The sequence below is a fragment of the Streptomyces sp. HUAS 15-9 genome, assembly GCF_025642155.1.
Lineage (GTDB): Bacteria > Actinomycetota > Actinomycetes > Streptomycetales > Streptomycetaceae > Streptomyces.
Genome location: NZ_CP106798.1, coordinates 6619757 through 7081129, shown reverse-complemented (window position 1 = coordinate 7081129; position 461373 = coordinate 6619757). Strand labels below are relative to the sequence as shown.

General features: G+C 71.8%; 324 protein-coding genes and 17 pseudogenes (2 of these 341 only partly in view). 143 read left to right on the top strand and 198 right to left on the bottom strand.

The window, feature by feature from the left end:
• Positions 1 to 27 carry the 5' end (the start) of a glyoxylate carboligase gene (gene gcl, locus N8I87_RS32265; protein WP_263213996.1) on the bottom strand. The gene continues 1758 nt to the left of window position 1, outside the view, so the window shows 27 of its 1785 coding nt (coding positions 1-27); the start codon lies at positions 25 to 27; the stop codon falls past the left edge of the window.
• A gap of 248 nt (positions 28 to 275) precedes the next feature.
• On the opposite strand from gcl, the gene N8I87_RS32260 reads away from it, so the two are divergent.
• Positions 276 to 1118 carry a hypothetical protein gene (locus N8I87_RS32260; protein ID WP_263213993.1) on the top strand — a complete coding sequence of 281 codons (843 nt, stop codon included), beginning with the start codon at positions 276 to 278 and terminating at the stop codon, positions 1116 to 1118.
• A gap of 1 nt (position 1119) precedes the next feature.
• Here N8I87_RS32260 and N8I87_RS32255 read toward each other — a convergent pair whose 3' ends face one another.
• Together N8I87_RS32255 and N8I87_RS32250 are read right to left on the bottom strand one after the other, a co-directional pair.
• Positions 1120 to 2727, bottom strand: coding sequence for an AMP-binding protein (locus N8I87_RS32255; RefSeq protein WP_263213991.1), 1608 nt, complete (start codon positions 2725 to 2727; stop codon positions 1120 to 1122).
• On the bottom strand, positions 2724 to 4394 hold the full coding sequence (locus tag N8I87_RS32250) for an AMP-binding protein (protein WP_263213989.1): 1671 nt from the start codon (positions 4392 to 4394) through the stop codon (positions 2724 to 2726). Before N8I87_RS32250 ends, N8I87_RS32255 begins: the two co-directional genes overlap by 4 nt.
• Before the next feature lie 126 nt (positions 4395 to 4520).
• On the opposite strand from N8I87_RS32250, the gene N8I87_RS32245 reads away from it, so the two are divergent.
• From N8I87_RS32245 to N8I87_RS32235, 3 genes are all read left to right on the top strand, one after another.
• Positions 4521 to 5354, top strand: coding sequence for a response regulator transcription factor (locus tag N8I87_RS32245; RefSeq protein WP_263213987.1), 834 nt, complete (start codon positions 4521 to 4523; stop codon positions 5352 to 5354).
• A gap of 145 nt (positions 5355 to 5499) precedes the next feature.
• On the top strand, positions 5500 to 8349 hold the full coding sequence (locus tag N8I87_RS32240; protein ID WP_263213986.1) for an AAA family ATPase: 2850 nt from the start codon (positions 5500 to 5502) through the stop codon (positions 8347 to 8349).
• Positions 8350 to 8554: 205 nt separating this feature from the next.
• On the top strand, positions 8555 to 9346 hold the full coding sequence (locus N8I87_RS32235; protein WP_263213983.1) for a S1 family peptidase: 792 nt from the start codon (positions 8555 to 8557) through the stop codon (positions 9344 to 9346).
• A gap of 138 nt (positions 9347 to 9484) precedes the next feature.
• Here N8I87_RS32235 and N8I87_RS32230 read toward each other — a convergent pair.
• The 3 genes and pseudogenes from N8I87_RS32230 to N8I87_RS32220 all read right to left on the bottom strand — a co-directional run bounded on the left by N8I87_RS32230 (position 9485) and on the right by N8I87_RS32220 (position 12513).
• Positions 9485 to 10346: pseudogene (locus N8I87_RS32230) on the bottom strand (LysR family transcriptional regulator).
• 105 nt (positions 10347 to 10451) lie between these two features.
• Positions 10452 to 11576 (bottom strand): winged helix DNA-binding domain-containing protein, encoded by a 1125-nt coding sequence (locus tag N8I87_RS32225; protein ID WP_263213982.1) that lies wholly within the window; start codon positions 11574 to 11576, stop codon positions 10452 to 10454.
• A gap of 109 nt (positions 11577 to 11685) precedes the next feature.
• Positions 11686 to 12513: a hypothetical protein gene (locus N8I87_RS32220; RefSeq protein WP_263213980.1), complete on the bottom strand. Its 828-nt coding sequence runs from the start codon at positions 12511 to 12513 to the stop codon at positions 11686 to 11688.
• A gap of 206 nt (positions 12514 to 12719) precedes the next feature.
• Here N8I87_RS32220 and N8I87_RS32215 point away from each other — a divergent pair, with 206 nt between their 5' ends.
• A complete protein-coding gene (locus N8I87_RS32215) occupies positions 12720 to 13874 on the top strand; it encodes a magnesium and cobalt transport protein CorA (RefSeq protein ID WP_263213979.1) in 1155 nt (384 codons plus the stop codon).
• 1 nt (position 13875) lies between these two features.
• Here N8I87_RS32215 and N8I87_RS32210 read toward each other — a convergent pair whose 3' ends face one another.
• The 7 genes from N8I87_RS32210 to N8I87_RS32180 all read right to left on the bottom strand — a co-directional run bounded on the left by N8I87_RS32210 (position 13876) and on the right by N8I87_RS32180 (position 23421).
• Positions 13876 to 15117, bottom strand: coding sequence for an ABC transporter substrate-binding protein (locus tag N8I87_RS32210; RefSeq protein WP_263213976.1), 1242 nt, complete (start codon positions 15115 to 15117; stop codon positions 13876 to 13878).
• 35 nt (positions 15118 to 15152) lie between these two features.
• A complete protein-coding gene (locus tag N8I87_RS32205) occupies positions 15153 to 16169 on the bottom strand; it encodes a GlnX family signal transduction membrane protein (protein ID WP_263213974.1) in 1017 nt (338 codons plus the stop codon).
• Complete coding sequence (locus tag N8I87_RS32200) at positions 16166 to 17692, bottom strand: VWA domain-containing protein (protein ID WP_263213972.1); 1527 nt, start codon at positions 17690 to 17692, stop codon at positions 16166 to 16168. The genes N8I87_RS32205 and N8I87_RS32200 overlap by 4 nt, the downstream gene beginning before the upstream one ends.
• Positions 17693 to 17775: 83 nt before the next feature.
• The gene (locus N8I87_RS32195) at positions 17776 to 20097 is read right to left on the bottom strand and encodes a serine/threonine-protein kinase (RefSeq protein WP_263213971.1); all 2322 of its coding nucleotides are present in this window, start codon (positions 20095 to 20097) and stop codon (positions 17776 to 17778) included.
• A gap of 310 nt (positions 20098 to 20407) precedes the next feature.
• On the bottom strand, positions 20408 to 22114 hold the full coding sequence (locus tag N8I87_RS32190) for a S1 family peptidase (RefSeq protein WP_263213969.1): 1707 nt from the start codon (positions 22112 to 22114) through the stop codon (positions 20408 to 20410).
• A 121-nt stretch (positions 22115 to 22235) separates the two neighbouring features.
• The gene (locus N8I87_RS32185; protein WP_411577311.1) at positions 22236 to 22709 is read right to left on the bottom strand and encodes a TIGR03668 family PPOX class F420-dependent oxidoreductase; all 474 of its coding nucleotides are present in this window, start codon (positions 22707 to 22709) and stop codon (positions 22236 to 22238) included.
• Between the two features lie 70 nt (positions 22710 to 22779).
• Positions 22780 to 23421, bottom strand: a complete 642-nt coding sequence (locus N8I87_RS32180; protein WP_263213965.1) for a phosphoribosyltransferase — start codon at positions 23419 to 23421, stop codon at positions 22780 to 22782.
• A gap of 102 nt (positions 23422 to 23523) precedes the next feature.
• Here N8I87_RS32180 and N8I87_RS32175 point away from each other — a divergent pair, with 102 nt between their 5' ends.
• A complete protein-coding gene (locus tag N8I87_RS32175; protein WP_263213963.1) occupies positions 23524 to 24330 on the top strand; it encodes a polysaccharide deacetylase family protein in 807 nt (268 codons plus the stop codon).
• Between the two features lie 29 nt (positions 24331 to 24359).
• On the opposite strand, the gene N8I87_RS32170 is transcribed toward N8I87_RS32175, so the two are convergent.
• Entirely contained in the window at positions 24360 to 25580 is a 1221-nt protein-coding gene (locus N8I87_RS32170) for a cytochrome P450 (RefSeq protein WP_263213961.1), read from the bottom strand.
• Between the two features lie 218 nt (positions 25581 to 25798).
• Between N8I87_RS32170 and N8I87_RS32165 the strand changes: the two genes are divergently transcribed.
• Complete coding sequence (locus N8I87_RS32165; protein WP_263213959.1) at positions 25799 to 26239, top strand: SRPBCC family protein; 441 nt, start codon at positions 25799 to 25801, stop codon at positions 26237 to 26239.
• 54 nt (positions 26240 to 26293) lie between these two features.
• On the opposite strand, the gene N8I87_RS32160 is transcribed toward N8I87_RS32165, so the two are convergent.
• The 5 genes from N8I87_RS32160 to N8I87_RS32140 all read right to left on the bottom strand — a co-directional run bounded on the left by N8I87_RS32160 (position 26294) and on the right by N8I87_RS32140 (position 33088).
• The gene (locus tag N8I87_RS32160) at positions 26294 to 27445 is read right to left on the bottom strand and encodes an XdhC family protein (protein WP_263213957.1); all 1152 of its coding nucleotides are present in this window, start codon (positions 27443 to 27445) and stop codon (positions 26294 to 26296) included.
• A gap of 55 nt (positions 27446 to 27500) precedes the next feature.
• A complete protein-coding gene (locus tag N8I87_RS32155; protein ID WP_263213956.1) occupies positions 27501 to 28958 on the bottom strand; it encodes an NCS2 family permease in 1458 nt (485 codons plus the stop codon).
• 157 nt (positions 28959 to 29115) lie between these two features.
• The gene (locus tag N8I87_RS32150; RefSeq protein WP_263213955.1) at positions 29116 to 31578 is read right to left on the bottom strand and encodes a xanthine dehydrogenase family protein molybdopterin-binding subunit; all 2463 of its coding nucleotides are present in this window, start codon (positions 31576 to 31578) and stop codon (positions 29116 to 29118) included.
• Positions 31579 to 31580: 2 nt separating this feature from the next.
• Positions 31581 to 32198: a (2Fe-2S)-binding protein gene (locus N8I87_RS32145; protein WP_263213954.1), complete on the bottom strand. Its 618-nt coding sequence runs from the start codon at positions 32196 to 32198 to the stop codon at positions 31581 to 31583.
• A complete protein-coding gene (locus N8I87_RS32140) occupies positions 32198 to 33088 on the bottom strand; it encodes an FAD binding domain-containing protein (protein WP_263213952.1) in 891 nt (296 codons plus the stop codon). The genes N8I87_RS32145 and N8I87_RS32140 overlap by 1 nt, the downstream gene beginning before the upstream one ends.
• A 312-nt stretch (positions 33089 to 33400) precedes the next feature.
• Here N8I87_RS32140 and N8I87_RS32135 point away from each other — a divergent pair, with 312 nt between their 5' ends.
• The 3 genes from N8I87_RS32135 to N8I87_RS32125 all read left to right on the top strand — a co-directional run bounded on the left by N8I87_RS32135 (position 33401) and on the right by N8I87_RS32125 (position 36637).
• Positions 33401 to 35095, top strand: coding sequence for a PucR family transcriptional regulator (locus tag N8I87_RS32135; RefSeq protein WP_263213950.1), 1695 nt, complete (start codon positions 33401 to 33403; stop codon positions 35093 to 35095).
• 153 nt (positions 35096 to 35248) lie between these two features.
• The gene (locus N8I87_RS32130) at positions 35249 to 36031 is read left to right on the top strand and encodes a hypothetical protein (RefSeq protein ID WP_263213948.1); all 783 of its coding nucleotides are present in this window, start codon (positions 35249 to 35251) and stop codon (positions 36029 to 36031) included.
• Positions 36032 to 36103: 72 nt separating this feature from the next.
• Positions 36104 to 36637, top strand: a complete 534-nt coding sequence (locus N8I87_RS32125) for a DUF2231 domain-containing protein (protein ID WP_263213947.1) — start codon at positions 36104 to 36106, stop codon at positions 36635 to 36637.
• A gap of 387 nt (positions 36638 to 37024) precedes the next feature.
• Here N8I87_RS32125 and N8I87_RS32120 read toward each other — a convergent pair whose 3' ends face one another.
• A complete protein-coding gene (locus tag N8I87_RS32120) occupies positions 37025 to 37825 on the bottom strand; it encodes a GntR family transcriptional regulator (RefSeq protein WP_263213945.1) in 801 nt (266 codons plus the stop codon).
• 174 nt (positions 37826 to 37999) lie between these two features.
• Here N8I87_RS32120 and N8I87_RS32115 point away from each other — a divergent pair, with 174 nt between their 5' ends.
• Both N8I87_RS32115 and N8I87_RS32110 read left to right on the top strand, forming a co-directional pair.
• Positions 38000 to 38806: a (2Fe-2S)-binding protein gene (locus N8I87_RS32115; protein WP_263213944.1), complete on the top strand. Its 807-nt coding sequence runs from the start codon at positions 38000 to 38002 to the stop codon at positions 38804 to 38806.
• Positions 38807 to 39109: 303 nt separating this feature from the next.
• On the top strand, positions 39110 to 40147 hold the full coding sequence (locus N8I87_RS32110) for a DUF2637 domain-containing protein (protein ID WP_263213943.1): 1038 nt from the start codon (positions 39110 to 39112) through the stop codon (positions 40145 to 40147).
• An 83-nt stretch (positions 40148 to 40230) separates the two neighbouring features.
• Here the strand turns inward: N8I87_RS32110 and N8I87_RS32105 are convergent, their stop codons facing one another.
• The 3 genes from N8I87_RS32105 to N8I87_RS32095 form a co-directional block, all read right to left on the bottom strand.
• Positions 40231 to 40689, bottom strand: coding sequence for an ATP-binding protein (locus tag N8I87_RS32105; RefSeq protein ID WP_263213942.1), 459 nt, complete (start codon positions 40687 to 40689; stop codon positions 40231 to 40233).
• A 376-nt stretch (positions 40690 to 41065) separates the two neighbouring features.
• Positions 41066 to 42808: a pyruvate dehydrogenase gene (locus N8I87_RS32100; RefSeq protein WP_263213941.1), complete on the bottom strand. Its 1743-nt coding sequence runs from the start codon at positions 42806 to 42808 to the stop codon at positions 41066 to 41068.
• Positions 42809 to 42913: 105 nt separating this feature from the next.
• On the bottom strand, positions 42914 to 44266 hold the full coding sequence (locus N8I87_RS32095; protein ID WP_263213940.1) for a PP2C family serine/threonine-protein phosphatase: 1353 nt from the start codon (positions 44264 to 44266) through the stop codon (positions 42914 to 42916).
• Between the two features lie 234 nt (positions 44267 to 44500).
• On the opposite strand from N8I87_RS32095, the gene N8I87_RS32090 reads away from it, so the two are divergent.
• Positions 44501 to 44983 carry a DUF456 domain-containing protein gene (locus N8I87_RS32090; RefSeq protein ID WP_263213939.1) on the top strand — a complete coding sequence of 161 codons (483 nt, stop codon included), beginning with the start codon at positions 44501 to 44503 and terminating at the stop codon, positions 44981 to 44983.
• A gap of 4 nt (positions 44984 to 44987) precedes the next feature.
• Here the strand turns inward: N8I87_RS32090 and N8I87_RS32085 are convergent, their stop codons facing one another.
• A complete protein-coding gene (locus tag N8I87_RS32085; protein ID WP_263213938.1) occupies positions 44988 to 46184 on the bottom strand; it encodes an SGNH/GDSL hydrolase family protein in 1197 nt (398 codons plus the stop codon).
• 189 nt (positions 46185 to 46373) lie between these two features.
• Between N8I87_RS32085 and N8I87_RS32080 the strand changes: the two genes are divergently transcribed.
• Complete coding sequence (locus N8I87_RS32080) at positions 46374 to 46751, top strand: PPOX class F420-dependent oxidoreductase (RefSeq protein ID WP_263213936.1); 378 nt, start codon at positions 46374 to 46376, stop codon at positions 46749 to 46751.
• Here N8I87_RS32080 and N8I87_RS32075 read toward each other — a convergent pair.
• The 3 genes from N8I87_RS32075 to rsgA all read right to left on the bottom strand — a co-directional run bounded on the left by N8I87_RS32075 (position 46748) and on the right by rsgA (position 49877).
• Positions 46748 to 47242, bottom strand: coding sequence for a methylated-DNA--[protein]-cysteine S-methyltransferase (locus N8I87_RS32075; RefSeq protein WP_263213934.1), 495 nt, complete (start codon positions 47240 to 47242; stop codon positions 46748 to 46750). The two genes, N8I87_RS32080 and N8I87_RS32075, sit on opposite strands and share 4 nt — an antisense overlap.
• Complete coding sequence (locus N8I87_RS32070; protein WP_263216762.1) at positions 47239 to 48636, bottom strand: DNA-3-methyladenine glycosylase 2 family protein; 1398 nt, start codon at positions 48634 to 48636, stop codon at positions 47239 to 47241. Before N8I87_RS32070 ends, N8I87_RS32075 begins: the two co-directional genes overlap by 4 nt.
• Positions 48637 to 48785: 149 nt before the next feature.
• A complete protein-coding gene (rsgA, locus tag N8I87_RS32065; protein WP_263213933.1) occupies positions 48786 to 49877 on the bottom strand; it encodes a ribosome small subunit-dependent GTPase A in 1092 nt (363 codons plus the stop codon).
• 439 nt (positions 49878 to 50316) lie between these two features.
• Between rsgA and N8I87_RS32060 the strand changes: the two genes are divergently transcribed.
• The 3 genes from N8I87_RS32060 (at position 50317) to N8I87_RS32050 (ending at position 53212) form a co-directional block, all read left to right on the top strand.
• Positions 50317 to 50520: a cold-shock protein gene (locus N8I87_RS32060; protein ID WP_020943502.1), complete on the top strand. Its 204-nt coding sequence runs from the start codon at positions 50317 to 50319 to the stop codon at positions 50518 to 50520.
• A gap of 87 nt (positions 50521 to 50607) precedes the next feature.
• Positions 50608 to 52635 (top strand): DEAD/DEAH box helicase, encoded by a 2028-nt coding sequence (locus N8I87_RS32055; RefSeq protein WP_317633510.1) that lies wholly within the window; start codon positions 50608 to 50610, stop codon positions 52633 to 52635.
• Complete coding sequence (locus tag N8I87_RS32050) at positions 52616 to 53212, top strand: Crp/Fnr family transcriptional regulator (RefSeq protein WP_263213929.1); 597 nt, start codon at positions 52616 to 52618, stop codon at positions 53210 to 53212. Before N8I87_RS32055 ends, N8I87_RS32050 begins: the two co-directional genes overlap by 20 nt.
• A 16-nt stretch (positions 53213 to 53228) precedes the next feature.
• Here N8I87_RS32050 and N8I87_RS32045 read toward each other — a convergent pair whose 3' ends face one another.
• From N8I87_RS32045 to N8I87_RS32020, 6 genes are all read right to left on the bottom strand, one after another.
• Positions 53229 to 53717 (bottom strand): Pycsar system effector family protein, encoded by a 489-nt coding sequence (locus tag N8I87_RS32045; protein WP_263213927.1) that lies wholly within the window; start codon positions 53715 to 53717, stop codon positions 53229 to 53231.
• A 3-nt stretch (positions 53718 to 53720) separates the two neighbouring features.
• Positions 53721 to 54824 carry a hypothetical protein gene (locus tag N8I87_RS32040; RefSeq protein WP_263213926.1) on the bottom strand — a complete coding sequence of 368 codons (1104 nt, stop codon included), beginning with the start codon at positions 54822 to 54824 and terminating at the stop codon, positions 53721 to 53723.
• A complete protein-coding gene (locus N8I87_RS32035) occupies positions 54824 to 56779 on the bottom strand; it encodes a dynamin family protein (protein ID WP_263213925.1) in 1956 nt (651 codons plus the stop codon). The genes N8I87_RS32040 and N8I87_RS32035 overlap by 1 nt, the downstream gene beginning before the upstream one ends.
• A gap of 17 nt (positions 56780 to 56796) precedes the next feature.
• Positions 56797 to 58611: a dynamin family protein gene (locus N8I87_RS32030; RefSeq protein WP_263213924.1), complete on the bottom strand. Its 1815-nt coding sequence runs from the start codon at positions 58609 to 58611 to the stop codon at positions 56797 to 56799.
• Positions 58612 to 58615: 4 nt separating this feature from the next.
• Positions 58616 to 60559 (bottom strand): dynamin family protein, encoded by a 1944-nt coding sequence (locus tag N8I87_RS32025; RefSeq protein WP_263213922.1) that lies wholly within the window; start codon positions 60557 to 60559, stop codon positions 58616 to 58618.
• A 92-nt stretch (positions 60560 to 60651) separates the two neighbouring features.
• Entirely contained in the window at positions 60652 to 61659 is a 1008-nt protein-coding gene (locus N8I87_RS32020; RefSeq protein ID WP_263213920.1) for a LacI family DNA-binding transcriptional regulator, read from the bottom strand.
• Positions 61660 to 61803: 144 nt separating this feature from the next.
• Here N8I87_RS32020 and N8I87_RS32015 point away from each other — a divergent pair, with 144 nt between their 5' ends.
• Genes N8I87_RS32015 through N8I87_RS32005 form a run of 3 tightly spaced genes read left to right on the top strand, consistent with a single transcriptional unit; the run spans position 61804 to position 64672 of the window.
• On the top strand, positions 61804 to 62586 hold the full coding sequence (locus N8I87_RS32015; RefSeq protein ID WP_263213918.1) for an ATP-binding cassette domain-containing protein: 783 nt from the start codon (positions 61804 to 61806) through the stop codon (positions 62584 to 62586).
• Complete coding sequence (locus tag N8I87_RS32010) at positions 62583 to 63644, top strand: ABC transporter permease (RefSeq protein ID WP_263213916.1); 1062 nt, start codon at positions 62583 to 62585, stop codon at positions 63642 to 63644. Before N8I87_RS32015 ends, N8I87_RS32010 begins: the two co-directional genes overlap by 4 nt.
• Positions 63641 to 64672, top strand: coding sequence for an ABC transporter substrate-binding protein (locus N8I87_RS32005; protein WP_263213914.1), 1032 nt, complete (start codon positions 63641 to 63643; stop codon positions 64670 to 64672). The genes N8I87_RS32010 and N8I87_RS32005 overlap by 4 nt, the downstream gene beginning before the upstream one ends.
• 87 nt (positions 64673 to 64759) lie before the next feature.
• Here the strand turns inward: N8I87_RS32005 and N8I87_RS32000 are convergent, their stop codons facing one another.
• The 3 genes from N8I87_RS32000 to N8I87_RS31990 form a co-directional block, all read right to left on the bottom strand.
• On the bottom strand, positions 64760 to 66250 hold the full coding sequence (locus N8I87_RS32000) for a cellulose-binding domain-containing protein (RefSeq protein ID WP_263213913.1): 1491 nt from the start codon (positions 66248 to 66250) through the stop codon (positions 64760 to 64762).
• 315 nt (positions 66251 to 66565) lie between these two features.
• Positions 66566 to 67897, bottom strand: coding sequence for a radical SAM protein (locus N8I87_RS31995; RefSeq protein ID WP_263213912.1), 1332 nt, complete (start codon positions 67895 to 67897; stop codon positions 66566 to 66568).
• Positions 67898 to 67955: 58 nt separating this feature from the next.
• On the bottom strand, positions 67956 to 68570 hold the full coding sequence (locus N8I87_RS31990; protein WP_263216761.1) for a pyridoxamine 5'-phosphate oxidase family protein: 615 nt from the start codon (positions 68568 to 68570) through the stop codon (positions 67956 to 67958).
• A gap of 259 nt (positions 68571 to 68829) precedes the next feature.
• On the opposite strand from N8I87_RS31990, the gene N8I87_RS31985 reads away from it, so the two are divergent.
• Positions 68830 to 69129, top strand: coding sequence for a hypothetical protein (locus N8I87_RS31985; RefSeq protein WP_263213911.1), 300 nt, complete (start codon positions 68830 to 68832; stop codon positions 69127 to 69129).
• 125 nt (positions 69130 to 69254) lie between these two features.
• Here the strand turns inward: N8I87_RS31985 and N8I87_RS31980 are convergent, their stop codons facing one another.
• Positions 69255 to 70262: a hydroxyacid dehydrogenase gene (locus N8I87_RS31980; protein WP_263213909.1), complete on the bottom strand. Its 1008-nt coding sequence runs from the start codon at positions 70260 to 70262 to the stop codon at positions 69255 to 69257.
• Between the two features lie 106 nt (positions 70263 to 70368).
• On the opposite strand from N8I87_RS31980, the gene N8I87_RS31975 reads away from it, so the two are divergent.
• Positions 70369 to 71613, top strand: a complete 1245-nt coding sequence (locus N8I87_RS31975; RefSeq protein ID WP_263213908.1) for an FAD-binding protein — start codon at positions 70369 to 70371, stop codon at positions 71611 to 71613.
• A gap of 140 nt (positions 71614 to 71753) precedes the next feature.
• Positions 71754 to 72983: an ROK family protein gene (locus N8I87_RS31970; RefSeq protein WP_263213907.1), complete on the top strand. Its 1230-nt coding sequence runs from the start codon at positions 71754 to 71756 to the stop codon at positions 72981 to 72983.
• Here the strand turns inward: N8I87_RS31970 and N8I87_RS31965 are convergent.
• Entirely contained in the window at positions 72973 to 74601 is a 1629-nt protein-coding gene (locus N8I87_RS31965; protein ID WP_263213906.1) for an IS200/IS605 family accessory protein TnpB-related protein, read from the bottom strand. The two genes, N8I87_RS31970 and N8I87_RS31965, sit on opposite strands and share 11 nt — an antisense overlap.
• A gap of 309 nt (positions 74602 to 74910) precedes the next feature.
• Here N8I87_RS31965 and N8I87_RS31960 point away from each other — a divergent pair.
• The 5 genes and pseudogenes from N8I87_RS31960 to N8I87_RS31940 form a co-directional block, all read left to right on the top strand.
• A pseudogene (locus N8I87_RS31960) lies at positions 74911 to 75039 on the top strand (RICIN domain-containing protein); the annotation flags it as partial.
• A 241-nt stretch (positions 75040 to 75280) separates the two neighbouring features.
• Positions 75281 to 76546: an ABC transporter substrate-binding protein gene (locus N8I87_RS31955; protein WP_263213905.1), complete on the top strand. Its 1266-nt coding sequence runs from the start codon at positions 75281 to 75283 to the stop codon at positions 76544 to 76546.
• A gap of 26 nt (positions 76547 to 76572) precedes the next feature.
• Positions 76573 to 77538 carry a carbohydrate ABC transporter permease gene (locus tag N8I87_RS31950; RefSeq protein ID WP_263213903.1) on the top strand — a complete coding sequence of 322 codons (966 nt, stop codon included), beginning with the start codon at positions 76573 to 76575 and terminating at the stop codon, positions 77536 to 77538.
• 41 nt (positions 77539 to 77579) lie between these two features.
• Positions 77580 to 78395, top strand: coding sequence for a carbohydrate ABC transporter permease (locus N8I87_RS31945; protein ID WP_263216759.1), 816 nt, complete (start codon positions 77580 to 77582; stop codon positions 78393 to 78395).
• A 12-nt stretch (positions 78396 to 78407) separates the two neighbouring features.
• A complete protein-coding gene (locus N8I87_RS31940) occupies positions 78408 to 81269 on the top strand; it encodes a glycoside hydrolase family 2 TIM barrel-domain containing protein (protein ID WP_263213901.1) in 2862 nt (953 codons plus the stop codon).
• Here N8I87_RS31940 and N8I87_RS31935 read toward each other — a convergent pair.
• The 3 genes from N8I87_RS31935 to N8I87_RS31925 are packed head-to-tail and all read right to left on the bottom strand — an operon-like array spanning position 81219 to position 82975.
• Complete coding sequence (locus N8I87_RS31935; RefSeq protein ID WP_263213899.1) at positions 81219 to 82097, bottom strand: isocitrate lyase/PEP mutase family protein; 879 nt, start codon at positions 82095 to 82097, stop codon at positions 81219 to 81221. The two genes, N8I87_RS31940 and N8I87_RS31935, sit on opposite strands and share 51 nt — an antisense overlap.
• Positions 82094 to 82555: a hypothetical protein gene (locus N8I87_RS31930; protein WP_263213898.1), complete on the bottom strand. Its 462-nt coding sequence runs from the start codon at positions 82553 to 82555 to the stop codon at positions 82094 to 82096. Before N8I87_RS31930 ends, N8I87_RS31935 begins: the two co-directional genes overlap by 4 nt.
• A gap of 51 nt (positions 82556 to 82606) precedes the next feature.
• Positions 82607 to 82975: a VOC family protein gene (locus tag N8I87_RS31925; RefSeq protein WP_263213897.1), complete on the bottom strand. Its 369-nt coding sequence runs from the start codon at positions 82973 to 82975 to the stop codon at positions 82607 to 82609.
• An 80-nt stretch (positions 82976 to 83055) separates the two neighbouring features.
• On the opposite strand from N8I87_RS31925, the gene N8I87_RS31920 reads away from it, so the two are divergent.
• Positions 83056 to 84438, top strand: coding sequence for a hypothetical protein (locus N8I87_RS31920; RefSeq protein WP_263213896.1), 1383 nt, complete (start codon positions 83056 to 83058; stop codon positions 84436 to 84438).
• Here the strand turns inward: N8I87_RS31920 and N8I87_RS31915 are convergent.
• Positions 84383 to 86110 carry a DUF2264 domain-containing protein gene (locus N8I87_RS31915; RefSeq protein WP_263213895.1) on the bottom strand — a complete coding sequence of 576 codons (1728 nt, stop codon included), beginning with the start codon at positions 86108 to 86110 and terminating at the stop codon, positions 84383 to 84385. The genes N8I87_RS31920 and N8I87_RS31915 overlap by 56 nt on opposite strands.
• A 69-nt stretch (positions 86111 to 86179) precedes the next feature.
• On the bottom strand, positions 86180 to 87232 hold the full coding sequence (locus N8I87_RS31910; RefSeq protein ID WP_263213893.1) for a rhamnogalacturonan acetylesterase: 1053 nt from the start codon (positions 87230 to 87232) through the stop codon (positions 86180 to 86182).
• Positions 87233 to 87266: 34 nt separating this feature from the next.
• Between N8I87_RS31910 and N8I87_RS31905 the strand changes: the two are divergent.
• A pseudogene (locus N8I87_RS31905) lies at positions 87267 to 87897 on the top strand (polysaccharide lyase family protein); the annotation flags it as partial.
• On the opposite strand, the gene N8I87_RS31900 reads toward N8I87_RS31905, so the two are convergent.
• Both N8I87_RS31900 and N8I87_RS31895 read right to left on the bottom strand, forming a co-directional pair.
• Entirely contained in the window at positions 87854 to 88300 is a 447-nt protein-coding gene (locus N8I87_RS31900) for an SseB family protein (protein ID WP_263213892.1), read from the bottom strand. The pseudogene N8I87_RS31905 and the gene N8I87_RS31900 sit on opposite strands and share 44 nt — an antisense overlap.
• 116 nt (positions 88301 to 88416) lie before the next feature.
• Positions 88417 to 89826 carry an RICIN domain-containing protein gene (locus N8I87_RS31895; protein ID WP_263213891.1) on the bottom strand — a complete coding sequence of 470 codons (1410 nt, stop codon included), beginning with the start codon at positions 89824 to 89826 and terminating at the stop codon, positions 88417 to 88419.
• Between the two features lie 209 nt (positions 89827 to 90035).
• Between N8I87_RS31895 and mmuM the strand changes: the two genes are divergently transcribed.
• A complete protein-coding gene (gene mmuM, locus N8I87_RS31890) occupies positions 90036 to 90971 on the top strand; it encodes a homocysteine S-methyltransferase (RefSeq protein ID WP_263213889.1) in 936 nt (311 codons plus the stop codon).
• Positions 90972 to 91018: 47 nt separating this feature from the next.
• On the opposite strand, the gene N8I87_RS31885 is transcribed toward mmuM, so the two are convergent.
• Positions 91019 to 92596: a carboxylesterase/lipase family protein gene (locus tag N8I87_RS31885; RefSeq protein ID WP_263213887.1), complete on the bottom strand. Its 1578-nt coding sequence runs from the start codon at positions 92594 to 92596 to the stop codon at positions 91019 to 91021.
• Positions 92597 to 92797: 201 nt separating this feature from the next.
• Here N8I87_RS31885 and N8I87_RS31880 point away from each other — a divergent pair.
• Positions 92798 to 93129: pseudogene (locus N8I87_RS31880) on the top strand (LacI family DNA-binding transcriptional regulator); the annotation flags it as partial.
• A gap of 64 nt (positions 93130 to 93193) precedes the next feature.
• Here N8I87_RS31880 and N8I87_RS31875 read toward each other — a convergent pair.
• Positions 93194 to 93841, bottom strand: coding sequence for a TetR/AcrR family transcriptional regulator (locus N8I87_RS31875; protein WP_263213885.1), 648 nt, complete (start codon positions 93839 to 93841; stop codon positions 93194 to 93196).
• A gap of 118 nt (positions 93842 to 93959) precedes the next feature.
• Between N8I87_RS31875 and N8I87_RS31870 the strand changes: the two genes are divergently transcribed.
• The 3 genes from N8I87_RS31870 (at position 93960) to N8I87_RS31860 (ending at position 97675) form a co-directional block, all read left to right on the top strand.
• Complete coding sequence (locus N8I87_RS31870) at positions 93960 to 95474, top strand: MFS transporter (RefSeq protein WP_263213884.1); 1515 nt, start codon at positions 93960 to 93962, stop codon at positions 95472 to 95474.
• Positions 95471 to 95959, top strand: a complete 489-nt coding sequence (locus N8I87_RS31865) for a DUF2231 domain-containing protein (protein ID WP_263213882.1) — start codon at positions 95471 to 95473, stop codon at positions 95957 to 95959. Before N8I87_RS31870 ends, N8I87_RS31865 begins: the two co-directional genes overlap by 4 nt.
• 96 nt (positions 95960 to 96055) lie before the next feature.
• A complete protein-coding gene (locus tag N8I87_RS31860; RefSeq protein ID WP_263213880.1) occupies positions 96056 to 97675 on the top strand; it encodes an FAD-dependent monooxygenase in 1620 nt (539 codons plus the stop codon).
• Here the strand turns inward: N8I87_RS31860 and N8I87_RS31855 are convergent.
• Positions 97588 to 98255 (bottom strand): annotated as a pseudogene (locus N8I87_RS31855) (ThuA domain-containing protein). The gene N8I87_RS31860 and the pseudogene N8I87_RS31855 sit on opposite strands and share 88 nt — an antisense overlap.
• Before the next feature lie 59 nt (positions 98256 to 98314).
• Here N8I87_RS31855 and N8I87_RS31850 point away from each other — a divergent pair.
• The 3 genes from N8I87_RS31850 to N8I87_RS31840 all read left to right on the top strand — a co-directional run bounded on the left by N8I87_RS31850 (position 98315) and on the right by N8I87_RS31840 (position 100045).
• Entirely contained in the window at positions 98315 to 99139 is an 825-nt protein-coding gene (locus N8I87_RS31850; RefSeq protein ID WP_411577310.1) for a helix-turn-helix domain-containing protein, read from the top strand.
• Positions 99136 to 99315: a DUF397 domain-containing protein gene (locus tag N8I87_RS31845; RefSeq protein ID WP_263213878.1), complete on the top strand. Its 180-nt coding sequence runs from the start codon at positions 99136 to 99138 to the stop codon at positions 99313 to 99315. The genes N8I87_RS31850 and N8I87_RS31845 overlap by 4 nt, the downstream gene beginning before the upstream one ends.
• Before the next feature lie 103 nt (positions 99316 to 99418).
• Positions 99419 to 100045: a VOC family protein gene (locus N8I87_RS31840; RefSeq protein WP_263213877.1), complete on the top strand. Its 627-nt coding sequence runs from the start codon at positions 99419 to 99421 to the stop codon at positions 100043 to 100045.
• Here the strand turns inward: N8I87_RS31840 and N8I87_RS31835 are convergent.
• The gene (locus N8I87_RS31835; RefSeq protein ID WP_411577396.1) at positions 100042 to 100623 is read right to left on the bottom strand and encodes a helix-turn-helix domain-containing protein; all 582 of its coding nucleotides are present in this window, start codon (positions 100621 to 100623) and stop codon (positions 100042 to 100044) included. The two genes, N8I87_RS31840 and N8I87_RS31835, sit on opposite strands and share 4 nt — an antisense overlap.
• Positions 100624 to 100748: 125 nt before the next feature.
• Here N8I87_RS31835 and N8I87_RS31830 point away from each other — a divergent pair, with 125 nt between their 5' ends.
• A complete protein-coding gene (locus N8I87_RS31830; RefSeq protein ID WP_263213874.1) occupies positions 100749 to 102104 on the top strand; it encodes an MFS transporter in 1356 nt (451 codons plus the stop codon).
• 97 nt (positions 102105 to 102201) lie between these two features.
• Positions 102202 to 102603, top strand: a complete 402-nt coding sequence (locus N8I87_RS31825; protein WP_263213872.1) for a VOC family protein — start codon at positions 102202 to 102204, stop codon at positions 102601 to 102603.
• Here N8I87_RS31825 and N8I87_RS31820 read toward each other — a convergent pair.
• Positions 102586 to 103272 carry a helix-turn-helix domain-containing protein gene (locus tag N8I87_RS31820; RefSeq protein WP_263213870.1) on the bottom strand — a complete coding sequence of 229 codons (687 nt, stop codon included), beginning with the start codon at positions 103270 to 103272 and terminating at the stop codon, positions 102586 to 102588. The genes N8I87_RS31825 and N8I87_RS31820 overlap by 18 nt on opposite strands.
• Before the next feature lie 10 nt (positions 103273 to 103282).
• Positions 103283 to 104233, bottom strand: a complete 951-nt coding sequence (locus N8I87_RS31815) for an AraC family transcriptional regulator (RefSeq protein WP_263216757.1) — start codon at positions 104231 to 104233, stop codon at positions 103283 to 103285.
• Positions 104234 to 104362: 129 nt separating this feature from the next.
• Between N8I87_RS31815 and N8I87_RS31810 the strand changes: the two genes are divergently transcribed.
• Positions 104363 to 105211, top strand: a complete 849-nt coding sequence (locus tag N8I87_RS31810) for a Rossmann-fold NAD(P)-binding domain-containing protein (protein ID WP_263213868.1) — start codon at positions 104363 to 104365, stop codon at positions 105209 to 105211.
• Between the two features lie 60 nt (positions 105212 to 105271).
• Here N8I87_RS31810 and N8I87_RS31805 read toward each other — a convergent pair whose 3' ends face one another.
• Complete coding sequence (locus N8I87_RS31805; RefSeq protein WP_263213867.1) at positions 105272 to 106426, bottom strand: YihY/virulence factor BrkB family protein; 1155 nt, start codon at positions 106424 to 106426, stop codon at positions 105272 to 105274.
• A gap of 152 nt (positions 106427 to 106578) precedes the next feature.
• Here N8I87_RS31805 and N8I87_RS31800 point away from each other — a divergent pair, with 152 nt between their 5' ends.
• The 16 genes from N8I87_RS31800 (at position 106579) to N8I87_RS31730 (ending at position 122023) form a co-directional block, all read left to right on the top strand.
• On the top strand, positions 106579 to 108216 hold the full coding sequence (locus tag N8I87_RS31800; RefSeq protein ID WP_263213866.1) for an acyl-CoA dehydrogenase family protein: 1638 nt from the start codon (positions 106579 to 106581) through the stop codon (positions 108214 to 108216).
• A gap of 289 nt (positions 108217 to 108505) precedes the next feature.
• On the top strand, positions 108506 to 109795 hold the full coding sequence (locus N8I87_RS31795; RefSeq protein WP_263213864.1) for a GAF domain-containing protein: 1290 nt from the start codon (positions 108506 to 108508) through the stop codon (positions 109793 to 109795).
• 187 nt (positions 109796 to 109982) lie between these two features.
• On the top strand, positions 109983 to 111317 hold the full coding sequence (locus N8I87_RS31790; protein ID WP_263213863.1) for a hypothetical protein: 1335 nt from the start codon (positions 109983 to 109985) through the stop codon (positions 111315 to 111317).
• 17 nt (positions 111318 to 111334) lie between these two features.
• Entirely contained in the window at positions 111335 to 111907 is a 573-nt protein-coding gene (locus tag N8I87_RS31785) for a GNAT family N-acetyltransferase (RefSeq protein WP_263213861.1), read from the top strand.
• Between the two features lie 127 nt (positions 111908 to 112034).
• Complete coding sequence (locus N8I87_RS44105; RefSeq protein WP_309486338.1) at positions 112035 to 112118, top strand: putative leader peptide; 84 nt, start codon at positions 112035 to 112037, stop codon at positions 112116 to 112118.
• A gap of 126 nt (positions 112119 to 112244) precedes the next feature.
• Positions 112245 to 113945, top strand: coding sequence for a nitrite/sulfite reductase (locus N8I87_RS31780; protein ID WP_263213859.1), 1701 nt, complete (start codon positions 112245 to 112247; stop codon positions 113943 to 113945).
• Positions 113942 to 114121, top strand: a complete 180-nt coding sequence (locus tag N8I87_RS31775) for a hypothetical protein (RefSeq protein ID WP_263213857.1) — start codon at positions 113942 to 113944, stop codon at positions 114119 to 114121. The genes N8I87_RS31780 and N8I87_RS31775 overlap by 4 nt, the downstream gene beginning before the upstream one ends.
• The gene (locus N8I87_RS31770; RefSeq protein WP_263213856.1) at positions 114118 to 114837 is read left to right on the top strand and encodes a phosphoadenylyl-sulfate reductase; all 720 of its coding nucleotides are present in this window, start codon (positions 114118 to 114120) and stop codon (positions 114835 to 114837) included. Before N8I87_RS31775 ends, N8I87_RS31770 begins: the two co-directional genes overlap by 4 nt.
• A 1-nt stretch (position 114838) precedes the next feature.
• On the top strand, positions 114839 to 115408 hold the full coding sequence (cysC, locus tag N8I87_RS31765; protein WP_263213854.1) for an adenylyl-sulfate kinase: 570 nt from the start codon (positions 114839 to 114841) through the stop codon (positions 115406 to 115408).
• Positions 115405 to 116343 carry a sulfate adenylyltransferase subunit CysD gene (gene cysD / locus N8I87_RS31760; protein WP_263213852.1) on the top strand — a complete coding sequence of 313 codons (939 nt, stop codon included), beginning with the start codon at positions 115405 to 115407 and terminating at the stop codon, positions 116341 to 116343. Before cysC ends, cysD begins: the two co-directional genes overlap by 4 nt.
• A 2-nt stretch (positions 116344 to 116345) precedes the next feature.
• Positions 116346 to 117680, top strand: coding sequence for a sulfate adenylyltransferase subunit 1 (locus N8I87_RS31755; RefSeq protein ID WP_263213850.1), 1335 nt, complete (start codon positions 116346 to 116348; stop codon positions 117678 to 117680).
• A 226-nt stretch (positions 117681 to 117906) separates the two neighbouring features.
• Complete coding sequence (locus N8I87_RS31750; protein ID WP_263213848.1) at positions 117907 to 119019, top strand: aliphatic sulfonate ABC transporter substrate-binding protein; 1113 nt, start codon at positions 117907 to 117909, stop codon at positions 119017 to 119019.
• A 32-nt stretch (positions 119020 to 119051) separates the two neighbouring features.
• Positions 119052 to 119831 (top strand): ABC transporter ATP-binding protein, encoded by a 780-nt coding sequence (locus N8I87_RS31745; protein ID WP_263213847.1) that lies wholly within the window; start codon positions 119052 to 119054, stop codon positions 119829 to 119831.
• Positions 119818 to 120696, top strand: a complete 879-nt coding sequence (locus N8I87_RS31740; protein ID WP_263213846.1) for an ABC transporter permease — start codon at positions 119818 to 119820, stop codon at positions 120694 to 120696. Before N8I87_RS31745 ends, N8I87_RS31740 begins: the two co-directional genes overlap by 14 nt.
• Positions 120697 to 120702: 6 nt before the next feature.
• Positions 120703 to 121443, top strand: coding sequence for a sirohydrochlorin chelatase (locus tag N8I87_RS31735; protein ID WP_263213845.1), 741 nt, complete (start codon positions 120703 to 120705; stop codon positions 121441 to 121443).
• Positions 121444 to 121507: 64 nt separating this feature from the next.
• Entirely contained in the window at positions 121508 to 122023 is a 516-nt protein-coding gene (locus N8I87_RS31730; RefSeq protein WP_263213843.1) for a hypothetical protein, read from the top strand.
• A gap of 313 nt (positions 122024 to 122336) precedes the next feature.
• Here the strand turns inward: N8I87_RS31730 and N8I87_RS31725 are convergent, their stop codons facing one another.
• Positions 122337 to 123320, bottom strand: coding sequence for an ArsR/SmtB family transcription factor (locus tag N8I87_RS31725; RefSeq protein ID WP_263213842.1), 984 nt, complete (start codon positions 123318 to 123320; stop codon positions 122337 to 122339).
• A 56-nt stretch (positions 123321 to 123376) separates the two neighbouring features.
• Between N8I87_RS31725 and N8I87_RS44495 the strand changes: the two are divergent.
• Together N8I87_RS44495 and N8I87_RS31720 are read left to right on the top strand one after the other, a co-directional pair.
• Positions 123377 to 124027: pseudogene (locus N8I87_RS44495) on the top strand (MFS transporter); the annotation flags it as partial.
• Between the two features lie 49 nt (positions 124028 to 124076).
• Entirely contained in the window at positions 124077 to 124679 is a 603-nt protein-coding gene (locus tag N8I87_RS31720) for an MFS transporter (protein WP_263213841.1), read from the top strand.
• A gap of 238 nt (positions 124680 to 124917) precedes the next feature.
• Here the strand turns inward: N8I87_RS31720 and N8I87_RS31715 are convergent, their stop codons facing one another.
• The 4 genes and pseudogenes from N8I87_RS31715 to N8I87_RS31700 form a co-directional block, all read right to left on the bottom strand.
• Complete coding sequence (locus N8I87_RS31715) at positions 124918 to 125550, bottom strand: mycothiol-dependent nitroreductase Rv2466c family protein (protein WP_263213839.1); 633 nt, start codon at positions 125548 to 125550, stop codon at positions 124918 to 124920.
• Positions 125551 to 125622: 72 nt separating this feature from the next.
• Complete coding sequence (locus N8I87_RS31710) at positions 125623 to 126201, bottom strand: TIGR03086 family metal-binding protein (protein ID WP_263213838.1); 579 nt, start codon at positions 126199 to 126201, stop codon at positions 125623 to 125625.
• A gap of 25 nt (positions 126202 to 126226) precedes the next feature.
• Positions 126227 to 126382: pseudogene (locus N8I87_RS31705) on the bottom strand (ketopantoate reductase family protein); the annotation flags it as partial.
• Positions 126383 to 126531: 149 nt separating this feature from the next.
• Positions 126532 to 127083, bottom strand: coding sequence for a DUF1697 domain-containing protein (locus N8I87_RS31700; protein ID WP_263213837.1), 552 nt, complete (start codon positions 127081 to 127083; stop codon positions 126532 to 126534).
• A gap of 372 nt (positions 127084 to 127455) precedes the next feature.
• On the opposite strand from N8I87_RS31700, the gene N8I87_RS31695 reads away from it, so the two are divergent.
• Positions 127456 to 129702, top strand: a complete 2247-nt coding sequence (locus N8I87_RS31695; protein WP_263213836.1) for an MMPL family transporter — start codon at positions 127456 to 127458, stop codon at positions 129700 to 129702.
• Positions 129703 to 129768: 66 nt separating this feature from the next.
• Here the strand turns inward: N8I87_RS31695 and N8I87_RS31690 are convergent, their stop codons facing one another.
• A complete protein-coding gene (locus N8I87_RS31690) occupies positions 129769 to 130053 on the bottom strand; it encodes a hypothetical protein (RefSeq protein ID WP_263213835.1) in 285 nt (94 codons plus the stop codon).
• Between the two features lie 203 nt (positions 130054 to 130256).
• On the opposite strand from N8I87_RS31690, the gene N8I87_RS31685 reads away from it, so the two are divergent.
• The gene (locus N8I87_RS31685) at positions 130257 to 131120 is read left to right on the top strand and encodes a phosphotransferase enzyme family protein (protein ID WP_263213834.1); all 864 of its coding nucleotides are present in this window, start codon (positions 130257 to 130259) and stop codon (positions 131118 to 131120) included.
• 28 nt (positions 131121 to 131148) lie between these two features.
• Here the strand turns inward: N8I87_RS31685 and N8I87_RS31680 are convergent, their stop codons facing one another.
• The 4 genes from N8I87_RS31680 to N8I87_RS31665 form a co-directional block, all read right to left on the bottom strand.
• Positions 131149 to 131874: a 3'-5' exonuclease gene (locus N8I87_RS31680; protein ID WP_263213832.1), complete on the bottom strand. Its 726-nt coding sequence runs from the start codon at positions 131872 to 131874 to the stop codon at positions 131149 to 131151.
• A 104-nt stretch (positions 131875 to 131978) separates the two neighbouring features.
• Positions 131979 to 133217 carry a DUF5919 domain-containing protein gene (locus N8I87_RS31675; RefSeq protein ID WP_263216755.1) on the bottom strand — a complete coding sequence of 413 codons (1239 nt, stop codon included), beginning with the start codon at positions 133215 to 133217 and terminating at the stop codon, positions 131979 to 131981.
• A gap of 103 nt (positions 133218 to 133320) precedes the next feature.
• Complete coding sequence (locus N8I87_RS31670) at positions 133321 to 134640, bottom strand: copper amine oxidase (protein ID WP_263213830.1); 1320 nt, start codon at positions 134638 to 134640, stop codon at positions 133321 to 133323.
• Between the two features lie 76 nt (positions 134641 to 134716).
• Complete coding sequence (locus tag N8I87_RS31665) at positions 134717 to 135529, bottom strand: Tat pathway signal sequence domain protein (RefSeq protein ID WP_263213829.1); 813 nt, start codon at positions 135527 to 135529, stop codon at positions 134717 to 134719.
• A gap of 182 nt (positions 135530 to 135711) precedes the next feature.
• Here N8I87_RS31665 and glgX point away from each other — a divergent pair, with 182 nt between their 5' ends.
• The 3 genes from glgX (at position 135712) to N8I87_RS31650 (ending at position 141760) form a co-directional block, all read left to right on the top strand.
• Positions 135712 to 137865 carry a glycogen debranching protein GlgX gene (glgX, locus tag N8I87_RS31660; protein WP_263213828.1) on the top strand — a complete coding sequence of 718 codons (2154 nt, stop codon included), beginning with the start codon at positions 135712 to 135714 and terminating at the stop codon, positions 137863 to 137865.
• Positions 137866 to 137956: 91 nt separating this feature from the next.
• On the top strand, positions 137957 to 140326 hold the full coding sequence (gene treY / locus N8I87_RS31655; protein ID WP_263213826.1) for a malto-oligosyltrehalose synthase: 2370 nt from the start codon (positions 137957 to 137959) through the stop codon (positions 140324 to 140326).
• Positions 140327 to 140509: 183 nt separating this feature from the next.
• Positions 140510 to 141760, top strand: a complete 1251-nt coding sequence (locus N8I87_RS31650; protein ID WP_263213824.1) for a M14 family zinc carboxypeptidase — start codon at positions 140510 to 140512, stop codon at positions 141758 to 141760.
• Positions 141761 to 141860: 100 nt separating this feature from the next.
• On the opposite strand, the gene N8I87_RS31645 is transcribed toward N8I87_RS31650, so the two are convergent.
• The 3 genes from N8I87_RS31645 to N8I87_RS31635 form a co-directional block, all read right to left on the bottom strand.
• Positions 141861 to 142286, bottom strand: a complete 426-nt coding sequence (locus N8I87_RS31645) for a subtilase-type protease inhibitor (RefSeq protein WP_263213823.1) — start codon at positions 142284 to 142286, stop codon at positions 141861 to 141863.
• Positions 142283 to 143608, bottom strand: a complete 1326-nt coding sequence (locus N8I87_RS31640; RefSeq protein ID WP_263213822.1) for a M14 family zinc carboxypeptidase — start codon at positions 143606 to 143608, stop codon at positions 142283 to 142285. The genes N8I87_RS31645 and N8I87_RS31640 overlap by 4 nt, the downstream gene beginning before the upstream one ends.
• 161 nt (positions 143609 to 143769) lie before the next feature.
• Positions 143770 to 144321 carry an FHA domain-containing protein gene (locus N8I87_RS31635; RefSeq protein WP_263213821.1) on the bottom strand — a complete coding sequence of 184 codons (552 nt, stop codon included), beginning with the start codon at positions 144319 to 144321 and terminating at the stop codon, positions 143770 to 143772.
• 174 nt (positions 144322 to 144495) lie between these two features.
• Here N8I87_RS31635 and treZ point away from each other — a divergent pair, with 174 nt between their 5' ends.
• Positions 144496 to 146241, top strand: a complete 1746-nt coding sequence (gene treZ, locus N8I87_RS31630) for a malto-oligosyltrehalose trehalohydrolase (protein WP_263213819.1) — start codon at positions 144496 to 144498, stop codon at positions 146239 to 146241.
• A 10-nt stretch (positions 146242 to 146251) separates the two neighbouring features.
• On the opposite strand, the gene N8I87_RS31625 is transcribed toward treZ, so the two are convergent.
• The 5 genes from N8I87_RS31625 to cyc2 form a co-directional block, all read right to left on the bottom strand.
• Positions 146252 to 147196, bottom strand: a complete 945-nt coding sequence (locus N8I87_RS31625) for an aminoglycoside phosphotransferase family protein (protein ID WP_263213817.1) — start codon at positions 147194 to 147196, stop codon at positions 146252 to 146254.
• 70 nt (positions 147197 to 147266) lie between these two features.
• Positions 147267 to 148394: an aminopeptidase P family protein gene (locus tag N8I87_RS31620; RefSeq protein WP_263213815.1), complete on the bottom strand. Its 1128-nt coding sequence runs from the start codon at positions 148392 to 148394 to the stop codon at positions 147267 to 147269.
• Positions 148395 to 148527: 133 nt separating this feature from the next.
• Positions 148528 to 149103, bottom strand: coding sequence for a PDZ domain-containing protein (locus N8I87_RS31615; protein ID WP_263213814.1), 576 nt, complete (start codon positions 149101 to 149103; stop codon positions 148528 to 148530).
• Between the two features lie 167 nt (positions 149104 to 149270).
• On the bottom strand, positions 149271 to 151154 hold the full coding sequence (phsA, locus tag N8I87_RS31610) for an O-aminophenol oxidase PhsA (RefSeq protein WP_263213813.1): 1884 nt from the start codon (positions 151152 to 151154) through the stop codon (positions 149271 to 149273).
• A 54-nt stretch (positions 151155 to 151208) separates the two neighbouring features.
• Positions 151209 to 153422 (bottom strand): germacradienol/geosmin synthase Cyc2, encoded by a 2214-nt coding sequence (gene cyc2, locus N8I87_RS31605; RefSeq protein ID WP_263213812.1) that lies wholly within the window; start codon positions 153420 to 153422, stop codon positions 151209 to 151211.
• A 154-nt stretch (positions 153423 to 153576) separates the two neighbouring features.
• On the opposite strand from cyc2, the gene N8I87_RS31600 reads away from it, so the two are divergent.
• Positions 153577 to 154368 (top strand): alpha/beta fold hydrolase, encoded by a 792-nt coding sequence (locus N8I87_RS31600; protein WP_263213811.1) that lies wholly within the window; start codon positions 153577 to 153579, stop codon positions 154366 to 154368.
• Complete coding sequence (locus N8I87_RS31595) at positions 154365 to 155627, top strand: cytochrome P450 (RefSeq protein WP_263213810.1); 1263 nt, start codon at positions 154365 to 154367, stop codon at positions 155625 to 155627. The genes N8I87_RS31600 and N8I87_RS31595 overlap by 4 nt, the downstream gene beginning before the upstream one ends.
• Here the strand turns inward: N8I87_RS31595 and N8I87_RS31590 are convergent.
• Together N8I87_RS31590 and N8I87_RS31585 are read right to left on the bottom strand one after the other, a co-directional pair.
• Positions 155599 to 156804, bottom strand: coding sequence for a damage-control phosphatase ARMT1 family protein (locus N8I87_RS31590; protein WP_263213808.1), 1206 nt, complete (start codon positions 156802 to 156804; stop codon positions 155599 to 155601). The two genes, N8I87_RS31595 and N8I87_RS31590, sit on opposite strands and share 29 nt — an antisense overlap.
• Before the next feature lie 22 nt (positions 156805 to 156826).
• On the bottom strand, positions 156827 to 157474 hold the full coding sequence (locus N8I87_RS31585; protein WP_263213807.1) for a ScbR family autoregulator-binding transcription factor: 648 nt from the start codon (positions 157472 to 157474) through the stop codon (positions 156827 to 156829).
• Positions 157475 to 157938: 464 nt separating this feature from the next.
• On the opposite strand from N8I87_RS31585, the gene N8I87_RS31580 reads away from it, so the two are divergent.
• The gene (locus tag N8I87_RS31580; protein ID WP_263213806.1) at positions 157939 to 158883 is read left to right on the top strand and encodes a lytic polysaccharide monooxygenase; all 945 of its coding nucleotides are present in this window, start codon (positions 157939 to 157941) and stop codon (positions 158881 to 158883) included.
• 18 nt (positions 158884 to 158901) lie between these two features.
• Here the strand turns inward: N8I87_RS31580 and N8I87_RS31575 are convergent, their stop codons facing one another.
• The gene (locus N8I87_RS31575) at positions 158902 to 159552 is read right to left on the bottom strand and encodes a Tat pathway signal sequence domain protein (protein ID WP_263213804.1); all 651 of its coding nucleotides are present in this window, start codon (positions 159550 to 159552) and stop codon (positions 158902 to 158904) included.
• Between the two features lie 605 nt (positions 159553 to 160157).
• Between N8I87_RS31575 and N8I87_RS31570 the strand changes: the two genes are divergently transcribed.
• Entirely contained in the window at positions 160158 to 160820 is a 663-nt protein-coding gene (locus tag N8I87_RS31570) for a DUF6230 family protein (protein ID WP_263216753.1), read from the top strand.
• Positions 160820 to 161278 (top strand): DUF6114 domain-containing protein, encoded by a 459-nt coding sequence (locus tag N8I87_RS31565; RefSeq protein ID WP_263213802.1) that lies wholly within the window; start codon positions 160820 to 160822, stop codon positions 161276 to 161278. The genes N8I87_RS31570 and N8I87_RS31565 overlap by 1 nt, the downstream gene beginning before the upstream one ends.
• Positions 161279 to 161294: 16 nt before the next feature.
• On the opposite strand, the gene N8I87_RS31560 is transcribed toward N8I87_RS31565, so the two are convergent.
• A complete protein-coding gene (locus N8I87_RS31560) occupies positions 161295 to 162029 on the bottom strand; it encodes a Type 1 glutamine amidotransferase-like domain-containing protein (RefSeq protein ID WP_263213801.1) in 735 nt (244 codons plus the stop codon).
• A gap of 109 nt (positions 162030 to 162138) precedes the next feature.
• Between N8I87_RS31560 and N8I87_RS31555 the strand changes: the two genes are divergently transcribed.
• The gene (locus N8I87_RS31555) at positions 162139 to 163611 is read left to right on the top strand and encodes an LCP family protein (protein ID WP_263213799.1); all 1473 of its coding nucleotides are present in this window, start codon (positions 162139 to 162141) and stop codon (positions 163609 to 163611) included.
• Between the two features lie 54 nt (positions 163612 to 163665).
• On the opposite strand, the gene N8I87_RS31550 is transcribed toward N8I87_RS31555, so the two are convergent.
• Together N8I87_RS31550 and N8I87_RS31545 are read right to left on the bottom strand one after the other, a co-directional pair.
• Positions 163666 to 165165, bottom strand: a complete 1500-nt coding sequence (locus tag N8I87_RS31550; RefSeq protein WP_263213797.1) for an aromatic amino acid ammonia-lyase — start codon at positions 165163 to 165165, stop codon at positions 163666 to 163668.
• Positions 165166 to 165175: 10 nt separating this feature from the next.
• A complete protein-coding gene (locus tag N8I87_RS31545) occupies positions 165176 to 166141 on the bottom strand; it encodes an ABC transporter substrate-binding protein (protein WP_263213796.1) in 966 nt (321 codons plus the stop codon).
• Between the two features lie 320 nt (positions 166142 to 166461).
• On the opposite strand from N8I87_RS31545, the gene N8I87_RS31540 reads away from it, so the two are divergent.
• The 4 genes from N8I87_RS31540 to N8I87_RS31525 are packed head-to-tail and all read left to right on the top strand — an operon-like array spanning position 166462 to position 170575.
• Positions 166462 to 169071: a sensor histidine kinase gene (locus N8I87_RS31540; protein ID WP_263213795.1), complete on the top strand. Its 2610-nt coding sequence runs from the start codon at positions 166462 to 166464 to the stop codon at positions 169069 to 169071.
• Positions 169068 to 169544, top strand: coding sequence for a roadblock/LC7 domain-containing protein (locus N8I87_RS31535; protein ID WP_263213794.1), 477 nt, complete (start codon positions 169068 to 169070; stop codon positions 169542 to 169544). The genes N8I87_RS31540 and N8I87_RS31535 overlap by 4 nt, the downstream gene beginning before the upstream one ends.
• 34 nt (positions 169545 to 169578) lie before the next feature.
• Positions 169579 to 169995, top strand: a complete 417-nt coding sequence (locus N8I87_RS31530; protein ID WP_263213793.1) for a DUF742 domain-containing protein — start codon at positions 169579 to 169581, stop codon at positions 169993 to 169995.
• On the top strand, positions 169982 to 170575 hold the full coding sequence (locus N8I87_RS31525) for a GTP-binding protein (RefSeq protein ID WP_263213792.1): 594 nt from the start codon (positions 169982 to 169984) through the stop codon (positions 170573 to 170575). The genes N8I87_RS31530 and N8I87_RS31525 overlap by 14 nt, the downstream gene beginning before the upstream one ends.
• 3 nt (positions 170576 to 170578) lie before the next feature.
• On the opposite strand, the gene N8I87_RS31520 is transcribed toward N8I87_RS31525, so the two are convergent.
• From N8I87_RS31520 to N8I87_RS31510, 3 genes are read right to left on the bottom strand one after another with little or no spacing between them, the layout of a single operon-like run.
• Positions 170579 to 171247 carry an ABC transporter permease gene (locus tag N8I87_RS31520; protein WP_263213790.1) on the bottom strand — a complete coding sequence of 223 codons (669 nt, stop codon included), beginning with the start codon at positions 171245 to 171247 and terminating at the stop codon, positions 170579 to 170581.
• Positions 171244 to 171897, bottom strand: coding sequence for an ABC transporter permease (locus N8I87_RS31515; protein ID WP_263213789.1), 654 nt, complete (start codon positions 171895 to 171897; stop codon positions 171244 to 171246). The genes N8I87_RS31520 and N8I87_RS31515 overlap by 4 nt, the downstream gene beginning before the upstream one ends.
• A complete protein-coding gene (locus tag N8I87_RS31510) occupies positions 171894 to 173039 on the bottom strand; it encodes an ABC transporter ATP-binding protein (RefSeq protein WP_263213787.1) in 1146 nt (381 codons plus the stop codon). The genes N8I87_RS31515 and N8I87_RS31510 overlap by 4 nt, the downstream gene beginning before the upstream one ends.
• A gap of 161 nt (positions 173040 to 173200) precedes the next feature.
• Between N8I87_RS31510 and N8I87_RS31505 the strand changes: the two genes are divergently transcribed.
• Genes N8I87_RS31505 through N8I87_RS31495 form a run of 3 tightly spaced genes read left to right on the top strand, consistent with a single transcriptional unit; the run spans position 173201 to position 178289 of the window.
• Complete coding sequence (locus N8I87_RS31505; protein WP_263213785.1) at positions 173201 to 173587, top strand: hypothetical protein; 387 nt, start codon at positions 173201 to 173203, stop codon at positions 173585 to 173587.
• Positions 173588 to 173597: 10 nt separating this feature from the next.
• Positions 173598 to 174485: a hypothetical protein gene (locus N8I87_RS31500; RefSeq protein ID WP_263213783.1), complete on the top strand. Its 888-nt coding sequence runs from the start codon at positions 173598 to 173600 to the stop codon at positions 174483 to 174485.
• Between the two features lie 42 nt (positions 174486 to 174527).
• A complete protein-coding gene (locus N8I87_RS31495; RefSeq protein WP_263213782.1) occupies positions 174528 to 178289 on the top strand; it encodes a CHAT domain-containing protein in 3762 nt (1253 codons plus the stop codon).
• A 30-nt stretch (positions 178290 to 178319) separates the two neighbouring features.
• On the opposite strand, the gene N8I87_RS31490 is transcribed toward N8I87_RS31495, so the two are convergent.
• Positions 178320 to 179612, bottom strand: coding sequence for a PP2C family protein-serine/threonine phosphatase (locus tag N8I87_RS31490; RefSeq protein ID WP_263213781.1), 1293 nt, complete (start codon positions 179610 to 179612; stop codon positions 178320 to 178322).
• A gap of 340 nt (positions 179613 to 179952) precedes the next feature.
• Here N8I87_RS31490 and N8I87_RS31485 point away from each other — a divergent pair, with 340 nt between their 5' ends.
• Complete coding sequence (locus N8I87_RS31485; protein WP_263213780.1) at positions 179953 to 181485, top strand: amino acid permease; 1533 nt, start codon at positions 179953 to 179955, stop codon at positions 181483 to 181485.
• Here N8I87_RS31485 and betA read toward each other — a convergent pair.
• From betA to N8I87_RS31455, 6 genes are all read right to left on the bottom strand, one after another.
• Entirely contained in the window at positions 181440 to 183119 is a 1680-nt protein-coding gene (gene betA, locus N8I87_RS31480; protein WP_263213779.1) for a choline dehydrogenase, read from the bottom strand. The genes N8I87_RS31485 and betA overlap by 46 nt on opposite strands.
• Before the next feature lie 87 nt (positions 183120 to 183206).
• Positions 183207 to 185999 (bottom strand): SpoIIE family protein phosphatase, encoded by a 2793-nt coding sequence (locus tag N8I87_RS31475; RefSeq protein WP_263213778.1) that lies wholly within the window; start codon positions 185997 to 185999, stop codon positions 183207 to 183209.
• Positions 186000 to 186199: 200 nt separating this feature from the next.
• A complete protein-coding gene (gene msrB, locus N8I87_RS31470; protein ID WP_263213777.1) occupies positions 186200 to 186607 on the bottom strand; it encodes a peptide-methionine (R)-S-oxide reductase MsrB in 408 nt (135 codons plus the stop codon).
• 13 nt (positions 186608 to 186620) lie between these two features.
• Positions 186621 to 188012, bottom strand: coding sequence for a UDP-N-acetylmuramate--L-alanine ligase (gene murC / locus N8I87_RS31465; protein WP_263213776.1), 1392 nt, complete (start codon positions 188010 to 188012; stop codon positions 186621 to 186623).
• A 125-nt stretch (positions 188013 to 188137) separates the two neighbouring features.
• The gene (locus tag N8I87_RS31460) at positions 188138 to 188611 is read right to left on the bottom strand and encodes an indole-3-glycerol phosphate synthase (RefSeq protein ID WP_263213775.1); all 474 of its coding nucleotides are present in this window, start codon (positions 188609 to 188611) and stop codon (positions 188138 to 188140) included.
• 128 nt (positions 188612 to 188739) lie between these two features.
• Positions 188740 to 189516 carry a pyrimidine reductase family protein gene (locus N8I87_RS31455; RefSeq protein WP_263213774.1) on the bottom strand — a complete coding sequence of 259 codons (777 nt, stop codon included), beginning with the start codon at positions 189514 to 189516 and terminating at the stop codon, positions 188740 to 188742.
• Positions 189517 to 189553: 37 nt separating this feature from the next.
• Between N8I87_RS31455 and zapE the strand changes: the two genes are divergently transcribed.
• From zapE to N8I87_RS31430, 5 genes and pseudogenes are all read left to right on the top strand, one after another.
• The gene (gene zapE / locus N8I87_RS31450) at positions 189554 to 190660 is read left to right on the top strand and encodes a cell division protein ZapE (RefSeq protein WP_263213773.1); all 1107 of its coding nucleotides are present in this window, start codon (positions 189554 to 189556) and stop codon (positions 190658 to 190660) included.
• A gap of 137 nt (positions 190661 to 190797) precedes the next feature.
• Positions 190798 to 191745 carry a slipin family protein gene (locus N8I87_RS31445; RefSeq protein WP_263213771.1) on the top strand — a complete coding sequence of 316 codons (948 nt, stop codon included), beginning with the start codon at positions 190798 to 190800 and terminating at the stop codon, positions 191743 to 191745.
• A 10-nt stretch (positions 191746 to 191755) separates the two neighbouring features.
• Entirely contained in the window at positions 191756 to 192319 is a 564-nt protein-coding gene (locus tag N8I87_RS31440) for a YbhB/YbcL family Raf kinase inhibitor-like protein (RefSeq protein ID WP_263213770.1), read from the top strand.
• Between the two features lie 104 nt (positions 192320 to 192423).
• Positions 192424 to 193272 carry a polysaccharide deacetylase family protein gene (locus N8I87_RS31435; RefSeq protein WP_263213769.1) on the top strand — a complete coding sequence of 283 codons (849 nt, stop codon included), beginning with the start codon at positions 192424 to 192426 and terminating at the stop codon, positions 193270 to 193272.
• Positions 193273 to 193290: 18 nt separating this feature from the next.
• A pseudogene (locus tag N8I87_RS31430) lies at positions 193291 to 193513 on the top strand (hypothetical protein).
• Here N8I87_RS31430 and N8I87_RS31425 read toward each other — a convergent pair.
• Complete coding sequence (locus N8I87_RS31425; protein ID WP_263213768.1) at positions 193505 to 194176, bottom strand: ABC transporter; 672 nt, start codon at positions 194174 to 194176, stop codon at positions 193505 to 193507. The pseudogene N8I87_RS31430 and the gene N8I87_RS31425 sit on opposite strands and share 9 nt — an antisense overlap.
• Positions 194173 to 195054, bottom strand: a complete 882-nt coding sequence (locus tag N8I87_RS31420; protein ID WP_263213767.1) for an ABC transporter ATP-binding protein — start codon at positions 195052 to 195054, stop codon at positions 194173 to 194175. The genes N8I87_RS31425 and N8I87_RS31420 overlap by 4 nt, the downstream gene beginning before the upstream one ends.
• 35 nt (positions 195055 to 195089) lie before the next feature.
• Here N8I87_RS31420 and N8I87_RS31415 point away from each other — a divergent pair, with 35 nt between their 5' ends.
• From N8I87_RS31415 to N8I87_RS31395, 5 genes and pseudogenes are all read left to right on the top strand, one after another.
• Complete coding sequence (locus tag N8I87_RS31415; RefSeq protein WP_263213766.1) at positions 195090 to 195839, top strand: aminoacyl-tRNA hydrolase; 750 nt, start codon at positions 195090 to 195092, stop codon at positions 195837 to 195839.
• A 169-nt stretch (positions 195840 to 196008) separates the two neighbouring features.
• Complete coding sequence (locus N8I87_RS31410; protein WP_263213765.1) at positions 196009 to 197358, top strand: MbnB/TglH/ChrH family RiPP precursor modification enzyme; 1350 nt, start codon at positions 196009 to 196011, stop codon at positions 197356 to 197358.
• Between the two features lie 147 nt (positions 197359 to 197505).
• A complete protein-coding gene (locus N8I87_RS31405) occupies positions 197506 to 198294 on the top strand; it encodes a DUF4142 domain-containing protein (RefSeq protein WP_263213763.1) in 789 nt (262 codons plus the stop codon).
• 96 nt (positions 198295 to 198390) lie between these two features.
• On the top strand, positions 198391 to 199176 hold the full coding sequence (locus N8I87_RS31400; protein ID WP_263213762.1) for a TIGR04222 domain-containing membrane protein: 786 nt from the start codon (positions 198391 to 198393) through the stop codon (positions 199174 to 199176).
• A 136-nt stretch (positions 199177 to 199312) separates the two neighbouring features.
• A pseudogene (locus tag N8I87_RS31395) lies at positions 199313 to 200952 on the top strand (alpha/beta hydrolase).
• Between the two features lie 272 nt (positions 200953 to 201224).
• Here the strand turns inward: N8I87_RS31395 and hemQ are convergent.
• Both hemQ and hemG read right to left on the bottom strand, forming a co-directional pair.
• The gene (gene hemQ, locus N8I87_RS31390) at positions 201225 to 201956 is read right to left on the bottom strand and encodes a hydrogen peroxide-dependent heme synthase (protein ID WP_263213761.1); all 732 of its coding nucleotides are present in this window, start codon (positions 201954 to 201956) and stop codon (positions 201225 to 201227) included.
• A gap of 5 nt (positions 201957 to 201961) precedes the next feature.
• Positions 201962 to 203420, bottom strand: a pseudogene (hemG, locus tag N8I87_RS31385) (protoporphyrinogen oxidase).
• 157 nt (positions 203421 to 203577) lie between these two features.
• On the opposite strand from hemG, the gene N8I87_RS31380 reads away from it, so the two are divergent.
• Positions 203578 to 204567: a DUF4349 domain-containing protein gene (locus N8I87_RS31380; protein ID WP_263213760.1), complete on the top strand. Its 990-nt coding sequence runs from the start codon at positions 203578 to 203580 to the stop codon at positions 204565 to 204567.
• Positions 204568 to 204576: 9 nt separating this feature from the next.
• Positions 204577 to 205980 (top strand): FAD-dependent oxidoreductase, encoded by a 1404-nt coding sequence (locus tag N8I87_RS31375; protein ID WP_263213759.1) that lies wholly within the window; start codon positions 204577 to 204579, stop codon positions 205978 to 205980.
• A 183-nt stretch (positions 205981 to 206163) separates the two neighbouring features.
• Here the strand turns inward: N8I87_RS31375 and N8I87_RS31370 are convergent, their stop codons facing one another.
• Positions 206164 to 206454 (bottom strand): hypothetical protein, encoded by a 291-nt coding sequence (locus N8I87_RS31370; RefSeq protein ID WP_263213757.1) that lies wholly within the window; start codon positions 206452 to 206454, stop codon positions 206164 to 206166.
• Between the two features lie 92 nt (positions 206455 to 206546).
• Between N8I87_RS31370 and N8I87_RS31365 the strand changes: the two genes are divergently transcribed.
• On the top strand, positions 206547 to 207371 hold the full coding sequence (locus tag N8I87_RS31365) for a rhomboid family intramembrane serine protease (protein WP_263213756.1): 825 nt from the start codon (positions 206547 to 206549) through the stop codon (positions 207369 to 207371).
• A 1-nt stretch (position 207372) separates the two neighbouring features.
• Here N8I87_RS31365 and hemE read toward each other — a convergent pair whose 3' ends face one another.
• Positions 207373 to 208440 carry a uroporphyrinogen decarboxylase gene (gene hemE, locus N8I87_RS31360; protein WP_263213754.1) on the bottom strand — a complete coding sequence of 356 codons (1068 nt, stop codon included), beginning with the start codon at positions 208438 to 208440 and terminating at the stop codon, positions 207373 to 207375.
• Positions 208441 to 208536: 96 nt separating this feature from the next.
• Between hemE and N8I87_RS31355 the strand changes: the two genes are divergently transcribed.
• The 5 genes from N8I87_RS31355 to N8I87_RS31335 all read left to right on the top strand — a co-directional run bounded on the left by N8I87_RS31355 (position 208537) and on the right by N8I87_RS31335 (position 215242).
• A complete protein-coding gene (locus N8I87_RS31355; protein ID WP_263213752.1) occupies positions 208537 to 209217 on the top strand; it encodes a DUF3000 domain-containing protein in 681 nt (226 codons plus the stop codon).
• Between the two features lie 265 nt (positions 209218 to 209482).
• Complete coding sequence (locus tag N8I87_RS31350; RefSeq protein WP_263213751.1) at positions 209483 to 210145, top strand: response regulator transcription factor; 663 nt, start codon at positions 209483 to 209485, stop codon at positions 210143 to 210145.
• A 171-nt stretch (positions 210146 to 210316) separates the two neighbouring features.
• The gene (locus N8I87_RS31345; protein ID WP_263213750.1) at positions 210317 to 211606 is read left to right on the top strand and encodes a ribonuclease D; all 1290 of its coding nucleotides are present in this window, start codon (positions 210317 to 210319) and stop codon (positions 211604 to 211606) included.
• 292 nt (positions 211607 to 211898) lie between these two features.
• Positions 211899 to 213116: a thiolase family protein gene (locus N8I87_RS31340; RefSeq protein ID WP_263213749.1), complete on the top strand. Its 1218-nt coding sequence runs from the start codon at positions 211899 to 211901 to the stop codon at positions 213114 to 213116.
• Positions 213113 to 215242, top strand: a complete 2130-nt coding sequence (locus tag N8I87_RS31335; protein WP_263213747.1) for a 3-hydroxyacyl-CoA dehydrogenase NAD-binding domain-containing protein — start codon at positions 213113 to 213115, stop codon at positions 215240 to 215242. Before N8I87_RS31340 ends, N8I87_RS31335 begins: the two co-directional genes overlap by 4 nt.
• A 67-nt stretch (positions 215243 to 215309) precedes the next feature.
• Here the strand turns inward: N8I87_RS31335 and N8I87_RS31330 are convergent, their stop codons facing one another.
• Positions 215310 to 215693: a hypothetical protein gene (locus tag N8I87_RS31330; protein ID WP_263213745.1), complete on the bottom strand. Its 384-nt coding sequence runs from the start codon at positions 215691 to 215693 to the stop codon at positions 215310 to 215312.
• A gap of 18 nt (positions 215694 to 215711) precedes the next feature.
• On the bottom strand, positions 215712 to 216728 hold the full coding sequence (locus N8I87_RS31325) for a PLL family lectin (RefSeq protein WP_263213744.1): 1017 nt from the start codon (positions 216726 to 216728) through the stop codon (positions 215712 to 215714).
• Positions 216729 to 216848: 120 nt separating this feature from the next.
• On the opposite strand from N8I87_RS31325, the gene N8I87_RS31320 reads away from it, so the two are divergent.
• Positions 216849 to 217229 (top strand): PIN domain-containing protein, encoded by a 381-nt coding sequence (locus N8I87_RS31320; protein ID WP_263213742.1) that lies wholly within the window; start codon positions 216849 to 216851, stop codon positions 217227 to 217229.
• On the opposite strand, the gene N8I87_RS31315 is transcribed toward N8I87_RS31320, so the two are convergent.
• From N8I87_RS31315 to ngcE, 10 genes are all read right to left on the bottom strand, one after another.
• Entirely contained in the window at positions 217226 to 218683 is a 1458-nt protein-coding gene (locus tag N8I87_RS31315) for an ArnT family glycosyltransferase (RefSeq protein ID WP_263213740.1), read from the bottom strand. The two genes, N8I87_RS31320 and N8I87_RS31315, sit on opposite strands and share 4 nt — an antisense overlap.
• Positions 218684 to 218777: 94 nt before the next feature.
• Complete coding sequence (locus tag N8I87_RS31310) at positions 218778 to 220304, bottom strand: amino acid permease (protein WP_263213739.1); 1527 nt, start codon at positions 220302 to 220304, stop codon at positions 218778 to 218780.
• 155 nt (positions 220305 to 220459) lie between these two features.
• Positions 220460 to 222388 (bottom strand): 1-deoxy-D-xylulose-5-phosphate synthase, encoded by a 1929-nt coding sequence (dxs, locus tag N8I87_RS31305; RefSeq protein ID WP_263213737.1) that lies wholly within the window; start codon positions 222386 to 222388, stop codon positions 220460 to 220462.
• 435 nt (positions 222389 to 222823) lie between these two features.
• Entirely contained in the window at positions 222824 to 224146 is a 1323-nt protein-coding gene (locus N8I87_RS31300; RefSeq protein ID WP_263213735.1) for a sugar ABC transporter permease, read from the bottom strand.
• The gene (locus tag N8I87_RS31295; protein ID WP_263216752.1) at positions 224143 to 224934 is read right to left on the bottom strand and encodes an ATP-binding cassette domain-containing protein; all 792 of its coding nucleotides are present in this window, start codon (positions 224932 to 224934) and stop codon (positions 224143 to 224145) included. Before N8I87_RS31295 ends, N8I87_RS31300 begins: the two co-directional genes overlap by 4 nt.
• A gap of 245 nt (positions 224935 to 225179) precedes the next feature.
• Complete coding sequence (locus N8I87_RS31290) at positions 225180 to 226280, bottom strand: sugar ABC transporter substrate-binding protein (protein ID WP_263213733.1); 1101 nt, start codon at positions 226278 to 226280, stop codon at positions 225180 to 225182.
• A gap of 122 nt (positions 226281 to 226402) precedes the next feature.
• Positions 226403 to 227602, bottom strand: a complete 1200-nt coding sequence (locus tag N8I87_RS31285; protein ID WP_263213732.1) for an ROK family transcriptional regulator — start codon at positions 227600 to 227602, stop codon at positions 226403 to 226405.
• Positions 227603 to 227811: 209 nt separating this feature from the next.
• Positions 227812 to 228735: a carbohydrate ABC transporter permease gene (locus tag N8I87_RS31280; RefSeq protein WP_263213730.1), complete on the bottom strand. Its 924-nt coding sequence runs from the start codon at positions 228733 to 228735 to the stop codon at positions 227812 to 227814.
• Between the two features lie 17 nt (positions 228736 to 228752).
• Entirely contained in the window at positions 228753 to 229688 is a 936-nt protein-coding gene (locus N8I87_RS31275; RefSeq protein WP_263213729.1) for a carbohydrate ABC transporter permease, read from the bottom strand.
• 65 nt (positions 229689 to 229753) lie between these two features.
• Positions 229754 to 231199, bottom strand: a complete 1446-nt coding sequence (gene ngcE, locus N8I87_RS31270; RefSeq protein WP_263213727.1) for an N-acetylglucosamine/diacetylchitobiose ABC transporter substrate-binding protein — start codon at positions 231197 to 231199, stop codon at positions 229754 to 229756.
• A gap of 402 nt (positions 231200 to 231601) precedes the next feature.
• Between ngcE and N8I87_RS31265 the strand changes: the two genes are divergently transcribed.
• On the top strand, positions 231602 to 235345 hold the full coding sequence (locus N8I87_RS31265; protein WP_263216750.1) for a GH92 family glycosyl hydrolase: 3744 nt from the start codon (positions 231602 to 231604) through the stop codon (positions 235343 to 235345).
• A gap of 9 nt (positions 235346 to 235354) precedes the next feature.
• On the opposite strand, the gene N8I87_RS31260 is transcribed toward N8I87_RS31265, so the two are convergent.
• From N8I87_RS31260 to N8I87_RS31245, 4 genes and pseudogenes are all read right to left on the bottom strand, one after another.
• On the bottom strand, positions 235355 to 238036 hold the full coding sequence (locus N8I87_RS31260) for a tetratricopeptide repeat protein (RefSeq protein ID WP_263213726.1): 2682 nt from the start codon (positions 238034 to 238036) through the stop codon (positions 235355 to 235357).
• Between the two features lie 23 nt (positions 238037 to 238059).
• Positions 238060 to 238362 (bottom strand): trypco2 family protein, encoded by a 303-nt coding sequence (locus N8I87_RS31255; protein ID WP_263213724.1) that lies wholly within the window; start codon positions 238360 to 238362, stop codon positions 238060 to 238062.
• Between the two features lie 158 nt (positions 238363 to 238520).
• The gene (locus N8I87_RS31250) at positions 238521 to 241787 is read right to left on the bottom strand and encodes a GH92 family glycosyl hydrolase (RefSeq protein WP_263213723.1); all 3267 of its coding nucleotides are present in this window, start codon (positions 241785 to 241787) and stop codon (positions 238521 to 238523) included.
• Between the two features lie 317 nt (positions 241788 to 242104).
• Positions 242105 to 242443: pseudogene (locus N8I87_RS31245) on the bottom strand (cellulose binding domain-containing protein); the annotation flags it as partial.
• Between the two features lie 544 nt (positions 242444 to 242987).
• Here N8I87_RS31245 and N8I87_RS31240 point away from each other — a divergent pair.
• The gene (locus N8I87_RS31240) at positions 242988 to 245708 is read left to right on the top strand and encodes a SpoIIE family protein phosphatase (protein WP_263213722.1); all 2721 of its coding nucleotides are present in this window, start codon (positions 242988 to 242990) and stop codon (positions 245706 to 245708) included.
• Positions 245709 to 245896: 188 nt separating this feature from the next.
• Here N8I87_RS31240 and acnA read toward each other — a convergent pair whose 3' ends face one another.
• A complete protein-coding gene (gene acnA / locus N8I87_RS31235) occupies positions 245897 to 248614 on the bottom strand; it encodes an aconitate hydratase AcnA (protein ID WP_317633508.1) in 2718 nt (905 codons plus the stop codon).
• 392 nt (positions 248615 to 249006) lie between these two features.
• On the opposite strand from acnA, the gene N8I87_RS31230 reads away from it, so the two are divergent.
• Positions 249007 to 250536: a helix-turn-helix domain-containing protein gene (locus N8I87_RS31230; protein ID WP_263213720.1), complete on the top strand. Its 1530-nt coding sequence runs from the start codon at positions 249007 to 249009 to the stop codon at positions 250534 to 250536.
• 130 nt (positions 250537 to 250666) lie between these two features.
• Positions 250667 to 250984 carry a DUF7336 domain-containing protein gene (locus tag N8I87_RS31225; RefSeq protein WP_263213718.1) on the top strand — a complete coding sequence of 106 codons (318 nt, stop codon included), beginning with the start codon at positions 250667 to 250669 and terminating at the stop codon, positions 250982 to 250984.
• Positions 250985 to 251023: 39 nt separating this feature from the next.
• Here the strand turns inward: N8I87_RS31225 and N8I87_RS31220 are convergent, their stop codons facing one another.
• The 3 genes from N8I87_RS31220 to N8I87_RS31210 all read right to left on the bottom strand — a co-directional run bounded on the left by N8I87_RS31220 (position 251024) and on the right by N8I87_RS31210 (position 256152).
• Positions 251024 to 251611, bottom strand: coding sequence for an O-methyltransferase (locus N8I87_RS31220; RefSeq protein ID WP_263213717.1), 588 nt, complete (start codon positions 251609 to 251611; stop codon positions 251024 to 251026).
• Positions 251612 to 251827: 216 nt separating this feature from the next.
• Positions 251828 to 254149, bottom strand: a complete 2322-nt coding sequence (locus N8I87_RS31215; RefSeq protein WP_263213716.1) for a Dyp-type peroxidase — start codon at positions 254147 to 254149, stop codon at positions 251828 to 251830.
• A gap of 104 nt (positions 254150 to 254253) precedes the next feature.
• Positions 254254 to 256152, bottom strand: a complete 1899-nt coding sequence (locus N8I87_RS31210; RefSeq protein ID WP_263213715.1) for a galactose oxidase early set domain-containing protein — start codon at positions 256150 to 256152, stop codon at positions 254254 to 254256.
• A 241-nt stretch (positions 256153 to 256393) separates the two neighbouring features.
• Here N8I87_RS31210 and N8I87_RS31205 point away from each other — a divergent pair, with 241 nt between their 5' ends.
• Positions 256394 to 256783, top strand: a complete 390-nt coding sequence (locus tag N8I87_RS31205) for a hypothetical protein (protein ID WP_263213714.1) — start codon at positions 256394 to 256396, stop codon at positions 256781 to 256783.
• Positions 256784 to 256837: 54 nt separating this feature from the next.
• Here the strand turns inward: N8I87_RS31205 and N8I87_RS31200 are convergent, their stop codons facing one another.
• A complete protein-coding gene (locus N8I87_RS31200; protein ID WP_263213713.1) occupies positions 256838 to 257266 on the bottom strand; it encodes a DUF6299 family protein in 429 nt (142 codons plus the stop codon).
• A gap of 243 nt (positions 257267 to 257509) precedes the next feature.
• Between N8I87_RS31200 and N8I87_RS31195 the strand changes: the two genes are divergently transcribed.
• Positions 257510 to 257698: a DUF5999 family protein gene (locus N8I87_RS31195; RefSeq protein WP_263213711.1), complete on the top strand. Its 189-nt coding sequence runs from the start codon at positions 257510 to 257512 to the stop codon at positions 257696 to 257698.
• A gap of 196 nt (positions 257699 to 257894) precedes the next feature.
• Complete coding sequence (locus N8I87_RS31190) at positions 257895 to 258863, top strand: IS481 family transposase (RefSeq protein ID WP_263206714.1); 969 nt, start codon at positions 257895 to 257897, stop codon at positions 258861 to 258863.
• A 10-nt stretch (positions 258864 to 258873) separates the two neighbouring features.
• Here N8I87_RS31190 and N8I87_RS31185 read toward each other — a convergent pair whose 3' ends face one another.
• Together N8I87_RS31185 and N8I87_RS31180 are read right to left on the bottom strand one after the other, a co-directional pair.
• The gene (locus N8I87_RS31185) at positions 258874 to 259272 is read right to left on the bottom strand and encodes a RidA family protein (RefSeq protein ID WP_263213710.1); all 399 of its coding nucleotides are present in this window, start codon (positions 259270 to 259272) and stop codon (positions 258874 to 258876) included.
• Positions 259269 to 260405 carry an acyl-CoA dehydrogenase family protein gene (locus tag N8I87_RS31180; protein ID WP_263213709.1) on the bottom strand — a complete coding sequence of 379 codons (1137 nt, stop codon included), beginning with the start codon at positions 260403 to 260405 and terminating at the stop codon, positions 259269 to 259271. Before N8I87_RS31180 ends, N8I87_RS31185 begins: the two co-directional genes overlap by 4 nt.
• A 146-nt stretch (positions 260406 to 260551) precedes the next feature.
• Here N8I87_RS31180 and N8I87_RS31175 point away from each other — a divergent pair, with 146 nt between their 5' ends.
• The 4 genes and pseudogenes from N8I87_RS31175 to N8I87_RS31160 all read left to right on the top strand — a co-directional run bounded on the left by N8I87_RS31175 (position 260552) and on the right by N8I87_RS31160 (position 263663).
• Positions 260552 to 262144, top strand: coding sequence for an AMP-binding protein (locus N8I87_RS31175; protein WP_263213707.1), 1593 nt, complete (start codon positions 260552 to 260554; stop codon positions 262142 to 262144).
• Positions 262145 to 262159: 15 nt separating this feature from the next.
• A complete protein-coding gene (locus tag N8I87_RS31170) occupies positions 262160 to 262972 on the top strand; it encodes a PaaX family transcriptional regulator (RefSeq protein ID WP_263213706.1) in 813 nt (270 codons plus the stop codon).
• Between the two features lie 11 nt (positions 262973 to 262983).
• Positions 262984 to 263338 (top strand): annotated as a pseudogene (locus tag N8I87_RS31165) (adenylyl-sulfate kinase); the annotation flags it as partial.
• Positions 263339 to 263405: 67 nt separating this feature from the next.
• Positions 263406 to 263663: a hypothetical protein gene (locus tag N8I87_RS31160; protein WP_411577309.1), complete on the top strand. Its 258-nt coding sequence runs from the start codon at positions 263406 to 263408 to the stop codon at positions 263661 to 263663.
• A gap of 45 nt (positions 263664 to 263708) precedes the next feature.
• Here the strand turns inward: N8I87_RS31160 and N8I87_RS31155 are convergent, their stop codons facing one another.
• Both N8I87_RS31155 and N8I87_RS31150 read right to left on the bottom strand, forming a co-directional pair.
• Positions 263709 to 266126, bottom strand: a complete 2418-nt coding sequence (locus N8I87_RS31155) for a bifunctional salicylyl-CoA 5-hydroxylase/oxidoreductase (protein WP_411577395.1) — start codon at positions 266124 to 266126, stop codon at positions 263709 to 263711.
• 2 nt (positions 266127 to 266128) lie between these two features.
• Positions 266129 to 266956: an enoyl-CoA hydratase family protein gene (locus N8I87_RS31150; protein ID WP_263213704.1), complete on the bottom strand. Its 828-nt coding sequence runs from the start codon at positions 266954 to 266956 to the stop codon at positions 266129 to 266131.
• Positions 266957 to 267251: 295 nt separating this feature from the next.
• Here N8I87_RS31150 and N8I87_RS31145 point away from each other — a divergent pair, with 295 nt between their 5' ends.
• Positions 267252 to 267704 (top strand): ATP-binding protein, encoded by a 453-nt coding sequence (locus N8I87_RS31145; protein ID WP_263213703.1) that lies wholly within the window; start codon positions 267252 to 267254, stop codon positions 267702 to 267704.
• On the opposite strand, the gene N8I87_RS31140 is transcribed toward N8I87_RS31145, so the two are convergent.
• The 3 genes from N8I87_RS31140 to N8I87_RS31130 all read right to left on the bottom strand — a co-directional run bounded on the left by N8I87_RS31140 (position 267664) and on the right by N8I87_RS31130 (position 271555).
• Positions 267664 to 269124, bottom strand: coding sequence for an amino acid permease (locus N8I87_RS31140; RefSeq protein WP_263213701.1), 1461 nt, complete (start codon positions 269122 to 269124; stop codon positions 267664 to 267666). The genes N8I87_RS31145 and N8I87_RS31140 overlap by 41 nt on opposite strands.
• Before the next feature lie 112 nt (positions 269125 to 269236).
• The gene (argF, locus tag N8I87_RS31135; protein ID WP_263213699.1) at positions 269237 to 270268 is read right to left on the bottom strand and encodes an ornithine carbamoyltransferase; all 1032 of its coding nucleotides are present in this window, start codon (positions 270266 to 270268) and stop codon (positions 269237 to 269239) included.
• 63 nt (positions 270269 to 270331) lie between these two features.
• Complete coding sequence (locus N8I87_RS31130) at positions 270332 to 271555, bottom strand: arginine deiminase (RefSeq protein ID WP_263213697.1); 1224 nt, start codon at positions 271553 to 271555, stop codon at positions 270332 to 270334.
• 133 nt (positions 271556 to 271688) lie between these two features.
• Between N8I87_RS31130 and N8I87_RS31125 the strand changes: the two genes are divergently transcribed.
• Positions 271689 to 272870, top strand: coding sequence for an SPFH domain-containing protein (locus N8I87_RS31125; RefSeq protein ID WP_263213695.1), 1182 nt, complete (start codon positions 271689 to 271691; stop codon positions 272868 to 272870).
• Positions 272867 to 273766: a hypothetical protein gene (locus tag N8I87_RS31120; protein WP_263213694.1), complete on the top strand. Its 900-nt coding sequence runs from the start codon at positions 272867 to 272869 to the stop codon at positions 273764 to 273766. Before N8I87_RS31125 ends, N8I87_RS31120 begins: the two co-directional genes overlap by 4 nt.
• Here the strand turns inward: N8I87_RS31120 and N8I87_RS31115 are convergent.
• From N8I87_RS31115 to N8I87_RS31070, 10 genes are all read right to left on the bottom strand, one after another.
• The gene (locus N8I87_RS31115; protein ID WP_263213692.1) at positions 273705 to 274988 is read right to left on the bottom strand and encodes an MFS transporter; all 1284 of its coding nucleotides are present in this window, start codon (positions 274986 to 274988) and stop codon (positions 273705 to 273707) included. The two genes, N8I87_RS31120 and N8I87_RS31115, sit on opposite strands and share 62 nt — an antisense overlap.
• Before the next feature lie 3 nt (positions 274989 to 274991).
• Complete coding sequence (locus N8I87_RS31110) at positions 274992 to 275534, bottom strand: DUF5825 family protein (protein ID WP_263213690.1); 543 nt, start codon at positions 275532 to 275534, stop codon at positions 274992 to 274994.
• Positions 275531 to 277408, bottom strand: a complete 1878-nt coding sequence (locus N8I87_RS31105; protein ID WP_263213689.1) for a RiPP maturation radical SAM C-methyltransferase — start codon at positions 277406 to 277408, stop codon at positions 275531 to 275533. The genes N8I87_RS31110 and N8I87_RS31105 overlap by 4 nt, the downstream gene beginning before the upstream one ends.
• A gap of 194 nt (positions 277409 to 277602) precedes the next feature.
• Entirely contained in the window at positions 277603 to 280143 is a 2541-nt protein-coding gene (locus N8I87_RS31100) for a polynucleotide kinase-phosphatase (RefSeq protein WP_263213687.1), read from the bottom strand.
• On the bottom strand, positions 280140 to 281609 hold the full coding sequence (locus tag N8I87_RS31095) for a 3' terminal RNA ribose 2'-O-methyltransferase Hen1 (protein ID WP_263213685.1): 1470 nt from the start codon (positions 281607 to 281609) through the stop codon (positions 280140 to 280142). Before N8I87_RS31095 ends, N8I87_RS31100 begins: the two co-directional genes overlap by 4 nt.
• 119 nt (positions 281610 to 281728) lie before the next feature.
• A complete protein-coding gene (locus tag N8I87_RS31090) occupies positions 281729 to 282652 on the bottom strand; it encodes an LLM class F420-dependent oxidoreductase (protein ID WP_263213684.1) in 924 nt (307 codons plus the stop codon).
• A gap of 80 nt (positions 282653 to 282732) precedes the next feature.
• Positions 282733 to 283203, bottom strand: coding sequence for a DUF6099 family protein (locus N8I87_RS31085; RefSeq protein WP_263213683.1), 471 nt, complete (start codon positions 283201 to 283203; stop codon positions 282733 to 282735).
• 178 nt (positions 283204 to 283381) lie between these two features.
• The gene (locus N8I87_RS31080) at positions 283382 to 283723 is read right to left on the bottom strand and encodes a nucleotide pyrophosphohydrolase (RefSeq protein WP_263213682.1); all 342 of its coding nucleotides are present in this window, start codon (positions 283721 to 283723) and stop codon (positions 283382 to 283384) included.
• Complete coding sequence (locus tag N8I87_RS31075; protein WP_263213680.1) at positions 283720 to 284973, bottom strand: AAA family ATPase; 1254 nt, start codon at positions 284971 to 284973, stop codon at positions 283720 to 283722. Before N8I87_RS31075 ends, N8I87_RS31080 begins: the two co-directional genes overlap by 4 nt.
• A gap of 75 nt (positions 284974 to 285048) precedes the next feature.
• On the bottom strand, positions 285049 to 285468 hold the full coding sequence (locus N8I87_RS31070; RefSeq protein WP_263213679.1) for a cell division protein SepF: 420 nt from the start codon (positions 285466 to 285468) through the stop codon (positions 285049 to 285051).
• A 197-nt stretch (positions 285469 to 285665) separates the two neighbouring features.
• Here N8I87_RS31070 and N8I87_RS31065 point away from each other — a divergent pair, with 197 nt between their 5' ends.
• A complete protein-coding gene (locus N8I87_RS31065) occupies positions 285666 to 287408 on the top strand; it encodes a hypothetical protein (RefSeq protein WP_411577308.1) in 1743 nt (580 codons plus the stop codon).
• Between the two features lie 9 nt (positions 287409 to 287417).
• On the opposite strand, the gene N8I87_RS31060 is transcribed toward N8I87_RS31065, so the two are convergent.
• Entirely contained in the window at positions 287418 to 287933 is a 516-nt protein-coding gene (locus tag N8I87_RS31060; RefSeq protein ID WP_263213678.1) for a YceI family protein, read from the bottom strand.
• Positions 287934 to 288046: 113 nt separating this feature from the next.
• Between N8I87_RS31060 and N8I87_RS31055 the strand changes: the two genes are divergently transcribed.
• From N8I87_RS31055 to meaB, 4 genes are all read left to right on the top strand, one after another.
• Positions 288047 to 288544 carry a MarR family winged helix-turn-helix transcriptional regulator gene (locus tag N8I87_RS31055; protein ID WP_263213676.1) on the top strand — a complete coding sequence of 166 codons (498 nt, stop codon included), beginning with the start codon at positions 288047 to 288049 and terminating at the stop codon, positions 288542 to 288544.
• A 162-nt stretch (positions 288545 to 288706) separates the two neighbouring features.
• Positions 288707 to 290515, top strand: a complete 1809-nt coding sequence (locus N8I87_RS31050; RefSeq protein ID WP_263213675.1) for a methylmalonyl-CoA mutase subunit beta — start codon at positions 288707 to 288709, stop codon at positions 290513 to 290515.
• Positions 290515 to 292689 carry a methylmalonyl-CoA mutase gene (gene scpA, locus N8I87_RS31045; protein ID WP_263213674.1) on the top strand — a complete coding sequence of 725 codons (2175 nt, stop codon included), beginning with the start codon at positions 290515 to 290517 and terminating at the stop codon, positions 292687 to 292689. Before N8I87_RS31050 ends, scpA begins: the two co-directional genes overlap by 1 nt.
• A 6-nt stretch (positions 292690 to 292695) precedes the next feature.
• Positions 292696 to 293685, top strand: a complete 990-nt coding sequence (meaB, locus tag N8I87_RS31040; RefSeq protein WP_263213672.1) for a methylmalonyl Co-A mutase-associated GTPase MeaB — start codon at positions 292696 to 292698, stop codon at positions 293683 to 293685.
• A 199-nt stretch (positions 293686 to 293884) separates the two neighbouring features.
• Here meaB and ahcY read toward each other — a convergent pair.
• The 5 genes and pseudogenes from ahcY to metK all read right to left on the bottom strand — a co-directional run bounded on the left by ahcY (position 293885) and on the right by metK (position 301918).
• Positions 293885 to 295287: pseudogene (ahcY, locus tag N8I87_RS31035) on the bottom strand (adenosylhomocysteinase).
• Positions 295268 to 296200: a methylenetetrahydrofolate reductase [NAD(P)H] gene (gene metF, locus N8I87_RS31030; protein ID WP_263213671.1), complete on the bottom strand. Its 933-nt coding sequence runs from the start codon at positions 296198 to 296200 to the stop codon at positions 295268 to 295270. The pseudogene ahcY and the gene metF overlap by 20 nt, the downstream one beginning before the upstream one ends.
• A complete protein-coding gene (metH, locus tag N8I87_RS31025) occupies positions 296197 to 299721 on the bottom strand; it encodes a methionine synthase (RefSeq protein ID WP_263213669.1) in 3525 nt (1174 codons plus the stop codon). The genes metF and metH overlap by 4 nt, the downstream gene beginning before the upstream one ends.
• Positions 299718 to 300696 (bottom strand): annotated as a pseudogene (locus tag N8I87_RS31020) (carbohydrate kinase family protein). Before N8I87_RS31020 ends, metH begins: the two are co-directional and overlap by 4 nt.
• Positions 300697 to 300709: 13 nt before the next feature.
• Entirely contained in the window at positions 300710 to 301918 is a 1209-nt protein-coding gene (metK, locus tag N8I87_RS31015) for a methionine adenosyltransferase (protein ID WP_263213667.1), read from the bottom strand.
• Between the two features lie 176 nt (positions 301919 to 302094).
• On the opposite strand from metK, the gene N8I87_RS31010 reads away from it, so the two are divergent.
• Positions 302095 to 302664, top strand: coding sequence for a DUF3159 domain-containing protein (locus N8I87_RS31010; protein WP_263213666.1), 570 nt, complete (start codon positions 302095 to 302097; stop codon positions 302662 to 302664).
• 242 nt (positions 302665 to 302906) lie between these two features.
• Here N8I87_RS31010 and N8I87_RS44490 read toward each other — a convergent pair whose 3' ends face one another.
• Both N8I87_RS44490 and N8I87_RS31005 read right to left on the bottom strand, forming a co-directional pair.
• Positions 302907 to 303095, bottom strand: a complete 189-nt coding sequence (locus tag N8I87_RS44490; protein ID WP_411577307.1) for an acyl-CoA carboxylase epsilon subunit — start codon at positions 303093 to 303095, stop codon at positions 302907 to 302909.
• Positions 303092 to 304699 (bottom strand): acyl-CoA carboxylase subunit beta, encoded by a 1608-nt coding sequence (locus tag N8I87_RS31005; RefSeq protein WP_411577306.1) that lies wholly within the window; start codon positions 304697 to 304699, stop codon positions 303092 to 303094. Before N8I87_RS31005 ends, N8I87_RS44490 begins: the two co-directional genes overlap by 4 nt.
• Before the next feature lie 233 nt (positions 304700 to 304932).
• Here N8I87_RS31005 and N8I87_RS31000 point away from each other — a divergent pair, with 233 nt between their 5' ends.
• The 6 genes and pseudogenes from N8I87_RS31000 (at position 304933) to N8I87_RS30975 (ending at position 323080) form a co-directional block, all read left to right on the top strand.
• Complete coding sequence (locus N8I87_RS31000; protein ID WP_263213665.1) at positions 304933 to 305862, top strand: ACP S-malonyltransferase; 930 nt, start codon at positions 304933 to 304935, stop codon at positions 305860 to 305862.
• Between the two features lies 1 nt (position 305863).
• A complete protein-coding gene (locus N8I87_RS30995; RefSeq protein ID WP_263213664.1) occupies positions 305864 to 307495 on the top strand; it encodes an AMP-binding protein in 1632 nt (543 codons plus the stop codon).
• 36 nt (positions 307496 to 307531) lie between these two features.
• Complete coding sequence (locus tag N8I87_RS30990; protein WP_263213663.1) at positions 307532 to 309040, top strand: AMP-binding protein; 1509 nt, start codon at positions 307532 to 307534, stop codon at positions 309038 to 309040.
• The gene (locus N8I87_RS30985; protein WP_263213662.1) at positions 309037 to 310293 is read left to right on the top strand and encodes a type III PLP-dependent enzyme domain-containing protein; all 1257 of its coding nucleotides are present in this window, start codon (positions 309037 to 309039) and stop codon (positions 310291 to 310293) included. The genes N8I87_RS30990 and N8I87_RS30985 overlap by 4 nt, the downstream gene beginning before the upstream one ends.
• 208 nt (positions 310294 to 310501) lie before the next feature.
• Positions 310502 to 320617: pseudogene (locus tag N8I87_RS30980) on the top strand (SDR family NAD(P)-dependent oxidoreductase); the annotation flags it as partial.
• A gap of 342 nt (positions 320618 to 320959) precedes the next feature.
• Complete coding sequence (locus tag N8I87_RS30975; RefSeq protein WP_263213659.1) at positions 320960 to 323080, top strand: condensation domain-containing protein; 2121 nt, start codon at positions 320960 to 320962, stop codon at positions 323078 to 323080.
• Positions 323081 to 323162: 82 nt separating this feature from the next.
• Here the strand turns inward: N8I87_RS30975 and N8I87_RS30970 are convergent, their stop codons facing one another.
• From N8I87_RS30970 to N8I87_RS30900, 14 genes and pseudogenes are all read right to left on the bottom strand, one after another.
• Positions 323163 to 324062, bottom strand: coding sequence for a proline iminopeptidase-family hydrolase (locus N8I87_RS30970; protein ID WP_263213657.1), 900 nt, complete (start codon positions 324060 to 324062; stop codon positions 323163 to 323165).
• Positions 324063 to 324208: 146 nt separating this feature from the next.
• The gene (locus N8I87_RS30965; protein WP_263213655.1) at positions 324209 to 324946 is read right to left on the bottom strand and encodes an ABC transporter permease; all 738 of its coding nucleotides are present in this window, start codon (positions 324944 to 324946) and stop codon (positions 324209 to 324211) included.
• Positions 324943 to 326127: an ABC transporter ATP-binding protein gene (locus tag N8I87_RS30960; protein WP_263213654.1), complete on the bottom strand. Its 1185-nt coding sequence runs from the start codon at positions 326125 to 326127 to the stop codon at positions 324943 to 324945. The genes N8I87_RS30965 and N8I87_RS30960 overlap by 4 nt, the downstream gene beginning before the upstream one ends.
• A 1-nt stretch (position 326128) precedes the next feature.
• Positions 326129 to 326986 carry a hypothetical protein gene (locus N8I87_RS30955; RefSeq protein WP_263213653.1) on the bottom strand — a complete coding sequence of 286 codons (858 nt, stop codon included), beginning with the start codon at positions 326984 to 326986 and terminating at the stop codon, positions 326129 to 326131.
• Between the two features lie 167 nt (positions 326987 to 327153).
• Positions 327154 to 330144 (bottom strand): annotated as a pseudogene (locus tag N8I87_RS30950) (type I polyketide synthase); the annotation flags it as partial.
• A gap of 66 nt (positions 330145 to 330210) precedes the next feature.
• On the bottom strand, positions 330211 to 335577 hold the full coding sequence (locus N8I87_RS30945) for a type I polyketide synthase (protein ID WP_263213652.1): 5367 nt from the start codon (positions 335575 to 335577) through the stop codon (positions 330211 to 330213).
• 108 nt (positions 335578 to 335685) lie between these two features.
• Entirely contained in the window at positions 335686 to 347364 is an 11679-nt protein-coding gene (locus N8I87_RS30940; protein WP_317633506.1) for an SDR family NAD(P)-dependent oxidoreductase, read from the bottom strand.
• A 59-nt stretch (positions 347365 to 347423) separates the two neighbouring features.
• Positions 347424 to 362603: a type I polyketide synthase gene (locus N8I87_RS30930; protein ID WP_263213651.1), complete on the bottom strand. Its 15180-nt coding sequence runs from the start codon at positions 362601 to 362603 to the stop codon at positions 347424 to 347426.
• Positions 362604 to 362658: 55 nt separating this feature from the next.
• On the bottom strand, positions 362659 to 362910 hold the full coding sequence (locus N8I87_RS30925) for a phosphopantetheine-binding protein (protein WP_263213650.1): 252 nt from the start codon (positions 362908 to 362910) through the stop codon (positions 362659 to 362661).
• A 52-nt stretch (positions 362911 to 362962) separates the two neighbouring features.
• A complete protein-coding gene (locus N8I87_RS30920; protein WP_263213648.1) occupies positions 362963 to 363994 on the bottom strand; it encodes an acetylserotonin O-methyltransferase in 1032 nt (343 codons plus the stop codon).
• Between the two features lie 93 nt (positions 363995 to 364087).
• Positions 364088 to 365920: a non-ribosomal peptide synthetase gene (locus N8I87_RS30915; protein ID WP_263213647.1), complete on the bottom strand. Its 1833-nt coding sequence runs from the start codon at positions 365918 to 365920 to the stop codon at positions 364088 to 364090.
• A gap of 3 nt (positions 365921 to 365923) precedes the next feature.
• A complete protein-coding gene (locus tag N8I87_RS30910; protein ID WP_263213645.1) occupies positions 365924 to 366736 on the bottom strand; it encodes an alpha/beta hydrolase family protein in 813 nt (270 codons plus the stop codon).
• Positions 366737 to 366852: 116 nt separating this feature from the next.
• The gene (locus N8I87_RS30905) at positions 366853 to 367638 is read right to left on the bottom strand and encodes a thioesterase II family protein (protein WP_263213643.1); all 786 of its coding nucleotides are present in this window, start codon (positions 367636 to 367638) and stop codon (positions 366853 to 366855) included.
• A gap of 10 nt (positions 367639 to 367648) precedes the next feature.
• A complete protein-coding gene (locus tag N8I87_RS30900) occupies positions 367649 to 369139 on the bottom strand; it encodes an amidase (protein WP_263213641.1) in 1491 nt (496 codons plus the stop codon).
• A 234-nt stretch (positions 369140 to 369373) separates the two neighbouring features.
• Here N8I87_RS30900 and N8I87_RS30895 point away from each other — a divergent pair, with 234 nt between their 5' ends.
• Positions 369374 to 370390, top strand: coding sequence for an AIR synthase-related protein (locus N8I87_RS30895; protein WP_263213640.1), 1017 nt, complete (start codon positions 369374 to 369376; stop codon positions 370388 to 370390).
• Positions 370391 to 370420: 30 nt separating this feature from the next.
• Here the strand turns inward: N8I87_RS30895 and N8I87_RS30890 are convergent, their stop codons facing one another.
• Positions 370421 to 371746, bottom strand: coding sequence for an MFS transporter (locus N8I87_RS30890; RefSeq protein WP_263213639.1), 1326 nt, complete (start codon positions 371744 to 371746; stop codon positions 370421 to 370423).
• 160 nt (positions 371747 to 371906) lie between these two features.
• On the opposite strand from N8I87_RS30890, the gene N8I87_RS30885 reads away from it, so the two are divergent.
• The 5 genes from N8I87_RS30885 (at position 371907) to N8I87_RS30865 (ending at position 381327) form a co-directional block, all read left to right on the top strand.
• Complete coding sequence (locus tag N8I87_RS30885) at positions 371907 to 373217, top strand: LuxR family transcriptional regulator (RefSeq protein WP_263213638.1); 1311 nt, start codon at positions 371907 to 371909, stop codon at positions 373215 to 373217.
• Between the two features lie 320 nt (positions 373218 to 373537).
• The gene (locus N8I87_RS30880; RefSeq protein ID WP_263213636.1) at positions 373538 to 374527 is read left to right on the top strand and encodes an AfsA-related hotdog domain-containing protein; all 990 of its coding nucleotides are present in this window, start codon (positions 373538 to 373540) and stop codon (positions 374525 to 374527) included.
• Between the two features lie 13 nt (positions 374528 to 374540).
• Positions 374541 to 377141 carry an AfsR/SARP family transcriptional regulator gene (locus N8I87_RS30875; protein WP_263213635.1) on the top strand — a complete coding sequence of 867 codons (2601 nt, stop codon included), beginning with the start codon at positions 374541 to 374543 and terminating at the stop codon, positions 377139 to 377141.
• A gap of 167 nt (positions 377142 to 377308) precedes the next feature.
• Positions 377309 to 379654 carry a helix-turn-helix transcriptional regulator gene (locus tag N8I87_RS30870; RefSeq protein WP_263213634.1) on the top strand — a complete coding sequence of 782 codons (2346 nt, stop codon included), beginning with the start codon at positions 377309 to 377311 and terminating at the stop codon, positions 379652 to 379654.
• Positions 379645 to 381327: an AMP-binding protein gene (locus N8I87_RS30865; RefSeq protein ID WP_263213633.1), complete on the top strand. Its 1683-nt coding sequence runs from the start codon at positions 379645 to 379647 to the stop codon at positions 381325 to 381327. The genes N8I87_RS30870 and N8I87_RS30865 overlap by 10 nt, the downstream gene beginning before the upstream one ends.
• A gap of 90 nt (positions 381328 to 381417) precedes the next feature.
• Here N8I87_RS30865 and N8I87_RS30860 read toward each other — a convergent pair whose 3' ends face one another.
• The gene (locus N8I87_RS30860; protein ID WP_263213631.1) at positions 381418 to 381654 is read right to left on the bottom strand and encodes a hypothetical protein; all 237 of its coding nucleotides are present in this window, start codon (positions 381652 to 381654) and stop codon (positions 381418 to 381420) included.
• A gap of 15 nt (positions 381655 to 381669) precedes the next feature.
• The gene (locus N8I87_RS30855; protein WP_263213629.1) at positions 381670 to 382611 is read right to left on the bottom strand and encodes a polyprenyl synthetase family protein; all 942 of its coding nucleotides are present in this window, start codon (positions 382609 to 382611) and stop codon (positions 381670 to 381672) included.
• 204 nt (positions 382612 to 382815) lie between these two features.
• On the opposite strand from N8I87_RS30855, the gene N8I87_RS30850 reads away from it, so the two are divergent.
• Together N8I87_RS30850 and N8I87_RS30845 are read left to right on the top strand one after the other, a co-directional pair.
• Positions 382816 to 383139, top strand: coding sequence for a hypothetical protein (locus N8I87_RS30850; RefSeq protein WP_263213628.1), 324 nt, complete (start codon positions 382816 to 382818; stop codon positions 383137 to 383139).
• Positions 383140 to 383141: 2 nt separating this feature from the next.
• Positions 383142 to 384044, top strand: a complete 903-nt coding sequence (locus N8I87_RS30845) for a hypothetical protein (RefSeq protein ID WP_263213627.1) — start codon at positions 383142 to 383144, stop codon at positions 384042 to 384044.
• Here N8I87_RS30845 and N8I87_RS30840 read toward each other — a convergent pair.
• The 3 genes from N8I87_RS30840 to N8I87_RS30830 all read right to left on the bottom strand — a co-directional run bounded on the left by N8I87_RS30840 (position 384009) and on the right by N8I87_RS30830 (position 388126).
• Positions 384009 to 384230: an MbtH family protein gene (locus N8I87_RS30840; RefSeq protein ID WP_263213626.1), complete on the bottom strand. Its 222-nt coding sequence runs from the start codon at positions 384228 to 384230 to the stop codon at positions 384009 to 384011. The genes N8I87_RS30845 and N8I87_RS30840 overlap by 36 nt on opposite strands.
• Positions 384231 to 384283: 53 nt before the next feature.
• Positions 384284 to 387043 (bottom strand): helix-turn-helix transcriptional regulator, encoded by a 2760-nt coding sequence (locus N8I87_RS30835; protein WP_263213625.1) that lies wholly within the window; start codon positions 387041 to 387043, stop codon positions 384284 to 384286.
• 252 nt (positions 387044 to 387295) lie between these two features.
• On the bottom strand, positions 387296 to 388126 hold the full coding sequence (locus tag N8I87_RS30830; RefSeq protein ID WP_263213624.1) for a metallophosphoesterase family protein: 831 nt from the start codon (positions 388124 to 388126) through the stop codon (positions 387296 to 387298).
• Between the two features lie 306 nt (positions 388127 to 388432).
• On the opposite strand from N8I87_RS30830, the gene N8I87_RS30825 reads away from it, so the two are divergent.
• Positions 388433 to 389140, top strand: coding sequence for a 4'-phosphopantetheinyl transferase family protein (locus N8I87_RS30825; protein WP_263213623.1), 708 nt, complete (start codon positions 388433 to 388435; stop codon positions 389138 to 389140).
• Between the two features lie 53 nt (positions 389141 to 389193).
• Here the strand turns inward: N8I87_RS30825 and N8I87_RS30820 are convergent, their stop codons facing one another.
• The gene (locus N8I87_RS30820; protein WP_263213622.1) at positions 389194 to 389556 is read right to left on the bottom strand and encodes a hypothetical protein; all 363 of its coding nucleotides are present in this window, start codon (positions 389554 to 389556) and stop codon (positions 389194 to 389196) included.
• Positions 389557 to 389579: 23 nt separating this feature from the next.
• Between N8I87_RS30820 and N8I87_RS30815 the strand changes: the two genes are divergently transcribed.
• A complete protein-coding gene (locus tag N8I87_RS30815) occupies positions 389580 to 390620 on the top strand; it encodes a helix-turn-helix transcriptional regulator (protein WP_263213621.1) in 1041 nt (346 codons plus the stop codon).
• Positions 390621 to 390623: 3 nt separating this feature from the next.
• Here the strand turns inward: N8I87_RS30815 and N8I87_RS30810 are convergent, their stop codons facing one another.
• From N8I87_RS30810 to N8I87_RS30750, 13 genes and pseudogenes are all read right to left on the bottom strand, one after another.
• Complete coding sequence (locus N8I87_RS30810) at positions 390624 to 391469, bottom strand: 4'-phosphopantetheinyl transferase family protein (protein ID WP_263213620.1); 846 nt, start codon at positions 391467 to 391469, stop codon at positions 390624 to 390626.
• The gene (locus N8I87_RS30805) at positions 391466 to 391735 is read right to left on the bottom strand and encodes an acyl carrier protein (RefSeq protein WP_263213619.1); all 270 of its coding nucleotides are present in this window, start codon (positions 391733 to 391735) and stop codon (positions 391466 to 391468) included. Before N8I87_RS30805 ends, N8I87_RS30810 begins: the two co-directional genes overlap by 4 nt.
• Complete coding sequence (locus N8I87_RS30800) at positions 391732 to 393666, bottom strand: HAD-IIIC family phosphatase (protein ID WP_263213618.1); 1935 nt, start codon at positions 393664 to 393666, stop codon at positions 391732 to 391734. The genes N8I87_RS30805 and N8I87_RS30800 overlap by 4 nt, the downstream gene beginning before the upstream one ends.
• Positions 393667 to 393669: 3 nt before the next feature.
• On the bottom strand, positions 393670 to 394686 hold the full coding sequence (locus tag N8I87_RS30795; RefSeq protein ID WP_263213617.1) for a 3-oxoacyl-ACP synthase III family protein: 1017 nt from the start codon (positions 394684 to 394686) through the stop codon (positions 393670 to 393672).
• Between the two features lie 115 nt (positions 394687 to 394801).
• Positions 394802 to 396214 (bottom strand): acyltransferase domain-containing protein, encoded by a 1413-nt coding sequence (locus tag N8I87_RS30790; RefSeq protein ID WP_263213616.1) that lies wholly within the window; start codon positions 396212 to 396214, stop codon positions 394802 to 394804.
• A gap of 283 nt (positions 396215 to 396497) precedes the next feature.
• Positions 396498 to 397841 (bottom strand): annotated as a pseudogene (locus tag N8I87_RS30785) (beta-ketoacyl synthase N-terminal-like domain-containing protein); the annotation flags it as partial.
• The gene (locus N8I87_RS30780) at positions 397841 to 398152 is read right to left on the bottom strand and encodes an acyl carrier protein (protein WP_263213614.1); all 312 of its coding nucleotides are present in this window, start codon (positions 398150 to 398152) and stop codon (positions 397841 to 397843) included. The gene N8I87_RS30780 and the pseudogene N8I87_RS30785, both read right to left, overlap by 1 nt.
• A gap of 56 nt (positions 398153 to 398208) precedes the next feature.
• A complete protein-coding gene (locus tag N8I87_RS30775; protein ID WP_263213613.1) occupies positions 398209 to 399939 on the bottom strand; it encodes an acyl-CoA dehydrogenase family protein in 1731 nt (576 codons plus the stop codon).
• Positions 399933 to 401735 (bottom strand): fatty acyl-AMP ligase, encoded by a 1803-nt coding sequence (locus tag N8I87_RS30770; protein ID WP_263213612.1) that lies wholly within the window; start codon positions 401733 to 401735, stop codon positions 399933 to 399935. Before N8I87_RS30770 ends, N8I87_RS30775 begins: the two co-directional genes overlap by 7 nt.
• Before the next feature lie 152 nt (positions 401736 to 401887).
• The gene (locus N8I87_RS30765; protein WP_263213611.1) at positions 401888 to 402562 is read right to left on the bottom strand and encodes a response regulator; all 675 of its coding nucleotides are present in this window, start codon (positions 402560 to 402562) and stop codon (positions 401888 to 401890) included.
• A 79-nt stretch (positions 402563 to 402641) separates the two neighbouring features.
• Positions 402642 to 403394: an ABC transporter permease gene (locus N8I87_RS30760; protein WP_263213610.1), complete on the bottom strand. Its 753-nt coding sequence runs from the start codon at positions 403392 to 403394 to the stop codon at positions 402642 to 402644.
• Positions 403387 to 403848, bottom strand: coding sequence for a DUF8746 domain-containing protein (locus N8I87_RS30755; RefSeq protein WP_263213609.1), 462 nt, complete (start codon positions 403846 to 403848; stop codon positions 403387 to 403389). The genes N8I87_RS30760 and N8I87_RS30755 overlap by 8 nt, the downstream gene beginning before the upstream one ends.
• Complete coding sequence (locus N8I87_RS30750; protein ID WP_263213608.1) at positions 403782 to 404600, bottom strand: sensor histidine kinase; 819 nt, start codon at positions 404598 to 404600, stop codon at positions 403782 to 403784. The genes N8I87_RS30755 and N8I87_RS30750 overlap by 67 nt, the downstream gene beginning before the upstream one ends.
• A 112-nt stretch (positions 404601 to 404712) precedes the next feature.
• Here N8I87_RS30750 and N8I87_RS30745 point away from each other — a divergent pair, with 112 nt between their 5' ends.
• Positions 404713 to 405969: a cysteine desulfurase gene (locus N8I87_RS30745; RefSeq protein ID WP_263213607.1), complete on the top strand. Its 1257-nt coding sequence runs from the start codon at positions 404713 to 404715 to the stop codon at positions 405967 to 405969.
• A 39-nt stretch (positions 405970 to 406008) separates the two neighbouring features.
• On the opposite strand, the gene N8I87_RS30740 is transcribed toward N8I87_RS30745, so the two are convergent.
• The 6 genes from N8I87_RS30740 to N8I87_RS30715 form a co-directional block, all read right to left on the bottom strand.
• Positions 406009 to 406824 carry an S-methyl-5'-thioadenosine phosphorylase gene (locus tag N8I87_RS30740; RefSeq protein WP_263213605.1) on the bottom strand — a complete coding sequence of 272 codons (816 nt, stop codon included), beginning with the start codon at positions 406822 to 406824 and terminating at the stop codon, positions 406009 to 406011.
• On the bottom strand, positions 406821 to 407975 hold the full coding sequence (locus tag N8I87_RS30735) for a GNAT family N-acetyltransferase (RefSeq protein ID WP_263213604.1): 1155 nt from the start codon (positions 407973 to 407975) through the stop codon (positions 406821 to 406823). Before N8I87_RS30735 ends, N8I87_RS30740 begins: the two co-directional genes overlap by 4 nt.
• A complete protein-coding gene (locus N8I87_RS30730) occupies positions 407972 to 408769 on the bottom strand; it encodes a thioesterase II family protein (protein WP_263213602.1) in 798 nt (265 codons plus the stop codon). Before N8I87_RS30730 ends, N8I87_RS30735 begins: the two co-directional genes overlap by 4 nt.
• Positions 408766 to 409965: an aminotransferase class V-fold PLP-dependent enzyme gene (locus N8I87_RS30725; protein WP_263213601.1), complete on the bottom strand. Its 1200-nt coding sequence runs from the start codon at positions 409963 to 409965 to the stop codon at positions 408766 to 408768. Before N8I87_RS30725 ends, N8I87_RS30730 begins: the two co-directional genes overlap by 4 nt.
• A gap of 96 nt (positions 409966 to 410061) precedes the next feature.
• Positions 410062 to 413595: an SDR family NAD(P)-dependent oxidoreductase gene (locus N8I87_RS30720; protein WP_263213599.1), complete on the bottom strand. Its 3534-nt coding sequence runs from the start codon at positions 413593 to 413595 to the stop codon at positions 410062 to 410064.
• A gap of 5 nt (positions 413596 to 413600) precedes the next feature.
• Positions 413601 to 415394, bottom strand: a complete 1794-nt coding sequence (locus tag N8I87_RS30715; protein WP_263213598.1) for a non-ribosomal peptide synthetase — start codon at positions 415392 to 415394, stop codon at positions 413601 to 413603.
• A 350-nt stretch (positions 415395 to 415744) separates the two neighbouring features.
• On the opposite strand from N8I87_RS30715, the gene N8I87_RS30710 reads away from it, so the two are divergent.
• The 3 genes from N8I87_RS30710 to mtnB are packed head-to-tail and all read left to right on the top strand — an operon-like array spanning position 415745 to position 417692.
• Positions 415745 to 416338, top strand: a complete 594-nt coding sequence (locus N8I87_RS30710; protein WP_263213597.1) for a 1,2-dihydroxy-3-keto-5-methylthiopentene dioxygenase — start codon at positions 415745 to 415747, stop codon at positions 416336 to 416338.
• Positions 416335 to 417060, top strand: coding sequence for an acireductone synthase (gene mtnC, locus N8I87_RS30705; RefSeq protein ID WP_263213596.1), 726 nt, complete (start codon positions 416335 to 416337; stop codon positions 417058 to 417060). The genes N8I87_RS30710 and mtnC overlap by 4 nt, the downstream gene beginning before the upstream one ends.
• Entirely contained in the window at positions 417057 to 417692 is a 636-nt protein-coding gene (gene mtnB / locus N8I87_RS30700) for a methylthioribulose 1-phosphate dehydratase (protein WP_263213595.1), read from the top strand. Before mtnC ends, mtnB begins: the two co-directional genes overlap by 4 nt.
• A gap of 37 nt (positions 417693 to 417729) precedes the next feature.
• Here the strand turns inward: mtnB and mtnA are convergent, their stop codons facing one another.
• From mtnA to N8I87_RS30630, 14 genes are all read right to left on the bottom strand, one after another.
• Entirely contained in the window at positions 417730 to 418770 is a 1041-nt protein-coding gene (gene mtnA / locus N8I87_RS30695) for an S-methyl-5-thioribose-1-phosphate isomerase (protein ID WP_263213593.1), read from the bottom strand.
• Positions 418767 to 420059 (bottom strand): MFS transporter, encoded by a 1293-nt coding sequence (locus N8I87_RS30690; protein ID WP_263213592.1) that lies wholly within the window; start codon positions 420057 to 420059, stop codon positions 418767 to 418769. Before N8I87_RS30690 ends, mtnA begins: the two co-directional genes overlap by 4 nt.
• 116 nt (positions 420060 to 420175) lie before the next feature.
• Positions 420176 to 420646 carry a Y4bD/Y4pK family protein gene (locus tag N8I87_RS30685; RefSeq protein ID WP_263213590.1) on the bottom strand — a complete coding sequence of 157 codons (471 nt, stop codon included), beginning with the start codon at positions 420644 to 420646 and terminating at the stop codon, positions 420176 to 420178.
• A gap of 2 nt (positions 420647 to 420648) precedes the next feature.
• Entirely contained in the window at positions 420649 to 420879 is a 231-nt protein-coding gene (locus tag N8I87_RS30680) for a ferredoxin (RefSeq protein WP_263213589.1), read from the bottom strand.
• Positions 420872 to 422134 carry a cytochrome P450 gene (locus tag N8I87_RS30675; RefSeq protein WP_263213588.1) on the bottom strand — a complete coding sequence of 421 codons (1263 nt, stop codon included), beginning with the start codon at positions 422132 to 422134 and terminating at the stop codon, positions 420872 to 420874. Before N8I87_RS30675 ends, N8I87_RS30680 begins: the two co-directional genes overlap by 8 nt.
• 64 nt (positions 422135 to 422198) lie before the next feature.
• Positions 422199 to 423638, bottom strand: coding sequence for an aldehyde dehydrogenase family protein (locus N8I87_RS30670; protein WP_263213587.1), 1440 nt, complete (start codon positions 423636 to 423638; stop codon positions 422199 to 422201).
• Complete coding sequence (locus N8I87_RS30665) at positions 423635 to 425029, bottom strand: cytochrome P450 (RefSeq protein ID WP_263213586.1); 1395 nt, start codon at positions 425027 to 425029, stop codon at positions 423635 to 423637. The genes N8I87_RS30670 and N8I87_RS30665 overlap by 4 nt, the downstream gene beginning before the upstream one ends.
• 73 nt (positions 425030 to 425102) lie before the next feature.
• Positions 425103 to 425963, bottom strand: a complete 861-nt coding sequence (locus N8I87_RS30660) for an oxidoreductase (RefSeq protein WP_263213585.1) — start codon at positions 425961 to 425963, stop codon at positions 425103 to 425105.
• A 179-nt stretch (positions 425964 to 426142) separates the two neighbouring features.
• On the bottom strand, positions 426143 to 426571 hold the full coding sequence (locus N8I87_RS30655) for an ester cyclase (protein WP_263213584.1): 429 nt from the start codon (positions 426569 to 426571) through the stop codon (positions 426143 to 426145).
• Between the two features lie 199 nt (positions 426572 to 426770).
• A complete protein-coding gene (locus N8I87_RS30650; RefSeq protein ID WP_263213582.1) occupies positions 426771 to 428873 on the bottom strand; it encodes an SDR family NAD(P)-dependent oxidoreductase in 2103 nt (700 codons plus the stop codon).
• Positions 428816 to 429112: a hypothetical protein gene (locus N8I87_RS30645; protein ID WP_263213581.1), complete on the bottom strand. Its 297-nt coding sequence runs from the start codon at positions 429110 to 429112 to the stop codon at positions 428816 to 428818. The genes N8I87_RS30650 and N8I87_RS30645 overlap by 58 nt, the downstream gene beginning before the upstream one ends.
• Positions 429109 to 435342, bottom strand: coding sequence for an SDR family oxidoreductase (locus N8I87_RS30640; protein ID WP_263213580.1), 6234 nt, complete (start codon positions 435340 to 435342; stop codon positions 429109 to 429111). The genes N8I87_RS30645 and N8I87_RS30640 overlap by 4 nt, the downstream gene beginning before the upstream one ends.
• Before the next feature lie 26 nt (positions 435343 to 435368).
• Positions 435369 to 437195 carry an acyltransferase domain-containing protein gene (locus tag N8I87_RS30635; protein ID WP_263213578.1) on the bottom strand — a complete coding sequence of 609 codons (1827 nt, stop codon included), beginning with the start codon at positions 437193 to 437195 and terminating at the stop codon, positions 435369 to 435371.
• A 120-nt stretch (positions 437196 to 437315) separates the two neighbouring features.
• Complete coding sequence (locus tag N8I87_RS30630; protein WP_263213576.1) at positions 437316 to 438680, bottom strand: NAD(P)/FAD-dependent oxidoreductase; 1365 nt, start codon at positions 438678 to 438680, stop codon at positions 437316 to 437318.
• Between the two features lie 335 nt (positions 438681 to 439015).
• Between N8I87_RS30630 and N8I87_RS30625 the strand changes: the two genes are divergently transcribed.
• From N8I87_RS30625 to N8I87_RS30615, 3 genes are all read left to right on the top strand, one after another.
• Positions 439016 to 439552 carry a heme-binding beta-barrel domain-containing protein gene (locus N8I87_RS30625; protein ID WP_263213574.1) on the top strand — a complete coding sequence of 179 codons (537 nt, stop codon included), beginning with the start codon at positions 439016 to 439018 and terminating at the stop codon, positions 439550 to 439552.
• 14 nt (positions 439553 to 439566) lie between these two features.
• Positions 439567 to 440292, top strand: coding sequence for a 4'-phosphopantetheinyl transferase family protein (locus tag N8I87_RS30620; protein ID WP_263213572.1), 726 nt, complete (start codon positions 439567 to 439569; stop codon positions 440290 to 440292).
• 584 nt (positions 440293 to 440876) lie between these two features.
• On the top strand, positions 440877 to 441653 hold the full coding sequence (locus N8I87_RS30615; protein ID WP_263213570.1) for an IclR family transcriptional regulator: 777 nt from the start codon (positions 440877 to 440879) through the stop codon (positions 441651 to 441653).
• A gap of 81 nt (positions 441654 to 441734) precedes the next feature.
• On the opposite strand, the gene N8I87_RS30610 is transcribed toward N8I87_RS30615, so the two are convergent.
• The gene (locus N8I87_RS30610) at positions 441735 to 442967 is read right to left on the bottom strand and encodes an MFS transporter (RefSeq protein ID WP_263213569.1); all 1233 of its coding nucleotides are present in this window, start codon (positions 442965 to 442967) and stop codon (positions 441735 to 441737) included.
• A gap of 138 nt (positions 442968 to 443105) precedes the next feature.
• Here N8I87_RS30610 and N8I87_RS30605 point away from each other — a divergent pair, with 138 nt between their 5' ends.
• Positions 443106 to 443711, top strand: a complete 606-nt coding sequence (locus N8I87_RS30605; RefSeq protein ID WP_263213568.1) for a CGNR zinc finger domain-containing protein — start codon at positions 443106 to 443108, stop codon at positions 443709 to 443711.
• 239 nt (positions 443712 to 443950) lie between these two features.
• On the opposite strand, the gene N8I87_RS30600 is transcribed toward N8I87_RS30605, so the two are convergent.
• Positions 443951 to 444796 (bottom strand): hypothetical protein, encoded by an 846-nt coding sequence (locus N8I87_RS30600; protein WP_263213566.1) that lies wholly within the window; start codon positions 444794 to 444796, stop codon positions 443951 to 443953.
• A gap of 274 nt (positions 444797 to 445070) precedes the next feature.
• Between N8I87_RS30600 and N8I87_RS30595 the strand changes: the two genes are divergently transcribed.
• Complete coding sequence (locus tag N8I87_RS30595; protein WP_263213564.1) at positions 445071 to 445448, top strand: hypothetical protein; 378 nt, start codon at positions 445071 to 445073, stop codon at positions 445446 to 445448.
• Here the strand turns inward: N8I87_RS30595 and N8I87_RS30590 are convergent.
• The 4 genes in view from N8I87_RS30590 to N8I87_RS30575 are tightly spaced (each overlapping or abutting the next) and all read right to left on the bottom strand, a layout consistent with a single transcriptional unit that may run on beyond the window.
• On the bottom strand, positions 445341 to 446102 hold the full coding sequence (locus N8I87_RS30590; protein ID WP_263213562.1) for a thioesterase II family protein: 762 nt from the start codon (positions 446100 to 446102) through the stop codon (positions 445341 to 445343). The genes N8I87_RS30595 and N8I87_RS30590 overlap by 108 nt on opposite strands.
• Positions 446099 to 451975 (bottom strand): non-ribosomal peptide synthetase, encoded by a 5877-nt coding sequence (locus tag N8I87_RS30585; protein ID WP_263213560.1) that lies wholly within the window; start codon positions 451973 to 451975, stop codon positions 446099 to 446101. The genes N8I87_RS30590 and N8I87_RS30585 overlap by 4 nt, the downstream gene beginning before the upstream one ends.
• Positions 451972 to 457827: a type I polyketide synthase gene (locus N8I87_RS30580; RefSeq protein WP_263213558.1), complete on the bottom strand. Its 5856-nt coding sequence runs from the start codon at positions 457825 to 457827 to the stop codon at positions 451972 to 451974. Before N8I87_RS30580 ends, N8I87_RS30585 begins: the two co-directional genes overlap by 4 nt.
• Positions 457824 to 461373, bottom strand: the 3' portion of a protein-coding gene (locus N8I87_RS30575; RefSeq protein ID WP_263213557.1) for a non-ribosomal peptide synthetase. 2972 nt of this gene lie beyond the right edge of the window; 3550 of the gene's 6522 nt are visible here — the last part of the coding sequence; its start codon lies beyond the right edge, outside the window; it ends in the stop codon at positions 457824 to 457826. The genes N8I87_RS30580 and N8I87_RS30575 overlap by 4 nt, the downstream gene beginning before the upstream one ends.

The following is a 461373-nucleotide window of genomic DNA, read 5'->3' as shown; positions in this document are numbered from 1 at the left end:
CGCGCGGGCAGCGGTCATACGAGCCATCGAGTACTCCTGCTTCGGCTGTCGGATGCGTACTCCCGTCGCGCCCCGCGGTGAGCACTGTGTCCCGAGTCTTCATTGGCTTCCGCGCGCTTCGACATGTCCCCCGATGCTTCCACATTGCGGAATTAAATTTCTGCTATCTGGAATCAATCTAGGTGGGTGCCCGAAGGTCGTCAAGAGTGGGACAAGTGGGGTCCGGCTGGAGCACGATGGGACCGCTGTCCCGACGCGAGGCCTTGGAGTCGGCCATGTCCGAGAGCGTGCCGGTGCGCTGTCCGGCCTGTCGGCGCGAGCACGTCTACACCGCGCCGTCGTATCCCTGCGTGTGCGGCGCGGCGGTCGCGCCACCGCTCGACCGCGGGGCCGCGGCGACGGCCGTCACCCACCGCGTCTGGGACCAGGACTGGATCACCGTCCGCTGCCCGGACTGCGGACGCCACGACGAGTGGCCCCAGCCGGAACTGGGGTGCGCCTGCGGCACGGTTCTCCGCATACCGGTCACCGACGGGCGCCCCGGCGAGGACGGCCCCGGTGCGAGTCCGGATCTCGCCGCGAGCACCGGACCAGGCCCGGCGCCGGAGGCGAACACCGACGTACGCCCAGGCACCGGCCCGAGCGGAGAGACGGGGGCCGGGTCCGTCAGGGGCTCGCACGCGAAGGGCACCCACGGCCGCCCCGGATCACCCCACGCGCCCAGATCCCCCCAGCGCCGACGCGCCTTTCAGCCCATCGCCATTCGTTCCGCCCGGGACGCGGTCACCGTCGCCGCGCTCTATCTGCGGTGGCTCGGGTACCGGAACATCCGGCGGGCCGATCAGCGGCCGCCGTCCGGTGTCGGGCTCGCCGCCCGTGGGGTCGTGGCCCAGGTGGACCCCACCGTCAGCCCGGCCTCCCTGCGGGACGTGGAGTGCCTGTGGCTGACGGCGATGGTGGAATCGACCGACTGTGTCTACTTCTCCCTCGCCGGGTACACCGACGACGCCCGCGCCCGCGCCGACTCCCTGGGCATCCCCCTGTTCGTCCTGGACCTCACGGGCACCCCGCAACCGGCCAACAGCCTCGCCGACGACCTGAACGCCACCGGCGCCTGACCTACTCGCCGTACTGCTCCCGCAGTTCGACCTTGCGCACCTTCCCGGACACCGTCATCGGGAAGGAGTCGAGGAGCTGCAGCCTGCTGGGGACCTTGTAGTGGGCGAGCCGCCCCTGGCAGAAGGCGCGCAGTTCCTCCAGCGTCAGCGGCTCGGCCGCGTCGTGCGGGATGACACAGGCGAGCACCTCCTCGCCATACGTCTCGTGCGGCACCCCGACGACCTGGACGTCCCTGATCTTCGGGTGGCCGTAGAGGAACTCCTCGATCTCGCGCGGGTAGATGTTCTCGCCTCCGCGGATGATCATGTCCTTGATCCGGCCGACGATCTCGACGTACCCGTCCTCGCGCATCACCGCCAGGTCACCGGTGTGCATCCAGCGCCCGGGGTCGACGGCCTCGGCGGTCTTCTCGGGCTCGTTCCAGTAGCCGAGCATCACGCTGTAGCCGCGGGTGCACAACTCGCCCGCGACGCCCCGGGGCTGGGTGACGCCGCCCGCCGGGTCGACGACCTTGACCTCCAGGTGCGGCAGGACACGGCCGACGGTGCCGGTGCGGTGCTCCAGGTCGTCCTCGATCCGCGTCTGCAGGGAGACCGGGGACGTCTCCGTCATGCCGTAGCAGATGGAGACCTCCTCCATGTGCATCTCGGCCACCACCCGCTTCATCACCTCGACCGGGCAGGGCGAGCCCGCCATGATCCCGGTGCGCAGTGACGACAGGTCGTAGGTCGCGAAGTCGGGGAGGTTCAGCTCCGCGATGAACATGGTCGGGACGCCGTAGAGGGAGGTGCAGCGCTCCTGCTGGACCGCCTCCAGGGTCGCCTTCGGGTCGAAGGACGGCGCCGGGACGACCATGCAGGCGCCGTGCGAGGTCGCCGCCAGGTTGCCCATCACCATGCCGAAACAGTGGTAGAAGGGCACCGGGATGCAGATCCGGTCCCGCTCGCTGTAGGCGATCGACTCACCCACGAAATAGCCGTTGTTGAGGATGTTGTGGTGCGAGAGGGTGGCCCCCTTGGGGAACCCTGTGGTGCCCGAGGTGTACTGGATGTTGATCGGGTCGTCGCAGGACAGCTCGCTCCCGCGGGCCCTCAGCTCCTCGGCCCGGTCGGGCGTCCCGCGCCGCAGCAGCACCTCCCAGCTCGGGTCGCCGATGTACACGACCTCCCGCAACTGCGGGCACCGGCCGCGCACTTCCTCGACCATGGCCCGGTAGTCGCTGGTCTTGTGGCTGAGGGACGCGAACAGCAGGGAGATTCCGGCCTGGTTGAGGACGTACTCGACCTCATGGGTGCGATAGGCCGGGTTGATGTTGACCATGATCGCGCCGATGCGGGCGGTGGCGTACTGGACCAGTACCCACTCGGCGCAGTTGACCGCCCAGATGCCCACCCGGTCGCCCTTGGCGACCCCGCTCGCCAGCAGCGCGTACGCCAGCCGGTCCACGTCCCCGGAGAACTCGGCGTACGTCCAGCGCCGCCCCGAGGGCACGTCGACGAGCGCCTCCCGGCCGGGCCAGGCCGCGACGGCCCGGTCCAGGTTGGCTCCGATGGTGTCCCCGAGCAGGGCGGTCCCGCTCGTCCCATGTGTGTACGACCGTTCGGTCACCGGAAGTCCTCCTCGCGGTACTCGTTGCCCGACCCCGCGGCCGTGGCCTCGCGCAGCTCGATCCGGCGGATCTTGCCGGAGACGGTCTTGGGCAGCTCGGCGAACTCCAGCCGGCGGATGCGCTTGTAGGGGGCGAGGGCCTCGCGGGAGTGCTCGAAGAGCACCTTGGCGGTGTCGGGTCCGGGCTCCCAGCCCTCGGCGAGGACGATGTACGCCTTGGGCACGGCCAGCCGCAGCTCGTCCGGCGCGGGCACGACGGCCGCCTCGGCCACCGCCTCGTGCTCCAGCAGGGCGCTCTCCAGCTCGAAGGGGCTGATCTTGTAGTCGGAGGCCTTGAAGACGTCGTCCGCGCGGCCCACGTAGGTGATGTAGCCGTCGGCGTCGCGGGAGCCGATGTCGCCGGTGCGGTAGTAGCCGCCGGCCATCGCCTCCGCCGTGCGGTCGGCGTCGCCGTGGTAGCCGGCCATCAGGCCCACCGGTTGTGTGGACAGGTCGAGCGCGATCTCGCCCTCGTCCACACCCGGTGCGCCCGACACCGGGTCGAGCAGCTCCACGCGGTAGCCCGGGCTCGGCCGGCCCATCGAGCCGGTCTTCAGCTCCTGGCCGGGACTGTTGCTGACCTGTACGGCGGTCTCGGTCTGCCCGAAGCCGTCCCGGATGGTGACGCCCCAGGCCCGCCGGACCTGCTCGATGACCTCCGGGTTCAGGGGTTCACCGGCGGCCACCGCCTCGCGGGGCGGGGTGCGCAGCTGGGTGAGGTCGGCCTGGATGAGCATGCGCCAGACGGTGGGCGGCGCGCAGAAGGTGGTGACCCCCGCCCGGTCCATCTCGGACATCAGCCGGGCCGCGTCGAAGCGCGTGTAGTTGTGGATGAAGACGGTGGCCTGCGCGTTCCACGGGGCGAAGAGGTTGGACCAGGCGTGTTTGGCCCAGCCGGGCGAGGAGATGTTGAGGTGCACGTCGCCGGGTTCGAGGCCGATCCAGTACATGGTGGCCAGGTGCCCGATCGGGTACGAGGCGTGGGTGTGCTCGACCAGCTTGGGGCGGGCGGTGGTGCCCGAGGTGAAGTAGAGCATCAGCGGGTCGTCGGCGTGGGTCTCGCCGTCGGGGGTGAAGTCGGCCAAGGCGGCGTAGGCGTCCTCGTACGGCTGCCAGCCCTCGGGCGCGCCGCCGACGGCGATGCGCGTGTAGTCGCCGGGCACCTCGTCGAACTTGTCGGTGTCGGCCGTGCGGACGAGCACGTGCCGGACCCGGCCGCGCTCGACGCGGTCGCGCAGATCGGCGGGGCCGAGCAGCGGGGTGGCGGGGATGACGACGGCGCGCAGTTTCATCGCGGCCAGGGCCGTCTCCCACAGCTCGGCCTGGTTGCCGAGCATGACGAGGATGCGGTCCTCGGCCCGGACGCCACGCGCCCGCAGCCAGTTGGCGACCCGGTCGGAGCGGTCGGCCAGTTCGGCGAAGGAGAGCCGGGTCTCCGTGCCGTCCTCCTCCACGATGTGCAGGGCGGTGCGGTCGTTGCCGTCCGCGATGACGTCGAACCAGTCCAGGGCCCAGTTGAAGTGCTCCGGGCGCGGCCAGGTGAAGCCCTCGTAGGCCGAGGCGTAGTCCTCGCGGTGTTCCAGCAGGAAGTCCCGCGCGGTGCGGAAGAGCTCCGTGGCCGTCGTCATCTGTCCTCCTAGGTGCCGGACCATTGCCGGGCGGCTCTCTGGCATCGTGTAATCCGTGATGCAAGTCTCACTACCCCCGAATGGGGGTGTGGGTCGCACGGAAGCCGCGACGAAGGGGTGAATCGGGTGGCAGCAGACTCCGTGGGGGCGGTCGAGATACGAAGTGCGCTGGCCCGGCTCCGGCGCACGACCGGTCTTCCGGTCGCGTTCGGCGGCCTGGTCGAGTCCGGCCGGCTGCAGATACGGATCACCGAGCTGAGCGGCACCAACACCGCGGCCCTGCGCTCGCTCGCGGTGACCTCCGGCAACGGCCTGGGCGGCAAGGCGGTGGCGCTGGCCCGGCCGTGCGCGGTGACGGACTACTCCTCGTCGCGGCAGATCAGCCATGAGTACGATGCGCCGGTGGCCGCGGAGGGCATCCGCTCGGTGTTCGCCGTGCCGGTGGTGGTACGCCGTCGGGTGCGGGGCGTGATCTACGGCGCCCTGCGCGCGGCCCAGCCGCTGGGCGACCGCACGCTGACCTCGGCGGTGGCGGTGGCCCGGGACGTGGAGCAGGAGCTCGTCGTACGGGAGGAGGCGCGCGGGCTGCTGACGGCGGCCCGGCCGGAGTCGGCCGCCGACACGGACGCGAACGCCGCCTGGGAGCAGGTGCGCGAGGCGCACGCGGCGCTGCGTGCCCTGGCGCCCCGGATCACGGACCCCCAGCTGCGGGAGGAACTCCTCGCAGCGTGCGGTCTGCTGACCGCGCCGAAACGGGCGGGGGACGTCGTTCTGGCGCCGCGCGAGCTGGACGTCCTGGCCTGTGTGGCCGAGGGCGCGACGAACGCGGTGGTGGCGGACCGGCTGGGACTGCGCCCGGAGACGGTCAAGGGCTATCTGCGCTCGGCAATGCGCAAACTGGGCGCCCACACCCGAGGGGAGGCGGTGGCGACGGCACGCCGGTCGGGTCTGCTGCCGTAGCGGTGAGGAAGCCTGTCTATTCAACCGCCGGTACCCTGAATTGCCCCGTGCCTACCTTCTGTTATTTCCCTCACCACGCCTTCCGTCCGGATTTCAAGGTACGTTGCCTAGAATTTGGGCCGGGACACGACACACGAGGGGAGCGGTGACCGTGCGACGGGACTTCCAGGAGCCTGCGAGATGCCGCCCCGACCTGGTCATCGGCCGGGAGGAGCCGTTCGGAGCCGCCCGTGAGCAGCTCACCTCGGGCGGCAGCGTGCTCCTGCACGGCCCCGCGGGAATAGGAAAATCGACCGTCCTGCGGGCATTGGCAGCGGAATACGCCGGCGCGGCCCGCACCGTGTTGCGCTGCTCGGCCACCGAGTCCGAATCGCACCTTCCCTTCCTCGCCCTGGCCGACCTGTTCGGTCTGGTCCTCGACCAGGTCTCCGGCCGGCTCCCCGCGGCCCAGCGCACTGCCCTGGAGTCGGCGCTCACCGGCCGCGGCGAATCCACCCTGCAGCGCGACGGTCTGGCCCTGCGCCTCGCGGTGCTGTCCGCGCTGCGCGCCCTGGCCGCCGAGGGCACCGTGCTGATCGTCGCCGACGATCTGCAGTGGCTGGATCCGGCCAGCTCGGAGCTGCTCGGCTTCGCCGCCCGCCGCCTGGGCGGCACCCCGGTGCAGCTGCTCTGCGCGGTCCGGACCGAGGGCCAGGAGTACGACCGCCATCTGCGCGCCGCTCCGCCGGACACCGTCGCCGTACGTCTCGACCCGCTCTCCCGCAACCAGGTCTCCGCGCTCCTGGACCACCGCGGCTACACCGGCCTGCCCCGCTCCACGGTCCGTGAGATACACCGCACCAGCGGCGGCAACCCCCTCTTCGCCCAGGAGCTCGGCCGCGCCCTCGCCGAGAACCCCACCCCGCCCAGGCCGGGCGAGCCGCTGCCGGTGCCCACCTCGCTGCGCGCCCTGGTGCTGAGCCGCCTGGACATGCTGTCGGTCGAGGCCCGCCGCACCCTGCTGGTGGCCAGCGCCGGAGCGCGTCCCACACCGGCGCTGCTGCTCGCGGCCGGCCGGGAGAACGTCGAGGCCGAGTGTGCCCAGGCCGCCGAACTCGGACTGCTCGCCACGGACCCCGACGGCCCTGCCGTGCGCTTCGCGCACCCCCTCATATCGGCCGCCCTCTACGCGGAGGCGCCCGCCCACGAACGGCGTGCCGCGCACGCCGCGCTGTCCACCGCCGCCTCCGACCCGATCGAGCGGGCCCGCCATCTGGCCCTGGCCACCACCGGGACCGATCCGGAGGTTGCCGCCCGGCTCGCCGAGGCCGCCACGCAGGCCCGGGACCGGGGCGCCCCGTCCGTGGCCGCGCAGCTCGGCCTGCTCGCCGCCCGTCACACCCCGGCCGACACCGTGCCCGGCCCGGACGAGCGCCGGCTGCAGGCCGCCGAGGACGCGATCACCGCCGGCGAGGTCGACCTCGCCCGGGACATCGCCCGCGAGGTGCTGACCCGGGCGACCGTGCCCGCGGACCGGGTGCGGGCCTGGATCATCGTGATCGACACGGCGGGCCACACCATGACGGAGGTCGACGCGGTCTTCCCGCAGGCCCTGGCCGACGCCGGGGAGGACCCGCGGCTGCTCGCCCTGGTCCACTACCAGCTGGCCTGGCGGGCCCTCATCGTGGAGGGCGATTTCACCGAGGCCCGCGAGGCGGCCGCGCACGCGGCGGAGCTGGCCGAGCGCGGCGCCGACCGGCGCACCGAACTGCTGGCCCTGGCCTTCCAGGCCCAGACCGAGACCCTCATGGGCCACCCGGCCGCCCCGGCGACCATCAAGCGCGCGCTGAAGGAGCCCCAGGACCCGAAGGTGGCCTGCCATCACAACGGCGCGGGCAGCGCCCGGTTCCGCTGGCTGGTCATGGGCGACCAGCTGGCCGAAGCGCGGGCGACGGTCACCGCGCTGCTGCGCGAGGTGCGCCGGCGCGGCTCGGTGGAGAGCGAGGTGCACTTCCTGCGCGGCCTCGCCGAGACCGAGCTGCGCGCCGGGCACTGCGGCCGGGCCCTCGACCTGGCCGGCGAGAGCCTCCGGCTGGCCCGGGACTCCGGGATCGGCGAGACCGCCTCCGCGATGCTCACCTCGCTCACCGAGGCGTCCGGCGGGGACGTGGACCGGGCGCTGGCGCTGGCCCGGGAGGCGGTGGAGCACGCCGAGGAGGACGGTGACCAGATGTATCTGTCCCGGGCCCTGGGCGCCCTCGGGTACGCCCAGTTGGTGGCCGGGGACCCGGCGGGCACGGTCCGCTCGCTGCGCCGGGTGCGCGAGCTGGAGCGGGGTCTGGGCATCACGGACCCGGCCCGCGGCCGCTGGCACGGCGACCTCGCCGAGGCGCTCGTCCGGATCGGTGAACCCGCCGAGGCGCAGGACGTCATCGACGTCACCCGGGAGCACGCGCTGCGGCTCGGCCGGGAGAGTGTCCTCGCGGTCCTGGACCGGGCCGAGGCGCTGGTGCGCGCGGCCCACGGCGACCACGAGGCGGCCGAGTCCCAGCTGACGTCCGCTCAGGACCGGCTGGCCAAACTGGGGTACGGGCTGGAGGAGGCGCGGGCCGCCTTCGCCCTGGCCTCGCTGCGCGGCCGACGGCCCGGGTCGCCGGCCGAAGGGGTGCGCCGCCCCAGCACATCGTCGTACGACGAGGCCACCCGGCTGTTCCGGCGCTGCCGGGCGCTGCCGTGGCTGCGCCAGGTGGACGCGGCCCTCGCGGCGCCCGAACCGGAGCCTGCCGCCGCCGCGGCCGCCGCGCTCGGCGGCGTCGACGGGCTGGAGGGTCTGGCCTCGATGGAGCGTCAGGTGGCGGCGCTGGTGATGGAGGGCGCGACCAACCGGGAGATCGCCGCGCGCCTGTTCATCAGTGTCAAGACGGTCGAGGCGACCCTGACCCGGGTGTACCGCAAGCTGGGCATCCGCTCGCGGGTGGACATAGTCCGTTTGGCGGCGGGACGGCGCGCGAAGTGAGAAGGCTGCCGGTTAACTGAGCCGGACCGAGGGTTTTCCCTGCCCTACTCCCCTAGGGGGTTCCCTCATTGGGCGGAGGGTGTACCGGCCCATAGCTTAAGGGCGTGCCGCTCGCCCGGGCACACGGGGGCCAGTACCGCGGCCCTTGTGCTCACCCCCCGTCACCCGCGCGTCCCCCCACCGGCCACCCCCACTGAGGAGACTCATGTTCGGGCTCAACCGCGCAAAGAGATCCGCTGCCGTCGTGGCGGCGACCGCCGCGGCCGCGGCGACCGCACTGCTCAGCGCTCCCACCGCTGCAGCGGCTCCGCAGCCCATCGTCGGCGGCACGACGACCACCACGACCGCGTACCCGTTCGTCATGCAGATCACGGACGCGTCGGGCAACCAGTTCTGCGGGGGCACCCTGGTGGCGGCCAAGAAGGTGATCACCGCCGCGCACTGCATGGTGGGCGAGAGCGCCGGCAACGTCCGCGTCGTGGGTGGCCGGACCTATCTGAACGGGACGAACGGCACGGTCAGCAAGGTCAGCAAGATCTGGGTCAACCCCAACTACACGGACGCCACCAACGGCGACGACGTGGCCGTGCTGACCCTGTCCACCTCGATGCCGTACACGACGGCGTCGTACGTCTCCTCCTCCCAGACGGGTGTGTACGCGGCCGGCACCACGGCCCGCATCCTCGGCTGGGGCACCACCTCGGAGAGCGGCAGCTCCTCCAACCAGCTGCGGACCGCGACCGTGCCGATCGTGGCCGACTCGAGCTGCCGCGGCTCCTACGGTTCGGACTTCGTCCAGACCGACATGGTTTGCGCCGGATACACATCCGGCGGCGTAGACACCTGCCAGGGCGACAGCGGCGGTCCCCTGCTCATCGGGGGCGTCCTGGCAGGGATCACTTCCTGGGGAGAGGGGTGCGCGGAGGCCGGTTACCCGGGTGTGTACACCCGGCTGACCACCTTCTCGAACCTGGTGACCACGCAGGTCAACTCGTAACCCGGAAAGCCTCCTGAGAACCCCTCAGGTAGATGCCAGGGGGGCGTTGCGAGCCACCACGAGCGGCCCGCAGCGCCCCCCTTTCCATGCGTTCGGCTACCTTGCGCTCGCCTGCCTTGCGTTCGGCTTTCCTTGCGTTCAGCGGTCGGCGCAGGCCAGCACCAGGGCGTCCAGGTGCGGGGTGGGATCGGCGACGGGCACCGCGAGGCCGGTGGACAGGGCCAGGCCAGGCGCCCGGAACGGTACGAAGGCCACGCGCGAGGAGTGCCGCTCGCGCGCGTGGGAGGCGTACACGACCATCCACAGCGGGCGGGCGCCGACGGCGGCGAGCGTGTCCCGCCGGGAGCCGCTCACCGGGCCCCGCAGCGGTTCGAACCCGGCCCGTCGGCAGGCGTCGACGACCAGGTCGACCAGTGCGGGGTCGGTGCGGCGCGGGGTGAGGGCGAGGGGCAGCCCGGCCAGTTCGGCGAGGTCGATCTCCGCGCGGGCGGCGAGCGGGTGCGCGGCCGGCAGGGCGGCCATCAACGGGTCGGCCCACACGGGCAGTACGCGTACCCCCGGCGGCGGTTGCGCGGTCCGGACGAACGCGGCGTCCAGCTGTCCGCCCGCGACCTGGCCGAGGCGCTCCTCGGCCGGGAGGGCGACCAGCTCGACGGGCACGTCCGGCACCCGCTCGGCGAACGAGGCCAGCACCCGGTCCACATACTCGACCGACCCGGCGGCGCTGCCGATGCGCAGCCCCATGCGGCGGCGCCACGGCAGCGCGGGCCTTCTCCGCGGCCGCGAGCACCGCCCGCGCCTCGGGCAGCAGCCGCTCCCCCGCGGACGTCAGCCGCACGCGGCGCGGTGTCCGGTCGAACAGCTCGGCGCGCAGCTCCCGTTCCAGCCGCTGTATCTGCTGGCTGACCGCCGACTGCACGATGTGCAGCCGCTCGGCGGCCCGCCCGAAGTGCAACTCCTCGGCGACGGCGACGAAGTAGGTGAGCTGCCGCAGTTCCATGGCGACGACTGTAGGGCCCGGACTCTCACGGTCGTACGCGGACCGAGGACTTCCAGGGTCGTACGCGGGCCAAGGATTTTCACGGTCGTACGCGGGCCAGGACTTTCACGTCGGTACGACGGTGCCGAACCGGATGTCGTAGGACTCCCCCGGGTGCATGACGGCGAGCATCCGCTCCCCCTCCTCTCTCACAGCCTCCCGCTGGGCCTTCGTGAGCGTCCCGAAGGGCTCTATGAGGAGTGCGTCGTCGGCCGGCTTCCACACGCCCGCCAGGAAGCCGTCGACGAGCAGGGTGCGGTAGGCCTGGTTGCCCTGCCAGCTGCGGCCCCAGTACTCGGGCGGTATGACCCGGGTGCGGTCGGCGTGGGACAGGAGGAGGTTGTCCAGCTCCGGGAGGAAGCGGGGCGGGGCCGGGGTGTCCGGGTCCGGACGCGGGGCCTCTGGGAGGTCGAAGAGTTCGACGCCATTGGCGTCCCGGAAGGTGACCAACTGCGGGCGGAGGCGCTCGAAGGCCTCGCGGAGCCGGGTGAGTCCGGCCCAGGTCTGCATGTCCCTCACGGACGCCGGTCCGAAGGCGGCGAGGTAGCGCAGGACCGTCGCGTCCGGGGCCGGGGCGGGCTCGGCGGCTCGGCCCAGCCAGTGTTCGGCGGTGGTCAGGGCAACCTGTCCGCTCCTGCCCCACAGCCCGCGCGGGGTGACCTGGACGAGCGGGAGCCTGCAGCGGGCGGCGACGGACAGGGACTGGGGGTCGGCGTCGGGCCATTCGGCGAGCAGGGCCTCGCGCAGCTGTGCCATGGTCCGCGGCTCGGCCTCGACCAGCTCACGGGCGAGCACGGCGAGGCGGTCCAGGTCGACGCCGGCCAGCCCCTTGCGGAAGACGTTCAGCTCACGGTCCCGTGCGGCCTGGACGAGCGGCCGCAGGGTGAGGCAGTCGTCGGCGGTGTGGGTGTGGATGGTGGAGCGCATGGTGACGATGCGCACGAGCTCGCGGTCGGCCATGGGCCGGGACAGCGCCTCGGGGGTGAAGCCTTCGAGCCGGGCGGCGAGCGCGTAGTACGGCGGCTTGACGTTCTGCGCCTGGAGCCCGAGAAGGTGCTCCACGGCGGCCCCGGCGGTCAGCAGCGCACGGCTCAGCAGCAACTGCCGGGCGAGGGTCGCCCGGTTGAGCGCACGGGTGTCGAGAGTGGGGGCGGGGGCCGGGGCCGTCCTCGTGATGCTCCGCTTCGTCATGCACCGTACGCTAGCGCCGCTTGCGGACACCTTCTGTCCGCAACTCTCGGTGGGACGGCGCGGGACACGAAGAGGCCCCGCGCCTCCCTGGTGGGGTGCGTCGAATGATTCACTGTGCGGTCTCGTAGTGAGCGACGTTCTTCGAGACCGCCGTGAGCAGCGGTTGCAGGCGATCGACCAGCTTCTGGTACTCGCTCTTCCGGCCGTCCGACCACTGACCCAGTCCCGCCACCATGGCGCGGCCCTGTCCGGTGAAGGCCTGCACCATGCCGCTGTCGGCCGGCAGGGTCGGCAGGCCGGATCCGGGGGGTGGAGCTTGCGCGGCCACCTCGTAGTCGTCGAAGTTCATGGACAGTTGGGTCACCAGCTTCACCGTCTCCTGGGGGTCCTTCATGGTGAAGACGGCCAGGTTGAACTGGTTGTTGTGCGTGTCCTTGTACAGGGCGATCTCCTCACCCAGACACCCCTTGCCGGCGGCGATCTCGGCAGCCAGAGCCGACCCGACCGAGTCGGGCTCGGTGCAGGACTTCAGTACGGCGGAGCCCACCTTGGTGAAGGTGCCGCCGTTCCCGTCCGCCACATGGCCCGGAAACGCCTCGGCCACCGGGATCATGGGCCGCTCTGCCGCACGAGCGGGGGTCGGTGAGGCACGCGGTGTGGGTGCGGCCGTTGTCGTGGCGGGTGCGGCGGCTTCGTGTTCCTGGGACGACGAGGTCGTGTAACGCACGGCAAGGAGGGCCGCCGTGACCGCGGTGGCCGCCGCTACGGCCAGCGCGGCATTCCGGGGCCAAGTGCGCGTCCGAGCGGGAACCGGGCCTTCATTGCTGCCGGCCCACCGGACGAAGTCGTCGTTGCGCACCCCGTTCCAGTGGTCGCCGTTCCACTGGCCGCCGTCGGGTATGTGGTGATTCGAACGTGAGTTCTCGTTACTGGGCACAGTGAGACCGTATTGATCAGGGCTCCCGAGGTGTATACGACGAGGTCACAGCATGATCACTATTGGGGTGAGCGTCCGGCCGGCGCGGACCGCGGTCGATCGGCGGGTACCGGCTGTGACCTGGCCCGATTCACCCACCCGCGGGATCCCCCGTATATCCTGCTGCGTGATCACCCCGACACACGCTCGACCGGGAGGCAGCCGCGATGCACGAGCGACGCGCCGGCTCCGGCGAGAAGAACCACCGCAAGTCCGTCTGGCGTCGCGCGCTGAACCAGCCACCGGCCGCCGCGCCGACCGCTCCACCGCCGCGCCCCCCGGGCGGGGAGGCGGTCGAACCCGTCAGCATCGTCCAGGCGGCCCTGTACCGCGACGGGGTGCGCGTCTCCTCCCCGGCCACGCTCACCGACACCTACCGCGAACTGCGCAAGCAGCCCTCCGGCATGGCGTGGATCGGGCTCGCCCGCCCAACCGAGGGTGAACTCCTCTCCCTGGCCGCCGAGTTCGATCTGCACCCGCTCGCGGTCGAGGACGCGATGGAGGCGCATCAGCGGCCCAAGCTGGAGCGGTACGGCGACACGCTGTTCGTCGTCCTGCGTGCCGCCCGCTATCTCGACGCGCCGGAGGAGGTCGAATTCGGCGAGCTGCACGTCTTCGTGGGCCCGGACTTCGTCATCACGGTCCGGCACGGGGCCGCTCCCGACCTCTCGGCGGTCCGCGGCCGTATGGAGGACTCCCCCGACCTGCTCAAACTCGGCCCGGAGGCGGTGCTGTACGCGATCCTCGACGCGGTGGTCGACGGCTACGCGCCGGTCGTCTCGGGGGTCCAGATCGACATCGACGAGATCGAGACCGAGGTGTTCCGCGGCGACCCCGAGGTCTCGCGCCGTATCTACGAACTCTCCCGCGAGATGGTCGAGTTCCAGCGTGCCACCCGCCCGCTTGTCGGCATGCTGCACGGTCTGATGGCCGGTTTCGCCAAGTACGAGACCGACGAGGAGCTCCAGCGCTACCTCCGCGACGTCGCCGACCACGTGACCCACATCAGCGAGCGCGTGGACGGCTTCCGCCAGGCCCTCACGGAGATCCTCACCGTGAACGCGACCCTGGTGAGCCAGCAGCAGAACGCGGAGATGCGGGCGCTGGCGGAGGCCGGATTCGAGCAGAACGAGGAGGTCAAGAAGATCTCGGCGTGGGCCGCGATCCTCTTCGCCCCCACCCTCGTCGGAACGATCTACGGCATGAACTTCCGCGACATGCCGGAGCTGCACTGGGCCCTCGGATACCCCTTCGCCGTCGGTCTGATGGGGATCGTCTGCGTCACTTTGTACCTCATCTTCAAGCGCAAGGACTGGCTGTAGCTCAGTGCGCCGGCGGGGCTTGGTCGCAGACCGAGGGGAGCCAGGTCAGGCCCGGTTTCCGGCGGAGGGTGTCCAGGGACTTCAGGAGGGACTCCAGGTCGCGGGGGCGGGCGAGGAACTCGATGGTCGCCTGGGCGAAGGCGTCGCGCACCGTGGGCGGCATGGCGTCGGAGGCGTCGAAGCAGTGCACCGCCCGCGGGTCGAGGAGGGTGGTGGCGAGTGAGTGGCGGTACTCGGTCACCGGTTCGTACGTGTCCAGCGGCACCTTGGCATCCACGGAGAAGCCGGACTCCTTGGCGCTCCAGGCCCGTTGCGCCTCGGCGGAGGCGAGGTAGCCGATCAGCTTCTTCGCCTCCGGGGTCGCGTGCAGCAGGGCGACCAGGTCGCCGGAGACCTCCCATGCGTCCGAGTCGCCCTTGCCGAGGAGCCGGGAGGAGGCCACGTACTGACCGTTGGCCTCCTTCCACGAGTGGGAGGAGTTGCGGATGAACGAGGCCTGGTGCTCCAGGCTGCACTGCCGCGGATCCTTCGTGACGAACGCGGAGGCGTCCTGGTAGTCGGTCAGCAGGGCGCGCCGCACCAGGTCGTCCGGCTCCCTGCCCGCGCCGACCATGGTCCCCCACTGCTTCCAGGCGTCGCGGACCACGTCGGAGTCCCAGGGGATCTCGCCCCGCGCCCACTTCTGGTACGTCTGCCAGCCCGACTGCTGGAGGAGGATGTCCTCGATCCAGTCGGTGCCGGGCCAGCCGCTGGTCGCACCGGAGCCCATCCCCAGGCACCACTGGCCCGGCTGCCCGGCGGCGTCCTGGATCTGCTGCTGGGTCATGCCACCGGGGTGCCAGACGATGCTCTTCAGGTCGGCCTTGAGCGGGAACCAGTACACGTGTCCGCCGTACGGCGTGGCCCAGGACTCGCTGAAGTCCCCCTTGGGGATGAGCCCTTCGAGAGGTTGCAGCTGGTTCTGCCGGACGTACGCGGCGAGTTCACCGGGTCCGGTGAGCACCACCGCGTCGGGCGCGGTGCCCGACTCCACGTCGGAGCTGAGCACCTGGCTCTCGGCGGAGCTGCCCTGGTAGTCGACACGGATGTGGTACTTGCGCTCGAAGGGGGCGAGCACCGCCTCCTTGAAGTTCTCCTCGTCCGTGCCCGTCCAGTTGGCCAGCAGGGTGACGGTCGGCTCCCGGCCGTAGACGCGGACGCCCACGACGACGAGGGCCGCCAGCAGGGCCAGACAGCTCGTCACGACCGTGACCGTACGGACGGTCAACCGGGGCGCGCTCACCGCGGCCTGAACCGGTAGTCGTTGATGTGCTGTCGCAGGCCCGTCTCGGCCAGCATCATGAGCAGGCCCCCTCCGATCACGATCCATACGGCCGCCGCCGCGCGGAAGCCGGTGTATGCGAGGTTCGCGGCGGTCTGCCGCCCCGCGTCGGTGATGGCGGACGGCTCGGACAGCTGCCCGTGGAGCAGCCCGCGGGTGTCCGACATGCCGTTGTGCGTCCACAGGGTGAACAGCGTCAGGGTCACGGCCCCCACGACCAGCAGGGCGACGGCCGCCAGCAGTTCGCGGTTGTACTTGCGCCGGAACCGCCGGCGCAGATAGACCTGCGTCTCCAGCAGGGCCGCCGCCAGGGCGAGGACCAAAAGCACCACGACGCTCCAGCCGAGCCACAGCGTCCAGCCGAAGCTCGTCTGCCGCCTCACCACGCCCTGCTGGTCCTTCTGCAGCTGATCCAGCCGGGTCCTTATGCCCGAGTGCCTGTCCTCCAGGACGCTGCTCGCATACCTGAGGTAGGCGTCGCGCAGCAGGCCCGCGGGTTCGAGCTGCGCCTTCTGGACCATGCCGTGGTACACGGTGATCAGGTCGGCGACCGTCTGCAGGGCCTGCCGGCCCGCCGGGCCGCCCACGTCGTCGGCTGCCGCGACGGCCAGGCTGCGGGCGGCGACGGAGATCTGCTTCTGGATCTCGCTGGTGGACGGTGCGGCGGCCATGGCCTCCTGCTGGGCCTGGGCCAGCGCGTATTGCGCGGTGTCGACGGCGAGGACACCCGGCGCGCTGGAGGTGCGCAGCGGGTCCGCGTCGCCGTGCACCCCCTCGTAGGAGACGAAGAGGCAGACGGTCAGTACGGCGGTGAGTCCCAGCAGCAGCCGACGGCGCACGGTGAGGTCGTGGGCGGTCGTGCTGGCGCCGTGCGGCGGGCGGTGCCGGCCGCCGAGGACCCGCTCCAACAGGCGCGGCAGAGGGCTGGGCGCGACGGGTGTTCTCGTGTCCCGGGGCGGGATGTGCGTGCTCATACGGGCTCCCCCAGCCGTCTGCCGCAGTCGCCGCCGCAGTACAGGGAGCCTGCCGGGCCGAGCCATTTGCAGTCCGGGCACTCCACGAGGTCGTCGCCGCCGTCACCGGCCGTGTCGGGGGCGTCGGGTCCGGCCGGGGGCTGCTGCGCGGCGGCATCCGGGTCCGGTGGGGTGGTCATGGCGCTGGAGAGGATCAGATGCTGCCAGTCGACGTCCTTGAGTCCGTCGCGTACGGCGACCCGGCCCCCGGGCTCCCGCCCCTCGTCCGTGATCTGCCGCAGGGCGCGCAGCAGTTGGGGATCGTCGAGCTCCCGCGCCAGTGCCAGGGCCCGGCCGAGTTCGGCGTCCGCCTCCGTCCGGCCGTCGGCGCCGCGCAGCCACGCCCGGTACGCCCGGGCCACGGCCGCGCCGGACTGCTCGTACAGCTGGTGGCGCCGGACTCCGGGGTGCTGCCGGGAGGCGTCGGCGGGGTTGTCGGTCCAGTGCACCAGGACCGGCTGCGGCGCGGGCAGCCGTACGGTGCGGCCGAAGTCGGGGACGAGCAGTTCCACGGCGGCGAGCTGGAGGTCCTCGCCGAGGTCCCGGCCGGACGGGTCGGCGGTGAGGACGACCTGGTAGTGCCGGACCTCGGCGCCCCAGCCCCGGGTGACGTACTCGGCTCCGCGCCCGGCCGATCCGGTGCTGACGGTGAGGAGTTCCTGTTCGGCCGGTACGACCTGTTTGACCTGCCGGATCACGGTGCCGGGGGTGGGGACGAGCCGGATGCGCAGCTCGGGGACGGCCGTGCCGAGCAGGCCGTTGACCAACTCCTCGTAGGCGGCGGGCAGTTCCGATTCATGGCGGACCGCGGCCGCGCGTCCGTGCAGCCGCCGGGCGATGCGCAGCAGTACGTCGGCGTCCCAGCCGTCGCCGATGCCCCAGGCGTCGCAGATGAACCGGCCGTCGCAGGCGTCGAGCGCGGTGTCCAGCCGCATGGCGGCGCGGTCGTCGTGTTCGTTGCGGCCGTCGGTGAGCAGCAGCACGTGCTTGATGGGAGCGTCCTGCCCGTTGAGGAGCCGGCGGGCGAGGTCGAGCCAGGTGCCGATGGCGGTGCCGCCGTCGGCGTCCAGGACGCGTACGGCGTACTCGGCGGCCTCGCGCTGCCCCGGGTCGGCGACGGCCATCGCCTCGGCGCCGGGGGCGGGGTGGACCACGGTCGCGTCGAAGCGGCCGGACAGCACGGCGAAGGCGGTGCGGTCGGGCAGCAGTCGTACGGCCGCGACCGTGGCGTCCTTGGCGGCGCGCAGTTTCGTGTCGGGGTGGAGCATCGACCTGGACGTGTCGACGATCAGCACCTCGGCGAGTGCCGCGCCCGAGCCGCCGGGCCGTCCCGGCAGCGGGCCGGACCCGGTGTGGGTGACCCCGATCTCCAGGATGGCGTGCATCTCCTGGTCTCCTGGCGGTCCGGCGGCGGTCGGTACGGCGGACAGGTACTTGTTCTGGCCGACCGCCAGTGTCACCTCGATGCCACCGGCCTCGCTCATCGCTGTGTTCCCCTTCGACGGCTCGTCATTGCGTCGGTTCGGAAGGTCGTAGTGCGGAAGGTCGTCGGTCGGAAGGTGGTTGTTCAGAAGGGCGTCATGGGACGGACGGCGTTGGCCAGGTCGAGCAGGCGGCCGTGTTCGTCGGCGGTGCGGGCCTGGCCCGCCAGGTGCCGGAAGGACTGTTCGAGGAGCGCGCGCAGCGCGTCCTCGTCGCCGGACCCGAGCACGGTCCCGGTGGGGAAGTCCGGTCCCCACCCTTGCGGCGGGCGGCGGCCGAGGGCGTTCTCCCGCACCTCGGCGACCAGCCGGGCCCGGGACTCGCCGTCGGTCGCTCCGCCGTCCAGGCGCAGTTCGGGCAGCCGCCGGACCGCGTCCCGCAGGTCGGCCACGGACGGCGGCCGGCCGTCCAGGGTGCCGGTGCGGATGCGCACCGCGGCGATACGGGCCGCGTCGTGGTGGCGGGAGGTGGAGGGGACGTGGTCGAGGACCCGTACCGCCTCGTCCCGCTCTCCGGAGGCCAGATGGCCGCGGGCCAGCCCGAAGGCGGCCGCGGCGTGGGCGGAGTCCCGCTGCCAGACGGCCTCGTGGAACTTCATGGCCCGCGCGGTCCGGGGATCGCGCTGCCCCTGGACGCCCTGCTGTCCCTGGGTGCCCCGCTGCGCCTGGGACTCGCGCAGCCGCTCCGCGCAGTAGCCGAGGGCGAGCTTGGGGACGTATTCGCCCGGCAGGGCCCGGTACACCGCCTCGAAGCAGCTGCCCGCATGGCTCACCTCGTCCTTGCTCAGGTGCAGGACGCCGCGGTGCCAGGCGATCCGCCAGTCGTACTTGGCGTCCTGCGCGCCGAGTTGGGCCTCGGCCTCGTGCAGCCAGCTCTCGGCGTCGCCCTGTCTGCCGCTCCTCAGATAGGCGCGGCACAGCCACAGCGCGGTCTCGGGGGTGCCCAGCCGTGACTCGCGGCGCCACTGGTCGGCGACGCGGTCAGGGGCGTCCGGCGGGAAGGTGTCGAGCAGCAGGGCGGCGCCGTCGGCGGGGTCCGGGACGGGCTGGGGCAGGGCGGCGGCCACCTCGTGGGCGGGCGGAGGGCTGATGTCCAGCTCGCCGGGGCGGGTGTCGGGGCGGGCCGTCCAGTGGGCCAGGGAGGGGATCGCACCGAGCCCGGCGTCGAGCGAGGCGTCGGTGGGGCGGAACCGGGTGGAGCTCTCGGGGAGCTGTTCGCCGAACCGCAGCGAGCGGAACTCCCGCAGTACTTCCCACAGTTGCCGGGACATCTCGGCCGCCGAGCGGAACCGGGCACGGGGTTCGGCGTGGGTCGCCCGGTCGATCAGGCGCCGGAAGGAGTCGGGGGCGAGGCCGCGGGCCGGTTCCGCGCCGCGGGCCAGGGCCTGCAGCGTCATGCCGACGGTGTAGAGGTCGCTGTCGACGTGCCAGCCGCGCTTCTCGATCTCCTGCTGCGGCGGGGCGAAGGTGCTCGTGTACACATAGGCGGAGGTACGGTCGCCGATCGCGCGCACCGCGCCGAGGTCGATGACCTTGATGCCGCGCCCGAAGTGGATGACGTTGGCGGGCTTCATGTCGCAGTAGAGCAGCCCCCGTTCGTGCATGTACTGGAGCGCGCCGAGGATCTTGCACCCGTAGGTCAGCACATGGTCGAGGCGGGGGCGGCCCTTGAAGAGCCGTTCCGCGTCCTCGTCGTCGAAGAGCTGCTGCAGGGAGCGGCCGCCGATGTAGTCCATGACCAGATAGCCGGTGGGCGACTGGCCGGGCACCTCGTGTTCGGCGTAGGTGATGATGCGGACGATGTCGGGGTGGTGCAGAGCGGTGAGCGAACGGCGTTCCTCGACGGCGTTGCGGCGGGCGAGCGCGTCGTGGACGTTGATCAGTCCCTTGAGCACCACGCGGTGCCCCTCGGCGCGGGTGTCCTCGGCGAGGTAGATCCAGCCGAGGCCGCCGCGGGCGAGACAGCCGAGGATCCGGTAGTGCCCGGCGACGATCTGGCCGGGGTGGAGCTGGGGCAGGAAGGAGTAGGGCGTGCCGCAGCGCGGGCAGCGGCCGGAGGACCGGGCGGGCTGTCCGCCGTAGCCGACGCCGATCATCATCGTGCACCCGTCGGCGCCGCAACGGCGACCGCCGGTGGGCGGTCTGGGCTCCTCGACGACCGGGTGCGCGGGGACGGGTACGTCGGGCAGGACGACCAGCCCGTGCTGGTCGAGGTCACCGACCCCGGCGACGGCATGGACCGGCGCATGGCCGGGCGGCTCGGGCCCCGACGGCACCGACTCACCCGGATCGCTCGGCACCGGCTTCGACGGCAACTCACCGATGAGCGCAGGCTTTCGCCCGCACGTGTCGCAGAAGCCCGTGACCATGAGACGGCCCGCACAACCGGCGTGGGTACATGACGTCACGCTGTGCCCTCCTCGTACGACTGCGGGTACCCGAAGCGGCACGGCGCGGGGACGAGCCCTTGCCGGCCCGACCGCGCCGGCCGGCGCCCGCACGTGTCGCAGAAGCCCGTGACCATGAGACGGCCCGCACAACCGGCGTGGGTACATGACGTCACGCTGTGCCCTCCTCGTACGACTGCGGGTACCCGAAGCGGCACGGCGCGGGGACGAGCCCTTGCTTGCCCCGACCGCGTAGCCGTGCCGCGCCCGCACGTGTCGCAGAAGCCCGTGACCATGAGACGGCCCGCACAACCGGCGTGGGTACATGACGTCACGCTGTGCCCTCCTCGTACGACTGCGGGTGCCCGGAGCAGTACGCGACGAACCGTCCGGCCGCGTGCTCCGCCGCGTCGACGTCGCACGGGGTCTCGCGCAGCAGTGCCGAGGCGGTGTCGTAGAGCTCGTACGCCGTGAGGTTGCGCTCGGCCTGCGCCGGGTCTGTCTTCCCCTTGGACAGCTCCCACACCGAGGCGACCCGGCCGCGTAGTTCGGCGCGGCGCGCGATGCGGGCGTCGAGCAGCGTGGCCGCCCGCTCCAGCCGCTGTGTCCGGCGCGCGGCCGCGGCCTCGTAGACGAACAGGTCGTCGGCCCGCGACGGTTCCGTCTCCCGGCCGGCGGCCTCGGCCAGTTGTCCGCGCAGCAGGCGGGTGAGCGGGATGCCGCGTCGGGCCCGGTCGATCAGGCGCGCGGTCTCGGGATCCCCGCCGGGCAGCACCCGGCCGAGGCGCTCGTCGAGGGCGGGTCCGAGCCGGTCCACGATCCGGTCGAGGTCCGCGTGCAGCCGGGCCCAGCGGTCGGCCAGCGGCCGGTGTACGAGCGTGTCCGCGGCCTGCGTGGCACGGTCGTTCGGGGCGCGGAACACCAGGAGCAGTCTCGCTCCCTGTTCGGCGAGCCGCTCCAGCATCCCGAGCAGCGGGTCGGGTTCGGCCGCCTCGTCGACGCCGACGAGGACGGCGGCGAGCGTGATGCCCATCGCCACGATCTGCTCGGGCAGCGGAACGGCGGTGTCCCTGGGCGTGCCGAGCCGCTCCGCGATCCGGTCCATGACCTGGGCGACCGTCATTCCCTTGACCACGAGGGCGAGATCGTGTCCGCCCGGCGGCGGGACGGTCTCGCGCGGATCGTCGGCGAAGCGGCTGGTGTTGTCACGGGTGCGCAGTTCGCGGTCGGCCAGGGTGACCGCCCGTCTCAGGGTCCAGGCGCGGCGGCCGCGCGCCGGGACGACGGTGACGAGCACCGGCCAGCCCTCGCCGCGGAACCAGGTGGCCAGTTCGGTGGCGAACGGCACGTCGAGTTCGCCGGTGCTCTCCTTGGGGTGCAGCCTCGGGTCGACGGCGGAGGGGCCGACCGTCCAGGCGGCGACCTGCGGGAGATGGCGCAGGATGGTCTCGGTGGGGCTCATGTAGGTGAACGCGGATCCGTGCCCCGCGTCGACGCTGAGCACGATGCCGATGAGCTCGCCGGTCGCGTAGTCGACCACTCCCCCGCCGCTGAACCCGGGTCCCGCGAGTTCGCCCGGGGTCTCGGGGCGAAGCTGCACCTGGCTGTCCCGGCCGCGCCCGCCGACCAGGGTGGCGCTGTGCCAGCGGCCCCCGTCGTCGCCCTCCGGGAAGCCGTACATGCCCACGCCCTCGCGCGAGGCCGCGAGCCGGCACAGCCGGGTGGTCTGCCGGGCGGGGCGAGGTTCGGCCAGCCGCAGCAGGGCCAGGTCTCCGGTGCGGTCGCCGAAGGAGTCCTCCTGCTGCGGAACGTACTCGTCAGGGCTGACCGTGGCGGCGACCGCCGGTACGCCCGGCACGCCGACGAAGTGGACGACGTACCGTTCGCCCGGGCTGACCACATGGGCTCCGGTGAGCACCCGGTCGGGCCCGAGCAGCACACCGGCGCCCACGACCGGCCCTCCGGCCTGCTGAATGCGTGCAACCCAACGCGGCGTCTCCATCCGCGACTTGACGGCTCGTTCCCCCGTGCGCGTCATGTCTGCCGAGGTTACTCCCCGTACCCGTCCGGTACCACTGGGATGCGCTGGGACTTGACAGACGGGGGTTGCCCGGGGCAATGGCCGGTGCCGAGCGCGGCGACGGCGTCCTCGGGCGCGTCTACGCCGGGGGCGTGGTCGCACGCCAGCCGGTCCAGTGCCGGACGGTTACGGCGATCACCGGGCCGGTGGGCGGGCGGTCGCGGTACTGGGGGTACTTGTCGCGGAGCAGCCCGAGCGCGGCGGTGTACGCGGCCCGGTCGTGTACGTCGGGTACGTCGCGTACATCGAGTGCGTCGGGTACTCCGGGCGCGATCACGCGGGCCTCGCCGTCGGCGCGGACCCACCACAGCTGGTCCCAGTCCTCGTCGTACAGGTCCGCCAGCAGACTCACGGACGGGCGGCCGGCGATGTTGCGCAGCCGCTTCAGCCGGGTCGTGGTCTTCGGCTTGTGGTCGACGGCCGTCACGATCCCGTCGGTGCCGTGCGCGGCGAACACGACCGGCACCAGGTGGGGGTGCCCGTCCGCGTCCACGGTCGCCAGCCGCGCCACGCGGGCCGCGGTGAACCGCCGCCGTGCCTCGTCCGCCGTCATGTCCGGCACCGTCGCACCTCCGCCTCCGCCTCCGCCTCCGCCTCCGCCTCCGCCGACGCCGACGCGGCTGTCAGTACCCGTCCAGCGCGTCGAGCACGTCGTCGTCCGTCAGTTGTCCGAAGTCGTCGTACCACTGACCGACGGCCGAGAAGCCGTACGGCTGGTGCAGACAGACCACGTCGTCGGCCTCTTCACTCAGCATGGCGAGCGAGTCCGGCGCGCCGACGGGGACGGCCAGGACGAGCCGTGCCGGGCCCTTGCGCCGTACGTGGCGCAGCGCGGCGCGGGCGGTCGAGCCGGTGGCCAGTCCGTCGTCGACGACGATCACCGTGTGTCCCCGCAGGTCCGGCGGCGGGCGGCCCTTGCGGTAGCGCCGCTCACGGCGGTGGAGTTCCTCTCGCTCCCGCTCCACCGTCGGGGCGAGGGACTCCTCGGTCAGACCCAGCCCGTGCAGCGTGTCCGCGTCGTAGAGCGGGGGGTCGTCTCCGGCGATCGCGCCGACGCCGAACTCCTCGTGGTGCGGGGCGCCGATCTTGCGTACGAGGAGCACGTCGAGCGGTGCTTCGAGCGCCCGGGCGACCTCCGCGGCGACCGCGACGCCGCCTCTGGGGAGGGCCAGCACGACGGGGTCCGGCAGGGCGCCCTTGTCCCGCAGGTCTTGGAGCCGTTCGGCGAGTTCGCGTCCGGCCTGCTTTCGGTCCTGGAAGCGCATGGGTCGTCCTCTCGCTGGAGGTCGGTCCTCGTCTTCCATGGTGATACGGGCAACCGTGCACATCTATACACGCCATCTATACCCGCTATGTATAGTCCGGGCATGCCTCTGTGGACCAAGAAGCTTCCGACCGAGAAGACGCCGAGACGGGGATCGGGGTTGCGTCGCACCGCGCTGACCGCCGCGGCCCTCTCCCTGGCACTCGCACTCACCGGCTGCGCGGGCAACGACACGACCGCGCCCAGCGCCGCCCGCGCCCACGCCGCCTCCGGATCCCAGGCCGCCCGGTTCGGGACCGTCGACTGCCGCGAGGCCAAGTGCATCGCGCTCACCTTCGACGCGGGGCCCAGCGAGAACTCGGCCCGGCTCCTGGACATCCTCAAGGAGAAGCAGGTCCCGGCGACCTTCTTCCTGCTCGGCAAGCGGCACATCGTGAAGTACCCGGAGCTCGTCAAGCGCATGGCGGCCGAGGGCCACGAGGTCGGCAGCCACACCTGGGACCACAAGATCCTGACCCGGATATCGGAGAAGCAGATACGCGAGGAGCTGGAACGGCCCAACGCGGCGATAGAGCGCCTCATCGGGCACCGGCCGACGCTGATGCGCCCGCCCCAGGGCCGCACGAACGGGACCGTGCACCGCATCTGCCGTGAGATGGGGCTGGCCGAGGTGCTGTGGAGCGTGACCGCCAAGGACTACACGACCACCGACTCCGCACTGATCACCAAGCGCGTCCTCGCGCAGGCGTCCCGTGACGGGATCATCCTGCTGCACGACATCTACCAGGGCACCGTGCCCGCCGTACCCGGCATCATCGACGCCCTGAAGGCGCGCGGGTACGTGTTCGTGACCGTGCCGCAGCTGCTCGCGCCCGGGAAGGCCGAGCCGGGGAAGGTGTACCACCCCTAGAGCAGCCCGGGGCAGCGCTGAGGCGCCCCTCACCACGTCAGATGAAGCTCGTGCGGAGAACGGTGGATCAGCGTGGGCCGCATGGTGACGGGGTGCCCGTCGGCCGGCCGCAGTCCGGGCAGTCGACGTGTCAACTCCTCCAGGGTGATGCGCAGTTGCTCGCGGGCCAGCTGGGCGCCGGGGCAGGCGTGAGCGCCGAAGCCGAAGGCGAGGTGGCGGCCGGGGGTACGGGTGATGTCGAAGTCGTCGGGGCGGGAATGGCACGAGCCGTCCCGGTCGGCCGCGCCGAACGCGACGAACACCGCCGCCCCGGCCGGGAGTTCGGTGCCCGCGAGGGTGACCGGGCGGGTGGTGATCCGGCGGAAGCCCTGGAGCGGGCCGTCGTGGCGCAGCGCCTCCTCGACCGCCGCCGGAATCTTTTCGGGCTCCGCGCACAGCAGCTCCCACTGGGACCGGTGCCGCATCAGCTGCAGGACGGTGGTGCCGATCAGCGCGGTCGTGGTGAGGTGCCCGGCGATGAGCAGGTTCTGCAGATGGGCGACGGTCTCGTGCCGCTGGTCCAGGGTGAGTTCACCCTGACCGGGGCCGGCCACGGAGGCGACGATCTCCGTGCAGAGGTCCTCGCGCGGCCGCGCGTACCGGTCCCGGGCGCAGCGGTCGAGGACGTGCTGCATCGCCACCACGTCCTGGGCGGCGGGCAGTTGCTCCGTCTCCTCGAGGGGCCGGAACAGCAGTTCCTCGGCGCGGTGTCCACCGTGCACCACCACGGGTACGTCGGCCGGGTCGAGGCCGACGATCCGCCCGATGACCTCACCGGGCAGCCGCCTGGCATAGCGGGACATCAGCTCCACGTGCCCGTCCTTGACGAAGCCGTCGACGAGGGCGGCGGCACGCTCGGCGGCGTACGGCACCTGCGCGGCGACCCGGGCCGGTGAGAGAGCGCGGACGAGCGGTGCCCGTAACCGCTGGTGCCGCTCGCCGTCCGAGGTGACCACCACCGGACGGCCGCCGAACCCGCCGCCGAGGGCGACGAGCGCGGCGGGCGAGGGGAGCACGTCCGGCCTGAGGGCGTTCGCCGACGAGAAGTCCTCGGTACGACGCAGCACTTCGCGTACGTCGGCGTCCCTGGCCACCAGCCATGCGTCGAGCTCGGCGACATGGGTAAGCCCCTCGGCCGTCCGGGCACGGGCGTAGTGCGGATAGGGGTCGCGCATCAACTCGTCGAGCCTGCCGTGCTGTTCGCGGTCCACGACGCCCTCCCGAACGCTGGTACGGGGACGCGCTCATGGTGCCGTACGGCCGCACGGGCGCGACAGGGGACGTACGGGCGCCGGCCGGTGACGTCGTCCGGGCCTGCGGGATCCCGCCGCGCTGACCAGCGTACGCCCGCTCGCAAAGCCCTGGTTGACGCAACCGCCCGAGGTCACTCGGGTCCCCTTTCGAGCAACCGCTTCCCTAAGATCGTTGCGTGGTCACCTTCCAGCTCGAACGCACGGCACCGCTGCCGATCGACGAGGCGTGGCGCCGGCTCACGGAGTGGCCCCGGCACGCCGACGCGGTCCCGCTGACGCGGATCACCGTGGTCACCGATCCGCCGACCCGGGAGGGCACGCGCTTCGTGGCCCGTACCGGGATCGGTCCGCTCTCCCTGACCGACCCGATGGAGGTCACCGACTGGCACCCGCCGAGCGACGGCGAGCCCGGACTGTGCCGCCTGGTCAAGCACGGCCGGGTGGTCCTCGGCTGGGCCGAGCTGGAGGTACGCCCGGGACCGGGCGGCCGTACCCGCGTGGTGTGGCGGGAGGAACTACGCCTGCGCGGCCTCCCGAGACTCTTCGACCCCCTCCTGGACCAGACGGCCCGGGCGATGTTCGGCAGGGCGCTGAACAGCCTGCTCAGGAGGGCGTGAACGGTGCTCTTCAGGAGGGCGTGAACGGCGAAAGGCATTCTCGGCCACGGCCCCTCAGGCCACCGAACCGATCCGGCCCGCCGGTACGGACGTCGTGTCGTGGTGGATCGGTGTGTGCGCGCCCGTGAGAGACACGCCGGTGCCACCGCGTCGGCTCGCGACGATCTCCGAGGCGATCGACAGGGCCGTCTCCTCGGGGGTGCGGGCTCCCAGGTCGAGGCCGATGGGGGACCTGAGGCGCGCCAGCTCCAGTTCGGTGACGCCGACTTCGCGCAGGCGCTCGTTGCGGTCCAGGTGGGTGCGGCGGGAGCCCATCGCGCCGACGTAGGCCACGGGCAGCCGCAGGGCGAGCCGCAGCAGCGGCACGTCGAACTTGGCGTCGTGGGTGAGCACGCACAGGACGGTACGGCCGTCGACGTCCGTGCGCTCCAGGTAGGTGTGCGGCCACTCGACGACGATCTCGTCGGCCTCGGGGAAGCGGGTCCGGGTGGCGAACACCGGCCGGGCGTCGCACACCGTCACGTGGTAGCCCAGGAACTTGCCGATGCGGACCAGCGCCGAGGCGAAGTCGATCGCGCCGAAGACGATCATCCGGGGCGGCGGGACCGACGACTCGACCAGCACGGTGAGCGGGGCGCCGCAGCGCGAGCCCTGCTCACCTATCTCCAGGGTGCCGGTGCGGCCCGCGTCCAGGAAGGCACCGGCCTCGGCGGCGACGGTGCGGTCCAGTTCGGGGTGGGCGCCGAAGCCGCCGTCGTACGAGCCGCCGGGGCGGACGAGCAGGGCCCGGCCCCGCAGCTGCGCCGGGCCCGACACGATCCGCGCGACCGCCGCGGCCTCCCCGCGCGCGGCGGCGGCCAGCGCGGCCGCGACCACCGGACGGGCGGGGTCGGCCGCCCGTACCGGGGTGACGAGGATGTCGATGACGCCGCCGCAGGTGAGGCCGACGGCGAAGGCGTCCTCGTCGCTGTAGCCGAAGCGCTCCAGGACGGTCTCGCCGTCCTGAAGCGCCTGCCTGCACAGGTCGTACACGGCACCCTCCACACAGCCGCCGGAGACCGAGCCGATCGCCGTGCCGTCGGCGTCCACCGCGAGGGCGGCACCCGGCCGGCGCGGGGCGCTGCCGCCGACCGTCACCACGGTGGCCACGGCGAAGTCGCGTCCCCGCTCGGCCCACCGGTCGAGCTCCTCGGCGATGTCCAGCATCTCTCGGTCTCCTTGACGACGGCTGTGTGGAGGGTCTTTCGGGGAGCGGCTGGTGCTAGTGCACGCCCAGCCAGCTCTCAATGGGATTGAGGGCGAAATAGACCAGGAAGATCCCTGTCAGGCCCCACATGAACGCCCCGATCTCCCGGGCCTTGCCCTGCGCGGCCTTGATGGCGGCGTAGGAGATGACGCCCGCGGCCACGCCCGCGGTGATGGAGTATGTGAACGGCATCACAACGACCGTCAGGAAGACCGGGATCGCGATGGCCCGGTCGGCCCAGTCCACATGCCGTGCGTTCATCAGCATCATCGCGCCGATCACGACCAGGGCTGCGGAGGCGACCTCCTGCGGGACGATCGCGGTCAGCGGGGTGAAGAAGAGGCAGGCCGCGAAGAACAGTCCGGTGACGACCGAGGCGAGGCCCGTGCGGGCCCCCTCGCCGACGCCGGTGGCCGACTCGATGAACACGGTCTGGCCGGAGCCGCCCGCGACACCGCCGATCGCACCGCCCGCGCCGTCGATGAACAGCGCCTTGGACAGGCCCGGCATCCGGCCCTTGTCGTCGGCCAGTCGGGCCTCGGTGCCGACGCCGATGATGGTGGCCATCGCGTCGAAGAACCCGGCGAGCACGAGCGTGAAGACGATCATCCCCACGGTCATCGCGCCGACCTTGCCCCAGCCGCCGAACTCGACGTGCCCGAAGAGCGAGAAGTCGGGCATCGAGACCGCGCTGCCGTGCAGTTCGGGGGCACCGCTCGCCCACTGCCTGGGGTCGATGACGCCGGCCGCGTTGAGGATCGCGGCGACGATCGTGCCGCCGACGATGCCGATGAGGATGGCGCCGGGGACGCCCCGGGCCTGGAGCATGAAGATCAGGAGCAGGGTGCCCGCGAAGAGGAGGACCGGCCAGCCCGTCAACTCACCGGCGGGGCCGAGGGTGACCGGGGTCGCCTTGCCCTGGTGCACGAAGCCGGACTTGTAGAAGCCGATGAGGGCGATGAACAGGCCGATGCCCATGGTGATGCCGTGCTTGAGCGCGAGCGGAATCGCGTTCATGATCATCTCACGGAGGCCGGTGACGACGAGCAGCATGATGACCACGCCGTACATCACACACATGCCCATGGCCTGCGGCCAGGTCATCTGCGGGGCGACCTGTGAGGAAAGGACACCGGAGACGGAGAGGCCGGCGGCGAGGGCGAGCGGCACCTTGCCGGCGAAACCCATCAGCAGTGTGGTGAAGGCCGCCGCGAACGCGGTCGCGGTGATGAGGGCCTTCTGGCCGAGCGTGTCCCCCGCCGCGTCCTTGCCGGACAGGATCAGGGGGTTGAGCAGGAGGATGTACGCCATCGCCATGAAGGTGGTGACACCGCCGCGCACTTCGCGTGCGACGGAGGATCCTCTCGCGGATATGTGGAAGTACCGGTCGAGCCACGACCTGCCGGCCGGGTTGCGGGTTCCCGCACCCGCGTCCTCGGCGGTGGATCTTGGCTCGGTCGACTGTGGGGTCATGGTGCCGTCTCCCAAGGTTCACAGGGGCACCCACGCGTCGTCTTCCACGACGTGCGGGATTTGGGATGTGCACGACCCGGGGGACGGCCCAGGACGAACAGTTGGGGCCTGGGGGACGAAGTCCCCCAGGAAAACAAGCCGGTTCAACCCCGGAGGGTCACGTTCCGGTGAGATGTTCCGGCCGGACCGGCGTCCTGTTCAGCTCCAGGCCCGTCGCGTTGCGGATGGCCGCGAGGACGGCGGGAGTCGAGGACAGGGTGGGGGCCTCGCCGACGCCACGGAGCCCGTACGGCGCGTGGTCGTCGGCGAGTTCGAGCACATCGACGGGGATGGTCGGCGTGTCGAGAATCGTGGGGATGAGGTAGTCCGTGAAGGAGGGATTCTGGACCTTCGCCGTCTTCGGGTCGACGATGATCTCCTCCATCACCGCCACGCCCAGGCCCTGGGTGGTGCCGCCCTGGATCTGGCCGAGGACGGACAGCGGGTTGAGCGCCTTGCCGACATCCTGGGCACAGGCCAGCTCGATCACCTTGACCAGGCCCAGCTCGGTGTCGACCTCGACGACGGCCCGGTGCGCGGCGAAGCTGTACTGGACATGGCCGTTGCCCTGACCGGTGCGCAGGTCGAAGGGCTCGGTCGCGCGGTGCCGCCACTCGGCCTCGACCTCGACCGCCTCGTCCTCGAGCACGTCCACCAGGTCGGCGAGCTCCTCACCGCCGTCGGTGACGACCTTGCCGCCCTCCAGCAGCAGCTCCGCCGTCGCCCAAGCCGGGTGGTACGTACCGAACTTGCGGCGCCCGATCTCCAGCACCCGCTCGCGCACCAGCTCGCAGGAGTTCTTCACGGCGCCCCCGGTGACGTACGTCTGCCGGGAGGCCGAGGTCGAACCCGCCGAGCCCACCTGGGTGTCGGCGGGGTGGATGGTCACCTGGGCGACACCCAGTTCTGTGCGGGCGATCTGCGCATGGACCGTGACACCGCCCTGGCCAACCTCCGCCATGGCCGTGTGCACGGTGGCCACGGGCTCGCCCGCGACGACCTCCATACGGACCTTGGCGGTGGAGTAGTCGTCGAACCCCTCGGAGAAGCCGACGTTCTTGATGCCGACCGCGTAGCCGATGCCGCGTACGACGCCTTCGCCGTGCGTGGTGTTGGACAGTCCGCCGGGCAGCTGCCGTACGTCGGCTCCCTCGCTGCTCTCCCACTGGCGCTCCGGCGGCAGCGGCATCGCCTTGACGCGCCGCAGGAGTTCGGCGACCGGGGCCGGGGAGTCGACGGGCTGGCCCGTCGGCATGATGGTCCCCTGCTCCATCGCGTTCAGCCGCCGCAGCTCCACCGGGTCCATGCCGAGCTTCTTCGCCAGCTTGTCCATCTGCGCCTCGTAGGCGAAGCAGGCCTGGACCGCGCCGAAGCCGCGCATGGCGCCGCAGGGCGGGTTGTTGGTGTAGAGGGCGATGGCCTCGATCTCGACGTCGTCGACGACGTAGGGCCCGATGCCGAGGGAGGCGGCGTTGCCGACGACGGCCGGGGAGGCGGAGGCGTACGCGCCGCCGTCCAGGACGATACGGCACTTCACATGCGTCAGCTTGCCGTCCTGCGTGGCCCCGTGCTCGTAGTACAGCTTGGCCGGGTGGCGGTGGACGTGCCCGAAGAAGGACTCGAAGCGGTTGTAGACGATCTTGACGGGCTTGCCTGTGCGCAGGGCCAGCAGGCAGGCGTGGATCTGCATCGACAGGTCCTCGCGGCCGCCGAACGCGCCGCCGACGCCGGCCAGCGTCATGCGCACCTTGTCCTCGGGCAGGCCGAGGACCGGGGCGATCTGGCGCAGGTCGGAGTGCAGCCACTGGGTGGCGATGTAGAGGTGGACGCCGCCGTCCTCCTCCGGCACGGCGAGCCCGGACTCGGGGCCGAGGAAGGCCTGGTCCTGCATTCCGAAGGTGTACTCGCCCTCGACGATCACGTCCGCCCGCCCGCGGGCCGCCGCCACGTCACCGCGGACGATCGGCTGGCGGTGGACGATGTTGGGGTGCGGGACGTGGCCGATGACGGGGGTCCCCCCTGGACCGGAGCTTGTCGGAGGCCCTTGGGGGAGGTCGTCGCGGTGCTCGTGGACGAGGATCGCGTCCGGGGCCGTCGCGGAGGCCTCGTCGGTGATGACCGGCAGTTCGCGGTACTCCACCTTGATCTTGGCGGCGGCGCGGCGCGCGGTCTCCGGGTGGTCGGCGGCGACGATCGCGACCGGCTCGCCGTGGTGGCGTACCTTGCCGTGGGCCAGGACGGGGGTGTCCTGGATCTCCAGGCCGTAGTTCTTCACGTCGGTCGGCAGGTCGTCGTACGTCATGACGGCGTAGACGCCGGGGGTCGCGAGGGCCTCGCCCGTGTCGATCGAGACGATCTCGGCGTGGGCGACCGTGGAGCGCAGGATCTGGCCCCAGAGCATGTCCTCGTGCCACATGTCGGACGAGTACGCGAACTCGCCGGTGACCTTGAGGGTGCCGTCGGGGCGGAGGGTCGACTCGCCGATGCCGCCCCTGGTCTGCGAACCCTGGGTGATCTTGGTGGGAGCGCCGGTGGGGGCACCGCCCTGCTCGAACGCAGTTGAGTGCTTGGGGGAGGACATGCTCAGACAGCCTCTCCCTGCCGGGCGGCCGCCAGGCGGACCGCGTCCATGATCTTCTCGTAGCCCGTGCAGCGGCACAGGTTGCCCGACAACGCCTCGCGGATGTCCGCGTCGGTCGGGTCGGGGTTGTTCTCCAGCATCTCGTCGGCGGCGACGAGCAGACCCGGGGTGCAGAAGCCGCACTGGACGGCGCCGGCGTCGATGAACGCCTGCTGGATCGGAGAGAGCGCTGCGCGCGGGGATGAGCCGGTGCCCTCACCGGTCTGCGAGTCCTGGCCCTCGGCGGCCCTCCCCCAGGCTTCGCCCGGGGGGAGGGCCAGCCGGGCGTCCTGCAGCGACGTACCGCAGGCGCCCGTCCCGCAGGAGCGCTGCTTGGCGTAGTCCGCCAGACCCTCCACGGTGACGACCTCGCGGCCCTCGACCTGGCCCGCCGCGACCAGGCACGAACACACCGGCACGCCGTCCAGGCGGACTGTGCACGACCCGCACTCGCCCTGCTCGCAGGCGTTCTTGGAGCCGGGCAGCCCGAGGCGCTCGCGCAGGACGTAGAGCAGCGACTCGCCCTCCCAGACGTCGTCGGCTTCCTGCGGGCGTCCGTTGACAGTGAAGTTGACGCGCATTACGCGGCTCCCTCCGTGATGCGGCGGGCGCCGCGGTACGACTCCCAGGTCCAGGTGAGCGTCCTGCGGGCCATGACGCCGACCGCGTGACGGCGGTAGCTCGCGGTGCCCCGGACGTCGTCGATCGGGTTGCAGGCGGCGGAGCAGAGGTCCGCGAACTGCTTGGCGACCGACGGGGTGATGATCTTTCCGTTGTCCCAGAAGCCGCCCTCTTCGAGTGCCGCGTTCAGGAAGTCCTCGGCGGTCTTCGCCCGGACGGGGGTGGGCGCGGCCGAGCCGATGCCGGTGCGGACCGTGCGGGTCTCGGGATGCAGGGCGAGACCGAAGGCGCACACGGCGATGACCATGGCGTTGCGGGTGCCGACCTTGGAGTACTGCTGCGGGCCGTCCGCCTTCTTGATGTGGACGGCGCGGATCAGCTCGTCGGGGGCGAGCGCGTTGCGCTTCACGCCGGTGTAGAAGTCGTCGATCGGAATCAGCCGTGTGCCGCGCACCGACTCGGCCTCGACCTCGGCGCCCGCCGCCAGCAGGGCCGGGTGGGCGTCGCCGGCCGGGGAGGCGGTGCCGAGGTTGCCGCCGACGCCGCCGCGGTTGCGGATCTGCGGGGAGGCGACCGTGTGCGAGGCGAGGGCCAGGCCCGGCAGTTCGGCGCGCAGGTTCTCCATGATCCGGGTGTACGGGACGGAGGCGCCCAGCCGCACGCTCGCCTCGCCCACCTCCCACTCGTAGAGGTCGCCGATGCGGTTGAGGTCGAGGAGGTACTCGGGCCGGCGGTGGTCGAAATTGATCTCGACCATCACATCGGTGCCACCCGCAATCGGCACAGCGGTGGGGTGCTCGGCCTTCGCGGCGAGCGCCTCCTCCCAGCTGGCGGGGCGAAGGAAGTCCATGACCGGCTCTCTTCTTCGTCTCGGGGTCGTACGGAATGAGCCAGATCGTGTGCGGCGGGCCCGGCTCGTTCATGTGCTGTTCACGCTGAGCCGGGCCAGTACACAGCGCTGTGGTCCGAGGGGGTCAGTCACGGAAACCATGAAGGAGTTGGCTGGCCAGCACGGGCATCTTGTAGATTCGTATGAACGGAGGCCATCAGAAACCTCTTCGTTTTCCTCCGGAAACACCACTGGGCCCCCGCCCCACTGGACCCTTCAAGATTCATCGTAGTTTTCGAGACAAAGACGAGACAAAGAACGGCGGCGACGAGAATGCGGCTGCGCGCACTGCTGGACACCGATGCGCTGGGCCTGCGGCTGCTCGGCGGCGAGGACGAGCTCGACCGCGCCGTGCGCGGGGTGATGACCACCGATCTGCGTGACCCCAGCCGCTATCTCTCGGGCGGAGAGCTGGTGCTGACGGGGCTGGCCTGGCGGCGGAACGCGGCGGACTCCGAGCCGTTCGTACGGATCCTGGTGCAGGCGGGCGTGGCCGCGCTGGCAGCCGGTGAGGCCGAGCTCGGGGATGTGCCGGACGACCTGGTGCTGGCCTGCGCCCGGCACCGGCTGCCCCTGTTCGCGGTGCATGAGTCGGTTGCGTTCGCAACGATTACCGAGCATGTGGTCCGGCAGGTCTCGGGCGAGCGGGCCGGTGATCTGGCGGCCGTGGTCGACCGGCACCGCCGGTTGATGACCTCGGGTCCGGCGGGCGGCGGCCCGGACGTGGTCCTGGACCTCCTCGGCTCCGACCTGGACCTGCGGGCCTGGGTGCTCTCCCCCACCGGGCGGCTGATCGCGGGCTCGAAGGTCGCGGGCCCGGCCCTGCCCCCGGAGACCTACGCCAGGCTCGCCGCCGAGCATCTGTCCGCCGTGCGCACCGGCCGTCGCGGACCGCACCGGGTGCCGCTGGGCTCCGCCCCCGCGCCCGCGACCATGTCGACGTATTCGCTGTTCCCGATCCGCAGCAGCGGCCGCTCCCCGCACGCGGCCCGGGACGTGCGCGAGACGGTGCTGTCGGACTGGCTGCTCGCCGTGGAGGCGGACGCCGGGGACTGGCCCGAGGAGCGCCTGGATCTGCTCCAGGGCGTCACCCAGCTGATCGCGGTCGAGCGGGACCGGCGGGACGCGTCGCGCACGGTGCGGCGGCGGCTCGCGCAGGAGGTCCTCGAACTGGTGCAGACGGGCGCCGCGCCCGCCGAGATCGCCGCGCGCCTGCGGGTGGCGGCGCCGGTGCTGCTGCCCGGCCTCGGCACGGCCCCGCACTGGCAGGTGGTGGTGGCGCGGGTCGAGTGGGACGAAGGCGACGTCGAAGGCGGCCCGGTCGCCCAGTCGCTGCTGGAGGAGATCCTGGTCGACCCCCTCGCCACCGGACCCGAGCCCTCCGACCGGATCGCCGTCGCCCACACCGGTGAGGAGGCCGTCGCGCTGGTCCCGCTGCCGGCCGTCCCGTCCGAGCACGACGGCTCGGAGCCCGGGATCCTCGCCGACGAGCTCCTGGAGACCGTACGGGACCCGCTGTCGGCGGGCCTGGGCGAGGACGGTCGGGTCACGCTGGGCGTCAGCGCGGCCGTGCACTCGGCGGAGGGGCTGCGGGGCGCGCTGGAGGAGGCGCGGCATGCGCGGCGGGTGGCCGCGGCGCGTCCCGGACGGGTGTGCGCCGCGGGCCATCAGGAGCTGGCCTCGCACGTGCTGCTGCTGCCGTTCGTGCCGGACGACGTCCGCCGGGCCTTCACCGCCCGCCTCCTGGACCCGCTGCGCGACTACGACCGCCGCCACCGCGCCGAGCTGATCCCGACGCTGGAGGCGTTCCTGGACTGCGACGGCTCCTGGACCCGCTGCGCCACCCGTCTCCACCTGCACGTCAACACGCTGCGCTATCGCGTGGGGAGAATCGAGCAGTTGACGGGACGGGACCTGTCCCGGCTGGAGGACAAGCTCGATTTCTTCCTGGCGTTGCGGATGAGCTGAGGCCGTCCGGGCGTACGACGGATGCGCGCCAACTGGTGGCGTGATCCCACGACTTTGTGAAATTATTCACCCACCCTCTTGGCCAGGCCACTCGATTGGTGCTGGAATGCCGCCACCACTCAACAGCTCGATGGCGCGCTCGGGGAGGGCAACGTGGCGCATACCGCCATGTCTGGTAACGGAACGACCTCTGGTGACGATCCTCTCCAGACCGCGGTATGGCGGCTGCGCTCGCGGGCCTGCTGGGCCGACGCGGCCGCGCTGCTCCCGCCGGACGGGGCGGCGGCCACGCTGCAACGGGCCGGGCTGCTGGTCGAGCGGTGTCTCTACACCGAGCGGGGCTGGGCGGAGGCCGAGGACGCGCTGCGTACGGCCGAGGCACAGGCCCGCAGCGACGAGGAGCGGGGCGCGGCCGCTTGTGAACGCGGGCAACTTGCGTACGCGGCCACGATCCACGGGGTGCGGGACCGGGCCGACGAGGCACGCTCGGCGCTGGGCCGGGCGGCGGCGCTGCTCCCTCCGGGATCGTCGGGCCGGGCCCTGCTGGACTTCCGGCGCGGGCTGCTCGCCGAGAACCTGGCCCGTTCCCCGCAGGCGGCGCTGGCCGCGTACCGCCGTGCCCACGCGGCCGCCGCCGCGCACTCCGACCCGCTGCTGCTGTCGTTCACCTGGCGCCACCTCGCCGGGCTGGCGCTGCGCGAGGGCGAGTTGGCGGAGGCGAGGCACGGCTTCGCCGAATCCCTGCGCATCCGGGAGGAGTTGGGCTATCTGGTGGGTACGGCACCGGCCCTCGCCTCGCTCGCCGACGCGGAGTCGGAGCCGGAGGCGTCCCGGCTGCGGGAGGAGGCCCGCCGGCTGTTCCGCCTGCTCGGCGGCGTACCGACCTGGCTGGCCCGCCAGCTGGCCCCGCCGGCTCCGGGGGCGGCCACGGCCTGAGCGCGGACCCAGAGGGAACTGAGAGGTTCCTGTGCCAGGCTGGCGCACCCGACCCCCTCACAGGAGTGCCCGATGAGCCTCGTCAATGGCCTGCCCGCACATGTCCTGCTCGTCCATCTCGTCGTCGTGCTCGTTCCGCTGACCGCGCTGGCCCTGGTGGTCTGCGCCTGCTGGCCGAAGGCCGCGCTGCGACTGGGCCCGCTGCTGCCCCTGCTCGCCTTCGTCGCCCTGGTGAGCGTGCCGCTGACCACTCAGGCCGGCGAGTGGCTGGAGGAGCACGTCGACGGCAACGCCCTGGTCCGCCGCCACGCCGAACTCGGCGACGGTCTGCTGCCCTGGGCGGCGGGCCTGTTCGTCCTGGCGGCGGCAGTCTGGTGGGCGAGCCGCCGCCGGCCCGCGCCGGACGCGCTGGAAGCCGGATCACCCGCCACCGCACGCCGCTACGCCCTCCCCCTGCGGATCACGTTCGCCGTACTGTCCCTGGCCGTAGCCACGGGCGCGGTCGTGGACGTGTACCGCATCGGCGACTCCGGCGCGAAGGCCGCCTGGCACGACGGCTTCTCAAAGACGGCAAGCCACAAGGGATCCGAGGACGACGGCTCCTGACCCACCCCGGGCCCGCGCCGCGCACCGCCCACCCGGGGGTGCACCGCGCCGGACACGACACGGACCACATCGCCCGACCCGCGCATCGGTACGCCCCACCCATGCATCAGCGACACCGGCACGACGGCTTCTCGAGGACTGCGAGCGGCACGGAGGGCGAGGGCAACAGTTCTTACCCCGGCGCGGGCCTGAGCCGGGCACCCCCAGCCCAAGCGCGGGGCACCACGCGGGCCCCCGCACACCGCGCCAGGCTCGCAGATCTCCGCACCGCAGGTACTTGCCGCTTCGCCTCCTGCGTCGACGGCAGGTCCTGCTTGCCCTGCGCCGCCGGCGTAAGCACCTCCCGCGCGGTGGGCCGTTCCAGCGGATCACGGCGGAGCAGTACGTTCAGGCCGCGCCCGCGAAGTGTTCGCCCACCAGGGCGCGTACGACGTCCAGGTCGCGGGCGATCAGGGCCTCCAGCAGTGCCGTGTGCTCCGCCGCGTCGGCGATGAGGTCGGCGTGGCCCGGGCGCGGTGGGCCGCCGACCAGGGGCCACTGGGAGCGGCGGTGCAGGTCCTCGGCGATGCGGACGAGCTGTTCGTTGCCGGAGAGGGCCAGCAGCGCGCTGTGGAAGGCGCGGTCGGACTCGGCGTACGTGGCGCGGCAGCCGGAGGACGCGGCGCGCACGGTGTCCTCGGCGAGCGGCCACAGCTCCGCCCAGCGCGCGGCGGGCACCGTACGGGCGAGTCGCAGCATCACCGGCACCTCGATCAGCGCGCGGATCTCGGCCAGTTCGGCCAGCTCCCGGGTGCCCCGCTCGACGACCCGGAACCCGCGGTTCGGCACGACCTCGACCGCGCCCTCCAGCGCGAGTTGCTGCATGGCCTCCCGCACGGGCGTCGCGGAGACCCCGAACCGGTCGCCCAGCGCGGGCGCCGAGTACACCTCGCCGGGCTTCAGCTCCCCCGTCACGAGCGCGGAGCGCAGCGCGTCGAGGATCTGGCCGCGCACGGACGAGCGCTGCACGACCGCCCGCGGCTGCGGAATCGGCCGCTCGCTGTGCGTGTGCTCGCCGCGGGCCTCGGGTGTCGAGGTGTCGCGCTCGCGTGCCACGTCCGCGGCGCGCGGCTGCGCGGGCACCCGCGTGGCATCGGCCGGATGATCAGGAATCCCCGTTGCGGCGGAGCCGTGTGCGCCCTGCTTCACGGGGGTCCTCCTCCGGGTTGTCGGCACTTGGGCTATTAACGGCGGGTTGTTACTCAGCCGTCAAGCACCTTAGGCGCACAACGCGACAGTTCAAATTCCGAACGAAGTGAGCGAATTGAGTAAGGTAAACCTTACCTTTTCAGCCGTCCACGATCACTGATCGGTGGTTCCGCCATGCCCGTCGCCGCCTCGACCACCCCGACCGCCTCGGCCCTCTCCGCCGCGTACGCCCGCCTCGCCGAGACCTACCCGGGGCCGGCCGTCACGGAGCCGGGCGCCGGGGACGCGGACCCCGGCGGGGACGGCTGGGTCCCCGCCGCCACGCTCGCGGACGGCGCGGACGGCCTCGACGCGTTCCTGGCGTGGGACGAGTCACAGACACTGCGGGACTATGGACACCGCGCCCGCCCGGACGTCGTCGCGAGCTTCGGACTGCACCGGTACGCCTGGCCCGCCTGCCTGCTGATCACCGTGCCCTGGTTCCTGCACCGCCGGGTCCCCCGCCTCCCCGTGACGCACGTCTCGTACGACCGCACAGCCGACCGCATGGCCCTACGCCCCGTCTCCTTCGCCTGCCTCCCGGGCGACCCCGCCGCGGCGCTGTCCGGCGCGGTCGTGGTGCCCGACGATGAGGCGCTGCGGGCTCAGGTGCGGGCAGCGGTGGCCGAGCACCCGGAACCCGTCCTCGGGGCGTTCGGGCCGCGCATGCGGCGGCGCGGGCGCGCGCTGTGGGGCATGGCGACCGACGAGCTGGTCGAGGGGCTCTGGTACGTCGCCCACCTCCCTCGGCGAGGAGGAGCGGGCCGTGCGCGAAGTGGAGCTGCTGCCTTCCGGGTGCTGACCGGACCCGACGGCGAAGCGCTGCCCACCCGGGGCCGGGCGAGCTGCTGCATGTTCTACACCCTCAGGCCGCAGGACACCTGCCCACACACCCGCGACGCCGACCGCATTGCCAAACCCACTGCGGCCACGGCCGTCTGAGGCACCCTCAGGACACGGCACGGTCCGGCGTGCACTAGGATCACCGGCGACTGGGACACCTCCGCGGAGACAGGCAGTTCACAACTTCCTCACTTTTCTCAGGAACTTTCCGTGACCCCATCCGTACGGGTAGTCTTATTCGAACTCAACTCCCGCCCCTCAAGCGGCAGTTCGAGCAGAACGCCGCCCTGGGCACCCCCTTGCACTTCGTTGGCGGCCTCTTGCCCCGAAACCCCCTGAGGGCCGTTGGGATTGGGCCACTATGGCGGGCGATACGCCCTATCCCAATGCAAGGGACCCCAGATGAGAGACATATCGCTGAACTGGCTGCTTCCGGGCGCCGTACTGCTCCTGGGCATGCTGGCGGCGGTCGCGGTGCTTGCGCGCGGTAAGCGCTCCTCGGGGAAGGACACGAGCGCGGACGACTCGTGGGAGCGCAGCGAGGAGCGCCGCCGGCGCAAGGAGGCGATATACGGCACCGCCTCCTATGTCCTTCTGTTCTGCTGTGCGGCGGTTGCCGCGGCACTCTCCTTCCACGGCCTGGTCGGCTTCGGCCAGCAGAACCTCGGCCTCACCGACGGCTGGGAGTATCTGGTGCCGTTCGGTCTCGACGGCGCGGCCATGTTCTGCTCCGTCCTCGCGGTGCGCGAGGCCAGCCACGGTGACGCGGCCCTCGGCTCCCGGATCCTCGTATGGACGTTCGCGGGCGCCGCGGCCTGGTTCAACTGGGTGCACGCACCCCGGGGCATCGGCCACGACGGCGCCCCCCAGTTCTTCTCCGGCATGTCGCTGTCTGCGGCCGTGCTCTTCGACCGCGCGCTGAAGCAGACCCGCCGGGCCGCGCTGCGTGAGCAGGGCCTGGTACCCCGTCCGCTGCCGCAGATCCGTATCGTCCGCTGGCTGCGGGCCCCCCGCGAGACCTACAAGGCCTGGTCGCTGATGCTCCTGGAGGGCGTGCGCAGCCTGGACGAGGCGGTCGAGGAGGTGCGCGAGGACCAGCGTCAGAAGGAGCAGACGCGGCTGCGCCGCCGCGAGCAGCAGCGGGTCGAGCGGGCCCAGCTCAAGGCGATCAGCCGCGGGCACCGCGGTTTCGTCGGCCGCGGCACCGGCCGGCAGATGGAGGTGCACGAGGTGGAACGCGGTTCCTCCCAGGTCACTGCGGAGCCTGCCATATCCGCGCCGGAAGCGCTGCCCGTACGCTCTCGGCCCTCCCTTCAGCCGGTCCGCAAAGGGGCTGACCCGGTCACGGTCGACCTGACCGCGGAGGACGACACCATGGCACTGCCGCGGCTCGACTCTCTCGAGCGCAAGCTCAAGGATCTTGAGCAGCAGTTCGGCTAGTCCGGCTGTTCCGGCCGGGGCCGGACACCACTCGGGACGGGGGCGTGACCTTGGGGGTCACGCCCCCGTCCCGTTGCCGTGGCTTATGCGGCCTCCGCGCCGAGTTCGAACCACACCGACTTCCCCACCCCGTGCGCCCGTACGCCCCACGCGTCCGCGAGGGACTGCACCAGCACCAGACCCCTGCCGTTCGTGCCCTCGTCGGCCTTCGGTGCGCACAACCTCGGCCTGCGGCCGACGAAGTCCCGCACCTCCACACGCAGTCCACGCGGTCCGAGGACGGCCGTCAGGACGGCGTCGTGCTCGGTATGGACGAGGGCGTTGGTGACAAGTTCACTGGTGAGCAGTTCGGCGATCTCGGAGCGGCCCGGCTTTCCCCAGTGCCTCAGGAGCTCACGCAGCGCCCTGCGCGCCTCGGGCACCTCCCGCAGGTCCGCGCGGCCGAGCCGGCGCCTGAGTTGCGGTGCGTGCCTCTGCTCCAAGACGTTGATGTCGACGGTCTCTTCCCCCACTGCCTTCGCCGAGGAGGCCCCGATCGCCACGGGACCGCCTCCTCGTGCCTGCCTCTTCATGACCCCCGCCCGCACGCTGTTGCCGGTACCCCTCCTGATCGAACACCTTCACGGGGATCCATGCCCCGTCCGTCAGGGGGCAGTCATGTCGAAAAGTCAACAACCAGGTCTTCGGCCACGGTTGGAGGGGACTTCAGGGCAGGCTCCAGTGCCCCCGGGTCCAGGTTCCGGACCTGGGGTGCGTAGTACGCCGCGACGGGTGCCCCGTCAAGGGCCTAACGGTTCCGTTCTGTCGTTCCGGCCTCCGCCATGGCGCGGACCGGGCACGCGATACGCCGCAGGGACGATTCTGCAGGGCCGGTGAAACTGGCCGGAATCAAACGGTCCCCACAGCCTGACCGACCCGTCAGGGCCGGGGCACGTTCCGCAGGTTGGAGCGGGCCATCTGCACCATGCGCCCCACCCCGCCGTCCAGCACCATCTTCGACGCGGACAGGGCGAGCCCCTTGACCATCTCGGCCTTGATCTTGGGCGGGACGGACAGGGCGTTGGGGTCGGTGACGACGTCGACGAGGGCCGGCCCGGGGTGCTTGAAGGCGTCCCTCAGGGAACCGGCGAGCTGCTTCGGCTTCTCGACCCGGATCCCGAAGGCACCGCAGGCACGCGCCACGGCGGCGAAGTCCGGGTTGGTGGTCGCCGTTCCGTACGAGGGCAGCCCCGCGACCAGCATCTCCAACTCGACCATGCTCAGGGAGGAGTTGTTGAACAGCACGACCTTCACCGGCAGGTCGTACTGCACCAGGGTCAGGAAGTCGCCCATCAGCATGGAGAACCCGCCGTCCCCGGACATCGACACGACCTGCCGCCCCCGGTCGGTGAACTGCGCCCCGATCGCCATCGGCAGCGCGTTCGCCATCGAGCCGTGCGAGAACGAACCGATGACCCGACGGCGGCCGTTGGGCGAGATGTAGCGGGCGGCCCAGACGTTGCACATCCCGGTGTCGACGGTGAACAGCGCATCGTCGGCGGCGAGTTCGTCGAGCACGGAGGCCACGTACTCGGGATGGATCGGGACGTGCTTCTCCACCTTCCGGGTGTACGCCTTGACCACACCCTCCAGCGCGTCCGCGTGCTTCTTCAGCATCCGGTCGAGGAAGCGCCGGTCGTCCTTGGGCCGCACCCGCGGGGTCAGACAGCGCAGCGTCTCGCGCACATCGCCCCACACGGCGAGGTCGAGGCGGGAGCGCCGGCCGAGCACCTCGGGTCGCACATCGACCTGCACGATGGCGACGTCGTCGGGCAGGAACGCGTTGTACGGGAAGTCGGTGCCGAGCAGGATCAGCAGATCGCACTCGTGGGTGGCCTCGTAGGCGGCGCCGTAGCCGAGCAGACCGCTCATGCCGACGTCGTACGGGTTGTCGTACTGGATCCACTCCTTGCCGCGCAGCGCGTGCCCCACCGGGGACTTGATCTTCCCCGCCAACTCCATCACCTCGGGGTGCGCGCCCGCCGTGCCGCTGCCGCAGAACAGGGTGACCCTCTCGGCCCTGTCGATCATCTCGACGAGCCGGTCGATCTCGGCGTCGCCCGGGCGCACGGTGGGCCGGGAGGTGACCAGGGCGGTCTCGGCGGACTTCTCCGGGGCGGGTTCGTCGGCGATGTCGCCGGGCAGGGACACCACGCTCACGCCGCGCCGGCCGACCGCGTGCTGGATGGCGGTCTGCAGCAGCCGGGGCATCTGTTTGGGGCTGGAGATCAGCTCGCTGTAGTGGCTGCACTCGCTGAACAGCCGGTCGGGGTGGGTCTCCTGGAAGTAGCCGAGGCCGATCTCACTGGACGGGATGTGCGAGGCGAGGGCGAGCACCGGGGCCATGGAGCGGTGGGCGTCGTACAGGCCGTTGATGAGGTGCAGATTGCCCGGGCCGCAGGAGCCGGCGCAGGCCGCCAGCTTCCCGGTGATCTGTGCCTCGGCGCCCGCCGCGAAGGCGGCCGTCTCCTCGTGCCGTACGTGGATCCAGTCGATGGCGGAGTTGCGGCGGACGGCGTCGACGACCGGGTTGAGGCTGTCGCCGACGACGCCGTACATGCGGCGTACGCCGGCGCGGACGAGGATGTCGACGAACTGCTCGGCGACGTTCTGCTTGGCCATGGCTCTCGCGTGCCCCTTCGTCTCCGGAGTAACCGTCCGGTGCCATCGGGTGCCATCCGGTGCCGTCCGGTCTCTGCGAGTTCCATGAATTCACAGGGTGCGCGGTTACGCCTCCCAGACGGCGGCCACCGTACGGTCGTCGGCGTACCCCTTCACCCGCACCTGCGTGTCCGCGAGGAACGCGGCCAGACCGGGCGGGGTGCCGTCGGACCAGCGCCGGGACAGGTAGGCGCAGAGGGCGGGCTCGCCGCGCAGCGGGTCGGCGAGCCCGCCGCTGCACATCAGCAGCGCATCGCCCGGACGGGCGACGGAGGCACGGAACCGGAAGGGCGCGCGGGGTGGTTCGGGAGCCGGCTCGTACGGACTCGGAGGCGTCGGGATGCCCAGATCCATGGTGAGCCGGTCGCCCTCCGGGGTCTCGGACGGCAGCGAGCCGAAGCCGACCACGGCCTCACCGGTGGTGTCGGCGGCCGTGACCCGTGGCTCGATGTCCTGCCACTCCCCGTTCCGCAGCCGGAACAGCCCGCCTTCGCCGATCCCGAAGAACACGCGGGTACGGCACTGCGGGTGGGCGGGCAGCAGCAGACAGCGCAGGGTGGCCGAATACTCCTCCGGGTCGATGCCCTGCTCGGCCGCGCTGGCGCGGAGCTTGCCGAGGCTGCGGTCGGTGAGCCGGTGCAGGCCGGACTTCAGGTCGCCGCGCCGGGCGGCCCGGATGTCCTCGCCGAGCCGCTCGTGACTGCGTCCGACGGCCCGCCCGATCCACTGGCAGACCTCGGCCGCCGCCCGGTGTGCCCCCGGCGTGGCCCGCGCGCCGGTCGCCAGGGCCACGAGGATCAGCGCCTGCTCCCCCGACCCGAACCGCGCGGTGAGCAACGAGTCGCGACGCGGCTCCCCCCGGTACCGCGCGGAGTCCCCCCGCACGGACACGGCCCGCAGCGTGCACGCCCCGTACCGGGCCCCGTCGAGCACCGTGTCCGCGACCAGATCGTCCAGCTCATCGGGATCGGCGACGGGCAGGGCGGTGGGCTCGGCGTCATAGGTGGGCGGCCCGGATCCGACGTAGTCGACGGTGGCGGCGGGCGCCGGGACGACGGGCAGATCGACCTGCGTGGCGGGACGGGGGCCCTGCCCGATGTCCTCGCGCGGGAACGTCGCGGGGCCCTCGGGTGCCGCGGGCGGCGGCTTCCAGGGGGCGCGCCGCCGTGGGGATTCCTCGTCCGGCGCGGTGGGCGCGCGTTGCGGTGGGACCGTGGACTCCACGGCGCAGGGCGCGTCCGAGGGGCCGTCCCCCGGCGCGGTACCCGATCGTGGGTCCACCGTGTCCGCCGCCGAGGCGAACCGGTCGTCCAGGGAATCGGCCGTGGCCGTGGGCCCGGCGTCATCGGTGGAGTCGTCGTACAGCTGCCCCCACCAGTCGTCCTCGTGACGGGTGGGCCTACCCCCCTGCTGGCTCATGCCCCTAATTGTCCACCGCACGGGCCGTATGAAAACGGGGCATCCGGAAAAACCGGCACACCTACCGGCCGCACACGCCGTACCGAGGGACGCGACGAACTGCCGTACGAGACAAGGCGATACGCACCACACCGCCCGGCGGCCCCCCTCGGCCGGGTGGCCGGGGACGACCGCTGACCCACCGCCTGATCTGCTTGATCTGCGCCGTCGCCCTGGCTCCGGCACGCTGGGCAGATGGGAGTGCCCGAGCTCCTGCTGGTCGGCCTGGTGATCGTGCTGGGCCTGTGCGGAGTGCTGGTGCCCGGGGTGCCGGGGTCGTGGCTGGTGTGGGCCACGGTCCTGTGGTGGGCGCTGAAGGATCCGCGGCCGCTGGCCTGGGGTGTCCTGGTGGGCGCCACCGTCGTCCTGCTCCTCTCCCTGGTGGTGCGCTGGGCGCTCACGCCCCGGCGGCTGCGCGAGAGCGGCGCCACATCCCGGATGGGGGTGTACGCGGGCGCCGGAGCCTTCCTCGGCTTCTTCCTGCTTCCCGTGCTGGGCGCGATCCCCGGTTTCATGGCCGGGATCTACCTCCACGAACGCCTGCGTCTGGGCCGTCACGGCGAGGCCCTGGCCGCGCTGCGTACGACGATGCGCTCGGGCGGCTCCAGCGTGCTGGCGGAGCTGTTCGCGTGCCTGCTGATCGCGGGGGCGTGGCTGGGCGCGGTGATCTGGGGCTGACGCGTCAGCCGAGGACGGCCGGCTCGACGGTGTCGGCCAGGGCCCGCATGCCCGCGTCGTTGAAGTGCAGATGGTCGCCCGGGTCGTAGTCGGGCCGGATCCGCTCGGGTGACGCCGGGTCGCGGACGACGGCGTCGAAGTCGGCGACCGCGTCGAAGACACCGCCCGCGCGGATGAGGGCGTTGACCTTCTGCCGTACCGCCTCACGGGCCGCCGTGAAGGCGGAGTAACCGGCGTAGGGCGTGAGGGTCACGCCGACGACCCGGATGCCGTGGGCGTGCGCGCGGGTCACGATCTCGCGGTACGCGTCCACGAAGGCGTCCGGGTCGCTCGCCTCCGGTGTGCCCTTGATGTCGTTGATGCCCTCGAGGACGATCAGGGCGCGCACACCGGCCCGGGACAGCGCGTCGGCGTCGAGCCGGGACAGGGCGCTGGGCCCGACGCCGTCCCGCAGGAGGCGGTTGCCTGCGATGCCCGCGTTCAGGACGCCCAGCCGACGGCCTTGGAGGCGTTCGGCGAGCCGGTCGGGCCAGCGGTGATTGGCGTCGGCGGTGGAGCCGTTGCCGTCGGTGAGGGAGTCCCCGAAGGCGACGACACTGCCGGCGGCCGGGCCGCGCACGTCGACGCCGGTGACGTAGTACCAGTAGTGGGTCTTGGCCGAGTACGCCGTGCCGTCCTCGTCGGCGGCCCGCCGCTCGCCCCGCGTGGCCACGTAGCTGGTCTGGAGGGCCGTGCGGTGATACGTCGCGGGGCCCGAGTCGGCGGGGGTGAAGACCGTGACCAGCAGATCGGCGGCGGCCGGCACGGCCAGCGGCACCGCGTCGGTGAGCACGTCCCAGCCCGGCGGCACGGTGACGGCCTCCACCCCGCTGAAGGTGGCGACGCGCATCGAACCGGCCACGGCCGCCGGGCCACCGCCCGCCCGCCGCAGGGCGACGGTGACCGCGCCCAGCGTCAGGGGCACGCTGCCGAACCGGTTGCTGACCCTGATCCGCACGGCCGTCCCGCCCACACTGGTGTGCACGACGTTCCGGACGGCGGCGCCGGGAAGCGCGGCGATGGTCCCCGAGGGGGCGGTCTCCCAGGTGCCGGTCCAGACGGGCGACGCCGGCGCGGGAGTGGTGCGGGCCGTCGCGGTCGTCGCGGTGGCACCGAAGAACAGCACGATCAGCAGTACGAGAACCCGCCCGGCCTTGACCATCTGTGCGCCCGCCTTCCCCGTCGCCCGCTGGAGGTGACGGTGACACACGGACGCGGCAGGACGACGGAGCGTCACCGCGAAATCCACCCGCACGGCCCAGCAGGGCGGTTCCGGACTAGGCCGTCGGCCCTAGGAGCCCTGGGCGATGTGCCGATGTGCCGGGCAGGGCGGGCGTGTTCGACTGGTGCCATGACCGGATTCAGCGAGGCCGAGCGGGCCTGTCCGGCGTCGCAGCGGCTGGGGCGCCTGGCCACCGTCGACGCACACGGGCAGCCGCAGGCGAACCCCGTGGGCTTCTTCCCGCAGGACGGCGGGACGATCCTGATCGGCGGCCGCTCGATGGGCACCACCAAGAAGTGGCGCAGCCTCCGGAACAACCCGAAGGTCGCGCTGGTCGTGGACGACATCGTCAGCACGCGGCCGGGGAAGGTCCGCGGCGTCGACATCCGCGGGGACGCGGAACTCCTCGTCGGCCCGCACGACTTGGGCCCGTACATGAGCGAGGAGGTCATCCGCGTCCATCCGCGCCGGATCATCAGCTGGTGCCTGGAGGACGACGGGGCCTAGGCATCCGCCGTGCCGAGTGCCCCTTCCCGCGTCAGCAGCCACATCTTCCGGTCGAGGCCGCCCGCGTAGCCGGTCAGGGAGCCGTCCGCGCCGATCACTCGGTGGCACGGGCGGACGACCAGCAGTGGGTTGGCGCCGATCGCGCCGCCGACGGCCCGTACCGCGGCGCGGGAGGCGCCGATGCGTGCGGCGATCTCGCCGTACGTCGTGGTCGCGCCGTACGGGACGGAGTCGAGGGCGGCCCAGACCCGCTCCCGGAACTCGGTGCCCTCGCTCCGCAACTCCAGCCGGAACTCCTTGAGTTCACCGGCGAAGTACGCGGCGAGCTGTTCCTCGGCCGCCCGGAACGGCCCGCGGTCCTGCCGCCGGTCCGCCAGGACCGTACGGCCGCCCTTCTGCCCGGGCACGGACAGCGAGGTCAGAGCCCCGTCCGGGTCGGCGGTGAGCAGCAGCGGGCCCAGCGGCCCGTCCACCCGGGTCCAGTAGGTCATGCGGATTCCAACTCCTTTTGCACACGCAGGTGTTGTACGGCGTAGGAACGCCAGGGCCGCCAGCCGTCGGGCACGTCCTCGCCCGGCGGGGCCACGTCGGGGTCGCCGAGCGCGCGGACCCGGACGGCGGCGACCACGGCCGGGTCCATACCGGGCAGGGCGAGCAGCGCCGCCTCGGCGTCGTCCCGGTCGGCGCCCGGGTCGAGCCGTACGGTGCCGTCGGCGAGCGCGGCGGCCAGCGCGCCCAGGGTGCCGTGCGGCTCGGCCTCCGCGAGGACGGCGGGCTCGGGGAACAGATGGGTCAGGCTGCCGCTGGGGGCGTCCAGCGCCTTGCCGTACCGCAGGACGAGCCGCTCGGCCTCCGCCCGCCCGACCAGGGCTCGTACCGCGAACTCCGCCGGATCGACGGTGCCGGGCGAGCGCAGTCCCGGCCGGGCGGCGACCAGCGGAGCGAGCCGCTCGTCACCGCCGAGCCGCTCGTCGACGGCGTACGGATCGGCATCGAGGTCGAACAGCCGTCGCAGCCGCTGCACGGCGGTGGTCAGATCCCGCGGATCGGTCAGCCGCAGCCGGGCGTCGAGCCAGCCGCCGGGATGCGCGGCGCTCCCCGCGCTCGGTGCCCCGGTCCGCTCCTCGACGGCGACGGTCCCGGTGCCGTACGGCAGCCGCAGCGTGCGCCGGTAGGTACGGCGGCCGGGCTCGCCGCCGACCTCCTCGAGCCCGCTCACGGCCTCGCGGGCGAGCAGGTCGAAGGCGGCGGCGGACCGGTACGGCCCCCGGTACGCGAGGCGCAGCGGGATCCCGGTGCCTGGGGTGGCCCGGCGCGCGCCCCGCTCCCGGGGCGCGGCGGCCCGTACCTCGGTCGGCGTCGAGGCGTACACGGCCCGGATCGTGTCGTTGAACTGGCGCACGCTGGCGAATCCGGCGGCGAAGGCGATCTCGGTGACCGGCAGCTCGGTGGTGTGCAGCAGCACGCGCGCGGTGTGCGCCCGCTGGGCCCGGGCGAGCGCGACGGGGCCGGCGCCGAGCTCCGCGGTGAGCTGCCGCTGCACCTGCCGTGTGCTGTAGCCCAGCCGCTCGGCGAGCCCGGCGACGCCCTCCCGGTCGACCACGCCGTCCCCGATCAGCCGCATCGCCCGGCCCACCACGTCCGCCCGGACGTTCCAGTCGGCGGAGCCCGGCACGGCGTCCGGCCGGCACCGCCGGCAGGCCCGGAACCCGGAGCCCTGCGCGGCGGCGGCCGTCGCGAAGAACCGCACGTTCCGCCGCTTCGGCGTCACGGCCGGGCAGCTGGGCCGGCAGTAGATCCCGGTGGTCTCGACGGCGAAGAAGAACTCCCCGTCGAACCGGGCGTCCCGGCTCCGCACTGCCTCGAACCTGGTGTCTTCGTCCATCACGCTTCCAGTGTGAGCGATGGACACCGGGCCCGACTGGCGGATATCGGACACGCACCTGGCGGGTCCGGCCGACACCGGTCGGCCCGTCGGGCGACGGCCGCACTGTCACCGGCACTGTCACCGTCACCGTCACCGTCACCGGGTGTCTACCGCCGGCGCCCCCGCTTCAGCTCCATCGCCGCCTTCCCCTCCGCCCCCTTCCGCTTCCAGTCGCGCCGCAGCTCCGCACGGACCCGCGCATCGGTCTTGGCCACGATCCACTGGTTCTCCCGCATGAGCTTGTGGTAGCTCTCCAGCCGCCGCTGCGGCAGTTCCCCGGCGTCGACGGCGGCCAGCACCGCGCACCCCGGCTCCGACTCATGGGCGCAGTCGTGGAACCGGCAGCGCTGTGCCAGCTCCTCGATCTCGGAGAAGACCTGCCCGACCCCGCTCCCGGCGTCCCAGAGCCCGACGCCCCGCAGCCCGGGGGTGTCGATCAGCACACCTCCGCCGGGCAGGGCGAGCAGATTGCGTGTGGTGGTCGTGTGCCGCCCCTTGCCGTCCATGTCCCGGATGGCCCGGACGTCCATCACGTCCTGTCCGACCAGCGCGTTGGCGAGGGTCGACTTGCCCGCGCCGGACTGCCCGAGCAGCACGGAGGTACCCCCGGCGGCGAGTGCCACGAGGACGTCGAGCCGCTCGCCGTACAGAGCGCTGACGGTCAGCACCGGCACACCGGGCGCGGTCGTCTCCACGTCCTGGACGAGGTACGACAGGGCCACCGCGTCCGGCACGAGGTCGGCCTTGGTGAGCACGACCACGGGCTGCGCCCCCGACTCCCAGGCCAGGGCCAGGAACCGTTCGATGCGGCCGAGGTCGAGTTCGACGGCGAGCGACACGGCGACGATCGCGTGGTCGACGTTGGCGGCGAGGATCTGCCCCTCGGACCGCTTGGAGGAGGTGGAGCGCACGAAGGCGGTACGGCGCGGCAGACACGTCCGTACATAGCGCGGGTTGCCGCCGGGCTCGACGGCGACCCAGTCACCGGTGCACACGACCCGCAGGGGGTCGTGCGGGGTGACGAAGGCGGTGTCCGCCCGTACGACACCGCCTGCGGTGACGACGTCGCACTGCCCGCGGTCGACGCGGACGACCCGCCCGGGCAGCAGTCCTTCGGAGTCGTACGGGGCGAACTGCTGCGCCCATGCCTCGTCCCAGCCGTAGGGAGCGAGAGCGGAGAAAGCGTTGCTGAAAGTCAAGGGAAACCCTTCACAAGGGCGGCCCCGGCTCCGCGCGAGTGTGCGCCGAGAGAAAGGTCAGCCGGAGGCCACGGAGGTGGAGTGGATGATCTTCTGGTTGCGGGCAGCGCCCATCACAGAGACAGCCATCGGTCACACCTCCCGTTCCTCACCCGGCCGACGGCGGCGGCCAGCGGCCGCCGTGCGAATCAGCCCTCACCCTAGAGCGGCACGCACCCGAGTGCCACCGATTTCCGACCCGGCGCCGACCTGGCGTCCTCGCGCCCCGGCGCACGCCTTGATGTTCCCGCGCGGGCCGATGAGCTGTGCTACGGTTTTCGCGTTGCAGTTGTGGTACCCATGAACCTATGTGCGCCTGACGGGAATGTTTATCCATCGGGCGCATTATTTGTTTTCCGGCATCTCCGGATGGGGCCTCTGCCTACAGAAGGAGAAAGTCATGGCACAGGGAACCGTGAAGTGGTTCAACTCTGAAAAGGGTTTCGGCTTCATCGCGCAGGACGGCGGCGGCCCCGACGTCTTCGCCCACTACTCGAACATCGCGACGCAGGGCTTCCGTGAGCTCCAGGAGGGCCAGCGGGTCTCCTTCGACGTCACGCAGGGCCAGAAGGGCCCGCAGGCGGAGAACATCGTCCCCGCCTGATCGCCGGACGCGTATCCGCTCACCGGGGTCCGCACCGTCATGGTGCGGACCCCGGTTTGTGCTGTTTCCAGGAAGGCAGAGAACCGCATGTCCCGCAGGCCCCAGAAGTCGAACCGGCGCGCCTCGTCACCCCCACCGTCCGCGTCGTCGCCAAGGGAATTCCGGCTGCCGGAAAGCACGACACCCGCGCTTCCCGCCGTCGAGGACTTCGCCGGTCTGGACATGCCCGCGGGGCTGCTGAAGACCCTCACCGCGCAAGGCGTCACCACCCCCTTCCCCATCCAGGCCGCCACGCTGCCCAATTCGCTCGCCGGCCGTGACCTGCTGGGGCGGGGACGCACCGGCTCCGGCAAGACCCTCGCGTTCGGGCTGGCGCTGCTGGCCCGCACAGCCGGACTGCGCGCGCAGCCCAAGGCACCCCTCGCCCTCGTGCTGGTGCCCACCCGGGAACTCGCCCAGCAGGTGGCGGACGCGCTGACCCCCTACGCGACGGCGGTGAACCTCCGGCTGGCCACCGTGGTCGGCGGACTGTCCATCACCAGGCAGGCCAATGCGCTCCGGCGCGGCGCCGAGGTGGTCGTGGCGACTCCCGGCAGACTCAACGACCTCGTGGAACAAGGGGACTGCGTACTCGACAGCGTACGCATCACGGTGCTGGACGAAGCCGACCAGATGACCGACATGGGTTTCCTGCCGCAGATCACCAGGCTGATCCAGCAAGTACGGCCCGACGGACAGCGCCTGCTCTTCTCGGCCACCCTCGACGCCAATATCGACCGCCTGGTGCAGCGGTTCCTGACCGACCCCGTGGTGCACTCCGTGGACCCGTCCGCGGGGGCGGTGACCACCATGGAGCACCATGTGCTCCACGTCCTGGACGAGACCGACAAGAAGGCCGTCACCACGCGCATCGCGGCCCGTGACGGCCGGGTCATCCTCTTCCTCGACACCAAGAGGTCCGCCGACCGGCTCGCCAAGCGGCTCCTGTCCGTCGGTGTCCGCGCGGCGGCACTGCACGGAGGCCGCTCCCAGCCGCAGCGGACCCGAACCCTGGAACAGTTCAAGAACGGCCAGGTCACCACACTGGTGGCGACGAACGTCGCGGCCCGGGGCATACACATCGACGACCTCGACCTCGTCGTCAACGTCGATCCCCCCAACGACCACAAGGACTACCTCCACCGGGGCGGCCGCACGGCCCGCGCCGGCGGCTCGGGCAGCGTGGTCACGCTGGTCCTGCCCGACCAGAAGCAGGACGTCACCCGGCTCATGTCGGACGCGGGTATCCGCCCCCGAACGGCCCGCGTCAGGTCGGGCGACCCGGAACTGGTCACCCTCACCGGCGCCCGCGAGCCTTCGGGCGTGCCCGTCACCATCGAGGTCCCCCAGCCGACGACACCGACGACGTCCCGCCCGGACCGGAAGACGGGCGGCACCGAGCGCGGCAGGCGGTCCGGCCGCCGACGCCGAAGCGGCGACGGGCCCGGGGCGACGACAGGTGCGGCCACCAGGAGTGACACCTCCGCAAGCAGCGGCCGCGGCTCTGCCCTCCGTGCGGGAACGGCCGGGGCCAAGGGGGCCAAGGGTGGTGCCGTCGGCGCGGGCGGGCGCGGTGCCGACCGCCGTGGCGCGGCCGGTGCGGCGACCGGCACCGCATCCGGCAAGGACGCCCGCGGATCCCGCCGACGAGCGGCGGCCGCATGCGAGCCACGGGTGGCGCTGCCGGCAGCGGCGGCCGTGCCTCCGGCGGCCGTGGCTCCGACCGCCGAGGCGGCCGCCGCACGTCGGCCACCTAGCGCGGCATCAGGCGCCACGTACCCCGGTACCACATCATGTGCGGGGCAAGCGGCCCCGACCGAAAAGTCACACCAAAACACCCAACTTCTGGGCGCAGCACGGAAGTCGGGGACACAATGCGTGACAGGCGGCATCTTGGCCAAAAACGAACGGCGATGCGAAGGGCCCAGTCATGACATCAACCGCTGCGCGCACCGGGCCCGCTCCGCGGCCGGTGGAAAGCCGCTGGCCGGAGGCCAGCCTGCTGGGTGGACTCTGCGGGGAGACGCGCAACCAGCTGATCGGACTCGGGCGGCCGGTGCGCTTCGAGGGCGGTGAACGACTGCTGCGCGAGGGCGAGTACGGCTCGCACGTCTTCCTGCTGCTGAGCGGCTGGTTCAAGGTGCTGGCCACGACGGAGGACGACCGGGAGGCGCTGATGGCGGTCCGGGCCGGTGGTGACATCGTCGGCGAACTGGCCTGCTTCGACGCGCAGCCACGCGTTGCCACGGTCGTGGCGGCCGGAGCGGGGACGGCGAAGACGATCACCCGGCAGGAGTTCCTCGCGGCTCTCGCGCGGCACGACGACGCCGCCCAGGCGGTGATGCGCGCGGTGGCGGGCAAGCTGCGCTGGGCAACCCGGAGGAGACAGGAGTTCGGGGGTTGTCCGGTGAGCACCCGGGTGGCCCGGGTACTGGGTGAGCTGACCCGGGTGTACGGCCGGGCCTGCGAGGCCGGGGTCTCGATCGGGGTGTCGCTCACCCAACCGGAGCTGGCGGCGCTGGTCGGGGCCTCCGAACCGAGCGTCCACCGGGTGTTACGCATGCTGCGCGAGCACCGGATCATCGAGACCGGGTACCGGCGGATCCTGGTCCGGGACGTCCCCGAACTCAGCCGGATCGCCGGTACGGACTGAGCCGCCGCGCCGCTCCTCACGTCGCCCCGGCCAGCACCAGCCATACGGCCGCCGCCACGACCATCCCGGCGACCCAGTAGACCGCGCGGGCCGTGTAGCGGTTCTTGAGCGAGGCGATCCGCGCGATGGCGTCCGCCGTCGCCCAGGCCTGGGCCGCAAGCCGATCGCCGCCCACACCGGCGTGGTCGGCGACGTCCAGTGAGAACCGGTTCGGTGCCGAGTGCCGCCCCGTGCGCGGGCGGATCACCTGGACCAGCAGGTATCCCGACACGGTGAAGCCGAGCAGATACGCCAGGGTGGCGAGCCAGAAGAGCACGGCCACCGGCTCGGTCGGCACCGGGGCACCGATCGAGCCGACCTTGGTGGCGACGACGGCCGCGAGACCGACGTGCACGGTGACCATCGTTCCGGCCTTGGCGTCGGCCTGTTGGGTGACCTGCTGGAATGAGGCCATCGCGGCGACCGCCGCCGCCAACTCCTCCGCTGCCGAGGTGTGTTCGGCCATGACTCAGTGCCCGCCGTGGTGGAAGTGGTCGAGGTGGTGGAAGTGGTCGCCAGGATCGTGGTGATGCGGATCCGGGCCATGGTGAGGGTGCTGACCGCCAGGGTGATGCGGGTCCGGATGGCGCGGATCCGGGTGATGCGGATCCGGGTGATGCGGATCCGGGTGATGCGGGTCGTCGTGGTACGCGTCGTGGTGATACGGGTCCGGGTGATGCGGATCCGGGTGATGCGGATCCGGGTGATGCGGGTCGTCGTGGTACGCGTCGTGGTGATACGGGTCCGTATGCGCGTCATCCGCGTGGTGGGCGCCGTACGGACCCGTGTGGTCCGGTCCGTCGAAGTCGTCGTCCCGGCAGCCCGTACCGGCACCGGACTCCGGCAGCGCCCACTCCCGCAGCGTCCGGGTGTGCGAGACCACGGTGGCCGCGAGGTGCGCGGCGGCCAGCGCCGGGACCACGAACTCCCGCATGGCCGCGCGCCCCGGCGAGTGCCCCCAGATCACCGGCTCCTGACTGGTGTCCCTGGCGGGCGCGGACCTCGGTACGTACAGCCAGGCGTCGGTGGCGAAGTCCTTCTTCTCGGTGACCACTTCGGACCGCCGGAAGTCGGCGGCGGGCAGCCCGTGGGACTGCTGCACGATCACGTCCCGGTAGAGCTCGCTCGACACGGCGAGGGCCAGGTCGCTGTCCTCGTTGCCTTCCAGTGCGCCGCGCAGCCCGTCGGAGTCCACCAGGCGGCTGACCAGCACCACGCAGTCGCCCAGATAGCCGCTGTCGGCACGGGATATGGACCCCTGCCCGAGCGCCGCCCGCATCCTCATCCGGCCGAAGGCCCCGGGCGCCCGGTTCGCCTCGTACAGGCCGTCCCGGAGCCCGAGGATCAGTGCCGGGACGGCCCGTACGAGGTCGGTGCGGGCCGGGAAGACCACCAACCGTCCGTCGCCCTGCAGTTGCTGCTGCGTGCGGACCCGCATGACCCGGGCGCGGCGCAGCGCGTGCTCGACGACGAGGCGGAGCCTGACCTGTGCGTCGGCCTGTTCGGTGTAGCCGTGGCGGCTGTACTGGCGCAGGTCCACGGCCATGCACAGACGCCTGCGGTAACGGGCCATCAGAGCAACGCCAGTTCGTCGGCCAGGTCGCCGAGGTCGTCACCGGCTTTGCGGAGCAGTGCGTCCAGCCGGTTCAGTTCGGCGCGGCGTTCCTCGACGGCCTCCTCGCCCTGCTGACGCGCCTCCCGTGCCGACTCCACGCTGCGGGTCAGTTCACCGGTCCGGGCGGAGAGCCCCGAGGTCACGTCACGGGCGATGGGTTCCATCGTCGTGGTGGCGAATGCCTGGGCCGCCTCGCGGGCCTGCTTGGGCGCGGCCAGCCTGATCTGGGTGGCCATCTCGCGGCCGACCGCCTCCCGCATCCTGTTCTCCAGCCGGCCGCCGGCCTCCTTGCTCTTGATGAATCCATGGACGAGCAGGCTGCCGATCAGGGTCGGGATTCCGAACGGGGTGAACATCCAGGCCATGGCGATCGCCAGCGTGATCGGCAGGGTGCGCAGCGCCTCCTTGGCTCCGAACCGGGCACCGACCATGCCGCCCGCGACTCCGCCGAGGACGAAGCCGGCCGCCCCCGAAAGGAACCTGGTGAGCGGCTGTTCCTCCTCGCGCTCCCCGGCGCGCCCGGCGTCCCGTACCCCGGTGAGGCTGATCCGCAGCTCGTCCAGGCGGGCCTCGAAGGAGTTCAGCTGAGCGTTCATCCGCTCGGCGAGCTTCTCCAGGTCCTGGTGGATCACCGGCTCCAGCGAACCGCTCACCCAGTCCGCCACCTTCTGCTCGATGAGCCTGGCGGTGCCTGCGGCGATCTCCTGGGTGACCTGTTCGGCCCGCTCCGGAACCTTCAGCGGATTCATGCCGATCCTGGTCGTCAGGGGGACCTCAGCCGCGATCGCCGGAGCCTCGTCCGCCACGGACGCGAGGTAGCCGCCGAGCAGGGCTTCCACCCGGTCCTGGAGCATCCGGGTCTGGTTGCGGATGTCCAGCGAGATCTGCCGGGCCTGTACCTCCAGGTCGCGCAGCGGCTGCTGGGCGGCTTCCCAGCGTCGTTCCAGGTCGGCGGACTTCGTGTCGAGCAGGGCGAGTTCGTGCGGGATGTTGCGGTCGAGCTCGCGCGCGAGGCCGCGCAGGGCACGGGCCGGAGCAAGCAGCTTGACCTTGTGACGGTCCGTCACCAGATAGCGTTCCAGGGCGTGTTCCAGGTCGGCCACACCGGAGTTCTGGTAGCCGGTGGCGTCGCCTGCGATCCGGGCGCGCAAAGCGGTCTTGGCGTCGACGAAGTGGAAGCGGTTCTCGTCCCGGTCCTCGCCGCGCAGTCCGACGATGCGCTGGCGCGCCCCGGCGACCACGTCGTCCCGCTCGGTGTCCTCGATGGCGTCGAAGTAGGTGAAGACGAAGAAGGGGTCGTGTGCGTCCAGGTAGGACGTGAGGAACTGCGACTCGCTGATGCTCATGGGGGCGATCGCGTGCTGGAGGAAGATCACCGCGTCGGCCTTGCGCAGGTGGGTGAGGGTGATCTCGTCGCGGTTGGCGTGCTCGTTGAGGCCGGGTGAGTCGATGAGCACCACGTTGTGGCGGCACAGCTCCAGTGGCCAGATGACCTCGGCCCTGACGAAGGGGTTGCGCTGGTCGCGTTCCTTGCTGTTGACGGTGATCAGGGAGATGAGGTCCTCGGGGTGGACGGTCTCGGGTTCCGCGGCGTCCTCCCGCCACAGCCGGGCGGCCGGGGGGTCGCCGAACTTGACCTCGGTGATGACGGCGGTGGCGGGCGTCGCCTTGACCGGCAGCACCTGGGCGCCCAGGAGGGCGTTGACGAAGGTGGACTTGCCGCGGTTGAAGTCGCCGACCACCATCACGTGGAAGGCATCGCTGTCCATCCGTTCGAGCAGCGCGGTCACAACGGATTCCGCCCCGCTGTTGCCGATCTGCCCGGCGATGCTCCCGAGTTGCCGGCAGACCTCCATGAGCCGCAGGCGCTGGGCGTCCGCGGCGCCGTAACCCACGGCTTCCGTGGTGGTCATGGTCGTCACTCTCTCCTTCATTTCTGCAGTTCGGCCCGGATACGTGCGGTCAGGGCGGCCGCGGGACGGGCCAGTGCCGACCAGTCGACGCCGGACCCGGGCGGGGCTTCGAGCGCGGCTCGTCTGGCGTCGTGCCAGACCGCGCGGGACTCGCGCAGCTGGTCGAACACGTCGGTGTAGAGGTCCGCGAGCAGGTCGACGGCCTGCCGCAGGAAGGCCGCCGTGCTGTCGTCGACCACGCGGACGAGTACGGCGTCGACCTCGTTGCGCTGCTGTTCGGTCGCGGACCGGATGGCACCCTCGGCCAGCAGGCCGCCGATCAGGCTGAATCCCGCGCCGTAGATCATCGGTATCGGCGCCGAACGGGCCAGCGCGATGAAGTAGCCGACGATGGCGCCGCCCTGGGCGCCGAGCCGGGTCGCGAGGCGAGTCCTGGACAGGTCGGAGATCTCGCCGGTGAGCTGTGGTTCCACGGCGGGTCCGAGCCAGGCCGGGACGGGAGTCGGCGAGGCACCCGGCAGTTGCCCGGCGACCTCTGTGTCGAGCCACTCGGTGTCGGCGGTCAGACCGGGCAGGGCGGTGCGTTCGGACCGCTGGGCGAGCAGGGACAGCTCGTGCCGCAGCCGGAAGGGCAGGTCCCGCTTCCACCAGTCACCGGGGTCCTGGGCGCGTTCCAGTTCCCAGCGCAGCCGCTCGATGAGACCGTCACGGTCCTGCTGGATCTGTTCGCGCAGCCGGGCGGTGAGGGCCAGTTGACGTCCTGTCAGGTCGATGCGGAGCTGCTCCCACCGCTGTTCCTCCTTCTCCAGCAGTGTCGTTGCCTGCGCGGCCCGCTCGTCGGCCTCGGCCTGGGACAGCCCGTCGGCCGCGATGGCCTCGGCGGCGATCGCGGTCATCGCCTCGCAGTGGTCGGCGACCTGGGCGGCGATGCGCCGGTCACGCCACAGCGCCCGGCCGCTGCCCCGGGCGAACTCCTCGACGAGCGAGCGCAGGGCCGCGAGCTCCGGCTCTCCGCCGCCGGGCTCCGGGGCCGGCAGCACGGCAAGGGTGCCGGGCAGGTCCTCGAGACGCTGCTTGAGGTGTCGTACGGTCTCCTCGCGGTCCTCGGGCGCGAGCAGGTCCAGCATGGTCACCACGACGGCGGTGAACGGGACGTGGCGGCACAGCACCTCCTCCTGGAGGAGGCGGTGTTCGGTGCTGCTCATGGGAGACACGGCGGAGACGACGAACAGGACGGCGTCGCTGGCCGCGGCCGTGCGGCGCACCTGTTCGAACTGTTCCTCGCTGCCGGAGTTGGCACCCGGCAGGTCCACGAGCTCGATGCCCAGCTCGGTCAGCCAGGTGTCGGCCACGGCGGCGACCACGGCGGGCTCGGGCGGTGCCGGCTCGGACTGCGCTCCGTGCGGCGGCCTCTTGGTGGGCAGGGTGCCGATGAGACCGTCCCAGGGGTCCTCGGCGTCGAGAGCGCGCACTTCGTCGTGCCCGTCCGGCCAGGTGAGCCGCAGCGACTCCACCTGGGCCGCCCGGACCGTCACCGGGGCACGAGTGACCGGGCGCGGTCCCGTCGGCAGCAGGTCGCGGCCGATCAACCGGTTGATCAGGGTGGACTTGCCCCGGTTGAACTCGCCCACCACCGCAATCCGGAAGAACTGCCTGCCGCGTTCGGCGGCCAGGGCTTCCAGGGCCGTGCCGATGCGGTCCAGCCCGTAGTCCCCGGCCAGTTGACGGGCCTCGCGCAGCCAGCCGGGAGCGGCGGCGGTGACGTCGGCGATGTGGGTGGTGGTGGGCACGGGCGGCGGGGTGCCGGCGACGGGCGGGGAACCGTTGTCCATGGGGTCACTGCTCCTCGGGGTCGGGGACGGTGCGGGCGGCCTCGCCACGCAGTGCGGCGACCTTTTCGCGGCGGCGTCCGGCGCCGTCGGCGGCCTCCTCCATGGCGGCGATGCCGGCGGCGAGTTCGGCGCGCCGCCGGTCGTTCTCGGCAGTGAGGCGGGTGATCTCCGCGCCCCACTCGTCTTCGTACTGCCGGCGAAGGGCGGCGATGCTGTCGGTGACGCCCGCGCGGACGCGCAGCAGGGAGTCGCCGACGAGGGTGCCGATCTCCTCGTGCGCGGCGGCGATGATCGGGCGGGCCCGCTCCAGGAACTGCTCGCGGGCCGCGTCATTGCCGCGTTTGCCGATGAGCGCGCCGAGCGCGCCACCGATGACGGTGCCGATGCCGGGGGCGATCAGGCTGCCGGCCAGGGCTCCGGCCATAGCCCCGCCGCCGGTGCGCCAGTTGTCGCTGGCGCTCAGCTGGGTGCCGATCGCGGTCAGCGTCTCGTCGACGTCGGAGAGGTCGGGGGCGGGCAGGTCGGTCGTCCGCACCGCGGGTGCCTCGGGCGCGGCCCAGACCTCACCGGCCAGCCCGGCCAGGGCGCTGTACTCGGTGGTGAAGTCGCGCGCCAGTTCCTCGGCTCCGGAGGTCAGCAGTTCGCCGGCCCGGTCCGCCGCGGTCCGCACAGCCCGCTCGGCCTCCTCCCGTAAGTGGAGCCGGACGATACGGGAGACGTTTCCGGTTGCCTCGGACATGTTGCCGATCTTGTCTCCGGCGACGGCGTCGGCCACCTTCGTCTCGAGCGCCGCCCGGGACGCCGCCGGGATGCCTGCCGAGGCGGCGTGGCTCAGCTCGCTTCCGGCCCGGTCCAGGGTGCGCTGGGCCCAGGTGTCCAGAAAGGCCGGGAGGTCCGGCAGGGACAGGGCGGCCAACCCGCGCTCCGTGCGGCTGAGTTCGGCACGCTGGGACTCCGTGGACTCCTCCACCGCCGTGAGCAGTTCCGAGAGCAGCCCGAGTACCGTGGCCGCGATGGCGAACTGCCGTCGCTCGGCGGCCAGTTCCGCGATCCGTGCCTCGACGGCGAGGAACCTCGCCAGATGCCCTTCCGTGTCGGGCGCACGGCCACCGGTCGTGGTGATCTCCCTCAGCGCCTGCCCCGGTGCACAGGGCAGCAGCACCGGATCGCCGATCCCCAGTTCCTTCAGCCGGTTCTCGACGACCTCGACGACCTCGGCCCGTTCGTCCTCGTCGAGCAGGTCGACCTTGGTGAGCACGAAGGCGCAGCGGTCCTGGTGGTCCAGCAGCGGTCCGCTCAGGAAGTCCACCAGCGTCATCGACATCGCGGCGACGGCGGGCACCACGACCAGCGCCAGGTCCGCCTGCCGTGCGGCGGCCACGGCCAGCTCCCGATGCCCCCGTTCGGTCACGCTGAACCCCGGTGTGTCGAGCACCGCCGTACCGCCGCCCAGCAGGTGGACGGGCGACAGTACCTCCAACTCCCGTACCTGCTCGGCCAATTCGGTCGTCAGCACCCGCTCGAGGGCATTCTCCAGATCACCCGGCCGGGACGTATGACGCAGCCCCGTCCACCGGGCGAACGCGGCGGACGGCCACGTCAGCACATCGTCGTCGGCGGTACGGAGCACCACGCCCTCGGCGCCGTCCCGGTGGCGCAGCACGGTCGTGGTGTGCGTGGTCACCCGGGCCGAGGAGGGCAGCAGTCGGCGCTGCAGAAAGGCGTTGAGCAGGGTGCTCTTGCCGCTGGACGCCTCGCCGAACACCGCGACCCTCAACTCCGGGTCCGCGGCGCGCGCTTCGACCGCGCGCAGACGATGACGCAGCGTGCTCCGGCGCTCGGCCGGGAGCCTGAGACCGTCGAGCAGGCCGCGGATCCACCGCAGGTGCCCGGCGACCGCCGAGTCCCACCGTTCCCCCGCGCCATCCACCACCAGCTGTTTCGTCACCTCGCCAGCGTAGAAACGACTGCCGGGTCAACTTCTCATCAGACGATGGGATCGGCGCGATATGCCGGAAGCTTGCGCCGATCAGCACTTGATCAACGGCGGTACGGCCCCGGGATCTCCCCCGACCCCCGCGGAATCAGCCGGGTGGGCATGACGACGGTCCGCGTCGGGGAGTCGTCCCCGTGGATGCGGGCGAACAGCAGATGCGCGGCGTTCGTCGCGAGCGCGACCGGGTCCTGGGCGATGACGGTGACCGGCGGGGTCAGCCGCGCGGCCAGGGCGAAGTCGTCGAAGCCGATGAACGCGATGCCCGGTGGCAGGACGGCCAGCGCCCCGAACGCGACGATGTCATTGCTGACCAGGACAGCCGTGGGCGGCTCCGGCACGGAGAGGATCTCGGTGACGGCCTTGGCGGCGTCCGGGCCCGACCTCAGTCCGTGCCGGACGATCGCCGGATCGGCGTCGATGTCCGAGGCCTCCAGCGCCGCCAGATAGCCCCGGTGGCGTTCGCCCACGGTCCAGATCTCCCGCTTGTCGCCGAGGTAGGCGATACGGCGGTGGCCGTGCGCGATCAGATGCCGGACGGCCTCCTTCACCGCGCCGAAGTTGTCCACCACGACGGCGTCCGCCTCCAGGCCCGGCGCGGCCCGGTCCACGCAGACGATCTTGGTGCCGCGTGCCTGGGCAGAGCGCAGAAAGCGGTGGCTGCCCGCGACCGGGGTGAGGATCAGCCCGTCCACGCGGCGCGCGGTGAAGGCAGCGATGACCTCCCGTTCCCGGCGGGGGTCGTCGTGGCTGGAGCCGATGAGCACCGTGCTGCCGCGCTGCCGGGCCACGTCCTCGGCGGCGGACGCGACCGCGGCCATGAAGGGGTCGGCGACGTTGTCGACCATCAGCCCGATGGTCTGGCTCGGCCGGCCGGCGCGGCGCAACTGCCGTGCCACGTCGTCGCGTTGGTAGCCGAGCCGACGGACGGCAGCCTCCACCCGGGCGGCGGTGCGCGGAGCGACCGACGCGTCACCGTTGACGACCCGGGACACCGTCATGGCGCTGACGCCCGCCGCCGCGGCTACGTCTTTCATCGTGGGACGGCTGGCCACGCCGCGTCCTCCCGCCACAATCCCGTTCGTACCCGACCCTTGACGCCCACCCACGGGCCTCCCAGAATCGACGGACTGTTAACGATACCAACCAGGGGGCACAACATGGCCTCTGCAAGGGAACCACTTCTCACGGCACATGGTGTGGTCAAGCGTTTCGGCCATGTCCAGGCGCTCCAGGGCGCCGATTTCACGGCATATCCCGGCGAGGTCGTCGCCCTGATCGGTGACAACGGTGCCGGCAAGTCCACTCTGGTGAACGTCCTGTCGGGCGTGCTCACCCCCGATGACGGTGAGATACGGCTGGACGGCGAGCCGGTCCGGTTCGCCGGTCCGATGGACGCGCAGCGCCTCGGGGTGGAGACCGTCTACCAGGATCTGTCGCTGGCGCCCGATCTGGACGCGGCGGCCAATCTCTACCTCGGCAGGGAGCTCCTGCGCGGGGGCCTGCTGGGGCGTATCGGTGTGCTCGACCGGCCCGCGATGCGGCGGGAGGCGGTCAGGGCGTTCGCGGAACTCGGCGTCGAACTGAAGGACGTCACGGCCGCCGTGACAACGTTGTCCGGTGGGCAGCGGCAGTCCGTCGCGGTGGCCCGTGCGGTCGCGTTCGCCAACAAGGTCATCTTCATGGACGAGCCGACGGCCGCACTGGGTGTCGTACAGCGCGCCCGTGTCCTGGACACCGTCCGCAGGGTCGCGGACCGCGGCATCTGTACCGTGCTGATCAGCCACAACATGCCCGAGGTGCTGTCGGTGGCGGACCGGGTCGAGGTGCTGCGACTGGGCCGCCGGGTCGCCTCGTTCACGGCGGCCGACACCACCATCGAGGAACTCGTCGGGGCCATGACCGGATCGCTGGACGGCCCCGCGCAGCAGAACGCGGCTCTCGGCTCGGCCGGTGCGGCGGAATCGGAGGACGCACGATGACCGCCGACAGCAAGGAAGTCCAGCAGACCGCTCGGGTGGCGGACCCGCCCCGGTCCGCGGGCGGAGGAATCGCGGTACCGGCATGGCTGAGGCGGGCGGCCGGCGTCAGCGAACTGTGGACCTTCGTGATCCTGGTGGCGCTGGTCGCGTTCTTCACCGTCGCCGCGCCCGGCAAGTTCTTCACCACCTACGACCTCACCCAGATCGCCGTCAACGCGGCCATCTATCTGGTCCTCGGCGTCGGCATGACGTACGTGATCATCACCGCGGGCATCGATCTGTCGATCGGCTCGGTGCTGGTCCTGGCCGCGGTGGCGGCGGGCAAGTACAACATCAGCCACGGCGGGGCCACCTCCGGCTGGGGCACGGTCGCCGTCTGTGTCGTCATCGCCCTTGCCGTGGGCACCGCTTGGGGCGCGCTGCAGGGAGCCGTGGTGGCGACCGGGAAGGTGCCCCCGCTGATCGTGACGCTCGGCGGTCTGGGCGCGGCGCTGGGGCTGGCCGAACTCGCCACCGGTGGACAGGATCCGGCCGGTGCGGCCTCCAACCATCTGCAGAACAGCCTGGGTTTCGGCAAGGTGCTCGGTATCCCGTGGCTGGTGGTCCTCGCCGCGGTGGTCACCGCGGTGTTCGGCGCGGTGCTGGGCGGCACGAGGTTCGGCGGCCACACCCTCGCGATCGGCTCCAATCCGACGGCCGTACGGCGTGCGGGCATTTCGGTGGGCCGGCATCTGATCAAGGTGTACGGGCTGATGGGACTGCTGGCCGGACTGGGCGCGGTGATGTGGCTGGCCTCGTACGGCACGACGTCCATCGCCGGGCACTCCACCGACAACCTGAAGGTGATCACCGCGGTGGTCCTCGGCGGCACCAGCCTGTTCGGCGGGCGCGGATCGGTGCTGGGCACCGTGATCGGCGTCTTCATCCCCGCCGTGCTCACCACTGGACTCATCGTCATCGGCGTCCAGCAGTACTGGCAGGACGTCGCGGTGGGCGTCGTGCTGGTCGCGGCCGTCTACATCGACCAGATGCGCAGGAAGAGCCGGGAGCGCTCATGACCAAGGAGGACACCGTTATGTCGAGTATGCCGAGCATGCGCAACAGGCGCAGGGTGCTGGTCGCCGTGGGCGCCGTACTGGTCCTGACAGGCGCCGCCGCGTGCGGTTCGTCGGACAGCGGCGGGGGTTCGGGGTCGGCGGGAGGCGCCGCCCACAAGAAGGTCAGGCTGATCACGGGCGTGAAGAGCGACCCGTTCTACATCACCATGACCTGTGCCGCGCAGGCCGAGGCCAGGGCCAAGGGCATGGACTTCGGTGCCGACGGCTCCGCGCAGTGGGACGTGTCGGTCCAGCGTCCGCTGCTCGACTCGGTGGCGGCGTCCCGGCCCGACGGGCTGCTGATCTCCCCGGTCGACACCAACGCGCTGACGCCGTCGCTCAAGCAGATCCAGTCGTCCGGGACCAAGGTCGCGCTCGTGGACACCACGGTCACCGACTCCTCGATCGGCATCACCCGTATCTCGTCCGACAACGAGAAGGGCGGACGGGTGGCGGCCGACGCGCTCGCCAAGCTGATGAACGAGAAGGGCTCGGTCATCGTCATCAGCGTCAAGCCGGGTGTCTCCACCACGGACGCCCGGATCAAGGGCTTCACCGAGGAGATGGCCAAGTACCCGGACATCAAGGTGCTGCCGACCCTCTACGACAACGACCTGCCGGCCACCGCGGCCTCGCAGATCCAGTCGACGCTGGCGGCCCATCCCGACCTGGGAGGCGCCTTCGCGGGCAACACCAACACCGGCACGGGCATTGCCACCGGCCTCAAGCAGGCCGGCAAACAGGGCAAGGTGAAGGTCGCCGCGTTCGACGCCGAGCCCGACGAGGTCGAGGCGCTCAAGGCGGGCACTCTGCAGGTTCTGGTCGCCCAGGATCCCGCGGCGATCGGCAGGCAGGCGGTCGATCAGCTCGCCGCGGCCTTCGAGGGCAAGAAGGTCGAGAAGTCGGTCGGCACCAACATGGTCGCCATCACCAAGGCGAACATGAACGACCCGGCGGTCAGCAAGTACTTCTACAAGTCGAGTTGCTGACGGGCGGACAAGGCGAGCTGCCGACCCCCGCACGGCCCACCGGTGACCCCGCACCGCGCGCGGGATCCCCGGTGGGCCGCGGGCGTCTCAACCGTGGGTGCAGGCGCTGCCGTTCAGCCTGAATCCGTACGGCGCGGAGTTCTTGCCGCTCCAGGAGCCGACGAAGCCGAAGGACAGGGTGCCGTGTGCGGCGACCGACTTGTTGTAGTCGGCGGCGGTGGCGGTGACCCGGGAGCCGTTCTGGCTGACGGTGGCGTCCCACATCTGGCCGACCTGCTGGCCGTCGCGGAACGACCAGGAGACGCGCCAGCCACCGAGGGCCTCGGCGGTGGTCACGGTGACGGTGGCCTGGAAGCCGTTGTTCCACTCGTTCACCTGGTCGTACTCGACCCGGCAGCCGGGCCCCGCGGTGGTGGAGGCGTGGTGGGACGGCTCGGTGCTCTCGGAGGCGGACGAGGAGGAGCCCTGGGGTTCCGGGTCGGGGTTCTTGTGGCCGGACTTGGCCGCCGTCCGGCTCGCGGAGGGGCTGGTGGCGGCGGACGCCGACGGGAGCGGGTCGGTGGACGGCAGGGAGGGGTCGAGGTCGGAGACCGGCTCACGGTCGTCGTGGGCGGCCGCGACGTCGTCGCCCGAGCCGCCGAACGGCATCATCGACACGCCGAGCGCGAGGACCGACAGCAGCACGGCGGTGGCCAGCAGGCCGTTGCGCAGGACGCGGCTGCGCCCCGCCCCCTCCTTCGGGTCGCCGTTGTCCGGGTCCGCCGCCCTCGCGGGGCCGCCCGCGCCCAGTCGTACCTCGGCGGCCCGGCGGCGCCGCTCCAGATAGGCGAGGCCGCCCCAGCCGATCACTCCGCCGGCCAGCGCCGCGGGCAGTCCGCCGCCGTGCAGACGCAGACAGGCGGCGGCCTCCGCGCACTGCACACAGGTGGCGAGGTGCCGGGAGAGGTCCTCGGGGGTGTCGGCGGCGGGCGAGCGGGTGACCGCGTCGAGCAGCCGGGCGTAGCTGCGGCACTGCGCGGTCATCGGTGTGTCGAGGTGCGCGCGATGGCAGCGGTCCCGGAACAGGCCGCGCACCTGGTCGAGTTCCTGGGCCGCGGCGGCCGGGTCGAGGCCCAGGCGGCGGGCCACGGCGGGCAGCGGCAGCGCCTCCACCTCGGCCAGCCACAGCAGCGACGCGTCGGCCTCCTGCATGTCCCTGAGGCCCCGCAGGGCGACCGGGCGCTGCAGCGGCGGGCCGGTGTAGCGGGTGGCGTTGTCGGAGTTGAGCCACAGCCGCAGGTCGGGGTCGAGCTTGTGACCGACGCCGTCGGCCTCCCAGCCGGCCGCCGTCGTGCGTACGGCGGTGAGCAGCAGCGGGATCATCGGCAGCCGGGGCGCGGTGCGGCGGCCCGCGGCGCGCACGGGTGCGGACTGGGCCGCGCGGGCCTCGCGCAGGCCGAGCGCGAACGCCTCGGTGGCCAGCTGGTTGGCCGCGATGGAGCCGGACGTGCACAGGTCCGCGTAGGAGAGCACCGCGTCCCAGCACTCGGAGAACAGCGCGGCCTCGGTGGCGTCCTGGGGGGTCGGCAGGTCGGGCATGGGTCTCCTGCATCCACGAGCGAGGTCAACTCGCCATATTGGCAATGGAGTCGGGGGGAACCTCGCGGCAGAGCAAGAGCTTTTCACGTCTCCGACACAACTGACAAGCGGCCTGTTCAGATCCGGTGACCGTCCGTCGCGCGACCGGTTTCACTCCGTCACGCAACACCCGCTCACCGTCATTGAGTTGACCGCAGGGCCGTAGTCTCCACCCGGTACGGCGACCGCGCATCGAGGTCGCGGACACCGTACAGGGCGAAGGCCACCGAGCGCCGCCCCCTGCCGAATTCGACTTCCGCGACGCCTCCTCCGGGGTCACACCTGCGCCGACTCCTCCGCCGTGTCCACCGCCGGGAGGCTGTCCATGAAGGAGCTCACCGAGAAGACCGCGCGGCCGGGGCCGGGCAGGCCGTAGCCGGGGGGCGAGGAGAGCCCGAAGTCCTCCATGGTCTGGCGGTAGGCCTGGAGCAGCCGGATGTGGTACTCCAGCGGGGCGCCCTGCGGGTTGGCCTTGCCGAGCGGGGTGGTCGGCTCCGGGCACCAGGTGGTGAAGCGGGGCGTGATGCCGTGCGACATGAAGAATCGCAGGCCCTCGGTGGTGGAGGCGATCGCCTCGTCGACGGTGGTGAAGCCGAACGGCTCGGCCATCTCCACGCCGGCCACGAAGTTGGGGATGACGTTGCGCGCGCCGAAGATCTCGGCCGAGTCCAGGATCCGCTTGTGCCACTCGTCGCGGCCGACGTAGCGCTCCTTGCCCGGGCAGTACAGCTCGAACAGCCGCCGGTCCCACACCTCGTAGTTGGGGTGGTAGATCTGCACGCCGTAGTCCTTGAACCGCTGCACGTCGTCACGCGGCAGCGCCTGCGCGACGACCTTGCCGATCCAGCGCCCGGGGAACCGCTCCTCGATGGCCTTGGCGTAGTGCCCGTAGAAGTCGGCCTCGTCGCGCCCGGCGACGGTCTTGGTGATCGCGCCGCCGGTCAGCGTGTAGGCGGTGGACGCCTTCGCGGTGTCGTACCGGTCGATGATCTCGAGCGCCTCCAGGACCTCCTCCACGTCCTTGACCCCGGTGTACGGCCGCCCGGCCGCCTTGTGCTGGCGCCAGTTGTGGTTGATGTCGCAGTACTGGCACTCCTCCTTGGCGCCGAAGTACTGGCAGACCCGGAAGACGGTGAGGTAGATCAGGTAGCCCCACTGGATGGTCGGGGCGACCTCCATCACGGACTTCCCGTTGGCGAGCTTGTGCCGGTAGTACTCCGGCATCGGCGGGACACCGACGTCGGCGATCCGTTTGCCGTCGAGGTAGAGCCCCAGGAGCCCCTCGTCGTCGGCGGCGACGCGGTACGGCGAGGTCGGGTTCACCCGCACCGACACGACGGTGCGCCGCAGGTCGTACGGCCCACCGGTGAGGATGATCTCCTCCGGGGGCCGCCTGAGCGCGGCCTCGCCCAGTTCCGGCAGGGTGCCGTGGTCGAAGGAGAAGATGAAGTACGACTTCGGCTTGACCTCGCCGCTCTCGTTGTCGGAGAGGGCCGACGCGTCGAAGGCGACCCCGCCCCGGAGCAGGTCCTCCTTGAAGACGGCTTCCCGCGGAACATGCGGGAACCTCTCCATCAGATCCTCGACCAGCGCGGTGCGGCTGCCCATCCCGTATCTCCTCCCGGCTCAGGCGTTCGGCTCCTCACGGTATGCCCCCACCCGTGGGTCAGCCGTGCCGGGTCCCCTCGCGCCGCGCCACGTGTTCTGGTACGGCGATGTCCGGGGGCAGCGCCGGATCGGCCACCCGGGCTCCCCAGACCGAGGTCAGGGGGAGGGTTCCGGCCCACAGGCCGAGCTCGGCGTCGGGTCCGTCGCCGTCGTCGGGCGGGCCGGTGCGGATCTTGACGGAGGCCTGTTCGAGGGAGAGGGCGAGCAGGGTGGTGGCGGCGAGTTCCCGGCGGTTCGGCCGCCGTGCGTACGACCACTGCCCCGGCATCGCGTGCTCGGTGAGCCGGGCGAGGCCCGCGAGCTTCTCCTCGGGGTCGGTGACCTGGCGGGCCTCGCCGTGGATCACGGCGCTGCGGTAGTCGACCCCGTGCTCGAAGACGGACCGGGCGAGGACCAGGCCGTCGACATGGGTGACGGTGACGCACACGGGCGCACCTCCCGCGAGACTGCGGCTGGCCACGGAGCCGTGCACATACAGCTCCCGCTCGTCACGCCCGTACACGGTCGGCACGACCAGCGGCCGCCCCTCGACGACCACACCGAGGTGACAGACGAAACCGGCATCCAGGATCGCGTTCAGCTCGCCCCGGTCCTGGCTGTCCTGCTCGCGCAGGCGACGATGGGGGTCCCCCCTGCTCGAGCGGAGTCGAGAGCTTGGGGGAGGGTGAGGTCGGTCGTCGGCAGGAGGGCGGGCAGTGAATCGGAGGCCATGCGCTAACGCTATCGATATCGCGGCACCTTGACCAGATAATTGCCGATCACGGCAGTATATGCCGCCCTGTACAACGAAATCCGCAGCCACCCGGGGTGCTCTTGGGGACGTGGACGGCGGTGAGGGAGAGGTGGACATCGTGGGCCATGGGGATGTCGTCGTGGCCGCGGACGCAGCCGAGGTGGGCGATGCGGTGGTGGCCGACCGACGGGAGGTGGCCGGTGAGGGCGCAGGCCCCGCCCTCACCGTGGTGGTCGACGACGGTGGCGGGCATGCCGGGGCCGAGCGGTGGCCGGCCCACCGGGACCAGCCGCGAGCCCGCGCGGTGCAGACCGTGCGCGACGCGGGTCGTGCAGCCCCGGTAGTGCTCGTCCTCCCAGCCCCGCCCACCACGGCGACCGCGTCGGCGCACGGCCCTCGGCTGCGGCCTGTTTCTCCGGGGCACGGGCGTGGGCATTGACCACGTGGTCCAGCTCGCGCTTCGCCGTCAGGACCCTGGAACCGATGGCCGCGGCGACCGGACAGCGCCGCCAAGGACCCGTGAGACAGTCGACGCGGAGCCTCCCGCCCGCTACGGCGCGCCGCTCACGCCACCCGTTCCAGAACCGTGGGGTCGACCGCGTGCCGCAGAGCCTCGCCGGACAGCAGCCGGCCCGCTTCCTCTACGACGGTGAGGCCGAGGCGGGCCGGCTCATTGCCCTGGGAACCCGCGAGGTGCGGGGTGATGAAGGCGTTGGGCAGGTCGAAGAGGGGTGAGTCGGGGGGCAGGGGCTCGGGGTCGGTGACGTCCAGGACGGCGGTCAGGCGTCCGGCGCGCAGTTCGGCGATGAGGGCGTCGTGGTCGACCAGGGAGCCGCGGGCGGTGTTGACGAGGACCGATCCGGTGGGAATCAGGGACAGTTCACGGGCGCCCAGGAGGTGCCGGGTCTCCGGGGTCTCCGGGGCGTGCACGGTGACGGTGTCCACGGTGCGCAGGAGGTCGTCGAGCGGCAGCAGGGGGACACCCAGCCGGGCGGCCTCTGCCTCGTCGATGTACGGGTCGGCGACGCTCACCCGCAGGTCGTACGGGCGCAGCAGTTCGATCAGGCGGCGGCCGATGCGGGAGGCGCCCACGATGCCCACGCGGCGGCCGTAGTTGCCGATGCCGGGGACGATGTCGCCGTAGGGGAAGGCACGCCGGGTGCGGAGCTCGTCGCGGAAGGCGAAGACGCCCTTCCCGGAGAGCAGGATCATCGCGAGGGTGTACTCGGCGACGGGCAGCGCGTTGGCCGCGGCCGCCGAGGAGACCGCGATGCCGCGCCGCCACACCTCGGGCGTGGTGAAGCCCTTGACCGAGCCGGCCGCGTGCAGCACCGCGCGCAGCCGCGGGGCCGCGTCCAGGGCCGCCGCGTCCAGGCGGGGGCAGCCCCAGCCGGTGACGAGGACCTCGGTGCGGGCGAGCGCCTCCCGCAGCCGTGGGTCGGTGAAGTCCTCGGCCACCGCGGTGGGATCGATTTCCACGCACTCACGCAGTCGCGCGAGCACCTCCGGCGGAAAGACGTGCGGCACGTTCTCGGCCTTCATGGCGAACATGGCCTGGAGACGCTCGGGCAAGGAAGGGCCCTTCCGGCTCGGTGACGCACCGACAGCAACCGTTCTCTACGGTAGGTCGGGGCAGATGAGAGGGTCAATGGACGCACTCACCGGGAGGACGACAGGGATGACGCAGACGGTCACCAACTGGGCGCGCAACATCACCTACACGGCCGGTGAGCTGCACCGGCCCGGCTCGCTCGACGCGCTCAGGGCCCTGGTGGGCGGGAGCTCAAGGGTGCGAGTGCTGGGCAGCGGCCATTCCTTCAACGAGATCGCCGACCCGGGCCCCGACGGCGTCCTGCTGTCGATCGCCGGTCTGCGGGAGGTGCTCGACGTGGACACCGAGGCCCGTACGGTACGCGTCTCGGGCGGCGTCCGGTACGCGGAACTGGCCCGCACGGTCCACGCACACGGCCTCGCCCTGCCCAACATGGCCTCCCTGCCGCACATCTCGGTGGCCGGCTCGGTGGCGACCGGCACGCACGGTTCGGGGGTCGGCAACGGCCCGCTCGCGGCGGCCGTACGCGAGGTGGAGCTGGTCACGGCGGACGGCTCGCCGGTGTCGATCGCGCGGGGGCAGGAGGGCTTCGACGGGGCCGTGACCTCGCTGGGCGCGCTGGGCGTGGTGACGGCGCTCATCCTCGACCTGGAGCCGGCGTACGAGGTCGAGCAGCATGTCTTCACCGAACTGCCGCTCGCCGGGCTGGACTTCGAGACGGTGGCGGCGTCGGCGTACAGCGTGAGTCTGTTCACCGACTGGCGCAAGCCGGGTTTCCGGCAGGTGTGGCTCAAGCGGCGCACCGACCAGCCGCCCGCACACTTCCCGTGGGCCGCGCCCGCGACCGAGGCGCTGCACCCGGTGCCGGGGATGCCCGCGGTCAACTGCACCGAGCAGTTGGGGGTGCCGGGGCCGTGGCACGAGCGGCTGCCGCACTTCCGGGCCGAGTTCACGCCGAGCAGCGGTGACGAGCTCCAGTCGGAGTATCTGCTGCCGCGGTCGGCCGCCGTCGACGCCCTGAACGCGCTCGACGCCGTACGCGAGGCAGTCTCTCCCGTGCTGCAGACCTGCGAAGTGCGTACGGTCGCCGCCGACCCGCAGTGGCTCGGCCCGGCCCACGGTCGTGACTCGGTCGCCCTGCACTTCACCTGGATCGCGGACACGGCGGCGGTGCTCCCGGTCGTCCGCCGGGTGGAGGAGGCCCTGGACGTCTTCGATCCGCGCCCGCACTGGGGCAAGGTGTTCACCGTCCCGGCCACGGTGGTGCGTGGGCGCTACCCCCGCATGGCCGACTTCCGGGCCCTGGCCCAAGCCCTCGACCCCGGTGGCAAGTTCGCCAACTCCTTCGTACGGGACGCCCTGGGCGACTGACTTCGGGATGCCCCGGGTGGCCGACTTCATAAACCCCCTTTCCTAACCCCTTGTCGAAATTCCTCCGCAGCCCATAGCCTTGCGCCGCGCCGGTGCCGATGTGCCCGGCCCGGCCTGGACGGGATGGGAGGGGCAACTCCGTGAAGCGCACATCACGTGACATCCGCACCGCGAACCGCTACGAGGTGCTGCGCCAGATCATCGCCGCGTCGCCCACCTCACGGCAGGAGCTGGCGTCCGCCACCGGACTGAGCCTGGCCACGGTCGCCACGCTCGTCGGTGAGCTGCTCGACCTCCGTATGATCACAGAGGTCGGTTTCGAGGACTCGGCGGGGGGTCGCCCCCGGGGTCTCGTGGCCGTCCACGCGGCGGGAGGCGCGCTGATCGGCGTCGACATCGCGGAGACGTACGTCCATGTCGAGCTGTTCGACCTCGCGCTGAACGTCCTGGCCCGCGCCGACGAGGACATGCGGCCCGGCGAGAGCCGCCCTGAGCAGGTGGTCGGCCATGTCGCGGCGGCCGTCGGCTCGGTGGTCGCGCAGGCCGGGGTGGAGGCGGCGCGGGTGCTCGGCGTCGGGGTGAGCGTGCCGGGCCAGGTGGACCGCGACACGGGTGTCTCCGAGTACGCCCCCAACTGGGACTGGCACGACGTGCCGTTGCTCGATCTGCTCTCCGAACACATCGCCTATCCGCTGTACTTGGACAACCCGCTGCGCGCCTGCGCGGTCGCCGAGCTGTGGTTCGGGGCGGCGCGCGGGCGCGGGGACGCCGTGGTGGTGAACCTCGGTACCGGAGTCGGCGCCGGACTGGCGCTCGGCGGCGGGCTGCACCGCGGCGTCAGCAACAGCGCCGGCGAATGGGGGCACACCACGCTCGTCCTGGACGGGCGGCTGTGCCACTGCGGCAACCACGGCTGTGTGGAGACCTATGTCGGCGCGCCCGGCATCATGCAGAACCTGCGTGAACTGAGCCCGCAGAGCCCGCTGTTGCACCCCGAGGACCAGACGGCCACGATCGACGCGCTGGCGCGCGCGGTCGCCGCGCACGACCCGGTTGCGGTCAAGGTGGTGCGGGACACGGCCCGTTACCTCGGGGCCGGCATCTCCGATCTGATCAATCTCCTCAACCCCGAGGTGGTCGTGCTCAGCAGCTGGGTCGCCGCCCGGCTGGGCGAGCCGCTGCTCGGCGAGGTGCGCGAGGCCGTCGCCCGGCACGCGCTGCGGCGGCCGCTGGCCGCCACCGAGATCGTCCTCTCCCCGATCCCCACCGACCCGGTGTCCCTGGGCGCGGCGACGTTCGCGCTGGAAGGGGCGTTGCAGCACGTCGGGCAGAGGAACGGAAGCAAGCGCACCACCGTTCCTAAGGACTGAGCGGGAGTGAGTCCTGTTGCCAGAACTCATGCTCAGCCGAATGCCCCGAACGGTGTTGGGCATTCTGGTCCACCGCGTTCGCGCCGCGTCCAGTGCCGACGGATCGTGTCCGTGGTCCGGGGATGCGGGGGCGGTTTCCCTCACGCCCCGAGGTGCCTGGTCGGGCCTGGACGGTCCGATGCCCCGCACGATCGCTCTGGTTGTGCGGGGGCGGTGCCGTCCGTCGCCGGATCGGGTGCCCCAGGGCGCGCCTGCCGATCGCCACGGCAGCTGCGTCGTGGCGGGTGGTTTTGCGGTTCTTGCTGGTGAGAGGTTTTTGCCAGTGTTGGGCGCCCCACTTGGAGGTGTAGGCCGGATCGACGGCGATGACGGTGATGCCGAGTTCGGCGGCCATGGACACCAGCCGGGCCCGCAGCCTGGCCACGGGCATGCCGGAGATGAGCTTGCGGAAGCGTTTGCGCCGCCCGTGCTTCTCCCGGGTCTTTTCCGCGGTGAAGTCGAGGTCTTCGACGGCGACTGCGAGATTCCGGCGTTTGGCCCAGTGCAGGAGGCGGATCAGCGCGTGGCGTACCTGCGCGTCGCGGTGGCCGGCGGTGCCGGTCAGGTCGTAGCCGAAGCGCAGTGGCTGGCCGACGGGGTTGCCGTGCTCGTCCAGGCGCCAGGCGGCGAGGTGGTCGGCGTTGGTGTCGACGCCGACCAGGCCGCCCGTGCGGGCTGCCTCCAGCGGCACGGTCTTCACTGGTGGGATGGTCCAGGACGCGGTCAGGTACCAGCGGCCCCGGATGGTGTCCTCGTGGATGCGGTAGGCGACCGCCCGGTTGGCGCTGACGCGGTCGCGCCACTGCTCGGCCCGGTGCGCAAAGCGCACCCGGGCGGTGAGCACGTACCGGCCGTGCCGGGCGTTCGCCAGATGCGCCAGCGGCGCCGGGAGCCTGAGGGAGACCTCTCCGTCCGGGGTGACGCGGATGGTCTCGTTGCCGTGCCGCTTCCCCAACTCGCCGTCGGCCTGCAGGAACCGGCGCTCGGCCCGCCACCGCTGCCGCCATTTTGACTCGGTGAGCTGCGCCGCCCGCAGGTGGTGCCGGGTGCGCAGCAACTGCTTCCCGCCGCGCACCACGTGCACGACACCGGCCTCACGGTCGGCCCGCGCAGCCTTGAGCCGGTCGCCCAGCAGGTGCAGGCGGCGGGTCTTGGCGAACCACTCCTGCCTGCTGCGGTAGCCGCCCGGAACACCCTTGGTGCCCTTCTGCCCGACCGGCAGGGACAGCCGGTGGGCGATCGTCCGCACTCCCGCCTCCAGGCCCTGGATGTGCGCGAGCTGGCCACGCCGGGCCAGCGCCCACTGATCGTGCGACGCCTTGGTGATGCTGCCCGCCCAACGCGACGAGGACTCATCGCTCACGGCCCGCTTACGCTCCGCCCATGCATCACTGTCGTGCTCCAGGCCGGCCGCGCACCGCGCCTTCAGATCACGGGACGCCAGCGTGCCCAGATGCTCGCCGACCAGGCGCAACACCTGCTCGTCCGCGGCAGTGAGGGCCCTGAGCCGGTCGCGGATCGCGACACCCGAGGGGACCGGCACGACAAACGACGCCGCCAGCTCCCTCAGCCCGCCCACCCCCTCACCCCCGCCCGCAGATCGAAGTCCCTCCCCTCGCATCCAACGACCGCCGCTGGCAAAGGTCACCCATTCGGCGGGCGAACATCCGCTCCCTTTGGGGTTCGCGGGTGCCGTGATCAAGACACCCGCTCATACACGCCAGAACACACTCATGCCCAGTTAACGGGCAACAGCTCCCAACCCCCGCACCACGACTCCCCACTCCACGACTTCCCGCACCAGAAGACCGGTCCTCCTGACCGCCGCGGCCGCCCTTGCCGTCGCCGGCCCCCTGATGTCCGCCCCGCCCTCCTCGGCGGCCACCCCCACGGCCAGATCGTCAACGAGGCGACCGGCAAGTGCCTGGACGTCGGCGGACAGGCGACCACCGACGGCAGCGCCGTGGTTCTCTACAGCTGCAACGGCGGCACCAACGAGGCCTGGACCAGGCAGTAACACCCCTGGACCGAGGGCCGCCGGCCACCTCCCTGACCCAGCGGCCTCAACTCCCTTGCCACTCCAGTGTGTTCGGGATTCCGAACCGGATACAACTCTTCGAACAGACTTCGTCCAACCCCTTGCTGAAGCCTTAGCCGAAGGTTAACGTCCCGCACCGCACAGCACATCCGAGCCATCTGGCCGAAGCCGTAGAGCCGCAGCCACAGCCACCGCCGCGCTTCGAGACAAGGACGTCAGCATGTCGGCAATGAGCAACAGCAACTGGTCCCGCAGATCACTGTTCCGCGCCGCCGCGGGCATGGCCGCCGCCGGCACGCTGGCCGCGTGCGGCAGCAACAACGGCCGTGGGGGCGGCTCCGGTTCGGGCAAGAATCTCGTGCAGTACTTCCACGCGTACGGCGAGGCGGGGACCGAGCAGGCGATCAAGCGGTACGCGAAGGCGTACAAGGACGCCAGTGTCACCACGCAGTGGATCACCGGCTCCAACTTCGAGAGCAAGCTCTTCGCCTCGCTGCTCACCGACCAGGCGCCGGACCTGTTCGAGTTCCACCCGCAGCTCCAGCTCGTCAAGAGCGGTCAGGTGGCCGATCTGACCGACCTCATCGAGCCGGTCAAGTCCGACTTCAACCAGGCCGACATCACGTCGCACACGGTGGACGGCAAGATCTACGGCGTCCGCATGATCGACGACCCGCAATTCTTCTTCTACCGCAAGTCGCTCCTGGACAAGGCGGGCATCCAGGCGCCCACCACCCTCGACGAGCTGATCGAGGCCGCCGCCAAGCTCACCACGAGCAAGGTGAAGGGCCTGTTCCTCGGCAACGACCTGCACGCGGTCATCAACCCGCTGATCTGGTCGGCCGGCGCCGACACCCTCGACGCGAAGAACGAGATCGCCTACCACACCGACGGCGTGGTCGAGGGGCTGAAGAAGATGCGCAAGCTCTTCACCAGCGGTCACCTGCTGCTCGACGCCCCCGCCGACTACTGGGACCCCTCCGCGCTCAACCAGGGCCTGTGCGCCATCCAGTTCTGCGGCATGTGGGCCATGCCGCAGTTCCAGCAGACCCTCGGCGACGATCTCGGCATCATGCCGTTCCCGAAGGTCACCGACGCGGGCAAGCCGTCCGTCTACAACGGCGGCTGGTCGATGTTCGTCAACGCCAAGGGCAAGAACGTCGACGCGGCCAAGGAGTACGTGAAGTGGCTGTGGATCGACCAGAAGAAGTACCAGGAGGACTGGGCGACCTCGTACGGCTTCCACATCCCGCCGCGCACCTCCATCGCGCAGTCGGCCACCAAGCTGAAGTCGGGCCTGCCGGCGGAGGGCGTGAAGCTCTTCGACGAGTACGGGCACTTCGACAACATCGGCTGGACCCAGGCCATGATCACCGCCACGGAGAACGTCTTCGCCGACTGCGTCCGCAAGGGCGGTGACCCCGAGGCCGCGCTCGACACGTGCGACAGGACGGTCGGTGCCGAGCTCAAGAAGCTCTTCGGATAGACCGCCCGACGGACACGGACCACGACATGTCGACGACCACCACACGTGGCCTCGCGAGCCCCGCCCCGGCCAAGGTCACCAAGACCCGGCCGCGGCGGGGGCCGCGGGGCACCCGCACCTTCAACTTCTGGCTCTTCACCAGCCCGTTCCTCATCGGGCTGATCGTCTTCGTCTACATCCCCATCGGCTGGAGCGTCTACCTCAGCTTCTTCGAGGCCCGCTTCACCGTGACACCCAGCGACTTCGTCGGCCTGGACAACTACCGGCAGATGCTGACGGACAGCAACTTCACCGGCTCGCTGGGCACCTTCACCGCCTTCGCCGCGTTCATCGTGCCCACCACCTGGGCGGTCTCGCTCGGCCTGGCGCTGCTGGTGAACCGGCTGCGCTTCATGCGGGCGTTCTACCGGTCGGTGTTCTTCCTGCCGACGGCCTGCAGCTATGTCGCCGCCTCGCTGATCTGGAAGATGTCCATCTTCAACGGCGTACGCTTCGGCCTGGCCAACACCGTCATCGGCTGGTTCGGCGTGGACAACGTCGCCTGGCTCGCCAACCCCGACCCGCCCTGGTACTGGCTGGTCATCCTCACCGCCCGGCTGTGGCTGCAGTCCGGCTTCTACATGATCCTGTTCCTGGCCGCGCTGCAGAACATCCCGCGGGAGCTGTACGAGGCCGCCGCGATCGACGGCGCGAAGCCCGGCTGGCAGACCTTCCGCCACATCACGCTGCCGCAGCTGCGCGCCACCTCGACGGCCGTGATCCTGCTGCTGCTCGTGGCCGCCTACCAGGCCTTCGACGAGTTCTTCAATCTGCTGTCCAAGACCACGTGGGGCCGTCCGCCGCTCGTCGAGCTCTACTACACGGCACTCGGCCAGAACCAGAACTACGGTGCGGGCAGTGCCGGAGCGGTGATCCTGACCCTGCTGATCTGCGTCGTGACCCTGTTCCAGGGCAGGATCATGGGCTTCGGAAGGGGTGACCAGTCCCAGTGACCACTGTCCCGGAGCGCCGCGTCCGGCGCGGTGGCGGGGTGATGAGCTCCACCGGCCTGTACGTCGCCATCAGCGTCGCCGCGTGCTTCTTCCTCGTCCCGTTCTATCTGCTGATCCGCAACGCCCTCTCGACCGATCCGGAGATCACCGGCGAGAACTGGAAGTTCTTCCCCACCCACATCCAGTGGGGCAACATCACCGAGCCGTTCGCCGATACCACGGTCGACTTCGGACAGTCGATGGTGAACTCACTGGTCGTCGGCGTACTCCACACGGTCGGCACGCTCTTCGTGTGCTCGCTCGCCGGCTACGGCCTGGCCCGCATCCCCTACCGGCACGCCAACAAGATCTTCTACGCGGTGCTGGTGACCCTCATGGTCCCGGCCGCCGTCACCTTCGTGCCCAGCTTCGTGCTGGTCTCGTCCCTCGGCTGGGTGGACAGCTACCGCGGTCTCATCATTCCGGGCCTGTTCAGCGGTTTCACCTGCTTCCTCTTCCGGCAGTACTTCCTGGGGTTCCCGAAGGAGCTGGAGGAGGCGGCGCGCGTGGACGGGCTCGGATACTGGGGCGCGTACTGGCGTGTCGTCGTCCCCAACTCGCTGAACTTCTTCGCGGCGATCGCCACGATCACCTTCATCAACGGCTGGAACTCCTTCCTGTGGCCGCTGGTCATCGGCCAGGACCCCAGCGCCTGGACGGTCCAGGTCGCGCTCTCCTCGTACACGACCAACCAGACCGTCAACTACCACCTGATCTTCATGGCCACCGCCATTTCCATCCTGCCCCTGCTGTTCGTCTTCCTCTTCCTCCAGCGGTGGCTGGTCCAGGGGATCGCACAGACCGGCATCAAGGGCTGAGCAAGGAGACCGATGTCTTTTCGCACCACGACGACGGCCATCGATTACGTTGAGGACGTGGCACCCGGCTCGGGGGCACTGCCGCCCCGGGCCTGGTACGCCTCCTCGGACGCCACATCTCTTTCCCTGAACGGCAGTTGGCGTCTCCGCGTGTCGGCCACCGCCGACGCCGAGGACGATTCGTTCGCCGAGCCGGGCTTCGACGCCGGCGACTGGGCGGAGGTCTCCGTCCCCGGCCACTGGGTCCTGCAGGGCCATGGCTCACCCATCTACACCAACCATCTCTACCCCTTTCCGGTCGACCCGCCCCACGTACCGGCCGAGAACCCCACCGGCGACCATCTGCACGTGTTCGACCTGCCCTCCGACTGGCCGTCGGACGGGGGCGCGGTGCTGCGCTTCGACGGCGTGGAGTCCTGCGCCCGCGTCTGGCTGAACGGCACGGACATCGGCGAGTTCAAGGGCTCCCGGCTGCCGCACGAGTTCGCGATCGGCCGGCTGCTGAGGCCCGCCGGCAATGTGCTGGCCGTCCGGGTGCACCAGTGGTCGGCGGGCTCGTACCTCGAGGACCAGGACCAGTGGTGGATGCCCGGCATCTTCCGTGATGTGACCCTGCTGCACCGGCCGGCGGGCGCCGTCCTCGACTTCTTCGTGCACGCCTCCTACGACCATGTCACCGGCGAGGGCACCCTGCGCGTCGACTCGGACGTGGACGGCCGGGTCACCGTGCCGGACCTGGGTATCGACGTCGCGACCGGCGAGCCGGTGACGGTCCCGGTGCGGCCGTGGACCGCGGAGACACCGCACCTGTACGACGGTGTGCTGGCCACCGAGGGCGAGCGGGTGCCGCTCAGGATCGGCTTCCGGACGGTCGTGCTCGACGACGGCCTGATCAAGGTCAACGGCAGGCCGGTCCTCTTCAAGGGCGTCAACCGGCACGAGTGGCACCCGGAGAAGGGCCGCTCCCTCGACCTGGCGACCATGCGCGAGGACGTGCTGCTCATGAAGCGGCACAACATCAACGCCGTGCGCACCTCCCACTACCCGCCCCACCCCGCCTTCCTGTCCCTGTGCGACGAGTACGGCCTGTGGGTGATCGACGAGTGCGATCTGGAGACCCACGGCTTCACCGAGCAGCGCTGGCGGGACAACCCCGTCGACGACGAGCGCTGGACCCCGGCCCTGCTCGACCGTGCGGCCCGCATGGTCGAACGCGACAAGAACCACCCGTCGGTCGTCATCTGGTCCCTCGGCAACGAGGCCGGCACCGGCCGCGGACTCACCGCGATGGCCGAGTGGATCCGCGGCCGGGACTCCTCGCGGCTGGTGCACTACGAGGGCGACGTCAACTGCCGTGACACGGACGTCTATTCACGGATGTACGCCGACCACGCGGAGGTCGAGCGGATCGGCCGGGGCCTGGACGGCGGGCCCCGTAAGCGCCGTGAACTCCCCTTCATCCTCTGCGAGTACGGCCACGCCATGGGCAACGGCCCCGGTGGCATCGCCGACTACCAGCGGATCTTCGAGTCCTACGACCGGCTTCAGGGCGGCTTCATCTGGGAGTGGATCGACCACGGCATCAAGGACGAGCGGTACGGGTTCGCGTACGGCGGCGACTTCGGCGAGGAGCTGCACGACGGCAACTTCGTCTGCGACGGGCTGCTGTTCCCGGACCGCCGGCCCTCCCCCGGCCTGATCGAGTACAAGAAGGTGATCGAGCCGGTCCGCATCGACGGCGACGGCGTCGACGGCACCGTCCGCGTCACCAACCGGCAGGACTTCGCCGATCTGTCCGCGCTCGCCTTCGTGTGGTCGTACCAGGTGGACGGTGAGACGGTCGCGTCGGGCGGCCTCCAGGTGCCCACCCTGGCACCCGGTGAGTCGGCCGACGTGAAACTGCCTCGGGCGCCCTCGGCCGCGCACGGTGAGACGCAGTGGACGGTACGGGCGCTGACGGCCGCCGACACCCCGTGGGCACCGAAGGACCATGTGGTGGCATGGGGCCAGTTCCCGGTGTCGGCGCGGCAGACCCCGTCCGTCGCCGCGACCGACGGGCCGGCGCTCGGCGAGGGGCTGATCACGCTCGGCCCCGCCTCCTTCGACGCCCGGACGGGCGCGCTCAGAACCGTCGGCGGGGTTCCGGTCACCGACCTGCGGCTGGACGTGTGGCGGGCGACCACCGACAACGACGACGGTGCCGCCTGGCAGACCGACACCCGCTACGGCCTGCTCTGGCGGAAGCTGGGCCTGCACCGGATGCGGCACCGTCCCGACGCCGTGGAACTGGGTGACGACGCCCTGACCGTACGCACCCGGGTGGCGCCCGCCGCCCGGGAGGTGGGCCTGTCGACGGTGTACCGCTGGACGTCGGACGGCAACCGGCTGAAGCTCACCGTGTCCGTGTCCCCCGAGGGCGACTGGACCGTACCGCTGCCGCGGCTCGGCATCCGGTTCGGGCTGTCGGCCGCCGACCGTGTGGAGTGGTTCGGCGGCGGTCCGGGTGAGTCCTATCCGGACACGGGAGCGGCGTCGGCGATCGGCCGCTGGCAGTCGACGGTGGACGACCTGCAGACGCCCTACGTCCGTCCGCAGGAGAACGGCGCACGCGCCGACGTCCGCTGGGCGGAGATCGGCGGTCTGCGCATCGAGGGCGACCCGGAGTTCTGGTTCACCGCCCGCCGCTGGACCACCGAGCAACTGGACGCCGCCGCCCACCGCACCGACCTCACCGCGGGCGACACGGTCTGGGTCAACCTCGACCACGGCCAGCACGGCATCGGCTCCCAGTCCTGCGGCCCGGGCCCCCTGCCCCAGTACTACCTACGGGTCGAGCCCACCGAGTTCTCCTTCGTCTTCTCGGAGGTCGACTGACCGACACGGTTCCGAGGACCCCCGGGGCAGACCGACCCGGGGGGTCTGGGGGCGTCCCCCAGAAACCTCTGCACCCGGCCGACCGCGTTCGAGCGCCCGTACATCGTGGTACGAGGGTGTCGTACCGCCGACGACCCGCCCGGCCGCAATATCCGCCACGGCGTCCAACGCGGCACCCAGCGCCCGCCGGTACAGCAGCGAGCCGAGACTGATCCGCCGTACGCCGAGGTCCGTGAGGTGGGGGACGGTGGGACCGGCGGGCGAGTAGAGGATGTTGAGGGGGACGTGGAGCTGCCGCACCAGGGCGCCGATCCGCTCGGGGTCGGTCAGCCCGGGGACGAACACACCGTCGGCACCGGCCTGTTGGTAGACATCGAGGCGCCGGAGGGTCCCCTCGCCCTCGCCCAGCCAGTACGTGTCGGTACGCGCGTTGACGAAGAGCCCGGGCGCGGCCGACTTGACCGCGGCGATCTTCGCGGCGTGCAGGTCCACGTCCCCGAGCCCGTCTTCGAGATTGACACCGACCGCTCCGACGGCCCACAACTCCCGTGCGAGCTCCCCCACTTCATCGGGCTCTTCGCTGAACCCACCCTCCGCGTCCACGGAGAGGAGGAAGGGTTCCGTACCGAGGGTGAGGGCGAGCCGGAGGGTGTGCTCCCGGGTCGCGGCCGCGCCGTCGGGCAGGCCGGCGGCCGCGGCGACGCCGAGGCTCGTGGTGCCGATGGCGGCGTAGCCGCGCGCGGCGAGGGCGGCCGCGGAGGCGTGGTCCCAGGCGTTGGGCAGGAACAGGGGCTCTCCCGCGCGGTGGAGATCGGCGAACGAGGTCATGCGAGCCTCCCGACGGCGTCGGCGTAGTACCGGGATCCCCCGAGGTGGTGGGCGAGTTCACGGAAGCTCCAGCCCGCACCGGGCGAGTCGTCGAGCTGCTCGTCGGTCAACACGTCCAGGCGGTCCGCCCAGATACGCGCGAGCCGGACGAGCCGGCTGCGGGCCTCGTCGAGGTCCTCGGAGGTGAAGGGGGCGAGGTCCGCCGCCGTCGTGATCGCGGAGGCGTGCCAGTGGTCCGCCTGGGGTGCCTGCCCCACCAGCCGGGCCTCCAGCTCGGCGAGGTGGTCGACCAGATGGTCCGCGGTACGACGGATCGCCTTGTGCGGGGTGTAGACGCGGTCGTCGATGCGTGCGGGCGTACCGTCCCAGACGGTCCAGGTGGCAGCCAGGTCCAGCACATGGTCGACCATGGCGGTGATGACCTCGGCGGGTGTCTCCGATGCGATGTCGGCACTCATACGAAGACGCTAGGCCCAGGTCACTTCGGCACCCGCCGAACTGTCCCGGACCTACCGCCCCCGCTCCACCACCCCACGCTCCACACAGAACTCGTTGCCCTCCGGGTCGGCCAGTACTGCCCAGCCCGTGCCGTCCTCCCGTCGGCGGTCGTCGATCAGTGTGGCGCCGAGGGCGAGGAGGCGGTTGATCTCCTCGTCGCGGGTGTGGTCCTGGGGCTGGAGGTCCACGTGGACGCGGTTCTTGACGGTCTTGGGGTCCGGCACGGTGACGAAGAGCAAGCCCGCGGCCTCGATCAGGGCCTCCGGGTCGCCGGGGTGGTCGTCCTCGTGCACGGGTTCGCCGAGGACCTGGGACCAGAAGGATGCGAGGGCATAGGCGTCGGCGCAGTCGATCGTCACGTGCCGGATCTTGGAAGTCATGCGTCGGATTCTGGTGCGTACAGAAGGAAAAGGGGAACGAATTCGGCAACCTTTTCGGGGGCCCGCGGCGACCGGAAGGCATGACTTCTGCACAATGCACGACACGTCACCGCCGCGTCCGGGTGGCGCGCAAGCCCGCCATCGGCGGCCTCGCGGCCGTCGGCCTGCTCGCCGGGGCCTGGTACGCCACCGCCGGGGCCGCGACCACCGCCCCGCTCGCGGTCACCAGTACTTCGGTCTCGCTGGCCGCCAAGTATCCGTATCTGTCGGCGGGTTACAACAACGTCCGTGAGTGGAACCGTACGGCCACCGCGGTGGCCCCCAACGGCACCCTGCGTGTGGCCTGGCCCGCCTCGGACGGCGTCCATGTCACCCCGCTGACCCCGGCCGGGAAGCGCTCGGGCGCGGACACGGTCGTCAAGGGTGCCAAGGAGGTCGGTGGTCTGGTCGCGCACGACAACGGCTTCGCGCTGCTCACCCGCGTCTCGGACAGCAACAAGTGGAAGGAGACGGCGGCCGCGATCGTCCGCTACACCAACGGCGCGAAGACCTGGAGCACCAAGCTCACCGGCACCGCCTCCCACGACACCGCCCCGACGCTGGACGGCCGGCTCACCTGGAACGGCACCAAGTACGGCGCCTACCTCGTCGTGCACGGCGCGGGCGGCTTCGCCGACGGGCACTACGGTGACAAGCTGTCGTACGTGAGCTCCGAGGGAGCCAAGCTCGGCGGCGGTTGGAGCTGGGGGTGCAGCCACAACGAGGGCATCGCCCTGCACGCCGAGAAGTCCGGCGCCTTCACATCCGTCTGCTTCGACGACTGGCGTTCGGGCCTGTTCGTCTCCACCGGGATCGGCGCCCCGGACGTGGCCCCGGTCGTACAGCGGGAGCAGTGCTGGGCGGGGTACTGCGGTGGTACCTTCCCCAGCCGCACCGGCGACCTGGTGAAGTCCGCCACCGGCAGATACGCGACCGCGTTCGCCTCCCGCGGTGCCGCCTCCGCGAAGAAGAACCCGGCCGACTCCAGCGGCCGCGGCTGGACGGTCACGCCGAGGACGAGCACCCACCAGGTGGCGATCGCCTTCCTCAAGAACCGCAACTCCGGCCCCGGCAAGGCGGTCTACCTGTCGAACACCAAGGGCACCGAGCACGTCGACGTGCATCTCGCCCCGTACGGCAAGGACAAGCTCCTGTTGTCCTGGGAGTCCCTGAAGAACGCCAAGTGCGCCGCGGGCACCTGCACCGGCACCTTCACCGGCACCCATCTGCGGCTCGTCGACTGGAACGGCAGGTTCGTCGGCGCGGACAAGGTGGTGAGCGCCCGTATCACCGGTGACCTCGCCGTGTCCAAGGACGGCTCCCTGACCTGGGCCTACGCACCCGTCACCCCGTCGTACGCCACCAAGCTCAGCGGGGCGTCACCGACCACGAAGACCCTGAGGATCGCCCGTCTGACGCCCTGAACCGGAACTGACGCACCGGGCCTTTGGCCCAGCTCACGCTCAGGTCGTACGGCCCCCGCACCTCGACGGAGACCAGCTCCCCGAGGGGCAGGGGGTCCGGCTCGCCGGTGAGGCGGGCCAGGGCCACGAACAAGGTTGAGCCGTCGCCCGTCGTACCGGAGAGGGCGACGTCGCCGGACAGGCCGTGGACCGGCACCAGTTCGGCGTGCTCGTCCTCCCACGGCACCCAGCCGGTGACACACACAGCGGTCCCTGGTGCCGCGCCGGTCACCAGATGGGCGCGCACCTCCACGGCACCCTCGGCCAGCACGAGGCTGGTGACCTCGATCCCGCCGCCGGCGCCCTCCGTGGTGTACCGGGAGGCCGCCCAGCCCTCCCCCACGCCCAGCGGGACGATGCCGGTGCGGGCCGCGTCCCCGCCCACCCACACAACGTTGTCGGGCGGCGAACCGAGCGGCCGTGTGACCGTCGAGTAGGCGAACCGCGTGTAGTAGGGGTCGTAGCGGATGTCCTCGCTGCCGTGATTGTGCAGTCGCACGACACCGTCCGAACTCGTGGACTGCAGCAGCCAGTTGGGTCCCGCGATCGGCGTCACCGCGTCGGCCCGCTCGGCCGGTCCCGGTTCCTCGGGCGCCGTCCACACCGCGTGGTCGGCGGGCAGGAGCAGCCCGAGGAAGCCCTTGCTCGCCCAGTAGGGGGAGGCCGGTCCCGAATAGCCCTGCAGGAGCGCCACGTCGGGGCCGTGCCAGCCGAGGGTGAGCAGACCGTGCTCGTCGACGGCCTCGCGGTCCAGAAAGTACTTCAGGGCGCCGGAGGCCAGCCGACGGGTCTCTCCCGGTGCCAGGGGCGTACGTCCCGTGAGTGCGCCCAGCCACAGCGGGGCCGTCGTCGCGAACCGGTAGGTGAGGGAGCGGCCCTGGAGCATCGGGGCGCCGTCGCCGCCGAACAGCCGGGCGTAGTCGGCGAGATGACGTTCGAGCCGGCCGCCGTACAGGTCGAGGAGCCCGGCGTCGTCGGCCAGCCACGCGTGCAGCACCGGATACAGGTGCATGGCCCAGCCGTTGTAGTAGTCGAAGGCGCGGCCGGGGCCGTCGCTGTACCAGCCGTCGCCGACGTACCACTGCTCGATGCGTTCCAGGCCCCGCTCGACGGCCTTGCGGGAGGCGTCGGCCTCGTACCCGATCTCCTCGAGGAATCCGCCGACCGTGACCGGGAACAACTCCCAGTTGCAGGGCCAGGGTTCGGCGGTCAGCGCGTCGGCCAGCCAGGCCGCCGCCCGCTCGCGCACCGGCTCGTCCAGCCGGTCCCACAGCAGGGGCCGCGTCAGCCGCAGGGCGAGGGCGATCGAGGCCGCCTCGACCAGGGGCTGGCCGCGGTCCTCGATGCGCGGCCAGATGCCCGAGGCCCCGGCGGCGAGTCCGTCCGCGTAGCGTCCCAGGGCGTTCTCGTCGCGGTGGAAGGCGGCCAGCAGCAGCGTACGGGCGTATCCCTCCAGGCCGTCGGAGAGGCGGCCCGACCAGCTCTCGTGGTCACCGGGGAGGTGGTAGAGGGCGCGGTCCTCGGTGGCGTACGGCTCCACCGCGGCGAGCAGGGCGTCGGCGGCGGCCTCCCAGTGGGCGCGGGTGTATCCGGTGCGCGGGCTCAGGGTGCGGTCGGGCTGGGGCAGGTGCATCGGGGGTGTGCTTCCTTCCCGCGGGGCCGGCCTGGGGCGCCCCGGTTCCGGTCGGGACGCCCCAGGGTTTCATCCCACCCTCACCTTGCCCTTCGGCACCAGATGCAGGGCGAGAAGTTCGTCACGGACCAGGCTCGCGTAGACCGTGGCGCGGCGCACGGAGGTGAGCGTGTTGTCCCGCTTCTCGTCGTAGAGGTACAGCGTCTTGGAGCCCTCCACGCCCAGGGACTCCACCAGCGCCTTCGTCTTCGCGGTGAGGTCGATCAGCGGGACGTCGCGGGCGGCGGCCACGGAGCGGATGACGGCCGGGTGGTCGACCCCGAGGCTGTTGACCAGGAGGGCGGTGTTGTGGTTCAAGGTGCCGTCCGCGTTGAACCAGCGGCGCACGATGGGCGTGACGAGGACCGGCTCCCCGCCCTTCACCCGTACGCCCGCCACCAGTGTCTCCAGATTCGCTCGGTACGTCGTCTCGTCCGTCGTCCTGTCATTGTGGGCCAACTGGATCAGGACCAGGTCACCGGGGCGGATCAGCGGCTGGACGGTCGCCCACAGCCGGGCTTTCTGGAGGTAGGTGACCGTACTTTCCCCGGACTCCGCGTAGTTGGCGACGGTGACGCCCCTGCGGAGGTACTGCGGGAGCTGCCGCCCCCAGCCGGAGTAGGGGTCGCCGGGCTGGTCGCAGACGGTGGAGTCGCCGATGAGGATGATCCGGCGGGAGTGGGGAGACGGGGTCACGCGGATGTCGGCCGGCGCCGGTGCCGTACCGCCGATGGCCAGGTCCAGGCCGGGAGTTCCGTCGGCGCCGGTCGGTTCGCCCTCGGGGGTGCGGACGTCGACGGTGAAACTGCGCGTGACGTGCCGGCCCGCCTCCGCGGCCGTCTCGGGGAGGAGGGAGCGCCGGGTCTCGCCGCTGATGCTCGTGCTGGAGGCGGCCTCGCCGCCGAGGCGGACCCGTACGTCGTAGGTGCCGGGTGGGACGTCGAAGTGGCAGGCGGTGGCGGTGCAGTCGGCGATGCCGAGCGGCGGCCGCCGGTCATGGGCCCGGGCAGGCGCGGCCGCCAGGGTGGCGCCCAGGACGACCGCCGCCGGCACGGCGATGCGCATGGCGCTGAATCGTCTCACTCGTGGCTCCTCCGTCACGGGGACAGGACCTGGCGTGGGCGAACCGGCCGTCCACAGCACATCGGTGGCGGTGTCCGCTGGCACGACCACCACGCTCAACACGATCACCGTCCCGTCGACGAACGAACCCCAGCAACGCGACCGCGATCTGGCGGATCGGCGACTGGAACGGAACGCCGAGCGGCTTCAAGAACGCGGACCTGATGACGTACGCGCATCCGTCCGACGTCCGGGCCGCGTCCTGGACCGGCAACGTGGTGATCGGCAGCGGCACGGAGACCTCCGCGTTCCCCTGCTGCCTCTGGAAGTACGTCAACAGCGGCCTGCTGGTGTACTTCAGGCTGACCGCCGCCCAGGCCGCCGCCGCGCACACCCTGCGGATCGGGGTGACGACCGCGTACGCCAACGGCCGGCCCCAGGTCGTCGTCAACGACACCTGGACCTCGTCGATCCCCTCCCCGCCCACCCAGCCGAGCACACGGTCACTGACCGTGGGCTCGTACCGGGGCAACAACCACACCTTCACCTACAGCATCCCGGCGAGCGCCTGGCGCACGGACACCGGCCAGTACAACGTGCTGAAGATCAACGTGGTGAGCGGTTCGGGGACGACGGGCTTCCTCAGCGCGGGGACGTCGGTCGACGCACTGGATCTCCTGGCCTGACGGGCCGGCCGGCGAGCAGCCGGCGCGCCTCGGCTGCGGACAGGGTCAGCGAGTTCTCACCGCCCGCGTCGATGACCAGCATCACCTCGTCCGCCGGCCAATGAGCGGCCAGCTGGCACAGGGTGACACGTCGGTGGCAGGGCACCTGGGGGAAGGCCCTGAGCAGCGCCTCCTCCGAGGTGAAGACCATGACAGCGGGGGCGCGGCGGACGCTTTCGACCACCGGCAGCACCAGCCGCTCGAACTCGGCGCGACCGCGTGCGTAACGGAAACCGCCGATCGCGGGGATCAGCACATCGCAGCCCGCCAGCGCTTCCCACGCACGGAGGCCGGGCGCTCCGGCCAGATCCCGCAGGGCCTCGCGCGCCACTGCCTCGAAGACTTCCGCGGGGATCTCGTTCATAGCGCCACCTCTGTCACAGGCCCCGTGTCCCGCCGCCACGGCGCGCCTACCCGCGATCGGACCGATCATGCGGCTGCCTCCGTGGGTCCGGTGTGGGTCCAGTCCTGGCGTGCCGGTCAGGTGCCGCGGGTCCACTGCTGGTTGGTGCCTCCGTTGCAGGTGTAGGTGATGATCGCGGCGGAGTTGGCGGTGGAGGCGCCGGAGACGTCCAGGCACTTGCCGGTGGTCCTGGCCTTGATGTTCACAGAGGAGCCGGAGGTGACCAGCGACCACTGCTGGGTGGTGGCGCCGGTGCAGTTCTCCTGGGTGACGTCGGTGGAGTTCTCCCGGAGGCACAGGGAACCGCCCCGGCCCATCAGCTCGTAGTAGCCGGTGCCCAGGTCCTTGAACCACCACTTCTGGTTGGCGCCGCCGTTGCAGGTGTACTGGCTGATGGCGACGCCCTGCCAGAGAGACTGGCTCGGTACGTCCGCGCACTTGGAGCTGTGCCGGGCGATCAGCGTGTCGTACGTCGCGCTCGTACCGGTGACCGTCCCGGCGGACGTGTCGACGGAGACTTCCGGGTACCAGGACATGGACATCGAGGTGGACGTCGGGAAGGTCAACGGCAGCCAGACGTAACGGGAGTCGTTGACGGTCCCGCCGAAGGAGTTGCCCCAGCGGTCGCCCATGTAGAGGTACGAGGTGCCCGAAGTCCCGGTGACCGGAAGGACGTACGCGGTCTGCGAGCCGTACGCCGTGGAGTCGCCGACGTTCGTCCAGGCCGTCCAGGGGCCGGAGGGGGAGGGCGCGGTGGCGTACTGCTGCTGGTTGGCGTTCCAGCCGGTCGCGCCCGACGTCAGCATGAAGTAGACGCCGCCCCGCTTGAACAGCGCCGGGGCCTCGCGATGGCCGCCCGGCCAGGGATTGGCGACCAGGCCGGCGATGGCGGTGTAGTCGGCGGTGAGCCGGTAGATGTGCAGGTCGTAGTTCTCGTTGGCGGCCGAGATCATGTACGCGGTGCCGTCCGTGTCCACGTAGGCCGTGAGGTCACGGGACATGTACTGGCCGAGCGGCCGGAAGCTGCCCTGGTAGGTGTAGGTCCCGTCGACGGTGTCGGAGACGGCCACGGCGGCACGGGCCTGGCTGTAGTCGACGCCGTTCTCCTTGTGCATCCACATGACGAACTTGCCGGTGGCCGCGTTGTAGATGACCTTCGGCCGCTCGATGTAGGCGGTGCCCAGCTCGGCGGCGCCGGCCTGCGTCAGAACGCGGTTGCGGAACTCCCAGGTCCTCAGGTCGGCGGAGCGGTACGCGTCCACGGACCGGAAGGTGTTGTCGGAGTTCCGGTCCTCGCCGAACCAGTAGTAGTAGCCGCCGACCTTGATGACCCCGCCGCCGTGCGCATGCACGACGGCGCCCGAGGTGTCGGTGAACTGGGAGCCGTTGGTGACGGTTCCGGCCGCGGCCGCGGCGGGTGAGGCGGTGACCAGGGCGCCGGTCAGCGCCAGACAGAGGGCGAGCAGGATCGCGTACGCACGTCTCATCTCACACGCTCCGGCAATGTTCGAGGCTGCGAACAGCATTTGTCATGGCGAACGTTGGGATCGCCGAAAAGGTAAGGGCGAGTCACCGGGAGGTCAACGGGTCCGACGGGACGGAGGGGAAGCGCTTTCCGCCGGCGCCCTCGCTGCGGTGCAGGGGTGACACCGGGCGGCCGATGACCGCCCGGGGCCGTTTCGACTAGCGTCGTGGCATGACCAGCGACATCCCCGCAGCGTCCCCCGGCCTCGTCGAAGCCCTCGCCACCGGGACCGTCGTGCTCGACGGCGGCATGTCCAACCAGCTGGCGTCCGCCGGGCACGATCTGAGCGACGAGCTGTGGTCGGCGCGGCTGCTCGCCGAGCGGCCCGAGGCGGTCACCGAGGCGCACCTCGCCTACTTCATGGCGGGCGCCGACGTGGCGATCACCGCGAGCTACCAGGCCACCTTCGAGGGCTTCGCCAGGCGCGGGATCGACCGTGCGGAGGCGGCCCGGCTGCTCGCGCTCAGCGTGGAGCTGGCCCGGGACGCGGCACGGCAGGCCCGCGACGAGGGGATCGTGCGCCCGCTGTGGGTGGCGGCGTCGGTGGGTCCGTACGGGGCGATGCTGGCGGACGGCTCGGAGTACCGGGGCCGGTACGGGCTGAGCGTCGACGCGCTGGAGCGCTTCCACCGCCCGCGCATCGAGGTACTGGCGGCGGCCGCGCCCGATGTCCTGGCCATGGAGACGGTCCCGGACACCGACGAGGCGACGGCACTGCTGCGGGCGGTGCGCGGACTCGGCGTACCGGCCTGGCTGTCGTACACGATCGACGGGGACCGCACCCGCGCGGGTCAGCCCCTGGACGAGGCGTTCGGCCTGGCCGCCGACGCGGACGAGATCGTCGCGGTGGGCGTCAACTGCTGTGCGCCCGGGGACGTGGACCGAGCGATCCAGGCCGCGGCCCGGGTGACCGGCAAACCGGTCGTCGTCTACCCCAACAGCGGCGAGACCTGGGACGCCGAGGCCCGCGCCTGGACCGGCCGCGCCACCTTCACCACGGCACAGGTCAAGGCATGGCACGACGCGGGCGCCCACCTGATCGGCGGCTGCTGCCGGGTGGGGCCCCAGGCGATCACCTCGATCGCGCGTGCGCTGGCGACAGTCTGACCAAGACCTGACCCCGCCGACACCCGCACGCCGGGAGGGCGCGCGAGTCAGTGCCTGCGGGTGCCCACCGAGCGGCGCAGGCGGCGTACCGCGGAGGCCAGTTCCGCGGCGCGTGCGGGTGTCGGTGTGCCGTTGATGCTGTCCGGCTCCGGGGTGTCGGTGCCCGCCATCGCCCACAGGGCGAGTTCGGCGTCCCGCGGGCCGCATTCGATGTGCGGTTCACCTTCGCCGAAGATCTGGACGGGGTGCTCGGCATCCCACGGCCGCCAACCCGGATCCCCCGTCTCGGCGAACCGCACCCAGGCCCCGTGCATGGCGTCGCACAGCTCCTTCGGCGCGCCCTCGCCGGCGAGTTTCGCCGAGTCCGGGACGTGCCCCGTGTCGAAGACGAACCCGAGTTCCAGAGCGTGGCAGGCCCCGAGGCCGGGCAGGTTGGAGGGCCAGGCGAACTCGTAGACGTACGACGATCCGGGACGCGCGTCCGCCAGCCGGTGCATCGGGCGGCGCAGCAGATGGTCCGTGACCATCTGTCCGACGATCTCGGAGGTGCCTGCCTCGGGATGCAGCGCGCGATAGCCGCGCGGCACCTCGTGACCGCAGCGGCAGCGGGCCATGGCGCCGGCGAGTGCCACCGGCCCGAGCCGGTCCACCCGGTCCACGAGGCCGCCCGGCACCAACCACAGCCGGTACTCGTCGCGGGTCCAGCCCATGAGCAGGTCGACGCCGCCCGCGGCCTCGCCCTCCACCAGAGCCTCCAGCGGGTCGCGCGGGACGAGGTCGCCGTCGACGACGATCCCGAACGCGGGACCGCCCAGGACCGGGCTGCTCAGCCGCCCCACCTCGGCCTGGGCGCGCAGCAGCAGATCGCGATCGACGGCGGCGAAGGCCTCGGCGGTGGCGGGGACCTTGAGCCGGGCCGCCATACGGCGGACCATCCGCCGTACCTTGTCGCGTTCCGAGGCCTCGGGCGGTCCGCTCTGCAGGACGGCACGGCGGACCAGGCCCTGGGCGCCCGGCGCGGCGATCAGCGCACCGATGCTGATGGCCCCGGCCGACTGTCCGGCCAGGGTGATCCGGCCCGGGTCGCCGCCGAAGGCCGCGATCGACTCGTACACCCATTCGAGCGCGGCCAGTTGGTCTCGGAGTCCGGGGTTGGGCGGCGAGTCGGGGAACAGTCCGTAGCCTTCGACGCCGAGCCGGTAGTTGACCGAGACGAGGACGACGCCGTCGCGGGCGAAGCCGTATCCGTCGTACACCGGCACGGACGAGGATCCCCTGGTCAGGGCGCCGCCGTGCAGCCACACCAGGACGGGGAGCCGGGCCGCGGGGCCGGGCTCGGGGGTCCAGACGTTCAGGTTGAGGCAGTCCTCACCGCCCACGAAGGGGTCGGAGAGGTACTGCGCGAACACGTCGGAGTACGGCGGTTTCGGGGCGGTCGGCCCGAAGGCGCCCGCGTCGCGCACACCGTCCCAGGGCTCGGGCGGCTCGGGCGGCCGGAAGCGGCGGGGCCCGAAGGGCGGGGCGGCGTACGGGATGCCGCGGAACACCGCGACCTCACGCTCGTACCTGCCGCGGACCGCCCCGTAGGGGGTTCCGACCACGGGGCCCGCCCGGTCCTCCGCCATCCGCCCACCAGCTCCTCCCGCGCTCGCGTTCGCACACCGGTACATGCAGAGCATCACATCGGCTCCGGGTATTCCTGTACACGAGGCGAACGGGAGGCCGTTCGGGTGGCGGAGCGCGCTGCTCGCACACGGAGCCGGAGGTTCGACAAGAGGAAGTGTGACGGCATGTCCGAAGAGTCCATCGGCATCGTGTTGTGCGTACTGGAACTGCTGGACCTGCCCGAGCCCCCGACGGCCGTGTTCGTCTGCTCGGACCGGATGGCCCTCGGGGTGTACACGGCGCTGGCCGAACGGGGCTGCGGGTGCCGGACGACATCAGCGTGGTCGGTTTCGACGACCTGCCCGAGGCCCGCTGGGTCACCCCGGCGCTGACCACGGTCCGCCAGCCGCTGTCGGAGATGGCGGCGGCGGGCCTGCGCCTGCTGGTGCGGATGATGCAGGGCGAGCGCCCGGAGGGGACGCGTACGGAACTGTCGACCCGGCTGGTCCGGCGGGCGAGCACGGCCACGCGGCCCGCGGAGACGGGCGCATGACCCGGCGTTCGTTCGAGGAACGAGGAGGCCGGCCCGACAGCGAGCGCGGCAGACCTCTCCGGAGTCACTCCCCGGCGAGCGGGCCCCGAGCAGACGCATGGCGCGCAGGGGGCTTGTGGTGTACGGGCCCCTGCAGCGCCAGGCGCAGCGGGGGCCCGTAGATGCGGGTTATTTCATCGATCGTCATGGGAGCGACGGGTTCGAGGCGCAGGATGTAGCGCGTCACGACGAGTCCGGCGATCTGCGCGCAGAACGCGCCGGCGCGCTTGCGGGCGTCCGCACCGCCGAGCATGGCGGCGATCTTGTCGATCATTTCCCGTTCCATCACCTCCTTGACCAGGCCGGCGATGGCCTGGTCGTGGGTGGCGGCGGCTATCAGTGCGCGCAGCGGGGCCCCCGATTCGGGGTCCTCCCACAAGGCGAGCAGGTCGTGCAGGGCGCGCTGGGGGAAGGTGGCCGGGTCGCCTTCGATGGTGCGGGCGAGAGTTTCGGCGGGGGTGGCGGCCAGGGCGAGGGCGGCGCCGAACAGGCCCTTCTTGGAGCCGAAGTAGTAGCTGACCAGGGCGACGTCGACACCTGCCTCGGCGGCGACGGACCGCAGGGTGACCGCCTGGTATCCGCCTTCGAGGAAGCGTCGGCGGGCGATGTCGAGGATCTGGGTGCGGGTGTCGGGTTTCCCGGCCCTTCTGCCCCGCCCCGAAGAATTCATCATGGTTGAGATTGTACGAGCGGCCGCGTGAATCTGTGCCGGTACCTGCTCCCGCAGCGAAGGACCGACCTCTGTGCTCTCCGATCCGCGACCGCCTGTCCTTGAGACTCCTGGCCGAGCCGTGCGCCAAGGCGCTGTCCTGGCGATCACCTGCCTCGCACTGGCGACCGTGGTCGCCGCGATGGCCTCACTCAACGTGGCGCTGCCCGACATCGCACGCCACACGCACGCCGACCAGACCCAGCAGACCTGGATCATCGACGCCTACAGCCTGGTGTTCGCCTCGCTGCTGCTGCCCGCCGGGGCCTTGGGGGACCGGTTCGGCCGGCGTCGTGCGCTCATCGTCGGCCTGGTGATCTACGGGGCCGGATCCGTGCTGGCGGCCCTGGCCACCGACCCGAACGTGCTGATCGGGCTGCGTGCGCTGCTGGGGCTGGGGGCCGCGCTGATCATGCCGGCCACCCTGTCGACGATCACCAGCAGCTTCCCGCGCGATCAGCGTGCCCGGGCGGTCAGCGTCTGGGCGGCGGTCGCCGGCGGCAGTGGGGTGCTGGGGCTGCTCGCCTCCGGTCTGCTCCTGGAGTGGTGGTCATGGGAGTCGGTGTTCTGGTTCAACGTGCTGCTCGCCTCCGTCGCGCTGGCCGGAACGCTGGTGTTCGTGCCCGAGTCGGCCGAATCGCGTCCGGCACCGCTGGACGTGGTCGGTGCGGTCCTGGCGGCGGCCGGAATCGGCGCGCTCGTCTACGCGGTGATCGAGGCCCCGGTGAACGGCTGGAGCGATCCGCTGACCGTCGGCGGCAGCGCGCTCGGCCTGCTCGTCCTCGGCGGCTTCGTCGCCTTCGAACTGCGCCGACGACACCCGCTGCTGGACCCGCGGCTGTTCCGCAACCGCCGCTTCGCGGCCGGATCGCTCTCCCTCACGCTGCAGTTCTTCGCCCTGTTCGGCTTCATGTTCGTGATCATGCAGTACCTGCAGCTGGTGCGCGGCTACAGCGCGCTCAGCGCCGCGCTCAGCCTGCTGGCCATGCCCCTCGGGATGATCCCCACCTCCCGGCTGAGCCCGCTGCTCACCCAGCGCCTGGGGGTGCGCGGCCCATGGGTCGCGGGGCTGCTGATGCTCGGCGCCGGTCTGGCCGTCCTGTCCCACCTGGACGGCGCCAGCACGTACGGGAACCTCGCTGCCGGTCTGATTCCGTTGGGCGCCGGTCTGGGGCTGGCGATGCCCCCGGCGACCACCGCCATCACCGACGCCCTGCCCAAGGAACTGCAGAATGTCGGCTCCGCTGTCAACGACCTGGCACGCGAACTCGGCGGCGCCCTGGGTATCGCCGTTCTCGGCAGCCTTCTGACCGCCGCCTACCGCAACGACCTCCACCTGACCGGCGTCCCGCCGCAGGTCGCCGAAGCCGCCGAGTCGTCGCTGGCGGGCGCCGCCGCCGCGGGCGGCACGGTCCTGCACCAGGCTCAGGCCGCGTTCACCACCGGGCTGCACATCGCCCTGCTCGGCGCCGCCATCACCGCCGTCGTCACCGCCGTAGCCGTGGCCGTCCTGTTGCGCCGCAGTCCGGTCGGCCGGACGCAGGACGCCGTCTCCCTCGATCCGGTGGCTCACGGCGGACAGCAGCGGCCGGAATGACGGAGGATGCTTTGCTCGACGGTCTCTTCGGCCTGCCCGCCCACCCGCTGATCGTCCACGCCACCGTGGTCGTCGTACCCACTGCCGCCGTGACCGTCGCGTTGGCCGCGCTGTGGCCGCGGTTCCGGGCATGGGCGGGACCGCTGCCTCTCCTGCTGAGCCTCACGGCCCTGACCCTGGTCCCGGTGACCGTCAAGTCCGGCGAGTCACTCGCGCGGCGCCTCGACGAGACAGCCCTGACACAGCGGCACGGTGACCTCGGCCAGGGCCTCCTCCCCTGGGTGGGCGCCCTCACCGTGGCGGCCGCCGCCCTGTTCTGGCTGAACCGGCGGGACGCACACCCCCCGCGCACGCAACACCCTGCCCGCCACCGACTCACCGCCGCCGCGCTCATCCTCCTCGCCCTGGCGGCGGCGACCGGCAGCAGTCTGCAGATCGTCCGCGTCGGCCACAGCGGCGCCGAGGCCGCCTGGACGCAACCCTGAACCCCGGCGGCGAGCCCGATTCCCCACCGAGTCGATCCCCTCCCTCCTGCCCCCTTCCTCAAAGCCCCGAACCCGCCCCGTACAAGGAGACGACCGTTGTCCCTGGGACCCGCACACGAGCAAGGCCTCCACATCCAGGACGCCCCACGGGCCGAACCGGACGCGGGCCACCGGACCGACGTCGACGTGCTGATCGTCGGCGCCGGCCCCACCGGCCTGACCGCCGCCTGCGAAGCGATCCGCCACGGCCTGACCGTGCGCATCGTCGACCGCAAACCCTCCCGCTCCACCTTCTCCAAGGCACTGGTCGTCCACGCCCGCACCATGGAGGTCTTCGAAACCATGGGCGTCGCCGACCAGATCCTGGCCGAGGGCACCCGCTTCGCCGCCCTCAACGTGCACACCCGGCGACGCGGCCCCGTACGCGTGGATCTGCTCGGCCTCCCATGGGGTGACACCGCCTACCCCTTCTGGCTGTCGATCCCCCAGTACGCCACCGAACGCGTCCTGGAGGCGCATCTCGACCAGGCAGGCGGCAAGGTCGAGTGGGGGGTGACGCTCGATCAGATCCACGACGACCACAACCACGTCCAGGCCGCCCTGAAGCATGCCGGGGGCCGGGACGAGACAGTTCGCGCGCGCTGGCTGCTCGGCTGCGACGGCGGCCGCAGCCGCGTGAGGGACGACGCCGGACTCTCCCTGGACCGCTCGGACGCCGGCGCGACCTTCGTCCTGGCCGACGTCAAGACCACCGCAACGCTTCCCGAGGACGAAGGCCACGCCTTTCTCGCCCCCGAGGGACTGCTGCTGATCGTGCCGATGCCCGAGCCCCGCAGGTGGCGCATCATCGCCCACGTTCCGCAAGCCCGGCAGGACACGCCCGTCCTCATCGGCGAAGAGTTCCTCGACCGCTTGATCCGACAGCGGTCGGGGATCGCCTTCGGCAGCCACGACGTGACCTGGAAGTCCCAGTTCCGGCTCAGCCACGGCCTCGCCGACCACTATCGCAAGGGACGCGTCTTCCTTGCCGGAGACGCCGCCCACATCCACAGCCCGGTCGGCGGCCAAGGGCTCAACACAGGGGTGCAGGACGCCCACAACCTGCTGTGGAAGCTCGCCGCCGCCCGGCGGACGGGCCCGGCGCAGGCCGATGCCCTGCTCGACAGCTACGAGGCCGAACGACGGCCGGTCGCCCAGGCCATGGTGCGCGGCACCGCCCGTGCCACCAGCGTCCTCACCACGCGCAAGGGCATACCCCGCGCGCTGCTCGGCCTCGTCGCGCCGACTGCCCTCGCCCGTCCGTCCGTGCAGGCACGGTTCGGGCGCGGCGTCGGCATGCTCGACATCGCCTACCGCAGCGACTCGTCACCTCTCGGTGCCGTCCGCGGCCCGCTCACGGCAGGCCGCCGCATGCCCAACCCCCGCCTCGGCAGCGGCGAACGGCTCTATCAGCGCCTCTCCCCTCTCGGCCTGTCCTGGGTCGTACGGGGACGCCCCGGCGAAGCACACCCGCACCACAGCGACCCGCGATGGGCGGGAATCCCCGTGCACTTCCTGGCCGACGACGAACTCATGGGCCTGCCCGAACTGACCACGGCAGCACCTGTCGTGCTCGTCCGACCCGACCGCTACATAGCGGCCGTCGGCCAGAACCTCACCCCGGCCGCCCAGCCGATTCCCCCACGTAGGTGGGCGACGAAGTCCGGCTCGGCGTAAGCCTCCTCGGCGTGTCCGAGCGCCGTGCAGAAGACCCGGCCCGCCCCCTGCTCCCGGCACCACACCAGGGGGTGGTCCTCCCCCATCCCTCCGCCGTCGTACGACGTCTCGTCCGCACGTACGAGTACGCGGACCGCACCCCGCGGGTTGGTCCGGAAGTCGTACCACTCGTCGGTGAAGTCCCAGACGGCCGGCAGATGCCGGGTCGCGGGATGCCCACGGCCCTCGACCACGGCCCTGCCGGGCTGGAACTCCGGGTGCCGCGCGAAACGGGCGCCGAGGAGTTCGCCGTAGTACGGCCAGGCGTACTCGGTACAGGCCGCCGCGTGCACCCCCACGAACCCCCCGCCCGACTCGACGTACCCGGCGTGCCGCTCACGCCCGGCGGGCGTCAGCACCTCCCCACCGGTGGAGAGGAACACGACAGCCGCGTACGCCTCCAGCGGGGCTTCCAGGGCGGCGGGGTCCTCGGTGGCGTCCACCTCGAAGTCACCCAGCGCGCGTACGGCTTCGACGGCGGCCGGACGGAGTCGTGGCGGTGGTCGGTGGTGCGGGTGTAGATCAGCAGCCGGGTAGTCATACGACCGAGTTTCGATGTTCCCGGGACGGGAGTCACGCTCCGTGTCCATGATGACGCATATGGGCACGGTTCGACGCGCACGGAAGAACGCCTCGGCGATGAAGATGGTGGGCGCGCTGCTCGCCCTCCACCGGCAGGCCGCCGGATACACACAACGGTCGCTGGGCGAGCGGTTCGTCGTCGGCGAGGAGCTGATCGCGTCGATCGAACAGGGCAGACGACCGCTGAAGCCGGATCTTGCCGAGCAGTTCGACGAATTCCTGGATACGAAGGGGGCGTTGTCGGTTGCGCTGAGCAAGATGCCGGAGGTGGATCTGGTTCCGTTGTGGGCGGAGGAGTACCTGGACCGGGAGCGGGAAGCGACCGTGATCTCGTGGTACGAGAGCCTGCTGGTGCCAGGTCTGTTGCAGACGGAGGCGTACGCGCGGGCCGTCTTCCGCAACAAGGTGCCGGTCTGCGACAAGGACGAGATCGAGCAACTCGTGGCGGCACGCGTCGAGCGTCACGAGATCCTGCACCGCAGGACACCGCCGATCCTGAGCTTTGTGCTCTGGGAGGCGGCGCTCTTGGATCATCTGGGCGGGGACGACGTGCACTTGGGACAAGTACGACACCTGCGGCACTGCGCCGACGTGCCCGGTCTGGCACTCCAGATCCTGCCTCTCGGCCGGACCTCACACGCCGGACTCGCAGGTCCGTTCATTCTCCTTGAGACCCCGGAACACCAGCGGCTGGCCTACACGGAGAACCAGCGCGGCAGCCAACTCATCGCGGATCCGGACGAGGTGGCAATCCTCAATCAGAAGTATGCGATGCTGCGGACTCAGGCCCTCACCACTGAGGACACGAGAGATCTGCTGGACCGCCTTCTGGGAGAGCGATGAGCGATACCGCGCTCGAGTGGTTCAAGTCGAGCTACAGCAGCGAGGAGGGCGGCGCCTGCGTCGAAGTCGCCACGGAACCCACCGCCATCCACATCCGCGACTCCAAGACCCCCACGACCGCCCACGTCACGGTCTCCCCCACCGCCTGGACCGCCTTCCTGATGCTGCCCCGCTAGCGGCACAGGGAGCGGTTCCGTACGAATGTTCCACAGGAAGGCGGCATTTCACTTGGGGTGCCTCTCTTGAACGGGGGCAGCGGCGCCCCTAGCCTCAGCCGGAATGAATGCCATCCCCCCGCTCCTGGACCACCTCGTCCTGGCAACGCCCGACCTCGCGGCGACGGTCGCCGAGTTCACCGAGCGGACCGGTGTGGTACCCGCTCCCGGTGGTGTGCACGTCGAGCTCGGCACCCGTAACTACCTGGTGTCGCTGGGCAGTTCCAGCTATCTGGAGATCATCGGTCCGGACCCGGAGCAGGAGGCTCCGTCGGACCTGCACGCCTTCGGGGTCGACGGGCTGACCGGACCGCGCACGGTCACCTGGGCGATCAGCCCGCCCGACCTGGACGCGGCGGTCGCGGCGGCCCGGGCGCGGGGGTTCGACCCCGGTCCCACGTACCCGATGAGCCGCCGCGCACCCGGCGGGACCCTGTTGGAGTGGCGGCTGACCTACACCGCGCACCCTTCGGGCCTTGTGCCGTTCCTGATCGACTGGGGTCGGTCCGTCCACCCGTCCGCGTCGGGGCTGCCCGTCACGCCGCTGGTGGAGGTCTCGGCCACCGCCCCCGACCCGGACGAGATCCGTGCCCCGTTGACCGCCCTGGGCACCGAACTCCGCATCGGCGAGGGGCCGGTGGGTATCGCCTTCACCGTGAAGACGCCCAAGGGGCCCGTGACCTTCGACTAGCTGGACGGGCTCGCGCGGATCACCGCCTGGTCTCCCCGTGGCCCGAACAGGTGCAGGATCTCGACGGCGTTCGGGCCCGCCGGGCCGAACCAGTGCGGCTCCCTGGTGTCGAACTCGGCCACTTCGCCGGGGCGCAGCGTGAAGTCGCGTTCCCCGAGGACGATGCGCAGCTCGCCCGCGAGGACGTAGAGCCACTCGTAGCCGTCGTGGGTCACCAGCTTCGGTTCGCGGGGCGACAGGACCTGCTTGAACACCTGCACCCGGCCGGGATACTGGGTCAGCGGCACGAGGACGCTGCCCTGACCGTGGCGCTGGGGCTTGAGGTGCACGCGAGGGTCGCCGGTGGCGGGTGCGGCCACCAGTTGGTCGAGTGCGACACGGTGTGCACGCGCGAGCGGGATGAGCAGGTCGAGGGTCGGGCGCCGTTTGCCGGATTCGAGCCGGGACAGCGTGCTGACGGAGATCCCGGTCATCGCCGCGAGGTCCTCCAGCGTGACTCCGCGGTCGCGGCGGAGGGTGCGCAGCCGGGGGCCGATGCCGTCGATTATCTGTTCCGCTTCCGCGTCCACGGAGTCCAGTTTTGCAGCCTTCGCAAGAACGCTGGGCCGCGGTGGCCGTCCGGTCGGACTCTTGCCGGGCTGAGACTCCCGGACGTGAGAGGCAGACCGTGACCACGACGACACATCCTGTTCCGCCGCCCCTTTTGAGCGCGCGCAGACGCTGGACGGTGCTGGCCGTCTGCTGTCTGAGCATGTTCCTGGTGGGTCTGGACACCACCATCGTGAACGTGGGCCTGCCCGCCATCGGGCGCGGCCTGGACGTCGGGACGCGCGGCCTGGAATGGACCGTGGACGCCTACACCCTCGTCCTGGCCGGTCTGCTGATCTCCTCGGGCGCGCTGGCGGACCGGTTCGGACGCCGGCGGGTGTTCCAGAGCGGGCTGGTCGTGTTCGGCACGGCCTCGCTGGTCTGCGCGGCGGCCCCCACGGCCGGCGCGCTCATCGCGGCCCGTGCCGTGCAGGGGATCGGCGCCTCGATGCTGAGTCCCGTGGCTCTGGCGATCGTGGTGAACGCGATGCCCGACCCGAGGGAACGGGCACAGGCGATCGGCGTCTGGGCCTCGGTCTTCGGACTGAGCATGGCCGCCGGTCCCGTCACCGGCGGCGCTCTCCTCGCGGGGTTCGGCTGGCGGTCGCTGTTCTGGATCAACGCGCCGGTCGTGGTGGCCGCCCTCGTCCTCAGCGCGGTGTTCGTACCGGAGTCCCGGACGGCGCAGCGGGTACGGCGGCTCGACGTCCCGGGTCAGACTCTGCTGACCGTGGTCATCGGGGTCTCGGTCGGTGTGCTCATCGAGGGGCCGCACATCGGCTGGACGTCACCCGTGGCGCTGACGGCGTACGCGCTCGCCGTCCTGGCGACGCTGGTGTTCGTACGGGTCGAGTCCCGCCGGCCCGAGCCACTGATGGATCTGGCGCTGTTCCGGCGTCCGGCGTTCACCGGCGCGGTGCTCGGCGCCGTCGCGGTCTTCGTCGCCCTGAACGTGACGCTGCTCCTCAACACCCTCTATCTGCAGCAGACCCGGGGGTGGACACCCCTGGCCGCGGGGACGGCGACCTTGCCGATGGCGATCGCGGCGACCGTCTGCGCGCCCCTGTCCGGACGTCTGGTCGGCCGCATCGGGCCGCGGCTCCCGCTCGTCCTGGCCGGCGCCTTCCTCACGGCGGGCGGCCTCTGCCTGGTCGGGCTCGGCCGGAACACGAGTGTGTTCCTCCTCCTGTCGGCCTACGCCCTCATCGGCGTCGGATTCGGTTTCGCCAACGCCCCCATCACCAACACCGCGGTGAGCGGGCTGCCGCCGAGCCGGGCCGGTGTGGCCGGGGCGATCACCTCCACCGCCCGCCAGTTCGGCGCCGCGCTCGGCATCGCCCTGGCCGGCGGCCTGGTCGCGGGCACCGCCCCGGCGGGGCTCGCCCACGCCTCCCGTCCCGGCTGGCTCCTGGTCGCGGGCTGCGGGCTGTCCCTGTTCGCCATGGCGCGAAGAATGACACGCAGGGATTGACGCGCGAGGCACGGCCCTGACCCATCGCGTCGGCCCCGCCCCCCTCACGTCCGATTCCTTCAAGACCACGCACCGCCACCCCGCCTACGGTGACCGCATGACTCCACGATTCGCCGTGATCGGCGTGGTGGCCTCCGACCTGGCCGCCTCGCTCGCCTTCTACCGCCGTCTCGGGCTCGTCTTCCCCGAGGGCGCCGAGGACCAGCCGCATGTCGAGGCCGAACTGCCCGGTGGGCTGACCCTCGCCCTGGACACCGAGGCAACCGTCCGCTCCTTCCACCCCGAATGGCAGCCGCCGGCCGGCGGGGGCCGGGTGGGGCTCGCCTTCCGGTGCGGGTCACCCGCCGAGGTCGACACCGTGTACGAGGACCTGGTGGGCGCCGGTCACCACGGCGAACTCAAGCCGTGGGACGCCTTCTGGGGCCAGCGGTACGCCACCGTGCACGACCCCGACGGCAATGGCGTCGACCTCTTCGCACCGCTACCGACCGCCGACTAGCCGCCCCAACGGCACACTCGCCAACTCCTTCACGTCCCGCGCCAGATGGGGCTGGTCCGCGTAACCGGCACGGACCGCCGTCTCCGCGAACGGCACACCGGAGCGGGCCAGCGCGAGCGCCCGCTGCATCCGCAGGATCCGGGCCAGGGTCTTGGGGCCGTAGCCGAAGGCGGCCAGGCAGTGGCGGTGCAACTGGCGTGCGCCCAGGCCGAGTTCGTCGGCGGTCGTGGCCACCGGGCGGCCCGCGTCCAGGGCGGTGACCAGCCGCCGCAGCAGGGGGTCGGGCGGGTCCAGGTCCGCCGCCCGTTCCAGCGCGCTCTCCTCCAGGGCCGTCGCCGGGTCCGCCGCCGCGTCGATCCGGGCGCGCAGGCGTCGTACCTCCCGGGCCGGCCACAGATCGGCCAACTCCACGCGCCGGTCGCGGAGTTCGGCGGCCGGTACGCCCAGGAAGGCGGGCGCGGTACCGGGGTAGAAGCGCAAGCCCTCCCAGCGCACGGCGGGGCCTTCGGGGACGTGGGCGCGGGTGTCGGGGCCCGCGACCAGCAGCCGTCCCTCGCTCCACAGCAGGTCCATGCAGCCGTCGGGCAGGACCGGCAGGACGGCGGGGTGCTCCAGGGTGCGGCGCCACACCACGGCGCCGGTCAGCCGGGACGCCCGCTCCTCGTACACGTACGCCAGGCTACGCCGCCCGTGTCCGGTACTCCTGCGGGCTGACCCCGTACACCCGTTTGAACGCGCTGGAGAGGGCGAACGCGCTGCCGTAGCCGACCTGGCGGGCGATGGCGCCGATGGTGTCCTCGCTGTCGCGCAGACGGTCACCGGCGAGCGCGAGGCGCCAGCCGGTGAGGTAGGACATCGGGGGTTCGCCGACCAGGTCGGTGAAGCGGCGGGCGAGCGCCGCGCGGGAGACTCCGGCCTTGGCGGCGAGGGACGCCACGGTCCAGAGATGCGCCGGGTCGTTCTGGAGCAGTCGCAGCACCCGGCCGACCACCGGATCCGCGAGGGCCCGGTACCAGGCGGGGGCCTCCGCCTCCGGGCGGGAGAACCAGGCCCGGAGCGCGGCGATGACCAGCAGGTCGAGGAGGCGGTCGAGGACGACCTCCTGGCCCGGTTCGTCGCGCACGATCTCCTCCATGAGGAGCGGGGTGAGCGGGCACTGCCACACGTCGGTGGTGAGGGTGAGCAGCGGCGGGAGCGCGTCCAGCAGACGGCCGCTGATCTCGCCCCGCATGAGGTACGTGCCGATGAGCATGACCGCGGAGCCGTCGAGGCGGTCGCCCCAGGTGCGTACGCCCAGATCCATGGAGCCCCGCAGGGAGGTTCCGTCGGGGTAGCGGCACTCGCCGCCCGGCAGGATCAGCGCCTGGGGGGCGGTGTCCGGGGCGTCGGCGCAGGTGTACGGGTCCGGGCCGCGCGCTATGGCCAGGTCGCCGGTCCGCAGCCGCACCGGCTCGCCGCCGCCGTCGGGCAGGATCCAGGAGTCGCCGCGGACCATGAGCATGACCGTGAGCGGGCCGCGGTCCTCCACCCGTACGGCCCAGGGCGGGTCGAAGCACGCCCGGATCATGAAGGCACCACGTGCGCGTGGGCCTTCCAGCAGGCCTGCAAGGGGGTCCCCCCGCGTGAGCATGTTCGAGCGTGGGGGAACGTCCATGGGGTCAGCGTACGAGTGGCTCCATGGGGTCGGCGTAGACGTGCGCTTATGGGAATGAGCCGTTCAGCGATGGCCGCCCGGGGTGGGCGGGCGTTGACTCGAGGCATGACACAGAACGCGTCGCAGACGCAGGACATGACCGTGGTGGTGACGGGTGCGTCGGGTCGTACGGGGCGCCGGGTGGCGGATGCCGCGCGGGCGGCGGGGCTGACCGTGCGCGAGGCCACACGGGCGCGGGGCTTCGACTGGCAGGACCGGTCGACCTGGGCGGACACGCTGCGGGACGCCGACGGGGCGTATCTGGTGTACCCGTCGGACGTGGGCTCGCCGGAAGCGGCTCTGGCGGTGGGGCTGCTCGCGCACGAGGCGGTCCTGCTCGGCGTACGGCGGCTGGTCCTGCTGTCGTCACGGGGCGAGGAGATGGCACGGCCGACCGAGGAGGCGCTGCGGGAGTCGGGGGCGGACTGGACGGTCGTACGGGCCTCGTGGTTCTCACAGAACTTCAGCGAGGGTCCGCTGGTGGAGGGGCTGCGGGAGACCGGCGAGCTGATCTTCCCGGGCGGCGAGGTGCGGGAGCCCTTCATCGACGTACGGGACATCGCGGACGTGGTGGTGGCGGTGCTCAGCGCACCCGACGACCGCTACGTCGGCCAGTCCCTGGCCGTCACCGGCCCCCGCCTGATGACCTTCGGCGAGGCGATCACGGAGATCTCGGCGGCCACGGGCCGCGAGCTGACCTACCGCCCGGTGCGGCCCCCCGAGTACGGCGAACGCCTGGCGGGCTTCGGCGTACCGCCCCAGGAGGTCGAGTTCCTGGTGGACCTGTTCGAATCCCTGCTCGACGGCCGCAACGCCTACCTCACGGACGGCGTACGCGAGGTACTGGGCCGCGCCCCCCGGGACTTCACGGACTTCGCCAGGGAGGCCGCGGCGACGGGGGTATGGAAGCGCTGACGGACGGCTGCGCCCACCACCGCCCCACGCAGGAGCCCCGGAGTCAACCCCTCGGAAGCGTCACCTGTCCTGGTGTGAGCCGTCCCTGCTCGGCTTGTGCGGGTGGTGCGTGCTCTTCACGTGGGTGCGCAGGCGGGCCGTCACATCCTCCGGAGGGAGGAAGCGGGACCAGCGTTCCGGGAACTCGGACGGCATGTCGGGGTCGTCGGGGTCGGCCTCGCGGGCCGCGGCCACGCGGGCCACGTACTCGGCGACCTCCGCCTCCCGGAGGCGTTCGTTCGCGGCGCGGGCCGCTGCCGTGGCGGCGGCCGGCCAGACACGGTCGATCGCGGCGTTCATCGCGGCGCCGACCAGCACCGCGAAGGCGGACACACCGATCCACAGGAGTACGGCGACCGCGGCGGCGAGGGAGCCGTAGATCGTGGCGCCCTCGATGGTGTTCGTGAGGTAGATGCGCAGCAGGAAGCTGCCCAGGACCCACATCGCGAGGGCGACCAGCGCGCCGGGAACGTCCTCGATCCACGGGGAGCGGACCGGCACGGACACGTGGTACAGCGTCGTCAGGAAGACGATCGACAGGATGATCACGACGGGCCAGTACAGGACCTGTACGACCGTCTCCGACCACGGCACGATCCGCACCACCGCGTCCGGCCCCGCCACCATCAGCGGCAGCGCCACCGAGCCGATCAGCAGCGCCACGATGAACAGCAGAAACGCCATGATCCGGGTCTTGACGATGCCCCGGACGCCGTCGAGCCCGTACATCACGGTGATCGTGTCGATGAAGACGTTCACCGCGCGCGAGCCCGACCACAGGGCGAACAGAAAGCCGATGGAGATGACGTCGGGCCTGCCGCCCTTCATCACGTCGTGCAGGATCGGCTCCGCGATCTCCCGCACGCCCTTGTCGGACAGCACGGTGCGCGACGCCTCCAGGAGGTTGTTCTCCAGGCCGGCGATGGTGTCGGCGCCGGTCCACGCGTCGACGTAACCGAGCAGCCCGATCAGGCTGAGCAGCAGGGGCGGCACGGACAGCAGCGTGAAGAACGCCGCCTCGGCGGCGAGGCCGAGGATGCGGTACTCCATGCAGGAGTCCACCGTGTCCTTCAGCAGCAGCCAGGCGGTCCTGCGCTTGGAGACGTTCCGGTAGAGGGCTCGGGCCCGGTGGAGCCGACCGGCCGGCTGCTCGGGGGGTTCGCTTGCTGGCTGCACGACCTAAAGGTATCCGTCGTGCCGCACCGTCCTCACCTTCCGGGGTGATCACCGGACGGCTCCGGCGCCGGCCGACCGGAGCGGACGCGTCCGGTCCGGCCGCTGTGTCAGTCTGGTGACCACCGCCGTCGCCCCCGGGTAGGTTCGCAGACATGGCACGCACCACCACCCACACCGTGACGAACCAGGCTCCGCCGCTGGTCGGATACGACGTCTTCGGCGCCGACCGCGCCCTGGTGGAGGCCGTCGAGCGGCACACCGACGCCGCCGTGCTGGACGAGGTGCTCGACGAGCTGTCCGCGCTGGGCAGGAGCGCGGGCTCGGCGCAGGTGCAGGAGTGGGGGGTGCAGGCGAACGAGAACCCGCCCCGGCTGCGCACGCACGACCGGTACGGCAACCGGATCGACGAGGTCGACTTCCACCCGGCCTGGCACCGGCTGCTCGGCAAGGGACTCGCGGCGGGACTGACCAGCGCCTGGGTGCGTCCGGCCGGGCATGTGCGCCGGGCCGCCGGGTTCCTGGTCTGGACCCAGGCCGAGGCGGGCAACGGCTGCCCGCTGTCGATGACCCACGCGGCGGTGCCCGCGCTGCGCACCGACCCGGAGCTCGCCGCCGAGTGGGAGCCGCTGCTCACCTCCACCCTGTACGAGCGCGAGCTGCGGCCGCCCCGGCAGAAGGCCGGGGTGGTGTTCGGGATGGGCATGACCGAGAAGCAGGGCGGCAGCGACGTACGCGCGAACACGACCGCCGCGCGGCCGCTGGCCGAGGCCGGGACGTACGAGCTGACCGGGCACAAGTGGTTCTGCTCGGCGCCGATGTCGGACGGCTTCCTGGTGCTCGCGCAGGCGCCCGCCGGGCTGACCTGTTTCCTCGTGCCGCGGGTGCTGGCGGACGGCACGCGCAACACGTTCCTCATCCAGCGGCTCAAGGACAAGCTGGGCAACCGGTCCAACGCCTCCGCGGAGGTCGAGTTCGACGGGACCTGGGCGCGCCGGGTGGGCGAGGAGGGGCGCGGGGTGCGGACCATCATCGGGATGGTGGCGGCGACCCGGCTGGACTGTGTGCTCGGCTCGGCGGGGCTGATGCGGCAGGCGGTGGCGCAGGCGGTGCACCACTGCACGCACCGTGCGGCGTTCGGCCAGAAGCTGGTGGACAAGCCGCTGATGCGCAACGTCCTGGCCGACCTGGCGCTGGAGTCGGAGGCGGCGACGGCCCTCGGGCTGCGGCTGGCGGCCGCTTACGACGACGGGGGCGAGCAGGAGCAGGCGCTGTTGCGGCTGGCGGTGCCGGCCGCCAAGTACTGGGTGACCAAGCGCTGTACGCCGGTGGCGGTGGAGGCGGCCGAGTGCCTGGGCGGCAACGGCTACGTCGAGGAGTCGGGGCTGCCCCGGCTGGTACGCGAGTCGCCGCTCAACTCGATCTGGGAGGGCGCCGGGAACGTCCAGGCGCTGGATGTGCTGCGGGCGCTCCAGCGGGAGCCGGACGCCTTCAACGCCTACCTCCTGGAGGTGGGCCGGGCGCGCGGCGCCGACCACCGTCTCGACGCGGCCGTGAAGAATCTGCTGGCCGAACTGGGCGACCTGGAGGGCGTCGAGGGGCGGGCCCGGCGGCTGGTGGAGCGCATGGCGCTGGTGCTGCAGGGGTCGTTGCTGGTGCGGTACGCGCCGCCGGAGGTCGCCGACGCGTTCTGTGCGTCCCGGCTCGGCGGTGACTGGGGCGCGTCGTTCGGGACGTTGCCGTACACGCTGGACCTGGCGTCGGTGGTGGACCGGGCCCGGCCGGCGGGCTGACCCGCGGGCAGGGGTCGCGGGGGTGATGCTGCGCCGACACGGCACCACCCCCGCTTCACGGCCCCCGTTCGAGGCCACGAACGCCGCTCGGAACGGCGCTGCTCAAGTTTCAGACACCCTCGGCCCGTCCACCAGGGTTGCAAGGGGTTGCAACTTGCTGGCATATATGCGCGGAGCATGTCCCTCCACCGCGTCCGAAACGGCACTATGAGACCAGCAGTCGGACCGGAAACCGCCGCCCGGACGGCTTGACACGCATGTGTTCGCAAGTGTTGCCGGGAGGATCCCAGTGGCGAACCCGCCGATGAACGTGGCGCAGCTCGCGGCCGTCGACGTGGCACAGACGGCTCGGTTGCTCAGCGAGGTGCGCGAGGCCGCACTCGCCGGTGAACGTGCGCGGATGGCGCCCCGCCCCGTGATCGGGCAGTCGTGGGGGCGGATGCTGCGCAACGGGGTGGATCCGGACCATGACTTCAGATCGGGGCTGCTCAGTCCCGAGGAGGTGCGGCGCAGACGGGAGGAGTCGCCGCTGCGGCATGTCCTGCCGGTGCTGCGGGAGGGTCTGCTTTCGGTCGCCGACGTCGCCCACCACATCATGGTGGTCGCCGACGGGGACGGCAGGGTGCTGTGGCGCGAGGGCAGTTCGCCGGTGCTGCGCAAGGCGGACGGGATCGGTTTCGAACTGGGCGCGGACTGGCGGGAGGATGTCGTCGGCACCAATGGCGTGGGCACCGTGGCCGTGGTGCGCAAGCCCGTCCAGGTCTTCGCCGCCGAGCACTTCGCCCGGTCGCACACCTCCTGGACCTGTGCGGGCGCCCCGATCACCGACCCCCGGGACGGCAGGCTGCTCGGTGTGGTCGACGTCAGCGGCGCGCTGGAGACGATGCATCCGGCGACGCTCGCCTGGGTCGACTCGGTGGCGAAACTCGCCGAGGCGCGGCTGCGGGAGCTGCATCTGACCTCGCTGGAGCGGCTGCGCGCGGTGGCGGCGCCGGTGCTGGCGCGGCTGGCCGGGCAGGCGCTGGCGGTGGACCGGGACGGCTGGACGGCGGCGGTCACGGGGATGCCGTACGTACGGCGCCTCGCGCTGCCCAAGTCGATGTCGGCGGGCCGCCGGTGGCTGCCGGCGTTCGGTCTGTGCGCGGTGGAGCCGCTGGCCGGGGGGTGGCTGGTGCGCGTGGTGGACGAGCCGCCGGCGTCGGACGCCTCCCGGGTGGTGCTGGATCTGACGCGGCCGCGCCGCTGGTCGGTGTCCGTCCGCGGCGGTGCGGGCGCCTGGTCGCGTGAACTCAGCCCCCGGCACGCCGAGTTGCTCTATCTGCTGGCGGTGCGCCGTTCGGGGAGCAGTGCGGCGGGGCTGGCCGAGGAGATGTTCGGTGATCCGTCCCGTACGGTGACGGTGCGTGCGGAGATGTCACGGATCCGGCGGTATCTGGGGGCGTTTCTGGAACACCGGCCGTATCGTTTCTGCGAAGACGCCGAAGTCGAGGTGCTGCTGCCCGAGGACCCCCGTGACCTGCTGCCGCACTCGACGGCACCGACGGTCACACAGCGGTGGGCGGCCACGCACACGCCGTAAGAGGGTACCGCCGGGGGCATATGCCGTGTACCGATTCGGCACATCCGGGGGGCATCTTCCGCATATTTGCGGGGTCTTCTGCCTCTGTCGCAGCTTGCTGCCGTAGCATCCCCTCTACGGGCCTCCCCACCTGCTCCTCGGTCAACGTACGGACCATCAGGCGCAGTTGGCTCGCCGAGGAGGAAGCATGAAGCATCGAGGCAGACATCGCCGGCGCAAGCGGGGCCGCGCCCTGCGCGCGTTCCTGACCGGAACCGCCCTCGCGCTCACCGCGGCCGCCACCATGATCAGCGCCTCGCAGGCCACGGTCGCCGACAACCCGGGCGCGCTCAAGCCGATAACCTCCTCCGCCGAGACCGAACCGCTGCGGCTCCAGGAGCGACTGGTGCCGCAGGCCACGCTCGACCGGCTGGCCGGCGCGATGGGCCGCCCGGTCGGCGTCTCCGCCGTACTGAAGGGCACCGACCGCACCCTGCTCGACAGCGCCGACTGCACCTCCGCCGCACGGAAGTCTCTGCCCGTCGCGCCGCGCGCCGCGCACGCATACTGCTGGGACCCCTCCGACACCACCGACCCCGACTGGCGTCCGGCGTCGGTGACCACCTCCGGGGACGCCGACGACGACGGCGCCTGGGGCGAGAACCGGGTGATCCTGTCCGGCTGGACGCACAGCGCGAGGACCGGCCCCGCCGCCGAGCGGGGACTGGCCAAGGTCGCCTTCGTCGACGCCGACGACCGCGCCCGCCTCACCTACAGCTGGGTGCTGCTCGTGGTCCCCACCGCCGACGGCCGCGACTACCGGGGCCTGGCCTCGACCGTCTCCGGCATGGTCTGGTACCAGGACAAGCTGCTGGTCACGGCCGGTACGGGACGGTCCGAGGCGCTCTACGTCTACGACGTGAACCGCATCCAGCGCACCACGGTCGGCGAATCGGCGATCGGCCGGGTGCCGGGCGGCTGGTCGGCCGACGGCTACCGCTATGTGATGCCCGCGGTGGGCACCTACCGCTTCCCCGCCGGACGGTGCGGCACGGACGGGCCGCCCTGCCCCGGCGGCCTCTCCCTGGACCGCGGATCGGCACCCGACAGCCTCGTCATGAGCGAGTGGACCCCGCCCGACAGCGACCGGCACGCCCGGCTGTGGCGCTACGCCTTCAGCGACGACCCCGCCCGCGGCGGCCTGCTCGCCGCGGACCGGGCGGGGCGGGTGGGCCCGGTCGAGGCCTTCGAGACACGGGCGGCCGGGATCCGGGGCGTACTGGCCTACCACCCGCCCGGGACCACAAAGACCTCCTGGTACGTCGAACGCCTGGCCGATTCCCCGGACGGCCGCGGCAGCCTGTGGCGCCAGGACACCTCGGGAGCGAAGGCCGCCCGCTGCGGCTCGGACAACACACACCACTGCTGGGCCGAGGGCGCGGGCTCGCTCTCCTACTGGCAGGAGACCGGCGAGGTGTGGTCACTGTCGCACCGGATGCTCTACTCCGCCCCAATGAGCTCGATCGACAGTTCGCTGGGGTAGATGGTTCCCTGGCCTGCATGAGCAGCATCACCGTGACCACCTGGTCCCTGGAACAGACGTCGCCGGCCGACCTCCTCCCCGCCGCCGCTCCCGACGGCGACGTCCGGATCGTCCGCTCCGAGGTGCCCTCCCCCGAGTTCAGCCGCTTCCTGTACGCGTCGGTCGGCGGCGACATCCTGTGGACCGACCGTCTCGGCTGGACCTACGCCCAGTGGCGCGAGCACCTGGACCGGCCGGGCGTGGAGACCTGGGTGGCCCACGACCGCGGCACCCCCGCCGGCTATGTCGAGCTCGACCCCCAGGACGACGGCGCCGTGGAGATCGTCTACTTCGGTCTCGTCCCCGCGTTCCGGGGCCGGCGCATTGGCGGTCATCTGCTCTCGTACGGGGCGGCCCGGGCCTGGGACCTGGCGGAACGCTGGCCGCAGCGCGTCCCGACCAAGCGCGTGTGGCTGCACACGTGCAGCAAGGACGGCGAGTTCGCGATGGACAACTACCGGCGGCGGGGCTTCAAGCTGTTCGACACCAAGGTCGAACCGGAGCAGGAGCAGCCCACTCCGGGTCCCTGGCCCGGCGCATACCCGGTCTGACCTGCGTCGACAAGAGCCCGCACCACCTATGTGATCGACGACACTCTTGTCTCGCATATCGAGACATACATGTCCACATGACGGACGAAGCTGGACTGAGTCCAGATTGCCATGACACGCTTCCGTCATGTCTGGAACTGGAATTGCCTTGGTGAGTCGGCGGCACGTCGACCTCGGCCGCATGTCCAGCGCCATCTGTCCGGCGAGCTGACAGTCCCAGCAGCGCCGACATCCCTGACATTCCCCGCCTCCTGCGCAGCGCCGCGCACGTATGCCCGCATGTGCCCATACGCGCAGGTCAGAGCCGCTTTCCGCCTGTCCCGAAGGACGTAGAACCATGGCCGCCACGCCACAGAACCCTGCCGCCTCCGCGCCCCGCCGCAAGGTGAGCCGTCACCGCGGCGAGGGTCAGTGGGCCGCGGGTCACTTCACCCCGCTCAACGGCAACGAACAGGTCAAGAAGGACGATGACGGTCTCAATGTGCGGACACGCATTGAGACGATCTACTCCAAGCGCGGCTTCGACTCCATCGACCCCAGCGATCTGCGCGGGCGTATGCGCTGGTGGGGGCTCTACACGCAGCGGCGTGCCGGGATCGACGGCGGCAAGACCGCGATCCTGGAGCCGGAGGAGCTGGACGACGAGTACTTCATGCTGCGGGTGCGGATCGACGGCGGCGCCCTGACCACCCGGCAGCTGCGGGTCATCGGTGAGATCTCCCAGGAGTTCGCGCGCGGCACCGCGGACATCACCGACCGGCAGAACGTGCAGTACCACTGGATCCGGATCGAGGACGTCCCCACGATCTGGGAGCGGCTGGAGGGCGTGGGCCTGTCCACCGTCACCGCCTGTGGCGACACACCGCGTGTGATGATCGGCTCCCCGGTCGCGGGCATCGCCGAGGACGAGATCATCGACCCCACGCCCGCGTTGGAGGAGATGAAGCGCCGCGTCCTGAACAACAAGGCGTACTCGAACCTCCCCCGCAAGTTCAAGACGGCCATCTCCGGGTCGCCGCTGCTGGACGTGGTGCACGAGATCAACGACGTCGCGTTCGTCGGTGTACGCCACCCCGAGCACGGACCGGGCTTCGACGTGTGGGTCGGCGGCGGTCTGTCCACCAACCCCAAGCTGGGTGTGCGGCTCGGCGCCTGGGTGCCCCTCGACGAGGTGCCGGACGTCTACGAGGGCGTCATCTCGATCTTCCGTGACTACGGCTACCGCCGGCTGCGCAACCGGGCCCGCCTGAAGTTCCTCGTCGCCGACTGGGGCGCGGAGAAGTTCCGGCAGGTGCTGGAGGACGAGTACCTGGGCGGGCGCAAGCTGATCGACGGACCCGCTCCCGAGCAGCCCGTCCAGCAGTGGCGCGACCACATCGGTGTGCACCGGCAGCGGGACGGCCGGTACTACGTCGGCTTCGCCCCGCGGGTCGGCCGCGTCGACGGCGCCACGCTCACAAAGGTCGCCGACCTGGCCGAGGCCCACGGTTCGGGCCGGGTGCGCACCACCGTCGAGCAGAAGATGATCGTCCTCGACGTCGAGGAGGGGCAGGTCGACTCGCTCGTCGAGGGCCTGGAGGCGCTGGACCTCACCGCCCGGCCGTCCTCGTTCCGGCGCGGCACGATGGCCTGCACCGGCATCGAGTTCTGCAAGCTCGCCATCGTCGAGACCAAGCAGCGCGGCGCGCAGCTGATCGACGAACTGGAGCGCCGCCTGCCGGACTTCGACGAGCCCCTCACCATCAACCTCAACGGCTGCCCGAACGCCTGTGCCCGTATCCAGGTGGCGGACATCGGTCTCAAGGGCCAGCTCGTCGTGAACGACCAGGGCGAACAGGTCGAGGGCTACCAGGTGCACCTCGGTGGCGCGCTGGGCCTGGAGGCCGGGTTCGGCCGCAAGGTCCGCGGTCTGAAGGTCACCTCGGACGAACTGCCCGACTACATCGAGCGGGTGCTGAAGCGCTTCCAGGCGGAGCGCACGGCCGACGAGCGATTCGCCGCCTGGGCCGCGCGGGCTTCGGAGGAGGCGCTGTCGTGAGTGAGCGAGCCGCTCCCTTCTACTGCCCCTACTGCGGCGACGAGGACCTGCGTCCGAGCGAGCAAAGCCACGGCGCCTGGGAATGCGCGGCCTGCAACCGCGCATTCCAGCTGAAGTTCCTCGGGCTGCTGGCCCGGGGGGTTCAGCGAGCCGACAACGGAGGGGACCGGACATGACGACGGCTCAGGAAGAGCGCACGGCCGAGGAGTTGAAGGCGCTGGCCGAGCGGGCGGGGCGCGAGCTGGAGGACGCCTCCGCGCTGGAGATCCTCCAGTGGGCGGTGGACACCTTCGGCAAGCGCTTCTGCGTGACCTCCTCCATGGAGGACGCGGTGGTCGCGCATCTCGCCTCGCGCGCGATGAAGGGCGACAGCTTTGTCGACGTAGTCTTCCTCGACACCGGCTACCACTTCCCGGAGACCATCGGCACCCGTGACGCGGTCGAGGCCGTGATGGACGTCAACGTCATCACGCTCACGCCGCGACAGACGGTGGCCGAGCAGGACGCGGAGTTCGGCCCGAAGCTGCACGACCGCGACCCGGACCTGTGCTGCAAGCTGCGCAAGGTCCAGCCGCTGGAGGAGGGCCTGAAGGACTACCAGGCCTGGGCGACCGGCCTGCGTCGCGACGAGTCCCCGACCCGGGCGAACACCCCGGTCGTCGGCTGGGACGAGAAGCGCCGGAAGGTCAAGATCTCCCCCATCGCCCGCTGGACCCAGGAGGACGTGGACGCGTACGTCGCCGAACACGGCGTACTGACCAACCCCCTGCTGATGGACGGCTACACCTCCGTGGGCTGCGCCCCCTGCACCCGCCGCGTCCTGGAGGGCGAGGACACGCGGGCCGGGCGCTGGGCGGGCCGGGCCAAGACCGAGTGCGGACTGCACGGCTGACATGACCGTGCCTTCTACGACATTGGAGAACGACGTGACGACCGGAGCCACCGTCTGGCTCACGGGTCTGCCGAGCGCCGGCAAGACCACCATCGCGTACGAGCTGGCCGGCCGGCTGCGCGAGGAGGGCCACCTCGTCGAGGTGCTCGACGGCGACGAGATCCGCGAGTTCATCTCGGCGGGCCTCGGCTTCAGCCGCGAGGACCGGCACACCAACGTGCAGCGCATCGGCTTCCTCGCCGAACTGCTGGCCCGTAACGGCGTCAAGGCGCTCGTCCCGGTCATCGCGCCCTACGCCGACAGCCGCGAGGCGGTGCGCAAGCGCCACCACGAGAACGGCACGACGTACCTGGAGGTGCACGTGGCCACCCCGGTCGAGGTGTGCTCCGTACGCGATGTGAAGGGTCTGTACGCCAAGCAGGCCGCGGGCGAGCTGTCGGGGCTCACCGGGGTCGACGACCCGTACGAGGCGCCCGGGGCGCCCGATCTGCGGATCGAGTCGCAGAACCAGACCGTGCAGGAGTCCGCGGCGTCGGTGCACGCCCTGCTCAGCGAGAGGGGACTGGCATGACGGCGATCGTCGCGACGGCCGAGGAGGGCACGGGCACGCCGTACGCCCTCTCCCATCTGGACTCCCTGGAGTCCGAGGCGGTCCATATCTTCCGTGAGGTGGCGGGCGAGTTCGAGCGGCCGGTGATCCTGTTCTCCGGCGGCAAGGACTCCATCCTCATGCTGCATCTGGCACTGAAGGCGTTCGCCCCGGCGGCCGTGCCCTTCTCCCTGCTGCATGTGGACACCGGACACAACTTCCCCGAGGTGCTGGAGTACCGGGACCGTGTGGTCGCCGCACATGGACTGCGCCTCCATGTGGCCTCCGTACAGGACTACATCGACCGTGGTGTGCTCAAGGAACGCCCGGACGGGACCCGTAACCCCCTCCAGACCGTCCCGCTCACCGAGAAGATCCAGAGCGAGCGGTTCGACGCCGTCTTCGGCGGCGGACGCCGCGACGAGGAGAAGGCCCGCGCCAAGGAACGCGTGTTCTCCCTGCGGGACGAGTTCTCCCAGTGGGACCCGCGCCGCCAGCGCCCGGAGCTGTGGAACCTCTACAACGGGCGGCACGCCCCCGGCGAGCACGTCCGCGTCTTCCCGCTCAGCAACTGGACCGAGCTGGACGTGTGGCAGTACATCGCCCGCGAGGGCATCGAGCTGCCCGAGATCTACTTCGCGCACGAGCGCGAGGTGTTCCAGCGGGCCGGGATGTGGCTGACGGCGGGCGAGTGGGGCGGCCCGCGCGAGAACGAGACCGTCGTGAAGCGGCAGGTCCGCTACCGCACCGTCGGCGACATGTCCTGCACCGGCGCCGTGGACTCCGACGCCACGACGCTGGACGCCGTGATCGCCGAGATCGCCGCCTCCCGGCTCACCGAGCGCGGCGCCACCCGCGCCGACGACAAGCTCTCCGAGGCCGCGATGGAAGACCGCAAGCGCGAGGGGTACTTCTAAGCATGAGCACGACGACGACCGAGGAACTCTCGGCCACCACCCTGCTGCGGTTCGCCACCGCGGGCTCCGTCGACGACGGCAAGTCCACCCTCGTGGGCCGGCTGCTGCACGACTCCAAGTCGGTCCTCGCCGACCAGCTGGAGGCCGTCGAGCACGCCTCCCGCTCGCGCGGCCAGGACGCCCCCGACCTGGCACTGCTCACCGACGGTCTGCGCGCCGAACGTGAGCAGGGCATCACCATCGACGTGGCCTACCGCTACTTCGCCACGCCCCGCCGCCGCTTCATCCTCGCCGACACCCCCGGCCATGTGCAGTACACCCGCAACATGGTCACCGGCGCCTCCACCGCCGAGCTGACGGTGATCCTGGTCGACGCCCGCAACGGCGTCGTCGAGCAGACCCGCCGGCACGCCGCCATCGCCGCCCTGCTCCGGGTCCCGCACGTGGTCCTCGCGGTCAACAAGATGGACCTCGTCGACTACCAGGAGCCGGTGTTCGCCGCGATCGCCGAGGAGTTCACGGCGTACGCGACCGAGCTCGGCGTCCCGGAGGTCACCGCGATCCCGATCTCGGCGCTCGCCGGTGACAACGTCGTGCAGGCGTCCGCGAACATGGACTGGTACGGCGGCCCGACGGTCCTCGAGCACCTGGAGACCGTCCCGGTCAGCCACGACCTGGCGCACTGCCACGCGCGGCTGCCCGTGCAGTACGTGATCCGGCCGCAGACCGCCGAGCACCCGGACTACCGGGGATACGCGGGCCAGATCGCCGCCGGCAGCTTCCACGTGGGCGAGCAGGTGACGATCCTGCCGTCCGGCCGGGGGACCCGGATCTCCGGTATCGACCTGCTGGGCAAGCCGGTCGACGTGGCCTGGACGACGCAGTCGGTGACCGTCCTGCTGGAGGACGACATCGACGTCTCGCGCGGCGATCTGATCGTGCCCAGCAAGGACGCCCCGCCGACCACGCAGGACGTGGAGGCGACGGTGTGCCACGTGGCCGACCAGCCGCTGACCGTCGGGCACCGGGTGCTGCTCAAGCACGGCACCCGCACGGTCAAGGCGATCGTCAAGGACATCCCGTCCCGGCTGACGCTCGACGACCTGTCGCTGCACCCGCACCCGGGACAGCTCGTCGCCAACGACATCGGCCGGGTGAAGATCCGTACCGCCGAGCCGCTGCCGCTCGACTCCTACGCCGACTCGCGCCGCACCGGCTCGTTCATCCTGATCGACCCGAGCGACGGCACCACGCTCACCGCGGGCATGGTCGGTGAGTCGTTCGCCGCTCCGGAGCCGGTCAAGGACGAGGCCGAAGACGACGGTTGGGACTTCTGAGCATGAAGACCCCCGATTTCTTCTCGATGTTCGCGAAGGAGGGCGGCCGCGTCGGCAGCGGCGCCCTCGGCAGCGGGCAGGGCGGAGTGGCGCGATGTGTGCGGTGACGTACGCGCACTGCCTGCGCGCCCTCACCCCTCACTGCCTGCGCAAACGAAGACCTGCCGATCTCCCGGCCACGACCTGAGAGACCGTGACCGCCGGGCCAACGAGAGGAACGCCTCCCGTGCCTGCCAACCGCTCAACGATCCTTCGCCGCGGCATAGCCGTGGTAGCCACACTTCCGCTCGTCACGCTCGCCGCTTGCGGGTACGGGTCCGAGTCCACGGCCGACAACGCCAAGGAGAAGGTCGCCGCCGGGTCGTCGAAGATCGACGGCCTCGACTCCGTCAGAATCGGCTACTTCGGCAACCTGACGCACGGCACCGCGCTCGTTGCCCGTCAGCAGGGTTACTTCCAGAAGCAACTGGGCGCCACCAAGGCGGACTACCAGATTTTCAACGCCGGCCCATCGGAGATCGAGGCCCTCAACTCGAAGTCCCTCGACATCGGTTGGATCGGCCCGTCCCCGGCGATCAACGGCTACACCAAGGCGAACGGCACCAACCTGCGCATCATCGGCGGCTCGGCCTCCGGCGGCGTGAAGCTCGTCATCAACCCGAAGAAGATCAAGTCCCTGAAGGACGTCAAGGGCAGGAAGATCGCGACTCCGCAGCTCGGCAACACCCAGGACGTAGCGTTCCTCAACTGGGTCGCGGACCAGGGCTGGAAGGTCGACGCGAACACCGGCAAGGGCGATGTGTCGGTGGTACGCACCGACAACAAGGTCACCCCGGACGCCTACAAGTCCGGCGCCATCGACGGCGCCTGGGTGCCGGAGCCGACCGCGTCCAAGCTGGTCGCGGCAGGTGGCAAGGTACTGCTCGACGAGGCGTCGCTGTGGCCGGACAAGAAGTTCGTGATCACGAACATCATCGTGCGGCAGGACTTCCTCAAGGAGCACCCGAAGGCCGTCGAGGCCGTGCTGAAGGCTTCGGTCGAGGCCAACAAATGGATCAACGCCAACTCTGACGAGGCGAAGGCCACGGCGAACAAGCGGCTGGAGGCGGACTCGGGCAAGGCGCTGCCGGCGGACGTCATCGACCCGGCGTGGAAGTCCATCCAGTTCACCGACGACCCGCTGGCCTCCACCCTCAACACCGAGGCGGAGCACGCGGTCAAGGCCGGTCTGTTGGAGAAGCCGAACCTGAAGGGCATCTACGACCTCACACTCCTCAACAAGGTCCTCAAGGCCGAGGGCGCGAGCCCGGTCGACGACGCCACTCTCGGCGCGAACTGAATCCCGACCCGAGTTCCCAGGAGGTGACGACCATGGCAACGACCCTCGCCAAGGCCGAGGAGGCGGTGGAGTACGCCGCTCGCCTTGAGCATGTCTCGAAGTCCTTCGCAGGACCGGGCGGGCAGCAGCTCGTCCTGGACGACATCAGCCTCGATGTCGCGCCCGGCGAGTTCGTCACCCTCCTGGGGGCCTCGGGCTGCGGCAAGTCCACACTGCTGAACCTGGCGGCCGGACTGGACCGGCCGACCGTCGGCTCCATCGCGACGGACGGCCGCCCGGCTCTGATGTTCCAGGAGCACGCCCTCTTCCCTTGGCTGACCGCGGGCAAGAACATCGAACTCGCCCTCAAGCTCACGGGATTTCCGAAGAACGAGCGGCGCGACAGGGCCGAGGAGCTGCTTGAACTCGTCCGGCTGAAGGGCGCGCACGGCAAGCGTGTGCACGAGCTGTCAGGCGGTATGCGGCAGCGTGTGGCGCTGGCCCGCGCGCTCGCCCAGGAGAGCAACCTGCTGCTGATGGACGAGCCGTTCGCGGCCCTCGACGCCATTACCCGGGACGTGCTGCACGACGAGCTGACCCGTATCTGGGCCGAGACCGGCGTGTCCGTCCTCTTCGTCACACACAACGTGCGTGAGGCGGTACGGCTCGCTCAGCGTGTGATCCTGCTGTCGTCCCGTCCGGGGCGGATCGCGCGCGAGTGGACGGTCGGCATCCCGCAGCCGCGTCGTATCGAGGACGCGCCCGTGGCCGAGCTGTCCCTTGAGATCACCGATGTACTGCGTGGGGAGATCCGCCGTCATGGCCAGCACTGAGACGACGCCGGCCCAGGACGCCGGAAGCATCGAGGCGGGCCTCGACGCCCTGGAGACCACGGCGAAGAGCAGTACGCCCTTCAGTCAGACCTTCAAGAACAAGATCCTGCCGCCGATCATCGCCGTCGTCGTGGTGCTGGTGGCCTGGTCGCTCCTCTACCCGGTCGTCGACAACCCGTCCAAGCTGCCCTCCCCGGCCGATGTAGGGGCCGAGGTCAAGGACCAGTGGCTCAAGGGGACCTTGCTCGACTACATCTGGGGCAGCGTCTCCCGCGGCCTGCTCGGCTTCCTGATAGCGCTGGCCATCGGTACGCCGCTCGGCCTGGTGGTGGCCAGGGTGAAGTTCGTGCGCGCGGCGATCGGCCCGATCCTCTCCGGTCTGCAGTCGCTGCCCTCGGTGGCCTGGGTCGCGCCCGCGGTGATCTGGCTGGGACTGAACAACTCGGTGATGTTCACGGTGATCCTGCTCGGCGCCGTTCCCTCGATCGCCAACGGCCTGGTGTCGGGCGTCGACCAGGTGCCCCCGCTGTTCCTGCGCGCGGGCCGCACCCTGGGTGCGACCGGACTGCGCGGCACCTGGCACATCGTGATGCCGGCGGCGCTGCCCGGCTATGTGGCCGGTCTGAAGCAGGGGTGGGCGTTCTCCTGGCGTTCGCTGATGGCCGCCGAGATCATCGCCCAGTCGCCGGACATGGGCATGGGTCTGGGCCAGCTGCTGGAGGTGGGCCGTACGAACAGCAGCATGCCGACGGTCTTCCTCGCCATCCTGCTCATCCTGTTCGTTGGCATCGCCATCGACCTGTTGATCTTCAGCCCGCTGGAGCGGTGGGTGCTGCGCAGCCGCGGTCTGCTGGTGAAGAGCTGAAATCCCATGTACAACAAGCCCGTCCTCCTCGTCATCGCCCACGGCAGCCGCGACCCGCGGCACGCCGCGACGGTGCACGCTCTCGTACGCCGGGTGCGCTCGCTGCGCCCGGACGTACGGGTGGAGACAGGCTTCCTGGACTTCAACATCCCATCCGTGCACGGGGTGCTGGAGTCCCTGGCGGCGGAGGGCGTGCGAGACGTCGTAGTCCTGCCGCTGCTGCTCACTCGTGCGTTCCACGCCAAGGCTGACATACCGGCAGTCCTGCGGGACGCGCCGCGCCGGCTGCGGATTCGGCAGGCAGAGGTGCTGGGCCCGTCCCCGCTGCTGCTGTCCGCGCTGGAACGGCGCTTGCACGAGGCGGGGTTGAGTCCCGCCGACAAGTCCTCGACCGGGGTCGTACTGGCCTCGGCGGGGTCCAGTGACCCGGAGGCGATCGCAGTGATCGCAGCAATCGCGCGGGAGTGGCGGCACACCGGTTGGTGCGCCGTGCGACCTGCGTTCGCCTCCGCGTCGCTGCCGCGTACCGAGGACGCGGTACGCGAACTCCGCGCCCTCGGCTGCAAGCAGGTCGCGGTCGCACCCTATGTACTGGCACCGGGGTTCCTGCCGGACCGTATCGCGCGTGGCGCGCAGGGTGCGGACGTCCTCGCGAGCGTGCTGGGCCCAGCGCCAGAGGTGGCCGCTCTGGTGCTGCGCCGATTCCACGCGGCGGCGTCGGACATTTCTTTGCCGCGAATCGCCTGAATTCGGGTTTCCACAACGTAAGCAGCTCAGAAGATCCTCAACTCCGTCGATCTGCATCCTGTTCATGGGCAAGGATGATGTTGACCAAGAAGCGGGGAAAGGATTCACCACCGGCCTCCCGGGGAGCGTGGGATGCCTTTCTCCGGAGCAGGGCACGATGTGGACGTTGGGTGACAAGGCGTCCGAGTTCAGCCTGACGACCGGTAAGAAAATCCGTGACACTGCGCAGTTCGCAAGTGATTGCGCGAGCTCTGAAACCTCGACCGTGCTCGGATCATTCTCCGCAACCTCTGACGAATCGACACAGGAAATTTCCATCACTTCAGGCAGCCGATCCACCCCGTTCAAGAAGGTTTCGGTCAAGAGCGCCGGGGAGATCGGTCTGTTCCAGGATTGCAGTGTTCTCCTCTCCAACGGCAGGCTGACCTCGTTCTCCGCTCAGGGGACAACGACCGAGACGCACATCAACGCCCACAGCGTGCTGACCACTCCTGACGGACGCATCTACAGCATCGGCTCGTCGGGCAAGGTGGAGCAGCGCACCATCACGGCCAAGGGCCGAAACTGCCGGATCGGCTGACCAGGTGCGCTCTGTCGGTGCCAGGGCCTGTCCGGCAGATCAAGTCGCAGGGTAGCAGCGGCATCTGATCAGGGCGGGTGAGCGGGGGCGAATGGGGGTGCCCCCGCGCCAGGTTGTTCGAGCGTGGGAGAGCGTGCGGCTGCAAGGCGGAGGAGGGAGTCGACGCGATGGGGGTCCCCCCTGTTCGAGCGCAGTCGAGAACTTGGGGGAGTCGGCGACCGACGACAACGCGGCTGGGGGTCCCCCCTGCTCGAAGAGCTTGGGGGAGTGCGTGCCAGGGCCCGCGACGCCGGGATGATCCAAACGACACCCCCTAACGGCACAGCTCGTCGCCCAGCCGGGTCCGTGCGTACCGTACGATCCTGCCGCTGCGGGTGCGGGTGAGCAGGCCCGCATCGTAGAGGACGCCCAGGTGCTGGCTGACCGCGCCCGGGGTGACGTCGAGGCGGTGGGCGAGTTCCGTGGTGGACGCCGGTTCCGCGAGCAGCAGGAGCAGGCGGGCGCGGGAGCGGCCCAACAGGCGTGTCAGGGCGCGGTCGGTGACCGGGGGCGGTTCCTCGGAGAGGGTGGCGCGGCCGCGTGCCGGATAGATGAGCACCGGGGGCAGCGAGTGGTCGAGCACCGTCTGCACACCCCGGGCGAAGATCGTCGGCATCAGCACCAGTCCGCGGCCGGCGATGCGGATGTCGCCCGACGGCCAGGGGACGTTGTCGGGCGGGTGGGTCAGCGACAGATGCTCGTCGCTCCACACGAGGCGCGGATCGAGCCCGGAGAACAACGCACCCGCGCCCTGTTCCGCCAACACCCGTGCCTGGTGGGCGAGATCGGCCTCCAGGATGGTCTGCACCCGTGGCCACCAGTCGGCGGCGAGACAGGTGCGCCAGTAGGCGTCGACCGCGTCCGCGAGCCGGGCGAGGAACGCCACGGGGTCGGCGAGGCCGCGCGCGACGACGGGCGGCAGGGCGTCCTCGGTGCGGTAGGTGGCCAGGAAGTCGGCGACGACCACGTCCGACGGGGTGGCGCGGACCTGGTCCAGTTCGTCGGCGAAGGCGGAGCGGGCCCGTTCGGGGCGCGGGGTGACGAAGTCCGGCAGCCACAGCCAGGGAGCGACGAGGGCGGTGAGCAGCTCGCGGTCGAGGGATTCCATGCGCGGGCGGATACGGCGCAGCCAGGGACGGTGGTGGGGATACCGTGCCGGGTCGTGCAGACAGCGCAGGGAGAACACCGCCTCCTGCAGCGGGGAGTACGCGAAGGAGGTCGTGGCGAGGTCGTCGACGGCGAAGCGGAACTCAATCATTGAGCGCCACGCTAAATGATTGTCGGCATCCCGTGGCCCAGCGGTTCGCTGGTCCCATGACGACGACACCGGATTCCCCGGCCGCCGGCCCAGTGACGGACGCGCGCCCGCAGCACGCCACCCGAGCCGGCGGACTGCTCCCCGCCGACCCGGCCCTGCGCAGGGCCACGCTCCTCACCGTGGTCAACTCCCTCGGCAACGGACTCTACTTCCCGCTGGGCGTCCTGTACTTCACCCGCGTCGTCGGCCTCGACGCCACCGCGGTCGGCTTCGGAATGACGGTCGCGGGCCTGGTCGGTGTGGTGGCGGGCGTCCCGGCGGGACGGGCCGCCGACCGGTGGGGCGCCCGGCAGGTGGGGGCGCTGCTGTGGGGCGGCACCGGGGTGGCCACGGCGGCCTACGCCCTGGTGGACTCGTACGCCGGTTTCCTCCTCTCGGTGGTGTGCGCGACCGGGCTGCAGATGGCCAGTCGCGGGGTGCAGGGCGCGATCTACGCGGACGTGCTGCCCGCGGCGACCCGGGTGGAGGCACGCGCCTATCTGCGGATGGTCACGAACGTGGGCATCGGCGTGGGCGGCGTGTTCGGGGCCGTGGCGCTCCAACTCGACACGCGGGCCGCGTATATGACGGCGATCGTGCTGAACGCGCTGTCGTTCCTCGGGCCCGCCCTGATGGTGCGCCGGCCCGCTGGCGCCGCACGCGCGGGACCGGCGGCCGCACGCGGCCGACGCACCGGCCGCCGACCGCTGGCGTGCGGTGCGGGACCTGCCGTATCTGGCGGTGACCGTGCTGAACGCGGTGCTGTGCGTGCAGTACACGCTGATCGAGGTCGGCCTGCCGCTGTGGATCGTCGAGCGCACCCAGGCGCCGCGCTGGACGGCGGCCCTGCTGCTGATCGTCAACTGCGTGCTGGTGGCGCTGCTCCAGGTGCGGGTGGCCCGGCGCGCCTCCCAAGTCCCCTCTGCCGTACGGGCGATGACCTGGGCGGGCCCGCTGCTCACGGCGTCCTGCGCCGCGTACGCCGTGTCGGCGGGGCTGCCCGCGGCGTGGGCCGTGCTCGCGCTGGCCGTGGGAGCCGTGGTGCAGGTCCTCGCCGAGGTGCTGTCCGCGGCGGGCGGCTGGACGCTCGGTTACGAACTCGCCGACGCCCACGCCCACGGCGTCTACCAGGGTGTGTTCGGCGCCGGGATGTCCGCCGGGATGATGGCGGGCCCGGCGCTGGTCACGGTGACGGCGATCCAGCACGGCAGGGTGGGCTGGGCGGTGCTGGGCGTGCTGTTCGCGGCGGCCGGCCTCGCGGTGCGTCCCGCCGTGCGCTGGGCCCGACGGGACGGTGACTGGCGGGGCGAGCCCGGCTGACAGGCCGATGGGCCGTCCGCGGTCCGGCGCTCCCCTGTGACGTCGGACCTCGGACGGCCGGCAGGCACACGGCTGTCGGCTCACGCGAGCCTCATTGCCGTGTCCCGCTTTTGATACTGCGTCTCCGGCGGCGAACGTGTCACACCAGGGGAGTTATCCGTCGCGGTCGGACCGGAATGGCCAACAGCGCTGCATTATGGGGCAGTTGCTAGCATTGTCACGGTGACCGAGGCCGCGGTCAGTCGAAGCGGAGCGCTCCCGTGCGGGTGCGCTTGAGCTCGAAGAAGTCCGGGTGGGCGGCCAGGACCCGGAAGCTGTCGAACAGTTCGGCCGCCGTGGCCCCGCGCGGAATGGCGCGCAGCACCGGGCCGAACCACACCGTCCCGTCGACGCGCAGGGTGGGCGTGCCCACATAGGCGCCGGTCTCCGGTTCGGCTCCGGAGTCATGGCTGCGGCGCACCGCGTCGTCGTACGACGGGTCGTGCGCGGCGGCCGCGAGGCCGGCCGGAAGGCCGAGTTCGGCGAGCGACTCGGCGACGACCGCGTCGAAGTCCTTGATCCCATGGTCGTGGATCCGTGTGCCGAGCGCGGTGTACAGATCGCGCAGCACCTGCTCGCCATGCCCTTCGGCCGCCGCCACGGCGACCCGCACCGGACCGATCGACCGGTCCACCAAGTCCCGGTACCAGTCGGGGAGTTCATTGCCGGTGTTGTGCAGGTACAGGCTCATCACATGGAAGCGGAGGTCGAGCGGGCGTTCGCGCTCGACCTCCAGCAGCCAGCGGGAGGTGATCCAGGCGAAGGGGCAGGCGGGGTCGAAGTGGAAGTCGACCCTGGTGGTCGCGGAGTTCGCCATATCGGAGTACGTCATACCGATGACGCTAGTCCACGAATGGCATAGGGTCTCGACCCAATCCAGCGCACTTGTGCTGGCCCAATCCCCTTACAGTCGGGGATCTCGTCCGCTCGCCGCCAGCGCCCGCTCGAAGAGGGGTGCGTCGTCCGGCACCGGCACCGGGTCGGCGAAGCCGTCGTACTGGCGGTAGAGCTCGCCGTGGGTCTCGACCACGTCGAGGACGAGCCGGGCCGCGCCCTCGGAGACGCGGTACTCCTGGCCGGTGGCGGTGGCGACGTCCCAGCCGTGCACCGCCAGCTCCTTGATGATCATCGAGGCGATTTCGGCGGCCGGCATCCTGGCCATGCCGAGGTCGACCTCGCCCTCCCACACGGCCGGGTCGGCCCAGGCGGCGACCGCGCGGTCCAGCTGGGCGGCGTACGCCTCGGCCCAGTCGGGGTCGGCGGTGAAGTCGCGGGCGGTCAGTTCCTCGGGGAGCTGCTTGCGCAGGGCGCGGTGCTCCAGGCCGTGCGAGGTGTACAGGACCCAGTGGTTGACCAGGGCGCGGACGTCCCAGTCGGTGCAGTGGCTCTTGTGGTCGAGCTGGGCCGCCGCGACACCGCGCGCGACGCGCGCCGCCTCGGCGGCACACTCGATCATGTACGGGTGCATGTCGTCGTACGTCATACACCTCACGCTAGGAAGGCCCGGCTCAGGCTTCTTGAACAAACGCGACAGCGTCGTCCGCCAGCCGTACGAGCTCGTCGACCGGCATCGATCCGGCGGCCCGCCGCTCGCGCGCGAACCGGTTGGCGAGCCGCTGGAGCAGCTCGTTCAGCGGGGTCCGCACGCCGTGCAGGCGTCCGGCCTGGGCGAGCCGTCCCCCGACGGTGCCGCCGACCGCCCCTGCCCCGATCGTGATGTGACGCATACCGGAGAGCCTGGCACAGCTGCGCGCGGCCCGGGGGTCCTGGATCCGGGATCCGGGATCCGGGATCCGCTCAGCGAAATGCGTTCCTACGACGAGCAGTTCGTGAGCTCCACCAGCTTCACGACGGTGTTCCAGTTCCGGGTCGTGGCGATCAGCCCCTTGGTGACCCGCGGCCGGGACAGGGCCCCCGCCAGCCTGGACTGGCCGAGGCCCGCCGGGACGTACAGGTACAGCGCGCGGTCGCCGAGCCGGAACTCCTCGGGGAGGTGGGCGGTCTGGTCGATCTCCACGAAGCGGTCGGCGGTGACCGGCGCGGAGAAGTACGTGACGTGGAGTTCCTTGCCCTCCAGCTCGGCCGCCGGGAAGGGGCAGGCGTCGGCCACCGCCGCCAGATAGGCGTGGTCGCGCACGATCACGTCGACGGGGAACCCGCAGTGCTTCCCGATCGCCTCGGTGAGTTCCGCGGCCAGGGACTCCTCGTCGCCGCGGCCGGTGCCGAAGACGGCCTGCCCGCTCTGCAGATGGGTGCGTACGCCCTGGTGACCGAGTCCCTCCATGAGCTGCCGGAGCTCGGCCATCGGGAGCTTCCTCTTGCCGCCCAGATTGATCCCGCGCAGCAGCGCCGCATACGTCTTCATCCCGACACCATAAGGCGGCCGTCGTGCCCCGTGGGGGCGGGCACGACAGCCGCTCGCCCGTGACCGGGCTGCGCGAAACTCTGGCCGATCAGGTGGGTGCGAATCAACCGCTACACGCAGCTGTGATTTGTTCAACAAGCTTTCGTAATCACAAAGTGGATCTCTGTCGACGGAACGGACAGCCCTGATCACCACCCCCGAGAAGCACCGATAGATGTAAGGGCCCGGCATCCTCCTCAGCGATGAGAACAAGGCCGCGCACTTCACCGGACAGCACGACGAGACCTCCTTATCCGCCCCATACCTTCGAATCGAACGCAGCAAAGACGTGGCGGCGGGGGCCGTCACCGCACACGAGGGGGCAATCCCGTCATGGGGAACGGAGACATACGGGTGCGGGGCCTGGCCGCCCGCGCCGGCGGATGGAGCGCCCAGCACCGCTGGGCGGCCGTCGGCATCTGGGTATTGTTCGTCGTCCTGGCCATGGGACTCGGTTCGGCGGCGGGCCGCGTCGACGTCGACCAGTCCGACCAGTTGTCGGGCGAGACCCACACCGCCGCGAAGATCATCGACGACGCGGGCATCAAGGACCCGGCGAGCGAGACGGTCCTGGTCCAGTCGAAGGACGGATCCGTCAAGGCGACGGACGCCGAGTTCCGGGCTACCGTCGCCGACGTCGTCAAGGCCGTCGAGGCCACCGGCAAGGTCACCGGCGTCACCTCGCCGTACGACACCCGGAGCATCTCGAAGGACGGCCACAGCGCGCTGGTGCAGTTCGACATGCGCGGCGACACGGACACCGCGGCCGACCGGGTCGAGCCGGTGCTGAAGGCCGTCGCGGGCGTGCAGAAGGACCACGAGACGGTGCGGGTCGAGGAGATCGGCTCCGCCAGCATGCAGAAGCAGTACAAGGACGCCTTCGGTGACGACTTCCAGAAGGCGGAGCTCTCCGCCGTGCCGGTGGCGCTCGGCATTCTGCTCATAGCCTTCGGCGCGCTGGTGGCCGCGCTGCTGCCGGTCGCGCTGGCGATCACCGCGATCATGGCGACGATGGGCCTGATGGGCATCGTCAGCCATCTGCAGCCGATGAGCGACACCGCGAACTCCGTGATGCTGCTGGTCGGTATGGCGGTCGGCGTCGACTACTGCCTGTTCTACCTGCGCCGGGAGCGCGAGGAGCGGGAGGCCGGACGCGACGCGGGGGCCGCGCTGCGGATCGCCGCCGCCACCAGCGGCCGCGCGATCATCGTCTCCGGTGTCACGGTGTGCGTGGCGATGGCGGGCATGCTGTTCACCGGGCTCCCCGAGTTCGAGGCGATGGGCCTGGCCTCGCTGATGGTCGTGGCGGTCGCCATGGTCGGCTCCGTGACCGTTCTGCCCGCGCTGCTGTCGCTGCTGGGCAAGCGGGTCGAGAAGGGCCGGATCCCATTCCTGGGCCGCCGCAAGCGGCGCGTCGGCGGCTCGGAGAGCCGGTTCTGGACCGCCGTCCTGCGGGGCGTGCTCGCCAAGCCCCTGATCTCGGTCGTGGTCGCTACGGGCGCCCTGCTCGCGGTCACGGCTCCCGCCCTCGGGATGAAGACCTCGCAGCTCACGCTGGACCAGGAGTTCGGCGACTCGCTACCGATCGTGCAGACGTACGACCGGCTCAACGACGCCTTCCCGGGCGGTTCCGAGCCTGCCTCGGTGGTCGTCAAGGCGAAGGACATCAACGCGCCCGAGGTGCGTCAGGCGCTGGCCGACTTCAAGAAGCAGGCGATCGAGTCGGGCGCCTCGCAGGGCCCGATCGACATCAAGCTGCACGACGCGCAGAACGTGGCCATGGTGTCCGTACCGCTGGTCGGCGGCTCCGACATGGGCAAGGCGACCAAGAGCCTGGAGAAGCTGCGCGACGAGGTGCGGCCCGCCACGCTCGGCAAGGTCGACGGCGTCGAGGCCCCGGTCACCGGACAGGTCGCGGGCAACCACGACTTCAACGACCAGCTGATCGGATCCGTGATCCCGGTCTTCGCCTTCGTGGTGGTCTTCGCCTTCCTGCTGATGCTGCTGTCGTTCCGCTCGCTGACCGTCGCGATCACGTCCATCGCGCTGAACCTGCTGTCGGTGGGCGCGGCCTACGGCATCCTCGTCGCCGTCTTCCAGCACGGCTGGGGTGCCTCGCTGGTGGGCGCGGAGGGCGTCGGCGCCATCGTGACCTGGCTGCCGCTGTTCCTCTTCGTGATCCTGTTCGGTCTGTCGATGGACTACCACGTGTTCGTGGTCTCCCGGATCCGTGAGGCCCGGCTGCGCGGCCGTACGACGAAGGACGCGATCCAGCACGGTGTGGTCACCACGGCCGGTGTCGTCACCAGCGCCGCGGTCATCATGGTCGCCGTGTTCGCGATCTTCGGCACGCTGTCCATGCAGTCCATGAAGCAGATGGGTGTGGGCCTTGCGGCCGCGGTGCTGATCGACGCGACGATCATCCGCGGTGTGCTTCTTCCCGCGGTGATGGCACTGCTCGGCGAGCGCAACTGGTACCTGCCGAAGTGGCTGCACCGGATGCCCGACCTCACCCACGACGAGTCGCCGGAGGCGGTGGCACCGGCGGTGCCGGAGGAGGGTGAACCGGTTCGGGTCTGAGTCTCCGCCGAACCGCCATGACGCGAGGGCCCGTTGGTCTCCCCGGGGGAACCAACGGGCCCTCGCTCACGCCCGACGCGCCGACAGGTCGGCCTCGATGAGATCGGCCGCCCGCCGGGTGCCGCCCTCCAGCTCCATTGCGGCATTGCCGAACTGGTCCACGCGCTCGCTGCCGCACGGGCCGCCGAGGCGGAGGCGACCGGCGGCCTGCTGGACATGGCGACGGAGGCGACCGGCCTGCTGGACATGGCGACGGGAGCGGCCGGGGCACTGGTCACGAGGGAACGCGAACAGCTCGCCGGGCTCACGGCGGGACCTCGCCGAGCGGGTCCGGCGGCACCGCAGACTCACCGTCCGCACCACGCTGCACGCCCAGCACCGGCACGGACACCGCTTCCTGTCCCAGGGAACCGGCCTACGCTGCGCGCCTCTCAGCGCTGGCAGCGGAGCAGGACCAGGTTGCCGTGCACCCGGTCCGACCTGTACGGATGCGAGACTGACGGTCGGACGGCAAGATCCTGGGGCCGTTTTGAGGACGGACGCGGAGGCGGGCGATGGACGAGGTGCGGGCGCGGGACGTACTGGCCACGGCGGGGGTGCTGCCGGGGCCGGCGCGGGACGCGCGGCTTCTCGCCCTCGGTGAGAACGCGGTGTTCGCCGCCGGTGATCTGGTCGTCAAGGTCGGCCGCGACGCCGAGCTGCTGGACCGGGCCCGGCGCGAGCTGGAGATCGCCCGCTGGCTCGACGAGGCGGGTGTGCCGGCGGTGCGCGCCGCAGTGTCCGAGCCGCTGCTGGTGGAGGGACACCCGGTGACCATGTGGCACCGGCTGCCCGAGCCCGTACGGCCCGCCGGGCCACGGGACTTGGCCGAACTGCTGCGGCTGGTGCACGCCCTGCCCTCCCCCTCCTTCGCGCTGCCGCCCCGCGAGCTGCTGGGCGGTGTGGAGCGCTGGCTGCGGCTCGCGGGTGACGCGATCGACCCGGCCGACGCCGCGTATCTGCGTGAGCGCCGCGACGGCTTCGCGACGGCCGCGACCGCGCTGACGCCCCAGCTGCCGCCGGGGCCGATCCACGGCGACGCGCTGCCCCGCAATGTGCACATCGGTCCGGACGGGCCGGTACTGGTCGATCTGGAGACCTTCTCCGCGGACCTGCGCGAGCACGACCTGGTGGTCATGGCCCTGTCCCGCGACCGCTACGGCCTGCCCGCCGAGGCCTACGACTCCTTCACCGAGGCCTACGGCTGGGACGTACGGGCGTGGGAGGGCTGCTCGGTGCTGCGCGGCGCCCGCGAGACGGCCAGTTGCGCCTGGGTCGCCCAACACGCCCCGGCCAACCCCAAGGCACTGACCGAGTTCCGCCGCCGGGTGGCGTCGCTGCGGGACGGGGACGAGACGGTGCGCTGGTATCCGTTCTGAGCGGCTGGGCCACATCACGCCGCCCCGGCTACACCGGTCTGCTCTCCGCCAGTTCGCGCAGCGGCCACACCCCGTCCACCACCGCTGTCGCGTCCCCCTTGCACCGCAGGAAGTTCTGGAAGTCCGCCGCCCATTCGGCGTACCAGCCGATCTGACGGCGGTGCAGTTCCGCCGGGCCGAGGGCGGCGATCTTGGGGTGGCGGTCGGCTATCGCGCAGGCCAGGCGGGCCGCGGCCAGGGCGTCGGCGGAGGCGTCGTGGGCGGTGTCGAGGGTGATGCCGTACTCCGCGCAGACGGCTTCGAGGTTGCGCTTGCCGCGGCGGTAGCGGTCGACCCAGCGGTCGATGGTGTACGGGTCGATGACCGGCGCCGGGTCGATGCCGTCGATGCGGTCGGAGAGCGACGGCAGTTCGTGGCGCCGCAGTTCGGCGGAGAGCAGGGTGAGGTCGAAGGCGGCGTTGTAGGCGACGACGGGGACGCCCGTCTTCCAGTAGCCCGTGAGGACGTCCGCGATGGCGTCCGCGACCTGGTCGGCCGGGCGGCCCTCGGCCGCCGCGCGCTCGTTGCTGATGCCGTGCACGGCCACCGCGTCGGCCGGGATCTCCACACCCGGGTCCGCCAGCCACTCCCGGCGTCCCAAGGGCTGTCCGGCCCTGACCTCTATCACGGCCCCCGTGACGATACGCGCCTCACGCGGATCGGTCCCCGTCGTCTCCAGGTCGAAGCCGATCAGCAGCTCCCGGTGCCAGCCCATGGGCGGCCCCCCTTCTTGGTGGTGCTTTCCCCCAGTGGTCTCCACCTTCGCATGCGCCACTGACAATCCGAGGACGGTGTTCCGCTTCGCCCGCCGAGGGGGGTTCAGGACACGGGCCGTGAGTCCGCCCAGGTCAGCTCGAACTCCTCGCGGTATGTCGGAAAGAGGCCACCTTCGTCCACATCGTCCGACTTGACCACGCGGCTTCCGTTGCGCAGCACCAGCACCGGCACCTCCATCCCGCGCGCCCCGCGCAGATAGGACTGCACCACGGCGACGCCGTCCGCGCCGTCACCGTCCACGAGGTAGGCCGTGAAGCGCGGTGTCTCGTCGTACACCTGGATCTCGAAGGCGTCCGGGTCCCGGAGGCGGGAGCGCACCCTGCGCATGTGCAGGATGTTCATCTCGACCGCGCGACTCAGTTCGCCCCGTTTCATCCCGAGTTCGCGCTCGCGCCGCTTCACCGCGCTGGAGGCCGGGTTCAGGAAGAGCAGCCGCACCCGGCAGCCGGACTCGGCCAGGCGCACCAGCCGTCGTCCGGAGAAGTTCTGCACGAGCAGGTTGAGGCCGATGCCGATGGCGTCGAGGCGGCGGGCGCCGCCGAAGATGTCCTCGGCGGGGAACTGGCGCAGCAGCCGTACCCGGTCGGGGTGCACGGCGACCACGTCGGCGTACCGGTCGCCGACCAGGTCCTCGACGGCGTCGACTGGCAGCCGGCGCGCGGACGGCACGTCGCCGCCCGCGCCGAGCATCTCCAGCAGCCGGGCGGAGGCGCGTTCGGCCTGGTTGAGCACGGCCTCGGACAGGGCCCGGTTGCGGGAGACGACGTTGCGGGTCACTTCGAGCTCGTCCAGGGCGAGTTCGACATCCCGGCGCTCGTCGAAGTAGGGCTCGAAGCAGGGCCAGTGCTGCACCACGAGCTCGCGCAGCTGGGGCAGTGTGAGGAAGCTGAGGACGTTGTCGTCCGCCGGGTCGAGCAAGTAGCCCTTACGGCGGCTGACTTCGCGTACGGCGACGGCGCGCTGGACCCATTCCTGTCCGGCCGGGCCGGCCGCGGCGACCACCCATTCGTCGCCGTGGACGGGTTCGTAGATGGGGCGCAGAACAGCGGCCACGACCGCGCGCAGCCGCTGTTCGACGAGGTTCAGCCAGATGTAGGCCCGGCCGGCCCGCTGGGCGCGCGTGCGCACCTCCAGCCAGGCGTCGGCGTCCCAGTCCAGCTCCGGCCCGATGGCACCGGCGTCCATGGGCCGTGCCAGGGACACCGCGCCGGGCGGGACCTCTGTGGAGTTCCCCTCGTGACCCTCGTCACCAGGGGGCAACTCCAGCCCTCCCGAGCCCACCCGCGCACCGCCTTCCGCTCCCCCGAGCTCTCCCCGTGCCAACGATCAAGGAAGGGTACTCCGGGACCGGTCGGCGGTGCAGCCGGATGGACGGGTCCTTTTCTCAACTACGCGGCCGCCAGTGGCCGTTCTGCCATGCCAGCTCGTCCGGAGTGAGCGGATTCATAGCCGTGACGTCGCGCGGAGCGATGGCGAAGCCCTGCCAGTGGATCGGCATGGGCTGCTGGTCCTCGTCCCGGGGGATGTGGTGGAAGCCGACGTTCATCCAGACGATGGGGTGGGTGAGCGTCTGGCCGTTGACCCACGTGTCGACCGACTTGCCCGCGCCGGCGGGGCAGTTGCCCGGGTTGTTGCTGGCGAACTGCTCGCACTTGTTGTACTCGGTGAAGTACACGTCGTGTTTGGTGAAGCTGCGTCCCGGGTACCGGGTGGTCGGGCCGGGGACGATCTCGTACGAACGCGCGTGGTCGTCCTTGTTCTTGCCGGTGGCGCTGACCACCCGCCACCAGCGGTAGGTCTTGGCGTCGCCCGCGAGTTCCTTGGTGACCTTGGTGCGGGTGGTCTTGTTGGTCGGGGCCTCCTGGCCGCGGGCCGGCGCGGTGACGGCCGAGTCGTACTGCTCGACCTTCGTCTTGGAGGAGCCGTCCAGGCCGAAGTCCAGCCGCCAGAAGACGTTGTGGCTGTGGCTGGTGGCGTAGGCCTTGGCGCCCTTGCCGAGGGGCCAGCCGCGCCCGTCACCGGCGTCGTAGTCGTTGTAGGACAGGCTGCCGGTGGCACCGACGTTCATGTTGACCGTGCCGTCGTCCTGGAAGCGCCACTCGGTCATGTACTCGTACCAGCCGACCTGGTTCACGGTGTAGACGAGCAGGTCCTTGCCCTGGGCCTGGTAGACCTTGTTGGCGCTGTTGCCCTGCATGCGGTAGGCGTGGCCGCGGGAGCGGGTGGTGGTGCACAGGCCCTTGACGTCGGCGTGCTGCGGGTCCCAGGCGTCGGGGACCCGGATGGTCTTGATGGTGCCGCCGGGGCACTCGCCCGGCGCCAGGTTCACCAGCCCCTGGGCGAAGCCGAAGCCCGTCAGATCGTCGTACTCGACGCTTCCGTCGTCGTAGGGGACGTCGATCTGGGCCAGCCGGGCGCTGTTGAGGACCTTGATCGGCTTGGTCTCGCCCTTGGGCTGGTACGAGACGTTCTCCAGGACCAGTCCGGCCTTGCTGTCGTAGCGCCAGCACATCCGCCAGGTCGTGCCGCCGGCGAGCTTCTGCTCGATCTTGTAGGCGGCACTGCAGTCGGCGGCCGCCGCCCGGGCGGTCTTCGGCTGGGCGGCGGCCGGTCCCGCGCCGGTCGTCGCGCCGGCGGCCAGCGCGGCCACGGACAGGCCCACGGCCGCCCGTGTGCGGGCACGGCTGATTCTGTTCGCGCGCATGAGGAAATGACTCCCTTGCAGGAGAAGCGGGTTGGAAGGGTGAAGGGGACGCACGGCCGCTCGGCCGGACGTCCGATCAGCCGCGGTCGAGCCGTGCGACCTTGCGTGCGCTCAGGTCGATGATCAGTGACCTGGCGTCGATCCACGGACCGTTCTTGACCTTCGGGAACAACCGCACGCACCGGTGTTCGCCGCACTTGTCGAGCACGGCGGGCTGGGCACCCGCAGTGGCCCGGTAGACCGCGCCGTTGAACAGCAGCTGGTCCGGCGAGGTGAGCTCGTGGCCGGTGGCGTCCTTGTAGTCGGCCTTGAGGCCCGCGCCCAGCGGGGCGGCGATCAGGATCCTGGCCGCCTCGGCGTTCTCGGCCCGGCTCAGCGGCGGCTGGACACCGTGCTGGCTGCTGGTCTGCTCGACCTTGCCCGTCGCCAGGTTGACGGTCTTGGTGACAAGGGTGTCGGTCTTGTAGTCGTAGAAGGTGACGTCGGCCCGCCGCGGCGCGTCGGGATCGTCCACCTCGTCGGAGTCCGGGTCCGCCAGGTCGACGCTGAGGCGCTGCGGACCGTGGCCCCCGTCGACGTCCTCGCTCGTGTGGAGCAGCTGCCGGTTCACGGCGATCTGCTCGACCCGCTTGATCTCGTCGTCGGTCAGCGGGTCGCGGCCCTTGCCCTTCGCGCCCTCGGCCGGCGCCTGCTCCACGACTCCCGGCCGCACGGCGCCGGAGTCCTGCCCGGCCTGCTGGGCGGACTGCGAATTCTGGTTGGCTCCTCCTGTTTCGTCGGCCCCTGCCGTCCCCGGCAGGGTGATCCCGACCATCACGGCGGTACCCGCCACCGCTACGGCCGCACCGGCCATCACCTTGCCCAGATGGCGGTGCACTGTCCTGCGCACATCTTCCCCCTACTCCCCCTGTGGCCCCGGGAGTACGTGTCTGCCCCACTGGATTCGGCATACCTCGTATGCACTGGTCGACCGATAAGAGGGACGTAAGTCACAGGGGGTTCCCTCACTTTCGGGCAGACTCGTGGCCAAGGCACCCCCAGGGGTGCGGGACACCTGGAAGAGTCGTTTCCATGCAGGTCTGGCCTGGAGAGGCGTATCCGCTCGGCGCCACGTACGACGGTGCCGGTACCAACTTCGCGGTCTTCACGGAGGCCGCGGACCGAGTAGAGCTGTGTCTGCTGCACGAGGACGGCTCGGAGACGGCGGTGGAACTGCGCGAGAGCGACGCGTTCGTGCGGCACGCGTATCTGCCGGGCGTCATGCCGGGGCAGCGGTACGGGTTCCGGGTGCACGGCCCGTACGACCCGGGGCGCGGGCTGCGCTGCAACTCGGCGAAGCTGCTGCTCGACCCATACGCGAAGGCGGTCAGCGGGGCCGTCCGGTGGGGCGAGGAGGTCTACGGCTACCACTTCGACGCGCCCGAGAAGCGCAACGACCTGGACTCCGCGCCGCACACGATGACCTCGGTCGTGGTCAACCCGTACTTCGACTGGGGCGACGACCGGCGTCCGCGCACCGGGTACCACCACACCGTGATCTACGAGGCCCATGTGAAGGGCCTGACCATGCGCCACCCGGGGCTGCCCGAGGAACTGCGCGGGACCTACGCGGCGCTCGCCCACCCCGCCGTCATCGAACACCTGACCGCACTCGGCGTCACGGCCCTGGAACTGATGCCCGTACACCAGTTCGTGAACGACCATCGGCTGGTCGACATGGGCCTGAACAACTACTGGGGCTACAACACCATCGGATTCTTCGCCCCGCACAACGCGTACGCCTCCTGGGGCGACCGCGGCCAGCAGGTTCTCGAGTTCAAGTCGGCGGTCCGGGCACTGCACGAGGCCGGTATCGAGGTCATCCTGGACGTGGTCTACAACCACACCGCCGAGGGCAACCACCTCGGCCCGACCCTGTCCTTCCGGGGCCTGGACAACGCGTCGTACTACCGCCTGGCGAACGACCCGCGCTACTACACGGACACCACAGGCACCGGCAACTCGCTGCTCATGCGGTCCCCGCACGTGCTGCAGCTGATCATGGACTCGCTGCGCTACTGGGTCACCGAGATGCACGTCGACGGCTTCCGCTTCGACCTCGCCGCGACCCTGGCCCGGCAGTTCCACGAGGTGGACCGGCTGTCGTCGTTCTTCGACCTGGTGCAGCAGGATCCGGTGGTCTCCCAGGTCAAGCTGATCGCCGAGCCGTGGGACGTGGGCGAGGGCGGCTACCAGGTGGGCAACTTCCCACCGCTGTGGACCGAGTGGAACGGCAAGTACCGCGACACCGTACGGGACCTGTGGCGGGGCGAGCCGCGGGCGCTCGCGGAGTTCGCCTCCCGGCTGACCGGCTCGTCCGACCTCTACCAGGACGACGGGCGGCGCCCGCTGGCCTCGATCAACTTCGTGACCTGCCACGACGGGTTCACGCTGCACGACCTGGTGTCGTACGACCACAAGCACAACCGCGCCAACGGCGAGGACGACCGGGACGGCGAGAGCCACAACCGGTCCTGGAACTGCGGTGTGGAGGGCGACACCGACGACCCGGACGTACGGGAGCTGCGCGGCCGCCAGATGCGGAACTTCGTCGCCACGCTCATGCTGTCCCAGGGCGTGCCGATGATCAGCCACGGGGATGAGTTCGCGCGCACGCAGCGCGGCAACAACAACGCCTACTGCCAGGACAACGAGCTGTCGTGGCTGCACTGGCCCGGTACCGACCCGCCCGGCGACGAGCACGGGGGCGAGCCAGGCGGTGAGCACAGCGGTGAACTGGTGGACTTCACGCGCGCGATGGTGTGGCTGCGCAAGGACCACCCGGTCTTCCGCAGGCGGCGCTTCTTCCATGGCCGTCCGGTGGAGGGCACGCACGACGACCTGTCCGACATCGCCTGGTTCACCCCGGAGGGCAGGGAGATGACCCAGCGGGACTGGGACTCGGCGCAGGCGTCGGCTCTCACGGTCTTCCTCAACGGCAACGCGATCTCCGAGCCCGGCTCGCGCGGGCAGCGCATCGGCGACGACTCCTTCCTGCTGATGTTCAACGCCTCGCCGAAGTCCCTGGACTTCGTGGTGCCGGTGGACCACGGCCGGCAGTGGCAGGTCGTGGTCGACACCGCCCGCGTCGACGGGGTACCGCCGGGCACGGGTCCGAAGGTGGGGGCCGGGGAGCGGCTGACCCTGGTGGACCGGAGCCTGACCGTGCTTCAGCGGCCGGCCTAGGACAGGGGCTTCGCTCGAATGCCGGTCGCGCGCGTGGGCCACGTGCCGGGCGCCGTGACACGAAGGGCGGCGGGATGGGTACGTAGTCTGCATGACATCAGAGCGACCCGACCCGGTGGTGCCGACGGCCACCTACCGCTTGCAGCTGCAGCCCGAGTTCCCGTTCGCGGCCGCGGCGGCGGCCGTCCCCTACCTGGCCTCGCTCGGCGTCTCCCATCTGCATCTGTCCCCCGTCCTGGAGTCCGTCCCGGGCTCCACGCACGGCTACGACGTGGTGGACCACGCGCGCGTGCGGGGCGAACTCGGCGGTGAGGAAGGCCTGCGCGCGCTGTCACGCACCGCGCGGGAGCACGGACTCGGCCTGGTCGTGGACATCGTGCCCAACCACATGGCCATGGCCCCGCGCCACAACCGCGCCCTGTGGGAGGTGCTGCGGGAGGGCCCCAAGTCGCCGTACGCGCGCTGGTTCGACATCGACTGGGACGCACAGGGCGGGCAGGTGCTGCTGCCGGTGCTCGGCGGGCCGGTCGGCGCGGAGCTCGGGCAGCTGGTGGTCGACGGCGACGTGCTGCGCTACCACGACCATGTGTTCCCGCTCCGCGAGGGCACCGAGGAGCTTGCGCTGCCGCAGCTCCTGGACGCGCAGTGGTACCGCCCGGTGTGGTGGCGGCTGGCCCGTACGGAGCTCAACTACCGGCGGTTCTTCAGCATCTCGGAGCTCATCGGGGTACGGGTGGAGGACCCGGAGGTCTTCGAGGCCACGCACCGCAAGATCCTGCGGCTGCTGTACGAGGGCGTGGTGGACGGGCTGCGCATCGACCATCCCGACGGTCTCGCCGACCCCGACGGCTACCTGGCGCGGCTGCACGAGGCGAGTGGCGGACGCTGGACGGTCGTGGAGAAGATCCTCGCCGACGGGGAGCCCCTGCCCGCCTCCTGGCCCGTCGCGGGCACCACCGGCTACGACGCCCTCCGGCACGTCGACGGCCTGTTCACGGACCCGGTGGGGGCCGGTGAACTGCTGGGCCGGTACCGGAGGTTCGCGGCCCCGCAGACGGACCGGGGCGGCGACTGGGAGGCGACGGTGCGGCGGGCGGCGTACAAGGTGCTCACGCATGAGCTGGCCGCCGAGACGGACCGGCTGACCCGGGCGGCGAACCGGCTGTGCACCGGCTCGCCGGACCCGGCGCTGCGCGACCGGGCCCCGTGGGCGCTGCGCACCGCGCTGCAGGAGCTGCTGGTGCGGCTGCGGGTCTACCGGCCGTACGCCTCCGGTGACGCGGCCGCCGTCGTCACCGAGGAGGCCGCCGAGGAGGCCCGCCGTGCCTTTGTCGTGCCCGAGGAGGGCCGGGCGGTCGATGTGGTGCGTGGCCTGCTGGTCGGTTCCGCGGATGACACTCCCGGGCTCGCGGAGTTCCGCGCGCGGTTCGCGCAGACGTCGTCGGCCCTGCGCGCCAAGTCCGTGGAGGACACGGCGTTCTACCGCTATGTGCCGTTGCTCTCGGCCACCGAGGTGGGCGGCGACCCGGGCCGCCCGGGGGTGTCCCCGGCGGAGTTCCACGCGTACTGCGCGCGTGTGCAGCGCGACTGGCCGGTCACCGGGACCGTGGTGACGACGCACGACACCAAGCGCAGCGCCGACGTGCGTGCGGCGCTCGCCGTGCTGACCGAGTGCCCCGGGCGCTGGGCGGACGTGCTCACCGAGGTGACCCGGGACGGCGAGGGCGTACCGGACGCGCAGCTGGCCTGGGCCGCCTGGCAGACGGTGTTCGGGCTCGGCCCGGCGGACGCGGAACGGGTCGGCGAGGCCCTGCTCAAGCATGTCCGCGAGGCCGGCCTGTACACGAGCTGGACGGAGCAGGAGCCGCCGTACGAGGAGGCGGTGGCCGCGTTCGTCGCGGAGGGGCCGTGCGGGGCGCCCGGCGAGCGCGTGGCCGCCTTCCGCGGCTCCCTGGAGGCCCACATCCGGGCGAACGTGCTGGGCACCGCCCTGGTCCATCTGACGATGCCCGGGGTGCCGGACCTCTACCAGGGCACGGAGGACGAGTACCGGGCACTGGTGGACCCCGACAACCGGCGCCCGGTGCGGTTCCCGCCCCCGCGGGAGGCGGGCACGTCCGGGGAAAAGGCAGCACTGACGGCGGCGGCAATCCGCCTGCGCGCCCGCCGCCCGGACGCCTTCGGCGACACGGCCACGTACACCCCACTGGACGCCGAGGGCCCGGCCGCGGCCCACTGTGTGGCGTTCGCACGCTCCGGGGAGGTGGTCACGGCCGTGACCCGACTGTCGCTCCGCCTGGCGCAGGCAGGCGGCTGGCACGACACCCGGCTGCCACTGCCCCCGGGACACTGGGCCGACGTACTGACACCGGAACGGAAGTTCACAGGGCACGCGCGCGTGGCCGAGTTGTTCGGGTCGAGGCCGGTGGTGCTGCTGGAGCGGGTCGGCGGTGCGGGCTGAGGACGGCCGGTGGTGCTGCTGGAGCGGGTCGAGGAGTGTCGTTCACGGGAGGTGACGGTCGTCGCCGTCGTCTCAACCTCGAATGCATCTGGGCGCCCCCTGGAGGCTCCCCCGCGCTGTTCTTGACAGTTCACCTACGCCGTGCGGCACTGGGGATTGCGAAGCCGGGCGGACAAGACGGGGGTGAGTCTCCTGCCGGAGCTGCGTTACCCCAGTGTTCCCGAACTGATCGCGACCGCCCGGGCATTGGCCGCTCACCGGCCCGGCCTGTGCACGTTGCGGCAGGTGGGGGTCTCACGCGAGGGAAGACCCCTGCACCTGCTGTCGGTGGGCCACGCCCGACCGGCCGTCCTGGTGGTGGCGGGCGCCCACGCCAATGAGCCGACCGGGGGCGGCACCCTCCTCGCGCTCGCCGAACGGGTCGTACGCGCCCCGGGGCTGCGCGCCGACACCTCCTGGCACTTCCTGCTGTGCGCGGACCCGGACGGGGCCAGCCTGCATGTGACCCCGGCGCCGCGCAGCCTGTTCGACTACCACCTGGGCTTCTACCGGCCGGCCGGCCCCGAGCAGCCGGAGTGGTCGCCGTCGGTCCTGCCGCCCGACCGGCTGCCGCCCGAGACACGGACCCTGACCGGTGTGATCGACGAACTGCGCCCCTTCCTCCAGGTGACCCTGCACGGGACCGATCTGGGCGGCAGCTGGGTGCAGCTGACCAAGGACGTGCCGGGGCTCGCCGAGCCGTTCGCCAAGTCGGCGGCGGAGCTGCACATCCCGGTGGAGACGGGCGCCTCGGACGCCGCGGGCTGGCCCGCCTCCGGGCCCGGCGTGCATGTGATGCCCGGACCGGAGTCGGGCGTTCCCTACCCGAGCATGCCGGACGACGCACGGCACAGCACCTGGTACCACGCCCACCGGTACGGCGGCCTGACCGCGGTGGTGGAGGTGCCGATGTGGGCCAGCGACCTGGTGGACGACCCGGCTCCGCACCCCGCCCCCGTGGCGGCGATGCGGCAACTCGCGCACCGGCTGCAGCGGGACGCGCTGGAGGTGGAGCGGGTGCTGGCCGAGGCCCTGCCACGGCTGGACGGCCCCGAGGGGCCACTGCTGCGGGCCGCGAAGTGGGCACTGGAGCTGATCCCGGGCCTGGCCGAGGACTGGATCCACACCCCACCCATCGACACCACCCGGGCATACGTGGGCAGTGTGGACGCCTTCGGACGGCGGCTGCCGCTGCGGGCGGCGGCGATGCTGCTACGGGTCCTCCAGGAGGCCGACGACCGCGCCGCTCCCGGGCTCGAACAGCTCGTCGCCTCCTGGTGCGACGCCTTCGCCGAGCGTTTCCGGGCCCGCTGGGTGCCGCTGGAGCACCAGGTGGAGCACCAGTCCCGTACGGTCCTCGTGGCGGCGCAGTACGCGCGCGAGCGGGTGGCGTGAGGCCCGGCACGGGGAGAGTGGCGGGGCGAGACCGGCACGCGTGCGTGGGGCACCGTCACGTCCCACACACGCGTGCCCGCGCGGCCCTGCCCGGCCGGACTCAGTCGTCCAGCCGGAACACCTCCCCCGTCCCCGCTTCCATCGCGCACGAGTTGGAGAACGTCTTCTCGTTCTGGACGGTCCGGCCGTGCCACTGCCCGAACACGCGGACGGTGACCGGGGCGTAGATCATCGGGCAGACGGCGTCCGCATTCGCCCGGAGGCTGCCGATGTCGCCGTCCGCCGCCTCCAGTTCGGCGCAGGCCTCGGCCGCGTGGGCGTGGCCCAGGGGCGGGTCGCACAGCAGCAGGGTGCCGCGCATGTCGCCGGACCGCGTGTCGCCCCGGGTGACGGTGAGGTAGAGCCAGTTGCCGGAGTGGGCGTCCCGGGCCGCCGCCTGGGCGGCCGGGGCGGGGCAGGCGGCAACGAGGGCGGCCGCCGCCAGCAGGGCGCCGCGTACGGCGGTCGCTTGCTTGAAGTACGTCATTCCCGGTGCATCGGCACGGCGGCGCCGGCACCCCAGCCCGACTCACCCGAACGGGACGGCACGCGCGCGTGCTGCCGTGCCAGTTCGAACGCGCTCAGCACGACACGCGCCTGGTACTCGGCCTGGCGGGCCACCGGGATCCAGCGCGCACCGCAGCCGTCGCGGTAGTCCGCGCACCACGCGTCGATGAGCCGGTCCAGGTCCGGCAGGACACCGGCCGGATCGTGCCCGGTGCTGAGCACGAGCCGCCGCAGCAGCCCGGCCGTGCGCAGCGCCAGCCGGCGCCCGGAGATGCGCAGGGCGGCCAGGTGGGCGGTGTTGAGCGCGGGCAGCGGGCGGGCGCTGCCGTCGTCGGTGTCGGGGTCCCAGGAGTCGGCGAGGCCGGGGCAGACCAGTAAATAGTCGTCGACCGGCGCGAGCAGGCTGCCCACGTCGGGCACGGCTGCCAGCTGGGGCCGGATCCGGGCGAGGACGTCGTCCAGGAGCCGGGTGTCGTGGCGCAGGGTGCCGCTGACGGTGCGCAGCACCGCGTCCCGGTCGGCGGGCGGTGAGCCGTCCTCCACGGCGGCCACGCCCCACATCGGCGCCTCGACGATCGCGGTCACCGTGCCGTACCGGTGCGGGTGGAACCAGGTCGACTCGACGGCGGCCTCGGTGATGGCCGCGGCCAGGTCACCCCGGCGCGGCGGCGGGATCCGGTAGACGGCGGGTCCGACGCTGGGCCAGTACAGGGTGTCGTACGCGCCGAGTTCGCGGGGGATGCCGAGCCGGGCCGCGGAGTGCGCGACGCGCCGGGCCAGGCCGGGCAGGTCGCGGGTGAGCTCCACGAAGCCGCCGCCGACGTCGACTCCGTGCAGGGAGCACTGGAGGAAGGGCCGCAGCTCGTCCTGGAGCTGGAGCAGGGCGCGCGTCTCGGGCAGTACGGCGGCGGCCGCGCCCTCGGGCAGCCATTCGGGCTGTTCCAGGAAGCCGGGCCGGAAGAAGTTCCGGAAGTAGTGGTCCAGGGTGTACGGCCCGGACAGCCAGCCCTCGTTGCGGCGGGAGCCGTCGGGGTCGAGGCACAACAGCAGGTTCCAGGTGGTGTCGGCGGCCTCGGTGAGCCGGGAGTCGGCGAGCGTGCGCTCGGCCAGCCGCAGGGCGGTGGCGCCGCCCACCGGCTCGTTGGCGTGCGGCCCGGCCACGACGAGGGCGTGCCGGCTGCCGTGACCGATGGAAAGCAGCCACAGGGGCGCGCCCGCGCGGGAGGTGCCGATGCGGCGCAGCCGGGCGTCCTCGGGGCGGCGGGCGACGAGCGCGGCCGCGCGGGCGCCCAGCTCGTCCACGGTCGGATAGCGGAGGAGCGGCAGGGCACACCTCCACAATGTGGTGCCGTCGTTTCACCTGGTGTGCATGGTGTACGCACAGTCAGTCACGAGTTCAGGGGTACGTCAACACCGCGGCGGACAACTCGTTTTCGGCCACCGTGTCCGGTGCCGGGCCTCGCTCAGTTCAACGAGAGCCGGAAGGCCATCCGGCCGAAACCCACCTGGTCGCCGTCGCGGACCACGGCGGCGCCGATCACCCGGCGCCCGTTGACGGTGGTGCCGTTGGTCGAGCCGAGGTCCCTGAGGACCCACATGCCGCCCTGACGGCGGAGTTCGGCGTGCACGCGGGAGACGGTCTCGTGGTTCAGCCGCAGTCCGTTGGCGGGGTCGCGGCCTATGCGCAGCGGATGGCCGTTGCCGGCGTGCGGCAGCATCAGCTTGGGCAGCCGCTCGGCCTGCCAGGCGGTGCGCAGCCGTACGGTGAAGCCGGAGACCGCCTCGACGGTGCCGAACAGGACCCGCGAGAGACGGTTCTCCCGGGGTAGGTCGGCGGTCAGCACGGCGAGTTCGTCGGCCCGGCGCGCGGCCAGGGCGAGTTCCATACGGCGCACGAACGTGTCGTGCGACAGACGGCCCATGGCGACGCCGTCACGGAGCACCTGCAGCGCCTTGTCGCGCTCCGCGTCCGAGAGCCGCGCGGGGTACGTGTTGAACTCGAAGGACGACGTCACGCTCGTGATTGTCGGTCAGTGAACCCCGGGTGTCCAGAAAACGGGGAAACGACCACCACGCGCGCGTACTGCCGGCGACACCCGCGGAGAAAGGAAGGATTCAAGGCGCATCCGTCCCGGTCACGGCACGATGGACGGGCTACATCACGGTGAACAGACGAAGGGGAACCGTCCGTGCAGTTCGAGGTGTGGGCACCGCAGGCAGACCGTGTGACGCTCCATTGCGACGGCGCCACGCGCGCGTTGGAGCGCAACCCCGAGCGGGCGGGGTGGTGGACCGGACAGTCGCCGGCGCAGGACGGGACGCGGTACGGGTTCGCGCTGGACGACGGTCCCGTGCTGCCCGACCCGTGCTCGCGCCACCAGCCTGACGGCCCGGACGGTCCGAGCGCGGTCGTGGACCAGGAGCGGTACGCGTGGCGTGCCGAGTGGGCGGGGCGCCCGCTGCCGGGGGCGGTCCTGTATGAGCTGCACGTGGGGACGTACACCCGCGAGGGCACCCTGGACGCGGCCGCCGAGCGGCTCGGGCATCTGGTGGAACTGGGCGTCACACATGTGGAGTTGATGCCGTTGTGCCCCTTCCCGGGGCGGCACGGGTGGGGGTACGAGGGCGTCTCGCTGTGGGCGGTGCACGAACCGTACGGCGGCCCGGAGGCGCTGAAGCGGTTCGTCGACCGGGCGCACGAACTCGGTCTGGGGGTGGTCCTGGACGTCGTGCACAACCATCTGGGGCCGTCCGGGAACCATCTGCCCGCGTTCGGGCCGTACTTCACCGAGACGCACCACACTCCCTGGGGAGCCGCGGTCAACCTGGACGCGCCCGGTTCGGACGAGGTGCGCGCGTATCTCGTGGGCAGTGCGCTGGCCTGGCTGCGCGACTACCGGATCGACGGTCTGCGGCTGGACGCCGTGCACGCGCTGCGGGACACGCGCGCGTACCCCTTCCTGGAGGAGCTGTCGGCCGCCGTGGACGGCCTCTGCTCCGAGCTGGGCAGACCGCTGTTCCTGATCGCCGAGTCCGACGTCAACGACCCGCGGCTGATCACCCCGCGCGCGGAGCACGGCCTCGGCCTGCACGCGCAGTGGAACGACGACTTCCACCACGCCCTGCACACCGCGCTGACCGGCGAGTCCCAGGGCTACTACGCGGACTTCGCCCGCGCCCCGTTCGTCGCCCTCGCCAAGACCCTCTCCGGCGGTTTCTTCCACGACGGCACCTACTCCGGCTTCCGGGGCCGCCACCACGGCCGCCCGCTGGACCGGGCGACGGTGGCCGGGCACCGGCTCCTCGGCTACTCCCAGACCCACGACCAGATCGGCAACCGCGCCCAGGGCGACCGCCTGTCCCAGTCGCTGTCCCCCGGTCTGCTGGCCTGTGCCGCCGCGCTGACGCTGACCGCGCCGTTCACGCCGATGCTGTTCATGGGCGAGGAGTGGGCCGCGGGCACCCCGTGGCAGTTCTTCACCGACCACACGGACCCGGAGCTGGCGCAGGCCGTACGGCAGGGCAGACGGCGGGAGTTCGCGGCGCACGGCTGGGCCGAGGAGGACGTGCCCGACCCACAGGACCCGGCGACCCGCGAGCGCTCCTGCCTGGACTGGTCGGAGCCGGAACGCGAGCCCCACGCGCGCGTGCTGGCCTGGTACCGCCGGCTGGTCGCCCTGCGCCGGGAGGAGGCGGACCTCACCGATCCCGACCTCGCCGACACCAAGGTGGCGTACGACGAGCAGGCCCGCTGGCTGGCCTTCCGGCGCGGGGACGTCCGGGTGGCCGTCAACCTGGGCAAGGAGCCGGCCGCGATCCCCCTGGGCGCCGGAGAAGTACGAGTCCTGGCCGCATGGGACCCGGTGGAGGCGCCGGGGGCCGACGGGCTGCTGCTGGTGCCCGGCGAGTCGTGCGTCGTACTGACGCAGGGCTGACCCGGCGGGGCTACAGCTCCTCGCGCGTCTCCTCGTCCCGGAAGTCGGTCACCCGCTCGAGCAGGATCGCCTCCCAGGCGCGCCGCAGCTGGGTGCGCAGCAGCGGGAGGGGGCCGGTGTCATGGCCGTCCAGGCGGTTCATGAGCCTGACGACGGTGTCGCAGCGGGCCAGCCACAGGCCGCGCAGGCAGGGGCGGGCGCCGTAGCCGGCGAGGGTGGCGGCGCGTACGGCCGCGCCGGAGCCGACGGCGAGGGCGAGCCCGGCGATGTCCTCGGCGGGGTCGCCGACGACCACGCCGGTCCAGTCGAGGATGCCGCGCACCCGGCCGTCGGCGCTCACCACGAGGTGCTCGCCCCTGAGGTTGTGGTGCACCAGGACGGCCGTGCCGGGCTGTGCGGCGAGCTGGGCGGCGCCGGCCGGGGTGAGCTGCAGGATCAGGGCGGGGTCGAACTCGTCGGCGGCGCCGAGCCGTTCCGCGGCCCGTACGGCCATCCGGCGCAGCGCCTCCAGGGAGCGCGGCGCGACGCGTGGCACGCCGAGCGTCTCCGCCTGCCGTACCGGTACCTGGCGCAGTGCCGTGAGCAGGCCGGACAGGTCGGCCTCGCCGACGGCGGAGACGTCGTGCTCCTCTCCCGTGCCGCCGGGCACCTTGGTGTCGAGCGTGTAGGTCAGTCCCGGGGCCCATTCGCCGTGCGCCACGCTGAGGGGGACGGTGACGGGGACGTGCGGCCGGACGAGGTCGCGCAGGCGCAGTTCGCGGCGCTGCCGGGCGGCGGCGTCGCGGTCGGGGGCGAGGCGCAGCACATGGCGGGTGCCGACCCACCACGTGGAGTGCTCGCCGCCCTCCGCGACGGGCCGCACGTCCGGCCCCGAGGTGCTGTCCGCGCTCTCCTTGAGCAGCGTACTAACCAGTCTGCGGACGGTGTCCGCGGTGGGTGTCGGTGCCTGGGTCATGTCGCGCCGTTGCCGTTCGGGGTGGTGTCGTCGAGGGTGCGTACGTCTCCTGGTGTCCGGGGCCACCCGGTCAGTCCACTATGACCATGTCACGAGTCGTGTTGTTGAGGCGACGGCCGCCGTCCGCGGTCACCGTGACGATGTCCTCGATGCGCACTCCGAAGCGGCCGGGCAGGTAGATGCCGGGCTCGACGGAGAAGCACATGCCGGGTACGAGGGGCTGTGCCTCGCCCTCGATCATGTACGGCGGCTCGTGGGTGGTGACGCCGATGCCGTGGCCGGTGCGGTGGATGAAGTACTCGCCGTACCCGGCGCCGGCGATCACCGCACGGGCGGCCCGGTCGACCTCCTGGCAGGCGACACCCGGGCGCACCGCGCGGAAGCCCGCCTCCTGGGCCGCGCGGACGATGTCGTGGACCTTCCGCTCCTCGTCCGTGGGCTCACCCACGTGCACGGTGCGGCTGGTGTCGGAGCCGTAGCCGTCCTTGAGGCCGCCGAAGTCGAGGACGACCATGTCGCCGTCGCGGATGACGCGGTCGCCGACCTCGTGGTGCGGGTTGGCCCCGTTGGGTCCGGAGCCGACGATGGTGAAGTCGACCTGTGAGTGGCCGAAGCGCCGCAGCAGGTCGGCGAGGTCGCGGCCGACGTCGGACTCGCGCCGACCGGCGAAGGACACCTTGCGGATCTCCTCGAACGCGGCGTCGGCGGCGGCTCCGGCGGACGCGAGCAGTTCCAGTTCCGCCGCGTCCTTCACGGCGCGCAGCATCGGCAGCGCGTCGGTGAGGGCGGCGTAGGAGGTGCCGGGCAGGATCTTCTGCAGGCCGAGCAGATGCATCGCCCAGGCGTTGTCGCTGATCCCGAAGCGGCCGCCGGCGTCGAGGAGGGCGGCGGTGACCGCGTAGGGGTCCGTGCCGTCGGTCCAGCCGCGCAGGGTCAGGGCGGACGCGCCGGCCGCCTTCTCGGCGTCCGGTGCCTCCAGGGTCGGTACGACCAGCACGGGGTCGCGTCCGGCGGCGAGGACGAGCACGGTGAGCCGTTCGGTGACCGCTGTGGGCGCGTAGCCGGTGAGCCACACCATGTCCGGTCCCGGCGCCACGAGCAGGCCCGCAAGACCGGCCTCGGCGGCACAGCGCGCGGCGCGCTCCATGCGGGCCCTGTAGTCGTCGGCCGTGAAGGGGGCGGGCATGCTACCGGTCATCCAGGCCTCCGGGGACGTCTGGGGGCGGGGCAAAGGACTACGGGCAGCATCCTGCCCGGACACGGAGGCCCGCGCGAGCCGGTTACGGGGTCCCGCGGCCACGATGTCGCCGGTCGCGGGTGGCGGCGGGAGGTCAGGTGACGACGCCGGGGACGGCCGTCAGCCGCTGGTAGCCGCCACCGCGGTGCCGCACCGTGAGCGTGACCTCGGCTCCGGGACGGGCGCGGGAGACGGCCCGCGCGAGGTCGGCGGCCGTCCCGAGGCGCGTCCCGCCGAAGCGCAGGAGTACGTCGCCGACGACCAGGCCGGCGATGTGGGCGGGGCCGGGCTCGTGGACGCCGACGACCAGCGCCCCCGACTTCTCGGCGTCCACGGCCTCCACGCCGAGGCTCACGCCGACCGGTGACGGCGCGGCCGACCGGGTGGCAGCCGCGGCCGGGGGCGGCGCCTGATGGCGCAGCTGGGCCAGCCGGCTCATACCGATCACCGACGCGCCGACCGTGCCGAGACCGACTCCGGACAACACCAGGACCGTCCCGACGAACAGGCTGAGCAGCAGGGTCCTGAGCCGCCTTCCGCGCCGGCGCGCGGCGTGCGGGCGCTGTCCGGCGCCGGGGGTGCCAGTGATGGTGCCAGGGGTGCCGGGGGTGCCACAGTCCCGCCGCTCCTGACCGGGCATCGGCTTGGGACGCAGTGCAGTCTCTTCCATGGTTCGCCTCCGGCTGGTGCTCTACCCGGCGTACGCGGGCGCGACGAGCCACGAACGAGTGAGACTGACCGGGGGTCAGCACAGGGAAGTCATAGGCATCACGGCCCGGAACGGGCCGCGCTCGCCGACATCCACGCCCTCACCGCCCTCACCGCACGCGCGCGTGTTCAGCCCGTGTGACCCGTGTGCTGCTCGCCATGGCCGCCGTGTGCCGCGCCGTGGTCGAACTTCAGGGCCTCGGGCGGCATCACGACGAAGGGCCGCATCATGCCCATGTCCTCGTGCTCCAGCAGGTGGCAGTGGTACATGAACCGGCCGTACGCGCCGTCGAACCGGCCCATGACCCGCAGGATCTGCCCTCCGGGGACACGGAACACGTCCTTGTGGCCGCGCTCGTTGGGGGCCAGCGGCAGCTGGGTCCCCGGGTCGAACGCCACCGGCTCGACCGTGCCGCCCACCGCCGGGTCGAAGCCCGAGACGTCGTAGGCGTCGCGGCCGAGCAGCTGGAAGTCGGCCAGGTGGATGTGCATGGGGTGGACGATCGGCGCGAGGTTGAGGAAGCTCCACTGCTCGTAGCTGCCCTCGGCGATGGTGAAGCCGAGCCCGTCGTTGAACGTCCGGGACGTACGCCGGTACGTCTTCGTGGTGCCGTCCGCACCCGTGAGCCGGATGATCCCGTCCGTGGGTACCTGGATGTCGCCGGCGTCCTCGACCTGGGTCATCTCCCAGATCTCCGGGTGACCGCCGGCGCCCTTGGTGGCGGGCGGGGTGAGCACGATCAGGCGGTGGCCGTGCGGGACGTCGTGGGTGAGCCGGCGGAAGGAGCCGGAGAGCACCTCAGGCAGCTCGAAGGTGTCCGTGCTCTCACAGTCCTGGACCCGGAACTCCAGGACGGCCGGATAGCGCACGTCACCGGCCGGGTCGGGTACGCCCGCCGGCCGGTTGCGGCCCTTGTCGACCAGGCGGAACCGCTTGCCCGCGAGGCCACGGAAGTCGACGAGCAGGTCGAAGCGCTCGGCCGGGGCGGCGGTCAGGGTGGGCAGGGTGTCGTCGAAGTCGATCGGCACGGGCCGCGGCAGGAGCCCTCCGTCGCTGCCGATCTGGTGGACCACGCCGGGCACCGGGTTGTCGTCCTCGTCGACCAGCACGAGGTCGTAGATGCGCGCGTTCGACGCGTTGACCAGCCGGAAGCGGTACCAGGCGGCGTCCACGTCGGCGTACGGCCAGATGCGGCCGTTGACCGTGGTGTACGGGCCGGTGAACGGGATGGAGACCGGCTTGCCCGTCTCCGGGTTCCGCTGCTGGACGATCACCGTCTTGTGCAGCAGCCGGCCGTTGAGGCGGCCGTCCTCGTCGGTGTCGAGGTTGCGGTCGGCGAGCAGCAGCGGGATCTCCCGCTCCCCGCGGGGGAGGTGGAGGGCGTCCTCCTCGTCGTCGCGGACCAGGTAGGTGCCGTACAGGCCCGTGTGGACGTTCCACCGCGTGATGTTCATGGCGTGGTCGTGGTACCACCACTGCACCGCCTGGTGGTCGTTCGGGTATTCCGACAGCTGCGCGTCACCGTGGCCGACGGCGTTGTCCGCCCAGCCGTCGTTGCCGCCGCCCGTCTGGGCGCCGTGCAGATGGGTCACCGTCCAGGCGGGCAGCGCGGCCACGTCCTTGTCCGGCTCGACGCCCTCGCGGCCGGGCTCGGTGGTGGCCTGCGGACGGCCGTCCGTGCGCAGCGGCACCTCCACCGAGGCGACCGGGTATTCGCTGTCCTTGGGAATGCGGTTGGTCCAAGCGATGCGGACGCGCTGTCCGCGGCGCACCTCGATGGTCGGGCCCGGCACCTGGCCGTCGTACCCCCACATCAGGGTCGGCGGCAGCTGCGGGTGCAGGCGGATCCAGGTCGGGCGCAGGGCGATCTCGGTCTCGTGCGTCACGTCGGCGGACGCGGGCCGCAGGACCGACGGGACGGGCAACGGTGCGACGTACGGCGTCAGTTCGGGCGGAGCCGACGGCTGTCCCCCGTCGACGGCCTCGGTGATCCTCTCGATGATCTCGGTCACGTTCGCACACCCCCGTGTGTTCTGTTGTGTTCTGTTCCCCTCGCCCCGGAAGACTCACGACGGTCCACCCACGTTCCCTGAATGTCCCACTCCGCACGAAAGTGTCTGGAAACCGCCCAAGAGGGGCGACGCGGGTCGTGCGTCCGGGAGGAAGCCGTGGGCACGGCGGGCGAGGTAGGGGGCCCTGTAGCGGTCGACCCGCTGGTGCCAGTGCAGGACTCCGGCCAGCCAGTTCTGCAGGTCGAGGACATAGCCTCGGACGGCCTCCCGCGTCTCTTCGGGCAGGTCGAAGTCGTCGTACATGACCGGCAGTTCGTTCGCCGCCACATGCTCGAACTGGCGCATGCGCTGGGTCATCAGGTCGTGTACGACGCCGAGTGCGGTCGGGTAGTCGACGCCGAAGAAGTTCTGGACGACGAGGACACCGTTGTGGATCTCGCCCTCGTACTCGATCTCCTTCTGGTAGGAGAAGACGTCGTTGAGGAGGCACCCGTAGTCCATGGCGGCGTTCTCCAGCGAGCGCACCGGCCCGCTGCGGTAGACCTCCGGCGGGATCGCGGGGCCCCGGCCCCTGCGGCACAGGCTCAGGGTGAGGTCGGAGCCGAAGGTGGCGCGCCGCATCTCCAGATAGTCGACCGGGTCTGGGATGCGGTTCTGCAGTTGGTTGGAGAGTTCCCACACCCAGCTCTCGGTCATCGCGTCGACCGACTGCTTCAGGGCGGTGCGTTCACCGGGGGGCATCTCGGCCGTCGTACGGGCCCACAGGTCGCATAGTCCGCGTTCCATGCCGTTGGCCGGGGCGGGGACCGCCTCGCCGTCGAGGGGCATGCACGCGGACAGCCGTCGTGTGGTGAGCCGGGCGGCGGCCAGGTCGCGGCGGTGTCCGAAGACGAGGGGGTAGTAGTCGTCGCCGTAGGCGCCCCAGGCGAGCCACTGCGCGCTGAGGTCGAGCGCCTCGGGGGTCGCGTCCGGGTCGAGGCCGGCCGAGCACAGCGCGAGGTCGTACGCGGTGAGCTTGTCCTCGTCCCAGACCCCCTCCCGGAGCATGCCTGTCCAGTGCATCCAGCCGGCCAGGCGCTCGCGCGCGCCGTCCAGGTGCTCGGAGAGCGCCAGCGGGAAAGGCATGCGGAAGTCGGGCAGCAGGGACGGGCCGACCTTCTGGAAGGGCACATGGGAGTAGGCGCGCAGCCGCTCTGCGGCGGCCGAGGCGAGCAGGGCGCCGATGTCGGCGGCGGAGGTGCCCGGACCGGTCAGGCCGTGCCGCGGGGAGACGGAGACGGCGCCCTCGTTCATGTACCGGCTGGAGCGCAGATGCCATTCGTGGCCGCCCGACTGCCAGTCCTGGAGTCCCTTCGTGTAGGCCGCGACCGCCGCGACCTGGTCGGGGGTGAGGCCCTTGTCGAGGGCGAGCGCCGGCACTTCGGTGAGCGCGGTGTGCTCAAACTGGTGCAGGCGCGAGGTGAGGATGTCGTTGACGGTGTCGGCGGCCTCCTGGGTGGTGCAGCCGAAGAAGGTCTCCAGGACCAGCACACCGTTGCTGTTCTCCCCCTCGTCCTCCACCTCCCGCTGGTAGGAGAACAGGTCGTTGCGCAGGTGCACGGCGTCGGAGAAGGTCTCCATCAGCACCCTGAGCGGCCTGGATCCGGCGACGCGGGCGGGCACCTCGGCGCTCGCGTACTCGACAAGGCCCGCAGACCAGGGGGCGCCGCCCACCTTGCGGCGCATCTCGATGTACTCGACCGGATTGGCGATCCGCCCCTCATCGATGTTGGACAGCTCCCACATCGACTCGTTGAGGAGGTGCTCGGTGGCCAGCGCGAACCGCCGGCGCCAGTCGGCGGACATCGACGGCACGGTGCGCGCCCACAGGTCCGCGAGGCCCGCCTCGACGGGGTTCTCCGGCTCCGGTACGGCAGTCGCCAGGTCCAGCGGCATGAACAGCGGCAGCCGGTCGAGGTGGGCCTTGCCGGCCGCGCGGTCCTGGGTGCGCTTGTACCTCTCCAGGAAGTGGTCGTCGAAGAAGAACACCCACACGTACCAGTCGGTGATCAGCGAGAGTGCGGGTCCGTCGCAGTCGGGATGGGTGTAGGCACACAGGAGCCCGTAGTCGTGCGCCTCCAGATCCGCCTGCGCCCAGACCCCGGAGCCCTCCAGCATGCCCATCTCACACGCCCACACCGTCGAGTGGGCGCGCGCCTCGTCGACATGCGGGTTCAGCCGCGCGGGGTACGGCATGTAGAAGTGCGGGAGTTCGAACGGCTGCGTCATGGCCGGGGCCCTACCCGTGGCCCCCGGCAACCATCCACCGGGCAACACGTGATCACACCATCGCGTGAACCGGGCGGAAACCCGCCAACTCGCCCCGTACGCAAGCCCCGTCCGCGCTCTTGCCGAGCCCCCGCGCACCGGTCACGGTGGTCGCATGACCTCCTTCGTGCTGCCCCATGAAATGCACGGCGACGGCGCCCACAAGGTGTTCGCCGTGCACGGCTGGTTCGCCGACCGGTCCGCCTACGCGGCCGTCCTGCCGGACCTGGACCGGGAGACGTTCACCTACGCGCTGGTCGATCTGCGCGGCTACGGACGGGCCAAGGACGCCGTGGGCGCGTACACCACCGTCGAGGCCGCGCTGGACCTGGTGGAGCTGGCCGACCGCCTCGGCTGGGAGCGGTTCTCGGTGGTGGGGCACTCGATGGGCGGCGCGGTGGCCCAGCGGCTGCTGGCCGTGGCCCCGCACCGGCTGCGCCGGATCGTCGGCGTCTCCCCCGTGCCCGCCTCGGGGCTGCCGCTGCCCGGCGAGCAGTGGGAGCTGTTCGCGGATGCGGCGCACCGGCCGGAGAACCGGCGCGCGATCATCGACTTCACCACCGGCGGCCGCCGTCCCGCGGCCTGGCTGGACCGGATGGTCGACACCTCGCTGGAGCGCAGCGACGCCAAGGCGTTCCGTGCCTGGCTGGACTCATGGGCGGGCGACGACTTCCGCGCCGACGTCGAGGGCTCGGACGTACCCGCGCTCGCCGTGGCCGGAGAGCTCGACCCGGCCCTGTCACCCGAGCTGGTCCAGGAGACCTGGATGTCCTGCTACCCGCGCGCGGAGCTACGGCGCCTGCCGAGCGCCGGACACTGTGCGATGGACGAGACCCCGCTGGAGCTGATCCGGGTGGTCGAGGACTTCCTGCGCGAGGACGGGCCCGGCAAGGACGGCACGGCGTGAGCGTGCGCCAGGCTCCACCCGTTCCGGACGTCTTCGATCCGCGCCGCTACGCGTTGGGTGTGCCGTACGACGACTACCGCGTCCTGCGCGACCACCACCCCGTGGCCCGGCAGGAGGAGCCCGAGGTGCTGGGCTGGCCGGCCGGGCCCGGTTTCTGGGCGGTGACCCGGCACGCGGACGTGGTGCGGGTGCTGAAGGACGCGGCGACGTATTCGTCGTACATCGGGGCGACCCAGATCCGGGATCCAGACCCGGAGGATCTGCCGTTCCTCCGGAGCATGATGCTCAACCAGGACCCGCCGCAGCACGGGCGGCTGAGGCGGCTGGTGAGCCGTGCGTTCACGCGCGCGCGGGTCGACCGGTTCGCGGACGTCACGCGGGAGCGGGCCCGCACGCTGCTCGCCGGCGCCGTGGCGGCGGCCCGCGCGTCGGACGGCACGGTCGACCTGGTCACGGCCGTCACCGACGAGTACGCGCTGCTCAACCTCGCCGACCTGCTGGGTGTCCCGAAGGGCGACCGGAGGCTGCTGCTGCGCTGGACACAGCGGGTGATCGGCTATCAGGACCCGGACGAGGCCGGTCCCCCGGTGCTCGACGGGGAAGGCAAGCCGGTCAATCCGCGGTCGCCCGCGATGCTGCGGGACATGTTCGACTACGCCCGGCAGCTGGCGGCGTACAAACGGCGCTACCCCGCCGACGACGTGATGACCACACTCGCACACGACGCCGAACTCACCGGAGCGGAACTGGAGATGTTCTTCTTCCTGCTCACCGTCGCGGGCAACGACACGGTGCGCAGCGCCGCTCCGGGCGGGCTGCTGGCGCTGGTAGAGCATCCGGAGGCGTACCGGTCGCTGCGCGACGGGCAGGTCCATCTCCCCACCGCTGTCGATGAGTTGCTGCGCTGGCATCCGCCCGTGCTGACCTTCCGCCGTACCGCGGCACACGACACCGAACTGGCCGGGCGGAAGATCCGGGCCGGTGACAAGGTGGTCGTCTTCCACGCCTCGGCCAACCGGGACGAGCGGGCCTTCACCGGTCCGGACCGTCTGGACCCGGCCCGTACGCCCAATCCGCATGTGTCCTTCGGGGACGGTCCGCATGTGTGTCTGGGTGCCCACTTCGCGCGGCTTCAGCTGCGGCTGCTGTACGAGGAGGCGCTACGGGTGCTTCCCGCACCACGCCTGGCCGGACCCGCCGAGCGTCTGGTGTCCAACTTCATCAACGGGCTCAAGTCGCTTCCGCTGTACGTGGATTGAGTGGATCGACCTGAATCAGTGCGTGCGTGCCACCGGTCCGCCAGCGCTGTCCCTCGGCAGCGACCAGGGCGGCCTCCGTGCGGGCGTCCAGGCCGGTGATCACATCGGACTTGAGCGTGCGCAGGGCGGCGACCGGGCCGGGGAAGTAGGCGGTGACGTCCCGGAAGGGCGTGGTCGGGGGCCACAGCCGGTCGCCCACCATGCGCCGGTAGTTGAGGTCGCCCTTGAAGAGCGTCAGCGTGGCCGCGGCGAACTCCGCGCGGAGGTCGTCGGGCATGTCCGTGTACGGCAGCGGGGCGCAGGTGAAGGGGTGGGCGCGTACGGCCAGTCGGCCGTCGGCCATGGCCGCCCACAGACGCCGCCCGTACGCGGCCGCCGCGCCCGGCGCCGAGACGAGCCGGCGCAGGGCGTCGACCACGTCGGCGGTCGTGGCGTCGGAGACGTAGTACGGGTACGGCTTGACGTGCAGCACGGCCCGCCCGATACGCCCCTCGGCGAGCAGGCGGGCGATCAGCAGCAGGTCCGGGACGAGTTCGCGGCCCGCGTTGTCCGCGACCAGGCACAGGGTGCCCGTGCCGGAGGGCGGCAGCAGGGACCACAGGGTCTCGCTGTCGTCGGCGACCAGGGCGGGCACGGCCTCCTTGGCCTCGGCACCGGCGTCGGACAGCCGGAAGCCGAGGTCGGCGCGGTTGCCCCAGAGCGAGCCGTGCAGCAGGGCCGGCGCCCGCTCGTGGGCCGGGCCGTCCTCCAGCGCGTCCAGCGCGGCCAGTTCCTCGTCCGTCTCCCTGGCGTCGAGTTCGGCCAGTTTGAAGGGGCGGAAGGGGTCGATGCCCCGCCAGGCGCCGGGCCCGAAGAAACCGACCGCGTCGAGGAGCCGGCGGTAGAAATAGCTCTCGGACCACAGCCAGGGGACGTCGAACCAGGACCGGCCGGTGTACGCGTCCATGCCCCACTCCCGCCATCGGTCCCGGTCGGGCGCGTCGGCGGGGAGCGGCTCGATCACGCCCTCGGTGCAGCTCTTGTGCAGCGCGTCGAGCGCGCGGTGCTGCTCGGGGTCGTACGGAAAGGCGTCCCGCACCTGCCGGATGATGGCGGGGTGCCGTTCGGCCAGCACGCCGAGGGGGAACGAACCGGGTTCGTTGCCGAGGATCACGGGCGCGGCGGAGGTGTCGGGCATGCGCGTCACCGTATCGCGCGCGTCAGACGGTTCTGATCTCCCGCTCCAGCTGCGAGGCGAGGGTCAGATAGCGGGCGCGCCGGGGCACCGGGACCAGGCCGCGGATCATGAGGTGCCACATCTCGGCGACTCTGCGCGGCAGTCGGGCGACGGGCTCGAGGGAGCGGCCCGCGACCCGGGTGCCGACGAAGAAATACACGAGTGAGTGAGCGACGGCATCGATGTCTATGTCCGGGTGCACATCGGACTCCCTGACGGCTCCGAGGAGTTTGCGGGTGGCCAGCTCCAGCCACTCGGCGAAGGGATGCCGCAGCGGCGGCCGTACGGCGACCTCCGCGGTGGCCAGGCGGAGCCCCGCCCGGGGGATGGGGCCCTCGACGGCGAGCCGGGCGATCCCGAACGTGGTGCGCATCAGGGCCTCCAGCGAGGAGCAGGTCCGGCTCTCCACTTCTCTCAGCACCTGCCGCGACGCCCTGGACTGGAGCTCCATGATGGCGTACGCCAGATCCTCCTTGGCGGCGAAGTGGAAGTACAGCGCCCCCTTGGTGACCTGGGCGTGTTCGACGATGTCACTCAGACTGGTGGATTCGTAGCCCTGACGGTCGAACAGGTCGGCTGCGGCTGTGATGATCGTTGCTCGGGTCTGCTCGGCGCGTAACTGCCTCGCCATCGACTGGACACTCCTTGCGGTCAGAAACGAACGGGACGTGCCGTTTGTTTTTTACCCCTCGCATACGATAGCTCACCCTGAGAGAACGGGAGTCGGGTGTTCGGGGCGAGTGGTCGACACGTGTAACTGATGTGTGGACGACCGTCGCCACCATCGATCCCCCACAAACGGACGAAGTCAAAGTACGTCCCTCCCTCGACGTCTCCCGTATTTCCGGAGGCTTTGGCGGCCGACGGGCCATCACACCGGTGATCGCCACGATACGAGGCGGGCGGCCCGTTCTCAATGGGCCCTCGACGGGACCTCAAAACAGACGGACCGGTCGGTCGTTGACTCTTGGTCGCTTTCGCGAGGACCGGCCGTACTGTGCGGCCGTGATGTGGGCCGTGATGTGAACGGGACGGGGGTCGTTTCCGTACTGCACGGAACAGACCGTTCCAGCGCCGGCCGAGGAGACGTCCCGGATGACTCGGATGACCGCACACCTCAGGGTCACGGGGGCCGCCGTCGCGGCCTCGGCCCTGCTCTCTTTGTGGGCGGCGGAGCCCGCCCTGGCGCACGGCGCGCCGACGGATCCGGTCAGCCGGGTGTACGCCTGCTCCCCCAGCGGCGGCAGCGCCTCGACGGCGGCCTGCCGGGCGGCGATCGCCGCGAACGGCACGTCCTTCGTGGCGTGGGACAACCTGCGGGTGGCGGGAGTCGACGGCCGGGACCGGCAGCTGATTCCGGACGGCAAGCTGTGCAGCGGAGGACTGCCCGCCTACAAGGGCCTCGACCTGGCCCGCGCGGACTGGCCGTCGACGCGGCTGGCCCCGGGCGCGCGGCTGACGATGACGTACGCCTCGACGATCGCGCACACGGGAACGTTCAAGCTGTATCTGACCAAGCCCGGCTACGATCCGGCCGGGCCGCTGAAGTGGTCCGACCTGCCCGCGCGGCCCTTCGCCCAGGTCACCGACCCGGCCCTGACCAACGGGGCGTACCACTTCACCGCGAAGCTGCCGTCGGACCGGACGGGCCGTCAGGTGCTCTACACCATCTGGCAGAACAGCAGCACGTCGGACACCTACTACTCGTGTTCCGACGTGGTGATCTCCAAGGCCGCCAAGGCGTCGGACGAGGCGGGCGGGGCGGGCGGTCCGGCGAAGAAGCAGGAGAGCTCCGGTCCGTCGAGGAGCGCGGAGCCGAGCCGTTCGACGTCCTCGAAGAGCGCCGCGACCCCGTCGACCCCGGTGGCGGCCGCCCCGCAGTCGGCCTCGGCCGAGGGCACCACCACCGACAGCACGCCGGTCGCCTCCGACACCGCGACCGGCTCGGGTCCGTCCGCGCCGCTGATTGCGGGCGGCGCCGCCGCGGTGCTGGTGCTCACCGGGGGCGCCGCCCTCGTGCTGAGACTGCGCCGGCGCTGAACGCCGGGGTTCGGTGCGTCAGTTCACGTAGACGGCCGCGCCCGCGTCGGTGACGGGGGCGTACTTCGCGGTGAAGAAGCCGCTGGCGAAGCAGAGCGAGGAGCCGGAGCTCTTGGTGAACTGCTGGTTGGTGAAGGCGATGCTGTTGTCGGCGTTGTCGGCCTTGCCGGTCAGACTGGCCGCCTGGTAGACGCAGGTGATGCTGCCCAGCAGGGTCTTCAGCTTGACCGTGGTCTGGATGGTGGAGCCGCTCGCCGGGGTGACGGTGAGGGTGCCGTCGGAGGCGACCGAGGTGGTGTACGGCAGGTTGTCGACCGTGATGCTGGTGACGCCGGTGACACCGAGGACGTTGCTGGTGCAGCTGCGGCTGTCGAAGGTCTGCGCGTCGACCGCCTCGGTGGCCGTGCCGGGGGCGGCGGGGTTGTCGGTGACGGTGGCCGTGAACGTCGAGGACGTGCAGGTCACTCCGCTGGTGCCGGTCGCGCTGGAGTAGAGCGTCGCGCTGGTGCCGCTGGCCAGCGGCGCGCTGAGCACATCGCCGACCGCCACGGCGGTGCCGCCGGCGCTGCCCGTGGTGAGCACGGCGCCGTCCGCGGAGGCGGGGACGGTGGCCGCGGCCGTGAGGGCTACGACGGTTCCGGCGAGGGCGAGGAGGGATCGCGTACGCATGGGGAGCCTCTTTCCTTGGGTGGGGGGCTGCGTGAGGTGAGGTGGGGGGTGAGTGGGGGCGCGTGCGGCGAAAGCCGTTGCCGACCCGTTACGCCTTCTCCGTACGTGACGGACCGGCAACGGCAGCCGGCCGGACACCGGCCGGAGACTTCGGGGGGAGAGGCCTCCGGCCGGGCCGGGTAAGGGGCGGCCGGGCACGGACCGAGGAGGGAAGGGACCGTGACCGTTGCCGCGCTGATGCGGAGCGGTGAAGGGGGTGGGGGGTTCGGGCCGGGACGCGGGCGATGCCGCGGCGGCGGATCCGGCGCCACGGATCCAAGGGAAACCAGGAAGAGTTGTAGACCTGAGAGTCCGTCAACGTCAAGGCCGGTCAAGGGAGTTCAAGGTCAGAGCACAACTGACCCACATTCAACACTCTTTTTTCACAACTCTCTTGACCGCGAAAAGTAACCCCCGGTAACTTCCTCGTCGGCTACTGACGCGTAATGAGAAAGCCCTTGCAATCGCCGGGAGTTGTGAGGAGTCGTGCGCGACAGCCGCTGTCCGCGCCAGGACATCGTGCCGCTGAAGCCCAACCCGCGTTGATTTTGCCCATGGGAGCAGAGATGGCCTCGTCCGCCGACAACATCCCCGAGAACCCGGAAAGCGGTTCCCGGGACATCACCGAAGGTATTGACAGACGCGGCCGGGTCCGGCTGCGCCGCGCCGCCGTGCTGGCCGTGCCGGCCACGCTGGCCGTCGCGGGCCTCGCGGTGCTCACCGCGGAGGGCGCGCTGGGTGTCCAGTTCGCCATCTCCGGCATGCCGTTCACGGTCACGGCGACCAATCTCGACGGCACCGGCTTCGAGCAGTTCGGCAACCTCGACAACATGGCCGAGGGAAGCCCGAACACGGGTGACACGGGCGGTCAGGTGCTGGTGGTCACCTCCGCGATCAAGAACGCCACGCTCACCAAGCTGTGCCAGAGCGTCGACCTCGGTGGCATCAATCTGAAGATCACCGCGGGCGGCGGCAAGGACAAGGTGACGGCGACGGACCTGACCACCGACTCCACCGAGCTGTCGGGCGAGGCCTCGTTCGACAACATCGAGATCGGCAACGACGCCAGCACGCTGACCAAGGCCGGGGTGAAGGGCCCGATCGGTGTCTTCAGCCAGCAGGCCGACACCGTGCACATCGGCAACCTGCGGCAGACCAACTACGCCACCACCGCCGGCGTGTTCAAGCTGCCGGGGCTGAAACTCGGCTTCAGCGACTCGGCCTGCTGATGACCGGCCGGTCACCGCAGGGGATGCGGCCCGCCTTCCGGCGCTGGCGGGCCCGCCGTCCGTTCTGGGGCGGGCTGTTGCTCACCCTGGGCGGGGCGGAGGTCCTGCTCACCATGAAGGCGTCGATGAAGGTCGTCATGCATGTCGGCATGCAGGGCCTGGCGGGCTATCTGCTGCCGACCGTGATGCTGCTGTGCGGCCTGCTGACCCTGTTCAGCCCGGCCCAGCGGATCTTCTACTCCCTCATCGGTGTCCTGGCCTCCCTGGCCACCTGGCTCACCTCCAACCTCGGCGGCTTCTTCATCGGCCTCCTGCTCGGCCTCATCGGCAGCAGCCTCACCTTCGGCTGGCTGCCGGACCAGGAGCCCCGGGTGAGCCGACGCCGCCGCCGACGCGAGCAGGAGGCGGCCCGGGCGACGGCGCCCGCCCTCGCGGAGGACACGGCCGAACCGGCGTGAGCCCGCGGCGCCCGTCTCACACCCCCGGCAGCAGCCGGGGTTCGAGGCGTTCCTCCACCACGGTGTCGCCGTCCCGCAGGACGACGTACGCGCCCTTGCCCGGGATCTCGGTGACCGCCTCGGAGAGCTCCGTGCCCCGGTAGACCAGGCCGACGCCGTCGTCCGTGCAGTGCGTGGTGGGCAGGGTGCCGTCGGCCACCAGCCGGTGGACCAGGGGGCGGCGGCCCCTGTCGGTGTCGTAGTGAACGCCGTTGCCGTACGGCAGGAAGCCGAGCGCGTCGGTGAGCGGGCGGAGTTCGGGGCCGAAGGAGTCGGTGGTGCCGCCCCGGAACCAGCAGAGGGACCCGGCGCTGACCCCGCTGAGCACGACACCCGGCTCCCAGGCCCGGCGCATGATCCGGTCCAGGCCGTGCACCCGCCGCACGGCCAGCAGATTGGCCACCGAACCGCCCATGACCCACACGACGTCCTGCGCGAGGACCGCGCCCTCGACGTCGTCCAGGTTGGGCATCGGGAAGAGGTGGAGCGGGGTCAGATCGAACCCCGCCACCCGCGCCGCCTCCGACATACGGGCGGTGAAGTGCTCGGCGTCGCCTATCGCCGTACCGACGTACATGACCCGCGGCGGACGGCCGTGGACGCCCGAGAGGTCCACCGCGTGATGGACCAGCGCGTCGAACTCGACCATGGTCCGGCCGCCCACGCGGTGTCCGCCGGAGGTGGCGAGGATGGTGGGTTCGGAGGCAGGCACGGTGCGGATGCCGGCGCCCTCCTCTTTCTTTCTTACGTTTCCCCCTCACCGACGGTTGCTACATTGCGCAGCTTGTACAACCCGGGGTGGAGACCGTGAGAGGGCGTCGATGACCATCGCCAGCAGGAGCGCCAGGGAACGGCGGCGCCGCCCCGGCGGCCGGATACGGACCGCGCTCGCCGTCTGCCTGTCCCTGCTCGTGCTCGTCGCGGGCGGGGCCGGCTGGCTGTATCTGAAGCTGAACGGGAACATCAACACGTTCGACTCGGGCGGCCTCTCCGACAACCGTCCCGCGGCGGGCTCGTCCAAGGGTGAGAACGTCCTGGTCATCGGCTCCGACGGGCGCACCGACGGCAACGCGGCCCTGGGCGGCGGCAACAAGGACGACATAGGCCGCTCCGACACGACCTTCCTGCTGCACATATACGCCGACCACAAGCACGCCCTCGCGGTCTCCATCCCCCGCGACACCCTGGTCACCGTCCCGCCGTGCGAACTCCCCGACGGCAGCTGGACGAAGACCCAGGCCGACACGATGTTCAACGCGGCCTTCTCCGTGGGCGAGACCGACAAGGGCAACCCCGCCTGCACCCAGAACACCGTCGAGAAGCTGACCGGACTGCGGGTCGACCACACCGTCGTCGTCGACTTCAAGGGTTTCGCGGCCCTGACCGAGGTGGTGGGCGGCGTCAAGGTGTGCGTGCCGGGCGACGTGTACGAGAACGACCTCAACCCCCACCGCACCACCCGCGGAGAGCTGCTGTTCAAGAAGGGCGAGCAGACCGTCTCCGGGCAGCGGGCCCTGGACTATGTGCGCATCCGGCACGGGATCGGCGACGGCTCCGACATCGGCCGTATCAAACGCCAGCAGGCCTTCGTGGCAAGCCTGTTGAAGGAGGTCAAGAGCAAGGGGCTGACCCCCACCAAGCTGCTGCCGCTGGCCGACGCCGCGACCAGGTCGCTGACGGTGGACACCGGGCTCGGCACCGCCGACAAGCTCATCTCCTTCGCGATGTCGCTGAAGGACATAGACCTGCACAACACCAAGTTCGTGACCATCCCCTGGCGGTACGAGGGGTCACGCGTCGCCGTCGTGGAGCCCGACGCGAACGCGCTGTGGGCCGCGCTCAAGGCCGACCGCACGATCGACGGCAAGAACGCCGACGGTAAGAAGGCCCCCCAGCCCTCCCCTTCCCCCTCCGCCGCCCCGGTCTCCGGTTCCGGCATCGACGTCGCCGTCTACAACGGCACCGCCGTGCCCGGCCTGGCCGCCCGGGGCGCCGCCGACCTCACCGCAGACGGTTTCACGGTCACCGGCACCGCGACGGCCACCACCCAGGACCACGCCACCACGGTCGTCGAGTACGGCCCCGGCCTGGCGGCGCAGGCACACACCGTGGCCCAGGTGTTCCCGGGCGCCCAGTTGGAGCCGATCGGGGCGGCAAGAATCAACGTCGTCCTCGGCCAGTCGTACGCCACCGCCCCCTCCGCCTCTCCGGCCCCGACCTCGGTCCCGTCCACGGTGGCAAGCGGTGCCCGCTCGGCGGACGACAACCCCTGCGCGAACCTGACCTACGGCTGAGACCGTTCACGACACGCCCTGGCCCCCATCATCCGGTCCGGGTGGAGAAAATGCTCACAACTCGGCAAGCACGGACAGGAGTTCCATCGCCGTGGTCACGTCGCCCGTGAGTGGGCGGTCCTCGGTGTTCGGTAGGAGGGCGGTGGCCGCTGCGGTGAAGGCGGGGATCGCCGGGGGGACTCGGCTCAGGCGCAGTGCCCGTACGGCGGTGACCAGTTCGCAGGCCAGGACTGTCGCGTAGGCGGTCGTGGCGCGCTCGGTCTGGCGGGCGGCCTGGCCGGCGAAGCTGGCGGCCTCCTCCAGGCCCTGGGAGACGACGGCATGCCCGGCGGAGGCGGGTACGGCGCATGAACGCAGGTCGGCGAGAGCGGAGTTGGCGGTGTACTCCAGGATCATCGTGCCGGAGCTGCTCGCGGGTCCGGCGGTGAGGTAGGCGGGCAGGCCGGTGAGGTCGGGGCGGCCGAGGGCGGTCAGGCGGGCGGCGGAGAGCTGGGCGGTCTGGAGCATCGCCAGGTTGAGGCCGTCCAGGGCCAGGCCCAGCGGCGCCGCGAAGAAGCCGCCGTGGTGGTAGGCGTGGCCGTCCGGGGTCAGGACGGGGTTCTCGGTGGGGCAGTTGACCTCCACCTCGACGATCCGGCGCAGTGCGGCGCAGGCGTCGAGGGCGGCGCCGTGCACCTGTGGGAAGGCACGGAAGCCGTACGGGTCCTGTATGCGGCGGCCGCCGGTGAGGGGCCGGTCGGGCCAGCCGAGCAGCCGCCGTACCTCGGCCGCCGCCTGGGCTGGTCCCGGGTAGGGGCGCAGGGCGTGCACGGGGGCGGCGTACGCCTCCGGGGAGCCGGAGACGGCGGCGAGGGAGAGCGCGGCGACGGCGTGCGTGGCCCGCAGCAGGACGTCGGTCCCGTGAGCGGCGAGCGCGGCACCGGCCAGGGCCAGGGCGTTGCTGCTGAGCAGCGCGAGGGCGTCGCCGGGGCGCAGGGTCACGGGCGCGGGCATGCCCGTCGTGTCCTCCGGTACGGCGGTCAGCCAGGGGCGTTCGCCGAGCAGGGTCAGGCCGGTCTGGGCGAGCGCCGTGAGGTCGCCGGTGCCGAGACCGCCGTACTCGTTGATCGCGGGGTGGACGCCGAGGCGCAGCGCCTCGGTGAGGGCGGTCACCCATGTGGGGTGGATGCCGGAGCCGCCGGCGAGGAGCTGGTTGGCGCGCACGGCCAGCATCGCGCGGGCCTGGCGCGGCGGGACGAGCCGTCCGGCGCCGCCCGCGTGGCTGCGCAGGAGACGCAGACCGTGGCCGGTCTCGTCGGCCGGTTCGACGGGGACGGAGCGGTGGGCGCCCACGCCGGTGCCGCGGCCGTAGAGGCGGCCGGTGCCGGCGAGGCGGTCGGCGCTGTCCCGGGCCCGGCGGACCCGGTCTAGGGCCTCGGGCGGTACGACGGGTTCGGCGGCCGCGTCGGCGAGCCGGACGAGTCCGGGCACGTCGAGTCCGTGGCCGTCGAGCACGACGCGGGTGTTCCCGGTGCCCGGGGGCACCCGCGTCGGGCCGTCGTGGGGCGTGCCCACTGGCGGAACGTCAGACGAGGCCGGCGGACTTCAGCCAGGCCTTGGCGACGTCCAGCGGGTCCTTGTTCTGCGACTGCACCTGGGTGTCCAGGTCCAGCAGGGTCGCCGTGTCGATCTTGGCGGACACGGCGTCGAGCGCGTCGACGCCCTTCTGGGAGAGCGCGCTCTTGTAGACCAGCGGCTGGACGTTCTCGAACCCGAACAGGTTCTCCGTGTCCTGGAGGACGATGAACTTCTCCTTGGAGATGTCCGCGTCCGTGGTGAAGATGTCCGCGGCCTGCACGGTGTTCTTCTTCAGCGCCGCCTTGGTGAGCGGGCCGCCCGCGTCGAGCGCCTTGAAGGACTTGAACTCCAGGCCGTACACGGACTTCAGGCCGACCAGGCCCTGCTGGCGGGTCTGGAACTCCGGTGAGGCGCCGATGACCAGGTCCTTGGCGACACTCTTGAGGTCGGAGATGGAGGACTTGTCCGTGAGGTTGTACTTCTTCGCGGTGGCCGCGTTGACCGTGACCGAGTCCTTGTCCTGTGCCGGCGCCGGCCGGAGCAGCCTCAGCTTGGAGTCGAGCTTGGCCTCGATGGCCGAGGTGGTCGCCTCGATGGTCTTCGGGGTGGCCTTCGGGTCGAGGTAGGCCAGTAGGGCGCCGTTGTACTCGGGCAGGACCGAGACGGAGCCGTTCTTGAGCAGGCCGTAGGTCGTCTCCCGGCTGCCGATGTTCGGCTTGTAAGTGACCTTGATTCCCTTGGCTTTCAGGGCCTCGCCGTAGATGTCGGCGATCAGGATGCTCTCGGGGAAGTTGTTGGAGCCGACGACGACGGTGTCGCCGCTCGCCTTGCCGCCGTCTTCCTTGAGCGGGTCGCCGGCCTTGTCGTCGGAGGAGGAACAGCCCGCCAGCAGGGCCGTAGCCGCGGCGAGCGCGACGGCAGCCGCGCCTCGGTGTCTCCGGATGGACCTGCTGGTGTGGGTGGTGGCAGTCACGATTCCCGTTCCGGACTCAGTGGTGGTGGGGTGGGGGGAACAGCGCTGGACGCAGCGCCGGGAACAGCACTCACTGATCCAATCCAGCCGGTTCTCGGTCAGTCAAGTGCCTCTTGGTCACCGATTGGATTCGATCCGTGGCAAGTTGTGGATGTGGAGCGGTCCCTTTGTAACGGATTCTTGATAAAAAGCGAGCCGGTTGGACCTTCAAGGACGCTGTAGTCTCGCGGCAGTTGATATCGGTCACAGCGGTGCACGGGGCCCGCTTCCATGTCGTTACGCATCAGTTCGGGTGGAGACACCCCGACCAAGGAGGCCCGGTGTCCACGAACGAGGTGGACGCGCCAGCTCGGCCTGACCGCCCGGAGCGGGCCGAACCACGGGGCTTCGCCGACCGCTGGCCCTTCCGGCGCAAACTCAACCTGCTGGTCGGCGTGCCGCTCGCCGTGATCGCCGTCCTGCTGACCTATCTCGTCAGCGACCTGGTCGAGGAGTCGAACACCACGGAGTCGGCGGCGCGCGTCGTCCGCGACAGCGCCACGGTGGCCCGGCTGGTGGACCGCGTGGAGGCGGAGCACCAGCAGGCCATCCTGCTCTCCGTGCGCTTCGAGTCCGGCTACTCCAAGCCCTCCCTGGCCGCCTACCGCGCGGCCCAGGACGCGGTGGACGAGCAGGTCGAGACGGTGCGCGACACCTTCGGCGACCGGCTGCCCGACACCGAGACGCAGGCGCTCAGGGAGGTCCAGGGTCTCTCCAGCCTGCGGCAGAGCGTCGAGCGGGGCTATCTGCCGGCCGACAACATCGACCCGGCCTACACCTCCGCGGCCAAGGGCGTGATCGACGGCCTCGGACTCGACCGCACCACGTCGCTCGCGTCCACCTTCACCGGCAACCTGCTGGACTCCCTGCTGCGCGCGGACGCCGCCCACGGCGCCTTCGAGACCAGCGTGTTCTCGGCGACGACCGGTGACACCAACGCCCTGATCGAGTTCACCAACGCGGTCGGCGCGTACGACCTCTACTCCCACCAGGCCGACCGCTTCAACCGGTTCGCCACACAGGACCAGGCGCGCAAGCTGGCTGGGATCGAGCACACCGCCGCGCAGCAGCGCATCGCGGCGTCCTTCGCCGAGTTGCAGATCGACCCCACGCAACTGGAGGCCGGGTCGCAGGACCAGATCCGCAAGGCGGTCCAGGACGCCCTCGCCGACTACCCCGCCTACCCGGACCAGGCCGCCGCCCGGCTGAAGATCACCACCTCGCTGATCGACCACATCGCCGAGCGGGCCGACGCGGCCTCCAACAAGGCACAGTGGCGCGCCCTCCTGCTGCTCAGCGGCACACTGGTCGGCTTCGCGCTGTGGATCGCCTTCTCCGTGCTGGTCCGCCGCTCGGTCATCCGCCCCGTGCAGTCCCTCACGGGCGCCGCGCGGGAGGTCGCCGATGTGGCCGGCCGGGAACTGGCCCGGGTGGCCGACGACGACGCCGAGGACGACGGGCCGCCCCGGCTGCGCGACATGCCCGTCACCGCGCGCGACGAGATCGGTGACCTGGCCGAGGCCTTCAACAACGTGCAGACGACCGCCGGGGCGCTGCTGGAGCGTCAGGTGCTCAGCCGCCGCAACGTCGCCGAGATGTTCGGCAACGTGGGCCGCCGCGTCAGCAATCTGACGACCCGCCAACTGGCCCTGATCGACGCCGTCGAGCGCGGGGAGACCGACCCCGCCCTGCTGGAACGTCTCTACTCCATCGACCACATCGCCGTACGTCTGCGGCGCAACGCCGACAGTCTGATGCTGCTGGCCGGCATCCGCGAGACGGCGCTGGACGCGGAGCCCACGGCCCTGACCAACGTCGTGCGGGCCGCGCTCGGGCAGATCGAGGGCTTCCAGCGGGTACGGCTGTACGCCGGGACGGACGCCGTGGTCGAGCCGGACATCATCGGCGACCTGACCCTCATGGCGGCCGAACTCCTGGAGAACGCGGTGTCGTTCTCCCCCGAGGGCAGCCCGGTCGAGGTGACCGTCCGCTCCGCCGGCGAGGCCGCGTACGTCGTGATCACCGACCATGGACTCGGTATGAGCGCCGAGCGTCTGGCCGAGGAGAACGCCCGGCTGATCCGCCGCGAGCGCCTGGACGTGGTGCCCACCAAGGTCCTCGGCCTGTTCGTGGTCGGCGCCCTGGCCCGCCGCTGGGACATCGGGGTCGAACTGACCCGCACCCCGGGCGGCGGCGTGACGGCCGAGGTGAAGCTTCCCGCGGCGCTGCTGCTGACGACGACTCCGGTGCCGGCGGATGCCTCGGGACCGGCGCCGGACCCGGAAACGAAGCGCGCGTCCGTGGCTTCGGAAGCAAAGCCCGTCCCCGTGGCCTCGGAAGCGAAGGCCGTACCCGTGGCCTCGGAAGCGAAGGCCGTACCCGTGGCCTCGGAAGCGAAACCCGCGCCCGTGGCCTCGGAAGCGAAGGTCGAGCCTTCCCCGGCCGTCTCCGGACCCGTACCCTCCGCCACCGTCGAGGACCGTGCCGCATCCCCGGACGCGGACCCGGACCACCCCACCACCCTCCCCCGCCGGGTCCCCCGCCGTGAGTCGCCGGTGGCCGACGGGCAGGCTCCGCTCGTGCCCGCCGCACGCACCGGGACGCCACTCGCCCAGGACACCTCCCGTCCGCTGCGCCGCCGGGTCCGCGGGGCCACCCTGCGGACCACCGCCGGTGCCGCGCAGGTCCTGCCGCAGGAGTCGCAGCAGCGCGACGCGGAGGCCGTGCGCAGCGCGCTGGAGGAGTTCGAGGCGGCCGTCGAGCGCGCCCAGCGCGACAGCGGCACCCAGAACTTCGCCCGCCCCGGCAGCGAGGCCGGTCCGGCGGCCGCCCCGCAGACCACGAACCCCCCGCAGGACCAGAACCACCTTCCGGAAGGAGCCGAGCAGTGACCACGTCGACAGGTGACACCCCGACGGGCGGCACCGCACCGACCGACCTGCAGGCAGCCGCGGCCGACTTCAACTGGCTGCTGAACCGTTTCGCGACCGAGACCGCAGGCGTCGTCGACGCCATCGCCGTGTCGTCCGACGGGCTGCTGATCGCGGTGTCCGAACTGCGTGAGCGCGCGCACTCCGAGCGGCTGGCCGCGATCGTCTCCGGCATCACCAGCCTGGCCGCCGGGGCCTCCGGCAACTATGGGCTGGGCGGTCTGAACAAGGTCATCATCGATCTGGAGGGCGGCCATGTCATCGTCTCCGCGATCGGCAACGGCGCCGTGCTCGGCGTGGTCGCCGACAAGGAGGCCAAGCTCGGCAACATCGCCTACGAGATGACCGTGTTCGCCAACCGCGCCGGTGCCGCGCTCAGCCCGCAGCTCGTGCTCGAACTGAAGAACACCGTCGGCTCCGTGTCGGCGCGCTGACCGGACGCCGGTCGAGAAAGGAAGCGACCCAGCCATGGCGGACGGCTCCCCGCCACCGGGCCCCGACCCGGTCGGCCCCGCCCCCGCCGTACGGCCGTTCCTGGTCACCGCCGGCCGGGTGGCGGACAACGCCCCCGGCCGGGCGATGCCGGTCGAGACCCAGGTGGTGGCCACCACCGCCGGGCTCGCGGCGCTCGGCCGGCTCTCCTTCGAGCGGCACGACATCGTCGCCGCCTGCCGGCTGCCGCAGTCGATCGCGGAGCTGGCGGCCCGGCTGCGGCTGCATCTCAACGTGGTGCGTGTGCTGGCCGAGGACCTGCGCGACGCCGGGCAGTTGGCGGTGTACCTGCCCGACGTCGAAGCCACCCACGACGCATCCGTCCTGCGCAGGGTTATCGACGGCCTCCGTGCCGTCCCCGACTCCCGAGGGGAACTCCGTGACACCGACTGAACCGCTGGTCCGCGGCACGCAGGCCGCCGTACGGCCACCGCTGCCGGTCAAGATGGTGATCGCGGGCGGCTTCGGCGTCGGCAAGACCACGGCCGTCGGCTCCATCTCCGAGATCGAGCCGCTGACCACCGAGGCGGCCATCACGGAGGTCGCGGCGGGCGTGGACGACCTCACGCACACCCCGTGCAAGACCACGACCACGGTGGCGATGGACTTCGGCTGCATCACCATCGACCCGACGCTGAAGCTGTATCTGTTCGGCACGCCCGGACAGGAGCGGTTCGGGTTCATGTGGGACGACATCGTCGAGGGCGCGGTCGGCGGGCTCGTCATCGTCGACACCCGCCGGCTGGACGACTGCTACGCGGCCGTCGACTACTTCGAGCACAAGGGAATCCCGTTCGCGGTGGCCGTCAACGCCTTCGACGGGAAGGTGGAACACACGCTGGACGAGGTCCGCTGGGCCCTCGACGTCGCCGAGGGCACCCCGCTCGTCGTCTTCGACGCCCGGGAACGCGGCTCGGTGCGGGACGCGCTGCTCGTCGTACTGGAGCTGGCACTGGCCCGCGCCGAGGCGTGAGCGTCAGCCGCTGCGCCGTACCCCCGGTGACACCGCGATCCGGCCCACCGCCCAGAACACCGCGAGCGTGGCCAGGGCCATCGCGGCGACCAGGGTGGCGCCGCCGACGACCTTCTCGTAGTTCTTCTGGTAGAGGCCGTCGATGACGTAGCGGCCGAGGCCGCCGAGGCTGACGTACGCGGCGATGGTGGCGGTGGACACGATCTGGATGGCCGCCGAGCGCAGCCCGCCCAGGATCAGCGGGAGCGCCACCGGGAGTTCCACCTGGAACAGGATCCGTGACTCCTGCATGCCCATGCCCCGGGCGGCGTCCACCGGGGACGGGTCGACGGAGCGCATCGCCTCGTAGGTGGTGACCAGGATCGGCGGTACGGCGAGGACGACCAGCGGGATCATCACGATCTCGATGCCGAAGCCCAGCCAGGTGACCACCAGCACCAGCAGGCCGAAGGTGGGCAGCGCCCGGCCCGCGGTGGCGATCAGCGCCAGCGCGTTGCCGCCGCGCCCGAAGTGCCCGGTGACCAGGCCGACCGGCAGCCCGATCACGGCGGCCAGCGCGAGCGCCTCCAGGGAGTACTGGATGTGCTCGGTGATCCGGGTGGGGATGCCGTCGTAGTTCTGCCAGTGGGAACTGTCGCTGAAGAAGGCGTGGATGAAGTTCAGTACGTTCACCGGGCCGCGCTCTCCTTCGGCATCCAGGGGGTCAGCACCATGCGCACGGCGACCAGGGCCGCGTCGACCAGCGTCGCCAGCACGGCGGTCGTCGTGACGGAGTTCACCGCGAGCACGGGCCGGTTGTAGATCTGCGCGTCGTGGAGCAGGTTGCCCAGCGCGCCCTGGTTGCCGATCAGCATGCCGACGCTGACCAGGCTGATGCTGGACACGGTGGCCACGCGCAGGCCGGCGATGATCGCGGGTACGGCGATCGGCAACTGCACCTGGACATAACGGCGTACGGGGCCGAAGCCCATGGCGGTGGCGGCTGCCAGGGTCTCCTGCGGCACCGAGCGGACCCCGTCCACGATCGCCGGGACGAGCACCACCAGGCTGTACACGGCCAGCGGGATCATCACCGTGGTCTCGCTCTGGCCGGTGTAGTCGATGAGGACGACGAAGAAGGCCAGCGACGGGATGGCGTAGAGCACGGTGGTCACGCCGAGCACGGGCGGGTACAGCCAGCGGAAGCGCACACAGAGCTGGGCGACGGGCAGCGAGACGACCAGGCCCACGAGGACCGGCAGCAGCGCCTCCCGCAGATGCAGGCCGATCAGGCCGGCGTAACTGTGCTGGAGGTCGCTGGGGATGTCGAAGAAGCCGTTCATCCGGCGGCCTTCACCTCGTCGACGCGTCCGTCGACGCGACCGTCGGCATGGGCGTGGCGAATGGCCTCGGCGATGGTCTGCTGCGACACGACCCCGACGACCCGCCCGGTGCCGTCCACGCCGACGGCCCAGCCGGTGGGCGACAGCACCGCGCAGTCGAGCGCGGCGCGCAGCGAGTCCTGGCCGTGCACGAAGGGCCGCCCGTGGGACAGCAGCCGCTCGGGCACGATCGCGCCCGCCGTGAGGTCCTTGGGCTCGCCCCAGCCGAGGGGCTTGCCGTCCAGGTCCGTCACGAGGAGATGGGGGACGTCTGCCGAGCCGCGCGCGGCGATCTTCTCGGCGTCGGCGTCCACGGCGACGATCGGAGCGGTCAGCAGCTCCAGTTGCCCGGAGGGGAAGAAGGACAGCCGCCGGATGCCGCGGTCGGTGCCGAGGAAGTCCTCGACGAACGGGTCCGCCGGCGCGGTCAGCAGTTCGGCGGGCGGCGCGTACTGGGCGAGCCTGCCACCGGTGCGCATCACGGCGACCATGGTGCCCAGCTTGATGGCCTCGTCGATGTCGTGCGTGACGAAGACGATGGTCTTGCCCAGCTCCTCCTGGATGCGCAGGAGTTCGTCCTGCAGCCCCTTGCGCACCACGGGGTCGACGGCGGAGAACGGCTCGTCCATCAGCAGCACCGGCGGATCCGCGGCGAGCGCCCGTGCCACGCCGACGCGCTGCTGCTGGCCGCCGGACAGCTGGTACGGGTACCGCTTGGCGAGGGCGGAGTCGAGCCCGACCCGCTCCATCAGCTCCGCGGCCCGGAAACGGGCCTTGTGCTTGCTCCAGCCCAGCAGGCGGGGCACGGTGGCGATGTTGTCGACGATCGTGCGGTGCTGGAAGAGACCGGCGTTCTGGATGACGTACCCCATGGACCGTCGCAGCGTGTTGACCGGCTGCTGCTGGATGTCGACACCGTCGAGGAGGATGGTGCCCTCGCTGGGTTCGACCATCCGGTTGATCATCCGCAGGGTGGTCGTCTTTCCGCAGCCCGAGGGCCCGACCAGGACGGTGATCGAGCGGTCCGGTATCTCCAGCGACAGCCGGTCGACCGCGACCGTGCCGTCCGGGTACCGCTTGGTGACTGAATCTATCCGTATCAAAACGCCGAATACCCTTCGGGTTTGGCAGAAACTGCCCACTTTCGGCCACGGTTGTCCTTGCGCAGGCCGTTGCGGGACGAGTCTAGACGGCGACTGTTTCGGCACCGTCCCAGGCCGTGACGTCGGTTTCGGCGGTGGACGATCCGACTAGCATGGGTGACGTGTCGTCACTTGAGGACCACGATCATCAACTGGCCCTGTTTTGTCAGCAGTTGCCGCGACTGCGGCGGATGTACCGGGGACCGGTGGGCGCGGCGAGACGGCCGGCGATCGACCGCGCGGTGACTGCCGCGCGGGCCGGTGAGCCGATCGAGGAGCATCTGGCCGCCCTGGGCCTGCCGCACGGAGGTACGGGGCGGGATGCGCGGGAGGACGAGACGCGCTCGACCCTGCCGCCCCCGGTCGCGGACGCCGCGCCGCGCGCCCTGCTCGGCGACCACGTCTGCCCGCGCGGGGTCTGCGCCCGGCGGGAACAGCGGTCGGCCGGTGCGCAGCGGCCGGTGTGCGAGGTCTTCGACCTGGCACTGCGCTTCGAAGCCGAGAGCTGAGCGGCCGGGCATGCTCACCGGATTCGTCACCGACGTCGGACGGAAGCTGGCCGAACGCTGGGCGGGGGCGGTGGTGCTGCCCGGGCTGCTGTTCACCTGCGCTCTGGCCGCAGGCGTGACGCTGCGCCAGGGTCACTGGTCCGACGTGGGGCTGCTGCGGCACCGGCTGACCGGGCTGAGTTCCGGTTCGGGCTCGACCCGTACGGCCGTGCTGCTCCTCGGCGCCATCGCCGCCTCCTTCGCGGCCGGACTGGTGGCCGACGCGCTCTCCGGGCCGTACGAGCGTGCCCTGCTGGGGAGCTGGCCCTGGCCCCTGGGCGGGGCGGCCGGTGCGCTCACGAGGCGGCGGCGCCGGATCTGGCGGGAGCGGGACGAGGCCTGCCGCCGGGCCCGGGGCGAGGGCGAGGACGCCGTCCGGATGGGCGAGCTGGAGGTGCGGCGCAACCAGGTGGCGCTGGTCCCGCCCCAGTGCCCCACCTGGACCGGGGACCGGCTGCGCGCTCCCGCCGTGCGGATCCGCCTGGAGTACCGGCTCGAACTGGCCGACGCGTGGCCCCGGTTGTGGCTCGTCCTGCCCGACTCCACACGCACGCCTCTGGCCGAGGCCCGGCAGCGGCTGGACGAGACACTGCGGCTCGGCGGCTGGGCCGTGCTGTATCTGCTGCTGGGCGCGGTGTGGTGGCCGAGCGCCGCGGCCGGGGCCTGCGCGGCGCTGGTGGCCTGGCGGCGGGGCCGGGAACGGGCCGAGGTGTACGCGGAGCTGGTGGAGTCGGCGGTCGACGTCCATCTCCCGGAGCTGTCCGAGCGGTTCGACGAGGAGACCCGTCCGGTCCGGGCGAGCCTGGGACCCGCACTCACCGAACGCTTCCGGAAGGGGGCGGGACCACGGCGACTGTGACGTGACCGGCATCGGGGACGACTCGGATCAGGAGTACGGAACATGACGACGGACACGACGGATCCGGGCCGGCGGCCCGGGGACACCGACCGGCCGGCCGAGCGCGAGCGGCTGCTCACGGCCGTACGGGAGCGGCTGGAGGGGACCGGCGATCCCGCGGGCAACGCGCGTCTGCACACCGAGGAGGCGCACGGCGAGACCGGCCGGCTGCTGTGGCACCTGATGGGCCCCGCACCGGACGGCGGCTTCGGACTCGACCCGGAGGTGGTGTACGTCCTGGGCGTGACGTACCTGTTCCGCGCGCACGACCGGCCCAGCGCCCCCACCGCCGAGCGGGAGAGCCGGTACGGCCTGACGCTCCTCGCTCCCTTCTACTTCCATCTGCCGGGACAGGAGGACGTCCTGCCCCCCGATCTGCGCTCCGCGCTCGACGAGATGGCGGGCCCCGGCGGCGAGCGGCCCGAGGAGCCGGCGCAGCTCGTCCAGCGGCACGCCGAGGCCCTGACGAATCTGGCGATGGTGGTGATGGAGCTCGCCGTCGCGCTGCCGTACCCGGAGGCGTTCGAGCTCGCGGCCGGGCTGACCCGGGACTCCCTTCCGCATCTGTCGCCGGAGGGCCCCGACCGCGCGCTGGCCGGCTGCAACCTCGGATACGCGCTGCTGCTGAGTGCCGTCCAGGGGGACAGCGGACCCGAGCCGCTCACCGAGGCCGTCGACGTCCTGCGCACCGCGTTCACCGCGACTCCCCCGGGCCATCCCAACCACGCCCGCTGCGCCAACGGGCTGGGGCTGGCGCTGCTCGCCTCGGCGGAGCAGCGGCGGGACCGCACCCTGGTGCCCGAGGCCGTCGCGATGCTGCGCACGGCGACCCGGGCCGCCGGCGAGGGCGATCAGAACGTGGCGCAGATGTACTCGGACCTCGGCTACGCCCTCATCGTCCTCGCCCACAGCGCACAGGACGGCGAGGCGCCGGGTCCGGCGCCGCGGGAGGAGGCCGTGGCCGCGCTGCGGCGCTCGCTGGACCTGACGGACGACGGGCAGCCGGAGCAGCTGCGCGAACGGCTCGGCCGGCTCGCCGACGCCGAGCTGATCGGCATCCCGGACGACGACCGGTCACGAGCCGCCGCACAGGCCTCAGAGGCCGCCGGGACCCTGCGGCGACTGCTCGAACTCACTCCCGACGGGCACCCGGAGCGGGGTGATCTCCTGTTGCGGCTGGCCGCGAACCTGGTGGTGGCCCAGCAACCGGGGGAGGCCGTCGGACCGCTGACCGAGGCCGACGCTTTGTTCGCCGGTGACGCCGAGCGGGCGGAGCGGGTGCGGGTGCTGCTCCTGCAGGCGTCGATGCTCCAGGGGGAGCTGGCCTCCCGCTCGGACCTCACACCCGAGCAGCGGGAGGACTGGGAGGCCGTCGACAGCGCCATGCGGTCCGCGCTGTCGGGGGACCCCTCCGGTCATCCGCTGGGCGCGGTGCTGCAACTCATCGGCATGGGCGCGGAGGAGGGTGGCGGCAGCCGCGGCCAGGAGCTGATGGAGCTCGGCAGCCTGGTGCTGGGCTACCCGGCACAGGTCTCCCTGAGCGATCTCTTCGCCAAGACCATGGAGTTGCAGGCCCGGCGCATCGCCCGGCTGCCCGAGGAGGAGCGCGAACAGGCCCTGGCCGACCTGCTGGCGGGTGAGAGCACCGGGCCCGAGCCGGATGTCGAGGAGCCGGTGGACACCGGCGCCCTCGACGAACTCCTGGACGTCCACGAGCGGTTGCTCGGCCTGCTCCCGGCCGGCTCCCGCGAGCACGGGCTGCTCAGGGGCAGCCGGAACCTGCTGCGCGTGCAGAAGATCACCTACGAGTCGATGAACGAACCGGACGAGGGCCCGGCCCGATTGCAGTCCCTGCGCAGGTCCCTGCCCCTGCTGCGGGAGATGTTCGACGACATGCCCGAGCAGCTGCGGCAGATGGGGATCGCCCCCGAACTCTTCGGCGCACACACGGCGTTGATGTTCTCCTCCGAGTCGCCGTTCGACCAGCTGGAGGCCGTGGAGGAAGGGGTGCGGGGCGCCCGCCGCAGACTGACCCGGCTCACCCCGGGGACACCGGAGTACGACGAGGCCAGGACGTCCCTCGCCGTCTCGCTCTTCTTCCGGGACGCCCTGTGGCCCGAGGAGGCGGACTTCGAGGAGGCCGTGTCCCTCGCCCGCGAGCTGACCGCCGTACCCGATCCGGGGCTGCGCACCGCGATGCTGCTGACGCAGTGGACCTCGGCCACCCGCTCACGTCTCGAACAGTCCCGGGCGCCGGATCGGCCCGCCGCCCGGTCGTTCAGCCGGATCACCCGGATGGCGTCCGACCGCGCCGCCAGGGCGCTCGACGAACGGGACCCCGTGGACGCGCTGGAGACCCTGGAGGACGGCCGGGCGCACCTGCTGTCCACCGCGCTCAACGCCCGTCGCGAGCTGGAGGTCCTGCACGGCGCGGACGCCGACCTGCACGCCCGGCTGCGCGTCGCACTGGACGAGGTCCGGGCGCTACGCCGCAGGGTGGAGCCCGGCCATTGGGCCGACCCCGGCGAGTTCGAAGCGGTGCGTGCCGCTTCCGCGGACGCCGCCCGGCTCGTCGCCGAGCTCCAGCGGCGCCCCGGCTTCCGGCGCTTCCTCACCCCGCTGCCGCTGGGCCTGGACGACCTGCTGCCCGCCGCCGCGGAGGGCCCGGTGGTGAGCGTGAACGTCCATCCCCGCCGCTGCGACGCCCTGGCGCTGTGCGCGGACGGGCTGCGCACGGTGCCGCTGCCCGAGCTGGACGCCGCCGACCTGGCGGCCCAGGCCGAGTCGTTCCGGCTCGCGGTCGAGGCGCTCACGGCCGGACCGCGCGATCCGCTGTTCGAGGAGGCGCGGGACATCTTCACGGGCACGCTGGCCTGGCTCTGGGACGTCCTGGCCGAACCGGTCCTGGACACCCTCGGATTGACCGGCCGTCCCCCAAGTTCTCGGCTGCGCTCGGACAGGGGGGACCCCCATGAGCCGGGAGCGCCGTGGCCGCGGCTGTGGTGGTCGCCGTCCGGTGTCCTCAACTCCTTCCCGCTGCACGCCGCCGGGCACCACGGAACGGACGGACCGGACGGAGCGGCGGTTCTGGACCGGGTCGTCTCCTCCTACACGCCGACGCTGCGCGCCCTGCTGTTCAGCCGGGCCCGCCGGCGCGCGGCACCTGGCCGACGCGGCACCCTGGCCGTGGCCATGCCGGACACGGCGGGGCAGGCGCCCCTGGCCCGTACGGTCGCCGAGGCCGCCGAGGCGGTCGCGGCGGGCGGCGGGGTCCCGCTGATCGGAGCGGCCGCCACCCGGGACGCGGTGCGCACGGCCGTACCGACCGCCTCCCTGGTGCACTTCGCCTGCCACGCCGACAGCGACCCGGAGAAACCGGCCGCGGGGCGGCTGCTGCTGGCCGACGGGGACCTGTTCCTCCAGGACATCGCCGAACTACGCCTGGAGTCGGCCGAGTTGGCCTATCTCTCGGCCTGTGGCACGGCCCGCGGCAGCGCCGCGCCCGCCCTGGCCGACGAGGCCGTCCACCTCGCCTCCGCCTTCCAGCTGGCCGGATACGCCCAGTCGGTGGCCACACTCTGGGAGGTCGGCGACACCTTCGCGGCCGACGCCGCCGCCCGGTTCCACCGCACGCTGGCCCCGTCCCTGCCGCGCCCCGGTCCCCTGCCCGCGGCGCAGGCCCTGCACCACACCGTGCGCGCGCTGCGCGCGGAACGGCCGGACCTGCCGTGGACCTGGGCGGCACTGGTGCATGCGGGGGCGTGAGCGGGCGGGGTGACGAAGGGACCGCGGGGCTCACCACCCCATCTCGGGAGCGCCCTCCAGCGGGATGTGGGAGCTCTGGCGCAGTCGTGGGCGGGCCGCCATGACCGCCACGTCGTCCTCCGCGTTCTTCACGTCGAGGCGGGTGACGATCGTCTCCAGGATCTCGTGGACGCCCGCGCCGACGGCGAAGCGGATCTCGGCCAGGCGCTGCAGGGAGCTGTCGATGTCCTCGTCGCGGTGCTCCACGAGGCCGTCGGTGAACAGCACCAGCGTCTGGTCGGGGTCGAGCCGGTACGTGGTCGACTCGTAGCCGCCGAAGCCGGTGCCCAGCGGTGGGCCGACCGGGGCGGGCAGCAGTGAGGTGTGGCCGCCGCGCGTGATCAGCGCGGCGGGAAGGTGGCCCGCGCTGGCCACGGTGAGCTGGCCGCGGGCCGGGTCGACACGTGCGATCAGACAGGTGGCGGGTCTGCGGTCCGCCTCACCGGAGGCGATGTCGTCCATCTGGCGCAGCACCCGGTGCGGGGGCAGGTCGGCGGAGGCGATGTAGCGCAGGGAGGAGCGGTAGGCGTTCATGTCGACAGCGGCCTCCAGGCCGTGGCCCATGACGTCGCCGACGACGAGCAGGGTGCGGCCGAAGTGCAGCCGTACGGTCTCGCACCAGTCGCCGCCGACCAGCGTGCGCGTGCCCGCGGGCAGATAGCGGACGGCGACGTCCAGGTTGGGGTGCGGCCGGCCGGGCTCGGCGAGCAGGGCGCGCTGCAGGTCGGCGGCGGTGCTGCTGATCCGGTCGTACTCGCGGGCCTGCCGGATGTGGGAGGCGGCGCGCTCGGCCAGCAGGGCGAGAAGCTCCACCTCGGAGCGGGTGAACGGCGGGCCCTGCCGTGCGCAGACGAGCACGCCGTACTGGAGCTCCCCGCTGGTCAGCGGCAGACAGACCGCGGGCCTGGTCCCGCCGTGGGCCGGGTACTCGGTCCACGGCTCGTCACGGCCGTCGGCCGCCGGGGTCGCGGCGGCCCGGGCCAGCGCGGCGGCCCAGCGGGCGTCGGGCAGGGCGTCGGCGTCCCCGATGATCGAGTCGTACCCGGAGACGCTTCTGCCGACCCGGTGCATGACCGCCGCCGCGCCGCCGGCCAGCCGTACGACCGCCCGGGCCAGTTCGGCACAGGTCGTGCTCTCGTCCGGCGTCGTGCCGATGCCGGCCGCCGCCATGCGCAGCGCCTTCAGCCCGTTCTCCCGGCTCCGGTCATTCTCCCGGTTCCGGCCGCTCACCCGGTTCCGGCCGTCGACCTGCGCCGTTCTTCGACGGGACTGGATCCACCGCACGACACCCAACACCCTCACAGAATCTCAAACCGGGGCATTCGGGGCATGCATCCAGTTCGCCCCTGCGGGGACGCCGTAGGCGCCCCTCGGTCCCATCCTCACCCGGCACCGGGCGCGGTGAGACGCTCTTGACGAAGATCACGCCGAGCGACAGGACGAGCATCGACGGTCACGCACGAGCCAGGGGCGCCGGACGGTGGGGCTCAGGAGCCGAGGAACACCCGGCACGTGCCGGAACGGTCGAAGACCGCTCCGACGATCCTGGGCTGTTTCGATCCCGCCGCCGATGACGCCCCCATGATCCACGGTCCCACATGCGCCACGTGCCCACGGAGCCATCATGGGAACCGTGAGGATCCCGAGGAGCCGTCCTCCCGAGGCGCCCGGCGACGACAGCGACGACCTGGCACGGTTCGGCTACCGTCAGGAGCTGAAGCGTTCCCTCGGGCCGATGTCCAGTTTCGCCGCGAGTTTCAGCTACATCTCGGTCCTGACCGGGGTGTTCCAGCTTTTCGGCTTCGGCTTCGCCTCCGGCGGCCCGGCGTACATCTGGACCTGGCCGATGGTGTTCCTCGGGCAACTCGCCGTCGCCCTGTGTTTCGCCGAGATGGTCGGACAGTTCCCGCTGGCCGGGTCGGTGTACCAGTGGTCCAAGCACCTCGCCCGGCCCCTCACCTCGTGGCTGTCGGGCTGGATCATGGCCGGCGGCGCGGTGGTCACCGCGGCCGCCGTCGCGGTCGCCTACCAGGTCGTCCTGCCGCAGATCTCACCGGCCTTCCAGATCCTCGGCAGTCCCGCCGACGCAGGCGTGACCGACACCCGCGGCGGTGCCCAGAACGCCATCGTGCTCGCTCTCGGTCTGGTGGTCTTCACCACCGTGGTCAACCTGTGCGGTGTCCGGCTGATGGCGAGGATCAACGACTTCGGCGTGGTGGTCGAACTGGTCGCCGTGACCCTGCTCGTCGTCATGCTGGCCATGCATGTCCGACGGGGGCCGCAGGTCGTCCTGCAGACGCACGGCACCGGGGCGGGCCACTCCTCCGGCTATCTCGGCGCGTTCCTGGTCGCCTCGCTCGCGAGCGCCTACGTCTTCTACGGCTTCGACACCGCGGGATCGCTGGCGGAGGAGACGAGGGAGCCCAGACGGCACGCGCCCCGTGCCATCCTGCGGGCGCTCACCGCGGCGTTCGTCTCCGGCGGGCTGCTGATTCTGGTCGCGATGATGGCGGTCGGCGACATCATGGACCCCGAACTGGCCGACCTGGGCATGCCCTACGTCGTCAAGTCCACGCTCGGCTCCGGGCTCGGGTCCGTCTTTCTGGTGTGCGTGGCGATCGCCGTCACCGTCTGCTGTCTGGCCGTGCAGACCGCGGCGATCCGGCTTCTGTTCTCCATGGCCCGCGACGGCCGGCTGCCCTTCAGCCGGGCCGTCTCCCGGGTCTCCCCGCATTCCAGGACCCCCGTCGTACCGGCCCTGCTCACCTGTCTGCTGACCATCGCGCTGCTGGTGGTCAACCTCGGCAACCGGCACCTGTTCTACACCCTGACCTCAGCCGGCATCGTGCTGTTCTACGTCCCGTATCTGCTGGTGACGGGCCCCATGCTGGTGCGTCGGCTGCGTGGCACGTGGCCTCGTGCCGACCACGGGCCGTACTTCTCCCTGGGCCGCTGGGGCCTCGCCGTGAACCTCGTCGCCGTGCTGTACGGCATGGCCATGACCGTCAACGTGGCCTGGCCACGGGCCGCGGTGTACCCCGGGGACGCCTGGTACTACCGGTGGGGGGCCCTGTTCTTCCCCGCCGTCATCGCCGCCGTCGGCGGTGCCCTCTACCTCGGCCGACGCCGCGCTCGTCCGGCGCCGGAGTGCCGGTAGAACTCCACGGGTTCGGGCGCCAGGGGCTCGTTGCCGAGGATGATGTCGGCGGACTTCTCGGCGAGCATCATCACCGGGGCGTAGATGTTGCCGTTGGTCACGTACGGCATCACGGAGGCGTCCACGACGTACAGCCCCGCCAGGCCGTGCACCGCCATGGTGCCGGGGTCCACGACCGATGCCTCGTCGATGCCCATCCTGCAGGTGCACGAGGGGTGGAGGGCGGTCTCGCCGTCGGCCGCCACCCAGTCCAGGATCTGCTCCTCGGTCTCGACCCCGGAGCCCGGGGAGAGCTCACCGCTGCTGAACTCCTCGAAGGCGGGCCGGCCGAGGATATGCCGGGTGATCCGGATCGCCTCGACCCACTCCCTGCGGTCCTTGGCTGTCGAGAGGTAGTTGAACCGCAGCGCGGGGTGCGTGCCGGGGTCGGGTGAGACGATCTTCACCGATCCCCGCGCGTCCGAGTACATGGGCCCGACATGCACCTGATAGCCGTGCCCCGGTGCGGGCGAGGACCCGTCGTAGCGGACCGCGGCGGGCAGGAAGTGGAACATCAGGTTGGGGTAGGCCACGTCCTCGTTGCTGCGTACGAACCCGCCGGCCTCGAAGTGGTTCGTCGCCCCGGGCCCGCGGTGCAGGAGCAGCCACTCGGCGGCGACCAGGGGCCGGCGCCACAGCTTGAGCGCGGGCTGCACCGACACCGGCTTCCTGCTGCCGTGCTGCACATACACCTCCAAGTGGTCCTGAAGGTTCTCGCCGACGCCAGGCAGGTGCAGCACCGGCTCGATGCCGAGCACTGCCAGTTCGTCCGCGTTCCCCACACCGGAGAGCTGGAGCAACTGCGGGGAGTTGACGGCTCCGCCGCACAGGACGACCCTTCCGCCGCGGCCCTGCCGCCGCCGGCCGCCGCCCCGCACCGTGTACTCCACGCCCACCGCCCGCCCGCCCTCGAACAGGATGCGGGTGACCGTCGCCCGGGTTCGTACCGACAGGTTGGGGCGGCTCATCACGGGGTGCAGATAGGCCCGGGCGGCGCTGAGCCGACGGCCGCGGTACACGTTCCGGTCGAACGCGGCGAAGCCCTCCTGACGGAAGCCGTTCACATCGTCGGTCACCCGGTACCCCGCCTGCTGCACGGCTTCGAAGAAGGCGGCGAACAGCGGACTGTCGGCCGGTCCCCGTTCGAGGACGAGCGGTCCGTGGTGGCCGCGGAACTCTCCCTCCGGGTCGGCGAGACAGTTCTCCATCCGCTTGAAGTACGGCAGGCAGTGGGCGTAGTCCCAGGCCGCCATCCCCGGGTCGGCGCTCCAGCGTTCGTAGTCCAGGGGATTCCCCCGCTGGAAGATCATCCCGTTGATGCTGCTGGAGCCGCCGAGCACCTTGCCCCGGGCGTGGTGGATCCGCCGGCCGTGCAGGAAGGGTTCCGGCTCGGACTCGTACCTCCAGTCGTAGAACCGGCTGCCGATGGGAAAGGCCAGGGCGGCGGGCATCTGGATGAGGATGTCCCACGGGTAGTCGGGGCGTCCGGCTTCGAGCACCAGCACACGGTTGGCGGGATCGGCGCTGAACCGTGCCGCCAGCGCGCAGCCGGCGGAGCCTCCGCCGACGATGACGAAGTCGTATCGATCGTCCAAGGCCTTGATCTCCTGCCTGCCCGTGGGGACCGCGGACGGGCCTTCCGTCGTGCGCCGGGCGAGCCGGGTCGGCGGCCGGACCCCGGCTCAGCCCCCGGGCATCGGCTGCTCGGCCCAGATGACCTTGCCGCGGGGTGTGTAACGGGTTCCCCAGCGCTGGGCGAGCTGGGCGACGAGGAAGAGGCCGCGGCCGCCTTCGTCGGTCATGTCGGCCTGACGCAGATGCGGAGAGGTACTGCTGGTGTCGGCGACCTCGCAGATGAGCATCCGATCGCGCAGCAGCCGTACCCGGAAGGGGCCCGTGGCATGGCGGATGGCGTTGGTGAGCAGTTCGCTGAGGATCAGCTCCGTGGTGAAGACGGCCTCCTCCATCTTCCAGTCGGTGAGCTGCCGGACCACGGCGCCACGTATCTCGGACACGATGGCCGGGTCCGGCGGAAGGTCGTCCCAGCAGGCCATGTCCGAGGCGTCCAGACCGCGGGGGCGGACGACGAGCAGGGTGACGTCGTCCTCGGTCGGCTGGGACGGCGGCAGGGCCGCCACGACGGCCTGGCAGGTCTCCTCCGGCGAGCGTCCGGGGTGGCCCAGGGTCTGCCGGAGCTCCTCCAGCACGGTCTCGATGCACCGTTCGCGGTCCTCGACGAGCCCATCGGTGTAGAACACCAGCTGGCTGTCGTCCGGCAGCTCGATCTCGACCGTCTCGAAGGGGAATCCACCCAGGCCGAGCGGCGGCGCGGCGGGCACCTCGGGGAAGGTGACCGTCCCGTCGCCGGAGATGAGCGCCGGTGGGAGGTGTCCCGCGCGCGAGAGACTGCAGCGGCGGGTCGTCGGGTCGTACACCCCGTACAGGCAGGTGGCCCCGATGAAGGCATCCGTGCTGCCCTCCTGCCGGGCCATCCGGGCGACCAGGTCGTCCAGATGCGTGAGGAGTTCGTCGGGGGCGAGCTCGAAGGAGGCGAAGTTGTCCACGGCGGTACGCAGCCGCCCCATGGTGGCGGCGGCGTGGACGCCGTGGCCGACCACATCGCCCACGACAAGTGCGATGCGGGCCCCTGACAGGGGGATCACATCGAACCAGTCGCCACTGACTCCGGTGTGTGCGGGCAGATAGCGGTAGGCGACCTCCAACGCGTTCTGTTCGGGCAGGCCGTGCGGGAGCAGACTGCGCTGAAGGGCGAGGGCGGTGGAGTGCTCGCGCGTGTAACGGCGCGCGTTGTCGATGCAGAGCGACGCGCAGTCGACCAGTTCCGCGGCTAGTGAGACGTCGTCGTCCTCGAAGGGCGCGGACCTTCGCGAACGGTAGAAGCCGGCCATCCCCAGAGGGACGCCACGGGCGCTCAGCGGCACGGTGATGAGGGAGTGTATGCCCCGCTCGAGGATCGTCGCGGCACGTACCGGGTCCTCGGCGGCCCAGCATCGCGAGGCCTTCAGGTCCGCCTCCATCGACGGAGAGCCACTGGCCAGACACTGGGCCTGCAGGCTGGTGGGGGCGAAGCCGATCTGCTCGCCCACCCCGCGGAAGGGGAAACCCTCCACCCCGCGCACCGCGGTGCGCCGCATCGGCAGCACATCGGCCGCCGAGGGCTCGTCGCCGCGGAGCACCGCGGGGTACAGGTCGACGGTGACGACGTCGGCGAAGTTCTCGACCACCACCTCGGCCAGTTCCTCGGCCGTGCGGACGACGTCCAACGTGGTGCCGATACGGCGGCTGGACTCGCGCAGCAGCTCCAGGCGGCGCCGCGCCGCGAGGGCGAGCCTGCCGATCCCCGGTTCCCCGACGGCCAGCAGCCATCGGTGGCACTGCTCCTCGCCCGCCTTCGCGGACGGAGCCGCGGTGGGATCCGGAACCGGGGTGGCAGCAGGAATCGCGGTAGCGGTAGGAGGACCGCGCCAGGCGCCGGGGGCCGTTTCGGGCGTGCCGGTTCCCAGCACGGCCGGTGCGGGGGCGGGCGTCCCGCCCGCGGAGAACAGCGCGCCACTCGCGGGAACGATGACCTCGACCGCGACCCCGTCGCACACGTCCGCCACCGGGCGTGCCAGGAGCGTGACCACCCGTCCACCGGACACGGGTACCTCGATTGCGGCCCTGCGGCCCGAGGCGATCAGTCCTGCCGCCTTCTCCTCCAGGAGCAGCCGGTCGGACCCCGTCAGCAGGTCCTCGGCCGGGGCACCGAGGACGATCTGCCGTCCGTGCCTGAACTCGGGTGCCCGCACCTGGCGAGCGGTCCGCATGTAGGCCCGCAGCAGGGTCCGCTCCCGGTCGGTCTTCTGCTCCAACAGCCTTCGTTCGATGGCGTGAGCGGCCTTGCGCGCCATGGTCTCCAGCATCGAGGTGAACTCGGACGACTCGGTCGCGAGGTCCACGACGCCGACGATGCGTCCGCTCAAGGGCTCGTGCACGGGCACGGCCACGCAGCCCTGCACGGTCCATGCGTCGGCGAAGTGCTCATGGCCGTAGACGCGGCTGGCGCGCCGCTCCGCGAGCGCGAGACCGATCGACGTGGTACCGCCGAGGGACTCGTGGAAGCTGAAGCCGGGCGCCCCGCCGCCCGCGGTGTCGAGATACCGGGACATCTGCGGCTCGCCGGTCAGACAGCGGAGCACCACGCCCTCACCGTCGGTGAGGATCACGGTGGACCAGGTCCCGGCGATCGCGCGGGCCACTTCGTCGAGCACCGGCTCCGCGGCGTGGACGAGTTCCGTGTCCAGGTCGGGTTCTCCCAAGTACGTGGTCCCCAGACTCGGACGCAGACCAATGGACTGGCAGCGGCTCCACGAGGACAGGATCTCGCTGCGTACCCCGGCGACCACCGGCCCTCCGGCCAGGAAGCGCTCACGGCTGCGCGCCGTGACGTCATCGCTCCGACCGTCGCGAGCCATCCGGACCACTCCCACCTGTAGACAAATCAGGTGACTTTACGAAAATACACCAGACGGTTTCGCACATCGCCTGCGCTCTCGTCTCCACGGCGGTCGGCGTCCTCGTCCAGCGCAGGAAGCCGGGCCCTGCGGCATCCTGAGCGCCGGTCTTCTCCCCGCCTGCGTGCAACACCCTGACCGACAGGCAGCGCGACGCCCGCCTACTCCTCGTCCGGCACCAATCGCAACGAGATCGAGTTGATGCAGTACCGCTGGTCGGTCGGGGTCGCGTACCCCTCGCCCTCGAAGACATGGCCGAGGTGCGAGCCGCAGCGGGCGCAGCGCACCTCGGTGCGCAGCATTCCGTGCGAGCGGTCCTCCAGGAGTTCCACGGCGTCGGTGTCCTTGGGATCGAAGAAGGACGGCCAGCCGCAGTGGGATTCGAACTTGGTCTCCGAGGTGAAGAGTTCGGCGCCACAGGCGCGGCAGGAGTAGACGCCCTTGGCCTTGGTGTTCGTGTACTCGCCGACGAAGGCCGGCTCGGTGCCGGCCTCGCGCAGGACGGCGTACTCGGCCGGGGTCAGCTCCGCGCGCCACTGCTCGTCCGGCTTCTCGACGTCGTACGACATGAGCCTCAGCCCCTCACTGCTGCGACAGGTGATCCAGGATCCGCGGGCCCAGGTCGGTCACGTCGCCCGCGCCCATGGTGAGAACGAGATCACCCGGCCTCGCCATTCCCGCGATCACCGAGGGGACCTCGGTCTTGTCGTGCAGGGCCATGACGGCCGCGCCCGCCGCGCGCGCCGCGTCGATGATCAGCTCGCTGGTCACACCGGGGATCGGGTCCTCGCGGGCCGGATAGATGTCGAGGACGACGGACTCGTCCGCGAGGGCCAGGGACTCGCCCATCTCCTTGCCCAGCTCCTGGGTGCGGGAGAACAGGTGCGGCTGGAAGACGACGAGGATGCGGGAGTCGCCCGCGGCCCCGCGCATCGCCTCCAGGTCGGCGGTCATCTCCGTGGGGTGGTGGGCGTAGGAGTCGATGACCTGGACGCCGGCCGCCTCGCCCTTCAGCTGCAGACGCCGCTTCACGCCGGTGTACGCGGCCAGCGCGGGCGCCAGCCGCGCGGCGGGGACGCCCAGCGCCACGCCCGCAGCCAGGGCGGCCACCGCGTTGTGCGCGTAGTGACGGCCGGGGACGGACACCGTGAAGGTCAGCTCCGCCCCGTCCAGCAGGACGGTGACCTCGCTCTTCAGGCCCTGCGGTACGACGGACAGGACGCGTACGTCGGCGTCCGCCGCCTCGCCGTAGGTCACCGTCCGCACCGAACCGGCCAGGCGCTCGGTCAGCTTCCGGGCGCCCTCGTGGTCGGCGGAGATCACCAGCGTGCCGCCGGGCACGATCCGGCCGGCGAAGGTCTCGAAGGACTCGTAGATCTCGTCGATCGAGGCGTAGTTGGCATGGTGGTCGAGCTCTACGTTGAGGACGATCGCGACCTCGGGCGCGTACTTGTGGAAGCTGCGGTCCGATTCGTCCGCCTCGGCGACGAAGATCTCGCCGTCGCCGTGCAGCGCGTTGGAGCCGGGGGCGTCCAGGTCGCCGCCGATGGCGTAGGAGGGGTCCAGGCCCAGCTCGGACAGGGAGACCGCGAGCATCGACGTGGTGGTCGTCTTGCCGTGGGTGCCCGCGACCGCGATCGGGCGCAGGCCCTCCATCAGGGCGGCCAGGGCGTCGGAGCGGTGGACCACGGGAATGCCCAGCTCCGCCGCGCGGGCCAGCTCCGGGTTGTCCTTGCGGATCGCCGACGAGACGACCACACAGCTGGCGTCGTCGGCGAGGTGCTCGGCCGCGTGCCCGATGTGCACGGTCACGCCCAGCGCGCGCAGCGCCTCGGCGGTCGCCGACTCCTTGGCGTCACTGCCCGCCACCTTGGCCCCGCGCTGCGCGAGGATCTTCGCGATGCCCGACATTCCGGCGCCGCCGATGCCGATGAAGTGCGGTCGGTCCATGGCGGTAGGAAGGCCCGGGGCCATGTGCGTCTCCCTGGAGTGGTGCGGCGAAGCGAACATTCAGCGCACCACCATATGGCCCCGGCACGCCCAACACCTATTAGGTCCGTTACGGGCAGCGGTCACGTCACGTCCGCCGCGATCGCCGGTCACGCCTTGCTGTGGGAGAACAGCTTGAGCACCGGTACGCCGACCTTGTGGCGGGCCCGGGACGCCCAGTCGCGGTGGAAGAACTCCTCCACGTAGTGGGGGTCGGTCAGGACGATCACCTCGTCGGCGCCGATCTCTTCGACCAGGGCCTTCAGGGCGTCCAGCGGGTGGTCCTCCACCAGCCTGCCCTCCGCCTCGCCGCCCGCCGCGCGCAGCGCCTTGAGGGACACCTCCAGGGCCTGCTCCGCGGGCTCCTTCGCCGCGGCGCCCTCGGGCACCCCGCGCTCGCGTGCCGCCTCGTCGAGTTCGCCGAGCGCGATGTCGTCGATGGCCCGCAGGAGGCGGTCGGCCTGGTCGCCCCGAGGCTGGAGCAGCACATGGAAGGAGATCTGCTCGTCTCCGTGCAAGGTGGTGACGAACTCCACGTCGGCGGACGTCAGGGCCTTCTCGATCATCAATACGCTTGTGAACACCAGCGCCCCATTCTGCTCCGTGGGCCGTGTCAGGCCCTGCGGAAACCATCCTGCCCCGTGATCGCACGGGTACTGCCGGATTTAGTGTGCCCGTCGAAAGCCAAGCGGAACGGTAGATTCCGCTGATTTCATGACCGACGGTAGCGACCGAACAGGAACCCGGCCTCTTCCAGGAGCGACACCAGTTCGAAGCGCCGCGGCACCGCGACCGACGGCCCCCCGGCGATGCGCTGCGCGTCGCCCGCGGTGAGCATCGGGGAGAGGGTCAGACAGAGCTCGTCGAGCGCTCCGGCGGCGATCAGCTGGCCCAGCAGCCGGGGGCCGCCCTCGGTGAGCAGCCGGGTGTGACCGAGGCCGGCGAGGGCTTCTACGGCCCGCACCGGGTCCACTCCGGCGCCGTCGCCCGCGATCACCACCCGCGCGCCCGCCTTCTCGGCGGTGGCGATACGGTCCGGCGCCGCCGAGGCTCCGGTCAGGACCAGGGTGGGCACCTGGGGGGCGGTGAACAGCGGGAGCGAGTAGTCCAGGTCCAGGCTCGCGGTGACGACCGCGATCGCCGGGGCCAGGGCCTGTCCCGCCGCCTTCCTGGCGTCCGCGAACTCCGCACGCGCGCGTGCGGGGCGGTAGGCCTCCTGCCGTACCGTTTCCGCGCCGACGAGGACGACGTCCGCGAGTGCCCGCAGCGTGCCGAAGATCCGCATGTCGGCCGCGCTGGAGATGGGCTGCGAGCGGCCCTCGTGCTGGGCGGCCCCGTCGAGCGTGGACACCATGTTGGCCCGCAGCCAGGTCCCCCGCCCGCCGGCCTGCGGCTCGGGATAGGCGTACGCGGCCGCCAGTTCCGCGAGACTCCACTCCCGGTCATCAAGGGCTGCTGTTTCGTCGGTCACAGGGAACAGGCGTCGCATGTCGAGCAGTGTGACACGGCGCTTAGCATGGGTAACCGTGTCGTCATCCACCGCCGCGTCCGCCGTCAGCCCGATAGCCGACGCGACCCCGTTGTCCCTGTGCGCCCGCGAGCCGCACGTCCCCGCGGACCGGCTGGTCGCCGAGATGGTGCCGCCGCCGCGCTTCGACTCGGTCCGCTTCGCCACGTACCTCCCGGACCCGGACCGGCCGAGCCAGACCGAGGCCGTACGGGTCCTCGACGGCTTCGCGGCCGGGCTCGGCGGGGCGCACGCCACCGGCACCGGCCGACGGGGATTCTTCGGGTTCGGCAAGGCGAAGGCGCCCAAGGTGCCGGCCGGGCCCCGCGGTGTCTATCTGGACGGCGGGTACGGCGTCGGCAAGACCCACCTCCTCGCCTCCCTCTGGCACGCCACCCCGGCCGAGCCCGCGCTCAAGGCGTTCGGCACCTTCGTCGAGCTGACCAACCTCGTCGGCGCCCTCGGCTTCCAGCAGACCGTCCAGACCCTGTCCGGTCACCGGCTGCTGTGCATCGACGAGTTCGAGCTCGACGACCCGGGCGACACCGTGCTGGTGTCCACCCTGCTCGGCAGGCTCGTCGACGCCGGTGTCGCACTCGCCGCCACCTCCAACACCCTGCCGGGCAAGCTCGGTGAGGGCCGGTTCGCGGCGGCCGACTTCCTGCGCGAGATCCAGGGCCTGTCCGCCCACTTCCGCGCCCTGCGCATCGACGGCGAGGACTACCGCCACCGCGGCCTGCCCGAGGCACCGGCGCCGTACTCGGACGAGCAGGTGACGAAGGCGGCGTACGCCACCGCCGGCGCCTCGCTCGACGACTTCCCGCATCTGCTGGACCACCTGGCCAAGGTGCACCCCAGCCGGTACGGCGCGCTGACCGACGACCTGAGGGCGGTGTGCCTCGTCGGTGTGCGGCCGGTACCGGACCAGTCGACGGCACTGCGCCTCGTGGTCCTCGCGGACCGGCTCTACGACCGCGAAGTCCCCGTACTGGCCTCGGGGCTTCCCTTCGACAAGCTGTTCAGCGAGGAGATGCTGAAGGGCGGCTACCGCAAGAAGTACTTCCGCGCGATATCCCGCCTCACCGCACTCGCCCGCGACGCGAAGACACTCGTGACGGCCGAGTAGCGCGCCGAACGCAGGGGACGACGGCCCAGCCGGACCCGGGCCCGGCTGCTGCGCGGTGCGGGGCGTGGCCCCGGACCGGATACCGGGCATATCGTTGCAGGAGTGGACACAAAGGGCCTCTTATGGAGGAGGTCGTCATGTTCCAGGAACTGCTGGGGGCGATCATCGCGGCCGGTGCCGTCGGACTGGTGTACGTGTCCGCGGGGGTGCGGGTCGTCAAGCAGTACGAACGCGGGGTGGTCCTCCGGCTCGGCCGCCTGCGGGGCGAGATACGTTCGCCGGGACTCGCGCTGATCATCCCGGTCGCGGACCGGCTCTACAAGGTCAACATGCAGATCGTCACGATGCCCGTGCCCGCCCAGGAGGGCATCACGCGGGACAACGTGACGGTGCGGGTCGACGCGGTCGTGTACTTCAAGGTCGTGGACGCGGCGGCCGCGACCATCAACGTCGAGGACTACCGCTTCGCCGTCTCCCAGATGGCACAGACCTCCCTGCGCTCGATCATCGGCAAGAGCGACCTCGACGATCTGCTCTCCAACCGCGAGAAGCTCAACCAGGGCCTGGAGCTGATGATCGACAGCCCCGCCATCGGCTGGGGCGTGCAGATCGACCGGGTCGAGATCAAGGACGTCTCCCTGCCGGACGCGATGAAGCGCTCCATGGCCCGTCAGGCCGAGGCCGACCGTGAGCGCCGGGCGAGGATCATCAACGCCGACGCCGAGCTCCAGGCCTCCAGGAAGCTGGCCGAGGCCGCGCAGCAGATGGCCGACACGCCCTCCGCACTGCAGCTGCGCCTGCTGCAGACGGTGATGGCGGTGGCGGCGGAGAAGAACTCCACGCTGGTGCTGCCCATCCCGGTGGAGCTGCTGCGCTTCCTGGAGAGGGGCCAGCAGCCGGCCGCGCTCGCCGAGTCGCACCAGCCGGACGGAATCACCGGCTCGCAACCGGCGGCCGCCGACGGTGACCTGGAACAAGGCGAACCGCCACAACCGGACGGCAGCGACGACGCGCAGCAGTCCCCCGCCATCGACGGCACGCAACAACCCACCGGCATCGGTGACTCCGCGGTCCCCCGGAGCTAACGTTCCGGGCATGCGCCGGAGCTTCCTGATCGTGTTGGTGGCCGCCATGGGCCTGGTCCAGGGCTGCGGGAGCGGCACGGGCGACTCGTCCGCCCCCAGCCCGGCCCCCACCCCCACCGCCTCGCACCGCCTCACGGTGACGAGCTCCGCGTTCGCCGAGGGCGGCACGATCCCTCGCCGTCACACCTGCGACGGCGAGGACGTGTCGCCGCCGCTCGCCTTCTCCGGCGTACCCGCGGACACCACCGGACTGGTCCTCGTGGTGGAGGACCCCGACGCCCCGCACGGCACGTTCACGCACTGGCTGGTGTGGAACATCGGCCCGCGGACCACGGAGCTGGCCGCCGGGCAGGCGCCCCAGGGCGCGACACAGGGCCGCAACGGCTTCCGCAGGACGGGCTACGGCGGCCCCTGCCCGCCCAAGGGCGACAGCCCGCACCACTACGTGTTCACGGTCTACGCCGCCGACCGGCGCCTGGACCTCGCCGCCGACGTCTCACCCGACGACGTCCGGCGCGCCCTGAACGGCCACGCCCTCGCCACCGGCACCCTGACGGGCCGCTACGGCCGCTGACCGGCCGGGGCGGGCGGCCGGGGGCGCGGCCAGGCGGGTGACTCCCGTACGACCGACAGGGCGCGTCGATCGGATGAGCATATTTACGATCATATCTTCATACGGTGTTCACTCTTGTACGCCGTGTCACCGCCCTCTGCGCCGTGGGCGCCGCCCTCGCCGCCTGCGGCACCACGAGTGCCCCGCACGCCGCCCACCAGGCCCCCAGCCCGCCCTCCGCATCCGCTTCCCCCTCACGACCGCCCATCCTCGTCCCGGGCCCGGGCGGCCTCACCCCGGTCTTCACGAACGGCCCGCGCACACAGGGCAAGACCGTCGCCCTCACCTTCGACGCCGACATGACCGCCGACCAGGGCCCGCGAGCGGCCGCGGGCGAGCACTTCGACAATCCGGCGCTCATCGCCACGCTGCGCAATCTGAAGGTCCCGGCCACCGTCTTCATGACGGGCCGGTGGGCCGACCAGTACCCGGCCGAGGCCCGCTCCCTCGGCAACGACCCGCTGTTCGAGGTCGCCAACCACTCCTACAGCCACTACGCCTTCACCGGCGACTGCTACGGCCTGCCGACCGTCGGCGACGACAGGATGCGCACGGACGTGGAGCGGGCGTACACCGCGATCCGCAAGGCCGGTGTGCCGCACCCGATGCCGTACTTCCGTTTCCCCGGCGGCTGCTACGACCAGAAGGCGCTGCGCGCGCTGAGCGGCCTCGGCGTCACCGCGGTGCAGTGGGACGTGGTGAGCGGGGACGCGTTCGCGACGGACGCCGACGCCGTCACCCGGCAGGTGCTGGACGGGGTGAAGCCCGGCTCGGTCGTCGTGATGCACTGCACCCGCAGCGCCGCCCCGACGACGGAGCAGGTGGTGCGCACGGTCGTACCGGAACTGCGCAAGCGGGGCTTCCGGTTCGTGAAGGTGTCCGAGCTGATCGGGGAGACCGGCGGCCACCGCTGACCGGCCTACCCTGAAGAGATGAGCGACGAGGACTACTGCACGATCATCGACACCACCGAGTCGCAGCCCGCGGACGAGCCGCCGTACGCGGAGTGCGTGCTGTGCCGGAAGCCGACGGAGTACCCCGCGTCGTACAGGGGCACCACGCTGTGCCCGGTCTGCATGGGGGGTCCCCCCTGTTCGAGCGAAGTCGAGAACTCGGGGGAGGCCGGAGGCGCAGCGCACGGCCTGCTCAGGGTGACCGGCGACGGGTGAGCGCGCAGGCCACGGCGAAGGCCGCGGCGGTCAGCAGGGCCGCCGCGGCCAGCGGCAGCAGCGGCACCGGGACCCGGCCCGACTGCGAGCCGGTGACCAGCCCGTTCACCGCCGCCTGCGCCGGTGAGCCCGCGACGACCACCGACAGCAGCGCGGCCAGCAGCATCGCGGGCACCGCCCGGCCGGGCGAGCGCAGCAGCGGCCAGTTGGTGAGCGCGCCGACGGCCGTCCCCAGCAGCGCACAGGAGAGCGCGGCCAGCAGCCCGGCCGCGCCCGCCTCGAAGCGTGGGACGTGGGCGCGATGGCCGTTGGCCGCCGGGTCGCTGATCAGCGTCACGGCCAGGGTCGCCACGGTGCCGAGCGCCGCCGACGCGAGGAGAGCCGCCAAAAGGCAGGCGAGGTGGGCCCTGGCCGGTCCGGCCGCGGCGGCGACACAGGCGCGGGCCGCGGGCGGCTCGTTGGTGACACAGATCCGCACCAGCCAGGCGGCGACCGGCAGCAATGCAGCGGCCGTGTAGCCGAGCGAGTCGAGCACCGGCTGGCCGCTCTGCACGCCGACGGCGAGGAAGGCCGCGTACAGGACGACGGGTGGCAGCCAGCGCTGGGAGCGTACGAGGAGTGCGGCCTGGTAACGCAGGAGTGCGGTCATGAGCGGCTTTCGGGATCGGGCGGCGTCTCGGGGGGTGTACCGGGGCTCACGCTCACCACGTGCCAGGGCGGGCGGGCCGTCAGCAGGGCACGGAGCAGGACGTCGGAGTGGGACTCGGGGACGGTGAGCCGGTGGGTGCGGGGCGCGGTCTCCTCGGCCGAGGTGACCGTCCGCGCGGCGTCGGGGGGCAGTTGTCCGCCCGACGGGCCCTGCGCGATGACCACGGCGTGCCGGCCGGCCGGTGAACTCTCGTTCCCGGTACGGCGGTCGAGGGTGCCGTCGGTGACCACGTACGTCTCGTCGGGCGCCCCGGCCAGGCGGCGCGGGTCGTGGTCGACGAACACGACGGCACATCCGGCGGCCGTGCGCTCGGCGACCGCCCGCTCCAGTTCCGCCCGGGCCGCGGCGTCCAGTCCCGTCCAGGCCTCGTCCAGCACGAGCAACTCGGGCTCCGCGAGCAGGGCCTGGGCCACCGCGACCTTCTGGCTGCTGCCCTTGGACAGCTGGGCCATCGGTGTGTCGGCATGGGCGGCGGCGCCGAAGCGGTCCAGCCATGCGACGGCGGCGCCGGCCGCCGTCCGGCGGGACAGGCCGTGGACCGTGCCGAGGTGGGTGAGATAGCCGGCGGCGGTGAAGGGGAGCGCCGAGGGGAACCGCTCGGGGACGTACGCCGTGCGGGGGCGGCCGGTGATACGGCCCTCCGTGGGCGCGTCCAGCCCGGCGAGAATGCGCAGGAGGGTGGACTTGCCGCTGCCGTTGGCTCCTTCCACGCGGATGAGCGAGCCGGGCGTGACGGTGAGGTCGATGCCTCGTAACACCCAGGGGCCGCGTATGCCGTAGCGGCGGCCTACGCGGGCCAGCCGAAGATCACGTCGCATGGGGCTATTCTGGTCCGGCTTTAGGGTTGGCTGTTGTGAGCCACGTTTCGACATCCCCCGGTGACAGTCCCTTCCGGTCCGAGCGCAGTGCGCGTGACGAGGCGCCGCAGTTCGTGCTGCCGCTGGTGGTGCGCATCGAACGCGGTGCGCCGCCCGCCCGTACAGATGCGCTGGAGACCGCCGCGCGTTCCGTGCTGACGCTGCTCGCCGACGAGCGGGCGCTGGGTGACGGCGAGTGGGCCGAGGCCGTACGGGACTGGCAGGACGCCCGGATCCGCAAGGTCGTACGGCGGGCCCGTGGCGCGGAGTGGCGGCGCGCGGAGGCACTGCCCGGGATCACGGTGACCGGCGAGTCGGCGCAGATACGGGTCTTCCCACCCGTCCCGCTGGACGGCTGGCCCAAGGACCTGGCCAAGCTGCAGGTGTCGGGCACCGACCTCGACGACCCGGAGCCGCCGGCCGGACCCGACCGTGCGCGGCCCGTGCTCTGGATGAATCCCGAACTCGACATGTCGGCCGGAAAGGCGATGGCCCAGGTCGGACACGGCGCCCAACTCGCCTGGTGGGAGCTGTCCGACGAGGACCGCGCGGCCTGGCGCGACACGGGTTTCCCGCTGTCGGTACGCACCGCGGACCCGGCCGAGTGGCCCCGGCTGACGGACAGCGGGCTGCCGTTGGTACGGGACGCGGGCTTCACGGAGATCGCGCCGGGTTCCTGCACCGTGGTCGCCGATCATCCGGCGCTGCGGCGGGATCCGGTGGACTCGCGGGGCGTGCCCGGGTAGGCCGGGTGCGGGCCGGGTTCCGGGCCGCGAACCTCGGATCCCGCTCTGCCGCGAACCTCACATCCCGCTCTGCCGTGAACCTCAAATGTTGCTCTGAAGGTGCGGGCGGCGGGGTTCGGGGCCGGGCGCCGGGGTGATACCCCCGTCACGCGAAGGAGGGGGAAGGACCATGCGGCGACTGGGAACGGGGATCGGCTGGCGGCCGGAGATCGCGGACGCCGTGGAGCGCATGCCCGGCATCGACTGGGTGGAGGCCGTGGCGGAGAACGTCTGTCCCGGACACCTGCCCGAGTCGCTGCTGCGGCTGCGCGAGCGCGGAGTGACCGTGGTGCCGCACGGTGTCTCGCTCGGCCTCGGCGGTGCGGACCGGCCCGACGAGGGGCGGCTGACCGCGCTCGCCGAGCGGGCGGCGGCGCTGGGCGCGCCGCTGGTCACCGAGCACATCGCGTTCGTACGGGCGGGCGGGCCGTTGACCGCCTCCCCGCGCCTGGAGGCGGGCCATCTGCTGCCCCTGCCCCGCACCCGGGACGCCCTCGACGTGCTGTGCGAGAACGTGCGCATCGCCCAGGAGGCGCTGCCGGTGCCGCTCGCCGTCGAGAACATAGCCGCGCTGATCTCCTGGCCCGGCGAGGAGATGACCGAGGGGCAGTTCCTGTACGAGCTGGCCGAGCGGACCGGGGTGCGGCTGCTCATCGATGTGGCGAATCTGCACACCAACCATGTCAACCGGGGCGAGGACCCGGCCAAGGCGCTGGCCGAACTGCCGCTGGAGGCCGTCGCGTATGTGCATGTCGCGGGCGGCTTCGAGCGCGACGGCGTCTGGCACGACAGCCACGCCCACCCCGTACCGCGGCCGGTGCTCGACATCCTGACCGACCTCGCCTCGCGGGTCGCGCCGCCCGGCGTGCTGCTGGAGCGGGACGAGAACTTCCCCGAACCCGGTGAGCTGGAGCGGGAGTTGGAGTCGATTCGGGGGGCGGTGGAGGAGGGGCGGGCGATGTGCCCCGTTTCCGGGGCGGTGCAGGAGGGGCGTGCGATACGCTCCGTTTCCGGGGCGGCGTCGCGGGTCCGCGCCGTGACCCCGCCCGTTGTCGTCGCCGACGACGACACCCGGGAGCGGCTCGCGCTCGCGCAGACCGCGGTGCTGTCGTCGCTGGTCGCCGGGACGCCCGTGCCCGAGGGGTTCGACCGGGTGCGGATGGGGGTGCAGGCGCGGGCACTGGCCGCGAAGCGGGCGTCCGTGGTGGCGAAGATCGCGCCCGAGCTGCCGGTGATTCTGGGGACGGAGTACCGGCCGGCGTTCCTCGACTACGCCCACGGGCACCCGATGGCCGGTGGTTACCGACAGGACGCGCTGGACTTCGCGGGGCAGTTGCTCGCGGGACGGATCGAGGACGCGGGGGTGCGGCGGGAACTGCGGGAGTGGTGGCTGGAGCGGTCGGGGCCGGTGCCCCGGTCGCGACGGCCGGTGGTGCGGGCGGCCCGGGCGGCGCGGAGGGTGCTGCTGCGGAGAAGGTGACAGCCGCAACACCGGCGCCCTATTTGATGGGTTCGCATACCTTATATCCCCCTGCCCGCACGGTGGTTGGCACTGACTCCGCAGTAATATGCCAACCCGCACCCACCCGAAGCGCACTGGCGTGCGGTGCCGCAAGCAGGAGGCACCATGCGACCGCGACCCCGACCCCCGATCAAGGGCAGAGGCATTTTCAGCGGGCTCGGGCTCATCATCACGGGCCTGGCCGCGACGCTGGCGGCGCTGCTGTTTCCCGTCTGGTCGTACGCGGACCGGACCGGCATCGCCGGTACCGGCGGCACCGGCGCCGACGTGCTGAACGCCCAGACCGTGACGACCCAGTACGGCCCCCTGTCCCAGGCGGACCGGGACTTCGTCACCAAGGTCCGACTGGCCGGGCTGTGGGAACTGCCCGCCGGACAGCTGGCCGAGACGAAGGGCACGACCGAGGCCGTACGGGCGGCCGGGCGACACCTCGTGGCGGGGCACACGTCGCTGGACGCGCATGCCCTCATCGTCGCCACCCGGCTCGGCCTGCCGCTGCCCAACGAGCCCAACGAGCAGCAGAAGCAGTGGCTCACCACCCTGAGCACGGCACAGGGGCAGGACTTCGATCGCGAGTTCGCCAACATCCTGCGGCTGGCCCACGGCAGGGTGTTCTCGGTCGTCGCCCAGGTCCGGGCCGGCACCCAGAACTCGCTGGTCCGCGATCTCGCCGACGACGCCGACACCACCGTGCTGGATCACATCAGGATGCTGGAGGCGACCGGCTACGTGGACTTCGCCGCACTGGCCCGGGACTTGGCGACCGCCGCCTCGCCCGTGCCGTCGCCGCCGGTGGTCCAGCCGGGCTCGGCGACTCCGATCGGCTCCTCGCCCTCGCCCACGTACCCGCTTCCGCCGGCCGCCTCCAGCCCGCCGCCGGGCGACGGCTCCTGATCCGCCCGAGAAGCGGAACGTCACGTACCGACAACACTCCGTCCGGATGGTGAAAAGGGCATGGCGTTTCCCAGGCCCCTGGCATAGAAAAACGTCATGTTCTGGGTCCTTCTCCTGCTGCTGGCCTGGGCCGTCGCGGGCACGGCGTGTACGCGCCTGTGCCTGGCCGCCGTACGCCTGGCGGCCGTCGACGCGGAGGGTGCGACCGCGGACCGGGGGCACGACCTGACGCTGTACGAGGCGGCGTTCCTGTCGGGCGGGCCCGCGCGGGTCGCCGATCTCACCATGGTCTCCATGGCCCGGCAGCGCCGGCTGCTGCTCGCGCACACCGGCTGGGCGACCGTCGTGGACCCACGGGGCCGGGACGAGATGGAGCGGTCCGTCATAGGGGCCATAGGGCCGGAGGGCCAGTCCCGCATCGAGCCCGTGCGCTCCGCCGCGGCCGGGGCCGACGCCGTGCGCAGCATCGCCGACGGGCTGGTCCGGGCGGGGCTCGCGGTGCCCGACGGGGCGCGTACGACCGTGGCGTCCGGGGTCCGTCAGGTCCGGCTGGCCGCGGTGGCCGTCGCCGCCCTGGGCGCGACCGCGCTGCTGATGCCGGCTCAGACCGACATGCCGCGCGATCTGGTCGCCGCCTGGTTCGCGCTCCCCTTCGCCCTGACCCTGAGCTGCCTCGCCATCGCCCGGGTCGAGGTGCACCCGTACTCGCGCTGGGCCTCGCCTGCCGGGCAGCGGCTGCTCGGCGCGCTGACCCGGCGGGCGACCGGGTCCGGTGACGACCGCACCTATCTGACCTCCGTCGCCGTGCGCGGAATCCGCGCGATCGGCGAACCGGAGCTGCGCGCGGCGTTCGCCCATCGCGACCAGCCCTGGCGGGAGTGACGGCGTCCGCGCGGGGGCGCACAGGGAGTATTGACGCCGACACCGGCGGGATGGTGCTTGCCTTCGCCGAGGCCCGAACGAAATATCCCTTTTGTTGCCGCGGTGTCCGTGCCGCGGCGCACCGAAGGGATACGCCATGCGAGCTGCCGCCCTCTACTCGGCCGCCGGGTCGTTGCTGCTGACCGCCCTCGTCGCCGCGCCGGCGGCGCGCGCGCGCCCGGTGCTTCGGGTGTGCCGGGCGCGGTGACCGAGGCGCGCGGCACGGCGGTCACCGCCGCGCGTGCCCGTGCGGAAGGCATCGCGTTCGGGAAGTGCCCCGCGGCGGAGGGCCTTCCGGACAGCCTGCGGTGCGGCACGGTGCGCGTCCCGCTGGACTACGCGCATCCCGACGGCAAGCAGATCGAGCTGACCGTGAGCCGGACCGCGGCCACGCACAAGGACCCGCGCAACAGCAAGCGGAAGGTGCCCCGGCAGGGCTCGCTCGTCTACAACCCGGGCGGTCCGGGCGCCTCCGGCATGGCCTTTCCGCTCGTCGGCGCACTGCCCGAGTGGCAGCGGATCGCGGCCGCGTACGACCTCGTCGGATACGCCCCGCGCGGGGTGGGCCGGTCGGCGCCGCTGTCCTGCCAGGCCCCGGACCGGTTCTTCAAGGGGCCCTCGCAGGCGCCGACGCACCCCTCGGAGTCGTACAAGAAGGAGCGGATCGCGGAGGCGAAGGCGTACGCGCACGACTGCGCCAAGCGCGCCGGGAGCGGACTGCGGTACTACAACTCGCTCAACAACGCGCGTGATCTGGACGTGCTGCGTGCCGCGCTGGACGAGGAGAAGCTGACCTTCATGGGCGCGTCGTACGGCACCTACTTCGGGGCCGTGTACGCGACGCTGTTCCCCTCGCACGTACGGCGGATGGTGCTGGACGCGGCCGTGAACCCGGACCCGGCGCAGATCTGGTACCGCAGCAACCTGGAGCAGTCGGCCGCGTTCGAGAACCGCTGGACCGACTTCCGTGAGTGGGTCGCCCGGCACGACGACGCGTACGGGCTGGGTGCCACGGCCGAGACGGTGCAGCGCAGCTACGACCGGGCGCGGGCGGCGCTGGCCGCGGAGCCGGCCGGCGGCAAGGTCGGGCCGGGGCAGTTGCAGGGCGCGTTCCTGATGGCCGGGTACTACGACGATGTCTGGCCGAGCCGCGCCGAGGCGCTGTCGGCGTATCTGAAGGGCGACACCGGGCCGCTGCTGAAGATCGCCTCGCCGGCCGGCGGGACGGGGACGGCCGCCGAGGCCGAGAACGCGAGCGCGGTGTACACGGCCGTCGAGTGCAACGACGCCCCCTGGCCGACGGACTGGGCGGTCTGGGACCGCGACAACACCCGGCTGGCGCGCGTGGCGCCCTTCGAGACCTGGGACAACGCATGGGCGAATCTGCCGTGCGCCTACTGGAAGACGCCCCGGCAGGCGCCGCTCGACGTGCGGACCGGGCCGGACGAGCTGCCGCCGACGCTGATCCTGGCCGCCGAGCGGGACGCTGCCGCGCCGTACGACGGGGCGCTGGAGATGAACCGGCGGCTGGCCGGCTCGGTCCTGGTGACCGAGCGGGACGCCGGTACGCACGGCGTCGCGGGCGGCCCGAACCAGTGCGTCAACGCCCACCTGGACGCATACCTCTTGGAGGGCCGCCTCCCGAACCGCCACACGTCCTGCGCCGCCCACCCGGAACCGAAGCCCCGAACTCCGTCCCAAAGAGACGCCCTGAAGGGAAAGGCCGACCAACACTGAGCCCTCACGGGCCCAGACGACACCGATGAGCCCCACAGGTCGGGTCGGGCAAGTCCGGCGATCGACTCGCCGACCACCGCGCGCCGACCGGTGCGCATCCCCCGGGGAAAACCCGGCCGACCCGGAAGACGCCGCACCCGATCGCACAAGCCCGCGATCACCTCACCGGCCTCTTCGCGGGCCGACCCGCGAAACACCGGGGCCCGTCAGGCCGACCCGCGATCAGCTCCCCGAGCCCCCTCGCGGGCTGGCCCACACAGCTCCGCGCCCGGTCAGGCGAGGCCCGCGATCAGTTCTGTGATCTCCTTGCGGCGGCCCGTGTAGAACGGGATTTCCTCGCGGACGTGCATGCGGGCCTCCGCGCCGCGGAGGTGGCGCATGAGGTCGACGATGCGGTGCAGGTCGTCGGCCTCGAAGGCCAGGAGCCACTCGTAGTCGCCGAGCGCGAACGAGGCGACCGTGTTGGCGCGGACGTCCGGGAAGCCGCGGGCCATCTTGCCGTGGTCGGCGAGCATGCGGCGGCGGTCCTCGTCGGCCAGCAGATACCAGTCGTACGAGCGCACGAAGGGGTACACGCTGACATAGTTGCGCGGCGTCTCGTCGGCGAGGAACGCCGGGATGTGCGAGCGGTTGAACTCCGCCGGACGGTGCAGCGCCATGTTCGACCAGACCGGCTCCAGCGCGCGGCCCAGCTTCGTACGGCGGAAGAGGTTGTACGCCTCCTGCAGCTGGTCACTGCTCTCGGCGTGCCACCAGATCATGAGATCGGCGTCGGCACGCAGACCGGACAGGTCGTACGTGCCGCGGATGGTCACGTCCTTCGCGGCGAGCTGGTCGAACAGCTCCTGGACCTCGTCCGCGTAACCCGCGCGGTCCTCGGGCAGCACGTCCTTCAGCTTGAAGACGGACCACAGGGTGTAGCGGATGACCTCGTTGAGGTCCTTGGCCAGCTTGCCCTTGTTCGGGATCCTGCCGGTCTCGGGGGTGGGTGCGTCGTCACTCATGTCCCTTATTCTCCCGCGCCACCGTGAAGACTCTGCACGGGGTCGGCGGTGAGGTCCCGCACACCGCTCGCATCGCCGCCCAGCCGGTCCACGGCGGCGTACGCGCTCGCGATGCAGGCCGGGATGCCCACGCCGTCGTACTGCGCTCCGCACACGGCCAGCCCCGGCAGCTTGGCGACGTGCTCGCGGATGCGGGCCACGCGCGCGTGGTGGCCGACGGGGTACTGGGGCAGGCCGTCGGTCCAGCGGGTCACGACCGTCCGCACGGGTGCGGCGTCGAGGCCGATGGCCGCCCTCAGGTCGTGCCGGGACACCTCGACCAGGTGGGCGTCCTCGTGCTCGAGGATCTCCGACTCGCCGTACCGCCCCAGCGAGGTGCGCAGGACGACCATGTCGGGGTCCTCCTCGGCGATCCAGCCCCACTTCCGGGAGGCGAACGTCGACGCCTTGACGGTGCGGCCGTCCACGGGCGGGACGAGGAAGCCGCTGCCGTCGGGCAGTGTGACCTCGTCGCGCCGGTAGGCGAGGGTGATCAGGGCCATGGAGGCGTACTCGACGGCCCGCAGCTCGGCCGCGGCCCCGGGGGACTCCGCGGCCAGCAGGTCCGCGGCCGCGGGCGCGGGGACGGCGACGACCACGGCGTCGGCGTGCAGGACGCGGTCGCCGCCACCGTCACGCGCCAGCCGCCGTCGGCGTCCCGGCGCAGCTCCGTGGTAGAGCCCGCGAGGTGAGGATCTCGCCCCCGCGCGCGGTGACGGACTCGGCGACGGCGAGGGGCAGTGCGCCGACACCGCCCTCGATGCCCATGAACACGGGTCCGGTCTGCCCGCCTGCCGCCGCCTTCGCCTGGATCTCGCGGACGGCCTCCGTCAGCGAGTCGTGGGTCTGTGCGGCCTGGAAGAGCTGCGGGACCGCCGAGCGCATCGAGATGCGGTAGGCGTCACCGGCGTACACCCCGCCCAGGAGGGGTTCGACGAGGCGGTCGACGACCTCGCGGCCGAGCCGCGCCGCCACGTACTCCCCGACCGCGACGTCCTCCCCGACCTCCGTGCGGGGGAGGTCGGCGTCGCGCTCGATACGGGCGAGGCCCTCGTCGGACAGCACGCCGGACAGGGCGGCGGCGGTGCCGGGGACGCCCATCACATGCCCCTTGGGCATGGGGCGCAGGGCGCCGCGGGTCCAGATCGAGGCGGCCGCGGTGGTGGGCGGCCGGAGCCGGTCGCCGAGGCCCACCTCGCGCGCGAGCCCGACCGCTTCGGGGCGACGGGCCAGCAGCGACTCGGCGCCGAGGTCGACGCGCACGCCCTCGATCTCCCCTGAGCGCAGTTTGCCGCCGAGTCTGCGGCCCGCCTCCAGCACGGTCACGCGCGCACCGCGTTCCAGCAGCCGGTGCGCGGCGGCCAGCCCCGCGATACCGGCCCCGATGACGACGACATGATCCGTGCCCGTAGGTGATCCGCTCATGGCTCCACCCTCTCAGACCCCACTGACAGTCCCGCCAGGGCCATGTGGCCCTGCCGAGTCCCGACCGTGACCGCATCGGGACTCCCCCGGCCAAACGTCCCGGCCCGGACCGGCGTCCAAGGAGCATCATCGTCACGACCCTCGGGGGTACGGCCACATGCGCACACGACATTCTGTACGACCGGCCCGGGCGCTGACCGGGATCCTGCTCGCCGCCACCCTCGCGCTCGCGGGCTGCGGCGGCTCGGACTCCTCCGGCGGAGGCACGAGCGACTCCAAGGCCGCCGCGGGAGGCGCGCCCCAGCGGGGCGCCTCCGACAGCTACTCCGGCGACGCCGCGAAGGGCTCCCGGGCGAAGGCACCCGACCTCACCGCGAACCGCATCATCCGCACCGCCTCCCTCACCGTGCGGGTCAAGGACGTGCCCAAGGCACTGGACGAGGCCCGTACCACCACCGAGAACGCGGGCGGCTACATCGGTGACGAGAGCACCACCCGGGACGCCCGCGGCCACGAGCGCACCCGCGTGGTGCTGCGCGTCCCCGTCGAGAAGTACGACGAGGTCCTCGCCGACCTCCAGGGCACGGGCAGGCTGATCGACCGCACGTCCAAGGCGCAGGACGTCACCGACCAGGTGGTGGACGTCGACAGCCGCATCCGGTCGCAGCGGGCCAGCGTGGCCCGGGTCCGGGAGCTGATGGACAAGGCGACCAGGCTCAGTGACGTGGTCACCCTGGAAGGGGAGTTGAGCAGCCGGGAGGCCGATCTGGAGGCGCTGCTCGCCCAGCAGGCGTCCCTGAAGGACCGCACGAGCCTGGCCACCATCACCCTGTCGCTGTCCGAGACGCCGGTGGAGAAGGCCGCGAAGGACGACTCCCCCGGCTTCGTGGACGCGGTGTCCGGCGGCTGGCACGTCTTCGTCACGATGCTGCGCTGGATCGCGCTGGCCCTCGGCGCGGTGCTGCCGTTCGCCGCGCTGGTGGCGCTGCTGGTGCTGGTGTGGCTGCGGGTCGTACGGCGCCGGCTGCCGCTGCGTGCGGCTCCCGCGGCCGGGGCGGCCGGGCCGGGCCCGCTGCCGCGAGCGGCCGGGAACCCGGTGAGGAGGGTGAGGAGAGCTGAGCGAGCCCGAAATGGCCCGCCCCCGTAGCGTGTTCACATGAGCATGAGCGGTGGGCGGGGCGCAACGGAGCGGCTGGTCGTGATCGGCGGTGACGCCGCGGGGATGTCCGCGGCGTCGCGGGCACGCCGGCTGCGCGGGCCCGGCGAGCTGGAGATCGTGGCGTTCGAGCGCGGCCACTTCACCTCGTACTCGGCGTGCGGGATCCCGTACTGGGTGGGCGGCGACGTCCCCGACCGGAACCGGCTGATCGCGCGCACCCCCGAGGAGCACCGCGCGCGCGGGATCGATCTGCGGCTGCGCACCGAGGTCACCGAGATCGACGTGGCCGGGCAGCGGGTACGCGCGCGTGACGTGGATTCCGGCGCCGAGTCCTGGACGTCGTACGACAAGCTCGTGATCGCGACGGGCGCGCGCCCGGTCCGCCCCGGCCTGCCGGGCGTGGACGCCCCCGGGGTGCACGGCGTACAGACCCTGGACGACGGCCAGGGGCTCCTCGACACGCTGGCACGCACGCGTGGCCGCCGGGCGGTCGTCGTCGGTGCGGGCTACATCGGCGTCGAGATGGCCGAGGCCCTCATCAACCGGGGCTACGAGGTGACGGTGGTCAACCGGGGCAAGGAGCCCATGGCCACGCTCGACCCGGACATGGGCCGCCTGGTGCACACGGCGATGGAGGGCCTGGGCATCACCATGGTCAATGACGCCGAGGTGACCGAGATGCCCACCGGGCCGGACGGCCGGGTGCGCGCGGTGGTCACAAAGGACGTGGAGTACCCGGCGGACGTGGTCGTGCTGGGCATCGGCGTACGCCCGGAGACCGCCCTCGCCGAGGCGGCGGGCCTGCCGCTCGGCGGGCGGCGCGGTCTGCTCACCGACCTCGCGATGCGGGTCCGCGGCCACGAGAACATCTGGGCCGGCGGCGACTGCGTGGAGGTCCTCGACCTGGTCTCCGGCCAGGAGCGGCACATCGCCCTGGGTACCCATGCCAACAAGCACGGCCAGGTCATCGGCACCAACGTGGGCGGCGGTTACGCCACCTTCCCGGGCGTGGTCGGCACGGCGGTGAGCAAGGTCTGCGACCTGGAGATCGCCCGCACCGGCCTGCGCGAGAAGGACGCGCACCGGGTCGGCCTGCGCTTCGAGACGGTCACCGTCGAGTCGACCAGCCGCGCGGGCTACTACCCCGGCGCCTTCCCCATGACGGTGAAGATGCTCGCCGAACACCGCACGGGACGGCTGCTCGGCGTGCAGATCGTCGGCCGGGAGGGCGCCGCCAAGCGGGTCGACATCGCCGCGGTGGCCCTCACGGCGGGCATGACGGTGGAACAGATGACCGCCCTGGACCTGGGCTACGCCCCGCCCTTCTCACCGGTGTGGGACCCGGTCCTGGTGGCAGCGAGAAAGGCGGCGGCGAAGGTACGCGCGAGCGCCGACGGCTAGGGGGTGTCGTTTGGATCATCCCGGCGTCGCGGGCCCTGGCACGCACATCTGCGGCGTTGTCGTCACTCGCCGACGCTCCGCGTCGACTCCCTCCTCCGCCTTGCAGCTGCACGCACCAGACCCCGCTCGGGGTCGGCCAGACCGCACCGTTCGTGACGGCCGACCTGATCCAAACGACACCCCCTAGGCCGAGCCGCTGATCCGCGGAAGCGCGGTCACGCCCGCGCTCGTCGTCGAGGTCGCCGGTGCGGGCTGTTCGCCCGCCGGTTTGGCGTGCGCGGCGGACGGGCGGGTGGACCGCAGGCGGTTGCTGACGGCCTCGTCCAGTGTCACCGGCCGCTGCATCTGCGCCGCCAGCCGCCCGGCCTCCTGGCCGAGTCTGGCGACATCCTCCCAGGGGAGCTTCACGACAAGGGAGAGCTCCGCCTCCCCGTCGGGCAGAGCCTGCATGGGAGGAGCAACTCGCTCGTTCATCGCCTGATCCTCACGTCGGTTGACCAGTGATACGCGTGCGCGGGCGGGCGTGTTCATCGATTCGCGGGCCGCATCGGGGGCACTACTTCTGTGTGGTCATCCCCGTGCATGACGTGAACCCGGTACGCCGCACCCCTTGGGTGACGTATGCGCTCATCGCCGCGAACGTCCTCGTCTTCGTGTCCACGCCCGGGATAGCCGGTTCCGTGGCCGGCGGCAGTGACCTGGCCCAGTTGTGCCACCTCCAGGCGTTCCTGGACCAGTACGCGGCCGTACCCCGAGAGCTGATCCACCATCAGCTGCCCCGGATGGTCCCGACGGGCGAGGTAAGGCCGGGCCCGCACGGCGCCGGGTGTGTCGTGGCCCCGCCGCGCTACGCCAAGTCGCCGCCGCTGTCGGTGTTCACGGCGATGTTCCTGCACGGCAGCTGGCTGCACCTGCTGGGCAACATGCTCTTCCTGCTGATCTTCGGCAACAACGTCGAGGACCGGATGGGCCACATCCGGTACTTCCTCTTCTACGTCGTCTGCGGCTACATCGCCGGCTACGGCTTCGCGCTGCTCAACGCCTCCTCGGGCGACCCGCTGATCGGCGCGTCCGGGGCGATCGCCGGGGTGCTGGGCGCCTATCTGGTGCTGTACCCCAGGGCACGGGTGTGGGTCCTGGTCCCGTTCCTGATCTTCCTGCCGCTGCGGCTGCCCGCCTGGCTGGTGCTGGGCTTCTGGTTCGTGCTCCAGGCGCTGTACTCGTCAGGACACGGTGTCTCCGGCGCCGGGACGGTGGCCTACGCCGCGCATGTGGTCGGCTTCGTGGCGGGGATGCTGCTCGCCTGGCCGCTCAAGCCGGGCACCCCGCCGCCACCGGAGCCGCGCAGCCTGCTGTTCGGCAGGCGGGCCCGGCCCCGGCACACGTGGTGAGTCAGTGGGCGGTTCGCGTGTGGACGTAGTCCACGAGCCGGGTCAGGGCGTCCGGGTCGGTGGAGGGCATCACACCGTGACCGAGGTTGAAGACGTGGCCCTCGAGACCGGCGGCCGTCTCGAGCACCTCGCGCGTCTTGGCCTCGACGGCCTCCTTGGTGGCGAACAGCACGGTGGGGTCGAGGTTGCCCTGGAGCGCCTTGCCGGGGCCGACGCGACGGGCGGCCTCGTCCAGCGGGACGCGCCAGTCGACGCCGACGACGTCCGCGCCGGCCTCGCCCATGAGCTTCAGCAGCTCACCGGTGCCGACACCGAAGTGGATGCGCGGGACGCCGTACCCGGCGACGGCCTGGAAGACCTTGGCGGAGGCGGGCAGCACCGAGCGGCGGTAGTCCGCGGGGGCCAGGGCTCCGGCCCAGGAGTCGAACAGCTGCACCGCGCTCGCGCCCGCCTCGATCTGGACCTTCAGGAAGGCGGCCGTGATGTCGGCGAGGCGGTCGAGGAGGTCGGCCCACAGTTCGGGGTCGCCGTACATCATCGCCTTGGCGTTCTCGTACGTGCGCGACGGACCGCCCTCGACGAGGTAGCTCGCGAGGGTGAAAGGAGCACCGGCGAAGCCGATCAGCGGGGTGGAGCCCAGCTCGCGGGTGAGCATCCCGATGGCCTCGGTGACGTAGGAGACGTCCTCGGGGGTGAGGTCGCGCAGCTGGGCCAGGTCGGCGCGGGTGCGGATCGGGCGCTCGACGACCGGGCCGACGCCGGGCTTGATGTCGAGGTCGATGCCGATGGCCTTGAGCGGTACGACGATGTCGCTGAAGTAGATCGCGGCGTCCACGTTGTGCCGGCGCACCGGCTGGAGCGTGATCTCGGTGACCAGCTCGGGCCGCATGCAGGACTCCAGCATCGGAATGCCCTCGCGCACCTTGCGGTACTCCGGCAGCGAGCGCCCGGCCTGCCGCATGAACCACACGGGGGTGTGCGGCACGGGTTCACGCCTGCACGCCCTGAGGAAGGCGCTGTCGTACGTCGCTGTCGGCTGCTGGCCCGTGGGGCTTGCGTTGGCACTCACGACGGCAAGTCTCGCACGGCCCGGAAGCCGACGTGGCCGCGGCCTTGAGGGTGTCTCTCCCTGCGCGAAGGCCCCGTTCCCCTTAATCTTCCCCGCATGGCTGCGGCTCAGGGACGACTGTCGGACGGCGCTGGCGAAATGGACGACGCGAAGGAGACGGGGGAGGCGGAGCGGCACAAGGACAAGGCGGCTCCGCCGGCCTTCCGGGCCGCGGTCGAGGCGATCAGGAGCGCGCGGCTGCGGCCGCAGGTCGAAGTGGAGCCGACACCGGCTCCGCAGCGGCTCGCCCCGTTCGCGTACGCCCTGGAGGCGGCGGTGGTGGACGGCGACCAGGAACTCGCCGACGGCCGACTGGTCATGCTGCACGACCCGGACGGGCACGAGGCCTGGCACGGCACCTTCCGGCTGGTGACGCTGGTGCGCGCCGAGCTGGAGCCGGAGATGGCGGCGGACCCGCTGCTGCCCGAGGTGTGCTGGTCGTGGCTGACCGGGGCGCTCCAGGCGCGCGGGCTGTCGTACGGCGAGCCGAGCGGCACGGTCACGCGCGCGAGCTCGCACTACTTCGGCGGGCTGTCCGAGCGCCCGGCCGCCTCCCAGATCGAGATCCGTGCCTCCTGGACACCCCGTGAGGGACTGGGCGGGGTCCCGGACAGCGCGGCGCATCTGGCCTCCTGGTGCGATCTGCTGGCCCAGGTCGCGGGTCTGCCGCCGGCCGCCCCGGGCGACGCCTCGGTGGTGACCCTGCCGCAGCGCCGCCGGGGACCGCAGTCCCGTTGACCGCCGACTTTCGTTGATCATCATCTCGTTGACCATCTCTTTGTCGATACGGCCACATTCAGTCCCGTAATCGCCACGACTCGAGCCGACTCGATCTTCGGGTGATCGATCGCGTGTCCGAATTGCACGGATTGTTACTCACTAGATCGTGATCATTCTCTAAAGGCGGACGGGTTTGATGCCGAAGACAGCTGTGACCTTGAAAGCACGGTTCGTCCCGGCTTCATCCCCAGAGCCGGCCCCGTCCCGCACTCCAGGAGGCCTGGTGTCCGTTCTTCTTGAGCAGCCCGCAAGCCTGGTCGCCTACCGCCCGAACAAGCCGACCGCCATGGTGGTCGTGGCCGACCCGCGCGTCCGCTCCACCGTCACCCGTCATCTGTGGGCGCTCGGTGTGCGTGATGTCATCGAGGCCTCGTCCATCGCGGAGGCTCGTCCCCGCATCGGCAACCCCCGCGACATCTGTGTCGCCGACGTCCACCTTCCCGATGGTTCCGGCCTGACCCTCCTCTCCGAGACCCGTGCAGCAGGCTGGCCGAACGGGCTGGCACTGTCCGCCGCCGACGACATCGGCGCCGTGCGCAACGCCCTGGCCGGCGGGGTCAAGGGCTATGTCGTCACCGGGACCCGGACCAACATCGGGCTTCCCACCAGACCGGGCACCTCCCCCATCGGCGCCACCGCCGCCCGTATGCACCGCCGCCCCCCGGGTTCCCCGAGCCACCCGGGTGGTTACCGCGAGCTGTCCGGCCGCGAGGTCGAGGTGCTGCGGCTGGTGGCGGAGGGCCAGTCGAACAAGGCGATCGGTGTCTCGATGGGCCTGTCCGCACTGACCGTCAAGAGCCACCTCGCCCGCATCGCCCGCAAGCTCGGCACCGGCGACCGGGCCGGAATGGTCGCGGTGGCCCTGCGCACCGGGATCATCCACTGAACCGGCCGAAACCGCACGCCGAGCCCGCCGGAGGCCCCGTACCCACCTACCGTGTTCGTTCACTCACGTGAACGAGATGTTTCACCGACCTGACTGGTTTACGACCCCCTGACGCCCGTCGACGGAACGTTCCGTCGACGGGCGCTGTCCACACACAGATACCCTTGACAGGTGACCGACGCCCAAGACACCGCAGCCGACATGCCACTGCGCACCACCGGAGGGACCCCTCCGGACGACGGCGGATCGTCAGCGGCGGGGGCGCCGATCCCTTTGCTCGAACCGCGTGAGGGCATTCCGCCGGTGATCGCCGACGAGGCTTCGCTGGCCGAGGTGATCGCCGCCTTCGCCGCCGGCTCCGGCCCCGTGGCCGTGGACGCCGAGCGCGCCTCCGGCTACCGCTACGGCCAGCGCGCCTATCTGGTGCAGCTACGCCGCGAGGGGGCCGGCACCGCGCTGATCGATCCAGTCGCCTGTCCCGACCTGTCGGGTCTCGGCGAGGTCCTGTCCGGTGTGGAGTGGGTGCTGCACGCCGCCACCCAGGACCTGCCCTGCCTGCGCGAGATAGGCATGGTGCCCAGCCGCCTGTTCGACACCGAGCTGGCCGGCCGGCTCGCCGGGTTCCCCCGGGTCGGCCTGGGCGCGATGGTCGAGGGCGTGCTCGGATTCGTACTCGAGAAGGGGCACTCCGCCGTCGACTGGTCGACCCGGCCGCTGCCCGAGCCATGGCTGCGGTACGCGGCCCTGGACGTCGAGCTGCTCGTCGATCTGCGCAACTCCCTGGAGAAGGAGCTGGACCGGCAGGGCAAGCTGGAGTGGGCCCGCCAGGAGTTCGACGCGATCGCGAGCGCCCCGCCCGCCGAGCCGCGCAAGGATCCCTGGCGTCGTACGTCCGGGATGCACAAGGTGCGGCGCCGGCGGCAGCTCGCCGTGGTGCGGGAGCTGTGGGAGACACGGGACCGCATCGCCCAGCGGCGGGACGTCTCGCCCGGGAAGGTGCTCAGTGACGCCGCGATCGTCGAGGCGGCGCTCTCCCTTCCGGTCAATGTGCACGCGCTCTCCGGGCTGAACGGGTTCGGGCACCGGATGGGCCGGCGCCAGCTCGAGCAGTGGCAGGCCGCGGTGGACCGGGCCAAGGCCCTCACGGAGGCGCAGCTGCCGCAGCCGGGGCAGCCCGTCGCCGGACCGCCGCCGCCCCGGGCCTGGGCCGACAAGGACCCGGCCGCCGCGGCTCGGCTCTCCGCCGCGCGCGCCGCGGTGTCGGCGCTGGCCGAGCGGCTCACCATGCCCCAGGAGAATCTCATCGCCCCGGACACCGTGCGGCGGCTCTGCTGGGAGCCGCCGAAGTCTGTGGACATCGACACCGTGAGCGGTGCGCTGTCCGGGTACGGTGCGCGGCCGTGGCAGGTGGCGCAGGTGACGCCGGCGCTCGTCGACGCACTGTCGGTGAAGGACGCGTAGCCGCCGCAGCGGTTCGTGACGCACCGCCGGCATCGAGATCACGCCAAGATCCTGGACGCCCCGCACGAGGAAGCGCGCGGGCAGGGCCGCCTCGTCGAAGGCGGCTCTGCCCACGCGCTTCCTGGTGACGGTCGCGTCCTCCTGATGGTCGCATCCTCGCCGATGTGACGTTCGCCGCTCCCCGCGTCAGGGGTGTGCAGCTACGTTACCCACAAGTAGCATGGGCCCTGAGCGCGCGCTCAGCTCTTGCGCGTCGCAGCAGTGCCATCCCGCACCCTGGAGGAGAGCCATCGTGCCTCGTACCGTCAGGGATGTCGTCTTCGTCGACGGCGTCCGCACCCCGTTCGGCAAGGCGGGCCCGAAGGGCATCTACCACGAGACCCGCGCCGACGACCTCGTCGTGAAGGCGATCCGGGAGCTGCTGCGCCGCAACCCCGGCCTCGACCCGAAGAAGATCGACGAGGTCGCCATCGCCGCGACCACGCAGATCGGTGACCAGGGCCTGACCCTCGGCCGCACGGCCGGCATCCTCGCCGGTCTCCCCCAGTCCGTCCCGGGCTACTCGATCGACCGTATGTGCGCCGGCGCCCTGACCGCCGTGACGACCACCGCCGGTTCGATCGCGTTCGGCGCCTACGACGCCGTCATCGCCGGTGGCGTCGAGCACATGGGCCGCCACCCGATGGGCGAGGGCGTGGACCCGAACCCGCGCTTCGTCAGCGAGAAGCTGGTCGACGAGTCCGCCCTGTTCATGGGCATGACCGCCGAGAACCTGCACGACCGCTACCCGACCATCACCAAGCAGCGCGCCGACGAGTACGCCGTGCGCTCGCAGGAGAAGGCCGCCAAGGCGTACGCCGACGGCAAGATCCAGCAGGACCTTGTGCCGATCTCGGTGCGCCGCACCAACCCCGAGGCCGGCGAGACCGGTTGGGGCCTGGTCACGGCCGACGAGCCGATGCGCCCGGGTACGACACTGGAGAACCTGCAGGGCCTCAAGACCCCGTTCCGCGTCCACGGCCGGGTCACCGCCGGTAACGCGGCCGGTCTGAACGACGGCGCCACCGCCTCGATCATCGCGAGCGAGGACTTCGCCCGCGAGAACAACCTGCCGGTCAAGATGCGCCTGGTCTCCTACGCCTTCGCCGGCGTGGAGCCCGAGGTCATGGGCTACGGCCCGATCCCGGCCACGGAGAAGGCCCTCGCCCAGGCGGGGCTGTCCATCTCCGACATCGGTCTCTTCGAGATCAACGAGGCCTTCGCCGTCCAGGTCCTGGCCTTCCTGGAGCACTACGGCATCGCCGACGACGACGCGCGCGTCAACCAGTACGGCGGCGCCATCGCCTACGGCCACCCGCTGGCCTCCTCCGGTGTCCGTCTGATGACGCAGCTGGCCCGCCAGTTCGAGGAGCAGCCGCACGTCCGCTACGGCCTGAACACCATGTGCGTCGGCTTCGGCATGGGCGCGACGGTCATCTGGGAGAACCCGCACTTCGAGGGGGACAAGTGAGCACCACCGCTGAGCTTCTGAAGGGTGCGGCCGAGCTGTTCCCCGACGAGGTCGTGACGTCCGCGCACGTACGCCACCTCGACCTGCCGTTCGGCGCCGGGCGCTTCGCGCTCATCACGCTCGACAACGGCTTCGACCACACCAAGCCGACCACCTTCGGTCCGGCGTCGCTGGCGAACCTCAACACTGCCATCGACCAGGTCGAGGCGGAGGCCGCGGCCGGCGACATCGTCGGTGTCGGCATCACCGGCAAGCCGTTCATCTTCGCGGTCGGCGCCGACCTCAAGGGCGTCGAGCTGCTGAAGAAGCACGAGGACGCGCTGGCCATCGGCAAGGGCGGCCACGAGGTCTTCAAGCGTCTCGCGGGCATCGCGGTCCCGACCTTCGCGTACTACAACGGTGCCGCCATGGGCGGTGGCGTCGAGGTCGGTCTGCACTGCGCCTACCGGACCGTCTCCAAGGCGATCCCGGCGTTCTCGCTCCCCGAGGTCTTCCTGGGTCTGGTCCCGGGCTGGGGCGGCTGCACGATCCTGCCGAACCTGATCGGCGCCGACAAGGCCGTCTCGGTGATCATCGAGAACAGCCTCAACCAGAACAAGCAGCTCAAGGGCCAGCAGGTCTTCGACCTGGGCATCGCCGACGCCATCTTCGAGGGCGCCGACTTCCTGGAGCAGTCGCTGATCTGGACCGCGAACGTCCTCAAGGGCGACATCGAGGTCGAGCGCCCGGTGATCGACCGCGGCGAGGGCTGGGACCAGGCCGTCGCCAAGGGCCGCTTCATCGCGGACTCCAAGGTGCACGGCGCGGCCCCGGCCGCCTACCGTGCCCTCGACATCATCGCGGCCGCCAAGAACGGCGACCTGCAGCAGGGTTACGACGCCGAGGACAAGGCGCTCGCCGACCTGATCATGGGCGGCGAACTGCGCTCCGGCATCTACGCGTTCAACCTGGTGCAGAAGCGCGGCAAGCGCCCGGCCGGTGCCCCGGACAAGAACCTGGCGCGCCCGGTCACCAAGGTCGGCGTGGTCGGCGCGGGCCTGATGGCCAGCCAGCTCGCGCTGCTCTTCCTGCGCCGCCTGGAGGTCCCGGTCGTCCTCACGGACATCGACCAGGAGCGCGTCGACAAGGGTGTGGGCTATGTCCACGCCGAGATCGAGAAGCTGCTCGGCAAGGGCCGTATCAACCAGGACAAGGCCAACCGCCTCAAGGCGCTGGTGACCGGTGTCCTGGACAAGGCCGAGGGCTTCGCGGACGCCGACTTCATCATCGAGGCCGTCTTCGAGGAGATCGGCGTCAAGCAGACGGTGTTCGCGGAGGTCGAGGCGGTCGCCCCGGCGCACGCGATCCTCGCGACCAACACCTCCTCCCTGTCGGTGACGGAGATGGCGTCGAAGCTCAAGAACCCCGAGCGGGTCGTGGGCTTCCACTTCTTCAACCCGGTCGCCGTCCTCCCGCTCCTGGAGATCGTCCGGGGCGAGAAGACCGACGACGCCTCGCTGGCCACCGCCTTCGCGGTCGCCAAGAAGCTGAAGAAGACCGCGGTCCTCACCAAGGACGCCCCGGCGTTCGTGGTGAACCGCATCCTGACCCGCTTCATGGGTGAGATCCAGAACGTCATCGACGAGGGCACCCCGGTCGAGGTCGCCGAGAAGGCCATCGAGCCGCTCGGCCTGCCGATGTCCCCGCTGGTGCTGCTGGAGCTGGTCGGCCCCGCGATCGGTCTGCACGTCTCGGAGACCCTCAACCGGGCCTTCCCGGACCGCTTCAAGGTCTCCCCGAACCTCGCGGCCGTCGTCAAGGCGGGCAAGCGCGGCTTCTACGTCTACGACAGCGGCAAGCCGGAGCTGGACCCCGAGGTCGCGGCGCTGCTCAAGCAGGGCGATGTCGTCCTGACCGAGGAGCAGGTCCGGGACCGCGTCCTCGACGCGGTGGCCCAGGAGATCGGTCTGATGCTCGACGAGGGTGTCGTGGCCGAGGCCCAGGACATCGACCTGTGCCTGATCACCGGCGCCGGCTGGCCCTTCCACCTGGGCGGCATCACGCCGTACCTGGACCGTGAGGGCGTCTCGGAGCGGGTGAACGGCAAGAAGTTCCTGGCTCCGGGCGTGGCGAGCGTCCCGGCGTAACCGGTTCCGCGGCGTTCCGTACGGACGATGCCCGGCGCACCCCAGTGGTGTGCCGGGCATCGGCGTCTCAGGAGGCGGGGGGACGGGCGTTCTCGACATGGACGACGTGCAGTTCCCTGCCGTCCTGGTCGCGCTTGGACCGGCCGTGGATCCCGACGGCCAGGTGCGAGGGGTCGGAGGGCTCGTCGAGCCCGACGAAGGTGACCACGTCCGGGTGATGACCCGTCACCAGCCAGCCCTCGTCGTTCTTGAGCTCGAGTACGCGGAAGTCGCCCGCGGGCCCGGCCACGTGCACGGGGCCGAACTCCCGCAGGATTTCGGTGGCCCGCTCGTCGAGTTGCCCCTCGGGATCCTCCAGCACCACGCAGGTGCCGTGCTCGAAGAGCACCCACGATTTTCCGGATCCGGCGAGCAGACGGCGCCATGTGTCGATGAGTGTCTCGGTGTCCACGCGGTCATCCTCGCGCACTCAGACCTCCCGCCACGCCTCCAGCGCCAGTCCCGGCTCGTCCTTGCGGCGGGTGACCAGGAGTCGGCCGCTCGACGGGGACAACGTTGCCGCGACCACGCGGTCGTTCTCGTCCAGCGCGAGGGCCACCACGGCGTCCGCGGGGAGCTGGGGACCCGACTCGGTCCACCAGGCACCCGCCGTCTCGTCCTGGGTCGGATACGCGGCGAAGGCCACGCGGCCGCTCGACGAACGCTGGGCGAGGAGGGTGCAGTCGTGACCGTCCAGTTCGCAGCGGACCGCCGCGACCGGGCCGTCACCGGCCGCGGGGAGCAGGGCTACGGGCTTGCCGCCGGGGCGCCAGGCGCAGATGTCGCCCGAGTCGTCGGTGTAGAAGAGGGTGGTGCTGTCGGGCGAGGTGGCCAGGGCGTGCAGGGTGCCCGGGCGGGCCGGGGCCTCCAGCGCCTCCTGAAGGACCGGCTCGGTGCCCGGTTCCTCCTGACGCCAGTGCAGTACGGCGCCGGGGACGGCCGCGTAGAGCTCGACCCGGCCGGACTCCCCCGTCACCGCCGCGAGTTCCTCCTGGACGTCCCGGCCCTTCAGATCGCGCCAGGGGCCCCAGCCGCCCTTCTCCTTCTGGGCCAGCAGGCTCACCGAGCCGCCCCCGTTGCGTACGAAGACATGGGCCCGGCCCTGTGCGTCCACGGCGACCGCCGGGGTGCCGGTGCGGTCGCCCTTCTTGTCGGGGTGTCCGACCGGAGCCCAGTCCAGGGCGGCGAGATGCGGCCGGAAGTGGGTGGAGTGCACCACGCCCGACTCACCGGCCACCGTGGGCCGCCAGGAGACCAGATGGGCGTAGCCGTCGGCACCCTGACCGACGGCGAGCACGGGATGCAGCCGCTGGTCACCGCCGACCTTCCGCGGAACACTCCAGGGACCACCGGAACCGCGCTCCGCCCGGCACAGGACGGCTTCGCCCGACCGCAGGTAGACACTGAGCCGGCCGTCACGGCCGCGTATGAGCCAGTCGCCGTTCACCGCATCACTCTATGCCGCACGAGCCGCCGACCGGGGCCCGCCCCTTGCCGGTTGCCGCGTCGGCGGCCGCGCGGGTGTTCTGTGGGTGTTCGGGGCGCGTCGCCGTGGGACGCTTGGCGTATGGACGAGGATGCGCCGCTGCTCGTGATCGTCGATGCCGCGAACGTGGTCGGGTCGGTGCCCGACGGATGGTGGCGGGACCGGAAGGGGGCCGCCGAGCGGCTGCGGGACCGGCTGGCGTCGGAGGGGCTGCCCGGTCATCCGAACCCCGTGGAGATCGTGCTCGTCGTCGAGGGCGCGGCGCGCGGTGTGGAGTCCGCGCCCGGACTGCGGGTGGAGTCGGCGCGGGGCAGCGGCGACGACCGTATCGTCGAACTGGTCGAGGAGAACCACGGCCGCCCCACCCTGGTCATCACCGCCGACCGCGAACTGCGGCGCAGGGTGATGGAGTTGGACGCGGAGGTGACGGGCCCCCGGGCGGTGCTCGGCGGTACGCCCTAGTCCCCCTGGTCCCGCGCCACCCGGGCGTACAGCACCGCCCCGTCCACCTCCCCCACCGGTTCGTACCGTGCCGCGAGGAGCCGGCGCAGGCCCGGGACGCGTTCCGGGGCGTACGGCTTGCCTCTGGAGTCGTCGACCACCAGGGCCGGTGCGTGGGTGGTCATCTCCTCGCGGAAGACGGGCCAGGTGCCCTGAACGGCGTACTTCTCGCCGACCTCGGGGCCGCCCCGGCCGCCGCTGAAGTTGGTGAGGAGCCCCGCGGTGAGATAGCGGCTGGCGGGGGTGCGCTCGGACAGCCAGTACGTCTCCGGGTGTATCCCCCATACGAGGACCCGGTCGGTCAGCGCCGTGCGGTGGGCCACGGCGGAGGCGAGGCGCTGGGCGTGGGTGAGTTCGGGGCGGGGCGCCAGCAGGCCCCAGGCCAGGAAGAGGACGCAGCAGCAGGCCGAGGTGAGGACCGCCGCCGTCAGCCGCTGCCGGGGCAGGATCTGCAGCGCGGCCGTCGCCAGCAGGGCGAGCGGCGGGATGAGTTGCAGGTAGTAGTGGCCGAAGAAGTGGAAGCCGAGGAGGACGGCCGGGGCCGACGAGGCGAGCCACAGCCACAGGTCGACCGCGCCCGTGCGGGCCAGCCGCAGGGCCCGTACCACCGGCGGGATCAGGCCCGCGCAGGCCACGGCCAGGATCACCGTGTTGGTCAGCGCCCGGACCAGGGCATGGAGTTCGGAGCCGGTGAAGGAGGCGTACGCCCCCGATCCGGTGACCGTCCAGAAGACGAAGCCGGCCGGATCGGTGACCAGGGCCGCGCCGAGCACCGGCAGGGTCACCCCGGCGACCAGCCGCAGCACCCCGCCGCGCGGCGCGCCGTGCCGGTACGCGAGCCACAGCACCGGCACCAGCACCGCCCCGCCGGTCTGCTTGGTGAGCAGGGCGCAGGCGGCGGCCGCCCCGGCCGCGCCCCAGCGGCGGCGGTCCGCGCACCACATCGCGGCGGCCGTGCAGGGCAGCATGAACACCTCGAACGTGGCGGCCTGCGCGTCCTCGGGGTTGAGCCCCACGGAGACCAGCAGATACAGCCCTCCGGCCGTCCGGCCCGCGGTGTCGCCCCACCGGCGCCGGGCGAGCGAGGCCAGCAGGACGGCGGTGAGCAGTTGTGCGAGCACGGCGAGGATCCGCACCGGGGTGAGCGATCCGGAACCGCCCAGCGCGAACGCGGCCTGGTACAGCCACGGCACGAGCGGCGGCTTGCGGTCCACCACCGTCTCGTACAGCTGTCCGCCGTGTGCCAGCATCCGGGCCTGCACGGCGAGAAAGCCCTCGTCGGGGTTCCACAGCGGCCGCGCGAAGGACGGCACACGGGTCACACAGGCCAGGGCCGCCAGCAGCGGCAGCAGCCGCGTCCAGTACGCCTTCCGTGCGATTACGGAACGTGGAGGGGCGGGCTGCGCGGCGGACATGGGGAGCACGCTATCCGGCCCCGCGGTCTCCACCGAAGCGGGACATACGGGGCCGGGGCGGCAAGCGGTTTGACTACTGTGCGTTCATGTTCTCCTATTCCGATGCGTCGCCCCGCTTGTGCTTGAACGCCTCGCCGACCGTGGTCTCCTCGTGACGTCCCAGGCGGCTGTGCGAGCGGCCGTACGCGAAGTACACGACGAAGCCGATCACCATCCAGATGGCGAACCGGAGCCAGGTCTCGGCGGGCAGGTTCAGCATCAGCCAGAGCGTGGCGGCGACGGACAGGACCGGGATGAAGGGCACCCACGGGGTGCGGAAGGCGCGGTGCAGGTCCGGGCGGGTGCGGCGGAGGATGATCACGCCGAGCGCGACGACCACGAAGGCGAACAGCGTGCCGATGTTCACCAGCTCGGCGAGTTCACTCAGACTGGTGAAACCGGCGATGACCGCGATGAGCACGCCGAGCAGGATGGTCGGCCGGTGCGGGGTCCGGAACCGGGGGTGGACGATGGAGAAGAAGCGGGGCAGCAGCCCGTCGCGGCTCATCGCGAAGAACACCCGGGTCTGACCGAGCAGCAGGATCATGCAGACCGTGGTCAGGCCGATGACCGCGCCGAAGCTGATCGCGCCCGCGTACCAGGGGTGACCGAGGGCCTTGAAGGCGTCGGCGAGCGGGGCGTCCACGGAGAGAGCGGTGTAGTGCTGCATGCCCGTGACGACGATGGACACCGCGACGTACAGCGCCGTGCAGATGAACAGGGAGCCGAGGATGCCGCGCGGCATGTCCCGCTGCGGGTTCTTGGTCTCCTCGGCGGCGGTGGCCACGACGTCGAAGCCGATGAAGGCGAAGAAGACGACGGAGGCGGCGGTGAAGATGCCCATCACACCGAAGTTGGACGGCGCCCAGCCGGCCATCAGCTGGATGAGCGGCGCTTTGAGAGTGCCCCCGGCCTCCACCGGCTGGGCCTTGGGGATGAACGGCTTGTAGTTGGAGCTGGTGATGAAGAAGGCACCGGCGATGATCACGATCAGGACGACCGTCACCTTGATGGCGACGACCACCTCGGTGACCCGCGCGGACAGTTTCATGCCGATCACGAGGATGGCGGTGAGCACCAGGACCAGCGCGGCGGCGAGGATGTCGAAGCCGAAGCCGTGGGCCCCGTCCCGGCCGCCGAGGTAGTCGGGCAGGTGCCAGCCCGCGTTGTCCAGGAGCGAGCGCATGTAGCCGGACCAGCCGACGGCGACCACCGCCGTGCCGAGCGCGAACTCCAGGACGAGGTCCCAGCCGATGATCCAGGCGGGCAGTTCGCCGAGGGAGGCGTACGAGAAGGTGTACGCGGATCCGGCCACCGGGACCGTGGAGGCGAACTCCGCGTAGCAGAGCGCGGCGAGTGCGCAGACGACGCCGGCCGCGACGAAGGCCAGGGAGACCGCGGGGCCCGCGTTCTCCTTGGCGACCTTGCCGGTCAGGACGAAGATGCCGGTGCCGATGATGACACCGACGCCGAAGACGGTCAGATCCAGCGCGGACAAGGATTTCTTGAGCGCGTGCTCTGGCTCCTCGGTGTCGAGGATGGACTGCTCCACCTTTTTCGTCCGGAAGAGGGAACTGCTCACGGGGTACCTCCCACGCTTGTCGTCCCCGACATGATCGAGAGGGGGCGTGGTACGTATGCCCCGAAGCATGCCGATTCACGCAAATGGGCCGGTTTCACCACTCTTGACAGTGGCAAAACCGGCCTGGAAGGACGCCTCCCCCGAGTTCCCTGTTGCTAGTCGCGCGCGGGCTCCACCGAGTCGATCTCGCTTGTCGGGCGGTCGAAGCGGCCGTCCAGCTTGGAGACCAGGCCGGTGACCTGGCGGGCGATGTCGGGGGCGGTCAGTCCGATCTCGGCCATGACCTCGGCGCGCGAGGCGTGGTCGAGGAAGCGCGGCGGGATGCCGAAGTCACGCAGCGGGACGTCGACGCCGGCGTCCCGCAGGGCCTGGGCGACCGCCGAGCCGACGCCGCCGACCCGGGAGTTGTCCTCGACGGTGACGACCACGCGGTGCCGCTCGGCGAGCGGGGCCATGGCCTCGTCGACGGGCTTGACCCAGCGCGGGTCGACGACGGTGGTGGTGATGCCCTGCTGGTCCAGCAGGCCGGCGATCTCCAGGCACATCGGGGCGAGGGCGCCCACGGAGACCAGCAGCACGTCCGGGGTGCCGGTGCCCGGCTCGCGCAGCACGTCCATGCCGCCGACGTGTCCCACGGCCGGTACGGCGGGACCGACCGCGCCCTTCGAGAAGCGCACGACGGTCGGCGCGTCCTTCACCTCGACGGCCTCGCGCAGCTGCGCGCGCACCTGGTCGGCGTCGCGCGGCGCGGCCAGCCTGAGCCCCGGTACGACCTGAAGGATCGACATGTCCCACATGCCGTTGTGGGAGGCGCCGTCGGTGCCGGTGATGCCCGCCCGGTCCAGCACGAAGGTCACACCGCACTTGTGCAGGGCCACGTCCATCAGCACCTGGTCGAAGGCGCGGTTGAGGAAGGTGGCGTACACGGCGAAGACGGGGTGCACCCCGCCCGTCGCGAGGCCCGCGGCGGAGACGGCGCCGTGCTGCTCGGCGATGCCGACGTCGTACACCCGCTCGGGGAAGGCCTTGGCGAACCGGTCGAGTCCGACCGGCTGGAGCATCGCGGCGGTGATGGCGACGATGTCCTCGCGCTCATGACCCAGCTTCACCATCTCGTCGCCGAAGACGGAGGTCCAGTCGGCCCCGGAGCTGGCGATGGGCAGGCCCGTGTCGGGGTGGATCTTGCCGACGGCGTGGAAGCGGTCGGCCTCGTCCTGGAGGGCGGGCTGGTAGCCGCGGCCCTTCTCGGTGAGGCAGTGCACGATGACGGGACCGCCGAAGCGCTTGGCGCGGGCCAGCGCCGACTCCAGGGCCTCGATGTCGTGGCCGTCGATCGGGCCGACGTACTTCAGGCCCAGGTCCTCGAACATGCCCTGCGGGGTGATGAAGTCCTTCAGGCCCTTCTTGGCGCCGTGCAGGGTCTCGTAGAGCGGCTTGCCGACGACCGGGGTGCGTTCCAGGACCTCCTTGGTGCGGGCCAGGAAGCGCTCGTAACCGTCGGTGGTGCGCAAGGTCGCGAGGTGGTTGGCGAGGCCGCCGATCGTCGGCGCGTACGACCGCTCGTTGTCGTTGACGACGATGACCAGCGGGCGGTCCTTGGCGTCGGCGATGTTGTTGAGCGCCTCCCAGGCCATGCCGCCGGTGAGGGCGCCGTCACCGATGACGGCGACGACATGGTCGTCCTTTTTGCGCAGCTGGTTGGCTTTTGCCAGACCGTCAGCCCAGCCGAGGACCGTCGAGGCGTGCGAGTTCTCGATGACGTCGTGCTCGGACTCGGCCTGCGAGGGGTAACCGGACAGGCCGCCCTTCATCTTCAGCTTGGAGAAGTCCTGCCGGCCCGTGAGCAGCTTGTGCACGTAGGACTGGTGGCCCGTGTCCCACAGCACCTTGTCCTTCGGGGACTCGAAGACACGGTGCAGGGCGATGGTGAGCTCGACCACGCCCAGGTTGGGTCCGAGATGTCCGCCTGTCTTGGAGACGGCGTCGACGAGGAAGGTCCGGATCTCCTCTGCCAGCTGGTCCAGCTCCTCCAGGCTGAGCCGGTCCAGATCGCGCGGTCCCCTGATGCGGGTCAGCAGCGGCACCCGTGCCTCCTTGCAGTAGAGCTGATCGAGCTGTTTCCGGGCCTGTCGAGTCTAATGTTCCGCCTGTGCGGCCGACGCCCGGGCTGCGCGTCATACGTCACGCGAACGGCCCTGCCCACCAGAAGGGTTCCCGAGACACCCCTGTGCCCGACACCACCATTGGCGCCGGGCACAGGGGTCTTGACGAGTAACGGCACTGCCAGACCCCTACGGCACGACCGCGCCGTACCCGACCAGAAGCACTCCCGAGACACACCTGTGCCCGACACCGCCATTGGTGCCGGGCACAGGGGTCTTGACGAGTAACGGCAGTGCGACACCCTCAGGGGCGCGGGTCCTGTCGATATGCGGCTCCGCCGCGGGGCGCGTCCAGCCACAACGAACCGGCACCCGCAGAACGACCCGCACGCCTACGACACGGCGCTACGCGGAGCGTTACGCGCGGCCCGCCGCCTTCTGGCTCTTGCGGGAGACCGAGTCGATGACCACCGCGCCCAGCAGAACCGCACCGGTGATCATGTACTGGATCGAGGTGTTCATGTTCAGCAGGTCGAGACCGGTCTGGATGGACTGGATGACCAGCATGCCGAGCAGGGCGGACCAGACGGAACCGCGTCCGCCGAAGAGGCTCGTACCACCGATGACGGCCGCCGCGATGGCGAGCATCAGGGTGTTGCCGCCACCGGCGCTCAGCGTGGCGCTCGCGGTCTGGCCGGCGAAGAACATACCGCCGACCGCCGCGAAGCCGCCGGAGATGGCGAACACGGTGATACGGATCATCGGCACGCTGATACCGGCACGGCGCGCGGCCTCGATGCCACCACCGACCGCAAAGACCTTCCGGCCGTAGGTCGTACGACGCAGTACGAAGTCGACGACCACCAGCGCGCCCAGGAAGATCACCAGCGCGTTGGAGACACCCGCGGCGTTGTTCAGCACGGCCGCGGCGGAGAAGGAGGCCACGGCGAGCAGGCCGACACGGAGCAGGATCTCGCTGGTGGGCCGGAACGGCACACCGGCCGCGCGACGGCGGCGCTGCTCGCTGAAGGAGCCCACGAAGGTCAGCACGACACCGAGGCCCGCCAGGATGTAGGCGCCGACGATGGCCTGGTCCATGAAGAAGGAGTTCTGGCCGAGCAGGTGCACCGGGCCGGAGTCGGCCGGGATGTTGATGGTGCCGCTGGAGCCGAGCAGCCACAGCATCAGACCGTTCCAGCCGAGGAAGCCGGCCAGGGTCACCACGAACGCGGGTACGCCGATCTTGGCGAAGAACCAGCCCTGCAGCGCGCCGATGACGGCGCCGATCACGATGGCCAGGGCGAGCGCCAGCCAGGCGTTCATACCGCGGTTGACGACGAAGACGGCGAACACGGTGGACGCCAGACCGCTGACCGAGCCGACGGAGAGGTCGATCTCGCCGAGCAGCAGCACGAACACCAGGCCGATGGCGAGCATGCCGGTGGCCGACAGGAAGTAGCTGATGTTGGACAGGTTGTCCGCGCTCAGGAACCGGTCGTTCTGGAGCTGGAAGATCGTCCAGATGATGATCAGGCCGATGACGACCGGCAGCGAGCCGAGTTCACCGCCCTTGACCTTGCGCTTGAACTCCGTGATGTAGCCCTTGAAGCCCTCTTCGCGGACCAGCAGTCGCGGGTCGACGACGGCCACCGGAGCGGCCGTGGGGTCGTCGGCGGGGGCCACGGTGTCCTGGGCCTTGGAAACAGGGGCGGCCTTCTCGACCTTGGACGTGTCACTCACTTTGCCGCCTCCGTGGTGCGACGCTCCGCACGACGAGTCACGGCGTTCTCCGTGGCTCCCGTGATCGCGGCGATGATCTCTTCGTGGCTGGTGCTCTTCACGGGGAAGGAGCCGTTGTTCCTGCCCAGGCGCAGGACCGCGACGGTGTCCGCGACCGCCTTCACGTCAGCCATGTTGTGGCTGATGAGGATGACGCCGAGGTTGCGCTCGCGCAGCCGCTCGACCAGGTCGAGGACCTGCGCGGTCTGCTCGACGCCGAGCGCGGCGGTGGGCTCGTCGAGGATGACGACCTTCGGGTCACCGATCAGGGCGCGGGCGATGGCGACGACCTGGCGCTGACCGCCGGAGAGGCTCGCGATCGGGATGCGGACGCTGGGGATGCGGATCGAGAGCGTGCTCAGCAGCTCCCGTGCCTGCTTCTCCATCGACACCTCGTCGATGACTCCCCGGTGCAGCAGCTCGCGACCGAGGAAGAGGTTGCCGACCACGTCGAGGTTGTCGCACAGCGCGAGGTCCTGGTAGACCGTCGCGACGCCGAGTCCCTGGGCGTCGTGCGGCTTGTTGATGCTGACCGGCCTGCCCTCCCACTCGATGACGCCCTCATCGATGGGGTGGACACCCGCGATCGTCTTGACCAGGGTCGACTTTCCTGCGCCGTTGTCGCCCACCAGGGCGACCACTTCTCCGGCGTGAACCTCCAGCTCGACGTCGGTGAGGGCCTGGACCGCACCGAATCGCTTGGAGACTCCGCGCAACGCCAGCACGGGCGTAGCGGACACGTGAACCATCTCCTTCGCCGCCTGACCGGCGGGGATGCCGCGCTTGGACTGGCGCGGAGGGACGTGCACGAAGCACGAGGTTTACAAGATGAACATGCGCGAATCCGCTGCCCTTGGCAACGGTTCCGTCCGACGCCCGGCCCGGCAGCGGGGTATGGAGGCCGGGTCGGGCGTCGGAGGGGTTCGCGGGACCGCCGTGGGCGGTCGGTGCCCGGTGAGGCTCGTACGCGCCTCACCGGGCGGGGGCCGAGTGCTTACTTGAGGCCGGCAGCCTTGCAGGCCTTGGCGTAGTCACCGGTGCAGATGTCCTGGACCGTGTACAGCTTGTCCTTGATCACCGTGTCCTTGATGTTGGCCTTGGTGACCGACACCGGGGTCAGCAGCTGGGAAGGCACCTTGTCGCCGGAGCCGCTGGTCAGCTCCTGGTTGGCGAGGGACTTGATGTCCTTGCCCTGGAGCAGGTTGACCGCGAGCTGGGCGGCGGCCTCGGCCTCCGGCTTGAAGGCCTTGTAGACGGTGGAGGACTGGGTGCCGGCGACGATGCGCTGGATGCCCGCGAGCTCCGCGTCCTGACCGGTCAGCGGGATGCCGCTGATGCCGGCGCCCTTGAGCGTGTTGGCGATGCCACCGGCCATGCCGTCGTTGGCCGAGTAGACACCCGCGATGTTCTTCTTGCCCAGCTGGGTGATGGCCGCGGACATCTTCTGGGAGGCGACGGTGTCCTTCCACAGGCCGGACTGCTCGTAGGCGATGTCGACCTTGCCGTCGAGGGCCTCGTGCGCGCCCTTCTTGAACTGGCCGGCGTTCGGGTCGGCGTCGTCACCGTTGATCATGACGACCTTCGACTTCTTGGTGGCCTTGGAGCCGAGCGAGTCGAGCAGGGCCTGGCCCTGGAGCTGGCCGACCTTGACGTTGTCGAAGGAGACGTACGCGGAGACCGGGCCCTGGGCGAGGCGGTCGTACGCGACGACCTTGATGCCCTTGTTGACGGCGGTCTGGATGGAGGACTTGATGGCGGCCGAGTCCTGGGCGCTGATCACGATGACCTTGACGCCCTTGGTGATCATGCTGCTGACCTGCTGGGCCTGCTTGGCCGGGTCACCGGCGGCGTTCGCGTACTCGACCTTGCAGTCCGAGCAGAGCTCGCTGACCTTCGCCTCGAAGTACGGCTTGTCGAACTTCTCGTAGCGCGCGGTCACGCTGTCGGGGAGCAGCAGACCGATGGTCTTGCCGCCGGAGGAGCTGCTGCTCGAAGAGTCGTCCTTCTTGTCGCCGGCCTTGCCACAAGCGGCCATGGACAGTGCCATCGAAACCGCGGCCGTACCGATGACGACTCTGCGCATCGTTGCGTTCATTTGGGGGTGCCTCCCTGACAGGGCCGCAACGCTGCGGCCGAGGTGGCTCGAAGTCAACTCGGCCGCAAGTTCGACGTCAAGAAGTAAATACTTAACGAGATGGCAACGGCGTCATGCGTTCTCTAAGTGAAGGCAGGTGCCGCAGCAGCCAGAGTACCGTCCAAAAGGGTCGAATCGCCCATCTCACTCAGGGCGAGAGCCAGCGCGCCGAGTACTTCCGCGCGGCCTCCGAGCGCCCCTGGGAGCACGGAGAGGCGGCGGGCGGCGCTGGGGATCGCATAGCGGCTCACGGACTCCCTGATGGGCCCCAGAACCAGCTCTCCGGCCTCCGCGAGATCACCGCCGAGGACCACCCGGCTCGGGTTCAGGAGATTGCAGAGATTGGCCACTCCACTGCCGATGTGGCGGCCGACGTCGGCGATCACCCGACGGCAGCCCGGATCACCGTCCCTGGCCAGCCGTACGACGCCTTCCATGGTCAGGTCGGTGCCATGACTGGACTGGAGCAGCGGGAGCACATAGCGCGCGGCCGCGAACGTCTCCAGGCAGCCGCGGTTGCCGCAGCGGCAGACCGGGCCGGACTCGTCCAGCGTAATATGCCCGATTTCACCCGCCGTGCCGCCTGGGCCGCGATAGATCTTCCCCTCGATCACCAGACCAGCACCGACACCGCTCGCGACCTTGATGTAAGCAAGATCACGAACTCCCCGGCCGCTGCCCCAGACCAGCTCGCCGAGGGCGCCCAGGTTGGCGTCGTTGTCCACGTGCACCGGTACGCCGAGCCGCCCCCGCAGCTCCTCGGCGGGTCTGGTACCGCTCCAGCCCGGCAGGATCGCGGACGAGCCGAGCGTGCCGGACTCCAGATCGATCGGGCCGGGTACGCCCAGACCCACGCCGGCAATCTTGGAGCGATCCACTCCCGTCGCCGCGATCAGGCGGTTGACCAGCTGTTCCGCCCGGTCGAAGCCCTGTGCCGCGGAGGCGTCCACATCCAGCGGCTCGGACTCCTCGGCAAGTACCTGATGGGCCAGATTGCCGACCGCTACCCGCAGATGCGTATGGCCGAAATCGACCCCGATCACTATCCCCGCGTCCCCGCTCAGGGAGACGCTGCGTGCCCTGCGGCCACCCGCCGACGTGGGCGTGACCTCGACCGTTCCGCCGTCCTTCAGCTCCCGAACGATATTGGAGACCGTTGCTGCGGACAGGCCCGTGGTCCTTGCGATCTCCGCCTGCGTGAGCGAACCGGCGAGTCGTACGGCACGCACGACCCTCTCCAGGTTGGCTCGGTGCAGTGACGACTGCGACCCCGGAGTCTCCACGACGACCTCCTGCGCGCGGGACCGCCTCGGCGAGGTCCCGTCTATGTCCAACTAGTGAACTCTAAGCTGAGCCGTTCGGGTCCGCTCCCGTCAAGAGGTTGAACTGTTTCCGGGGTCTTGCCCACACCACCGCGCGCCGCCCCCGGACCCGGGAACGGCGCGCGTACGGACCGTTTCGAAGCGCTACGCAGAGCGCCTGTCAGCAGGCACTATTTCAGGGTCGCCGAGGTCAGTCCGGCCTGCACCTGACGCTGGAAGGAGAGGTACACGACCAGCATCGGGATCATGGCGATCGTCACACCCGCGAAGAGAACTGGCAGGTCAGAGGCGTATCCTTGCTGTTGCTGGAGCTGGATGAGGCCCTGGGTGAGGACATAGCGCTCGGGGTCCGAGCCGCTCTGCGGCTGCATGAGGACCGTCGGCAGGATGAACTGGTTCCACTGGCCCAAAGTGTTGAAGATCCCGACGCTGATCAGTCCCGGCTTCGCCATCGGAAGCATCACCTGGAAGAAGGTGCGGGTGTGCGAGGCGCCGTCCAGGATGGCCGCCTCGAAGACCGCCGTGGGCAGGGTCCGGAAGAAGGCGTGCATGAAGAACACGGTGAACGGCATCGAGTAGGCGATGTAGACCAGGATCAGGCCCTGGTAGGTGTTCAGCATGTCCAGCCGTTTGACCATGAAGAACAGCGGGACCAGAGCCAGGAACACCGGGAACATCGCGCCGGCGACGAAGAAGTAGTAGAGGAGCCGGTTGCCCCAGAACTTGTAGCGGGCCAGGACGTACGCGGCCATCGAGCCGAAGAGCATCGTCAGCGGCACGCTGAACACCAGCACGATGACGGTGTTCAGGAAGTAGTCGCCGATACCCTTGTTCCAGGCGCGGTGGAAGACGTCGAAGGACCAGTCGTGCGGCCAGCCGAAGGCCGAGCCGCCGATCTGGGCGTCGGTCTTGAACGAGCTGAGCACCAGCCAGAGCAGCGGCAGCACGATCAGCAGGGCCCACAGGGCGAGGAAGCCGTGCGAGAAGACGTTCAGGACGATGCCCTCGCCGCGCTGCTCGCCGGGGTGTACGGAGACCTTGTCGACGGGCCGCTCGGCGGGAACGGCCTCGGTCTCCTTCGAAGGTGCGCTCATGTCGTCGTATCTCCCGCTCAGAACTCGACGCGCTCGCGGCGGGTGGCGCGCAGCATGACCACGGACAGGACCAGGGTGAGCACCAGCATGACCACGCCCATGGCACAGGCGTAGCCGCTCTTCCCGAAGTATTGGAAGTTGCGCATCATCACCGTCGACATCACGTCGCTGTGGTGATCGGGGCCGCCGCCGTACGCGCCCATGTTCTGAGTCATGGAAGAAACCAGGACGAACATGTCCATCGCGACGATACCCAGATAGACCCACGCGGTCTGCACGGTGTCCCACAACAGGGGCAAAGTGATGCGGAAGAAGGACTGGTTGCGGCCCGCGCCGTCGATGAGGGCGGCCTCGTAGATGTCCTTCGGAATGGACTGCATGGCGGCCGAGAACAGCACCAGATAGAAGCCGACGCCGTGCCAGACCACGGCGGCGATCAGCATCCACAGCACCAGGTTGGGCTCGTTGAGCCATTCCATGGGATTGTCGGGGTCGACGAGTCCGAGTTTGATCAGGAAGCCGTTGAGCAGGCCGCCGCCGTCACTGCGGTACACCGCGTTGAACAGCACCGCGACGATCGCCAGCGACAGCACCTGCGGGAAGAAGTAGACGATTTTGTAGAACCGGGATCCGGCGACGCCCTGCACTCCGCCCGCCCTGCCGCGGCCGCCCGCGTTCACCATGAAGGCGAAGAACAGGGCGAGCAGAATGGTGATCACCGGGATGAAGATCAGGAACAGGATGTTGTGCCAGATGGCCTGCATGAAGACGTCGTCCTGGAACAGCGCCTTGTAGTTGTCCAGTCCGACGAACTTGAAGGTCTGCGACTGGCCCTTCCAGTCGGTCAGCGAATAGCCGAACGTCTGGATGTACGGCCAGATCACGAAGATCACGTAAAGCGCCACGGGCACGAAGAGAAATCCCGCGACGAATCTGTACTGCCCTTTGCGCATTGGCCTTCCTGCCCCTGGTGTCCTCCCCCGGGCCGGATCGCTCCGGCCCGGGATACGGCGTGCGGTCAGTCCCGGTGGTTCTTCTTGGAGGCCGGGTCCTTGGCCTGCTTGTCGACCGCGGCCTGGGCCCGCTTGAGCCACTCCTTCGGCTGGATGCGCTTGGCCATCAGTTCGTTGGAGGCCGCCTGGATGGCGGTGTCCATCTCGCTGTACCACTCGGGGTAGAGGTACCGGAAGGTGTTGTCACCGGCCGCCTTGGACGCCTCGACCGTGGACTGGGTGCCCGGCCGGAGCTTGACGCTGGGGTCGACGCCGTCCTTGAGGATGGTGAGCGAGTTGGCCTCCTTGGCGAACAGCGTCGACCACTCCTTGGAGAGCATGCGGCGCATGAACTCCTTCGCCCCGGCCAGGTTCTTCGCCTTCGCCGGGATGATGAAGGGCTCGCCGGAGCCGGCCCGGATCGCCTCGAACGGCAGCTTGCTGCCGGGCAGCAGCGGCATCGGCATGAACTTCATGTCGAAGTCCGCGGGCGTCTGCTTGAGCTGCTCGTTCTCCAGCCAGGAGCCACAGGTGATGAAGGCGGCCTTGTACTGGTTCCAGCGGGTCTGGGACTCGGTGTGGGTCAGGCCGTTGGTGCCGGGCATCAGCAGGCCCTTCTCGACGACCTCGTAGATCGCCTCGACACCGGCCTTGGCCGCGTCCGAGCCGACGAACGCCTTGGGGTCGAGGTTGTCGATCGCCTTCATCGCGTCCAGACCGCCGGTCTTGGCGATCAGGTCCATGATGGCGACGTTGATGTAGTACGGGTACTTGCCCTGGTGGGCCAGGCCGCCGATGCCCTGCTTCTTGGCGTCCTGGCAGACGGTGAGGAAGTCGGCCCAGGTCTTGGGCTCCTGCCAGCCCTTCTCCTTGAAGAGCTTGCCGGAGTACCACAGACCCCACACGGTGTAGATGTAGTTGAGGGCGACGATCTTGCCCTCCTGCATACCCGCGTCGAGGGTGCCGGGGATGATGAGGTCACGGACCTTCTTGCTCGGGTCGTCGACCGCCGGCGCGTCGAGCACCGGGGCGAGGTCGAGCAGCTGGCCGTTCTTGTAGAGGACGTCGATCTTGATCTGCTGGGCGCCTGAGTCGTCCACGATGTCCGGCGGGTTGCCGGCGTTGAAGCGCGGCTGGAGCTTGCCCGTGATCTCCTGGGTGCCGGTGTGGGCGGAGGTGATGCCGAGCTTCTTCTTGTAGTCCGCCTCCCACGCCTTGGCGTAGTCGTCGCCGTAGCCGCCCTTGAAGACGACGACGTCGAGATTGCCGCCCTTCTTCACGCCGAACGGGTTCGACTTGGACGTCTTGCCCTGGTCGCCGCCGTCGTTGGAGCCGTCGCCACCGCCGCTCGCGCAGGCGGACAGGAAGCCCGCCGTGGGAATGGTGAGCAGACCGAGTGCGGCGGACCGCTTGATCAGATCACGGCGGCCCACACCCTCGGCACCGTGGTTCGCTGCGGATTGGGATCCCATGCTCAAGTCCTCGCCTTCTCCAGGACTCAGGCGGTGAACCGGATCCTCCCCGGCACCGCGGTCGGGTAGCGCTGGGTCGTGCAGGAAACGCCGACAGGTATAGTCCACTTCCGGCCGACGGAGCAAGATCGAACGCAAGGTTGGCCATGGGTCTTTTCCGAGTTGAGACCTCACGGAAATATGAGCCGCCTGTGACCGCGCTGCCGGAAAAGTCCGCGACATAGGCCCCTGAATGCCACACCCAACACCCTTGACATCAATGGCCACTTGGCCACCTACTGGATCCTGCGCACGAATTTGACAACGTTGTCCGAAGCCCGCGCAGGGAGGGAACCCGTTTTGTTGCAGCGGAGAACTCGGCACAGATTCGGTACGGCGGCCGTCCTCACGACCGCCTTCGCCATGGCGGTGGCCTCGCAGGGAGCCGCGGTCGCCCGGCCCGACCGGACGCCCGCCGCCGACCGGGAGTTCGCATCCTCGTTCGAAGCTGACGACCCGGCCCCGGACTGGCTGAACACCGTCGACACGGCGCCGGACGGGAGCAAGCGCGCCTCGGGCGTCGACGGCGGCTACAGCACCGGCATCCCGGGCAATGTGACCGACCATGTCACCGACGTTCGGGCGAGCGCCGAGAACACGGGCGCGGGCGAGGTGAAGGAGAACCTCGTCGACGGCGAACCGGGCACGAAGTGGCTGGCCTTCGAGCCCACCGGCTGGGTCGAGTTCGACCTGGACAAACCCATCGAACTCATGACGTACGCGCTCACGTCGGCCAATGACTACGACGAGCGCGACCCGAAGGACTGGACCCTTCAGGGCTCGACGGACGGCAAGGACTGGAAGACCCTCGACACCCGCTCCGGCGAGACCTTCTCCGAACGCTTCCGGACCAAGTCGTACGACCTCGCCCAGCCGGCCGAGTACCAGCACTTCCGGCTCGACATCACGAAGAACAACGGCGCCCCCGGCATCGTGCAGCTCGCCGATGTCCAGTTCTCGACGGGCGGCAGCGGCGGCCCGGTCCCGCAGGACATGCTCTCCCTCGTCGACCACGGGCCGAGCGGCTCGCCGACCGCCAAGGCCCGCGCCGGCTTCACCGGCACCCGGGCCCTGCGGTACGCGGGGCGGCACACGGGGGCCGGCCACGCGTACTCGTACAACAAGGTCTTCGACGTGAACGTGAAGGTCGGCCGGGACACACAGCTGGCGTACCGGATCTTCCCGTCGATGGCCGACGGCGACCGCGACTACGACGCCACGAACGTCTCCGTCGACCTGGCCTTCACCGACGGCACCTATCTGAGCGACCTCGGCGCGAGGGACCAGCACGGCTTCCCGCTCTCCCCGCGGGGCCAGGGCGCCGCCAAGGCGCTGTACGTCAACCAGTGGAACGACGTGGCCTCGCGCATCGGCTCGGTCGCCGCGGGCAGGACGGTCGACCGGATCCTGCTGGCCTACGACTCCCCGAGCGGCCCCGCCAAGTTCCGCGGCTGGATCGACGACGTGACTCTGCGGCCCATCGCCCCGGAGCCGCCCAGGGCCCATCTGTCCGACTACGCGCTGACCACCCGCGGCACCAACTCCAGCGGCAGCTTCTCGCGCGGCAACAACTTCCCGGCGACGGCCCTGCCGCACGGCTTCAACTTCTGGACGCCGGTGACCAACGCGTCCTCGCTGAGCTGGCTCTACGAGTACGCGCGCGCCAACAACGACGCCAACCTGCCGACCATCCAGGCGTTCAGCGCCAGTCATGAGCCCAGCCCCTGGATGGGTGACCGGCAGACCTTCCAGCTGATGCCGTCGGCCGCCGCCGGCACCCCGGACACCGGCCGCACGGCACGGGCACTGGCCTTCCGGCACGAGAACGAGACGGCACGGCCGTACTACTACGGCGTACGGTTCGAGAACGGGCTCAGGGCCGAGATGACCCCGACCGACCACGCCGCCGCGCTGCGCTTCAGCTACCCCGGCGACGACGCGAGCGTGCTCTTCGACAACGTCACCGAGCAGGCGGGCCTCACCCTCGACAAGGACCACGGGATCGTCACCGGCTACTCCGACGTGAAGTCGGGCCTGTCCACGGGCGCGACCCGGCTCTTCGTGTACGGGCAGTTCGACAAGCCGGTGACGGACGGCGACTCCAGTGGCGTCAAGGGCTATCTGAGGTTCGACGCGGGCGCGGACCGCACCGTCACCCTGCGCCTGGCCACCTCGCTCATCAGCATCGACCAGGCGAAGGACAATCTGCGCCAGGAGATCCCTGACGGCACCTCCTTCGCGACGGTGAAGGCACGCGCCCAGCGGACCTGGGACCGGCTGCTCGGCAAGGTCGAGGTCGAGGGCGCCACCCCGGACCAGCTGACCACGCTGTACTCCAGCATGTACCGGCTGTACCTGTACCCCAACTCCGGCTTCGAGAAGGTGGCGGGCAAGGACCAGTACGCCTCCCCGTTCTCCCCCATGCCGGGCCCGGACACACCCACGCACACCGGCGCGAAGATCGTGGACGGCAGGGTGTACGTCAACAACGGCTTCTGGGACACCTATCGCACGACCTGGCCGTCCTACTCGCTCCTGACACCCAGTCAGGCGGGCGACATGGTCGACGGGTTCGTGCAGCAGTACAAGGACGGCGGCTGGACCTCCCGCTGGTCCTCCCCCGGCTACGCCGACCTGATGACCGGCACCTCCTCCGACGTCGCGTTCGCGGACGCGTACGTCAAGGGCGTCCGCTTCGACGCGAAGGCGGCGTACGACGCGGCCCTGAAGAACGCCACCGTCGTCCCGCCGACCTCGGGTGTGGGCCGCAAGGGCATGAGCACCTCGCCCTTCCTCGGCTACACCGGCACCGACACGCACGAGGGCCTGTCATGGGCGATGGAGGGCTACGTCAACGACTACGGCATCGCCAAGATGGGCGAGGCCCTCTACGAGAAGACCAAGGAGAAGCACTACAAGGACGAGTCCGAGTACTTCCTCAACCGCGCCCAGGACTACGTCGACCTCTTCGACTCAAAGGCGGGCTTCTTCCAGGGCCGTGACGCCAAGGGGAACTGGCGCCTGGACTCGTCGAAGTACGACCCGCGCGTGTGGGGGTACGACTACACCGAGACCAACGGCTGGGGCTACGCCTTCACCGCCCCGCAGGACAGCCGGGGCCTCGCCAACCTCTACGGCGGCCGCGGCGCCCTGGGCGACAAGCTCGACGAGTACTTCTCCACCCCGGAGACCGCCTCCCCCGACTTCGTCGGCTCCTACGGCGGCGTCATCCACGAGATGACCGAGGCACGGGACGTGCGGATGGGCATGTACGGCCACTCCAACCAGGTCGCGCACCATGTGATCTACATGTACGACGCGGCAGGTCAGCCCTGGAAGGCGCAGCGGTACGTCCGCGAGGCGCTCTCCCGCCTCTACACGGGCAGCGAGATCGGACAGGGCTACCACGGCGACGAGGACAACGGCGAGCAGTCGGCCTGGTATCTCTTCTCCTCGCTCGGCTTCTACCCGCTCGTCATGGGCAGCGGTGAGTACGCCATCGGCTCCCCGCTGTTCACCAAGGCGACCGTGCACCTGGAGAACGGCCGGGACCTGGTGATCAGGGCACCCAGGAACAGCGCGAAGAACGTGTACGTACAGGGTCTGACCGTCAACGGCCGTCCCTGGACGTCGACTTCGCTCCCCCACTCGTTGCTCGCCAGGGGCGGGGTGCTGGACTTCCGCATGGGAGCCAAGCCCTCGGCCTGGGGCACCGGCAAGAACGCGGCGCCGGTCTCCATCACCCGGGACGACAAGGTCCCGACGCCGCGCGCGGACGTGCTGAAGGGCGACGGCGCCCTGTTCGACAACACGTCGGCGACGGACGCCGCGGTCACCTCGGTGGACCTGCCGGTGGGCGGCGCCACCAAGGCCGTCCAGTACACGCTGACGTCGTCCACGGACCGCACGAAGGCACCGGCCGGCTGGACGCTGCAGGGCTCGGCGGACGGCACGACCTGGCAGACCCTGGACCGACGCACCGGAGAGTCGTTCGCCTGGGACCGCCAGACCCGGGCGTTCACGATCGCCTCGCCGGGCTCGTACACGAAGTACCGCCTGGTCCTGGACGGCGAGGCGACGCTGGCGGAGGTGGAGCTGCTGGCCTGACCGTCCTCCTCAGCCGGCGGTACGTTCCAGCGCCGCCTCCAGTTGCGCCACACGACGGGGGGCGTCGATGGAGCGGACCAGTTCCAGCGCCTCGCCGTACGCCGCACGGGCGGCGGCGGGGCGCTCGGCGTGGAGGTGGATGTCGCCGAGGATGGTGAGCATGGTCGCCAGACCCGCCTGGTCACCCCGGTCGCGGTGGAACCCGATGGCGGGCGACAGGATCTCCTCGGCTTCGGCATACCGGCCCATCTGGTCGTACGCCAGGGCGAGATGCCACTGGCACCAGACGATCTCGGCGTCGTCCCCGCGTCGTCCGCTCTCCGCCAGGGCGTCCTCGAGCACGCGTGCCGCGTCCTGCGGGCGGTCCAACTGCCGGTAGGCGTCCCCCATGTGCGCGGCGAGCCAGATCTCGGCGCCCTTGTCGCCGCGTCGCTGGTAGAGGGCCCGGGCGTCGGCGTAGCGGCGCAGACCGTCCTGAGGGCGGTCGAGATCGCACTGGAGGTCGCCGAAGTGCGTGAGGATCCAGCCTTCTTTGTCCTGGTCGCCCGCGCCGCGTGCGATGTCCAGGGCCCGCTCGTACAGGCCGGTGGTCTCCTGCCGTCGTCCCAGGGCGCGGCGGGCCTCGGCGAGGTGGATGAGCGATCCGAGTTCGGCGGGTTCGTCGTGCAGTCGGCGTGCCGCTTCCACGGCCATGGCCTTGACCGCCTCCATCTCCTCCCAGTGGCTCCGGTGGAAGAGCAGTCCGTACAGCGAGCCGGCCAGCGCCAGGAGCGGCTCCCACTCCTGGGCGTCGTATGCCTGGCGCACCGCTGCCTGGACGTTCAGGTGTTCCTCGGTGAACCAGCCGATCGCGGCCTCGGGCGGCAGTTCGTGAGCCCCTGGCCTGCTCATCCACCCGTCGAGCCGGTTTGCGTACCACTCGAGGGAGCGCCGGACGGCCGCGTGCCGCTCGGTCTCCGGTTCGCTCTGCTCGGCGTGCTCCCTCGCGTACAGGCGCAGCAGGTCGTGCAGCCGGTAGCGCCCGCCGGTGACGTCGACGACCTCGACCAGTTGCCGGTCGGCGAGTTCGCCGAGCAGCCTTTCGGTGTCCTCCATCCCGGTGTCGGCGCAGCTCGCCGCCAGCTCGGGCACGAAATCGGCCCCGGCGAGCAGGCCGAGGTGCCGGAACAGGCGGCGGGTGTCCGGCCGCAGCGCCCGGTAGCTGAGCTCGAAGGTGCTCCGTACCCCGATGTCCTCGCCGTCCAGTTGCCCCTCCAGTTGCGAGATGCGCTGTCGTTCGTCGGCCAGCAACGTAGCGTGCGCGCTCAGCGTCTTGCGCAGGGCGAGGACGTTCCCTCCGGTGATGCGGATGGCGAGGGGCAGGCCGCCCAGGAGGGCGACGATGTCGTTCGCCGCGTCCGGCTCACGGGCGATCCGTTCGACGCCGACGATCCGCTCGAAGAGTCGCAGCGCGTCCACCGAGGGCAGCGGCTCGACCGGCAGCCGGTCCGCGCCGGTGACCGAGGGCAGCTCCGAGCGGCTGGTGAGGAGGGCGGCGCTGCCCGGCGCCACGGGGAGCAGCGGGACGATCCGGGCCACTTCGGCGACGTTGTCGAGAACGAGCAGGCTCGGGCCGTCCGAGAGCCGTTTCTGCAGTTCGGCGCGGCGGGACGGGGCATCGGGCGGCAGGCTGTCGCCGGTCAGTCCGAAGGCCTGCAGTACCTGGATCATCGCGGCGTCGGTGGACACGTCGAAGTGCCCTCCGCCGAGGTCGACCTGGATGCGCGCGTGCCGGAAGGTGGGCGCCAGCCGGTGGGCGATCTGGGTGGCCAGCTGTGTCTTTCCGACACCGGCCATGCCGTGCAGGACCACGACCGGGGCGCTGTCCGCCAGGCGGTCGGTGAGCAGCACGGTCGCCTTCGCGATCACCCGCTCCCGGTCGGTGAAGTCGGAGACAGCGCGGCCGAGTTGTGCGTACCGGGTCGGGCGGCGTCCGGTGCCCGACCCGGCACGTGGCAGGACGGCCCAGTTGTCGAGCTTCAGGTCCCGCCACCACGGCGTGCCCTCCCCCAGCGCCCGCAGTCCCGTCACCGGAGCCACGGTCAGGGTGGACGCCCCTTCGGGAAGGTGGTGCTGGGTGATGACCCCCACGGCCAGCGCTCCGAGCTCCGGGTCGTCGCTGAACACCACGGCCCCGGACATGCCGCGCCACTGTGAGCCGTGTCCCGCGCGGGGTCCCAGCGGTTCGGGCGTCGACGTCGTGCGCAGTTCCAGCAGTCCACGCCGCACATGGGACCCCGGTGGGATGACGCCCTGGATCTGGACACTGTCCCGCAGGGGGACGTCGGCCCGTTCCTCGAGATGCTCGTTCCACCCCGGATAGCCGATGGCCCAGCAGTTCTCCACCAGCCTGGTCTGGTGGCGGTCGACGCGGGCGAACCGGACGACGGGCATGTCGTCCAGGGACGGATCGGCGGGCACCTGCAGCAGGGCGATGTCCTTGCCCCGGTCCGCGGCCAGTATGGTCGCCGGCAGCTCGGAGACGTCCCCGCGCCGCACGGTGAGCGGGTCGTCGGGGCTGCCGTCGGTGAGGACGTTGTGCGCGGCGGTGAGCACCAGCCGGCCGCCCACGAGGTAGCCGGAGCCGACGCTCCAGGCGCCCGACGCGCGTCTGCGCAGCACTTCCACCGCGCGATCCACCGGGTTGATCACCAGTGTCCTCCGCGGCCGCCGGGTCAGGGCCTGACGAAGGAGTCGCGCGTCACCTGGACCGGCCGCCCGGCGCGGTCGGTCGGCGCCTCCAGGGTGACCAGGATCCGCTGGATCTCCTCCGTGCGGTACGAGCCCTGGCCGCCCAGCTCCAGCACCCAGAACTTGGCACGCCCGTCGCCGCTCGCCTCGCGTGTGACGCCGACGCTGAACTCCAGTTGCACCTGCCCGACGCCGAACCGGAAGTCGGCGTCAGTCGCGCCCGCGACGGCCTCAGCGAGTTCCTCCCGCAGCGCCGCGATGGTCTCGGCCAGCCCAAGGTTCCCCACAGTGATTCCCCCGTGTCCGTCTGAGAGTGCCCCCGGTGTGCGGGACGATTATTCCCAGCCGCACGGACGGCCACGCGGGAATCCGTGGAACGCTCCGGCACCCGGACCGCCATGGCATTCTGGCGGGTTCACCGGGGGAACCCTGGGTGGTCAGCGGTTCATCCGGTGGCGAGGGTGAACACGTGCAGATCCGTGTCGTCCGGCAGCTTCACGCTCCTGATGGTCTTGCCGGGCGGCGCCTCGAACGGCTTCGTCGCGAAGACGTACGTCGCCACCGGGTCCTTGTCCGCGCCCGCGACGTTGCGGTACGCGCTCTTGGCGACGACCTCGTTGCCGTACTGGACGGTTCCGCCGCCTCCGCCGACGGTCCAGTCGGTGAAGGAGAGGTCGACGGCCTCGGTGGTGCCGTCGGTGTAGGTGACGGTGGCCTTCGTCTGCTGGTTACCGTTGACGCCGCTGCCGATGAAGGACAACTTGGCGGCCGGGGCGGGCAGTTCGACGGTCTGGCCGGCCGCGGTGGCGTTGTCCGGGCGGCCGGTGGGCGAGTTCGGCCAGGTGAAGGTGAGCCCGTCCACCGTGCTCTGCCCGCCGGGGGTCAGGCCCGCCGCGGCCAGGGCCTGACGGGAGTAGCTCCAGCCGCCGCCGTCGTAGTCGGCCTCGTCGTGGTCACCGTTGTCGTCCGAGACGCCGGTGTTGTTGTAGGCGGCGAGGAGGGTGCCGGGTGCGGCCACGGTCAGGGCGACCGGCTGCGCGTACGAGGTGTCGCCCGAGGTCACCGTGACCTTGACGTCGTAGAAGCCCTGGCGTGCGCCGTCGGCCGCGGAGAGGGTGATCTCCTGCGCGCCGTCGGTGACGGTGCCCTCGGCGGGCGTGGCCGTGATGCCGTCCGGGGTCTCGACCCGGAAGCGGACCTCGGGGCCGGTGCCGCCGCTCAGCGACAGGGCGCGGACGCCGACCTCGGTGCTGCCGCCGGGGGCGAGGGTCGCCGCGGTGGGGCCGACGCCGATCTGGTACGGCTGCTCGCCCTCCCGGAAGGACGGGGGCGGGGCGGAGGTGCCCCAGGCCCGGTTCCGGGCGGCGGAGAGCGTGTAGTCCAGTCGGCCGCCGTCACGCACGAAGGAGGCAGGGAGCCAAGGCCGGTCACTGCTGCGGCCGTTGACCTTCAGAGACTGGACGTACGGGGCGTCGGCGGCCGCTCCGCTCGCGCGGATGGAGATGTCGTTGCCCTGCGGACGGTCGATCTCGACGCGCTCGAACAGCGGTGACGCGAGGACGAGTTCGGCGCGGGAGGGGACCTGCGGATACATGCCGAGCGCGGAGAAGACGTACCAGGACGACATGGCGCCGAGGTCGTCGTTGCCGGGGATGCCGCCGGGCTTCGTCGACCAGAGCTGCTTCATCGCCGCGCGGACCGTCTCCTGCGTCCTGTACGGGGCGCCCGCGTAGTCGTAGAGGTAGGGGACGTTGAGGGACGGCTCGTTGTCCAGCTCGGACTTGGTGCCGCCGCTGCCGGTGAAGGCCCAGCTGCCGTCCGCGTTGTGGAAGAAGTCGTCGAGCCGGGCCAGGGCCTTGTCCGTGCCGCCCATCGCCGCGAACAGGCCGGCCGGGTCGTGCTGGACCATCCAGGTGTACTGGGCTGCCGTGCCCTCGACGAACCCGTTGCCGGTGTCCGGGGTGAAGCCGGTGACCCAGCTGCCGTCGGCCCTGCGGTTGGCGATGTAGCCGCCGGTGGGGTCGGCGGCGATGTCGAAGTTGTTCTGCCACCACTGGGCGCGCCGGGCGAAGACCGCCGCCGTGTCCTTCTCCCCCGCCGCCGCGGCGAGCCGGGAGAGCGAGAAGTCGGCGGTGGACATCTCCAGGGTCTCGGCCGCGCCACCCCAGGCGTTGGACACGGACGGCATGTAGTGGTGGGTCAAGTACTTGTCCAGGGAGGGGCGTTGGCCGACGGACAGCACCGGCTTGCCCGCGGCCGAGAGGTCCTTGTCGGTCGGTACGGTCGCCGCCTTCACCAGCGAGTCCAGCGCGCCGCGCAGGTCGAAGCGGGTGCCGCCGAACGCATGGATGCCGGCGAGGGCGGTGGGCGACGGGTCGCCGTTCATGACGTGTGTGCCGCTCGCGCCGTGCAGCCAGCGGTCCCAGATGCCGCCGTTCTGCCGGGCGAGTTCGTACAGCGACTGGGCGATGTCCGAGCCGGTGCGCGGGTCGAGGAGGGTGAGCAGCTGCACCTGGTCGCGGTAGACGTCCCAGCCGGAGAAGGTTCCGTACTGGGCCCGGTGACCTCTGCCCACCCGGTGCACCTTGTCGTCGCTGCCCCGGTATCTGCGGTCGGCGTCGCTGATGACGTTCGGGTGCAGCAGGGAGTGATAGAGGGCGGTGTAGAAGGTGGCGCGGTCCGTCTCCGTGCCGCCGCCGACCCGTATGGCGCCCAGCCGGTGGCGCCAGGCCTGCCGAGCCGCGGCCTCGACCGAGTCGAAGGAGCGGTATGACGGGTTCTCGGCCGCGAGGTTCGCCTCGGCGCCCGCCCGACTGACGTACGAGATACCGACCTTGGCGTTCACCGGGCCGGTTCCGGACGCGAACTCGACGTACCCGCCCGCGCCCTTGCCCGCGACGGGCCGCCCGCCCTTGGCGAAGCCGCCCGTGCCGCCGGAGGCCGTGGTGGCTCCGGGGTCGAGCCGGTCGTCCTGCCAGGTGCCGGTGGACTTGAAGGCGCGGTCGAAGCGGGCGGTGAAGTAGAGGGTGTAGTAGGCACGTTGGCCCTCCGGGTCCAGGTAGCCGCAGAAGTCGCCGGAGGTGACGGAGCCGGAGATGGTGCGGGTCGCGGGGTCGATCACGACCGTCGAATCGGTCGACCCCACCTCGGAGTTGGCGGCGCGGACGAGCAGCGAGGCCGGCTTGTCCGCGGGGAAGGTGAAGCGGGCCGAGCCGGTGCGCGCGGTCGCGGTGAGGTCGGCGGTGACGCCGGAGGCGAGGCCCACCTTGTAGTGGCCGGGTTCGGCACTCTCGTCGGTGTGGCTGAAGTCGGAGGCGTAGACGGCGTCCTTGGTGTCGCTCGCCGGGGACGAGGTGACCTCGCCCGCGTACGGGAAGAGCGGGATGTCTCCGCTGCCGCCCGCACAGCCCGTGCCGGACATATGGGTGAGGCTGAAGCCGCGGATGCGGGTCGCGTCGTACTGGTAACCGCCGGGTGCGGCGGTGCGAGTGGCGTCGCCTCGGGTGTTCTCGGGGCTCCAGGAGAGCATGCCGAACGGCACGACGGCCCCCGGGAAGGCATTGCCGCCGTTCTTGGTGCCGATCAGCGGATCGACGTATGCGGTGGGGTCCTTGACGAGATCGGGGGGTGCGGCGGTCGCCGCCAGGGCGGGGGTGGCGCCGCCCACCGCGAGGACCGCGGCGAGCAGCAGTGACGTGGGGCAAAAACGCATGACGCGGCCCCTCCTCCTTCGGACGGGTCGCGCATCACAGGTCGCACAAGCCGCAGGGACAGTAACGCGCGTCGGCAGTACCACGGAAGACCGCGTGCACCACCGCCGACGCGCCCCAGGATCACCCTGTCGAGTGACCTCAACTTCCTTGACATCGTTGTCGGTTGGGGCGGTAGAGTCGTGTTCAGACCTACTAGACAACGTTGTCGCCATCACGGCGTCGACACAAGCCGCGCTCCACCCGGGCGGGCCGCACCCCCTCACCCGCCCGGCTCGCGGACCCGGTGCGCACTGCCACCGGGTCCGCCCAGAGCGACTCAGCCGACCTGACAGGGCAGGGTCGTCGCACTGTCACCGCCGGAGCCCTGGCCGACGTATCCGAACGTCGCGCTCCGCCCCGGACTCAGCGAGCCGCTCCAGTCGGCGTTGTGGACCATCACGTTTTGCCCGGTGTAGGTCGCGTTGCCGTTCCACAGACTGGCCAACGACTGACCGCCCGGCAGCGTCCAGTCGACCATCCAGCCGAGCATCGGCACATCGCCGCTGTTGGTGACGGTCACCTCGGACTGGTAGCCACCGGGCCGGCTGTTCGTCGTCCTGCGGGTGGCCGCGCAGGCGCCGGGCGGGGGCTCGGTGGGGCTGCCCGGGTCGTGAATGCTGCCAGCACAGGAAGGTGCGGCTGCCCGGTTTCATGGGGGTGCCGTGGGCCTCGGCACGGGTGCCGGTGGCGACGACGAGCCCGAGGGCCGGGCGGTGGTGAGCAGGGCCAGGAGGACCAGGAAGAAGGCCCTGCCGCGCGAGGTCGAGTGCCGTGACCCGCGCGAGGTCGAGTGCGGTAATCGGGGACGTCCGGCATGACAACCCTACGATCTACGGCCGTGCCGAAGGCGTGCGGATACGCACCGAGGGGCGCGTGGGGTGGGAGCGGGCCGCGCGGCGGGTTCCGGTCCGCCGCATGGGAGCGCTCCCACCCCACTCTCCCGTGAAACTAGCGCGGACCACGGCAGCTGTAAACGCCCGCTGCGCAGGGGCGGGTGACCTTCCGGGAGACGAGGGAAGTTTCCGGTAAGAAGATTCCGTTAAGAGAGGGGATTTTCCGGGCAAAAGGAGGCGGAGGCGTCGCCTGTGAAGGGGGTGCCGGCTGTCCGCACCTTGGGCCGGGCCATAGCCAGGGCGAATCACCGGTGCTACAAATATCGCATGGCGGACCGATTCGCCCGGTTTCGACGCTTCTCCTGGCGTTCGCTTGCCGGCAAGAGCCCGCGAAGTGTCGCCGGGCAGGTCTTCGTACTGCAGGTGACGCTGGTCGCGTTGCTGGTGGTCGGTGCCGTCTTCGCCCTGGTCCTGCAGTCGCAGCGGGACACCAGCACGGAGGCCAAGCGCCGCTCCGTGGCCGTCGCGCAGACCTTCGCGCACTCCCCGGGCGTCCTGGAGGCGCTGAAGACCCAGAAACCGTCGAAGGTGCTCCAGCCGCTGACCGAGGCGGGACGGAAGTCGGCGGGCGTCGACTTCATCGTGGTCATGGACACCAAGGGCATCCGCTACACCCATCCCCTGCCGGACCGGATCGGCAAACGGTTCGTGGGGGAGATCCAGCCGTCGCTGGAAGGAAAGGTCTACACCGAGAGCGTCCACGGCCCGCTGGGCCATGAGGTGCAGGCGACCGTGCCCATCGAGAACGCCGACGGCAAGGTGGTCGCCCTCGTGTCCGCGGGGATGAAGGTCAAGAACGTGACCAGCGAGGTGAACCGGCAGCTGCCGATCATCCTCGCCGCCGGCACCGGTGCGCTCGTGTTGTCGACCGGCGGGACGGCGCTGGTGGGCCGGCGGCTGCAGCGGCAGACCCACAGCCTGGCGCCGCACGAGATGACCCGCATGTACGAGCACCACGACACGGTGCTGCACTCCGTACGGGAAGGAGTGCTGATCGTCGGTGAGGACGGGCGCCTGCTCCTCGCCAACGACGAGGCGAGACGGCTCCTCGAGCTGGCCCCGGACGCGGAGGGGTGGCACGTGTGGGAGCTGTCCGACCTCGAGCCCGACATGGTGGACCTGCTGGTCTCCGGGCGCGAGGCCACAGACGAGGTGCACTTCGCCGGGGAGCGGCTGCTCGCGGTCAACCAGCGGCCCACGGACCGCGACGGCGGCCCCAGGGGAACCGTGGTGACGCTCCGCGACTCCACCGAGCTCCAGGCGGTGTCCGGCCGCGCGGAGCTCGCCCGTGAGCGGCTCAAGCTGCTGTACGACGCGGGACTCAGCATCGGCAGCAGCCTCGACGTGCTCCAGACCGCCGACGAGCTGGCGCAGGTCGCCGTCCCCCGCTTCGCCGACTTCGTCACCGTGGACCTCGCGGACGCCGTCATCCACGGCGAGGAACCCGCCCCCACGGCGACCGACATGCGGCGCGTCGCCGTGTGCGGCATCCGGGAGGACCATCCGCTCTACGAAAAGGGCCGGCTGATCGACTTCCTGCCCTCCACACCCCAGGCGCGCGGCTACGGCACCGGCCGCTCCGAGCTGGTGACGGACCTGTCGGACGCACCGGACTGGCACGCGCAGGACCCGGAGCGCGCCCGGGGCATCGTCGCCTACGGCATCCACTCGCTCATCGCCGCGCCGATCCGGGCCCGCGGTGTCGTGCTGGGCATGGCCAACTTCTGGCGCTCCAAACGGCACGACCCCTTCGACGAGGAGGAGCTGTCGCTGGCGGAGGAGCTGGTCGCCCGTGCCGCGGTGAGCATCGACAACGCCCGCCGCTACACCCGCGAGCACGCCCTGGCGGTCACGCTCCAGCGCAGCCTGCTGCCGCGGGCCCTGCCCGAGGTGAGCGCCCTGCAGGTCGGCTACCGCTACATCCCCGCCCAGTCGGGCGTGAGCGGTGACTGGTTCGATGTGATCCCGCTGCCGGGGAACCGGGTGGCGCTGGCCGTCGGCGATGTCGTCGGGCACGGTCTGCACGCCGCCGCGACGATGGGGCGGCTGCGGACCGCGGTGCACAACTTCTCCACGCTGGACCTGCCGCCGGACGAGCTGCTGAGCCACCTGGACGACCTGGTCGGCCGCATCGACCAGGACGAGGCGTGCGCGGAGGCGTCCGAGGTCGTGGGCGCCACCTGCCTGTACGCGATCTACGACCCCGTGAGCCGCCGCTGCGCCATGGCACGCGCGGGACACCTGGCGCCCGCGCTGGTCCATCCGGACGGCAGCGTCACCTTCCCCGACCTGCCCGGCGGGCCGCCGCTCGGCCTGGGGGGCATGCCCTTCCAGACGGCCGAGGTGGACATCGCGGAGGGCACTCAGCTGGTCCTGTACACCGACGGCCTCATCGAGGACCGTACGCGCGATCTGGACGTGGGCATGGAGCTGCTGCGCCGGGCGCTGGCGGGCCACCCCGACCGGCCGCCCGACGAGAGCTGCCGTGCGGTGGTGGAGGAGCTGCTGCCGGGGCGGCCCAAGGACGACGTCGCCCTGCTCATCGCGCGCACCCGGGCGCTGCCGTCCGACCAGGTCGCCGACTGGGACGTACCGCGCGATCCGGCCGCCGTGTCGGGGATGCGCAGCGCCGTCTCCGAGAAACTGGCCGAGTGGGACCTGTCGGAGCTCGACTTCGGCATGGAACTCATCCTGAGCGAGTTGATCACCAACGCCATCCGCTACGGGTCCGAGCCGATCCATGTACGCCTGATCAAGGACCGCACGCTGACCTGCGAGGTGTCCGACGGCAGCAGCACATCGCCGCATCTGCGGTACGCCGCGACGACCGACGAGGGCGGCCGGGGCCTGTTCCTGGTCTCCCAGATGGCCGAGCGCTGGGGCACCCGCTACACCCCGCAGGGCAAGGTGATCTGGGCCGAACTGGCCCCACCGGACGCCGACGAGGTCGCTCTGCTGGAGATCCCGGACGACCTCTTTCCGGACTGACGCATGAGCGGCCTCACGGACGGCCGGACCAGCGCACGAGGGCCTCGCACGGCCGGACTGACTTTCGTGACGCCCTTCGCGACGCCCTTCGTGACACCCTGCGCCGTACCCGGCCCGGACACGGCGAAGGGCCGCACCCCCGTCACCGGGGATGCGGCCCTGTACCGCCGTGCCCTACCGCTTGCCGCCTACTTGCTGATCAGGCTCCGGAGCACGTACTGCAGGATGCCGCCGTTGCGGTAGTAGTCGGCCTCACCGGGGGTGTCGATGCGGACGACCGCGTCGAACTCGACACCGGTGTCGGTCGTGACCTTGACCGTGCGCGGCGTGGTGCCGTTGTTCAGCTCGGTGACGCCGGCGAAGGAGAAGGTCTCCTCACCGGTCAGGCCGAGGGACTCGGCGGAGGCGCCCTCCGGGAACTGCAGCGGCAGGACGCCCATGCCGATGAGGTTCGAGCGGTGGATACGCTCGTACGACTCGGCGATGACAGCCTTGACGCCGAGCAGCGCGGTGCCCTTGGCGGCCCAGTCACGGGACGAGCCGGAGCCGTACTCCTTGCCGGCCAGGACGACCAGCGGGATGCCCTGCTCGATGTAGTTGCGCGAGGCGTCGTAGATGAACGACACCGGCGCGTCCGCCTGGGTGAAGTCGCGGGTGTAGCCGCCCTCGGTGCCCGGCGCGATCTGGTTGCGCAGGCGGATGTTGGCGAACGTACCGCGGATCATGACCTCGTGGTTGCCACGGCGGGAGCCGTAGGAGTTGAAGTCACGACGCGCCACACCGTGGTCGGTGAGGTACTTGCCGGCCGGGGTGTCGGCCTTGATGGCACCGGCCGGGGAGATGTGGTCGGTGGTGACCGAGTCGCCCAGCTTGGCGAGCACACGGGCACCGGCGATGTCGGTGACCGGGGCCGGCTCCATGCCCATGCCCTCGAAGTACGGGGGCTTGCGGACGTAGGTCGACTCGGCGTCCCACTCGAAGGTGTTGCCGGTCGGGATCGGCAGCGACTGCCACTGGGCGTCGCCCGCGAAGACGTCCGCGTAGGACTTGTTGAACATGTCCTCGCCGATGGCGTTCGCCACGACGTCGTTGACCTCGGCCTCGGTCGGCCAGATGTCGGTCAGGTAGACCGGCTTACCGTCCTGGTCGGTGCCGAGGGCGTCCTTGGTGATGTCCACCTTCATGGAGCCCGCGATGGCGTACGCGACGACCAGCGGCGGGGAGGCCAGGTAGTTCATCTTGACGTCGGGGTTGATACGGCCCTCGAAGTTCCGGTTGCCGGAGAGGACCGAGGTGACCGCGAGGTCGTGGTCGTTGACGGCCTTGGAGACCTCCTCCGGCAGCGGGCCGGAGTTGCCGATGCAGGTGGTGCAGCCGTAACCGACCAGGTTGAAGCCGACCTTGTCGAGGTACGGGGTCAGACCGGCCTTGTCGAAGTAGTCGGTGACGACCTTCGAGCCCGGGGCGAGGGTGGTCTTGACCCACGGCTTGCGGGTCAGGCCCTTCTCCACGGCCTTCTTCGCGACGAGCGCGGCGGCGACCATGACGTACGGGTTCGAGGTGTTGGTGCAGGACGTGATGGCCGCGACCGTCACCGCACCGTGGTCGATGGTGTAGGTCGTGCCGTCGGGGGCGGTGACCTGGACCGGGTTGGACGGCGTGCCGTTCGGGTGGACAGCCGGGGCGTCGGAGGCCGGGAAGGACTCCTCGCCCGCCTCGTCGGCGGTGGTGACGTAGTTCAGGACGTCGCTCTTGAACTGCTCGGCCGCGTTGGCGAGGACGATGCGGTCCTGGGGGCGCTTCGGGCCGGCGATGGAGGGGACGACCGTCGACAGGTCCAGCTCGAGCTTCTCGGAGAAGTCCGGCTCGGCCTGCGGGTCCAGCCAGAGGCCCTGCTCCTTGGCGTAGGCCTCGACGAGCGCGACCTGCTGGTCCGAACGGCCGGTCAGGCGCAGGTAGTTCAGGGTCTCGTCGTCGATCGGGAAGATCGCGGCGGTGGAGCCGAACTCCGGCGACATGTTGCCGATGGTGGCGCGGTTGGCGAGCGAGGTGGCGGCCACGCCCTCGCCGTAGAACTCGACGAACTTGCCGACGACACCGTGCTTGCGGAGCATCTCGGTGATGGTGAGCACGAGGTCCGTGGCCGTCGTACCCGGCTGCAGCTCACCGGTGAGCTTGAAGCCGACGACGCGCGGGATGAGCATGGAGACCGGCTGGCCGAGCATGGCGGCCTCGGCCTCGATGCCGCCGACGCCCCAGCCGAGGACGCCGAGGCCGTTGACCATGGTGGTGTGCGAGTCGGTGCCGACGAGGGTGTCCGGGTAGGCCTGACCGCCTCGCACCATGACGGTCCGCGCGAGGTGCTCGATGTTCACCTGGTGGACGATGCCGGTGCCCGGCGGGACGACCTTGAACTCGTCGAACGCGGTCTGGCCCCAGCGCAGGAACTGGTAGCGCTCCTTGTTGCGGCCGTACTCCAGCTCGACGTTCTGCTTGAACGCGTCCTGCGTGCCGAACTTGTCGGCGATGACGGAGTGGTCGATGACCAGCTCGGCCGGGGCCAGCGGGTTGATCTTCGCCGGGTCGCCGCCCAATTCCTTGACGGCCTCACGCATGGTCGCGAGGTCCACGACGCAGGGGACGCCGGTGAAGTCCTGCATGATCACGCGGGCCGGCGTGAACTGGATCTCCTGGCTGGGCCGGGCCTGCGAGTCCCAGCCGCCGATGGCGCGGATGTGGTCGGCGGTGATGTTCGCGCCGTCCTCCGTGCGGAGCAGGTTCTCCAGCAGGACCTTGAGGCTGTATGGCAGCCGGGCCGAGCCCTCCACCTTGTCCAGCCGGAAGATCTCGTACGACTCGTCGCCCACCTGCAGCGTGCTGCGGGCGTCGAAGCTGTTCGCCGACACGACAGTCTCCTTCATTGATGTGCGCGTACTCACCACGATCCTGCCGCCACGGCATCTGGGCCAATCCGCTAAGGTAAGGCTAAGTTAGGTAACCCTTACCACCAGACTCGGCAGCGGCGTGCGGCTGCGGTGCTCCTCGACAGATATCTCGATGTCGAGATAACTCTAGTACACGGGGGCCGGATGGTCATGTCCGGACCGAATCCGCCGCCCCGATATTCAGTGGCATGGCCCACACGACACGTACGGCACATTTTTCGCAAATCAGTACGCAAGACTCTTGTACGACTCATCATCGTCAAACCCCCTTCATCCGGAAGTACACTGACACTCCATCACCCGAATGGACCCCTCAACAGGCGCCATCTCATATCTGAGATAGCCTCAGCCTCATGGCAGACGACTACCTCGTACGCATCGGCAAGCTCATCCGTGACGCCCGGCAACACCGCGGCTGGACACAGGCGCAGCTCGCGGAAGCGCTCGGCACAAGTCAGAGCGCTGTCAATCGCATCGAGCGCGGCAACCAAAACATCAGCCTTGAGATGATCGCTCGAATCGGTGAAGCCCTGGACAGTGAGATCGTCTCGTTGGGCTACGCGGGCCCGATGCATCTGCGAGTGGTCGGCGGCCGCCGGCTGTCCGGGGCCATCGACGTGAAGACCAGCAAGAACGCCTGCGTCGCCCTCCTGTGCGCCACGCTCCTCAACAAGGGCCGCACTGTGCTGCGTCGGGTCGCCCGGATCGAGGAGGTGTACCGCCTGCTGGAGGTGCTCAACTCGATCGGCGTGCGGACCCGCTGGATCAACGACGGGGTCGACCTGGAGATCGTGCCGCCGGCCGAACTCGGCATGGACGCCATCGACTCCGACGCGGCCGTGCGCACGCGCTCCATCATCATGTTCCTCGGCCCGCTGCTGCACCGTATGGACGGGTTCAAGCTGCCGTACGCCGGCGGCTGCGACCTCGGCACACGGACCATCGAGCCGCATATGATCGCGCTGCGCCGCTTCGGGCTCGACATCGCCGCCACCGAGGGGCAGTACCACGCCCAGGTGGACCGTTCCGTACGGCCCGACCGGCCGATCGTACTGACCGAGCGCGGCGACACCGTGACCGAGAACGCGCTGCTGGCCGCCGCCCGGCACGACGGTGTCACCGTCATCCGCAACGCGTCCTCCAACTACATGGTCCAGGACCTCTGCTTCTTCCTGGAGGTGCTGGGCGTCAAGGTCGAGGGCATCGGCACGACGACCCTCACCGTGCACGGTGTGCCGGACATCGACGCCGACGTCGACTACTCCCCCTCCGAGGACCCGGTCGAGGCGATGAGCCTGCTGGCCGCCGCGGTCGTCACGGAGTCGGAGCTGACGGTGCGCCGGGTGCCGATCGAGTTCCTCGAGATCGAGCTCGCGGTGCTGGAGGAGATGGGCCTCGACCACGACCGCACCCCGGAGTACGTCGCCGACAACGGCCGTACCCGACTGGTGGACCTGACCGTGCGGCCCTCCAAGCTGGAGGCGCCGATCGACAAGATCCACCCGATGCCGTTCCCGGGCCTGAACATCGACAACGTCCCGTTCTTCGCGGCCATCGCGGCGGTCGCCCAGGGCAAGACGCTGATCCACGACTGGGTCTACGACAACCGGGCCATCTATCTGACCGACCTCAACCGCCTCGGCGGCCGCCTCCAACTCCTCGACCCGCACCGCGTACTGGTCGAGGGCCCGACCCGCTGGCGCGCCGCCGAAATGATGTGCCCGCCCGCGCTGCGACCGGCCGTGGTAGTCCTGCTGGCGATGATGGCGGCGGAGGGCACCTCCGTACTGCGCAACGTGTATGTCATCAACCGCGGCTACGAGGACCTCGCCGAACGCCTCAACTCGATCGGGGCGCAGATCGAGATCTTCCGGGACATCTGAAGGCCCTCGGAAAAGACGTCGTCACGCACCCCCTGATCTGCATAAACGCAAGGGAGGAGGGGCGTGACGGCGCCTCGGCCCCCCCTTGAACCTTGAGGTCTGCCGTGGCTCGGAGGGATAGCCTGCGACGATGACGGTCTATCTCCTGTGGCACATGGGGCACCAGAACGAAGCTGGTGACGGTGGTGCAACCGTGCACGTCGAGGGTCAGGCCGTGTATATCGATGAGCAGGATGGCGACGACGCGAAGCTGCTCGGCGTCTACTCCACCTGGGAGAAGGCCAGGGAACGTATGCGTCGCGCACGGCTCCTGCCGGGCTTTGCCGACGAGCCAGACTGCTTCGTCATCGATGAGTACACACTCGACGAGGACGAGTGGACCGAGGGTTTCGTGCGTATCCCCCCTGTCGTCCAGGACTCTCCACAGGTCAACGGGCGGACCGGATGAAGGTGCCTACGATGGGGAGTCCGGCGGACGTGCGGTGGTTCACCGTATCCGGACCGCCGTGAGCACCCCGTCGCCCACTTCCCGTAGGTCCACCGCGAAGTCGCCGGTCTCCGCCACGAGGGCGCTGAAAGCGGTGAGCCGGTCGCGGTGGCTCATGGCGTTGTCCACCGCCACGATGCCGTGCGGTGCCAGTACCCGGCGCAACTGCGGCCAGCACTCCACGTACGCGGGGCGTTCGGCGTCCAGGACGACGAGGTCGACCGACGCGTCCTCGGTCCGCGCCGGCACCTCACCCCCGTCGCCGTGCACCACATCCACGTGGTCCGACACTCCGGCGCGTTCGAGATTGCGCAGGGCGGCTTCGACCCGGACAGCGTCCGTCTCGACCGTGGTCAGCCGTCCACCGGTGTCCCGCACCGCGTCGGCGAACCAGATGGCTGAATAGCCGTTGGACGTAGGGATCTCCAGCACGGATCTACCGCGCTGGGCCCGGATCAGCAGGGCGATCAGGCCTGCCGCCTCCGGTGTCATGTTGCGTAAGCGCAGCGGCCGGTCGGCCAGCGGCCCGTCGTGTGCCCCGCCCTCCCGGTAGAGGATGCCGAGAAGAGCGGCCAGTTGACGGTCCACGCGGGCTCCAGTCGGGTTCGGATCTCTCGGGTGGCACTGTCCTGACCGTTGTCAGCACGATCCGGGGCGTTCCTCTGTCCTGTCTCGTCGATCTCACGTCCGCGGACGTCGTCCTTGCGACCCCACGGGACGTGTCTTCACAGCCGGCGTCCCTCGACCGAACGGACCGGCCCGGCGGAGTGTCGCTCCGCCGGGCCGGTCCGTTCAGTGGGACGGTCAGGCCCCGCGGAACCACGCCGTGTTCGGGCGGTCCTCGCGGAGCAGGGTGTCGGCGTGGCCGAAGCCGTCGGCGATGCTGATGAGGCGGTACTGGCGGTCGTGGAAGACCCAGGTCCAGGTCTGGCCGTTCATCCGGTACTTGCCGGGGACGAAGTGGAGGGCGTCGATCTTGGTGACGCCCCGCAGGGAGGTCCACTGGGTCAGGTCGCGGTCGGTGCGGACCACTTCGTCGGTGTGCATGCCGCCGTCGGCGATGGAGATCAGACGGTAGCGCTGGCCCTGCGCGGTGGTGTGGAAGAGCCAGTACTGCGTCTTGCCGTCCACGCGGCGCTGGTCCGGCACCGGCAGCACCGCGTCGACCCGGGTGACGTCCTTGAGGGAGCGCCAGGCGCTGAGCGCCCGGTCGTCGCCGATGCTGCGGCTGGTGTGCCGGGCGTCGCAGGAGATGTTGATGCGGCGGTAGACCTGGGTGCCGCCCACGGTGTGGAAGAGCCAGTAGCTGCTCTCTCCGTTCACGGACTGCTCGTCGGGGACCGGCACGATCGCGTCGACCTGTTCGACCCCGGCCAGCGCGGGCCAGGTGGAGAGGTCCGCGGCGGTGTCGGTGACGACGCCGGTGCTGTCGTCGCTCCCCGTGGTGAGCGCGCCGGTCTCGGCGGCGCCGGTGGTGACGACACGGACGGTGCGGCCGGAGAAGGTCCAGTCCCGCTCCTCCGAGTCCGGCCAGGGCAGGATCTCGTCGACCGGGCCGGGTTGCACGGGCGGCCGCGGCGGGCGGGTCTCGCCGCCGGTCGTGCTCGTCGTTTCCCACTGCTGGGTCCCGGTCTGCCCGCTGTTGTCCGGGACCGCCGCCTCCAGGCGGCCCCGGCTGAGGCCGCGCAGCGTGCTGATGGACGGAGTGAAGGCGTAGACAGAGCCCTCGGTGGTCACGAAGGGCTTGAAGTGGAGCGTGGTGGTGTTCCGGTCGCCGTTGACGCGGCTCTCGAAGGCGACCTCGCCCCGGGCGACTCCCGGGAGCTGGCCGCTGACCATCGGGTCCGGTCCGGGCTTGGGGTCGCGGTCGTGCGGGAAGTTGGGGTCGTTGACCCAGTCGGCCTGGATGAACTCGAACTGCGTGGCCAGGTTGGCCTGGTAGCAGACGAAGAGCAGGCCTCGCTGCTCGTCCGGGCCTCCCCCGTCCCCGTTGGCGGGGTCGAAGGGGGCGCCGTAGGGGATACCGCGCCGGATGATGCGGCGCAGGTCCATGAACTTCTCCTCGACCAGTTTGCCTCCGTCGACCAGTCCGTCGCGCGGAGCGGTCTTGCGCAGGTGGGAGAAGAGGGGAGTGGTGACGCCGTCGAGGTCGTCCTTGAAGCTGAGGTCGTTGTCGGGTTTGGTGCCCGGCGGGGGCGACTGGTCGGGGAACTTGGCGACCGAGGCGCCGCAGCGCCAGCGGCCCACCAGACGGGCGGCGAGCCACTCGCTCTTCGTGTTCTCGCCGACCACCTTGGCTTCCTTCAGCTTCTGGAGTTCGGCGTTGACCTGTGCCCACCAGCCGGGTACGTCCTGGGCGAGCCGTCGTACGACCTGGAAGGAGCCGTACTTCATCCACTCGGGAGCGCCCGTGGGCAAGGGGGTGTCGTCGGAGCCGAGGACGAACTGGCCGGCCGGGATCATCCGGGCGCCCTTGGCCTCCGCCGCGTCGTCGAAGCCCACCACGAACGGTTCGCTGACGCCGTCCTTGAAGCCGAAGTGCTCATTGCCGCGACGGTTGCCGGGCAGCGTGGCACCGTTCTGCTGGTGGACGATCAGCACTCCGGCCCTGGAGGCGGCCTCCAGTTGCCGGTTCAGCTCGGTGGTGCGGTCGAGGTCGAGGTCGGCGGCGACGGTGAGCACCGCGTGGATGACGGGTCTGTGGTCGGCGCCGAAGATCCAGTGCTTCGGGTCGTTGCAGCCCGTGTCGCCCAGGGCCTTGCAGCGGGCGGCGGACCCCTGAACGAACGCCTGGATCGTGCCGCCCGTGGGCACCTTGTCGAACACCTTCTCCTTGCCCGTGAGGAACAGCATGCCGGGGTGGGTGAGGCTCAGGCCGAGCCAGGTGGCCTTGAGGTTCTTCGGGTCGTCACCGGCGGAGTTCTTGCGGGCCCTGTGGAACTTTGCGTTGAAGGCGGCGACCTGCTGGGTGGTGGCGACGTTGGGGACCAGCTCGGCCAGCCAGTTCCGGGCGGCGGTCATGTCGCCGAACTGGAGGAAGAGCAGGGTCATGTAGTCCTTCTTGAACCCGGCGAGGATGTCGCCCTGGATCTCCGTGCTGTTGCGCAACGGCAGGGGGGTGGACATGGAACTCCCTTGACTGTGGGGACATATGGGGACATGCATGGCTGACCCGGGCGGCGCCGTGGGCAGCGCTGCCCGGGTGTACGGCGGCAGGGGACGAACAGGGGTCAGGCGCCGGGCTTGAGCTGCACCCACTTGGCGACGCTGGGCACACCCCGGTCGTCGAGCAGGAAGAGCAGGTAGAAGCCGGGCGGCGCGTCCTTGGCGGACTGCGGGGTGGTGAGGACGAGCTTGTTGCCGGCGCGGCTGGTGATGGGGAGTTCGATGCGGCGCTGGCTGGTGTCCACCGAGTGGGTGGAGGTGATGGGTGCCATCAGGACGGCCTTCTCCGCCTGTTCGGGCGTGCCCGTGCTGATCCGGAGGTCGGCGTTGTAGCCCAGGGGTTGACTCGGCACGTCCGTCAGGGTGGGGCGGACGCCGCCCTGGTGCAGATACGGCGGCTCGAAGATCTCGATGGTGCCGTTCATCCCGGACTTGATGTCCCGGTTGTTGGCGATCTCCTGCAGCTCGTCACCGGTGATCATGATGCGGCCGTCGGGCAGGATCACGGCGTTGGAGTGGTAGCCGCGCGGCAGCCGCTGGACCGGGCCGAGCCGCCAGGTGCCGTCGGTGCCGCGCAACTCGGTCTGGCGGTACTTCTCGTCGGCGTTGGGGTTGTACAGGCCGTTGCCGTAGTCGCGGATGTCGTAGCCGCCGTTGACGGTCCACAGCCGCCCGTCGGGGAAGATCAGCGTGTCGTCCTGGGTGCGGCCGAAGGCACGGGGGGTGTCCTCGGTCCAGCGGCCGCCGGAGAACTTGTACGTCTTGGGGTCGTTGCGGTCACCCCCCAGGATCAGCACGGAGTCGGGGCCCTGGCCCTTGGTGGTGCTGGGCAGGGCCACCGCCGAGCCGTAGTTGCGCATGCCGCCGCCGGGGCGGGGGCGCAGCACCTGATCGGTCTCGGTCTGCGGATCGAAGGCGAACTGCTCGTTGTAGTTGCGGCCGAAGCCGTAGATCAGGCCGTCCCGCAGGGAGAACAGGTGCGGGTAGTCGGCCATGTAGTCGGCCGTGATCTTCCACTTGTCGAGCGGCTGGCCGACGGGTCCGATCGTCTTGTCGTACGTGACGCCGGTGCCCTGGGCCGGGAAGCGCTCGATCGTCTGGGAGAGCTTGCCCCAGCCGGTGTCGCCGTGGCCGGAGGTGATGAACTGCCGGCCATCGGCGCCTGTGACCACGGAGGGGTACCAGCGGCCCTCGGCCATGTCCTGCTGCCGGTACCACTTGTTGTTCCAGGGGTCGAAGACCAGGGCGAGGTGGGCACCGGTGCCGTGGTTGCCGCCGAGGTTGCCGCCGAAGATGCCCACCATGCCGTTGGGCAGGTAGGAGTGCCCGGCGCAGAAGATCGGCGCGGCGCGCGGTTCGTCCAGGCCGTCGTCCATGTTGACCACGGGTGGCGGTACGGCCTTGAAGGCGGCGGGGTCGTCGGGCTTTTTGCTCGGGTCCCAGACGTAGGCGCGTCCGGCGTTGTCGCGGCCGATGACCTCGGTGGGCGCGGTCTCCTTGTTGGGGCTGTCCTCGACGGCCTCGAAGGAGAACAGCAGGACCTTGCCAGTGGGCAGCAGGGCGACGTGGTCGCCGTAGTCCGGACTGGAGAAGTAGTCGGTGAACTTGCCGAACGCCGCAGGGGTGAACTTCGCGTTCTGCTCCTTCTGCGAGTCGGTGAGCCGATTGAGACTGCGGTTCCGCATGGGCTGGGGGTAGCCCCGGTCGACGGCGCGCAGGCCGATGCGGTCGCGGGCCATCTGTTCGGCGCGGGCCCTGCCGAATGCCTTGACCTCGTCGGGGCGGATCTCCTCGGCGAGCTCCGCCTTCGAGATGTGCACCCCGTGCGGGTGCGGATCGGCCGGCCGTGCCGAGGACGGCAGGGGGACGAGACGGAACGGGGCGGCGCGGCCGGCGGGGGCGGTGAGTGACAGAACGACCGCGGCGCAGCCAGCCGCGATCGTCCACCTCCCTCTGCGGGGCATGGGGACTCCTCTTGGGGACACGTGGCGCACCGAGCCAGTACGGGGCAGTCCAGGGCGACCACGTAGAGTGACGGAATGACGTCAGTAAATCACGCAGGGTAGCGAAATGTGACCGCTTTCTCGAAAGAATGACCGCTTTGCCCCGATGGGATGCAACGCTGCGTGTCCGTAGACCCCTCGATCGCCACGGCGACTGCAATGGTCCCGGCCAGTCCCCCGTCCCCTTCCGAGGAGCACCCCCATGCCCCGAACACGTACCGCCGTCACCGCGGCCGCGGGAGCCGCGACCCTGCTCGTCTGTGCCGCCCCCGCCGTGGCCGACCCGCCCCAACCGCCGCACCACTTCTCGGTGTTCGTCCCCGGCGGTGCCGACGGCCGGCCGCACGAGGCGCTCTGCCCGGCCGCGCAGCACGCCTACAGCGGCGGATACACCATCAGCGCCAAGAAGGACGCGATCCTCGGCACGGACCGGACCGATGTCACCGAGGACCGCATGAACGACCACGCCACCGGCTGGATCATCACCGCGCGCAAGGCCCAGACCTGGCCCTTCCTCAGCCGCTCGGCTCCGGCCGACCTGACGATCCACATCGCCTGCACGGACGACGTCATGAGCCACGGAGCCGCCTGAACGCGGAGCGGCGGCCCGGCGCACCTGATGCGCCGGGCCGCCGTGTGTGCGCGCTCAGCCCTGGCCGAGCGTCACCTCCCGCACCTGGTGGGCGTGGAAGTACGGCAGCGGCAGACCGCCTTCGGGGCGCAGCTCCATCACGGTGGCCTCGACGTCGGCCGTGCCGGGGCGGACCCGGTCCTTCTCGACCTTGCCGGTGTTCACCCAGGTGTGTACGGCGCCGTCGCACACCGCCCGGGTGCCGCCGATGCCGTAGCGGACGGTCGAGGAGTCCTGGCCGACGGTGCTGCTGACGAACACCGGTCCCGTGCCGCCGGTGCAGCGATAGGTGCCGGAGAGGGTCACGGTGCCGTCCGCCGCGACGCGGCCCGTCGGATCGACGGTGACGGTCTCGTTCGGGTCGGCGGTCGCGGGGGCGACGGCGGTGCAGAGCAGCGCGGCGGCTCCGGCGGCGGCCGCGGCGAGGGCGGGACGTACGGGCATGGGGGGCCTTTCCGGTCGTACGGTGGGGGGTTCCCACTGGTACCGGGCGGGCGCGGCACCGTGTGTGAACGTCACTCCATCGGGGGCGAGTCACGGCGGTCGTGGAACGGTCAGGGAGTTGTCCGCGAGTTGTCACACTTCGCTTCAGGCCGTTCCGAGGAGTTCACGAGGGGAGCATGGTCTACTCGTGCCGGGCGCCGAACAGGCCGCAGGCACCCGTCAGATCCGACGCGGAGGTGTGCCATGTGTTCCCACCGGACCCCGACTCACGACAGCGGCGCCCCGCACATCGTCGCCGCCCACCCCGAGCAGGGCTGGAGCCTGCTGTGCGACGGGGGGATCGTCTTCGACGACACGGGCGAGCTGCACGCCGATGGCAGCGTCGTGCCGCCGCACCGGGCACCGGCCGAACGGCAGACGGTCGCCGTCTGAGCCCCGGCTCGGAGCCGCCTGAACCCCGGTTCGGAGTCGCCCGAGCCCCGGTTCGGAAGGCTCTGGAACTCCGGTTCAGGACGGCTCTAGGTGTACTCGGCCGTCACGTTGGTGACACGCAGCCGTCGGTAGTTGATCAAGGAAGGACCTCCGGGCGTAGTGGAGATAGCCGTCTTCACTCACCTCGGAGGTCCTGGTGGCCCACGCTAATGCCCGGCTGACTTTTCACGGCAGATGCCTGCTGGTGCGTCGTGTCGTACTGGACCGGCGTCCGGTCGCTCACGTCGCAAAGGAACTCGGCGTCTCCCGCCAGTGCGCCCATCGCTGGGTGAACCGCTACCGCGCGGAGGGCTGGAGCGGGCTGCAGGACCGCAGCAGCAGTCCGCACCGCCGTCCCACCCGCACACCCGCGGCCGTCGAACAGCGCGTGCTCAAAGCCCGCCGCACCCTGCGCACGGGTCCCGACGCCCTGGCCGAGCAGACCGGCGTCCCCGCCCGCACCATCAGCCGGATCCTCAGCCGCCACCAGGTGCCGGCGCTGTCCGCCTGCGACCCGCTGACCGGCCAGGTCATCCGCGCCACCAGGGCCAGCAGCCGCCGCTACGAACACTCCCGGCCCGGCGACATGATCCATGTCGACGTCAAGAAGCTCGGCAGGATCCCCGCCGGCGGCGGCCATCGCGCCCACGGCCGCGGTGAACGACCCGGATCGATGCGGGGACTGGGTTACGACTACGTCCACGCTGCCGTCGACGACCACTCCCGCCTCGCCTACGCCGAGATCCTCCCCGACGAGAAGGGCACCACCTGCGCGGGCTTTCTCACCCGCGCAGCCGCGTTCTTCCACGCTCACGGCATCACCCGCATCGAGCGGGTCATGACCGACAACGCCAAGAACTACCGGCTCTCGCACGACTTCCAGACCGCATGCCAAGCACTCGGAGCACGCCAGAAGTTCACCCGCCCGCACTGCCCGTGGACCAACGGAAAGGTCGAACGGTTCAACCGCACCCTGCAGACCGAATGGGCTTACCGGAAGGTCTTCACCAGCAATGCCCAACGCGCGCGAGCACTCGCGCCCTGGCTCGACTTCTACAACACTGGCCGCCGACACACCGCGCTCGGCGGCCAGCCACCGATCAGCCGACTGTCACCAACCTCATGACCGAGTACATCTAGGACAGCACCGCGAACCCGTCGAGCTCGACCAACGCCTCCTCGTCCCACAGCCGCACGACCTCCACGACCGCCATGGCCGGATAGGTGCGGCCCGCCAACCGGCGCCAGATCCGCCCGAGTTCGGGGGCATGCGCGCGGTAGGCGGCGACGTCGGTGGCATAGACGGTGACGCGGGCGAGGTCGGCGGGGGTGCCGCCGGCCGCGCGCAGGGCGGTGAGGAGATTGCCGAGCGCCTTCTCGAACTGCTCGAGGAGGGTGTCGCCGGTGACCTTGCCGTCGGTGTCGAGGGCCGTCTGGCCCGCGAGGAAGACCACGCGGGAGCCGGTGGCGACGACCGCGTGCGAGAAGCCGGCGGGCGGGGACAGGTCGGGCGGATTGACGCGCTCGGTCGTCACGGACGGGCCTCCCGGTCGGCGGTGGCGTACAACTCCTTGGCGATGATGCCGCGTTGGACCTCACTGGCACCCTCGTAGATGCGCGGGGCGCGCACCTCGCGGTAGAGGTGTTCGAGCAGATGGCCCCGCTGAAGCGCCCGGGCTCCGTGCAGTTGGACGGCCGCGTCGACGACGTACTGCGCGGTCTCGGTGGCCAGCAGCTTCGCCATCGCGGCGCGCTTGGGGACGTCGGGGGCGGACTCGTCGTACGCCGTCGCCGCCGCGTAGACCATCAGACGGGCCGCGTCCGTGCGCAGTGCCATCTCCGCCACAACATGAGCGACCGCCTGCAGATCCCTCAACTTGCCGCCGAACGCGTCCCGTCCGGCCGTATGGGCGAGGGTCGCGTCGAGCGCCGCCTGGGCCATGCCGACGGCGAAGGCACCGACGCTGGGGCGGAAGAGGTTGAGCGTGCCCATCGCGACCCGGAATCCGCGGTCGGCCTCCCCGAGCAGGTCGTCCTCGGTCACGGGTACGGCGTCGAAGTCGAGGCTGCCGATGGGGTGCGGGGAGAGCATCTCCAGGGGCGAACCGCTGAGGCCGGGCCGGTCGGCGGGCACCAGGAAGGCGGTCACCCCGCGGGCACCGGCATCGGGGGTGGTGCGCGCGAAGACGGTGTAGAAGTCGGCCTCGGGGGCGTTGGAGATCCAGCACTTCTGCCCGGTGAGCCGCCAGCGTCCCCCTCCCTCCGGATCCGCCCGCAGGGCGAGCGCCGCCGCGTCCGAGCCCGCCCCCGGCTCGCTCAGCGCGAACGCGGCCACCGCGCTGCCGTCGGACACCCGGGGCAGCCAGTGTTCCCGCTGGGCGGGGGTGCCATGGGCGTGGACCGGGTGGGCGCCGAGGCCCTGGAGGGCCAGGGCGGTCTCGGCCTGCGTGCAGGCCCGGGCCAGGGACTCGCGCATCAGACACAGGTCCAGGGCGCCGGAGGTGAACAGGCGCGACAGCAGACCGAGCCGGCCCAGCTCCGTGAGGAGCGCCCGGTCGACCCGGCCGGGCTCGCCCTTCTCCACGAGCGGGCGCAGCCGCTCCGCGGCCATGGCGCGCAGCTCGGCACACCAGGCGATCTGTTCCGGTTCGAGCGAGAATGCGGGCACTGCCGGTCCTCCCTCCACGGCGGGCCGTCATCGACCCCCGAACGACGGTATCGCGTACTGTTGACTGCCGTCACCAACACGATACGCTCCTTGCGCGAGCGCACCACGAGCCCACGCGAGCCCACCAGGCAAGGGGGCGAACCGTCATGAACGTCTCGGCGCACGTCGACACCTTCGCGCGCGACAACCTGCCACCACCCGACGAGTGGCCGGAGCTGCGCTTCGACCTGCCTGAGCTGCACTACCCCGAGCGGCTGAACTGTGCCGTCGAGCTCCTGGACCACGCCGACCCGGCGCGTCCCGTGTTCCACGCGCCCTCCGGCGACACCTGGACCTACGGCGACCTCCGTGCCTACGTCGACCGCATCGCGCATGTCCTCACGCGCGACCTGGGCGTGGTCCCCGGCAATCGCGTCCTGCTGCGCGGCCCCACCACACCCTGGCTCGCGGCCTGCTGGCTGGCCGTGCTGAAGGCGGGCGCGGTGGCCGTCACCGTGCTGGCCCAACAGCGCCCGCACGAGCTCGGCACGATCTGCTCGATCGCCCGGGTGGGGCACGCGCTGTGCGACGTCCGGGCCGTCGACGACCTCGCCAAGGCCGAGATCCCCGGGCTGCGCATCACGACGTACGGCGGTGACGCCCCGGACGACCTCCTCAACCGCCCGACACCCGGCACCCCGTACCCCGCTGTCGACACCGCGTCCGACGACGTCGCCCTGATCGCGTTCACCTCCGGCACCACCGGTCGCCCGAAAGGGTGCATGCACTTCCACCGGGATGTGCTCGCCATAGCGGACACCTTCTCGAAGCATGTGCTCAAACCCCATGTGGACGATGTCTTCGCGGGCAGTCCTCCGCTGGGCTTCACCTTCGGTCTCGGCGGGCTCGTGGTGTTCCCGATGCGGGCCGGCGCCAGCGCGCTGCTCCTCGAACAGGCGACGCCCAAGCGGCTGCTGCCCGCGATCGCCGAGCACCGGGTCTCCGTCCTGTTCACCGCGCCCACCGCGTACCGCGCGATGCTCGACGACCTGGACGGCCATGACGTCTCGTCACTCCGGCGCTGTGTGTCCGCCGGGGAGAACCTGCCCGCCGCCACCTGGCGGGCCTGGCACGAGCGCACCGGCCTGCGGATCATCAACGGCATAGGCGCCACCGAGCTGCTGCACATCTTCATCTCCGCCGCCGACGAGCGGATCAGGCCCGGGACGACGGGTGTCGCGGTGCCGGGGTGGCTGGCGCGCGTGCAGGACGCGAACGGGGATCCGGTGCCGGACGGGGAGCCCGGGCTGCTCGCCGTGCGCGGGCCGGTGGGCTGCCGGTACCTCGCCGATCCGCGGCAGCGGGACTATGTGCGCGCCGGCTGGAACATCACCGGCGACACCTATGTCCGCGAGGACGACGGCTACTTCCGCTATGTCGCCCGCGCCGACGACATGATCATCTCGGCCGGGTACAACATCGCCGGACCGGAGGTGGAGGACGCGCTCCTGCGCCACCCGGACGTGGTCGAGGCGGCGGTGATCGGGCGGCCCGACGAGACCCGCGGACAGGTGGTCGTGGCGTACACCGTGCTGAAGGAGGGCGCGCAGCGGGACGCCGACGCGCTGCGCGGCTTCGTCAAGTCCGAGCTGGCGCCGTACAAGTGCCCGCGCGAGATCGTCTTCCTCGACGCGCTGCCACGCACGGCGACCGGCAAGCTCCAGCGCTATCGCCTCCGTACCGAAGGCGACCGGCCGTGATGCCGAAGACCTAAGATGATCAACGTGTCCGAGCACCACGCACCACGGTCCCTCATCGTCACGCTCTACGGCGCGTACGGCCGCTTCACACCCGGTCCGGTACCCGTCGCCGAGCTGATCCGGCTGCTGGCCGCGGTCGGCGTGGACGCGCCCTCCGTACGTTCGTCGGTGTCCCGGCTCAAACGGCGCGGCCTGCTGCGGCCCGCCCGCACGCAGCAGGGCACGGCCGGGTACGAACTCTCGCCCGAGGCACGGCAGTTGCTCGACGACGGCGACCGGCGCATCTACGCGACCACACCGCCCGAGGACGAGGGCTGGGTGCTCGCCGTGTTCTCGGTGCCGGAGTCGGAGCGGCAGAAGCGGCACGTGCTGCGCTCCCGGCTGGCTGGCCTGGGCTTCGGCACCGCGGCCCCCGGGGTGTGGATCGCCCCGGCGCGGCTGTACGAGGAGACCCGGCACACCCTCCAGCGGCTGCGGCTCGACCCATACGTCGACTTCTTCCGAGGCGAGCACCTGGGCTTCGCGCCCACGGTCGAGGCGGTCGCCCGCTGGTGGGACCTGGCCGCGATCGCCAAGGAGCACGAGGCGTTCCTCGACGCGCACGAGGGCGTGCTGCACGACTGGGAGCGGCGCACGGACACCCCGCCCGAGGAGGCCTACCGCGACTATCTCCTGGCCCTGGACACCTGGCGCCACCTCCCCTACACCGACCCCGGCCTCCCCGTGCACCTGCTGCCCGCGAACTGGCCGGGCGCGCGGTCGGCCGAGGTGTTCCGGGGACTCCACGAGCGGCTGCGGGACGCGGGGGCCGCGTTCGCCGGGCTGTGAGCCCGGCCACAACACACGTCCCACAACGCATCGGGCTCGTCTCCGAGGTGCTCGTGCGCAACGGCGTGCTGTCCGTCGTGCCGGTCATCGCGCCGTACGCCGACAGCCGCGACGCGGTGCGGGCCCGGCACGAGAAGAGCGCCACGCCCTACCTGGAGGTGCATGTCGCCACCCGGGTGGAGGTGTGCGGCGAACGGGATGTGAAGGGCCTGTACGCCAAGCAGGCCGCGGGCGAACTGAAACGGGGTCGACGACCCGTACGAGCCGCGGGCCGATCCGGCGCTGGTGCTGCGCACACAGGAGCAGACCCCACAGGAGTCGGCGGACGCGGTGTACGCGCCGCTGGCGGAGCGGGGGCTGGTGTGAGCGCCGTGACCACTCCGCAGTCGATCGGTGTCGCCTGGCCGACGAGCGGGACGTCTCGCGCGGGGACATGATCACCGCGGGGGTGGACGCGCCCGTGCTCACCCGGGACGTCTCGGCGGCCGTGTGCCATCTGGCCGACCGGCCGCTGCGGGTCGGCGACCGGGTGCTGCTCAGGCACACCACCCGGACCGTGCAGGCGATCGTGAAGGACCTGGCCGGAGCCGCCGAGCTGGCGGTGAACGACCTGGGCCGGCCCTGCGCACGGCCGAGCCGCTCGCGCTCGACGACTACGCGGTCTCCCGCCGCACCGGCGCTTTCATCCTGATCGACCCGGCGGACGGCGCCACGCCGACCGCGGGCATGGCCGAGGTCAGTTCTCCAGAGTGAGCCGGGGCTTGGGGGCGTCCGTGCGTCCGGTCTGCGGGCGCCGGCTGCCCGCGCGGTACGGGTCGGGCCAGGCGACGCCCGGACCCTCGTACCCCTGCTCGGCGGCGGCGTGCAGCGTCCAGTGCGGGTCGTAGAGGTGGGGCCGGGCCAGCGCGCAGAGGTCCGTACGCCCGGCCAGGATCAGGGAGTTGACGTCGTCCCAGGAGGAGATCGCGCCGACCGCGACGACCGGGACGCGCACCTCGTGCCGGATCCGGTCGGCGAACGGCGTCTGGTACGACCGCCCGTACTCCGGCTCCTCCTCGGCCACCACCTGCCCGGTCGACACATCGATCGCGTCGGCGCCGTGCGCGGCGAAGGCGCGGGCGATCTCGACGGCGTCCTCGGCCGTGGTGCCGCCCTCGGCCCAGTCGGTGGCGGAGATACGCACGGTCATGGGCCGCTCCTCCGGCCACACCCCTCGTACGGCGTCGAAGACCTCCAGTGGGAAGCGCAGCCGCTTCTCCAGAGAGCCGCCGTAGGCGTCGGTACGCCGGTTGGTCAGCGGGGAGAGGAAGCCGGAGAGCAGATAGCCGTGGGCGCAGTGGAGTTCGAGCAGATCGAATCCGGCGCGGGCGGCACGCCAGGCGGCGGAGGTGAACTGTTCCCGGATGTCCGTGAGTTGGGCTCGGGAGAGCTGGCGTGGGGTCTGGCTCTCGGGCTTGTACGGGAGCGGGGATGCGGCCACGAGCGGCCAGTTGCCGTCGGGCAGGGGTTCGTCCATACCCTCCCACATCAGCTTCGTCGAGCCCTTGCGCCCGCTGTGGCCGAGCTGTACGCCGATCGCGGTGCCCGGTGACCGGTCGTGCACGAACTCGGTGATCCGCCGCCAGGCCTCGCCCTGTCCGCCGGTGTAGAGGCCGGCGCAGCCGGGGGTGATCCGGCCCTCCTCGCTGACGCACACCATCTCGGTCATCACCAGACCGGCACCGCCGAGGGCGCGGGCGCCCAGGTGGACGAGGTGGAAGTCACCCGGGATGCCATCGACCGATGAGTACATGTCCATGGGTGAGACAACGACCCGGTTGCGCAGGGTCAGGCCGCGCAGCCGGAAGGGGGTGAACATCGGGGGCGTGCCGGGCGGGCAGCCGAACTCGCGCTCCACGGACTCGGTGAAGCCGGTGTCGCGCAGCCTGAGGTTGTCGTGGGTGACGCGGCGGCTGCGGGTGAGCAGGTTGAAGGCGAACTGGCGGGGCGGCTGGCGCAGGTACAGCGCGATGTTCTCGAACCACTCCAGGCTGGCGCGGGCGGCGCGCTGGGTGGAGGCGACGACGGGTCTGCGCTCGGCCTCGTAGGCCGTCAACGCCTCGGCCAGGGTGGGCTGTTCCTCCAGACAGGCGGCGAGCGCGAGGGCGTCCTCGACTGCCAGCTTGGTGCCGGAACCGATGGAGAAGTGGGCGGTGTGGGCGGCGTCGCCGAGGAGGACGATGTTGCCGTAGGACCAGTGTTCGTTGACGACGGTACGGAAGTTGATCCAGGCGGACTTGTTGGAGCGCAGGGGCCGTCCGCCCAGCGCTTCCGAGAAGAGCTTCGCGCAGCGCTCGACCGACTCCCGCTCACCGAGTTCGTCGAACCCGGCGGCCCGCCACACCTCCTCGCGCATCTCGACGATCACGGTGGAGGCGCCGAATTGATTCTGGGGCCCGGAGGGCCTCGATGAGGGGTGGTGGTCGGGAGACGGGCGGGCGTAAGGGTAGCCGTGCAGTTGCATCACGCCGTGCTCGGTCTCGGCGATCTCGAAGCGGAAGGCGTCGAAGGCGAAGTCGGCTGCCAGCCAGATATAGCGGCAGTGGTGGGTGGTCACATGGGGCTGGAACACATGGGTGTAGGCCTCGCGGGTGGTGCTGTTCACCCCGTCGGCGGCGATGACGAGGTCGTATGCCTCGGCGAGCCAGGCCGGGTACGGTGCCTCGCTGCGGAAGCGCAGCTCCACGCCCAGGTTGCGGCAGCGCTCGTGCAGGATTTCCAGGAGGCGTTTTCTGCCCAGGGCCGCGAAGCCGTGGCCTCCGGAGGTTTGGCGGGTGTTGTGGTGGACGATGTCGATGTCGTCCCAGCGGACGAAGTGCTTCTGGAGGGCCTCGTAGACCACCGGGTCGGCGTGTTCGATGCCGCCCAGGGTTTCGTCGGAGAGGACCACTCCGAAGCCGAAGGTGTCGTCGGGGGCGTTGCGTTCCCAGACGGTGATTTCGCGGGCGGGGTCGAGGCGCTTGAGCAGGGCGGCGGAGTACAGGCCGCCGGGGCCGCCGCCGATGATCGCTACGCGTAGGGGGTGGCTTGTCGTGTCGGGCGGCTGCGGGTTGTGTGTGGCTTGTCGCGCAGTTCCCCGCGCCCCTGGGGTTGGCACCGTCCCGTCGGCTCCCACGGTCACCGCCCCCTCCACTTCGGGGGCCTCTTCTCCGTGAACGCCGCGTGGAACTCCGCGTAGTCCTCGCCGTTCATCAGCAGCGCCTGTGTCGAGGCGTCCAGCTCCACCGCCGCGGCCAGCGGCATGTCCAGCTCTGCTGCGAGCAGGGCCTTCGTCTGGGCGTAGGCGAGGGCCGGGCCGTTGGAGAGGCGGTGGGCCAGGGCGAGGGCGGTCTCGTCGGTGTGGCCCTCCTCGGTCAGTTCGCTGATCAGGCCGATCCGCTCGGCCTCCGCCGCCCGCACCGGCTCGCCGAGCATCAGGAGGCGGGTCGCGTGGCCGAGGCCGACCACGCGGGGCAGCAGATAGGCCGCGCCCATGTCACCGCCGGACAGGCCCACGCGGGTGAAGAGGAAGGCGAAGCGGGCCGTGGGGTCGGCGATGCGGAAGTCGGCCGCGAGGGCGAGTACCGCTCCCGCTCCGGCCGCCACCCCGTGCACCGCCGCGATCACCGGGAACGGGCACTCCCGTACGGCCCGTACGACCTGCCCGGTCATCCGGTTGAAGTCGAGGAGCTGCGCGGTATCCATGGACAGTGTCGCGCCGATGATCTCGTCGACGTCGCCGCCGGAGCAGAAGCCGCGGCCCTCGCCGGTCAGCACCAGGGCGCGGACCGACCTCTCGCGGGACAGCTCGGCGAGCAGGTCGCGCAGGTCGGCGTAGGCGCCGAAGGTGAGGGCGTTGAGTTTCTCGGGGCGCGCGAGGGTGACGGTGGCGACTCCGTCGGCGATCTTGACCCGCAGGTGCTCCCAGTCGGAGGTGCGGGCGGCGGAGCCGGTGAAGGGACTCATGACGGCGGCCTCCCAGGGCGGCGGTGCCTCACGTAGCTCTACCCCATGAAGCTATCACCCATTTATGACTGTCGTCACGGGCACGCGACACGAGTGGCGCGTTCGGCCGAGTGCGGTCACGCCGGTCACGGGTCGTCGACAGGGAGGTAACAGTGGGAGCGGCCGCGGTGGGCGGGTCGTGGTAGCGGGTAAGCCGCCCGTTACCGGGGCCACAGGCCCCCTGCGGTGCCCCTCGACAGACGCTGAAGCGGGGCGCCGTACCATCTCTTGGGTTGAAAGCAGGACAGCCTGCTCCATGAACGGAACCGTCTTGTACGAACGCCCCTCCACCCCAGCCTCGTGGCGCATCGCGCTGCCGCACACCGCCGCCGCGGTGCCCGTGGCGCGTGCGCTGGTCCGTACGGCACTGGCGGAACTGGAGCATGCGGCCGACAGCGACACCGCCGAGCTGCTCACGGCCGAGCTGGTCGCCAACGCGGTGGAGCACACCTCGGGCAACGGCCCGATAGAGCTGGTGGTGGAGTTGCGGCCGACCGGCTGCCAGGTCGAGGTGCACGACCCGGACCCGGCGCCGCCCGGCCATCTGACCCGGCCCGTCGTCGAGCAGCCCGATCCCTGGCAGGAGCACGGGCGCGGTCTGCTGCTGCTCCGCGCCCTGAGCTCGTCCTGCGGCCACCGCCCGACCGAGTCGGGCAAGGCGGTCTGGTTCAGACTCCCTGTGGTACCGCGTCAGCGGCGTCCCGCGTGACCTCGGCGTCCGGCGCCTCGGTGAGCGTGGAGTTCCGGCGGCCGTAGAGGACGTACACCAGGAATCCGGCCGCGAGGAACACCGCGAACTGGATCCAGGTCGTCCAGCCCGTCTCGTACATGAGGTACAGGCAGAAGCCGACGCCGAGCAGCGGGACGACCGGGTAGAGCGGCACCCGGAAGGAGCGGGCGAGGGCCGGTTCGCGGCGGCGCAGGGCGATCACCGTGATGTTGACGACGGCCATGATGGCGAGCGTGCCGATGGTGCACAGGTTCATCACGGCGTCCAGCGGGGCGAGGGCCGCCGGGAGCGCGAAGACGACCGCGACGATCAGGGTGCCGGCGACGGGCGTGGAGGTCCGGGGCGACACCTTCTCGAAGACGCGCGGGATGAGTCCGTCCCGGGACATCGACATCAGGATGCGGGTCTGGCCGTACATCACGGCGAGCACGACGGAGGCGATGGCGACCACCGCGCCGAAGGCGATGACCCCGCCGCCGATCGCCGAGCCGGTGACCTGGTTGACGACGTAGGAGAGGGCGGCGGGCCGGTTCGCGACCTGGTCGCCGCCGATGGCGCCGATGGCGGCGACGGCGACCGCGCAGTACAGCAGGGTGACCAGGCCCATGCACACGAGGATGGCGACCGGGATGTCGCGGCGCGGGTTCTTCGCCTCCTCGCCGGCGGTGGTGATCGCGTCGAAGCCGATGTACGAGAAGAACGCGGCCGTGGTGCCGGCGCCGACGCCGCCGAGCCCGGCCGGGGAGAACGGGGTGAGGTTGCCGTGCTTGAAGGCGCTGTAGCCGATGGCGCAGAAGGCGACGAGGATGGCGAGCTTGACCGCGGCCATGGCGGCGGTGGCCCGGGCGCTCTCGCGCGCACCGCGCACCAGCAGCACGGAGGCGAGGGCGATGACGATCACGGCGGGGACGTTGACGATCCCGCCGTCGGCCGGACCGGCCGAGAGCGCGGCCGGGAGCTGCAGGCCGGTGAGGCTGTGCAGCAGTTCGTTGACGTACTGGCTCCAGCCGACGGCGACGGCCGAGATCGAGATGCCGTACTCGAGGAGCAGGCACCAGCCGACCAGGAAGGCGGTGGACTCGCCGAGGCCCGCGTAGGCGAAGGAGTACGACGATCCGGAGACCGGGATCGCGCCGCCCAGCTCGGCGAAGGAGAAGGCGGTGAAGACGCAGGTGATCGCGGCGAGGACGAAGGAGACGACGACCGCGGGACCGGCCTGGGCGACCGAGTCGGACAGACCGACGAAGATGCCGGTGCCGACGATCGCGCCGATGCCGAAGCAGATCAGCTGGAAGAGGCCCATCGTGCGCTTGAGGCCGTGGCCTTCGCGGTCGGCGCCGGATTCGGCGACCAGCAGGGCGGGGGACTTGATGCGCGGCCTGGTGGGCTGAGCGGGCATGCGGATGGTGCTCGTTTCTGGTGGTGCGGGCGCGATCCGGTGTCGGTCGCTGCGGCGGCCGCGGCAGGGGTGGCGCCGCGCCGCCGGACAGGATAAGGCCTGGTGAGGCCGGTCAGGCAAGGACGTGTGAGGCAGGCCGCCCGAGGGTTGCCACGAGGACGGCCTTGATGGTGTGCATCCGGTTCTCCGCCTCGTCGAAGACGAGGGAGTACTCGGACTCGAACACCTCGTCGGTGACCTCGAGCTCGGTCAGTCCGTGCCGCTCGTGGATCTCACGGCCGACGGCGGTGCCGAGGTCGTGGAAGGCGGGCAGGCAGTGCAGGAACCTCACCTGCTCGTTGCCGGTGGCGCGGAGCACGTCCATGGTCACGGCGTACGGGCCCAGCAGCGCTATGCGCTCGTCCCAGACCTCCTTGGGCTCGCCCATCGACACCCATACGTCGGTGGCGATGAAGTCGGCGCCGCGCACGCCCTCCTTCACGTCGTCGGTGAGCGTGATCCGGGCGCCGGAGGCACCGGCGAGCTGCTGGGCCACCTCGACGATGGTGTCGTCCGGCCACAGCAGGCGGGGCGCGACGATCCGGACGTCCATGCCGAGCAGGGCGCCGGTGACGAGGTAGGAGTTGCCCATGTTGTAGCGGGCGTCGCCGAGATAGGCGAAGGCGATGTCGGTGAGCGGCTTGTCGCTGTGCTCGGTCATGGTGAGCACGTCGGCGAGCATCTGGGTGGGGTGCCACTCGTCGGTGAGGCCGTTGTAGACGGGGACCCCGGCGAAGGCGGCCAGTTCCTCGATGACGCCCTGTCCGTGCCCGCGGTACTCGATGGCGTCGAACATCCGCCCGAGGACCCGGGCGGTGTCCTTGACCGACTCCTTGTGGCCCAGCTGCGAGCCGGAGGGGTCGAGATACGTCGTCGAGGCGCCCTGGTCGGCGGCGGCGACCTCGAACGCGCACCGGGTGCGCGTCGAGGTCTTCTCGAAGACCAGCGCGATGTTCCTGCCCCGCAGGTACTGCGTCTCGGCCCCCGCCTTCTTGGCGGCCTTCAGCTCCGCGGCCAGCTCGACCAGGCCGCGGAACTCCTCCTGGGTGAAGTCCAGTTCCTTGAGGAAGTGGCGGCCGGCGAGGGCGGTCGGGACTGTCGCCATGGGGGGCGCTCCAGGGGTACGAGAACACGGGACGGCTGGAAGTCTATACGACCGACCACATTTCTATACAGCTTCCCGTTCTACGGGACAGCTCATGCAGCGCGGCCCACCTCTACCCCGGCCCAGTTCGCTGCCCGGGATCTCGATGACCTCGATGCCCTGCTTGCGCAGATGCGTGTTGGTGGTGGAGTTGCGCTCGTAGGCGACGACGACGCCGGGCTCGACGGCGAGGACGTTGCAGCCGTCGTCCCACTGCTCGCGCTCGGCCGCGTGCACGTCCTGGGTGGCGGTCAGGACGCGGATCTCGCTCAGCCCGAGGGAGGCGGCGATCGCCCGGTGCATGTGCTCCGGCGGGTGGTCGGTGACCTTGAGCTCCTTGTCCACGGCGCCGGGTTCGATGGTGTACGAGCGGAGCATGCCGAGCCCCGCGTACTGGGTGAAGGTGTCGCCGTCGACCATCGTCATCACGGTGTCGAGGTGCATGAAGGCGCGCCGCTTGGGCATGTCGAGCGCGACGATCGTGCGCGCCGAGCCCGCCGCGAACAGCTTGTGCGCGAGCATCTCCACGGCCTGCGGGGTGGTGCGCTCGCTCATGCCGATCAGGACGGCGCCGTTGCCGATCACCAGGACGTCGCCGCCCTCGATGGTGGACGGGTAGTCGGCCTGGCCCGCCGACCAGACACGGAACGCTTCGTCCCGGAACTGCGGATGGTGCCGGTAGATCGCCTCGAAGTGCACGGTCTCGCGCTGCCGGGCGGGCAGGCGCATGGCGTTGATGGCGACCCCGTCGTAGATCCAGGCAGAGGTGTCCCGGGTGAAGAGGTGGTTCGGGAGCGGGCCGAGGAGGAAGTCGTCCAGGTCCATCACATGGAAGCGGACGGAGGTCGGCTCCTCGTGCGCGTCCAGGAACTCCCGCTTGGTCATGCCGCCGACCAGGGCCGCGGCCAGGTCGCGCGCGGGCAGGGTCTCGAAGGCCGCCCGGAGGTGGTCGGTGGCGAGGGGGCCGTACTCCTTCTCGTCGAAGACCCGGTCCAGGACGAGCGTCCTGGCCTCGGGGATCTCCAGGGTCTCGGCGAGCAGGTCACCGAAGAGATGGACGGTGACGCCGCGGTCGCGCAGCACGTCGGCGAACCCGTCATGCTCGGCGCGCGCCCGGCGCACCCACAGCACGTCGTCGAAGAGAAGTGCGTCCTTGTTGCTGGGGGTGAGCCTTTTGAGCTCGAGGTCCGGCCGGTGCAGGATGACGCGGCGCAGCCGCCCGGCCTCGGAGTCGACGTGGAATCCCATGTCTCCATCCTGACCATTGAGGACCGCATTCACCCTCTGCTCGACCGTATCGGAATCTTCTTGTTTTTCGTCCCGTTGACGACAAGCACCTCCTCCGTTTATCGTCTATATGACGAAAATAGGAGGGGGTCCCATGGCCGACATCACCAGGCGCCTCGGCTGGCGCCATCTGCGCGGCGCCCCGACGGCGCACATCAGACACCACCGGTCGGGGAAGCTCGCGCACGACGGCCCGGGGCTCAGCTTCTGGTACCGCTCGCTGACCGCCGCGCTCTCGGAGGTGCCGGTCGACGACCGTGAACTGGCGATGACCTTCCACGCCCGCACGTCCGACTTCCAGGACGTGGCCGTGCAGGCGACGGTCACCTACCGGATCGGTGATCCGGCCGTCGCGGCCGCCCGTCTGGACTTCTCGATCGACCCCGACACGGGCGTGTGGCGGGGCGCGCCCCTGGAGCAGCTGGGCACGCTGCTCACCGAGACGGCGCAGCAGCACGCGCTGGCCGTGCTCGCCCGTACGCCGCTGTCGTCGGCGCTGGCCGACGGGGTGAGCGCGGTGCGCGAGCGGATCGAGGAGGGGCTGGGCAATGAGCCCCGGCTGCCGGCCATCGGCCTCGAGGTCGTCGCCGTCCGGGTGATGGCGCTGCGGCCCGAGCCCGAGGTGGAGCGGGCGCTGCGCACCCCGGCTCGTGAGCAGATCCAGCAGGAGGCCGACCGGGCCACCTACGAGCGGCGGGCGGTGGCCGTCGAGCGGGAGCGGACGATCGCCGAGAACGAGCTGGCCAGCCAGATCGAACTCGCCCGCCGCGAGGAGCAGTTGGTCGAGCAGCGCGGCACGAACACGCGCCGCGAGGCCGAGGAGCACGCGGCGGCCGACGCGGTGCGCGCCCAGGCGGAGGCGGCCCGGACGGTCCGGCTCGCCGAGGCCGAGGCGGCCCGGTCGGTGAAGCTCGCGGAGGCGGAGGCGGACCGGTCGGTGCGACTGGCCGACGCCGAGGCGCGGCGAACCGGGCTGCTCGCCGAGGCGGAGGCCGCGCGGACGGCCCGGCTGGCGGAGGCGGAGGCGGCCCGATCCACACGACTCGCCCGCGCCGAGGCCGAGGGGGCGCGCGAGGTGGGTGAGGCGCGGGCACAGGCGCAGGCCGCGTGGCTGCGGGTGCACGCGGACGCCGGAGTCGACGGTGTCGCGACGCTGCAGGCCCTGACCGCCACCCGGCTGGCGGAGAACCTGCCTCGGATCGACAGCGTGACCGTGTCGCCGGACGTGCTCACCGGGCTGCTGGCGAAGCTCGGCGGTACCGGGACGGAGGAATGAGTCTCGCCCCGCGTGCCGTGCTGGTCCATCGCACCACGGAGTACGAGGAGTTGGTGGCCCGGCACGGCACGCACGGCCAGGCCGCGTTCTTCCTGGCCTCCCGCGGCCGTGACATCGACGAGGTCGCCGAACGCCACCACCGCACGCGCCGCGCGCTGGCCGAGGTCGCCTCGGCGGTCCCGCTGACCTGGCGGCAGAGCCGGGTGGAGCGGGCCGACCTGGACCGTTTCCTGTTCGCGCCCGAGGACGTGGTCGTGGTGGTGGGCCAGGACGGGCTGGTGGCGAACGCCGCCAAGTACCTCGCGGGCCAGCCGGTGCTGGGCATCGACTCCGATCCGGGCCGCAACCCCGGTGTGCTCGTACGGCACCGGCCCGCGGACGCGGCGGCGCTGCTGCCGGCCGCTTTGGCCCGGGGCACCGGCGCCGACGAGCTCACCATGGTCGAGGCCGTCGCGGACGACACACAGCGCCTGGTCGCGCTCAACGAGATCTATCTGGGGGCGGCCGGACATCAGACCGCCCGGTACCGCCTGGGCCTCGACGGCGACGGGGGTGTCGTCGAGGCCCAGGCCTCGTCCGGGGTGCTGGTGGGAACCGGGACCGGGGCCACCGGGTGGCTCCGGTCGGTGTGGCAGGAGCGGGCCAGCCGGCTCGCGCTCCCCTCCCCCGGCGAGGACCGGCTGCTGTGGTTCGTACGGGAGGCCTGGCCGTCACCGGCCACCGGAACGTCCCTGGTGGCGGGCGAACTCGCGGCCGCCCAGGCCCTGTCGGTCACCGTCGAGTCCGATCGGCTGATCGCCTTCGGCGACGGGATCGAGAGCGACGCGCTGGAGCTCACCTGGGGGCAGACGATCCGGGTTCGGGTGTGCGGGCAGCGACTGCGGCTGGTCGGCTGACGCCCGGCGTCCACAGGCTCGCCGCCGCCAGCAGCGCCACCACCGCCGACCCGAGGAGCACGGGCACGTTGCCGATCCCGGCGGCCAGCGCGCCGCCCGCCAGCGCTCCGACCGGCACCGTCCCGAGGAGGGCAGCCTGTACGAACCCGGCGACACGGCCGCGCATGCCGTCCGGTGTGACGAGCTGCTGCAGCGTGGTCATGGAGATCGCCCAGACGGTGACGGCGAGCCCGTAACAGGCCTGGTAGCCGAGCAGCAGCTCAAACGCGGGGCCCAGCGAGGCCGCCGGGATCAGAAAGACCGCGCCGCCCGCCAGCAGGGCGCAGATCCTGGTGGCCGACCACAGCCCCGCCGTCCGGGCGAAGCGGCCGGCGACACCCACGCCCGCCAGCGTGGCCGCGCTGTGCACGGCGTACGAAATGCCCAACTGCCAGGCGGAAAGGGCGAGATCACGGGTCGCGTAGAACACGAGGAGCGCGCCCGACGCACCGCTGCCGAGGTTGAGCCCGGCGCCCGCGAGGACCATCAGGCGCAGCCTCGGTTCACCGCGCAGCACCTCAAGTCCCGTGCGGAGCAGGGAGGCCGGCGACTGCGCGCCCCTCGGTTCGGCCGGGTCGTTCAGTGCCGCGGGCAGGGCCAGCAGGAGCAACGCCTCGACGGCGTAGGCCGCACTGCCGGCCAGCAGGGCCGGGGCGGGGCCGAGGATTCCGACCAGCACACCGCCGAGTGCCGGGCCGCCGATCAGTCCGGCCGTACGGGCCCCGGTGAGCGCGGAGTTGGCGGACAGCAGCCGGTCCGGCGCGACGACCCGGGGCAGAGCCGTCTGCAGGGCGACCGAGAGGGTGAAGGTCAGCGCGCCGGAGACGACGGCGACGCCGTACAGCTGTGGACGGCCGACTCCGCCCAGGGTGTTCACGAGCGGGACCGAGCCCACGACCAGTGCCTGTGCGGCGGTGACCACGACGAGCAGCCGGCGCAGCCGCACCCGGTCGACGAGCACTCCGGCGAACGGACTGAGCAGGGCCCCCGGCAGATAGGTCAGCGCGAGCACCGCGGCCGCCCCGAACGGCCCCGTGCCCAGATCGGTCACCGCGAGCAGCGCCACCGCGAGGGCGGTGACCTGGCGTCCGACGGAGCCGGCGATCTGCTCGCCGCACAGCAGCACGAAGGCCCGCTGCCGCCGCAGCGGGAGCGGCCGGGCCTCGGCGGTTGCCGCGGCCACCCCTCAGATCCCCGTGCAGGGCACGGGCCAGCGGCCGATACGTGGCGGCAGGGCCACCGCCCATCCGTCGGTGACCAGGGCCAGCCGCTCTGCGGCCAGCAGTCCCGCGGCCTCGCGCGGGCCGGGGTCCAGTTCGTCGAGCGGCGTGGGGTTCAGCAGGGTGTGGAAGGCGGAGAGCAGATCGGGGTGGTCGAGGGTGAGCCGTACGGCGGTGCCGGGCTCCCTGCGGTCCATGACGGCGACGAAGTCCGGGCCACGGCGGTGGTAGAGCATCCCGTACGCATACCCCGCCCGCCACTCTCTCAATTCACCTGGCTCATCGGACACTTGAGCGGGCGGGGACAGATGGCGCAGCAGCCCGATGTCGTACGGCGTCTCCCTGTCGGCCGCCGTCCAGCCCACCCGGAGCCCGAGGCTCTGGCACTCGCGCAGGAACTGCACTGCCACCGCAGTGCGTTGCCCGCCCGCGCCCAGGCGAAGCGGCTCGGTCACCTCGACCCGGCGGCCGGTGACCCGGTGCGGGACGGCGGTGGGCAGCCCGGTCATCCGGCGACCCCTGCCCCGTCGGGCACACGGACCGTCTCGTCCCAGGTGGGCAGGGAGACATAGGTCCGGCCGTCACGGAACAACAGGCCTAGGGCGAAGGTGTGTTGGAGCCATTCACGCAGGGCTTCGGGGCTGACGGAGTGGCCGTCCGCCGTCAGCAGCCGGTGCAGCGCGGACTCGGTGCGCCCGTCCTCCAGGCGGCGCAGCGCGGCCGCCGCCCAGCCGGTGAAGCGGTGGGTGGCCGACGGCCGGCCGTGGCGCCGGTCGTGCACCAGGAGGGCGTCCGCTCCCCCTCCTTCGTCTCCCTCGGTTTCCTCGAACAGCAGCCGTGAGGTGTGATGTCCGGCGCGCCACTGCGCCACGGCCGCCTTGAGCCGGTGCTCCGTCTCCCCCCCGATGCCCGCGTCCTCCGTGTCGAACAGGTAGACGAGGTCGGCCAGTTCGTCCTCGGGCAGGTCGTAGACGTGCTGGTACATCGCGGCCGGGCGCCGCTTGCCGAAGCCCAGGGCCCGGTCGGTGAAGTGCGGGCTGAACCGCTCCAGCTGGATGCGGTGGGCGCCGCTGGGCGGCTGCAGATGGACGAGCGCCGGGAGCTGGTCGACGACATGGGCGTAGTCCTCGGCACTCTCGCCGGGGAAGCCGTACAGGAGGTTCCAGGAGCAGGTGAGCGAGTGGTTCTCGCACTCCCGGAGGGTGCGGATGTTGCGGGCGCCGCTCACGCCCTTGTCCATGAGGTCGAGCACGCGGCTGCCCAGGCTCTCGATGCCGGGCTGGATGTGCACGGTGCCCGAGCGGCCGAGGAGGCGGAGCTGGTCGGGGGTGAGGTTGGACTTGACCTCGTAGTGCAGCCGCAGGTCCCAGCCGCTGTCGACGACACGCGGGAGGAAGTCCCGGAAGTAGGCCATGTCGATGATGTTGTCGACGGTGACGATGTCGAGGATGCGGTGCCGTCGTACGAGGCGGTCGATCTCCTCCCACAGCCGCTCGCCCGGCTTGGCGCGAAAGGCCATGGACGAGCCGTTGAGCCCGCAGAAGGTGCAGTGGTGCTTCTCGCCCCACCAGCAGCCCCGGGCCCCCTCGACCACCAGTTTGGGGTGGACGTACTCCAGCACCGGCGAGGGCTCCAGGGCGGCCTGCCACTGGTCGTAGTCGGGTGAGGGTATGTCGGCGGGCGCCACCGTGCGCCGGGTCTCGGTGTTGGCCCGGGACATGTCCCCGTCCCACCAGCACAGGCCGGGGACGTCCACGGGCGGGGTGCCCGCGTCCACATGCCGCAGGAGCGCCGGTAAGGCGTACTCCCCCTCGCCGCGCACCACATGGTCCACGAACCGGTGGTTGCGGTGCAGGGCGTGGCCCATGGGGCCGTCGCAGTTGCTGCCGCCGAAGACGACGGTCAGCTCCGGGCGGCGGCGCTTGAGCTCACGGGCCAGCGCCAGGGAGGACACGTTCTGCATGAACGTGGTGGTGAACCCGACCACGTCGGGCTCGGCCGCGAGCACCTCGGCGGCGCACTCGTCGATGAATCCGGCCGCGTACGGCCGCATCTCGAGGGCGGTGTCGATGAAGACGTCCCGGTCCGCGGCGTAGGCGCGCAGCCGGGCCGAGCCCCAGTCGGGGTCGTCGTACAGGACGCCCGAGAACACCCAGTCGCCGAGGCCGTGGAAGATCGAGTCGCTGCCGACCGCCACATAGTCGCCCGGACGCAGCCGTCCTCCGGAGTGCTCCAGGAGGAACTCGGCCCAGCGCAGGGAGCCGTGGAACTCGGTCACCTCGTCGGCCGGGCGGGCCCGCCGCACCAGTCGGTGCAGCAGGCCCACTTGCAGCGAGGGGAGGTCGATCGGATGCCAGGGCATCGTCACCAGGTGAACGCGCATACCGCCCCTTCGGTCAGCGGGTCGGCCGCTTCTCCAGGATCGCCGGCCGGCGGCTGGTGCTCCGGTCCTCGCGGACGACCACCTTCTTGATCTCCATGTCCCTCACTCCCTCCGGTGTTCCGAACACACGTACGTCGCAAGGCGTTTCACCATATGGACACATACGTGTGAGGCACAAGGGCGGGTGGGACGGTTCACAAGCGCGGGTCCACCGGCTCCGACTCCAGGGCCAGCACCCCGAACACGGCCTCGTGCACCCGCCACAGCGGCTCGCCCTCCGCCAGCCGGTCCAGGGCCTCCAGCCCCAGCGCGTACTCGCGGATCGCGAGTGACCGCTTGTGGTTGAGGAACCGCTTGCGCAGCCGGTCCAGGTTGTCCGGACGGGTGTACTCGGGTCCGTAGATGATCCGCAGGTACTCACGTCCCCGGCACTTGATGCCCGGCTGGACCAGACGGCCCTCGTCACTGCGCACCACCGCGCCGACCGGCTTGACGACCATGCCCTCGCCGCCCCGGCCGGTCATCTCCAGCCACCAGTCGACACCCGCCCGCACCGACTCGGGGTCGCCGGTGTCGACGTACAGCCGCCGGGTGTTCTGCAGCAGCCCGGTGCCGTCGTGCTCGACGAGCCGGTCGATCAGCGCGAGCTGCTCGTCGTGCGGCAGCGCGGCCAGGCTGCGGTCCTGTACGGCCAGGATCTGGAACGGGGCGAGACGCACCCCGTCCAGGCCGTCCGTGGTCCAGCAGTAGCGGCGGTACGCGTCCGTGAACGCGGCCGCGTCGGCGGCCCGCTCGCGCTGCCGGGAGAGCAGCCCGGTCACGTCCACACCGCGTGCCGCCGCGCCCTCCAGAGCGGCCAGCGCGCCAGGGAACACCGCGCCGGAGGCGGCACCCACGGCCGCGTACTGCGAACGCAGCAGTCCGGACGCCTTCAGCGACCACGGCATCAGCTCGGCGTCGAGCAGCAGCCAGTCCGTGTCGAGTTCGTCCCAGAGGCCCGCCTCGCCGATCGCCGAGCGGACGCGTCCGAGGATCTCCTCGGTCACGGCCTCGTCGTCGAAGAAGGGACGGCCGGTACGGGTGTAGAGCGACCCGGTGGGACCGTCCACGCCGAACTTCTTGCGTGCCGCCTCGGCGTCCCGGCACACCAGGGCCACGGCCCGTGAGCCCATGTGCTTCTCCTCGCACACGACCCGGGCGACGCCGTCCTGCGCGTACTGCGCGAAGGCCTCCGCCGGGTGCTCCAGGTAGCCCTCCATGTGACTCGTGGCCGTCGGCGCCATGGTCGGCGGGAGGTACGGCAGCAGGCGCGGGTCGATCGCGAAGCGGCTCATGACCTCCAGGGCCGCCGCCGCGTTCTCCTCGCGGACCGCGACCCGGCCCGCGTGCCGTGTCTCCACGACCCTTCGGCCGTGCACGTCCGCCAGGTCCAGCGGCCGCCCGTCGTGCCCGCCGGGCGCCTCGCTGCGCAGCGGCTTGGCCGGCTCGTACCAGACCCGCTCGGCCGGTACGTCGACCAGCTGCCGCTCCGGCCAGCGCAGCGCGGTGAGCTTGCCGCCGAAGACGGCACCGGTGTCCAGGCAGATGGTGTTGTTGAGCCACGTGGCCTCCGGCACCGGTGTGTGGCCGTAGACCACGGCGGCCCGGCCCCGGTAGTCCTCGGCCCACGGGTAGCGCACCGGCAGCCCGAACTCGTCCGTCTCCCCCGTCGTGTCGCCGTACAGGGCGTGCGAGCGCACCCGGCCGGACGTCCGCCCGTGGTACCGCTCCGGCAGACCCGCGTGGCAGACAACGAGCCGGCCGCCGTCGAGGACGTAGTGGCTGACGAGGCCGTCGAGGAACTCCTTGACCTGTGCCGTGAACTCCTCGCTCTCACCCTCCATCTGCTCGATGGTCTCGGCGAGCCCGTGGGTGTGCTGCACCTTGCGGCCCTTGAGGTAACGGCCGTACTTGTTCTCGTGGTTGCCGGGCACGCACAGCGCGTTGCCCGACGCGACCATGGACATCACGCGGCGCAGCACGCCGGGGGTGTCCGGGCCGCGGTCGACGAGGTCGCCGACGAAGACGGCCGTACGGCCCTCGGGGTGCACGCCGTCGCTGTAGCCCAACTTGCCGAGCAGCGACTCCAGTTCCGAGGCGCAGCCGTGGATGTCGCCGATGACGTCGAAGGGGCCGGTGAGGTGGGTCAGGTCGTTGAAGCGCCTCTCGGTGACGACGGTGGCGCCGTCGGCCTCCTCGACCCCGCGCAGGATGTGCACCTTGCGGAAGCCCTCGCGCTCCAAGTGTCTGATGGAGCGGCGGAGTTCACGGATGTGCCGCTGGATCACCCGGCGCGGCATGTCCGCCCGGTCGGTGCGCGCCGCGTTGCGCTCGGCGCACACCTCCTCGGGGGTGTCGAGGACGATGGCGATGGGCAGCACGTCGTACTTCCTCGCCAGTTCGATCAGCTGACGCCGGCTGTCCTGCTGCACGCTGGTGGCGTCGACGACGGTACGGCGGCCGGCGGCCAGCCGCTTGCCGGCGATGTAGTGCAGGACGTCGAAGGCGTCCGTCGTCGCGCTCTGGTCGTTCTCGTCGTCGGAGACCAGACCGCGGCAGAAGTCCGAGGAGATGATCTCGGTGGGCTTGAAGTGGCGGCGGGCGAAGGTGGACTTGCCCGAGCCGGAGGCGCCGACGAGCACCACGAGGGAGAGGTCGGTGACGGGGAGCACCCGTGCCTTGCGTGTCTCTGTCATGCCGCCTTCGCCTCCTTCTCGTTGGTGGTCCTGATGCTGAACGCGGCCATCTGCGTGGGCGGGCCCACCTCGGGGTCGTCGGGTCCGACGGGCCGGAACTCGACGTCGTAGCCGTGCCGTTCGGCCACCACCCCGGCCCAGGTGCGGAACTCCTCGCGGGTCCACTCGAAGCGGTGGTCGCCGTGCCGGACGTGCCCGGCCGGGAGGGACTCCCAGCGGACGTTGTACTCGACGTTCGGGGTCGTCACGAGGACCGTGCGCGGCCGGGCGGCGCCGAACACCGCGTATTCCAGGGCGGGCAGCCGGGGCAGGTCGAGGTGCTCGATGACCTCGCTGAGCACGGCGGCGTCGTAGCCCTTGAGCCGGCTGTCTGTGTAGGCGAGCGACCCCTGCTGGAGCCTGACGCGCGAGGCCTGCCGCTCTCCCATCCGGTCCAGCTTCAGCCGCCGTCCGGCGATGGTGAGCGCCCGCATCGACACATCGACGCCGACGATCTCGGTGAACCGCGGGTCCTTGAGCAGCGCCTGCACCAACTGGCCCTGTCCGCAGCCGAGGTCGAGGACCCGGGCGGCACCGGACTCGCCGAGCGCGGCGATGATCGCGTCCCGACGCTGCACGGCGAGCGGGGTCGGCTTCTCCTCCGCCTCGCTGTCCTCCTCGACGGCGTTGTCGATCTCCTCGACGTCGCTGTCGTCCGCCTCCGCGAGGCGTACCAGCTCCAGGCGCTCCATCGCCTGCCGGGTGAGCGACCAGCGGCGGGAGAGATAGCGGCTGGTGATGAGCTTCTGCTCCGGGTGGCCGGGCAGCCAGCCCTCTCCGGCGCGCAGCAGCTTGTCGACCTCGTCGGAGGCGACCCAGTAGTGCTTGGCGTCGTCGAGGACCGGCAGCAGCACATACAGGTGCCGCAGCGCCTCGGCGAGGGTCAGCGCCTCCGACTCCAGGACGAGCCGCACATAGCGCGAGTCGCCCCACTGCGGGAACGCGGTGTCCAGGGCCACCGGTTCGACGCTCACCGTCCAGCCGAGCGGCTCGAAGAGGCGTCGTACGAGCTCGGGGCCGCCGCGGGCGGGCAGCGCGGGCACCTCCACGCGCAGCGGCAGCGGCTGCGTGGCGCGCTCCGGGCGGGCGGCGCACACGCCGCGCATCGCGCTGGAGAAGACGCTGCTCAGCGCCACGGCGAGCAGCGAGGAGGCGGCGTACGGGCGGTCGTTGACATACTGCGCGAGCGCCGCGTCGGGGGCTCCGCCCCGGCCCTTGCCCTTGCCCCGCCGCACCAGCGCCACGGCATCCACCTCCAGCAGGAGCGCCGCCGTGCAGCGTTCCGCGTCCGCCTCTGGGTAGAGGACGTGCGCCGTGCCGTAGGAGGTGGAGAACACCTGCGCCTTCTCGGGATGCTTGTGCAGCAGAAAGCCGAGGTCGGTGGCGGGGCGCTCCGGGGTGCCGGTGGTGCCGATGGTCAGGAACATGCCCTGAGTCTCCCTGGCCAGGGCGCCGTTGACCAGCGGTTTTCATACGGTAGCGGACCGACGACCGACCGTCGTGATGCCCTCGACGGCCGATCGTCGTAGGCCCGCGCCCGTTGTGCCTAGGACAGCTGCGACTGGACCTGGGAGGAGATCAGCTCCAGGTGGTCCAGGTCCGTGAGGTCGAGGACCTGGAGGTACATGCGCTGCGAGCCGATCGCGGCGTACCGGCCGATCTTGTCGACCACCTCGGCCGGGGAGCCGGCCAGACCGTTGGTCTTCAGCTCGTCGACCTCGCGGCCGATCGCGGCGGCCCGGCGGGCGACCTCCTGGTCGTCGCGGCCGACGCAGACGACGAGGGCGTTGGAGTAGGTCAGGTCGTCGGCCCTGCGACCCTCGGCCTCCGCGGCGGCACGCACCCGCCCGAACTGCCGCTCGCTGTCCTCGATCGAGGCGAACGGCATGTTGAACTCGTCGGCGTACTGCGCGGCCAGGCGCGGAGTGCGGGTGGCGCCGTGTCCGCCGATCAGGACCGGGACCTTGGCCTGGGCGGGCTTGGGCAGTGCGGGCGAGTCGGTGAGGTCGTAGTGCGTGCCGTGGAAGTCGAAGGTCTTGCCGGCCTCGGTCGCCCACAGACCGGTGACGATCGCCAGCTGCTCCTCCAGGCGGGCGAACTTCTCCTTCGGGAAGGGGATGCCGTACGCCTTGTGCTCCTGCTCGAACCAGCCCGCGCCCAGGCCGAGTTCGACCCGGCCGCCGGACATCTGGTCGACCTGGGCGACCTGGATGGCGAGCACGCCGGGCAGCCGGAAGGTGGCGGCGGTCATCAGGGTGCCGAGACGGATCCGCCTGGTCTCACGGGCCAGCCCGGCGAGCGTGATCCAGGCGTCGGTAGGTCCCGGAAGGCCGTCGACGTCACCCATCCGGAGGTAGTGGTCCGACCGGAAGAAGGCATCGAACCCGAGGTCCTCGGTGGCCTTCGCCACGGCGAGCAAGGTGTCGTAGGTCGCCCCTTGCTGGGGCTCGGTGAAAATTCGAAGGTCCATACATCCATCCTGCACGCCAACGGCTCCGCCGACCCCATCGGCACCACGCGTCGCTTGCCGGGTGGGTGAGGCCGCCGCCCTCAGCCCGGTTCCTTCTCCGGTAGTGCCTCCTCGCGGGCTGCCAGTTTGCGGAGCATCTCCAGGACTCGGTCCCGGGATTCGTCCGCCGCGTCGATCGCCTCCATGCACTGCCAGTATCTCGCCTGGTCGTCCGCGGAGCTGGCCATGCCGACGAGGGCGATGCCGACCTCGCCGAGTAGGCCGCCCAGGCCGAGGAGGGTCTCGCGGGCGTCGTCCAGTTCGGTGAGCTGGGCGGCGCGCAGGTCGCCCGGGTCGAGTTGCGGTGCGTCCAGGACGCCGCAGCCGCGGCCCGCCAGTTCGGTCAGGCCCAGTGCCTCGCCCCGTAGTTCGGGTGGGCCGGAGACGGCCAGGCGGCTGCCGATCGCCTGGGCCAGGGCCTGGGCCTGCCACACCTCCGCCAGGATCTGGGGAGCGTCGCCGCTTCCCGCCAGGGCGCTTCTGCTCGTCACGATGAGCCGCATCGCTTCCATGGGCCGTCCCCGTCCGCCCGACGTGCTCGCGCACGCCTTCCGCCCGAACTCCTCTGTCCACTACCCAGAGTGAGTGGGGCTGAGACAGAAAGCCAGAGGAAGACGGAAATCTGTGGACAACAATTCGGATTCGGGCGACATTTTGACTCCGGAGAGTGATTTCGGAATCAAGGATTCCCTACGTGTCGCCCTCCCCCGGCACCGGGAACCTCCGCTCGTTCCGGTCGATCTTCGCGGCAAGGGCTGCCAGCGGTTCGATGCCGAGCACCTCGCACAGCTGCAGGAGGTAGGCGAGCACGTCGGCCACCTCGTCGGTGACGCGGTGCGCGGTGTCGGGGTCGTCCATGACGCGCGCGGACTCCTCGGGCGTCAACCACTGGAAGATCTCGACCAGTTCGGACGCCTCCACGCTGAGGGCGGCCGCGAGGTTCTTGGGGGTGTGGTACGGCTGCCAGTTCCGCGCGGCCGCGAACTCGGCCAGCCGGCGCTGCAGTTTCGCCACGTCCAGGTGTTCCGTCACGGGTTCAGGTGTACCACCGTGACTCCTTCGGCCTCCGTGGCCCACGAGGCGTCGCTCACCGCGCCCACCAGGCGGATGTGCCCGAGGCCGCACATCCCGGTGGCGAGCCGCAGCAGTTCCGTGCGCTGACGACCGTCCAGCGCACGGTCGAAGCCGTCGGCGAGGACGGTGAGGGCGCGCATGGCGTCGGGGACCTCGCCGGGTGTGTCGACGTCCAGGACGCCCGGGCCGGTGAGCAGCACCAGGGCCTGCGCGAGATATGTCAGCTCACCGTCCCCGAGTCGGCCGAGGTCGGTCCGGATTCCGTCGCCGCGGTCGAGCAGCGCCCGTACCGTGCCGTCGCCCAGCGGTTCGGCGACCAGGTCGGCCACGGGCCCGGCGCATCCGGCGTGCACCGCGGCGACGAGTCGGGCGTGCCGGCGGCCGCATTCGGAGCGGGTGCGCCACAGCACCTCGGCGAGGTTGTCGCAGCCGGGCAGCAGGCGTCCGGAGCCCAGCGGGACGGCCTCGCGCATCCGGTCGGGACACGGGTCGCAGGCGAAGACCGAGCGCAGGGCGACCACCGTCTGTTCGGCCGCGGCGAGCACCTGGCGCTGCCCGTCGGTCTTGCCGGCCACGCGCAGCGGGAGCAGAGCGGTGCCGAGCCGGTCGTCGGGGAGCGGGGCACGTGTCACCGGTGCGGATCCCGCGGTGTGCCAGGCGGCCTGTACGGCGGGGCGTCCCGGGTCGCGCAGCGCCGTCTCCAGGAGGACGAGTCCGCCCGCGGTCAGCCGCTCTCCGACGATGCGCAGTTCGGGCTCGGCCTGTACGGCGACGTCGAGCCGTACCGGACCTTCGGGACCGTCTGTCGTACAGCCGATGCGGAAGCCGCGCCGGCGCTGCGGGTCGGGCCGGGCGCGCTCGGGCACACAGGCCGCCGGATCCGGGAACGCCGCGGCGAGCGGCGCGCCGCCGCCGAGCCGGGCGAGCGCCTCGTACGCCCGCAGCGCGCTCGACTTGCCGCACCCGCTGGGCCCGGCGAAGAGGGTGCACGCCCCGACGGGGAGCCCGACGCCCCGATGCCCCGCGAACGCGGACAACCGCAACTCGGTGACCCTCGGCGGCGCCCATCTGTCCCGACCGGCCGGGCCGTCGAGGACCGCCCGCGCGGACGGTGGCCGCGCTGCGGCGGGGGCCTGCTCCCGCTTCGGGCCGGGTGGGGTGGGCCCGGGTGCTCGGCCTGGAGGGACGGAGGTGGGGGGTGCGGTCATATCCGGACCGTAGGGGCCCCGGTGGCAGGGGAACCGTTCCGGCGTCGGGACCTTCCTACGAACGGGGGACCGGCCTCAGGTGCCGGAGATCCCGGCGCCCTCCATGAGCCCGCTGACCTCGGTACCGGGCGGGGTGAGCAGGAACACGTTGCGGTCCACGCGGTGCATTCCGCTGCCCAGGCCGAAGACGACACCGGTGCTGAAGTCGAGGACGCGCTTGGCCACCTCGGTCTCCGCGCTGGAGAGGTCGAGCAGGACCGGCACGCCCGCCATGAGCGTCTCGGCCACCTCGCGGGCGTCCGCGAAGACATTGACCCGCAGGACGACGAACCGCCGCCGGGTCTCGGTCTCCGCGTCCGGGAGGGAGCGGTGACCCACCGCGGACGGCCAGGCGTCGCGCCCCCGGAGCGGCACGACCTGCGCGAGCCCTTCCCACTGTTCATCGGTGACGTCGTAACGGCTCACCGGATCCCCCCGAACTGACTCGCACTCCATGCCTGCACCTGCCAATTCTTACGCCAAGTCACCCGTTCGGCCCAACAGCGACACGAAGCGCGACCCGACCGACGGGGTCCTGCCTCCGTCACCTCCTGTGACACTTGTGCGAAATAGCCCGCTTCTTACCGCCCTCACACCGGACTCTTCACCTCCTGCGATCCCCCGCTCACCGGTCCCGATTACGGTCCGATGTCGTGCACTTGGCAGAAAAACAGCTGGTGACACCCGGCCGGCGGACGCAGTCGGCGGTGTCCGCCGCCCCGGGGCTCCCGGCACAGTGGCACCGTGTCCTGACCCTCCTCGCCGACGTGAGCCTGTTCATCGGGACCCGCGCGGTGTGGACACAGGCGGCGACCCATCGTCTCGTCCTGGCGGCGGTCATCTCCGTCTGCTACGCCTCGATCCTGGTGACCGGGGTGCTGGCCCTGACGGTCCGCCGTGCCCGCTCGCTGGCCCGACTGGACCTGGTGGTCCTGGTGACCGCGGTCGCGCTCACCCTGTGCGGCTGGGCACTGAACCACGGCGGCGGCGACGAGGCGGTGCTCACCACCCAGGCCGCCAGGGAGCTGGTCGCCGGGCACACCGTCTACGGACAGCCCTGGCCGTGGCTCTTCGGCGGCAAGGGCGTCGCCGTCACGCCGACGATAAACGGCGGCTACGACTTCACGTACGGCTATCCCCCGCTGGCCCCACTGCTGGCCGCCCCGCTGCTGTGGCTGGGGCACGGGGGCGCGGCCGCAACGGCGGTCGGCACCGGCGCGCTGGTCGTCGGGGCGGTCGTGATGTGGCGGATGCTGCCGGTGCCGTGGCGGTCGGCGGCCACGATGGCCTGTCTGGGCTTCGGGTTCCTGCCGACGTACGCCCGGCTGGGCTATCCGGCGATCCTCGGCATGGCCCTGCTGGTGCCGGTGGTGGTGCGCTGGCCGCGGATCGGGAGGGGAGGGCGGCTCGGCGGTGCCGGGATCGCGCGGGCCGCGTGCCTGGGGGCCGCGTGCGCGGCGCAGCAACTTCCCTGGTTCGTGGCGCCGTTCCTGCTGGCCGGGATCTACGCGGTGCGCCGCGGCGAGCTGGGCGGGCGCGCGGCGGGGCTGGTGGTGCTGCGGATCGTGGGGATCGCCGTCACGGTGTGGCTGCTGATCAACACGTACTTCATCGTCTCCGAGCCCGGTCCATGGCTGGCGGGGATCGCCCTGCCGCTGACGCAGGGCGCGGTGCTGCACGGCCAGGGCCTGGTGGACATCTCGCTGTACTTCACCGACGGCAGTGACCGGCTCGACTGGTACTCGCACGCGAGCATGCTCCTCGCGGCGGCCCTGCTCGCGCTGTTCGTGCTGTTCGTACGGCGGCTGGGCCCGGCGGCGACCGTGCTGCCCTGGCTGGCCTTCTATCTGGCGACCCGTTCCCAGGACGGCTACTACCTGATGATGACCCCGCTGTGGCTGGCCACGGCGGTCACCGCGCCCCTGGCGGAGTTCGAGCACGCCTGGCAGCCACGCCCGGGGCCGCTGACCGGCCCCCGGCGCCGCCCGGCCCTGGCCGCGGCGATCGTCCTGCTGGTCGCGCCGGCCCTGGTGTGCGCGGTGCTGGCGGTGTCGGGCAGGCCGCCGCTGAGGATGGAGGTCGCCTCGGTGCGCCGGGCCTCGGCGAACGCGATCTCGGCGCTGACCGTGCGGGTGGTCAACACGGGCGACACCGCGCTCACCCCGCACTACACGCTCACCACGGGCCAGGGCATGAACAAGTACTGGTCGCTCGCCCGAGGTCCGGCCACGATCCCCGCCCACGGCACGGCGAACGTGGAACTCCGGCCGCCCAAGGGCAGGTTCCCGCTCCCCAGACCGAGCGTCCGCATCCGGCTGCGCGCCTTCACGGCGTCCCCGCAGACGCTGTCCAGCCAGGACATACGACTACGGAAGAGCACCGGCACAACAGGCTGACCGAACGGATCAGGCCGCCGCGCGAGTGAACCGCAGCGTGGCGGTCACCGTTGTCAGGCCGCGGATCATCCCCAACTGGTTCCAGCCCATGCCGAACTCGGCGCGGTCCACGGTGAACTCGGTCTCCAGCGTGAGCGCGTCGGCGGTCGCCGCGGTGACGCGCGCCGTCAGGGACTGCGGGCGGCTGATGCCGCGGACGGTGAGCCGGCCGTCGACGTGTGCCGTGTCGTTGCCGCGCGGTTCGGCGCCGCGGACGGCGAAGGTGATCTCCGGGTGGTGGTCGGCGTCGAAGAAGTCGGCCGAGCGCAGATGGGTGTCGCGCTTGGCGTTCTTGGTGTCCAGCGAGGCGACGTCCAGGGTCACGGTGCCCGTGGCGGACCCGTCGGGCCCGACCTCGCCCCGGCCGGCGACGGCGGCGAAGGTGCCCTTCACGGCCACCAGGCCCCAGAAGGTCCTGTGGCTCAGGGCCACGGTGGTGGCGGTCGGGTCGAGCTGCCAGACACCTGTTTCCACGGCGACGGTCATGGTCGTACTCCCATGCGATGTATCCGAGTGATGATGTATCCGAGTAGTTCAAATTTGGATGACCGCAACGCTAGCTCATCATCCAAATTTGGACAACAGGTAGACTCCAACCCATGGCCGCCCCCGACAAGCACCCCGCCGACCAGCCCGAATGCTGTGCCCGCGAGGGCAGTGGGCTGCTCCCCGGAGAGCTGCGCGCCTGGATGCTGCTGCTGGCCGCGACCGGGGCGGTGGAGCAGCGGCTGCGCTCCGTGGTGAAGGAGAACCTCGACGTCTCCCACGACGAGTTCCTCATCCTGTGCCTGCTGGCCGAGCACCCGCGCGACGGCCTGCGCATGACCCGGATCGCCGACCTCCTGGGCCGCCCCAAGACCCGGCTCACCTACCAGATCGCCTGCCTCCAGCACGCCGGCCTGGTCACCCGCCAGACGGTGTGCGGCGACAAGCGGGGCGTCCAGGTCACCCTCACCGAGAAGGCCCGGCGGCTGCTGAAGGAGACCTCCACACTGCTCGCCACGACGGTCAAGGAGGCGCTCGCCGAGTTCGTCGGACCGGAGCAACGCGACGCGGTGAGCGGACTGCTGCCCGGACTCGCCGACGGGGCCTGCTGACGGGGCCTCGGACAACCCCCGCCGACGGTACGAGAACAGCCCCGCTGACGGTACGAAAGGGGGCGTACGGCACCGGAGAGGCACAGGTCACAACCGCGAGGAGGGAAACGTCACAGCCCCCGCGCTGCTGCCATTTAAGCGGCCTGCCCTAGCATCCGAGCCATGACGGTCCTGCCTGACGACGGGCTCTCACTGGCCGCCGAGTTCCCTGACGCGACACACGAGCAGTGGCAAGCCCTGGTCGAGGGTGTGCTGCGCAAGTCGGGCAAGGAAGTCTCGGGCGCGGCAGCTGAGGACGCTCTGTCCACGACGCTGGAGGACGGGCTGCGCACCCGTCCCCTGTACACCGCGCGCGACACCGCGCCCGACCCCGGCCTGCCCGGCTTCGCGCCCTTCGTGCGCGGCGGCCGCTCCGAGGGCGGCACCGCGGGCGGCTGGGACGTACGGCAGCGGCACGCGGCGGCCGAGGACGGCGCGATCCTGACCGACCTGGAGAACGGCGTCACCTCGCTGTGGCTGGTCGTCGGCCAGGGCGGCATCCCGGTGTCCGGCCTCGCCCGCGCCCTCGACGGTGTCTACCTCGACCTGGCTCCGGTGGTGCTCGACGCCGGGCGCGACGTCGAGGCCGCCGCGGCGGAACTGCTGCGGCTCTGCGAGGAGCGGGGCGTCGACCCGAAGGCGGTCCGCGGCAATCTCGGCGCCGACCCGCTCGGCCACGAGGCCCGCACCGGCACCGCCCAGGACTTCGCGCCGATCGCCGCCCTCGCCGCGCGGTGCGCCGAGACCTACCCGGGGCTGCGCGCGCTGACCGTGGACGCGCTGCCGTACCACGAGGCCGGCGGCTCGGCCGCACAGGAGCTGGGCGCCTCCCTGGCCACCGGTGTGGCCTGTCTGCGCGAGCTGACCGAGTCGGGCCTCACGGCCGAACAGGCCCTGGCGCAGCTGGAGTTCCGTTACGCGGCCACCGCCGACCAGTTCCTGACCGTCGCCAAGCTGCGCGCGGCCCGCCGGCTGTGGGCGCGGGTCGCCGAGGTGTGCGGGGCGCCCGGCGCGGGCGCGCAGGTGCAGCACGCGGTGACCTCGCCGGTGATGATGACCCGCCGCGACCCGTGGGTGAACATGCTGCGCGCGACCGTCGCGACGCTCGCGGCCGGGGTGGGCGGCGCCGACTCCGTCACCGTGCTGCCGTTCGACCACGCGCTCGGCCTGCCGGACGCGTTCGCCCGCCGTATCGCCCGCAACACGTCGACGATCCTGGTCGAGGAGTCCCACCTGGCGCGGGTCATCGACCCGGCGGGCGGCTCCTGGTACGTGGAGTCGCTCACCGACGAACTCGCCCGCGCGGGCTGGGAGTTCTTCCGGTCGATCGAGCGCGACGGCGGCCAGGCGGCCGTGCTGCGCTCGGGCCGGATCCGTACGGACCTGGCCACGACCTGGGCGGAGCGCTCCAAGAAGCTCGCCAAGCGGCGTGAACCCATCACCGGTGTCAGCGAGTTCCCGTTCCTGGCCGAGAAGCCCGTGGAGCGCGAGCCCGCTCCCGATGGGCCCTTTGGCGGGCTGCCGCGCGTGCGCCGCGACGAGGCGTACGAGGAGCTGCGCGCCCGCTCCGACGCCCACCTCGCGGCGACCGGCTCCCGCCCCCGGGTCTACCTCGCCACGATCGGCTCGGCCGCCGCGTACACCGCGCGCTCGACGTTCGCCGCCAACCTCTTCCAGGCGGGCGGCATCGAGCCGGTCACCGAGGGCGGCTTCGAGGACAGCGGCGCCACCGAGGCCGTGCTGTGCTCCAGCGACGCGCTCTACGAGGAGCAGGCCGAGCAGCTGGCCCGGTCCCTGAAGGCGGCGGGCGCCCGGCATGTGTTCCTCGCGGGCCGCCCCGCCGAGTACACGGACATCGACTCGTACGTCTTCGCGGGCTGCGACGCCGTCGCCACGCTGTCCGCGACCCTCGACCGCATGGGAGTGTCCTGATGGGAATCCCCGACTTCGCCGGGATCGAGCTGGGGACGCCGGTCGCCGACGGCGGTGCCGAGGAGTGGCGTACGGCCGTCAAGCGGGCGACCGGCGCCGAGGAGCAGCTCTGGGAGACCCCGGAGGGCATCGGCGTCAAGCCGCTCTACACCGGCCGTGACCTGGAGGGCCTGGACTTCCTGGGCACCTACCCGGGCATCGCGCCGTATCTGCGCGGCCCGTACCCGACGATGTACGTCAACCAGCCCTGGACGATCCGCCAGTACGCGGGCTTCTCCACAGCCGAGGAGTCCAACGCGTTCTACCGGCGCAACCTCGCGGCCGGTCAGAAGGGCCTGTCGGTCGCCTTCGACCTGCCCACGCACCGGGGTTACGACAGCGACCACCCGCGCGTGACCGGTGACGTCGGCATGGCGGGCGTGGCGATCGACTCGATCTACGACATGCGGCAGCTGTTCGACGGGATCCCGCTGGACAAGATGACCGTGTCGATGACGATGAACGGCGCCGTGCTGCCGGTGCTGGCGCTGTACATCGTGGCGGCGGAGGAACAGGGCGTACCGCCCGAGAAGCTGGCCGGAACCATTCAGAACGACATTCTGAAGGAGTTCATGGTCCGCAACACCTACATCTATCCGCCGAAGCCGTCGATGCGGATCATCTCCGACATCTTCGCCTACACCTCGCAGCGGATGCCCCGCTACAACTCCATCTCCATCTCCGGCTACCACATCCAGGAGGCGGGTGCGACGGCCGACCTGGAGCTGGCCTACACGCTCGCGGACGGTGTGGAGTACATCCGGGCGGGCCGCGAGGCGGGTCTGGACGTGGACGCGTTCGCGCCCCGGCTCTCGTTCTTCTGGGCGATCGGCATGAACTTCTTCATGGAGATCGCGAAGTTGCGGGCGGCCCGACTGCTGTGGGCCAAGCTGGTCTCCCAGTTCGAGCCGAAGAACACCAAGTCCCTGTCCCTGCGTACCCATTCGCAGACCTCGGGCTGGTCGCTGACCGCGCAGGACGTGTTCAACAACGTCACGCGCACCTGTGTGGAGGCGATGGCGGCGACCCAGGGCCACACCCAGTCGCTGCACACCAACGCCCTCGACGAGGCGCTGGCGCTGCCGACCGACTTCTCGGCGCGCATCGCCCGCAACACCCAGCTGCTCATCCAGCAGGAGTCCGGCACGACCCGGGTCATCGACCCGTGGGGCGGCAGCGCGTACGTGGAGAAGCTGACGTACGACCTGGCCCGCAAGGCCTGGGCGCACATCCAGGAGGTCGAGCAGGCCGGCGGTATGGCGCAGGCCATCGACGCCGGTATCCCGAAGCTGCGCGTGGAGGAGGCGGCCGCGCGCACGCAGGCCCGCATCGACTCCGGCCGTCAGCCGGTGATCGGCGTCAACAAGTACCGCGTCGAGAACGACGAGGCGATCGAGGTCCTCAAGGTCGACAACTCCTCCGTGCGCGCCCAGCAGATCGAGAAGCTGCGGCGGCTGCGCGCGGAGCGGGACGAGACCGCGTGCCGGGACGCGCTGGACGCGCTTACCCGCGCCGCGGACGGCGAGGGCAACCTGCTGGAGCTGGCCGTGCGCGCGGCCCGCGCCAAGGCCACCGTCGGCGAGATCTCCGACGCCCTGGAGACGGTGTACGGCCGCCACGCGAGCCAGATCCGTACGATCTCCGGCGTGTACCGCAACGAAACAGGCCAGTCCCCGTCCGTGGACCGCACCCGCGCCCTGGTGGACGCCTTCGAGGAGGCCGAGGGACGCCGGCCGCGCATCCTGGTCGCCAAGATGGGCCAGGACGGTCACGACCGCGGCCAGAAGGTGATCGCCACCGGCTTCGCCGACCTCGGCTTCGACGTCGACGTCGGCCCGCTGTTCCAGACCCCGGAGGAGGTCGCCCGTCAGGCGGTCGAGGCGGACGTCCATGTGGTCGGCGTGTCCTCGCTGGCCGCCGGTCACCTCACCCTCGTACCGGCGCTGCGCGAGGCGCTCGCCGAGGAGGGCCGGGAGGACATCATGATCGTGGTCGGCGGGGTGATCCCGCCGCAGGACGTGCCGACGCTCCTGGAGATGGGCGCCACGGCCGTGTTCCCGCCCGGGACGGTGATCCCGGACGCGGCGTACGACCTGGTGAAGCGGCTGTCGGCCGATCTCGGCCACGATCTGTAGAGCCCCATGGCAGCGATCGATCTCGACACGTATGTGAAGGGTGTGCTCGACGGGAAGCGGGCGATCGTGGCCCGCGCGATCACTCTCGTCGAGTCCACCCGGCCACAGCACCGGGCGCTGGCGCAGGAGTTGCTCACCGAGCTGCTCCCGCACAGCGGACGGGCGCGGCGGATCGGCATCAGCGGGGTGCCGGGCGTGGGCAAGTCGACGTTCATCGACGCGTTCGGCACGCTGCTGACCTCGCTGGGGTACCGGGTCGCGGTGCTCGCCGTGGACCCGTCCTCCACCCGTACCGGCGGCTCCATCCTGGGCGACAAGACCCGGATGGAACGGCTGGCGGTGGACCCGAACGCCTTCGTACGCCCCTCCCCCAGCGCGGGCACGCTGGGCGGGGTCGCCAAGGCCACCCGCGAGTCCATGGTCGTGATGGAGGCGGCGGGCTACGACGTGATCCTGGTGGAGACCGTGGGTGTCGGCCAGTCCGAAACCGCCGTCGCCGACATGGTCGACTCCTTCCTGCTGCTCACCCTGGCCCGCACAGGCGACCAGTTGCAGGGCATCAAGAAGGGCGTCCTGGAGCTGGCCGACGTGATCGCGGTCAACAAGGCGGACGGCCCGCACGAGCGCGACGCGCGCGCGGCCGCACGGGAGTTGGCGGGCGCGCTGCGGCTGATGCACGGCAAGGACGCCTTCTGGACCCCGCCGGTGCTCAGTTGCAGCGCCCGCGAGTCGGCCGGCCTGGACGTCGTCTGGGAGCGGCTTGAGCAGCACCGTACGCTCCTCGACTCCACGGGCCGGCTCACGGCCAAGCGGCGGGACCAGCAGGTCGGCTGGACCTGGGCGATGGTGCGCGACGAGCTGCTGGGCCGGCTGCACGCCGATCCGGCGGTGCGGGAGGCCGCGCCCGGCCTGGAACAGCGGGTCAGAGAGGGCTCGTTGACGGCGACACTGGCGGCCGAGCGGATCCTGGAGGCGTTCCGGGGGCCCGTCGGCTGACCTCGACGCGACCGAACCACGCGAGGGCCCCCGGACGGGGCGGATCCGGGGGCCCTCGCGTGGTTCGTTCCTCAGTCGATGCCGCGCACGATGTGCGACTCGGCCGGGTCCTCGTCCACCCCGGCCAGGTACAGCACGGGGGCTTGGGCTTCTTCCTGGTGGTCGGGGTGCATGGCTCGCTCCTCGGGGTGACTGGACGTCAGTAGCGGTAGTGGTCCGGCTTGTACGGGCCCTCGACTTCCACGCCGATGTACGCGGCCTGCTCCGGGCGCAGCACGGTGAGTTTGACGCCGAGGGCGTCGAGGTGGAGGCGGGCGACCTTCTCGTCGAGGTGCTTGGGCAGCGTGTAGACGCCGGTCGGGTACTCGGACTGCTTGGTGAACAGCTCGATCTGGGCCAGGGTCTGGTCCGCGAAGGAGTTGGACATCACGAACGAGGGGTGGCCGGTGGCGTTGCCCAGGTTGAGCAGCCGGCCCTCGGACAGCACGATGATGACCTTGCCGTCGGGGAAGGTCCAGGTGTGGACCTGCGGCTTGACCTCGTCCTTGACGATGCCCGGGACCCTGGCCAGGCTACCATGTCGATCTCGTTGTCGAAGTGACCGATGTTCCCGACGATGGCCTGGTGCTTCATCTGGGCCATGTCGGAGGCCATGATGATGTCCTTGTTGCCGGTCGTGGTGACGAAGATGTCGGCCTTGTCGACGACCTCGTCCAGGGTGGTGACCTGGTAGCCGTCCATCGCCGCCTGCAGCGCGCAGATCGGGTCGATCTCCGTGATGATCACCCGGGCGCCCTGGCCGCGCAGCGACTCCGCGCAGCCCTTGCCCACGTCGCCGTACCCGCACACGACCGCCGTCTTGCCGCCGATCAGGGTGTCGGTGGCGCGGTTGATGCCGTCGACCAGGGAGTGCCGGCAGCCGTACTTGTTGTCGAACTTCGACTTCGTCACCGCGTCGTTGACGTTGATCGCCGGGAACAGCAGGACACCGTCGCGCTGCATCTCGTACAGGCGGTGCACACCCGTCGTGGTCTCCTCCGTCACCCCACGGATCTCGGAGGCGACGGCGGCCCAGTCAAGGCCACTGCGCTCCAACAGGGCGCGGATCACGGCGAGTTCGTCGTTGTCGGGGGCCGGCAGGTGGCCCGTCTTGGCGTACTCGACACCCTGGTGGACCAGGAGGGTGGCGTCACCGCCGTCGTCCAGGATCGTGTTCGGGCCGCCGGTGGGGCTGTCCGGCCAGGTCAGCGCCTGCTCCGTGCACCACCAGTACTCCTGAAGGGTCTCGCCCTTCCAGGCGAAGACGGGGATTCCGGCGGCGGCGATCGCGGCGGCCGCGTGGTCCTGGGTGGAGTAGATGTTGCAGGAGGCCCAGCGGACCCGGGCGCCCAGGGCGACCAGGGTCTCGATGAGCACTGCGGTCTGCACGGTCATGTGCAGGGAACCGGTGATGCGGGCACCGGCCAGCGGCTGCGTCTCGGCGTATTCCTTGCGGATCGCCATCAGACCCGGCATCTCGTGCTCGGCGAGAGTGATCTCCTTGCGGCCGAACTCGGCAAGGGAGAGGTCGGCGACCTTGAAGTCAGGGGGTGTGGCGGGCATGCGCGGGCCTCTCGGTGCGGTGGGTGAGGTTGCGGTGGATGTCGAGGGTCGCCGTGGAGCGGTTGAGGGTGATGTAGTGCAGGCCGGGCGCGCCTTCGGCGAGGAGCCGCTCGGCCAGGGCCGTGGCGTGGTCGACGCCGATGCGGTGGGCGGTGTCGGGGTCGTCGCGGGCCGCTTCCAGGGCTTCGGCGAGGTCGCGCGGGAAGCGGGCGTCGCTCAGTTCGGCGAAGCGCTGGATCTGGCGGGCGTGGACGGCCGGCATGATCTCCGGGATGATCGGCGTCTCACAGCCTGCGGCCGTGACGCGGTCGCGCAGCCGCAGATAGTCCTCGGCGTCGAAGAACATCTGCGTGACGGCGTAGTCGGCGCCGGCCCGGCACTTGGCGACGAAGTGCCGGATGTCGCTGTCCCAGTCGGGTGAGCGCGGGTGGCGCTCCGGGAAGGCGGCGACGCCGATGCTGAAGTCCCCTGCCGCGCGGACGAGTTCCACGAGCTGGTAGGCGTGGCGCAAGCCGTCCGGGTGCGCGGTCCAGGGGCCGCGCGGGTCGCCCGGCGGGTCGCCGCGCAGGGCCAGGACGTCGCGGATGCCGGCGTCGGCGTACTGGCCGACGATGTGCCTGAGCTCGGCCACCGAGTGGTCGACGGCGGTGAGATGGGCGACCGGGCGCAGCGTCGTCTCGGCGGCGATACGGCGGGTGACGGCGATCGTACGGTCGCGGGAGGAGCCGCCCGCGCCGTACGTCACCGACACGAAGGTGGGGCCGACGGCCTCGATACGGCGGATCGCGTCCCACAGGGTCCGCTCCCCCGCCTCCGTCCTGGGCGGGAAGAACTCGAAGGAGAAGGTGCGGACTCCGGCGGCCAGCAGTTCCCGCAGGGAGCCTGCCGATGAGGTGGTGGCGGCTGTGGTCATCGGGCGGTCTCCTCGGCCGGGCCACCGGTCGTCTTGAAGTAGACGGCCTCCGGGTGGTGCAGGATCAGGGCGTCCGTGGACTGTTCCGGGTGGAGCTGGAACTCCTCGGAGAGCGTGACGCCGATGCGTTCCGGGCGGAGCAGACCGGCGATCTTGGCGCGGTCCTCCAGGTCGGGGCAGGCCGGGTAGCCGAGGGAGTAGCGGCAGCCCTGGTAGTCGGTGCGGAGCATGCCGGCCAGGTCGGCGGGGTCCTGGTCCGCGATGCCCAGTTCGGCGCGGACGCGGGCGTGCCAGAACTCGGCCAGTGCCTCGGTCAACTGCACGGACAGGCCGTGGAGTTCGAGGTACTCGCGGTAGGAGTCGGCGGCGAACAGCTCGTTCGCGGCCTCGGAGACGCGGTTGCCCATGGTGACCGTCGTGGAGGCGACGACGTCGGTCTCGCCCGAGTCGGAGTCCTGGGGGCGGAAGTAGTCGGCGAGGCTCAGGTACCGGTCGCGCCGTTGGCGCGGGAAGGTGAAGCGGGTGCGTTCGGTGCCGTCCTCGTCGAGAACGATCAGGTCGTCGCCCTTGGACACGCAACGGAAGTAGCCGTGCACGACGGCCGCTTCGAGGAGGTTGTCGGTGTGCAGCCGGTCCAGCCAGGCGCGCAGCCTCGGTCGGCCCTCCGTCTCGACCAGTTCCTCGTACGAGGGTCCGGTCCCGCCGCGGGCGGCCTTGAGCCCCCACTGCCCCATGAAGGTGGCGCGTTCGTCCAGCCAGGACGCGTAGTCGGCGAGCGGGATGCCCTTGGTGACGCGGGTGCCCCAGAAGGGCGGGGTGGGGACGGGGTTGTCCGTGGCGACGTCCGAGCGGGCCGGCAGGGCGTGTCGGTCCTCGGTCGGCCGGGCGGTCGCCGTGGCACGCACCCGGCGGCGCTTCAGCTCGGGCAGCGCGGCTCCCGCCTCGCCGCGCCTGAGCGCGCTGAGGGTGTCCATGAGGCGCAGGCCCTCGAAGGCGTCGCGGGCGTAGCGGACCTCGCCGTCGTACAGCTCGTGCAGGTCCTGTTCGACGTACGCCCGGGTGAGCGCGGCTCCGCCGAGGATGACGGGGTAGGTGGTGGCGAGGCCGCGGTCGTTGAGCTCCTGGAGGTTCTCCTTCATGATCATCGTGGATTTGACCAGGAGGCCCGACATGCCGATGGCGTCGGCGCGGTGCTTCTCGGCGGCCTCGACGATCGCGGAGACGGGCTGTTTGATGCCGAGGTTCACCACGTTGTAGCCGTTGTTGGTGAGGATGATGTCGACGAGGTTCTTGCCGATGTCGTGGACGTCGCCCTTGACCGTGGCCAGGACCAGGGTGCCCTTGCCGGAGGAGTCGGAGCGCTCCATGTGCGGTTCGAGGTGGGAGACGGCGGCCTTCATCACCTCGGCGGACTGGAGCACGAACGGCAGTTGCATCTGCCCGGAGCCGAAGAGCTCGCCGACGGTCTTCATGCCGTCGAGGAGGATGTCGTTGACGATCTCCAGCGCGGAGTGCTCGGTCAGCGCCTCGTCCAGGTCGACGGTCAGGCCGCCCCGCTCGCCGTCGACGATGCGGCGGCGCAGCCGGTCGGGCAGGGGCAGCGCGGCCAGTTCGGCGGCGCGGGAGGCCTTCACGGAGCGGCTGTCGACGCCCTCGAAGAGTTCCAGATAGCGCTGGAGGGGGTCGTAGCCCTCGCGGCGCCGGTCGTGCACCAGGTCCAGCGCGCACTCCAACTGCTCCTGGGGGATACGGGAGATGGGCAGGATCTTGGAGGCGTGCACGATGGCGGAGTCGAGTCCGGCGGCCACGCACTCGTGCAGGAAGACCGAGTTGAGGACGGTGCGGGCGGCCGGATTGAGCCCGAAGCTGATGTTGGACAGGCCCAGGGTGGTCTGTACGTCCGGGTGGCGGCGCTTGAGTTCCCGTATCGCCTCGATGGTCTCGATGCCGTCGCGGCGGGTCTCCTCCTGTCCGGTGGCGATGGGGAAGGTCAGGCAGTCGACGAGGATGTCTCCCTCGGCCATCCCCCACGCACCGGTGAGGTCGGCGATGAGGCGCTCGGCGACGCGCAGTTTCCACTCGGCGGTGCGGGCCTGGCCCTCCTCGTCGATGGTGAGCGCGACGACGGCGGCGCCGTGCTCGGCGACCAGCGGCATGATCCGGGCGAACCGGGAGTCGGGGTCGTCACCGTCCTCGTAGTTGACGGAGTTGACGACGGCGCGGCCGCCCAGCCGTTCCAACCCGGCTTCCAGGACGGCGGGTTCGGTGGAGTCGAGGACGACGGGGAGGGTGGATGCGGTGGCGAGCCGGCCCGCGAGCTCCTTCATGTCGGCGACGCCGTCACGGCCCACGTAGTCGACGCACAGGTCGAGCAGATGGGCGCCGTCGCGGATCTGGTCGCGGGCGATCTCGACGCAGGTGTCCCAGTCCTCGCGGACGAGTGCCTCGCGGAACTTCTTGGAGCCGTTGGCGTTGGTGCGTTCGCCGATGGCCAGGTAGGAGGTGTCCTGCCGGAAGGGGACGGAGGTGTAGAGGGAGGCGGCGGCCGGTTCGGGGCGCGGGTCACGGCGCGCGGGTTCGATATCCCGTACGGCTTCGGCGACCTGGCGCAGATGTTCGGGGGTGGTGCCGCAGCAGCCGCCGACCAGGCTGAGGCCGTGCTCGGTGACGAACTGGCGGTGCGCGGCGGCGAGTTCCGCCGGGGTGAGCGGGTAGTGGGCGCCGTCGGTGGTCAGTACGGGCAGGCCGGCGTTGGGCATCGCGGAGATACCGGTGCGGGCGTGCCGGGACAGCTGGCGCAGGTGCTCGTTCATCTCGGCCGGGCCGGTGGCGCAGTTGAGGCCGATCAGGTCGATGCCGAGGGGTTCGAGGGCGGTGAGGGCGGCACCGGTCTCGGAGCCGAGCAGCATGGTGCCGGTGGTCTCGACGGTGATCTGCACGAACAGCGGCAGGTCGGCCCCCGTCTTCCGCAGGGCGCGGCGGGCGCCGATCAGGGCGGCCTTGGTCTGGAGCAGGTCCTGGGTGGTCTCGACGAGCACGGCGTGCGCGCCGCCCGCGATCAGGCCTTCCGTCTGCTCCTGGTAGGCGTCGCGCAGATCGGCGTACGGGGCGTGCCCGAGCGTGGGCAGCTTGGTGCCGGGGCCGACCGAGCCGAGGACCCAGCGGGGGCGTTCGGCGGTGCTGTGGCCGTCGGCGACCTCCCGGGCGAGCCGGGCGCCGGCCTCGGCGAGTTCGCGGATACGGGAGGCGATGCCGTACTCGCCGAGGTTGGCGAGGTTGGCGCCGAAGGTGTTGGTCTCGACGCAGTCCACACCGGCGGTGAAGTAGGCGTCGTGGACGGAGCGCACGATGTCGGGGCGCGAGACGTTGAGGATCTCGTTGCAGCCCTCGTGGCCCTGGAAGTCGTCGAGGGTCGGCTCCCGGTCCTGGAGCATGGTGCCCATGGCGCCGTCGGCGACGACCACCCGGGTGGCCAGGGCTTGCCTCAACTGCTGTGCGGTCGCGGTGCGTTGGCTGCTCACAGGGCGGCCTCCAGGAGTGGCGCGAGGGCGGCGGCCGGCTCGCCGTAGCCCTCGGTCAGCCTCGCCGTCACCGTCGTACGGTCCAGGACGTACTCCTGGGGGCCCGGTGCCTCCAGGGCGAGGCCGGCCACGACGCAGCCCAGGCGGGCCGCGGCCGCTCTCGGGCAGACGGCCGAGCGCGGCGAGGAAGCCGGCGCGGAACGCGTCGCCGACGCCGGTGGGGTCGACGGCCTCGCGGACGGGAGCGGCCGGCACGGTCACGGCGGGCTCGCCCGCGCGCTCGATGCGGACGCCGTCCGCGCCGAGGGTGGTGACCCAGGAGCCGACGCGGTCGAGGATCTGCCGACCGGTCCAGCCGGTGCGCTCCCGGACCAGGACGGATTCGTAGGCGTTGGTGAACAGGCGCTGGGCGCCGTCGACGAGCGTGCGCACCGCATCGGGTTCGAGGCGGGCGAGCTGCTGGGAGGGGTCGGCGGCGAACGGGATGCCGAGCCGCCGGCACTCCTCGGTGTGGCGGACCATCGCCTCGGGGTCGTTCGGCGAGATCAGCACCAGGTCGAGTCCGCCGAGCCGTTCGGCGACCGGCGCGAGGTCCAGGGTGCGGGCCTCGGTCATGGCGCCCGCGTAGAAGGTGGCGATCTGGTTCTGTGCCTGGTCGGTCGTGCACACGAAGCGGGCGGTCTGTGCCATGGGCGACACATGCACGGAGTCCGTGTCGACGCCGTGCTCCTTGAGATGGACCCGGTAGTCGGCGAAGTCCGGTCCGACGGCGCCGACCAGGGCCGGGGACAGGCCCAGCCGGCCGAGCCCGTAGGCGATGTTGGCGGCCGCTCCGCCGCGTCGTACCTCCAGGGTGTCGGCGAGGAAGGACAGCGAGACGTTCGACAGCTCACCGGGGACCAGGTGGTCGGTGAAGCGGCCGGGGAACGTCATCAGATGGTCGGTGGCGATGGAACCGGTGACGGCGATCCGCATGACCCCGCCCCGCTCAGCCGGTGGCTGCTTGGCGGAGCTTGTCCGCCCGGTCGGTGGCTTCCCAGGTGAAGTCGGCGCCGGTGCGCCCGAAGTGGCCGTACGCGGCGGTCTGCGCATAGCGGGCGCGCAGCAGGTCGAGGTCCCGCACGATCGCGGCCGGGCGCAGGTCGAAGACATCGGTGACGGCCTGCTGGATCCGCTCGACGGGTACGGTCTCGGTGCCGAACGTCTCGATGAACAGGCCGACCGGGGCCGCCTTTCCGATGGCGTAGGCGACCTGCGCCTCGCAGCGCCGGGCGAGACCGGCGGCGACGACGTTCTTGGCGACCCAACGCATCGCGTACGCGCCGCTGCGGTCCACCTTGGAGGGGTCCTTGCCGGAGAACGCGCCGCCGCCGTGGCGGGCCATGCCGCCGTACGTGTCGACGATGATCTTCCGTCCGGTCAGTCCCGCATCGCCCATCGGGCCGCCGATCTCGAACCGTCCCGTGGGGTTCACCAGGAGCCGGTGCCCGTCCGTGTCCAGGTCGAGGCCGGCCAGGGCCGGTTCGACGACGTGGTCGCGGAGGTCGGGCACGAGCAGTGTGTCCAGGCTGATGTCGGGGGCGTGCTGCGATGAGACGACGACCGTGTCCAGGCGGACCGGGCGGTCGCCCTCGTACTCGATGGTGACCTGGGTCTTGCCGTCCGGGCGCAGATAGGGCACCGGGCCCTCCTTGCGGACCTCGGCGAGACGGCGGGCGAGACGGTGCGCGAGCGCGATCGGCAGCGGCATCAGCTCGGGGGTCTCGTCGCAGGCGTAGCCGAACATCAGGCCCTGGTCGCCGGCGCCCTGCCGGTCGAGTTCGTCGGCCTGGGAGGCGCCGGAGGAGCCCTCCACCCGGGTCTCGTAGGCGTCGTCCACGCCCTGGGCGATGTCGGGCGACTGGGCGCCGATGGAGACCGAGACTCCGCAGGACGCGCCGTCGAATCCCTTCGCCGACGAGTCGTAGCCGATGCCGAGAATCGTCTTGCGGACCAGTGTCGGAATATCGACGTAGGCGGAGGTGGTGACTTCGCCGGCGATATGCACCTGGCCGGTGGTGATCAGGGTTTCCACGGCGACACGGGCCGTCGGGTCCTGGGCGAGAAGTGCGTCGAGAATGGTGTCGCTGATTTGGTCTGCGATTTTGTCGGGATGACCCTCGGTCACCGACTCCGAGGTGAACAGTCGACGGGACACGCTTTCCTCCAGCAGTTCCTCGAGCCGGAACCGGCCCAGGTACGGGAATTGTTGTCGAAAGAGCGTGCGTCGTCATGGTTGGGGACGACTAAAGTGTTCCGTTCCGCGGTGCTGTTTTCCGCTTTAGCGGCCCGCAAGGGGCGGCTGACTCAATGGCGGGTAGAAAGGAGCTTTCCATGACCCGCTACCTCATCAGCTTCCTACCTTGGATCGCCTACGCCGCGATCGCGACGAGCGACGAGTGGCGCAGCGGCGCGGAGTGGGGACTGGGGATCGCCGCGTTCGTGATCTTCCAGGGACGGCGGTCGGGCAAGCACTTGGACGAGATGGTGATCGAAGTGAGTGCCCTCGTGTTCTTCGCGGGCATCACCTGGCTCTCGTACAAGCAGCCCGATTCCGGACTCATCCCCTACGGCCCTGCCCTGGTCGACGCCTGGCTCGCGGCCACGGCGTTCGGTTCGCTGCTCATCGGGCGGCCGTTCACGCTGGGGCTGGCGCGCAAGATCGCGCCGGAGCATGTGTGGAAGACGAAGGCGTTCTTCCGCACCAACGCGACGATCACCACGGTGTGGGGGGTGTCCTTCCTCTTCGCTGCCGGTGCGCTGGCTGTGCTGATCAAGGCCGATCCGCACGCCACGACCGCCGCGATCGTCATCAAGGTCGTCACGTTCGTCGTCCCCGTTCTGTTCACCATGCGCTATCCGGCCATCGCCGCGCAGAAGGCTCGGCAGGCCGCGGTTCACTGACGTGGTCTTGCGGGGTCATTGAGCGCCGTTGGCCTGGGATTTCCCGGGCAGCGGCGCTCTTTGGCGTGCCCGGTACTTCGGCCCAGGTACCAAGGGGGCTCCGCCCCCCGGCCTTTGCCCGCCCACCGCCCGACTCGGTCGGCCGAGAAGCGAGCAGTCGACTCGGTCGGCCGGGAGGCGAGGTACGGGGAAGCGCCGCTGCCCCCAGCGGGTCGGCAGCGGCGCCTCGGGGTGGGGCGTGGCTAGGGCTCCGACCAGGCGCCCGGTAGGCGGTGGGTGCCCCGGACCCAGCCTGCCGTCGGGGGGCGCGGGGAGGTGGCCGGCTCTGCGCCTCGCAGGAGGGCCAGTAGGACCAGTGTGACGGCTGCCAGTTGTTCCGGGTCGGGGTCGCCGCGCACGACTCGGACGGTGTGGTCCTCGGCGGTGCTCATACCGGCTGGTTCCCGTGTTTGCGGGACGGCATCGTGGCGTGCTTGGCACGGAGCATCGCCAGGGAGCGGATGAGGACGGCCCGGGTGTCCGCGGGGTCGATGACGTCGTCCACCAGGCCGCGTTCGGCGGCGTAGTAGGGGTGCATCAGTTCCTCCTGGTACTGCTGGATGCGCTGCGCGCGTGCCGCCTCCGGGTCCGGCGCGGCGGCGATCTCGCGGCGGAAGACGACGTTCGCGGCGCCCTCCGCGCCCATCACCGCGATCTCGTTGGTGGGCCAGGCGAAGGTCAGGTCGGCGCCGATGGACTGGCTGTCCATGACGATGTACGCGCCGCCGTACGCCTTGCGCAGGATCACCGATATCCGGGGGACGGTCGCGTTGCAGTAGGAGTAGAGGAGTTTGGCGCCGTGGCGGATGACGCCGCCGTGCTCCTGCTCGCGGCCCGGCAGGAAGCCCGGGACGTCGACGAGGGTGACCAGCGGGATGCTGAAGGCGTCGCAGGACTGGACGAACCTCGCCGCCTTTTCACTGGCATGGATGTCCAGGACGCCCGCGAAGGAGGCCGGCTGGTTGGCCACGATACCGACGACATGGCCGTCGAGCCGGGCCAGGGCGCAGATGATGTTGGTGGCCCAGCCCGCGTGCACCTCGAAGATCTCGCCGTCGTCGACGATCTCCCCGATGACGGGACGCATGTCGTACGAGCGTCCGGGGTCGCCCGGCACCAGGTCGAGCAGGGCCTCGCCCCGGCGGGTCGGGGAGTCGTCCGGCCGTACGGCGGGCGGCAGTTCACGGTTGTTCTGCGGCAGCATCGACAGCAGATAGCGCACCTCGGCCAGGCACTCCGCCTCGTCCTCGTACGCGAAGTGCGCGGCGCCGGAGACGGTGGCGTGCACATCGGCACCGCCGAGCCCGTCGTGGCTGATCCGCTCGCCGGTGACGGCCTGCACCACGTCGGGGCCGGTGATGTACATCTGCGAGGTGCCGCGGACCATGAACACATAGTCGGTGAGGGCAGGCGAGTACGCGGCGCCGCCGGCGCACGGGCCGAGCATCACGCTGATCTGCGGGATGACCCCGGACGCGGCGACGTTGCGGCGGAAGATGCCGCCGTACCCGGCGAGCGCGGTGACACCCTCCTGGATGCGGGCGCCGGCGCCGTCGCTCAGCGCCACCAGGGGCGCGCCCGCGGCCAGCGCCCGGTCCATCACCTTGTGGATCTTCGAGGCGTGCGCCTCGCCGAGCGAGCCGCCGAAGATGCGGAAGTCATGGGCGTAGACGAAGACCGTGCGGCCCTCCACCGTGCCCCAGCCGGTGACCACGCCGTCCGTGTAGGGCCGCTTGTTCTCCAGCCCGAAGCCGGTGGCCCGGTGCCGGCGCAGCGGCTCGATCTCCTGGAAGCTCCCCTTGTCGAAGAGCAGTTCGAGGCGCTCGTGGACGGTCAGCTTGCCCTTGGCCCACTGCTGCTCGGTGGCACGCGGACCGGGGCCCTCACGCACCGTCTGCTTGACCAGCTCGAGCAGGGCCACCCGGGAGCGCGGGTCGGGGCGCGGCGGGGGCTGGGTCATGGGGGCGAGTGAGGTGGTGTCCTCGGTCACGGTCATGGGTCACCCATCCATGTGGCTCGGGGTATTCGGACCGTCAATTCAAACCGGGTGGTCCGGCAAGGGGCCACAGCGCACACCCCCTATGGTCGGCGGCCGCCCCCCTACTAAGGGTGGCGGACGGGGTCGAATAGGGGTTGGTGGGGCCTTGCCCGGCATCTAGAACTGTCCGGACGAGGCCAGTTCGCGACAAGACGGGTGCTGCGATGACAACGGCGATGGTATTCCCGGGAATGGGGCCGACACGCTTCCGGGAACTCGGGCGCTTCCTGCTTCTCGATTCCCATGCCAAGAAGCTGCTTCCGGTCGCGGACGACGTCCTCGGCCATTCCCTTTTCGAGGCGTTCCGGGAGAGCGAGGACGAGTACGCCCCGGCGGCCCAGGTCGCCTTCATGGTGGTGTGCACGGCGCTCGCCGAACGGGCCCGCGAAGACCTCGGCATCGAGCCGGCGGTGTGCACCGGACCCAGTTTCGGCGAGAAGCCCGCCATCGGCTTCAGCGGGGCGCTCGACTTCGCGGACGCGGTGCGGATGACGGCCGCTCTGGCGCGCTGCACCGCGCAGTACTTCGCGCGCGAGCACCGGGACGTGGTCACGCAGTCGTTCGTACGGGCCCCGGCCGCGCCCCTGCGTGAGCTGTTCGCCGGGATGGACGCCCGCGGGGCCTGGCACGAGGTGGCCTGCCGCCTCGACGAGGGGTTCCAAATGGTGTCCGTGCGGGAGGACGAACTGGGGGCCTTCCAAGGGGAGTTGCGGTCGATCGGGGCGCTCCCGCTCTACGTGATGCGTCCTCCCATGCACTCCTCGCTGTTCACGGGACTGCGCGAGCTAGCGGCCCGCGAGGTCATCGACGCCCTGCCGCTGCGCGACCCGCTGCTGCCGCTGATCGCCGACCAGGACGGCACCGAACTGACCACCGCCGCCGGGCTGCGGCAGATGCTCCTGGACCACTTCGTACGCCCCGTCGACTGGCCCGCGACCCTGGACGCGCTGCGCGCCCGCGGCATCGAGCGGCTGGTGATCGCCGGCCCGGACGCCCTGTTCGGCCGCGTCGAGTCGGCGACCTCCCGCTTCGAGGTGGTCCCGGTCTCCCCGGAGCGGACGCCGCGCGCGCCGTCCACCCGGCCCGCGACGGCTACGGCTACGGCTGCGGCGGGTGTGTGACATGGCGACCCGGGTCTTCTCCGGCCGCGAGGAGCGGCTGACGTCCGGCGAGGGCGCGTACGCGGGCAGTCTGCACGGGCTGTTCCTGCGCGGGCTCTCCGTGTCGGGCGACCGGGAGTGCTTCCGGGTCGACGGGCACGGCACCACCTATGCCGAGGCGCACCGGGAGGCGCTCGCGCTCGCCGGGGCGCTGGTCGAGGTGTGCCGGGGCGTGCCGCGGACCGTGGCGGTGCTCGGCAGCAAGAGCGGAGAGGCGTACACCGGGCTGCTGGCCGCGCTCTACCTGGGGGCACGGGCCGTACCGCTGCACCCGGACTTCCCCTCCGTCCGTAACCGTGCCGTGCTGGAGGCCGCCGAGGCCGACGCCGTGATCGCCGACGCCCGGGGTGTGGCGGCGTACGAGCGGATCGGCATGCCCGGCGTGCCCCTCGTCTCGGCGGGCCAAGGACCGCTTCCCGGCACCCCGCTGGACGCGCCGCGCGCGGTGGACCCGGAGGACACCGCCTACATCCTGTTCACGTCCGGCTCGACGGGCCGCCCCAAGGGGGTGCCGACCACGCACCGCGCCGTCGACAGCTACTTCCGTACGCTGCGCGGCCGTTACGACTTCGGGCCCGGTGACGTCTTCACCCAGACCTTCGACCTGACCTTCGACTGCGCGATGTTCGACCTGTTCTGCGCGTGGGGCGCGGGCGCCCGCGTCGTACCGCTGCCGATGCGGGCGTACCGGGCGCTACCGGAGTTCCTCGCCGAGGAGCGCGTGACGGTGTGGTTCTCGACGCCGGGGGCCATCGCCCTCGCCGGCCGCTCGGGGGCGCTGGCGGCGGGCGCCCTGGACGGGCTGCGCTGGTCGCTGTTCGCGGGCGAGCCGCTGCACCGGCACGACGCGGAGGCGTGGCAGGCCGCGGCACCGCACAGCACGGTGGAGAACCTGTACGGCCCGACGGAGCTGACCATCACCGTGACCGCCCACCGCCTCACGGCCGCCACCCCCGACGAGCGGTACGTCAACGGTGTCGTCCCCATCGGGCCCGTGTACGGCACGCTCGACCATGTGCTGCTCGGACCCGACGGCTCCACCGGCGGCGACGAGGGCGAACTGTGCGTCACCGGGCCGCAGATGTTCGACGGCTATCTCGACCCCGCCGAGAACGAGGGCCGCTTCCTCGAGCACGACGGGCGCCGCTGGTACCGCACGGGTGACCGGGTACGCCGCTGGCCGGACGGCGAGATCGCCTATCTGGGCCGGGCGGACGACCAGGTGCAGGTGCGGGGCTGGCGGGTGGAGCTGTCCGAGGTCAGCCACGCCGTGCGCGCCCTGGACGGGGTGGAGGACGCCGTCACGGTCGCCGTGCCCGCGGACGGCAGCCATGAGCTGGTCGCCTTCTACACCGGCCGCGCGTCCCAGAGCGCCCTGCTCGCCAAGGAGTTGAACGCGGACCTGCCCAAGGCGATGGTGCCGCGGCTGCTGACGCACCTGGACGAGTTCCCGATGAACGCCAACCGCAAGATCGACCGCTCCGCCCTCAGGTCCCGCGCGCGGACGCTCCTGGACCGCGGCCGCAGCACCCCGGGCCGACCCGACGCCGATCTGCCTCGGACCACTGACGGCGATCCTGCCACGGCCAACTGACGCCGATCCTGCCACGGACCACTAAGGAGAGACCCCGTGGACGAGAACCTGACCGAGGACGCGAGGCTGCTGCACCACCTCGTCGACGCACAGGCCGCCGCACGTCCGCAGGACGTCGCCGTGCGCGACGCCCGGGACTCCTGGACCTGGGAGCAGCTCGCGGCGCAGACCCGGGCGGCCGCCGACTGGCTGCGCCGGGCCGGTGTGACGCCGGGCGACCGGATCGTCGTACGCCTGCCGAACGTGCGCGAGACGACGGCGCTGCTGCACGCGGCATCCCGGGTCGGTGCCGCGCTGGTGCCGATCAGCGCCGAGATGAAGGAGTTCCATCTGCGCGCGGTGATCGCCGACTGCGAGCCGCGGCTCGTGGTGGTCACGGACGGCGCCGGCGAGTGGGTGTCGGGCCTGACCGAGCGACCGGTGTACGAAGTGGGCGGCCTGTGGGCCGAGTTGGCGGCCGACGGCGATGGAGCCGAGGCCGGCCAGGCATCCGACGCCCCGGCCGTGCTCATCTACACCTCGGGCTCCACCGCCACCCCCAAGGGCATCATCTGCCCGCACGCGCAGATGCTGTTCGCGGCACGGTCCATCAACGAGGTGCTCGGCTACCGCGCCGACGACACCGTCTTCGTCCGCGTCCCGCTCTCCTTCGACTACGGCCTCTTCCAGATGCTGCTGTGCGCGGTGTCCGGCGCGACCCTGGTCCTCGCCGACTCCGAGGCGGACTCCAAGCTGCACATCCTGATCCGGGAGAGCGGCGCCACGGTGCTGCCGCTGGTGCCGTCGCTGGGCGGTCCGCTGATCCGGCTGGCGCAGCGCGACCCGCGCCCGACCCGGCTGCGCATGTTCACCAGCACCGGTGCGGCGCTGGAGCAGCGGATCATCGACGGCCTGTGGAAGTGCTTCCCGGGTGCCCGGGTGGTGCGGATGTATGGCATCTCGGAGTGCAAGCGCATCACGATCATGCCGCCGGACCAGGACCGCGAGCGTCCCGGCTCCTGCGGTCTGCCGATCCCGGGGACCCGGGTGGCGATCCTCGACCCGGACGGCAACGAGGTGCCGGCCGAGGAGAGCGGCGAGATCACGGTGACCGGTCCGCATGTCATGGCCGGCTACTGGAACCTGCCGGAGATCACCGCGCGCACCTACCGGCCCGACCCGGGGACCGGCGAGACCCGCCTGTTCACCGGCGACTACGGCCGCGTCGACGCCGACGGCTACCTCTACTTCGAGGGCCGCCGTGACGACATGTTCAAGCGCAAGGGCATGCGGGTGTCCACGATCGAGATCGAGGGCGCCGCGATGGACATCCCGGGAGTGCGCAACGCGGCCGCCCTCAAGCCGACCGCCGACCGCGACCTGATGATCTTCGTGGAGTCGGACGAGCTGACCCCGCAGGCGGTGCTGCGCGAGCTGGCGACGCGGCTGGAGGCCGTGAAGGTGCCCGCGCTGTGCAAGGTGCTCGACGCCTTCCCGCTGACCTCGAACGGCAAGAACGCCAAGCAGCAGCTGGCGGCGATGCTCGACGCCGAGGCCGCCAAGTGACCACGTCCACCAACGCAGGCGATGAACAGGCCGCGTCGGCCCGGGACTTGGTCGCTCGCTACGGCTCCCCGCTCTACGTGTACGACCTCGACCGGGTGGCCCGCGCCCGCGCCGATCTGCGCGCCGCCCTGCCCGACGGGGTCACGCTGTTCTACTCGCTCAAGGCCAACCCGCACCCGGGCCTGGTGCGGGCGCTGCGCGAGGGCCCCGGTGGCTGCCGGGCCGAGGTGTGCTCCACCGGTGAGCTGGCCTCGGCCCTGGAGGCCGGGCATCCCGCGGAGTCGATCCTCTACTCGGGTCCGGGCAAGACCGCCGGTGAGCTGGCCGTGGCGCTCACCGAGGGGGTGCGCACGTTCTCCGTGGAGTCGGCGGGCGATCTGCGCCGGCTCGGCGCCCAGGCGGTGCGCCAGGGGGTGGTGGCCCAGGTGCTGCTGCGCGTCAACAGCGCGGCGGCCGCGGCCACGACCAGCATCCGGATGACCGGAACCCCGTCGCAGTTCGGCATCGATGCGGAGACCCTGCCGGGCCTGCTGCCCGCCCTGCTCGACGTGCCGGGCACGGAGGTGGCCGGGGCGCACTTCTTCCCGCTGTCCAACTCCAAGGACGAGGAGAGCCTGATCGCCGAGTTCACGGCGACGATCGAGCAGGCAGCGACGCTGGAGAGCGAACTCGGCCTGCCGCTGCGGATGCTGGACATCGGCGGGGGCTTCGCGGCGCCGTACTCGGTGCCGGGCGACCGGCCCGTGTACCCGAATCTGAAGGCCGCCCTGGAGAAGGCCCTGGACACCCGGCTGCCGCACTGGCGCGAGGGCGGGGTGGAGATCGCCTGCGAGTCGGGCCGCCACCTGGTCGGCGACAGCGGGCGACTGCTGACGTCCGTGACCAACGTCAAGGAGAGCCGGGGCCGCACCTTCGCGATCCTCGACGCCGGCATCAACACCCTCGGCGGCATGGCGGGCCTCGGCCGACTGCTGCCGCTTTCCGTGGACCCGGCCTTCCACCGCACCGGCGAGCCGGTGCCCGTCAGCCTCGCGGGCCCGCTGTGCACACCCGGCGACCTGCTGTCCCGCTCGGCGCGGATGCCGCCGCCGGAGCCGGGCGATGTGCTCGCGGTGCCGAACATGGGCGCCTACGGCCCCACCGCCAGCCTGCTCCTCTTCCTGGGCCGGCCGGCTCCGGTGGAGCTGCTGCTCAGCGGCGGCGAGGTGGTCTCGGCCTCGCGCCTCGTCACGACCCGTACCGAAGTCGCATAACCCACACTGGAGTTCAGTGACCATGACCGAGTCCGCCGCTCAGCCCGCCCACGACCTCTCCGAACAGCCCGTGACGGCAGTCGAGTTGACCGGTATGCCCAGGGCCGCCCAGGAGCGGCGGCTGCTCGGGCTAGTCGTCGAGCAGGCCGGGGCGGCGCTGCGCAAGGCGGGCCGGGACACGGGCGGGGCACTCGATCCGTCGCTGCCCTTCCTGCGGCTGGGACTCGACTCACTGGCCATCGTCGATCTGCAGCGACGCCTGTCGGCCGCGACCGGTGTGGAACTGCCGGTGTCCATCGCCTTCGACCATCCCACCCCGAGGGCCCTCGCCGGTCGGCTGGTGCGCGAGCTGCTCGGCGAGTCCGCCGACGGGACCGAGGTCCCGGACGCCGAGGGGCTGGACCCGGCCGAGCCCGTCGCGATCGTCGGCATGGCCTGCCGCTACCCCGGCGGCATCGCCTCCTCCGGCCAGCTGTGGGACCTGGTGGCGGCGGGCGGCGACGCGATCGGGCCGCTGCCCGAGGACCGCGGCTGGGACGTGGCCGGACTGTACGACCCGGACCCGGACGCGCCCGGCAAGACGTATGCGCGCGAGGGCGGATTCCTGTACGGCGCGGCCGAGTTCGACGCCGACTTCTTCGGGATCAGCCCGCGCGAGGCCGCCGCGATGGAACCGCAGCAGCGGCTCGCGCTGGAGACCTCGTGGGAGGCCCTGGAGCACGCGGGCATCGACCCGGCCGCGCTGCGCGGCAGCACCGCCGGGGTCTTCGTGGGCGCCGAGCCCCAGGAGTACGGACCGCGTCTGCACCAGGCGCCCGAGGGCTACGAGGGTCATCTGCTGACCGGCGGCGCCACCAGCGTCATCTCCGGTCGCGTCGCCTACACGCTGGGCCTGGAGGGCCCGACCCTGACGGTCGACACGGCCTGCTCGTCGTCCCTGGTCGCGATGCATCTGGCGGCGCGCGCGCTGCGCTCGGGCGAGTGCTCCCTGGCGCTCGCGGGCGGGGTGGCCGTGATGTCGAGCCCGGGCACCTTCACGGCGTTCAGCCGACAGCGCGGCCTGGCGCGGGACGGGCGTTGCAAGCCGTTCGCGGAGGCCGCCGACGGCACCGGATGGGCGGAGGGCGTGGGCTTCCTCGTCCTGGAGCGCCTGTCCGACGCGCACCGCAACGGCCACAAGGTCCTTGCGTTGATCCGGAGTTCTGCCGTCAACCAGGACGGCGCGAGCAACGGGCTCACCGCGCCGAGCGGCTCCGCCCAGCGCCGCCTCATCCAGCGGGCCCTCGCCTCCGCCGGTCTGACGGGCGCCGACGTGGACGCCGTGGAGGCCCACGGCACCGGCACCCGGCTCGGCGACCCCATCGAGGCGGGCGCGCTCCTGGCGACCTACGGCCAGAACCGCGCCGAGCCGCTGTGGCTGGGGTCGGTCAAGTCGAACCTGGGGCACGCACAGGCGGCCGCGGGTGTGGCCGGTGTCATCAAGATGGTGGAGGCGCTGCGCCACGAGCTGCTGCCGCGCACCCTCCATGTGGAAGAACCCTCCTCCCGGGTGGACTGGTCGGCCGGATCGGTGGCCCTGCTGACCCGGGAGCGGCCCTGGCCGGCCGGGGAGCGGGTACGGCGCGCGGGCGTGTCGTCGTTCGGGATCAGCGGCACCAACGCGCATGTGATCGTCGAGGAGGCACCCGCCGAGGAGCCCGCCCCGGCCACCACCGCCGAGACGGCACCGCCGGTCGTGCCGTGGATCGTGTCCGGCAGGACCGACGAGGCCCTGCGCGCCCAGGCCGGGCGGCTCGCCGGGCATCTTCGCGACCACCCGGGGCTTTCCGCCGCGTCGGTGGCGTCTGCCCTCACGGGCCGTACGGCGTTCCCGCACCGCGCCGCCGTCGTCGCGACCGACCGGGAGGCGCTGCTGTCCGGCGTCGAGGCGATCGCCCGCGGCGAGGCCCCGCTGCGCGCCGAGCCGACCGGCGGACTGCTGGCCTTCCTGTTCACCGGTCAGGGCAGCCAGCGCGTCGGCATGGGACGGGGTCTGTACGAGTCCTTCCCCGTGTTCGCGGCCGCCCTCGACGAGGTCTGCGCGGCACTCGACGTGTATCTCGAACGCCCGCTGCTGGACGTCATGTTCGGCGACAGCAGCCTGTACGGCGAGGCCGGTGCCGAGCTCGACGAGACCCACTACACCCAGCCTGCCCTGTTCGCCCTGGAAGTCGCCCTGTTCCGGCTGCTGGAGGCCTGGGGCGTACGGCCCGACGTGCTGGCCGGACACTCCATCGGCGAACTGGCCGCCGCACATGCGGCCGGCCTGTGGTCCCTGGACGACGCGGCGCTGATCGTGTCGGCACGCGGCCGTCTGATGCAGCAGCTGCCCGCCGGGGGCGCGATGGCCGCCGTACAGGCCACCGAGGACGAGGTACGCGCCGCCCTGCCCGAGGGCACCGGGATCGCCGCGGTCAACGGACCGGTGTCGGTGGTCGTCTCCGGACCGGAGGCGGGCGTGGAGGAGGTCGTACGGCATTTCTCGGAGGCGGGTCGCAAGGCCAAGCGGCTCACCGTCAGCCACGCCTTCCACTCCCCGCTGATGGAGCCGATGCTCGCCGAGTTCCGCCAGTTCGCGCAGGTCCTGAACCCGATGCGGCCGGGCATCCCCATCGTGTCGACACTGACCGGCCACGAGGTACCGTACGAGGAACTGGCCGACCCCGAGTACTGGGTACGGCACGTCCGCGAGGCGGTCCGGTTCGCGGACGCGGTCCGCACGCTCCAGACGCAGGGCGTCGCCACGTTCCTCGAGTTGGGCCCGGACGCCGTGCTCACGGCGATGGGCGCGGAGTCGGTGACCGACGGGCAGCTGCTGTCCGCCCTGCGCCGTGGACACGACGAGCCCGGCTCGCTGGTCACCGCGGTCACCGCGCTGCACCTGCGTGGCGTGCCGGTCGACTGGGCGGCGTACCTGGGCCCGGAGCGGACGGCGGCCGAGCTGCCCACCTATGCCTTCCAGCGCAGCCGCTACTGGCTGGACGCCCTGGAGGACGGCCCGGCCGACCCGGCCGCCCTCGGCGTCGCCGACGCCGAACACCCGCTGCTGGGAGCGGCGTTGACCGTCGCGGGCTCCGAGCGCCTGGTCCTCACCGGACGGCTCTCCGTACGCACCCACCCGTGGCTGGCCGACCACGCGGTGGGCGGAACGGTCCTGCTCCCCGGCACCGGATTCGTCGAACTCGCTGTACATGCGGCCGACTTGGCAGGATGCGACACGGTCGAGGAACTCACGCTCCAGGCACCGCTGACCCTGGAGGACGCCGACTCGGGCGTCGAGATCCAGCTCGTGGTCGAGGAGCCGGGGCCGGGCGGCCGCCGCCCGCTGACCGTGCACTCCCGCACGGCCGACACGGACTGGACCGCACACGCCCAGGGCATACTGGCCCCGGCCGCGCCCGCTCCCTCCGACACCCCGGGAGTGTGGCCGCCACGGGGCGCCGAGCCGCTCGACGTGACCGGCGCCTACGCACGCATGGACGCCCAGGGCTACGGCTACGGCCCCGCGTTCCAGGGCCTGCGCGCGGCCTGGCGACGGGGAGAGGAGCTGTTCGCCGAGGTCGCCCTGCCCGACGGCGTGGACCCGTCCGGCTACACCGTGCACCCGGCGCTGCTGGACGCCGCCCTGCACGTCATCGGCCTCGACGAGGACGCCGACGGCCCCGAACTCCCCTTCGCCTGGACCGATGTGACGGTACGGGCCGCCGGCGCGACCGCGCTGCGCGTGCACGTCACCCCGGCCGCGTCCGGCGTCTCGCTGCACCTGGCGGACCCGGCCGGAGCCACGGTCGCCACGATCGGCCGACTCGTCCTGCGCCCCACGGCCGGCGCGAGCCGGACCGGCCGGGCGGTACCGCTGTACCGGGTCGGGTGGAGCCCGATCCAGGGACCGACGGTGAACGGCGCCGGGTACGTGGACGGCTCCGGATTCGAGGTGGTGTCGGGTGCCACGGTGCCCGAGGTCCTGACCGCCCTGCAGTCCTCGCTCGCGGGCGAGGCACGGACGCTGGTGGTGACCCGGGGCGCGGTGACGGTCACCGTCGGCGCGGACGAAGGTGACCTGGAGCAGGCGGCGGTGTGGGGCCTGGTGCGCGCCGCGCAGGCCGAGCACCCGGGCCGGATCGTCCTCGTGGACGTCGCCACCGACGCCCCCGTTCCGGACGTACTGCCCTACGGTGAACCGGAGTTGGCGGTGCGCGGGGCCGAGTGGTTCGTGCCGCGCCTGGTGCGAGAGGTCGCATCGGCGGAGGCCGGCTCATGGTCCACGTCTGGCACGGTCCTGGTGACCGGTGGCACCGGCGGCCTGGGCGCGCTGACGGCACGGCATCTGGTCGCCGAACACGGTGTGCGCGGGGTGCTGCTGGTGGGCCGGCGTGGCGCCGAGGTGCCGGGCGTCGACGAACTCGTGGCCGAGCTCCGCGAGTCGGGTGCCGAGCACGTGACCGTGGAGGCGTGTGACGTCTCCGACCGGGAGGCGGTGGCCAGCCTGCTCGCCGCCCACCCGGACATCACGGCGGTCGTCCACGCGGCGGGCGTGCTCGACGACGCGACCTTCGACACCCTGACGCCGGAGCGCCTGGAGTCGGTGTGGGCACCGAAGGCACGCGCGGCACGGCATCTGCACGAGCTGACGGCCGACCGCAAGCTCGACGCGTTCGTCCTCTACTCGTCGGCGGCGGCCTCCTTCGACGCCCTGGGACAGGCGAACTACGCCGCCGCCAACGCCTACTTGGACGCCCTGGCGACCCACCGCCGAGCCCTCGGTCTCCCGGCGCTGTCGCTCGCGTGGGGCCTGTGGGACCCCGAGGCGGGCGGCATGGCGGCCGGTCTCGCCCCGGCCGACGTGTCCCGCGCGGCACGAGCCGGAACGCCCGCACACGGCGTGGCGGCTGGCCTGGCGATGCTGGACGCCGCGGCCACCCTGCCGGACGCTCCCGCCCACGTCCTCGCCCTGCGCCTCGACCAGCAGGCCCTGACGCGCCGCGCCCGCTCGGAGGAACTCCCGCCGGTACTGCGCGGCTTGGTCCGCACGCCGGCCCGCCGCGCCGCGAGTTCGACGACGGAGTCGGAGGGCGGCTCACTGGCGCACGAGCTGGCGCGGCTCGGCGCTGCGGACCGCGAACGACGGCTGCTCACTCTCGTACGCACCCACGTCGCGGCGGCGCTCGGCCACGACGGCCCGCAGGCGGTCGACCCGGAGCGCGGCTTCGGCACCCTGGGCTTCGACTCGCTCGCGGCGGTCGAGCTCCGCAACAAGCTCGGCGCGGCGACCGGGCTGCGCCTCCCCGCGACCCTCACGTTCGACTACCCGAACGCCGCCGCCGTGGCGCGCTACCTGGACGAGCAGTTGGTGGGTGTCGATGAGGCGTCGGAGGTCGTGTCGCGGGTCGGGGCGTCGACGACGGAGGCAACGACGGACGATCCGGTCGTGATCGTCGGCATGGCCTGCCGCTACCCCGGCGGGGTGACCTCGCCGGAGGACCTGTGGGGTCTGCTCGCCGCGGGCGCGGACGCGGTCTCCGAGTTCCCGTCCGACCGTGGTCCGCTGTGGCAGGAGTCGTACGACCCCGACCCCGAGGCCATCGGCAAGACGTACGTCAACCAGGGCGCCTTCCTGGAAGAAGCGGCCGACTTCGACGCCGACTTCTTCGGCATCAGCCCGCGCGAGGCCCTTGCCACGGACCCGCAGCAGCGGGTGCTGCTGGAGACGTCCTGGGAGGCGTTCGAGCGGGCGGGCATCGACCCCACGTCCCTGCGCGGCAGTGCCACGGGCGTCTTCGCCGGCGCCATGTACCACGACTTCGCCCCACGCCTCCACGACGTCCCGGAGGAACTCGCCGGTTACCTCGGCAACGGCGGACTGGGCAGTGTGGTGTCCGGCCGGGTGTCGTATGCGCTGGGTCTTGAGGGGCCTGCGGTGACGGTGGACACGGCGTGTTCGTCGTCGCTGGTGGCGGTGCACCTGGCCGCGCAGGCGCTGCGGAGCGGTGAGTGCTCGCTGGCGCTGGCGGGTGGGGTGACGGTGATGTCGACGCCGGACACGTTCGTGGACTTCAGCCGGCAGCGGGGGCTGGCCTCCGATGGGCGGTGCAAGCCGTTCGCCGAGGCGGCCGATGGCACCGGCTGGGGCGAGGGTGTTGGCGTCCTGGTGCTGGAGCGGCTGTCGGACGCGCGTCGCAACGGTCACCGGGTGCTGGCGGTGGTGCGGGGTTCGGCCGTCAACCAGGACGGCGCGAGCAGCCAGCTGACGGCACCCAACGGACCGTCCCAGCAGCGGGTCATCCGCCAGGCGCTCACCTCCGCGAACCTGGCCCCGACCGATGTGGACGCGGTCGAGGGGCATGGGACGGGGACCCGGCTGGGGGATCCGATCGAGGCGCAGGCGTTGCTGGCGACGTACGGTCAGGACCGTGCCTCGGATGCGCCGCTGTGGCTGGGGTCGATCAAGTCGAACCTGGGGCACACGCAGGCGGCCGCCGGTGTGGCCGGGATCATCAAGATGGTCCTGGCGATGCGTAACGAGCAACTGCCGCAGACCCTCCATGTCGACGCGCCTTCGTCGCATGTGGACTGGTCGGCGGGTGCGGTGGAGCTGCTGACCGAGGCCAGGCCGTGGAAGCGGGCCGGGGAGCGGGTGCGGCGGGCTGGTGTCTCGTCGTTCGGTATCAGCGGCACCAACGCGCACGTGATCGTGGAGGAAGCCCCGGCCGAGGAGCCGACGCCGGTGGCGGAGGCGACGGCTGGGCTGCCGGTGGTGCCGTGGATCGTCTCCGGCAGGACGAACGAGGCGGTTCGGGATCAGGCGGCGCGGCTGCTCGAGTTCGCCGTGACCAGGCCGGAGCTGGATGCGGGGGATGTGGGCTGCTCGCTGGTGACACAGCGGTCGGCGTTCGCATGTCGGGCGGGTGTGGTGGCCCGCGACCGGGACGGGTTGCTGGCTGGGCTGGAGGCCATTGCCGGCGGGGGCGTCACGCCCACGGTCGCCGGGGGTTCGGTGGCGTTCCTGTTCACCGGGCAGGGCAGTCAGCGGGCCGGGATGGGGCGTGAGCTGTATGAGGCCTTCCCGGTGTTCGCGGCCGCGCTGGACGAGGTGTGTGCCGCTCTGGACGTGCACCTCGAACGGCCGCTGAAGGACGTGATGTTCGGTGGGGAGGGGCTGGACGAGACGGGGTGCACTCAGCCTGCCTTGTTCGCTCTGGAGGTGGCGCTGTTCCGGCTGCTGGGGGCGTGGGGGGTGCGGCCCGAGGCGCTGGCCGGTCACTCCATCGGCGAGTTGGCGGCGGCTCATGTGGCCGGGTTGTGGTCGCTGGAGGATGCGGCGGTGCTGGTGGCCGCGCGTGGCCGTCTGATGCAGGAGCTGCCGGCCGGGGGTGCGATGGCCGCCGTACAGGCCACCGAGGACGAGGTGCGGGCCGTGTTGCCGGAAGGCACGGGTATCGCCGCCGTCAACGGGCCGGTGTCCATCGTCGTCTCCGGGCCGGAGGCGGGTGTGGACGAGGTCGTACGGCACTTCTCCGAGGCGGGCCGCAAGACCAAGCGGCTGACCGTCAGCCACGCTTTCCACTCGCCGCTGATGGAGCCGATGCTCGCCGAGTTCGAGCAGATCGCCGCCCAACTCAGCTACGCCGAGCCTGCGATACCGATCGTCTCCACCCTCACCGGCACGGCGGTCTCGTACGACGAGCTGTCGCAGCCGTCGTACTGGGTCCGGCACGTCCGTGAGGCGGTCCGCTTCGCCGACGCCGTGGCGACACTGGACGGCCAGGGCATCGGCACGTTCCTGGAGCTCGGCCCCGACGCCGTACTGACCGCGATGGCCGCCGACCCGCGCGCCGTACCCACCCTGCGCCGCGACCGCACCGAACCCCAGGCCCTGGTCGAAGCCCTCACCCGACTGCCCGCAGTCGACTGGACCACCTTCTACGGCCCCGGCCGGCACCCCGTCGACCTCCCCACCTACGCCTTCCAGCACCAGCACTACTGGCTCGCCGCCACGGCCGCGCGGGCCGGCAACGCATCGGAGTTCGGACAGTCGGACGCCGAGCACCCGCTGCTGAGTGCTGCGGTGGAACTGCCGGACGGCGACGGCGTGTTGTTCACCGGTCGGCTGTCGCTCGCCGCCCAGCCGTGGCTGGCCGAGCACGCCGTGCACGGCACGGTGATCGTGCCCGGAGCCGCACTCGTCGAGATCGCCGTACGCGCCGGAGACCAGGTCGGACGCGGCACCGTCCGCGACCTGACGCTGCACGCCCCGCTCATCGTGCCGGAGACCGGCGCGGTCGCCCTGCGCGTGCGCGTCGGTGAGGGCGACGAGCCCGCCGTGACCGTCCACTCCCGTCCCGAAGGCGAGGACGGTCCCTGGACCCTGCACGCCGAGGGCGCCCTCTCCGCCGACGCCGTGGCACCCGCCACCGACCTCATCGTCTGGCCCCCGGCCGGGACCGAACCGGTCGACACCGCCACCCTCTACGACGACCTGGCCGCCATGGGACTGGAGTACGGCCCGCTGTTCCAGGGCCTCACGGCCGCTTGGCGCACCGCCGACGGCACAGGCACGGTCCACGCCGAGGTCGCGTTGCCCGAGGGCACTGATCCGGGTGCCTTCGCACTGCACCCCGCGCTCCTGGACGCGGCGCTGCATGCACTCACATATGCGGGTGCGGCGGAGAGCGCGGAGCTTCCCTTCTCCTGGAGCGATGTGGTGGTACACGCGTCGGGGGCGACCGCCCTACGGGTGCGTGTGACCGGCGAGGGTTCTGGCTACCGGCTCGATCTCGCCGATCTCACGGGCGCCCCCGTCGCCACGGTCACCGGCCTCGCGCTGCGACCGCCGGCCCCGGTCGGCAGCGCAGCCGCGCCTCGTGATCTGTACCGGGTGGACTGGGTGCCGGTTACCGCGCAGGCGACCGAGCCCACCGCCTCGTACACGGTCCTCCGTGCCGCCACGGCCGGCGAACTGCTCCCGCGGCTCCAGGCGCACCTCGACGGCGAGCAGAGCCTTCTCGTCCACACCACCGGTGCCGCCACCGACCCGGAGCAGTCCGCGATCCGCGGCCTGACCCGGGCCGCCCAGGCCGAACACCCCGACCGCATCGTCCTCATCGACACCCAGGACATCCCCGAACACATCCCGGCCGGAGAGCCCGAACTCGGCCACCACGACGGCGAGTTCCATGCTCCCCGACTCGCCCGGGAGACGGCCGCGGCCGCCACCGGCACCTGGCCCACCACCGGCACCACCCTCATCACCGGCGGAACCGGCGGCCTCGGCGCCCTCACCGCACGCCACCTGATCTCCACCCACGGCGTACGCAGCATCCTGCTCACCAGCCGACGCGGCACCCAAGCCCCCGGCGCCACCGAACTCGCCCTTGAGCTCAAGGAGTTGGGCGCGGAAAACGTGGTGGTCGAGGCGTGTGACGTCTCCGATCGGGAGGCCGTGGCCCGTCTGCTCGCCGCCCACCCGGACATCACGGGCGTCGTCCACACCGCGGGTGTGCTCGACGACTCGACCGTCGAGCATCTCACCGTGGAGAGCCTGGCCAGGGTCTGGGCGCCCAAGGTCGATGCGGCGCGGCATCTGGACGAGTTGACGGCCGGCCATGGCATCGAGGCCTTCGTTCTCTACTCCTCCACCGCTGCCACCTTCGACGGCACCGGTCAGGCCAACTACGCTGCCGCCAACGCCTACTTGGATGCCCTTGCCGCGCGGCGGCGGGCCCAGGGGCTGCCGGGTGTCTCGCTGGCCTGGGGCCTGTGGGCTCCGGAGGCCGGAGGCATGGGCGCCGGGCTGAGCGCGGCCGATGTGGAGCGGGTTGCCCGGACCGGACCGCGGGCGCTGGGGCGTGAGGCCGGGCTCGCGCTGCTGGACGCGGCGCTCGGGAGCGGGCGGGCGCATCTGTTGCCGGTGCCGTTCGACACGGGTGCCCTGGAGCGGCGGGCCCGGGACGGGGCTCTGCCCGCGATGCTGCGGGAGCTCGTCCGGGTCCCGGTTGCCCGGCGCCGTGGCGCGGCGACGGAGGCGCGGGGCGCCGAGGCGCTCAAGGAGCGGCTGCTGCGGCTGCCCGCTGCCGAACGGACGCCGTACGTCCTGGAGTTGGTGCGGGCTCGGGTTGCGGCGGTGCTCGGGCACGCATCGGGGGACGCGGTCGACGCCGAGCGCGGCTTCGGCGGGCTCGGGTTCGACTCGCTGGCGGCGGTGGAGCTGCGCAACCAGCTGGCGCCGCTGACCGGGCTGCGGCTGCCCGCGACGCTGACCTTCGACTACCCGACCTCGCGGGCGCTCGCCGAGTACGTGCGCGAGCAGCTCGTGCCGGACGAGACCGGGCCCGCGGCGCTGCGTGCCGTGGAGGGAGAACTCGCCTTGCTGGAGGCGAAGTTGGTGGGTGTGGTCGGGTCCGGTGGGCTGGACGCGGGCGATCACGCGCGGGTGGCACAGACGCTGCGCACCCTCTCGGCGCGCTGGTCCGAGCTGCAAGCGCCCCGAGGCGCCGCGGAGCCGGCCGGCGACTCACTGGCGGACGCCGACGCCGAGCAGATCTTCGACATTCTCGACGGCGAGTTCGAGGGCATCGATATCGACTGACGTCAGCCCGACCGGGCTGTTACTGCGATGAGGAGCACCGTCATGGCCACACGCAAGGAGACCGACCTGTGGCTGCTGGAGCGGCTCGTGCCAGGGGCCGGGGTCAACAATCTGTCCGTCACGTTCGATGTCGACGGGGTCATCGAACCCGCAATTCTGTCCAGGGCTCTGACGCTGGTGGTGCGCAGGCAGGAGGTTCTGCGGACCGTCTTCAGGGCCTCGGAGACCGAGCTCGCCAAGAGTGTCCTCGCGCCCGAGGCGGTGGCGCTGCCGGTGTCCGCCGTGCCGGTGGGCGCGGGTGACGTACAGGCCGCCGTGGAGGAGTTCGTGGGGGCGCCGTTCGCGCTCGACGGCTCGCTGCTGCTGCGGGGGGCGGTGTTCACGTCGGACGGTGGCGGCTGCACGGTGAGTGTCGCGCTGCACCATCTGGTGTTCGACGCGATGTCCACCGTGTCGTTCCTCAGTGAGCTGCTGCACGCGCTCCAGGACCCGGACGGCTACGACACGACACCGTCCGTGCCGGCTGCCGTGGAGCCCGAACCCTCCGAGGAGAGCCTGGAGTTCTGGCGGGATCAGCTGCACGGCTACCGCGCCGGCGACGGGGGCGGCCTGTGGTTCGGCAACCCGCCGTCCGACACACCGGATCTCGCCGGGGAGAGCACCTGGTACACGTTGTCGCGTCCGGCGCACGAAGTGGTACGGCGGCTGTGCCGTGAGCTGCGCGCGCCGGAGGCCGTGATCCTGCTGTCCGCGTACTGTCTGCTGCTGTCGCGGCACGGCGCCGGGCGGGATCTGGTCGTCGGTTCGCCGGTGAGCGTACGGCCCGCCGGGCGAGAGTCGGCGATCGGCTACCACGTGAACGTGCTGCCGCTGCGGGTGCGTATCGATCCGGCCAAGCCCTTCAAGCGCTTGGTGAACCGGGTGCGTTCGGTGTTCCTCGAGGGGATCGGGCACAGTGGGGTGCCGGCCGAGCTGGTGCTCGACGAGGTGCGGGACGCGGATACCGGCGCGAGCTGGCGCAACTCGCTGTGCACGCATCTGTTCAACTATGTGCCCGGCGGCACGTCCGGTGACTTCGCGGTCGGCGGGTTCCCGGCGCGCATGCGGGACGTGGAGAACGGCTTCAGCAAGTTCGACCTGGAGTTCTTCTTCATGCCCGGGGCCGGGCCGCAGCCCGGGGACGAGGAGGAGCTGCGCATCCGTGCCGTGTTCCGCACCCAGGTGTTCTCGCCGGCCGAGGTGGGCCTGCTGCTCGCCCGCTACGACGCGCTCCTGGTCCGACTCGGAGAGGAACTGGGCAGTCCCGTGGGCGAGTTGTCGGTGTGGAGCGATGCCGACCGGGCCGCGGTCGCCGGAGGCCACCGGCACGGGCTGCCGACCGCGGTACCCCTCTCCCCCGCGGTCGCGCAGCTCTCGTCGTACGCGCCGGGCCAGTGGTCGGCCGTACGGGCCCTGGTGGCGGCGCCCGACGGTGGGGAGCTGCCGGTGCGGGTGCGCGGGGAGCTGTGCCTCGCGGAGGCGGACGGGACCGTGCGGCGCACCGGGGAACTGGCGCGCTGGCTGCCGGACGGGCGTCTTGAGCTGCTGGGCCGGCTCGACCGGCAGGTCACGGTCCAGGGGGTCGCCTTCGGGCTCGACGAGATCGACGCGGTGCTGCTGGCCCATGCGGAGGTGGCGGGTGCGGCGAGCGTGTCGGTGGCGGGGCGTGTGGTGTCGTTCGTGGCGCCCACGGGCGGCGGCCCGGCCGAGGGTCTGGCCGAGCGGCTGCTGAAGCAGATACGGGTGTCCCTGCCGGCGTCCGCCGAGCCGGACCGGGTAGTCGTGGTGGACGCGCTGCCGTCGGTGGGCGGACGGCCCGACCTGGAGGGGCTGCGGCTGCGGGCTCAGGCCCTGGCCGGGCGGGAGCGGGGCGCGACGAGCGGCATCGACACCGATGAGCTGACCGATCAGCTCGTCGTCCTGTGGCGGGAGTTCCTCAAACGCGAGGACCTGAAGGCCGGCTCGGGGTTCTTCTCGCACGGAGGGCACTCGCTGCTGGGGGTGCAGCTGCTGCAGCGCATCAAGCGGACGACGGACGTGAAGGTGCGCGTTCGCCTCGCGGACCTTTTCGCCCATCCGACGCCGCGGGCCCTTGCCGGGTTCATCGCGGAGAAGTCGGAGTAGGCCTCCGGTCGATCAGTACGGAAGTCGATCAGCACCGAAGGGGGACCGGGCCTCGCCCGGTCCCCCTTCCGCGTTCGTGCGCTCAGCCCACCTGCGCCAGCCACTCCCGCATGACCGTCTCGAAGCGCTCGGGCTCCTCGACGTGGGGCATGTGGCTGGAGTCCTCGAAGAGTTCCCAGCGGGCCTGGGGGATATGGTCCAGGAAGGGGCGGATCGTGGCCTCGGTCGCCTCGTCGTGGGCGCCGGTGATGACCAGGGTGGGGACGTCGATCGCGGGGAGGCGGTCGATGACGCTCCAGTCCTTGAGGGTGCCGATGACATGGAAGTCGGCGGGGCCGTTCATGGTGCCGTAGACGGTGGGGTCGCTCTGCAGGGCGAGGAGCGTGCCGGCGACTTCGGGGGGCAGCGGGCGGGCCCGGCACAGGTGGCGTTCGTAGAAGGCGAGGACGGCGCGCTGGTAGTCGGGGTGGGCGAAGTCGCCGGTGGCCTCGTGGCGGCGCAGGGTGTCGCGGACGTCGGCCGGCAGCTCGTCCTTGAGGCGCTCGCACTCCGCGCGCCACAGGGGCATGGAGGCGGGCGAGTTGGCGATGACGAGGCCGCGCAGTCCGGCCGGGCGGCGCACGGCGTGCTCCGCGCCGAGCATGCCGCCCCAGGACTGGCCGAACAGCAGGTAGTCGTCGGCGATGTCCAAGTGGGTGAGAAGCGCGTCCAGTTCGGCCAGGAACAGGTCCACAGTCCAGAAGTCGGCGCCCTGGTCGGGCAGGCGGGTGGACTGGCCGTTGCCGAGCTGGTCGTAGTGGATGACCGGGCGCCCGTCGGAGGCGAGCGCCGTCAGGCTCAGCAGATAGTCGTGGACGGAGCCGGGGCCGCCGTGCGCGACGACGAGGGGGGTACGGCCGCTGTGCAGGTCTCCGGTGACGCGGTACCAGGTGTGGTGGCCGCGGAAGGGGACGACTCCCTTGCGGCTGGGGGCCAGGAACATAGGGGTCCCTCTCGGTCGGGTTCGGGGCAGGACAGGGAAGGTGGACGGCTGGACATGCGAGTGGGCGCCGACCTCCTCGGCCGGCGCCCACCTCTTCTTCGTATGGCTGAGACTCGTATGGCTGAGACTCGTACGGCCGGGACCGCTCAGGCCCGGGCCGCCTCGCGCCGGTAGCTGAGGACCACCGCGCCGGAGAACACCAGCGTCCACGCGGCCAGCACGGCCGCGCCGACCAGGGCCCGGGTGTCGTGCAGCAGGGCACCGTGGCCGATGTCGGCGAGCCAGTAGCTGGGCATGACCTTGATGATGTCGACCAGCCAGTCGGGGAACCCGGTGGTCGGCAGGAGCAGTCCGCCGAGGAAGCCGAAGAGGATGATCAGGCCCTGGAGGTACATCTGCTGCTGCTCGGGGGCCACGTACAGGCCGATGACCAGGCCGAGTACGGCACACGGCAGCGCGGCGATCCAGATGCCGAGGGTGATCTGCAGCCAGCCGCTCGCCGACAGGTGTACGTCCTGGACGAGCCAGCCGAACAGGGCCACGAAGGCCGGGCCGGGCAGCGCGACGACCATCGCCACGAACACCTTGGTCAGCAGGTAGGTGCGCGGCAGCAGCGGGGTCAGCCGCAGCTGCCGGTGCCAGCCGATCTGCCGTTCGTGGGCGACCCGGGCGGTGGTGTGCATGGAGGAGGTGAACGCGCTGTAGGCGGCCAGGCTGCACATCAGCCAGGCGCTGTAGGTGATGCCGTGGGAGTGCGGGATGGTCTGCTTCTTGTAGAGCATGCACTCCAGCAGGTACATCACGACGGGCACGACGAACGCGAAGACGATGAAGCGCGGTCCGCGCAGCATCCGCTTGATCTCGATGGCCAGGTAGCCGGTCATGCGGCCTCGTCCTCCGTGTTCCGCGTGTCGTCCTGGGAGGCGTCGTCGTCCGAGGTCAGCGTGAGGAACGCCTCCTCCAGGCCGGTGGCGCTGATCTCGATGTCATGGGCGTCGGCGTACCGCGTCACGAGCGCGCGGACGGCGGCGTCGGAGTCGTCGCAGTGCAGCTCGGCCTGGCCGAGGCGGATGCTCGCCGCGGTGACACCGGGCAGCTTCTTCAGCTCGTCGGCGGTCGCCCCCGGTACGGCGGCGCGCAGCAGCCGGCCGGCGGTGAGGGCGCGGATCTCGGCGACGGTGCCGTCGGCGGCGATCTGTCCCGCGCGCATCAGGACGACACGGTCGGCGAACTCCTCGGCCTCGTCGAGGTAGTGCGTGGCGAAGACGACGGTACGGCCGGTGTCGGTGAACTTCCGCATCGACTCCCAGAACTTGCGGCGGCTGCCCACGTCCATCGCGGAGGTCGGCTCGTCCAGGATGAGCAGCTGCGGGTTGCCGACCAGGGCGCAGGCGAACCGGGCGCGCTGGCGCTGGCCGCCGGAGAGCTTGGTGCCGCGCCGGTCGACGATGTCCTCGATGTTGGCGCGGCGCAGGACCTCGTCCATGGGCAGCGGGTCCTTGTAGAGCGAGGAGATCATCCCGAGGGTCTCGCGGACGCTCAGGTCGTCGATGAGCGAGCCCTCCTGCAGGACGGCGCTCGCCATGCCCTCCCGTACGGCGACGTACGGGGCCTTGCCGAAGACGGTGATGCTGCCCGCGGTCGGCTTGGCCAGGCCGAGGATCATGTCGACGGTGGTGGACTTGCCTGCTCCGTTGGGGCCGAGCAGGGCGACCACCTCACCGGGCGCGATGCTCAGGTCGAGTCCTCGGACGGCCTTGACGTCGCCGTAGTCCTTGCGCAGTCCGGTGATGCGCAGGGCGGGCTCGGGAGCGGCGTGCCGGGGACCCTTCACGGCAGCCGGCTTCTTGTCCTGCTCCGGCACCTTCTCGCTCTCCGACGTGTTCTTGTTCTCCGGCGCCTTCTCGCTCTCCGACGCCTTCGTGCTTCCCGGCTTCCTCCCGCTCCGGGTCTTCTTCTTGTTGTCCGGCTTCGCTGCTGTGCTCGTGGTCGGGGAAGGGGACGCGGCCGTGACGGTGGTGCCTCCCTCGTCCCTTGCGGTCCTGGTCTCTGGGGTCGTCGTCATGTCACATCCGGATCTGTCGGGAGAGGTCCTGCGGGGACAGCAGCGCGTCCAGGGCCTTCGCGGCGTCCTCGTCGCGCAGCAGGTTCATGTGCTCGCTGCCGAACCGGATTTCCCCCGACACGACGCGCGCCGCGGTCTCGGGATCGGTCGAGCGGAGCCGGTTGAGCCCGCTGAGCGGGCTCGCCGAGGTGAAGGCGACCGCCTTGTGCCAGTTCTCCATGGAGTCGAAATCGCCCGCGGCGACAACATAGGCGACGAAAGCGGTGAAGGATTCGGTGAATTCGGCACGGCTCTCCTCGTCGAGGTCGAGCTGGTCGAACGCGGGTTCACTCACGCCACGGAAAAGACGCACCAGTTCGGTACCGAGAACCCGAATGTCGTCGGTGCTTTCCAGGACGTGGTGCCCCTCGGTGTTGGCGGCCGAGACCGGCTCGGGGCCCACGATGGATTCGAAGAGGCTCAAGGACATGTGGAACTGCCAGTAGAGACCGAGCGGGTTGGCGAGTTCCGGGTCGAAGAGAATGAGCTGCGGGGCGCTTTCCTGCCATTGCGTGAGGCGTTCGGCCAGGGCGGCCGCATACACGGAGCCGGCGCAGAAGCCGAGGACCGCGCCGACCGGCCGCCCGCTCTCGCGCACGGAGTCGAACCAGCGGTCCAGATACTCCTGGCCGCCGGGCCCCACATCGGTGGCGACGGCCTGGGGCATCGTCTCCCAGACATGGTGGCGGCCCGCCGCGGTGAGCGAGAACAGGTCGGAGAAGCGGGCGTCGGGACGGCCGGTGGCGGTGAAATCGACGGCGAGCACCAGTTCCTCCTGGCTGCTGCCGCCGATTTTCAGCCACACGTCGTTGTTTTCCACCGGCTGCCCCTTCCTGACTGGTGTGTCGCGTTCTCGACTTGGCATCCGGCCGGTTCTGCCGGGTGCCCTCGATGCTAGAAGTGGCCATGGCGGGTGAGAGCCCCTATGGCCACCCCTAGCGCCCCCTACCGGGTGGCGTCCGTCGGGCCCACCGCGGGCGCGTCCTCGAGTTCTTCCGCCAGGTACTCGACGAGTTCTTCCGGGGTCCCGTATTCGTAGATCACGGCGGCGGGCAGTTTCAGGCCGAGCGCCGCGGTGAGCCGGTCACGGAATTCCACCGCGAGCAGCGAGGTGAATCCGAGATCGAGGAAATCACTGTCCGGTTCGACGGCGTCGTCGGCCCCGGTGTGCCCGAGCACCCCGGCGGTGACCTCGCGCACCAACTCCCCGAGCAGGGCGGCACGCCCCGCTTCATCGGCGGACCTCAGCTCCGCCAGCCGCGCCTCACGATCGTCCGGCTCGGCCTCCGGCAGCACCGCCTCCCCCACGCTCACACTGCCGCCGGTCCGCCCCGCCGAGGCCAGCCAGTAGTGCTGGTGCTGGAAGGCGTAGGTGGGGAGGTCGACGGGGTGCCGGCCGGGGCCGTAGAAGGTGGTCCAGTCGACTGCGGGCAGTCGGGTGAGGGCTTCGACCAGGGCCTGGGGTTCGGTGCGGTCGCGGCGCAGGGTGGGTACGGCGCGCGGGTCGGCGGCCATCGCGGTCAGTACGGCGTCGGGGCCGAGCTCCAGGAACGTGCCGATGCCCTGGCCGTCCAGTGTCGCCACGGCGTCGGCGAAGCGGACCGCCTCACGGACGTGGCGGACCCAGTACGACGGCTGCGACAGCTCGTCGTACGAGACCGCCGTGCCGGTGAGGGTGGAGACGATCGGTATCGCAGGCTCGGCGTAGCTGAGTTGGGCGGCGATCTGCTCGAACTCGGCGAGCATGGGCTCCATGAGCGGGGAGTGGAAGGCGTGGCTGACGCTCAGCCTCTTCGTCTTGCGGCCTGCCCCGGCGAAGTGCCGTACGACCTCGTCCACGCCCGCCTCCGGCCCGGAGACGACCACAGCGGACGGACCGTTGACGGCGGCGATACCCGTGCCTTCCGGCAACACGGCCCGCACCTCGTCCTCGGTGGCCTGTACGGCGGCCATCGCACCCCCGGCCGGCAGCTGCTGCATCAGACGGCCGCGCGCGGCCACCAGCGTCGCCGCATCCTCCAGCGACCACAACCCGGCCACATGAGCGGCGGCCAACTCGCCGATGGAGTGACCGGCCAGCACATCCGGCCGCACCCCCCACGCCCCCAGCAGCCGGAACAGCGCCACCTCCAAAGCGAACAAGGCAGGCTGCGTGTACCCCGTCTCGTCCAGGCCCTGCCCGCCGAACATCACGTCCTTCAGGGGCCGTTCGAGGTGCACGTCCAGAGCGGCACACACCTCGTCCAGCGCGGCCGCGAAGACGGGGAAGGCCTCATACAGCTCACGCCCCATCCCGGCCCGCTGACTCCCCTGCCCGGTGAACAGGAACGCCACCGAACCCCCGGCGACCGTGGGCGTGACGCCCCCGCCGGCAATGGCCTCCAGCCCAGCCAGCAACCCGCCCCGGTCACCGGCCACCGCACTCACCCGATACGCGAACGAGGCACGGCGCATGGCCAGCGAGAAGCCCACGTCGGACGGGTTCAACTCGGGCTGGGAGCGGGCGAATTCAAGCAGGCGTGCCGCCTGTGCCCGTACCGCCGCCGCGGTCTTGCCGTAGACGGTCCAGGGCACGACCGGCAGATCGGCGGCCCGCGGGGTCTCTGGCGGCTCCTCGGCGGGCGCCTCCTCGACGATGACGTGGACGTTGGTGCCGCTGATGCCGAACGCGGACACCGCCGCCCGGCGCGGGCGGTCGGCGGCGGGCCAGGGGCGGTTCTCGGTGAGGAGTTCCACGGCACCGGCCGACCAGTCGACGTGTGGGGTCGGAGCGTCGATGTGCAGGGAGCGGGGCAACACGCCCGCGCGCAGCGCCTGCACCATCTTGATGACGCCGGCCGCGCCCGCCGCCGCCTGGGTGTGGCCCAGGTTGGACTTGACGGACCCCAGCCACAGGGGCTCTGTCCGGTTCTGGCCGTAGGTCGCGAGCAGCGCCTGTGCCTCGATCGGGTCGCCGAGGACGGTGCCGGTGCCGTGTGCCTCGACGGTGTCGACGTCGTCGGTGGACAGGCCCGCGGCGGCGAGGGCGTCGAGGACGACCTGTTGCTGGGAGGGGCCGCTGGGCGCGGTGAGGCCGTTGCTGGCGCCGTCCTGGTTGATGGCCGAGCCTCGGACGACGGCCAGCACGCGGTGGCCGTTTCGGCGGGCGTCGGAGAGGCGTTCCAGGAGGAGCACGCCGACGCCCTCCGACCAGCCGGTGCCGTCGGCGGCCTCGGCGAACGGCTTGCACCGGCCGTCGGGGGCGAGCCCGCGCTGTCTGCTGAAGTCGATGAAGGTGTCCGGGGTGGCCATGACCGTGACGCCGCCCGCCAGGGCGAGGGAGCACTCTCCCGCCCGCAGCGCCTGCGCCGCGAGGTGCAGAGTGACCAGGGAGGACGAGCAGGCGGTGTCGACGGTGACGGCGGGTCCGGTCAGGCCGAGGGCGTAGGAGATCCGGCCGGACAGGACGCTGCCCGCCGTGCCGGTGCCGAGGAAGCCCTCGACGCCGTCGGGCAGTGCGGCGCGGTCCGAGCCGTAGTCGTGGTACATGACGCCCGCGTAGACGCCGGTACGGGTGCCGCGCGCGGCGGCGGGGTCGATGCCCGCGTGCTCGAACGCCTCCCAGGACGTCTCCAGCAGCAGCCGCTGCTGAGGGTCCATGGCGAGCGCCTCGCGGGGGCTGATCCCGAAGAACGCGGCGTCGAACTCGCCTGCCGCGTCGAGGAATCCGCCTTCCTTGGCGTAGCTCTTGCCGAGGGCGCCCGGGTCGGGGTCGTAGAGGTTGGCGGTGTCCCAGCCGCGGTCGTCGGGGAAGCCGCGCATGCCGTCGCCGCCGCGGGCGACGAGCCGCCACAGGTCGTCGGGCGAGGCGATGCCTCCGGGGTAGCGGCAGGCCATACCGACGATCGCGATGGGCTCGCGGGCGCGGGACTCCAGGTCCTCGATGCGCCGGCGGGCCTGCATCAGGTCGACGGTGGCCTTCTTCAGGTAGTCCCGCAGCTTCTGTTCGCGTTCACCGGGGACTTCGGTGGCCGCGGTGGGTCCAGTGCTTGCTGCCATGGTCGTTCAGCTCCCGGTCTCGCCGTCGAGGAGGGCGAAGAGTTCGTCGTCGGATGCCGCTGCCAGGTCGTCGGCGGCCACCTGCGCTGTTTTTGGCCGCGGGTCGTCCGAGTCCTGCCAGCGGGCCAGGAGGGCCTGCAGCCGTACGGTGATCCGGGACCGGGTCAGCTGGTCCAACTCCTGCGTTCCGATGAGGGGTTCGAGGTGGTCGAGGCCACGCAGCAGGGCAGTGGCGGGGTCGTCGTCGGCTGGTGCCAGTTCCTTCAGCAGGTGGGCGGCGAGTTCATGCGGGGTGGGGTAGTCGAAAACGAGCGTGGCGGGGAGCCGTACGCCGGTCTCGGCGGCGAGCGCGTTGCGGAACTCGACGGCCGTGAGCGAGTCGAAGCCGAAGTCCTTGAAGGGCTTCTCGGCCTCGACGGTCTGTCCCGCGCCGAAGCCGAGGACGGTGCGGACGTGCCGGCGCACCAGGTCGAGCACGAGTGAGGCCCGCTCCTCCCGGTCGCCGATCACGGCGAGTCGGTCGCGCAGTCCGGTACCGCCGCCCGTCGCGCCGCCCGCGGCGGTACGGCGGGAGGGGACACGGACGAGCGAACGCAGCAGGCCCGGGACGCCGCCGCTGAGGGACCGGGCGAGCGCGGGCACGTCGAGGCGTACGGCCACGGTGAGCGCGTCCGCCGCCGCGACGGCCGAGTCCAGGACGGCGAGGCCCTGTTCGGCGCCGAGCGGCCGTACGCCGGTACGGGCCATCCGCTCCAGGTCGGCATCGGTGAGCTCGGAACCCATGCCGCCGGTGGCCGGGTCCCACATGCCCCAGGCCAGGGACACCGCGGGCTGCCCGTGGGCGCGCCGGCGCGCGGCGAGCGCGTCCAGGTAGGCGTTGGCGGCCGCGTAGTTGGCCTGTCCGCCGCCGCCCAGCACGCCGGCCGCGGACGAGAAGAGCACGAACGCGTCGAGGTCCTGGGTGAGTTCGTGCAGATGGTGGGCGGCCTCCGCCTTGGGGGCGAGGACGCGGCGCAGTTGGGCCGGGGTGAGCCGTCCCAGGGTCGCGTCGTCGACGACACCGGCGGTGTGCACGACCGCGGTGACGCCGGGGTGCGCGGCGAGCAGCGCGGCCAGCGCGTCCCGGTCGGCGACGTCGCAGGCGGCGAGGGTGACCTCGGTGCCCGACTCCCGTAGCTCTGCAGCGAGTTCGGTGGCACCGGGGGCCTCGGGACCGCGTCGCCCGACGAGGACCAGGTTGCGTACGCCGTGCTCGGTGACCAGATGCCGGGCGACCAGGGCACCCAGACCACCGGTGCCGCCGGTGATCAGGACGGTGCCGGTGGTGGGCCAGACCGGTTCCGGACCGGCTGCTGCCGCCGCCGTCGCACGACGCACCAGGCGCGGTGCGAGCAACGTGCCGCCGCGCAGCGCGAGTTCGTCTTCATCGGAACCCAGGGCGGAGAGGGACGGCGCGTCACTGTCGACGTCGAGGAGCAGCAGCCGCCCCGGGTATTCGGTCCGGGCCGCCCTGACGAGTCCGGTGACAGCTGCCTGGCCCAGGTCCGTGACGTCCTCTCCGGGCGCGGTGGCCACGGCACCCCGGGTGACGACGAGCAGCCGCTCATCCGGTGCGGCCCGCTCCAGCCACTCTTGGAGCGCCGCGAGGACGACGGTCGCGGCCTCGGTGGGCGAGGTCGCGGCCGGGGCGGTCAGCGCGGACCAGCCGGCAGCGGGCAGCGCCTCCACGCGGCCGGGCTCGGGCAGCGGCAGCGGCTCCTCGGCTCCGGCGCACGGCAGTCCCTCGACGACGGTCCAGTCGACGCCGTACTCAGCGTCGCCCGCGCCCGACGCGCCCGCACCCGCTCCGGCCGCCACCGGCACGGGCCTGAGCGCGAGTGTCCCGACGGACAGCACCGGCCTGCCCTCGGCGTCGGCGGCGTCGAGAGTGATGGCACCGGGCGTGGTGACGGCGACCCGGACGCGCAGGGTACGGGCGCCCGTGGCGTGCAGGGTGACGTCAGACCAGGAGAACGGCAGCCAGGCCGAGCCGGGTTCGGGCGCCGGCAGCAGTTCCCCCGCGGCCACGGAGTGCAGGGCCGCGTCGAGAAGCGCGGGGTGGATGCCGTACCCGTCGGTCTCGGTGTCCTCGGGCAGCGTGACCTCGGCGCACACCGTGTCCCCGTCGCGCCAGGCACTCGTGAGGCCCTGGAAGAGGGGGCCGTATTCCAGGCCCAGGGCGGCGAGTCCGGCGTAGAGGTACTCGGTGTCGATCGGCTGTGCGGCCGCGGGCGGCCAGGCGACGGCACCCGGGCCCGGCTCGGACCCGGCCGCCGAGAGAACACCCTCGGCGTGCAGGGTCCAGCCACCCTCCTCGCCTTCGGGGCGGGAGTGGAGGGTGACGGCGGGCTCGTCGCCCTCGCCGACGCGCACGCGCAGGGCGATCGCGCCGGTCTGCGGCACGATGAGCGGGGCGTGCAGGGTCAGGTCGCGGACGGTGCCGCGTCCGACCTGGTCTCCGGCGCGTACGGCGATCTCGACCAGGGCCGCACCGGGAACGATCACCGTGCCGTTCACCGTGTGCTCGGCCAGCCATGGGTACGTCGCCAGGGACAACCGACTGGTGAACAACGCCCCTTCGGAGTCGGGCAGTTCCACCGACGCGCCCAGGAGCGGATGCCCACCCGCCGCGAGCCCGAAGTCACCGGGCTCCCCAGAGCCCACCGAGTTGCTGCGGAACCAGTAGTGCTGGTGCTGGAAGGCGTAGGTGGGGAGGTCGACGGGGTGCCGGCCGGGGCCGTAGAAGGTGGTCCAGTCGACTGCGGGCAGTCGGGTGAGGGCTTCGACCAGGGCCTGGGGTTCGGTGCGGTCGCGGCGCAGGGTGGGTACGGCGCGCGGGTCGGCGACCATCGCGGTCAGTACGGCGTCGGGGCCGAGCTCCAGGAACGTACCGATGCCCTGGCCGTCCAGTGTCACCACGGCATCGGCGAAACGGACCGCCTCACGGACGTGGCGGACCCAGTAGGCGGGGGTGGAGAGGTCTTCGTACGACACCTGCGCGCCCGTCAGGGTCGACACGATCGGGAAATTGGTCTTGCTGTAGGTGAGTTGGGCGGCGATGCGCTCGAACTCGGCGAGCATGGGCTCCATGAGCGGTGAGTGGAAGGCGTGGCTGACGGTGAGCCGCTTGGTCTTGCGACCCGCCTCCGAGAAATGCCGTACGACCTCCTCCACGCCCGCCTCCGGCCCGGAGACGACCACGGCGGTCGGGCCGTTGACGGCGGCGATACCGGTGCCTGCGGGGAGAACCGCCCGTACCTCGTCCTCAGTGGCCTGTACGGCGGCCATCGCACCCCCGGCCGGCAGCTGCTGCATCAGACGGCCGCGAGCGGCCACCAGCGTCGCCGCGTCCTCCAGCGACCACAACCCGGCCACATGAGCGGCGGCCAACTCGCCGATGGAGTGACCGGCCAGCGCCTCGGGCCGTACCCCCCACGCCTCAAGTAGCCGGAACAGCGCCACCTCCAGAGCGAAGAGAGCGGGCTGCGTGCACCCCGTCTCGTCCAGCCCCTCCCCGCCGAACATCACGTCCTTCAGGGGCCGTTCGAGGTGCACGTCCAGAGCGGCACACACCTCGTCCAGCGCGGCCGCGAACACCGGGAAGGCCTCATACAGCTCACGCCCCATCCCGGCCCGCTGACTGCCCTGCCCGGTGAACAGGAACGCCACCGAACCCCCGGCGACCGTGGGCGTGACGCCCCCGCCGGCAATGGCCTCCAGCCCAGCCAGCAACCCGCCCCGGTCCCGCGCCACCACACCCGCCCGACATGCGAACGCCGACCGCTGTGTCACCAGCGAGCAGCCCACATCCCCCGCATCCAGCTCCGGCCTGGTCACGGCGAACTCGAGCAGCCGCGCCGCCTGATCCCGAACCGCCTCGTTCGTCCTGCCGGAGACGATCCACGGCACCACCGGCAGCCCAGCCGTCACCTCCGCCACCGGCGTCGGCTCCTCGGCCAGGGCTTCCTCCACGATCACGTGCGCGTTGGTGCCGCTGATACCGAACGACGAGACACCAGCCCGCCGCACCCGCTCCCCGGCCCGCTTCCACGGCCTGGCCTCGGTCAGCAGCTCCACCGCACCCGCCGACCAATCCACATGCGACGACGGCCTGTCCACCCCGAGGGTCCGCGGCAGCCGTTCGTGGTGGAGGGCGAGCACCATCTTGATGACTCCCGCCATGCCGGCGGCGCCCTGGGTGTGGCCGAGGTTGGACTTGATCGATCCGAGCCACAACGGCGTATCCGAGGCACGGTCCTGGCCGTAGGTCGCGAGCAGCGCCTGCGCCTCGATCGGGTCGCCGAGCCGCGTGCCCGTGCCGTGCGCCTCCACGGCGTCGACCTGCTGCGGGGTGAGGCGCGCGGACGTCAGGGCCTGCTTGATGACCCGCTGCTGGGAGGGGCCGTTGGGGGCGGTGAGGCCGTTGCTGGCGCCGTCCTGGTTGACGGCCGAGCCCCGCACCACAGCCAGCACCCGGTGACCGTTGCGGCGCGCGTCCGACAGCCGCTCCAGGACCAGGACGCCGACGCCCTCGGAGAGCCCCGTACCGTCGGCCGCGTCGGCGAACGCCTTGCAGCGGCCGTCCCCGGAGAGGCCGTCGGCGCGGCTGAACTCCAGGAACGTACCGGCGGAGCCCATGACCGTGACGCCGCCCGCGAGGGCGAGGGTGCATTCGCGGCCGCGCAGTGCCTGGGCCGCCAGGTGCACCGAGACGAGGGACGAGGAGCACGCCGTGTCCACGGTGAGGGACGGGCCTTCGAGGCCCAGGACGTAGGAGACGCGCCCGGACAGGACGCTCGCCGCGACGCCGGTCATCATGTGGCCCGCGATGGAGTCGGGCATCCGGGTCAGGCCGCGCAGATAGTCGTTGCTGCTGACGCCCGCGTAGACGGCGGTGCGGGTGCCGGCCAGGGTGTGCGGGTCGATGCCGGCGCGTTCGATCGCCTCCCAGGAGGTCTCCAGGAGCACGCGCTGCTGCGGGTCCATGGCGAGCGCCTCACGGGGGCTGATGCCGAAGAACTCGGCGTCGAATCCGGCGGCGTTCTGGAGGAACCCGGCGCGGCGGTCCGTGTCGCCATGTCCGTCGCTGGCGGAGAGCTGGTCCAGGTTCCAGCCCCGGTCGCGGGGGAAGGGGGCCATGCCGTCGCGGCCGGCGTCGAGCATGGCCCACAGGTCCTCGGGCGAGCCGACGCCGCCGGGGAACCGGCAGGCCATACCGACGATCGCGATGGGCTCGTGTTCCCTCTCCTCGGCCTCACGCAGCCGCCGACGGGTGTCGTGCAGGTCGGCTGCGACCCGCTTGAGCGTGTCGACCAGCTGTTTCTCGTCAGCCATTTCTTCCCCTACTTCCCCTCTGATCCCCTCGTACGACGGCGACAGCGGCGGACGTCCGCGGGGGCGTCCGCCGGTTGGCGGGACGCCCCTTCGAAAGTCCGCCGGATGTCAGATGCCGAGTTCGTCCGTGATGAAGGCCAGCACCTCGTCGGACGAGGCGTCCTGCAGTCGTGCGCCGACGTCGTCCGTGCCGTCGGTGTGCGCGGTCCGCATGCTCTTGAAGCGGGCGAGCAGGTCCTCCAGCCGGGCGGTGACCGCCGCGTGCGCCTCGTCGTCGAGCGACGCGTCCGGCAGATGGCTCTCCAGGCGGTCGAGTTCGGCGAGGACGCCCTCGGCCGGGTCTGCCTGCTCGGGTGCCAGTTCGGCGTGGAGCAGGCGGGCCAGGGCGAGCGGTGTCGGGTGGTCGAACACGGTGGTGGCGGAGAGCCGGATGCCGGTGGCGGCGGTGAGCCGGTTGCGGAACTCGACGGCGGTCAGCGAGTCGAAGCCGAGTTCCTTGAAGGAGCGGGTGGCGCCGACCGCCGAGGGCCCGGCGAAGCCGAGGACCGCGGCGGCGTACGACTGGACGAGGTCGAGCAGCGCCGTCTCCCAGCCGTCGGCGGGCAGGCCGGCGAGGCGGGCGCGCAGTGCCTCGCCCGGTCCGCCCGCGCTCTCCGCTCCGGCCGTCGCGGCGGTGGTGATGGCGTGCGCGGTGGGCCTGGCCTGGGTGCGGACGAGTCCGCGGTACAGGTGCGGCACGGGCGCGCCGTCGGTCGCGCCGCGCAGTGCGGCCGTGTTGAGGCCGATCGGCACCAGGTGCGGGTGCTCGTGTCCGTACGCGCCGAGCGCCGCGTCCAGGAGTGCGAGGCCCTGCTCGGGGTCGAGCGGACGGATGCCGGAGCGGGCGAGACGGCCGAGGTCGGCGGTGTCGAGGTGGCCGGTCATGCCGCTGGGCTCGGCCCACAGGCCCCAGGACAGGACGGTGGCGGGCAGGCCGCTCGCGCGCCGGTGGGCGGCGAGGCCGTCCAAGTAAGCGTTGGCGGCGGCGTAGTTGGCCTGTCCGGCGTTGCCGAGGACGCCCGCCGACGAGGAGAACAGGACGAAGGCGTCCAGGTCGTGGCCGGCGGTGAGCTCGTGCAGGTGCTGTGCCGCGAGCGCCTTGGGGGCGAGGACGGCTTCGAGCTTCTCCGGGGTGAGGCGGCCGAGGGTGGCATCGTCGAGGACTCCGGCGGCGTGGATGACGGCGCGCGGGGCGTGCCGGTCGAGGAGGGCGGCGAGGGCGTCGCGGTCGGTGATGTCGCAGGCCTCGGCAACGACGGTGGCGCCCAACTCTGCGAGTTCGTGGGCGAGTTCGGTGACGTAGGGGGCGTCGGGTCCGCGCCTGCTCGTGAGGACCAGGCTCCGTACGCCGTGTTCGGTGACCAGGTGGCGGGCGACGAGGGCGCCGAGGCCGCCGGTGCCGCCGGTGATCAGGACGGTGCCGTCGGGTGCCCAGGTGTGCGGTGCGCCCTGGTCGGCCGGTTCGGTGCGGGTCAGGCGCGGTACGCGGATCTCGCCGTCGCGGAGCGCGAACTCGGGTTCTCCGGTGGCGAGGGCCGCCGCGAGCAGGGCACGGGAGGGGATCTCGGTGCCGATGTCGGCGAGGACGATCCGGTCGGGGCTCTCGGTCTGCGCGGTGCGCACCAGTCCGTGGACGGCGGCCTGCGCGAGGTCGGCGATGTCCTCGCCGGGTGCCGTGGACACGGCGCCGCGGGTGACGACGACCAGGCACGCGGTGTCGGTGCGCGGGTCGGACAGCCACACCTGGAGGTCGCCGAGGGTCTGCATCACGGCGTCGTCGACGGTGCTCTGCCAGTGCACGGGCGCCAGGACGGTGCCGATGCCGCCGTCGAGTTCCTCGGTGCTGAAGATCTCCGGCAGACCGGGGAAGAGCGGGTCGTCGCCGAACACCGCCCAGTCGTCGGGGACTTCGTTGGCTTCGGGGGCGGGCAGGGCCGTCCACTCGACGCGGAAGAGGGTGTCGCGGAACGGGCTGCCGCTCGCCTGGGAGAGGCGGGCCAGCGCGTCGGCGGGCAGCTGCCGGAGCCGGAGCGTCTCGACGGTGGCGACGGGGGCGCCCGCGGTGTCGGTGGCGGTGACGGACACCGCGCCCTCCCCCGCCGCGGCGATCCGTACGCGAAGCGCGGAGGCTCCGGCGCTGTGCAGGGTCACGCCGGACCAGTTGAACGGCAGCCAGGGCCCGCCGTCGCCCGCGTCCAGGAACCCGCCGAGCGCGATGGCGTGCAGTGCGGAGTCGAGCAGGGCCGGGTGCAGGCCGAACTCCGGTGCCTGAGCAGCGGTTTCGAGGGGCAGGGCGACCTCGGCGTACAGGGCGTCGTCGGTGCGCCAGGCGGAGCGCAGGCCGCGGAAGGCGGGCCCGTAGTCGAGGCCGAGGGCGCCGAGGTCGGCGTACAGGCGTGAGGTGTCGACGCTCTCGGCGCCCTCCGGCGGCCACGGCGCGAGATGCTCCCCGGCCTGCGCGGGCCGCCGGGTGAGCAGGCCGGTGGCGTGCCGGGTCCACGGGTCGTCGGGCAGCGCGTCGGCGGGCCGCGAGTGCACGGTGACGGTACGGCCGTCGCCCTCGCCCGACGCGGAGACCACGACCCGGAGCTGGATCTCGGTGCGCTCGGGCAGGACGAGCGGCGCTTCGAGGGTGAGGTCGGCCAGGTGCGGGTAATCGGCCTCGTCGCCGGCGCGCACCGCCAGCTCCAGGAGCGCGGTGCCGGGTACGACGACGGTGGAGCCGACGGCGTGGTCGGCGAGCCAGGGCTGCGCGGTGAGCGAGAGCCGCCCGGTGAGGACGAGGCCGCCGTCGCCGGGCAGCGTGACGGCCGCGCCGAGCAGCGGATGCCCGGCATCGCTCTGGCCGACGGCACCGGGGTCGGTGGCGGCGACGGCGGGCTCCAGCCAGTACCGCTCGCCCTGGAACGGGTAGGTCGGCAGCGGCACCCGCCCGGTGGCTCGGCCCGCGAACACGGCGTCCCAGTCGGGCCGTACGCCGTGCGCGACGAGCCGGCCGAGGGAGGCGAGGACCCGGGCGGCGCCGCCGTCGTCGCGGCGCAGGGTGCCGGTGACCACGGCGGTGTCGGCGCCCGCGTCGGCGAGGGTGTCAGTGAGCCCGACGGTCAGGACGGGGTGCGGACTGCACTCGACGAACACGGTGTGTCCGCTGTCGGCGAGGGAGCGTACGGCGGGCTCGAAGCGGACGGTGTGGCGCAGGTTGCGGTGCCAGTACCCGGCGTCCATCTCATGCCCGTCGATGAGCCGGTCCTCCAGCGTGGAGTGCAGCGGGACGCGTCCGGCGCGGGGGCGTACGGGGGCGAGGATCTCCTCCAGTTCCTCGCGCAGGGACTCGACGTGGGCGGAGTGGGAGGCGTAGTCGACGGGGATGCGGCGAGCCCGTACGCCGTCGCTCTCGCAGCGCTCCAGCAGTGCGTCGAGGGCGTCCGGGTCGCCGGAGACGACGGTGGACGCGGGCCCGTTGACGGCGGCCACGGAGATCTGGCCCGGCCACCGCTCGATGAGTTCCTCGACGCGGGAGGCGGGCAGCGGCACGGACACCATGCCGCCGGTTCCGGCGAGCTTGACCAGGGCGCGGCTGCGCAGGGCGACGACGCGTGCGGCGTCCTCGACACTGAGCGCTCCGGCGACGCAGGCCGCGGCGATCTCTCCCTGCGAGTGCCCGACGACGGCCGACGGTACGACACCGAGGGACTCCCACAGCGCGGCCAGCGACACCATCACGGCCCACAGGGCGGGCTGTACGACATCGACGCGCTCCAGTGAGGCGGCACCCTCGGCTCCGCGCAGCACGTCGAGCAGCGACCAGTCGGTGAAGGCGTCCACCGCCGCCGCACACTCCTCCAGGCGCGTCCGGAACACCTCCGAGGTGTCCATCAACTCCCTTGCCATGCCAGCCCATTGGGAGCCCTGACCGGGGAAGACGAACACCGTCCTGCCGACGGGTCCGGCAAGCCCCTCCTCGACCCCGGCGGCCGGTGTGCCCTCGGCGAGGTCGGACAGGCCCTGGAGCAGCTGCGTGCCGTCGTCGCCGACCAGGACGGCGCGGTACTCGAAGGGGGTGCGGGTGGTGGCGAGGGAGTGGCCGATGCGGGCCAGGTCGGCGGAGGCCAGTTCCCGCCCGGCGAGCCGCTCGCCCAGTCGGCGGGCCTGCTCGCGCAGGGCCTGCGGGGTGCGCGCGGTGAGCAGCCACGGCACGGGCCCGTCGGCCTGTTCCGGCTGCTCGGGTACCGCCGCGGGTGCGGGCGCCTCCTCCAGGATCACGTGGGCGTTGGTGCCGCTGAAACCGAACGCGGAGACACCGGCCCGGCGCGGTGCCGCTTCCCGGCGCGGCCAGGGCCGGGCCTCGGTGAGCAGGCGTACGGCACCGGCCTCCCAGTCGATGTGCGAGCTGGGCTCTTCGGCGTGCAGGGTGGCGGGCAGTTCCTCGTGGCCGAGGGCCTCGACCATCTTGATGACACCGGCGATACCGGCGGCGGCCTGGGTGTGTCCGAGGTTGGACTTGACCGAGCCGAGCCACAGCGGGGCGTCGGCGGGGCGGTCCTGCCCGTAGGTGGCGAGCAGGGCCTGTGCCTCGATGGGGTCGCCGAGCCGGGTGCCGGTGCCGTGCGCCTCGACGGCGTCGACGTCGGCGGGCGCGAGGCCCGCGGTGGCCAGGGCCTGCCGGATGACGCGCTGCTGGGAGGGGCCGTTGGGGGCGGTGAGGCCGTTGCTGGCGCCGTCCTGGTTGAGGGCGCTGGCGCGGACGACGGCGAGGATGTCGTGGCCCTTGCGCTGGGCGTCGGAGAGCCGCTCGACGAGGACCATGCCGACACCCTCGGCCCAGCCGGTGCCGTCGGCGGACTCGGCGAAGGCCTTGCAGCGGCCGTCGGCGGCGAGCCCGCGCTGCCGGCTGAAGTCGACGAAGGTGTCGGGCGTGGCCATCACGGTGACCCCGCCGGCGAGCGCCATGTCGCACTCGCCGCGCTGCAGCGCCTGGACGGCCATGTGCAGGGCGACCAGTGACGAGGAGCAGGCGGTGTCCACGGTGACGGCCGGGCCTTCGAGCCCGAGGACGTAGGAGATACGGCCGGAGGCCACACCTCCCGAGGTGCCGGTGCCGAGGAATCCCTCGACGCCGTCGGGGAGATGGGTGAATCCGGAGCTGTTGCCGTAGTCGTGGTAGATGAGCCCGGCGAAGACGCCGGTGCTGCTGCCGCGCAGGGTGTGCGGGTCGAATCCGGCGCGCTCCAGGGCCTCCCAGGAGGTCTCCAGCAGGAGCCGCTGCTGCGGGTCCATGGCCAGGGCCTCGCGGGGGCTGATGCCGAAGAAGCCCGCGTCGAACAGGGGCGCGTCGGGCAGGAAGCCGCCCTGGTCGGTGTAGCTGGTGCCGGGGCGTTCGCCGGTCGGGTCGACGACGGCGTCGATGTCCCAGCCACGGTCGTCGGGCATGGCGTCCATGGCGTCGCCGCGGGTGGCGAGCAGCCGCCACAGGTCCTCGGGCGAGCGCACACCGCCGGGGAAGCGGCAGGCCATGGAGACGACGGCGATGGGCTCGTCGGTGCCGATCGCCGGACCGGCTCCGGCCGTCTCGGCGGGCAGTGAACCGACGAGTTCCTCGCGCAGATGTCCGGCGAGCGCCTCCGGTGCCGGGTAGTCGAAGACCAGCGTGGCGGGCAGCCGCAGACCGCAGGCCGCGGCGAGCCGGTTGCGGAACTCGACGCCGGTGAGCGAGTCGAAGCCCAGGTCCTTGAAGGCCTGGGTGACGTCGACCGCCTCGGGCGCGCTGTGGCCGAGCACGGCGGCGGCGTGGGTGCGTACGACGTCGAGCAGCAGCGCGAGCTGCTCGTCGGCGCCGAGCCCGGCGAGCCGTGTGGCCAACTCCCCACCGCCGGCTGCCTTCTCGGCGCCTCGGGCCGTGCGCCGCGCCGGGGTGCGCACCAGGGCCCGCAGCAGCGCGGGCACCTCCTCGGGCGCGGCGGAAGCGGGCAGGTCGAGGTGGATGGGCACGAGCGCGGGGTGCGGCAGGGCGAGCGCGGTGTCGTACAGGGCGAGGCCCTCTTCGCCGGTGAAGGCGGCGGAGCCGGAGCGGGCCATACGGGCACGCTCGGCCGCGTCGAGCGACTCGGCCATGCCACCGCCCTCGGCGGCCCACAGTCCCCAGCCGAGCGAGAGGCCGGGCAGGCCGTCGGCCCGGCGATGGGCGGCGAGGGAGTCCAAGTAGGCATTGGCGGCCGCATAGTTGGCCTGCCCCGCATTGCCGAAGGTGCCGGCGGCGGAGGAGAACAGCACGAACGCGGAGAGGTCGGCGAGCCGGGTCAGCTCGTGCAGATGCCGGGCGGCGTCCGCCTTCGGGGCGAGCACCTTGTCGAGCCGCTCGGGGGTGAGCGAGCCGAGCACACCGTCGTCGAGGACGCCCGCGACATGCACGACGGCGGTCAGCGGATGCTCGGCCGGTACGCCGTCGAGGGTCGCGGCGACCGCGTCCCGGTCGGCGGCGTCACAGGCCACCAGGTCGACGACGGCACCCAACCCCCGTATGGAAGAGACGAGTTCCTCGGCACCCGGCGCCTGCGCGCCGCGCCTGCCGGCCAACAGCAGCCGCCGTACGCCGTACTCGGTGACCAGATGCCGGGCGAGCAGTCCGCCGAGCGCGCCGGTCGCGCCGGTGACCAGGACGGTGCCCTCGGGGTCCAGCGGCGCGGGCACGGTCAGCACCAGCTTGCCGGTGTGCCGGGCCTGCCCCATGACACGCAGCGCCTCCGGGGCCTCACGCACGTCCCAGGCGGTGACGGGCAGCGGACGCAGCGCCCCACTCTCGAACAGCGCGAGCAGCGCGCCGTACATCTCCTGGATGCGGTCCGGGCCCGCGTCCATGACATCGAAGGCCTGGTACACCACGCCCGGATGCTCGACGGCGACGGAGTCGGCGTCCCGGATGTCGGTCTTGCCCATCTCGACGAACCGCCCGCCGCGCGGCAGCAGCCGCAGCGACGCGTCCACGAACTCCCGTGCCAGCGAGTCGAGTACGACGTCCATGCCGCGCCCGCCGGTGGCCTCCAGGAAGTGCTGCTCGAACTCCAGGGTGCGGGAGTTGGCGATGCGGTCCTCGTCGACGCCCAGGGCGCGCACGGCGGCCCACTTGGCGGGGCTGGCCGTGCCGTACACCTCCGCGCCCAGGTGCCGGGCGAGCTGCACGGCAGCCGTGCCGACACCACCGGCGGCGGCGTGGATGAGCACGGACTCCCCGGCGCCGAGGCGCGCCAGGTCGACGAGGGCGTAGTAGGCGGTCAGATAGACGACGGGCGCGGCGGCGGCCTCGGCGAACGTCCAGGTGGACGGCATCGGGGAGACAAGCCGGTGGTCGACGACGGCGAGCGGTCCGAACGCCCCGGAGAACAGCCCCATCACCCGGTCACCCACGGCGAACCGGTCCACTCCGGGCCCGACCTCCACCACGACACCGGCCGCTTCCAGACCGAGCCGCCCGGCGTCTCCCGGGTACATCCCGAGGACGTTCATGACGTCACGGAAGTTCACACCGGCGGCGCGGATCGCGACCCGGATCTGTCCCTCGGCGAGCGGTGCGGCGGCCTCGGGGAAGTCGGCGACATAGAGGCTGTCCAGCGTGCCGGTGGCGGTGAAGTCGAGCCGCCAGGGCGCGTCGCCCTCCGGGATGCTCAGCTCGGCGCCCACACTCCGGACGAGCCGCGGGGCGAGCAACTGCCCGGCGCGCAGCGCGAACTGGGGCTCGTCGGTGCCGGTCAGGGCGGGCAGCAGGACGTCGGCCGACTCGGCGGAGGTGTCCAGGTCGACCAGGACGATGCGCCCCGGGTGCTCGGACTGGGCGGACCGGGCCAGACCGACCACGGCGGCGGCCGCGGGGTCGGGCACCCGGTCGCCGGCCGCGGCGGCCACCGCCCCCGAGGTGACCAGCACCAGCCGGGCCCCCTCGGGCCGCGCGCCCTCCAGCCACTCCTGTACGACCTCCAGAGCGCGGTGCACCGCGTCGCGCGGCTCCAGCCCGGCGGTGACGAACGTGGCGAAGACCAGCTGGGCCTCGTCGGTCTCGGCGGCCTCGTCCACGTGTCGCCCGCCGGCCTCCACGACCAGGTCGACGAGCCCGAGCGGGTCGGGCCCGATGACACGGCACGGAACGGGGGCCGACCGCTCGCCCGCGGCGGCATGGGCGACCTTCTGCCAGTCGAGACGGTAGAGGAAGGCGTGCCCGCGACCGCCTGCCGCCGGGGCGGGCAGCGCGCGCAGGGCCAGCGCGCCGACGGTGGCGACGGGAGCGCCGGACGGGTCGGCGAGGTCGAGCCGGTAGCCCGTTCCTTCAGTGGTGACCCGCACCCGCAGCGCCGAGGCACCGGCCGCATGCAGCGCGAGGTCCGTCCAGGAGAAGGGCAGTTGGGCGCCCTCGGCGTCGCCTTCCAGCAGGCCGATGGCGTGCAGGGAGGCGTCGAGGAGGGCCGGGTGGATGCCGTAACCCTGGGTGTCGGTGTCCTCGGGCAGGGCGACCTCGGCGTAGACGGTGTCGCCGTCGGCGGCGCGCCAGGCGGCCTTGAGGCCCTGGAACAGCGGACCGTACTGCAGACCGATGGCGGCCAGATCGTCGTAGAGGGCGCCGGTGTCGACCGGTCCGGCGCCGGCCGGGGGCCAGACGGTGAGGTCGGCGGCGGGCTCGACGGTGTCCGCCGACAGGACGCCTTCGGCGTGCAGGGTCCAGGACTCCTCGCCCTCCGGGCGGGAGTGGACGGTGACGGCGGGCTCCTCGCCCTCGCCGACACGGACGCGCAGGGCGACACCGCCGCGCTCGTCCAGCACGAGCGGGGCGTGCAGGGTCAGGTCACGGACGGTCCCCGCACCGACCTGGTCTCCGGCGCGTACGGCGATCTCGACCAGCGCGGCACCGGGCACGACGATCGTGCCGTTCACCGCGTGCTCGGCCAGCCACGGGTGGGTGGCGGGCGACAGCCGACCCGTGAACAACACGCCCTCGGCGTCCGGCAGTTCCATCGCGCCGGCGAGGATGCGGTGGCCCGCGGCGGTCAGTCCGAGTCCGGCGGCGTCGGATGCCGCGTACGGAGCGGTGTTCGGCCAGTAGGCCTCGTGCTGGAAGGCGTAGGTCGGCAGGTCGACCGGGCGCCCGGCGGTGTCGGCGTAGAAGGCCTGCCAGCTCACCTCGCCCCCGGCACAGTGCAGCCGGGTGAGGGCCTCGACGAGGGCCTGGGGTTCGGTGCGGTCGCGGCGCAGGGTGGGGATGGCGCGAGGGTCGGCGACCATGGCGGTCAGTACCGCGTCGGGGCCCAGCTCCAGGAAGGCGCCGATGCCCTGGGCGTCGAGCGTGGCGACGGCGTCGGCGAAGCGGACGGCTTCGCGGACGTGGCGGACCCAGTAGGAGGGGTTCGAGAGGTCGTCGTACGGCACCTGCTCGCCCGTGAGGGTGGAGACGATCGGTATCGCGGGTTCGGCGTAGGTGAGTTGGGCGGCGATCTGCTCGAACTCGGCGAGCATCGGTTCCATCAGCGGGGAGTGGAAGGCGTGGCTGACGGTGAGCTTCTTGGTCTTGCGGCCCGCTTCGGAGAAGTGCGCCACGACCTGCTCGACGCCGTCCGCCGGTCCGGAGACGACCACGGAGGTCGGCCCGTTGACGGCAGCGATACCGGTGCCCTCCGGAAGGACCGGCAGGACCTCGCCCTCGGTGCCCTGGATGGCGGCCATGGCGCCGCCGGCGGGCAGTTGCTGCATCAGCCGACCGCGCGCCGACACGATCAGCGCGGCATCCTCGAGAGACCACAGCCCGGCGACATGTGCGGCGGCCAGCTCACCGATCGAGTGCCCGGCCAGCACCTCGGGGCGTACACCCCAGGCCTCCAGCAGCCGGAACAGAGCGACTTCGAAGGCGAAGAGGGCAGGCTGGGTACAGCCCGTCTCGTCCAGTCCCTCCCCGTCGAACATGACGTCCTTCAGGGGACGTTCGAGGTGCGGGTCCAGGGCCGCGCACACCTCGTCCAGCGCGGCGGCAAACACGGGGAAGGCCTCGTACAGCTCCCGGCCCATCCCGGCCCGCTGGCTCCCCTGCCCCGTGAAGAGGAAGGCGGCCGGTCCGGCCTTCGCCGACGGCGTGTCCTGGTGGGTGATGGCTTCGAGGCCGGTAAGCAGGCCCTCGCGGTCGGCGGCGACGGCGCTCGCACGGTACGGGAGTGCCGAGCGGCCGGTGGCGAGGGCCCGGCCGATGTCGGCGGGGTCCAGTTCCGGGTGTGCGGTGGCGAAGTCGAGGAGGCGGGCCGCCTGGGCACGGACGGCGTCGGCGGTCCTGCCGGAGACGATCCAGGGCACGACCGGCAGCTCGCCGGTGGGTGCCGTCGTGTCGGCGAGGCTCTCTGCGGGCGCTTCCTCGATGATGACGTGGGCGTTGGTGCCGCTGATGCCGAAGGAGGAGACACCGGCGCGCCGGGTGCGCTCCCCAGCCGACCACGGCCGGGCCTCGGTCAGCAGTTCGACGGCTCCCTCGGTCCAGTCCACGTGGGAGGAGGGGACGTCGACGTGCAGGGTCTTCGGCAACTGCTCGTTGCGCAGGGCGAGGATCATCTTGATGATCCCGGCGACGCCCGCGGCGGCCTGCGTGTGGCCGAGGTTGGACTTGATCGAGCCCAGCCACAGGGGCGCATCCGAGGCGCGGTCCTGCCCGTAGGTGGCCAGCAACGCCTGCGCCTCGATGGGGTCGCCGAGCCGGGTGCCCGTGCCGTGTGCCTCGACCACGTCGACCTGGTCGGGCGAGAGGCGGGCGGCGGCGAGAGCCTGGCGGATGACGCGCTGCTGGGAGGGGCCGTTGGGGGCGGTGAGGCCGTTGCTGGCGCCGTCCTGGTTGATGGCCGAGCCGCGGACGACGGCGAGCACACGGTGTCCGTGGCGGCGGGCGTCGGAGAGCTTTTCGAGTACGAGCATGCCGACGCCCTCGCCCCAGCCGGTGCCGTCGGCCGCCTCGGCGAACGGCTTGCACCGGCCGTCGGGCGCAAGACCCCGCTGCCTGCTGAAGTCCACGAACGTGTCGGGCGTCGCCATCACGGTGACACCACCGGCGAGCGCCAGCGTGCACTCACCGCCGCGCAGCGCCTGCGCGGCCAGGTGCACCGCGACGAGGGAGGAGGAGCAGGCCGTGTCCACGGTGACGGCAGGGCCTTCGAGCCCGAACGCATAGGACACCCGGCCGGAGGCGATGCTGCCGCCGACGCCGAGGAAGCCCTCCAGGTCGTCGGTGGCGCGCGCAAGGACCTCGCTGTAGTCGTGGTACATGACCCCGGCGAAGACACCGGTGGCGCTGCCGCGCACGGTGGCCGGGTCGATACCGGCCCCCTCGAACGCCTCCCACGACGTCTCCAGCAGCAGCCGGTGCTGCGGGTCCATCGCCAGCGCCTCACGGGGGCTGATCCCGAAGAAGGCGGGATCGAACTCGGCCGCCTGGGAAAGGAATCCGCCCTCGACCGAGTAGGTCCGGCCGACCGCGTCGGGATCGGGGTCGTAGAGGCCTTCCGTGTCCCAGCCGCGGTCCTCTGGGAACCGGCTGATGGCGTCGCCGCCCGAGGCCAGCAACTGCCAGAGTTCATCGGGCGAGTTGACGCCACCGGGGTAGCGGCAGGCCATGCCGACGATCGCGATGGGCTCATGGGCCGAGGCGGTCAGCCTGCGGTTCTGCTCGCGCAGCCGCTCGGTCTCCTTCAGAGACGCCCGGAGAGCCTCGACGATCTTCTCGTTCTGTGCAGACACGTTCTGTCCAGACACCTCTTACCTCACCCAATCCGCGTCGCGCGTCGTCAGCCGCGTCATCAGAAGTCCGATCCTTCGAGCGCCATCGAGATGAGGCTCTCGGCATCCATGTCGTCGATGTCGTCCACGTTTCCGGCGCCTTCGCCCGCCGGGTCGTCCGCCGCCAGGTGTGTGCCCATGGCCGTGGGCCGGTGGCCCGCGAGTTCGAGCAGGGCGTCCAGGAGGCCGGCATCCCTGAGCCGGGCCAGCGGAATCGTCCGCAGGGTCGCCCGCACGCTCTCCTCGTACGTCCCGTCGGTCCCGTCACCGGCCTCGGCGGCATCTTCGGGAACCAGTTGCCGGAGCAGGAATCCGGCGAGTTCGGCCGGGGTCGGGTAGTCGAAGACGAGCGTCGCCGGGAGGCGGACCCCCGCTTCGGCGCCCAGGCCGTTGCGCAGCTCGACCGCCGTGAGCGAGTCGAATCCGAGTTCCTTGAAGGGCTTGTCCGGGGTGATCTCCAGGGCCCCGCTGCCGCCGCCCCCACCGAGGACGCCGGCGACATGCCGGTTGACCACCTCGAGGGCGAGGCGCTGCCGCTCGGGAGCCGCGAGCCCCGCCAGCCGCTGCGCCAGCTCCTGCCCGCCCTTGGCAACGGCACCGGCGGCGGACCGGCGCACGGCCATCGACCGCGCCAACTGCGCAAACAGCGCGGGTACTTGACCTCCGGAGATACGGGCGAGGGCGGAAACTTCCAGCCCGGCGGGAACCAGCAGGACGCGGCCCGCCCCGATCGCCGCGTCCAGCAGTGCGAGCCCCTCGGCCACCGTCAGCGGCCGTACGCCGGAGCGCGCCATGCGCTCGATGTCCGCCTCGCCGATCCCGGCTCCCATGCCTCCGGCCTCCGGCGCCCACAGGCCCCAGGCGATCGAGATGCCCGGCAGCCCCTGCGCACGCCGCTCGGCGGCCAGGGCGTCCAGGGCGGCGTTGGCGGCGGCGTAGGCACCCTGCCCCGCACCGCCCAGCACACCGGCGGCGGAGGAGTAGAGGACGAAGGCCCCGATGTCGTGCCCGGCCGTCAGTTCGTGCAGATGCCGGGCGGCATCGATCTTGGGCCCCCGTAGCGCGTCGAGCGCCTCCGGCGTGAGCGAACCGATCGTCCCGTCCTGCACCACTCCGGCGGTGTGGACGACGGCGGTGATGTCGGGGTGCGCGGAGAGGAGTTCGGCGAGCGCGGCACGGTCGGTCACGTCACAGGCGACGATCTCGACCTCGGCGCCCAAGTCCGTGAGCTCAAGGGCGAGTTCGGTGGCGCCGGGGGCTTGGGTGCCGCGTCGGCTGGTGAGCAGGATGCTGCGTACGCCGTGGGTGGAGATCAGGTGGCGTGCGGTGAGGGCGCCGAGGCCGCCGGTTCCGCCGGTGATGAGGGTGGTGCCGGTGGTGGGCCAGGTGCCGGTGGCGGCCGCGGCCGTCTCCCGGGCGAGTCGGGGAGCATGGAACTCGCCGTCGTGGTGGGCGAGTTCGGGCTCTCCGGCCGGGATGTGTTCGGGGATGTCCTGGGTGTCGATGAGGACGATGCGGTCGGGGTGTTCGGCCTGGGCGGCCCGGGTCAGGCCGCGGATCGCGGACTGCTCCGGGTCGGTGGCGGCACCGGTGGTGTGGACGAGAAGGCTCTGCTCGCCGTCGAGGTGCGCCTGGAGCCGCGGGAGCAGTTCGCCGGCCGTGGCGGCACGGAGGACCGTGTACGAGGCGGTGGGCTCGGTCGCCTGCGCGGTAACCGGCACCCAGTCCACCCGGTACAGATCACGGACGGTGGCCGTCTCCACCGCCGGCGGACGCAGGGTCAGCGCTCCGACCGTGGCCACCGGAGTACCGGTCGGATCGGCGGCGTCGATACGGAAGCCCGACCCGGTGCGCTCGATACAGAGCCGCAGCGCCGAGGCTCCGGTGGCGTGCAGAGCGAAGTCGGTCCAGGAGAAGGGCAGCTGGGCGGTGTCGTCGCCGCTGTCCAACAGGCTGATGGAGTGCAGGGACGCGTCGAGGAGGGCCGGGTGGATGCCGTAGCCCTGGGACTCGGTGCCCTCGGGCAGCGCGACCTCGGCGTACACGGTGTCATCAGCGGTGCGCCAAGCGGCCGAGACCCCCTGGAACAGCGGGCCGTACTCCAGTCCCATGGCGGCCAGGTCGTCGTAGAGGGTGGCGGTGTCGACCGGTTCGGCCCCGGCCGGGGGCCAGACGGTGAGGTCGGTGGCGGGTGCCACGGCGTCGGCGGAGAGGGCGCCCTCGGCGTGCAGGGTCCAGGGACCGTCCTCACCTTCGGGGCGGGAGTGGACGGTCACGGCGGGCTCGTCGCCCTCACCGACACGAACATGGAGAACGATCGCGCGGTCGGCCGGCAGGACGAGCGGGGCGTGCAGGGTCAGGTCGCGGACGGTGCCGCGTCCGACCTGGTCTCCGGCGCGTACGGCGATCTCGACGAGGGCCGCGCCGGGCACGATCACCGTGCCGTTCACGGCGTGCTCGGCCAGCCACGGGTGCGTGGACTGGGACAGTCGGCCGGTGAACAACACGCCGTTGTCGTCCGGCAGTTCCACGGCCGCGCTCAGCAGCGGGTGCTCGGCGTCCGACTGCCCGAAGCCCGTCGCCGTTCCGGCGCCCGTGTCCGCGAGCCAGTAGGTGCCGTGCTGGAAGGCGTAGGTGGGCAGTTCGACGGGGAGGGCACCGGTTCCCGCGAAGAAGGCGGTCCAGTCGACTTCGGGCAGTCGGGTGAGGGCTTCGACCAGGGCCTGGGGTTCGGTGCGGTCGCGGCGCAGGGTGGGTACGGCGCGCGGGTCGGCGACCATCGCGGTCAGCACGGCGTCGGGGCCGAGCTCCAGGAACGTACCGATGCCCTGCTCGTCGAGAGCAGTGACGGCATCGGCGAAACGGACCGCCTCACGGACGTGGCGGACCCAGTAGGCGGGGGTGGAGAGGTCTTCGTACGACACCTGCGCGCCCGTCAGGGTCGACACGATCGGGAACTTGGTCTTGCTGTAGGTGAGTTGGGCGGCGATGCGCTCGAACTCGGCGAGCATGGGCTCCATGAGCGGGGAGTGGAAGGCGTGGCTGACGCTCAGCCTCTTCGTCTTACGGCCCGCCTCGGAGAAGTGCCGTACGACCTCGTCCACGCCCGCCTCCGGCCCGGAGACGACCACGGCGGTCGGGCCGTTGACGGCGGCGATACCGGTGCCTTCCAGCAACACGGCCCGCACCTCGTCCTCGGTGGCCTGTACGGCGGCCATCGCGCCCCCGGCCGGCAGCTGCTGCATCAGACGGCCGCGCGCGGCCACCAGCGTCGCCGCATCCTCCAGCGACCACAACCCGGCCACATGAGCGGCGGCCAACTCGCCGATGGAGTGACCGGCCAGCACATCCGGCCGCACACCCCACGCCCCCAGCAGCCGGAACAGCGCCACCTCCAGAGCGAACAAGGCAGGCTGCGTGTACCCCGTCTCGTCCAGGCCCTCCCCACCGAACATCACGTCCTTCAGGGGCCGTTCGAGGTGCACGTCCAGAGCGGCACACACCTCGTCCAGCGCGGCCGCGAACACCGGGAAGGCCTCATACAGCTCACGCCCCATCCCGGCCCGCTGACTCCCCTGCCCGGTGAACAGGAACGCCACCGAACCCCCGGCGACCGTGGGCGTGACGCCCCCGCCGGCAATGGCCTCCAGCCCAGCCAGCAACCCGCCCCGGTCCCGCGCCACCACACCCGCGCGGCAGGAGAAGGAGGCGCGTCGGGCCGTCAGGGAATGGGCGATGTTCGTGGAGTCCAACTCCGGGTGGGCCGTGGCGAAGTCCAGGAGCCGGGCCGCCTGGGCACGTACGGCCTCGGCGGTCCTGCCCGAGACGATCCACGGCAGTACCGGCACCCTGCGGGCCGAGGCGTCCGGTTCGGCGGAGGTCTCGGCGGGCGCCTCTTCGATGATCACGTGAGCGTTGGTGCCGCTGATGCCGAAGGAGGAGACACCGGCGCGCCGGGTTCGCTCCCCCGCCTTCCAGGGCTTGGCCTCGGTCAGCAGCTCGACCGCACCGGCCGACCAGTCCACGTGCGAGGACGGCTCATCCACATGCAGCGTCCGCGGCAGTTGCTCATTGCGCATCGCCAGGACCATCTTGATGATCCCGGCCACACCGGCGGCGGCCTGGGTGTGTCCCAGGTTGGACTTGATCGACCCCAGCCACAGCGGCGCATCCGAGGCACGGTCCTGGCCGTAGGTGGCCAGCAGCGCCTGTGCCTCGATCGGATCGCCCAGCCGGGTGCCCGTACCGTGCGCCTCCACCGCGTCGACCTGCTGCGGGGTCAGCCGCGCCGAAGCGAGTGCCTGGCGAATGACGCGCTGCTGGGAGGGGCCGTTGGGGGCGGTGAGGCCGTTGCTCGCGCCGTCCTGGTTGATCGCCGAACCCCGTACCACCGCGAGGACGTTGTGTCCGTGGCGGCGGGCGTCGGAGAGCTTTTCGAGTACGAGCATGCCGACGCCCTCGCCCCAGCCGGTGCCGTCGGCCGCCTCGGCGAACGGCTTGCATCGGCCGTCGGGCGCCAACCCGCGCTGCCTGCTGAAGCCGACGAACGTCTCGGGCGTCGCCATCACGGTGACGCCACCGGCCAGGGCCATCGTGCACTCACCGCTCCGCAGCGCCTGCGCGGCCATGTGGACGGTGACCAAGGAGGAGGAGCAGGCCGTGTCCACGGTGACGGCAGGGCCCTCGAGTCCGAGGACGTAGGCGACACGCCCCGATGCCACGCTTCCGGAACTGCCGGTGCCGAGGTAGCCCTCCAGGTCGGACGGATAGCCGTTCAGCCGGATGCCGTAGTCGTTGTACATGACGCCGGCGAAGACACCGGTGGCGCTGCCGCGCACGGTGGCCGGGTCGATGCCCGCCCGCTCGAACGCCTCCCACGACGTCTCCAGCAGCAGCCGGTGCTGCGGGTCCGTCGCCAGCGCCTCACGCGGGCTGATCCCGAAGAAGGCGGGATCGAACTCGGCTGCCTGGCCGAGGAATCCGCCGTGCCGCGAGTACGTCTTGCCGATGGCCTCCGGGTCGGGGTCGTAGAGACCCGCGACATCCCATCCACGGTCCGTGGGCAGCGAGGTGATGGCGTCACGGCCGGAGACGAGCAGTTGCCACAGCTCCTCCGGCGAGTTGAGGCCACCGGGGTAGCGGCAGGCCATACCGACGATCGCGATCGGCTCGTCCACGGCGGCGGCCACGGCGACGGCCGCTCTCTGACCGGTGGCCAAGTCCAGCTCGTGCCCAACCAGTTCGGTCAGCAGGTAGTCGGCAACCGCCGTGGGGCTCGGGTGGTCGAAGACGAGCGTGGCGGGCAGCCTGAGGCCGGTGTCGGCGCCGAGCGCGTTGCGGAACTCCACTCCGGTGAGCGAGTCGAAGCCCAGCTCCATGAAGGCCGCATCGGCCGAAACAGCCTGCGCTCCGGCGAAGCCGAGCACGGCCGCCACCCGCTTGCGGGTCAGATCGAGCAGCAGATCACGGCGCGCCGCGGTGTCGGGCAGGGCGGCCAGCCGGTCCTGGAGGGAGTTCCCGGCCGGGCGGCCCGTGTCCGAGCCGAGCGAGGCCCGTACGGCACGGCGTGCCCGGGGCCGTACGAGATCACGCAGAAGCGCCGGCGCGTCCGTGTCCCATGCGCCTAGGTTGAGTTTGATGGGCACGACGTGTGCCCGGCTGACCGACGCCGCGAGCGCCGCTTCGAAGAGCACCGTGCCCTCCTCCGCTCCGATCGCCTCGACGCCCGCGCGTGCCATGCGGTCCAGGTCGGTCGTGGTGAGTTCGGCGCCCATGCCGCCGGCCTCCGGTGCCCACAGGCCCCAGGCGATCGAGATGCCCGGCAGCCCCTGGACCCGGCGTTGCGCGGCGAGGGCGTCCAAGTAGGCGTTGGCGGCCGCGTAGTTGGCCTGTCCGATGCCGTCGAAGCACCCTGCCGCCGAGGAGAACAGGACGAACGCTTCGAGCTCGAGGTCGGCCGTCAGCTCGTGCAGATGACGGGCCGCGTCGGCCTTCGGAGCCCGGACACCGGCCAGGCGCTCACCGGTGAGGTGCTCCACCGTCGAGTCGTCGAGCACGCCGGCGGTGTGGACGACGGCGGTGATGTCGGGGTGCGCGGAGAGGAGTTCGGCGAGCGCGGCACGGTCGGTCACGTCACAGGCGACGATCTCGACCTCGGCGCCCAAGTCCGTGAGCTCAAGAGCGAGTTCGGTGGCGCCGGGGGCTTGGGTGCCGCGTCGGCTGGTGAGCAGGATGCTGCGTACGCCGTGGGTGGAGATCAGGTGGCGTGCGGTGAGGGCGCCGAGGCCGCCGGTTCCGCCGGTGATGAGGGTGGTGCCGGTGGTGGGCCAGGTGCCGGTGGCGGCCGCGGCCGTCTCCCGGGCCAGTCGGGGAGCATGGAACTCGCCGTCGTGGTGGGCGAGTTCCGGCTCTCCCATCGGGATGTGTTCGGGGATGTCCTGGGTGTCGATGAGGACGATGCGGTCGGGGTGTTCGGCCTGGGCGGCCCGGGTCAGGCCGCGGATCGCGGACTGCTCGGGGTCGGTGGCGGCGCCGGTGGTGTGGACGAGAAGGCTCTGCTCGCCGTCGAGGTGCGCCTGGAGCCGCGGGAGCAGTTCGCCGGCCGTGGCGGCACGGAGGACCGTGTACGAGGCGGTGGGCTCGGTCGCCTGCGCGGTAACCGGCACCCAGTCCACCCGGTACAGATCACGGACGGTGGCCGTCTCCACCGCCGGCGGACGCAGGGTCAGCGCTCCGACCGTGGCCACCGGAGTACCGGTCGGATCGGCCAGCTCCAGCCTCTGGCCGGCGCCTTCCTTGGTGATGCGCACTCGCAGAGCCGAGGCCCCGGATGCGTGCAGGGTCACGTCCGACCAGGAGAACGGAAGCTCTGCCCGGGCCTCGTCCCCCGTGTCCAGCAGGCCGAGCGAGTGCAGGGATGCGTCGAGGAGGGCCGGGTGGATGCCGTAGCCCTGGGTGTCGGTGCCCTCCGGCGGCGCGACCTCGGCGTACACGGTGTCATCGGCGGACCGCCAAGCAGCCGAGACCCCCCGGAACAGCGGGCCGTACTCCAACCCCAGGGCGGCCAGATCGCCGTAGAGGTTCGTGATGTCGACCGACTCGGCGCCGGCCGGGGGCCAGGCAGTGAGATCGGCTACCGGCTCGACGGCATCGCCCGTCAGGGAGCCCTCGGCGTGCAGGGTCCAGGGACCGTCCTCACCTTCGGGACGAGAGTGGACGGTCACGGCAGGTTCGTCGTCCTCGCCGACGCGCACGCGCAGGGCGACCGCGCCGGTCTCCGGGACGATGAGCGGGGCGTGCAGGGTCAGGTCGCGGACGGTGCCGCGTCCGACCTGGTCTCCGGCGCGTACGGCGATCTCGACCAGGGCCGCACCGGGAACGATCACCGTGCCGTTCACCGCGTGCTCGGCCAGCCACGGGTGCGTGGCCAAAGACAGCCGACCGGTCAACAACACGCCGTCGCCATCGGGCAGTTCCACCGCAGCACCGAGCAGCGGGTGGTCGGCGGAGGCGATGCCCACCGCGTGGACGTCACCGGCATCGAGCGTTGAGTGCTCGGGCCAGTACGGCTGGTGCTGGAAGGCGTAGGTGGGCAGGTCGACGGCCTTCCAGCCCCGGCCGAAGTAGGCAGCCCAGTCGACAACCGGCAGCCGGGTGAGCGCCTCGACCAGAGCTTGCGCCTCGGAACGGTCACGCCGCAGACCCGCGACAAGCGTCGCTTCCGTACCGGTGTCCGCGGCCATCGCCGTGAGGACGGCGTCGGGGCCGAGCTCCAGGAACGTACCGATGCCCTTCTCGCCAAGGGTGGCGACGGCGTCGGCGAAACGGACGGCCTCGCGGACGTGCCGGACCCAGTAGGCGGGCTCGGCGAGGTCCTCGTACGACACCTGCGTGCCCGTCAGGGTGGACACGATCGGTATCACAGGCTCGGCGTACGTGAGTTGGGCGGCGATGTCCTCGAACTCGGCGAGCATGGGCTCCATGAGCGGGGAGTGGAAGGCGTGGCTGACGGTGAGCCGCTTGGTCTTGCGACCCGCCTCCGAGAAATGCCGTACGACCTCCTCCACGCCCGCCTCCGGCCCGGAGACGACGATCGACACCGGCCCGTTGACGGCGGCGATACCGGTGCCTTCCGGCAGCACGGCCCGTACCTCGTCCTCGGTGGCCTGTACGGCGGCCATCGCACCCCCGGCCGGCAGCTGCTGCATCAGACGGCCACGAGCAGCCACCAGCGTCGCCGCGTCCTCCAGCGACCACAGCCCGGCCACATGTGCGGCGGCCAGCTCACCGATCGAATGCCCGGCCAGCGCGTCGGGCCGTACACCCCACGCCTCAAGCAGCCGGAACAGCGCCACCTCCAGAGCGAACAAGGCAGGCTGCGTGCAACCCGTCTCGTCCAGGCCCTCACCACCGAACATGACGTCCTTCAGAGGCCGTTCGAGGTGAACATCCAGAGCCGCACACACCTCGTCCAGGGCGGCCGCGAACACAGGGAAGGCCTCATACAGCCCCCGGCCCATCCCGGCCCGCTGACTCCCCTGCCCGGTGAACAGGAACGCCACCGAACCCCCGACCACCGACGGCGTCACGGACCCATCGGCGATGGCCTCCAGCCCGGCGCGCAGACCATCCGGGTCTCCTGCGACCGCGGCGGCCCGATGCGCGAACGCCGACCGCTGGGTGGCCAGTGAGAAGCCCACATCCGCGGGGTCCAACCCATCCCCGTCACCGATGAGTTCGAGGAGGCGTGCAGACTGCTCACGTGCGGCTTCGGCAGTCCTGCCGGAGACGATCCACGGCACCACCGGCAACCAGGCGGCCTCCGCCATCGGCACCGGCTCCTCGGTCGGAGCCTCCTCCACGATCACGTGGGCGTTGGTGCCGCTGATGCCGAAGGAAGAGACACCGGCGCGCCGGGTCCGCTCCCCAGCGGCCCACGGCCTGGCCTCGGTCAGCAGCTCCACCGCACCCGCCGACCAGTCCACATGCGACGAAGGCGCATCCACATGCAGCGTCCGCGGCAACCGCTCATGACGCATCGCCAGAACCATCTTGATGATCCCGGCCACACCGGCGGCCGCCTGCGTATGACCCAGGTTCGACTTGATCGACCCCAGCCACAGCGGCGCATCCGCGGCACGGTCCTGACCGTACGTCGCCAGCAACGCCTGCGCCTCGATCGGATCCCCCAGCCGGGTCCCCGTCCCATGCGCCTCCACCGCGTCGACCTGCTGCGGGGTCAGGCCCGCTGCCGCCAGCGCCTGCTTGATGACCCGCTGCTGAGCGGGACCGTTGGGAGCGGTGAGGCCATTGCTCGCGCCGTCCTGGTTGACGGCCGAACCCCGCACCACCGCCAGCACTCGATGACCGTTGCGACGCGCGTCCGAGAACCGCTCCAGCACCAGGACGCCCACGCCCTCACCCCAGCCGGTGCCGTCGGCGGCCTCGGCGAACGGCTTGCACCGGCCGTCCGCCGCAAGACCCCGCTGCCGGCTGAAGTCCACGAACGTGTCCGGCGTCGACATCACCGTCACACCACCGGCAAGGGCCAGCGAGCACTCACCACCCCGCAGCGCCTGCGCGGCCAGATGCACCGCCACCAACGACGACGAACACGCCGTGTCCACCGTCACCGCGGGACCCTCAAGCCCCAGCGCATACGACACCCGGCCCGAGGCGATGCTGCCTCCGACGCCCATGAAGCCCTCGGTGTCGTGGTGGGCGGAGCGTTCGAGCACCGTGGCGTAGTCGTGGTACATGACGCCCGTGAAGACTCCGGTGGCGCTGCCGCGCACGGTGACGGGGTCGATGCCCGCCCGCTCGAACGCCTCCCAGGACGTCTCCAGCAGCAGCCGGTGCTGCGGGTCCATCGCCAGCGCCTCACGCGGGCTGATCCCGAAGAACCCCGGGTCGAACTCGGCAGCCTGGGAAAGGAATCCTCCGTGCCGGGTGTAGGTCTTGCCGATGGCCTCCGGGTCGGGGTCGTACGACTCCTGCCACAGCGGACCACGGTCGGACGGGAACTCGCTCACCGCGTCACCGCCCGCGGCGAGCAGACCCCACAGGTCCTCCGGTGAGGCCACCCCGCCGGGGTAACGGCACGCCATGCCGACGATCACGACCGGATCGTCCGTCGCCGCCTCTGTCGTCACCGGCATGGCCTTTGACGCCTCATCGACGCCCACGAGTTCGGCTTCGAGGAAGCCGGCGACCGCGGTCGGCGTCGGATGGTCGAAGACGAGTGTCGCCGGAAGCCGGAGACCCGCCTCCGCGGCCAGCCGGTTGCGGAACTCCACTGCCGTGAGGGAGTCGAAGCCGAACTCCTTGAAGGGCTTTTCGGGCGCGACGTCGGACGCGCTGCCGAATCCGAGGACGGAGGCGACGTGGCGGCGTACGAGATCGAGCAGGACGCGGGTGCGTTCGGCGGCCGGCAGCCGTTCGAGTCGGCCGGCCAGGTCTCCGGCCGTGGTCTTCGAGCCGGTCGCGAGGGCCCTGCGTGCGGCGGCCGAGGGCCGGACCAGTCCGTGCAGGGCATGGGGCAGTTCACCGCGCCTGGCCCGCTGTTCCAGGGCTCGGGCGTCCATGACGACGGGAAGCAGATGCGCTTGCTCGCCGTACGCGCCGGAGAGCACCGCGTCCAGCAGGGCGAGGCCCCGTTCCTCGTCGATGGGCAGGACTCCGACGCGTGCCATCCGGTCCAGGTCGGCCGCGGTGAGGTCGGCGCCCATGCCACCGACCTCCGGAGCCCACAGGCCCCAGGCCAGCGAGACGCCCGGCAGCCCCTGGGCCCGGCGACGCGCGGCAAGGCCGTCCAAGTAGGCGTTGGCGGCCGCGTAGTTGGCCTGTCCGGTGCCGTCGAAGGTGGCCGCGCTGGAGGAGTAGAGGACGAACGCGTCCAGATCCCGGTCGGCCGTCAGTTCATGCAGGTACCGCGCCGCGAGTGCCTTGGGTCCCCACACCGACTCCAGGCGCTCCGGTGTCAGTGACTCGATCGTCGAGTCGTCGAGTACGCCCGCGGTGTGCACGACCGCCGTGATGTCCGGGTGGGCTGCCAGCAGACGGGCCACCGCCTCCCGGTCGGAGACGTCACACGCCTCCACGGTCACGTGCTCGGCGCCCGACTCGCGCAGCTCAGCTACGAGTTCGACGGCACCGGGAGCCTCGATACCGCGTCGGCTCGTGAGCAGGACGTTGCGAACACCGTGGGCGGCCACCAAGTGGCGAGCGGTCAGCGCGCCCAGGCCTCCGGTGCCACCGGTCACCAGTACCGTGCCCGACGTGGACCACGAAGCGCCGCCGTCCGCCGACGCGGTCTCGCGAATCAGTCGTGGTGCGTGGAACCGGCCCTCCTGATGGGCGAGTTCGGGCTCACCGGCCGGGATGTGCTCGGGCACGTCCCGGGTGTCGATCAGGACGATGCGGTCGGGGTGTTCTGCCTGGGCGGCGCGGGTAAGGCCGCGGATCGCGGACTGCTCCGGGGCGCTGGCAGCCCCGACTGTGTGAACTAGCAGAGTCCTCTCGCCGTCGAGGTGGGCCTGGAGCCGCGGGAGCAACTCGGCGGCCGTGGCAGCATGCAGGACGGTGTACGAGGCTGTGGGCTCGGTAGCCTGCGCGTTCACCGGGACCCAGTCCACCCGGTACAGATCACGAACGGTGGCCGTCTCCACCGCCGACGGACGCAGGGCCAGCGCACCGACCGTGGCCACCGGAGTACCAGTCGGATCCGCGAGGTCGAGCCGGTAACCCGAGCCCTCGTCCACGACACGCACCCGCAGCACCGAGGCCCCGGTGGCGTACAGCGTGACGTCCGACCAGGAGAACGGCAGTTGGGCCGTGGAGTCCGCCTCCTGCGCCAGGGTGATGGCGTGCAGGGCGGCGTCGAGGAGGGCGGGGTGGATTCCGAAACCGTCCGTGTCGGTGCCCTCGGGCAGGGCGACCTCGGCATGGACCGTGCCGTCGGCGGAGCGCCAGGCGGCCGTGAGCCCCTGGAAGAGCGGACCGTACTCCAGACCCACGCCGGCCAGGTCGCCGTACAGGTTGGCGATGTCGACCGGTTCGGCGCCGGCCGGAGGCCAGACGTCGAGGTCGCCGAGCGGCTCGACGGCATCGGCCGACAGGGAGCCCTCCGCGTGCAGGGTCCAGGTCTCCTCACCCTCCGGGCGGGAGTGGACCGTGACAGTGGGCCGGTCCCCCTCACCGACACGCACCCGCAGCGCGACCGCACCACTCTCCGGAACAACGAGCGGGGCATGCAGCGTCAGGTCACCCACGGTCCCGCATCCGACCTGGTCTCCCGCCCGCACGGCGATCTCGACCAGCGCGGCGCCAGGCACGATCACCGTGCCGTGCACGGCATGCTCGGCCAGCCACGGCTGGGCGGCGAGCGACACCCGACCGGTGAACAACACGCCCTCGCCGTCCGGCAGTTCCACCGCCGCGCTCAGCAGCGGGTGCTCGGCATCCACCTGCCCGGCACTGACGACGTCACCGCGCACCGCACCCGCGTAGGCGTCGAGCCAGTACGGCTGGTTCTGGAAGGCGTAGGTGGGCAGATCGACGGAGCGCCGGCCGGGGCCGAAGTAGGCCGCCCAGTCGACAACGGGAAGCCGGGTGAGCGCCTCGACCAGGGCCCGTGCCTCGGAACGGTCACGCCGCAGACCCGCGACAAGCGTCGCTTCCGTACCGGTGTCCGCGGCCATCGCCGTGAGGACGGCGTCCGGGCCCAGCTCGAGGAACGTACGGACCCCGCGCCCGTCGAGGGTCGCCACGGCGTCGGCGAAACGGACCGCCTCACGGACGTGCCGGACCCAGTACGACGGCCGCGACAGCTCCTCGTACGACACCTGCGCGCCGGTCAGTGTGGAGACGATCGGTATCGCGGGCTCGGCGTAGGTGAGTCGGGCGGCAAGCTGCTCGAACTCGGCGAGCATCGGCTCCATGAGCGGGGAGTGGAAGGCGTGGCTGACGGTGAGCCGCTTGGTCTTGCGGCCCGCCTCGGAGAAGTGCCGTACGACCTCGTCCACGCCCGCCTCCGGCCCGGAGACGACGATGGACACCGGCCCGTTGACGGCGGCGATACCGGTGCCTGCGGGGAGAACGGCCCGTACCTCGTCCTCAGTGGCCTGTACGGCGGCCATCGCGCCCCCGGCCGGCAGCTGCTGCATCAGACGGCCACGAGCAGCCACCAGCGTCGCCGCGTCCTCCAGCGACCACAACCCGGCCACATGTGCGGCGGCCAGCTCACCGATGGAGTGACCGGCCAGTGCGTCGGGCCGTACGCCCCACGCCTCCAGCAGCCGGAACAGGGCAACTTCCAGGGCGAAGAGAGCGGGCTGCGTGTACCCCGTCTCGTCCAGGCCCTCCCCGCCGAACATCACGTCCTTCAGGGGCCGTTCGAGGTGCACGTCCAGAGCGGCACACACCTCGTCCAGCGCGGCCGCGAACACCGGGAAGGCCTCATACAGCCCCCGGCCCATCCCGGCCCGCTGACTCCCCTGCCCGGTGAACAGAAACGCCAGCGGCTCCCGCCCACCGCTCGCCAAGGGGGCACCCCCACCGGCGATGGCCTCCAGCCCGGCGAGCAGCTCCTCCCGGTCGCCGCTCGCCACAGCCGCCCGGTACGCGAACGAAGACCGCTGTGTCACCAGCGAGTAGCCGACATCCGCCAGATCCAGTTCCGGCCTGGTCACGGCGAACCCGAGCAGCCGCGCCGCCTGCCCGCGCACGGCCTCGGCGGTCTTGCCGGAGACGATCCACGGCACCACGGGCAGCGTCATCAGCTCGCCCGCCTCGGCGGGATCCTCGGCCGGGGCTTCCTCCACGATCACGTGCGCGTTGGTGCCGCTGATACCGAACGACGAGACACCAGCCCGCCGCACCCGCTCTTCGGCCTGCTTCCACGGCCTGGCCTCGGTCAGCAGTTCCACCGCACCGGCCGACCAGTCCACATGCGACGAAGGCGCGTCGACATGGAGGGTCTGCGGCAGTTGCTCGTTACGCATCGCCAGGACCATCTTGATGATCCCGGCCACACCGGCGGCCGCCTGCGTGTGCCCCAGGTTCGACTTGATCGACCCCAGCCACAGCGGTGCATCCGCGGCACGGTCCTGACCGTACGTCGCCAGCAACGCCTGCGCCTCGATCGGATCCCCCAGCCGGGTCCCCGTACCGTGCGCCTCCACCGCGTCGATCTGCTGAGCGGTGAGCCGGGCGGAGGCGAGTGCCTGGCGGATGACCCGCTGCTGGGACGGTCCGTTGGGTGCCGTCAGCTGGCTGCTCGCGCCGTCCTGGTTGACGGCCGAACCCCGCACCACCGCCAGCACCCGGTGACCGTTGCGACGCGCGTCCGACAGCCGCTCCAGGACCAGGACGCCAACACCCTCGCCCCAGCCGGTGCCATCGGCCGCCTCGGCGAACGGCTTGCACCGCCCATCGGAGGCCAGCCCCCGCTGCCGGCTGAAGTCCACGAACGTGTCCGGCGTCGACATCACCGTCACCCCACCCGCCAGCGCCAGCGAGCACTCACCGCTCCGCAGCGCCTGCGCAGCAAGGTGCACCGCCACCAGCGACGACGAACACGCCGTGTCCACCGTCACCGCAGGCCCCTCAAGACCCAGCGCATACGACACCCGGCCCGAGACGACGCTCGCCGCGCTGCCGTTGCCGAGGAAGGCGGAGATGTCCTGGGGAACATTCTGGAGGTGGGCGCCGTAGTCGTGGTACATGGCGCCGGCGAAGACGCCCGTGGCACTGCCGCGCAGGGACGTGGGGTCGATGCCCGCCCGCTCGAACGCCTCCCACGACGTCTCCAGCAGCACCCGCTGCTGCGGGTCCGTGGCAAGGGCCTCGCGCGGGCTGATGCCGAAGAAATCGGCGTCGAAGTCGGCGGCCCCTTCCAGGAAGCCGCCCTCGACGGAGTAGGTCTTGCCGGGGGCGTCCGGGTCCGGGTCGTACAGGCCCGCCGCGTCCCAGCCGCGGTCGGCCGGGAAGGGGGTGATGGCGTCGCCGCCGGCGGCCAGCAGGCTCCACAGGTCCTCCGGCGAGGTCACCCCGCCGGGGTAGCGGCAGGCCATGCCGACGATCGCGATCGGCTCGTACTGCTTCTCCTCCTCCTCGCGCAACCGCCTGCGGGTGTCGCGCAGTTCGGTCGTGGCCCTCTTGAGGTAGTCGAGGAGCTTCTGTTCGTTCGACTCATTCGACATGCGGTCGTCCACCTGTGGGAGAGGAGCGGGAGGGAGGCTGGATGGGGATGAGGGGTCAGCTCACGGCTGCGGCGCGCAGGCCGGACAGCGTGCGCCAGAGCGCGCCCGGCGTGCTGAACGTCTCCATGGACAGGGCGTCGTCGGTGAACTTGACCTCGTAGGTGTTCTCGATCTCTATGAGCAGGTCGACGATGCCGAGCGAGTCGAGGCCCGCGTCGCGCAGGTCGAGGTCCTGGGTGAAGGGGGCGTCCTCGGGGAGGAAGCCGAGGTGGGGGCGGACGAGGCCCTCGAACTGGTCGTCCCACATGGCGGGTTGGTCCTCTCTGGAGGCGGGTGGGGATGCCGGTCGGCGGGGTGGGTCAGTCGCGGGTCGCGAGGACGCACTCGACGACGCTGTGCTCGGTGGAGAGATTGCGGATCGACCGCACTTCGAGGCCGGCGCCCTCGGCCTGCCTGCGCATGTCCTCCTCGGACCGGATGCGCGTGCCCTCCTCGCAGACCACCATCTGGAACAGCGAGCGGATCGCGGAGGCGTTGTCGTGGCCGAGGAGCGGCTCGATGACGAAGAGGACGGGTTCGGCGGCGAGTCCCTCGGACTCCTCGACGGTGCGTGCCATGGCCCGCTGGACCGTCTTGAGGATGCGGGTGCTGCTGTCGGGGCTCCAGTTGTGCAGGACGTTCTTGAGGAAGTAGGCGTCGGCGCCGCTCGGGACCTCCTCGAAGAAGTCGGCCTCGGTGAAGGAGAGCCGGCGGATCAGGTCCTTGTCGCCGGACTCGTCGAGGAGCTGGGCGCCGCGCTTGGCGACGTCGGCGCGTTCGGCGACGGTGCCGTGGATGTCGGTGTGGGCGGCGAGGATGCCCTTGAGGAGGTGGCCGGTGCCGCCGCCGACGTCGATGACCTTGGAGATCCGGGAGAAGTCGAAGTCACGGGCGAGTTCGGCGGCCGCGGGGCGGGTGATGTCGGCCATGGCCTTGTCGTAGACCTCGCCGGCGTCCGTGTCCTTGTCCATGTAGGCGTAGATGGACTCGCCGTACTCGGAGCGTGAGGCGGGCTTTCCGGTCTTGACGGTGGTGAGCAGGTCGCGCCAGACGTCGTAGTACATCTCGCCGCCCAGGACGCACCAGTAGCGCATGGACTGCGGGTGGTCGTCGCGCATCCGCTCCGAGGTGTCGGTCTGCTCGAAGGTGCCGTCCTCGCGTTCGTGGAAGACGCCGACGATGCCCAGGACGCGCAGCAGGTAGAGCACGCCGTCCGGGTCGGCGTCGGTCAACTCGGCGAGTCGAGCGGGCGACTTGGGGCCCTCGGCGAGGTGGTCGGCGATGCCCAGGCGGGCGGCCACGCCGAGGGACCGGGAGATCCAGCCCATGCCGGCGAGCTGCAGCAGCTCCATCGTGTCTCCAATTCCTGGTGCTTGTTCTGGTGCCTGTTGTGGTGCCTGTTGTGGTGCCTGTTGTGGTGCTGGTTGTGGTGCATGTCGTGTGGGTCAGTGCGCGGCGAGTGCCTCGCTCAGGCGGCGCACCGTGCGGTGGTCGGCGATGTCCTGGAGGCCGATGCGGATGCCTTGCCTGCGGGCCTTGTTGGCGACCTGGGCAGCGCCCAGGCTGGTGCCGCCCAGGGCGAAGAAGTCGTCGTCGAGGCCGGCCTTGGCGGCGCCGGAGAAGGTGGCGAACAGGTCGCACAGGAGGGTCTGTTCGGGGGTTTCGGGCGCCTGGTACGTGGTGACGGCGGCGAAGTCGGGGGCCGGGAGGCGGTCCGTCTCCAGCTTGCCGTTGGCGTTCAGGGGCAGGGTGTCGAGGGTGAGGAAGGCGCTGGGCACCATGTAGTCGGGGAGGGTGTCCGCGAGGTGTGCCTTCAGCGACGAACCGTCGGGCATCGTCGCACCGGCCGGGACGATGTAGGCGACGAGGTGGGTGTCGCCGGTGCCGGTCCGGTGGACGGTGACGGCGGTGCGGGAGACGGCGGGGTGACGCAGCAGGGCCGACTCGATCTCGCCGAGTTCGACGCGGTAGCCGCGGATCTTGACCTGGCCGTCGAGGCGGCCGAGGAAGGAGAGGGTGCCGTCGGGGGCGCGGCGCACACGGTCTCCCGTGCGGTACATGCGGGTGCCGGGCGGGCCGTACGGGTCGGCGACGAAGCGTTCCGCGGTGAGGGCGGGGCGGCGCAGATAACCGCGGGCCAGCTGGCCGCCCGCGATGTACAGCTCCCCGTCGTCGGTGGAGCGCAACTGCCCGTCCAGGACGCGGAGTTCGCTGGTCCAGGTGGGCCGGCCGATGGCGACGGCGCCGGACGGGAGGTGGTCACCGGGGTGGACGGCGTGCACGCAGCAGCCGACGGTGGCCTCGGTGGGGCCGTACTCGTTGAGGACGGTGACGTGGGGGTGGCGGGCGCGGAAGGCTTCGACGGTCTCGGAGAGCAGGAGTTCGCCGCCGACGACGAGTTGTTCGGTGGGTGCCGCCTGTGGCGGGAGCGTGGCGAGCAGGGCCATGTGCGACGGCGTCACCTTGAGGAGGGCGGGGCTGGGGCCCGGTTCCTCCAGTGATCCGATGCGGATGGTGCCGCCGCTGGTGAGGGGCGCGTACAGGGTGGTGACCGTCATGTCGAAGGCGACGGAGGAGTGCAGCAGGGTGGTGCGGGCGGCGCTCGGGTAGGTGCCGCGGGCGTAGCCGAGGTAGGCGGCGAGCGGGCGGTGGGTGACGACGACACCCTTGGGGCGGCCCGTGGAGCCGGAGGTGTAGATGACGTACGCGGGGTGGTCGGGGTGCAGCGGCCGGACGCGGTCGGTGTCCCGGGGGTCGGTGGTGGGGGCGGCGGCGATCTCGGCGCGCGTGGCGGCGTCGTCGAGGAGGACGATGGCCGCGGTTCCGGCCGGGGCGGCGCTGCCCGTGCGGGTGATCAGGGCGGCCGGGCGGGCGTCCTCGGTCATGAGGGCGAGGCGCTGTGGCGGGTTCTGCAGGTCGAGCGGCAGATAGGCGGCACCGGCCTTGAGTACGGCGAGGAAGGCGGCGACGAGCTCCGCGCCGCGCCGCATGCCGACCGCGACGATGTCCTCCGGACCGAGGCCGAGGGAGATCAGATGGTGGGCCAACTGAGCCGACCGCTCGGCGAGTTCGCGGTAGGTGACGATGGTGTCGCCGTCGACGAGGGCGGGGGCGTCCGGGGTACGGCGGGCCTGCTCGGCGAAGAGGGCGGGGAGCAGGGTGGGGTGGTCGGGGCAGCCCGCGGGCTCCGTCGCCGGGCGACCGGGCACCGGAACGGCAGCGGCAGCGGCAGCGGCAGCGACAGCCGCCGTTGCAGCGGCGGTGGTCGTCGTCACCATCGGTCACCCGGCCTTGCCGGTCGCGGCGACGGGCGACTCGGCCAGCAGCCGTTCCAGCGCCCGCGCGGTCTCGGTGGAGCGCAGGAGGTCGTCGTGGGCGACGGGGACCCGGTGTTCGTGGCCGACGGGCTGGTCCGGCGGGGTCGTGGTGAGGGCCGTGGCGGTGCTCCAGGCGGGCAGCGGGCTGAGGGTGGTGGCCGCGGTGAGGTAGGAGACCAGGGAGACGAAGGCGCCGGAGAGTTCGTCGCGGATGTCCTCGTCCAGGTCGAGCCGGTCCGCCGCGGTGGCCACGGCGGTGGTGAAGGTGTCGGCCAGTTCGCGTCCGACGACCGGGAGCCGGTCGCCTCCGTACTGTGCCTCGAGGGCTTCGCCGCGGGCGTGGAACGCGTCGAGTTCGGCGGGGGTGAGCAGCGCGGCGAGGGAGTCGCCCGCGGTGTGGAAGTCGTCGTACAGGCCGCTCGTCGCGGGGAGTTCGGGGTCGAGCAGGATGAGCCGGGGGGCGGGCTGCCAGTAGGCGATGCGCTCGGCCAGGGCGGCCGCGAAGACGCCGCCGGCGCAGTAGCCGAGTACCGCCTCCACCGGGGTGCCGGAGGCTCGTACTTCGCCCAGCCACCAGTCGAGGTAGGCGTTTCCGGTGGGCGGGACCTGGTCGTCGGGGCCCGGGGGGCGGCTCGCCCAGAGGGTGAGCGGCGGTTCGAGGAGCGGGGCGAGGTCGGCGAATTGGGCCGGCGCGCGGCTTCCCGCGACGAAGTCGACCGCCAGCAGGAGACCTTCGCGCTCTCCGCTGCTCAGCGTCTTCCACGCTATTCGACTCACGGCTATTCCCTATTCCTGTCCTCTGGCCACGAAAAAGGAGAATTCGTGGCGGCGGTGAACTTCACGCTAGATGCGGGTGGTCGCGGTGCGGACCCCTAGTCCGGGCGAGGTCACCCCTATCCTCGGACCGTGGCGGTGGCGGCTATCCGCGAGGTGATGGCGTCGAGCACCTCGCGCTGCCGGTCGGCGAGGTAGAAATGGCCGCCGGGAAACGACTGCACCTCGCAGTCGGCGGTGGTGTGCCCGGCCCAGGCGTGGGCCTCGTCGAGGGTGGTGTTGGGGTCGGTGTCGCCGATCAGGACGGTGACGGGGCAGTCGACACTCACTCCGCGGTCGACGCGATAGGTCTCCACGGCCTTGTAGTCGTTGCGGATCGCGGGCAGCGCGAGCCGCATGATCTCCTCGTTGCCCAGGACCCGGTCGTCGGTGCCGCTCAGCCTGCGCAGTTCCCTGATGACGCCCTCGTCGTCGCGGGTGTGGACGCGGTCGTCGCGGGTGCGGGAGGGGGCGCGGCGGGCGGAGGCGAACAGCCGGGCGGGGGCCGGGAGTCCGGCGTCCCGGAAGCGGCGGGCGATCTCGAAGGCGACGGTGGCGCCCATGCTGTGGCCGAACAGGTACAGCGGCCGGTCGGCGTAGTGGCGCAGTTCCTCGAAGGCGAGCCGGGCCAGTTCCGGGACGTTGTCGATGAGGGGTTCCCTACGGCGTTCCTGACGGCCCGGATATTGCACGACCAGGACGTCGATCCCGGGGGTCAGCTCCTTGGCGACCGGGAAATAGAAACTCGCCGAACCGCCCGCGTGCGGAAAGCAGATCAGACGGGGAGCGTCGGCGACGGCGGGGTGGTAGCGGCGAATCCAGGCACTTTCCGCGGTGGTCGGCACCGGGCTCTGCTGCGTCGTCATGAGGAGTACCTCAGTTCTCGTCTTGGTCCATCTCGTGTGCCGGGTCACGGAGTTCCGGCAGGAATCCGAAGAGCATTTCGGTGAGCTGCCACTGCCCGGCGAACTCGGCGAGTTCGGCTTCGGGGACGGGTACTCCGGCCCGGTGCAGTGCCGCGCCCAGCTGCCGGCGGGTCTCCGCCTCGGAGGGTGCGCCCTGCGGCAGGGCGACGGGGGCGGGCGGCGTGGCGGGGAGCGGGGCTGGGGTGCGCAGATGCCAGTCGGTGCCCTGCTGGTAGGCGTCGGCCACGGCGAGCAGGGCGCGGTCGGTGCCGGGGGCGCCGGCCAGTTGCAGGGACAGCGGCAGTCCGGCGGTGTCGAAGCCCATCGGCAGGGCCACGGCCGGGAAGCCGACGGCGCTCCACAGGCTGGGCAGCCAGGACACGGTGGCCAGGCCGGCGGGGTCGTCGTAGCGGGGGGCGGCGGTGGGCCAGGTGGGGGTGGCGAGGGCGTCGAGTCCGTCGAGGCGGCCGCGCAGCGCGCCGGCGCCCCAGGTGCGGACGCGTTGCGCGTGGACGTACACGGAGGCGGGGATCAGGCCGCCGAGCACCAGGGTGCGCCTGAACGGCCGCCCGTACTCGTCCCAGCGGCCGCGCAGCCCGGCGCCGTGCCGTTCGAAGCCCTCGGCCAGCAGGGTGATGAGCTGGGCGGCGAACAGCGGGTACAGCTCGGGGAGTTCGACGCTAACGATCTTCGCGCCCTGGTCACGGAGGGCTTCGAGGGCGGTGTCGAAGGCCTCGCGGCACTGTGGGGACAGCTGCCCGGACTCCTCCAGGGCGCGGTCGGGGACGCCGACGCGGATACCGTCCAGGTCGGCTCGCCAGGCGGGCTCGGGGCTGTCCCAGGCGGCGGCGACGCCGAGGGCGCGGGCCGCTTCGCGGACGGTACGGGCCAGGGTGCCGACGGTGTCGAGGCCGGGCGCGAGGGGGTGGCAGCCGGCGGTCGGGACTAGGCCGTGGGTGGGCTTGACGCCGGTGACGCCGCACAGGGCTGCGGGGATACGGATGCTGCCGCCGGTGTCGGTGCCCAGGCCGACGTCGAACAGGCCGTTGACGAGACCGGCGGCGCTGCCGCTGCTGGAGCCGCCGGGGTAGCGGTCCGGGTCCCAGGGGTTGCGCGGCACGGGGAACGGCAGGGCCGGGTCGGGGCGGCCCAGGGCGTGCTCGGCGGCGGTGGTCAGGCCCAGCGGTACGGCTCCGGCGTCCCGCAGACGTCGTACGGCCACGGCGTCGCGGCCACGGTGCCAGTCGGCGTCGTACACCCTGCTGTGTGCCGTGGGGACCGCCTCACGGGTGGCGAAGACGTCCTTCACGCCGAGGGTGACGCCCCGCAGCGGGCCGGAACCGGCCGGTTCCGCACGAGAGATGTCGAAGCGGCGCACGAACACCCCGAGCCGCTCGTCGAGCCGGTCGGCGGCGGCCTGCTGCCGTTCCATCCGCTCCGTCCGCGTGCTGACGTCCACCATGGCCGCTCCGTAGATCCGCCTGCTGCCCGGGCCCTCCGGGTCTTCGACCCTAGGAACGGCGACCGCCCGGACAGTCCCCCTTGCCGGACCCCTCAACACCCCTGAATCGCCACCCCTGCCTGCGGGTTGTCCGTGATTTCCCGGGCTACCGTGACGGTGACGCGGGGGCAGACTGACCCAGACTGGTGGTGAGACCGACCGCCGCGTTCCCGGGTCCGGAAAGGGGGGATTTCCTTGCTGCGGGACGACGTTCCCCTGCCCGTGGGCCAGGTGGCGCTGCGCGACGAGCGCGGCGCCATGTCACCGACCCGAGTCTTCGTCTCGGCGCTGGGCGATCTCTACGATCCCGAACCCGTCCAAGAGCCGGGTCCCGCGCCGCTCGCCCTGCGCACCGTGACGTCCGTGGTGGACCCGCCGTTCTTCGGCAACGGCGACATCGGGCGGCTCGCGGTGTGCGCGGCCGTCAACGCACTGGTGGTCGCCGGTGCGACGCCGCGTCGGCTGGCCCTGGCCGCCGTCGTGGAGGCGGGGCTGCCGACCGCGCTGCTGCACCGTGCCGCGCAGTCCGTGCGGGAGGCGGTGGAGGAGGCCGGGGTACGGGTCGCGGCGGTGGACGCGCGGGTCGTACGGGCCGGTGAGGTCGACCGACTCGCCCTCACGGCAACGGGGTTCGGGGTGTTCACACACCCGCCGCCGGACCCCGGCACGCTGCGCCCGGGTGACCGGATCCTCGTCTCCGCGCCGCTGGGCAGCCATGCGGTGCATGTGCTGTCGCTGCGCGCCGGGCTCGGCTTCGAGTACCACGTGCCCAGCGACGTGGCTCCGCTCGGCGGACTGGTCGAGGCGGTCCGTACGGCACTGCCGCCGGGCGCGCTGCGGGCGGCCGGGATGGTCGCCGAGGGCGGACTCGCCGCGGTGCTGCGGGAGTTCGCGGGACGCTCGGGGCACGCGGTACGGGTCGACGAGGCCGCGCTGCCGGTGCCCTACGGCGCCCGGGAGGCGTTCGACGTCCTGGGACTCGACCCCCTGTACGCGGCCGGCGCGGGCTGTGTCTGCCTGGTGGTCGACCCCGCGGCGGAGGCCATGGCGCTGACCGCGCTACGGGGCCGGCGCAATGGACGCCTGGCCACGACGGTCGGCTCGGTCACGCCTGGTCCGCCCGGAATGGTCGAACTCCGGTCGGCGGAGGGCGATACGGCACCGCTTCCGGCCGACGGGGACGAGGACGGGGCTCCGGCGCGGTTGCTGTGACGCCGCCCCAGCCCGGGTGGGGACCCGTCCTCAGCCTCGGCCCCGTACTCCCCGGCCCAGTACCGCGGCGGCGACGAGTGCCGCTGCCGCCGGGGTCAGGCCGATGCCGACGAGGATGCCCATGTGTGCCGTCGCCGACTGGGTGACGGCGTGGCCGGTGCCCGAGGAGACGTAACCGAAGAGGGCGAGAATCAGGCCGTAGAGGAAGGGCCCGACCGCCAGTCCCAGGGTCTCGCAGGTCGTGAAGAGACCGGAGGAGACGCCCGCCCCGCGCAGCTCTTCGCCCGCGATGCAGTCCTGCAACATCGCGTAGAGGAAGAGGAGTTGCCCGGCGTGCCCGGCACCGGCGAGGGCCATGACCGCCAGTACGAGGGGCAGGGGGAGGGCGGGAGCCGCGAGCAGGAGCAGGCAGCCCGCGGCGAAGACGGCGCACGCCCACCGGTACCCGGCCCGGTGGCCGACACGGGCCCCGAGCCGGGTCCAGGCGCGCACGGTGAGCAGGTTCGGGGCGACGAACGCGGCGACGAGCAGTCCCGTGGCAGCCTTGTCGCCGAGGATGTGCTCGCTGAAGTAGGGGGCCCCGGCAGTCAGTCCACCGGTCGCGACGGACTGGACGACGATCCCGACGAGCAGCGCGGGGAACCCCGGCACCCGTCGTGCGAGGGCGAGTTGGCGGCGCAGACCGGGCCCGGTGGGCCTCGTGGCACCCCGGGGAGCGCGCTCGATGCCGATCAGCACTCCCGCCGTACCCACCAGCACGCACACCGCGCCGAACAGCCCGACCATGCGGTGTCCCGGCACTCCCCCGCCGCCCGCGTCGACGAGCGCGGGTCCGGCGGCGCCGATGAGCAGCGCGGAGACGGCGATCACGGCGACGCGGCCGGCGACGAGGGCGACCCGGTCGGCGAGCCGGTCGGTCACTTCGGCCGGCAGGGCGGAGTAAGGGACCTGGAAGAAGGCGTACGCGGTGGCGGCGAGGAAGAAGCCCACCGCGGCCCACCATGCCCCGGCGGAGGCGGGCCCCGGTGCCGAGAACATCAGCGCGAACGCGGCGGCGACACCGACGCCCCCGCCCAGCAGATGGGCGCGGCGGCGCGGCCGACGGTCACCGGCATGCCCCACGAGCGGCCCCAGGAAGGCGTTCCACACCTTGGGAACGAGGATCACGGTTCCGGCGAGGGCCGCGCCGACGCCGAGCGTGTCGGTGAGGTACGGCAGCAGCAGGAGGCCCGGGAGCGTGCTGAACGCACCGGTGACCAGGGCCCCGGAGGCGTACCCCGCCCGCAGTCCACGGCTCGCGCCGGACGCGTGGAGGGCCGTCACCGGGCGGGCGGCGGGTTCCGATTCGACAGCCATGATCCGAGCCTGACCTCGTACGGGCGGTGTCAGTAGTCCGGGAATCACCCGACGCCTCAGGGACTTCCTGTCGTGCAACTACCGGACAAGGCAGCGCTCTTGGAGTCCCCGGTCCGGGTGGGAGATGGTCGCGGTGACCAAGGGGGAGGTTGAGGCCCGGATGCGTACCGACGAGGCCCCGGACGCCACGGCGCGGGCGAGCGCCGAGCTGTTGAGCTTCGTGGCGAGCGGCTTGCACCGCGAGGCCGCGGCGGCCGCTTCGCTGCTACGGCTGTTCCCGCCCGACGACAAGGAGGCAAGGCTCCTGCGCGCCCGGGCCCTGGTACTGGCCGGCCTGCCGGAGTCCGCACTGCGGGAGTACGCGTCCGTGCCGCTGACCGCCCGGGATGCCTTGGTGTACGCAACCGCCCTGCGTCTGCTGGGCCGTTGGGACGAGGCTGAACGATGCCTGGAGCGTTCGGCCCCTTCCCTGCGCACCCTGCCCGCCACGGCATCGGCCCTGGAATGCGCCGCGCTGGCCCTGGACCGGGGGGAACCGGCCCTGGGGCGTACGGCGCAGCAATGGGCGCAGAGGGCCCTGCACGAGGCGGAGTTCGGCGTCGGGGTCGGGGCCGGAGAAGGGGACGAGGCGGGAGCCGGGACCGGAGCCGGGTCCGACGTCGACATCGTCCACGCCCGCTGTCTGCTCGCCGCCTCATACGCCGCCGTGGGCCGTTTCGGTGCCGCTCTCGACGCCGCCGACGCTGCCGCGCGCTTGTTGGACGGGCTCGGTCAGGACGCGCTGTTGCGGCGCCTCGACTCGGTGTACCGGCTGGCCGACGCGCTGTTCTACACGGGGCGCAGGCGGGAGGCCGAGCGGCGGCTCGGGGAGGCGCTGGTGCGGGCCCGTGACGCGGCGCAGGAGCATGTGGCGGGCCTGCTGGAGCTCGGGCTCGCCCGGGCCCGGCTCGCGGCGGAGGATCTGGCGTCGGCCGGGCGGTGGGCCGAGCGGGCGGCCGAGTCGGCGCGCCGCACCGGCGGGGTCCCGCTGGCCGTGGACGCGGCGCTTTGTCTGGCCCAGGTGCGGCTGGCGGCGAACGACATCGCGGGCGCCCTGGAGGCGGCGGAGACGGCGGTGCGGGACGCGCGCGCCCTGGGCGGGGTGTGGCGGGACCGGGCGGCCGCCCGGCTGCGGGAGGTCCGTGTGGTTCGGGAGCATGAACGGCCCCCCGCGGTGCCGAGCGACAAGGCGGAGCTCAGCGGCGGCGCGGGGCCGTTGCTCGACGCGCTGAGCGGGCGTGAGGCGCAGGTGGCCGTCCTGGTCAGCGAGGGGTGTACGAATCAGCAGATCGCGGCGCGGCTCCGGCTCAGCCCGAAGACCGTCGAGACGCATCTCAGCCGCATCTTCAAGAAGCTCGGCAGCACCTCGCGCGCCCAGGTGGCGCACTGGGTCGGGCTGACCGCGGGCCCCGCCCGGGACGACGGGGGATGACGTCCGGGGCGGGGCGGGCGATCGGCGCGGGCACGCGGTGACAGGGGGTGGCCGGGTGCGACCGCGCCTTGACACCCACCGTGCCGTCGACCGCCTGAGCGGGGCTAAAGCGGGGGTTGCCCACGGGCAGGCCCGGCACCCCAACTAACTGCCGTGCAACTTGCTGCCACCGTCCCCGGCTGGCATCCGGCACCTGGGTCTCCGCACCCTGGTGTGCCTGGGCCGTCCGCGTGGCGGCCACGGGGACAGTGCGCGCCGCAGGACGGGCCCTCCCCAAGCTCTGTGAGCCGGGAGCGCTCCCAACGCGCCGAGGAGAGACCATGACTGTCGACACGACGAGCACCGCCGCCCGGGGGCTCAAGTACGCGACCCGCCATCTGATCCACTGCCCGACGTCCTGGGAGCACTACCTTCTCGACGCGCCCAGCAGCGGCGAGGAGAACTTCGTCCTGGCCGGCTCGGTGCCCACCGGGCATCCGCTGTTCAACGACGGTCCCGGCCACTTCCACGACGCGCAGTCCGTCACGGAGGAGGTGCGCGAGGTCGGCGAGTTCGTGGGGCACCGGTACTTCGGTGTGCCGCGCGAACGGCCGGGCCTGTTCTACCGGTTCGCGCTCTCCCTGACCGATCTGCGGGCCTGGCGCGCCGGGGACACCGAGCCGCCCCGGATGACGACGCGGCTGACCGCGCGGCCCGACCATGTGATCGGCGGGGTGCCGCGGGGGCTGACATTCTCCGTCGACGTGCGCATCGACGACGTCCCGTGCTGTACCGGCAGGGCGGGGCTGGTCTTCCTGATGCCGACGCTGCACCGCAACCACATCGAGCACAGCCGCCGCGCACTGCGTGCCGCCCCCGAGCTGGACGACGTGCCGGACGGCGCGGGCTGGCCCGTCGACCCGGCCGAGATCGGCCGTCGCGCCCCCGGCAACGTGGTGGTGTGCGAGCCGGGCATGTCGGCGCACGGCCGGTTGACGACATGGATCCTCACCCGCGGGGACAACCCGGCGCTCGCCCCGTCCGCGGACGGCCAGGTCTCCGGGCTGCTGCTCCTGGAGGCGCTGCGCCAGACCTCGATCCTGACCGCGGGCCGGGCCAGTGGCGTGGACGCCGACCGGGCCGTGGTGGCCGACTGGGACGTGCACTTCCGCGGGTATGCGCAGGCGGGGCTGCCGCTGCGCTGTGTGGCGGTGCCCGGGCCGCTGGAGCGGGACGCCGAGGGGCGTCCGTCGGTGCCGGTGACGCTGACGGTGACCCAGCACCGGCGCGCGGTGGCCGAGGCCCGCACGAGTGTCGTGCAGGATCTGTGACGCGGGTGCCGTGATGAGGTTCCGCATCCTCGGCCCGATGGAGATCGAGGGCAGCGCGGGCCCCGGCGTCTCGTACACGCCCCGGGCCGCGAAGCTGCGCGTCGTCCTCGGCGCGCTGCTGGTGCGCAGCGGCGAGGTGGTGTCCGTGGAGGCGCTGACGGACGAGCTGTGGCAGGACGATCCGCCGCGTACGGCGACCACCACGCTGCAGGTGTACATCTCGCAGCTGCGCAAGCAGCTCAACACGGCCCAGGACGGGTTCGGCCGGGAGGCGCTGGTGACCCGGCAGCCCGGCTATGTGCTGAGCCTGGAGCCGGACCGGCTGGATCTGGCCCGGTTCGAGGCGCTGCACGCGAGCGGCCGACAGGCCCTGGAGGCGGGCGACTTCGCCCGGGCGTCGGCACTGCAGCGGCAGGCGACCGACCTGTGGCGCGGTCCGCTGCTCTCGGACACCCCGCACGGACCGGCGCTGGAGGCGGCGGCGGTGCGGCTGGAGGAGGCGGGCGTGGCCGCGCTGGAGCAGCGGGTGCGCGCGGACCTGGAGCTGGGCAGGCACCGCGATCTGATCGCCGAGCTGCAGTCGGTGACGACGCGCTATCCGTTGCGTGAGGAGTTCCACGGGCATCTGATGCTGGCGCTGTTCCGGGCCGGCCGGCAGGCGGAGGCGCTGCGCGCGTTCGGGCAGCTGCGCCGCACCCTGGTCGAGGAGCTGGCGATCGAGCCGGGCCCGGCGCTGCAACAGCTGCACCGGCGGATCCTGGAGGGCGACGCGGGTCTGCTGGTCGACGAGGCGGCACCGTCCGGAGCGGTCACGGTGAGCCAGGCGCGCGGCAGGCCCGTGGCGCTGCCCGCCGCCGATCCGGCCTTCACCGGCCGGGAGGACGAACTCGCGCGGGTGGTGCACCTGTTGAGGTCGTCACCGGCCGGTACGTGTGTCGCCGTGGCCGGGATGCCGGGCGTGGGCAAGACGGCGCTGGCCGTGGAGGCCGCGCACCGGTGCGCGGACGCCTTCCCGGACGGGCGGCTGTTCGTCGATCTGGAGCCGGAGCCGGGCCGTCCGCTGACCGCGGCGCAGGCGCTGACGCGGCTGCTGCGGCGAGCGGGCGAGAACGGCCCGCTGCCCGAGGGGGTGGAGGATCTGCGCGACACCCTGCACACCTTCCTCGCGGGCCGGCGTCTGCTCCTCGTCCTGGACCACGCGGGTTCCGAGGCGCAGCTGCGCCCGCTGCTGCCGACCGGCGAGGGCTGCCGGGCCCTGATCACCATGCGCCGTACGCCCGCTTCGCTCACCGCGGTCCGCACCGTCTCGCTGGCGCCGCTGCCGTCGGAGGCGGCCTGCGCGCTGCTGGCTACGGTGTCCGGCAGGGGTCCCGGCGGGGGTGCGGAAGAGGCACGGCAATCCATCGCGGCCGCCGCCGATCCCGAAGTGGCGGCGGCCCTGCTGGAGGTGGCCGGTCTGTGCGGCCGTCTTCCGCTGGCCCTGCGCAGCGCGGCGGCGCAGCTCGCGGCCCGCCCGCACTGGACACCGCAGACGCTCGCCGCCCGGCTGCGGGACGCCCGGGACCGTCTGGACGCCCTGCGGGTCGGTGAACTCGACGTGCGGGACGTGCTGTTGACGGGGTGCGCGGCGGCGACGGCGGAGCAGCAGCGGTCGTTCCGGCTGCTGGCCCTGCTGCCGGACGCCCCGGTCGAACTCCGCCCGGCGGCGGCGGTGCTGGGCCTCGGGACCGACGCGGCCGGCCGGGTCGTCGAGGGTCTCGTCGACGCGCGGCTGCTGGAGGCCGACGACTCGGGCAGCTATCGCTTCCACCCACTGCTGCGGCTGCTCGCCGCCGAGTTGCTCGCCCGGCACGAACCGGAGGACTCGACCCGGGACGCGGCGGGCCGCCTCGCCGAGGCGTACGCGAACACCGTGGCGTCCACGGGTCCCTCGGCCACCACCGCCGCAGGCACCCACACCGACACCGGCTCCGGTCTGGCGGTCCTGGTCGGTGTGCTGCGCACGGCGCACGCGCACGGTGCCTGGCAGGCGGCGCTGCGCCTGGCCGACTCCCTCTCCGGTGGCCTGGAGTCGCATGCCGCGTGGCACTTCTGGCGGACCGCGCACACGCTCGGCCTGGACGCGGCGCGGCGGTCGCGGGACCGGGCGGGCGAGGCGCGGATGCTGCGCTCGCTCGGGGATCTGGCCTGGCAGCAACGGGAGTTGGCCCGCAGCGAGGAGCTGTACGAGGCGGCCGTGCGGGCCGCCCGCGGCTGCGCCAACGACCACGAGCACGGGCGCGCGCTGGTGGGTCTGGCCGACGTACGGCTCGACGCGGGTGCGTACGTCGAGGCGGGCGCGCTGCTCGACACGGCGCTCGGCTCGCTGCCGGACCGTTCCCCGGCCCGCTTCGACGCCCTGCGCGCCGGGGCGCTGCTCGCCCTGGACCTGGGGGACGAGGCGACGGCGAGGGCCCGCTTCACGGCCTGCCGCGATCTGGCGACGTCGCTGCGCGACCGACGGCTGGAGGCGTATGCGCGGCGCTGCCTGCGCCGTCTGGCCGACATGCCGCGGGAGCCGGAGCCGGCGGTCGAGGTGCGGCCGGGGGTGTGGCGGCTGCGTGAGGCGGCGTAGCGCGGCCTCGACTGCGGGTCCGAACCGTCGGACCGAGCCACACGTATTCAAGGCCGAACCGCACGTACTCAAGCCCGAGTCACCGTATTCAAGCCCGAACCGCCGTGTTTAAGCCGGACTTTGTCCGCCGCGGCCACTCTGCTCCCAGCCGTCTCCAGGGGGAAGCCATGACCGTCACACAGCAGGCTCCGAGCGCACCGGGGATACGTCCGGCGTCGGCGGGGAGCGGACGCGTCCTCGTCGGAAGGGACGCCGAACTCCTCGTACTGCGCGGCAGACTGGCCGATCCGGAGGCACATCTGGTGACGCTCACCGGGCCCGGCGGCGTCGGCAAGAGCGTGCTGGCCGCGGCGTTCGAGGCCGCGCCCGGGCAGTTCCGCGGCGTGCGTACGGCGGACCTGGGGCCCGCCGCCTCCGCCGACGAGGCCGCGGCCACCGTGCTGCGCCTGGCGGCCGAGCTGCGCCGCGTCCCGGGTGAGGCGGACGCCCTGCTGGTGCTCGACGGCTGCGACCACCACGGTGAGCCGCTCACCACGGTGCTCGGTGAACTCCTCACCCCCGCAGGCCGGTTGGCGGCGCTGGCCACCTCCCGCGAGCCGATGCGCATCGCGGGTGAACGATTGCTTCCGGTAGGACGGCTGCCGGTGCCCCCGCCGGGCAGCGACGACCCGGACGAGCTGGCCGGCAACGCGTCGGTCGCGCTGTTCACGCGGGCGGCGCGCGACGCGGTGCCCGGCTTCGCCCTCACCGAGGAGAACGCGGCCGCGGTCGCCTCCCTGTGCACCCTGCTCGAAGGGCTGCCGCTCGCCCTGGAGCTGGCGGCGGGCCGGCTGCGGCTGTTCACGCCGCAGGTGCTGCTCGCCCGGCTGCGGCACCGCGGCGGCGCTCTGACCGCGCTGTCCGGCGGGCCCTCGGGCGCTCCCGCCCGGCACCGTTCGCTCGCGGCACTCGCGGAGTCCGCCGTCACGGGTCTGAGCCGCGGCCAGTTGGCGCTGCTCGGCCAACTGGCCGTGTTCGAGCCGGGATTCGGGCTGCCGATGCTGGAGCGGGTCTCGCCGCTGCCGCGCGCCGACACCGACGCCGTGCTCGACTCGCTTCTCGACCGGAGCCTGGTCCTCGCCCTCGACCAGGAGCAGGGCGAGCCACGGTTCGCGGTGCCCGAGCCGGTCCGCTCCCACATGGCCGAGGAACTCTCCGCCGACGGGCTGCTCGACGCGGCCCTGGACCGGCACGCCGCCGCGTACCGGCAGCTGGTCACCACTGTGGAACCGCGGCTGACCGGCCCCCGGCAGAGTCACTGGCTGCACCTGCTGGCCGCCGAGCACCGCAACGTCGTGGCCGCGCTGCACCGGCTGCACCACCGCGGTGCGGCCGAGGACGTCGCCTCGCTGGTGCTCGCACTGCGCACGCCCTGGCTCGTACAGGGACATCTGAAAGAGGGTGTGGAGTGGTGCGACGCGGTGGGCCAGGACGAGGGGCCGGGGCGGGGGCCGGAGCCGGGGTCGGACGGATCGGCGCCCCGGCCCGCGCTGTCGGAGCCGTTGCGCGCCCGGCTCGTCGACCTGTCGGCCACGTTCACGCTGGCGCTCGGCGACGCCGATCTCGCCGTGCGGCGTCATCGCCGGGCCCTCGCGCTGTGCAAGCGGCTCGGCGACCGGCGGCAGACGGCGCTCGTGTCGGCGCGGATGGGGCTGGCGCTGCTGCGGTTCGGCGATCCCGCGGGCGCCCTCGCCGCGCTCGGGCCCGCGGTGACCGCCCTCGATTCGCTGGGCGCGACCGCGGCGGCGGCCGACGCGACGGTCGCGCTGGCGACGGCGCTGCGCGCTCAGGGGGACACCCGCAAGGCACGGGACCTGCTGGAGAAGGGTCTCGACGCGCACCGCAGGGTCGCGGACGCGCGCGGTCTCGCGATGGCGCTGCGGGAGTGGGCGGCCGCCGCCGGGGAACGCGAGGACACGCAGGGCGCGGCCCGTGCGCTGCGCGAGTGCCTGGAGCTGTACGGCTCGCTCGGCGAGCGCACCGAACTGCCCGGCGTGCTCGAGGAGTTGACTCTACTGCGGTTGCGCACCGACCCCTCGGCGGGTCCCTGGGCGACGCGCACCCTGGCGGCGTGCGCGGCGCTGCGCCGGGCGCTGGGCAGCGTCCCCGCGCCGGCCCGCCGGGCCGCGGTCGACGAGGCCCTCGGCACGCTGCGCTCCCGCATGCACGCCTCGGGCTACGCGGCCGCCTGGGCCGAGGGCCTCCGTATGACGCCCGCCACCGCTCTCGAGGAGGCCCTGGCCGCGCCCGATCCCGACTCCCGCCCCACGGCCCCCACACCGGAGGCGCAGCCACTCACCCCGCGCCAGGTGCAGGTGGCGATGCTGGTCGCCGAGGGCCTGACGAACCGCCAGATCGCCTCACGCCTCGACATATCGGAGTGGACGGTCGTCAATCACGTACGGCAGATCATGCGCCGGCTGGGCTGTACGACCCGTCTTCAGGTGGCCTGGTCGGTGGGCCGATGGACATGACGGCGGACGCTCCCCTGCTCGGACCGCTGCCGGACGGTTCGAGTGTGCCGCCGGACGTCGCGGAGCGCTGGCGCGCGGCCGGGCTGTGGCGTGCCGAGGGCTTGGTGCACGACGTGCTGCGCACCGCTGCCGCGCACCCCGACCGCCCGGCCTTCGTCGGTCACCGCGCCCACCACCCGGAGGACCGGCGGACGGTCACCGTGTCGTACGCCCGACTGGCCCTCTACATGGACCGGTTCGCGGCGGCGCTGCGTTCGCTCGGGGTGACCGAGGGCGATCCGGTGGCCCTGCAACTGCCCAACTGGTGGGAGGCCGCGGCGCTCATGCTCGCCTGCCGGCGGATCGGGGCCGTGGTGGTGCCGGTGCTGCCCGGCGTCCGCGCGCCCGACCTGGAACGCATCCTCACCGTCACGCAGGCCCGGGTGTGTGTGGTGCCGGACCACTGGGAGGAGTACGGGAACGCGGAGGTCCTGGCCGAGCTCGCGCACCGGCTGCCGTGGCTGCGGCGCCGGGTGGTGATCGGGGACGCGGCGGCGACGGGTGCCGTGGACTTCGGGACGTACTTCCTGCGCACCGCTCACGAACGCGGCCCGCGCGCACGGGAGTTGTCTCTCTCACTGGCGCATCCGGACCGGCCCGCGCTGCTGCTGACCGTCATGGGCATGGGCGAGGACCACGGCGCGGTCGTGCACACGGGCAACACGTTGTACGCGGGCCTCGCGGCGCAGCGCGACGACGGTACGACGGCGGGGCCGGACGCCGGCGTCTTCGCCTCCCCTCTTCCACTGACCTCCCTCGCCGCCCTGCTCTACACGGTGTGCTGGCCGCTCGCTGCGGGTGGCACCGGGGTGTTCCAGGACGTGTGGGACCCGCGTGTCTTTCTCGGCCTGGTCGAGTCCGCCCGGGTCGGCCAGGTGTACGCCACCCCCGCGCACTGGGCCGAACTGCTCGCCGCGCAGCGGCAGGAGCCCCGTGACCTGTCCGCGCTGCGGCTCGTCCTCACGGGTGGACGGGTCGGCACGCCCGAGGCCCTCCTCGGGGAACTGCGGGCGGAGCTGGGCGTCCCGGTGCGGAGCGTGTGGGGGGCGCCCGAGGCGGGGCTGGGCGCCCTGTCGCACGGGTCCGGGGAGCAGCCGCTGCCGGGCCTCGAGGTCGCCGTGGCGGAGGGCCGGCTCCGGGTGCGCGGCCCCTCGGTGGCTCCGGCGGCCTGGCGGCACGCGGGCACGGTGGAGGCGGCCTGGGACAGCTCGGACGGCTGGCTGGACACGGGGGACGTGGCGACCGTGGGCGGGCCCGGCGAGGTCACGGTGGTGCGCCACGCCGACGAACGCACCGGTGGCCTCTTCGTCGTACCGGTGGACGAGCTGGAGGAGGGGCTGCGTGCGCATCCTCGGGTGCGGGAGGCCGCCGTCGTGGAGTACACGGACGCGACGTACGGCGAGATGCCCTGTGCCGTCGTCGTCCCCACGCTCCAGGAGGAGCCGCCGGGACTGGTGGAACTCCGCGACCACCTGGCCCGGCGCGGACTGACGGAGGCGTTCCTGCCCACCCGTCTGGAACTGGTCGGCTCCCTCCCCCGGGACCCGAACGGCGAACTCCGCAAGGAGGCCCTGCGCACCTGGCTCGTCCGCCTGCGCCCCGGCACCCCCCGCCCCCGTCCCGAGGGCGTGTGAGAGGCGAGCCTCGCAGGGCGTACGACAGGCGAGCCTCACACCGGACGGCGGACATCCCACCCCACGTGCCTCGGATTGACTCGGACCACCTCAGACCGAAGCCACCCGCAGCCCGAACGACGCCAACTCCCCGCGCCACGCCCCCGACACCGCCGCCTCACCCGCCGTCCGCCCCGCCCGGCTCACCAGTTCATGGATCATGCCCTCGGCCACCTCCCGTTCGTCACCGTCGAGCAGCGCCTCACGCAGTAGCTCGGCATCCCAGGCATACGCGGCGCCCCGCCCCGAAAACGTGCAGGAGGCGAGGGCCACACCGGCCGCGGACACTCCGCCCCACACACCTCAGACCGAAGCCACCCGCAGCCCGAACGACGCCAACTCCCCGCGCCACGCCCCCGACACCGCCGCCTCACCCGCCGTCCGCCCCGCCCGGCTCACCAGTTCATGGATCATGCGCTCGGCCACCTCCCGTTCGTCACCGTCGAGCAGCGCCTCACGCAGTAGCTCGGCGTCCCAGGCGTACTCGGGGCCTCCGTCGAGGAAGCCGCGCAGGCGCCAGGCGGCATGCAGGGCGCCGGAGTACGCCTCGTAGGCGGGGGTCAGGTCGTCCCGGCCCGCCAGCGCGGCGCCGATCAGCAGCGGGGCGCGCAGCGCGTACCAGCCCGCCCGGCAGCCGCTGTCGCAGCCGGAGACGCACCGGCCGGGCCACGGGTCGTCGAGGTAGGCCGCGGTCATGGCCTCGCGCGCGTACATGCCCACACAGCGGTCGGCGCGCAGTTCGTCCCAGTGAGCTCGCGCGCTGCCGGTCAGCCCCGCGGCCAGCCGGTCGGCGCAGGCGAGCGCGAGGTCACCGGCGAGCGTCGCGGTGTACGCGCCGTAGCGTCGCGCGTCGCCGCCCCAGCCGCCCCGCTCGTGCTCGGCCGCGCGCGCTACGTGCAGGGCCGGCATGCCGCGCCGTACGGCCGCGTTGTCGTGCACGTCGGAGCGCAGCAGCATGGCGGTGTCCAGCAGTTCGAGCGCGGCGGCCGTGTCGATGGCGCGCGGGTCGTCCGGGGCGCCGCCCGCCGCGAGGTAGCCGGTGAACAGCACCACGGGACGCACCCGTTCACCACCCGCCGCGACCAGTTCGGCCAGCGACTCGACGAGGACGGCGGCGCGGGCGTGCCCGCAGTGGCGGCGGTACTCGTCGTTCAGCAGGGCGCGCAGTCTGGCCTCGACCCGGTCCAGCATCTCCTCGCGCCGGTGCGCGGGAGCGGGCGTCCTGTGGTCCTGATCCGTGATCATGGCGGCCTCCTGCTGGGCTTACGGATTGCGACCGACCCTGCCGGATGCGTCACGGGACCACAATGCGGGAAGCGGAGGTTCCGCGTCGTTCGCGGTCCCGCCACGAGGAGCATGACGGCTTCCTGCCATGCCCGTCTGACCCGCGACACGACCTTGCCATGCGCTTGCCACAGCCCATCCGACGCTTTAGCGCCATGGCGCTATATGGACACGCTGCTCGACACGCAGACCGGCTCCGGCCCGGCCAACCGCTCGTCCTCAGGAGAACTCATCGTGAACAACTCCCCGGCGAACAACTCCATGTCGAACAACAGCAACAGCGCCAACTCCTCCGACAACAACAGCAACATCAACAACTCTGCGATGGCCGACGACTCCGACGCCCCGCGTCTGCAGAGCGTGACCGCCACGGACATCAACGCCCTCGCGGAGGACCTGTCGATCGTCGCCAACGAGAACAACAACGACGGCAACGCCAACAGCAACAGCAACAGCGCCGACAACTCGAACAACAACATCAACAACTGACCGTGGCACCCCCGCGGGGCGGGACGCACCGGCCCGCCCCGCAGCACGACCTCACCGGCGACCCCCGGGCCGTCGCCGCCTATCGCGACGAGCGCCGGCGCCTGCAGCGCGAGGCCGTGCTCGGCACCGGTGAACTGATCGAGACGCTGCTCCACGAGCGCCGCTCCCGGCTGGCCGCACTGCGGCAACTGGCCTGGGTCCGGCGCTTGTTCGACGTCACGCACCATCAGGTACGACAGGTCCTCGCGGCCCCGCGCTACGCGGCCGTACTGCCGCTGCGCCGCTCCATGCTCGTGCACCTGGCCGAGCTGCCCCTGCCGCTGCCCGCCGACGACCTGATCCTGAGCCACCCCACCCACGCCCCGTCCGCCGAGATCCTGCCGGAACTGCCTCAGCTGCGTCCCTGGCGCGACCGTGTGCTGCGCATCCTCGCCGAGTCCTCCCTGGCGGAGCACGGCACGCCCTTCCGCACCGTCGGGCCCCCGCACGCCGCCGTGATCCTGGGCGCCGACGGCCCGACGGTCGGGGCGCTGGCCGGTGTCGCCCACGAGCTGGGCCACTGTCTGTACGAGCGGTCCCGACCGGGCACCGGCATCCGTGCCCGGATCGCCTCGGAGCGCCTCGCGCACCGGCTGGAGGAGCAGCTAACGGCCGTGTATCTGAGGGAGCACGGCAGTGCCGAGGAGTGCCGGCGGTGGTGGCTCTACCAGCGACAGGTCGACGCGTTCAATCTGTACTACTTCGAGCTGGAGCGGGCGCTGATGTACGAAGAGGCGGACGCGGTCGAGGAGTTGACGACCGAGTCCGCCTCCGCGCTGCGCGAGTCCCTGTTCATCGTCCCGGGCAGTCAGGCGGTGTACGCGAGGGCGTCACTCGCCCGGCTGCCCGTCGACGGCCCGCAGTGAGGCGGGGCGCGGGTCGGTCCAGGCGCGGTCGATGTGGTCGAGCACGGCCTGCCGGGGTGACTCGGTGAGGGCGACGCGCCAGCCGGCGGGCACCTCGGCGGCGGCCGGCCACACCGAGTACTGGCCCTCGTCGTTGACCAGCGCCAGATAGCCGGCGTCGGGGTTCTCGAACGGCGTACCGCTCACGGTCGTACTCCTTCGGTCTGTCATGCGAGGTCGTCTGTCACGCGAGTTGTCTGTCACGCGAGGTCCAGCGCCTCGCTGAACGGCAGGTCCACGGGCAGGTCCTGACGGCGGGTGATGTTCAACTTGCGGTAGACGCGGGTCAGATGCTGTTCGACCGTGCTGACGGTGATGTACAGCTTCAGCGCGATCTCCCGGTTGGTGTGGCCGTGCACGGCGAGCAGGGCGACCCGCTTCTCGGACTCGCTGAGTTTCGCGTCGAGTTCGGCGTGCGTCGTACGCCGGGAGCCGTCGGCCGGCTCGACGGCGCCGGCCCGGCCGGGCAGAATCCGCTCGCGCAGGGTCTGCGCGCCGCACTCCTTGGCCAGGTGCCAGGCGCGCCGGTTGACCATGTTGGCCCGGGCCGGATCACCGCACTCCTTGAACGTCTCCCCCAGATCGGCCATGGCGCGGGCGAGTTCGAGCCGGTCCCCGGAGCGGCGCAGCTCGTCGACGGAGCGGGCGAGCAGCGCGGGCCGCTCGGCGGGCGGGCCGAGCGCGGCCTTGAGCCGGAGGGTGAGGCCGTTCACCCAGGGGTGTGCGACGTCCCGGGAGGCGAGCTGGTCGGCGACCAGCCGTGAGGCCTGGCGGACCTCACCGAGCTGGAGCAGCGCGTCGGCGGCGTAGGTCCGCCAGGGCAGCACGACCGGCCGGTCGATGCCCCAGCGGCGCATGGCCCGTCCGATGTCGAGGTAGTCGGCGAGCGCGGCCTGGTAGCGGTTGGTGGCGAAGTAGTAGGCGCCGCGTGCCTTGAGATGGGCGAGCAGCGGCAGGCTTCCGGCGAGGCGTTCCGGCTGTGGGCGGCACACCTCGCGGCCCGCGTCGTCGTGGCGGCCCATGGGGGTGCGTGCCGCGGCCAGCGTGGCGCCGGCCCAGCTGTGGAAGAGGCTGTCGTCGTGCTCGGGCACCGAGGCGCGCGCCTGAAGGGCGAGTTCCTCGGCTCCGGGCAGGTCGCCCTGGCGCAGCAGTACTTCGGCCCGGGTCAGGGCGAACACGGCCTGCCAGCCGGGGGCGCCGCGGCGGGCGGCCTCGTCCAGGCAGGTCTGGGTCCAGGGCAGCGCGCGGCGCGGCCCGTCGAGGTGCAGCAGGGCCCGCAGCGCCTGCAGTACGGGGGCGAGGGTGCTCTCGGCGAGGCTGGTGCGGCGCAGCAGCGCCTCCGCGCTCTCCACGGCGCGCGTCGAGCGCTCCCACTCGGGCACGCCCCAGAACGCGGCGGCCCAGCCCGGACCCTGCGGGGCGGGAGCGGGATGGGTCACCGTGGCCGCGGGGGCCACCGTGCCCGCCGGGGCCGGCCTGCGGTGTGTTGTGGGCTCCCGCTGGCGGGGCAGGGTGATGGGCGGTGCGGGACGCGGGGACCAGTGCGGGAAGGCGGACAGGCCGTCCAGCGGTCCCCGCCTCGGGTCGTCCCACGAACCTCCCTCCCCCGCCTCGGCGTTGACGCCGAGTTCCTGGAGCACCTCGGCCGTCTCGTCGATCCGGCCCTGGGTGACCAGGAGGCGGGCGAGCCGGGCCGCGACGGGTGCCGGAAGCCGACCGGCGCGCACGGCGGCGAGCGGCTCGGTCAGCTGTGCTTCGGCGGCCGCCGGGTCGACGGCGAGCACCGCGGCGGCCAGCGCGGTGCGCAGTTCGGCGCTCTGTGCCGGGTCGTCGGTGCCGGCCAGGGCGGCCTCCAGGCACTCCAGTGCCCGACGGTGTTCCCCGTCGGCCAGCAGCCGGTCCGCGGCGGCGCGCAGCACCGGCCCGGCCCAGGCGGGCGCCGGGACGCCGGCCGTGAGCAGTTGAGCCGCGACGTCGGTCGCCGAGTGCCCCTGCGCATGGGCGAGTTCGGCGGCCGTCAGGTGCCGGCGTGCGCGCACGCCGCCGTCCAGATGGTCGAGTACGGCTGTGCGCGCGGCGGGGTGCCGGAAGGCGGTGCCGTCGAGGAGTCCGGCGAGGCCCAGGGCGTCCAGGCACGTCTGCACCTCGCCCTCGGGGAGGTCGAGCAGGGCGGCGACGGAGGAGGGCGCGGCGAGGGTGCCGAGCACGGCGACCGCTCCCGCTACGTCCTCCGTCCGGCTGCCACAGCGGCGCAGACAGGCGAGGAATGCCTGGACGAACGCCCGGCCGGGTCCGCCGTCCTCGGTCAACGCCCTTAACAGCAACGGGTTTCCACCGCTGAGCGCATGCGCCTCGGCCGCACCGGGACGTGTGACGCCGGCCCGCTCCAGGGTCGCCTCGACGTCCTGCCGGGTGAGTGGTTCGAGCCGTATGCGCGCGAAGCCCGGTCTGCGCAGCAGGTCGGTGCCGAGTTCCGGGTCGTCGGTGCGCTCGTGCGGTGATTCGGCGAGCACCAGCAGGACCCTTGCCTGTCGCAGTCGGCCCGCGAGGTGGAGCAGATAGTGGCGGGACGGCTCGTCGACGAGGTGGAGGTCGTCGACGCAGATGGCCACCGGTGTGCGCTCGGCGAGCCGCTGCACCGCGGTGGCGAACGCCTGGCGGGCGGCGACGCGTCCGGCCCCTGCCGTCGCCTCCGGGGCGGGTGGCACGGCGTCGAACGCGTCCTCGGGGGCGGCAGCCGTGAGCTGGCCGATCACCCCGAAGGGAATGTCGCGTTCCGCTCTGGTCCCCTCCGCCCGCAGCACCAACAGCCCCGAACGTGCGGCTATTTCAGTTACGGATTCAATCAACTCGGTCTTTCCGCAGCCCACCACGCCCTCGACGAGCACGATCCTGGCCGCCCCGTCGGCGGCCTCCCGCACTGCGGATTCCAGCAAGCGGATTTGATTTTTCCGGTCCATATGCATCACCGCCGCCTCGCCATCCCCCGTTGTTAAGCAAGCCGAAAATCCACGGGGAATTCCTGGATCACCGCAGGCATTTCCCCATGACTTTCTCCGGCCGTCCCCATGCTTTCCCCAAGACGACGCAAAGCGATTCCTTTGCGCGGGGCAACCGTCCTTCAAGACGCCAAGTCTACGCAGCACGTTGGCCCGCCCCGCTGACCGAAAGTTGCACGGCAGCAAGTCACCTCGGGCGCCGCCGGAGGGCCGTCAAGCGGGCAGAATCAGCCGCGGCACGTTCCGGGGATGGCCGGGTCTGCGCCATTCGCGCGGGTAGCCGACCGACACCTCCTCGAAGCGCACGCCGTCGTGGAACGTCGTGCGCGGGATGTGCAGATGGCCGTACACCACGGCGGCGGCCCGGAACCGCACATGCCAGTCGGCGGTCAGTTCGGTGCCGCACCACTGGGCGAACTCGGGGTGGCGCAGGATGTCGGTGGGGGTGCGCACCAGCGGGAAGTGGTTCACCAGGACGGTCGGCAGGCTCGGGTCGCACCGCTCGAGCCGCCGCTCGGTCTCGGCGACCCGCGCCCGGCACCAGGCGTCGCGGCTCGGATAGGGGTCCGGGTGCAGCAGGAACTCGTCGGTGCACACCACTCCCGCCGCGTAGGCCTGTTCAAGGGCCTCTTGCCGGGTGCCCGCGGCCGGGGTGCGGAACGAGTAGTCGTACAGCAGGAACAGCGGGGCGACGACGACGGGTCCACCCGGCCCGCACCAGACCGGATACGGGTCCTCCGGGGTGTGCACGCCAAGGCTCCGGCAGATCTCCACGAGCCGGCGGTAGCGGGCGTCGCCGCGCAGCTGCACCGGGTCCTCGTGGGCGGTCCACAGATCGTGGTTCCCCGGCACCCACACCACGCGCGCCCACCGCTCGCTGAGCACCCCGAGCGCCCATTCCACGTCGGAGAGCAGCTCCCCCACGTCCCCCGCGACGAGCAGCCAGTCCCCGGGATCGTCCGGCCGCACCCCTTCCAGGATCCGCCGGTTCTCCTCGAACGCGACGTGCAGGTCACTGATGGCCATCAGCTTTCCGTGCGCCATCCAACGACCCTACGCAGCAGAACCAAGCACCGAGTACCCCTGAAACCCCCTAAGCAGCAGCGCCCCAAAGGGGCGCGGGGAGCTGCGCGCCCAGCCCCCACACACCCGCAAGCCGAATGACAACCGCATAGCAGCCGTCCACCCCACCATCCCCCGACTAGCAAGAGACAGGAGCTTTCCACCCCCGGGGAGGACGAGTACAGCCCAGCCACCCAGTTCCCCATGGAGCCAAAGCCAAGCGCCGCGACACCGTGGGGACATCGCCGCGGACAACCCGGTCGCGGCCCGTCCCTCAAGGGTGATCCCATGATCGAAGCGCTGCTCCCGGCCGAGGTCGCCGCGGTCGACACGACCGTCGACCGCACCGACGTCACCCTCTTCCCGGGCGAGGAGGCCCAGATCGCGCGGGCCGTCGAGGCGCGCCGGCTGGAGTTCACCACGGCCCGCTGGTGCGCCCGGCGCGCGATGGCGGCTCTGGGACAGGAGCCCGCCCCGGTCCTGCCGGGTCTGCGCGGCGCCCCGCGGTGGGCGCCCGGACTCGTCGGCTCCATCACCCACTGCGCCGGTTACCGCGGCGCCGTCCTGGCCCACGCGCACGACATCGCCGCGCTCGGCATCGACGCCGAGCCCAACCAGCCGCTGCCCGAGGGGATCCTGGAGTCGATCGCGCTGCCGCAGGAGCGGTCCTGGGTGACGCGGCTGCTGCGCGGCCTGCCCGAGGTGCGCTGGGACCGGCTGCTGTTCTCCATGAAGGAGACCGTCTACAAGGCGTACTTCCCGCTCACCGGGCACACCCTGGAGTTCGAGGACGCGTTGCTCACGGTGGACCCGGAGCGCGGCACGTTCCGCGCGGCGCTGCTCAACGACCCGGCCGCGCGGCCGGGTTCGGCACGGCGTGTTCTCAACGGGCGGTTCTCGGCCGCGAACGGTGTGGTCCTGAGCGCCATCGCGATGCCGGCCGCGCGACACGCGGCACTGGCCGAAACGGCGTCAGGCGCCCCCCTGCTGGTGTGAGCGGGAGGCGCCTGACGGCAGATAAAGCAGAACAGAGAGTGGTCAGTCTCCGTCTACCACTGGTCGTCATCGTCGTGCACAGGCTGCGAAGCGGTCACAATCGTTCCGCTTTGCGCAGCCACCCGATCCCCGTCGTGGTGCTGCCCGAAGAGCAAGACGCCGGTAAACAACACACCAAGAGCACTACCCAGAGCTGCACCACGAGCGACGATGTTGATCATGTTTGCCATGACGTGCACGTTTCCCCCTGTAGGTTCGATGTCGCTGCGTTCCGAACGGGAAGGATCGTCATGGGCTTGAGCGCCGCGCCGAGAGGTCGTCCGTCCCGTCGTCGGGAACACCATCTCGAATCCCTCAAGCGAAACCCAAGCGATATCCGATGGCTCAAAGCTGCACGGCAACAACTTCACACGCATCCCACAACACCCTGGCGCGCGGAATGAGTTACTCCCAATCCGAATTCGCCGAACTCGACGACATCAGCGCTGCGGCCTATGGTCACGCCGTGGAACTGGGCCGCTTCGTGCGGGAGGACATAGCCCTGCGTCTGGCATTGTCCCCGGCCGAGGTCGAGCACGCGGAGAAGGTGCTGACCCTGCTGCGACTGCTGCAACCGATGCCGGGCGACCCCGACGTACTCGTCCCCGTGGGTCCCGACGTCGCCACCGCCGATCTGGTGAGCTCGGCCGAGACACAGATCCGCGACCTCCAGCAGGCCGTCACCGACGTGCGCAGCCGTCTGATGTCGCTGACCCCCGTCTACTTCGAGGGCCGCCGGCTGCGCAACCGGCTGGAGGCCTTCGACGTCATCACCGACCAGGGCACCGTGCAGTGCATGCTCGACCACCTCAGCACGCACTGCCGCCTGGAGGTGGCGTCCGTCGCCCCCGGCGGCGCCCGCCCCGGCCCACAGCTGCAGGCGGCCCGCAAGTCGTCCCTGAGCATGCGCGAGCGCGGCGTCGACGTCCGCACCATCTACCAGCACACCGCCCGCAGCGACCTCGCCACGCGTGCGTACGTGCGCGACGTGACGGCGGCCGGCGTCGAGGTGCGCACCGCCGACCAGGTCATCGACCGGATCCTCATCTACGACCGGGAGACGGTCTTCCTGCCCACGCACGAGCAGCAGGACGAGGAGTCGACCGGTGGCGCGATCGTCGTGCGGGAGCCCACGCTGGTGGCATTCGTCTGCAGCGTCTTCGAGCACCTGTGGGACGGCGCGACGCCGTTCGTCCCGGACACCTCGCGCGCGCCGTCCATCGCCGACGACCTCAAGCAGTCGATCCTGCGGCTGATGGCCAAGGGCTACAAGGACGAGATGGTCGCCCGGCGGCTGGGCATGTCGGTGCGCACCTGCCGTCGTCACATCTCGGAGATCACCGAGGAGCTGGAGGCCACCAGCCGTTTCCAGGCCGGGTACAACGTGGCCGTGTCCGGCATGCTGGAGCAGCGCGCCGGACGTGAGACGGACTCCGGCTGACGCTCATGTCTCGCCCAGCGCCTCCTCGATGGTCCGCACGCAGTCCTCGTCGAGCATCGTCGTGATGTCCGTGCCGCCCGGCGGCCCGAACCCGGCGTCGTAGACGGCCGCGCTGATGCAGTAGCCGCTGGCCAGCGGGAAGGTACGGAAGGCCCATTCGGCCCCGGTGCCCGCGCTGCCGTCCGGCCGCTGGACCCGCACCGGCTTGCCGTCGGGTCCGAAGCCGAACTCGGTGAACCGGAACTGCATGCCCTGCCCGATCGCCTTGCTGTACGCCTCCTTCAGCGTCCACAGGCGCACCAGGGACGGGTTGCGCTGCTCCTCGGGCAGCGCGGCGAGCGTCACCATCTCGTACGGCGTGCACACATGCCGCCCGAGACCGCCGCCGTACATCTGCCGGTCGGCGCGCTCGGCGTCCACGCCGATCAGGCCCCGTGTGGTCAGTCCGACCACGAGCAGGTCGTCGGTGTGGCTGAGGCTGATGTCGATCTGGTCGCAGCCGCGCAGATACGGCCGTCCGGTCGGCCCGTACGCCAGCTCCAGGGCGTCCGGGTCACCGCGCAGCACGGCGGCCGCGGCGGACTTGAGCAGCACCCGGGAGGCCGCGTACCGGTCGCGCACATCGGCGTGGGCGAGACCGAGATAGCGCGACCAGTCGCGGCCCAGCAGCCGGCGCAGCCCGTCGCCGCCGGGCACCTGGGGCTGCAGAACGGAGCGGTGGGCGTAGAGCAGGGCGGTCCCGCACGCCGACAGGTCCCCCCGGACCCGGTCCCACGCGGCGTCGTCGACCCCCACCTCGACGGGTGCGCCGAGCGGCGGCCCGAGCGTGGAATTGCCGGGGACGGTCATGCCTGTGCCTCCACACTGTTCTGTTGCGGCAGTTGCCGTACGACGACGGCGTGGATCTCGGCGAGCGTGCGGGCCTGCAGAACGGGGGACAGCGACAGCCGCCGGCCGGTCTCCTCCTCCACCAGCGTGACCAGCCTCAGCAAGTACAGCGAGTCCCAGCGGGGAAGATCCACCAGGCTCAGGTGAGCCTCGTCCACGTCTGTATCGAGACCCAGTTCGTCCCGGAGCAGTGCCAGGAACCCGTCGAGAGTGTCTACCGCGCTCATGTGTGCTTCCTCCCGTCGGGGCCGGTGGTCAGCGGCCCGGTGATCCTCACGTGCTCCGGTGGCACCGGCAGCCGCCGCAGGTCGTGCCGGAACTGAAGCGCCCCGTCCCGCTCTCCGGCGGGCGTGAAGCCCAGCGAGGGGTAGAAGTCCCGGGCCCGGTGGTTCTTCGGGGTGGGCCGGAACGCGGCGAGCACGGCACGGTGCCCCCGGTCGCGGGCGTGCGCCAACACGACGGCCAGCAGGGCCTGTTCGATCCCGCGGGCCAGGACCCGGCAGCTGAGCCAGGTGTTGTCCACGCGCAGCTCGTCCCCCTCGCGGGTGGCCAGCAACGCGCCGGTCAGGCCGTTCTCGCCGAACCGGTCGGCGGTGCGCGCGGCCAGCAGCAGCCGGTCGGCATCCGCGACGGCCGCCGCCGCCCCGGACGGGGTGAGACGCATGCCGGTGAGGTTGAACTGGTTGGTGCGTTGGGTGAGTTGGGCGAGCCGTGCGAGTTCGTGGGCCCATGGCTCGGAGAGGTCGACGGTGATGTCGAGTCCGCGCAGGAACTCCTCGTGCGAGCCGGACCCGGCGCGCAGCGCGGCGCGGGCGCCCGCCGCGCGGTGGTGCCCGGCGCGGGCCCGGTCCTCGGCGGTCACGGTGAGCGTGTCGAACCAGCCGTCGATAAGCAGCCGTTGCAGATGCAGCGCGGGCTCGTCGTCGAGCGGCACCACGGCGGCACGCACGCCGCTGTGGCGCACCTCGGCGCGCTCGGCGGGCGAGTCGTCGGCGAACACGAGCGCGTCGTCGCCGATGCCGAGCGCCTCGGCCACGGCGGCGAGGTGGCCGCTCTTGGGCTCCCAGTCGGCGTGCACGGCCGTGAAGTCCCCCTCCCGCAGGGCGAGATCGGGGTGCGTGCGCAGCGCGTCCAGCACGGCGCCGCGCTCGTTCTTGCTGCTGACGGCCAGCAGCACACCCTGCGCGGCGAGTTGGCGCACGGCCCGCTGGAACACGCCGAACGCCTCGCCGCGCAGGGTCCCCGCGGCGGCGATGCCGTCGGGTCCGTCGTCGCCGAGCACGCCGTCCCACAGCGTGTGGTCGAGGTCGAGGACCAGACATTTGCGTGTGCGGCCCGTCAACGCCCGGACCAGATGGGCGACTTCACGGGCATAGGCGTCGAGCAGCCCGGCGCCGATGCGGGCTGAGGCGTACTGCGCCAGGCGTGTGTCGGCGACCGGCCCCGAGGCGGCCAGCAGCGGGTCGAGGTCGATCACGACGACGCCCGGCTCCTCGGCCCCGAGCCTCAGCAGCCGTGCGTTGAACTCCCGCCAGAGCACGCCGAGCCGGGCCCGGGAGTGGTGGTCGACGAGCTGATGGGTGCGCTCGCGCGGCAGCGGCAGGGTGTTGAGCGCGAGGGTGGCCGCGCCGGTCCGCGCCCGCTGCCGGACCAGGCCCTCGAGGCGCGCCGCCACCTCGTCCGCGGCCCGCTCGACGTCGTCGGGGCCCCACACCGCGGGCACCTCGGCGAAGACGGTGGTGTCGTCGAGGAGGCAGAGCGCGAGATCGGCGTCGAGGCCCCGGAAGGCGCCCATCGGGTCGGTGAGGTCACGCAGATAGGCGCCGTGGTCGCCGACGACCGGGTGCAACAGGAGCCCGTGCCGGGCCAGTTCGCCGGTCAGCGGCTCGACCACGTCCGCGACGGTGGACTGGCCGGTGACCGCCACGGTCACCTGCGCGAGGTGCGGATGCCGGGCGAGAACGGCGTCCCGGTCGGCCCGGCCGAGCAGCCGCCCGGCCCGCCGCGCCCAGCCCGGCGGCGGCTCGGGGTCGTCGGCCAGCTCGGCGAGGAGCGGCACGACCTCGTCGTACGCCGTCTCCAGCCGTCCTTGCGCAGCGAGGTCCCGCAGCCGTTCCAGCGGCTCGCCCCGCGTCGTCATGCGCACCGGTACCGCCATCTCCTACACCTTCTCCAGGCCGAGCCCGGTCTTGATCCACTTGCTGGACTCCACGGCGATCGCGAGCGCCCGGCCGCCGGTGGGCAGGTCCGGGAGGAGCCGCGCGAGCTGCAGCAGGACCAGGGCGTTGCCGGTGTTGCCGGTCTCGGCGACGCAGGACACCTCCTTGGCGCCGGGCACGCCGAGGTGCTCGGCGATCCGCTCGGTCATCCGGCCCGACAGCTGGGGCGGCAGCAGGAAGTCCAGGTCGTCGGGGGTCCATTCGAGCTGGTCGAGGAGTTCCCAGAGGATCTCCCGGGCCATGGTCGGCACGGACTCCTCGATGGCCTTGTAGTCCTCGACGACCATGGGGCGTTCGCTGTGCCGGTCGCTGATCCCGTACCAGTCGACGGTCTGGCCCGGCGGGCGGCCCAGTCCCGTGAAGCGGTTGAGGACCCCCTTGATCTCGACGCGCTCGGCCACCGGCTCGGCGGTGAGCACCGCGGCACCCGCGCCGTCACCGAACAGCACGTAGTTGACCAGCTCCTCGGTGGGCATACGGGCCACCTGGCGGTGGACGTCGAGGTGGCGGTGCGTGACGTCGCCGCCGATCACCAGCCCGGCCCGGGCACCCCCGGCGATCAGGGTGCGGCCCAGGTCGAGCGCCTGCACGGCGCCCGCGCAGCCGGACTGGATCTGGAAGGCGGGCAGATACATCAGACCGAGCCGGTCGGCGACCTCGCTCGCCGTGGTCGGCAGCAGTGTGTCCGGCGTGGCGGTGGCCAGCAGGACGAACTCGATGTCGACCGGGTCGAGTCCGGCGGCGTCGATGGCCGCTCCGCCGGCCTGCGCGCACAGGTCGGCAAGGGTGTGCCGGACCTGTCCGGTCGCCACGTCCCAGCCGAAGTGCCGGGTGCGGGTGCCCACGAAGATGTCGACCCACTCCTCGCTGACCCCGAGGGCCCTGCCGAGCGTCGCGTTGTCGACGGGCGGGCCGGGCAGCGCGCTTGCGGCCGCCGCGAGATAGGCCGTGGCGCTCACACGCACACTCCTTCCGGGTGAAGGCCGTGAGAGACGGCCTCATCGAGTTCAGCGCCGCGGGGGACCTCGGATGTCACGCTCGCGCGCTCCCGGGCGCGCCGGGCCGCGGTGGTGCTCACACCCGCACCCCTTCCGTGAGGTGCCCGCCGAGGAACTGGGCGAGGCTGCCCACCGACCGCAGGGCGGGCAGGAGTTGCTGTACGGAGACCTCGCCGAGGTGCGGCAGCCGGGCCTCGATACGGTCCTTGAGCTGCATGATCATCACCGAGTCGAAGCCGAGGTCCTCGTAGAATCGCGCTGTGTGCACGACCTGCTCCAGGGGGTACGAACCGACCTCCGCGACGGCGTCGACGACCGCGGCCAGGACGGGGTCCCGGTCCCGGGACACCGGGTCGCTCGTCGCGGGTCCGGCCGGTGCCGAGGCGGGCCGCGGCGGTGTCGTCGCGGACCGCGCCGGGGCCGCCTCGTCCGCCCGCGGCGCGGTCGGGGACGGCGGTGCGGTCCAGTAGCGGTGCGCGGTGGAGAAGGAGTAGCCACGCAGCTTCTCACCGGCGCCGGACGTGACGTCGGAGTCGTAGAGCCGCTCCCACTCCGGGTCGAGCCCGGCACGGTACAACTGGGCGACCAGCTCGGCGAGTTCGGTGCCGTCCGCCGCCGGCCCGGGGACCGGGTGAAGGAACTCCACGCTCGACGAGAGACCGGCGCGTCCGGCCAGCGGCAGCAGTTGCGGGCGCGGTCCGATCTCCACGAGATGGGTGGGCGCGCAGACCGTCTCCAGGTCGGCGAGGGCGTCCGCGAACAGCACCGGTGACTCGGCCTGGGCGGCCCAGTAGTCGGCGTCCAGACGCTCGGTGGGGGCGAGGAGTCTGCCGTAGCGGGTGGAGAACACGGGGACGTCGGGGACTTGGGGTTCGGTGGTGCCCGCGGCCGCCCTGAGCCGGTCCAGCACCGGCCGCACCAGCGGCGAGTGGAAGGCGGTGGGCGCCTGGAGGTCACGGGCGCGCACCTGTGCCTCCTCCAGGGTCTCGGCGATCCGGGCGAGGGCCTCCGCGGTGCCGGAGAGCACGGTGTCGCGGGGCCCGTTGACGGCCGCGATGTGCGCCCGCGGCTCCTCGGCGAGGAGCTGCCGCAGGGCGCCGGGGGCGGCCCGCACCAAGAGCATGGCGCCGCCGTCCGGCAGCGCGTGCATGAGCCGGCCGCGGGTGGCGACCAGGTGCGCGGCCTCGTCGAGGGTGAGCGCCCCGGCGGTGACGGCCGCCGCGAACTCGCCGATGCTGTGCCCGAGGACGGCCGCGGGCCGGATGCCGAGGGCGGTGAGCGTGGCGGCGAGGGCGTACTCGACGGCGAACAGGGCGGGCTGGGTGAGCTCCCCGGTGACGCCCTGCTGGTCACCATGGTCGTCGCCCTGCTCGTTGCAGGCCAGGAGCAGGTCGCGCACGGACGTGTCGACGTACGGCAGCAGCGCCACGTCCGCCGCGTCGAGGTACTGCCGGTACACGGCCGACTCGCGGTACAGGCCCGCGGTCATGCCGGGGTACTGGGCGCCCTGCCCGGTGAACAGGAACGCCACGGACGGCACGCTCCACGGCCGGTGCGCGATCTGCTCGGGCAGCCCGCCCGCGGCCGCCTCGCGCAGCGCGGCCGCCAGTTGCCCGGTGTCCCCTGCGGTGACGGCGAAACGGTACGGCAGCCCGGTCTTGACCCGGTTGCTGTCGCCGGCACAGCGCGGCCGCGGCGGCACGCGGGCGCCGGGCGACGGCGTCGGCCTGCTCGCCGAGGTTGCGGATGAGGGCGCCCGGTGTGTCGGCGGTGAGCGTGAACACGCCCACGCCGGGCCGGGAGCGCTTGGCGGTGGTACGCGGTGCGGGGCGCGGCGCCGAGGCGAGGACGGCGTGCGCGTTGGTGCCGCCCATGCCGAAGCTGGACACCCCGGCGACGGTGGGTCCCGGCGGCAGCCGCAGCGGCGCCCGCAGCAGCCGCAACCCGCGCTGGGCGAGCCGCAGTTGGGGGTTCTCGCGGTCGGCGAACCGGCTGGCGGGCACGATCCGGTGGTGCAGCGCGAGGGCGACCTTGATGAGCCCGGCGATGCCGGCGGCGCCCTCGGTGTGCCCGAGGTTGCCCTTGACCGAGCCGATCGCGCAGGGTTCGGCGCGGCCCTCGCCGTGCAGGCTGCCGAGCGCGGCGCACTCGATGGTGTCGCCGAGCGCGGTGCCGGTGCCGTGCGCCTCGATGAAGGCGACCTCGCGGGGCTCGACGCCGGCGCGTTCGCAGGCGGTGGCCACGACCTGCTCCTGCGACCAGCGGTTGGGCGCGGTGATGCCGTTGCTGCGGCCGTCCTGGTTGACGGCGGTGCCGCGGACGACGGCGTAGATCCGCTGTCCGTCGGCCATGGCGTCGGCGAGGCGGCGCAGTACGACGAGACCGACGCCCTCGCTGCGCCCGATCCCGTCGGCGAGCGCGCTGAACGGCTTGCAGCGCCCGTCGGTCGCGGCGAGCCCCAGCTGGTGGTAGACGAGCCCGAGCGCGGGCGACATGACGAGGTTGACGCCGCCCGCGAGCACGGTGTCGCACTCCCCCGACAGCAGCGCCCCGACCGCGAGGTGCACGGCGACGAGCGAGGACGAGCAGGCGGTGTCGACGGCCATGCTCGGCCCGGTGAAGCCGAGTTGGTAGGAGATCCGGTTCGCGGTCATGCCCGCGCTGCTGCCGGCGCCGAGCTGGGGCGTCACCCGGTCGTAGTCGCCCAGGTGCAGCCGCCCCCACTCGCCGCCCATCACCCCGATGTAGACGCCCGTGCCGCTGCCGGCCAGCGAGCCCGGTGCCACCCCGGAGTCCTCGACGGCCCGCCACGCGCTGTGCAGCAGCAGCCGCTGCTGCGGGTCCATGGCGGCCGCCTCGCGCGGCGGCACGGAGAAGAAGTCGTTGTCGAACACGTCGGCGTCGTCGAGGAATCCGCCGCGCGCGAGCCCGGCGCGGGCGGCGCCGTCGGCGGCCGGGAAGGCGGCCGGGTCCCACCGCTGTTCCGGTACGTCCCCGATCGCGTCGCCGCCGCGCAGCAGCAGTTCCCAGTAGGCGTCGGTGTCCCGCGCGAGCGGGAAGGCGCAGTCGATCCCGACGATCGCCACGCCGTCGCCGCACGCCGCCGCGTCCGCCATCACCGCTCCCCGCGCGCGTCGGCGACCGTCAGCTCGGCCGCCAGGAACCCGAGCAGGCTCTGCACGGTGGGGTGGTCCCACAGCAGGGTCGGCTCCACCACGAGCCCGAACTCGTCCTCCAGGTCACCGCACAGGCTCAGCGCGCACACCGAGTCCATGCCGTACTCGGCCAGCGGCACGGTGGGGTCGATGGTGGCTGCCTCCCTGCCCAGGTAGAGCGCGACCCGGTCGAGCAGCCAGCCGCGCTGCGGTACGTCGTGCTGAGCGCCGGGCGCGGGGAACCCGGACTGCCGGGTGGACGGTACGTTCATGGCCGGACGCCTTTCGCTGGGATTCGCCGGACCGGAATGCGGGGCGGGTGCCGCGCTCATCCCGGCAGCGGGGTGTCGTAGAGGTCGTAGCTGCGCCGGTCGCTGAAGCGCAGCTGCACTTCGTGGCTCACGCGCAGCTCGCACTCGGCCGGCAGGTCGGGCGCGGACGCGCCGAGCCGGCGCGCGATGCGGTGCAGTGCGGCCGCCGCCCAGGCGGGGTCGGCGAGGAACGGGTCGGAGCCGTCCTGGTTGTGGCGCCAGACGCCGAGCACCGCGGAGGCGGCGAGCAGATGGGCGTAGCGGTCCATCAGCGGGAACGACGCCGCGCCGGGCTGCGGGCCGAGGGCGAGCACCCGGGCACGCAGATCGCGGAACTCGTCGACGAGGCCGAGCGCGAGCTCGCGCAGCACCCGTTCGACGGCGCCGCGCCCCGGTGTCTCGGCGGCGACCGCGAGCAGGGTGGCACTGAGGCTGTCCTGGCCGCAGGCCAGAGTGAGCCGCGCCAGGTCGTACGGGGGCAGCGGGTCGCGCGGGCGGAACAGCGTGGCCGGCGCCTCGCCCGCCACGAACCACGAGCGGCGTGCCAGCCGCGGCAGTTGGGGGATGACGGTGCTCTGGCAGGCGACGGACCCGGCGTGCCCGAGGGTGACGACGGGCACGTCGCGTACGTGCTTCTGGAAGATGCCGAGGGTTCCCTCGCGGGTGTAGAACCCGGCACCGAGCACGATCGACAGGTCGTACATCGTCTCGGTCAGGACGCGCGGCAGCAGGTACTTCACGGCCGCGGAGTACACGCTGGTCTGCTCCGGCAGGACGTGGACGGCCCGGGTGGCGACCGTGGCGAGCGCGTCGTACAGCAGCAGGTTGACGAAGGCGCCGGTGATCGCGCTGGTGGTGCGCTGCGAGTCGGAGCCGCCGGTGGACCAGCCGCCGCCGCGGTGTTCGTGGTCGAAGCGGACGGCGGTGCGCAGGCTGGTGTCGACGGCGGCGAGCACCATGGACGAGATGACCGTACGGCTGATCTGGAAGGAGCGCAGCGCGATCGGCACCCCGTCGCCGACGGGCCCGAGCAGGGCGCTGTCCGGCACCGGGCAGTCGTCGAAGTCGACACCGCCGAACACACAGCCGCGCAGCCCCAGGGAGGTGTGCCGGCGCAGCAACTCGGCGCGCCCCTCGGGGAACCGGGCCGGGTCGAGCAGCAGCGCGGTGTGGCTGCGGCGGCCGGGCGACGGGTCGGTCCTGGCGAACAGCACCAGGGCGTCGGCCCGGTCGAGGTTGTTGATGACGGGCTTGCGCCCGCTGAGCAGCAGCCTGCCGTCGGCGCCGCGCCGGGCGGACACCTGGCTGCGGACGTAGTCGTTGCTGTGCGCGGTCTCCAGCTGGGCGATGGCGGCACGCGAACCGCGCAGCATCTGCCGGGCGAGACCGACCTGTTGCCCCTCCGTTCCGGCCATCCACACATCGGCGGCGGCCATGAAGGACATGGCTCCGTATCCCATGCCGAGGCCGACGTCCCGCCGGAAGACGGGCCGCATGACCCGCACCAGGGTGTCCATCGACTCCAGCCGCCCGCCGAGCTCCACGGGCACGTACTCGCGGTGCATCCCGAACCGGTCGAGTGCGTCCTCGCCCGCCTCGCTGCGCACGGCGTCCCGGTCGGCCTCCAACAGGGCCGCGTAGCCGCACGGGTTGGCGGTGTCGCCGGGGTCACCGAGCAGTTCCTCCACGGCGGCCACCCGGCGCTGCGCCTCGGCCTCGCGCACCGGAGCGGCGGCGACGGTCACCATGCGCCACCGCCGACGGTGGACTGGAGCAGTCCTTCCCCGAGCAGCATGTCCCCGGCCCGCACGAGCGAGCGGACGGCCGGGTCGAGCACCTCGTACTCCCCGTGCAGCTCACCGGCGAGGAACTCCCGCCGCATGAGGGTGCGCTGCACCTTCCCGCTCGTTGTACGGCGCACGGTGCCGGGCCGCACCAACAGCACGTTCCCGGCGGGCACATGAAAGTCCTTGCCCACCAACGCCTGGATCCGCTGAGCGAGTTCACGCAGCTGCGGCCCGTCCAGCTGCTCGCCCCTGACCTCCTGCACGAGGACGAGCTGCTCGCGCCCCGCCTCCACGGAGAACGCGGCCCCGGTCCCGGCGGCGAGCGCGGGATGCAGCGACTTGACGGCGTGCTCCACGTCCTGCGGGTACACGTTCCGTCCGTTCAGGATGACGACTTCCTTCAGACGCCCGGTGACATACAACTGTCCGTCGTCGAGCACCCCGAGGTCCCCGGTGCGCAGGAACCCTCCCTCGCCGTCGTGCAGTACGGCACGGAAGGCGGCCTCGCTCTCCTCGGGCTTCCCGTAGTACCCGGCGGCGACGCTCTCGCCGCGCAGCCAGATCTCCCCGACGGCACCCTCCGGCAGTTCCCGGTAGCCGACGGGGTCGACGATCCGTACGTCGAACTCGGTGACGCGCCCGCTGCTGACGAGCGTCCGGCTCTCCTGACCCGCCTCGGCGGGCGCGACGACGTCACGCGCGAGGGCGGTGGCATCGACGTCGCGCCGCCGGTACGCCTCACCGCCGACGCCCCCCGAGACGACGAGGGTCGCCTCGGCGAGCCCGTAGCACGGATACATGGCCTCGGCCCGCAGACCGGCGGCCGCGAACCGGCGCGCGAACGCATCCAGCGTGTCTGCGCGCACCGGCTCCGCGCCGTTGAGCGCGAGCCGCCAGCGGGAGAGGTCGAGCCGGGCGAGCTGTTGGTCGGTGACCCGGCGCAGAGCGAGGTCGTAACAGAAGTTGGGCCCGCCACCGATGGTGACCCCGTACTCGTCGATGGCCTGCAGCCAGCGCACGGGACGCTTGATGAACGCGGTCGGTGTGAGCATCACGGACGAGCTGCCCAGCCAGATGGGATGCAGCAGATGCGCGATGAGCCCCATGTCGTGATAGAGCGGCAGCCATCCCCCGAAGCGATCTCCGGCCGTGGTCCCCAACACCCTTTGCAGCGCGGCCTGGTTGGCCATCAGATTTTGGTGCGTGACCATCACACCGCGCGGCTCGGACACGGAACCGGAGGTGTACTGCAGGAAGGCGAGGTCGTCGGGCCGGGTGGCAGGCGCCACGTCCTCCGGCCCCTCCCCCAGGGCATCGCCCGCGACGCACACGACGTCGTCCCGGCCCTCGGTGGCCAGCCACAGCGCGACGTCCGGGGCGCTCGCCCGGTCCGTGAGCACGACGGGCGCCTTGCAGTCGCGCAGCATCGCCGAACTCCGCCCGAGCCGCCCCTTCACGCTCCCCTCGGGAAGCGGCGCGGGCACGGCGACGGCCCCGGCGTACAGACACCCGACGAACGCCTTGAGGAACTCCAGGCTGCCCGGACACATCAGCAGCACGGGCCGCCCCTGGACCCCGTGCGCCCGCAGCGCCCCCGCGACACGGCGGGCGGCGCGGTCGAGTTCCCCGTACGTCAGCCGCTCGGCGTCCGGTCCGTCCTTGGTGTCACGGAGTTGGATGTGTACGTTGTCGCCCGCGAACTCGGCGCACCGCGCCCGGACGAGGTCGGTGAAAGTGGCGAAGCGTGACAACTGCATCCCCCTCGCATGTCTCGCACGGCCCGCACGGTTCGCGAACCCAGGTCAGAGGGATCTTCCGACGGCGGGCTAAAGGGGCGCTTGCAGCACGTGTGGTCGCCCCGCTCCTTCCGTACCGCGGGCCCAGCCATACCGCCCGGCGGTCGTCGTGGTCAGGTCGGCATGCCGCGCTCGGCGAGGCCGCTCTCATACGCGATGATGACCAGCTGCGCGCGGTCCCGGGCGTGCAGCTTCGCCAGGAGGCTGCCGACGTGGGTCTTGACCGTCGGCATGCTGATCACGAGGTGTGCGGAGATCTCCGTGTTGGACAGCCCGTTCGCGATCAGTACGAGGACTTCCTGTTCCCGCTTGGTGAGTCCGACGAGCCGCGGTTGCGGCCGAGTCGCCTCGCAGCGGCGGGAGAAGCTCGCGATGAGGCGCCGGGTGACCGTGGGCGCCAGTACGCCCTCCCCGGTGGCGATGACCCGGATGCCGTCGACCAGTTCGGACGGTGAGGCGTCCTTGAGCATGAAGCCGCTGGCGCCGGCCTGGAGGGCCGGGTAGACGTACTCGTCCATGTCGAACATGGTGAGGGCCAGCACCCGGACCCCGGCCAGCGTCTCGTCGGAGCAGATCTCCCGGGTGGCCGCGATGCCGTCGAGGACCGGCATGCGCAGATCCATCAGGACGACGTCCGGGGTGAGTTCACGCGCGAGCCGGACCGCCGTGGCGCCGTCGCCCGCCTCGCCGACGACCTCCATGCCGGGCGTGGAGTCGACCAGGACCCGAAAGCTTCCGCGCAACAGCCCCTGGTCGTCCGCGATCAGCACCCGGACCGCCTCGGCCATCGCGTGTTCCTCGTCCGCTCGTGAAGGTTGACGATCGGCCGCAGTTTAGCCGCGCTCGGTCATCGACTTGCCGGTGCCGTCAGGTGTCCCAGCGGTGGTGGCGGATCCAGCCCCACAGGAGAGCGGCGACGGTCCAGCCGAGCAGTACCGTGAAACCGAAGGCCGTGTGCGGCGAGTCGACGGTGAGCAGTTCCCTTCCGGCCTGGTCGGGGAAGTACCGCGCCATCTCCTCGGTCGCTCCGATGAGGGACAGGATGTGTGTCCCGGCGAGCACCATCGGCAGCAGAACAGCCATCGGAACGACGGCGCTTCGGGCGATCGCCGCGATACCGGCCGCGAAGAGGCACATCAGGGTCAGATACACGACCGCGCCGGCCAGGGCGCGCGGGACGCCGCTCGCGGCCGGCGAGGCGCCGTGGGATCCCAGCGCCCACTGGGTGACCAGATAGCCGAGGACAGTGACGGGAACGGAGACGCCCAGCGCGGCCACGGCGGTGACGGCCGTCTTGGCGGCATAGAGCCGGCCGCGCCGGGGCACGGCGAGCAGCGAGACGCGCATCATGCCGGACGTGTACTCGCTGGTGACGACGAGCACACCGAACACGATCAGCGCCAACTGGCCGTAGAGGATGCCGTCCAGACCGGCCTGCTGGGGGGTGAAGTCCGAGCGCAGGGCGGGGTTGCCGGACTCCAGCGCGCCCTTCGCGGACCAGCCGTCGAGGGCGGCGACGAGGATGCTGACCACGGCGAACACCAGCAGCGAGAGGTGCGTGCCACGGATGCCGCGCAGCTTGGTGGTCTCGGCGCGGACGGCCGCGAGCGTCTCAGACACGGGTGTTCCCGCCTCCCTCCGCGATGACTTCGAGGAAGGTCTCCTCCAGGGATCCCGCGTGGGTGCTCAGTTCGTCGAGCGGGAAGCCGCCCAGCGCCGCGAGCCGACTGATCTCTCCGGCCGGCATGCCGACGACGTCCAGACCGCCGTCCGCGGTACGGGCCAGGGAGGCGCCGTTGCGTTCCAGTTCCCTGCCGAACCCCTCGGTGTCCGGGGTGCGGACACGCACGTACGGCCGCCCGTGGCGCTGGATGAAGTCCGGCATGCTCGTGTCCGCGAGGAGCCGGCCGCGGCTGATGACGATCAGATGGTCGGCGACCATGGACATCTCGCTCATCAGATGGCTGGAGACGAGTACGGTCCGGCCCTCGGCGGCCATCGAGCGCATCAGGTCGCGCAGCCACCGGATGCCCTCCGTGTCGAGCCCGTTGACCGGTTCGTCGAGCACCAGCACGGGCGGGTCGCCCAGGAGGGCGGCGGCCCTTCTCTGCGCAGCACCCTGAGGGTGGCCCGCATGTCGCGCAGCGCCCGGCGGCTGACGTCCTCGATGACGGTCAGCGCCTCCCTCGCCTCCTCGGGGTGGGTGTCCACCACATGGTTGGCGACACCGGCCTTGATCGCGATCAGGCCCACGCTGTGCGTGACGACGTCATGGATGTCCCGGGCGATCCGTATGCGCTCCTCGACCTTGGCCTGTTCGGCCGCCTGGTCGATGGCCCGCCGCAGGCTCTCGCGTCGTTCCCGGACGGCCGCACCGCCGGCCCAGGTGGCGCCGAGGACCAGCAGCCCGAACAGCAGTTGCACCGCCCGGGTCCCGCCCGCGTAGTGCTGCCCGCCCGTCACGGTCAGCAGGGCCGCGCCCGCCGCGCTCGCCCTGCCAACGAGGACGGCCGACCTCCCGGGCTGCCGCGGCCGCGTCGTCGCGACCGGGTACAGGGCGTAGGCGGCGGCGAGGAAGACGGCCGGGCCGAGACCGGCGGCCAGTGCCGCGCAGGAGGCGACGAGGACGATCACGAAGACCGGAACGGGCCACAACCGCCGTACGGCGAGCGGCAGCGCGCTGCCGAGCGAGAGCAGACAGGCGCTGACCGCACCGGGCGCGCCACCGGTGTCCGGCCGCACCAACGACAGTTGAGGGAGCAGCGCGAACCCGAGTGCGGCCGCCCCGTCCAGGAGGATCAGACGTCGACGCGAGACATCTCCCATGCCCCGAAACCTAGGCGCTGGGCCGGACGGAGGTCCAACTCCCCTGCGAGCCCCTTCCTCACTGAGAAATGGGATAGATTCCGTTAGGTAAGCGGAGGAAGGACGATAGGACATGAGCGTGTCAGCAGGCGAGAAGAGCCTCGGGCTCGACGTGCAGCGCATCAGGGCGGACTTTCCCATTCTGGGCCGAGTGCTGCGTGGCCGCGCCCCGCTGGTCTACCTCGACTCCGCGGCCACTTCCCAGAAGCCCGTCCAAGTGCTGGACGCCGAGCGTGACTTCTACCTCCGGCACAATGCCGCCGTGCACCGGGGCGCCCACCAGCTCGCCGAGGAGGCCACCGAGGTCTACGAGGCGGCGCGTGCCACCGTGGCCGGGTTCATCGGTGCCGAGACCGACGAGGTGGTCTTCGTCAAGAACGCCACGGAGGGCATCAACCTCGTGGCCTACGCGCTGGGCACCGCCGGCACCGTCACGGCCGGCAAGAAGATCGTGATCAGCGAGATGGAGCACCACGCCAACCTGGTGCCGTGGCAGGAACTCGCCCGACGGACCGGGGCGACGCTCGACTGGTTCCCGATGACCGACGAGGGCCGGCTGGACCTGAGTTCGATCGACGACCTGATCACCGAGGACACCGCCATCGTCGCTCTGACGCACCAGTCCAACGTCGTGGGCACGGTCAACCCGGTGGAGCTGATCGCCGAGCGGGCCAGGCGGGTCGGCGCGCTCGTCCTCCTGGACGCGGCCCAGTCCGTGCCGCACCGCCCCGTCGACGTGGCGGCGCTCGGCGCCGACTTCCTGGTCTTCTCCGGGCACAAGATGCTCGCCCCGAGCGGCATCGGTGTCCTGTGGGGCCGCCGTCACCTCCTCGCGGAGATGCCGCCGTTCCTGACCGGCGGCTCCATGATCGAGGTCGTCACCATGGAGCGGTCCACGTATCTGCCGCCGCCGCAGCGTTTCGAGGCCGGGGTGCCGATGACGGCACAGGCGGTCGGTCTGGCCGCGGCCGTGGACTACCTCACGGCCCTCGGGATGGAGGAGGTCGAGCGGCACGAGGACGAACTCACCGAGCAGGCGCTCGCGCTGCTGTCCGGCATCCCGGGCGTGACCGTCATCGGGCCGCACACCGTCGAGGACCGCGGCGCCACCGTCGCCTTCACCGTGGACGGAATCCACCCCCATGACGTCGGGCAGGTACTCGACGAACTCGGGGTGGCCGTCCGCGTCGGCCACCACTGCGCCCGGCCCCTCAACCAGCGTTTCGGCGTCGCGGCGACCACCCGGGCCAGCTTCTACGTCTACAACACACCCGAGGAGGTGGAGACGCTGGCCCGGGGCGTACGGGAGGCGCAGAAGTACTTCGGCTGACGGTGCCGTCCTCCCGCCGCGCGGCGCGGACCGGTCGGTTCACGGCAGTTCGAAGGGGAGATCCATTCCGGTCAGGGACCCGGGGCACGGGCACGTCCGCTGCTCCGGCAGCCGCCGTACCGTCTCCAGAACGATCTCCCGCATGCGGGCGGAATTGCGCGCGAACTCCGCGAAGACATCGTCCTGCTGCACGCCCTCACCGACGCCCAGGCCCGCGTCGTAGTCGGTGACCAGGGCGATCGACGTGTAGCAGAGGGCGAGTTCGCGGGCCAGAGCGGCCTCCGGCTGTCCGGTCATGTTGACCAGCGACCAGCCGGCCGCCGCGAACCACTGGGACTCGGCGCGGGTGGAGAACCGGGGTCCTTCGACGACCACCATGGTGCCGCCGTCGTGCGCGTCGGCACCGACGGCCGCCGCACCCTTGAGGACGGCGCCGCGCCCGTCGGGGCAGTACGGGTCCGCGAAGGGCACGTGCAGCGCCCCCTGGTCGAAGAAGGTCCGCGTCCGCCCACTCGTGCGGTCCACCAGCTGATCCGGTACGACGACGGCACCGGGGCCGTGGTCGCGGCGCAGCGATCCCACCGCGCAGGGGGCGAGCACCTGACGCACCCCGAGGGCGCGCAGGGCCCACAGGTTGGCCCGGTAGTTGATGCGGTGGGGCGGATGGGCGTGGGTGCGGCCGTGCCGGGGCAGGAACGCCACCCGGCGCCCGGCCACCGAACCGACGGCAACGGCGTCGGACGGCGCGCCGTAGGGCGTGTCGACGGTGAATTCCTCGGCGTCTTCGAGCAGTTGGTAGAAGCCGCTGCCACCGATGACGCCCAGGGTCGGGGCGGCCTGGGTCGTTGCGGTCATGGGGCTGTCCTCCGGTCTGCCGGGTCGTCGCCCAGGCGGGCGAGCAGGCGGGCGACGCTCGTGTGCGTCGTCGAGTCGAACGCCTTGACGTAGCCGAAGCGCCGTTCCTGCGTGCAGCCACGGGACAGCTTGGTGCTTTCGGAGGCGACGGCGTAGTCGAGTGTGGTCGCGCCGATCCGGCTCGCGTGCTCCACCGGTTCGTAGAAGCACAGGGCGAAGTACAGCGGCAGCTTGCCCTGCCAGTCGTAGTCGTAGCCGGTCAGGCGGATGTACAGACGCGTGCCCCGGCGCACGACCAGCGAGAAGCCGCGCACCGCGCCGTCCTCGGAACGGGCGGTGATGACCTCGGCGTCCGCGCCGCAGTGCGTGGCATGCAGGTGCAGGGTCCGGGTCATCGCCTCCGGGGCGTAGGCGTGCCCGTACTTGCTGCCGTGCTTCAGCAGCAGCGGCACCAGTTCCCCGGTCAGGCCTGGCGTGAGGGGCTCTGTCCGGAAGCCGACGCCGGCCGCCTCGAGACGGCGGCGCTCGTAACGCACCTTGCGCCGGCGGTCGCTGGGCAGCAGGCTCAGATACCCCTCGAAGCCCGGCTCGGGCAGCCGCAGGGTGGAGTAGTGGGCGGTGGGGAACTCGGCGTGGCCGCGCTCCCGCAGGACGTCCCGCAGCCCGGTGTCGGACGCGGCGACGAAGAGGAAGGCGGAGCTGGCCGCGCCGGCGGCCCGCGCGTCGTCCTCGGCGGCCTCGACCAGTTCGGCGATCCGGTGCCGGCGCCGGTCCTCGGGCAGCCCGGGCGCCGTGACGAGCGCCGTGTCGGGGACCCTGCGCCCGCCGAACAGCCGGGTGGGCAGCAGCGCGTCGACGGCACGGGCGGTGTCCTCGTCCGGTTCGATGCCACGGGCGCCGGCGAGCATGCGCACGGTCCGGTCCACGCGCATGAACGGCCAGGGTTCCGAGGAGGCGTCGAGCGGGTAGCAGGACAGGCCCGCCTCGGCCCGTCCGGGCTCACCCGCCAAGTAGTACCGGGGCGGGATGTTGGTCTGTTCGCTCTCCAGCGCCAGCCAGCCCGGGGAGCGGAAGAGGTCGTCGGGCGGTACGACGGTGTCCCAGCCCGTCTCGCGTGCCTCCGCCAGGCTGTCGGTCGTCCATACGGTCATGTCCCGGCTCCTCGGTCCCGGCCGGCGCCGGCCACCGCCACGGCCACCGGGTCCGCGGCCTCGTCCGTCGTGAGCGCCGCGGTGACCATGCGCTGGACCTCGTGGCGGGCCTGGGTGAGATAGAAGTGCCCGCCGTCGAACACCTCGACCTCGCAGTGTCCTTCGGTGAGTTCGGCCCAGCCGGCGAGCGAGGCGGTGGGCACCAGGGCGTCCGCGGAGCCGCCCAGCACGGTGACGGGGCAGGTCAGCGGGGTGCGCCGGATCCACTCGTAGGTCTCGTACGCGGCGAAGTCGGCGCGCATGGCGGGCAGCATCATCCGCATGAGGGCCCGGTCGTTCCACAGCTCGTCCGGTATGCCCTGGTAGGCGCGGCGGACCTCCGCGAGGAACTCTTCGTCGGGCAGGTGCGCGAGGGGTGGCTCCTCCACCAGCCGGTGCGCGGGCGGGCAGGCGGAGACGAACAGCCGGCGGGGCGCGACGGTGAGCCGCCGTGCCGTCTCATAGGCGACGAGCGCGCCCATGCTGTGCCCGAGGAGGACGAAGGGCAGGTCGAGCAGGTCCGCGCAGGCGCGGCCGACGCGCTGGGCGATGGCCGTGATGTCGTCGATCGGCAGCTCGGTCAGCCGTGCCTCGCGCCCCGGCAGATGCACCAGGCACAGCTCCACGTCCTCGGGGAGTTCGGAGACCCAGTGCGCGTAGTACGACGGTCCCGCCCCGGCGTGCGGGACGCAGAACGCCCTGGAGCGAGCCTCGGGACGCGGACGGGGCCGCTTGATCCACTCCGTTGCCGTCATACGCACGCCCTCGCCTTCGTTCCTGAGGTCAGACCGTCGAGCACCGAGCAGAGCCGCGCCAGCTCGGCCTCGCTGTTGTAGTAGTGGACGGAGATCCGTAACAGGCGGTCGAGGCCGCGCTGTTGCATGTCGTGGCAGGCGGCGTTGTCGAGGCACACCCAGCTGTTGATGCCGGCTCGCAGCAGCTCGGCCCGCACCTGGAAGGGGTCGAGGCCGGCGAAGGTGACGGCGATGTTGCCGCACCGCTCCACGCCCCGGTCCTCCACCGTGACACCCCGCATCCCGGCCAGGTCGGCGCGGAGTCCGGCGGCCAGGGAGCGGATCCGCTGCCAGGTGCGCTCCACGCCCCAGCCGCGGGCGTAGTCGACGGCCACCCCGAGCCCGATCCGGGCCGCGGCGTTGACCTCCCAGGTCTCGAAGCGGCGTGCGCCGGGGGCGAGCCGGTACGCCCCGGCATGCCACTCGACGCCGTCCAGGCCCAGCACCGCCGGGGTGAGGAGGGGGGCGACCGCACGGTCGACGTAGAGGAAGCCGGTGCCGCGCGGACCGCGCAGGTACTTGCGGCCGCAGCCCACCAGCAGGTCGCAGCCGAAGTCCTGGACGTCCACCGGCAGCTGGCCCACCGACTGGCAGGCGTCCACGAGGAACAGGGCGTCGGTCCCGCGCACCACCTTGCCCACCTCGGCGACCGGGTTCACCAGGCCGTCGTGCATGGGGACGTGAGCCATGGCCACGAGCTTGACCCGCTCGTCCAGACACTCCTCCAGCGCGGCGACATCGACGAGGCCGTCGCCGTCGATTGGCAGGAACTCCACCTGGACGCCGGTGCGTTCGGCGAGATGGAGCAGCGAGATGTGGTTGCCGCCGTACTCGACGGGTGACATCAGCACCCGATCGCCCGGCCGCAGCGGGATGCTGGACAGCGCCATCCCCCAGGAGCGGCTCGCGCTGTCCAGGATCGCGATCTCGTCGGGGCGTGCGTTCAGCAGCGCCGCGAGAGCGTCATGGGCGCGGCCGACCGCCTCGTGGGCGCGTTCGGCGGCCTCGTACGCGCCCACTCTGCTCTCCAGCGCGAGGTGCTGGGTCATCGCGTCGGTCACCGCGCGCGGGGCCAGGCTCGCGCCCGCGTTGTTCAGGTGCACGACATGGGCGACACCCGGTGTGTCGGCGCGGGCCCTGGCAAGGTCGAATTCCATCGGTTCGGTCACCTGTCTTCGGCCGGCGTCTTGGCGAGACGCCTGTGGTGGAGGTCCCGGGAGCGCTCCGCACAGATCGCGGAGCGCAGTGCCGCGTCAGCCGGCGAGATAGCGCAACGCCTCCTCGGCGCCGTCGCCGTCGTCCGTCCGCTGTGCTCCGGCGCTCGCCCGGCACACGTCGGCGAGGTCGGCCAGGGTGGAGCAGCCCCACAGGTCGGCCATGGGCAGCTTCAGCCGCAGCGCGCCCTCCAGCCGCACCACCACTTCCAGCAGGGCGAGCGAGTCGCAGCCGACGGCGAGCAGTTCGTCCTCGTCCCGCGGCCCGGGGGTGTCGGTGATCTCTCCGACGACATCGCGTACGAGGCTGCCGATCTCCTCGCGGGTGAGGGCGCCCGGTGTGCCCTCACGCGCGGCGGCGTCCTGCCGACGCCGTTCGAAGGCGCGGCGGATGCGCTCGATGCGGTCGGCCAGGGGCACGGTGGAGACGACACACTGCGCCTCGCCGCTGGTCAGGACGGCGCCAAGGACGTCGGCGGCCTGACCGGGCCGGATCGCGGTGCGCGCGGCGGCCGCGCCGATGCGTCCGGAGCCGTTCTCGTCGAAGCGCCAGGAGTCCCAGTCGACGCTGACCCAGGGGGCACCCTGGGCGCGCCGCCGGTGCGCGTAGCTGTCGAGGTAGCGGTTGGCCACCGAGTGGACGCCGAAGGCGATGCCGCCGAGGAGAGTGTCGAGGCTGGAGCAGACCAGGCAGAACTCCAGTGGCTCGTCGCGGGTCACCCGGTCCAGGACGGCCACGCCGGGGACCTTGGGCCGCAGGGCCGCCAGGGCCCGCTCGGTGCCGGTGTCGGCGATGAAGGAGAAGTTGCGGCTCTCCTCGATACCGGCCGAGTGCACCACCCCGTCGATGGCTCCCCAGCGAGCGTGCACCACGTCGACGACGCTGCGCATGGCCGTCTCGTCGGCCACGTCGGCGCCCAGCACGAGCACCTCGGCCCCGAGGTCGCGCAGTCGGCGCACGCCGGGCGCGTCCGCGTCCGGGGTACGGGAGACGAGCGCCAGCCGGACCGGGGCGGTACGCGCGAACAGCTCGGCCATGACCAGACCGATCCGGCCGAGGCCGCCGGTGACGAGGTACACCCCGCCGGGGCGTACGGGCACCGGCACCGGGCCGCCGTCGGGCGCGGGCAGTTGCTCCACCGTGGGCAGCAGCCGGTCACCGCCCCGGTACACCACCTCAGGGTCACCGCTCGGGGAGGCCATCTCCGCGAGCAGCCCGGCGGCGGCCTGCGCGGGCGGGGTGTCCAGGGCGAAGTCGACGGCGTGGCAGCGCAGTTCGGGGTGCTCCTGCGGGACGACGCGGCACAGTCCCAGCACCGCGGACGCCTCCAGGCGCAGGGTGCGGTGCGCTTCCCCGGACGCGGTGGCCGCGGCGCGCGGGGCGGCGGCGGTCTGGGCGTTCTCGGTGCCGATCCAGAGGTCGGCGCTCTGCCGTGCCGCCGCGAGTGCCTGCACCAGGTGCAGCACCGCGAGGGCGCCCCGGGCGATGCCGGTGTCCTGGTCGGCCGGTGCGCCGTAGGCCCACAGATGGACGGCCTCGGCCACCGAACCGCCCCGGGCCACGGCCCAGTCCACCAGCTGCCGGAAGTCCTCGGCCACCGTGGGACGGACGACGGCGTGGTGGTCGTCGGTCACCTCGAACCGGCCGCCGGGAGCGACGTGCAGCACGGTGCGTCCCGCCGCGGTCAGCTCGGCCGCCAGCTCGTCGGCCGGACCGCCGTCGCCGTCGCCGAGCAGCAGGGTGACACCGTCGACGGGGGGCAGGTCGCCGGTGAGGTACGGCCGGGGCAGCGCGGTGCGTTCCCAGGCCGGCCGGTGGAGCCACTCGGTGACCGGGGCCTGTTCCTGTGCCTCGAGTTCGACTGCGCCCTCGGCGTCGGCGGGGGCGGCCTCGATCCACAGCCGCTCGCCCTGCCACGGATAGCCGGGCAGCGAGACCCGGCGCCGGTCGGCCGCGTCGAACACCTCGTCCCAGTTCGCGTCGCCGCCCTCCGCCCAGGTCCGGGCCAGTTCGGCGGCGCGCGAGCCGTCGGGGGCGGGCGGGGCGCCGTCGAGTGCGCGCAGCAGCGCGTCGGTCGAGTCGGCCGACACGGCCCAGCGGTGGGCGAGCGGGCGGCGGCCGGTGGCGAGCGTGTGGGCGAGGGCGACGAGATCGGTGTCCGGGTGGGCGCGCAGGTGGGTGGCCAGGCGGCGTTTGGCCTCCGCCAGTGCCTCGTCGCTCCGGGCCGACAGGACGACGGGGAGGGTCCGCCCGGGGCCGGATCCCTCGCTGCCCGCGGCGGGATCAGGGGCCTGTTCGAGGATGAAGTGGGCGTTGGTGCCGCCCATCCCGAAGCAGCTGACGCCGGCCCGGCGGGGACCGGGCTGCGGCCATGGCTCGACCGTCCGGTTGAGGTAGAACGGTGTGTCGGTGAAGTCGATGTCCGGGTTGACCTCCTCGAGGACCGCCATGGGGGGCAGCTCACCGTGTTTCAGGCACAGGACGGCCTTGAGCAGCCCGGCGATGCCGGAGGCGAAGCACAGATGGCCGATGTTCGCCTTGACCGAGCCGAGGGCGCAGTAGTCGGTGCGGTCGGTGAAGGCCCGGTAGGCGCGTGCCAGGCCACGTACCTCGATCGGGTCGCCGACCTGGGTGCCGGTTCCGTGGCCCTCGACCATGGCGATGGTGTCGGCGGGGACACCGGAGGCTTCCAGCGCCGCACTGATCACCTGGGACTGTCCCGCCACGCTGGGGGCCGAGTAACCGGCCTTGGCGCGGCCGTCGTTGTTCACCGCGCTGCTCTTGATCACCGCGTGGACGTTGTCCCGGCGCTCGAGGGCGTCCTCGAGGCGGCGCAGGACGAGCACGCCGGCGCCGTCGCCCTCCACATAGCCGCTGGCGCCCTTGTCGTAGGCGCGGGTGCTGCCGTCGGCGGACAGGATGAACCCGTCCTGGTGCTCGTACGCCAGGGTCTCCAGCGCGCTGATGCTGGCGGCGCCGACCAGCGCCATGTCCGCTCGGCCCGCCCGCAGCGCCTCGCAGGCGAGGTGGACGGCGACGGCGGCGGACGAGCACGCGGACTGGACGTTGACGCTCTCGCCGGTCAGACCCAGCTTGTAGGAGATACGGGTGGGCAGGGTGTCGGGACCGTTGGACAGCTGGATGAGCATGCGTTCGGCCGCCGAGCGGGCGCCGAAGTCGCGGGTGCCGTAGTACGTGTTGGGACCGACCGAGGTGTAGACGGCGACGCTCTCGCGCACCCGGTACGGGTCGTAGCCGGCGTCCTCCATGGCGTTCCAGGACAGCTCCAGCAGACGCCGGTGCTGCGGGTCGAGAACCTCGGCCTCGCGGCGCGGAATGCCGAAGAACTCGGCGTCGAAGCGCCGGACGTCCTTCAGGACGCCGCGGGCGTGCACCCGGCGGCGGCCGGTCGCGGGGTCCTCGACGACCCGCGGGGAGCCGTGCGTGATGGACTCCTCGCCCGCGCGGATGTTCTCCCAGAAGGCGTCCAGGTCGTCGGCGCCCGGTAGTTCGGCGGCCATGCCGATGACAGCGATGTCGGGATGGTGGGGGGCGGTGGACTGAGGGTTCACAGGTGTCAGACCTCGTGTTTGGCCATGGCTTCGGCTAGTGCGCGAACCGTGGGGTATTCGTAGAGGGCCGTGGACGGGAGACGGACGCCGGTCCGCTCCTCGAGGCGGAGCTGCGCCTGCTTGATGGAGAGCGACGTGCCGCCCAGGTCGAAGTAGTTGTCGTCCATGCCGACCGCCTGGACGCGGAGGACCTCGGCCCAGATCGCGGCGATCAGCGTCTCCAGCTCGCCGGCCGGGGGCCGGTAGGCGGTGCCCAGCTCCAGTCGTGGCGCGTCGGTCTCGGCGCGCAGCGCGGCCCGGTCGGTCTTGCCGTGCCGGGTGAGCGGCAGTTGCTCGAGGCGGTGGAACTCGGCGGGGATCATGTAGTCCGGCAGCCGGGTGGCGAGCCGGGCGCGCAGCTCGGCGACGGTGGGCTCGGCGCCGTACGCCGGAATGACATAGGCGGCGAGCACCCGCTCGGCCCCCTCGCCGCGGTCGACGACGGCGGCCTGGGCGACGGACGGCTCGTCGAGGAGGGCGGCCTCGACCTCCGTCAGCTCCACCCGGTTGCCGCGGATCTTGACCTGGCTGTCGACACGGCCGACCACCTGGACCAGTCCGCCGGGGAGCATCCGGGCGAGGTCGCCGGACCGGTAGATGCGCCCGTCGGCGGTCTCGCCGAACGGGTCGGGCAAGAAGGCCCGTTCGGTGAGGTCGGGGCGCCGATGGTACTCGCGGGCGAGCGCGGGTCCGCCGATGTACACCTCGCCCAGCTCCCCGTCGGGCACCGGCCGCATCCGCTCGTCGAGGATCCAGACCCGCGTGCCGGGCAGCGGGGCGCCGACCGGCGGGGGCGCGTAGGCGAGGTCGGCCGCCCGGAAGATGTGGCAGCAGGTGAAGACGCCGGCCTCGGTCGGTCCGTAGCCGTTGGCGAAGCGGATGTCGGTGGACCGCATCGCCTGCGCCAGGTGCGGGGTGGACACCACTTCTCCGCCGACCACCACCTGGCGCAGCCCGCTGTTCTTCAGCCGGCCCTCGTCGACCAGCTGGTTGAACAGGGTGGGGGTGAGCCAGCAGGTGGTGACGCCGTGGCGGCGGACGGTGTCGATGACGGCGTCCGCCGACGAGCGCTGCTGCGGCAGCAGGACCAGCCGCGCGCCGTTGGCGAGGGCCGCCCAGATCTCGAACACGGAGGCGTCGAAGGACAGCGGGCACGCCTGGAGGAAGGTCTGGTGCTCGTCGAAGTCGCCGTAGATGCCGGTGCGGACGATCCGGGCGGCGGCGCGATGCGGGACGGCCACGCCCTTCGGGGTGCCGGTGGTGCCGGAGGTGTAGATGACGTAGGCGAGGTTCTCCTCGCTCGCGCGGGCGGGGCTCTGTGCTGCCGGGATCCCGGCGCCGGGGGCGTCGGCCCGTACCCGCGCCCCGTCGAAGTCGAGGCCGCGCTCGTCGGTCACGGGGGTTGTGACAACGACCCGTACTCCGGCGTCGCGCAGGATGAACGACAGCCGGTCCGCCGGGTCGTCCACCCGGAGCGGCAGATAGGCGCCGCCCGCCTCCAGGATGCCGATCATGCCGATGAGCATCTCGATCGACCGCTCCGCGAACAGACCGACCACCACGTCGGGTCCCACGCCCTCCGCCCGCAGCCGGTCGGCCAGGGCGCGGGCACGCTCGTGCAGTTCCGCGTAGGTCAGGGACCGCTCGCCCTGGACGACCGCGACGGAATTCCCGCGGCGCCGTGCCTGTCCGGCGAATGTGTCGTGCAGGCATTGGCCGGCCGACCGTGAACCCGCATCCGACTTCGCCTGTTCAGCCATTCCGTACCCTCAACCCTCATTCTTTGCCGGACGACGGCCGCTTCCGCACTTTCTTTCCGGGCAAGCGTCGAACAGCAAATCCGGCGGGAACTTCTTTGTCAACGCCGTTCCTGCTCGGCACCGGCCCCGACTCCGGCCGGAAAGACGTCAGTTCCCGGCATGCGCAGGGCCTCTCGAGCGACCGCGGAACATTTCTCACCGGGCGAGAAACACACTGTTCTTCTCGACGGGCGAGAAAGAAATGAGTTCGCTCCGCGGCGGCCCACCGGAATACCGTACGATCCACGGACGGTGAAATCTCCCGGCGGCCCGGGAAGGACCCGCCGGCCTTCTTTGCGGATGGAGTTCTGATGACGCTGCTGACCACTTGGCCCGATTCCGGCCCGGAGACCGTTCTGCGCCGCACCTTTGATCCACAGGAGATCAGGGCCGCGCTGGCTCCGCTCGGCGTCGACTACGAGCAGTGGCCGGTACAGGACGACCTGCCGCCCGGCGCCGAACCGGAGGGCGTGCTCGCCGCGTACGCCGACGCGGTGGAGGCTCTCACCGCCCGGGAGGGGTTCGTCACCGTCGACGTGGTGTCGCTGCATCCCGACGGCACCCCGGACTGGGCGGACCGGGCCCGCGCGGCCCGGGAGAAGTTCCTCGCCGAGCACACCCACGAGGACGACGACGAGGTCCGCCTGTTCGTCTCCGGAGCCGGCGTCTTCTATCTGCACGCCGACGGTGTGGTGCACGCCGTGTACTGCGAGAAGGGCGATCTGCTGGGCGTGCCGAAGGGGACGACGCACTGGTTCGACATGGGCACCCGGCCCTCGTTCACCGCGATCCGCTTCTTCCACGAGGAGGACGGCTGGATCGGCACGTTCACCGGCAGCGACATCGCCGGGCGCTTCCCCGACTTCGACGCGCTTCAGGCCGGCCGCACCGGGGGGCGCGCGTGACGCTCCGCTTCCGGGCGGCGGCCGTGGTGCTGGACATCGAAGGCACCACCAGCGCGACGCGCCATGTCACCGACGTCCTGTACCCGTACTCCCGGCGGCGGTTCGCGCGGCTGCTCACCGAGCGGCAGGACGAGCCGGAGGTCCGGGCCGCCGTCGAGCAGGTCCGCGAACTGCTGGGCGAGCCGGAGGCGGACGCGCGGCGGGTCGAGCGTGCCCTCGACGACTGGCTGGACGAGGACCGGAAGGTCACACCGCTCAAGACGCTGCAGGGCATCATCTGGGCGGAGGGCTTCGCGCGCGGCGAGCTCACGGCGCACTTCTACCCCGACGTCGTACCCGCCCTGCGGCGCTGGCACGAACGAGGAACACAGCTGTACGTCTACTCCTCCGGCTCGGTGTCCGCCCAGCGCTCCTGGTTCGGGCACACCGCGGAGGGAGATCTGCGAAGGCTGGTCAGCGGCTTCTTCGACACCCGCAACGCCGGGCCCAAGACGGCGTCCGCGTCCTACCGGGCCATCGCCGCCGCGACCGGGGTACCGGCCGCGGACACCTTGTTCCTGTCCGACAGGGCGAGCGAACTGGACGCGGCACGGGAGGCGGGATGGCTGACCGGCGCCCTGGTCCGGCCTCAGGAACCGCGGCAGGCGACGGGCCGTACGGTCCACCCCGCGGCCCGCTCGTTCACCGAGATCGACCTCGTCCTCACGAAGGGAATGTCATGACGGGAGCCACGGCCACCGGTACGCCGGAGACGGCGGGTTGGGGCAGGACGCTGGTCGCGGAGGCGGCCCGGTTCGCGGCGCTCGGGTGGATGCGGGGAACCTCCGGGAACCTGTCGGTGGTCACCGGCCGGGACCCCCTGCGCCTGCTGGTCACCGCGAGCGGCCTGGACAAGGGAGAGCTGGGTCCGAAGGACACCGTGCTGGTCGACGAGGAGGGCGGCGCCGTGGAGGGCACCGCGGCCGCCGGGAAGCCGTCCGCGGAGGCGGCCCTGCACGCCCGGGTGGTACGGCTGACCGGCGCCGGCGCCGTTGTCCATGTGCACACCGTCGCCTCCGTGGCGATGGGCCACCGGCGTCCAGGGGGCATCGCGTTCCGGGACCTGGAGATGCTCAAGGGCATCGGCCGCGCCGCCCATGACGAAGAGGTCGTCCTGCCGGTGATCGCCAACTCCCAGGACATGCGCACCCTCGGCGACCGCCTGGAGGCCGCCCTGAACCCGCGGGTACCGGCGGTCGTCGTGGCGGGCCACGGCTTGTACACCTGGGGCACGGATCTCCGGGAGGCCCGCCGCCACACGGAGGTCGTCGAGTGGCTGCTCGAACTGGAGCTGGCGCAGGAGCGGGGGCGGTAGAGGGGCGGGCAACCCGGCCGAGACGGGGGCCGCGGGGTCAGGCCCAGTGGTCCCCCGGCAGCTGGCCCGACGAGACCTCCAGGACGCCTCGTTCCGATGTCAGGGCGGTGATCAGGGTGCCGGGGGTGACGTCGAAGGCCGGGTTGTGGGCGTGGGTCCGGGTGCCGTCCGGGGCGGTGATGCCGCCCGCTATGAGGTTCAGTACTTCCTCCTCCGCGCGTTGCTCGATGGGGATGGAGGCGCCCGTGGCCGTCGTGAGGTCCACCGTGCTGGTGGGCGCGGCGACCATGAAGGGCACGCCCGTGTAGGCGCAGGCGAGGGCTATGGCCAGGGTGCCCGTCTTGTTGGCGGTGTCACCGTTGCGGGTGATCCGGTCCGCGCCGACGATCGCGGCGTCGACCAGCCCGCCGACGACAGTGGCCGCGGCCGCCGCGTCCGCCTGCACCTTGTGCGCGATGCCCTCCTGGGCCAGCTCCCACGCCGTCAGCCGCGCTCCCTGCAGCAGGGGACGCGTCTCGTCGACGTACACCGTCTCGAGCAGCCCCCGTCCGTGCAGTTCCCGGATGACGCCGAGCGCGGTGCCGATGCCCGCGGTGGCGAGCGCGCCGGTGTTGCAGTGGGTGAGGATCCGCAGCGGCCGGCCGGCGGCCACCCGCTCGACCAGCCAGTCGGCGCCGGCCGCGGCCATGGCCCGGTTGGCCGCCAGGTCCTCGCGGACGATCGCGTCGGCCTCGGCCAGTACGGCGTCCGGTCCCTGCGGTATCCGCGCGGCGGCCCGGTCCACGCAGACGGCGAGGTTCACCGCGGTGGGGCGAGCGGCACGCAGGCGGGCGACGGCGTCGGCCAGTTCGCCCTCGGTCCAGTTCTCCCGGCGGGCCTGCGCCACGGCCAGCGCGACACCGTAGGCGCCGGCCGCGCCGATGGCGGGTGCGCCGCGTACGGCGAGCCGGAGGATCGCGTCGATCAGCGCGTCCACGTCACGGATGTCCAGACGCCGCAGGGTAGTGGGCAGGGTCGTCTGGTCGATGAGGGACAGGGCGTCGCCCGTCCAGCTGACGGCGCGCGGTTCGTGGCTCACGAGGCTCTTTCCGGTGAGGGGTCGGGGTGGACGGGCTCCGGCACGTCGGGGGTGCGCTGGTCCGGCGCGCTGCGGTGCCTGAGGCGGACGGCCGCCAGTCCGGCCACGACGCTCACGGCGGACAGCGCGGTGGCGAAGAGCCAGATGGCGTGGTCCCCGAAGGACTCCTCCAGGCGCAGCCCGGTGAGCGGAGCGATCATCCAGGCGAGCAACTGGCTGCTGGTGTAGCCGCCGAGGTAGGCACCGTGCATGTGGGGCGGCGCCAGGCGGGCGACGGTGGCCTGCATGGTGGGTACCCAGAGCATCTCGCCGAAGGCGAAGACGAGCATCACCAGGACCACGGCCACGATGTGATGGGAGATCAGGAAGAGCAGGAACGGCGGCCCCATCAGCAGGACCCCGAGACTCAGCGTGAGCGACGCCGGCCAGTCCCGCGTCCAGCGGGTCAGGTGCATCTGGAAGAGCAGCACCACCACGGGATTCATGGCGTACAGCAGGCCCCAGGTCTCGGGGGCGAACCCGAACGACGTGACCGCGACGACCGGCAGCACCGTCTCGAACGACATGTAGACCATGAAGCCGAGGAGTGTCGCCACCAGCAGGAGAAGAAGGGACCCGTCCGTCAGCACCACGCGCGCGGTCTGTGCGGCGTTGCCGCCGCGGTGGGCGCGGGCCCGGTCGCGCGGCAGGAGCCGGACGGCGAGCGCGCAGGTGAGGCCGCCGAGCAGGGCGATGCCGAGCAGAAACGCCGTCCAGTCACCGAGGAACAGGAACAGCGAGGCCAGCGGCGGGCCGACGACCACACCGAGGTTGTTGGCGGTGCGCAGGGCCGCGTACGCCTGGCCCTGGCGTTCCGGAGGGACGATGTCCGCGACGATGGCGTTGACGGCGGAGCGTCCCGGTGCCCACACCACCCCGGCCAGGACGACCAGGGCGATACCCCAGGCCGCGCTGTGTCCGGTGAGGCACAGACAGACGATGAGCAGGGACTGGACGCCGGTACTGGCCACCAGCACGCTGCGGCGGCCCACCGCGTCGGAGACGAAGCCGCCCAGCCAGGCCGCGGGCGGGCTGAGGACGGCGCTGAGGAGAAACATCAGGCCCACCTGACCGGTGGTCGCGCCCAATGCCTTGATCGCCCAGACGCCGGCGTAACTCCAGAAAGTGGAGAACGAGGCCCCGCTGATCAGGTGCACCACGGCCGCGCGCCCCAGTAAGGGGTCCCACTCCATACCGAGGAGCAGTTTCCCGTAGCTCCCTCGACGGAGGGCGGCAGGCATTTTCGTCATGCGTGCAACTCCCAAGAGTCGGGGAGAATCACGGGGCGATCTCGTTCTCGCTGCCGACTGGTCCCCCGACCGAAAAACTCAGTTCCGGAAGCGTAGCAAGACGTCCTGAGAATGCGTCAATCGATTCTCCCCGCAGCCCTTCCGCCTTTTCTCACGGGGCGAGAAACGGGCTCCGATTTCTCGCCTGTCGAGAAATGCCGTAGCGACGATCGCGGAATTACCGCGGCAGCACAGGATTTCACGGTGTCCAGACCTCTCACGGTGTCCAGACCGACGAAGCGTTCCACCGACAGCGCCAGCGAGGCGCGCAGGCGGTGCAGGGCGGTGTCGGAGACCTGAAAGGCGCCGCCGACGGCGATCCGGGTGCCCGCCTCACGGCGGGGCTCGCCGTCCTGGACGGGCCGGGCGCCCGGTGCCCGGTCCGTCCAGGACCGCAGGACGGTCACCAGCCCTCCGCCGGGGCGCTCGCACAGGAGGCTCTCGGCACTCCCGTCGCGTACCGCGCGCACCAGCAGCCGCCGGCCGACGAGCGGGTGCGGCCGATGGGTCACCGTGACGAGGTCGCCCGGCCCGACCGCCCCGGTCACGGTCATTCCACCGGGGCGAGCAGGGTGCCGGAGCCGGCCTCCCGGACCAGGATGGCCTCCATGGGGCAGGTCTCGGCGGCGTCCAGCACCGCGTCGTCGGGTCCGGTGACGGGTTGTACCGCGTGGGACCGGCGGTCGCGCACCGCGAAGTGGCCGGCCGCCACGGCCACGCACACGCCCGAGCCGACGCACCGCGCGGGATCGACGGTCACCTCCCACTGCGACTCAGCCATGTCCGACCTCGCTCTCCCGGACCGTGGCGGCGGCGGGCAGCGTGTCCAGCCGGACGCCCTGGAAGGTGATCCGCAGATGGTCAGGGCCGCGTACGGCCACATGCGGCCGGTAGCGCAGCGACGCCTCGTCCAGCCGCGGCTCGACGAGGGCCTGCGCGAAGGCGTTGAGCGCGATGGCGCCCTCCATGCGGGCCAGCACGGAGCCGAGGCAGAAGTGCGGTCCGGCGGCGAAGCCCAGGTGTCCCGGATCGCCCCGGGTGATGTCGAACCGGTCCGCGTCGCGGTGCTGCGCGGGGTCCCGGTTCGCGGCGGCCAGCAGCAGCAACAGCGGCTGCCCGGCGGCCACTTCGTGCTCGCCCAGGGTGAACGGCTCCCGTGCGATCCGGGTGACCATCTGGGTCGGGGCGTCGTACCGCAGCACCTCCTCCACCGCGGCCTCGGCCAGTTCGGGCCGCTCGCGCAGCAGCCGAAGCTGGTCGGGGTGGCGCAGCAGGCCGAGGAGGCCGTTGAGGATCAGGTTGGCGGTGGTCTCGTGGCCGGCGACCAGCAGCAGGACGCAGGTGAGGATCAGGTCCCGTTCGCCCAGATGGTCGCCGCCCTCCTCGGCGGCGATCAGCTCGGACAGGATGTCGGCGCGCGGTTCCCGCTTGCGTTCCTCGATCAGCCGGGAGAAGTAGCCGACGAAGCCGGCGCGGGCCTCGTCGACGTTCCGCTCGACCTCGGTGGTCAGCTCACCGGGGACCAGCTGCGGGTCGATCGTGAAGGCGATGGAGTGCGCCCACTTCTCGAACACCGGGTGGTCCTCCCGGGGCACACCGAGCATCTCGCAGATCACCCGGACGGGCAGCGGGTAGGCGAAGGCGGAGACCATGTCCACGCCGTCGGCGCCGCTCGCGGCGATGTCCGCGAGCAGTTCGCGCACGATGGCCTCGATCCGGGGCCGCCAGCGTTCGATGACGCGCGGCTTGAACGCCTTTCCGGCGAGCCTGCGCAGCCGGGTGTGGTCCGGCGCGTCCAGGTTCATCAGGTTGGGCTGCTGGGGCACCTTGGTGATCCCGGCGCCCAGCCGGTCGCTGCTGACCCGGGGGCTGCGCAGCACGGTCTCGCAGTCGGCTCGCCGGCCGACGACGACGATGCCGCCGGCGGGGTCGGTGAAGGGGGACGCCTCCCGCAACTCCCGCAGGAGGTCGTAGGGATGGGCTCGCGAGGCGTGGTCGGCGAGCCGGGCAAGACCGGTGGTCAGGGTGGTGGTCACGTTCTGCGTGCTCCTTTCGGGGCGGGTGCACGGGGCCGTCGGCGCGGGGTGGCCGAGGGCGCCCTCACCGGCCGTAGAGGGTGCGCACCATGCGCACCAGGGTCGGCATCGTCCCCGGGCGCCGGCGGAAGGACGTGGGCTGCATCAGCGGCCGGAACCGCTGGCTGGTGACGGCCTGGGTGCGGGTGAACTCGCGCAGCCCGTCCGGGCCGTGGACCCGGCCGAAGCCGGAGTCGCCGACCCCGCCGAAGGGGACGGCGGGCATCCCGGCGAAGGCGATCACGGCGTTGACGGACACCATGCCGGCCCGCAGCCGGGCGGCGACGCTGCGGCCGCGGCTCCGGTCGCGGGTGAAGACGGAGGCTCCCAGTCCGTAGCCGCCGGCGTTGGCGCGTTCCACGGCCTCCTCCACGGAGGCCACCCGGTTCACGACGAGCACCGGCCCGAACGTCTCCTCGGTGACGGCGGCCGAGTCCTCCGGTACGTCGGCGAGGATGATCGGGGCGACGTAAGGCGAGGTGACGGACTGCGGACCGCCGAGGACGGCGCGGGCGCCGCGGGCCAGCGCGTCGCGCACATGTCCGGCGATGACGTCCAGTTGCCGGGGCAGCACGATACGACCGAGGTCGGCCTCGGGCCCGTCGCCGACGCGGAGGGCGGCGGCGCGCTCGGTGACCAGGTCCAGGAAGCGGTCGGCGACGGCGTCGACGACGTAGACACGTTCCAGTCCGACGCAGGTCTGCCCCGCGTTGGTCATCGCCGCCCAGACCGCGGCGTCGGCGGCGGCGTCGAGGTCGGCGTCCGCGGCGACGACCATGGCGTCCTTGCCGCCGCCCTCGATCACCACCGGCGTCAGATTGTCGGCGCAGGCCGCCATGACCCGGCGTCCGGTGGCGCTGGAGCCGGTGAAGGAGATCTTGTCGACGGCGGCCCGGCACAGCGCCTCCCCCGCCGCCCCGTCGCCGGTGACGACGTGCAGCACCCGGATGTCGCCGGTGACCTCGGCGAGGGTGGCCGCGAGCCACTCGCCGGTGCGGGGGGTCAGCTCACTGGGCTTCAGCACCACGGTGTTGCCACCGGCCAGGGCCGCCGAGACAGGGCCGACGGGGATGAACGCGGGGTAGTTCCAGGGGCCGATGACGCCGACGACCCCGAGCGGCCGGTGGGCCACCTCGACCGCATGGTTGAACATCAGCAGGCCGGGCGAGACCCTGCGCCGGCCGAGGACACGGGCGGCGTGGGCGGCGGTCCAGCGCAGGTGGGCGGCGACGAGGACGACTTCGAGACGGGCGTCGTCGGCCGTCTTGCCGGTCTCGGCGCGGATGAGGTCGACCAGTTCGTCCGAGCGGCGCAGGATCAGCGCGCACCAGGCCTCGAGGATCCTGCGCCGCCCGGCGAAGCCGAGCGCGTCCCAGCCGGGCTGGGCGCGGCGGGCGGCCGCCAGGGCGGAGTCGACGTCGGCCGTCCGGGCGGCGGCGGGCGACGGGTCGGTGGCGGTGGTCATGTCCGGACTCCCGCCTCGCGCGGCTCGGGAAGGGCGAGCACTTGGGTCATCGGGCGCAGCGAGATGGAGGTGTCGCCGTAGCGCAGGAAGTCGCCGGGCACCAGCCGCAGCCGGAACCGCTGGTGGATCATCGCCGTGATCATCCGGAGTTCCAGCAGGGCCATGAAGTTCCCGATGCACATGCGCGCGCCGGCACCGAAGGGGAAGTAGGTCATCCTGGGCCGCTCCTTGACCCGGTCCGGATCGAAGCGGTGCGGGTCGAAGGCCTCGGGGTTGTCCCAGTAGCGGGGGTTGCGGTGGGAGACCAGGGGCGAGAGCAGGACGGAGGAGCCGCCGGGGATGTGGAAGCCGCCCAGCTCGTCGTCGGCGACGGCGTCCCGGGGGTAGATCCAGATCGGCGGGTACATCCGCAGGCTCTCGTCGACGACCTGACCGGTGTACGGCAGCCGCTCCACGTCCTCGGGTGTGGGCTCGGCGTCGCCCAGCACCCGGGCGAGCTCGTCGTCGAGTTCCTCGGTGACGGACGGGTGGTTGGCGAGGGAGACCAGCGTCCACAGCAGGGCGACGGCGGTGGTCTCGTGTCCCGCGAGATAGATGGTGAGCATCTCGTCGCGGATCTCGTCGTCGGTCCAGCGCGCGCCGGTGGCCGGGTCGGTGGCCGCCTCGATGAGCTCCATCAGCGGCCCCTGACCGGTGGCCGCGTGGTTGTCGCGGATCTCGGTGACGAGCCGGGTGAAGATCCGCCGGTCGCGGGCGATGAGCCGGTTGCGCCGGGTCGGCACCCAGGCGGGCAGCATCTCCGCGACCGAGCCGTGCTTGAACATCACTTCGATCACGTTGTCGACGATGTCCTTCAGGATCGGCGTGGCGGGCCGGATGTCGTAGCCGAACAGCGAGCGGCTGAGTGTGACGAGGGTCAGGCGCAGGGTCTCGGTGACCAGGTCGACGGGTTCGCCGCGGCGGGCGCGGACCTCCCAGTCGTCGAGCATCTCCCGGGTGGCGCGCACCACGTTGGGGCCGATGGCGGCGACCGCCTTGCGCAGGAAGACCGGCTGGACAGCGCGCCGGTGGGCCTTCCAGTAGTCGCCGTCGGTGGTGAGCAGCCCGTTGCCCATGACGAGCCGGAACTGTTCGTAGAGGACGCCGCGCGTGTAGTTGGCGCTGTTCTCCTTCAGGACCCGTCCCACGGCGTCGGGAGCCGTCACCAGGTGCACCGTGTACGGGCCGAGGCGCAGCCGGGCCACCTCTCCGTGGTCACGCTGGGCGCGCAGCAGGAACTGGGCGGTGTCGGACTTCCACTGGGGCAGGTTGCCCAGCAGGGGTACACCCCGTGGGCCGGGGGCGACCGCGCCGCGCGGGGCGGTCGCGGGGGTCGGTGCCAGGGTGGTCATGTCTCTCGTCACCTCGTTGGTTCGCCTGGGGAGCTGCCGGGTCCGCTGATGCCGCTCATGGCAGTCACGCCGCTCACGGGACCGGGAACTGCCGCCGTATGAACGCGTTGTCGAAGATCCGGTCCGGGGTCAGCCGACGCAGCGCGAAGGTGCTCGCGGCCAGGAAGCCGACGGGATAGCGCGAGCGCGGGGAGCGGGACCCGACGGCCCGGACGATGGTGCCGGCCACCTGCTCGGCCTCGATGGCGAACGTGCCGGCGAGCGTGCGGCGGGTGCCGTTGTAGATGGCGTCGTAGTAGGCCGCGGTCCGTTCGTGGAAGCGGCGGTACGGGGATCCGGCGCGAGCCGTTCCCTCCGGGATGTGGTCCATGAACCGCTGTCCCCAGGGGGTGCGCACGGGTCCGGGTTCGACGAGGACGACCTTGATGCCGAAGGTCGCCACCTCCAGCCGGAGTGCGTCGCTTAGGGCTTCGACGGCGTGCTTGCTCGCGTGGTAGTAGCCGCCGCCCGGGGCCGCGTACCGCCCGAAGATGGAGGAGACGTTGACGACGGTGCCGCGGCCGCGGGCGCGCATGCCGGGCAGCACCAGCTGGGTGAGCCGGACCAGGCCGAAGACGTTGGTCTCGAACTGATCGCGCACCTGCTCCAGCGGGGTCTCCTCGAAGGTCCCGGACAGCCCGTATCCGGCGTTGTTGACGAGGACGTCCACCGCGCCGTGCTCGGCCTCGACGGCCTCGACCGCGGCCTTGGCGGACTCCGGGTCGGTGACGTCGAGGGCCAGGGTGCGCAGGCCGCGCGCGGCCAGTTCGTCGAGCGTCTCGGGCTTCCTGGCGGTGGCGTACACCCGATGGCCGGCGGCGTGCAGGCGCAGGGCGGTGGCCCGTCCGATCCCCGACGAACACCCGGTGACGAGGGCGGTCGAGCGCTGTGTCATCGTGCCTTCCCCTTCCTGGGGGCCTCATACGTACGGATTCCTGGGGCCTCATGCGTACGGATCGGGTGTGCCGGCCGCGCGAAGAGGGTGGTCACGGACGGCCGGGGGCGGGCATCGACGGGAACGCCCCCGGCCGTCCGGGTCGGCGGGCGGAGCCGTGGGCCGGCTCCGCGCCCGGGTCAGCCCAGCGCGCCCAGCTGCTGGGCGAGTTCCATGCCGTCCATCGAGAACCAGCTCTCGACGATCTTGCCGTTGACGAAGTGGTCGATGACGATCCCGGAGATCTCGATCTTCCGGCCGCTGGCCGGGATGCCGTAGTAGTCCTCGCCGGAGTGGCTGCCGCGGGCGGTGAACCGCTGGACGACCTTGTCACCCTCCTCGATCCATTCGTCGACGACGACGTGCAGGTCGGGGAAGGAGGCGCGCTGGATGCGGACCCACTCCTTGAGGTGCTCCACGCCCTCGAAGCCGTCGGCGCGGGTGCCGTGGCTGATGTGTTCCGGGATGGCCTTTTCGTAGACGGCATCGAGGTTGCCCTTGTTCAGGCACTCCTCGTAGTAGTGCTCCAGCAGCTTGCGGTTGGCGCTGACGGGCTTGGTGTCGCTCATGTCGTGAACTCCTGGGATCAGAGAGGTCAGAGGGATCAGAGGGATCAGATGCGGTTGGCCGCGAGTCCGCGGACGCGGACCACGGTCTGACCGGTGTCCGCGTGCCGCGCACGCCAGACACCGAGTGCCGGGTCTCCTTCGAGCCGGACTGGTCCGCCGACAGGTGCGTCGGCCGCCGGGAAGGAGAGGTGACGGATCGTCAGCGGTTCGTGGGTGACGGACAGTCCGGGGGTGCGTTCGGTGACCGCGCGAACGATGTTCTCGACCGCGGCGACCGGCACCAGGCACGCGGGCGGCTGCGGCACCACCCACAGGTCGGGTGCCGTGCAGCGGCCCGCCTCGGCGACGATCCGGTGCCGGCCGTCGGGGCGCCAGCGCGCCACCGGCACCACCACTCCGTGCCAATGGAGCACGGGCGTGGCGGTGAGCAGGGTGGTGCGGGCGGCGTCGGCGCCGCCCTCGGCCGACGGGCGTTCGCGCGGGGTCGCGGCGTCCTGTGCGGCGGCGGCCGCCGCGCCGCCGGTGCGCCGAAGACCAGCCGCAGACGCGCGGTGTCCACGTCGTCCGCGCCCGTCTCCCCCGCCGTCGTGGCCCCGGCCGGCCCCGCCCTGCGGAAGGTGACGTCCACCTGCCAGCGGCCGTCCGGGCTCTGCCGCGCCCGGATGTCCCGGCGCAGCCGCAGCGGCCCGCCGCCATCCGCACAGCGCAGCACGCTCCACGGGACGCGCAGGCCCTCCACCGCGTGCAGGGCGTGGTCGGGCAGGTCGGCGGGGGTCACCCACTCCGCGCCGCGCACGGCGCTCTCCAGCAGCATGCCGAGGGGCACGGCGGGCGCGCCGTGGACGGTGAAGTCGCCGATCGCCGGGCTCGTCGCGGGGTCGAACGTGACCATGCAGCAGAGGCGTTCGTGCGGCTGGAACACCTCCGGTTCGCCCAGGTGGAAGACCTTCGGGTAGGTCTCGGCGTAACCGGGCAGGGAGGGCGGCACCGGGTAGCCGACGGCCTGCACCGGGTCCAGCGCGCGGCCCAGCGGACCGACGAAGGTGATCTCGCCGCGGCTGCCCGCGAGCAGCTCCGCCTGCCAGTGGTCCAGTCCCTCGAAGACATCGAGCGCCGCCATGTAGCGCAGGCTGGCCTCGAAGTTGGAGATCAGCCCCAGCCGGGCCCAGGTCGGCCAGGCCAGCGTCATCACCGGGTACGGCAGCTGCCGCCCGGCCCACAGGCCCAGGCGGGCCAGGCACTCGTTGGCGGCCGCGTAGTCGAACTGGCCGACCATGCCGCCGAGCCGCCCGGTGAGCGAGCCGACGGTGCACAGCAGCTTCAGCGGCCGGTCGCGCACGGCCCGTACCAGGTGGACGAAGGAGTCGACCTTCGTCGCGACCACGGCGACCACGTCGTCGTCGGACTTGTTGGGCAGCCGGGTCGGCCGGTCCACGCCCGCGTTGTGCACCACGACGGTCAGGCCGGGCAGTTCGGCGACGAGCTCCCGCACCTGGTCGGTGTCGGTGAAGTCGCACTGCCGGTAGTCCAGGCGCAGTCCCTCGGCGCGGGCGGAGCGCAGATGGCCGACGAGTTCCCAGGTGCTCTCAGCGCGCCCGATGTCGCGGCGGATGTCGGCCACGGCGCGCCCCTGCCGGTGCGTGGCCCACAGCGCGGCCCGGTGCTCGGCGAGCCGCTCGGGGGTGTGGTCGTCCCAGGTGTCCTCGGCGGGCAGCCGCCCACGTCCGGTCACCACCACCCGCGGCCCGAACTCGGCGCACAGCCGCCGGGCCAGCGCCATGCCGATGCCCCGGCTGCCGCCGCTGATCAGCACGGTGTCGTCCGGGCCGAGGCGCACGGCAGGCGGCCCCGCCGGTACGGCGTCCGGCGTCAGGGTCCAGCGCAGTCCGTCCCGGTGCCCGATCTCGCTCAGGCCCGGGCGGCCCAGCTCGTCGCCGACCAGCTCGGGCAGGCCGACGCGCGCGTCGAGGGCGATGTCGAGGATCCGGACCCGGCAGTTGGGCAGCTCCCGGTGCAGCGTCTTGGCCAGGCCGGCCCACAGCCCGCCGAGCGGCTGGGCGATGTCGTCGTCGGGGTGGTACCCCATGCCGCCGCCCTGGTACGTGACAGCGAGGTAGGTGAGCCGCCGCGCGGAGGTCTCCTGGCTCCACTCGGCGTAGCAGTGGCGCAGCGCGTCGAAGGTGCGCAGCAGTGCCGTACGCCACCGGCCGCTGCCGGCGTCGGCCGAGAACCGCTCGGCGAGCGTCAGGTCGACCACGGTGTCGGGCACCGGGCCGGCGGCGGCCGAAGCGCCGGGCAGCACGGTCGCCCCCGGGCGCGCAGTTCGCCGCGCACCCGCTCCGCGTCGTCCGGGGTGCCGCCCAGGACGAGCACTTGCCGGCCGCCGAGGTCGCGGGGGCTGTCGGGGGCCGGGGCGGGGGCGAGCCGCCACAGCATGCGGCGCACCGGACGGGTCATGGGGTCGGCTCCGTCGTCGACGGCGGACGCCGGCCGGTCCCCGGTGCGGTCGTCGAGGACCGGGAGGTCCACATGCGTGGTCATGCGGTACGCCCCCTTGTCCCTGCCGACCCCGGTGCGTTCCCGGCCGGCCCCTGCGCGGGCGGACGCACCTCGCCGGTGTCCGGGTCGAGGTACCCGATCACGGTGGCGTCCAGGTCCTTCATCTGGGCGACGACGTGCCCGCCGGGGGCGACGGCGACGAACCGGTTGCCGGACCGGGGCGCGGCCGAGAACCCGGGCTGGGTGACGTACAGGTCCAGCGCTCCGTGGGTCTGCGCCAGTTCCAGGTCGTTGGCGCTCTGGTACAGATCGATGCGGCGGACGGACAGCGGGGCGGCGACCGGGACGAGCCCGTCCACCGGGTCCAGCACCCCGGTCCGCGCCAGGGCGTCCAGCAGCACGGTCGGCATCAGGAACTGCCGCCAGGGGCCGGTGGCCGGGTCCAGCTCCGGCCGGAACACCGAACGGGCGCCCAGCCGGTGGCGCCGGGTGTCGGTGGTGGCCCGGAAGGGCCCGCTCAGCAGGACCGGAGCCGACGGCACGTGGTACGGGTCCACGACGGGCTGCTCGTCCTCGTCGTCCCACCGCTGCCACTTGGGCGCCGTGGGGAAGGCGCCGGCGACCAGGACCCGCACGGTGAAGTGCGGTTTGTCCGACACCAGCAGCACTCCGGACGGGGCGATCACATCATGGGTGACGGAGACCTCCACGGTGGTCAGGTCGCCGACCCGGTCGGTGATGCGGGCCGTGATCCGCTTGGGCGCCTGCGAGACGCCCTCCCGGACCTGGAGGAAGTGCAGGAAGCGCAGATCCTCGAAGGCGACCACGCAGCCGTCCGGTACGAGGGCGAGGGCGGCCTCGGCCGCGATCTCGGTGACGAAGGTGCCGGGCAGCGTGGGTACTCCGCGCACCAGGTGCCCGGTGAGGTAGCCGTCGGTGTCCAGGTCGAAGGGGCACTCGAAGCTCAGGGTGCCGTCGCGGTCGCCGGTGTCCGGCGGCGTCGTACGGCGCAGATAGAACCGGCCACGGGCGGGGGCGGTGGGGGCGGCCGGGGACTGCAGTGCGGCGGCGACCGCCGGTTGCCCCACGGCGAGATAACCGGGGTAGAACGACTCCACCGTGGCCCGTTCCGCCGCCCCCATGTGCACGAGCGAGGGGGTGCGGTCGGCGGTGCCCAGTTCGGCCAGGAAGTGCCGGATGCCCTCGGCGACCGGCATGTGGCTGTAGGAGCCCGCCCGCTTGAAGTACTCGCGGGTCAGCTCGTCGGCGCCCATCCCGACCTCGTCCCAGAGGGTCCAGCCGATGACGAACTCGTCGCTGCCGGTCGCCTTGGCGGCGTAGGCGGCGGCTGTGGCCAGGTAGTCGTTGCCGGACGCGTAGTCCGGCTCGCCGCGCTGCCCGAAGTAGCCCAGCAGGGACCCGAAGTCGCACCACAGGCGCGGCGGACGTCCGGCGAGCGCGCGGTGCAGGTGGCGATGCGCGACCAGCTTGAGGTCACGGATGCGCCGGAACTCGTCGAAGTCCTTGTCCTGGATCAGCGCCGAGCGGTTCAGGCCGGGCGCGTTGACGAGCAGATCGATCCGGCCGTGCGCGGCGTGGACGGTGTCGAGGGCACGGCGCACCGACTCCTCTTCCCGCGCGTCGCAGTGCAGGTACGTCACCCGCCCCGCACCACTGTGCCGGGCCATACGGTCCAGGTTCCGCCGGGCGGCTCGCGCGTCGGCCATGCGGTCGAAGCTCCTGTTGATCTCGGCGACGGTGCGGCCGCCGGCCGTGAGCTGCTCGCGGATGTACCGGGCCCGGGTGGCCGCGAACTCCTCGTCCGTGCCCTCGAAGGCAGCGGCCGGGTAGCTGTCGACCGGGTTGCTGCCCAGCGCGTAGATACGGCTGCCGTACCGCTCGGCGACCGCCGTGAGGAGTTCGGCGGTGATGCCGCGGGCCCCGCCGAGGGCGACCACCACGGACTCCCGGTCCAGCGGGGCCGGGCGGTCCGCAGTGGTGGCCGGCCGTGCGGTGAGGGTGGGCACCCGGCGCTGTTCCCCGTCGCGGTGGACGACCGGGAAGGGGCGCTCGCAGGCGCGTTCGGCCGCGATCAGCTCCGCCGCGGCGTCCGGGTCGCCGGTGGCGGTCAGCAGGGCGAAGCAGTCGGCGTCGGGGCGTTCCAGGCGCACGCACTTCAGCAGGCCGGTGAAAAGTCCGGCGAGCGGGTGGGCGGTGCCCTGCGGCTCGGCGCCGAGCAGGGCGAACACCACGGAGGCCGGCGACTCGCCGAGGTCGGCGTAGCGCTGCTGTACGACGAGGAAGGCCAGGTCGTGCAGGGCGGTCAGACCGAGGTGGTCCGCGGTGAGCGCGGTGCGCGGCGGCGCGGACGCGATCAGGTCGGTGACCAGGAGGACATGGCGTACCGGGCGGCCCAGCGAGTCCAGGGCCGCGCGCACGCTCTCGGGGTCGCTCGTCACCTGCCGTACCGCGGGCCGCTCGCCCGTGACGGGCGTGGTGCTGAACACCGTGCAGTCCCGGGCCCGTCGGGCGAGGCGCTCGGCGAGGTCGGGCCGGTCGGTGAGGATCAGCGCACCGTCGGGCACCGCCGCGGGCACCGGGCCGCGGGGTGCCGCGGGTGCCGGGGTGAGTGTGACGGCGTACCGCTCGACCAGGTCGGCGGAGGCAGTGGTCGGGGCGTTGGTCGCAGCCTCGGTCACGGCATTGCTCACGGCCTCGGTCTGCACGGGGCCGGGGCCCTGCGGGTCCCGCACCGCGTCTCCGGCAAAGACGACGAGATGGGTGGCCATGTCGTGGCCGTTCTCCCGGCAGTGGATGCGGGTGGTGGTGCCGGTCCGCTGGAGGGCGCGCAGGATCTGCGGCCCGCCCGCGGCGCCGAGGTAGTGGCCGTAACCGCCGCGCGAGCCGCAGTCGAGGACATTCGGTGCCGTCTCACCGGCACCGGCGCCGCGTACATCGGCCTCGTCGACGATGCCGAGGATGCGCAGTCCGGCCTCCCTGGCGGCGCGCTCCGTGGTGAGCCCGAACAGGAAGGCGCCCTCGGCCGGTTCCACCGGCTCCTCGAAGACATCGCTGAGCAGACCCTGGAGTTCGGGCAGGCTGTTGCCGTTGATGCCGCCCGCGAGCACGAAGTCCAGCTCGCCGCCGCGCAGATAGCGGACGGCCGTCGCGAACGCCGTCACGGTGGAGGCGAGTCCCGCGTCCACGGTGATGTTCGGGCCCTTGAGGTCGAAGTAGTTGGCGACGCGGGCCGAGATGATGTTGGGCATCATCCCCGGGAAGGAGTCCTCGGTCGACGGCGGAACCAGGGAGCGGACCCGTTCACGCAGCCCCTCCAGCAGCGGCGTGAGCTGCGGGGTGCCGGCGAGTTCGGGGTCCTGGCGCAGGGCGTGCTCGATGTCGTCGAGGTAGCAGCGGTTGGCGTAGAGCATGGCGGCGCGGGTGGGACCCATGTGGCCGACGACGACACCGGTGCGCCCGGTGTGCCGCTGCCAGAAGTCGCCCAGCTGGTCGCGCAGGTCGTGGGCGCAGGCCAGGATCATCAACTGGCAGCGGTCGATGGTCCGTACGGTGGCCGGGGGCATCCGCACCTGCTGGAACGGCGGCGCCGGATACTGCTCGCCGAAGCTCCGCTCGATGTCCTGGTCACCGGAGAGCCACTGCAGGACCTGGTCACGGTCCTCGACCCCGGGCAGCTTGGCCGACCAGCCCACCACCGCGATGCGGTCGGTCCCGGCCCGGGCCGCGGCGGCGGTACGACGCTCCGTCTGCTCGACGTCAAGGCCCTCCGACTCGTGCGTCTCCTGCGTCTCCTCCGTCTCCTCCGTGAGGATCAGGTGCGCGTTGGTGCCGCCGAACCCGAAGCCGGAGACCGCCGCCGTGCGCGCCCGGCCGGGGACGGCGGGCCAGGGCCGCGGGCCGCCGGAGATCTCAAGCCGGGTGCGGTCCAGTTCGAACGTCTTGGGGGCGGAGGAGAACCGGTACTGGCCGGGGATGGTCTCCCCCTGCAGCGCGAGGACCGACTCGATGAGCGAGACCACTCCCGCGGCCCAACCGGTGTGTCCGATCAGCGACTTGTTGGAGGTGACGGCGGTGGAGCGGGTGTTGCCGTAGTGCTCCCGGAGCGTGGTGAACTCCGCGAGGTCACCAGCCGGGGTTCCGGTGGCGTGGGCGTTGATCCAGTCGACCTCGGCCCCGTCGAGACCGCCGGCCGCAAGGGCCCGCTCCACGGCCAGGTTCTGCCCGGTGGAGCTGGGTGCGTAGATCGCCTTGCCCTTGCCGTCCGAGGAGGACCCGAACGCCTTGAGCACGCCCAGCACGCGGTCCCCGTCGGCCCTGGCCCGGCTGAGCCGCTTCAGTACGACGACACCGGCGCCGTCGGCGAAGATCACGCCGTCCGCCTCGGCGTCCAGCGCGTGCACCGCGCCCCGCTGGGACAGGCCCTTGAGCTTGGAGAACAGCACGGTCCCGCGGGGAGCCAGCGCGAAGGCGCCGCCGCACACCGCGATGTCCTGCTTGCCCATCAGCAGGCCCTTGATGCCGATGTCGATGGCGTACAGCGAGGAGGAGCAGGCCGTGTCGACCATCTGGAGCTGGGTGTCGTCCGGCAGGATGCCCGCCATCGCGGTACGGCCCACCTGGTGCGGCAGGAACCGCGGCGCGTCGGTGGCACCCCGGTGGTAGCGGCCGGACAGGACCTTGTCGACGCGGCCGACGATGCGGGCGCGTGCCTCCTGCGTGAAGTCCGGGCCGGCGGCGATGTCCGCGGTGAGATGCCGGACGGCGTGCAGGACGCCCGCCTCCTCCAGGTGCTGGCTGCCGTCGGCGGTGTAGCCCACGTGGAAGGAGAAGCGGTCGGTGTCGCCGACGCGCACCCCGTCCAGGGCCTGGACCAGCGAGTGCCGCAGCCACAGGGTGGTCAGCTCGGTCTCGTCCGGTGACTGGGACAGCCCGTCGAGTACGGCGCGGCCCGGCTCGAAGTCCGTGATGAACACGCAGGTGTCCTGGTAGGACTTGTCCTCGGCGGACCGATCGGGCGACGAGAACCGGGCCCGGTCCCACCGGTCCTCGGGCACCTCGATGAACAGCTCACGGCCGGTGGTGCGCAGGCGCCAGAACGCCTCGGGACTGTCGGCACCACTGACGACGAGCCCCATGCCGACGACGGCGATCTCGTCATCCTCGGGACTACCCGCGTCCGCCTCCGCCGAGGCGAGGGGGACGGGCAGCGACGCGGCGGATGCGGTCGCAGGCGGCGCAGCCTCCACCCTCTCCGCGGCCCGCGTGGCCGCAGCCGCCGTCGCCCCGACGACCGTAGCCGCCGCGCCCGTGCGGGCGGTGTCGGCGCTGACTGCCTCCGGCGCCACAGGGGCGGCAGGTGCGGTCGCGGGCGGCGCAGCCTGCACCGTCGCCCCCATGGCCGTAGCCCCCGCACCCGTGCCGGCGATCCCGGCGCTGACCGCCTCCGGCGCCACAAGATCGGCAGGTGCGGTCGCGGGCGGCGACAGCAGCGGTGCGCCCAGGGACAGGCCCCCGTCGGCCAGGACCACCTGGCCGGTGATCCAGCGGGCCCGGTCGGAGGCGAGGAAGGCGACGAGCTCGCCGAACTCCTCGGGCGTGCCCAGGCGTCCGAGCGGTGTGCTCGCCGCGACGGCTGCCTGCATCGCCTCGGCGTCGGGGAAGGCGTCGGCGACCTCGCTGACCAGCATCGCCGCCGAAGCGGTGTTCACCCGGATGCCGAAGGGCGCGAACTCGACGGCCAGGTAGCGGGCGGCAGCCTCGACCGCGGCCTTCGCGGGTGCGCAGGCCAGGTAGTTCGCCATGACGAGCTGTGAGCCGCCGAGGGCGGATATGTTCACGATGGAACCGCCGCCGGCCCGTCGCATCAGCGGGGCGGCCGCCCGGGCGCAGCGCAGGCCGCCCTTGAGGTTGGTGTCGAGGGCCTTGTCCAGATGGGCGTCGGTGACCTCGGGGCCGGGGACGAGCGCGCCGTCGGCCGCGTTGTTGACGAGGATGTCGAGCCGCCCGAACCGCTCATCGATCTCGGCGAACATCCGGTCGACCTGCTCGGGGCGGGCCACGGAGGCGCGGAGCAGGTCCACCTGGGCGCCGCGGGCGCGCAGTTCGCGCTGCGTCTCCTTGGCCTGCTCGTGCGAGTGGAAGTAGTTGACGAGGACGTGGGCGCCATGGTCGGCGAGGGTGGCCGCGATGGCCTTGCCCACATTGCGGGCGCCGCCCGTGACGAGTGCGATCTTGCCGGTCAGGTCCTTCATGGACGTCGTTCCTCCGGTCCGCCCGCTCACGCCGATGCGCCCTGGAGCCGATGGCCGCTCAGTTCGTGGTGGATGAGGTCGGCGATCTTGTCGAGCGTCTCGAAGTCCGCCAGCCGGAAGTCCGCACCCCGCGCCGGCAGCCCGAAGTGCTCCGACGCCCGCGACAACAACTCCACCTGCTTCACCGAGTCCACCCCCAACTCGGCCTCCAGCAGCACACCCGGCGTGAACACCTCCTCCGGGTACTCCAACGCACGCGCGTACAACCCCCGCACCGTCACGAACACCTCGTCCCGCCCCGGCACACCGACCACAGCCGCACCCGGCACGCCCTCGGCACCGGCGTCCGGCCGCTCGGCACCCACGGCACCGCGCAGGGCGCCGAGTTCGTGGTGGATGAGGTCGGCGATCTTGTCGAGCGTCTCGAAGTCCGCCAGCCGGAAGTCCGCACCCCGCGCCGGCAGCCCGAAGTGCTCCGACGCCCGCGACAACAACTCCACCTGCTTCACCGAGTCCACCCCCAACTCGGCCTCCAGCAGCACACCCGGCGTGAACACCTCCTCCGGGTACTCCAACGCACGCGCGTACAACCCCCGCACCGTCACGAACACCTCGTCCCGCCCCGGCACACCGACCACAGCCGCACCCGGCACGCCGTCGGCACCCGGCTCCGCAGCGCCCGTGTCCGCCGTGCCGACCGCGTCGTCCTGCGGCGCGGTACGGAAGTCCGACAGCCGCTGGTTCACCAGCGCGGTGATCTCGTGGCCGGTGGTGGTCCAGAAGGTGGAGAACTCGGCGGCGGTCAGCTCGGGCGCCAGGTACTGGCGCAGGGACTCCAGTCCGTCGCCGGCCGCCAGGCCCGCCCGCTGGAGCTCGGCCAGTGTGTCGGGCAGCCGCAGGGTGTTGCCGCGGCCCACGGACAGCGTGGACAGTGCGGTGAGGTCGTCGGGGGCGCCCAGGATCTTGGGCACCAGCGAGGTGAGGGCGGCGCGTCCGCCGGCCTCCACGAAGGTGCGCGCACCGTGCTCGTGGAGGAAGGCGATGGCCGAGGAGAACCGCACGGGCAGGGTGAAGTGGTCGGCGAGCCGGTCGCCGAGGCTCTCACCCCGGTCGTAGAAGCGCTGCAGGATCGGCGAGTACACGGGCACGCTCAGCGTGCCGCGCGGCAGGTCCCGTACGGCCGCGGCGAAGTCGGGTGCGACGGAGGCGAGCGAAGGGTTGTGGAACGCGAACGCGGCGTCCAGTTCGGCGCAGCCGATCCTGAGCTGCTCGGCGATGGCCTTGACCTGGTCGATGGCCTCGCGAGCACCGCTCAGCACGGTCTGCGCGGCATGGTTCTCGGTGGCGACGGCGAGGCGCTCGCTGTCCACGAGTCCGATCAGGTGCCGGGCGCGGGAGGGTGAGACGGCGAGTGCGACCATCGCTCCGGTGCCTCCGTCCCGCCCGGCGATGGCGGCGGTGCGGCGCAGTACGATCCGGGCGCCGTCCTCGACGGAGTAGCCGCCCGCCGCCACCAGCGCCGTGATCTCGCCGAGGCTGTGGCCGACCAGGGCGGACGGCCGTACGCCGTGCTCGGTCAGCACACGGTGGGCCGCCAGAGAGGCCCCGTAGATGGCGAGCTGGGACACCCAGGGCTCGTCCTTCAGCAGTTCGGTCAGTTCCACGGGGGTGTCGCGGAACAGAGCCGGGGACAGGTCCCGGCCGTGGAACTGCCGGGTCACGGTGTCGATCTGTTCGAAGACGGCCCGCACCTGCGGGTAGCCGTCGGCCGCGCGGCTCAGCGCGGCACCGTCGAAGCCGCCCTGGCCGGGGAAGAGAAGAACGGGACCCGCGTACTGCTGCGTACCGGTCATGGTGAGAGTCCTCCAGAACGAGGTGTCACGAGGCTGTGCCCCGAGCAGCCGCACAACGGCGTCGGTGCGCGTGCGTGTCGTCGAGGGGCAGAAAAGGGCCGGGTCGTACTTGGGCGCGGCTCAGACGGCCGTGCTGCGCAGGAGGAGCTCACCCATCAGGCCGAGCCGGGCCGCCAGCAGCCGGTCGGCGAGCCGGGCCGTGGCCTCCGGCCGGCCGGGGACGGCGTGCAGCAGCCAGCGCAACATGCGGATCTTCGGCGGGAGTCCGCCCTCGTCGAGGAAGTCGAACAGTTCGCGGAAGGTACGACGGGAGTAGAACTCGGTCGGCGGAACGACCGTGGCGAACAAGCCGATCATGCCGCGCGCGTGCCAGGGGCTGCGGCTCATCGCCTCGATGAGCGCCCGCTCCTCCGGCGTGTGGTCGAGGATGCGCGCGTAGTCCCGGGTGTAGTCGTAGTGGTCCCCTACGAGCGCGTCCCGGGCTCGGGCGTACGACGCCAGCTCCAGGTCCATGCCACGGCCGCCCGACAGGCCCCGGTGCACGGCGTCCGCGAGGAGTTCGGCACCCAGCACGGCATGGGTGATGCCGGACGCGGTGATCGGGTCCCGGGTGGCGGAGGCGTCCCCCACGAGGGCCCAGCCCGGACCGTGCGGAGTGCGCAGGAAGTTGGGGACGGAACCGGTGAGCCAGCGACCGGCCCGCCGGCCCGCCCGGACCTCTTCGGCGAGCTCCGGGTCGACGTCGGCCAGGGCGGCGATGACCGTCCGGTCGGTCGCCTCGTCGCTGCCCGGTGAGGGGAAGTCCGCCGTGGGCCAGGCCACTCCGACGATGGACAGCCCGTCGTGGGTGGGCCAGGTGAAGGGATGCCGGCGGTTCTTGCGGTAGGTGCGGACGAGCGAGGTCTGCGGCAGCCCCTCCCAGTACGTCCACAGGCTCTTGCTCAGCACCGGTTCCGCGCGGTACAGGTCGGCGCCGGTCAGCCGGGCCACCTTGGAGTTCTTGCCGTCGGCGCCGATGACGACGGTTGCCTTCTCCTGGAAGCGGCCCGAGCCCTTGGCGGTGCCCACGACACCGACGACGGTGCCGTCGGCGTCGCGCAGCAACTCCTGGACGGAGGTCTCCTCGCGCACTTCGGCGCCGGCGTCGGCAGCGCAGCGCACCAGTGCCTCGTCCAGCTCGACGCGAGGCGGCGACAGCGCGTAGTCCACGTCCTCGACGGCGGGCAGCTGGGCCTCGAGCCGGACCGGTCCGCTCTCCAGACGGTAACGGCTGATCCGCGGAATCGCGTGGCCGCCCAGCCGGTCCAGGACGCCCCATTGCGTGAGCCGCTGGACGCCCGGTGGATGGATGAGATTCGTGGACGACGACGTCGGGCTCGGAAAACGCGCCCGGTCGACCAGCAGCACCCGGTGGCCGCGCCGCGCCAGCAGCAGAGCCGTGGATGCGCCGGATATTCGCCCGCCTACAACAATGACGTCATACACGAAAGCCCCCGTCCACCAACAAAGATCTCCGGATGAAAATCCGGCACGAGTAGCGTAACAAGACGTCCCGACCATCCGTCAATCATTTATTGACCGCCCGCCACCTGCGCATTCTCGGCCGCCGAGAAAACCCGCCCGTTTTCTCGGTGGCCGAGAAATATCGCCGACCAATCGCCGACCACCGCGAAGTCCCTGGTTTCTCATGTGCCGAGAAAAGGGGCCACTATTGCAGAAAATCGGCTCGCATCCCGTTACGCTGCTTCCGGTACGACTGATTCCGGGCACAGCTGATTCCGGTACCGCCGGTACGGGCCGACACAGCGGAGTGAGCAGAGTTGGACAGCACACAGACCCCATTCCCCGACAGCCGGGCAGCGGGCGAGGGCCCGCAGCCCCATCCGTGGATCACACCCGCCCTCGCCCTGCTCGGCAGCTGGCGCGGGTCCGGCAGCGGTGGATACGACACCCTGGCCGACGGCTTCTCCTACGAGCAGGAGATCACCTTCAGTCATGACGGCCGGCCCTTCCTGCGGTACGAGGCGCGTGCCTGGCTGACCGACACCGAGGGCCGGCCCCTGCGGCCGTCAGGACGCGAGACGGGCTGGTGGCGGGTCGGCGCCGACGGCTACCTCGAGGCCGTGGTCGCCCATCCCATCGGGATCGTGACCACGTATGTCGGCCGGATCTCGGGCAACCAAATCGAGATGGCGTCGCGGGACATGGCCGTCACCCCGCACGCGAAATCGGTCACCGCCTCCCGGCGCCGGCTCACCCTCCACGAGGACGAACTGACGGTCGTACAGGAACTGGAGGCCGTCGGGCAGCCGCTCCAGCAGCATCTGTCCGCCCGTCTGCGGCGTCTGCCGCTCTGACCGGGCCCGGACACGTGGAACTGTGGTGGTGGCGGCACGGCACGGCGGTGCCCGAGGGCTTCGCCGAACTGCTCGACGCGACGGAACACGCGCGGGCCGCGGCCTACCGCTTCCCGGCGCACAGCGCCCGGTTCGTCTGGGCGCGAGCCCTGACCAAGCGGATCGTGGGCACGGCCGCCGGGGTGTCCGCCCGGGACGTACGACTGACCCGGGAGCCCTGTCCCGGCTGCGGTGACACCGGGCACGGCCCGCCGGCGGCAGAGCTCGCGGACGGCACGGCGCACCTCAGCCTCTCGCACAGCGAGGGCTACTCGGCCCTGCTGCTGTCCTTACGGCATCCGGTGGGCCTCGACATCGAGCGGGTACGGCCGATGCCCGTGGACGTCCTCGCACCGACGACCCTGTGCGAGGACGAGCGGACCTATGTGTTCGACGAGCCCTCGGGCCCGCGCCGCTCGCTCGCCTATCTGCGCTGCTGGACGCGGAAGGAAGCCGTTCTGAAGGCGGTGGGCACCGGCGTCGTGGGCGACCTGACCAGGCTGGGCGTGCGGCCGCGGGAGCGAACGGCGCGCATAGCGCACGGCTCGGGCCGGCGTGCGGGCGAGTGGTGGACAACCGACCTCAGGCCGGTCCCGGACCTCGTGGCGGCGGTGGCACGGCCGGCCGCCGGCCCGGACGAGCCCGTCACGCTGCACCAAGCCGGCGCGGAGCTCACCGGCCTGTCCGGCTCGATGACTTGATGACTCGACGACTTGATCGCTCGATGGCTTGATGACGACTGCCCTTCGCACCGGTCGGAGCCTTTCGTTCCGCCCGCCGCCCCGCAGCGCTCTGTGGTCCACACCAAGGCGGAGTATTGGCACGGCAAATTCCAGCCGAACCCGTTAGAGAGTGAGGCCGGTCACATCCCCACCGGTCGGATCCCTGTACCGTCCAATGAAACGCACCGCGCTCGCCGGCGGCAGGCAGGGGAACCATCCGTTCGCCGGCCCGGCAAGTAATTGCACAAAGAACAAACGGGGGCTGTGACATGCATTTCGCGCCATTGGCAACTCACCTGATGGCACCACAACCGGACACATTTCGTACACCTCGGCCTTTCATGCCAAGACACACGCGCACCCGTCACTGAAATCACTCGGTGACTCTGACCCCCCACCGGCTGCGTGCCGCCATTTCTGTGTCGAGAGGCCATACCGTGCGCCATGGTGCCATCCACCAGTCCGGAGCCACACAGACCCATTTTGCCGTAACCCGGCAGAACAAACGGAAAACCCAACCCACCAACACATCGCACACCGCCGGGACGAGCCACGCCGAGCGCGTGTTCCGCGTGCAGAACGCCTTCACCCAGCTGGGTGGCGAGGTGCACGGGCTCGCGGAACTGGCCCGAGCCTCCTCGCTGGACGACTCCACCGTGTACCGGATCCTTCGTTCCGGTGTCCAGCAGGGCGCGTTCGTGCAGGTCGCCCGGGGCCGGTACCGGCTCGGTCCCGCCGCCGCACGGCTGGGCACCCAGGCACTGACGCCCCGGCTGGACCATGACGCGCTCAGCGAGTGCCTGGAACAACTGCGCCTGACTGCCGACGGCGGGATGGTGTTCCTGTACGGCCTGACCAATTGGGGCCACCCGCAGCGGCACTGCATCGACATGGCGGTGGGCTCCCACGACCTGACCGAACTGGGCATGCCGCCCAGAGAGATCATGCGGGTCAACCGCTCGCTGCGGATCGGCGCCTCGGGCCGGGCGATCCTCGCGCACCTGCCCGACAACCTGCAACACCGGGTGCTCGCGGAGCAGTTGCCCCCGACCGTCGGCCCGGGGGTGTACCGCGACCGCAAGCAACTGCTCGCCTCCCTGACGGAGATCCGGGTCAAGGGGTACGCGATCGGCCTCCAGGAGTGCGCACGCGGCTGGGACTCCTTCGCCGCGCCCGTACTGTGGGACGGCACCGTGCTGGGCTCGCTCGGCCTGCTCAAGCCGGCCCACCTTCCGGCGCCCGTCCGTGACCGTTGCATACTGGCCGTCAAGTCCGCGACGGCCGAGGTGAGCCGGCTGATAGGAGTGCCGGAACCACAGCCGCGCGGCCGGATCGCCTGATCTGTCACCATCCGGCTCACCACAGGGGCTTCGCACGGCACCGCTGTCCGGTCCGCGCGAAGCCCCTGCGCGTTCACGCCCTCAGCGCGCCGTGACGGCCCGGTCCTCGGCCGGAGCCGCACCACTGTCCGCCTCGGCCTGCCGCAGCTGACGCCTGATCAGCAGGTAACCCGTCTCACCGATCAACAGGCCCACGACGACGATCGCGGCCGACGGCACACCCAGGTAGCGCATGTCCACGTCGTGGTCGAGCAGGAAGCGGCCGACCACGGGGGCGAGGGAGACACCGACGTAGTTCGCCGAGGAGCTCAAGGAGATGGACATCTGCGCGACCGCGGGGTTCACCCCGGCGAGCCGGTGCTGGATCGGGACGAGCATCGCCCATCCGCAGGCGCCCCACAGCATCACGGCGACGAAAGCGGTCACGAGGTGCCGGCTGGTCCACGGGGTGGTGGCGAACACGGCGACCGCGATGACGCCGGCCGTGTTGATCACAACGCGATTGCCCAGCTTGTCGGTCAGGCGCCCCGAGGTCATGTTGCCGACGACGGCCGCGATTCCCCAGGCGAACAGCAGCCAGGCCAGGGTCCGGCCATTGCCGTCCGTGGCCGGGGCGAAGACCTGGCTGACGTAGGTGTACAGGATGAACAGGCCGCTGTAGCCGACCAGGACCAGCAGCAGCGTCAGGGCGATCCTCGCATCGGTGACGGGCGACAGACGCTGCTTCAGCGTCACCGCCGGCGGGCTGGGCACGGAGGGCAGGGCCACGGAGATGGCGATCGCGGCCACGACACCGACCGCGGCGACGAAGACCATGGTGCCGCGCCAGTCGGTGAATCCGCTGATCGCGGTGCCGATCGGAGAACCGAGGGCGGTGGCCGCGCTCAGTCCGCCGAACAGGATGGACAGGGCGGTACCCCGCCGCTCCGGCCCGGCGAGCGCGACGACGACCCCGGCCGCGGTCGGTGTGAACATGGCACCGCCGAGCGCGGCCATCACCCGGAAGCCCATGGCCACCTCGAACGAGGGCGCGAGCCCGGTACCGATGTTGCCCGCGATGAACACCAGCAGGCCGCTGATCAGCAGCACCCTGCGGGGCACGCGGGCGGCCACCGCCGCCACGACGGGCGAGAGGATGGCGTAGGACAGCGCATAGGCCGTGATGAGCTCCGCGCTGGTGGGCACGGAGACGTCGAGGTCCTTGCCCACGCTGGGCAGGATGCCGGCGACCACGAAGCTGTCCGTGCCGATGGCGAACATGCCGATGGCCAGGGTGATGAACCGTAAAGTGAGCCCTTTGTCTGTCTTCTCCATAAGGATCCCCATAGTTGACAACGGAAGCCGGGACCGGCCGACCTGACGGAAACCTAACGGCAAACATTCCCATTCCCCGTTAGCCACCGTCGACACTATCCCAGCCTCACGGAAACTCTCAAGTGCTAGCGTTAGGTCATGGACGCTGCCGAATCCTCCCCCGCGACGACCCTGCCGCAGACTCCCGGCGAGGACCGCCACGGCGCTCTGGCACTGGTCAACACCGAGTTCAGCCGACCGAGCGGCCCGTACGACGGCCTGCTCGACACCGAGAGCGCGGCCACCTGGCTGTATGACCGGGAGTTGGTCCCCTCCGGAGCCCAGCTCAGCGCCCAGGATCTGGATCAGCTGCTCGAACTACGGCGCTCGCTCAGGGAGTTGCTCGACGCCCACCTCAACGGCGCCTCCCCCGACCCGGCAGCCCTGTCCACGCTCAACAGCTCGCTCGCGGCGGCCCCCGCCGTCCGTGAGATCCACTGGGAGGAAACCGGCCCGGTGGCGGCGGTGTGCCGCCCGGCCGACGATCCCGTCGCCGCGGCCCTCACCACGCTGGCCGAGGACGGCGTGGAACTGCTGACCGGCCCGCCGAGCGGACGTCTGTCCGCGTGCGCGGCACCCGGCTGCACCCGTCTCTTCGTCCGCAACCACGGCGCCCGCCGCTGGTGCTCGGACCGCTGCGGCAACCGCGTCCGCGCCGCGCGCCACTACGTCGACCACCACCCAGCACGACGCCGACCGGCGTGAGACGGGCTCCTGGGCGACGGGTCCCTGGGCAGGCTCCCTCGAACAGCGGGTCCGCATACACCCGATGGTTGGTGGTGGCTCACACCGAACACATGCGCGCGGGGTGACGAATCACCCAGTGTCCAGGTGTCGGAATTTCGGGGGTCACTCCACTCCGGGTCCACCCCGCGTCACCCCACGGCAATGGCCAGGACGGCGCTCAGCGGCGTCGGTTCCTGGCTGGGCGAGCGGTTCTCGCGCTAGGACGTGAAGGGCGGTTCCTCTGTCCGGAACGCCCGCTGCGAGATGCCCTTGCGGCGGGCGCGCCGTTGCTGTGGTGGGGGTGTGAGCGCGGTGCGGAGGGCCTCGATGCGTTCCTCGTCGAAGTGGACGGCGGGGTCGGCCTCGACGAACGTCATGGCGATGCCGGCGAGCGCGAGTGCGAGCTGTGTCCAGTCGGCGGGTGCGTGTGCGCCGAACGGGTCGGCATGGACGGTGTGGGTGGCCAGTTCGGGGCTGGCCGGCGCCATCATGACCATGCCGCGTGTGGCGGCGGTGGTCAGACGGGCGACGTCGGCGTACGTGACCTGCAGTTCGGGGCGGAGACGGCAGCCCAGCAACTCGGTGATCCGCTCGTAGGCAGCGGCCAGCCCGGCGGTCATGTCGGCCTCGGACTTGCGCAGGGAGGCCTGGATCTCGGTCCGTAGCTCGCTGTCGGCCAGGCTCACGAAGGTGGCCTGCAGGGCGAGGTAGGTGCGCCACTCCGGGGAGTCGGAGAAGATCTGGAGCTCCTTGAGAGCCCCCTGGCGCAGCACCTCCGCCACCAGGGCGGTCCGCAGTCCGGGCTGCGCCACCCAGTCCAGATGGTCGAGGATGACCTGGCGGACCGCCTCGGCCGTCTCCGGATTGGACATGCTGATGGCGGGGTTGGCGCCCCTGGCCAGTTCCTTCAGGAGGTCGCTGAAGAACAGGTCCTTGTAGGGCCAGCGGCGGTAGGCGGCGCTCCGGGCGACGCTGGCGTGGCGGATGACGTCCTCGAAGCTGATGTGGTCCAGCCCCACGGTCAGGCCGGAGCTGTTGATCATGCTCATTGCGGCCTGGAGCATGCGTTGCTCGGTTTCCTCGTCGGACAGCCTGCGCCGTCGGCGGGATAGCCCGGACCCCATGGATGACACATCGGCCAAGTCGTTCACCCCTCACGGTAACCACGTCTGCAGAACGCTACGCCGATTCGACGGGCGAACGTCGACCCGCGGAAGCGCGGATGCGCGGACACTTTATAGATCTTTGATGCTGACTCCTGATACTCAGGATTCTGAACACAGAGTCTCAATTCTCGTGTCGTCGCCGACGGCAGGGGGGATCAGCAGGAGGATGTGGGTGACCGCCCTCGGGGTGCCGCGCGCCGCCTTCTCCGCCGAACGACTCCCGGGCTGCTGGTGGAGCACGTCGGTCGCCGCGGTCCTGGACTTCGCGCTGATCGGCGGCCTGTTCTTCATCACGCTCTACCTGCGCAACGTGCCCGGCATGGGCCCCGCGGCTGCCCATGCCCGCCGGCATGCTGATCATGTCTGTCCGGCCAAGTCGCCCGGCGCCGCCCGGCGCGCCGCGAACGGCGTCGCCGAGCGGCCGGCCGTGAAGTGGGCCGGCCTAGCTCCCCGGCACCGGCACCGGCACGGGCACCGGCGTGAGGTGGGCAAGGACGAGCCGTACGACTTCGAGAGCCATTCCGTTGATGAAGAAGTGATCGCCGGGTAGCAGACGAAGGCGCGAGCTGGTCGACTGCCCGCGCCATCCCTCCAGTTCCGAGGGCCGCACCGTGCGGTCGTGGATACCGCCGAACACCGTGATCGGCACGTCGAGCGGTGGTTCCTCGTGATACTCGTACGTCTCCAGGACCGCGAAGTCGGCACGGAGCACGGGCAGGATCAACTCCATGAGCTCGTCGTTCTCCAGGACCTCGCGCGGCGTTCCGTTGAACTCGAGCAACCGGGCCTTCAACTCGGCGTCGGAGGCGTTGTGCAGCACCGGCTCACGGCGCCGGGCGGGGGCTGCGGAAGCCGACACGAACAGGTGGCAGGGCACGGGCCACCCGCGGCGGCGCAGCAGCCGTGCCAGCTCGAACGCCACCAGTCCGCCCAGACTGTGCCCGAAGAGTGCGAAGGGCCGGTCGAGCAGCGGCTCCATCGCATCCGCCAGCGCACGGACCAGCGAGGGGAGGCGGGAGAAGGGCTGCTCACCGATGCGCATGCCGCGGCCGGGCAGCTCGACCGGACGAACCTCCACGTCGCTCGGTACGAGCTGATCCCACGTGCGGTACACCGCGGCCGACCCGCCGGCGTACGGCAGGCACACCAGGCGGGTGGCCGCGTCCGGCCGGGCCCGCGGCACCCGGAACCACTGCTCCGTCACTCTTCGCTTCCCTCCGCGCCGGCGCCGCTCGCGGTGGCGGGCACCTCGTCCTCCCGCAGGAGCCGGCACAACTCCTCGATCCGGCGGTCGGGATCGTCCACCACCATCTCCAGCAGCCGGCTCCACTGGCGGGTCACCCGGCCGACCAGCCGTGGATCGACGCGTTCGACGGCGTGCATCCAGATTCCGCGCAGCGCCTCCGCGTCCTCGAGCATGATGAGGCTGAGATCCACCACCCCCGGTTCCATCTCCGGCGGCACGTGTACGAAACCCCAGTCGGCGTCGAGCGGCTCCAGCCGGACGTCACGCAGCACCGCGGCGGGCAGTGGCGCGTTGAGCAGGTTGAACCCCAGGCGGACCCGTTCGCACTGCGGCGCGAACTCGCGGCGCAAGGGTTGCAGCGGCACGCTCTGGTGGGCGTACGCCTCGAGGATCCGCTCCCGGGCCCGGCCGACCAGCTCGCGGAAGCTGGGATCCCCGCCGAGATCCGCGCGCAGCACCAACGGGTTCACGAAGAAGCCGATGAGCTGCTCGGTCTCCGGCCGGTCCCGGCCCGCGACGGGGAAGTCGACGGCGAGGTCCCGGCTCCCGGTGCAGGCGGCGAGCTGGGCGCCGAAGGCGGCCAGGAGCACCATGAAGAGGGTCGCGCCCTCGCGCTGGGCGAACTCCCGCAGCGCGGCGGTCAGTTCCGGGGACAGCTCGAAAGCGTGGCCCGAGGCGGCCGGCGCCGCCTCGTGCGGGAGCCGGACATCGTCCAGCCGCGGCGGCGGCGGAAGCTCCGCGAGGGTACGCCGCCAGTACTCGGTGTCCGCGTCCAGCGCCCCGCTCTCGAACGCCTGGCGCTGCCATGCCGCGAAGTCGGCGAACTGGAGCGGAAGTTCCGGAAGCGTCGGCTCCCGCCCCTCGGCGAGGGCCTCGTAGGCGCCGGCCAGGTCCTGCAGCAGCACCCCGTACGACCAGTTGTCGGTGACGGCGTGGTGGACGGTGAGCACCAGGATCCGCTCCTCGTCGCCGAGGGTGAGCAGCCGCCCCCGTACCAGCGGGCCCTCCGCCAGGCGGAACGGCCGGCTGCTCTCCTCCTCGAGGATGCCGCGGATCGCCTGGTGCGGATCCCCGGACGCGGCGCCCTCCAGGCGGGACCGGGTCAGCGGCCAGGTACCGGTGGCGTCGACGACCTGTGCCGGCCCCGCCGGCCGCGTGACCAGGCGGGTACGCAGCGATTCGTGCCGCCGCACCACGTGGTCGAAGGCGCGCGCCAAGGCTTCCTCGTCGAGCCGTCCGCGCAGCCGCGCGGCGGTCACCACGTTGTGAGCGGGACTCTCGGGGCCGACCGGGTGGTCGACGCAGAGCCATTCCTGCGCGTACGACAGCGGGAGTTCCCCGCCGCGCTCGGCCCTCGGGATGGGCACGAGCACCGGGCCGCCACCCTCCGCGCCGCCGTCCACCAGCCACGCGGCCAGCGCCGCGACGGTCCGATACTCGAAGATGTCGCGCAGGGACACCTCCCGTCCCAGCCGGGTCCGGATCCGCGAGATCGCCTGGGTGGCGAGCAGCGAGTGGCCGCCCGATTCGAAGAAGTCGTCGTGGATGCTCACCCCCTCCAGGTGCAGGAGCTGTTCCCAGATCTCGGCGAGGTCCCGCTCCAGGTCGCCCCGCGGCGCCTCGTAGGGCGTGCGCGGATCGGAGCGGACGACCTGGGGCTCGGGCAGCGCCTTGCGGTCCACCTTCTCGTTGGGGGTGAGGGGCAGCGCGTCGAGGAACACGAACACGGAGGGGAGCATGTACTCGGGCAGCTTCTCGCCCAGCACGGCACGCAGGTGCGGCTGCAGTTTGCGGGCGCGGCGGGACGCGGCGCCGTTCACCCACGCGGACAGCGGCCCGGGCGGCACCGGAGCCGCCTGGAGGAAGGCCTGCGCCGAGGCCACGGGGTGCCCGTCGCCGTCCAGCCGGCGCAGCACGAGGTCGAACGCGCCGTCCGAGCCGTGCCGGGTCCAGTCCGGTTCCGCCCGGTATCCGGTCTGCTCGGCCAGGGCGGCCAGCTCCTCGGGATCGACCGCGCCCGCCGACCCGGCGGCCAGGCTCTGCCGCAGGTCGGCGGCCGTACCCCCGGCGGTGCCCAGCCGCTCCACCAGGTCGGCGAAGGGCCGAACCCGCGCGTTCGGCACGTCCCGGACGGCGATGACGTCCGCGGTGGCCGGGACGAGCCGCTCCCGGAGGGCCGGGAGGGAGAGCCCGCCGGCACGCCAGTCGAGCGGGGAAAGGCCGGCAGGCGGGGCCTCCGGTTCGCTGGTGAGGATCACGTCGTACCGGAAACGGGTCAGCTCGTTGTCGTACCGGCCGCGCTTGGGCAGGATCCGCACCTCGGCGATGCCGGGCAGCCGGGCCCGCAGCGCCAGGAAGAAGCGCGGGTCGATGACCAGCTCCTCCTCCTCGGCGGCCCGCCGCCGCACCCGCCCCCGCAACGCGTCGGCGCTCAGGTCGGGTGCCGCCCGGTGCAGTTCGACCGAGGCGTGGAACGCCTCGAGCAGCGGAAGGCTGCGGACGTCGCCCACCACGACGGCGCCACCCGGGGCGAGCCGGGGCAGCGCTCCCTCGATCACCCGGGCCAGGTACTCCTCGTCGGGGAAGTACTGCACCACCGAGTTGAGAAGGACGACGTCGAACTGCTGGTCCGGCAGCCGGTCGAGCTGGTCCGCGGCGCATTCGTGCAGCTGCACGTCGCCGGGGAAGCGATCGGGATCGGCCGCCGCCCGCCGCAGCCGCGCCAGCGCCACGGCCGAGAAGTCGGTGCCCCAGTACCGCTTACAGTGCGGCGCGACCGCGTGCAGGATGAGGCCGGTGCCGCAGCCCACGTCCAGCACCGACTGCGGCGCGCGGCTCAGCACGCGCTCGGCGGTGCGGTCGACCCAGTCGCGCATCTCCTCGGCGGGGATGGGCTCGCCGGTGTAGCTGCTCGTCCAGCCGCTGATGTCGAAGGACGGGTCGACGTCCGCGGCCGGCTCGTCGTACGCCGTGTCCCAGATGTTGCGCCACTGGTCCAGCTCGTCGGGGCTCGCGCCGGAGTCGGCTGCGGACGGGTCGGCCACCACGTACGCCACCAGGCGCTGGTCGCCCGGCGTGTCCTCGCGTACGGTCACCACCGCCTGCCGGACGACCGGCTGCTGCTCCAGGACCGCCTCGATCTCCCCCAACTCGATCCGGAAGCCGCGCAGCTTCACCTGGTGGTCGATGCGGCCGAGGAACTCGAGGCTGCCGTCGCCGCGCCGGCGGACCAGGTCCCCGGTGCGGTACAACCTCTCGCCGAGGCCGATGGGGAACGGGTGCGGCACGAACCGCTCGGCGGTCAGCTCCGGGCGGCCGAGATAACCGCGCGCCAGTCCGGTGCCGCCGATGTGCAGCTCTCCGGGAATGCCCGGCGGGACGAGCGCGCCCCGGGCGTCGAGCACGTGCAGCTCGGTGTTGGCGATCGGCTCGCCCAGGGAGACGGTGCCCTCGTCGATCCGGGCCACCGCCGACCAGATGGTGGTCTCGGTCGGGCCGTACATGTTCCACAGCTCGCCGCCGTCGCGGCTGAGCCGGCGGGCCAGGTCGGCGGGGAGCGCCTCACCGCCGCAGAGCATGCGGAAACCGGGGCGCGGCGACCAGCCGGCGTCGAGCAGCAGCCGCCACGTGGACGGCGTGGCCTGCATCAGCGTGGCCCCGGACTCCGACAGCACCGCGCGCAGCCGTCGGCCGTCGGAGGCCACCTCGCGGTCCACCAGGATCACCCGCGCACCGGTCGTGAGCGGCAGCAGCAGCTCCAGCATGGAGATGTCGAAGCACAGCGTGGTCACCGCCACCAGGGCGTCGTCCGGGCCGATCCCCGGCCGCTCGCTCATCGACCGGAGGAAGTTGGCGAGCGCGCGGTGCGGGATCTGCACGCCCTTGGGCTTGCCGGTCGAGCCGGAGGTGTAGATGACGTAGGCCAGGTCCTCGCCCGGGGTCTCCACGTCCGGCCGGGTGGCGGGCTCCGCCTCCAGCGCCTCGGCGGCCTCGTCCAGGCAGAGGACTCCCACGGCCGGCTCGGGCAGGCCGGCGAGGACGGAGCGCTGGGTGAGCAGGAGCTTGAGCCCGGAGTCCTGCAGCATGAAGGCGAGGCGCTCGCTCGGGAACGCCGGGTCCAGCGGCACGTAGGCGGCGCCGGACTTGAGGGTGCCGAGGACCGCGGCCACCATCTCCGGCGTGCGCTCGGTGCAGATCCCGACCAGGTCGCCACGCCCGACGCCCAGCCGGTGCAAGTGGTGCGCGAGCCGGTTGGCCCGCCGGTCGAGTTCGGCGTACGTCAGGGTCTGCTCCCCGCAGCGCAGGGCCTCCGCCTCGGGTGTCTCCCGGGCCCGCTCCTCGAAGCCGTGATGCGCCCAGCGCAGGTCCGGCCGGACGCGCCGGGTGTCGTTGGGCTCCCGGGCCAGCCGGTGCCGCTGCTCCTCGGTGAGCAGGCTCAGCTCGGAGAGACGGCGGTCGGGCGCGTCGGCGATCTCCTCGACGAGGACGCGCAGCGACTCGGAGAGTTGCTCGATGGTGGCGCCGTCGAACAGGTCGGCGTTGTACTCGAACCAGCCGCTCAGCCCGTCCGGCCGGTCGAAGACCTGCAACTCCAGGTCGAACCGGGCGGTGGCGCTCTCCAGCGTCAGCGGGGTGACCCGCAGCCCGCCCAGGTCCAGCTCCGGCATGTCGATGTTCTGGAAGACGAACGACACCTGGAACAGCGGCGACCGGGAGAGGTCACGCTTGGGGTGCAGCTCCTCCACCAGCCGTTCGAACGGCAGCTCCTGGTGGGCGTAGGCCCCCAGGCAGGTCGCGCGCACCCGCGCCAGGGCCTCACGGAAGGTGGGGTCGCCGGAGAGGTCCGCCCGCAGGGCCAGGGTGTTGACGAAGAACCCGATCAGCGGCTCCAGTTCGGGACGGGTCCGGTTGGCGATGGGCGCGCCGATCACCAGGTCGTCCTGGTGGGCGTAGCGCTGGAGCACCACGGCGAACGCGGCCAGCAGCGTCATGAAGGGCGTCGCGCCCTCCCGTCGGCTCAGCTCGCGCAGCCGCGTCATCAGCGGTCCGGGCAGCTCGAAGGGTTTCGATCCGCCACGCGAGGTCTGCACGGGCGGGCGCGGGCGGTCGGTCGGAAGGGCGAGAACCGGCGGGGCGCCGTCGAGCGCCTGCTTCCAGTACGCGAGGTCGCCGGCCACGCCGGAGCCCTCCGCCTGGCCGCGCTGCCAGGCGGCGTAGTCGGCGTACTGGAGGGGAAGTTCGGGCAGCGGTGAGCCGCTGCCCGCGCGCAGGGCCGGGTAGAGGGCGACCAGCTCACGGACCGCCACCGCCATGGACCAGAGGTCGGCGACGATGTGGTGCATGGTGAGCAGCAGGACGTGCTCCTCGGGACCCAGCCGGAACACCCTGACCCGCAGAAGGGGGCCCTGCTCCAGCACGAACGGCCGCCGGACCTCTTCCCGGGCCAGGCGCTGGACCTCCCGCTCGCGGTCGTCGCCGGAGAGGTGGGTGCAGTCGACCACGGCGAAGTCGGCCCGCCCCGTCTCGGCCACCCGCTGTACGGGCTCGCCGTCGACCTCCGCGAAGGTGGTGCGCAACGCCTCGTGGCGCCGCACGATCTCGTCGGTGCAGCGCCGCCACACGTCGAGGTCCAGCTGCCCGTGGATCCGCACCGCGCTGGGGACGTTGTAGGCGGCGCTGCCCGGCACCAGCTGCTGCAGGAACCAGAGCCGCTGCTGCGAGAAGGAGAGGGGGAACTGGCGCACCCGCGGTCGCCGGGCCCGTCCCAGCCGCTCGGCCAGAAGTCTCCGCTTCTGCTCGGCGGTCATGCCGTCCAGATCGGGCATGCTCATGCCTCGGTCTCCCCTTCCACAGCCGCCTCCGCCGCGAGGAGCTCCCGCAGCATGGCGTCCACTTCGTCGTCCGCCAGCTCGTCCACGTCGGTCACCTCGGCCGGCTCGTAGCGCGCGAGCCGCACGATGGGGGCGGGTTCCTCCGCCGCCGTCGCGCTGTCCGAGCCGCCGGCGGCGAGGAGCCGGGCGGTGTTGGCCACGGTCGGCCGGTCGAAGAAGTCACGCAACGTCAGCTCCACCCCGAAGTGGGCCCGGAGCCGGGTACCGATCTGCACCGCCGCCAGCGAGTGACCGCCGAGCGCGAAGAAGTCGTCGTTCAGGCCGACCGGTTCGACACCGAGCGTCTCCTGCCAGATGGCCGCGATGGCGGCCTCCTCCTCGGTACCCGGCGCCACGTACGGGGTGTCCAGTTCGGGACGCGGGTGCACCGTGGTCGGCGCGGCCGTCTCCAGTTCCGCCGCCAGCCGGGCCGGGTCGATCTCGGCGGCCAGGCGTTGCACGGTGGCCAGGTCCTGCCGGGAGACGACGAGCTGCGCCGGCATCGGCCGGGCCCGCAGGATCCGGCCGAACAGCTCCGTCCCCTCCTCCGCGGTCATGCCGGCGGCCAGGGCGTGCAGCGCCGCCAGTCCCCCCGGCCGGTACGCGGCGGGCTCCGGGGCCTCGGGCGCCGGGGCCGCCGCTGCCGACTCGACCTGTTCGCGCATCGCCTCGGGCTCGTGGATGCGCTTCATGATGAAGTCACCGAGCCGCACGAGCAGCCGGCCCTCGTCGTCGTAGACGTCGGCGTCGCAGACCAGGGTCTCGCCGGACGTGTCGCCGCCCTCCTTGATCCGGATGTGGCAGGCCATGCGCCGGGTCAGGCCGCGTACGAACCGCAGGCTGCCGTACCAGAAGGGCAGGTAGTAGCCCTCGGCGGCGTGCACGCGGGACGAACCGCCGACCACGTCCAGCAACGCCGGGTGCAGCCGGTAGGTGTCGAGGTCGTCGGCGTACTGCTCCGGAAGCTCCAGGACGGCCACCATGCCCCGGGGGCCGACGTGGATGCGGGTGAGGCAGCGCCAGCGGCCCTGCACGGCGAACCGGATGATCCCGCCCTCGGCGGCGAAGTCCAGCCGGAGCCGGCGCCGCAGCGCCTGCTCGCCCTCGATCACCTCCTCGGCACCGCATTCCTCGAGCAGCCCGGCGACTTCGCGCGGCGCACGCTCCGAGCGTTCGTGCAGCAGCACGGAGCCGGTGGCGTGCTCCTGCCAGTTCTGCGCCGCCCCCGGCACGTGGCTGCGGATCCGGAAGCTCAGGTCGCCGTCCTTGTCCTCCAGGACCGTGTACAGGTCACGCTCCTGCCCGTCGGGGACGATCACCGGCAGGTGGAACAGCACGTCGCGGAACTCGATCTCGCGTCCCGCCGCCAGGGGCTCCACCGCCGCCCGGACCATCTCCAGGTACGTGGTGCCGGGCACCAGGCCGTGCCCCTGCATCCGGTGCTCGTCGACGATCCAGCTGTCCGAGGTGCGGATCGTGGTCAGGAAGACCTCGGTGCTCTCCGTCCGCTGCAGGCGGCGTTGCAGCAGCGGGTGACCGAAGTCCTCGCCGGTGCCCGCGTCGGCGCCGGGAAGCGCGTGCAGGCCCGCCGCCATGCCGGTGTCACGCCAGGTGTCCCAGGCCACCGCCGTCACGGGCGCGGACCCGCCCGCGCTGCGCCGGGCGGCGTAGGCGTCCAGGAACGCGTTGGCCGCGCAGTAGTCGACCTGACCGGGCCCGCCGACAACCGCGGTCCGCGACGAGAACAGGAGGAAGAAGTCCAGGGGGTCGCGGGAGCACACCGTGTCGAGCACCAGCGTGCCGCGCGTCTTGGCGGTGAGCACGGTCTCGGCGTCGGCGCGGGACTTCCCGGCGAGCAGCCCGCTCGCGGGGGCCCCGGCGGCGTGGACGACGCCGTTGAGCGCGCCGAAGCGGGCCCGCAGCTCCTCCACCGCGCGGCTCGTCTGCTCGGCGTCGGTGACGTCGGCACGGAGCACCACCGGCCGGGCGCCCAGGCTCCGCAGGGCTTCCAGGCGCCGGATCCGGGCGCTGGTCGGGTCGTCGGCGCCATGCTCCGCGAGCCACTGCGGCCAGGCGTCCTCCGGCGGGAAGGTGCCGCGCCCGAGCAGCCCGATGGCCGGTGCCCGCACGGAGCGGGCCAAGTGCTCGGCGAGCGCGAGGCCGATGCCGCCCAGCCCGCCGGTGATGAGGTAGACGCCCTCGTCGCGCAGCCGCCCGCTGTCCGGCTCGCCCTCACCCGCGTCCAGAGGGACGGGGTCGAACGTCCGCGCCCACCAGTGGCTGCCGCGCCAGGCCAGCACGTGCTCCGCCGGGGGTGCGGCCAGTGCCGCCCGCAGGGCGTCGAGCACCGTCTCGGGCGGCGCGGCCAGGATCTGCCCGCTGAGGTCGAGAAGGCGGCAGCCGACGTCCGGCACCTCCTGCGGGATCACCGTGCACGGGCCGAGGACGGTGGCGTTCTCGGGCTGGAGCAGCTCCTCCCCGGTCACGCCGAAGACGCCGCGGGTGAGGACGTCGAGCGCGAGGGGCGGTTGTCCGGGTGGCCGCTCGGACAGGGCCTGCGCGAGGGCCAGCAGGCTGTGGAAGCCGGCGTCCTGGGCGCTATCCAGCCGCGCCCGGTCCAGTGCCGCGGCGGGCAATGTTTGCCCGTGAAGGAGCGGCGTCCGGTGCGTGCTCTCGGTGTGCCGGCCGGAGGCCCCCGTACTGGACGTACTTGGGTCTTCGGCCGGTGCGGCGAGAGTGCGTGCCGGGCGTCGCGACGGGGCGAACGTTGCCCGTCGCGGCACTGGGTCCGCGGCGGGTTCGCCGGCGAGGCTCCACAGGTGCAGGACCCGGGCCGGTCGCAGGTCGTCCGCGCCGAGGGCAGCGAAGAGGCGTTCGAAGTCGTCCCGGCCGGCCGGGTCGACGGTGAAGGAACGCTCGCCTTCCCGCGCGAAGCCGTCACCCGCGGACACCCCGACGACGGTGCAGCCGGCGGCCTCCAGGCCCTGCCGCAGCGTCCGGCCCAGGGGCAGGTCCGTGCCGAGTACGAGCCACGGTCCTGACGCGGCGAGGGGCCAGGAGGCGGGCGGTGGGAGGCGCCGCCAGCTCGGCGTGTAGGTCCACGTCGCGGGCTCCGCCGCGCCGGGCTCGGCGGAACCCTGCCCGGCACGGTCCGCCGGGCCGGGGTCCACCCAGTACCGCTGCCGCTGGAAGGGGTACGAGGGAAGGCGCACCCGTCGGCGGCTGCCAGCGTCGTGCTGTGCTTCCCAGTCGACCTGCGCGCCCGCGGACCACATCGCCCCCACGGCCTCCAGCAGCACCTGCCGGTCGGGGCGCTCCTCGCGGGGCTGGCGCAGTGTGGCGGCCACGACCCGGTCCGGCGTCCACGAGCGGTGCTGCCGGGCGAAGTTCGACAGCGACTGGCCCGGACCGACCTCCAGCAGGAGCAGGTCCGGGTCGGCGAGCAACGTCGACAGGTTGTCGGCGAAACGCACGGCGGAGCGCAGGTGGGTGCCCCAGTACTCAGGGTCGGTGGCCTGGGCGTCCTCGATCCAGGTCCCGCTCACGTTGGAGCTGAAGGGGATCCGCGGGGGGTGCAGCCGGATCTTGCGGACCTCCTCCCGGAAGGGGTGCACCGCCCCCTCCACCAGGGGCGAGTGGAACGCGTGCGAGGTGTGCAGGCGCCGGCAGCCGACGCCGGACGAGGCGAGCCGCTCCCGCAGGCGCTCGACGGCCTGGACCGGACCGGCGACCACGCAGAGCGACGTGGCGTTGACGGCCGCGACGCAGAGGTCGTCGTCGAGCAGCGCCTTCGTCTCGTCCTCGGGCAGGAAGACCGCGAGCATCGCCCCGTGCGGGGTCGCCCGCATCAGCCGGCCGCGCGCCGCCACCAGCGCGGTGGCGTCCTCCAGCGTGAACACGCCGGCGACGCAGGCGGCCACGTACTCGCCGATGCTGTGACCGGCCATGGCGTGCGGCACGAGACCCCACGCCATCAGGGTGCGGGCCAGGGCGTACTCCACGGCGAAGAGGGCGGGCTGGGCGAGCGCCGTCTCCTCCAGGCGTTCCGCGGCCTTCTCGGCCTCCTCCGGCGGCGGGAACAGGGCCGCCCGCAGATCCTCGTCGAGATGCTGGTCGAACAACGTGAGGCAACGGTCGAGTTCGGCGCGGAAGACCGGCTCGTCGGCGTACAGCTGGCGGGCCATGCCGGGGTACTGCGTCCCCTGGCCCGGAAAGAGGAAGGCCACCTTCGCGGCCCGGCCCGCCGTGCACGGCTCGCCGGCGCGTGCCGCCTGCCGCAGTCGCCGTACGGCGTCGGCACGGTCCACGCAGACCACGGCCCGGCGCTGTTCGAAGGCGCGCCGGCGCGCCGCCAGGGTGAAGGCGACGTCGGCGAGCTCCTCGCCCGGGTCGGTCTCGAGGTGGTCCGCCAGTCGCTCCGCCGCCTGCGCCAGGGCCTGGTCGGTACGCGCCGAGAGGGTCAGCAGCTGCCAGGGTCGTCCGGGCTCGCCGGGCCGCGGCGCGGGCCCCTCCTCCAGCACCACGTGCGCGTTGGTCCCGCCGATGCCGAACGAGCTCACCCCGGCCCGGCGCGGCACCTCGCCCCGGGGCCAGGGCCGGTGCGTGGTGTTCACGAAGAAGGGGCTGGACTCCAGCCGGAGCTCCGGGTTGGGCCGCTCGAAGTGCAGGCTGGCGGGAATGGCCTCGTTCTTGAGCGCCAGAGTGGCCTTGATCAGTGCGGTCGCACCGGCGGCGGCGTCGAGGTGGCCGACGTTGCTCTTCACCGACCCGATGGCGCAGTAGCCGCGCGCCTCGGTCTCCTCACGGTACGCGCGGGTCAGGGCGGCGATCTCGATGGGGTCGCCGAGGGCCGTACCGGTCCCGTGGGTCTCCACGTAGCCCACCGTCTCCGCCGACACCCCCGCGATTCCCAGCGCCTCGGCGATCACCTCCGCCTGGCCCTCGACGCTCGGTGCGGTGTAACCGACCTTGAGCGCGCCGTCGTTGTTGACGGCCGAGCCCCGGATCACCGCGTCGACGAGGTCACCCTGCTCGCGCGCGTCGGCGAGCCGGCGCAGCACCACGAGGGCGACGCCGTTGCCGATGACGGTGCCCCCGGCGGCGGCGTCGAACGGGCGGCAGTGTCCGTCCGGCGACAGGATGCCGCCCGGTTGGTGCAGGTAGCCGTTGCGCAGCGGGACGTTGACGGAGACGCCGCCGGCCAGGGCGATGTCGCACTCCCCGGAGAGCAGGCTCTGGCAGGCGAGATGGACCGCCACCAGCGAGGTGGAGCAGGCGGTCTGCACCGTGATGCCGGGGCCCTTGAGGCCGAGCTTGTACGAGGCCCGGGTGGCGAGGAAGTCCTTGTCGTTGGCGAGCTGGGTCTGGTACTGGCCGAGGGTCTCGACGACGCCACGGTTCGCCAGCAGGTTGAAGAGCAGGTAGGTGTTGAGGCTGGCACCCGCGAAGACGCCGATCCGGCCCGGGAACGCCTGCGGGTCGTACCCCGCCGACTCCAGCGCCTCCCAGGTGCATTCGAGGAAGACGCGGTGCTGCGGGTCCATCAGCTCGGCCTCGCGCGGGGACAGGCCGAAGAAACCGGCGTCGAAGGTGTCGGCCCCGTCGAGGACGCCCTTGGCACGCACGTACCCGGGCTGTGCCAGCAACGCCGGGCTGACGCCCTGCTCGCGCAGCTCCTCCTCGGAGAAGAAGGAGAGGCACTCCTCACCGGCTGCCAGGTTGTCCCAGAACGCGCCGACGTCGGCCGCCTTGGGGAAGCGCCCCGCCATGCCGATGATGGCCACCTGCGACAGGTCGTCGGTCGAGTCGCTCACGGTCGGTCTCCTTGAGATTCGTTGCGGTTCCGGGAGCGCCGGCCGGCGGCCTCGCGGCGCGCCGCCATGGCCTCCCGGCGGCCGGCCACCCGCCCGCGGGCGTCGGCCATCGGATCGGCGGCCGTGCCCGGGGTGTCGGCCAGGTGCCCGGCCAGGGTGCGCACCGTCGGGAACTGGAACAGTTCGACGAGCGTGAGGGGACGCCGTAGCTCCGTCTCGAGCGCGCTGCGCAGCTCGGCCATGAGCAGCGAATGGCCGCCCAGCTCGAAGAAGTTGTCGTTGACGCCCACCTGATCGAGGCCGAGCAACCGGGTCCAGGCCTCGGCGATGGTGCGCTCCACCCGGTCCCCGGGCGCCTCGTAGGGCACGGCCAGTTCGGGGCGGGACAGCTCCGGCTCGGGCAGGGCGGCGCGGTCCACCTTGCCGTTGGGTGAGAGCGGGAAGGCGGGCAGGGTGACGAAGGCGGCGGGGACCATGTAGTCCGGCAGCCGCTCCTTCAGACAGGTGATGAGCTCGCCCGCCGTGGGTGGCTCGTCGGCGGTCAGGTACGCCACGAGCCGGGTGTCGTTGCCCTGTCCGCGGGCGGTGACGATGGCCTCCTGCACGGCGGGATGACCGGCCAGCACCTGCTCGATCTCGCCGAGCTCGATGCGGAACCCGCGGAGCTTCACCTGATGGTCGAGCCGGCCCAGGTATTCGATGGCCCCGTCGTCGCGGAAGCGCGCCAGGTCCCCGGTGCGGTAGATGCGGGCTCCCGGATGCGGGTCGAACGGATGGGTGACGAAGCGCTCGGCGGTCAGCTCCGGGCGGTCGAGATACCCGCGGGCCAGGTTGCGGCCGCCGATGCACAGCTCGCCGGCGACACCGCGCGGCACCGGTCGCAGCGCCGGATCGAGCACGTACATCTGCGTGTTGACGATGGCGTGGCCGATGGGTACCGGCCGGGTGCCCCCGTCGCGCCGGCAGGCCCAGGCGGTGACGTCCACGGCCGCCTCGGTCGGGCCGTACAGGTTGTGCAGCTCGGCCGGCAGGCGGGCGAAGAAGCGCTCCTGGAGCTCCCGGGGCAGCGCCTCGCCGCTGCAGATCACCCGGCGCAGGCCGCGGCAGTCCTTCGCCCCGTCCTCCAGCAGGAACACGTGCAGCATCGCGGGCACGAAGTGGAGTGTGGTGATCCCCTCGCGCTGGATGGTCTCCACCAGGTAGCGGCTGTCCTTGTGCCCCTCCGGACGGGCCACCACCAGGCAGGCGCCGGTCGTCAGCGGCCAGAAGAACTCCCAGACCGACACGTCGAAGGAGTACGGCGTCTTCTGCAGCACGCGGTCGGAGGCGTCCAGCCGGTAGGCGTCCTGCATCCACAACAGGCGGTTGCGGATGCCGGCGTGGACGTTCATGACGCCCTTGGGACGCCCGGTGGAGCCGGAGGTGTAGATGACGTAGGCAAGGTCCTCGCCGCCGACCCGGACCTGCGGCCGCTCGCCGGACTCGCGCCCGAGGTCCTCGGCCGCCTCGTCCACACAAAGCACCGCCGCCTCGTGGTCCGGCAGCCCCGGCACCAGGCGGCGCTGCGTCAGCAGCACCGGCACGCGCGCGTCGGCCAGCATGAACTCCAGGCGCGAGCGCGGATAGCCGGGGTCCAGAGGCAGGTAGGCGCCGCCGGCCTTGAGCGTGGCGAGCAGCGAGACCACCAGCTCGGTGGAGCGCTCCATGCAGATGCCCACCAGCACGTCCCGGCCCACGCCCAACCGGCGCAGACGGTGGGCCAGACGGTTGGCGCGGCGGTCCAGTTCGGCGTAGGTGAGCCGCTCGCCCTCGAAGCGCAGCGCCTCGGCGTGCGGCGTCGCGTCGGCCTGCGCCTCGAAGATCTGGTGGATGAGGCCCGCGTCCGGCCACTGCCGCGGACCGCCGTCGCCCAGCGCCAGCACCTCGCGGCGCTCCGCCTCGTCGAGGATCGGGAGGCGGCCGACGGGCTGGTCGGGCCGGTCGGCCACGGCGGCGAGCAGGCGCTGGAGGTACTGCGCGATGCGGCCGGCGGTGGGCGCGTCGAAGAGGTCGAGGCTGTACTCGAGACGGCCGTGTACGGTGTCGCCCTCCTCGTTCAGCAGCAGCTCGAGGTCGAACTTGGCCGTGCCGCCGTCGGCCGGCATCGGCTCGACGTGCAGCCCCCCGCCGCTCCAGGCCGGGAACGGGACGTTCTGCAGGGCGAACCCGACCTGGAAGACCGGGGTACGCGCCAGGCTGCGCTCCGGCTTGAGCGCCTCGACCAGCCGCTCGAACGGAACGTCCTGGTGTTCGTACGCGTCGAGGCACACCCGCCTCACCCGCCCGAGCAGCTCCCGGAAGCTGGGGTCGCCAGAGAGGTCGGTACGCAGCGCCAGCGTGTTCACGAAGAGGCCGATCAGCGGTTCGAGCTCGGGCAACCGCCGGTTGGCCACCGGCGTGCCGATCACGACGTCGTCGGTGCCGCCGAGGCGGGCGAGCAGTGCCTGGAAGGCGCCGGCCAGGACCATGAACAGCGTGGCACCCTCCTGCCGGCCGAGCGCGCGCAGCCGCCGGACGACGAGCGGGTCGAGCCGCAGCTCCAGCGCGGCGCCCCGGTAGCTCTTCTCCGGTGGGCGCGGGCGGGCCAGCGACAGGTTGAGCTCGGCGGGTGCCCCGCGCAGCTGCCGGACCCAGTATTCGAGGCCGTCGCCGTCGGCCTGTCGGCCGAGCGCTTCCTGCTGCCAGAGGGCGAAGTCCGGGTACTGCACGGAGAGTTCGGGCAGAGGGCTCCGTCGGCCGGCACCGAAGGCGGCGTAGAGGGCGAGCACCTCCCGCAGCAGGACGCCCAGGGACCACTGGTCCGAGACGATGTGGTGCATGGCGAGCAGCACGACGCTCTCCTCGCCGGAGACGCGGAGCAGCTCGAAGCGGAGCAGCGGTCCGTCCGAGAGCCGGAAGGGACGCGCGAAGAAGCTCTCCGCGCGGGCGCGGACCTGCTCCTCGACGCCGTCCGGACCCGCGAGGTCGTGCACCTCCAGCTCGGCGGGGACCTCCGGGCGTACGACCAGCCGGGGCCGGCCGTCGATCTCGGGGAAGACCGCGCGCAGCGCCTCGTGACGCCACATCACCTCGTCGCAGGCCCGCCGGAACACATCGGCGTCGAGACGGCCGCGGACGCGGAGGGCGGCGGGTATCAGGTAGGCGCGGTTGCCGGCGGAGAGCTGTTCGAGGAACCACAGCCGCCGCTGCGCGAACGCCGGCGGCACGGGCAGGCCGGGGTCGGCACGGCGGGGCACGGTCGACACCTCGCCCTCGCCCGGTGCCGTACCCGTCTTCGGTTGTGCGCCCCGTTCCCGCAACCGGTCCGCGAGCGCGGACGCCGTGGGGCGTTCGAAGAGCTCCCGCAGCGGCAGCTCCACCCCGAGGACGGACCGCAGGCGGGTGGTGACCTGAGTGGCAAGCAGCGAGTGGCCGCCCAGCACGAAGAAGTCGTCGTCCACTCCCACCCGGTCGACGCCGAGCAGGCCGGCGAAGACGTCGGTGATCGCCTGCTCCAGCGGGTCGGCG

Coding starts and splice junctions, on each gene's coding strand:
- N8I87_RS32260 (WP_263213993.1), top strand. CDS start 276: ATGTCCGAGAGCGTGCCGGTGCGCTGTCCGGCCTGTCGGCGCGAGCAC.
- N8I87_RS32250 (WP_263213989.1), bottom strand. CDS start 4,394: ATGACGACGGCCACGGAGCTCTTCCGCACCGCGCGGGACTTCCTGCTG.
- N8I87_RS32235 (WP_263213983.1), top strand. CDS start 8,555: ATGTTCGGGCTCAACCGCGCAAAGAGATCCGCTGCCGTCGTGGCGGCG.
- N8I87_RS32225 (WP_263213982.1), bottom strand. CDS start 11,576: ATGACGAAGCGGAGCATCACGAGGACGGCCCCGGCCCCCGCCCCCACT.
- N8I87_RS32215 (WP_263213979.1), top strand. CDS start 12,720: ATGCACGAGCGACGCGCCGGCTCCGGCGAGAAGAACCACCGCAAGTCC.
- N8I87_RS32205 (WP_263213974.1), bottom strand. CDS start 16,169: ATGAGCACGCACATCCCGCCCCGGGACACGAGAACACCCGTCGCGCCC.
- N8I87_RS32200 (WP_263213972.1), bottom strand. CDS start 17,692: ATGAGCGAGGCCGGTGGCATCGAGGTGACACTGGCGGTCGGCCAGAAC.
- N8I87_RS32190 (WP_263213969.1), bottom strand. CDS start 22,114: ATGACGCGCACGGGGGAACGAGCCGTCAAGTCGCGGATGGAGACGCCG.
- N8I87_RS32185 (WP_411577311.1), bottom strand. CDS start 22,709: ATGACGGCGGACGAGGCACGGCGGCGGTTCACCGCGGCCCGCGTGGCG.
- N8I87_RS32180 (WP_263213965.1), bottom strand. CDS start 23,421: ATGCGCTTCCAGGACCGAAAGCAGGCCGGACGCGAACTCGCCGAACGG.
- N8I87_RS32175 (WP_263213963.1), top strand. CDS start 23,524: ATGCCTCTGTGGACCAAGAAGCTTCCGACCGAGAAGACGCCGAGACGG.
- N8I87_RS32160 (WP_263213957.1), bottom strand. CDS start 27,445: ATGCTGGACATCGCCGAGGAGCTCGACCGGTGGGCCGAGCGGGGACGC.
- N8I87_RS32155 (WP_263213956.1), bottom strand. CDS start 28,958: ATGACCCCACAGTCGACCGAGCCAAGATCCACCGCCGAGGACGCGGGT.
- N8I87_RS32150 (WP_263213955.1), bottom strand. CDS start 31,578: ATGTCCTCCCCCAAGCACTCAACTGCGTTCGAGCAGGGCGGTGCCCCC.
- N8I87_RS32145 (WP_263213954.1), bottom strand. CDS start 32,198: ATGCGCGTCAACTTCACTGTCAACGGACGCCCGCAGGAAGCCGACGAC.
- N8I87_RS32140 (WP_263213952.1), bottom strand. CDS start 33,088: ATGGACTTCCTTCGCCCCGCCAGCTGGGAGGAGGCGCTCGCCGCGAAG.
- N8I87_RS32135 (WP_263213950.1), top strand. CDS start 33,401: ATGCGGCTGCGCGCACTGCTGGACACCGATGCGCTGGGCCTGCGGCTG.
- N8I87_RS32125 (WP_263213947.1), top strand. CDS start 36,104: ATGAGCCTCGTCAATGGCCTGCCCGCACATGTCCTGCTCGTCCATCTC.
- N8I87_RS32115 (WP_263213944.1), top strand. CDS start 38,000: ATGCCCGTCGCCGCCTCGACCACCCCGACCGCCTCGGCCCTCTCCGCC.
- N8I87_RS32110 (WP_263213943.1), top strand. CDS start 39,110: ATGAGAGACATATCGCTGAACTGGCTGCTTCCGGGCGCCGTACTGCTC.
- N8I87_RS32100 (WP_263213941.1), bottom strand. CDS start 42,808: ATGGCCAAGCAGAACGTCGCCGAGCAGTTCGTCGACATCCTCGTCCGC.
- N8I87_RS32095 (WP_263213940.1), bottom strand. CDS start 44,266: ATGAGCCAGCAGGGGGGTAGGCCCACCCGTCACGAGGACGACTGGTGG.
- N8I87_RS32090 (WP_263213939.1), top strand. CDS start 44,501: ATGGGAGTGCCCGAGCTCCTGCTGGTCGGCCTGGTGATCGTGCTGGGC.
- N8I87_RS32085 (WP_263213938.1), bottom strand. CDS start 46,184: ATGGTCAAGGCCGGGCGGGTTCTCGTACTGCTGATCGTGCTGTTCTTC.
- N8I87_RS32080 (WP_263213936.1), top strand. CDS start 46,374: ATGACCGGATTCAGCGAGGCCGAGCGGGCCTGTCCGGCGTCGCAGCGG.
- N8I87_RS32075 (WP_263213934.1), bottom strand. CDS start 47,242: ATGACCTACTGGACCCGGGTGGACGGGCCGCTGGGCCCGCTGCTGCTC.
- N8I87_RS32070 (WP_263216762.1), bottom strand. CDS start 48,636: ATGGACGAAGACACCAGGTTCGAGGCAGTGCGGAGCCGGGACGCCCGG.
- N8I87_RS32060 (WP_020943502.1), top strand. CDS start 50,317: ATGGCACAGGGAACCGTGAAGTGGTTCAACTCTGAAAAGGGTTTCGGC.
- N8I87_RS32055 (WP_317633510.1), top strand. CDS start 50,608: ATGTCCCGCAGGCCCCAGAAGTCGAACCGGCGCGCCTCGTCACCCCCA.
- N8I87_RS32045 (WP_263213927.1), bottom strand. CDS start 53,717: ATGGCCGAACACACCTCGGCAGCGGAGGAGTTGGCGGCGGCGGTCGCC.
- N8I87_RS32040 (WP_263213926.1), bottom strand. CDS start 54,824: ATGGCCCGTTACCGCAGGCGTCTGTGCATGGCCGTGGACCTGCGCCAG.
- N8I87_RS32035 (WP_263213925.1), bottom strand. CDS start 56,779: ATGACCACCACGGAAGCCGTGGGTTACGGCGCCGCGGACGCCCAGCGC.
- N8I87_RS32030 (WP_263213924.1), bottom strand. CDS start 58,611: ATGGACAACGGTTCCCCGCCCGTCGCCGGCACCCCGCCGCCCGTGCCC.
- N8I87_RS32010 (WP_263213916.1), top strand. CDS start 62,583: ATGACCGCCGACAGCAAGGAAGTCCAGCAGACCGCTCGGGTGGCGGAC.
- N8I87_RS32005 (WP_263213914.1), top strand. CDS start 63,641: ATGACCAAGGAGGACACCGTTATGTCGAGTATGCCGAGCATGCGCAAC.
- N8I87_RS32000 (WP_263213913.1), bottom strand. CDS start 66,250: ATGCCCGACCTGCCGACCCCCCAGGACGCCACCGAGGCCGCGCTGTTC.
- N8I87_RS31995 (WP_263213912.1), bottom strand. CDS start 67,897: ATGGGCAGCCGCACCGCGCTGGTCGAGGATCTGATGGAGAGGTTCCCG.
- N8I87_RS31975 (WP_263213908.1), top strand. CDS start 70,369: ATGACGCAGACGGTCACCAACTGGGCGCGCAACATCACCTACACGGCC.
- N8I87_RS31955 (WP_263213905.1), top strand. CDS start 75,281: ATGTCGGCAATGAGCAACAGCAACTGGTCCCGCAGATCACTGTTCCGC.
- N8I87_RS31950 (WP_263213903.1), top strand. CDS start 76,573: ATGTCGACGACCACCACACGTGGCCTCGCGAGCCCCGCCCCGGCCAAG.
- N8I87_RS31945 (WP_263216759.1), top strand. CDS start 77,580: ATGAGCTCCACCGGCCTGTACGTCGCCATCAGCGTCGCCGCGTGCTTC.
- N8I87_RS31940 (WP_263213901.1), top strand. CDS start 78,408: ATGTCTTTTCGCACCACGACGACGGCCATCGATTACGTTGAGGACGTG.
- N8I87_RS31935 (WP_263213899.1), bottom strand. CDS start 82,097: ATGACCTCGTTCGCCGATCTCCACCGCGCGGGAGAGCCCCTGTTCCTG.
- N8I87_RS31930 (WP_263213898.1), bottom strand. CDS start 82,555: ATGAGTGCCGACATCGCATCGGAGACACCCGCCGAGGTCATCACCGCC.
- N8I87_RS31925 (WP_263213897.1), bottom strand. CDS start 82,975: ATGACTTCCAAGATCCGGCACGTGACGATCGACTGCGCCGACGCCTAT.
- N8I87_RS31920 (WP_263213896.1), top strand. CDS start 83,056: ATGACTTCTGCACAATGCACGACACGTCACCGCCGCGTCCGGGTGGCG.
- N8I87_RS31915 (WP_263213895.1), bottom strand. CDS start 86,110: ATGCACCTGCCCCAGCCCGACCGCACCCTGAGCCCGCGCACCGGATAC.
- N8I87_RS31900 (WP_263213892.1), bottom strand. CDS start 88,300: ATGAACGAGATCCCCGCGGAAGTCTTCGAGGCAGTGGCGCGCGAGGCC.
- N8I87_RS31895 (WP_263213891.1), bottom strand. CDS start 89,826: ATGAGACGTGCGTACGCGATCCTGCTCGCCCTCTGTCTGGCGCTGACC.
- mmuM (WP_263213889.1), top strand. CDS start 90,036: ATGACCAGCGACATCCCCGCAGCGTCCCCCGGCCTCGTCGAAGCCCTC.
- N8I87_RS31885 (WP_263213887.1), bottom strand. CDS start 92,596: ATGGCGGAGGACCGGGCGGGCCCCGTGGTCGGAACCCCCTACGGGGCG.
- N8I87_RS31875 (WP_263213885.1), bottom strand. CDS start 93,841: ATGATGAATTCTTCGGGGCGGGGCAGAAGGGCCGGGAAACCCGACACC.
- N8I87_RS31865 (WP_263213882.1), top strand. CDS start 95,471: ATGACGGAGGATGCTTTGCTCGACGGTCTCTTCGGCCTGCCCGCCCAC.
- N8I87_RS31850 (WP_411577310.1), top strand. CDS start 98,315: ATGGGCACGGTTCGACGCGCACGGAAGAACGCCTCGGCGATGAAGATG.
- N8I87_RS31845 (WP_263213878.1), top strand. CDS start 99,136: ATGAGCGATACCGCGCTCGAGTGGTTCAAGTCGAGCTACAGCAGCGAG.
- N8I87_RS31840 (WP_263213877.1), top strand. CDS start 99,419: ATGAATGCCATCCCCCCGCTCCTGGACCACCTCGTCCTGGCAACGCCC.
- N8I87_RS31825 (WP_263213872.1), top strand. CDS start 102,202: ATGACTCCACGATTCGCCGTGATCGGCGTGGTGGCCTCCGACCTGGCC.
- N8I87_RS31815 (WP_263216757.1), bottom strand. CDS start 104,233: ATGCTCACGCGGGGGGACCCCCTTGCAGGCCTGCTGGAAGGCCCACGC.
- N8I87_RS31810 (WP_263213868.1), top strand. CDS start 104,363: ATGACACAGAACGCGTCGCAGACGCAGGACATGACCGTGGTGGTGACG.
- N8I87_RS31800 (WP_263213866.1), top strand. CDS start 106,579: ATGGCACGCACCACCACCCACACCGTGACGAACCAGGCTCCGCCGCTG.
- N8I87_RS31790 (WP_263213863.1), top strand. CDS start 109,983: ATGAAGCATCGAGGCAGACATCGCCGGCGCAAGCGGGGCCGCGCCCTG.
- N8I87_RS31785 (WP_263213861.1), top strand. CDS start 111,335: ATGAGCAGCATCACCGTGACCACCTGGTCCCTGGAACAGACGTCGCCG.
- N8I87_RS44105 (WP_309486338.1), top strand. CDS start 112,035: ATGTCTGGAACTGGAATTGCCTTGGTGAGTCGGCGGCACGTCGACCTC.
- N8I87_RS31780 (WP_263213859.1), top strand. CDS start 112,245: ATGGCCGCCACGCCACAGAACCCTGCCGCCTCCGCGCCCCGCCGCAAG.
- N8I87_RS31770 (WP_263213856.1), top strand. CDS start 114,118: ATGACGACGGCTCAGGAAGAGCGCACGGCCGAGGAGTTGAAGGCGCTG.
- cysC (WP_263213854.1), top strand. CDS start 114,839: ATGACCGTGCCTTCTACGACATTGGAGAACGACGTGACGACCGGAGCC.
- cysD (WP_263213852.1), top strand. CDS start 115,405: ATGACGGCGATCGTCGCGACGGCCGAGGAGGGCACGGGCACGCCGTAC.
- N8I87_RS31755 (WP_263213850.1), top strand. CDS start 116,346: ATGAGCACGACGACGACCGAGGAACTCTCGGCCACCACCCTGCTGCGG.
- N8I87_RS31745 (WP_263213847.1), top strand. CDS start 119,052: ATGGCAACGACCCTCGCCAAGGCCGAGGAGGCGGTGGAGTACGCCGCT.
- N8I87_RS31740 (WP_263213846.1), top strand. CDS start 119,818: ATGGCCAGCACTGAGACGACGCCGGCCCAGGACGCCGGAAGCATCGAG.
- N8I87_RS31735 (WP_263213845.1), top strand. CDS start 120,703: ATGTACAACAAGCCCGTCCTCCTCGTCATCGCCCACGGCAGCCGCGAC.
- N8I87_RS31730 (WP_263213843.1), top strand. CDS start 121,508: ATGGGCAAGGATGATGTTGACCAAGAAGCGGGGAAAGGATTCACCACC.
- N8I87_RS31725 (WP_263213842.1), bottom strand. CDS start 123,320: ATGATTGAGTTCCGCTTCGCCGTCGACGACCTCGCCACGACCTCCTTC.
- N8I87_RS31715 (WP_263213839.1), bottom strand. CDS start 125,550: ATGACGTACTCCGATATGGCGAACTCCGCGACCACCAGGGTCGACTTC.
- N8I87_RS31710 (WP_263213838.1), bottom strand. CDS start 126,201: ATGACGTACGACGACATGCACCCGTACATGATCGAGTGTGCCGCCGAG.
- N8I87_RS31700 (WP_263213837.1), bottom strand. CDS start 127,083: ATGAAGACGTATGCGGCGCTGCTGCGCGGGATCAATCTGGGCGGCAAG.
- N8I87_RS31695 (WP_263213836.1), top strand. CDS start 127,456: ATGGGGAACGGAGACATACGGGTGCGGGGCCTGGCCGCCCGCGCCGGC.
- N8I87_RS31685 (WP_263213834.1), top strand. CDS start 130,257: ATGGACGAGGTGCGGGCGCGGGACGTACTGGCCACGGCGGGGGTGCTG.
- N8I87_RS31680 (WP_263213832.1), bottom strand. CDS start 131,874: ATGGGCTGGCACCGGGAGCTGCTGATCGGCTTCGACCTGGAGACGACG.
- N8I87_RS31670 (WP_263213830.1), bottom strand. CDS start 134,640: ATGCGCGCGAACAGAATCAGCCGTGCCCGCACACGGGCGGCCGTGGGC.
- glgX (WP_263213828.1), top strand. CDS start 135,712: ATGCAGGTCTGGCCTGGAGAGGCGTATCCGCTCGGCGCCACGTACGAC.
- treY (WP_263213826.1), top strand. CDS start 137,957: ATGACATCAGAGCGACCCGACCCGGTGGTGCCGACGGCCACCTACCGC.
- N8I87_RS31645 (WP_263213823.1), bottom strand. CDS start 142,286: ATGACGTACTTCAAGCAAGCGACCGCCGTACGCGGCGCCCTGCTGGCG.
- N8I87_RS31625 (WP_263213817.1), bottom strand. CDS start 147,196: ATGACCCAGGCACCGACACCCACCGCGGACACCGTCCGCAGACTGGTT.
- N8I87_RS31620 (WP_263213815.1), bottom strand. CDS start 148,394: ATGACCGGTAGCATGCCCGCCCCCTTCACGGCCGACGACTACAGGGCC.
- N8I87_RS31615 (WP_263213814.1), bottom strand. CDS start 149,103: ATGGAAGAGACTGCACTGCGTCCCAAGCCGATGCCCGGTCAGGAGCGG.
- cyc2 (WP_263213812.1), bottom strand. CDS start 153,422: ATGACGCAGCCGTTCGAACTCCCGCACTTCTACATGCCGTACCCCGCG.
- N8I87_RS31600 (WP_263213811.1), top strand. CDS start 153,577: ATGACCTCCTTCGTGCTGCCCCATGAAATGCACGGCGACGGCGCCCAC.
- N8I87_RS31590 (WP_263213808.1), bottom strand. CDS start 156,804: ATGCCCGACACCTCCGCCGCGCCCGTGATCCTCGGCAACGAACCCGGT.
- N8I87_RS31585 (WP_263213807.1), bottom strand. CDS start 157,474: ATGGCGAGGCAGTTACGCGCCGAGCAGACCCGAGCAACGATCATCACA.
- N8I87_RS31580 (WP_263213806.1), top strand. CDS start 157,939: ATGACTCGGATGACCGCACACCTCAGGGTCACGGGGGCCGCCGTCGCG.
- N8I87_RS31575 (WP_263213804.1), bottom strand. CDS start 159,552: ATGCGTACGCGATCCCTCCTCGCCCTCGCCGGAACCGTCGTAGCCCTC.
- N8I87_RS31570 (WP_263216753.1), top strand. CDS start 160,158: ATGGCCTCGTCCGCCGACAACATCCCCGAGAACCCGGAAAGCGGTTCC.
- N8I87_RS31565 (WP_263213802.1), top strand. CDS start 160,820: ATGACCGGCCGGTCACCGCAGGGGATGCGGCCCGCCTTCCGGCGCTGG.
- N8I87_RS31555 (WP_263213799.1), top strand. CDS start 162,139: ATGACCATCGCCAGCAGGAGCGCCAGGGAACGGCGGCGCCGCCCCGGC.
- N8I87_RS31530 (WP_263213793.1), top strand. CDS start 169,579: ATGGCGGACGGCTCCCCGCCACCGGGCCCCGACCCGGTCGGCCCCGCC.
- N8I87_RS31515 (WP_263213789.1), bottom strand. CDS start 171,897: ATGAACGGCTTCTTCGACATCCCCAGCGACCTCCAGCACAGTTACGCC.
- N8I87_RS31500 (WP_263213783.1), top strand. CDS start 173,598: ATGCTCACCGGATTCGTCACCGACGTCGGACGGAAGCTGGCCGAACGC.
- N8I87_RS31495 (WP_263213782.1), top strand. CDS start 174,528: ATGACGACGGACACGACGGATCCGGGCCGGCGGCCCGGGGACACCGAC.
- N8I87_RS31485 (WP_263213780.1), top strand. CDS start 179,953: ATGGGAACCGTGAGGATCCCGAGGAGCCGTCCTCCCGAGGCGCCCGGC.
- N8I87_RS31475 (WP_263213778.1), bottom strand. CDS start 185,999: ATGGCTCGCGACGGTCGGAGCGATGACGTCACGGCGCGCAGCCGTGAG.
- msrB (WP_263213777.1), bottom strand. CDS start 186,607: ATGTCGTACGACGTCGAGAAGCCGGACGAGCAGTGGCGCGCGGAGCTG.
- murC (WP_263213776.1), bottom strand. CDS start 188,012: ATGGCCCCGGGCCTTCCTACCGCCATGGACCGACCGCACTTCATCGGC.
- N8I87_RS31455 (WP_263213774.1), bottom strand. CDS start 189,516: ATGCGACGCCTGTTCCCTGTGACCGACGAAACAGCAGCCCTTGATGAC.
- N8I87_RS31445 (WP_263213771.1), top strand. CDS start 190,798: ATGTTCCAGGAACTGCTGGGGGCGATCATCGCGGCCGGTGCCGTCGGA.
- N8I87_RS31440 (WP_263213770.1), top strand. CDS start 191,756: ATGCGCCGGAGCTTCCTGATCGTGTTGGTGGCCGCCATGGGCCTGGTC.
- N8I87_RS31425 (WP_263213768.1), bottom strand. CDS start 194,176: ATGACCGCACTCCTGCGTTACCAGGCCGCACTCCTCGTACGCTCCCAG.
- N8I87_RS31420 (WP_263213767.1), bottom strand. CDS start 195,054: ATGCGACGTGATCTTCGGCTGGCCCGCGTAGGCCGCCGCTACGGCATA.
- N8I87_RS31410 (WP_263213765.1), top strand. CDS start 196,009: ATGCGGCGACTGGGAACGGGGATCGGCTGGCGGCCGGAGATCGCGGAC.
- N8I87_RS31405 (WP_263213763.1), top strand. CDS start 197,506: ATGCGACCGCGACCCCGACCCCCGATCAAGGGCAGAGGCATTTTCAGC.
- N8I87_RS31400 (WP_263213762.1), top strand. CDS start 198,391: ATGTTCTGGGTCCTTCTCCTGCTGCTGGCCTGGGCCGTCGCGGGCACG.
- hemQ (WP_263213761.1), bottom strand. CDS start 201,956: ATGAGTGACGACGCACCCACCCCCGAGACCGGCAGGATCCCGAACAAG.
- N8I87_RS31380 (WP_263213760.1), top strand. CDS start 203,578: ATGCGCACACGACATTCTGTACGACCGGCCCGGGCGCTGACCGGGATC.
- N8I87_RS31375 (WP_263213759.1), top strand. CDS start 204,577: ATGAGCATGAGCGGTGGGCGGGGCGCAACGGAGCGGCTGGTCGTGATC.
- N8I87_RS31370 (WP_263213757.1), bottom strand. CDS start 206,454: ATGAACGAGCGAGTTGCTCCTCCCATGCAGGCTCTGCCCGACGGGGAG.
- N8I87_RS31355 (WP_263213752.1), top strand. CDS start 208,537: ATGGCTGCGGCTCAGGGACGACTGTCGGACGGCGCTGGCGAAATGGAC.
- N8I87_RS31320 (WP_263213742.1), top strand. CDS start 216,849: ATGGACGAGGATGCGCCGCTGCTCGTGATCGTCGATGCCGCGAACGTG.
- N8I87_RS31315 (WP_263213740.1), bottom strand. CDS start 218,683: ATGTCCGCCGCGCAGCCCGCCCCTCCACGTTCCGTAATCGCACGGAAG.
- N8I87_RS31295 (WP_263216752.1), bottom strand. CDS start 224,934: ATGGTTCACGTGTCCGCTACGCCCGTGCTGGCGTTGCGCGGAGTCTCC.
- N8I87_RS31290 (WP_263213733.1), bottom strand. CDS start 226,280: ATGAACGCAACGATGCGCAGAGTCGTCATCGGTACGGCCGCGGTTTCG.
- N8I87_RS31280 (WP_263213730.1), bottom strand. CDS start 228,735: ATGAGCGCACCTTCGAAGGAGACCGAGGCCGTTCCCGCCGAGCGGCCC.
- N8I87_RS31275 (WP_263213729.1), bottom strand. CDS start 229,688: ATGCGCAAAGGGCAGTACAGATTCGTCGCGGGATTTCTCTTCGTGCCC.
- ngcE (WP_263213727.1), bottom strand. CDS start 231,199: ATGGGATCCCAATCCGCAGCGAACCACGGTGCCGAGGGTGTGGGCCGC.
- N8I87_RS31265 (WP_263216750.1), top strand. CDS start 231,602: ATGGCGGTGGCCTCGCAGGGAGCCGCGGTCGCCCGGCCCGACCGGACG.
- N8I87_RS31250 (WP_263213723.1), bottom strand. CDS start 241,787: ATGCGTTTTTGCCCCACGTCACTGCTGCTCGCCGCGGTCCTCGCGGTG.
- N8I87_RS31240 (WP_263213722.1), top strand. CDS start 242,988: ATGGCGGACCGATTCGCCCGGTTTCGACGCTTCTCCTGGCGTTCGCTT.
- N8I87_RS31230 (WP_263213720.1), top strand. CDS start 249,007: ATGGCAGACGACTACCTCGTACGCATCGGCAAGCTCATCCGTGACGCC.
- N8I87_RS31225 (WP_263213718.1), top strand. CDS start 250,667: ATGACGGTCTATCTCCTGTGGCACATGGGGCACCAGAACGAAGCTGGT.
- N8I87_RS31215 (WP_263213716.1), bottom strand. CDS start 254,149: ATGTCCACCCCCCTGCCGTTGCGCAACAGCACGGAGATCCAGGGCGAC.
- N8I87_RS31210 (WP_263213715.1), bottom strand. CDS start 256,152: ATGCCCCGCAGAGGGAGGTGGACGATCGCGGCTGGCTGCGCCGCGGTC.
- N8I87_RS31205 (WP_263213714.1), top strand. CDS start 256,394: ATGCCCCGAACACGTACCGCCGTCACCGCGGCCGCGGGAGCCGCGACC.
- N8I87_RS31200 (WP_263213713.1), bottom strand. CDS start 257,266: ATGCCCGTACGTCCCGCCCTCGCCGCGGCCGCCGCCGGAGCCGCCGCG.
- N8I87_RS31195 (WP_263213711.1), top strand. CDS start 257,510: ATGTGTTCCCACCGGACCCCGACTCACGACAGCGGCGCCCCGCACATC.
- N8I87_RS31175 (WP_263213707.1), top strand. CDS start 260,552: ATGAACGTCTCGGCGCACGTCGACACCTTCGCGCGCGACAACCTGCCA.
- N8I87_RS31170 (WP_263213706.1), top strand. CDS start 262,160: ATGATCAACGTGTCCGAGCACCACGCACCACGGTCCCTCATCGTCACG.
- N8I87_RS31160 (WP_411577309.1), top strand. CDS start 263,406: ATGATCACCGCGGGGGTGGACGCGCCCGTGCTCACCCGGGACGTCTCG.
- N8I87_RS31150 (WP_263213704.1), bottom strand. CDS start 266,956: ATGAGTCCCTTCACCGGCTCCGCCGCCCGCACCTCCGACTGGGAGCAC.
- N8I87_RS31145 (WP_263213703.1), top strand. CDS start 267,252: ATGAACGGAACCGTCTTGTACGAACGCCCCTCCACCCCAGCCTCGTGG.
- N8I87_RS31140 (WP_263213701.1), bottom strand. CDS start 269,124: ATGCCCGCTCAGCCCACCAGGCCGCGCATCAAGTCCCCCGCCCTGCTG.
- argF (WP_263213699.1), bottom strand. CDS start 270,268: ATGGCGACAGTCCCGACCGCCCTCGCCGGCCGCCACTTCCTCAAGGAA.
- N8I87_RS31130 (WP_263213697.1), bottom strand. CDS start 271,555: ATGGGATTCCACGTCGACTCCGAGGCCGGGCGGCTGCGCCGCGTCATC.
- N8I87_RS31125 (WP_263213695.1), top strand. CDS start 271,689: ATGGCCGACATCACCAGGCGCCTCGGCTGGCGCCATCTGCGCGGCGCC.
- N8I87_RS31120 (WP_263213694.1), top strand. CDS start 272,867: ATGAGTCTCGCCCCGCGTGCCGTGCTGGTCCATCGCACCACGGAGTAC.
- N8I87_RS31110 (WP_263213690.1), bottom strand. CDS start 275,534: ATGACCGGGCTGCCCACCGCCGTCCCGCACCGGGTCACCGGCCGCCGG.
- N8I87_RS31105 (WP_263213689.1), bottom strand. CDS start 277,408: ATGCGCGTTCACCTGGTGACGATGCCCTGGCATCCGATCGACCTCCCC.
- N8I87_RS31100 (WP_263213687.1), bottom strand. CDS start 280,143: ATGACAGAGACACGCAAGGCACGGGTGCTCCCCGTCACCGACCTCTCC.
- N8I87_RS31095 (WP_263213685.1), bottom strand. CDS start 281,609: ATGTTCCTGACCATCGGCACCACCGGCACCCCGGAGCGCCCCGCCACC.
- N8I87_RS31090 (WP_263213684.1), bottom strand. CDS start 282,652: ATGGACCTTCGAATTTTCACCGAGCCCCAGCAAGGGGCGACCTACGAC.
- N8I87_RS31085 (WP_263213683.1), bottom strand. CDS start 283,203: ATGGAAGCGATGCGGCTCATCGTGACGAGCAGAAGCGCCCTGGCGGGA.
- N8I87_RS31075 (WP_263213680.1), bottom strand. CDS start 284,973: ATGACCGCACCCCCCACCTCCGTCCCTCCAGGCCGAGCACCCGGGCCC.
- N8I87_RS31070 (WP_263213679.1), bottom strand. CDS start 285,468: ATGGAGTGCGAGTCAGTTCGGGGGGATCCGGTGAGCCGTTACGACGTC.
- N8I87_RS31060 (WP_263213678.1), bottom strand. CDS start 287,933: ATGACCGTCGCCGTGGAAACAGGTGTCTGGCAGCTCGACCCGACCGCC.
- N8I87_RS31055 (WP_263213676.1), top strand. CDS start 288,047: ATGGCCGCCCCCGACAAGCACCCCGCCGACCAGCCCGAATGCTGTGCC.
- N8I87_RS31050 (WP_263213675.1), top strand. CDS start 288,707: ATGACGGTCCTGCCTGACGACGGGCTCTCACTGGCCGCCGAGTTCCCT.
- scpA (WP_263213674.1), top strand. CDS start 290,515: ATGGGAATCCCCGACTTCGCCGGGATCGAGCTGGGGACGCCGGTCGCC.
- meaB (WP_263213672.1), top strand. CDS start 292,696: ATGGCAGCGATCGATCTCGACACGTATGTGAAGGGTGTGCTCGACGGG.
- metF (WP_263213671.1), bottom strand. CDS start 296,200: ATGACCACAGCCGCCACCACCTCATCGGCAGGCTCCCTGCGGGAACTG.
- N8I87_RS31010 (WP_263213666.1), top strand. CDS start 302,095: ATGACCCGCTACCTCATCAGCTTCCTACCTTGGATCGCCTACGCCGCG.
- N8I87_RS44490 (WP_411577307.1), bottom strand. CDS start 303,095: ATGAGCACCGCCGAGGACCACACCGTCCGAGTCGTGCGCGGCGACCCC.
- N8I87_RS31005 (WP_411577306.1), bottom strand. CDS start 304,699: ATGACCGTGACCGAGGACACCACCTCACTCGCCCCCATGACCCAGCCC.
- N8I87_RS31000 (WP_263213665.1), top strand. CDS start 304,933: ATGGGGCCGACACGCTTCCGGGAACTCGGGCGCTTCCTGCTTCTCGAT.
- N8I87_RS30995 (WP_263213664.1), top strand. CDS start 305,864: ATGGCGACCCGGGTCTTCTCCGGCCGCGAGGAGCGGCTGACGTCCGGC.
- N8I87_RS30975 (WP_263213659.1), top strand. CDS start 320,960: ATGGCCACACGCAAGGAGACCGACCTGTGGCTGCTGGAGCGGCTCGTG.
- N8I87_RS30970 (WP_263213657.1), bottom strand. CDS start 324,062: ATGTTCCTGGCCCCCAGCCGCAAGGGAGTCGTCCCCTTCCGCGGCCAC.
- N8I87_RS30965 (WP_263213655.1), bottom strand. CDS start 324,946: ATGACCGGCTACCTGGCCATCGAGATCAAGCGGATGCTGCGCGGACCG.
- N8I87_RS30960 (WP_263213654.1), bottom strand. CDS start 326,127: ATGACGACGACCCCAGAGACCAGGACCGCAAGGGACGAGGGAGGCACC.
- N8I87_RS30945 (WP_263213652.1), bottom strand. CDS start 335,577: ATGGCTGACGAGAAACAGCTGGTCGACACGCTCAAGCGGGTCGCAGCC.
- N8I87_RS30930 (WP_263213651.1), bottom strand. CDS start 362,603: ATGTCGAATGAGTCGAACGAACAGAAGCTCCTCGACTACCTCAAGAGG.
- N8I87_RS30925 (WP_263213650.1), bottom strand. CDS start 362,910: ATGTGGGACGACCAGTTCGAGGGCCTCGTCCGCCCCCACCTCGGCTTC.
- N8I87_RS30920 (WP_263213648.1), bottom strand. CDS start 363,994: ATGGAGCTGCTGCAGCTCGCCGGCATGGGCTGGATCTCCCGGTCCCTC.
- N8I87_RS30915 (WP_263213647.1), bottom strand. CDS start 365,920: ATGGTGACGACGACCACCGCCGCTGCAACGGCGGCTGTCGCTGCCGCT.
- N8I87_RS30905 (WP_263213643.1), bottom strand. CDS start 367,638: ATGACGACGCAGCAGAGCCCGGTGCCGACCACCGCGGAAAGTGCCTGG.
- N8I87_RS30900 (WP_263213641.1), bottom strand. CDS start 369,139: ATGGTGGACGTCAGCACGCGGACGGAGCGGATGGAACGGCAGCAGGCC.
- N8I87_RS30890 (WP_263213639.1), bottom strand. CDS start 371,746: ATGGCTGTCGAATCGGAACCCGCCGCCCGCCCGGTGACGGCCCTCCAC.
- N8I87_RS30885 (WP_263213638.1), top strand. CDS start 371,907: ATGCGTACCGACGAGGCCCCGGACGCCACGGCGCGGGCGAGCGCCGAG.
- N8I87_RS30880 (WP_263213636.1), top strand. CDS start 373,538: ATGACTGTCGACACGACGAGCACCGCCGCCCGGGGGCTCAAGTACGCG.
- N8I87_RS30875 (WP_263213635.1), top strand. CDS start 374,541: ATGAGGTTCCGCATCCTCGGCCCGATGGAGATCGAGGGCAGCGCGGGC.
- N8I87_RS30870 (WP_263213634.1), top strand. CDS start 377,309: ATGACCGTCACACAGCAGGCTCCGAGCGCACCGGGGATACGTCCGGCG.
- N8I87_RS30865 (WP_263213633.1), top strand. CDS start 379,645: ATGGACATGACGGCGGACGCTCCCCTGCTCGGACCGCTGCCGGACGGT.
- N8I87_RS30855 (WP_263213629.1), bottom strand. CDS start 382,611: ATGATCACGGATCAGGACCACAGGACGCCCGCTCCCGCGCACCGGCGC.
- N8I87_RS30850 (WP_263213628.1), top strand. CDS start 382,816: ATGGACACGCTGCTCGACACGCAGACCGGCTCCGGCCCGGCCAACCGC.
- N8I87_RS30835 (WP_263213625.1), bottom strand. CDS start 387,043: ATGGACCGGAAAAATCAAATCCGCTTGCTGGAATCCGCAGTGCGGGAG.
- N8I87_RS30830 (WP_263213624.1), bottom strand. CDS start 388,126: ATGGCGCACGGAAAGCTGATGGCCATCAGTGACCTGCACGTCGCGTTC.
- N8I87_RS30825 (WP_263213623.1), top strand. CDS start 388,433: ATGATCGAAGCGCTGCTCCCGGCCGAGGTCGCCGCGGTCGACACGACC.
- N8I87_RS30820 (WP_263213622.1), bottom strand. CDS start 389,556: ATGCGTGTGAAGTTGTTGCCGTGCAGCTTTGAGCCATCGGATATCGCT.
- N8I87_RS30815 (WP_263213621.1), top strand. CDS start 389,580: ATGAGTTACTCCCAATCCGAATTCGCCGAACTCGACGACATCAGCGCT.
- N8I87_RS30810 (WP_263213620.1), bottom strand. CDS start 391,469: ATGACCGTCCCCGGCAATTCCACGCTCGGGCCGCCGCTCGGCGCACCC.
- N8I87_RS30805 (WP_263213619.1), bottom strand. CDS start 391,735: ATGAGCGCGGTAGACACTCTCGACGGGTTCCTGGCACTGCTCCGGGAC.
- N8I87_RS30800 (WP_263213618.1), bottom strand. CDS start 393,666: ATGGCGGTACCGGTGCGCATGACGACGCGGGGCGAGCCGCTGGAACGG.
- N8I87_RS30790 (WP_263213616.1), bottom strand. CDS start 396,214: ATGACCGCGGGCCTGTACCGCGAGTCGGCCGTGTACCGGCAGTACCTC.
- N8I87_RS30780 (WP_263213614.1), bottom strand. CDS start 398,152: ATGAACGTACCGTCCACCCGGCAGTCCGGGTTCCCCGCGCCCGGCGCT.
- N8I87_RS30775 (WP_263213613.1), bottom strand. CDS start 399,939: ATGGTGACCGTCGCCGCCGCTCCGGTGCGCGAGGCCGAGGCGCAGCGC.
- N8I87_RS30770 (WP_263213612.1), bottom strand. CDS start 401,735: ATGCAGTTGTCACGCTTCGCCACTTTCACCGACCTCGTCCGGGCGCGG.
- N8I87_RS30765 (WP_263213611.1), bottom strand. CDS start 402,562: ATGGCCGAGGCGGTCCGGGTGCTGATCGCGGACGACCAGGGGCTGTTG.
- N8I87_RS30750 (WP_263213608.1), bottom strand. CDS start 404,600: ATGGGAGATGTCTCGCGTCGACGTCTGATCCTCCTGGACGGGGCGGCC.
- N8I87_RS30745 (WP_263213607.1), top strand. CDS start 404,713: ATGAGCGTGTCAGCAGGCGAGAAGAGCCTCGGGCTCGACGTGCAGCGC.
- N8I87_RS30740 (WP_263213605.1), bottom strand. CDS start 406,824: ATGACCGCAACGACCCAGGCCGCCCCGACCCTGGGCGTCATCGGTGGC.
- N8I87_RS30735 (WP_263213604.1), bottom strand. CDS start 407,975: ATGACCGTATGGACGACCGACAGCCTGGCGGAGGCACGCGAGACGGGC.
- N8I87_RS30730 (WP_263213602.1), bottom strand. CDS start 408,769: ATGACGGCAACGGAGTGGATCAAGCGGCCCCGTCCGCGTCCCGAGGCT.
- N8I87_RS30725 (WP_263213601.1), bottom strand. CDS start 409,965: ATGGAATTCGACCTTGCCAGGGCCCGCGCCGACACACCGGGTGTCGCC.
- N8I87_RS30715 (WP_263213598.1), bottom strand. CDS start 415,394: ATGGCTGAACAGGCGAAGTCGGATGCGGGTTCACGGTCGGCCGGCCAA.
- N8I87_RS30710 (WP_263213597.1), top strand. CDS start 415,745: ATGACGCTGCTGACCACTTGGCCCGATTCCGGCCCGGAGACCGTTCTG.
- mtnB (WP_263213595.1), top strand. CDS start 417,057: ATGACGGGAGCCACGGCCACCGGTACGCCGGAGACGGCGGGTTGGGGC.
- N8I87_RS30690 (WP_263213592.1), bottom strand. CDS start 420,059: ATGACGAAAATGCCTGCCGCCCTCCGTCGAGGGAGCTACGGGAAACTG.
- N8I87_RS30680 (WP_263213589.1), bottom strand. CDS start 420,879: ATGGCTGAGTCGCAGTGGGAGGTGACCGTCGATCCCGCGCGGTGCGTC.
- N8I87_RS30670 (WP_263213587.1), bottom strand. CDS start 423,638: ATGACCACCGCCACCGACCCGTCGCCCGCCGCCGCCCGGACGGCCGAC.
- N8I87_RS30665 (WP_263213586.1), bottom strand. CDS start 425,029: ATGACCACCCTGGCACCGACCCCCGCGACCGCCCCGCGCGGCGCGGTC.
- N8I87_RS30660 (WP_263213585.1), bottom strand. CDS start 425,963: ATGACACAGCGCTCGACCGCCCTCGTCACCGGGTGTTCGTCGGGGATC.
- N8I87_RS30655 (WP_263213584.1), bottom strand. CDS start 426,571: ATGAGCGACACCAAGCCCGTCAGCGCCAACCGCAAGCTGCTGGAGCAC.
- N8I87_RS30645 (WP_263213581.1), bottom strand. CDS start 429,112: ATGACCACGCATGTGGACCTCCCGGTCCTCGACGACCGCACCGGGGAC.
- N8I87_RS30640 (WP_263213580.1), bottom strand. CDS start 435,342: ATGAAGGACCTGACCGGCAAGATCGCACTCGTCACGGGCGGCGCCCGC.
- N8I87_RS30635 (WP_263213578.1), bottom strand. CDS start 437,195: ATGACCGGTACGCAGCAGTACGCGGGTCCCGTTCTTCTCTTCCCCGGC.
- N8I87_RS30610 (WP_263213569.1), bottom strand. CDS start 442,967: ATGGAGAAGACAGACAAAGGGCTCACTTTACGGTTCATCACCCTGGCC.
- N8I87_RS30605 (WP_263213568.1), top strand. CDS start 443,106: ATGGACGCTGCCGAATCCTCCCCCGCGACGACCCTGCCGCAGACTCCC.
- N8I87_RS30600 (WP_263213566.1), bottom strand. CDS start 444,796: ATGCTCCAGGCCGCAATGAGCATGATCAACAGCTCCGGCCTGACCGTG.
- N8I87_RS30585 (WP_263213560.1), bottom strand. CDS start 451,975: ATGAGCATGCCCGATCTGGACGGCATGACCGCCGAGCAGAAGCGGAGA.